Genomic DNA, 447,420 nt, shown 5'->3' on the forward strand with positions numbered 1-447,420 from the left:
GATCGTCATGACGGCCACGTCCCGGTGGGCGACGTGCGACATCTCGTGGGCGAGGACCCCCTCCAGCTCCTGCGGCTCCAGTCGGCGCAGGAGGCCCGTCGTCGCGCAGACCAGGGCCGTCTTCTCACTGCGGCCGGTGGCGAACGCGTTCGGTACGTCGCTCTCGGCGATGGCGACCTTGGGTTTGGGCATGTCGGCCAGGGCACAGATGCGGTCGATGGTGCCGTGCAGCTCGGGGGCCTGCTCGGGGGTGACCTCGCGGGCTCCCATGCCGTACGCGGCGATGCGGTCGCTGAACCAGAACTGGGCGATGAACAGGCCGCCCGTGATGACCAGGATGATCGGCCAGGAGCCCCGCAGGGCCGCGAGGAGCACGCCCACGAAGACGACGTAGAGCAGGCCGATCAGGAACATGGTGGTCACCATGCGACCGGTCAGGCCCCGGTCGGGGGCGTAACGCGAACGGGCTCGTGGCATCGGTGCCTCCCAACAGCTCACCTCTCACCTGACTCCCATAGTGCCCCTTTACGGTGAGAACCGGATAAGCGTGCAATCTGCACTGACCGGGGCGGAACGGCTCGGGGCCGCCGCCCGCGCCGGTCAGGGCCAGAGCAGCTCGCGCGTCCAGACACCGTCCTCCTGGCGCCGGTAGCGCAACCGGATGTGGCGGCGCCGGGCGTCGCCCTGGAAGAACTCCGCCTCGGCCGGCTCGACCACGTACCGGGTCCAGGTCGGAGCCTCCGTGTCCGGTGCCGCCCGCGCCCGGTCCCAGGCCGCGTCCGCCGCCCGGTGCAGCTCCGCCACGGAGCCCACGACCTCGCTCTGCGACCCGGTCAGCGCGGCGGCGAGCGCCCCGGTGGACCGTGCGTGCAGGTCGGCGTGGCTCTCGGCGGGCGTGCAGCGGACGACGGGACCCCGGACCCGTACCTGTCGGCCTTGCGCGGGCCAGTAGAAGCCGAGCGCCGCGTGCGGGCGGACGGCGAGGTGGCGCCCCTTGGCGCTGGTGGCGTGGGAGGCGAAGTGGAAGCCGCGCTCGTCGGCGTCGTGGAGGAGCAGCGTGCGTACGTCCGGGAGGCCCTCGGTGTCGGCCGTGGCCAGCGACATCGCGTGCGGCTCCGGCTGCCCCGCCGCGACGGCCTCGGCGAACCAGGCGTGGAAGAGGGGGACCGGGGCGGGCGGGGCCGACGCCGGGTCGAAGGACGGCAGCTCGGTGTCCCAGACGCGCTGGGCGTGCAGGAGGCCGCGGAAGGCGGTGGAGGCCGGCCGGGGGCCGGCGGGGGTGTCGTCGGTCATGGGGCTATTGGACCCCAGGTCGTGTCCGCGAAGTCTCGTCTCGCCCCTCACCCGGAACGGCCACAGAGGTCGCCGAGCTGCGCACCCTGAGTCGCAAGAGGCGGCTCAGTGCCGAGGAGCTCACGGCCAAGGGCCACGCCGCTGGCCTGTATGCCGGAGGGCGAGGACCGGGACCGGGTGTGGGAGGCCGCCCTCGCGTTCTGGCCGCCGTACGCGGTGTACCAGCGGCGGGCTGGAGCGGCAGATCCGGTTGTTCCGATTGGAGAGGCGATAGCGGGCGGCACGGCGGCCCCCAAGTCCGGCCGACGGGGTGGGGCCCCTGGTCCGGCCCCCGAGCCCTGCCCGCAGGTCCGGTCCCCAAGTCCGTCCCCCAGGCCCAGGGGCCTTCTCCGGGAACGCCGACGGCGGACCGCCCGCAGGGGTGTGTGGGTGGTCCGCCGTCGGTGAGACAGGACGTGGGGCGACCGGGTGGGCGGGTGCCCGCCCGGTGGTGAGGGGCGTCCGGGGCCGGTGGGCCTCCTGCCGCCCCGGCCTACTTCGGCGGCTTCTTGCCGGTGATGCCGAGGTGCACCAACAGGGCGAGATTGGGCCGCAGTTCGGCCTGCTTCACACCCCAAGTGGTGAATCCCTTCTGGTGTGAGGCGACCGCGGCCAGCATAGCCACCAGGGAGCCCGCCATCGCCGCCGGACTGACGTCCTTGTCGACCTTGCCCTTGCTCTGGAGCTCCTTCACGGAATCCGTGAGGGAGTTGGTGACCGAATTCAGGATCTTCATGCGGATCTTGTAGAACCGCTTGTCCCCCTCGGCCGCGCCGAGGTCGATCACGCGGAGGATCGCGTCGTTGTGCCGCCAGAAGTCGAGGAACCCCTCGACGAGTTGTTCAGAGGTCGTCCAGCCGGCCTTGCCGACCCAGGAGCGCCCGGCGACCAGTTCGGTCAGTCCGGCACCCTCCTTGGCGACTTCCTCGGCGATTTCGAGGACGGCGCCCTCCACATCGGGGAAGTACTGGTAGAAAGTCGCGGGTGAAGTCCCGGCCTTCCGGGCGACGTCGATGACTTTGACGTCCCGGTACGGCGAGGAGCTGAGCATCTCGCTGAGGCAGTCGAGCAGCTTCTGCCGCGTCGCCTGACCGCGTCGACCGGCCACGCGGCCATCGACGGTGCGTACTTGTCCTGTCATGCCGTCAGCTTACCGAGGGGTGATGGGAGCGCGATTCGGCCGACTGCAAATGGGGAACGCCGCAGGACCAGCGGGGTGCGCGGGGGTGAGGAGCGGCGATTTTCGGCCGTGGTGTGCGAGGCCCGGAAGGCAGGAGCGCCGCCCTGGGAGCCGCGCGGAGTAAATGTTATCAACAGCCTGTGGATAACGTCGGTGGACAACTTCGGTGAACAACTTCGCCGGATGACTTTCGTCCACACGGTGAGCGCCTCCTTCATCAGTCGGGCAGATGTTCCCTACAGGTGCACCCCCTGGCGTGTCCGAGGTGTCCGTGGAGTGCTTCCGCCGTGTGTCCGGGGCGCGCGGGGCGGAGGGCGACGTTACGTTGACTGTGACGGGCGTCACTGCGTCCCTGCTACGGAAGGACCCGGTCCCATGGCCGCATTCGCGCATTCCGCGCCGTGCTGGGCGGACGTGCAGCTCTCCGACCTCGAAGCGGGCAAGCGCTTCTACGGCGGGCTCTTCGGCTGGACCTTCCGGGCGGGCGACGGCATGCCCTTCGCGGACGCGCTCAGCGACGGCCGCCTGGTCGCCGCCCTCGCCGCCAAGAAGGACGGCCGGATGCCCACCGCCTGGGGCGTCTACTTCGCCACCGACGACATCCGGGCCACCGTCGCCGCGATCCGCGAGCACGGCGGCCAGATCATCACCGACCCGGTACGGGCGGGGCGCGCCGCGATCGTGGCGCAGGCGGCCGACCCCGGGGGCGCCGTCTTCGGGCTCTGGCAGCCGGAGGAGCGTACGGGCTTCGAGAAGCAGAACGACCCCGCCTCCTTCTGCTGGACCGAGGTCTACACCCGGCAGCCGGACAAGGTGGACCCCTTCTACGAGAAGGTCTTCGGCTTCCACAGCACCGACCTGGACGAGGCGGGCCACGACATCTCCGGCGACTCCGAGGCGCTGGTCGACTTCCGGATGTGGTCCCCCGAGGGCACCGAACCGGGCCCCGACACCGCTGTCGGCGGCCGCAGCGTCATCACGGACGCGTTCCCGGCCGAGATGCCGAGTTACTTCCTCGTCTACTTCGCCGTCGCCGACTGCGACGCCGCCGCCGAACTCGCCGTACGGCTCGGCGGCCGGGTGGCCCAGCCGCCTTTCGACATCCCCTCCGGGCGGATGGCCGTGCTGCACGACGACCAGGGTGCCGCCTTCGCCGTACTCCAGCCCGGCGCACTGCTTCCGTGACCCGCCGTCCGCGCCCCCCGCGCCCCTGTCCGTGACCCGGTGTGGGGGGATACCGCCCGAAGTGGCATGAGACACCCGCATCCGCCCCCGGGTTCGCAACCGGGGCCCGGGCCAGGAAGAATCGGGGTGCGTACCGCCAGGTGGTGCTCAGTGGTGAGACCCTGCACAGGGCGCGCTGCGCAGGGCGCGATTCGACCGGGCGGTAATGCGCGGACTTCGTCGCCGAGGTTCGTTTACGGGGAGGTGGCAGGCAAGTGGTGGAGCAGCTGACGCAGCACGACCCGAGACGGATCGGCCCGTTCGAGGTGCTGGGACGGCTCGGGGCCGGCGGCATGGGGCTGGTCTATCTCGCGCGGTCGGCGTCCGGTCGGCGGGTGGCGATCAAGACGGTGCGGACCGAGCTCGCCGAGGACCAGCTCTTCCGGGTCCGCTTCACGCGCGAGGTCGAGGCGGCCCGCGCGGTCAGCGGGTTCTACACCGCCGCCGTGGTCGACGCCGACCCGCGTGCCGCCGTGCCCTGGCTCGCCACCGCCTATGTGCCCGCGCCCTCGCTCGAAGAGATAGTGAACGAGTGCGGGCCCATGCCGACCCAGGCGGTGCGCTGGCTGGCCGCCGGCATCGCCGAGGCCCTCCAGTCCATCCACGGCGCGGGCCTTGTGCACCGCGACCTGAAGCCGTCCAACGTCCTCGTCGTCGAGGACGGCCCCCGGGTGATCGACTTCGGCATCGCGTCCGGTGTCTCCAACACCCGGCTGACCATGACGAACGTCGCCGTGGGCACGCCCGCGTACATGTCGCCCGAGCAGGCCCGGGACTCCCGCAGCGTCACCGGGGCGAGCGACATCTTCTCGCTGGGCTCCACGCTCGTCTTCGCCGCCACCGGGCACGCCCCCTTCCACGGGGCCAACCCGGTCGAGACGGTGTTCATGCTGCTGCGCGAGGGTCCCGACACCGAGGGGTTGCCCGAGGACCTGCGGCCGCTGATCGAGTCGTGCATGCAGATGGACGCCACCCAGCGGCCGAGCCCCGCCGACCTCCAGGCCCAGCTCGCCCCGCACCTCTTCGCCTCCGGCAGCGACGACAGCGGCACCGCCTCGGCCTGGCTGCCGTCCCCGGCCACCGCGATGATCGAGCGGCGCCGGGGCGGCGGGCGCACCGCACCGCCCGCCCCGGCGGTCCCCCCGCCGCCCCCGCGACAGCCCCCCAGGGTTCCGGAGCGGGACACCGCCTGGCGCAGCGGGGCGGACCTGCGCTCGCCCTCCCCGCTGTCCTCGCCCTCCCCGCTGTCCGGCGCCTCCGGCCCGGCCGCGGGTCCTTCCGCCGCTCCTGCGGGTCCTTCCGCCGCTCCTGCGGGCGGGCCCGTCCAGCTGCCCGGCGCGAAGGTGCCGATCGGCCCCGGTCCGCGTGCGGGGGAGGGGCGCGGGGCCGCCGCCGCGCACCCGGCCGCCGCGACCGGCTGGGTCCGCCCGCCCGCCGGAGTGAACGGTTCGCCGGCGGCCTCGGCCTCCACCGCCCGCGTCCCGGCCCCGGGCCCGGCCCCGGACGGCGCGGCACCCGTTCCCGACCGCTGGCGGCCCTGGCGCTTCCGCATGTCCAACGACGTGTGGGGCACGCCCGTGGTCTCCGGCGACCTGCTGTACGTGACGTCCTTCGAGGTCCACGCGCTGGACGTGGGCAACGGGCGGCGCCAGTTCAAGACCCGGGACGTGGCCTGGGCGATGGCCGTCGAGGGCGGCAGGATCCACGCCTCGGACGGCCCCTCGCTGTACGCGCTGGACGCCACGACCGGCGCCGAGCAGTGGCGGCTGGCGACCGACGCCTGGGTGTACGCGCTCAAGGCCGACCGGGGCACGGTCCTGACCGCGACCCGGGGCGGCGGCGTCCAGGGCTGGGAGGCGTCCAACGGCGAGAAGCTGTGGGAGGTCACCGGCGCGCAGAGCGACTTCGAGACGGCGGAGGCCGGCCCGGCCATCCACGACGGCACCGTGTACGTCTGGCAGGACGCCCGGCTGCGCGCGCTGGACGCCCGTACGGGCATCGAGCGCTGGTCGTACCCGATCGGCGACGCGGCCTCCTGCGGCGGCGTCCCGGTCCGGGTCACCCCGGCCCCCGACGGCTACGTCTACATCGCGGCGGGCACCCGGGTGCTGGCGGTCGAGACCGGCTCCGGCCGGGTGCGCTGGCACTTCGAGGCCCCCGCGGTCTTCCTCTCCCCGCCCGCGTTCGCACCGGGCCCGGCGGTGACCGGCGGCGGGGTGTACCTCGCGGACTACCTCGGCACGGTGTACGCGCTGGACGCGACGACCGGCAAGGACCGCTGGCGGATCGCCACGGAGGCCCGCTCCTCCATCGAACCGGCGCTGGTCGCGGTGGGCAACGTGCACGTCGGCAGCGGCAGCGCGCTGTACACCCTGGACGCGGTCACCGGCACCCCGAAGTGGCGCTTCGCGGCGGGCGGCGACGTGGTGGGCTCCCCGGTGGTGGCCGACGGCCGGGTCCACTTCGGCTCGGCCGACCACGTCCTCTACACCCTGGACGCGGCGGGCGGCCAGCTGCGCTGGAAGCTCGCGACGGGCGGCGAGATCACGGGCTCGCCCGTGGCGCAGGCGGGCGTGGTCTACGCCTGCAGCAAGGACCGCTGCGTGTACGCGCTGGACGCGCTGAAGGGAACGGGCACGGGGAACAGGGCCCGGACCTGATCCGGGGCCTGGCCCTGTCCTCAAGCGCCGGACGGGCTCGAAAGACGTCCTCGATCGCCGGACGGGCTTGATTTCCGGCCGGTCCGGCGCGCACCCGGCCCGCCCGGCGCTTGAGGACGGAACCCCGGCGCGGAGGGGCGTGGGCCCTGCGGTGATCCAGCCCGTCCGGCGTTTGAGGACGGAACCCTCGACGAGGTGGCCGTCAACCCTGCGGAGGCGCAGACGGCGGCGGCCGGTGCGGCGGGTGTACCGGGTCCCGGGGGTCGTCCTCCGGATGGGGGGCCTGGGGAGAGGAGCGCGTACGGGGGCCATGCGGGCCGGGCCCCGTGTACGGGTCCGCCTCCGGCTCCGGCCCCGTGTACGGGGCCGCTTCCGGCTCCGGCCCCGCGTTGTACGGGTCCGCCTTCGGCTCCGGTCCCGTGTACGGGTCCGCCTCCGGCTCCGGCCACGGCGACGTCTGCACGGACATCCCCGGCTCCTGCGTCGGCGGCCAGGTGTCCACCTGATCCGCCCCCGGCGCGGTATACGGCTCCACGGGTTCCCGCCCCCGCCGGTTCCGCCGGCCGCGCCGGTCACGCCCACTCATCAGCAGCGCTCCGATCAGCATCAGCAGCCCGCCCGCCAGCGCGTTGGCCACGCCCACCTGCAGCCCCGCTCCGTCCCCGCCCACCACCAGCGAGCCCGCGGCCTGCCCCTGGCGGACCATCCACAGGATCGTGAAGCCCAGCACCACCAGACCCGCGAGGGCGACCACGAGCCGCGAGCGGAGCACCACGCCCACGATCACCAGCAGCGCCGCGGCCAGGAACGGCAGCAGGATCGACACCAGAACACCCGACTCCGTGGCGGTGATCCCCTCGAAGAGGTCCCGCACCCGGTAGTCGCGCCCGACCCGCCCGTCGTACCAGTCGCGGAACGGACTCAGCACGGCGGAGGCCGCCCCCGCCAGGGCGACGAGCGAGCCGAGGAGGTTGCGGATCATCGGCGGCCTCCAGGGCGTCGTCCGGCGCATACGCGGGCATCCCCCGCAGCCGACGCTACGCCCGGGCGATCACCCCCGCCACGCGGACCATGACGGGATCGTGACAGGGTCATGACTTGGATAGGGTGTCGCGCGCGGCATGCTGAGGGTGACGACGTACGCCATCGGCGCGACGTACCGGCAACGAAACTCAAGGGGGGCTGCATCCATGATGCGGCGACAGACGAAGCTCGCGGCGGTCCTGGTCGTGGTGGTGCTCGCGCTCACCGGGTTCTCCACCTCTTCCAGCGGCGGCAAGGGCAAGAGCGGCAAGAGCAGCAGCTCGGGCGGCGGCTGCTCCAGCTCGAAGAAGAGCAACAACGGCTACCGTGACAACGACTTCGACGAAGACTACGGCGACGACTCCTCGTCCTCCGGCTCGTCCGGCTCCTACGCAACCCCGACGCCCACCGCGTCCGACGCCCCCGCCGTCCGGGTGATCCGCTGCGCCGTGCCGCGCAAGGGCAAGCGCAAGGCGGTCACCGCGTCGTTGGTCGAAGTGCGGTCGAACTACCCGGGCACGCAGGCGTACGAGATCGACGTACGGTTCGTCGACGGCCTGGGCAACACCGTGGACACGGCCGAGGCCACCACGATCCTCGACGTCGACGAGGTGGACACCCTCACGGTGCGGATGGAGAGCCCCGGCAAGGTGTCCCGGGTGAAGCGCTGCATCGTGACCGCCGAGGCGGTCTGACGCGGCTCCGGCCGACAGGGGCGGGCAAGGGCGGTCAGCGCCGGGGCCTGGACATCGCCTGGACCCTGGCCGCCGCCTGCGTGGACCACACCGCCCGGACGCAGGGTCGCTCTGCGCGACCGAGCGCTGACGGGCGTCCTGACCAAGGCGCACCAGTCCGGCATCCGGGTGGTGACCAGTTCCATGACGCTCATCGAGGCGTATCACGGCAAGATCCCCATGCCGGCGTGGAACTGGGCGATGGCACGGATCGTCGTCGAACCCGTCACCAAGGAGATCGCCGACGAGGCGATCCGCCTCCTGCGCGAGGCCGGACTGCACGGCCACACGTACGCCATCGACGCCGCGCTCGCCGCCATCGCGAACCGGCAGCAGGGCCGGACGGCGCTGTTCACGTCCGACGTGGACTACATGGGGAAGCTGTGCGGGGCGAGGGTTCAGCTGCGGGGCCTGTAGGCGTCGCCCCTGGACATGCGGGAGGGGCCCGAGCGCTTCCCCTGGCCCGGGCCCCTCACTCTCCCCCTACCGCGACCGCGGCGGCTCCCCCTCGGTGCCACCGCGGCCGCGTCCCCCCGTATCCCCGTCGGGAAGGTCTAGTTGGCGGGCTCGCCCGTGGCGTGGGCGTCGGTGGGCTTCGCTACCGGGGTGGACGTGGCGTGGGCGTCCTGCGGCTTCAGGATGCCGCCGGTCGCGTGGGCGTCCTGAGTGGTGATCTCCTCGCCGGTGGCGTGTGCGTCCAGCGGCTTGAGGTTGTCCTTGTTGGCGGCCATCTGGCTCAACTCCTGATCGTGGTGACGTGATGATCGGGTGGGGCCGCCCGGCTGTTCCCCCGTGGACTGCCGGGCAGGCCCTCCAGGGCCGTTCACCTTAGTGGTGGGCCGCTGCGCCGACCCGTCTGCCCCCCGACGCGACGGATCGATGACTGAAGGGTGCAGTGTGGCGATAAACGATTGATGAACGCCCCTGCGGCGTCAGCCCACGTCTGCCAGGCCCAGCAGTTGACGTACTGCCTCCGCTTCCGGCGACCCCAGCTCGTCGAAGATGGTCAGAGCCTCACGCCAGCAGACCTGGGCCCGGTCGGTCTGGCCTATCACTGCGAGGGCCCGGCCGAGCACGGTCAGGACATTGGCGCGACGCCAGTCCCCGCCGATGCCGCGTAGCACGGCCAGGGACTGTTCCGCGTGGGCTGCCGCCTGTGCCCCCTGTCGCTCGTCCAGGTGAAGCTCGGCCAGGCGGAAGAGCGTCATCCCGTGCCACAGCTGCTGCCGGCTCTCCTGGAATATCTGCAGAGCCTCCAGCAGCACGTTCCGGGCGGGCTCGGTTCGGCCGCTGCCGATCAGCGCCAGCCCGAGTGCGTACTTGCCGTTGGCCAGCCGGAGTGCCAACTCCGAGGCGTCGCTCTCATAGATGGCGATGCCCTCCTCGGCCAATTGAACCGCGCTGGTGGTCCGGCCGGTCGCGAGGTGCACGCGCGAGAGGTTGCACAGGGTGGCGGCCTCGCCGGGCTTGTTGCCGTCGGCCCGGAAAGCGGTCATCGCCTGGGTCAGATGGGCTTCGGCGTCGTCGTGCCGGTTCTCGTAGAGGGCGATGATGCCCATCTGATTGGGAGCCTGCCCCTGGGACACCGCGTCCTGCGCCAGGCGCCCCAGCTCCAGTGCCCGGACCGCCTCGGCCTCGGCCTCGGCGAACCGGCCCGAGACGCTGTGTACATGGGACAGCATCGTCCGTGCCCTGGCCTCCGCCCGCGGCACTCCCGCCGTCTCTGCTGCCTCGCTGACCGCCTTCGCGGCCGTGGCGAACTGATGGGAGTTCGCGCCCGATTCGCCCAGGTCCACCACGGCCATGAGGAGATCGGCGGCCCGCTGCGGCATACCGATGCCTGCCGACTGGCGCGCGCAGGCCAGCAGCGCGCTCGACTCGGTGAAGAGCCAGTCCAGCGCCGCTTCCCGCGCCGGGAAGGAGAGGCCCGGGTGTTCGGTGGGTGTGAAATGGTCGAGTACGCGCTCCCCCGGCCGCTCCAGCGCATAAACCCCCGCGGCCGTCGCCAGGTAGAAGTCCAGCAGCCGCGACAGCGCCAGCTCCCGCTCCACCGGTGACTGTTCGTCCCGTTCCGCGCACGCACGCGCGTAGAGGCGCACCAGGTCGTGGTACCGGTAGCGGCCCGGGGCGGCCGACTCCACCAGGCTCGTGTCGACCAGGGCCTCCAGGAGGTCCTCCGCCACGTGCGGGTCCCGGTCGAGCAGGGCCGCCGCCGCGGCCAGGGAGATGTCGGGGCCGTCCGCGAGGCCCAGGAGGCGGAAGGCGCGGGCCTGGGCCGGTTCCAGCTGCCCGTAGCCGAGTTCGAACGTGGCCTTCACCGCGAGGTCCCCCGCCTGCAGCTCGTCCAGCCGGCGGCGCTCGTCCGCGAGCTTGGCGGCGAGGACCGAGACCGTCCAGGTGCGGCGCGCCGCCAGGCGCGAGGCGGCGATGCGGATGGCCAGGGGGAGGAAGCCGCACGCGGCCACCACGTCCAGCGCCGCCTCGCGCTCCGCGCCGACCCGCTCCGCCCCGACGATCCGGGTGAAGAGCTGGAGCGCCTCCTCGGGCGACATCACGTCCAGGTCCACCAGATGCGCCCCGGCCAGGTCCACCATCCGCACCCGGCTCGTCACCAGCGCCGCGCACCCCGGCGTACCGGGCAGCAGCGGGCGGATCTGGGCGGCGTCGTGGGCGTTGTCGAGGAGGATCAGGATGCGGCGGCCGTCCAGCGTCGAGCGGTAGAGCGCGGCCCGCTCGTCCAGGGTGTCAGGGATTGCCGAGTCCGCCGTGCCGAGCGCCCGCAGGAACGAGCCGAGCACGGTCTCCGGCTCCGCCGCCCGCGCCCCCGCGCCCTGGAGGTCGACGTAGAGCTGCCCGTCCGGGAAGTGCCGCCGCGCCAGGTGGGCGACGTGCACCGCCAGCGTCGTCTTGCCGACGCCGCCGATCCCGGCGACCGCGGAGACGGCCATCACCGAACCCTCGGCGGTGGCCAGCCGGCTGCCCAGCTCGGACACGAACGAGGACCGGCCGGTGAAGTCCGGCACCGTGGCGGGAAGCTGCGCGGGCCGCAGCGGGGCGGGCGCGGGGGCCGGCTCGTCCGCGGGGCGCGCCAGCTCCTCGTCGGCGCGCAGGATCCGCTGCTGGAGCTGGGCCAGTTCGGGCCGGGGGTCGACGCCCAGCTCCTCCGCGAGGAGGCGGCGGGTGTCGGCGTACACCGCGAGGGCCTCGGCCTGCCGGCCGCTGCGGTACAGCGCCACCATCAGCAGCTCGCGCAGCCTCTCCCGCAGCGGGTGCGCGGCGGTGAGCGCGGTCAGCTCGGAGACGGCCTCCGCGTGGCAGCCGACCTCCAGGTCCAGATCCAGCCGGTTCTCGGTGAGCTGGAGCCGCCACTCCTCCAGCCGCGTCCGCTGGTTGTCCGCGTACGGGCCCGGCACCGAGGCCAGCGCCTCACCGTCCCACAGCCCCAGCACCTTGCTGATCAGGGCGCGCGCCTGGGGGCGGTCACCGGCCGCGCGGGCCTTCTCCGCCTCGGCCGCCAGGTCCTGCGCCAGCGTCAGGTCGAGCGCCGCCCGGTCGGTCCGGATCGCGTAACCGCCGGACTCGCTCACCAGGGTGTCCTGGCCCAGGATCTTGCGCAGCCGGGAGGCGTACGTCCGGATCGTGGCCAGCGCCTGCGAGGGCGGGGCCTCGCCCCAGAAAGCGTCGATCAGCTCGCCCGCGGTGGCCGTGCGGCCCTCGCGCAGCAGCAGCGCCGCCAGCAGGGCGCGCTGCTGGGGCGAGCCGGAGGAGAGCAGCTCCGAGCCCCGCCAGGCCCGTACGGGGCCGAGCACGGTGAACCTGAGAGGGGCATCCGGCGTCACCGGTTTCTCCGGAGCACGTTGCTCCGGTACGCGCACGCGTGGCCCGTTGTCACGGTCCATTGATGCCCCCTGTCCTGCTCGCCTGCCGGTCCCGCTCGTCTGCGGATCCTGCCGGTGGTGCCCGCGCCCGCATGTCCGCCCGTGCGTCGAAGTGCGTCGGGCATCCGGGTGGCGCGGAACCGCTGGTATCGCGCTCAACAGTCTGCCTTGTCCCGGGCGGACTCGTCAGCAGTGGGTGACGCTCTGCACAAGCCCTCGACAACGATTCGGGAACCGTGCCACATGCCGTGCCCCCGCCGTGGCGCTGTCAATGCGCGCACGGTAACTGACGCCTAGTCAGGCAGGCGGTACCGTGGAACGCGTCCGCCCTCTGCTTCCCGGCCTTCCCCGGCTCCTGCGGGCAGACGTTCACCGAAGCGAAGGACCGCGAGCCGGGGCTGCTCGGCGTGCGCGCGGTCGGGTTCTCCGGGATACCTCCCCATCTCGGACTTCCGTCCCTACATACGGACGACTGGGATCCGTTCCTCGCAGCCTGTGACGAGATGGGCACCGTGATCGCCATGGACACCGCGGGGTCGGCGAGGCGCAGATGGGCCACCTGGCAGGGGCGTAGGACCTCGGCGTGGGCGTACGTAAGAAGGGAGGGGAGGGGTGCGCCCCCCTCCCCTCCCCTTTATTGCAGGTCAGCCCTTCGTCACCGGCTCCTGCAACTCCGTCACCCACTGCTCGCGGTCCGGCGGGCACTCCAGGTTGACCTCGCGGGCGTAGCCCGTGGAGCGGTAGCCGTGGGCGTCCAGCCAGTGGGCCAGGGTGTGGGTCGTCGACAGGACGTCGTCCATCGCGCCCCGGTGCACGATCGTGGCCGCCTCGAACGGCGGCAGCTCCACCACCCGCGCCCCCGTGTCCCCGACCGGGCCCACCGGGGCCGACACCGTCACCCCGGCGTGCACCGTGATCGCGCCGCCGCCCTCGGGCGCGTCCTCGTAACGCGCGATCCCGGGACCGGCGGGCCGGAGTCCGGCGCCTTCCAGGAGCGGGAAGAGCCGCTCGTACAGCGGGCCGATCACCGGCCCGATGTCCTGCGGTTGATAGCTCGCCGCCGTCCCGGTCAGCTCGGCCACCCGGACCGCCGGAACGGCCCTGATCACAACGTCGTCAGCAGGCATGTGCCCCTCGCTCTCGATCGACCGGAGCCTCGCCTCGACCCGGGCCAGCCGCGCGGAAGCGGCCGCCACCGCCTCCGCCAGCTCCGCCCGGCGCAGCCGCAGCATGCCGCGCAGCTCCTCCGGGCCCACCCGCTCGTCCAGGACCGCCCCCACCTGCTGGAGCGTGAAACCGAGGTCCTTGAGCGCGATGATCCGGTTGAGCCGTGCGAGCTGGGCCGCGCCGTAGAGGCGGTAGCCGGTGGCGGGGTCGGTGCGGTCGGGGGTCAGCAGTCCGATGGCGTCGTAATGGCGCAGCATCCGGGGCGACACCCGCCCGTACCTGGCGAAATCTCCGATGGTGAACATGATGGCTCCACTGCACCCCTTCACACGGGGTGAAGGTCAAGCGTCGTCGGGGCTGCTCTCTCCGGATGCTCCGTCAGCCCTGCCGCTTCGGGTCCAGCAGCTGTTCGCGCAGGGCGGTCAGCTGGTGCGAGGAGCCGACGGCCCGGTCCTCGTCCAGCGTGGCCAGCGCCAGCAGCAGCGCGTCGGCCACCAGCAGCCCGGTCAGGGACTCCGCCGTTATCCCGGTCGGTGTGTGCGGCGCGGTGAGCACCGCCTCGACCCGGTCCGCGTACGCCTCGCCCAGCTCGTCCGTCACCAGGACCACCTTCGCGCCGACCGAGCGGGCCCGCTCCATCAGGACCGACAGCTCTATCAGCCGCCGCCCCGGCTGGAAGATCACCACCGCGTCGCCCTGCCCGAGGGCCAGCAGCTGGTCGGCCAGGGCGAACCCGGTCTCCGATACGGCGCGGGCCCGGCGGCCGATCCGGCCTAGCGCCAGCGCCAGGTGCCGCGCGCCCGGTTCGGAGGCGGCGACCCCGTAGGCGAAGACCTCGCGGGCCTCGGCGAGGACGGCCACCGCCCGTTTCAGGGAGTCCGGGCCGGTCAGCCGGCGGGCCTGGTCGATGCGTTCCTGGGCCTCGTCGAAGACATCGGTCCAGATGGAGTCCAGGTCCTGGCCCACATGCGCGATACGCCGTTTGAGCCGCACCTCGGGAGCGACGGCCGAGGTGAAGTCGTTGGCCAGCTCCCGCTTGAGCGCCGGGAGACCGGCGTAGCCGAGGCGTTGCAGGGCCCGTACGACGGTGGCGTTGCTGGTGGAGCTGGCCGCGCCGAGCTGCTGTGCGCTGGCGAACAGCAACTGCTCGACCGGCGCGCTCACCAGGTACTGGGCCACGGCCCGTTCCGAGGTGGACAGATCGTTCCATTGGTCACGAATGGCGACACGGAGGCGCGTCACTCCGGTCTCGTTCTCTGGAATTTCCATTACAAGCATTGACTTCCGTGTGACCGGCGTTACTGTCCTGGGCAGAACGTTCCAAAGGGAACGCATTCTGAAATCGACGTTACAGGACCGTGCCGGTTTCCGGTTCCCGTTGCCTGTCCGTCGGTCGCCGAAGCGTTCCGTCGCGAGGAGAAGAATGGCACCCCTTCCCACGGAGTCCGCGCCCGTCCCCACGGATTCCGCACCCCCGCCCACGGATTCCGCCGCCCGGGTCCTCCCCGTCATCGAGATCTCCGGTTCCCCGCTGGAGCGCGGCCGGCAGTACGGCGAGGCCGTCCGCCCCCAACTGCACGCCGCCCTCGGCTACTACGAGGAGGCGTTCGGCCGCTCCGCCGGGCTCACCTGGGACCAGGTCACCGCCCGCGCCGCCCGCTGGCTGGAGCCCGTGAGCGCCTACGCCCCCCACCTCGTGGAGGAGATGCGGGGCATCGCCGACGGCGCGGGAACCGGTCTGCTGGACGTCCTCGCGCTGAACGCACGCGGCGAGGTCATCTACGACAAGTCCTTCGCCGAGATCGCCGCCGACGGGCACGGGCAGCGGCCGGCCGAGGAGGAACCCGCCGAGGGCTGCACCTCGTTCGCCGCGTACGGCCCGGCCAGCGGCGACGGCCACGTCTACGCCGGGCAGAACTGGGACTGGCGGGCCGGCGTCGCCGACACCGTCGTCATGATCCGGATCGTCCAGCCGCCCAGGCCGACCCTGATCATGCAGGTGGAGGCCGGACAGATCGGCCGCCAGGGCGCCAACTCCGCCGGGATCGCCTTCAACGCCAACGGCCTCGGCGGCCGGTTCGACGACCGGATCGGGCTGCCCCAGACCGTCGTGCGGCGCACCGTCCTCGACCAGGACAACATCGCCGACGCCCTCGACGTGCTCTGCCGCACCCGGGCCCACATCGCCAGCAACGCCCTGCTCACCTGCCGCGAGGGCTTCGCCATCGACCTGGAGACCACCCCCGCCGGACACGGCTGGATGTATCCCACCGACGGCCTGCTGGTGCACGGCAACCACTACCAGGCGGGCATCCCCGCCCCGCTCGCCGCCGCCGGCTACCGCCCGATGTCCTCCGACTCCCTGGTCCGCGTCCCCCGCGCCGAACAGGGCCTGGCCGCCCTGCGCCACTCCACCGGGCCCGACGAGTCCCGGAAGCTGATCCGCCGGGCGATGTCCGACCACCTCGGCCACCCCGAGTCCCTGTGCACGCACCCCGACCCGCGCCGGCCGGCCGTCGAGCACTGGACCACCCTCGTCTCCTCCCTCGCCGACCTCACCACCGGCGACTACCACGTGACCGCCGGAACCCCCTGCGACCGCGCGTACCAGCACCTTCCCTGGAACCTCTACGACGGCCCGCACGGCGGCCCGGAACCGACAGGAACCCAGCCATGACCCACCGCACGCCCGACACCTTCTGTCCGCCCGCAGCCGGAGGACACGCGGTACCCGCAGCCGGAGGCCACGCGGTACCCGCAGCCGGAGGCCACGCCGCATCCGCCGCCGCTCCCCGCCGCGCCCTGCGCCGGACCGCCCCCGTCGCCGGAGCCGTCGTCGCCGCGCTGCTCGCCGCCGGATGCAGCGGGGCCACCCAGCCCGCCGGCAGCGGCTCCGCCGCCGACGCGGGGCGGCTCACCCTCACCCCGACCACGGCCGCCGCCAAGGGCGAACTGGCCGAAGCCCGCTGGCTCCTGGAGGACGAACCGGACTCCCTCGACCTGGACACCCAGGGCTCCAGCGCCGGCCGGGTCGTCCTCACCAACGTCTGCGAGCGGCTCTACCAGCTCCAGCCGGACATGACGACGAAACCCTTCCTCGCCGAGAGCGTCGAAACCCCCGACGACACCACCCTCGTCCTGAAGCTCCGCTCCGGCGTCACCTTCCACGACGGCACCCCGATGACCGCCGACGACGTGCTCTGGAGCCTTCAGCGGCACGCCGACCCGGACATGGAGCAGGGCGACGAGTTCGGAAACGTCGCCTCCATGAAGAAGACCGGCGACCGGGAGATCACCCTCTCCTTCAAGGCCCCCGACGCCCTCTTCCTCAAGGCGCTCGCCGGCGACGCGGGCATCGTCTGGAACAAGGAGCAGGTCGAGAAGGCGGGCCGGGACTTCGGCACCCCCGGACAGCCCGACGCCTGCACCGGCCCCTACCGGCTGGCGAACTGGAAGTCCGGCGACTCCATCACCATCGAGCGCTACGACGACTACTGGGGCGACCGACCGCTGACGAAACGTGTCACCTTCCGCTGGGCCACCGACAGCGCCCTGGTCAACGCGCTCACCACCGGGGCCGCCGACGGCGCGTACGCCGAATCCCCCAACACCGCCGCCGCCCTCGCCGGAAAGAAGGGCATCACCCAGCACTACGGCCCCTCCACCGCCTCCCTCGTCCTCATCCCCACCGCACGCGGCGGACTGAAGGACCCGGCCGTGCGCCGCGCGCTCTCCCTCGCGCTCGACCGCAAGGGCATCGCCGCCTCCGGCTACGGCGGCATGGTCCAGCCCTGGTCCACCCCGGTCGGCTCCGGCGCCTGGGGGTACGAGAAGCCGGTCTTCGAGGCCGCCGCCCGCGCCGCCGACCCGGTCGCCCCCGCGAGCCCCGACGCCGAGGACATCGCCGCCGCGAAGAAGCTGGTGAAGGACTCCGGCGCCGACGCCGCCACCCCGATCGTCATCGGCACCGACGCCAGCCAGGGCCGCACCGTCGTCGCCAACGCCGTCCGCTCGGCCCTCCAGCGGATCGGGCTCACCGGACAGATCAAGACCGTGCCCACCGCCCAGTTCGAGCAGTTCTACAGCGACCCCGAGGCCCGGAGCGGCATCGACGTCCTGGTCGGCGACTGGTACATCTCCAAGGCCGACCCGATCGGCTTCTACGACAACGCGCTCACCGGCTCCTCCAACAACTGGGTCGGCTTCGCGGACCCCGCCTACGACGCCACGGTCGAGAAGGCGCTCGCCACCCTCGACGACGCCGAGCGCGCCAAGCTCGCCGCCGAGGTCCAGAAGAAGTTCACCGACGCCGCCGTCTGGATCTCCGTCGCCCAGGTCCCCTCCGTCCTCGTCCTCGACGAGAAGCTGACCGGGCCGCCCGCCTCCATGGCGTACCTCTACTACCCCTGGGCCGCCGAACTCGGCACCAAGAAGGGCTGACCCGCGATGCTCGCCCGGATCTCCCGGCGGCTGGCCGGACTGCTGGCCACCCTCCTCGCCGCCTCCTTCGTCATCTTCGCCGCCGTGTACGCGGCCCCCGGCGACCCCGCCGTCTTCCTGGCCGGCGGCCGCGACAAACTCACCCCCGAGAAGCTGGAGCTGGTCCGGGCGCAGTACCACCTCGACGAACCCCTCGTCGTGCAGTACGGCCGCTGGCTCGGCGACTGCCTCCAGTTCGACCTCGGCCGCTCCTTCAAGTACAGCGACCAGGTCGCCGACCTGCTGGTCGCCCGCTTCCCGACCACCCTGGCGCTGGTGGCGTACGCGACCGTCCTCTTCGTCGTCCTCGGCGTCGGCGCGGGCATCCTCGCCGCCGTCCGGCGGGGCACCTGGGTCGACTCGGCCGTGGTCGGCGGTACGACGCTGGCGGCGTCGGTCCCCTCGTTCGTCTCCGCCATCGCGCTCGCCGCCGTCTTCGGCGTCCAGCTCGGCTGGTTCCCCGTCACCGGGGGAGGCGAGGGCTTCGCCGGCACCCTGCACCATCTGACCCTGCCCGCCCTGGCGCTGGCGCTCGGCGCGCTCGCCATCATCAGCCGGGTCACCCGGCAGGCGATGGCCGACGCCGGGGCCGCCGACCACGTGGAGGCCGCCCGCTCCTCCGGCATCCCCGAGCGCGAGATCGTCCGCCGTCACATCCTGCGCAACGCGCTCGGCCCGATCGTCACCATGTGCGGCCTGGTCATGGCCGGGATGCTCGCCGGCACGGTCGTCGTGGAGACGGCGTTCGGCATCAGCGGCATCGGCTCGCTGCTCGTCGGCGCGATCAACACCCACGACTTCCCCGTGGCACAGGCGGTGCTGCTGCTCATGGTCACCGGCTACATCCTGGTCACCACCCTCGTCGACCTGGTCCACCCGCTGCTCGACCCGCGCGTGAAGGAGGCCGCCGTATGACCGCCCCCAGCCTGGCCCCGGCCTCGGCCCCGGCCCTCACCCCGGTGGAGATCCCGGCCGCCCGGCGGCCCTACGGGGCGATCCTCGCGGGCGCGGTCCTCGGCCTGGTGGTGCTCGCCGCCCTCCTCGCCCCGCTGATCGCCCCGTACGCCCCCGACGCCATCGACCTCTCCGCCTCGCTGGCCGGGACCACCGGCGACCACCTCCTGGGCACCGACTCCTCCGGCCAGGACCTGCTGTCACGGGTGCTGTACGGGGCCCGCACCAGCCTCGTCGCCCCGGCGCTCCTGCTCGCCATCGCCGCCGTGCTCGGTATCGCGCTCGGCACCCTGGCGGCCTGGCGCGGCGGCTGGGCCGACACCGTCATCTCCCGGCTCACCGACGTCATGTACGCCTTCCCGGGGCTGCTGTTCACCGTGCTGATCATCGCGGTCTGCGGCACCGGGATGACCACCTCCGTGCTGGCGCTCGGCCTCGCGTACACGCCGACCGTCGCCAAGTACACCCGCTCCGTGGCCCTCTCGGAGCGGCGCAAGCCCTACATCGACGCCTACCGCGTCCAGGGCATGGGCTCCCTGCGGATCTGCGCGTTCCACCTCGTCCCCAACCTCGGCCGCTCCGTCATCGGCTATCTGGTGGTCCTCTTCGGTGAGGCCCTGATGTCCCTGGCCACGCTTTCCTACCTGGGCTTCGGGGCCCAGCCGCCCAGTTCCGACTGGGGGTTGATGGTGCAGGAGGGACAGGCCGCCGTCGTCCAGGGCGCGCTCCTGCCCGCCCTGGTGCCCGGCGTCGCCATCGCCCTGGTGGTCGTCTCCTTCAACGTCGTCGGGGTCCGGGCCGCCGACCGACTCGCCAACGGGAGGTAGCGCGCATGCCGTACGACACAGCAGGACGCAACACAGCGGCCCACAGCACGGCGGCCCACGCCGCAGCGGCCCACAACACAGCGGGGCACGCCGCAGCGGGACACAACACAGCGGCCCACAGGACGGCGGCCCACGCCGCACCGGGAAGTGACACCGTGCTCCTCGACATCGACCACCTCACCCTCCGCCTCCCCGGCACCGCCCGCCCCGTTCTGGACCAGGTGTCCCTGCGGGTCGCGAGTGGCGAAGTCGTCGGCCTGGTCGGCGAGTCCGGCTCCGGCAAGTCCACGACCGCCAAGGCCGCCCTCCGCACCCTCCCCGGAGGGACGGCCCTCGACGGTTCCGTACGCGTGGAGGGCCGCGACGTCCTCGCCCTGCGCGGCGAGGAGCTGCGCGCCCACCGGGCCCGGACCGTCGCCCTGGTCCACCAGGACCCGCGCGCCGCCCTCAACCCCGTCCGCCGCATCGGGGACTTCCTCGTCGAACGGCTCGCCGCCGCCGGGACCGGGGTGACCGGAGCGGCCGCCCGGAGCCGCGCGGTCGAGCTGCTGGACGCCGTCGGCCTCGACGAACCGGAGCGCCGGGTCCGCCAGCGCCCGCACGAACTCTCCGGCGGGATGCTCCAACGCGTCGTCATCGCCGGGGCGCTGGCCGCCGAGCCCCGGCTGCTGCTGGCCGACGAGGCGACCAGCGCCCTGGACGTCACCACCCAGGCGGAGATCCTCGCCCTCCTGCGCACCCTGCGCGCCGAACGCGGCCTCGGTCTGCTGTTCATCACCCACGACCTGCACCTGGCCGCCGCCTACTGCGACCGCGTGTACGTGATGTACGCGGGCCGGGTCGTCGAGGAGCGGACCGCCGCCGACCTGTTCGAGCGGCCCCGCCACCCCTACACCCGGGGGCTGCTCGCCTGCTCGCCGACGCTGGGGGAGGACCACCGGGAGATCCGCCCGATCCCCGGGAAGCCGCCGTCGCTGGCCGACGTCTTCACCGGCTGTCCCTTCGCGGAGCGCTGTCCGGACGCCGAACCGGAGTGCGCGACCTGGCGGCCCGAACCGGTGGCCCTCGCGGACGGCGGTACGGGCTCCGCCTCCTGCCGCCGACTGCCGGAACCCGTCCCCGTACCGACGACACCGACGCAGCAGACCGTGCGGAAGGGCACCGACCGATGACGCGCTCCCCAGGGCAGGACCCCTCCCCGCTGCTCGCGGTCGAGGGGCTGCGCAAGACGTACCCGCTGCCCGGCAAGGGTCTCCTGACCGCCGCCGACGGCATCGGCTTCACCGTCCCGGCGGGCGGTTCGCTCGGGATCGTCGGGGAGTCCGGCTCCGGCAAGACGACCGTGGCCCGGATGCTGGTGGGCCTGGTCCGCCCGGACGGCGGTACGGTCCGGGTCGAGGGCCGGGCCCGGGGACTCACGGCCCCGCGCGGCAGGGCGGCCCGGCTGGCCCGCGCGCGGGAGATCCAGATGGTCTTCCAGGACCCCTACCTCTCGCTCGACCCCCGGCTCACCGCCCGCCGTTGCCTGACCACGGCGCTGCGGCTGCACGGCCGGCCGGCGGAGCTGGCCGACGGGCTGCTGGACCGGGTGGGCCTCGGCGCCCGCGAGGCGGAGGCGCTGCCGCACGGGCTCTCCGGCGGGCAGCGGCAGCGCCTGGCCATCGCCCGCGCGCTCGCCGTCGATCCGAAGGTGCTGGTCCTGGATGAGGCGGTGGCGGCGCTCGACGTGTCGATCCAGGCCCAGATCCTGCGACTACTCGACGGGATCCGCCGGGACACCGGGGTCGCGCTGGTCTTCGTCAGCCACGACCTGGCGGTGGTGCAGCACATCACCGACGAGGTCGTCGTGATGCGGCGGGGAACGGCCGTCGAACAGGGCCCGACCGCCGAGGTGCTCGCCGCCCCCCGCGACCCCTACACCCGGCTGCTGCTGGCCTCGGTGCCGCGCGCCGGCTGGGACCCGGCCGACGCGGTCGCCGCCCGGTCCGCCGTGGCCTGACAGGTTCGGTCGTCCACCGGCGATCCGGTCGTACGGGCGATCCGGCCGTACAAAGGCAGGAGCCCCGTTCCTCCGCCGAAGCGGGGGAGCGGGGCTCCTTGGGTACTGCTATGTACGGCCGCGATCGACCGACCCGGGCAACTAGGCCGGGGTGACGTTCTCAGCCTGCGGACCCTTGGGTCCCTGAGTGACGTCGAAGTTCACGACCTGGTTCTCCTCGAGGGAGCGGAACCCGGACGCGTTGATCGCGGAGTAGTGAACGAAGACATCCGGGCCGCCGCCGTCCTGGGCGATGAAGCCGAAGCCCTTTTCAGCGTTGAACCACTTGACGGTTCCGGTAGCCATAAGCCCTCCTTGGGCCAAAGGGTTGCCCTGCTCCAGAACCTGCAAACAAGTCTGAAAACTACAAAAGCCTGCGGGTTACATGCTCCGCAGGCTCTGTACTGCAAGGGAAACCAAACTGCAACTTGCGAGCGAGCCTAGCACGCGGTCTCTGGCGAGCGGTAGAGGGAAAGATCACTTCACCCGAATGTTTGACGGCCCGCATCGGGCGTCTGACAAGAGGCCCCCGGAAGGGGGCGTGGGCCGGGGTGCGGGCGGGGCGTGGGACGGGCGCGCGGGCCCCGGTGGTGCTCCTGGGCGGATGCGGGTCTAGCCTCGCGATGTGGACAATTCAACCGTCTCCCCCCGTGAAGGCGACGACGACCGTCGCAGTCGGCCCCGCGTCGGCCACATCCAGTTCCTGAACTGCCTCCCGCTGTACTGGGGCCTGGCGCGGACGGGAACCCTGCTCGACCTGGAGCTCTCCAAGGACACCCCGGAGCGGCTCAGCGAGCAGCTGATCAGGGGGGAGCTGGACATCGGCCCGGTCACCCTCGTGGAGTACCTGCGCAACGCCGACGACCTGGTGGCCTTCCCCGACATCGCCGTCGGCTGCGACGGCCCCGTCATGTCCTGCGTGATCGTCTCCCAGCTCCCGCTGGAGCAGCTCGACCGGGCCCGGGTGGCGCTCGGCTCGACCTCCCGCACCTCGGTGCGGCTGGCGCAGCTGCTGCTGGCCGAGCGCTACGGGGTCCGGCCCGACTACTACACCTGCCCGCCCGACCTGGGCGTGATGATGCAGGAGGCGGACGCCGCCGTGCTGATCGGCGACGCCGCGCTGCGCGCCAATCTGCACGACGCGCCCCGGCTGGGGCTCCAGGTCCATGACCTGGGCCAGATGTGGAAGGAGTGGACGGGGCTGCCGTTCGTCTTCGCCGTCTGGGCGGCCCGCAAGGACTTCCTCGCCGCGCACCCCGAGCAGACGGCCCAGGTCCACGAGGCGTTCCTGGCCTCCCGGGACCTCTCCCTGGAGGAGGTCGCCAAGGTCGCGGAGCAGGCGGCCCGCTGGGAGGCCTTCGACGCGGAGGTGCTGGAGCGGTACTTCACGACGCTCGATTTCCGTTTCGGCCCGGACCAGCTGGCAGGCGTCCGCGAGTTCGCCCGCCGTACGGGCCGGGACACGGGTTACCCGACCGATGTCCAGGTGGAGCTGCTCGGCGGTTGAGAGGCCGAGAGAGGCCGGGAGGCCGAGCGGGATGAGCGGCCGGGCGGATGAGTGGCTGACAGAACGAGCGGCTGACAGATCGAGCGGTTGAGCGGTTGAGCGTTGAGCGGTTGAACCGGGGAATGGGGGGAATTCCCTTTCCGTCCCCGGACAGGGCTCCCGCAAAGGAATGGAAGAGGCGGCGGAACAACACATTCGCGCCTTTCCCCGGGGCGAAAAGGTCCCTTCCTGACCGGAGAAGGGGGAATGGTCCGGCCGTTTCGCGGTGACCACGCCGTTGGCGCCCCCTAGGCTTCGGTCCGGGCACGGACCGTACACAGGGTTTACCGTCCACGGGTTCACCGTCCGCAGGGTTCACAGGGGGAGTCCATATGCAGCCGCTGGAAGCGGGCGAACCGCACACCATCGGTGCCTACCGGCTGCTCGGCAGGCTCGGCGCGGGCGGTATGGGCCGGGTCTATCTCGGCCGCAGCGCGGGCGGGCGTACGGTCGCGGTCAAGGTCGTCCACCCCCACTTCGCCCTCGACGAGCAGTTCCGCGCCCGGTTCCGGCGCGAGGTCGAGTCCGCCCGGCGTATCGGCGCCCAGTGGACCGCCCCCGTCCTGGACGCCGACCCGGACGCCCCGGTGCCGTGGGTGGCCACCGGGTACGTCGCCGGGCCGCCGCTCTCGCAGGCGATCACCGAGCACGGCCCGCTGCCCGAGCACGCGGTACGCACCCTGGGCGCGGGTCTCGCCGAGGCCCTCGCCGTCGTCCACGGGCAGGGCATCGTCCACCGCGACGTGAAGCCGTCCAACGTGCTGCTCGCCCTCGACGGGCCCCGCCTCATCGACTTCGGCATCGCCCGGGCCCTCGGCGCGACCGTCTCGCTCACCTCCACCGGGGTCTCCGTCGGCTCTCCCGGCTACATGGCGCCCGAGCAGATCCGGGGCCGGGACGTCTCCGGCGCGGCCGACGTCTTCTCCCTGGGCGCGGTCCTCGCGTACGCGGCGACGGGCGCGGCCCCCTTCCCGGGCGACTCCTCCGCCGTACTCCTCTACAAGGTGGTCCACGAGGAACCCGAACTGGGCGACCTGGAGGGCGAGCTGCGCGAGGCGGTCGAGGGCTGCCTCGCCAAGGACCCGGCGGCCCGCCCCGCCCCGGCCGATCTCGCCCGTGCGCTCGCTCCCGGCGGGGCGGCGGCGATGGTGGCGGGCGGCTGGCTGCCGGGCGGGCTGGTGCGCGAGCTGAGCCGGTCCGCGGTGGCGCTGCTGGACCTGGAACCACAGGACGCGCCGGTGCAGTCGGGGCCGGTGCCGTTCAGCAGCGCGTCGCTGGGGGCGGTGCCGGGGACGGCCGCGCCGGGCCGGGGCGGGCAGTTCGGCCCGCCCGCCCCGGGCCCGCAGGAAGCGCCGTACGGGACGCCGCGCCCGCAGGAAGCGGCGCAGGACGCGGCGCGGGAAGCCCCGTACGGGACACCGCGCCCGCAGGAGGCGACGCAGGACGCGCCGTACAGGACCCCGCATCCGCAGGACGACGCGTACGGCACGCCGCACCCGCAGGACGACGTGTACGGGACCCCGCCGCCGCCCCCGCCGCCGACGCCTCCGCGCGCGAAACCCGCCTCCACCGTGCCTCCGCCCCCCACGCACGCCGGGACCTACCGCCAGGGCGGCGACGGCGCGCACGGCGGGCACGGCACGAGCGGGCTGCCGGGCCGCCGCACCGGCGACCCCCGCCTCTCCCTGACCGTCAGCGCGGAGAACCGGCGGCCCTCCGGGGAACGCCGGAGCCGCCGCGTCAGCTGCACGGTCGCCCTGGCCGTGGCGGGCGCACTCGCGGTCGTCACCTTCGGCGCGGGCCTGCTCGACGGCTTCCTCCCGGGCGGCGCCGCCGACCGGGACAACGGCGCCGCGGCGACGCCGTCGGCCCCCGCCTCCCCGTCCGGCTCCGGGAAGCCGTCGCCCGCCGAGTCCGCCGGCCGGGGCGGGGCTCCGGTCGGCGAGCTGCCGAAGGCGTACGTGGGCACCTGGAAGGGGCCGGTCACCGAGAAGACGACCGGTCAGCCCCACGGCACGCTCACCGCCGTCTTCACCGAGGGGAAACGCGGGGAGCGGGTCGTCCGGATGAGCACGACCATCTCCCAGCTCGGCATCACCGTCACCTGCAACAGCGTCGGCACCCTCGCCTCCGGCACCGCCAAGGAGCTGAACATCCGCGAGGCCACCGACCCGGACCGCCCGAGCACCCCCGGCCTGTGCACCACCACCGAGGCCGACCTGGTCTTCCGCCTCGGTGACGACGGCACCCTGGCCTACCGCTCGAAGGAACGCGCCGCGGGTCTCCCGTACGGCAAGCTCACCCGGTCCGGCGGCTGACGGCGTGAGGGGCTGGCGTAGGCTGGATCGGTCCGAGGAACGTCAATAAAACCGCCGAAAGGTGACAGCCCGGTGACCGAGAAGGCCGACCTTCAGCCCGTCCTCGACCGAGCCGCCGAAGGCGGTCGGATCACGCCGGAGGAGGCGCTCGACCTCTACCGCTCCGCGCCCCTGCACGCGCTGGGCGCCGCCGCCGACGCCGCGCGCCGCCGCCGCTACGCCGGCACGGAGCACATTGCGACGTACATCATCGAGCGCAACATCAACTACACCAACGTGTGTGTGACGGCCTGCAAGTTCTGCGCCTTCTACGCCCCGCCGAAGGACACGGCCAAGGGCTGGACCCGCGACCTCGACGACATCCTGCGCCGCTGCGCGGAGACCGTGGAGCTGGGCGGCACCCAGATCATGTTCCAGGGCGGCCACCACCCGGACTTCGGCGTCGAGTACTACGAGGAGCACTTCTCCGCGATCAAGAAGGCGTACCCGCAGCTGGTCATCCACTCGCTGGGCGCCTCCGAGATCGAGCACATGGCCCGGATCTCGAAGGTCTCCGCCGAGGAGGCCATCAGCCGGATCCACGCCGCCGGGCTCGACTCCTTCGCCGGCGCCGGCGCCGAACTGCTGCCCGCCCGGCCGCGCACCGCCATCGCCCCGCTCAAGGAGTCCGGCGAGCGGTGGCTGGAGATCATGGAGATCGCGCACGGCCTCGGCGTCGAGTCCACCTCCACCATGCTGATGGGCACCGGCGAGACCAACGCCGAGCGCATCGAGCACCTGCGGATGATCCGGGACGTCCAGGACCGTACGGGCGGCTTCCGCGCCTTCATCCCGTACACCTACCAGCCGGAGAACAACAAACTGAAGGGCCAGACGCAGGCCACGCTCTTCGAGTACCTGCGGATGATCGCCATCGCCCGGCTCTTCCTCGACAACGTCGCCCACATCCAGGGCTCCTGGCTGACCACCGGCAAGGAGGTCGGCCAGCTGTCGCTGCACTACGGCGCGGACGACCTCGGCTCGATCATGCTGGAGGAGAACGTCGTCTCCTCGGCCGGGGCCAGGCACCGCTCCAACCGGCTGGAGATCATCGACCTGATCCGCAAGGCGGACCGGGTCCCCGCGCAGCGCGCCACGACGTACGAGCACCTCGTCGTGCACGACGACCCGGCGATGGACCCGGCCGACGAGCGCGTCGTCTCGCACATCTCCTCGACGGCGATCGAGGGCGGCACGGCCCACCCGGAGCTGAAGCTCCTGAACGCCAACTAGGTCCCGGCTTCCCGTGCTGACGATCCACGCCGCGCCCCTGGTCCTCCCGGTGGGCGCGGCGGCCGTCGTGGACGGCGCCGTCGCGGTGGACGGGGAGCGGATCGCGGCCCTCGGCCCGTACGAGGAGGTCGTCGCCGCGTACCCGGCCGCCCGGGTCCGCCGCTGGCCCGGCCTCCTCACGCCCGGCCTGCGCCAGGACCGCGCCCGGGAGCTGCTCACCCGCTGCTACCACCCCGACCCCCGCGAGGCCGACGAGCTGGGCGAACGACCGCTGTGGGGCGAGGAGTTCGAGCGGCTGGCGGCGACGATGGACACGGCCCGGCGGGCCGGGTCCGTCCGGCGCGGGCTCCAGCGGATGCTGCGGCACGGCACGACGCACCTGGCGGGCCCCTTCGACGCGGACGACCCCGCCCTGCGCACGGCCCTCTCCCGGTCGGGCCTGGTCCGGGTCCCGCCGTCGCCCGCGCACCCGGGCCCACCGGACCTGGACCCCTTCGCGGCGGGCGGCGACCTGGCCCGTACGGCGGGCGCCCCGCTGACCACGGGCGGCCGGGCGGACCTCGCGGTCTTCGACGTCCCCGACGAGGCGGCCCTGCGCGCGGGCGGCGCGCGCGCCTGCGTGGCGACGGTCCTCGCGGGACGGCTCGTGCACCGGGCCCGCTGAGGCGGGAGCCGGCCCCTCTGCCCGAGGCGAACCGCCCCCGCGGCGGGGCCTCTCGTAGGCTCGCGGCCATGACTGGATGTGTGCAGGTAACGACCGCGACAGAGACCCGGGAACAGGCGATTGCCCTGGCGGGCGGGGCTGTTCAGCAACGTCTGGCGGCGGGTGCCCAGATCGTGGGGCCCGTCGTCAGCGTCTTCTGGCACCTGGGCCAGTACGGTACCGGTGAGGAGTGGCAAGTCCTCCTCAAAACGACGACGGAGCGCTACGCCGAGCTGGAGGCGCATCTCCTGGAGCGGCATCCCTGGGACAACCCGGAGTTGTGCGCCGTCCCGATCGTCGAGGGTGCCGACCGGTGCCTCGAATGGATCCGGGCTTCGGGCAACCCTTAGGCGACGGTGCCTTCCAGGAGTTCACGCACTGCGGGGAGGGCGGCGTGCGGGCGCAGGCGGTCGATCAGCGGGGTGAGCCGCTGCGCCGGTCGTCGAGATGCGACCCCACGGGCGAGAGCCGCTGCGCGGCTGACGTGCTGCGCGGCCATCTCGACCTCGCCGGCGGTGAAGTAGGCCTGAGCGAGCCAGGACAGGTAGAGGGACTTGTCGCGCGCGTGGTCGTCACTGTAGTGGCCGAGTGCCCGGGTGAGAGCGGGGACGGCGCGGAGAGGTCGCTGAAGCTCCGTCCAGCAGCGGCCGGTCATGATGTCCAGCTCGACGTGGTCGACCCAGGCCGCCCAGTCGGGCTGGGGCTCACCGTCCTGTGTGCTGTCGAGCGCATTGTGGGCCGCCTCCAGCGCGCGCTCCGTGCCTGCGATCTGACCGTCCAGGGCACAGGCCCAGGCGCGACGCTCGTGGAGCAGCGCGCGGACGGTGGACGGGGTGCGGGCCGTGATCGTGGCGCAGGAGGCTTCTGCGACGCTGACGGCGGCCTGTCGGTCGTCGGGCCCGATCTTGTAGGCAAGAAATGCGAGCGCGTTGCCGTAGAGGTCCGAGTCCTGGGCTTCGCGCGCGAGGGCGCGGCTCTCCTGGTACAGGTCCACCGCTTCCCGGGTACGCCCGCTGTCGAATGCGGACCATCCCGCCTGCTGGGCCTGCTCGGAGAGCAGCGCCGTCGCTCTCTGGCGGGCGTCATCGGTGAAGACGGCCGCCCGCAGGAGGGATTTGGTGCGCTGGACCTCTGCGAGGTACACCCGACAGGTGTCCCCGCCGCCGAGGTAGATGTCGAGGCGCCGGAGGCGGGCTGCCCGCGCGCGCAGTTCCTCGACGTAGGCCGGGGTGATCCTGCTCGGTGGGTCCGGAGTGTGAAGGGCGGGGAGCGCGGCGGCGAGGCCGGCAGAGGTTGCGGCCTTGAGTATGGTTCGACGTCGCACGTGTGATCCGATCTCTTCACTGGAATGACCAGGAGAGTCCGCCTCCCAGGGGCGGGGAGCCAGACCGAGCACGTGCCCCGGGACGCGTAAGGCGTCGGCGATCTGGACGATCTTCTCGAAGGTCGTGATGCGCCCGCGGCCCTTGGCGAGCTCCCCCACGCGATTCGGCTTGATGTCGCACTCCGTGGCGATCTTGGAATACGAGATGCCCGCGTGCTCGCGCGCGAGACGGAACACCACCCCGAAGTCATGACGCACCAGCGCGCGGTGGATGTCGTCCTGGTCGATGAGGTCGGGCGGTAGAGCTGTCGGTGGCCGGTAGGTCATGCGGCTCTCCTGCCTGCTCGCCCCACTGTGCACCGGGGGCACCCACGGGGTGTACCCATCATGGGTACACCCGCGATGGGCAGGCGGGGCACTCGCAGGAACGGGACTCTCGGACGTCAGGCCCCGTGAGTGGTGACATCCGCCGGCCCGGGGTGTCGGCCGACCAGGAGTCGCCGTGCGTGAGAGTGCTCGTTTCCGTATCGCGGAGGCGACCTGACACCGGGCGCCACGCCCCCAACAGGCCCCCGCACTCAGGTTGGCCGGGGCGCGGGCTCCACCGCACCACTCGACGATCGACGGAGGACAGGATGACCATCGCAGCTCAGCCGCCCGCCCTCGCCCGTATCAGCGATCCGGAACAGATTCTCAACGCCCTGGCGCCGTACATCGAACACCTCACAGTGAACGTCCTGGACGGCGGCCTCCTGTGGGAGCGGGAGATCGCTCTGCTCCTCCGGGACAACACCATGGTCCGGAACATGGCGGAGCGGATCCTCGGTCAGGCCGTGGCGTACGTCGTGTGCGCCATGGAGAACCCGGATGTCCATCTCGGTGTGGGGAAGCTCGTCGACATCGGTGTGCATCAGCTCATCCTCGACACCCCGGTCTACTGGGCGCTGTGCAAGGTCCACAACGCCGGGGCGTACAAGCATCACGCGCCGTTCGTCGCGCGTCGGTCCGACGGTCTGTGCCTGCGTACCGCGGACTTCCTGGCGGCTGACGGCTGGAATGTCGACGCTGAGCTCTGGGAGATCGACGGGGCGAACTGCTCCCCGTGCGACAGCAAGGTTCCCGACAGCCACTGACCCGGGGTTCCGGCCCCCTACGCTGGCCCCTGTTCTCCTCCCGCGCGGAGCGCAGGGGCCTTCCCGTTCAGCTTCGAGAGAGGCACTGTGCCCGTACGACACGACATCGCAGCCGAGACCGAGCTGTGGGACACCTACGCAGGCAGCGCGTTCAAGGACGACATGGAACCGGTCTTCTGCTGGACGCAGTACACCGGTCACGGTCCTGGTCCGGAGCTCCTCGGCGATCCGGCATCGGTGCTGGAGGTCGGTTGCGGTACCGGCCGGGCGCTCGCCCTCCTCGCCGGGCGCGGGATCAAGGCGACGGGCATCGACCTGTCTCCGGTCATGGTGAGGAAGGTGACGGAGCGGTGGGCCGGTACGGGGGCCGACTTCGTCCGCGGTGAGGTGCTGGAGACGCTCGCGGCCGACGAGGCGACCTACGACGCCGTCTACTCGATCTTCGGTGCCGTCTGGTTCACCGACCCGGCGCGGCTGCTCCCGCTCGTCGCGTCGCGGCTGCGGCCGGGCGGGGTGTTCGCGTTCTCCCATCCTCCGGCGATTCCCGGGGCGTACGGGCCGCAGGGCATGTACAAGGGCGGGTTCGCGGGGAAGGCGATGTACACGTACCGGTACAGCTACACCCCGCGCCGATGGGCCGGGCTCCTCGAACGGGCGGGCTTCCGTGACATCGACGCTCGCGTCCTCGACGCCCCGCGGGCCGGGCACATCGGAACGCTCCTGGTGACCGCCCGCCGCTGATCCGGCGCCCGGCTCGGCTGGAGGCCCGGCAGGTGTCTGCCGGGCCTGTCGCCGTATTCGGTGCCTCCGAAGGTCAATAGGGCCAGCGCAAGGCAGAAGGGGGTGACGGTCCCGGGCCGCCCCCGAGGCCGAGCCGGCACCCTACGGGAAGGTCACGGCACCTTCGGCCCGCCCAGGTAGCGCCCCTTCGTGTCGTACGGCCAGGCGTTGGCGACGCAGCCCTTCAGCCCGTCGATCTGCTGCATCATCGCGGGAGCGGGGCGTCCCTTCCCCGGGCAGGTCTCGTGGCCGCGTCCCAGCCAGTGGCCGACCTCGTGGTTGACGATCAGCGCCCGGTACTCCGCCACGGGCCCGTCGAACTGCGGGGAACCGAGCTGCCAGCGCTTCAGGTTGACCATCACCTTCTCGCCGCCCCGGCAGTTGACCTCGCCACGCGTCCGCAGGCCGTACTCGCCGCAGATCCGGTCCGTGGTCGCCGGGGTGGCGATCTTGATCACGAGTCCGGCCGGGCCGTCGGCGACCTGACGGAACGACTGTTCCCCGCCGTGGCTCCACCCGCGCGGGTGGGCGAGGACGGCGGCTATCTCCTCGGCGGCCCGGTCGGGGTCGACGCCGCTGCCGTCCTCCACCTCGACCCGGTAGGCGCTGCCCCTGCCCTTCGCGTCGACCCCCGCGCGGGCCACGGTGAACGTGCCGGGGCCCGAGGCGGGGATGTCCTCGGCCCGGACGGCGTCATCCTTCGTGTCCTTGGCCGAGGCGGAGGGCGTCGGGGACGGTGGGGGAGTGGACGGCGGAGGGTCCTCCAGCGGTTGTGCCGCGTTGTCCGGTCCGCCCGCCGGGGCCGTACGGGACGGGCCCGGCGCCGCCGTGTCCGCCGGGCCGCCCCCGTCCTGCCAGGGGCGGCCGACCAGCAGGGCCGCGCCCGCCACGACCACGAGGGCCAGCACGGCGAGTGAGGCCGCCCGGCGCCGGTCGCGGCGTCTGCGGCGTACCCGGGAGCGGGCCGCCGACCGCGAGCGGCCCGGCGCGGGCCCCGGGGCCCGGGGCGGCGGCACGCGCAGCCGGAACGTGTCCTCGTCGCGGTCCGGTTGCCCGTTCGCGCGCGGCAGGGTGCCCGTGGGGCGGCGGCGCGTCACGAGGCGGCCCCGCTCCGCTCCACCGGTTTCTCGTCGGCGTACGCGATCAGCTCCCGGAACAGCGGGCTCTGGGCGACCCGGACCAGGTCGCCGGCGGTGACGCGAGCGCCGCCCGCCCCGGACGGCGTGGGCGAGACGGACAGGGCCACCGCGCTGCGGCCGTACCGGTACTGGAGGGAGACCTCCGTGCCCGTGCGGCCCTCGGCGGGCTGCCGGTGGACCCGGGCGGGCGTGCCGTCGTCCAGGGTGAGGCCCTCGCAGGTCAGCCCCTTCGCCGGGACGTCGCGGCAGGCGGGCGCCGCGCCCCCCGGCTCCGGGCGCACCGACAGGCGGACGGCGTGCACGACGGAGCCGCGCCGCCCCTGGTAGCTCCGCGCGTCGTCGCCGACCGGCAGGACAGTCCCGATCCACGCGGGCAGCAGGGCGTCCAGGGCCCCGGCCACCTGCTGCCGGAAGTCCTGCAGCCGCTGGGCCGCCTCGGGGCCGGGGCCGGACGGGACGGACGCGGAGGGCGTGGCGGGCGTGGCGAAGGGGGGAGCCGGGGGCACGGGCGCGGTGCCCGTCGGCACGGGGGTGGACGTGGGGCTCGGCATGTCGGGGCGTGGCTCCGTACGTTGGGGGGACGGGGTGGGTGTGTGCGGGGAGACGGACGGGCCGGCGGGCGTGGCGGGGCCCGCGTCGGGCCCGGCCCACAGCCAGGGGCCGAGCACCGCGAGGCCCAGGGTCACTGCGGTGACCGCGACGAAGGTGCCCGCAACCGCGAACGCCCGGGTCCTGGCCCGCCGCCGGCGGCCCTCCCGTACGGCGTCGGGCACCAGATCGGGCTGGAGCGACAACGGGCCGGCGGTACGGTGCAGGGCGTCCCGGAACAGCTCTTCGTCGTGGCTGCGGGGCGGCAGGTGCTCGTGCGGTTCAGGGGTCATGACCGGCCCTCAGCTTCCGGTGGAGTAGAGCTGGACGTCGCCCATCCGGGCGCGCAGTCGGACGAGCGAACGCGAGCACTGGCTCTTCACCGTGGACTCGCTGCACCGCAGCAGCGAGGCCACGGTCTCCACGCTCAGGTCGTCCCAGTAGCGCAGGACGACCATCGCCCGGGCCCGGGGCGGCAGTTCGGCGAGCAGGGCGAGCAGCGTGACCCGGAGATCGGCGCCCGGCGCGGGATTGGGGTGCGGGCGGGGGGCGTTGCGGTTGTGGGCGAGCAGATCGCGCACGGTGCGGCGGCGCTCGGCCACGAAGGTCCGGACGAGCACGGTCTTGGCGTAGGCGTCGAGGTTGTCCGCCCGGCTCGCCCTCCGCCAGTGCTGGAACAGCTTGGCGAGCGTCGTCTGCGTCAGGTCTTGCGCGCCCTCGACGTCTCCGCACAGCAGGTAGGCCGTCCGGTACAGCCGGCGCTGCCCGGCCCTGGCGTACGCCTCGAACGCGGCGACCTCGCCGTCGGCCATGGCGGGCTCAGCCCCTGCCGGCATCCGCCCTCCCCTCTCCTCGCGCTTCCGTGCTCCCCCGGAGTCCGCCCCGGGGCGGACTCCCACCCCTTACAGAGCACCCGGGCGCCGAAAAGGTTGAAGAGAAGTGAAGATCAGTTCGAGGGCGGTGCGGGACCGGGAGACCGCCCCCGCCGATTCCCGTGGCCGGGCTGCTTGAATGGAGGGGTGACCCGAGCCTCCCTGGAAAAGCAGCCGCACGAAGTCGCCTCGATGTTCGACGGTGTGGCGGCCAACTACGACCTCACCAACGACGTGATCTCGCTCGGCCAGGCCCGGCTGTGGCGCAAGGCGGTCGCCCGGGCGGTCGACGCCCGCCCCGCGCAGAAGATCCTGGACCTGGCGGCCGGTACGGCGACCTCCTCGCAGCCCTTCGTGCGGGCGGGCGCCTACGTCGTGCCGTGCGACTTCTCGCTCGGCATGCTCAGGGTCGGCAAGGAGCGCCACCCCTGGATGCCGTTCACCGCGGGCGACGGCATGAGGCTGCCGTTCAAGGACGGCACGTTCGACACCGTCACGATCTCCTTCGGGCTGCGCAACATCCAGGACACCGAGGTCGCGCTGCGCGAGCTGTACCGGGTGACGAAGCCCGGCGGACGCGTCGTGATCTGCGAGTTCTCCCAGCCGACCTGGACCCCGTTCCGCACGGTCTACACGGAGTACCTGATGCGGGCGATCCCGCCGGCCGCCCGCGCGGTGTCCTCCAACCCGGACGCCTACGTCTACCTCGCCGAGTCGATCCGGGACTGGCCCGACCAGCCCGCCCTCGCCGCACTGCTCCAGAAGGCGGGCTGGTCGAACGTGGCGTGGCGCAACCTGACCGGCGGCGTGGTGGCCCTGCACCGGGCCACCCGCGCCTGACGCTGCCGTAACGGCCCGGGGGTCAGAGCTCCAGCCGGAAGCAGTACGCCTCCTGCCCGCGCGGCGTGGCGTACGACTCGGCCCGCCGCATCCCGAGCCGTTCCGCGACCGCCGCCGACCGGGCGTTACGGGAGTGGATCATCGCGACGACCTCGCCCACCCCGGCCGCCCGCAGCCGCTCCAGGGTGGTGCGGGCCGCGGTGGTGGCGTACCCCCGCCCCCACGCCGGGCGCCCCAGCCGCCAGCCGATCTCGGTCGCGCCGACCGGCCCGTAGTGCGTGTGCGGCCACGGCTGCGCCCCGGTGAAGCCGAGGACGGTGTCCTCCTCGTCCGTGACGGTCCACAGGCAGTAGCCCAGCTCCGCGTCGTGCCGCCGCTGGCGGGCGGTGAGCTCCTCGTACGCGGACAGCTCCGCGCTCCGCCCGCCGAAGAACTCCATCACACCCGGGTCGTCGAAGACGCGGTGCCAGGACAGGGCGTCCTCGTCGGTCGGAACACGGAGATGGACGGCGGGGGCCGAAGCAGGCGGGGTGACGGGTGCTGTCGACATGAGGGAGCCCTTCGGAGGGTCGGTTCGCAGGCCCCCATAGACTGCACGGGTCATGTGCCGCGCGGCACGCGAATTCGAGTCTTCGGGAGATCCGACCGTGACCGAGCCCCTCTCCGAGCACAGCGCGGACGTGATCGTCGTCGGAGCGGGCCCAGCCGGCTCCACGACCGCCTACTACCTCGCCAAGGCCGGACTCGACGTCCTGCTCCTGGAGAAGACCGCCTTCCCCCGGGAGAAGGTCTGCGGCGACGGGCTCACGCCCCGCGCCACGAAGCAACTCGTCTCCATGGGGATCGACATCTCCGAGGAGGCGGGCTGGCTGCGCAACAAGGGCCTGCGCATCATCGGCGGCGGCGTACGGCTCCAGCTGGACTGGCCGGACCTCGCCTCCTACCCGGACTACGGTCTGGTCCGCAAGCGTGACGACTTCGACGAGCAACTGGCCCGGCAGGCGCAGAAGGCCGGCGCCCGGCTGTACGAGCGCTGCAACGTGGGCGCGCCCATCAGGGACGAGCGCACCGGCCGCATCACCGGCGTCGAGGCGAAGATCGGCGAGGAGAAGACCCCGGTCACCTTCCACGCCCCGCTCGTCGTCGCCGCCGACGGCAACTCCACCCGGCTGTCCCTGGCGATGGGCCTGCACCGCGACGAGAAGCGCCCGATGGGCGTCGCCGTGCGGACCTACTTCACCTCGCCCCGCCACGACGACGACTACCTGGAGTCCTGGCTGGAGCTGTGGGACAAGCGCGGCGCCGAGGACCGCCTGCTGCCCGGCTACGGCTGGATCTTCGGCATGGGCGACGGCACCTCCAACGTGGGCCTCGGCATCCTCAACTCCTCCTCCGCCTTCAAGGAGCTGGACTGGCGCGAGGTCCTCAAGGCCTGGTGCGCCTCGATGCCGGAGGACTGGGGCTACACCCCGGACAACATGACGATGCCGATCCGCGGCGCGGCCCTCCCGATGGCCTTCAACCGCCAGCCGCACTACACCAAGGGCCTCCTCCTCGTCGGCGACGCGGGCGGCATGGTCAACCCGTTCAACGGCGAAGGCATCGCGTACGCCATGGAGTCGGGCCAGATCGCGGCCGACGTCATCGTCCAGGCCCACGCCCGCGCCACCCCCGCCCAGCGCGAACTGGCCCTGAACAACTACCCGAAGGTGCTCAAGGAGACCTACGGCGGCTACTACACGATGGGCCGCGCCTTCGTGAAGCTGATCGGCAACCCGAAGATCATGAAGCTCGCCACCCAGCGCGGCCTGACCCACCCGCTGCTGATGAAGTTCACCCTGAAGATGCTGGCCAACCTGACCGACCCGCAGGGCGGCGACGCGATGGACCGCATCATCAACGGCCTGTCGAAGGTGGCCCCGAAGGCCTGACGAGGCCGTCCGGGACGTGCCCCGGTGCGGTCGGGCGGCTCCGCTCCGCCCACCGCACCGCCGGGCCCATGCCCAGGCCCGCCGCGAGGAACAGCACCCCGAGCAGCAGCCAGCCGGGGACACCCCAGGAGAGGATCAGCGCGGTCAGCACCAGGGGCCCGAGCATCCTCGCCACGGGGACCCCCGCCCCGAAGAGGCCCTGGTACTGCCCCTGCCGCCCCGCCGGGGCCAGCTCGAAGCTGATCTGCCAGGCCCCCGCCGACTGCCGCATCTCGCCCCACACCTGAAGCCCGGCGGCGAGCAGCAGGACCGCGAACAGCGCCCACAGCGGCGCGTCGAGCGCGGTGCACGCGAAGGCCGCGCAGGAGGACAGCATCAAGGCCCCGCCGCTCCGCACGGTGCGTACGGCGCTCGGCAGATCACGTACGACGGACGCCGCGCGGACCTGGAAGAGCATCACGGCACCGGTGTTGAGCACCAGGAGCGCCGAAACGGTCCAGCCGGGGGCGGCGGTGCGTCCGGCGATCCAGAGCGGGATGGCCAGGCTGATCAGCGGCATCCGGAGCAGCATGATCATGTTGAGGAGGGCGACGAGCGCGTACGGCCGGTCCCGCAGGACGCTCGGACCGGTGCCGCGCTCCGGTGCGCTCCGGCCGGCGCGAGCCGGCTCCGGAAGGCGCGCGAGGAGCAGCGCGCACCCCACGAACGCGGCGGCGTCCAGGGCCAGGGCGGCGAGATAGGCGCCGGCCGTACCGACATGCAGGGCCACTCCGCCGAGAGCCGCCCCCAGCGCCAGGCCCGCGTTGAGGGCCGACTGGAGACGGGCGAGCACGGCTGTCCGCCCGTCCCGGTCCACGAGCCCGGCCAGCAGCGACTGCCGGGCGGCGGCGAGCCCGCACTGCGCGGTCGCGTAGGCGCAGGCCGCCAGGACGAACGGGAGAAAGGACCGCACCGCGAGGAAGGCGGTCACGGAGACCGCCGTGGCGAGGGCCAGCCCGATGGCCGTCCGCCGCGGCCCGTGACGGTCGGCGAGGTGTCCGATCGGCACCCCGGCGACCGCTCCCACGCCCCACGCGACCGTCAGACCAAGCCCGATCTCCGCGGCCGAGAGGCCGACCACCTGCGAGAAGTACAGTGCGGAGCAGACGTAATAGGCTCCGTCGCCCGTTGAGTTGACCAACTGGGCCAGGGCCAGACCGCGCGCCGGACCGGCGGCGGGAGCCCTTCGCGCGGACACGACCACCCCGTTCCGCACAGCCTTGTTCCGCCCCGCCCCGTTCGGCCTCATCCTGTTCCGCCCCGTCCCGTCCCGGCCCGTCCCGCTCCGGCCCGACCGGAGGCCCGGCGTGGGCAGCCATCTGCGTTCGGCTTCGAATCTAGGGGAGCCAATGGCCCTGACCGTGGGCCATTGGGAAGCTCTGTGACTGGGCCAATGAAGGCGCCGGGCAGGGCGGGGGCCGGGGCGGGCCGCCGTGTGTCAGGCGGTGCGGGGAGGTGCCTCGGCGGACGCCGCTCCGCGCGTGCGCTCGTAGTGGCGGGCCACCCGGGCCCGGTTGCCGCAGGACGGCTTGCACCACTCCTGCCGCCCGTGGCCGCTGACGAAATACCGTACGCAGCGCGGCGCGTGGCAGGCCCGCAGCCGCTCGCGCTGCGGCCCGCTCAGGAAGTCGACGGCATCGCGCGCCAGTGCCGCGACCAGTCGTACGCCCGGATCGTCCTCGGCCGACAACAGGACGGCCGCCGGGGGACCTTCGGCGGGCCAGTGCAGCTGGGGGGCCACGGGCTCCCGGGCGGCGGCCGCGTTGAGGAGGGCCAGGGCCTCGTCGGCGGGCATCAGGCGGTGGGCGTCGGCCGGGCTGGGCGGGGCCGGGCTGACCACCCGCGCGAACAGGGCCCGTACGGCCCGCCGTACGCCGACGACCGCCTCCCTGAGCTGCTCGTCGACGCCGGGCTCCGTGGTGGCTCCGGGTTCTCCGGCCGGAGTCAGGGAGTCCAGCAGTCCGGCCTGACGGCGGATCCACCGGGCCGCCCCCTCGACCGTGTCGAGGTCGTCGAGGACGCCGCCGGCCCCGTCGTGGCGGATGGTGCCTGCCAGTTCCATGACGGGCCGCTCGGTCACCGGCCGCTCCCCTCGCGCCTCTTGAACGTCTGCGCTCCCCACCCTAGAGTCCTAATGGAAGAATGAGAATAAGCGTTAGGCGGGGGAGGGGTTGCTCATGTTGCTCGCCCAGATCAGCGATCTGCACCTGGACGGCGGCGAACGCGCGACACGGCGGGCGGTCCGCGTCATGGACCATCTGCGGGCCCTGCCCCGCCCCGTCGACGCGCTGCTGGTCACCGGGGACATCGCCGACCACGCGACCGAGGCCGAGTACGAGGAGGCGGTACGCCTGCTCGACGCGCCGTTCCCCGTCCTCGCCTGCCCGGGCAACCACGACGCCCGCCCCGCCTACCGCAAGGCGTTCCTCGGCGAGGCCCCGGACACCGCGCCCGTCAACCGGGTCCACCACATCGCCGGAACCGCCATCCTGATGTGCGACTCCACGATCCCCGGCCGCGACGAGGGGCGCCTCGACACCGAGACCCTGGCCTGGATCGACGCCACGCTCGCCGGGCTGCCCGACGGCGTCCCCGCGCTGATCGCCTTCCACCAGCCGCCCGTCGAACTCCACCACCCGCTGCCGGACGCCGGGATGCTCCAGGAGCCCGAGCGGCTCGCCGCCCTGCTCGCCGCCCACCCGCGGGTCGTCGCCGTCCTCACCGGGCACGCCCACACGGCCGCCGCCTCGGTCTTCGGCGGCCGCCCCCTGATCGTCGGACCCGCCGTCACCTGGACCCTGCGCCTGCCCTGGGAGGGCGACCGCCCGGCGGACCGGGACCAGCCGCCGGGCCTGGCGTTCCACGTCCTGGGCGAGGACCGCCGGCTGACCACGCACTTCCGTGTCGTCCTCTGAGCCCCCCGGATCCCGGCGCCCCGATCACCCGGGGAGTTAATCCTCAACTCCCCAGGTGATCGTGTGCGATGATTTGCGCGCCCCCCGGTCGTCGGCAGTCCGGACCGGCCGGCACCCGCCCCCGCCCGTAGCGGCGGCACGCGGCGCGCGCCGCTCTTCTTGACGCACGCTCACACCGAACGCAGGCCAGCGGGGTACGGAACAAGCCGATACAGCGCTGCTCGACCCCAAGGACAGACAGCCATGACCACCGCCTCCCTGCCCCGGAACTCCGAACGTCCGGAATCGGCCGCCGCCACGCCCCAGCACCACGGCCTCTTCCTGGAGCCCCGCTTCGCCGTGGACCCGACCGCGACGGACGACGACGAGGACTTCGACGCCCCGTACGACGCGCCGCCCGCGCCCACCACCTCGGCCAGGGAGCCGGAGCGGACCAACCGCCGCCCCCGCCGCCGCTGATCCCGACGACGGCCCCCGGCCCGTAAAACCGCTGGAGGCCGCGCCGCCCGGACGGTAGCCTCATCTCATGGCCGGCCCCGAGTCCGACAGACTCCGGCCACCGGTGCGCCGGTGGCCGTGTTCGTGCTGAGCGTCGCCGGCTGACCCCACGGGTCACCGGCCCCCTTCACCACGGCCGCACGCCCCCTCGGCTCACCGCGGGTTCGGGCCGTTCCCTCTCGCGCACGCGCTGAAGCACCGCCGTACGCGAGGTTCGTGCCACCGGCCGATTGTCACCGCCGGGCACCTCTCCGTGCCACCGGCCGATCACCGCCGGGCACTTCTCCGCGCCGCCCCGCCGGGCCACCGGCGGACGTCCGCGCGGCCCGCATCCCCGCACCCGGTCTGTCTGTCCACCCGACGGTTCCGTCCAAGGGGCTACTCACCCATGCCAATCGCCGTCTACGTCCTCGGGCTCGCTGTCTTCGCCCAGGGCACCTCCGAATTCATGCTGTCCGGGCTCGTCTCCGGCATCGCCGCCGACCTCGACGTCTCCCTCTCCGCCGCCGGCCTCCTCACCTCCGCCTTCGCCGTCGGGATGGTCGTCGGCGCACCCCTGATGGCGCTCTTCAGCCGCACCTGGCCCCGCCGACGCGCCCTGCTCCTCTTCCTCGCGGTCTTCGTCGCCGTCCACGTCGTCGGCGCTCTCACCCCGAGTTACGGGGTTCTCCTCGCGACCCGCTTCGTCGGGGCCCTCGCCAACGCGGGCTTCTGGGCGGTCGCGCTGACCACGGCCGTCTCGATGGTCCCGGACCGGCTGAAGGGCCGGGCCACCGCCGTGGTGGTCGGCGGCGTGACGATCGCCTGCGTGGTGGGCGTACCGGCCGGTGCGGTGATGGGGGAGCGGTGGGGGTGGCGGTCGGCCTTCTGGGCGGTCGCGATCGTCTCGCTGCCCGCCGTCCTCGCGGTCCTGCGCTCCATCCCGGGCGGCCGGGGTACGGACCCGGCCGCCGCACCCGTACCCGTACGGCACGAACTGCGGGCGCTGACCGGGCCCCGGCTGCGGCCGGTCCTGCTCACGATGGCGCTGGTGCAGGGGGCGACCTTCTGCACGTTCTCCTACCTGGAGCCGCTCCTCACCCGGGAGACGGGGCTGGGCGCGGGGTGGGTGCCGGTGGCCCTGGCGCTCTTCGGGGCGGGCTCCTTCGCCGGGGTCACGGTGGCGGGCCGGTTCGCCGACGCCCGCCCGGTCGCCGTCGTCGCCACGGGCATGACGGCCCTCGCCCTCGGCTGGGCGGCCCTCGCCCTGGCGGCGGGCCGCCCGGCGCTCGCCCTGGCGCTGATCCCGCTCCTCGGCATGCTCGCCTTCGGTACGGGCACCGCTCTGATCACCCGGGTCCTGGGCCTGGCGTCCGGGGCCCCGACGCTGGCCGGGGCCTTCTCGACGACTGCGTTCAACCTGGGGGCGACGGTGGGCCCGTGGGCGGGCGGCCTGGCCCTGGACGCCGGGTTCGGCTACCGGGCGCCGGTCTGGGTGAGCGCCCTGCTGATGGCGGCGGCCCTGCTCGTCGCCGCGACGACGGCGAAGGGCCGCCGCCCCCGAGCGGGGGAGCGGCGGCCCTCAGCGGCTGTCCGGTGACCCCGGACGCCGGTGCGTCAGAGAACGCGGACCGCGCCGGTCGGCCGGTCGTAGTCCATGGAGCGCTGCACCGTACCGGTGCTGGAGTTCTGCGCACCGACGAACTGGCCGCCGCCGACGTAGATCGCGACGTGGTAGGCGCTGCCCGCGCTGCCCCAGTAGAGGATGTCGCCGGGCTGGAGGTTGTTCAGGGAGACCTGGGTGCCGAAGGTCGACTGGGACTGCGAGACGCGCGGCAGGTCGATGCCCGCCGTGCGGTACGCGGCCTGGACCAGACCCGAGCAGTCCCACGCGTTGGGGCCGGTGCCGCCGGACACGTACGCGTCACCGACCTGGGCCTTGGCGAACGCCACGATGGAGGCGGCGGAGCCGCTCACGTTCGAGGAGGAGGGGGCGGAGGCCGAGCTGCCCGAGGAGTCCGAGGAGTTCGAGGAACCGGAGGAAGCGCTGAGCGTCGTGCGCTCGGAGGTCCGGGAGGCGCGCTCGGCGCGCTCCTTGGCCTCGGCCTCGGCCTTCGCCTTGGCGGCGGCTTCGGCCTTCTTCTCGGCCTCGGCCTTGCGGACGGCCTCGGCGTGGGCCTTCTTGGCCGTCTTCGCGGCCTTCTCGGCCGCGGCGTCCTCGTAGGCCCGCGTCTCCAGGTCGAGGGCGACCTGCTGCGTGGCCTGAGCGGAGGCGGCCACAGCGGTGGAGAAGCCGGACGTGATCGTGGGCATCTCGATCGTCTGGGTCACCGGCTCGGCCTGGGCCGGACCGGCGGCACCCGCGACCGCGATGGTGCTGAGGACGCCACCGGCAACTCCGGCTCGCAGCGCCGACTTCGAGGCGCTCTGACGGGGCTTCCGGTGGCTGGGTATGTGAGCGGTGTGGGACATGGGTACTAGCGCTATCAGGGCTGTAGGGGTCCCATCAAGAAACGTGTGTTGCGACACAGTTACGTTCGGAATCTGTGAATCCGCTTTCCGGGCGCCTTTATTGACGCCGTAACGGGCAAATCGGGCAGCCGTCATCAGGCCCGTGATCACTGCCTTTCGGCAATACGCCCGAATTGCCCGTCGCTTACCATCCGTTCACACCGATGGCCAAGCCCGGTTTTCCGGGGCGCCGTGCCGTGTGGCGCAGGTCACGGCGTGAGGTCGCCGGGGCGGGCAACCCTCGCGGCCGTGTTCCGCGTGGCCGCCCGCGGTCGCCCCGTCGGCGGAAGTGGCGGCTCCGCTCGCGTGCCGGGCGGCCGGCCGGGCGGGGCGGTCTTCGGGTGGAGGGGGCGGACGGGCGGCCTCCGGGTGCGCGATCCGGAACTTCGTGAATGCGTGCACATGTCCCCATCGGTCCTCGCCACCCCCGTCCGGGTTGGCCGCAGGCCTCGGCCGACGCCCATATCACCTCACGGCAGTCCATCGCCAATTTGCTTGTAGGGGCTGTCGATTGATAGCGCAGCACGCCTTTGACCAGCGGTAACACCGGTGAATGTCACGTCTCGTGATCACTCGGCCGCTTCGCGTACGAAGATCACCGCTGATACGACTTCATGATCGTTCGTCAGGTGGTGGAGATCACAAAGCCGTTGTCGTACCCCGTGTCGCAGATCACAGGGGGGCGGGCATAGGATGCGGGGCAGTCGGGCTTGTGAACTGCCTCACATGTGCACGATCTTGGTGAGGTGGCGAGCCGGTCGCCCGATGCGGTCCACAGGTCAAGGACGACTGGAAGGAGCGAGGAGCGTGAATGCCTACGCGCCCATCCTCGTGCTCGGCGCCCTCGGGGCAGGGTTTGCGATCTTCTCCGTGGTCATGGCCACGCTTATCGGCCCCAAGCGGTACAACCGGGCAAAGCTCGAAGCGTACGAGTGCGGTATCGAACCCACCCCGACTCCCGCCGGAGGCGGCCGCTTCCCGATCAAGTACTACCTGACGGCGATGCTTTTCATCGTCTTCGACATCGAGATCGTCTTCCTCTATCCCTGGGCGGTCTCCTTCGACGCCCTCGGGATCTTCGGGCTCGTGGAGATGCTGCTCTTCGTGCTCACCGTCTTCGTCGCCTACGCGTATGTGTGGCGTCGGGGCGGCCTGGAATGGGACTGAGGGGCTGAGGGGCACACCATGGGACTCGAAGAGAAACTGCCGAGCGGCTTCGTTCTGACCACGGTCGAGCAGGCCGCGGGCTGGGTGCGGAAGTCGTCCGTCTTCCCGGCCACGTTCGGACTGGCCTGCTGCGCCATCGAGATGATGACGACCGGCGCGGGCCGCTACGACCTGGCCCGGTTCGGGATGGAGGTCTTCCGCGGATCGCCGCGACAGGCTGACCTGATGATCGTCGCGGGGCGGGTGAGCCAGAAGATGGCGCCCGTCCTGCGGCAGGTCTACGACCAGATGCCGAATCCCAAGTGGGTCATCTCCATGGGAGTTTGTGCGTCATCGGGTGGGATGTTCAACAATTACGCCATTGTGCAGGGTGTTGATCACATTGTCCCGGTCGATATCTATCTGCCGGGTTGTCCGCCGCGCCCCGAGATGCTGCTGGACGCCATCCTCAAGCTCCACCAGAAGATCCAGGACGGGAAACTCGGGGTCAACGCGGAGGAGGCCGCCCGCGAGGCGGAGGAAGCGGCCCTCAAGGCACTGCCCCTGATCGAGATGAAGGGGCTGCTGCGGTGACCGAGAACTCCGACGCGAACGGCGAGCGGAACGGCGACGCCGTACCCGCCCCGCGCGACACCGGCGGCGAGGTCATCCGCGTCCGCAAGGGCATGTTCGGCGCGAACAACGGCGGCGACACCTCCGGCTACGGCGGCCTCATCCGCACCGTCACCCTTCCGGGAGCCGCCTCCCGGCCGTACGGCGGCTGGTTCGACGAGGTGGCCGACGAGCTCGAAGGGGCCCTGGAGGAACAGGACCTGCTCCCCTCCCACGCCATCGAGAAGACGGTCGTCGACCGCGACGAGCTGACCTTCCACATCGCCCGCGAGCACCTGGTCCAGGTCGCCCGCACCCTGCGCGACGACCCCGCGCTGCGCTTCGAACTCTGTACGGGCGTGAGCGGCGTCCACTTCCTGGGCGACAAGGGCCGCGAGCTGCACGCCGTCTACCACCTGCGCTCCCTCACCCACGGCCGGCTGATCCGGCTGGAGGTGTCCGCCCCGGACAGCGACCCGCACATCCCGTCGCTCGTCGAGGTCTACCCGACCAACGACTGGCACGAGCGCGAGGCCTACGACTTCTTCGGGCTCGTCTTCGACGGGCACCCGGCCCTGACCCGGATCATGATGCCGGACGACTGGCAGGGCTTCCCGCAGCGCAAGGACTACCCCCTCGGCGGCATCGCCGTCGAGTACAAGGGCGCCCAGATCCCGGCTCCGGACCAGCGGAGGTCGTACTCCTGATGACCACTCCCCACGCGACACCCCGTGCCACGACCGAGGGGACTGTATATACAGTCACCGGCGGCGACTGGGACGAGGTCGTCGAATCCGCGGTGAAGTCCGACGACGAGCGCATCATCGTCAACATGGGCCCCCAGCACCCGTCCACGCACGGCGTGCTGCGCCTCATCCTGGAGATCGACGGCGAGACCGTCACCGAGGCCCGCTGCGGCATCGGCTACCTCCACACCGGCATCGAGAAGAACCTCGAATTCCGCAACTGGACGCAGGGCACCACCTACGTCACGCGGATGGACTACCTGACGCCGTTCTTCAACGAGACGGCGTACTGCCTGGGCGTCGAGAAGCTCCTCGGCATCGAGGACCAGATCCCCGACCGGGCCACCGTCCTGCGCGTCCTGCTGATGGAGCTCAACCGGCTCGCCTCGCACCTGGTGTGCATCGCCACCGGCGGCATGGAGCTGGGCGCGACCACGATCATGATCTACGGCTTCCGCGATCGTGAACTGGTTCTCGACCTCTTCGAGCTCTTCACCGGCCTGCGGATGAACCACGCGTTCGTCCGGCCCGGCGGCCTCGCCCAGGACCTGCCCCCGGGCGCGGTCGACCAGCTGCGCGAGTTCATCAAGACCATGAAGAAGAACCTGCCGGAGTACGACAAGCTCGCCACCGGCAACCCCATCTTCAAGGCCCGGATGAAGGACGTCGGCTACCTCGACCTCACCGGCTGCATGGCGCTCGGCGCCACCGGCCCGGTGCTGCGCTCCGCCGGACTCCCGCACGACCTGCGCAAGAGCGACCCCTACTGCGGCTACGAGACCTACGACTTCGAGGTCCCGACCGCCGACACCTGCGACTCCTACGGACGCTTCCTCATCCGCCTGGAGGAGATGCGCCAGTCGCTGCGCATCATCGAGCAGTGCATCGACCGCCTGGAGCCCGGGCCGGTCATGGTCGCCGACAAGAAGATCGCCTGGCCCGCCCAGCTCGCCATGGGCCCCGACGGTCTCGGCAACTCGCTCGACCACATCCGGAACATCATGGGCACCTCCATGGAAGCCCTGATCCACCACTTCAAGCTGGTGACCGAGGGCTTCCGGGTCCCGGCCGGACAGACGTACACCGCCGTCGAGTCCCCCAAGGGCGAACTCGGCGTCCACGTCGTCTCCGACGGCGGCACCCGCCCCTACCGGGTCCACTTCCGCGACCCGTCCTTCACCAACCTGCAGGCCATGGCGGCGATGTGCGAAGGCGGCCAGGTCGCCGACGTCATCGTCGCCGTCGCGTCCATCGACCCCGTGATGGGAGGCGTCGACCGGTGACCACATCACGCCAAGACGTCAGTCTGGGGATGCCGCAGCTCCCCCCCACCCCCTACCCGGCCGAGGTGCGCGCCCGGCTCGACGCGGACGCGAAGGAGGTGCTCGCCCGCTACCCCGGCAGCCGCTCCGCCCTCCTGCCGCTGCTGCACCTCGTGCAGTCCGAGGAGGGATACGTCTCCCGTACGGGCATGGCCTTCTGCGCCGAGACGCTCGACCTCACCACCGCCGAGGTCACCGCCGTCGCGACGTTCTACTCCATGTACCGGCGCAGGCCGAGCGGCGACTACCAGGTCGGCGTCTGCACCAACACCCTGTGCGCGGTCATGGGCGGCGACGCCATCTTCGAGACGCTCAAGGAGCACCTCGGCGTCGGCAACAACGAGACCACCGAGGACGGCAAGGTCACGCTCGAACACATCGAGTGCAACGCCGCCTGCGACTTCGCGCCCGTCGTGATGGTCAACTGGGAGTTCTTCGACAACCAGACGCCCCGGAGCGCCACGCAGCTCGTCGACGACCTGATCGCCGGCCGGACCGTCGAGCCCACCCGGGGCGCGCCGATCTGCTCGTACAAGGAGACGGCCCGCATCCTGGCCGGCTTCCCCGACGAGCGGCCCGGCGCCGTCGAAGCGACCGGTGGCGCGGGCCCCGCCTCCCTCGTCGGGCTGAAGCTGGCCAAGGGCGAGGCGCTTCCGCAGGCGCGCGTGGTCTCCCCGCGCGTCGGACAGCCCCAGGACGCGCAGCCGCAGGACGCGCAGCCGCACGACCCTTCGCCGTCCGAGCACCTCAGCTCGCACGACGCACCGCAGCAGACCTCGGCGTCCGACCCGGAGCACCCGGCCGGGCCCGCAGCCGAGGAGGGGGAGTGATGACCTTGGCCGCCGAGATCGACCACAACGGGACGAGCCCCGAGAAGCTGCTCGCACCGGTCCTCTCCGCCTTCTGGGACCAGCCCGAATCCTGGACCCTGGACACCTACCGCCGTCACGAGGGCTACGAAGGGCTGCGCAAGGCCCTGGCCATGACGCCCGACGACCTCATCGCGTACGTCAAGGACTCCGGTCTGCGCGGACGCGGCGGCGCGGGCTTCCCCACCGGGATGAAATGGCAGTTCATCCCGCAGGGCGACGGCAAACCGCACTACCTGGTGGTCAACGCCGACGAGTCGGAGCCGGGGACCTGCAAGGACATCCCGCTCCTCTTCGCGAACCCGCACAGCCTCATCGAGGGCATGGTGATCGCCTGTTACGCGATCCGTTCGTCGCACGCGTTCATCTATCTGCGCGGTGAGGTCGTCCCCGTGCTGCGACGTCTGCACGAGGCGGTACGAGAGGCGTACGAGGCGGGCTATCTGGGGACGAACATCCTGGGTTCAGGACTCGATCTGGAACTCACGGTGCACGCGGGCGCCGGTGCGTACATCTGTGGTGAGGAAACCGCGCTGCTCGACTCTCTCGAAGGACGGCGTGGCCAGCCCCGGCTTCGACCCCCCTTCCCCGCGGTCGCCGGTCTGTACGCCTGCCCCACTGTGGTGAACAACGTCGAGTCCATCGCCTCGGTTCCCGCGATCCTGAACAAGGGCAAGGACTGGTTCAGGTCGATGGGCAGCGAGAAGTCCCCGGGCTTCACGCTCTACTCGCTCAGCGGCCATGTCACCAGCCCCGGCCAGTACGAGGCCCCGCTCGGCATCACGCTGCGCCAGCTCCTCGACATGAGCGGCGGCATCCGGGCCGGTCACCGCCTGAAGTTCTGGACCCCGGGCGGCTCCTCCACCCCGATGTTCACCGACGAGCACCTCGACGTCCCCCTCGACTACGAGGGCGTCGGCGCCGCCGGGTCCATGCTCGGGACCAAGGCGCTCCAGTGCTTCGACGAGACGACCTGCGTCGTGCGGGCCGTCACCCGCTGGACCGAGTTCTACGCCCACGAGTCCTGCGGCAAGTGCACACCCTGCCGCGAAGGGACGTACTGGCTCGTCCAGCTGCTCCGCGACATCGAGGCCGGCAAGGGCGAGATGGCCGACCTCGACAAGCTCAACGACATCGCCGACAACATCAACGGCAAGTCGTTCTGCGCGCTCGGCGACGGCGCCGCCTCGCCGATCTTCTCCTCGCTCCAGTACTTCCGCGAGGAGTACGAGCAGCACATCACCGGCAAGGGCTGCCCCTTCGACCCCGCCCGGTCCACGGCCTGGGCCGACGACAAGAACACCGACGGCAAGAACGCTCACCGGGGGGTGAACGCATGACAGTCACCACGAGTGCGCCCTCCGGGGGCGGCGAGGCGGCGGTCCCGCCCGAGGACCTGGTCACGCTGACCATCGACGGCATCGAGATCAGCGTCCCCAAGGGGACCCTGGTCATCCGCGCCGCCGAGCTCCTCGGCATCGAGATCCCGCGCTTCTGCGACCACCCGCTCCTCGACCCCGCCGGCGCCTGCCGCCAGTGCATCGTCGAGGTCGAGGGCCAGCGCAAGCCGATGGCCTCCTGCACCATCACCTGCACCGACGGCATGGTCGTCAAGTCGCAGATCACCTCTCCTGTCGCCGACAAGGCGCAGAAGGGCGTGATGGAGCTGCTGCTGATCAACCATCCGCTGGACTGCCCCGTCTGCGACAAGGGCGGCGAGTGCCCGCTGCAGAACCAGGCGATGTCGCACGGCGCCGCCGACTCCCGCTTCGAGGGCAAGAAGCGGACCTTCGAGAAGCCCGTCCCGATCTCCACCCAGGTGCTGCTGGACCGCGAGCGGTGCGTGCTCTGCGCGCGCTGCACCCGGTTCTCCAACCAGGTGGCGGGCGACCCGATGATCGAACTGATCGAGCGCGGCGCCCTCCAGCAGGTCGGCACCGGGGTGGGCGACCCCTTCGAGTCGTACTTCTCCGGCAACACCATCCAGATCTGCCCGGTCGGCGCGCTGACCTCGGCGGCGTACCGCTTCCGCTCCCGCCCCTTCGACCTGGTCTCCACCCCCTCGGTGTGCGAGCAGTGCGCGGGCGGCTGCTCGACCCGGACCGACCACCGGCGCGGCAAGGTCATGCGCCGCCTCGCGGCCAACGACCCCGAGGTCAACGAGGAGTGGCTCTGCGACAAGGGGCGGTTCGGCTTCCGCTACGCCCAGCAGCGCGACCGGCTCACCACCCCGCTGGTCCGCAACGCCGAGGGCGTCCTGGAACCGGCGAGCTGGCCCGAGGCGCTGGAGGCAGCGGCGGCCGGACTCCTCGCCGCCCGCGGCCGTACCGGCGTCCTGACCGGCGGCCGGCTGACCGTCGAGGACGCCTACGCCTACAGCAAGTTCGCCCGGGTCGCCCTGGACACCAACGACGTCGACTTCCGCTCCCGCGTCCACAGCGCCGAGGAGGCCGACTTCCTGGCCGCCCGGGTCGCCGGACGCGGCCGGGACCTGGACGGCGAGGGGGTCACGTACACCGCGCTGGAGAAGGCCCCGGCGGTCCTGCTCGTCGGGTTCGAGTCCGAGGAGGAGGCGCCCGGCGTCTTCCTGCGGCTGCGCAAGGCCCATCGCAAGAGCGGTCAGAGGACCTTCGCGCTCGCCTCGCACGCCACCCGGGGCCTGGTGAAGGCGGGCGGCACCCTGCTGCCCGCCGCCCCCGGCACCGAGACCGAGTGGCTGGACGCGCTCGCGGGCGGCGTCGGCCTGGAGGCCGAAGGGGCCGCCGCCGCCGAGGCGCTCCGCGCGGAGCACTCCCTGATCATCGTCGGTGAGCGGCTCGCCGGAGTGCCCGGCGCACTGTCCGCCGCCGTCCGCACCGCCACCGCCACCGGCGCACGCCTGGTGTGGATCCCGCGCCGGGCCGGCGACCGGGGCGCGGTGGAGGCGGGCGCGCTCCCCACCCTGCTGCCCGGTGGCCGCCCCGCCACCGACCCGCGGGCCCGCGAGGAGGTCGCGGAGCTGTGGCGGGTCGCCGAACTGCCCACCCGCCACGGCCGCGACACCGGCCAGATCGTCGAGGCCGCGGCCACCGGCGAACTGGGCGCGCTGCTCGTCGCCGGGGTCGGGGTCGAGGACCTGCCCGACCCGAACCGCGCCATCCAGGCGCTGAACGAGGTCGGCTTCCTGGTCTCGCTGGAACTGCGGCCGAGCGCGGTCTCCGCCCGGGCGGACGTGGTCTTCCCGGTCGCCGCCGTCGCGGAGAAGTCCGGCACCTTCCTCAACTGGGAGGGCCGGGTCCGGATGTTCCAGGCGGCGCTCAAGCCCGAGCAGATGTCCCGGACGCTCGCGCCGACGGACTCCCGGGTGCTGCACATGCTGGCCGACGCCATGGACGTGCACTTCGCCCTGCCGGACCTGACCGCCGCCCGCCGCGAGCTGGACCGGCTCGGCGGCTGGGAGGGCGGCCACGCCGAGGACCCGCGCGAGAGCGCGCGGCCGCTGCCCCGGCCCGGCGACGGCGAGGCGGTCCTCGCGGGCCACCGGATGCTGCTCGACCTCGGCCGGCTCCAGGACGGCGACACCGCGCTCGCCGGGACCCGGCACGCGGCCGTCGCCCGGCTCTCGGCGGTCACCGCCGCCGAGTCCGGCGTCAAGGACGGCGACCTGCTCGCCGTCACCGGCCCCGCGGGCACCGTCGAACTGCCCCTCGCGGTCACCGACATGCCGGACCGGGTGGTCTGGGTGCCGCTGAACTCGGTGGGGCGCGGCATCCCCGCCGACACCGGCGCGACCCCCGGAGGCCTGGTGCGGATCGGCCCCGCCGCCGCACCGAGTGCTCCCGTCGAACCATCGGAGGTACGAGCGTGACTGGCCTCGCCGCACTCACGACGGCGCCCGAGCGCGTCGTCCTCGCCGCCGAGGATCTCTCGATGTTCGGCACCGACCCCTGGTGGCTCGTCGTCATCAAGGCGGTCTTCTGCTTCGCGTTCCTGATGCTGATCGTGCTGTTCTCCATCGTGTGGGAGCGCAAGGTCGTCGCCTGGATGCAGCTGCGCATCGGCCCCAACCGGCACGGCCCCTGGGGGCTGCTCCAGTCGCTCGCCGACGGCGTCAAGCTGATGCTGAAGGAAGACGTGATCGTCAAGCGCGCGGACAAGGCGGTCTACGTCCTGGCGCCGATCCTCGCCGCGATCCCGGCCTTCATGGCGATCGCGGTGATCCCCTTCGGCCCGGCGGGCAACGAGATCTCGATCTTCGGGCAGCGCACCACGATGCAGCTCACCGACCTCCCGATCGCCGCGCTGTACATCCTCGCCGTCGGCGCGGTCGGGGTGTACGGCTTCGTCCTCGGCGGCTGGTCCTCGGGCTCGACCTACCCCCTGCTCGGCGGAATCCGTTCGTCCGCGCAGATGATCTCGTACGAGATCGCCATGGGCGCGGCCTTCGCCTCGGTCTTCCTCTACTCCGGGTCGATGTCCACCTCGACGATCGTGGAGGCGCAGGCGGACCGCTGGTACATCATGCTGCTGCCGGTCTCGTTCATCATCTACATGGTGACCATGGTCGGTGAGGCCAGCCGGGCGCCGTTCGACATGCCGGAGTCCGAGGGCGACCTGGTCGGCGGGTTCAACACCGAGTACAGCTCCATCAAGTTCGCGATGTTCATGCTCGCCGAGTACATCCACATGGTGACCGTGTCGATGATCGCGGTGACGCTGTTCCTCGGCGGCTGGCGGGCCCCGTACCCGATCTCGGCGTTCTGGGAGGGCGCGAACCACGGCTGGTGGCCGATGCTCTGGTTCTTCCTGAAGCTCCAGGTGCTGATCTTCTTCTTCATCTGGCTGCGCGGCACGCTTCCCCGCGTGCGCTACGACCAGTTGATGAAGCTGGGCTGGAAGGTCCTCATCCCGGTCTCGGTGGTCTGGCTGATGCTCGTCGCCACCGTCCGGGCCCTGCGCAACGAGGGCTACGACTTCTCCCGGATCGTGCTGTACGTCGGGGCGGTCGTGATCGCGATCCTGCTGGTCTCGTTCGTCGTCGACATGTTCCGCGACCGCAGGAACCGGGCCGAGGAGGAAGCGGCCGGACCGGAGCCCGCCTTCGATCCGATGGCGGGCGGGTTCCCGGTGCCTCCGCTGCCCGGACAGACCCTGCCGCCGGTGCCCAGGCGCACACCACGACGGGAGCGGGAGCTCGTTGTCAGTGGTGGAGCGGATACTCAGAGTGACGAAAGCGCGAGTGACGGAAAGGAGGCCGGCGGTGTCTGAGAAACCAGAGCTCACGGGCTCATCGGGATCCGCTGGGTCCTCGGGGCAGGCGGGTGAGCCGGGGGAGAAGTTCCAGAACCCCGTGGCCGGTTTCGGCGTGACCTTCAAGGCCATGTTCAAGAAGCGGCTCACCGAGCAGTATCCGGAGACGCCGAAGGTGACGGCGCCCCGCTTCCACGGCCGTCACCAGCTCAACCGCCACCCGGACGGCCTGGAGAAGTGCGTCGGCTGCGAGCTGTGCGCCTGGGCCTGCCCGGCGGACGCGATCTACGTGGAGGGCGCGGACAACACCGAGGAGGAGCGCTACTCCCCGGGCGAGCGCTACGGCCGCGTCTACCAGATCAACTACGCGCGCTGCATCCTGTGCGGACTCTGCATCGAGGCCTGCCCCACCCGGGCGCTGACGATGACGAACGAGTTCGAGCTGGCCAACACCACCCGCGAGAGCCTCATCTACACCAAGGACGAGCTGCTCGCGGGCCTGGAGGAGGGCATGGTCGACAGCCCGCACGCGATCTTCCCCGGCATGGACGAACAGGACTACTACCGGGGCGTGGTCACCGAGGCCGCCCCCGGCACGGTCCGTCAGACGGCCGTGTCCAAGGGCGAGGGCGACAAGCCCGACGAGGACCCCATCGAGTCCACTCGGGCCGCCGACGCCACCCGGCCGGGCAAGGGGGTGGGGGAGTGAACGCGCTGGCCGCAGCCACCACCACCTCGACCGGCGAGGCCTTCCAGTTCTGGATCCTGGGCACCGTCGCCGTGATCGGCGCGCTCGCCACGGTGCTGATGAAGAAGTCCGTGCACAGCGCTCTGTCGCTCGCCGGGACCATGATCGTCCTCGCGGTCTTCTACCTCGCCAACGGCGCGTATTTCCTCGGCATCGTCCAGATCGTCGTCTACACCGGCGCGATCATGATGCTGTTCCTCTTCGTCGTCATGCTCGTCGGCGTCACCGCCGCCGACTCCCTCAAGGAGACCCTCAAGGGGCAGCGCTGGCTGGCCCTCGGGTGCGCTCTCGGGTTCGCCGTGCTGCTGATCGCGGGCATCGGCAACGCCTCCCTGTCCACCTTCAACGGGCTCGGCGCGGCCAACGCCCGCCACGGCGGCAACGTCGAGGGAATCGCCAACCTCATCTTCACCAAGTACGTCTTCGCCTTCGAGATCACCGGCGCCCTGCTGATCACCGCGACGGTCGGCGCGATGGTGCTCACGCACCGCGAGCGCACCGAACGGGCCAAGACCCAGCGGGAGATGTCCGAGGAGCGCGTGCGCGGCAAGCACCTCCCGCCGCTCCCCGCCCCCGGCGTCTACGCCCGGCACAACGCGGTGGACATCCCCGGTCTGCTCCCCGACGGCACGCCGTCCGAGCTCACCGTCATGCAGACGCTGCGGCAGCGCGGCCAGATCCGTGATGTCTCGCAGCAGTCCCTCGCCGATCTCAAGGCGCTGGAGCAGCGCTCCGGGGAGCGGCTCGGACGTGAGGACGCGGACGCCGTGGAGCGCGGAGCCAATCCCCCGTCCGCGGCGGAGAATTCGGAGGCCGCCAAGTGAACCCGGTCAACTACCTCTACCTCGCGGCCCTGCTGTTCGCGATCGGCGCCTCCGGGGTGCTGATCAGGCGGAACACGATCGTGCTGTTCATGTGCGTCGAGCTGATGCTCAACGCCTGCAATCTGGCGCTCGTCACGTTCTCCCGGATGCACGGCAACCTCGACGGGCAGATCGTCGCGTTCTTCACGATGGTCGTCGCCGCCGCGGAAGTCGTCGTCGGACTCGCGATCATCGTGTCGTTGTTCCGCTCCCGCCACTCGGCCTCGGTCGACGACGCCAGCCTGATGAAGCTGTAAGGGGTCGGAAACGTGGAGAACCTGATTGCGCTGCTCGTCGCGGCGCCCCTGCTCGGAGCGGCGGTCCTGCTCTGCGGCGGACGCCGCCTGGACAAGACCGGCCACTGGCTCGGCACCGTCCTGGCCGGAGCCTCGTTCGTCGTCGGACTCGTTCTGTTCACCGACATGCTGGGGAAGGACGCCGAGGACCGGGCCCTGCACCAGCACCTGTTCAGCTGGATTCCGGTGGAGGGCTTCCAGGCCGACATCGCCTTCCAGCTCGACCAGTTGTCGATGACGTTCGTCCTGCTCATCACCGGTGTGGGCACGCTGATCCACATCTACTCCATCGGCTACATGGAGCACGACGAGCGCAGGCGCCGCTTCTTCGGCTATCTCAACCTGTTCCTCGCGGCGATGCTCATCCTGGTCATCGCCGACAACTACCTGCTGCTGTACGTCGGGTGGGAGGGCGTCGGTCTGGCGTCGTTCCTGCTCATCGGTTTCTGGCAGCACAAGCCCACCGCGGCCACCGCCGCGAAGAAGGCCTTCCTGGTCAACCGGGTCGGCGACATGGGCCTGTCGATCGCCATCATGCTGATGTTCACCACCTTCGGCACCTTCGCCTTCGGGCCGGTGCTGGAGTCGGCGGGCGAGACGAGCCAGGGCAAGCTGACCGCCATCGGGCTGATGCTGCTGCTGGCCGCCTGCGGCAAGTCGGCCCAGGTGCCGCTGCAGTCCTGGCTCGGCGACGCGATGGAGGGCCCGACCCCGGTCTCCGCCCTCATCCACGCCGCGACCATGGTCACCGCCGGTGTCTATCTGATCGTCCGCTCCGGCGCCATCTTCAACGCCGCCCCGGACGCCCAGCTGGTCGTCGTCATCGTCGGCGCGGTCACACTGATCTTCGGTGCGGTCGTCGGTTGCGCGAAGGACGACATCAAGAAGGCCCTGGCCGGCTCCACGATGTCGCAGATCGGCTACATGATCCTGGCCGCGGGGCTCGGTCCCATCGGCTACATCTTCGCGATCATGCACCTGGTGACGCACGGCTTCTTCAAGGCCGGGCTCTTCCTCGGCGCGGGCTCCGTCATGCACGGCATGAACGACGAGGTCGACATGCGCAAGTACGGCGGCCTGCGGACGTACATGCCGGTCACCTTCGTCACCTTCGGCCTCGGCTATCTGGCCATCATCGGCTTCCCCGGCCTGTCCGGCTTCTTCTCCAAGGACAAGATCATCGAGGCGGCCTTCGCCAAGGGCGGCACCGAGGGCTGGATCCTCGGCTCCGTGGCCCTGCTGGGCGCCGCGATCACCGCGTTCTACATGACGCGCGTGATGCTGATGACGTTCTTCGGCGAGAAGCGCTGGCAGCCGGACGCCCAGGGCCACGCGCCGCACCCGCACGAGTCCCCGAAGTCGATGACGATCCCGATGATCGTGCTGGCCTTCGGCTCCGTCTTCGCCGGCGGGTTCTTCGCCATCGGTGACCGGTTCATCAACTGGCTGGAGCCCGTCACCGGGTACGACCACGGGCACGCCCCGCTGAGCGCGGCCACGGTCACCGGAGCCACCGTGGTGGCCCTGGTCATCGGCGTCGGGATCGCCTGGGCGATGTACGGGCGCAAGCCCGTGCCCGTCGTCGCCCCGCGCGGCTCGGTCCTCACCCGGGCCGCCCGCCGCGATCTCCTCCAGGACGACTTCAACCACGTGGTCCTGGTCCGCGGCGGCGAGCACCTCACCCGCTCGCTGGTCTACGTGGACCACTCCCTGGTCGACGGCGTCGTCAACGGCACGGCCGCCTCGGTCGGCGGGCTCTCCGGCCGGCTGCGCAAGATGCAGAACGGCTACGCCCGCACCTACGCGGTCTCGATGTTCGGCGGTACGGCGGTCGTCATCGCCGCGACCCTGCTGATGAGGGCGGTCTGATCACATGTCCTTTCCCCTCCTGACCGCGACGGCGGCGCTCCCGGCGATCGGCGCCATCGCCACCGCGGCGGTCCCCGCCGCGCGGCGCACCGCGGCCAAATGGCTCGCGCTGCTCTTCTCGCTCGGCACGCTCGTCCTGGCGGCCGTCGTCTTCCTCCGCTTCGAGCCGGGCGGCGACCGCTACCAGCTCACCGAGTCCCGGTCCTGGATCGCCGACTTCGGCGTCCGCTACGAGCTGGGCGTGGACGGCATCGGGGTGGCGCTCCTCGGCCTCACCGCGCTGCTGATCCCGTTCGTCATCGTCGCGGGCTGGCACGACGCCGACCCCCAGGAGACGAAGTCCTCGCGCTGGCGTCCGACGCAGGGCTTCTTCGCCCTGATCCTCATGGTCGAGGCCATGGTGATCCTGTCGTTCGTCGCCACCGACGTCTTCCTCTTCTACATCCTGTTCGAAGCCATGCTCATCCCGATGTACTTCCTCATCGGCGGCTTCGGCGATCGGGCCCACGCGGGCACCGACGAGAACGCCGCGACCCAGCGTTCCTACGCGGCGGTCAAGTTCCTCCTCTACAACCTGGCCGGTGGCCTGATCATGCTGGCCGCCGTCATCGGGCTGTACGTGGTCGCGGGCAGTTTCTCGCTCTCCGAGATCGCCGAGGCCCGGGCCAACGGCTCCCTGGAGATGGCGACCAGCACCGAGCGGTGGCTCTTCCTCGGGTTCTTCCTCGCCTTCGCGATCAAGGCCCCGCTGTGGCCGCTGCACACCTGGCTGCCCAACGCGATGGGCGAGGCGACCGCCCCGGTCGCCGTGCTGATCACCGCGATCGTCGACAAGGTCGGCACCTTCGCGATGCTCCGCTTCTGCCTCGGGCTCTTCCCGGAGGCCAGCAAGTGGGCGACGCCGGTGGTCATCACCCTGGCGCTCGTCTCCATCGTGTACGGGGCGCTGCTCGCGGTCGGCCAGCGCGACATCAAGCGGCTCATCGCCTACGCCTCGATCTCGCACTTCGGCTTCATCATCCTGGGCATCTTCGCGATGACGAGCCAGGGCCAGTCGGGCGCCACGCTCTACATGGTCAACCACGGGATCTCGACGGCCGCGCTGCTGCTGGTCGCCGGATTCCTCATCACCCGGCGCGGATCACGGCTCATCGCGGACTACGGCGGGGTGCAGAAGGTCGCCCCCGTGCTGGCCGGGACGTTCCTCATCGGCGGGCTCGCCACCCTGTCGCTGCCCGGACTCGCCCCGTTCGTCAGTGAGTTCCTGGTCCTCGTCGGCACGTTCAGCGCGTATCCGGTGGCGGGCATCATCGCCACCTCCGGCATCGTGCTCGCCGCGCTCTACGTACTGGTCCTCTACCAGCGCACGATGACCGGGCCGGTGCGGGAATCGGTCCGGTCCATGCCGGATCTCAGGGCCCGGGAGCTGGCGGTCGCGGTTCCGCTGATCGCCGTGCTGATCTTCCTGGGCGTCTTCCCGAAGCCGCTCACCGAGGTCGTCAACCCGGCGGTGGAGCACACCATGTCCGACGTACAGAAGAAGGACCCCCAGCCCGAGGTGGAGGCCGCCAAGTGAGCGCAACAGCTGTCCACAGTCTGTGGACGACGGCGAGCGGGGTGACATCGGCGGCACCGGGCAGCACGTTCACGGCGCCGAAGATCGAGTACACCCAGCTGATGCCGGTCCTGATCATCGTGGTCGCCGCCGTCCTGGGCATCCTGGTGGAGGCCTTCGTGCCGCGCCGGGCCCGCTACCACACCCAGCTCTTCCTGACCGTGGTCGCGGTCGCCGCCTCGTTCGCCGCGATCGTCGGCCTCGCGGCCGGGGGATACGGCACGACGAAGGCCCAGATCGCGGCCATGGGCGCCATCGCGATCGACGGCCCCACCCTGTTCCTCCAGGGCACCGTTCTCCTGGTCGCCATGGTGGCGGTGTTCACCTTCGCCGAGCGCCGGCTGGACCCCACCGCCCACGGCAACCGGGTCGACTCCTTCGCCGCCCAGGCCGGAGCCGTACCGGGCGGTGAGGGCGAGAAGGCCGCGGTCCGGGCCGGCTTCGCCACCACCGAGGTCTTTCCGCTCCTCCTCTTCTCGGTGGCGGGGCTGCTGGTCTTCCCGGCCGCCAACGACCTGCTGACCCTGTTCATCGCGCTGGAGGTCTTCTCCCTCCCGCTCTACCTCCTGTGTGCCGTGGCCCGCCGCAAGCGGCTGCTGTCGCAGGAGGCCGCCGTGAAGTACTTCCTGCTCGGCGCGTTCTCCTCGGCGTTCTTCCTCTTCGGGATCGCCCTCCTCTACGGCTACGCGGGCTCCCTCGCGTACGCCGACATCGCCAACGTCGTCGACGGGTCGGTCCTGGAGATCGACCCGGCCCTCGCCGACACCATGGGCAACGACGCGCTGCTGCTCATCGGCGGCGCGATGATCCTGGTCGGCCTGCTCTTCAAGGTCGGTGCGATCCCGTTCCACATGTGGACCCCGGACGTCTACCAGGGCGCCCCGACCCCGGTCACCGGCTTCATGGCCGCCGCCACGAAGGTCGCGGCGTTCGGCGCGATGCTGCGCCTGCTGTACGTGGCGCTGCCGGGCCTCGCCTGGGACCTGCGGCCGGTCATGTGGGCGGTGGCCATCATCACGATGCTGGGCGGCGCGGTCGTCGCGATCACCCAGACCGACATCAAGCGGCTGCTGGCCTACTCCTCGATCGCGCACGCGGGCTTCATCCTCGCGGGCGTCATCGCGGCCAGCCCGGAGGGCATCTCCTCGGTCCTCTTCTACCTGCTGGCCTACTCCTTCGTGACGGTCGGCGCGTTCGCCGTCGTCACGCTGGTGCGGGACGCGGGCGGCGAGGCCACCCACCTGTCGAAGTGGGCCGGGCTCGGCCGGCGCTCGCCGCTGGTCGCCGCGGTCTTCGCGGTGTTCCTGCTGGCCTTCGCGGGCATCCCGCTGACCTCCGGGTTCTCCGGGAAGTTCGCGGTGTTCAAGGCGGCCGCCGAGGGCGGGGCCGGCGGGCTGGTCGTCGTCGGTGTGCTCTCCTCGGCCGTCGCGGCGTTCTTCTACCTCCGGGTCATCGTCCTGATGTTCTTCAGCGAGCCGAAGGCGGACGGCCCCACGGTCGCCGTCCCGTCCCCGCTGACCATGACGACGATCGCGGTCGGCGTCGCCGTCACCCTGGTGCTGGGCCTGGCCCCGCAGTTCTTCCTGGACCTGGCGAGCCAGGCGGGAGTGTTCGTGCGGTAGCCCGCGCGGTACGCGGATCAGCAGCGCCGGACGGTCGGGTTCTCCCGGACCGTCCGGCGTTGTCGTTGCCTCCGCCTATCGTGGACGGGGACGAGAGCAGGACGGACAGGGCCGGGCGTGCGGACCTCGGGGGACAGAGCATTGGGTGTGACCATGGATGTGACCGGGACGGTGACCGACACCGGCATCGACACGGACGGCGAGAGCGAGGCGCGGCGGACGCTGCACCGCGTCTTCGGGTACGAGTCGTTCCGCGGCGAGCAGGGCGCGGTCATCGATCATGTGGTGGCGGGCGGCGACGCGGTCGTGCTCATGCCCACCGGCGGCGGAAAGTCCCTCTGCTACCAGATCCCGTCCCTGGTCAGGCGGGGCACCGGAGTGGTCGTCTCCCCGCTGATCGCCCTCATGCAGGACCAGGTCGACGCCCTGCGGGCGCTCGGCGTCCGGGCCGGCTTCATGAACTCCACGCAGGACTTCGACGAGCGCCGCTCGATGGAGGCGCAGTTCCTCGCGGGCGAGCTGGACGTGCTCTACCTGGCGCCGGAGCGGCTGCGCCTGGACTCCACCCTCTCCCTGCTGGCCCGGGGCGAGATCTCCGTCTTCGCGATCGACGAGGCGCACTGCGTCGCCCAGTGGGGCCACGACTTCCGCCCCGACTATCTGGCCCTGTCCGTGCTCGGCGAGCGCTGGCCGGACGTTCCGCGCATCGCCCTGACGGCGACCGCGACCCACGCCACGCACGAGGAGATCACCCGCCGCCTCGGCATGCCGGACGCGAAGCACTTCGTCGCGAGCTTCGACCGGCCGAACATCCAGTACCGGATCGTGCCGAAGTCCGAGCCCAAGAAGCAGCTCCTCACCTTCCTCCAGGAGGAGCACGCCGGGGACGCGGGCATCGTCTACTGCCTCTCGCGCAACTCCACCGAGAAGATCGCGGAGTACCTCTGCCGCAACGGCGTGGAGGCCGTGCCGTACCACGCGGGCCTGGACGCCGGGACGCGCGCCACCCACCAGGCGCGCTTCCTCCGCGAGGAGGGGCTCGTCGTCGTCGCGACGATCGCGTTCGGCATGGGCATCGACAAGCCGGACGTCCGGTTCGTCGCCCACCTCGACCTCCCCAAGTCCGTCGAGGGGTATTACCAGGAGACCGGCCGCGCGGGCCGTGACGGGGAGCCGTCGACGGCCTGGATGGCGTACGGGCTCCAGGACGTCGTCCAGCAGCGCAAGCTCATCCAGGGCGGCGAGGGCGACGAGGCGTTCCGCCGCCGGGCCGCCTCCCACCTGGACTCGATGCTGGCCCTCTGCGAGACGGTCCAGTGCCGCCGGGCCCAGCTGCTGACCTACTTCGGCCAGGAACCCACGGCCCCCGCCTGCGGCAACTGCGACACCTGCCTGACCCCGCCGGAGACGTGGGACGGCACGGTCGTCTCGCAGAAGCTGCTCTCCACGGTGGTGCGGCTGAAGCGCGAACGGAACCAGAAGTTCGGCGCGGGCCAGATCATCGACATCCTGCTGGGCCGCAAGACCGCCAAGGTCATCCAGTTCGACCACGACCAGCTCTCCGTCTTCGGCATCGGCGAGGAGCTGGCGGAGGCGGAGTGGCGCGGTGTGGTGCGCCAGCTGCTGGCCCAGGGGCTCCTCGCGGTCGAGGGGGAGTACGGCACGCTGGTCCTGACCGACGAGAGCGCCACGGTCCTGGGGCGGGAGCGGGACGTGCTGCTCCGCAAGGAGCCGAAGAAGCCGACAACCCGGTCGTCGTCCTCCGCCGGCGGGGCCAAGGGCGCCAGGGGCAAGGCGGCCGCCGCCGATCTCCCCGAGGCCGCGGTCCCGGTCTTCGAGGCGCTGCGCGCCTGGCGCGGGGCGACGGCGAAGGAGCAGGGCGTCCCGGCGTATGTGATCTTCCACGACGCCACGCTCCGCGAGATCGCGACCCTGCATCCGTCCTCGCTCGCGGAGCTGGGCGGCGTCAGCGGCCTGGGCGAGAAGAAGCTCGCGACGTACGGGGAGGGCGTGCTGGAGGTCCTGGCGCAGACGCCTTCGGCGGCGGCGGAAGCTCCCGCACCGGCGGCCCCGGCCCCCGCCGCGGCTCCCGTGCCCGCGTCCCGCCCGGCGGCTGCCCCGGCGGCTCGCACGAAGGCCCCGGTCGCCCCGGCCCCGCAGCACAGCGACCCCGAGTTCGGATGGGACGAGGAACCGCCCGAGTACGAGTGATCCGTACCGGGCGGTGAGGCGGAGGAGCGGCGGATCTACCCGAGATCCGCCGCCCGGCGTCGGGGCGTGATCGCCGTGAGGTCCAGATCCACGGGGAAGGGCACCGACACCTTCATCCGGTCGTGGAAGATCCCCGTCGAGGTGTACGCGCCGGTGGCCGGCTCCCGCTCGAAGACGTACACCACGGCCCGCCCGTCGTGGTTCTCCACCCGCCAGTAGTGGGAGATCTTCGCACGGGCGTACTTCACGGGCTTGGTCTCCCGGTCGCGGGACCGGGACTCGGGCGAGACGACCTCGATGGCGAGGCGCACCGACTCGGCGGGGAACCGGGTCTGGTCCGGATCCTGGATGACGTCACCGTCGATGACGATCACATCGGGCTCGGGCCGGTTGTAGCGGTCGATGTCGATGGTGAACTCGCGGACGACCTCCAGCTCGGGCGGTACCAGGGACTGCAGCTGCCAGTTGAAGAAGTCGACCGCTCGCGAATGGAACAGGGTCTGCGGACTCACGAAAACGAGACTCCCGTCGATCAGCTCCGTGTGCGGAGGCAGATTCGGGAGTGTGTCCAGGTCATCGGCGGTCCAGCCGCCCTCGGGCGGGACCGCCCACCGCGGCTCGGAGGCCTCGGGTTCGATGCTCATCATTGCTCCCATGGGGAGGAGTCTCGCGGGCCCGACCAGCGTATCCGCCGGGAACGGGACGGGGCTCCCCCGAACGTGTGAACGCCTTGCGCACCGCTGACCGGGCCCGCCGTTCCCTGGTCCCTGTCAGTCCGGGTCGCCGCTCCCGCTGTAGCCGCTCCAGCCGTTGCCGGTCTCGTTCTGCTCGACGTTGTAGCGGACGGCCACGGCGGTCCACTCGGAGCGGCGCATGACCTTCATGACCGTGCGGCCCGTGCGGCCGAGACGGGTCAGGTCACCGGCCAGGCCGATGGCGGAGGCCAGGGAGGCCAGCACCCGGTCGCGGTGGTCCGGGTACCCCGCCGCCTCGGCCGCCGCGAACCGGTCGAGGACGCCCCGCGAGAGGTCCGGCACGCCCGGGAAGTGGCGGTGGTAGGGGAGCACGCCGAGGACGCGGTGGGTCGTCCGGGACAGGACGGAGCGTTCGACCAGGGAGTCCAGGTACTTCTCCTGCACGTACCGGTCGTACTCACCCACCCAGCGCCGGGCGCGGATCCCCGGGCGGCGGCGGCCCTTCGCCGGTGGGTCCAGGGTCCGGAGCAGGGCGGCGAGGATCGGGTCGGCCGGGTCCAGCGGGTTCACCACCTGGACCCGGCCGCGCTCCTCGCGTATGTGGCCCCGGATCTCCAGCTCGGCGAGGACGGCCCCGGCGGTTCCGTACCCCAGATCGCGGGCGTTGCAGGTCGGCTTGCCCCGGTCCGGGTCCAGGGCAAGGAGGATCAGTTCCTCGGGCAGCGTCAGGCCGGGGGCGTCCTGCGTCATGGCGCGGTGACGATCCTTCCGGTCACGTCGCCGAGGCCGACGCGGGTGCCGTGCGGGCCGGGGGCCCAGGCGGTCAGCGTGACCGTGTCGCCGTCCTCCAGGAACGTCCGCTTGCCCTCGGGGAGTTCCAGCGCGTCGCGGCCGTTCCAGGTCAGCTCCAGGAGCGAGCCGCGCTGGCCGGGCTCGGGGCCGCTGACGGTGCCGGAGCCGTACAGGTCGCCGGTGCGCAGCGACGCGCCGTTGACCGTCATGTGAGCGAGCTGCTGGGCGGCGGTCCAGTACATCGAGGCGAACGGCGGTTCGGCGACGACCTGGCCGTTGATCTCGACGGTGATCCGGATGTCGAAGCCGCCCGGCTCCTCGTCCGCCGCGTCGTCGAGGTAGGGCAGGAGCGGGAAGTCGCGGGCCGGGGGCGCGGTGCGGGCGGCGTCCAGTGCCTCCAGCGGGGTGACCCAGGCGGAGACGGAGGTGGCGAAGGACTTTCCGAGGAACGGGCCGAGCGGCACGTACTCCCAGGCCTGGAGGTCGCGGGCGGACCAGTCGTTGAGGAGCGAGAGCCCGAAGACGTGCTCGCGGAAGTCGGCCAGCGGGACCGGAGCGCCGTGCGCGGAGGGGACGCCGACGACGAAGCCGACCTCGGCCTCGATGTCGAGCTTCACCGAAGGCCCGAAGACGGGGGCCGGGTCGGCGGGGGCCTTGCGCTGGCCGCTGGGGCGCACCACGTCCGTGCCGGAGACCACGACGGTGCCGGAGCGGCCGTGGTAACCGATCGGCAGGTGCTTCCAGTTGGGGGTGAGCGCGTCGCCGTCCGGCCGGAAGATCTTCCCCACGTTGGTGGCGTGGTGCTCGCTGGCGTAGAAGTCGACGTAGTCCGCGACCTCGTACGGCAGGTGCAGGGTCACCGCGTCCACCGGGTGCAGCAGCGGTTCGATGTCCGCGCGGTGGGCGGGGATCGTCAGCCAGGCGGTGAGCGCGCGGCGCACGTCCCGCCAGGCGTTGCGGCCCGCCGCGAGCAGCGGCGTCAGGCTCGGCTGGGCGAGCAGCCCCGCGTAGGGGGAGCCCAGGGCGTGGGCGGCGGCCCCGGCGTCCAGGACGTGGTCACCGATACGGACACCGACCCGGCGGTCGTCGGGGTGGTCGGAGGTGGAGAACACACCGTAAGGAAGGTTGTGCGGGCCGAAGGGGTCGCCCTCGGCCAGATCGAGCGGGCTGCTCTGCTCGGGCATGTGGTGCTGCCTCGCTTTCCAGGTCGCGTGAGGGACACGTTACGTCGGTGCTCCTACCCAGCGGCAGTGCCCCGACTATCCCCAACTGTGCGCATTGCCCGGAAAGTTCGTCGGGCCCGCCGGAAAACCGGGGGTCCGGCGGTGGGACAGCGGGGCCGCTCAGCCCGCCGTGCGCGGGATGCGCTTCTCCCAGGTGCGGTGGAAGACGACCTCCTTCTCCCCGCCGTCCCTGCCCTCCGTGCAGATCACCTCGTTGGACGTGATGAAGTCCTGGTCGTCGGCGGCGATCTCGGAGCGGGTCTCGATCTCCACGTCCCAGGCCATCTCCGGGCGGTGCAGCCGGATCCGCCAGTCGGAGCGGGTCCGCGCGGAGAGCGGGTCGTCCTGCTGGATCGTGTACGTCTCCGACGCGTCCTCGGTGAATTCGAGACCGTCGGGGTAGACCCGCGTCCCGCCGTAGCGGGGGTCGACCTCCAGGCGCCACTCGCCCTTGGCGACATCGCGGACGACGAGGCGTTCGGGGCGCGGCTCCTCCAGGGTGACCGGGTGGGCCACGCCGAGCGGTTCGGACTGCTCGGGCTCCCCGAAGCTGATCGCCGGGTCCTCGGTGTGGCGGCGCACCGGGAGCTCGACGAAGCTGCCGTCCGCGTCCAGGGTGAAGCCCGCCGAGCCGGCCTGCGGCCAGATCCAGGGCCAGTACGAGGAGGAGACGGCGAGCCGGATGCGGTGGCCGGGCGGGAAGGTGTGCCCGATGCCGTTGAGGTCGAAGACCACGTCCTCGGTCTCGCCGGGGGGCCAGTCGTCGGTGCGGTCGCGGCCGTGCCGGGCCGCGAGGTTGAGGACGCCCCGGGTGACCAGGGTGGAGGAGCCGTCGGGCGCGATGTCGCAGAGCCGGGCGATGGCCTGGCCGCGCGGCACGTCCATCCGGAGGCGGAGCTTCACCCGGGGGCGGCCGAGGATCTCGATCGGCGCGTCCGCGACGGGGAATTCGAACGACACCGACTTGGCGTCCTCGTCCCGCTGGTCCGGCGGCAGGTCCGCGTCGTTGCCGAACGGGAAGAAGCGGCCCGCGTCCACACCGGTCTGCTGCGGCGAGGCGACGATCCGCTCGCCGCCCTGGAGGGCGTACGCCACCGGGGAGACGTTCTCCGAGGGCCAGCTCGCGTCCCCGACCCAGCGGCCCGGCAGCGTCTCGTACACCGTGGCGGGCGGGTGCGAGCCGCTGATCCAGGACCGCAGCAGCGGTTCCCGCATCACGCCCGTCTCCTGGCCCTTGAGGTGCTGGTCCCACCAGCGCAGCGTCTCCTGGAGGAAGCCGATCGCGGGGCCCGGGGGCAGCCCCCGGTCGGGGTACTGGTGCGACCAGGGGCCGATGATCCCGCGCACCCGCTCCGGGTCCAGGTGTTCCATGAGCCGCAGGACGGTGTCCCGGTACGGGTCGTGCCAGCCGCCGACGGCGAGGACGTTCGCCTTGATCGCGCCGTAGTCCTCGCAGACGCTGCCGTGCTTCCAGTAGTCGTCGCGGCTCTGGTGGGCCAGCCAGGTGTGGATCAGGGGGTCGACGGCCTCCAGCCGCTCCAGCCACATCTCCTTCCACGCGTCGCCGACCTGCGCGGGGTCCGGCGGCCGGCAGACGAAGGCGAGCATGGTGGCGGCCCAGGCGTGCATGTCCACGGCGAGGACGGAGCCGCCCATGTAGTGGACGTCGTTGTCGTAGCGGTCGTCGGCCGAGCAGACGGTGACGATCGCTTTCAGCGGCTCGGGGGCGAGCGCGGCGATCTGGAGCGAGTTGAAGCCGCCCCAGGAGATGCCGAACATCCCGACCCGGCCGGAGCACCATTCCTGCTGGGCCAGCCAGTGGATGACGGCGACCCCGTCGGCGAGCTCCTGCGCGTCGTACTCGTCGCCCGGCAGCCCCTCGCTGTTGCCGTGGCCCCGGACGTCGACCCGTACGGAGGCGTAGCCGTGGCCCGCGTACCAGGGGTGGCGCTGCCAGTCGCGGGGCGCGGTCCAGTCGCTGAGCCGGTAGGGCAGGTACTCCAGCAGGGCGGGGACCGGTTCGTCGGTCAGCGGACGCCAGATCCGGGCGTAGAGCCGGGTGCCGTCGGACAGCGGGATGGAGACGTCCTCGCGGGTGGTCTCGTACGGGAACTCGGTCGTGATGTGCATGGGTCACCTCGATGTACGACGACGGGGGCGGGGACGTGCTCGGTGAACGGGGTGCGGAGGCGTGCTCGGTGCGCGGTGGACGGGGTGCGGGGCCCGTTTCAGTGGACGGGGTGCATGGTGCGTTTCAGCCAGGGGGCGGCGGCGATCATCGCCACGCCCACCGCCACGGCGATCGCGCCGTTGACGCCGAAGTAGGCGGGGTTGGAGACCTCGCCGTACAGCTTCACGATCTGGGCCTGGATGCCGTTGGCCAGGGCGAGCGAGAGGAACCACAGGGCCATCGTCTGGCTGGCGAAGGCCTGGGGGGCGAGCTTGGTGGTGGCGGACATGCCGGAGGTCTCCAGCAGGATGTCGCCCAGCCCGAGCAGCAGATACGAGCCGACGATCCACCAGGCCGCCATGCGGTACGTGGTGTCGTCGTGGCCGGAGGTCGGCAGGACCATCAGCAGGAAGGAGAGCCCGCCGAGGATCACCCCGAACGCGATCTTGTTGGAGGCGTGCGGCTGGCGGGGGCCCATCCTCGCCCAGACCGCGGCGACGACCGGGGCGAGCGCGACCTCGAAGGCGCCGAGCGCGGAGGCGTACCAGCTCGCCGGGAAGGTGAAGCCGAGGATCTCGGTCCGGGCGTTCGTCGACGCGAGCAGCATCATGGTCGAGTACGCCTGGAAGAGGATGAAGTTGAAGACGACGGACCCGAGGAAGAGGACGACGTACGGGCGGAGCCTGCCGCGCTCCTCGGCGGTGACCCGGGGGGAGCGGAACATCACGACGAAGTAGACGATCGGCGCGATCACCGAGATGACGGTGAGCACGTCGACGAACCGGTCCATCGTCAGCCAGCCCGCGAGGGCCAGTGCGGTGGCCACCGCGGCGACCACGACGGCCCCGCCGACGATCAGCCGGACCGCGCGGCGCATCGCGTCGGGGGCCAGCGCGAATTCGGCGGCGTGCTTACGCCCGGCCAGGTGACGGCGGCCCACCACGTACTGGATCAGACCGAGGGTCATGCCGATCGCGGCGGCCGAGAAGCCCCAGTGCCAGCCGGCGTGGTCGCCGAGCCAGCCGGTGATCAGCGGTCCGGCGAAGGCGCCGATGTTGATGCCCATGTAGTACAGGGCGAAGCCGGCGTCGCGCCGCTCGTCGTCGGTGCGGTAGAGCTTGCCGACCATGGAGGCCACGTTGGGCTTGAGCAGGCCCGTTCCGGCGCTGATCAGGCCGAGGCCCACCCAGGTCATGGCGTCGGTGGGTACGGCCATGCAGTAGTGGCCGCACGCGATGAGGATGCCGCCGTACAGCACGGCCCGGTACGAGCCGAGGATCCGGTCCGCCAGCCAGCCGCCCGCCACGGAGACCAGATAGACCAGCGTGCCGTAGGCGGCGGAGACGGAGGCGGCGGTTCCGGGGTCCATGTCCATGCCGCCGTTGGCCACCGTGTCGGCGAAGAACAGCACCAGGATGGCCTGCATGCCCAGGAACGAGAACCGCTCCCAGACCTCCAGGCCGGACAGGGTCATCAGGCCCCGTGGCTGCCCGAAGAAGGCGTGGTCGTCCTCGGGCGGGGGCTTGGCCGGCTCGGTGCCTGCGGTGCTGTGGGACAAAACGGGGACTCCTGATCGTATGAGCTGATCACGAACATACCGGCGGTCATGGGAAGCCGCCCACGGTGATCCATAGCGGACCGGATACGCTGAAGTTGATTCGAGAGACAGCGACACATCGACATTGCGTGTGATCGTCAGCAGACAGGAGATGCCCTCGTGACCGTCGTCGGGCCGTTCGGACTGCACGTGCGGGACCAGTCTCTTGAGACCGATGTCCAGTTGGGCCTGGCAGCTGTCGAGACGGGTCTGCTCGAAGCCACCAAGAGCGATGTGCCCTTCATCACGGAGGCCGCCCAGCACCTGGTGCGCGCGGGGGGCAAGCGGTTCCGCCCCTTGCTGGTCATGCTCGCGTCACAGTTCGGCGATCCCGGCGCGCCGGGGGTCGTCCCCTCCGCCGTCGTCGTCGAGCTGACCCACCTGGCCACGCTGTACCACGACGACGTGATGGACGAGGCCGACGTGCGGCGCGGGGTGCCCAGCGCCAACACCCGCTGGAGCAACTCCGTCGCCGTCCTCACCGGCGACTTCCTCTTCGCCCGTGCCTCCCACATCCTCGCCGACCTCGGCCCCGAGGCCGTCCGCATCCAGGCGGAGGCCTTCGAACGGCTCGTCACCGGCCAGATCCTGGAGACCGCGGGCCCGCGGTACGGCCGCGACCCGGTCGACCACTACCTGGACGTCCTCAGCGGCAAGACCGGCTCGCTGGTCGCCGTGTCCGGCCGCCTCGGCGCGATGATGTCCGGCGCCGACGAGCGCACCGTGGACGTCCTCACCCAGTACGGGGAGCGGCTCGGCATCGCCTTCCAGCTCGCCGACGACGTCCTCGACATCGCCTCCGACTCCCATGAGTCCGGCAAGACCCCCGGCACCGACCTGCGCGAGGGCATCCCGACCCTCCCGGTCCTGCGGCTGCGCGCCCAGGCGGCGGCCGACGGCAAGCCCGACGACCTGGAGCTCGTCGAGCTGCTCGAAGGCGACCTCGGCGACGACGACGCCCTGGACGAGGTGCTGCGCCGGCTGCGCGTCCACCCGGCGCTGGAGCAGGCCCGCCAGGACACCGTGCGCTACGCCCAGGCGGCGCGCGCCACGCTCGCACCGCTGCCCGAGGGATACGCGAAGTCCGCGCTGGAAGAGCTGTGCGACGCCGTGGTGCACCGCGCGGGCTGAGAGCCCGCCGTGGTGCGCGGGACGCTGACGGCGTGTCATTCGTCGGGGCCGTACCCCTACTGGATGACGTACACGAGCCTCCCGGTTGTCATACCGGAGCAGTAGGCGGAGTTGATTCCCCGGGCTGACGCTTCGGACCGTCTGATTTGGTCAGATGGAGAACAACGGAAGCCGCCGACCACGGAGGTAGGGCACACCATGGCACCGAACGACAGCGCAGAGACCACCGGCGAGGCCACGAGCACTGTCGTGGGCCGCCGCAAGGCGGCGCGCTACATCGTCCCCGTCGCGGTCGCGGGGGTGGCGGCCGCGACCATCGGGCTCGTCCCGGCGCTCGCCAGCACCGGCGACCCGGATCTGCCGAAGATCACCGCACAGCAGCTCATCGAGAAGATCGCCGCTTCCGACGAGGAGCAGCTCTCCGGCACGTTCAAGATCCGTACCGACCTGGGCCTGCCCCTCGACGGCCTCGCGGGCTCGCTCGTACCGGGCGCCGGGGGCACGGGCGGGGACAAGGACGGCGGCGCTGCGGCCCCGCAGGACAAGCTCATGGAGCTGACGTCCGGCACGCACACGCTGCGCGTGGCCGCCGACGGCCCGGAGCGGCAGAAGCTCTCCATCCTCGGGGAAGCGTCCGAGTACAGCGTCATCCACAACCAGGGCGAGGTCTGGGCGTACGACAGCCAGTCCGACGAGGTCTACCACGCCGAGGCCCCCGGGGGCCGGGACGGCGGCGACGCCGCCGAGAAGGCTCCGAAGCTCCCCGAGGGCGCTCCGGCCACCCCGAAGGACTTCGCCGAGCAGGCGCTCGCGGCGGCCGGGGACACCACCTCGGTCACCGTGGACGGCACGGCGCAGGTCGCCGGGCGGGACGCGTACCAGCTGCTGATCAAGCCGAAGCAGTCCGGCTCGACGATCGGCTCGGTCCGCATCGCCGTGGACGCCGAGAACGGCGTACCGCTGAAGTTCACCCTGTCCGCGGCGAGCGGCGGCAAGGCCGTGGTCGACGCCGGGTTCACCAAGGTCGACTTCTCCAGGCCCGCCGCGTCCACCTTCGACTTCGCCCCGCCCAAGGGCGCCAAGGTGACCGAGGCCGACGAGCTGGAGACCGGCAAGGACGAGCACGGCGCGGCGCGGAAGGCGCTCCCCGGGCAGCTGGCCGAGCTGGACGGCTTCGAGGGCCTCAACGTCATCGGCGAGGGCTGGACCTCGATCGCCGAGATCCGGACCCCCGGCGGCACGGGCCTTCCGGCGGCCGGCTCGGGCGACATCCCGGCCGAGGCGCAGGGCTTCATCGACGCGCTCGGCGACAAGGTCACCGGGAAGTTCGGTTCGGGCACGGTCTTCAAGACGCGCCTGGTCAACGCCCTGCTGACGGACGACGGCAGGGTGTACGTCGGAGCGGTGACCAAGGACGCGCTGGTCCGCGCCGCCGACGCCGCCAAGTAGGACACCCCGGCGCCCGCCGTGCCGGGCGACCGGCGCCGGACACCCGCCCCGTCGCACCCACACCGTGCGGCGGGGCGGGACGGCAGCGTCGCAGGGGCGCTGCCGGCCGTGCGGACGGGAGAGGTGCGACCGGGATGACGACGACGGGGACCGCTGGGCCGACCGGGGCGGGGACACCGCGCACCGCCGGTACGCCGGACACCACGGGCACGCCGGGCGCCGCGGACGGGGAGGAGGCCGGTCCGGTCATCCGCACCCGTGGTCTGACCAAGCGTTACCGGGGCGGCCAGCTCGCCGTGGACGGCCTCGACCTGACCGTGCCCGGCGGCAGCGTCTTCGGCTTCCTCGGCCCCAACGGCTCCGGGAAGACCACGACGATCCGGATGTTGATGGGCCTCATCGACCCCACGTCCGGCACCGCCGAGGTGCTCGGCCGCCCGATGCCGGGCGCCGCCCGCACGGTGCTGCCGGAGGTCGGCGCGCTGATCGAGGGACCCGCGCTGTACGGCTTCCTGAACGGCCGCGACAACCTCCTGCGCTACGACCGGGCCGACCCCACCGCCGACCCGCGCACCCGGCGGGCCCGCGTCGACGAGGCCCTGGCGCGGGTCGGGCTCGCCGCGGCCTCCGGGAAGAAGGCCAAGACGTACTCCCTCGGCATGAAGCAGCGCCTCGGGCTCGCCGCCGCCCTGCTCCGGCCGCGCCGGCTGCTGGTCCTGGACGAGCCGACCAACGGCCTCGACCCGCAGGGCATGCGAGAGATCCGCTCCCTGGTCCGGGAGCTGGCCGCCGAGGGCACCACGGTGTTCCTCTCCTCCCATCTGCTGGACGAGATCGAGCAGGTCTGCACCCACGCCGCGGTGATGGCCCGGGGCCGGCTGATCGTCCAGGGCCCGGTCGCCGACCTCGCCGCGGGAGCCCGGGGCCGGCTCGCCGTCACCACCCCCGACCCCGGGGACGCCGCCCGTATCCTCCGGGAGCACGGACTCACCGGTCTCAGCGCCGACGGCGACCGGCTCACCGCCGACGCCCCGCCCGCCGCCGTGGACCTCGCCGACCTCAACGCGGCGCTGGTCTCCGGCGGGGTGCGGGTACGGTTCTTCGGCGTCGAGCGGGGCTCGCTGGAGGACGCCTTCGTCGCACTCACGGGAGAGGGATTCGATGTCGCAGGCTGAGACGGGGCCGCAGGCCGGGACGGCAGCATCCCGCGAGACGGCGGGTCCCCGCGAGACGGCGGGCCCCGGCGATCCGGCGGCATCCCGCGATCCGGCGGGTCCCGGCAATCCGGCGGGTCGTCCCCGCAATCCGTTGTGGACGCTGGGTCTCCTCCGGTCCGAGATCACCACGCTGCTCCGCCGCCACCGGACCTTCGCCCTGCTCGGCGTGCTCGCCGCCGTACCCGTACTCATCGGGATCGCGGTCCGGATCGAGACGGGCGGTGGCGGTGGCGGGTCGGGCGGCCCGGACGGCGGGGCGGGCCCGGCCTTCCTCGCCCAGGTCACCAACAACGGCCTCTTCCTCGTCTTCGCCGCCCTCGCCGCGACGCTGCCGGTCTTCCTGCCGATGGCCGTCGGCGTCGTCGCGGGCGACGCGATCGCGGGCGAGGCGAGCAGCGGGACCCTGCGCTATCTGCTGGTCGCCCCGGCGGGCCGGACCCGGCTGCTGCTCGTGAAGTACGCCTCCGTCCTCGCCTTCTGCCTGGTCGCGACCCTGGTCGTGGCGGCGTCGGCGCTGGCCGTGGGTGCGCTGCTGTTCCCGGTGGGCGAGGTCACCACGATCTCCGGGACCCGGATCAGCTTCGGTGAGGGGCTGGTGCGGGCGGCACTGACGGCGCTGGTCGTCGCGGTCTCCCTGACCGGGTTCGCCGCGCTCGGGCTGTTCGTCTCGACGCTGACCGGCAGCGGGATCGGGGCGATGGCCGCCACGGTCGGGCTGCTGATCACGGTGCAGATCCTCGGCAGCATCCCGCAGCTGAGCGGCGTGCACCCGTATCTGTTCGCGCACTACTGGCCGTCCTTCGCGGACGTCCTGCGCGAACCCGTCCACTGGGACGACCTGATCAAGAACTTCCAACTGCAGGGGCTGTACGTCGCGGTGTTCGGCTCGGCGGCCTGGGCGCGCTTCACGGCCAAGGACATCACGGCCTGAGCGACGATGACCGGATCGGATCTGCGGGAGGCCGTCCGCGCCGTCGGCCGGGCGAGCCGTCCCCCGATCGGCTCGTCGCGGCACGAACGGCACGAACGGTGCGGCCAAAGGGAACGACACGACACGGTACGTTCCGTTTCCGCCTGGGTATTGTTCGGCCTTTGGCGACGAACTGTCAACAAGAGATTGGCTGGAATCCCCCTATGCTCACCGAATGATCACATCGCCGAGCAGCGTGCGCCGCAGCGAACGGTCACGCCGCGCGATCCTGCGGTCCGCTCTCGATCTCTGTACGGAGCGGGGGTACGGGCACGTCACGATAGAGGCCATCGCGGCCGGTGCCGGGGTCAGCAAGAAGACGATCTACCGGTGGTGGCCGTCGAAGGGCGCGGTGCTGCTGGAGGCGTTCACGGACGCCCTGGTCGACGCCACCCCGTTCGTGGATACCGGCGACATCGGCACCGACCTGCGCGCCCATGTCGCCGGAGCGGTGAGACTGCTCTCGGTCCCGCCGTTCGGCCCCGCCTACGCGGGCATCCTCTCCGAGCTGCACCACGACGACCTCCTGGCCCGGCAACTGCGGGAGGAACTGGTCGACCCGCGCGTCGAGGAAGCGATCGGCCGGCTGCGCAGCGCCCAGGAACAGGGCCAGATCCCGCCCGGCGCGGACCTCCCGCTGGCCGTGGAGATGCTGTACGGGCCCGTCTACTACCGCCATGTGCTGCGCAAGCCCGTCCAGGACGAGGAGACGATCGCCGCCCTGGTGGACCACGTACTGCGCTCCCTGCGCGCGCCGGGGTACTGACCCGAGGGTGCGCGCCGAGGGTGTGCGCCGACCGCGTCCGCCGGCCGTGGCGGCCCGACGGGGTTCCCGCGCCGGGCCGCGCCGGCTTCCCCGTTCACGCGTCTGCCCTCCACCGGTGGCCGGGCACGGTGCGCCGGGTGATGCTGGTCCGGCGCGTGCCGGCTCCGGTGCACCGGTGCGCCGGAGCCGGAGGGCGGGTGGAGCCGTGGCGGACGCCGAGACCCGGGCCGGGCGCGGAAAGGACCCGGGCGGGCCGCACCTGCTGGACGAGGACCTGCTGGACGAGGCCCTGCTGGCGACGCTGTTCAGCCAGTCCTCCGTCGGCCTGGTCGTCCTCGACCCGCAGCTCCGGCTGGCCCGGGCCAACGCGCTCGGCGACGGCGTCGAGATCGGGGCGTACATCGGCCGCCGGTTCACCGAGGCCTTCCGGCTCGACGACCCGGGCGGCGCGGAGCAGCTGCTGAAGCGGGTGCTCGCGGGCGAAGGCCCGGTGCGCGACCGTCTCGTGCGGGGCCGGCTGCGCGAGACCCCCGGCGACCGGGAGTTCCTGGTCTCCGCCTACCGCCTCGACGCCCCCGACGGCCCCGACGCACCCGCCCTCGGCCTGCTGGCCGCGATCGTCGACGTCACCGAGCGCCAACGGGCCCGCGCCCGGGAAGCCGCGCTCGCCGCCGTACGGGATGCCGTCGGCGGCTCCCTCGACGTCGCCGCCACCTGCCGCGCCTTCGCCGACGCCCTGGTGCCCGGATTCGCTGACCTCGCCGTGGTCGAGGTGGTGGACGACGTCCTGCGCGGCGCCGACCCGCCCCCGGGCCCGCTGCCGCCCGACACCCCGCTGCGCCGCGCCGCGAGCGGCCGGTGCGACGCCGTCCGGGACACGGCGGAGGGCGGGGGAGAGGGCCGGGCGCGGGAGCGCTTGACGGGGATGACCCGCCGCCTGGCCGCCCGTACGCCGTACGCGCTCGCCACCACCGACCTGCGGGCCCGGCTCGTCCCGCTCGCGCCCGACACCCCCTGGCTGGACACCGACCCGGACGGGGCGCGCGCCGTGACGGAGACCGGCGCGCACTCCCTGATCGTCGTCCCCCTCACCCTGCGGGGCGCGGTCCTCGGGCTGGTCAGCCTCTACCGCTGCGGGGCGGCCGAGCCGTTCGACGAGGACGACGTCTCCCTGGCCGGTACGGCGGCCACCCGGGCGGCGCTCAGCATCGACAACGCCCGCCGCTACGAGCGCGAGCACGTCATCGCCTCGACGGTCCAGCGGCGGCTGCTCCCGCAGGCCGAACGGCAGCAGGCCGCCGTCGACACCGCGCACGTCCTGCTGCCCGGCCGGGACAGCGGCTGCTGGTTCGACACCATCGCCCTGTCCGGCGCCCGCACCGCGCTCGTTGTGGGCGGCGTGGCGGGCGAAGGCCTCCAGTCGGCCATCGCCATGGGCCAGTTGCGTACGGTCATCCAGGCGCTGGCGGGCCTCGACCTGGAGCCGGAGGAGGTCCTCGCCCGGCTCAAGGAAACCGCCGACCGCCTCGCCCACGAGCGCGCCTCCCTGCCCCCGGCCGACGAACTCCAGGGCGAACCCCTGAGCGCGGGCTGCCTGTACGGGGTCTACGACCCGTTCACCCGCACCTGCACCGTCGCGCGCGCCGGGCACCCCGCGCCGCTGATCGTCGGCCCGGACGGGCGGGCGGTCGCGCTGGACGTGCCGGAAGGGCCCGGACTCTTCTCCGACGACAGCGCGCTCTTCGCGCCCGCCACCGTCACCCTGGAGGTGGGCAGCCTCCTCGCGTTCTGCACCGCCGACCTGCTCTCGGGCGACCAGGCCGCCGAACGCATCACTCAGGCGCTCGCCCGGCCGGGCCGAAGCCTTCAGCAACTGGGCGACGACATCGTGTACGCGCTGCCGGACGACACCCGCTCCGCCGGTGCGGCCCTGCTCCTGGCCCGTACCGGTACGGTCTCCGACCATCTGGTCGCCACCTGGGACCTGGCCCAGGACCCCACGACGCCCGGCACCTCCCGGGTGCTCGTACGCGACCGGCTCCAGGGCTGGGGCCTGGGCGAGGACACCGTCGAGGCGACGGAGCTGATCGTCAGCGAGCTGGTCACCAACGCCGTCCGCTACGGTGCCCCGCCGCTGCGGCTGCGTCTCCTGCTGGACTCGACGCTCACCTGTGAGGTCCACGACGGCTCCACGGCCTCCCCGCACCTGCGGCACGCCGGGACCGTCGACGAGGGCGGCCGGGGACTGTTCATCGTCTCCCGGCTGGCCTCCCACTGGGGGGCCCGCCACGGGCCGGACGGCAAGGTGCTGTGGACCGAGCAGGAACTGCCGGACGACGAGCGGAACGACGAGGGCGGTGAACAGGACGACGAGGCCGGCGAGCCGGAGGGCGCGGGGGACGGGCCGGGCGGGGCGGGTGACGGGCCGGACCGTGCGGGCGGCGAGCAGGGCGGCGCGGGCGGCGGGCGGTAGCGGCGAGGGGCGCCCGGGGGCGGAGGCCCGGAGGCCGGTGCCTCCGCCGCCCCGGGCCCACCGCCCCGCCTACCGGAGCACGATGTTCCGGCCCGGGCCGCCGTCGACGGTGTCCTTGCCGGGGCCGCCGACGACCAGGTCGTCGCCGCCCTCGCCGTGCACCATGTCGTCGCCGGGGCCGCCGAGCAGGATGTCGTTGCCGTCCCCGCCCATGACGTGGTCGTCACCCGGGCCCCCGTACACCAGGTCATCGCCCTCGTACGCCTCGATCATGTCGTCGCCCCGGCCACCCCACAGCCGCTGGTCGCCGTCGACGGCCATCAGGTGGTCCATGCCGTCGCCGCCGTCCAGGACCACGCGCCCCATGACCATGTCGTTCCCCGCGTCGCCCCGCACCGTGTGCGCGGTGTGGGCGTGCAGCATGTCGTCGCCGGGGCCGCCGCTGACGGTCGCGACCCCGGGGTCGCTGGTGGCGATCTCGTCGTCGCCGTCGCCCAGGAAGACGTCGATCCGGTCCGGGCGGGAGCTGTCGGTGGGCAGTTCGCAGACGACGTAGGTCTCGTCCCCGGGGGTGAGGTAGGCGCAGTGGTCGCCGGGTACGAGCGGGACCGCGTCGCGGAAGCCGATCCGGCGGACTCCGTCGCCCCGGTCCATGGGCACCACGTGGAGGTCGTTCGTCTGTCCCGCGCCGGCGGTGAAGGTGATCGACTGCTTCGCCCAGTCGGCGCCGACGCGGGCCTTCGCCGCGGTGGCGCCGGGGGCCGCGACCGCCGGGGACGCGGCGAGGCCGGTGGCGAGCAGGGCCACGACGGCCGCGCGGGCGGTGAGTCGGTGTCGGTTCATGGGACCTCGTCTCGAAGGGGCGGCCGGGTGGCGGCCTGCCGGCGGGGCCTGCCCGGGGTACCGGCGACCGCGGTCGCGAGGGCGGCTTCCTCGCGGCCGCGGCCGGCGCGCTCCGGTACCCGGACAGGCCTGGTTCGTCCCGGCAGGCGCCGGGAGGGGTGCGGTACCGCGTCAGCTCTCGTTCACGCGGTACCGCGTTTGCTTACGTTCACGTGCGACGCGTAACCGCTTCCGTTCACGTGCGACGCGGTACCGCGTTTGCTCACGTGCGACGCGGAACCGCGTCAGCTCACGTTCACGTCCACGCAGGCGTAGAACGCGTTGGCGGTGTCGGCGATGTTCCACACGGCCAGCACCTTCTGCTTGCCGGACAGGCCGCCGAAGCTGACCTGGTGGGTGACGGTCTCGCCGGGCCGGGCGCCGCCGTCGTTGAACTCGGCGATCTTCTGGCCGCCCGCGTAGTACTGCCAGGTGCTGGTGGCGTGCCGCGCCGTCAGCCGCCAGTTGAAGCTGGTCGTCCGGCCGACCGGGGTGACCTTCCAGCCCCTGCCGTCATCGTTGAGCTCGGCGAAGCGGGCGTTGCCTCCGCTGCAGCTCATGAGGCCCTTGGGGCCCTCGACGCTCTGCGGCTCGTACTTGATGTCGCCGCAGGGGACCGTGCGGGCGGCGCACTGGGCCTGCCGGCTGGGGGGCGATGAGATGTAGCCGTGCGCGCTCGCGCTGCTCGCGGGCAGGCTGACGGCCAGGAGCGGGGCGATTCCCGCGCCGATGGCGACGGCTAAGAGCCTCTTGCTTTTCATGACAACTCCTCTGTGGGGGTCCGTGCCTGCCCGCGTGACGACGGATCAGGCATGCGCATGTCAAGCAGTCACGCCGTGACGGTGGGGTTGTCACGGGTAACGACGGAAGCGTACCGCTCTTGGTCTAGACCAAGCTAGACCCGGGCGCGAGCTCTGTGCCCGGCCGCCGGGCCGGGACCGCGCCGAACAGGCGCTCCAGGACCACCGCGACTCCGTCCTCCGCGTTCGACAGGGTCACCTCGTCGGCCGCCGCCCGCAGCTCCGGGTGCGCGTTGCCCATGGCCACCCGATGGCCCGAACCGGCGAACATCGGCAGGTCGTTGGGCATGTCCCCGAACGCGACAGTCCGCTCCGCCCCGATCCCCAGCAGTTCGGCGGCCAGCGCCAGCCCCGTGCCCTTGTCCACGCCGCGCGGGGCCAGCTCCACCGTGCCCGGCCCCGCCATGGTCACCGTCGCCAGATCGCCCACGGCCCCGCGCGCTGCGGCGGTCAGCGCGTCGTCGCCCAGCTCGGGGTGGCGCACCAGCACCTTGATCACGGGCCGCTCCCACAACGCGGCGCGGGAGCCGACGCGTCGGGCGGGAAGCGTCGGGTTCGGCATCCGGTACCCGTCCTCGATCAGGGTCACCCCGTCCACGCCGTCCTGGTCCACGGCGGCGAACACGGCCCCCACCTCCGCCTCGATCTTCCCGAGCGCGGTGTCGGCGGCCTCGCGGTCCAGCGTGACGGACCGCAACAACCGCCCGCCGCCGCCCGCCCCGGCCTCGTACAGCTGGGTGCCCTGCCCGCAGACGACGAGCCCGGTGTACGCCAGGTCCGCGAGCAGCGCCCGTATCCCGGGCACGGGCCGCCCGGTGACGACCAGGTGCCGGGCGCCCGCGGCGGCGGCGAGGGCGAGCGCGGCGCGGGACCGGACGCTCACGGTGTCGTCCGGGCGCAGCAGGGTGCCGTCCAGGTCCGTGGCGACGAGGTCGTAGGCGGGGGCGGCGCCGGGGGCGGTGCCGGGGGCGTATGCGGGGGGCGTGGGCATGGGCCCCAGACTAGAAGGACCTGGATGGCCGCTTGCGCGTCAGGGACGTATCGGGTAAGTGCCGAGACCGTTGTCAGGCGACGGTCAGGCGACGGTCAGGCGATGGTCAGGAGACGGCCCCGCCGGCGTTGCGGACCAGCTGCCGCAGCACCTTCACCGTGGTGACGTAGTCCGCGTCGGAAATGCCCGCGTGGAGCGCGGCGCGGATCGCGGGAGCGTTGCGCTTGAGGTCGAGGCGCGCCTGTTCCCCCTCCTCCGTGATCCACAACCGGCCTGCCGCGTCCCGCGTGAGCCAGCCGCGCTGTACGAGTTCCCCGGCCGCGACCGCCAGGTCGTCCTCGGGCCGGATGTACGAGGCCATGGCCCGCTGGAGCTCGGGGACGGTCATTCCCGCGCCGTCGGGCGAGATGTCATCGGCCGACAGATTGCGCAGAAGCCAGAACTGGGGCTGGGTGTAGCCCTTCTCGGCCTGCCGCTCGCGGATGTACGCGATCAGCGCCTCGTAGGCGACGCCGGTCCAGTAGGCGGCGGGCTGTCCGGCGAGTTCGGCGTCGCTGAGCTGTTGATCCGACATGAGAACGTGCTCCCTCGGTGGTGCGGACCGGACCCGGACGGTCGTACGGGCCTTGCGGTGACCGTAGAACCTCAAGTGCGGTCGAGGGCAAGGGCAAGGGCGAGGGCAAGGGCGCGGGCAAAGGGCGGGCTTGGCGGGGCCGGTCCGGAGGAGCCCCTCCGGGGCCGGTCCCGGAGGGGCTCGGGCAAGGAGGTCAGCGGAGGATGCCGCTGTAGGCGTTGAGCGCGGGCTGGCCGCCGAGGTGCGCGTACAGCACGTTGGACCCCTTGGGGATCTCGCCGCCGCGCACCAGATCGATCAGCCCGGCCATGGACTTGCCCTCGTAGACCGGGTCGATGATCATGCCTTCGAGCCGGCCGGTGAGCTTGATGGCGTCCACCGTGGACGCCACGGGCACGCCGTAGAGGTCTCCGGCCCAGCCTTCCAGCACGGTGATCTCGTCGTCCTTCAACTCGCGTCCCAGGCCGATGAGTTCGGCGGTGTTACGGGCGATCCGCGCCACCTGGGCGCGGGTCTCGGCGAGCTTCGCCGACGCGTCGATGCCCAGGATCCGCCGTGGCCGGTCCTGGCCCGCGAACCCGGCGATCATGCCGGCCTGCGTGCTGCCGGTGACGCTGCACACCACGACGGTGTCGAAGAAGACCCCCAACTCCTGCTCCTGCCGCTGCACTTCGCGCGCCCAGTTCGCGAAGCCGAGGCCGCCGAGGGGATGGTCCGAGCCGCCCGCCGGAATGGCGTACGGTGTGCCGCCCGCGGCCCGTACGTCCTCCAGCGCCTGGCGCCAGCTGTCCTTGACGCCGATGCCGAAGCCCGCCTGCACCAGCCGCACGTCGGCGCCCATGATGCGGGACAGCAGGATGTTGCCCACCTTGTCGTTGACCGCGTCGGGCCAGTCCACCCAGCTCTCCTGGATCAGGACCGCCTTCAGGCCGGCGCGGGCGGCGACGGCCGCCACCTGCCGGGTGTGGTTGGACTGCACGCCGCCGATGCTGACGAGGGTGTCCGCGCCCTGCCGGAGGGCGTCGGGGAGCAGGTACTCCAGCTTGCGGGTCTTGTTGCCGCCGTAAGCGAGACCGGCGTTGCAGTCCTCGCGCTTGGCCCAGACGCGCGCCCCGCCGAGGTGGTCGCTGAGCCGGTCCAGGGGGTGCACCGGGCTGGGGCCGAACAGCAGGGGGTAACGCTCGAAGTCGTCAAGGGACATCGTGGGCTCCTCGGTGGGTGGGGACGGGTCCGGCACGGTGGCACCGCGGGGGCGTCGTGCGACGGAGGGCGTTCAGGGGGGGGTGCGTCCAGCAACATCAGGGAAGCGTGTCCAGCAACGGCAGCAGCGTCTGCCAGTTCGCCCGGGTGGCGGCCACCGCACCCTCGACGTCCCCGGCCGCGCACAGCGCGATGATCCGGTCGTGCTGGGCGACCGACCCACGTCCGCTCAACGAGGAGAAGCGCAGCCGCTCCAGGCGGCGCAGCACGGGCGTGAACTGATCGAGGACGGTGGTGACGGCGGCGTTGGCGCAGGCGGTCACGGCCACGCGGTGGAAGGCGTCGTCGGCCTCCAGCGCCGCTTCGGCGTCGTCGCGCCGCAAGGCCTCGGCGAAGCGGGCGTTCGCCTCGCGCATGGCGTCCAGCTCCACCGCGTCCAGCCGCGGAACCGCCTCCCGTACGGCGAGTTCGTGCATGGCGGAGGTGACCGACTGCGCGGCCCGCACGGCGCGGACGTCGAGCGGGCTCACGATGGTGTACCGGCCGGGCTTCGTCTGCACCAGCCCCGCCTGCTCCAGCCGCGCCAGCGCCTCGCGCACCGGCGTACGGCTGACCCCGAGCCAGACGGCCAGGTCACCGTCGTTGAGGCGTTCACCGGGTGCGAGCGTGCCGTCGACGATGGCGTCACGGATGGCCCGGTAGGCGCTCTCGCGCAGGAGCGACCGGGAGACGAGACCTCGGTTCTGCGGAACGGGCATGCAATATATTGCATGCTGCGCGAGTTGGGCTGTCAAGACCCAGGGCCAGAGGACCGCCCGCACGACCGCCGCCGCCACGCCCGACTGAGCCGGCGTGAGGCCGGGGCGCGGCCAACGGCACGCGGAAGACAGGCGGTTGACAGTGCCGAAAGCCTCAGCCGCAGCGGTGCCGACCCGCCGATAGGGGCGTCGGCCGCGAGATGAAATGCGAACAGCGGCTTTAACAATCTCGCCGACGTTCTGTTAAAACCTCGCCCCGCCAAGAACCTTGATGGCGCCCGGCCGTTGGGCCACAGTTCATCTCGCGGCGGGCATCGCTCCCGCCGCCGGGCGAAAACTCACCCCCGGCGACACGCGCTGACGTATCGCCGAATCAACCCCCCTCGCGAGCTTTCGCCTGCCATCCGGAAGGAATCAGCGTGCGCAATTCCCGTCATTCCCGCATTTCCCGCAGCTCGCGCAGCTCGCGCAATGCCCGCAAGTACAGATTCGCCTTCGTGGCGGCCGCGCTCTCGGCTTCCGTGGTCATGGGCACCCAGGCCACCGCTCAGGCCCAGGACGCCGCCCCCGCCGGGAACGCGTCCACCCCGCGCTACCAGCCCGAGATGGTACGGGCCCTCGCCGCGTCGCTCGGCGTGGACGAGAAGGCGGCGACCGACCGGCTGGACCGGCAGGACGCCCAGCAGAAGCGGCTCGCCGAGCTGAGCAAGGGCGGACTGGCCGACGACGGCGCGTTCTTCGACGCCTCCGGCAAGCTGACCGTCAACGCCGAGGACCGCGCCGACGTCGCCCGGTTCGAACGGGCCGGACTCGACGCCCGGCTGCCCGCCCGCGGCGAGAGCACCCTCGACCGGATCAAGGCCCAGCTCGACGCCTCCGCCGCGAAGAAGACCCCCGCCGGAGTGGTGGCCTGGTCCGTGGACCTCGCCGCCGACCAGGTCGTCGTCAAGGTGAACAGCGACCGCTCGGCCCCCGCCAAGGCGTTCCTCGCCGCGGCGGCCAAGCACGGCTCCGCCGTCAAGATCGTGCGCGGCGAGGAGAAGCTCGCGCCCCAGGCCGCGATACACCCCGGCAGCAAGATGACGATCAACAACACCACCGGCTGGTGTTCCGTCGGCTACGGCGCCCGCGACCGGTCCGGCAACCAGTACCTGGTCACCGCCGGCCACTGCGTCGCCAACCTCCCGACCCTGCGCTACGACGGCACCGCCTTCGCCAAGGGCGTCAAGACCCGCTACGCCCTCGGCACCCGCAGCGTCGACATGGGCATCGCCTCCGTCAACTCCGGCCACTCCATCACCACCAGCGTCGGCACCTGGGGCAACACCAGCCCCATCGCCGTCCGCGGCAGCAGCCGGGCCTACTCCGGCGCATCGGTCTGCAAGTCCGGCGCCACCACCGGCTGGACCTGCGGTTCGGTCGGCTCCTACAACGTCTCGGTCACCTACGTCGACCTCAACGGCGGGCCCGACACCGTCGTCACCGGCCTCGCCACCTCCAGCGTCTGCACGGAGGGCGGTGACAGCGGAGGCGCGTACATCTCCGGCAACCAGGCCCAGGGCATGACCTCCGGCGGCCCCACCAACCAGCGCTGCACCGGCGGAGTCAACTCCCGCGGCTCCTCCTACTTCCAGCCGCTCGACGACACCCTGCGCTACTACGGGCTGACCCTCAACACCAACTGACCTGCGACAGAAGGGCTGACCAGGGGCCGTCCACCGCACTAAGGTGGGCGGCCCCCCGCGCCGCCGGTGCCCGCAGACCGTTGAGAGACGCCATGCCGCATCCCCTCCCCGCCGCCACCGACGGTCTCGAAGACCTCCCCGGGGCCGACGCGACCTTCGCGGCCGTGTTCCGCGAGGCCCTGCGCCGACGAGGACTCCCGCTGGAACGCATCCGCGACCACCTGCGCGCCCAGCAGATATCCGTCAGCCTCGCCACCCTCAGCCACTGGCAGCGTGGCCGCAGCCAGCCCGAGAAGGCCCAGTCGCTGCGCGCCGTCGACGCCTTGGAACCGCTGCTCGATCTCCCCACCGGGGCCCTGCGCTCGCTGCTCGGCCCGCACCGCCCCCGGGGCGGCGCCCGGCCGCCCGACCCGGCCGCCGCCCGGGGCGTCTTCGGCGAGGACTCCGACGTCGAGCAGGCCCTCGGCGACGCCTTCGCCCACTTCAACGCCGGTCTGCGCGCGCTCACCGTCCAGGAGACGGTCTGCCTGGACGAGCAGCGCGCCATCCGCGAGACCTCGGTCACCACGGTGGTGCAGGCCGTCCACGACGGCGTGGACCACCTCAGCATCGTCCACTTCCTCGACTCACCGAAGGCCGGAACTGCCGTCCTCGACGTCCCCGGCCGCCCCGCACCACGCATCCGGTTCCTGGAGGAGCTGGGCTGCGTGGCGGCCGAGATCCCGCTCGGGCGTCGGCTGGCCCGTACGGAGACGGCGGTCGTCGCCTACACGCTGCGCGCGGAGGGAGAGACCTCCTGGCAGCACGAGCGCCGCGTCACGGTCCCCCTGCGCGCGTACCTGCTGCACGTGCGCTTCCACCCCCGGGCGGTGCCCACCCACTGCTGGGGATACCGCCGCGAGCGGATCGGGGCCGACCCCAGCCACCGCCACCGCGCGGCCCTGGACGACTTCCACACGACCCACCTCGCGCCGACGCGGTGCGTACCGGGCGTGTACGGGATCGAGTGGACCTGGCCGGACTGAACGACGCGAGGCCCCACCGCGTGTGTGCGTGCGCGGTGGGGCCTCGGTGTACGGGCCTTGCTGTACGGGCCTCGCTGTACGGCTCCGATGGCTCAGCCGGTGCCGAAGCCCCCGGCCCGGACGCCCGCGACGAAGGCGCTGAACGCGGAGGCGGGCACGGTCAGGGCCGGGCCGCTCACGTTCTTGGAGTCGCGGACGGGGACGACGCCGTGCGGGGTGGCGAGGTTGGTGGCGACCTCGACGCACTGGCCGCCGTTGTCGCTGTACGAGGACGTGAACCAACGGGGGGTCTCGGCCGTCATGGGTGCCCTTCCGTAGTTACGGGAGTTACGGGTGCTGCAACTCACCGGACTTGATACCCGTGACGAAGGCGGTGAACGCGCCGGCCCGGACGTTCAGGCTCGGACCGCTCACGTTCTTGGAGTCGCGGACGGGGACGACGCCGTGCGGGGCGGCGAGGTTGGTGGCGACCTCGACGCACGCACCGCCGTTTTCGCTGTAGGAGGACGTGAACCAACGGGGGGTCTCGGTTGTCACTGGATGCCCTTTCGCAACTGCCTGAACATGTCTACGGACGCGGCCTGAGAGGGCGCGAGCGCCTGCATCTGATGGTAGGCCGTCAGATGCTGCACCACCGAGCCACTTTCACGCTCCAGATAGCCCTGCTGCGCGGACTCCGCGTACGACATCAGCGAGCGGTCGGGCATGGTCAGGATGTAGAGCGGCAGACTGAAGGGGCGGTCCTCGCCCATGGTGAACGGCACCACCTGGATCACCGTGTTGGGCTGCTCGGCGAACTCGATCAGCCGGTCCATCTGCGCCTTCATGACCTCCGGTCCACCGACCGGACGGCGGAGGCAACTCTCGTCCAGCAGCGCGAAGACCAGCGGAGGCTTCTCCCGGACGAGGGCCGCCTGGCGCTCCGCGACCAGCGCGACGCGCTCTTCCGCCTGGTCGGCGGTGATCCCCTGACGCCGGACGGCGCTGTCGGCCAGGACCCTGGCGTACTCCGGCGTCTGGAGCAGCCCCGGCATGACGCCGACCTCGTACAGCCGGATCTCCGCCGCCCGGCGCTCGTAACGGAGGAACTCCGGGAAGCCCTCCAGCAGGCTGCCGTGCTTGATCTGGCTCAGCTCGCGCTCGAACGACGCCTCGGTCCCGGTGAGTCCCAGCACCCGGTCCGTACTGCGCGAAAAGCGCAAGGTAGCGAGTTTGCGACCAGTTTCCACCGACGAGATGTGCGTGCTGGAGTAGCCGTTGTGGCTCCCCAGCACCTCCTGCGTCCAGCCCCGCTTCTCCCGTAAGCCGCGCAGACGTGCACCGTAGGCCGCCTGCGCGGAGCTTTCCGGGTTCAACTCCTTGATGTTCACGGACCCCAGCCCCGAATCTTCCGTGCCGAATGGAAAAGTTGATTGGCTTCTCACGGTAGGTCACGCTGAATCGCCCCGGTAGTCATTCGGCTACAGAGAGGAGCGATAGGTGTACGGCGAGAACGTGTGCCCGAATGTGCGGCAGCCTCCCGACCCCCCGGCCCCCGGCACGCTCGTGGTGGATACCGGTCGGGGTGACCGGGTGGGGGAGTTCCGTGGGGTCGCCGGTCCGTACTGGTCGTTGCGGCCGGTGGGTGGCGGGGCGGAGTGGGAGGCCGAGCCGCTCCGGGTCCGGCCCGCGCTCCTGATAGAGCAGCTTCGGGCCAGGACGGCGCGTCTGAATGCCCGTAGTCGGGGTGAGGTGCTGTGAACGCGGCCCCGGCGCAGGTGCGTTGGTACGTCGCCGAGAGTCACGGCGGCGATGCGGCGCGGTCCGTCCGGCTCGGCGGGTTCCTCGCGCCGACGCGGCGGCTGGCTCTGCGCTGGCTGCGGCGGCAGGCGCGGCGTTTCGCGGACGCGCTCGATCCGGATCCGTATGTGTCCTGGGTTGCGGCCGGTGCGTTGTACCCGGTCGCTGTCGGGGGCCGGCGTGATGCTCCGGCCGAACTCCGTTCCTGGGCGGACAGTTTCGGTGAGCACGAGTATGCGCTGGGGCGGCTCGCGGAGGGCCTGCCGTACGAGTTCGTCGCCCGGGACGCGGTGGCCTGGTACGGGCTGGTCATGCGTCCCCTGGCCCCCGCCGCCCGTACCCCTGCCTCTGCCTCTGCCTCTTCTATTCGTCTCCGGCAAGGATGAGCGTCATGCTGCAGTGCACTGCCTTCACCGAACTTCCCGAGATGGGTGCGCGGGTCGCGCTCATGGGCCTGGCGGCCGGACCCGGCCAGGCATCGGAAGCGCCCGATCTGGACGACTTCCTGCTCTGTGAGCTGGGCGAGCACGAGGAGGGGAGCGAGCACGCGGCCCAGCTCTGGTCGGCCTCGGCTCCGGCCGGGCGGGATCTGTGGATGTTCTGGACCGACGGCGACGGTCGCCGGACGTTCCGCTTCACGGAACTGCTGCCGTGTCCGGCGGTCATCCACCGGCTGTCCGTCAGGGAAGGGGACGCCTGCATGCTCTACGACCGGCACCCGGCCGCGCACTCCTGGGACGTGAGGGATCCGCTCGCCGATCTGATGACGGAGCGGATCCGGGAGGACGTACGACGCGACCGCGACCGCGACGGCGGCGGGCCGGACACCTTCTAACGGCGCTTGCGCCCGACGGCGTTCCGCAGGCCGCCGGTCAGGGTGCCGACGCCGGTGCGCAGGGCGATGTAGTCGAGGGCGCTGCCCACACCGCGAGCAGCCCACCTGAACGCTCTCACCAGCTGTTCGTCCATCACGTCGTTCTTTCCCTCGGCCGTACGTCGTCGTCTCCCTGTATGACGCATCTACTGCGAGAGGGGTTGCCCCGGCCGGCTGTGTGGCCGAACCAGCGGTGGGCGTGGCAACCCGCCCGCCCGCAAGGCCCGTCGCGGGTCAGCTCAGGCAGAACTCGTTGTCCTCGGGGTCCAGCATCAGGACCCAGCTCCCACCCTGCTCGTTGTACGTGCGCAGCACCCGCGCGCCCAGCCCCACCAGCCGTTTCTCCTCCGCGTCGCGCTGCCCCGGCGCGGAGTGCACGTCGATGTGGAGGCGGTTCTTCACCGTCTTCGGCTCCGGTACCCGCTGGAACAGCAGCCGCCGCCCTTGCCCCGTACCGCTGACCTCGTCGTACGGATCGTCCGGATGCCGGGCCGCCGCGAGGTCGAGCCAGGCGCGGCGGCCGTGGGCGTGGGTCGTGATGGCTTCCGGTACGGCTCCGGCCGCGAGCAACTGCTCGACCAGCGGGCTGTTGTCCTCGACGAGGTAGCCGAGGGCTGCCGCCCAGAACCCGGCCTGTGCGTGCGGGTCGGCGCTGTCGATCACGAGCTTCCAGGACAGTGTCTGCGTCATGGAAACCGTTTATAGTGGTTACATGAGTGAAAAGGCAACGGACACGCCGGATCTGGCCGAGCGGAGCGCACGGACAGGGCGGCCTGAGCGGTCTGCGTGGCCTGAGCTGCCTGAGCGGTCGGGGCGGGCCGTGCGGCCGGGGCGGCAGGGGCCCGCCGGACTGTTGCTGCGGCATCCGGACGGCAGCTCGTTCCGGTTCGATCCGGGCGCGCTGTGTCTGGAGCTGTTGCCGACCGGGGGCCCGGGCCCCTTGGCGTACTTCGAGGTGCTGCGCGAGCCGGCCGACCTGGTGCGCTGGGCGGAGGAGAGCCGGCTGCCGGACGGGCTCGGTCCGGGCGGGCTCGGTCCGGACGGTGATCCCGGTCCGGGGGTGGGCCCCGCGCTTGTCGTGAGCGCGGGGGAGGTGGCGGACGCGCGTGTGCTGCGCGATGCGCTCTGGCGGCTGGCGGAGGGCCATGTGGGCGGGGCACGGCCCGGCCGGGACGACCTCGCCACCCTCAACGACGCGGCGGCGCACCCGCCCCTGACGGCCCGGCTGACCGAGGGCGGCGATCGGGAGTGGGCTCCCGGGGGTACCGGAACCGGGCTGCTGTCCTCCGTCGCCCGCGACGCGGTCGAGCTGTTCACCGGGGCGTACGCGCACCGGATCCGCACGTGCGGCGCGCACGACTGCCGCCTGCTGTTCGTCGACACCTCCCGCCCCGGCCGCCGCCGCTGGTGCTCGATGGAGCGCTGCGGCAACCGCCACAAGGTCCGCGCCCACCGCGCCCGGCTCACTGCCGACGGGGAGGCCGACGGGGAGTGAGGGGCGCTCTGTCGCACGTGTGGTCGATGCCGACTATCTCTGTGCATGGGTCACGGAAATCTATGCTCGCTGGAGTAGACATTGGTGGGTGCGGTGGCTATGGTTTCTCTTGTAGCGCAGAGAGACAGAAGGGCCCGGCAGAGATGAACTGCCGGGCAGCAGTACACGAAGTCGCCGTTCGCGGCACAGTGCGGTGGCGGAGTTTCGAAGCCAGGGTTGTTGCAGGACGGCGACGGGACTGGCGACCGCACTGGGTGGCCCGCAGTGATCAGGGGCCGCCGTCAGCAGGACCGCGGTTCACGCGGGAGCAGTACGGCAACACCAGCGGTACACAGCAATACCAGCAGTTCAGCATCACCAGCAGTAGGCAAGTGATTCATCCCAGAGGGAAGAACGGAGGAGCGAGGCGCCATCAGGATCGCCCGGGCGGAGGCGTGAGCCCGGGTACCGCAGGACATCGATAGTGAGGTGGTCTCCGGTCAAGCAACCGCGATCCCCGCAGCCCCGGCGCATTCCGGACCGGGTCGGCGGAAACACAGGGCCGGCGGAGTAACAGGGCCGGCAGATGGTGTAGCAGTTCCTTCGGGGCCCGAGTGCCGTACGGCGCTCGGGCCCCTCCACGCGTTCCACAGAGAGGTGCAAATGACAGCAGGCGAATCATTCGGGCGTCTCGATGACGACGACTATCCCGCCTACACCATGGGCCGGGCCGCCGAGATGCTCGGTACCACACAGGGCTTCCTCCGAGCTGTCGGAGAGGCCCGCCTGATCACCCCGCTGCGCTCCGAGGGCGGGCACCGCCGCTACTCCCGGTACCAGCTGCGCATGGCCGCACGGGCCCGGGAGCTCGTCGACCAGGGGACCCCCATCGAGGCTGCCTGCCGCATCGTCATCCTCGAGGACCAGCTTGAGGAAGCCCAGCGCATCAACGCCGAATACCGCGCCGCCGCATCGGAGAAACCGACGTCCGCAGGCTGAGGTGGCGTCGCCGCCCGGCCCTGATCCGTGTCGGGGCCGGGGCGTCGAACCGGTTCCGGTCTGCCGCCCGGGCGATACCGGCGGCCGGGCCCACACCGCGCGCCGAGAGGCCGGCGGTCAGCGCGCGGTGGTGCTCTCAGTGGTCGGAGTAGCTGAAGTCGCCCATGGTCCAGGCGCTGACGTCATCGATCGCCACGCGGTACATCCCGCCCGTCTCCGGGATTCCCACCGTGCCCTGCAGAATCCGCGCCACATGGAAGTGCAGATGCGTGGGCGCCTTGTCCCCGGGTGCCGGGGCGGTGAAGGCGGCGGAGAACTCGCTCAGCTGGGCCGAGTCGGCCAGGACCTCCGACACCCGCTGCCTCCAGGCCGCTTCGGGAGCCAGTCGCCCCGTGATGACAGCACCACCGGCGACCACGGTCAGGGTCATCTGATTGCTGTGCCCGGACTCCACCAGGGCAGCGATATCAACAAGCAGTTCGTCAGGCTTCGACATGGGCCCAATCCTATGCACCGCTGTCCGGCCGGTTCGAGGGGTGTGCCGTCACCGGCGCCCACAGCGCCGGGTCAGTGCGCCTCGGCCCGGCCCGGGGGGAGGCCGGCGCAGGCGGGGCAGGTGTGCCGGTCGATCGCGGCCAGCAGGCGCGTGGCAGCCGTCTGTACGGTCCGCGCCGAGGACGCGCCCCCGGGCTCCGGCGTGCCGGGTGCGGCGGCCAGCCGGGCGGCCGTGGCGCGGCCCGCCGCCACCGTGTCGTGCGCGGCGCGGGTCCACGCCGGGTGCTCGGCGTTCCCGGCCGCCAGGATGGTGGCGAGCAGGTCCAGGACGCCCGCCCGGTCCCTGACCGTGTCCGTCGCCGCCAGCTCCCAGAGGAACGGCACCGTCGCCGCCGTCGAGTCGAAGACGGGCGGGGTGCCGATCCAGCGCTCCAGATCGCTCAGCGCCTCGTCCGAGGTCGGCGCGTCCCCCCAGGCGATCCGGGACAGCACGCCGGGAACCTGGGACGCGGAGCCGTACGCGTGCTGCAACTCGTGCCACCGCACGTTCCTCATGGCCCCCAGGACAGTCCCCATCCGGGCACTCAATCAGCCTTTACCGCACGGCGTCCACCATGCCGGAGGACCGTTCCGCGGACCGGCCCGTTCCGTGCAGCCGGCGCAGATACTCCCGTACGGGGCGGGCGTCGTCCGCCGGGGCGACCACGCCCACGTGGTGGTCGGGGCGGACGACCACCACGGTGCCCGTGCCCGTACGACCGGAGGCTCCCGTTCCGTACGCGGCGGCCGCGTGGCCCGCGTGGTCGACCACTGCTCCCGGCTCCACCGCTTCCGGCTCCGCCGCCCCGGCCCGGTGCTCGTGTGCCGCGTACACCCGGCAGATCCGCACCCCGGCGTCGCCGTACGCCTCCGCCACCTCCCGCAGGACCGCCGCGCTCCCGGGGCCGAAGCCGAGAACCGTGGTGCGGGGGCCCGCGAAGACGCGGTGCAGCCGGGTCCGTGCCCCGGTCGCGGCGTCGGCGCAGGGGGCGTCCGGGGCGCGGTCCCCGGCGGTCACGCCTGCGGGAGCCCCCGCGTGGTGGGCGGCCAGGGAGCTCCAGCGGTACCCGGTGTTCAGGCCGGTGGTGTCGGGGGTGATCGCCGCGTCCAGGCCGCCGCCGGGGCGGCGGATCGCCTCCAGGGTGGCCCGCAGCCGCTCCGAGGTGAGTTCCAGGGTCCGGGCGGCCACCGGGAGGCGCTCCTCCTCATAGGTGTCCAGCAGTTGCGCGTCCGCCTGACCGGTGAGCACCAGACCCAGCTTCCAGCCCAGGTTGAACGCGTCCTGGATGCCGGTGTTCATCCCGAGGCCGCCCGCGATGGCGTGTACGTGCGCCGCGTCGCCCGCGAGGAGGACCCGCCCCGCGCGGAACCGGTCCGCCATCCGTACGTTGACCCGGTACGTCGACAGCAGCTCGGCCCGGGTCAGGGCCTGGCCGGGCAGAGCGGTGTGGTGGGCGAGCAGCCGCCGGAACCCGTCGGCGGTGGGCGCGAGCGGCCGTCCCCGCCCGTCCCGCTCCGGCCCGGCCTGGAACCACCAGCCCGTCCGCGTACCGGGGATCGGGCAGAGCATCACCGCGCCGTCCTCGTCGAACCACTGGTGCCAGCGGGTGCGGTCCAGGGCGCCCTCCGCCAGGCCGACATCGCCGCAGACCATCACCTGGTCCTCGTCGGTGGTCCCCTCGAACCCGATCCCGAGCAGCTTCCGTACGGAGCTGTGGGCGCCGTCGCAGCCGACGACGTACCGGGCGCGCCCGGCCGACCCAGCGGCGTACGCGACGTCGACATGGCCTCCGCCGTCCTCGTGCCGCCCCTGCGTCAGACCCACGACCTCGCGGCCCGGCTCGACGCGGACGCCGTACCCGGCCAGCCGGTCGCGGAGGATCCCCTCCAGCCGCCATTGGGCGATCAGCCACCCCCGGTCGTAGGGGGTGTCCGGGGACGGCACGGCGTCCGCCCACGGATCGGCCTCCGCGACCGGGAGGCGGTCGCGGTACTTGAGCATCGGCAGCGGGGCCGAACCGGCGGCGAGCACCTCCTCGGCCACTCCGAGATCGTCCAGGATCTCCAGCGAGCGGGGGTTCGGCCCCTTGGCGCGCGAGGTGCGCGGAGGGGCGGGGGACCGGTCCACGATCCGTACGGCCACGCCGCGCCGGGCCAGGTCGCAGGCCAGCACCAGCCCCGTGGGACCCGCCCCCACGATGATGACGTCGGTCATGTCCATGCCTCTCCTTCGGTCACGCTCCCCGGTCTCCGGGACCAGGAAAACGTAACCGAGTAAGAAAAGCAACTAGGTAATCTTTTGTTGTGCCGGGCTCGGGGCCGCGGAGGTGGGGCCCAGGGGCGGGGCTCCGGGGGCGGCGCCCGCCGTGGCCAGCAGCTTCAGCGCCTGGACCCGGTTGCGCCGGGCGGTCCGCAGCGCGTCCCACGTCAGCAGCGAGAGCGCCAGCCAGACCAGGGCGAACCCGGCCCACCGCTCGGGCGGCATCGACTCGTTGAAGTACAGGACGCCCAGCCCGAACTGGAAGACCGGGGCCAGATACTGGAGCAGCCCCAGCGTGGACAGCGGCACCCGGACCGCCGCCGCGCCGAAGCAGATCAGCGGCACCGCCGTGACGATGCCCGTCGCGGCGAGCAGGAACCCGTGCCCCGCGCCCCCGGCGGTGAAGGTCGACTCTCCGGTGGCGGAGAGCCAGAGCAGGAAGCCGAGCGCGGGCACGAAGAGCACGGCGGTCTCGGCGGCCAGGGACTCCAGGCCGCCCATGTTCACCTTCTTCTTCACCAGGCCGTAGGTGGCGAAGGAGAACGCCAGCACCAGCGAGACCCAGGGCGGCTTGCCGTAACCGATCGCCAGGACGAGGACGGCGGCCAGGCCGGTGGCGACCGCGGCCCACTGGACCGGCCGCAGCCGTTCGCCCAGCAGCAGGACGCCCATGGCGATGGTGACCAGGGGGTTGATGAAGTAGCCGAGCGAGGCCTCGACGACCTGGCCGTTGTTCACGGCCCAGATGTAGAGGCCCCAGTTGACCGTGATGGTCGCCGCCGCGACCGATATCAGGCCCAGCTTGCGCCGGTCGCGGACCAGCTCACCGATCCAGGCCCAGCGGCGTACGACGAGCAGGGCGACGGCGACGACGCCGAGCGACCAGACCATCCGGTGCGCGAGGATCTCGACCGCCCCGGACGGCTTGAGCAGCGGCCAGAACAGCGGGACCAGGCCCCACATCCCGTACGCGCCGATTCCGTACAGCAGGCCTGCCCGCTGTTCGTTCTTCCCCTCCACGTGCCCTCCCGGCCGCCCGCGCCGGCGGATCCGCCGACGGCACGACGGTAGCGCCGGAAGCGCTTCGTGTCATAGCCGTCTCACGGAAACACTCATGACATTCGGCAGCAGTCAGCGGTCAGGGGGCAGCGGGTGCGGGGCATGCGACGGGGCCCGGACCTGACCCCCTCGTCGGGGGGTCGGGCCCGGGCCCCATGCGGTGTGCGTACGGTCGTGGCCAGGCCTCAGCCGACGACGGTCCAGGTGTCGTTGCCGGCGAGGAGCGCACCGAGGTCGCCCTTGCCGTTCTGCTCGACGGCGGCGTCGAGCTGGTCGGACATCAGCGTGTCGTAGACGGGCCGCTCCACACTGCGCAGCACCCCGATGGGGGTGTGGTGCAGGGTGTCCGCGTCGGCGATCCGGGACAGCGCGAACGCCGTCGTCGGCGACTCCGCGTGGGCGTCGTGGACGAGGACCTGCGAGCGGTTCTCCTCCGTGACGGCCACGACCTTCAGATCACCGGTGGCCGGATCGCGGACGACGCCCTTGGGCTCCTGGGAGCCGAAGAGGATCGGCTGACCGTGTTCGAGGCGGATGACGGCCTCGGCGGCCTGCTCCTTGTCCTTGAGGACCTCGAAAGCGCCGTCGTTGAAGATGTTGCAGTTCTGGTAGATCTCCACCAGCGCCGTGCCCGAGTGCTCGGCGGCCGCGCGCAGCACACTGGTGAGGTGCTTGCGGTCGGAGTCGACCGTCCGCGCCACGAACGTCGCCTCCGCGCCGATGGCCAGGGACACCGGGTTGAAGGGCGCGTCGAGCGACCCCATCGGCGTCGACTTGGTGATCTTGCCCAGCTCGGAGGTGGGGCTGTACTGGCCTTTCGTCAGCCCGTAGATCCGGTTGTTGAAGAGCAGGATCTTGAGGTTGACGTTGCGGCGCAGGGCGTGGATGAGGTGGTTGCCGCCGATGGAGAGCGCGTCGCCGTCGCCGGTGACGACCCAGACCGACAGATCGCGCCGCGAGGTGGCGAGCCCCGTCGCGATGGAGGGGGCGCGGCCGTGGATGGAGTGCATCCCGTAGGTGTTCATGTAGTACGGGAAGCGGGAGGAGCAGCCGATGCCGGAGACGAAGGTGATGTTCTCCTTCGCGAGCCCCAGCTCCGGCATGAAGCCCTGCACCGCGGCGAGGACGGCGTAGTCGCCGCAGCCGGGGCACCAGCGCACTTCCTGGTCCGACTTGAAGTCCTTCATGGACTGCTTCGCCTCGGCCTTGGGCACCAGCTGCAGCAGATCGTTGTGGAGCAGTTCGTCGGTGTCAGGCATCGATGGCCTCCTTGAGGGCCGTGGCGAGCTGCTCGGCCTTGAACGGCATTCCGTTGACCTGGTTGTAGCTGTGGGCGTCCACCAGATACTTCGCCCTGAGCAGCATGGCCAGCTGGCCGAGGTTCATCTCCGGGACGACGACCTTGTCGTAGCGCTTCAGCACCTCGCCGAGGTTCTTCGGGAAGGGGTTGAGATGGCGCAGATGGGCCTGGGCGATGGGCTCTCCCGCGGCCCGCAGCCGGCGCACCGCCGCGGTGATCGGCCCGTACGTCGATCCCCAGCCGAGCACCAGGGTGCGGGCCCCGGCGGGATCGTCGACCTGGACATCGGGGACCTCGATGCCGTCGATCTTCGCCTGGCGGGTGCGGACCATGAAGTCGTGGTTGGCCGGGTCGTAGGAGATGTTGCCCGTGCCGTCCTGCTTCTCGATCCCGCCGATGCGGTGTTCGAGGCCGGCCGTCCCGGGAATGGCCCAGGGGCGGGCCAGGGTCTGCGGGTCGCGCTTGTAGGGCCAGAACACCTCGGTGCCGTCCGCCAGCGTGTGGTTCGGGCCGGTGGCGAAGGAGGTCTTCAGGTCGGGCAGGGCCGCCGTCTCCGGGATCCGCCACGGCTCGGAGCCGTTGGCGAGATAGCCGTCGGAGAGCAGGAAGACCGGGGTGCGGTAGGTCAGGGCGATCCGGGCCGCGTCGATCGCGGCGTCGAAACAGTCGGCCGGGGTCCGCGGAGCCACGATCGGAACCGGGGCCTCACCGTTCCTGCCGAACATCGCCTGGAGCAGATCCGCCTGCTCGGTCTTGGTCGGCAGGCCGGTCGACGGCCCGCCCCGCTGGATGTCGATGATCAGCAGCGGCAGCTCCAGGGAGACCGCGAGCCCGATCGTCTCCGACTTCAGCGCCACCCCCGGACCGGACGTCGTCGTGATGCCCAGGGCCCCGCCGAACGCCGCGCCCAGCGCCGCACCGATCCCGGCGATCTCGTCCTCCGCCTGGAACGTCCGCACGCCGAAGTTCTTGTGCCGCGACAGCTCATGCAGGATGTCCGACGCGGGAGTGATCGGGTACGACCCCAGATACAACGGCAGATCCGCCAGCTGCCCGGCCGCGATCAGCCCGTAGGACAGGGCGAGGTTCCCCGAGATGTTGCGGTAGGTCCCGGTGGGGAAGGCCTGCGAGGCCGGGGCGACCTCGTAGGAGACCGCGAAGTCCTCGGTGGTCTCGCCGAAGTTCCACCCGGCCCGGAAGGCCGCCACGTTCGCCTCGGCGATCTGCGGCTTCTTCGCGAACTTCTGCCGCAGGAACGTCTCCGTGCCCTCGGTCGGCCGGTGGTACATCCACGACAGCAGGCCCAGCGCGAACATGTTCTTCGACCGCTCCGCCTCCTTGCGAGGCAGCCCGAACTCCTTCAAGGCCTCCAGTGTCAACGTCGTCAACGGCACCGGATGAACGTTGTAGGCCTCCAGCGAACCGTCCTCCAGCGGGTTGGTCGCGTACCCCACCTTCGCCATCGGCCGCTTCGTGAACTCATCCGTGTTCACAATGATCTCCGCGCCGCGCGGAACATCACCGATGTTCGCCTTCAGCGCGGCCGGGTTCATCGCGACCAGGACGTTCGGGGCGTCACCCGGGGTCAGAATGTCATGATCGGCAAAGTGCAACTGGAAGGAAGAGACCCCCGGCAGGGTGCCCGCGGGGGCGCGGATCTCGGCCGGGAAGTTCGGCAGCGTGGAGAGATCGTTGCCGAAGGAGGCGGTCTCCGAGGTGAACCGGTCACCCGTGAGCTGCATACCGTCACCCGAGTCGCCCGCGAAACGGATGATCACCCGGTCCAGGCGACGGATCTCCTTCCCGTCGCCGCCCGTGGTTCCCGTCGTACCTGACAGGGGGGCTCGCTGACCCCCGAGGACGGCGTCGTTGGCCTCATCGGCCATCTCTGTCGCGCTACTGACCTGGCTCGTCACTGAACTGGACCTCCCTTGGGGCGGCGGTTCGGAACCGTCCGGCCAGCCGGCGATCCCAGAGGCCACCCTACGTCCGCGTAGGTGGCTCTCCAGGGACCGATCATATGGTGGACGCTATTTTGAGACACCCTTTTAGTCGGGTTTGTCGCCTTTTATAAAGCCCTCGATCATGGCATGAAGGCGGCTGCCCTCTGAGTCTTTGGTCCTAGGCCCTCTCGGCAAACACCCGCCGACGCCCGTAGGGCAGGCGCGGCAGCCGGGAGTCCGAGGACAGGGCCCGGGTGCCCCAGGCCGCCCCGGGCTCCGTCGTCGTCGTTGGTCCTTCCTTGATCAGAGGTGCCCGTCCGGCGCCCGCCGGACACCCCCGGACCCGCGCAATGCCCCCGAAGCGCCCCCGGATCGCTCCCGGAGCACCTCCGGAACCGCCCTCTAGGAGTTCAGGTAGGTCAGCACGGCGAGGACGCGCCGGTGGTCTCCGTCGCTGGGCGAGAGCCCCAGCTTCTGGAAGATATTGCTGACGTGCTTCTCGACCGCCCCGTCGCTCACCACGAGCTGCCGGGCCACGGCGGAATTCGTCCGGCCCTCGGCCATCAGACCCAGGACCTCCCGCTCGCGCGGCGTCAGCCCGGTCAGCACGTCCTGCTTGCGGCTGCGGCCCAGCAACTGCGCCACCACCTCCGGGTCAAGCGCCGTCCCGCCCTGCGCCACCCGGACGACGGCGTCCACGAACTCGCGGACCTCCGCCACCCGGTCCTTCAGCAGATACCCCACCCCGCGGCTGCTGCCCGCCAGCAGTTCGGTGGCGTACTGCTCCTCCACGTACTGGGAGAGGACCAGCACCCCGATGTCCGGGTAGTCCTTCCGCAGGCGCACCGCCGCGCGCACGCCCTCGTCGGTGTGCGTCGGCGGCATCCGCACGTCGGCGACCACCACATCGGGAAGCGCCTTCTGGGCGTCGAGGTCCGCCACGGTCTTGAGCAGCGCCTCCGCGTCCCCGACCCCCGCGACCACGTCGTGCCCGAGATCGGTGAGCAGACGGGTGAGCCCCTCCCGCAGCAGGACCGAATCCTCGGCGATGACCACGCGCACCCTGTTCTCCACGTTCTCCACGACTGCGAGTCCCCCACTGTTCCGAATATGCCGCGTTCCTCGCGACCCCGCACGCACCACGCCCGACCACCGCGCACCGCGCCCCGACCGCACAAGCATCCCAGGACCCGGACACGGATGGGCCCCCTGTGGATAACTCGCACGGCCCGCCAGCACGGCCTGCCAGCACGGCCCGGGAGCGCAGTCCCGTACGCCCCGGGCACGCCCGGCCGCGCGCCCCGGACCATGACGGCCGTACCTCCGGACGATCACGGCCGTACGCCCCGCCGCCGGGCCGGGAGGCCGGGCGAAGGGGCGCACGCGTGGGGCGGGGGAGAGAGAGGGGGGAGGTAAGGGAGACAAGAGGGGATGAGGGGGATGAAGGGGGTGAGGGAGTGAGGGGGGTGAGGGGGATGAGGTGGGGGGTACGAGAGGAGAGAGGTGGCTGGAGTGGCGCCCGCGTCCGGGTCAGCCCCGCCAGGGCAGCTCGGCCGTGACCGTCGTCGGACCGCCGGCCGGGGAGTCGACCACCAGGACCCCGTCCACGGCGTCCAGCCGCTCCGTCAGCCCGGCCAGACCGCCGCCCGAGGCCGGTGACGCCCCGCCCCGGCCGTTGTCGGTGACCTGGAGCATCAGCCGGTCGGCCGCCCGCCACACGTCGACCGTGGCCCGGGTCGCACGGGCGTGCTTGCTGATGTTCTGGAGCAGCTCCGAGACGGTGAAATACGCGATGCCCTCGATCGCCTGCGCGGGCCGCGAGTCCAGGTCCACCTCGACCGTCACGGGAACCGTGCAGCGGGAGGCTATCGCGGAGAGCGCGGCGTCCAGACCCCGGTCGGTGAGGACGGCGGGGTGGATCCCCCGGGCCAGGTCGCGCAGCTCCTGAAGGGCCACCTTCACCTCGCCGTGGGCCTCGTCGACCATGCGGGCGGCGGCCTCGGGGTCGTCGATGAGCTTCTCCTTCGCCAGGCCCAGATCCATGGCGAGCGCGACCAGGCGGGCCTGGGCGCCGTCGTGCAGGTCCCGCTCGATGCGGCGGAGGTCGGCGGCGGCGGTATCCACGACCACGCCCCGGTCCGACTCCAGCTCCGAGACCCGCGTGGCCAGCCTGGACGGCCCCAGCAGGCCGGTGACCATCAGCCGGTCCACCGTGAGCAGACCCCGCACGATCCACGGCGCCGCCAGCACGAGTGCCAGGCCCACCGCCCCGGTCACCGCCAGCTCGGCCGGCGAGTCCAGATACTCCTGGTGGGTGCGGTCCCCGTACAGCTGGAGACCGTCCTGCCCCCCGAACACCGGGAAGAGCCAGAACCACAGCGGGTACGTCAGCGCCGCCAGGCCGTACGTCCAGAAGGTGATCGCGACGACGAACGTGAACACGGCCCACGGGAAGTGCAGCAGCGTGTACAACAGGTGCCGCCAGGACACCCCGCTCTTGAGGACCGCGCCCATCCAGGACATCGGGCCGCCGGTCTTCCCCCGCACCCGCTCCGGGTCCGCCACCTCCACCCGCAGCAGTCCGCGCGCCCGGTGCCGCTCCAGCGCGCCGAAGCCCCGGCAGACGGCGAGTCCGGCCGCGAGGACCGGTATCCCGATGAAGGTGACCAGCAGCCCCGCGCTCATCGACGTCATGGTGACCGCGAAGACGAACATCGCCGTGCTGAGCGGGAAGCTCAGCAGCGTGTAGAGCAGCTCGCGCCAGGCGCGGGCCTCCAGCGGCGCACGCAGCGGGGCGGGGAGGAAGTGCGTCGCAGGGGTCTTCGCCCCGAAGCCGGGGCCGGAACCCTGATGCTCCCGGTCCCGCGTGTCCGGTCCGTATGCCGTGGCCATGAGTCCCGTCCGTTCCGTCTCTGTCCGAAGTCTTTCAGTGGGCTGTGCGTGGGGCGCGCGCCGCGGTGGCGCCGGAGGCGGCCCGCCACCCGGGACCGTTCTCCCTCAAGGGTGCTGGCCGGCGGCCTTCCGCACCATGAGGTCCCTCTCCGTATCCGCCCGGGGGTTTTCCCCACCCCCGCCGGCCGGGCGGTCAGGCGGCCGGCCGGCCGGCGGTCCGGTCACGCCAGGGCAGCTCGGCGGTGACGGTCGTCGGCCCGCCCTCCGGCGAGTCCAGGACGAACACCCCGTCGACCGCGTCGAGCCGCTCGGCGAGCCCCGCGAGACCCGTACCGCCGCCGTCCATCCGGGCCCCGCCCCCGCCGTCGTCCGTGACCTGGAGCATCAGCCGGTCCCCCGAACGCCACACGTCGACGGAGGCCGACCGCGCTCCACTGTGCTTGCTGACGTTCTGGAGCAGCTCCGAGACGGTGAAATACGCGATGCCCTCGATGGCCTCCGCCGGACGTGCCCGGAGGCCCACCGACACCTTGACCGGAACCGTGCAGCGGGAGGCGATGGCGGAGAGCGCGGCGTCCAGGCCCCGGTCGGTGAGGACGGCGGGGTGGATGCCGCGGGCCAGGTCGCGCAGCTCCTGAAGGGCCACCTTGATCTCGCCGTGGGCCTCGTCGACCATGCGGGCGGCGGCCTCGGGGTCGTCGGTGAGCTTCTCCTTCGCCAGACCGAGCCCCATGGCGAGGGCGACCAGGCGGGCCTGGGCGCCGTCGTGCAGGTCGCGCTCGATGCGGCGGAGGTCGGCGGCGGCGGTGTCCACGACCACGCCCCGGTCCGACTCCAGCTCGGCGATACGCCGCTCCAGCTCGTCCGAGGGCGACAGCAGCCCGCGCGCCATCGCCCGGTCCACCGTCGTCAGCCCCCGCGCGATGAACGGCAGCACCGGCCACAGGACGAACAGGCTCGCCAGCGTCACCGCGAACGTCAGCACGCCCCACGGCAGTCGGATGAACCCGTACAGCAACGCCCGCCAGCCCACCGGGTCCTTGAGCCCCGCCCACAGCCGGGTGAAGAACCCCTGATCCCGATGGCCGCGCGCCAGCGGGCTCGGCTCCTCGACCCGGACGCCGAGCATCCGCCGCGCCCGCCACCGCTCCAGCCGGCCCAGCAGCCGGGAGCCCTGGAGCCCGCCGACCAGCAACGGCAGACCGATCACGGTGACGGAGAGCCCGGCGCCCACGGCGATCACGACCACGGTGTAGACGAACCCGACGACGGCCAACGGCAGATTGGCGAGCAGATACGCGACCTCCCGCCAGGCCCACCGGTCGAGGGCGAAGCGGGCGGGCGGCAGCCGGTCGGGATCCGGCACGGAAGGGCTCATGGTCATACCCACAGCCTGCCGGGCCGCTCCCGCGCACACCATGGGGCTCATGGGTGGGGTGAAGTAGGGATAACCCCACCTGATGCCCGACGCGGCTGCTTACGCTCCGTTTAGCAGGCCCTAGACTCCCGTGCGTACAAACAGGTACAGGTACCACGGGACAGATGCGGACGACGAGGGAGCGAGGGGCGGACGTGGCCGACGTTACGGACGTGACCGGCGTGGCGGACGCGGTGGGCATGACCGGCGTGGCTGACGTGATGGACGTGACCGGCGTCACGCACGCGATGGGCGGGGTCGGCGGGTCCGGCGGGTCCGGCGTTCCGCTGGACGGGTCCACCGCGCTCGCCTCGGAGTACTTCCAGAGCTATTCGGTCATCGGTCTGCTCGCCCTGGTCGGCGTCCTGTTCGTCGCCGTGGCCTTCGGGGCCGGGCGACTGCTGCGCCCCGTCGTCCCCACCCCGGAGAAGCTGCTCACCTACGAATGCGGCGTCGACCCGGTCGGCGAGGGCTGGGCGCACACCCAGGTCCGCTACTACGTCTACGCGTTCCTGTACGTGATCTTCGCCGTCGACTCCATCTTCCTGTTCCCGTGGGCCACGGTGTTCGCGGCGCCCGGATACGGCGCGACGACCCTGGTCGAAATGTTCGTCTTCCTCGGCTTCCTGGCCGTGGGACTGCTCTACGCATGGAAGAAGGGCGTCCTCGCATGGGCCTGACGAGTCGGCCGACCCCCGCGTCGCAGCAGCCCGCGCCCCCGTCCGATCCGGTCCTCCTGCCCGAGCCCAAACGGCTCGGCGTGCTCTCCCGGCTCGCCCCCGAGCCGATGAAGGTCGTCCTCAACTGGGGCCGCCGCTACAGCCTCTGGGTCTTCAACTTCGGACTCGCCTGTTGCGCCATCGAGTTCATCGCCGCGTCCATGGCGCGCCACGACTTCATCCGGCTCGGCGTGATCCCGTTCGCCCCCGGCCCCCGTCAGGCCGACCTCATGATCGTCTCCGGCACGGTGACGGACAAGATGGCCCCGGCCGTGAAGCGGCTGTACGAGCAGATGCCCGAACCGAAGTACGTCATCTCCTTCGGCGCCTGCTCCAACTGCGGCGGCCCCTACTGGGACTCGTACTCCGTGACCAAGGGCGTCGACCAGATCATCCCCGTCGATGTGTACGTACCCGGCTGCCCGCCCCGGCCCGAGGCGCTGCTCCAGGGCATTCTCAAGCTCCAGGAGAAGATCGCGCGCGAATCCCTCGCCGAGCGGTACGCCTCCGGGGGCACCGGGAGCACCGGGGGCGCCGGTTCCACGGGCGGCGGCCCGTCCACCGAGGCCCTCCGCAGCGGCCTGGTGGCCGCGCCGACGGCCCCCGCCCCGACGGCCCCTGCCCCGACGCCGGGGGAGGAGCGGTGATGAGCGACAGCGACCAGCACACACCATCCGCCGCCGAGGCCTACGACCGGCTGCCGGACGCGGTCACCGACCTGTTCGGCGACCGGGCCACGGCGGAGTCCGCGTACGACCTGCTGACCGTCGACGTCCCCGCCGCCGCGTGGCTCACCGCGCTGCGGACCGCCCGCGACGAACTCGGGTGCACCTACTTCGACTGGCTCAGCGCCGTGGACGAACCGGGCACGGGCTTCCGCGTCTGCGCCCATGTCGCGGCCCTGGGCACGGGTACGGTGCGGCGGCTGATGGTACGCACGACCGTGCCGCACGAAGCGGCGGTCCTGCCCAGCGCCATCGACGTCTACGCGGGCGCCGCGTGGCACGAGCGCGAGACCCACGAGATGTTCGGCGTCGCGTTCGACGGCCACCCCCACCTCGTACCGCTGCTCCTGCCGGAAGGGTTCGAGGGCCACCCGCTGCGCAAGGACTTCGTCCTGGCCGCGCGCGTCGCCAAGGCCTGGCCCGGGGCGAAGGAACCGGGGGAGCCGGCGGAGGGCCACACCGGCCCCAAGCGTCGCGCGATGCTCCCGCCCGGGGTCCCCGACCCGAACGAATGGGGCCCGCTGAAGGGCCAACTTCCCCCGGCCGCCGCACGCCCGGGCCGATCAGCCCGCCCCTCGGCCGACCGCCCGCCCCGCCGCACCCGCACCGCGAGCGAGGGCTCAGCGGCACAACGCCCCACGGCGAGCGGCATGGAGACCCCCGCGAAGTCCGGCGCGGAGGCCGGCGCGGAGTCCCCTGCGTTTACCGGTGTGGAGGCCGCCCCCACGGTGGCCCGTACGGAGGCCCCCGCGACGCCGGACGCATCCGCGCCCCCGGAGGCGCCCCCGGCGACCCGGGGGCGCCGCTCCCGGTCGGCGTCCGAGGGCTCGGCAAGCCAGCAGCCGCCCCCGGACGCCCCTGCCGCGACCCCGCCCGCCCCGGCGCGCCGTTCCCGGTCGGCCTCGGGAGGTTCGGCCAGTCAGCGTGCGGCGTCCAAGGCGTCCGGGGACGCACCCGGGCCGCCGCCCCGGGTGCGCAGCACGGACGCCCCGTGGCACGACGCCCGACCGGCCTTCGACGATGAACCGGAGGCACCGGCGGCCGGGTCCTCTCAGCCCCTCCGGCGTGCGAGGAGCGGGGGTACGGCGGCAGAGCCCTCGGTTCGGGAAGGGGAGGGCAACGGAGCCACCGCCGACGAAGCCACCCCCGCCCCGGCCCCCACAGCTGACGAAGCCATCCCCGGCGAAGTTGCCCCCGACAGGCCCACCCCAGACAAGCCCGTCCCCGACAAGTCCACCCCCGACAAGTCCACCCCAGACAAGTCCACCCCAGACCATCCCGCCGGAGGCGATCCCGAGTGAACGACGTGTTCGACGTCGCCCTCCGCCTGGCCATCGTCTTCGCCGTGTTCCTGGTCGCCCCCCTCCTCGTGGGGCAGACGGAACACAAGGTGATGGCCCACATGCAGGGCCGCCTGGGCCCCATGTACGCCGGCGGCTTCCACGGCTGGGCCCAGCTCGTCGCGGACGGCGTGAAGTTCGCGCAGAAGGAGGACGTGGTCCCGGCCGCCGCCGACCGCCGCGTCTTCCAGCTCGCCCCCGCCGTCGCCCTCCTCCCGTACCTCCTCGTCCTCGTGGTCATCCCCGTCGGCCCCGGCGACGGCGCGGTCGGCCAGGCCGTCGACGCGGGCATCTTCTTCGTCCTCGCCGTCATGGGCATCGGCGTCCTCGGCTCGCTCATGGCGGGCTGGGCCTCCGCCAACAAGTTCTCCCTCCTCGGCGGTCTCCGCACCGCCGCGCAGCTCCTGTCCTACGAGCTGCCGATGCTCCTGACCGCCGCCTCCGTGGCGATGGCGGCCGGGACGGTCTCGCTCACCGGCATCCTCGACGCGTTCGCGTGGTGGTGGCTGCCCTGGCAGATCGTCGGCGCGCTGGTCTTCTTCGTCGCCGGTCTCGCCGAGTTGCAGCGCCCGCCGTTCGACATGCCGGTGGCCGACTCCGAGATCATCTTCGGCGCGTACACCGAGTACACCGGTCTGCGCTTCGCCCTGTTCCTCCTCGCCGAGTACGCGGGCATCGTCGTCCTGTGCGCGCTGACCACCGTCCTGTTCCTCGGTGGTTGGCACGGCCCGTTCGGCGCCGACGGACTCGGCTGGCTCTGGACCGTCCTCAAGACCGCCCTCCTCGCGTTCGTCGTCATCTGGCTGCGCGTCAGCTACCCGCGCCTGCGTGAGGACCAGTTGCAGAAGCTCGCCTGGACCACCCTCGTCCCGCTCGCCCTCGCGCAGATCGCGCTCACCGGCATCGTGAAGGTGGCGATCAACTGATGCCCCCGATCCCCGGATCAGGCCTGGCCAAGGGCCTCGCCGTCACCCTGCGCACGATGACGAGGAAGACCGTCACCGCGCAGTACCCGGACACCCAGCCCGAACTCCCGCCCCGCTCCCGCGGCGTCATCGGGCTGTTCGAGGAGAACTGCACGGTCTGCATGCTCTGCGCCCGTGAGTGCCCCGACTGGTGCATCTACATCGACTCCCACAAGGAGACGTCGCCGCCCGCCGCCCCCGGCGGCCGTGAGCGCAGCCGGAACGTCCTCGACCGTTTCGCCATCGACTTCTCCCTCTGCATGTACTGCGGTATCTGCATCGAGGTGTGCCCCTTCGACGCGCTGTTCTGGTCGCCCGAGTTCGAGTACGCGGAGACGGACATCCACGAACTCACCCATGAGCGCGACAAGCTCCGCGAGTGGATGTGGACCGTGCCGGAGCCGCCCGCCCTCGACCCCGGGGCCGAGGAGCCGAAGGAGATCGCCGCCGCCCGCAAGGCCGCTGACAAGCTCGCCGCCCAACGCGCGCAGGAACAGCGGGACCAGGCAGACGAGAAGGGAGGGACCCCCTGATGCTGCACACCGCACCCTCCTTGCTCGCCGCCGCCGCCGCCTCCGCCTCCGCCACCTCCACCGCCGCAGGCGACCATCCCGGCTTCCTCTCCCCGTCCGGCGTCGAGGTCGCGTTTCTCCTCGTCGGCCTTGTCACCCTCGGCGCCGCCGTCGTCACCGTCACGACCAGGCAACTGGTGCACGCCGCCCTCTGGCTCGTCGTGGCGCTCGGCGGACTGGCCGTCGAGTACCTCCTGCTCACCGCCGAGTTCATCGCCTGGGTCCAGGTGCTGATCTACGTTGGTTCCGTCGTCGTCCTCCTCCTCTTCGGCCTGATGCTCACCCGGGCCCCCATCGGCCGCTCCCCGGACGCCGATTCGGGCCATCGGTGGGTCGCCCTCGGGGTGGCCGCCGCGGCGGCGGCTGCCCTCGTCTGGGTCGTGGTCGACGCCTTCCGTACCACCTGGATCGACCTCGACGGCCCGGCCCAGGGCTCCACCGAGGTCACCGGCGCCTTCCTGTTCCGGAACTGGGTGCTGCCCTTCGAGGCGCTCTCCGTCCTGTTGCTCGCCGCTCTCGTCGGCGCGATCGTCCTGTCCCGCAAACACGACACGGACACCACGGTCCGCCCCGGCACCAAGGGGACCACCAGGCCCGGGACCAAGGGGACGACCAGGCCCGGGACCGTGAAGCAGCGCCCGCCCTCCTCACCCGGCGCGCCCGCCTCGCCCGGCACACCTGGCCACGAGGAGCAGAGCTGATGCACCTCGCCTATCCCGCCGTGCTCGCCGCCCTCCTCTTCTGCATCGGCCTCTACGGCGTCCTCGCCCGCCGCAACGCGATCCTGGTCCTGATGTCCGTCGAGCTCATGCTCAACGCCGTCAACCTCAACCTCGTCGCCTTCGACGTCTGGCTCCGCGACACCCTCCACTCCGGCCAGGCACTCACGCTCTTCACCATCGCCATCGCCGCCGCCGAGATCGGCATCGGCCTCGCGATCGTCCTGGCCGTCTACCGCAACCGGGGCACCTCCGCCATCGACCGGCTCCGCGACACCGCCGAGACCGACGACGCCGAGACGCTTCCCGACGCCGTCGACGGCACGGAGCCGCCCCCGGGCGGGGCGGACGGGAGAACAGGGAAGACAGGGACAGGAACAGGGACAGGGACAGGGAAGACAGGGAAAGCGAAGAAGGCAGAGGCCACCACGTGACCATCACGACCCTCGCCGCCCTCGTCCCCCTCCTCCCGTTCCTCGGGGCCCTCGCCGGGCTCGCCGTCGGCCGTACCGCCCCCGGCTTCGTCCGCCCGCTGGCGATCCTCCCGACCCTCACCGCGGCCGTACTCGCCGTGATCGTCGCCGTCCGCCAGGGCGGCGGCCGGGCCGTCGACGCCGCGACCCAGCTCACGCCCACCGGATCGGTCCCGATCGACCTGGCGCTGCACCTCGACGGCTTCGCCGTTCTGGTCGCCGTCCTCGTGACAGTCGTCGCCACCTGCGTACAGCTCTACTCCACCGCCTACCTCCGCGACGACGCCCGCTACCCCTCCTACGCGGCCCTCGTCTCCCTCTTCACCTCCGCGATGCTCCTGGTCGTCTACTCAGGCGACCTGATGGTGCTCCTGGTCGGCTGGGAGATCATGGGCATCTGCTCGTACTTCCTCGTCGGCCACTACTGGGAGACGCCCGAGGCCCGGGCCGCCTCCCTCAAGGCCTTCCTGGTCACCAAGCTCGGCGATGTCCCCTTCCTGATCGGTCTGTTCGCACTCGCCGCCGACACCGGCAGCTTCCGGATCACCAAGATCCTCGCCGCCGTCGGCAACGGTGGGCTCGACCACCCCACCGTCATCGCCCTGCTGCTCCTCGCGGGCGTCGCGGGCAAGTCGGCCCAGTTCCCCCTGCACACCTGGCTGCCCGACGCGATGGCCGGCCCCACCCCCGTCTCCGCGCTCATCCACGCCGCGACGATGGTCGCCGCCGGCATCTACTTCGTGGCCCGGCTGCTGCCCGTCTTCGCGGCCTCCGGCGCGGCGCTCGTCGTCCTCGCCGTGATGGCCGCCGTCACGATGATCGGGTCCGGGCTCGCCGCCCTCGCCCAGGACGACATCAAACGCGTCCTCGCCTACTCGACCATCGGCCAGCTCGGCTACATGTCGGGCGCCCTGGCCGTCGGCGACCGGGGTGCGGCGGTCTTCCACCTGATCTCGCACGGTGCGTTCAAAGCGGTCCTCTTCCTCGCCGCGGGCGTCGTCATCCACGCCGCGGGCACCAACTCGCTCGCCGCCATGTCCCGGATGGGAGGGCTTGCCCGCCGTATCCCGGACGCCTTCTGGACGATGACCGTCGCGCTCCTCGCCCTGGCCGCCATCCCGCCGTTCGCCGGCTTCTTCTCCAAGGAAGCCGTCCTCGTCGCCGCCGAGCACACCGCCCTCGGAGACCGGAGCGTCGCCCCGGCCGCCGCAGGGTGGACGATCCTGATCGCCGGGCTCCTCGCCGCCGTCCTGACCGCCGCCTACGCCGTACGCCTCTGGCTCCTGGCCTTCCGCGGGCGCGGCGCGGAAGCCCCCGACCACGGCGGGCAGCCCGCCGCCATGACCTCCGTCCTGTGGATCCTGGCCGTCCCCACCATCGGCTTCGGCCTCACCGTCGGCATGATCGGCGACTGGTTCGACGGGCACGGCCTCACCCCGTCCCTCACCACCGCCGTCCTCTCCACCGGCGTCACGCTCGTCGGCGGCCTCGTCACCTACGGCGCGTGGCGGCACACCACCGCCATCGCCGCCCGCACCCCCATCGGCGCCGTCGCCGCCCACCCCGGCGTCGAACCCGCCCTCGTCGAAGCCGAGGCCATGACGTCCCACACCGCCGTCTACGGCACCATCGCGGGCGCCCCCGACCCGGCCGACCCCGGCAGGATCCTCCTCGGGCCCCTGCACCGCCACGCGGCCACCGGCTTCCACCTCGACGCCCTGTACACGGTGCTCTTCGTCCGGCCCGTCCAGGGAGCCGCCCGCCTCGTCCGCTTCCTGGACCGCGAGGTCGTCGACACCTACGTCAGCGGATCGGGCGCCGTCACGCGCCTCCTCGGCACCGCCGTCCGCCGGGCCCAGACCGGCAACGTGCAGACCTACGCCGGCGCCCTGCTCGCCGGATCCCTCGTCCTGGCGATCGCCGCCGTCGTCTTCGCCAACGTCAACGCGGGGTCGTGACCGTGATCGATATCAGTGCGTCCGTGATGCAGTTCCTTCTGGCGTTCCTCGTCGTCGCCCCGCTCCTCGGCGCCGTCGCGGCCCTGCTCCCCGCCCCGCCCGGGCTCAAGGGGAAGAACCCCGACCAGGCCGTGCTCCGCCACGGCGTGACGGTCACCGGCGCCGTCCTCATCGCCGCGATCGTCCTGGCCGTCGGCTTCGACCACGACCACCCCGCCACGATGCAGGCGACCACCGACATCAGCTGGATCCCGGCGCTCGACGTCCGCATCCACCTCGGCATCGACGGCATCTCCCTCCCCCTCCTGGTCCTGACCGCGCTGCTGACCTTCCTCTGCGCGCTGTACAGCTACTTCAAGCTGCCCGCGGGCCCCTCACCGAAGGCTTTCGTCGCCCTCGTCCTCGTCCTGGAGTCCGGCACCCTCGCCACCTTCGCCGTCCTCGACCTGCTGCTCTTCTTCCTCGCCTTCGAGATGGTCCTCATCCCGATGTACTTCCTCATCGCCCGCTGGGGCGGCGGCAGGCGGCAGGCGGCCGCCTGGAAGTTCATCCTCTACACCCTGCTCGGCTCGGTCGTCATGCTCCTGGGCATCCTCCTCATCGGGCTGAAGAGCGGCACCTTCGACATGGTGGCACTCGCCACTGACAACGGCCGGGGCCTCACCACGTCCGTGCAGGTCATCGCCGTCATCGCGATCGGTGTCGGCCTCGCTGTGAAGACCCCGATGTGGCCCCTGCACAGCTGGCTCCCCGACGCCCACACCGCCGCCCCCACCGTCGGGTCGGTGCTCCTCGCGGGTGTCCTGCTGAAGATGGGAACGTACGGATTCGTCCGGATCCTGCTCCCCATCGCCCCCGACGGCATGCGGACCTTCGCGCCCTACCTCGCGGCGTTCGCCGTCGTCGGCATCGTCTACGGCTCCCTCGCCTGCCTGGCGCTGGCCCGTACCGGCGCCAAGGGCGATCTCAAGCGGCTCATCGCCTACTCGTCCGTCGGACACATGGGCTTCGTCCTGCTCGGCATCGCCACCATGACCCCCACCGGAGTCAACGGCGCGCTCTTCGCCAACATCGCCCACGGCCTCATCACCGGTCTGCTGTTCTTCCTGGTCGGCGCCGTCAAGGACCGCTACGGCACCGCCGACCTCGACGCCCTCGCCGGAGCGACCGGGGCCGCCCTCTACGGCCGGGCGCCCCGCCTCGGCGCGCTGCTCGCCTTCGCCGCCATCGCCTCGCTCGGCCTCCCCGGACTCGCCGGATTCTGGGGCGAGATGCTCACCCTGTTCGGCGCGTACAGCCCCGCCGAAGGCCTCAGCCGCCCCGCGTTCCGCACCTTCATGGCCATCGGGGCGTTCGGCACCCTGCTCACCGCCGCGTACATGCTCATCGTCGTCCGCCGCGTCTGCATGGGCGAGCACTCGCCCCACTCCCGGCTGTCGCCCGACGACCGGGCCTCGCAACTGGCGGGCGGCCCGCAAGCAGTGTCACGCCCCCAGCCGTCCGAGGCCCAGCCGTCAGGCCCCCAGCCGTCCGAGGCCCAGCCGTCAGGCCCCCAGCCCGCCGGTCCTCAGCAGCCCGGCCCTCAGCAGCCCGGCCCTCAGCCGTCCGAGGCCACCGGAGCCCGGCCCGCCCCCTCCACCACCCCGCAGCTCGCGGACATCCAGGCGTACGAAGCCGCCACCTGGACCCCGCTCGCCGCGTTCACCGTCCTCGCCGGTCTCTGGCCCGCCGTCCTCCTCGGCCTCACCGACCCGGCCGTGCAGAAGCTCCTCGCAGGAGGCAAGTCGTGACCGCGGACCTCAGCACCGCCCCGGGCCTGACCGCCCCCGGCACCGGCGACGCCGCCGGAAGCCTCCTCGCCGCCGACACCCCCAGCGTCGTCCAGTCCATCGACTGGCTCGCCATCGCGCCCCCCACCCTCACCGCGCTCGCCGCCCTGATCGTCCTGGTCGCCGACCTGTTCCTGCCCGCGCACCGCAAACAGCTCCTCGGCTACGGCGCCCTCACCGCCCTCGCCGCCGCCCTGGCGCTCCTGGTCCCCCTGCGCGCCGGGGACCGGGCCACCTTCTGCGTCACCACCGGCGCCCAGGCCTGCAGCTACACCGCCGACCACTTCGCCCTCGTCATCCAGGCCCTCGTCCTCGGCGGCGCGTTCCTCACCGTCCTGCTCTCGCTCGACGACACCCGGAAACTACCGGCGGGGGAGTTCTGGTTCCTGCTCCTGGCCTCCGCATCCGGGGCCGCCCTGCTGCCCGCCTCCCGCGACCTCGCCACGCTCGTCGTCGCCCTCGAAGTCGCCTCGCTGCCCGCGTTCGCGCTCGTCGGCATCGTGCGCGGCGACCGCCGCTCCTCCGAGGCCGCGCTGAAGTTCTTCCTGTCCTCCGTCGTCGCCACCGCCGTCATGCTGCTCGGCGTCAGCTTCGTGTACGCGACCACCGGCACCCTGCACCTCACCGAGATCGCCGCCCGCCTCGACGACGTGCCCCCGGTCCTCGACACCCTCGCCAAGGCCGGCGTCGCCCTCACCCTCGTCGGCTTCGCCTTCAAGACCGCCGCCGCGCCCTTCCACTTCTGGGTCCCCGACACCTACGTCGGCGCGCCGCTCCCCATCGCCGCCTATCTCTCCGTCGTCGGGAAGGCCGTCGGGTTCTCGGGGCTCATTCTGGTCACCGTCATCGCGTTCCCCTCCTACGCCGACGTGTGGGGGCCCGCGATCGCCGTCCTCGCCGCCCTCACCATGACCGTCGGCAACGTCGCGGCCCTCCGCCAGAACGCCGACCGCGCCCGCAGCGCCGTCCGCCTCCTCGCCTGGTCATCGGTCGCCCAGGCCGGCTACCTCCTGGTCCCGATCGCCGCCGCCGCGTACTCCGGCGACGACCGGATCGGCTCCACCGTGGCGTACGCCCTCATGTACGCCGTCGTGAACCTGGGGGCGTTCGCGGTCGCCGCCGTCGTCGCCCGCACCCACCCCGGCAACCGGCTCGCCGACTACCGGGGCCTCTACGCCACCCGTCCGCTCGCGGCCCTGGCCCTCGGATTCTTCCTGCTCTGCCTGGCCGGACTGCCACCCGGCATCATCGGGCTCTTCGCGAAGGTCACCGTCTTCTCCGCGGCCGTCGACGCGGGCCTCGGCTGGCTCGCCGTGGTCATGGCCGTCAACGTGGTGATCGCTCTCTACTACTACCTTCAGTGGACCGCGATCCTCTTCCGTACGCCCGAGGGCGCCCCGGAAACCACTGGGGCCGCCACCGGATCCACGGCCTCCGTTCCACCACGCCGATTCGCGATCCCCACCCCGCTCACCACGGCGATCGTGCTGACCGCCACCGCCGGAATCCTGCTCTCCGGGGCCCCGCAGGCCGTCCTGCGCTTCGCCTCCGGCAGCCTTTTCTGAGGCGTTCCGACCCCGCAAGATCGGTTTGCCCGCGGCCCCCGCCGCAGGGCATGGTCTTGGCTGCATACGTCACGTAATCGGCGTGGACGTGTCGGGAGCAAGAGGAAAGAGAGAGCAGTGCTGAACGGGTTCAAGGACTTCATCCTGCGCGGGAACGTCATCTCGATGGCGATCGGTCTCGCTGTCGGGGCCGCCTTCACCGCCGTCGTCACGGGCTTCAGCAACGCTTTCATCACACCGCTGATCGGTCTCGCCACCCGCGGCACCGGAGACTTCAGCAAGGCCTCCTACGAGGTCGACGGCGTCGTGTTCCCCTACGGCCTCTTCATCAGCGCCGCGATCGCCTTCCTGATCACCGCCGCGGTGCTGTACTTCTGCGTCGTGGTCCCCATGGCCAAGGTGCAGAACCGCTTCACCAAGGAGGAAGAGGAGGAGGCCGTCGACATCAAGGCCGCCCTCCGCGACTGCCCGCGCTGCTTCAGCGAGATCCCCTCCGTCGCCTCCCGCTGCGGCCACTGCACCAGCGAGGTCGAGCCCGACCCCGAGGCGCTCTCCCTCGCCAAGCTCCCCGCGCAGCAGCACTGAACGGACAGCGGCACTGAACGGAACAGCAGCACTGAACGGACAGCGGCACTGACCGGAACAGTCGCCCGGACCGGAACGGCAACCCTGACCGGACAGCAGCACTGATCGGAACAGCAGCCAGCCCCGAACGCGGCGCCGCACGCATACCCGAAGGACCCCCGCACCACGAGGAAGCCCGCCACCCGTACGGCCCAGCGCCCCTCCGTACGGGGCCGGGCGCCCGACCGGCGCGAACACGCGGCACAGCCCCGCCCTCCGGCCGCACGCACAAGGGAACTAGCTCCTCCCGCCTGGCGTTGACCAGTACAGGAGGCTCCACTGGGGAGTGGAGCACCACCATGCAAAGGGTTCCCCTGCTGCACCACTTGGAGGGCGTACCGTGCACCGCCGGCACAACGGGCTGAAGACCGCCGTACTCCTCGGGGGACTGTCCGCTCTCATCATCGTCATCGGCAGCTTCTTCGGACGTACGGGACTCGTCGTCGCACTCCTGGTAGCCGTCGGCACCAACGCCTACGCCTACTGGAACAGCGACAAGCTGGCGCTGCGGGCCATGCGCGCCCGGCCCGTCAGCGAGTTCGAGGCGCCTCAGCTCTACCGCATCGTCCGCGAGCTCTCCACGGCGGCCCGCCAGCCCATGCCGCGCCTCTACATCTCCCCGACGCAGGCGCCCAACGCGTTCGCCACCGGCCGTAACCCGCGCAACGCCGCCGTCTGCTGTACCGAGGGCATCCTCCAGATCCTCGACGAACGCGAGCTGCGCGGCGTCCTCGGCCACGAGCTGAGCCATGTCTACAACCGGGACATCCTCATCTCGTCCGTCGCCGGAGCCCTCGCCTCCGTCGTGATGTTCCTGGTCAACTTCGCCTGGCTCATCCCGGTGGGCCGCTCCAACGACGACGAGGGGCCCGGCCTCCTCGGCATGCTCCTGATCATGATCCTGGGACCGCTCGCCGCCTCCGTCATCCAGCTCGCCGTCAGCCGCTCCCGGGAGTACGAGGCCGACGCCTCCGGGGCCCAGCTCACCGGCGACCCCCTGGCCCTCGCCAGCGCCTTGCGCAAGCTCGACGCCGGTACGAAACAGCTCCCGCTGCCGCCCGAGCCCAGGATCGAGACCGCGAGCCACATGATGATCGCGAACCCGTTCCGTCCCGGCCAGGGAATGGCGAAGATGTTCTCCACCCACCCGCCGATGGCGGAGCGGATCGCCCGACTAGAAGAGATGGCAGGTCATCGCCCGTGAAAACCATCCTGAACGTCATCTGGCTGATCCTCTGCGGATTCTGGATGTTCCTCGGCTACCTGCTCGCGGGCCTCCTGCTCTGCATCACCATCATCGGCATCCCCTTCGGGCTCGCCGCCTTCAGGATCGGCGTCTACGCCCTCTGGCCGTTCGGCCACACCGTCGTCGACCGCCGGGACGCCGGCTCGCCCTCCTGCGTGGGGAACGTCCTCTGGCTGGTCCTCGCCGGCTGGTGGCTCGCCCTCGGCCACATCACCACCGGCATCGCGCTGTGCATCACGATCATCGGCATCCCTCTGGGCATCGCCAACTTCAAACTGATCCCCGTCTCCCTCATGCCCTTCGGCAAGGAGATCGTCCGCACGGACCAGCCCTTCGCCGCCCGGTAGCCCGCCCCGCCGCCCACCGGCCGGGCACCCGTCCCGACCTCGACGGACACCCCCCGGGCAACCGAAGGCATGGCTGCGGCGTCTTGGGTTCCAGGACGAAGCAAGGGGTAGGTGCAGCCACATGGGCATCATCAGTTGGATCATTCTCGGGCTGCTCGCCGGAGTCATAGCGAAAATCCTCCTCCCGGGACGCGACCCGGGAGGCATCGTCGGCACCACGCTCATCGGTATCGCCGGGGCCTTCGTCGGGGGCTGGCTCTCCAGCAAATTCCTCGACCGCCCCATCAGCAACGACTTCTACGACACCGCGACCTGGATCGCCGCCATCGCCGGTTCCCTGGTCCTGCTCATCGCCTACCGGCTGCTGTTCGGCAACTCCCGCGAACGCCGCTGACCCCGGGGGCGGGCACCCGGGCCCGTGAGCGGCCGGCGGCGCACCTCGCCCTACCGCGAGCCCCGTGACGTCATCCCGGTCTCCCGCAACGTCAGGTTCAACCGGCCGGCCCGCAGCCCCGCGGCCGGGTCGGCCGGTCCCGCATACACCTTCGGCACCCCGTGGAACGCGAAACGCGACGGCCCGCCGAAGACGAACAGATCCCCGGACCGCAACTCCACATCCGTGTAGGGCTGCCCGCGCCCCTCCGTGTTCCCGAAGCGGAACACACACCGCGCCCCGATGCTCAACGACACCACAGGAGCGCTCGACCGCTCCTCCTTGTCCTGATGCATCCCCATCCGCGCGGTGGCGTCGTAGAAGTTGATCAGCGCGGTATCCGGTGCAAACGTCTCCGCCGCGCCCTCGTCCCCGTACGCCTCGGCCACCGCCGCCCGCCCCAGATCGCCCAGCCAGTCCGGGAACGCGGCCACCCGGGCACCGTTCACGTCGTCAGCCGTACGCGCGTACCGGTACGGCTGCCAGTGCCACCCCAGGCACACCGTCCGCACCGACATCACCCCGCCGCCCGGCAGCACCGTATGCCGCAACGGGACCGGCCCCCGCGCCCACTGACGGCACGCCGCCACCAACTCCGCACGCTGCTCCACCGACAGCCACTCCGGCACATGGACGGCCCCCGGCGCGACCACCCTCCGCTCCCGCCGGAAGAGGCCGTCCGAGGACGGCGGAAGCCCTGGCGCCACGGCTCAGCCCGCCCCGCCCTCGATCCCCAGCAGCAGCTTCTTCCGCTCCAGCCCGCCCGCGTACCCCCGCAGCGCCCCGTCCGCCCCGATCACCCGGTGGCACGGCCGCACGACCAGCAACGGGTTGCGCCCGATCGCCGTGCCCACCGCGCGCACCCCCGCGCCCGAGGCCCCGACCAGCGCCGCGACCTCCCCGTACGACACCGTGCTCCCGTACGGGATCGACTCCAGCACCGCCCAGACCCGCCGCTGGAACTCCGTGCCCGTACCCTCCGCCAGCGGCACGTCGAACCGTGTCGAGCGCCCCGCGAAGTACGCCTCCAACTGCCGGGCGACCTCCGCGAACGCCTCGGGGGCGTGCCGCCAGCCGTCCTGGACGACCGCGCCGCCCTTCTGGCCGGGCATCGACAACGAACGCAGCTCGACCCCGGCCGTCGCGGGCACACCGGCTGTGTCCGGCCTGTCCGCCACCACCTCGCCGACCAGCAGCAACTCGCCCAGCGGGCTCTCCACCCGCGCGTACACCGTCGTCGTCATGCCTTCTCACTTCCCCGGTCGGTACGGCCAGTCTGCGCTCGCCCGCGGTGCCCCCACCGGCGGTATTCGGACATCGCGCCCGCGCCCCGGGGCCTGGCACACGAAGAGGCACGCCGTCGAGGTCGGCCCCGGCGGTGTGCCCCCGTTGTGCACAGCTCAGCTCAGCTCAGTTCGGTTCAGTTCGGCTCAGCTCAGTCCAGTCCAGTCCAGTTCGGCTCGGTCCGGTCAGGCTGAGGCGATCCGGCAACGCCCGTACGGATCGCGACAGTTCGTCACCGGTAGTTGACGAACTGCACCGCGAAGTCGAAGTCCTGCCCCTTGAGCAGCGCTTGCACGGCCTGCAGATCATCCCGGCTCTTCGAGCTGACCCGCAGCTCGTCACCCTGGACCTGCGCCTTGACGCCCTTCGGGCCCTCGTCGCGGATGATCTTCGCCACCTTCTTGGCGTTGTCCTGGGAGATGCCTTCCTCGATCGTGGCGAAGATCTTGTACTCCTTGCCGGAGAGCTGCGGCTCACCGGCGTCCAGCGACTTCAGCGAGATGCCGCGCTTGATCAGCTTGGACTGGAAGATGTCGAGGATGGCCTTGACCCGCTCCTCGCCGTTCGCCTCCATCAGAATCTTCTCGCCCGACCACGAGATCGAGGCGCCCGTGCCCTTGAAGTCGTAACGCTGGGAGATCTCCTTGGCGGCCTGGTTGAGGGCGTTGTCGACCTCCTGCCGCTCGACCTTCGAGACGATGTCGAAACTGGAGTCGGCCATGACGTGTGGCTCCTTGCGTCGAATGCTGGGGATACAGCGCAAGCCTAGCCACCGCCGCCCCCCGTGGCCGCTGATCAATCAGGTGGCGGAGCACCCCCGGCCATCAGGTATTGTTTACGTCGTCGCCAAGGAGCTCACCACGAGATCCAACGCGTCGTTCGAGGCGGTGTGCCCGAGTGGCCAAAGGGAGCAGACTGTAAATCTGCCGGCTCAGCCTACCCAGGTTCGAACCCTGGCGCCGCCACGCGAACGAAGCCCCCGACCGGTTCTTCCGGTCGGGGGCTTCCTCGTTGTCCGGGCGCGGAGTTCCGCCGAGGGGTCCGCTGCGGATCAGTTGCCCGCGACGCCCTTCACGGCCACCGTCACCGGCACGTTCCCGGAGATCGCCTCCAGGGTCAGACCCGCCGTAGCCGGGGTGTCCAGCAGCTCCAGCAGCGTGGCCGCCACGTCGTCGCGAGGGATCGGGCCGCGGCCCGTCGAGGCGGCCAGGAGGACCTGCCCGGTACCCGCGTCGTTGGTCAGCATGCCGGGGCGCAGGATCGTCCAGTCCAGCGCGGTGCGCGAGCGTACGTCGGCGTCGGCGGCGCCCTTGGCCCTCAGATACACGTCGAAGACCTCGTCGCCGGGGTGGTCGGGGTCGGCGCCCATCGAGGAGACGACGAGATAGCGGCGGACGCCCGCCGCCTCGGCCGCGTCGGCGAACAGCACGGCCGCGTCACGGTCGACGGTGTCCTTGCGGGCGACGCTGCTGTTGGGCCCCGCGCCCGCGGCGAAGACGGCCGCGTCCGCGCCGCGCAGCACCTCCGCGGTCTGCTCCACGGTGGCCGTTTCGAGGTCCAGCACGGCGGGTCGGGCACCGGCGTCGGTCAGGTCCTGGCTCTGTTGGGGGTTGCGGATGATCCCTACGGCTTCATCCCCGCGTGCGGCGAGCAGCCGCTCCAGCCGTAGTGCGATCTGTCCGTGTCCACCTGCGATGACAATGCGCATATCCCCGACCGTACGCCCGGGGGCCCGGTCGTGCTCAGTTCCTCGGCCCGGCGCCGGAGTCGGGCCGCCCCTGGCGCGGAAGCCCGCCGAGCCCCGCGATGGCGTCGGCGTCGGCGTCGGAGTCGCAGTACTCGCGCACGGCGCTGGTACGGGCGACGATCCGGCCGCCGTGGATGACGATGCGGCTGTAGCCGAGGGAGAGCGCCGCGGAGAGGCGTTCACCGCGTACGGCGAGGAGTTCGGCGGGGAAACCCGCCTCGACGCGCACGCAGGGGAGGCCGAGCGCCGCGCGGGCGGCCGTGGAGACCGACGCGTACGCCTGTTCGGCACGTAGCCCCGCCTGCGAGGCGAGGAGGTAGGCGGCTTCGAGCGGATCGCCGCGACCGACCGGGTTGGCCGTGTCCCGCACCGCACCGCTGCCCGCCGCGACGCGCACACCGGCGGAGCGCAGCAGCCGTACGGGGGCGGTGGTACGGCGTTCGGCGCCGGCGCAGCCGCCCTGGGGCAGGCAGACCACCGCGATCCCCGCGGCGGCGAGCTGGTCGGCGGCGCGGGTCGCGGCCTCCAGGGGCAGGTGGGCCAGGCCGCCGCAGGGGCCCAGGGTGACGCCGGGGCGCAGGCCTGCGGCCATCGCGGCGAGCCGGGCCAGACGGGCGGGGTCGTCGCCGTCGGTGTGCAGGTCCACGGGGCAGCCGTGCTCGGCGGCGATCTCCAGGACGGCCTCGGTGTAGCCCGTCGGGTCGGGGTCGAGGTCGGGGCAGCCGCCGACGACGGCCGCGCCCATCCCGACCGCGTCCCGGAGCATCGCGAGGCTGTCCGCCCCGGCGACGCCGGTGAGGAGCCGGGGGACCGCGACGGGCATGACGTCGGCGATGCCGCGCAGGGCGCGCCGGGTCTGCAGGACGGCTTCGAGAGGGGCGAGGCCCTGGACGTCGCCGACGCGGACGTGGGTGCGCAGCGCCGTGGCGCCGTGGCCGAGCTGGAGGAGTGCGGCCTCGGTGGCGCGGCGCTGGATGTCCTCGGCGCGGTGGGAGGCGGGGCCGGGGCCGGCGCTGTCGGCGGTGAGGGCGGTGTCGCTGTGGGCGTGGGGTTCGGCCGGGGCGGGGAGCAGGAGGTAGCCGCGGAGGTCGACGCGGGGGCCGCGAGCGGTGAGGCTGCCCGCGGTGCCGACGGCCTCGATCCGGCTGCCGCTCACACGTACGTCGACGGCGCGGCCGTCGGCGAGGCGGGCGCCGCCGAGGACGAGTGCGGGGTGGTCGGCGGTGGTGGCCGCGTCGGCGCTGTCGGGCGCGTTGTCGTCGGGCCGCCGTGGCTGGCTGTCAGGCATCGCGCTCCTGGGAGGGGTGCGAGGTCACACGGAGTGACCACACCCTAGGGGTGCGCGGGGGCGGCGTCCGGGAGGAGCGGAATAGTCATATCGGTGCGCCCGTGGCGGCCGTCGGCCGGTCCGGTTCCGGAGTCGGGAGCGGCCTGGATCAAGGCCTGATCAGGGGGTGTGAGCGGCCCCGGACGGAGGGTCGGGGAGGGCGGCACAAACGGATTTGGGCAACCGGCGGGGGACCGTGTAATGTCTTCATCGCTCGCCCCAATAGCTCAGTCGGTAGAGCGTCTCCATGGTAAGGAGAAGGTCTGCGGTTCGATTCCGCATTGGGGCTCTGGTGACCGGGAAACCCCGCTTCGGCGGGGTGACTCATCATCAAAGCGGTGTAGCTCAGTCGGTAGAGCAAGCGGCTCATAATCGCTGTGTCACCGGTTCAAGTCCGGTCACCGCTACTAACGGTAGCCGATTGCTGGGTCGGTCCTTCGATCGGCTACCCTTTTATGCGTTCATCCGTCCATCGTCCGTCCAAGGAGCACTCACGTGGCTGCCACCGACGTCCGCCCGAAGATCACGCTGGCCTGCGTGGAGTGCAAGGAGCGGAACTACATCACCAAGAAGAACCGGCGTAACAACCCGGACCGTCTTGAGATGAAGAAGCACTGCCCGCGCTGCAACTCGCACACCGCGCACCGCGAAACGCGCTGAATCAGGCTCGTACACGAGGCCGTCCCCTCTGGGGGCGGCCTCGTGTCGTTGTAGGGGGCCGTTCCCGCACAGGGGCGTGCCCTTATTCGTCTTTCACCAGGTTTCTCAGGAGGTAGCGAGCCCATGGCGCTCGACCAGTCCTTCGTGGGGCGGACCTATCCGCCCACTCCGGCGTACGAGGTCGGCCGGGAGAAGATCCGCGAGTTCGCCGAGGCGGTGGGTGACACCCATCCGGCGTACGTCGACGCGGAGGCCGCCCGTGCCCTCGGTCACGCCGATGTGATCGCGCCGCCCACGTTCGTCTTCTCGATCACCTACCGGGCCGCCGGAGAGGTGGTGCGGGACCCGCGGCTGGGCCTGGACTACAGCCGGGTCGTCCACGGCGACCAGAAGTTCAGTTACGTGCGTCCGGTGCGGGCGGGGGACCGGCTGACGGTCACGTCCACGATCGAGGCCATCAAGTCCCTCGCGGGCAACGACATTGTGGACATCCGCGGGGATGTGCGCGACGAGGCCGGCGAACTGGTGGTCACGGCGCTCACGAAGCTGGTGGCGCGCGCCGCCGAGGAGGCGTGATGACGGCGAAGGTCTCTTACGGGTCGGTCGAGGTCGGCACGGAGCTGCCCGCACAGTCGTTCCCGGTGACGCGGGCCACGCTCGTGCAGTACGCCGGTGCGTCGGGCGACTTCAACCCCATCCACTGGAACGAGAAGTTCGCGCGCGAGGTCGGGCTGCCGGACGTGATCGCGCACGGCATGTTCACGATGGCCGAGGCGATCCGGGTGGTCACGGACTGGGCCGGCGACCCGGGCGCGGTCGTCGACTACGGGGTGCGCTTCACGAAGCCGGTCGTCGTGCCCAACGACGACGAGGGCGCGCTGATCGAGGTCAGCGGCAAGGTCGCGGCGAAGCTGGACGACAACCTCGTCCGGGTTGACCTGGTCGCCCTGTGTGACGGCAAGAAGGTGCTGGGGATGTCCCGGGCCGTGGTCCGGCTCGCCTGAGACGTACCGGCGGGGCAGCGAGAGGTGAGGGGCGTTCCTCCTGCGGAGGGGCGCCCCTCACTTGCGCTCCTCCCCGCCGGGCCCTTGCCACGATAGTTATTGAGTAATAACTTACGTGCATGGCAAGGATGAGTGCGGAGGAGCGGCGCGAGAGCGTCGTCCGGGCGGCGATCACCGAGTTCGCCCGCGGCGGCTACCACGGGACGTCCACCGAGGTGATCGCCCGGCGGGTCGGCGTCTCGCAGCCGTATCTCTTCCGGCTCTTCCCCAACAAGCAGGCCATCTTCATCGCCGCCGCCGAGCGCTGCCTGGAGGACACCCGCGGGGTCTTCCTGACGGCCGCCGAGGGGCTGGAGGGGGAGGAGGCCCTGCACGCCATGGCCAGTGCGTACCAGCGGCTGATCGTCCACGACGGCGAGAAGCTGATGATGCAGATGCAGATCTACGCGGCCGTCGCCGCGGCGGAGGCCGCCGGGAACCACGAGTTCGGTGAGACCCTGCGGGCGGCCTGGGCGCGGATGAGGGACGACATCCACCTCGCGCTCGGGGCCGACGAGAGTGAGACGACGACGTTCCTGGCGTTCGGCATGCTCGTCAACACCCTCGCCTCGCTGGGCTTCCCGGCCGATCATCGCGCCTGGTCGGGGTTCTACGACTCGGCGCTGCCCGTCGAGTGAACAAGCGCGCCCCGGGCCCGGCCCGGTTTTATGTCCGCAGAAGTTAGTCATCAATAACTAATCAGTAGGGGGAGAAGTGGACGCACAGCACGGCAGGACCGGCCGCGGGGGAGCGGTCTGGGTCCTGGTCATCACGAGCGTCGCCGGATTCATGGCGGCCCTCGACAACCTCGTCGTCACTACGGCCCTCCCCTCCATCCGCGAGAGCCTCGGCGGCGGCCTGGAGGACCTGGAATGGACGGTGAACGCCTACACCCTGACCTTCGCGGTGCTGCTGATGCTCGGGGCCGCGCTCGGGGACCGGTTCGGCAGACGGCGGCTGTTCATGACCGGACTCGCCGTCTTCACGGCCGCCTCCTCCGCCGCCGCGCTCTCCCCGGGCATCGGGGAGCTCATCGCCTTCCGGGCGGTCCAGGGCGTGGGGGCGGCGATCATGATGCCGCTGACGCTCACGCTGATCGGCGCCGCCGTCCCGGCCGAGCGGCGGGGAGCGGCACTGGGTGTCTTCGGAGCGGTGACCGGGGTCGCGGTCGCCAGCGGCCCGTTGGTCGGCGGGGCGCTCACCGAGCACATCTCCTGGCAGTGGATCTTCTGGCTGAACGTGCCGACAGGCCTGGTGCTGCTGCCGCTGGCCCGGCTGCGGCTCACCGAGTCCTACGCGCCGAAGGCGCCCCTGGACATCCGTGGCACGGTCCTGGTCAGCGCGGGCCTCTTCGGCATCGTCTACGCCCTGGTCAACACCGCGAGCCATGGGTGGACCGATCCGGTCGTCCTGACCGGGCTGACCGTGGGCACGGTGCTGCTCGCCCTGTTCGTCCGCCACGGCCTCCGGGCGGAGAACCCGATGCTGCCGATGCGGCTGTTCCGCGGCCGGGCCTTCCTCGGGATCAACGCCGCGAGCCTGCTGATGTTCCTCGGGATGTTCGGATCGATCTTCCTGCTCAGCCAGTTCCTGCAGAACGGCCTCGGGCACTCGCCCACCGAGGCCGGATTGCGGATGCTGCCCTGGACGGGGATGCCGATCCTCGTGGCGCCCTTCGCCGGCTACCTCTCCGACCGCTTCGGGGGCCGCCCGGTGGTGGTCACCGGGCTCGCGCTCCAGGCCGTCGGGCTCGGCCTGTTCGCCCTGGTCATCGAGCCCGGGGTGAGCTACACCGCCCAGCTCCCCGCCCTGGTCATCGGCGGAGTCGGCATGGCCATGTACTTCGCGCCCGCCGCCAGTCTCGTGCTCTCCAGCGTCCGGCCAGGGGAGCAGGGCATCGCCTCCGGAGCCAACAACGCGTTGCGGGAGGTCGGCGGGGCCCTCGGGGTCGCGGTGCTCGCCGCCGTGTTCGCCGCCCAGGGCGGCTACGGCTCACCGAGGCTGTTCGCCGACGGGACGGCGCCCGCCGTCTGGATCGGGGCCGGGTCGGTGGCGCTGGGCGCCCTCGTCGCGCTCCTGATCCCGGGCCGCCGCGGCGTCGGCCACCCGGGCCGCCCCGCCGCGGAAAAGGCGGGCCGGGATGCCGTGGAGCCGGAGCCGGAGCCGGAGCCGGAGCCGGAGCCGGGGCCAAAGCCGGAGCCGAGGCCAAAGCCGAAGCCGGGGCCGGAGCCGCTGACCGTCTGAGCCCGCCTGCGCGGCGTGTCCTGCGGATCCCTGACCGGCCCGCCGGACGCGCCCCGGCCCCGGTGCACGGTCCGCGCCCCGCACGAGCGGCGGGGCGCGGACCGTACTCTTGTCCCCGTGCAGGAACTCCACGACGCCCCCCTCGCCCCCCTGACCACCTTCCGGCTCGGCGGCCCCGCCGCCCGGCTGCTGACCGCCACGACCGACGCCGAGGTGATCGGCGCCGTGCGCGAGGCCGACACGAGCGGCACCCCGCTGCTGGTGATCGGCGGCGGTTCCAACCTGGTCATCGGGGACAAGGGCTTCGACGGCACCGCCCTGCGGATCGCCACGAAGGGCTTCGCGCTCTCGGGGACCTCCCTGGAGCTGGCGGCCGGCGAGGTGTGGACCGACGCCGTCGCCCGGACCGTCGAGGCGGGCCTCGCGGGCATCGAGTGCCTGGCCGGCATCCCCGGATCCGCGGGCGCGACCCCCATTCAGAACGTCGGCGCGTACGGACAGGAGGTGTCCACCACCATCACGGAGGTCGTCGCCTACGACCGGCGCACCGAGGAGACAGTGACGATTCCGAACGCGGAGTGCGCGTTCTCGTACCGCCACAGTCGCTTCAAGGCCGAACCCGACCGCTTCGTGGTGCTGCGCGTCCGATTCGCGCTGGAAGAGGCGGCCGGACTCTCCGCGCCCCTCAAGTACCCCGAAACGGCCAGGGCCATGGGCGTCGAGCAGGGCGACCGCGTCCCGCTGACGGCCGCCCGCGAGACCGTACTGCGGCTGCGCGCCGGCAAGGGCATGGTGCTGGATCCGGAGGACCACGACACCTGGTCGGCGGGGTCCTTCTTCACCAACCCGATCCTCGGCCCGGCCGCGTTCCAGGACTTCCTCACCCGGGTCGGCGAGCGCCTCGGTCCGGACGTGACGCCTCCGGCCTTCCCCGCCGGGGACGGACGCACCAAGACCTCGGCGGCCTGGCTGATCGACCGGGCCGGATTCACCAAGGGCTACGGCAGCGGCCCCGCCCGGATCTCCACCAAGCACACCCTCGCCCTCACCAACCGGGGCACGGCCACCACCGAGGACCTGCTCGCCCTGGCCCGCGAGGTCGTCGCCGGGGTGCACGCGGCCTTCGGCGTCACGCTGGTCAACGAGCCCGTGACGGTGGGCGTCGGCCTCTGAGCCGTACGGCCTCCCGGCGTCGGCAGGGGCTCAGTACGCGATGCCCACGCCCTGCCCCACAGTCGCCGGATCGTCGATCGACGCGAGCATCGCGTGTGCCACATCGGCCCGGGAGATGGACCGGCTGCTGCGCGGCGTGCCGCCCACGACCTGCCGGTAGACCCCCGTACGCGGCCCGTCCGTCAGCTTCGGCGGCCGCACCGCGGTCCAGTCCGTCGCACTGCGGGCCAGCGCCGCCTCCATCCGGGCGAGATCGGCGTACAGCTCCGCCAGGACCGCCCCGATCGCCCTGCGCATCAGCCGGTCGACCAGGGGATCGCCCTCCGGCGCCGGCCCCACGGGCACCGCGCTCACCACCAGCAGCCGCCGGACGCCCTCGGCCTCCATCGCCGTCAGGATCTGCCCGGTCAGCCGCTCGGCGACGCCGTTCGCCTTCCGGCCGCGCGAGCCCAGCCCCGAGAGGACCGCGTCCCGCCCCGCCACCGCCGCCCGGACCGCCGCCGGATCGTCCAGCCGGACGACGGCGTGCGGCGCCGCGCGAACCAGCGGCTCCGGAAGCCGCTCCGGATCGCGGACCACGACCGTCACCTCATGGCCCGCCGCGAGGGCCTGCCCGACGATCTCCCGACCGACGCCGCCGGTCGCTCCGAACACGCTGATTCTCATGGTGCGCCCCTCGGTGGGTGAGTATTCACTAACCACTAGGGTGGGTGGCCCCCGCCCGGGCGTCAAGATCTCCGGGTCACGGCCCGTTGGAGCACGCATGGACCAGAAGCCCGCCCGCGTCCGGATCCTCGACGCGGCACACGAGCTGATGCTCTCCATCGGGCTCGCCAGGACCACCACCAAGGAGATCGCCAAGGCGGCCGGCTGCTCGGAGGCCGCGCTCTACAAGCACTTCTCCGGCAAGGAGGAGCTGTTCGTCACCGTTCTCGCGGAGCGGCTGCCCCGGCTCGGGAACCTCCTCGGGGACCTGCGCGCGGGCGAGGGCAGCGTCGAGGGCAACCTCACCGACATCGCCCGCGTGGCCGCCCTGTTCTACGAGCAGACCTTCCCCATGGCCGCCTCCCTGTACGCCGAACCCCAGCTCAAGCGCCGCCACGAGCAGGGCATGGAGGCGCTGGAAGCCGGGCCCCATCTGCCGATCCGGCAACTCGACGCCTATCTGCGCGCCGAACAGGGCACGGGCCGGGTCCGTGCCGACGCGGACACCTACGCGGCCGCCTCCCTGCTGTTGGGCGCCTGCGCCCAACGGGCCTTCGCCTACGCCGCGCTCCCCGGTGGCACGCCCCCGCAGCCCCTGGACGAATTCGCCGCCTCCCTGGCCCGCACACTGCTGGGCGGGATCAGCTAGCCAGCCAGCCGTCGATCCCGGAGAGCAGCTTCTCCCGTACGTCCACGGGCGCCGCAGACCCACGGACCGACTGGCGGGCCAACTCGGCCAGCTCCTCGTCGGTGAAGCCGTGGTGGCGGCGCACCAGCTCGTACTGGGCGGCCAGCCGTGAACCGAACAGCAGCGGGTCGTCCGCCCCCAGCGCCATCGGCACGCCCGCGTCGAACAGCGTGCGCAGGGGGACGTCGGCGGGCTTCTCGTAGACACCGAGCGCCACATTGGACGACGGGCAGACCTCGCAGGTGACCCCGCGCTCGGCGAGCTTGCGCAGCAGCCGGGGGTCCTCGGCGGCCCGGACGCCGTGGCCGATCCGCGAGGCGTCCAGGTCGTCCAGGCAGTCGCGGACGCTGGAGGGGCCCGCGAGCTCCCCGCCGTGCGGGGCCGCCAGCAGGCCGCCCTCCCGCGCGATGGCGAAAGCCCGGTCGAAGTCGCGGGCCATACCGCGCCGCTCGTCGTTGGAGAGCCCGAAGCCGACGACGCCCCGGTCCGCGTACCGCACGGCGAGCCGCGCCAGCGTGCGCGCGTCCAGCGGGTGCTTCATCCGGTTGGCGGCGATCACCACGCGCATCCCGAGACCGGTGTCCCGGGCGGCGCTGTCCACGGCGTCGAGGATGATCTCGATGGCCGGGATCAGCCCGCCGAGCAGGGGGGCGTACGAGGTGGGGTCGACCTGGATCTCCAGCCAGCCGGAGCCGTCCGCGACGTCCTCCTGGGCGCTCTCGCGCACCAGGCGGTGAATGTCCTCCGGGGACCGCAGACACGACCGGGCGATGTCGTAGAGCCGCTGGAAACGGAACCAGCCGCGCTCGTCGGTCGCCCGCAGTCTGGGCGGCTCGCCCCCGGTCAGCGCGTCGGGGAGGTGGACCCCGTACTTGTCGGCGAGTTCGAGCAGGGTGGTTGGCCGCATCGACCCGGTGAAGTGCAGGTGCAGGTGGGCCTTGGGCAACAGACGTACATCACGCTCCATCGGAAGATCCTGCCGCACGGGCGGGCCGGAGCGGTAGCCGCTTTCCCTATCAGGGGTGCCGCTCGAACAAAAGCGCCCCCGGCCGGTGGAGTCCTCCAACGGCCGGGGGCGCTTCTGTTCGAGCGGTGGAGCGACCGGTCAGGCCTTGGCCTCGCCCAGCAGCTTCTGGATCCGCGAGACGCCCTCGATCAGGTCCTCGTCGCCCAGGGCGTAGGAAAGGCGCAGGTAGCCCGGGGTGCCGAAGGCCTCGCCGGGGACGACGGCGACCTCGGCCTCGTCCAGGATGAGCGCGGCCAGCTCGACGGTGGTGGCCGGACGCTTGCCGCGGATCTCCTTGCCGAGGAGGTCCTTCACCGCCGGGTAGGCGTAGAAGGCGCCCTCGGGCTCGGGGCAGAACACACCGTCGATCTCGTTGAGCATCCGCACGATGATCCCGCGGCGGCGGTCGAAGGCGGTGCGCATCTCGGCGACGGCGTCCAGCGGGCCGGAGACGGCCGCGAGCGCGGCGATCTGGGCGACGTTGGAGACGTTGGAGGTGGCGTGCGACTGGAGGTTGGTCGCGGCCTTCACCACGTCCCGCGGGCCGATGATCCACCCCACCCGCCAGCCGGTCATCGCGTACGTCTTGGCGACGCCGTTGACCACGACGCACTTGTCGCGCAGCTCGGGGACGATCGCCGGGAGCGAGGTGAAGGTGGCGTCACCGTAGACGAGGTGCTCGTAGATCTCGTCGGTCATGACCCACAGGCCGTGCTCGACGGCCCAGCGGCCGATGGCCTCGGCGTCGGCCTCGCTGTAGACGGCGCCGGTCGGGTTCGACGGCGAGACGAACAGGACGACCTTGGTCTTCTCGGTGCGCGCGGCCTCCAGCTGCTCGACGGAGACCCGGTAGCCGGTGGTCTCGTCGGCCACGACCTCGACCGGGACACCGCCGGCGAGCCGGATCGACTCGGGGTAGGTGGTCCAGTACGGGGCGGGGACGATGACCTCGTCGCCCGGGTCGAGGATCGCGGCGAAGGCCTCGTAGATGGCCTGCTTGCCGCCGTTGGTCACCAGGATCTGGCTGGCGTCGACCTCGTAGCCGGAGTCACGCAGCGTCTTCTCTGCGATGGCGGCCTTGAGCTCGGGGAGCCCGCCTGCGGGGGTGTAGCGGTGGTACTTCGGGTTGCGGCAGGCCTCGACCGCGGCGTCGACGATGTAGTCGGGCGTCGGGAAGTCGGGCTCGCCGGCCCCGAAGCCGATCACCGGACGCCCGGCGGCCTTGAGGGCCTTGGCCTTGGCGTCGACGGCGAGGGTCGCGGACTCGGAGATCGCACCGATGCGGGCGGAAACCCGGCGCTCGGACGGTGAAGTTGCAGCGCTCATGGCCCCATGCTCCCAGACCGCGAAAGCCGTCGGCACAGGGGTTTCAGGGACCGGACAGGACCCGGACAGGTCCCGGACCGCACGCGGACAGGAGCGGTCGGGAGCCGTCTGTTCGACGCGGCGGCCATGAACACGTACACTCACCTGTCGTTGGCCTTCACCAGCCGCACTGTTCCTGCACCCGGTCACCGGGAAAGATGCGGTAGGTTGGTGGAAACCACAAAGGGTCGTAGCTCAATTGGTAGAGCACTGGTCTCCAAAACCAGCGGTTGGGGGTTCAAGTCCCTCCGGCCCTGCTACACACTCCTTCGCCAGGATGTGTGCGCATGTACGTACTTCATTGCACAGCCGTGCGGCTCCACCGGGCGCGGCACGGCCACGACCCGGAATCAGGTGAGTAGCGTGACGGACGCCGTGGGCTCCATCGACATGCCTGATGCTGAGGATGAAGCTCCCGAGTCGAAGAAGAAGACTCGGAAGGGCGGCAAGCGCGGCAAGAAGGGCCCTCTGGGTCGGCTCGCGCTGTTCTACCGCCAGATCGTCGCCGAACTCCGTAAGGTTGTCTGGCCGACCCGTAGCCAGCTGACGACGTACACCTCCGTGGTGATCGTGTTCGTCGTCGTCATGATCGGTCTTGTTACCGTTCTCGACATGGGCTTCGCCCGGATCGTCAAGTACGTCTTCGGCTGATCACGCGGAAGGCGTCGGACCCGGCGTCCCTTTCGCACGTTCCACCCTTTGTATCCAGGAAGAAGCAGCCATCGTGTCTGACCCGAACCTGAACGACGCCGTCGAGCCCGAGGCTGGCGCCTTCGAGTCCGCCAAGGACGAGCTCGACATCGTTGAGGCTGCTGACTCCGTGGACCCGGACCCGGACCAGGCCGAGGCCGCAGACCTCGCCGCGGGCGAGCCCGCCGAGCAGGCCGCCGTGGACGTCGAGGCGGAGACGCCCGACGAGGACGCGGCCGCCGAGGGCGAAGCCGCCGAGGCCGACGACGAGAGCGCCGACGAGGAAGAGGCCGAGCCGGCCGCCCCCGTCGACCCCGTCGCCGCCCTGCGCGACGAGCTCCGCACGCTTCCCGGCGAGTGGTACGTCATCCACACGTACGCCGGTTACGAGAAGCGTGTGAAGGCCAACCTGGAGCAGCGAGCCGTCTCGCTGAACGTGGAGGAGTTCATCTATCAGGCCGAGGTGCCTGAAGAGGAAATCGTCCAGATCAAGAACGGCGAGCGCAAGAACGTCCGGCAGAACAAGCTTCCCGGCTATGTGCTGGTGCGCATGGACCTGACGAACGAGTCCTGGGGCGTCGTGCGGAACACGCCGGGCGTCACCGGCTTCGTGGGCAACGCCTACGACCCGTACCCGCTGACCCTGGACGAGATCGTCAAGATGCTCGCCCCGGAGGCCGAGGAGAAGGCCGCCCGCGAGGCCGCCGAGGCCGAGGGCAAGCCGGCTCCGTCCCGCAAGGTCGAGGTCCAGGTGCTGGACTTCGAGGTCGGCGACTCGGTCACCGTCACGGACGGCCCGTTCGCCACGCTGCAGGCCACGATCAACGAGATCAACGCCGACTCGAAGAAGGTCAAGGGCCTCGTCGAGATCTTCGGCCGCGAGACCCCGGTCGAGCTCAGCTTCGACCAGATCCAGAAGAACTAGCGCTTACCGCCGGTTTCTGGACCCATGCCTACCCAGCAGGTCAGAGGGGCTCTACAGCCCATCTGACCTGCTGGGTTTTTGGTCGCACAGCTATACCCGTTATCGTTGTGCGGTATGCCTCCATCCGGATGACCGGAATCGGCGGCGAAACACTCTCATAGGACCCGGAGAGAGCAATGCCTCCCAAGAAGAAGAAGGTCACGGGGCTTATCAAGCTCCAGATCAACGCCGGTGCGGCGAACCCGGCCCCGCCGGTCGGCCCCGCGCTCGGTCAGCACGGCGTCAACATCATGGAGTTCTGCAAGGCCTACAACGCCGCGACCGAGTCGCAGCGTGGCATGGTCGTGCCGGTGGAGATCACGGTCTACGAGGACCGCTCCTTCACCTTCATCACGAAGACTCCGCCGGCCGCCAAGCTGATCCTCAAGGCCGCGGGTGTGGACAAGGGCTCCGGCGAGCCGCACAAGACCAAGGTTGCCAAGCTGACGGCCGCCCAGGTCCGCGAGATCGCCACGACGAAGCTCCCCGACCTGAACGCCAATGACCTCGACGCCGCGTCGAAGATCATTGCCGGCACCGCCCGTTCCATGGGCATCACGGTTGAAGGCTGATTCAGCCCCGTAGCCCCAGTGGTAGGACCAAGCGCTGGTCCGCACCACGACTCCACACTCTGAAAACACAGGAGTAGAAGTGAAGCGCAGCAAGAACCTCCGCGCTGCGGACGCCAAGATCGACCGGGAGCGCACCTACGCCCCGCTCGAGGCCGTCCGTCTCGCCAAGGAAACGTCCACCACGAAGTTCGACGGCACCGTCGAGGTCGCCTTTGCCCTGGGTGTCGACCCGCGCAAGGCCGACCAGATGGTCCGCGGCACCGTGAACCTCCCGCACGGCACCGGCAAGACCGCCCGGGTCCTGGTCTTCGCGACCGGTGACCGTGCTGCGGCCGCGGAAGCCGCCGGAGCCGACATCGTCGGCGCCGACGAGCTCATCGACGAGGTGGCGAAGGGCCGTCTGGACTTCGACGCCGTCGTCGCGACCCCGGACCTCATGGGCAAGGTCGGCCGTCTCGGCCGCGTGCTCGGTCCGCGTGGTCTGATGCCGAACCCGAAGACCGGCACCGTCACCCCCGATGTCGTGAAGGCTGTCAACGACATCAAGGGCGGCAAGATCGAGTTCCGCGTCGACAAGCACTCGAACCTGCACTTCATCATCGGCAAGACCTCGTTCGACGAGACCAAGCTGGTGGAGAACTACGCAGCGGCGCTGGACGAGATCCTCCGTCTGAAGCCGTCTGCCGCCAAGGGCCGTTACATCAAGAAGGCCACGCTGGCCACCACGATGGGCCCCGGCATCCCGCTGGACGCCAACCGCACCCGCAACCTCCTCGTCGAGGAGGACCCGGCCGCCGTCTGAGCTTCCGTGCTCACCCGGTAGCCGCGTCGTACGCGTGCACTGTGTGGACGGGCCCCGCAACCTTTCGAGGTGCGGGGCCCGTCCTCGTATCCGTAAGGACCCATGTCTGTCAGTGCCCTGTGCCACTGTGGTGCGGGGGACGACAGACGATACGAGGGGTGGACCGGGTAATGAGGACGAGCACGGCACGACGCATGGGCACGGCTCTGGCCGCCGCGGCGGCACTGACGTCGATAGCGGCCTGCAGTGGCTCCGACGGCTCCGACGGCTCCAAGGGCGCCGACGGCGCCGCCAAGGACAAGGCGGGCGCCGTCTCCAAGGTGAGCCCCGTGGCCGCGCTGAAGCAGGTGCGGCAGAAGACCGGAGGCGCCCAGTCGGCGAAGGTCGAGGGCACCACGGAGATAGGCAGCGTCATGTCCATGAAGCAGTCCGGGGCCATCGGCTGGGCCGACGGACTCTCGGGCGAGCTGGCCATCACGTACACCGGCGGCACCATGGGCGACGCCCTGAAGCAGGCCGGCGGCGACGGAACGGTCAAGGCGCGCTACTTCAAGGACGAGTACTACGCCAACATGGGCGAGGCCATGGCGGCCAACACCGGCGGGAAGCACTGGATCCGCTATTCCTACAAGGACCTCGCCGAGCTGGGCGGCGCCTCCGGCGACGTCATGAAGGACCAGATCCAGAACAGCACGCCCGAGCAGGGCGTGAAGGCACTCCTGGCCTCCGGTGACGTGAAGAAGGTCGGCCAGGAGGACGTCCGCGGGGTTCCCGCGACGCACTACTCCGGCACGGTCGACGTGGCCGACCTGACCGCGAAGAACAGCAACCTGGACGCGAAGCAGCTGGCCGCGTTCAAGGAGCAGCTCGCCCTGGCCGGGGTGACCACCCAGACCGTCGACATCTGGGTCGACAAGAACGACCTGCTGGTGAAGAAGACCGAGCGCGGCGAGATGAAGACCGGCGCGTTCAACTCGACGCTCTTCTACAGCGACTACGGCACCGAGGTCCCCTCCGAGAAGCCGTCGGCCTCGGACACCGTGGACTTCAAGGAGATGCTGAAGCAGGGTGGCGCTACCCCGGGCGGCGCCTCCTGACACCTCCCGCACGGGACGAACGGGGACGGATTTGCTCGTCCCGCGTCCGGTCGCGTACTCTCACCAAGAAGCCAAAGACCGCTGGTCGTCGCTGTGCCTCGTCAGAGGGACGGTGACCGAAGGTTCCGCTAGACCGGACGACCTGCGCAGGTGACTGTGGAACGCTCCCGGACTCTGTTCGGTCGAGCCGCGCCCTGGCACTTGTGCTGGGGCGTTTCGTCTTTCCCGGCCCCTTCTGAGCGGTCCTCATCACCCGGAAGGAGGCCGACGCTCATGGCAAGGCCCGACAAGGCTGCCGCGGTAGCCGAGCTGACGGACCAGTTCCGCAGCTCGAACGCCGCCGTGCTGACCGAGTACCGGGGTCTCACCGTGGCACAGCTCAAGGAGCTGCGCCGTTCGCTCGGTGAGAACGCCCAGTACGCCGTGGTGAAGAACACGCTGACCAAGATTGCGGCCAACGAGGCCGGGATCGACACGCTGGACGACCTGTTCTCGGGTCCGACGGCGGTTGCCTTCGTCACCGGTGACCCGGTGGAGTCGGCGAAGGGTCTTCGTGACTTCGCCAAGGACAACCCCAACCTCATCATCAAGGGCGGTGTCCTTGACGGTAAGGCGCTGTCCGCCGATGAGTTCAAGAAGCTCGCGGACCTCGAGTCCCGCGAGGTTCTGCTCTCCAAGCTGGCCGGTGCTTTCAAGGGCAAGCAGACGCAGGCGGCGCAGGTCTTCCAGGCCCTGCCCTCCAAGTTCGTCCGCACCGCGGAAGCTCTTCGCGCCAAGAAGGAAGAGCAGGGCGGTGCCGGTACTCCGGCTCCCGCCGAGGCCGCCGAGTAATTTCGCTCAGCGGTCCAGCGGGCTCCACGTACGCCCGCCGACATATACATCCGGCACCTGCCGAATAGTGGAAGGACGCCTATCATGGCGAAGCTGTCCCAGGACGACCTGCTCGCGCAGTTCGAAGAGATGACCCTCATCGAGCTCTCCGAGTTCGTGAAGGCCTTCGAGGAGAAGTTCGACGTCACCGCGGCCGCGGCCGTCGCCGTCGCCGGTCCGGCCGGCCCGGGCGCCGTCGCCGAGGCCGCTGAGGAGCAGGACGAGTTCGACGTCATCCTCACCGGTGCCGGCGAGAAGAAGATCCAGGTCATCAAGGTCGTGCGTGAGCTGACCTCGCTGGGTCTCAAGGAGGCCAAGGACCTCGTCGACGGCACCCCGAAGCCGGTCCTCGAGAAGGTCGCCAAGGAGGCCGCCGAGAAGGCTGCCGAGTCCCTCAAGGCCGCCGGCGCTTCCGTCGAGGTCAAGTGACTTCGAGAGTCTCCTGACTCTCCCGAGGCCGTCCTCGCCGTAAGGCGATGACATCTCCTCACCGAAGGGCGATCACCCATCCGGGTGGTCGCCCTTCGGCGTGCCCGTGGAGGGTGCCTTGCTCTTCCGCCGACGACGAGTAGGGTGATCTTCGCCGTGCGCCTCTCGCGGGCCCCTCGGGGGCGCCCTGCGGGCATCCCGGAGGTGACCGGCCAGGGCCCCTCAGGGTCCGATGGGACCGGTGGGCCTTGACGAACCGGACGCGGCGCGCAATTCTCAGGACGCGTCATCACTTCGATCCGTATCCGAGGCATGGATCGAGAGTGAAGAGGGCAGTAAAGAAGAGCGCACCCCGCGCGAGGGCTAGGGCTAGACATAGGTGTTGAGAACAGCTGTTGAGAGCAACGTGGGTCTCTGAGAACCCCGACTGGACATCAGTGTGCCGCTTGGCTACACTGACCCTTTGCGCTGCCTGTTAGCTGCCTCCTGCCCGTCACCAGAGGCATGCCCACGCTGAAGCACCGATGGCCGACCCCCTCCGACCTGGTCGTATTGCGACCGATTCGGAACGGTCTGTCTATGTGTCCAGGGTGGGACCGGTACGCGCGTAGTGAGTCCGAGCCCTCGGAAGGACCCCCTCTTGGCCGCCTCGCGCAACGCCTCGACCGCGAATACGAACAACGGTGCCAGCACCGCCCCGCTGCGCATCTCCTTTGCAAAGATCAAGGAGCCCCTCGAGGTTCCGAACCTCCTCGCGCTGCAGACCGAGAGCTTTGACTGGCTCCTGGGCAACGCCGCCTGGAAGGCTCGCGTCGAGGCTGCTCTGGACAGTGGACAAGACGTCCCCACCAAGTCCGGCCTGGAGGAGATCTTCGAGGAGATCTCACCGATCGAGGACTTCTCCGGGTCGATGTCGCTTACGTTCCGCGACCACCGCTTCGAGCCCCCGAAGAACTCGATCGACGAGTGCAAGGAGCGCGACTTCACGTTCGCCGCGCCGCTCTTCGTCACGGCCGAGTTCACCAACAACGAGACCGGCGAGATCAAGTCCCAGACGGTCTTCATGGGCGACTTCCCGCTCATGACCAACAAGGGCACCTTCGTCATCAACGGCACCGAGCGTGTCGTCGTGTCGCAGCTGGTCCGCTCGCCGGGTGTCTACTTCGACTCCTCCATCGACAAGACGTCCGACAAGGACATCTTCTCCGCCAAGATCATCCCGTCCCGGGGTGCCTGGCTGGAGATGGAGATCGACAAGCGCGACATGGTCGGTGTCCGCATCGACCGCAAGCGCAAGCAGTCCGTCACCGTCCTCCTCAAGGCGCTCGGCTGGAGCACCGAGCAGATCCTGGAGGAGTTCGGCGAGTACGAGTCGATGCGCGCCACCCTGGAGAAGGACCACACCCAGGGCCAGGACGACGCACTGCTCGACATCTACCGCAAGCTGCGTCCGGGCGAGCCGCCGACGCGCGAGGCCGCTCAGACGCTGCTCGAGAACCTCTACTTCAACCCGAAGCGCTACGACCTCGCGAAGGTCGGCCGCTACAAGGTGAACAAGAAGCTCGGCGCCGATGAGCCGCTGGACGCCGGGGTGCTCACCACCGACGACGTCATCGCGACCATCAAGTACCTGGTCAAGCTGCACGCCGGTGAGACCGAGACGACCGGTGAGTCGGGTCGCGAGATCGTCGTCGAGACCGACGACATCGACCACTTCGGCAACCGTCGTCTGCGCAACGTCGGCGAGCTCATCCAGAACCAGGTCCGTACGGGCCTGGCGCGGATGGAGCGCGTCGTGCGTGAGCGCATGACCACCCAGGACGTCGAGGCGATCACGCCGCAGACCCTGATCAACATCCGGCCGGTCGTCGCCTCCATCAAGGAGTTCTTCGGCACCAGCCAGCTGTCGCAGTTCATGGACCAGAACAACCCGCTGTCGGGTCTCACCCACAAGCGCCGCCTGTCGGCTCTTGGCCCGGGTGGTCTCTCCCGTGAGCGGGCCGGCTTCGAGGTCCGCGACGTGCACCCGTCCCACTACGGACGCATGTGCCCGATCGAGACCCCCGAAGGCCCGAACATCGGTCTGATCGGTTCGCTCGCCTCGTACGGCCGCGTCAACGCGTTCGGCTTCATCGAGACGCCGTACCGCAAGGTCGTCGACGGCCAGGTCACCGACGACGTCGACTACATCACGGCCGACGAGGAGGACCGCTTCGTCATCGCCCAGGCGAACGCGACCCTCTCCGAGGAGCTGCGCTTCACCGAGCCCCGCGTCCTGGTCCGCCGCCGTGGCGGAGAGGTCGACTACGTGCCCGGCACGGACGTCGACTACATGGACGTCTCGCCGCGCCAGATGGTGTCCGTCGCCACCGCGATGATCCCCTTCCTGGAGCACGACGACGCCAACCGTGCCCTCATGGGCGCGAACATGATGCGGCAGGCGGTGCCGCTCATCAAGTCGGAGGCCCCGCTCGTCGGCACCGGCATGGAGTACCGCTGCGCCACCGACGCCGGTGACGTCCTCAAGGCGGAGAAGGACGGTGTGGTCCAGGAGGTCTCCGCGGACTACATCACCGTCACGAACGACGACGGCACGTACACCACGTACCGCATCGCCAAGTTCATGCGCTCCAACCAGGGCACCTCGGTCAACCAGAAGGTCGTCGTCGCCGAGGGCGACCGGATCGTGGCCGACCAGGTACTCGCCGACGGACCGGCCACCGAGAACGGTGAGATGGCCCTCGGCAAGAACCTGCTCGTGGCGTTCATGCCGTGGGAGGGTCACAACTACGAGGACGCGATCATCCTGTCGCAGCGCCTCGTGCAGGACGACGTCCTCTCCTCGATCCACATCGAGGAGCACGAGGTCGACGCCCGTGACACCAAGCTCGGCCCGGAGGAGATCACCCGGGACATCCCGAACGTCTCCGAAGAGGTCCTCGCCGACCTCGACGAGCGCGGCATCATCCGGATCGGTGCCGAGGTCGTCGCCGGCGACATCCTCGTCGGCAAGGTCACGCCCAAGGGCGAGACCGAGCTGACCCCCGAGGAGCGTCTGCTCCGCGCGATCTTCGGTGAGAAGGCGCGCGAGGTGCGCGACACCTCGCTGAAGGTGCCGCACGGTGAGATCGGCAAGGTCATCGGCGTCCGCGTCTTCGACCGCGAAGAGGGCGACGAGCTGCCGCCGGGCGTGAACCAGCTGGTCCGCGTCTACGTCGCGCAGAAGCGCAAGATCACCGATGGTGACAAGCTCGCCGGCCGTCACGGCAACAAGGGCGTCATCTCCAAGATCCTGCCGATCGAGGACATGCCGTTCCTGGAGGACGGCACCCCGGTCGACATCATCCTCAACCCGCTGGGTGTCCCGTCCCGAATGAACCCGGGACAGGTCCTGGAGATCCACCTCGGCTGGCTCGCCAGCCGCGGCTGGGACGTCTCCGGCCTCGGTGACGAGTGGGCCCAGCGCCTGCAGGCCATCGGCGCCGACCAGGTCGCCCCCGGCACCAACGTCGCCACGCCCGTCTTCGACGGTGCGCGCGAGGACGAGATCACCGGCCTCTTCCAGGCCACGATCCCCAACCGCGACGGCGACCGGCTGGTCCAGCCCTCCGGCAAGGCCCAGCTCTTCGACGGCCGCTCCGGCGAGCCGTTCCCGGACCCGGTCTCGGTCGGGTTCATGTACATCCTCAAGCTGCACCACCTGGTCGACGACAAGCTGCACGCGCGTTCGACCGGTCCGTACTCCATGATCACCCAGCAGCCGCTGGGTGGTAAGGCACAGTTCGGTGGTCAGCGCTTCGGTGAGATGGAGGTGTGGGCCCTTGAGGCTTACGGCGCCGCATACGCCCTCCAGGAGCTCCTGACGATCAAGTCCGACGACGTGACCGGCCGCGTGAAGGTCTACGAGGCCATCGTCAAGGGCGAGAACATCCCCGAGCCCGGCATTCCCGAGTCCTTCAAGGTGCTCATCAAGGAAATGCAGTCGCTCTGCCTCAACGTGGAGGTGCTGTCCTCGGACGGCATGTCCATCGAGATGCGCGACACGGACGAGGACGTCTTCCGCGCGGCGGAGGAACTCGGTATCGACCTGTCCCGGCGCGAGCCGAGCAGCGTCGAAGAGGTCTGACGGGCCGGCCGGCCGCCTCACCCCGAGGCGGCCGGCCCTCCCCGGACCCGTTCAGACCATTGATTTTGACGAGACCCCGAAAGAGGGATTGACGACAAGTGCTCGACGTCAACTTCTTCGACGAGCTGCGGATCGGCCTTGCCACCGCGGACGACATCCGGACCTGGTCGCACGGCGAAGTGAAGAAGCCGGAGACCATCAACTACCGCACGCTCAAGCCCGAGAAGGACGGACTCTTCTGCGAGAAGATCTTCGGTCCGACCCGGGACTGGGAGTGCTACTGCGGCAAGTACAAGCGTGTCCGCTTCAAGGGCATCATCTGTGAGCGCTGCGGCGTCGAGGTCACGCGCGCCAAGGTGCGTCGTGAGCGGATGGGCCACATCGAGCTTGCCGCTCCCGTCACCCACATCTGGTACTTCAAGGGCGTTCCCTCGCGCCTCGGGTACCTGCTGGACCTCGCGCCGAAGGACCTGGAAAAGGTCATCTACTTCGCCGCGTACATGATCACGTTCGTGGACGAGGAGCGTCGTACCCGCGACCTGCCGTCCCTGGAGGCCCACGTCTCCGTCGAGCGCCAGCAGACCGAGAACCGCCGCGACTCCGACCTGGAGGCCCGCGCCAAGAAGCTCGAGACCGACCTGGCCGAGCTGGAGGCCGAGGGCGCCAAGGCGGACGTGCGCCGCAAGGTGCGCGAAGGCGCCGAGCGGGAGATGAAGCAGCTGCGCGACCGTGCGCAGCGCGAGATCGACCGCCTCGACGAGGTGTGGAGCCGCTTCAAGAACCTCAAGGTCCAGGACCTGGAGGGCGACGAGCTGCTCTACCGCGAGCTGCGTGACCGCTTCGGCACGTACTTCGACGGCTGCATGGGCGCCGCGGCGCTCCAGAAGCGCCTGGAGTCCTTCGACCTCGACGAGGAGGCCGAGCGCCTCCGCGAGATCATCCGCACCGGCAAGGGCCAGAAGAAGACCCGCGCGCTCAAGCGCCTCAAGGTCGTCTCCGCGTTCCTGCAGACCAGCAACAAGCCCAAGGGCATGGTGCTCGACTGCGTGCCGGTCATCCCGCCGGACCTGCGTCCGATGGTGCAGCTGGACGGTGGCCGCTTCGCGACCTCCGACCTGAACGACCTGTACCGCCGTGTGATCAACCGCAACAACCGCCTCAAGCGTCTCCTCGACCTCGGCGCCCCCGAGATCATCGTGAACAACGAGAAGCGGATGCTGCAGGAGGCCGTCGACGCGCTGTTCGACAACGGCCGCCGCGGTCGCCCGGTCACCGGTCCCGGCAACCGGCCCCTGAAGTCCCTGAGCGACATGCTCAAGGGCAAGCAGGGCCGTTTCCGTCAGAACCTCCTCGGCAAGCGCGTGGACTACTCCGCGCGTTCCGTGATCGTCGTCGGTCCGCAGCTCAAGCTGCACCAGTGCGGTCTGCCGAAGGCGATGGCGCTGGAGCTCTTCAAGCCGTTCGTGATGAAGCGCCTGGTGGACCTGAACCACGCGCAGAACATCAAGTCGGCCAAGCGCATGGTCGAGCGTGGCCGCACCGTCGTGTACGACGTCCTCGAAGAGGTCATCGCCGAGCACCCGGTGCTGCTGAACCGTGCGCCCACCCTGCACCGCCTCGGCATCCAGGCCTTCGAGCCGCAGCTGGTCGAGGGCAAGGCCATCCAGATCCACCCGCTCGTCTGCACCGCGTTCAACGCGGACTTCGACGGTGACCAGATGGCCGTGCACCTGCCGCTCTCCGCGGAGGCGCAGGCCGAGGCCCGCATCCTGATGCTGTCCTCGAACAACATCCTGAAGCCGGCCGACGGCCGTCCCGTCACCATGCCGACCCAGGACATGGTGCTGGGCCTCTTCTTCCTCACCACGGACGACGAGGGCCGCGACGTCAAGGGCGCGGACCGCGCGTTCGGCTCCACGGCCGAGGCCACCATGGCCTTCGACGCCCGCGAGCTGTCGCTCCAGGCGAAGGTAGACATCCGCTTCCCGGTCGGCACCATGCCGCCGCGTGGCTGGGTGCCGCCGGTCGCCGAGGAGGGCGAGCCGGAGTACCAGCCCGGCGACACCTTCCGGCTGCGGACCACCCTGGGCCGCGCGCTCTTCAACGAGCTGCTGCCCGAGGACTACCCGTTCGTCGACTACTCGGTGGGCAAGAAGCAGCTCTCCGAGATCGTCAACGACCTGGCCGAGCGCTACCCCAAGGTCATCGTGGCGGCGACGCTCGACAACCTGAAGGCGGCGGGCTTCCACTGGGCGACCCGTTCGGGCGTCACCGTGGCCGTCTCCGACATCGTCGTGCCCGAGGCCAAGAAGGCCATCGTCAAGGGCTACGAGGAGCAGGACGAGAAGGTCCAGAAGCAGTACGAGCGCGGTCTGATCACCAAGGACGAGCGCACGCAGGAGCTCATCGCGATCTGGACCAAGGCGACCAACGAGGTCGCCGAGGCGATGAACGCGAACTTCCCGAAGACGAACCCCATCTTCATGATGGTCGACTCGGGTGCCCGAGGAAACATGATGCAGATGCGTCAGATCGCGGGTATGCGTGGTCTGGTGTCGAACGCCAAGAACGAGACGATCCCCCGTCCCATCAAGGCGTCCTTCCGCGAGGGCCTCACCGTTCTGGAGTACTTCATCTCCACGCACGGTGCCCGTAAGGGTCTGGCGGACACCGCCCTGCGTACCGCCGACTCGGGTTACCTGACCCGTCGTCTGGTGGACGTCTCGCAGGACGTGATCATTCGCGAGGAGGACTGCGGCACCGACCGCGGCCTCAAGCTGAAGATCGCGGTCAAGGGCGCCGACGGCGTGCTCCGCAAGACGGAGGACGTCGAGACCTCGGTCTACGCCCGCATGCTCGCCGAGGACGTCGTGGTGGACGGCAAGGTCATCGCGCCTGCCAACGTCGACCTCGGTGACGTCCTGATCGACGCCCTGGTGGGCGCCGGCGTCGAGGAGGTCAAGACCCGCTCGGTCCTGACCTGTGAGTCCGCGGTCGGCACCTGTGCCTTCTGCTACGGACGCTCGCTCGCCACCGGCAAGCTGGTCGACATCGGTGAGGCGGTCGGCATCATCGCCGCCCAGTCCATCGGTGAGCCCGGCACCCAGCTGACGATGCGTACCTTCCACACCGGTGGTGTGGCCGGTGACGACATCACCCAGGGTCTGCCCCGAGTCGTCGAGCTCTTCGAGGCCCGTACGCCCAAGGGTGTCGCCCCGATCTCCGAGGCCAAGGGCCGCGTGCGGATCGAGGAGACCGAGAAGACCAAGAAGCTCGTCGTCACCCCGGACGACGGCAGCGACGAGACGGCGTTCCCGATCTCGAAGCGTGCCCGTCTGCTCGTGGGCGAGGGCGACCCGGTCGAGGTGGGCCAGAAGCTCACCGTCGGTGCGACCAACCCGCACGACGTGCTGCGCATCCTCGGCCAGCGTGCGGTCCAGGTCCACCTGGTCGGCGAAGTCCAGAAGGTCTACAACTCGCAGGGCGTGTCGATCCACGACAAGCACATCGAGATCATCATCCGGCAGATGCTCCGCCGCGTGACGATCATCGAGTCCGGCGACGCGGAGCTGCTTCCGGGCGAGCTGGTCGAGCGGTCGAAGTTCGAGACCGAGAACCGTCGTGTGGTCACCGAGGGCGGTCACCCCGCCTCCGGCCGTCCGCAGCTGATGGGTATCACCAAGGCCTCGCTCGCCACCGAGTCGTGGCTGTCGGCGGCGTCCTTCCAGGAGACGACCAGGGTCCTCACCGACGCGGCGATCAACGCCAAGTCGGACTCCCTGATCGGCCTCAAGGAGAACGTCATCATCGGTAAGCTCATCCCGGCCGGTACGGGTCTGTCCCGCTACCGCAACATCCGGGTCGAGCCGACCGAGGAGGCCAAGGCCGCGATGTACTCGGCCGTCGGCTACGACGACATCGACTACTCGCCGTTCGGCACCGGCTCCGGCCAGGCCGTCCCGCTGGAGGACTACGACTACGGTCCGTACAACCAGTAGGCGAGTGGCTTTCGCCTGAACGACCGGAGGGCGGTCATCCCGTACGCAACGGGGTGGCCGCCCTCCGGCGTGTGCGGGGCCGGCCGCTCAGCGGAGCGTCTCCCACACGGCGATGGCGACCCCGGCGGTCGCGGTGAGCGCGGCGATGCTCGCCAGCGGCCACCGGGACCGCTCCAGCAGATCCAGCCGGGCCTCGTGGTCGGCGAGCTGCTTGTCGGTCTGGTCGCTGCGCTGCACCAGCAGCGCCAGCTGGCCGTCGGCGCGGGCGAAGCCGGCCTCCAGGCTGCCGCGCATCCGCTCCAGCTCCAGGGCGACGGCCACCGGGTTGTTCGGGTCGGTGTCGGTCATGGGCGGCCCTCCGGCGGGTCGGTGCGCAGCCAGGGCGGCAGCAGGATCTGGACGCCCGGCAGGGCCATCACCCGCGTCACCGCCCCCGCGACGGCCAGGGCCCCGGCGACCCGGGGCAGGGTCGCGGGGACGCCGGACGCGTCCACGAGTGCGGGCAGGAGCACGGCAAGGGCGAGGGCCGTCTGCAGGACGGTACGGGCGGTACGCCGGGCGGCGTCGGACATGGCAGGCTCCTCAACTCGGCTACGGCTTCTTCGCGGTGTACGGGACCTTCAGCGCGTTCCAGGACGTGCGGCCCGGCCAGCCGTCGGCCTCGGCGCCCCGGAAGCCGAGCTTGCGCTGCCAGGCGGCGTAGGAGCGGCGGTCGGCCTCGGTCCAGCGGGGGCCGGGGCCGACGGCGTACGAGGCGCACCCCTCGGCAGCCAGCCGCCGGCCCATCGCGGTGACGACGGGGGAGGTGGGGCGGGAGGTGAAGAAGGCGGCCCCGGGGAAGGGCTGGTAGCGGGGGGTGGTGGGGGTGCCGGGCTTCGAGGGCCGGGCGGGCGGCCGGGCCGGGGCGGCCAGGCGGTTGGTGACGCGGGTGCGCATCGACGGCATGGTGAAGCCGCGCGGGTCGATCTTGGCCGCCGACCACTCCGCGTGGCCGATGACGGAGCGGGCGCTCCAGCCGTGGGCCCGGCAGATCGCGGCCGACGCGCGTTCGATCGCGTCGAGCTGGGCGGCGGGCCAGGGGTCCTTGCCGTCGCCGAGGTTCACGCACTCGAATCCGTAGAAGCGGGCGTTGCCGTCGACCGCTCCGGCGCTGCCGTCGTGGGCGCGCGGGGCGGGCGGCCGGTCGCCGTAGTCCTCCGCGACGACGCGCCGGAGCACCTCCGGGTCGCCGCCGCCCGCGTGGTTGGCGCGGCCGGCCGAGATCAGGTGGACGGTGCCGGCCTTGTCGATGACGCCGTGGCAGAGCGGGCCGGGGAGGGAGGCGTAGCCGTCGCGGCAGAGGGCGACGGAGGCGGCGCTTCCGCTGCTGACGGTGTGGTGGATCATCACCCCGTTCACGGGGCCCCAGGCACCTTTGTGGTTGCGGTCGTGGGTGCGCCAGCCCGGATGCTCGACGACGGTGACGCCTTCGGCGTGCAGCGCGGCGAGCAGTCGGCCGGCGGTGAGTGGTGTGGCCACGGGTGGCGGTCCTTCCGGTGTACGGGTACAGGGCCCGGCGGAGCCCCGTACCCGGTGGGGCGTGGTGGGTACGGGGCTCGGCGTGCGGGCCCGGGGGGGTGGGGTCAGGACAGCGCGGCCCAGATGGCGTTGGAGTCGGCGACGACGGTGTTCTGCACGCTCGGGTTGAAGCTGGTGGGCAGGGAGGTCTGGCCGGTGACGCCGAGGCGGCCGTGGCGGACGAAGTACCCCGGCATCCGGGCGCTGCCGCCCGGGGCCTGGCCCACGCTGGAGCCGCGCAGGAAGGCGGGGCCGCCGTTGGTGGGGTTGGGGCCGTTGATCACCAGGCCCACCCAGTAGTTGCCCGGGGCCGCGTTGTACTGGACGGTGAGCGGGCAGATCACCGTCTGGCCCTCGGTCTTGGGGATCAGCGTGTTCAGCGAGGCGGTCACCCCGACGCGGGCCCCGGCGCTCGTGTAGAGCCCCGCGTAGGAGGCGGCGCCCAGGGTGCCGCCCCCGTACCCCGGGACGTAGAAGGCGATGTTCTTCACGAGCTTGGGTGCGTGCAGCGGGATGCCGATGAGGTAGACCCAGCCGTTGATGCAGTACTGCGGGGTCGAGGCGGAACCGCACGCCGGGTCGAAGGCCCACCCGGCGAACCCGACGGCGGACGGGGACCAGGTCCCCGCCGAGGAGACCGCGTCCACGTAGCCCCGGCGGGCGAGGTGGTCGGCGGTGGCGGGGGAAGCGGTCGTGACCGGCGGTGCGGTGAAGGTCTTCGTGCCGTCGATGGTCTGGTTGCCGGTGAGCAGCACCGCGTCGCCGCTCGCCACGGCGGAGACGTCGGACGCGGTCAGGACGACCGGGCCGGTGCGGCCGTTGACCGAGGTGACGGGGGAGCCGTCGATGGCCAGGTAGCGGGCGTCGCCCGCCGCCTGGGACAGGGCCCCCACATCGGAGGCGGCGAGGAGCACGTCGCCGGTCTGGCCGTTGACCGAGGCCACGGCGCCGCCGCCGGCCGGGAGCTGGGCGGACGGGACCAGGCCGTCGGCGCCGAGGGAGGCGACACCGCCGGGGGCGCCGACGCGGTCGGCGGCGACCGCGGAGACGTCGGCGGCGCTCAGGACGATGTCCGGGTCGGACTTCCCGTTGACCGAGTGCACGGTTCCGGCCGGGCCGGCCGGCCCCTGCGGGCCGAGCTCGCCCGGCGGGCCCGCCGGGCCGGGTACGGCGACGTACTGCGGGGTGGCCGGGTCGGCCGGGGCGATGTCGGCGAGGTCGACGGTGGGGTGGCCGGCGCTCAGCGCGATCTGGTAGCTGCGGCTGCCGCGGCCGAGGCCGGAGAGCCGCTCGGTGACGGTGTACGTCCACACCGCCGGGTTCCAGCCCGGGCCGTCGGTGGCGGGCAGGACGACCTGGAGCCGGCCCTCGGCGTCGAGCGTGGCGCGCGTGGGGCCGCCCAGGAAGAGGTCCTCCCCGGCGTGGGTGAGCAGCGCGGGCGGGCGGAAGTCGACGGTGCCGCTCATGGGGCGGCCGTCGGGGGTGAGGTAGCGGGCGGTGAGGGTGACGGTCGGGATGCTCGGTGGCAGCACGAAAACTCCTTGGGTGAGGTGGGCGGCCCGTCCGGCCGGGCGTGAGGGGGTCCGGCCGGACGGGCGTGGTTCGGTGGGGCGGATGCGGTTCGGGGAGGGGTCAGGACTCCAGGCCGTACAGCGTCAGCGGGCGGCAGCGGATCGTCGTGCCGGGGGTCGTGACCCGGGCCTGGATCTCGAACGTCACCGTCGCCCCGTAGTCCGCCGCCATCCGCTCCGTGAGCACCAGCCCCGCCCCGGGGCCGCCGACCGGGCCCACCTGGTCGCCGTCCACGAGGAGCCGTACCTCGCCGCCCGCGTCGCCCTCCGCGGCTATCCGGCAGTGCAGCCGGGGATGCTGGACGAGGCCGGGGCCCCGGTGGAGCGTGGTCCAGGCGGTGGCGCCGGTGGACTCCCAGCGGGCCGTGTCCACGGGGGCCGGGAGCGCGAACGGGATGTAGGGGCGGGCGAGACCTCCCCGTACGGTGTCGTCGGCGACGACGGCGTTGCCCCGGCGGTCCAGGATCTGCACCGCCTGGACCGGCAGGGTGTCGGGCGCCCCGGTCCAGACGGTCAGCGCCAGCGAGCCGTCGTCGCGGCGGACGACCAGCCCCTGCTGCGGGGTGTCCTCGTCCCGGTCGGGATGGACCCGGCCCAGGTACAGGAGGTCCTGGTCGCCCGCGGTGCGTACCCGCAGCCGGCCGCGCTCACCGATGACGACCTCGCCGCCCACGATGCTGTTCTGCGCCGGGGTGGTGTTGGCGCTGCCCATCAGCTCCCTGACCTGGCGTTCCAGGGCGCGGATGCGGTCGAGCAGGTCGGTGGGGATGATCGCCACGGTCAGGCTCCTTCCAGGTAGAGAACGGCTGTCTCCTGCTTGGTGCGCTGCGGCGGGGTGACGGCCATGCCGACGATCCGGTAGTGCGCGTCGAGCCCCTCGTGGTGCCACAGGTCGTGGACGCGCAGCCGGATGCGGGCGCCGAGCAGGGCGGGGGTGATCCGCCCGTCGAGCCGTACGGTCAGCTCCGGGATGACCTCGGGCCGGCGCTGCCGGGACAGCTCGGCGCGGGCCAGTGAGCGCAGGGTCGCCCCGTCGCTCACCCCGCCGTGGTCGGAGGTGAGCTCCAGCCGGGGCCAGCCCTGGGCGAGTTCGCCGGGGAGTTCCTCGGCGACCGTCAGCGGCTCGGACCCCTGGGACTGGTCGGTGTTGGCCGATTCGCCGCGGGCCACCCAGACGTTCGCCTGGACGGTCGAGTCGGTGGGCAGGCTGTAGGTGAGGACGGGCCCGGGGTGGTCCAGCACGATGTCGTTGTGGCCGGTCCTGATCTGCGGGTGGCCGAGCTGGAGACGTTTGACCCGGTTGCCCGCGGCGTCCCGGTAGCAGTGGATGCGCCACTCGAAGCCGTCGTTCAACTGCCCGAGCTTGTCGAGCAGTTCGCGGACCCGGGCGAGCGCCGAGTAGGCGTGGGCGTAGTCCCGTACGACGCCCGACCGCTCGTGGCCGAGGCTGATGCCGATGTCGCCGCCCGGCTGCTCCTGGGCGTGGGCGACGAGCGTGCGGGCGATGTCGAACTGGTCCAGCCCGGTGCCGGTCAGGTCCTGGCTCAGAATGCGGTGGTCCAGGTAGGAGTCGAACGTTCCGGCCTGGAACTGCACGGTGAGCCGGCCCTGTTCGTCGGAGGCCGGGGTGCAGGTCCACAGGACGCCGCCCCACCAGATGTCCCCGTCCCGCTCCAGCCAGACCGCGGTGCGGCCGGGCTGGAGCGCGGCCCGGGCCCGGGCCGCGAGCGCCCCCTGGGGGAGCGGGACGGTGGCGGTGAGGGAGCCCGGTTTGCCGATGAAGTCGTCGAACTTGGTCTCCGTCAGGGGCAGGACGTCCAGCAGGCGGTCGGTGCGCAGGTCGCAGAAGAGGGCCCGGTAGACGGGGGCGGGGGAGGCAGGGCTCATCGGCTGCCTCACAGGACCGGGTCGACGCGGATGAAGCGGTTGTCGAACCAGCCCCGGTTGCTGGTGGCGGAGGTGCAGTAGGCGGAGACGGCCGTGTGGACGGCGCCCGGCTGGAGACCCGTGACGCGGAAGGTGGCCGACACCGAGGTCGGCGCCTTGGACCCGACGCCCGCCGAACGGGTCTCGTGGGCCGGGGAGACCAGGACCCCGTCCTTGCGGATGTTGGCGCTCATCCGGCACCACTGGCCATCGACCCCGGTGTTCCCCAGGAAGCCCAGCGTCACGAAGACCGCGCCGGAGACCGGGACGGTGAACGTCGCCGTGATGGTGGGGCCGGTGGTGTCGCTGACCGCCTCCACCCAGGCGGTGGAGTCGCAGTACCCGCCGTCGGTGTTGTTCGCCCAGGCGGACGCGGTGACGGCGGGCCGCCAGACGGTGCCGTCCCAGCGCTGGAGCCGCCCGCCCTCGTCGCGGTACTGGCCGGTGTACTCCCCGGTCGCGAGCGCGCCCTGCGGGGCGATGCCGCCGATCTGGCGCGGGTAGCCGACCCAGCGGGTGCCGTCCCAGCGCTGGTAATCCGTGACGGTGTCCCGGTACTGGCCGACGTATCCGCCGGGGACGTCGCGGGCCCAGGACTCCGCGAGGATGCCGCCGACGGCCACCGTGGGGACCCGCAGGTCGTAGACGGCGTTGGCCCAGTCGATGCCGCCGGTCCCGGCGGAGGCACCGGCCGGGATCCGGACCTGGGCGAGGGGGAGGGAGGTGGGCGGGAGGCGCGGCGGCTCCGGCGACGCGGCCGGCGCGCCCTGGACGACCTCCAGAACGGCCTCGGTACGGCCGTCCTCGTCGTCGAACTGGGCGTCGAGGACCCGCAGGACCACCACGTCGATCCGGGGGTTGGAGGCGTTGCCGTCGTCGAAGGCGACCTCGGTGTAGTCGGTGAGGACGACCGGGTAGGCCCCGGCCGGCCCCCGGCCCTGGATCACGGCGCGGCCCGGGGCGACGGTGGCCCGCATGCCCGCGACCTCGCCGTACACGTACAGCGCGGACATCAGGTGCGCGCCGTTCTCGGAGCCGGGGATCACGCCCCCGGCGCTGGTGAGGGCCCCGGTCGGGGCCATGGTTCCGACCGGTGCGAGGCGGGTGTCGGCCCGGGACTGGCCGGATTCGGTCTCGGTGCGGTTGATCAGCCAGGCGCTGCGTACGGGCATGGAAGTCCTCCTGGGAGCGGAGCGGGTGGGATGTCTCGGCGGGGCCGGAGCCCCGTGGTCTCACCAGTGGGCGTCGCGCCACCGGACGGTGACGGAGGCCCGCGGGTCGGGGGTGGCGTCGTGGGAGCGGAACGCCAGCTCCGTCGTGCCCGGAGCCAGCCCGAACAGCTGCTCGGGGGCGGAGGCCGGGGCCGCGGTGTAGAGGCGGGAGGCGTTCTGGTTGAGCAGGACGGTGCCGGCCTCGGTGTCGACGCCCAGGACGTCCTGGGGGCCGAGCACGATGTCGTACTGGAGCTGCTTGCCGTCGGTGAGCCGGGTCAGGGTCGGGCGCCGGACCGGCCCGCGGAACTCGATCAGCGGGTGGGCCGTCGCCGATCCCTCGTTGAGGGCGGTGCAGGTTCCCGTGGCGTTGGCACCGCCGTCCGCCGGGTCCGGGGCGCCCCAGTCCAGCGGCCACCGCAGGCCGAGTCCGGCGTCGGCGGCCTGGGGCCAGAGCAGCCCCGGTTCGGCCACCGGCAGGAAGGCGCGGGCCTGCCGGAGCACGGAGCCGAAGCGGCGGGGGTCGGTCGCGGTCCACTGGAGGCTGGCCTTCGAGGTGCCGTGCACCACGAAGGAACGGTCCTGCGGGACGACCCGCCGACTGACCCGGGCCCGTACGGCGAGGGTCTCCCCGTGCAGCCGCACCGCCAGCCAGTCCTCGCCGGCGTCCGCGCCGGTCGCGTCCCGGAAGCCGGCGGCCACGCCCCGGGCGTCCTCGGTGGTGCGGGGCAGCAGCCAGACGGTCGCCCCGACGAGCCGGGGCTGCGCCCACTGCGAGCCGGGCCAGGCGCCGTGCCGGTCGGGGCGGGAGACGTCACCGGTGTCGAGCACCGGCAGGTCGTCCCAGCCCGTGACGCCGGTGCGGTCGATCTCGTACGGGGTACCGGGGCCCATCAGCAGTCCGGCCCACTGGATCTGCCCGTCGCGGGTGATCAGTGAGCCGGGTGCGGTCTCATACGCGTATGCGGTTGTGGTCGCGGCCATGAGGGGCCGTCACCTCGCTTCATTCATGGGGTGGATGGGGGCTCATGCCGCCGCTCCGCGCAGGAACAGCAGGTCGGAGGCGATGGCGAGGGGGCCGCCCCGTCCGGCCGCGTGATAGGTGTGCAGCCGGGCCCGCCCCGGAGCGGGCGGGCCGGACCGGAGACCGGCCGCCGGGGCCTCCTCGGCGGGGCGCAGCCGGTCCAGCGCCGACAGCGGCCGTACGGGCGAGGGGCCCCCGCCCGGCTGGACCACGCCTCCCTCGGCGAGCTGCGGGATCTTGGGCAGGTCCACGCCGAACTTCTTGCCGAGGATGGAGAAGCTCAGCCTGTTGAGGCCGTCGATGACCCAGTTGGCGAACGCGATCAGGGCCTTGACCGGACCGGTGACGGCGGCCATGACGCCCTGCATGCCGGTGGACAGGAAACCGCCGATGGCGCCCAGGGCCGAGGAGGTGGCGTTCCTGACCCGGGTGAACATCGCGGGGATCCGCTTGGTGATCCAGTCCAGGGTGGGCTGGATCGCCCTGCGGAAGCCGTTCCAGGTCCGGCTGATCAGCCCGGTGACCGCGCGGGTCGCCGAGGTGACGGCGGTGCGGGTGCCGTGGAAGCCGCGGGACAGGGCCGCGCCGACGCCCCCGACGACCGCCGTGATGATCGTGCGTACGGCCCTGAACTGCGCGGAGATCACGGCGAGGTAGGCCTGCAGGACCGGCCCGAGGAACGTGCCGATCGTCCGGAAGACCTTCAGCACCTGGTCGAAGACCTGCTTCATGATCTTCTGGCCGGTCTGTGAGCTGAGCGCGTACTCGATGAGGAAACCCGCGAGCGGCATGATCAGACCGAGAACGAACCCGAACGGGTTGGCTCGCATCGCCACATTGACGGCCATCATCGCGCCGGCGCCGACGGTGAGGGCGCCGCCGAAGAACCCCATCAGCTTGGAGACCGTGCCGGCGCCCTTGCCCAGGGTCCCGGCGACCCCTCCGAAGGCGGCGGTGCCGGCGGAGACGGAACCGAGCGAGGCGGCGACGGGGCGGACCTTGCCGCCGCCGGCGCGGAGCCGGGTCGCCGTGACCCCGGCGGTGCGGCCGGTGCCGGACAACGACGTGCCCGCCGCGTCCGCCCCGGTCGTCAACCGTCGTGCGGCCGGGGCGGCGGCGGACGCACCGGACCTGATCCCGAGGGCGGCGGCTGCGGCCCGGTCGACCGCGCGCAGCGCCGCCCGGAGCGACGTGCCCGCCGCGACGAGCTGGGTGCGGAAGGAGGCGAGCGCGCCGGTCACCCCCGCGAGAGGGTCGGCGCCCGGCCTGATCGCCGCGGCGCTCATCCGCGGGCCTTGGAGAGGAACAGCAGGGCGGTGGCGGTCTCCTGGAGGTCGGCGGAGGACGCCTCGTAGTAGTTCTCGATCTGGAAGCCGGCGACCGCACCGGCCGTGGCGTTCAAGGCGTCCGCCCGGGAGCGGCGCGCGGTGTGGCGCAGCAGCCGGTCCAGCTTGGAGAGCGGCAGGACGGCCTCGGCCTCACCGGCCTCGGCGACGATGGCGTGCACCCCGCCGTTGCGCGGCTGCACGATGCCGCCCGCCGCGAGCTGCGGGATCCTCGGCAGGCTGATGCCGAAGCTCTTGCCGCCGACGCCCGGAACCCAGCCGGGGATGGAGACCTTGATGCGGTTGAGGCTGCCGATCGCTGAGTTGATCAGACGGATCACCGCGTTGATGGGGCCCTTCACCGCCCCCGTGATCCGGCCGAAGGCCCGGCTCGCGATGGACTGGAGCCCGCCCCAGATGCTGGAGAGCCGTTCCTTGACCCGGCTGAAGGCCTGGGGAACGGTGTTCCGGATCCAGTTGACGACCGGGGTGATGACTCTCTTGATCCCGTTCCAGACGCTGGAGATCACGCCCCGGACCGCGTTCATCACCGTCGTGATGATCTTGCGCCAGGCGTTGAAGTTCTTCGTGATGACGCCGGCGACGGCCTTGATGACCACGGTCACGGCCTTCTTGATGCCGTTCCAGACCGACTTCATCAGGGCGCCTGCCTTGGACATGATCGGCCCGACCGCCTTCATGACCGCGCTGATGACCTTCTTGATCGCGCCGAAGGCGACCTTCAGCACCTTCTGCAGGGTCTTTGAACGGGCCGCCATGTCGACGACCTTCTCGATGAGCGGGGCGAGCAGCGAGAGCAGCTGCCCGACGATGTTCCCCCTCATCGACTTGTTGAGACCGTTCATGCCCTTGGACGCCTTGTCGGCGCCGGACTTGAACGTGCCGATCTGTGTACCGCTCTTCTTCGCGGTGGTGCCGGTCTTGGCGAGGGACCGCCCGGCCTTGTCGGCGGCGCGCTGGACGGAGGTCAGCTCGCGGGCGGAGGACTGGGCGGAGGCCCGGATCCTCTTGAGCCCGCGGTCTCCGGCGAGCGCCTTGGAGGAAAGGCCGCCGGCGGCCCGGGCTGCGCTCTCCGTCTGGGTCTTGAAGCCTTTGAGGGAGCCGCCGGCCCGACCCAGGGACTGCACAAGAGACATGGTGGGCTTCTCCTTTCTCGCGTTTCTCGCTGATGGTGGAAGAGGTGGACCCCGGGCCCGGTCGCACGACGTGCGAAGGGCGTCGGCCGGGGCCCGTGTTCACCGGCCGTGTCTCAGCTCAGCGCGCGGACAAGGCCGTTGACCCGCGCCTCCAGCTGCCGGATCTGCTCGCCGGCCTCCCTGAGCCTGCGCGGGTCCGGGCCGTCCGTCCGCGACGTACCGACGGCCGCGACGTCCGCGCGCCGGTTCCGGCGTCCCGTGTCGGCACCGTCGATCCGCCGGTGGGCGGAGTCCGCCCGGACGAGCGCCCTGTCGGCGACCTGGCGCGCCCGGCCGAGATCACCGCGCAGGGCGCCGACCTGCCGGCCCACGGCGGTGCTGGTGCGGTCGGCCTTGGTCACGGCGCTCTCGGCGAGACGCCGGGCCCGGCCCACGGTGTCCCGCAGCGTCTCGGACGTGCGGCCGAGTGTCCGAAGGGTTTCCGTGTGCCCCCCGATGCGGGTTTCGTGCCGGCCGGTCCTCTCCGTCAGCCGGGTGATGGCGTGCTGCTGGATCTCGGAGTTGGGCGCGAGGGCTCTCACCACGGGCCCCAGGCGGCGTCGTCGCTCGACGGAGTTCAGGATCCGTTGCCACAGTGAGCTGAGAACGGTGTCGGTGAACCAGCTGAGCCTCAGCACCTGCGTGCCCGCGATGCTGAGCCCGGCCAGGCTCAGGGCCAGGACCTCCACATCCACCTTGACGCCCTGGAGGCTCCAGTAGAGTTTCTGATGAGATGATGTGAGGTCTTTCCAGTTCTCCGTGGGGTCGATGGACTGCGGAAGACCGGAGAAGGTGAGCGGGGCCTTGAGCGCCGCGATCTCTTCCGTATGGCGGTTGATGATGGCCGTCATACTGGCGGCTGACAGAGGGGCCTCCGACGCTCCGGACGGTTCCGGCGGAATGGCCATGATGTCCCCTTTCTGATGGGCAATGAGTTCCGGAGGAGCAAAGCGTGATAGGCCACTCCTATTACCAGTCGCACCCTTTGCCGTATCTCTTGATCGTGGTGCTCTGTTCGCCGGTCGCTCTGGCGCTGCTCTGGAACGCCTACCGGCTGGCGGTGCTCTCCCTGCGAGGAGTGGCCGTCGTCGGGGACGATCCGGAGCAACGGTCCGGCGCGACGTTCACGGTGGACGGGAAGCAGTACCGGTGTAACGCGCACCTCGGCCCCGAGGACTGGCGCGGCAACGAAGGGGGGGCCGGGCCGATCGTCTACGACCCCCGCAAGCCCCGTCGGAACGACGCGCGGTACGGCCTCCGGCCCGCCATGCTCGTGGCGTGCGGCGTCCTGGTCGTGTTCCTCGTCACCGCGGTCGTGTGGGCAGCCGTCCGGCTGGTCGGCTTCTTCTGACCACGGGCCCGGTCCGCCCGGGTCCGGCGCCGTCTGCCGTGCCGGTGACGGGCGGGTGCCCCGCTCACGCGAAGAACCGCAGGAGGTCTCCCGGGCTGGGCGCCACTGGTTCCTCGGGAGCGGCTGCCGCGTCCCCCGGCCTCGGCACCGGCACCGGCGCTTCCGGCGGATCGGAGTCCTCGTCCGTGTTGACCGAGGCGAACATCCAGTTGGCGGCGGCGAGATGGTCCACCGCCGCGGCGAGCAGATAGTCGGACACGGTCCACTCCGCGCCGTCGCCGTCGAGTTCCCGGGAGACGGCACTGTCGCGCGGCATGTGCTTGACCAGCACCGCGAGCCGGCGTGAGGTCAGCCGGCCGCGGTGCCAGTCCAGCAGGTCCACGCCGTAATGCCGCAGCAGGTCGGCTTCGAGGGCCTCGGCGTGTTCGGTGACGAACGCGTCGAGGCTCAGCCTTCCCCCAGGCCGAGCCCGGTCTCCTTGCCGTACGCCTCCAGGAGCGCGGCGATGTCCTGCATGGTGATCTCGTGCTGCTCGAAGCGGCCGAACTGCTCCTCGCCGAGCAGGAGTCGCAGCAGTCCGTCCACGTCGTTGTCGTCCAGCGAGCGCAGCGCGGTGGCGGTGGCGCGCGTCAGCTCGGTGGGCAGTTCGAAGGTGTCGTCGTCCAGCTCGAAGGACCAGGTGCGGCCGAGCGCCTCCAGGCGCTGGGCGCGTGCCGCGTTCACGTCGAAGGTTGCCATGCGGGTTTCTCCGTTCAGGTATGGGGGGAAGGCGGGAGCCGGGGCGGGGCCGGTGTCGACCGGCCCCGCCCCGGGGGTGTCACGGGGCCGGGACCGTCGGCACCGTGTAGGCCGCGTCCTTCATGACGAAGGTGGCGAGCGCCGAGCCGTCACCCGGCGAGAGCGCGGTGAAGGTGACGCCGAGCATCGCGGCGGCCTTCCGGGCGAGCTTGATGTCGTCGGTGGCGGTCACCTGGCCGCGCGGGATGACGAAGCGGTACGTGACCTCCGCGCCGTCCGTGAACTCCAGCCCGAGGGCCCGCTCGTCGAAGGTCGGCCCGTCCGGGACGTCGAACTGGAAGACGCTCGCGGCGGCGTCCTTGCGGATGTCCGCGGACTTGCCGCCGAGGAAGAACGGCAGGGTGTCCTCGTTGAACTGGAGCATCGCGAACTTCAGCGTCAGGTCGCGGTCCGCGTAGACGAACCGGGCCGGGCTGATGGACTGCCACGTCTCGACCGGGTCCAGCTTGTCCTTCTTCGCGAAGGTCACGCCATCGGTGGAGGTGTAGCCGAGGTCGGTCCAGGCGGACCCCCAGTCGGCCGCCGGGTTGTCGGAGAAGGCGTCCGGAAGAGGAGCGCCGATCTCGGCGACGAGGATGCGGCCGGTTCCGGCCACGCGGATCTCGGAGGCGTTGTTGCCTGCCATGGATGACTCCTTGAGGTGGTTGGTCCCTGAGTGGGTGACTGGGCGGATGGGTGGCTGGGTGGTGCGTGCCGTCACGGGTACGGCAAAGGCCCCGCCGGACGGCAGGGCCTGGTCTGTGGGGCGTACGGGAGGTGCCCGTACGGCGGTGGGCGCGTACGGCCTCGGAGGTGTACGGCGGTGGGCGCGTACGGCCGCGGAGGTGTACGACGGTGGGCGCGTAGGCCTCGGAGGTGTACGGCGGCGGGTCTGCGGCGTCAGCCGATCCGCAGGGAGACGCGCAGGACGCAGAGGTAGCGGTTGGCCGCGGGGTGCAGGTACTCGGGCAGCCAGCGCGGGCCGTCGGCCTCGACGACATCGCTGATCACGATGTCCGTCCCGTACCGCCGTCCCACCGCGGCGAGCAGTTCGGCCCGGGCGGAGTTGGCCAGGCGGTGCGCCGTCGCCTTGTCCGGCCCGTAGGCCTCCAGTTCGATGAGCGGCTGGTCGAGGTGGAGGTCGTCGACCCAGGCGCCACCGCGCCGGGAGACGATCACCGCCTTCTGCGTGCCGTCGAAGCCGGGCGGCGGAGTCTCGTCCACCACCGCGTCCGCCAGATCGGCGCGGTCGGAGAGGAGCTCCACGACGATGGCCTCCACGTCGGGGAAGGTGCTCGGAGGTGAGGTCATGACAGGGCGATCACTCCTGTTCGCGGAAGTGAGGTCGGAGAACGCGGACGGCGGAGCCGCGCCCGGAGGGTGGGCGCAGCTCCGCCGCTGCATCTATCGTGACTGAGATCGTGCGAGCGCGCAACCTCTTAGTGCGAAGTCGCAACTTTGCGGATTCCGCTTCCGGGGTCGTCCGCGCTCCGGCGACGCGCAGGTGGGCCTGTTCCGACCTCCCGCACTCCCGTACGCGGTGCGTTAGTCTGCGGTTATCGAACAGGCATTCGAGAGACGGCGGTTCTGCGGAAGGAAGCGCCCTGACGAGCGTGCGGAGCGAGGGAACGGGGGAGCGGGTGGACGGGAGTGAGCCGGTGATCAGTGCCCAGGAGCGGCTGGCCGATGTCGTGACCGCGGCGGTCGAGGTGGCCGCGGAGTCGGGAGAGGCGGGTACGTACACCGCGGACGTCGCCCGCACGCTCACCGCCGTCGTCGGCAAGGTCGGAGCGAGAATCGCCGTCGAGGCGGAGACGCGGGGGTTCCGCAGCGGCTGGGGCGAGGCGGTGGCGCTGGCGTCCGGGGGAGCGGAGGGCGGGGCTCAGGTCTTCCGCATGGCGACCGCGCCCGAGGAGTAGCCGCGAACGGAAAGGGAGGGGCGGCCCGTAACGGGCCGCCCCTCCCTTTCCGTTCGCGCGCCTCATGGCCGGCGACGCGCCCCCGGTCCCTTCCGCCGGGCCGCCCGTTCCGCCGCGAAGACGTCCTCCAGACGGAACACGTGCGCCCGGCCCTGTCGGCCGGCGGGGCCGAGGTGTCCCAGCTGGACCCACTTGCGGATCGTCGCGGGCTTCACCCCCGCCTCGTGCGCGGCGAGTTCGGCCGTCAGCAGCGTCGCGCCCGTCATCGCGCCCCCTCCCGCCGCGCGGAGTCCTCGGCCGAGGCGGTGAGCTCGTCGAGCTCACCGCCGGACTCCGCCGCGAGCCGCGCCCAGGCGCCCTCGCTCCACGCGTGCCGGTGCGCCGGATCCGTACGGCAGTCGCAGGCGCGGTCCGTGCAGCGGCAGGCCGGGTTGACGCAGAGCACCGCCCGGCGCGCGGGGAAGGCCCGCAGCGAGACCGAGTCGCACCAGGGGCAGCGGCCGCCCACCCGCACCACCGGTTCGGCGCCGCCCAGGGCCCGGGTGCAGCGGCGGGCCATCCGGCGGGCCTCGTCCCTGATGTGTTCGAGGAGCACGTCGTCGGCGGCGGCCCGGTCGAGCAGACCCGCGACACGCAGCAGCCGCCCGGAGACCTGCTCGCGGCGGGGGCGGGGCATCCGGAGCCGGTCGTGCACGGCCTCGTCCAGCTCGATCACGCCATCCGTGATGTCGCGTACGGCGTCGGAGATGTGGAGCCGTACGGGGGAGGTGCGGGAGCCGGTCGGGGTGAGCCCGTGCGCCTGCTCGGCCCGCAGGGCCTCCTCGCGCTCGGCGCGGGTCGGGCCCGCCGCGGCCGGCCGCGCGCCGGAGGAGGCCGCCCGCGGGGCGGAGGGGGAGCGGTAGGCGGGGGCGAGTTCGACGAGCAGTTCCGGAAACTGACGCAGCAGCAACTCGATCCAGAGCGCGGCGTCCGCGACCGTGCCGGCGCTCTTGCCGTTGCTGTCGCTCTTGCCGTTGCCGGGCCCGTGGCCCGGTGCGGTGGTGTGCGCCCCGGAGGGCTGCGGCGTGATCGGTGTGGATGCGTTCGGTGTGGTCATGGCGATCCCTTCTCCCCACGCAGAGGTGTTGCGGGTCCGCACACTGGCATGTTGCGCGCTCGCACGCAAGGGGGAATCAAGGACTCCGCGGCCCTTATCTCCACAGATTTTGCCCAAACGGTATGGGTATGCGGGGTAATTCCTTGCGCGCAAGCGCGATAGTCTGGTCACCGCTTCGGAGGGAGGCGAGTGCCCCATGACCACGGGCGAACTCGACAGCTTCGCGACCTGGATCGAGGAACTGATCCGTCGGCGCGGCTTCGACATCGACAGTCCACGCGGCGGCGGCAAGTCCCGCCTCGCCGACGAGGCCGGGGTCCACCGGGCCGCCATCACCCGCCTTCTCCAGCGGCAGAGCATGCCCGACCTGGAGACCACCCGGCGGCTCGCCCAGGTGCTCCAGGTCCCGGTGCGCGACATGCTCATCCGCTCCGGGCGCCTGACCGAGGAGGACCTGCCGCTGCCGTCCGCCCCGGCGGGGTCGCCCCCGGCCGGAGGCCGTCCCCTCACCCTGGAAGAGGCCGCTGTGGCCCTGGGCGTACCGGCGGACCAGCGCGAGATGTTCGTCCGGGTCGCGGGTCAGTTCCTCCCCGATCCGGTGGCGGCCGCCACCGTCGCCGCCGGGCGCCGGGCGCCGCTCGCGTCCGACTGACGCCCGCGCTCCGCCGCCCGCCCCCGTCGGGCGGGGCCGACGGGGCGGGGCCGGCGGTCCTGACGGCCCGGGAAGCCCGCCTCCGCTTCCGGCCCGTAAGATGTCGTGGCCTGTCCCCCCGCCCCTGCAGGCCCAAGAACAGTCAGCGCGGACGTACCCCGCCAGGTGTGCGCCGGGCGGAGCGATCGCGCGATCGCGGTGAACGCGTTTGGTGCCCTGCCCGGTCCGGAGCGTCTCGCGCGGACGGCAAGGAGGGGCACATGGCCGAGCGGGAAGACCGCTCCCGGTCCGCGGCTCAGGACCCCGCCCCGCCCCCGGAACCCGGGACGGCCGGTGTCGCCCCGCCCGGAGGCCCGGCGCCGGAGACGTACGCGGCCCTCCTGGCCGAACTCGGCGGGCTCCTCGACGCCCATGAACCGCACGAGGTCGTGGTCCTGCTGCGGGCGGAGCTGGAGCGGCGCGAGCTGCGCGCGTACTCCCACGGCTGGCGCGACGCCGCCGACCACTTCGAGCCCGCCGTCGAGGCGGCGAGGGCCGCGAGCCTGCGCACCTTACGGCTGGTGGGCGGCGCGCCGGGGCGGGCGGCGGTGATCCCCTTCCGGTCGGAGGGCCGGGCGGGCGAACCGCCTGGCGCCCGCGGGGGCGGCCTCCCCCGGGACGGCGAGCGCGAGCGCCGCGGCGACGCCGTGCGGGACGGCGGCCGGAGCGATGCCGAGGAGCAGCCGCGCCGCGACCGGCCCCAGACCGACCGGCCCCAGAGCGACCGGCGTTCCGGCTCCGCACCCCGGCCGTCCCGCCCGCCGCGCGCCGGCGCCGGGCCCGAGCCCGCTCTCGTACCCAAGAGCCGCAACTCCCGGGTGCCGACGATCCCCACCCTCCCGGCGTCGCGGCTGCGGCTGCCGGCCAGGCCGCCGGCCGAGGGCGGGGGCTCCGTCCCGCCGGACGACGGAGCCCGCTGACGGCGTGGGCGGGCCCGGCCGCCGGTCACCCCGCCGGCCGGGGCGGCACCGGCCCGTGGGGGTGGACAGCATTTGTTTTGACCCAGCTCCGTGAGGTAGGTACGCTCAAGCCTTGTGCCTGGGGTGTGCCTGGGCTCGGGTGTGTGTCCTCAACCGCACCGCGAGTCCGTCATTGGCCACCGCAATCTGTGCCCTGCCGCCCCTCGGGCGGGAGTCCGCAGTATTCGACACACCCGACCGCGTGGGTCGGTGATGTTCCAGGTTAGTTTCACGAACGGCACACAGAAACCGGAGAAGTAGTGCCTACGATCCAGCAGCTGGTCCGGAAGGGCCGGCAGGACAAGGTCGAGAAGAACAAGACGCCCGCGCTCGAGGGTTCGCCCCAGCGGCGTGGCGTCTGCACGCGTGTGTTCACGACCACCCCGAAGAAGCCGAACTCGGCGCTCCGTAAGGTCGCGCGTGTGCGTCTGACCTCGGGCATCGAGGTCACGGCCTACATCCCGGGTGAGGGACACAACCTGCAGGAGCACTCCATCGTGCTCGTGCGTGGTGGCCGTGTGAAGGACCTGCCGGGTGTTCGTTACAAGATCATCCGCGGCTCCCTTGACACCCAGGGTGTCAAGAACCGCAAGCAGGCCCGCAGCCGCTACGGCGCCAAGAAGGAGAAGTAAGAATGCCTCGTAAGGGCCCCGCCCCGAAGCGCCCGGTCATCATCGACCCGGTCTACAGCTCTCCTCTTGTCACCTCGCTGATCAACAAGATCCTCCTCGACGGCAAGCGTTCCACCGCCGAGCGGATCGTGTACGGCGCCATGGAAGGCCTCCGCGAGAAGACCGGCAACGACCCGGTCATCACGCTGAAGCGCGCGCTTGAGAACGTCAAGCCCTCGCTCGAGGTCAAGTCCCGCCGTGTCGGTGGCGCCACCTACCAGGTGCCGATCGAGGTCAAGCCCGGCCGCGCCTCCACCCTCGCCCTGCGCTGGCTCGTCGGTTACTCCCGCGCCCGCCGCGAGAAGACCATGACCGAGCGCCTCATGAACGAACTGCTCGACGCCTCCAACGGCCTCGGCGCTTCGGTCAAGAAGCGTGAGGACACCCACAAGATGGCCGAGTCCAACAAGGCCTTCGCGCACTACCGCTGGTAGTCGCTACCCCCATCGAGACCGAGAGAAGATTGAGCCTCATGGCCACCACTTCGCTTGACCTGGCCAAGGTCCGCAACATTGGGATCATGGCCCACATCGACGCGGGGAAGACGACCACCACTGAGCGGATCCTCTTCTACACCGGTGTGAGCTACAAGATCGGTGAAGTCCACGACGGCGCTGCCACGATGGACTGGATGGAGCAGGAGCAGGAGCGCGGCATCACGATCACGTCCGCCGCGACGACCTGCCACTGGCCGCTCAACGATGTTGACCACACCATCAACATCATCGACACCCCGGGTCACGTCGACTTCACCGTCGAGGTGGAGCGTTCGCTCCGCGTCCTCGACGGCGCCGTCACCGTGTTCGACGGTGTGGCCGGCGTCGAGCCGCAGTCCGAGACCGTCTGGCGTCAGGCGGACCGCTACGGCGTGCCGCGTATCTGCTTCGTCAACAAGCTCGACCGCACCGGTGCGGACTTCTTCCGTTGCGTCGACATGATCGTGGAGCGCCTCGGCGCGACCCCGATCGTCATGCAGCTCCCCATCGGCGCCGAGGCGGACTTCACCGGCGTCGTCGACCTCGTGTCGATGAAGGCCTTCGTGTACCCCGAAGAGGCCGCCAAGGGCGAGATGTACAACACCGTCGAGATCCCGGACGACCTCAAGGAGTCCGCCGCCGAGTGGCGCGGGAAGCTCCTGGAGGCCGTGGCCGAGAACGACGACGCCATGATGGAGCTGTACCTGGAGGGCACCGAGCCCACCCAGGAGCAGCTGCACGAGGCGATCCGCCGCATCACCCTGGCGTCGAAGGGCAGTGCCGACTCCGTCACCGTCACCCCGGTGTTCTGTGGCACCGCGTTCAAGAACAAGGGCGTCCAGCCCCTGCTCGACGCGGTCGTGCGCTACCTGCCTTCCCCCCTGGACGTCGAGGCCATCGAGGGCCACGACGTGAAGGACCCGGAGAAGGTCATCGCGCGCAAGCCCTCGGACGACGAGCCGTTCTCCGGCCTGGCGTTCAAGATCGCGAGCGACCCGCACCTCGGCAAGCTCACCTTCGTCCGGATCTACTCCGGTCGCCTGGAGGCCGGCACCGCGGTGCTGAACTCCGTCAAGGGCAAGAAGGAGCGCATCGGCAAGATCTACCGCATGCACGCGAACAAGCGTGAGGAGATCGCATCGGTGGGCGCCGGCGACATCATCGCCGTCATGGGTCTCAAGCAGACCACCACCGGTGAGACGCTCTGCGACGACAAGAACCCGGTCATCCTGGAGTCCATGGACTTCCCGGCGCCGGTCATTCAGGTCGCCATCGAGCCGAAGTCCAAGGGCGACCAGGAGAAGCTGGGTGTCGCCATCCAGCGCCTCTCGGAGGAGGACCCCTCCTTCCAGGTGCACTCCGACGAGGAGACCGGCCAGACCATCATCGGTGGTATGGGCGAGCTTCACCTCGAGGTGCTCGTCGACCGCATGAAGCGCGAGTTCCGCGTCGAGGCGAACGTCGGCAAGCCCCAGGTCGCGTACCGCGAGACGATCCGCAAGGCCGTCGAGCGCATCGACTTCACGCACAAGAAGCAGACTGGTGGTACCGGCCAGTTCGCGAAGGTGCAGATCGCCCTTGAGCCCATCGAGGGTGGCGACGCCTCCTACGAGTTCGTCAACAAGGTCACCGGTGGCCGCATCCCCCGTGAGTACATTCCCTCGGTGGACGCGGGTGCTCAGGAAGCCATGCAGTTCGGCATCCTGGCCGGTTACGAGATGGTCGGCGTCCGCGTCACCCTTCTCGACGGTGGTTACCACGAGGTCGACTCCTCGGAGCTCGCCTTCAAGATCGCCGGTTCGCAGGCGTTCAAGGAGGGTGCCCGCAAGGCCTCTCCCGTGCTCCTCGAGCCGATGATGGCCGTCGAGGTCACCACGCCCGAGGACTACATGGGCGATGTCATCGGCGACCTCAACTCCCGCCGTGGCCAGATCCAGGCCATGGAGGAGCGCAGCGGCGCTCGCGTCGTGAAGGGCCTCGTGCCCCTCTCGGAGATGTTCGGCTACGTCGGAGACCTCCGCAGCAAGACCTCGGGTCGCGCAAGCTACTCGATGCAGTTCGACTCCTACGCCGAGGTTCCGCGGAACGTCGCCGAGGAGATCATCGCGAAGGCCAAGGGCGAGTAACTCTCCCGAGCTCACGCTTTAGGCTTGTCACCGGAGCCGGGCGGGCATTCCGCACAGCGCGTCAGCACTGTGCGGAATGCCCCCGGCGCCGGCACCCCAGCAAAGATCACCTGGCGCCGATGAAGCAAGGCGTACAGAACCACTCAGGAGGACCCCAGTGGCGAAGGCAAAGTTCGAGCGGACTAAGCCGCACGTCAACATCGGCACCATCGGTCACATCGACCACGGTAAGACGACCCTCACGGCCGCCATTACCAAGGTGCTGCACGACGCGTACCCGGAGCTGAACGAGGCCTCGGCCTTCGACCAGATCGACAAGGCTCCCGAAGAGCGCCAGCGCGGTATCACCATCTCCATCGCGCACGTCGAGTACCAGACGGAGTCGCGTCACTACGCGCACGTCGACTGCCCCGGTCACGCGGACTACATCAAGAACATGATCACGGGTGCCGCGCAGATGGACGGCGCCATCCTCGTGGTCGCCGCCACCGACGGCCCGATGCCGCAGACCAAGGAGCACGTCCTCCTGGCCCGCCAGGTCGGCGTCCCCTACATCGTCGTCGCCCTGAACAAGGCCGACATGGTGGACGACGAGGAGATCCTGGAGCTCGTCGAGCTCGAGGTCCGTGAGCTCCTCTCCGAGTACGAGTTCCCGGGCGACGACCTTCCGGTCGTCAAGGTCTCGGCGCTCAAGGCGCTCGAGGGCGACAAGGAGTGGGGCCAGACCGTCCTCGACCTGATGAAGGCCGTCGACGAGTCCATCCCGCAGCCCGAGCGTGACGTCGAGAAGCCGTTCCTCATGCCGATCGAGGACGTCTTCACGATCACCGGTCGCGGTACGGTCGTCACCGGCCGCATCGAGCGTGGTGTCCTGAAGGTCAACGAGACCGTCGACATCGTCGGTATCAAGACCGAGAAGACCACCACCACGGTCACCGGCATCGAGATGTTCCGCAAGCTGCTCGACGAGGGCCAGGCCGGTGAGAACGTCGGTCTGCTCCTCCGTGGCATCAAGCGCGAGGACGTCGAGCGCGGCCAGGTCATCATCAAGCCCGGCTCGGTCACGCCGCACACCGAGTTCCAGGCGCAGTCCTACATCCTGTCGAAGGACGAGGGTGGCCGTCACACCCCGTTCTTCAACAACTACCGCCCGCAGTTCTACTTCCGTACCACGGACGTGACGGGCGTTGTGACCCTTCCCGAGGGCACCGAGATGGTCATGCCGGGTGACAACACCCTCATGGACGTCGCGCTGATCCAGCCGGTCGCCATGGAAGAGGGCCTGAAGTTCGCCATCCGTGAGGGTGGCCGGACCGTGGGCGCCGGCCAGGTCACCAAGATCATCAAGTAGTTTCTGCTTGGTCCTTGGACCTGGTGGCTCACTGAGTCGCACAGAAGGGCCCCGCACCTCCTCGGAGGTGCGGGGCCCTTCGCCGTGTGCCGCCGTCTGCCACCCTGCGCGGAACCGCCGGGCCCGCGGGGCCGCGCCCCGGGCCACTCGTGGGCTACGCGTGGGGCGCGTACGTCACGGACGTGGCGCTCGGCACGGTCGCTGTCAGCGTGAACACCCCGTCCTCGGACGCGGTGGTGAACGCGCCGCCCAGCGCGAGGACCCGGCCGGCCAGCCCCGCCAGCCCTGTGCCGTGCCGCCCCGGGGCGACGGCGGCTGTCCCGGCCCCGGCGGCCCCGTCGTTGCGGACGGTGAGCGAGATCGCCCCGCCCTCCGCCCGCAGGGCGATCTCGCAGGAGGAGGCCCGGCTGTGCTGGAGCACATTGCCCACCGCCTCGCGCAGCACGAAGCGCAGACAGCCCACGACCGCCGGATCGGGCTCGGCCCACGGCGGCAGCACGGTCCGCACCTCCACTCCGGAGGCGGCCAGGACCCGCTGGGCGTGGGCGAGCTCGTCGGAGAGGGAGGGGTTACCGCCGTCCGGTCGGCTGATCGACCGCACGTCGTCGTGGAGCCGCCGGGCCAGGGCGATGATCTCGGTCAGCGCACCGCGTTCGCGTCCGGGCGACGAGGAGTCCGGCGTACCGCCGCGCAGCGCCACCTCGCCCTGGAGCACGATCGCCGTCAGTGACGAGCCGACCAGATCATGCAGGTCCCGCCGCATCCGGGCCCGCTCCCGCTGCTCCGCCAGATGCGCGGTGTGCTCCCTGCTGGCGCCCAGCCGGGCCGTGAGGAGTGCCAGATGGGCGACCGCGAAGACGGTGCTGGCGGTGATCGCCGTACTGAGCAGGATGCTGAACGGGCTGCGGTCGGTGGTGATGAGACCGCTCGTGGAGAGCACCGGGCCGCTGAGGCCCACCGCCAGGGCGATCGGCACGGAAGCGTTCGGCGGCAGGGTCAGCAGGACGGCCCCGGCGAGAAAGCCCAGCAGGCTCAGCCACCGGTGGTGGAAGAGCAGCAGCGGCAGGTAGGTCAGCGCCGCCTGGACCAGCAGCAGCCCCCACCGCCGGCGGTAGGGCAGCCGGTACGGCGGCGGGGCGTACTGGCCCAGCATCACCGCGGGCATCAGCACCAGCACCGTCAGGCCGGCGACCACCGTACGTCGGCCGAGCGGCGAGGACGCCACCTCCAGGGCGACGAGCGCGAGTGACCCGACCACCAGGACCGCCAGTGCGCCGACGGCCACTCCGAAACCCTGCGGCGCCCCCGCGCCCACGCGTGCGCGCCGGCTCATCCGCCCCCGTGGTCCTCTCTCCCCGTCACCATCCGTGTACGGGCCATTGTCCCGCACCGGGGAGTACGGGAGGCCGACGGCCCCATGCCGCCGAGAGGGAGGGCAAGTGAACTCCCGCGCCTACGTGAAATCTTCACTTCTCCCGCCCCGGCCCGCTTGCTTGGATCACCTCTGTTCATGTCCGACAACAGAGAGTGGCCAACCGTGCCCGAGCAGATATCGTCCGATCAACCCTGGGAAGGTTCGTCGCTGGCGCTGCAGCGCCGAAGACGGCTTCTTCCCCGGATCGCCCTCGGCGCGGCCATGGTGCTCGCGGTCGAGATGGCGCTGGTCACCCAGAGTGGGCAGGCTGTGGCCCATACGCTGCGGGCGCCGGAAGCGCCGGCCGCAGCGGAGCCCGTCGCCGAGGGGCCGCGGGAGGCGGCGGACCTTCTGTCCGCCAAGGTCGCGGCCAAGCTGTACGGCAAGCGCGTGGAGGCTCTCTCCGAACGCACCGAGACCTCCACGACCTGGGTGAACAAGAACGGTTCGCTCACCACGGAGCTGGCCGCAGGCCCGGTCCGCTTCGAGGAGGAGGACGGCTCCTGGTCCGACGTCGACGTCGAGCTCCGGGAGACGGCGACCGGTGTCGAGGCCAAGGCGCATCCGACCGGGCTGAGCCTGGCGGGCAGGGGCGGCGCGCTGCCGCGCTCCGCGCGGGAGGCGGCCCAGGCCCCCGCCCGTGACCTGGTGACCCTCGGCGAGGGCGACGAGCGGATCACCCTCCAGTGGAAGGGCGGCCTGCCCGCCCCGGAGCTGGACGGCACCCGTGCCACCTACCCCGAGGCCCTGCCCGGCGCCGACGTGATCGTCGAGGCGACCCGTACCGGCTTCGAGCAGTACGTCGAGATCAAGAAGCGCCCGTCCGCCGGATACACGTACACCCTGCCGCTCAAGGCCAAGGGCCTGACGGCGAAGGAGCAGCCCGACGGCAGCGTGCTGTTCACCGACCGGAAGGAAAAGAAGCGGGCGCTGATGCCCGCGCCGGTGATGTGGGACTCCACCGTCGACAAGGTCTCCGGCGAGCACACCCGCCGGGTACCGGTGGCGATGAAGGTGGTGAAGAGGAAGGGCGCCGTCGATCTGGTCGTCACTCCGGACGCCGGCTTCCTCGCCGACCCCGAGACCCGGTACCCGGTCACGGTCGACCCCTCGACCTCCTCGCTGTCGAACGTCTTCGACGCCTATGTCCAGCAGGGCGAGACCCGCGACTGGTCGACCGACGTCGAACTGGACTTCGGCAACCCCGGCACGACGAACGCGAACGGCACGCCCCGCACCGCCCAGTCCTTCATCACCTGGAACACCGCGCCCATCTCCGACGCGCTGGTCACCAGCGCCCGGCTGAGCCTGTGGAACTTCCACTCGGCCAACACCACCTGCGCGGCCCAGCCCTGGCAGGTCTGGTCCTCGCCGGCCGCGACGACGGCCAGCCGGTGGACCAACCGGCCGACGATGACCGCGATGAGGGCGGAGTCCACCGAGACCCGCGGCAACGCCGACTGCACCACGCAGCCCGATGGCTGGATCAACGCCGACATCACGACGCTGGCCCAGGAATGGGCCTCGGCGAAGACGAGCCGCGGGCACCTGGGCATCCGGGCCAAGAGCGAGACCACCGTCGCCCAGTGGAAGCGCGTCAACTCCGCCAACGCCGCGAAGAACCCGCCCAAGCTCACGGTGACCTACAACTACCGGCCCCGCACCGGCACCAAGCAGGAGGCCGGCCCGCCGTTCTTCTCCTACGGCGGCGCGTACGTGGTCAACACGCTGACGCCGGTCCTGCGCGACACCTTCGTCGACGCCGACGGCGACAAGGTCAACGGCACCTTCCAGATCTTCGACAACGCCACCGGCGCCGAGGTCGGCAAGCCCATCGTGTCGAAGTCCGTCCCCTCGGGGCAGGTCGCGTCGGTGACCGTCCCGGCGGGCCTGCTCGCCGAGGGCAGGACGTACAAGTTCCGTACGAGCCCCTACGACGGGGCGCACTACAACACCGGCTGGTCCGCGTGGAAGACCTTCACGGTCGACTCGAAGGCGCCTTCGGCCCCCACGGGGATCACGTCCACGGACTACCCGGCCGGCCAGTGGGTCAAGGGCGCGGGCAAGGCGGGCGTCTTCACGGTGACGCCGCCCGCCGGGACCGACCACCACTGGCTCGAATGGTCGCTGGACGGAGTGACCTGGACCAAGACCGCCACCGGCGGCGCGACCGGGCCCAAGGCCATCAGCGTCGCCCCGCCGAAGGACGGCACCCACACCCTCCAGGTCCGCGCGGTCGACAAGGCGGACAACAAGTCCGAGGCCGCCGAGTACACCTTCCACGCCGGGCCCGGCGGCTTCGTCCAGCCGTCCGAGGGGGAGCGGACCGCCCGCCGGCTGCCCCTGGTCGCCGAGGCCGACGGGGCCGCGTACAACGCCGTCGCGTTCTCCTGGCGCCGCTCCGAGGCCGACCCCTGGGTGCGCGTCCCGGCCGCCCACGTCACATCCGGCGGTACGCCGCTCTCCGCCTGGCCCGTGCCGCTGACGGATGGCAGGAACGCCCCGCTCGTGTGGAACACGACCTCCACGGTCGATCCGGACGGCGCCATCCAGATCAAGGCCGACTTCACCGGTCCCGGCTCCGCCGCCGGTGCCACCGAACCCCTCGGGGTGGTCGTCGACCGCGCCGCCGAGGGCGCGGCCACCGAAGAGGTCGGACCCGGCGCGCTGAACCTGCTCACCGGCGACTACACGCTGTCCGCCACGGACGCCTCCGTCTTCGACCTGGCGGTCACCCGCACCGCGTCCTCCCGGACCCCCCGCAAGGGCGGCGACCAGGAGGGACAGGCGCCGATCTTCGGCAAGGAGTGGGTCGCGGGCACCACCGCGGAGATGACGGAGACCGACTACACCCATCTGCGCCGGGTCTCCGACACCGCGGTCGCCGTGATGATGGACGACGGAGAGGCGGTCCACTTCACCGCGAACGCCGCCAGGAACGGCTGGATCCCGGAGGCCGGGTCGGAGGACCTGACGCTCCGGGGCAGTGTGAGCTCCTCCTTCACGCTCTCCGACACGGAAGGCACCGTCACCGAGTTCACCAAGCCGGACGCCGCGGCGGAGACGTGGCAGGCCTCCAGCACACTGCTCGACGGACTGGCCAACTCCACGACCACCACGGTCTCCGAGACCGTGACCGTGGACGGCAAGAAGCTCGCGCGCCCCAAGCGCGTCATCGCACCCACCTCCGCGGCCACCGCCGCCGCCTGCGCCACCGCCACCCCGGCCAAGGGCTGCCGGGTCCTGGAGTTCGTGTACGCCACCGCCACCACCGCGACCGGAACCGGCCTCGGCGACTACACCGGGCAGGTCAAGGAGCTCCGGCTCTGGTCCACCCAGCCGGGTGCTGCCGCGGCCACCTCCAAGGCGATCGCCACCTACCGGTACGACGCGGACGGCCAGCTCCGCCAGCAGTGGAACCCCAACCTGGCCCAGAGCACGCAGACCCAGTACACCTACGACTCCGCGGGCCGCGTCACCGGGCTGCGGCAGCAGTCCGAGCTTCCGTGGACCTTCACGTACGGCAAGGCCGGCGGGTCCGACGCCGCCGGTGAGGGGATGCTGCTGAAGACGTCGCGGGCCGGCCTCAAGCGGGGGACCACGGACGTCGAGGAGGGCACGGCGACCACCAGCGTGGTCTACGACGTGCCGCTGACCGGCACGGCCGCACCGTACGCGATGGGGGCGGCGGACGTCCGGGCCTGGGGGCAGACCGACGCGCCCACGGACGCCACCGCGGTCTTCCCCGCCGACTCGGTGCCCGCCACCCACTCCGGCGGGTCGCTCGGCGCCGCCGACTACCGGCGGGCCCAGCTGCACTACCTGGGCGTCTCCGGCCGTGAGACCAACACCGCGGCGCCCGGCGGCCACATCAGCACGACCGAGCACGACCGCTTCGGCTCCACCGTCCGCGAGCTGACCGCGGCCAACCGCGCGGTCGCCCTCGGCCTGAGCGCCGCCGACCGTGCCGCCCAGGCCGACCTGGGCATCGGCCGGCTCACCTCCGCGGAGCGCGCCGACCTGCTCGCCACGCGGAGCGTCTACAACGCCGACGGCACCCGGGAGCTGGAGGAGTTCGGCCCGCTGCGGCGGATCGACCTCACCGCCGACCTGAAGTCGGGCTCCAGCACGCTGGTCCCGTCCGGCACCTCGGTCCTCGCCAGGTCCTGGAAGACCACGGCGTACGACGAGGGACGCCCGACCGACGGCACGGCGAAGGTGAAGGACCAGGCCGGCACGGTCACCCTGGGCGCCCAGGTCCGCGAACACCCCACCGTCCTCGCGGAGCCCCGCGTCTCGCGTACGGTCCACGACTGGACCAAGGGCCTGCCCACCAGCACCGTCCAGGACCCCGGCGGGCTCGCCCTGACCACCGCCAAGGTCTACGACGGCCAGGGCCGGGAGACGAAGACCGTTCCCCCGAACTCCACCGGATCCGACGCCGCCACCAGCGTCACCACCTACTGGTCGGCGTCCGGCACCGGCGCCTGCGCCGGCCGCCCGGAGTGGGCCGACCTCGTCTGCTCCACCGGGCCCGCCGGAGCCGTCACCGGTGGCGGGACCAACCCCACGGCGCTGCCGGTCACCACCACCGAGTACGACTGGTGGGGCAACCCGGCCAAGGTCGTGGAGACGGCCAACGGGGTCACCCGGACGACCACCACCACCCGTGACGCGGCCGGCCGTACGGAGCGGGTGACCGTCACCGGCGGCGTCGGCGAGGCCGTCCCGGAGACCACGACGGAGTACGACCCGGTGACGGGCCGCGCCCTGCGGACGGTCTCCCCGACCGGCGGCACCATCGTCCGGGAGTTCGACAAGCTCGGCCGGCAGATCGCGTACACGGACGCGGACGGCGGCAGGACGGTCACCGAGTTCGACCTGCTCGACCGTCCCGTCAAGAGCACGGACAGCGTCCCCTCGACGGTCACCTACACCTACGACCACGCCGCCGAGCCGCGCGGGCTGGCCACCGCCACCACCGACTCCGTCGCCGGCACCTTCCGGGCGACCTACGACGCGGACGAGTCCGTGGCCGCCGAGAAGCTGCCCGGCGGTTACACCCTCACCACCCTGGAGGACACCACGGGGGCGACCGTCGACCGCACCTACACCCGGGACAGCGACGGCACGATCGTCTACTCCGACACCGTGACCGAGTCCGCCCACGGCCAGGTCACCAGCCACACCGGCTGGTCGGACCAGACCTATCGCTACGACGCCACGGGCCGGCTGACCACGGTGCTGGACACCGCGGACACGGTCTGCACCCGGCGTGCCTACACCTTCGACGTCCGCTCCAACCGCACCGCGCTCACCACGGCGAGCGGGGCGCCCGGCGCGGACTGCCCCACCACGGGAGGCAGCACCACCGGCCACACCTACGACACCGCGGACCGCCTGGTCGACAGCGGCTACACCTACGACGCGTTCGCCCGGACCACGGCCACCCCGGCCCACGGCGCCCTGCGCTACTACGCCAACGACCTGGTCCACCAGCAGACGGCGGCCGGTCAGCGCCAGACCTGGCTGCTCGACGCGGGGCTGCGTCCGCGCTCCTGGCGGACCGAGACCGGCAGCGGCTCCACCTGGACCCAGACGGCCTCGAAGCGCAACCACTACGACAGTGACGGCGACAACCCCCGCTGGATCGTCGAGGACACCGCCCAAGGAGCGGTGACCCGCAACGTCGACTCCGCCTCCGGGGACCTCGCGGCCACCACTGCCAAGACCGGCGGGACCGTCCTCCACCTCACCTCCGTCCACGGGGGAGTGGCCCTGCAACTGCCCCTGGACGCCGGGCAGGCGCCGGTCGCGCTGGAGAGCGACGAGTACGGCAACCCGCGCACCGGACAGGCGCCGGCCCGCTACGGCTGGCTGGGCGGCAAGCAGCGCTCCAGCGAGACGCCGACCGGGCTCACGCTCATGGGTGTGCGCCTGTACGACTCCGGGACCGGCCGGTTCCTCCAGACCGACCCCGTCACCGGTGGCAGCGCGAACCGGTACGAGTACGCGTACGGAGACCCGGTCAACAAGTACGACCTCGACGGGCGATGGGTGCCCCTGGTCGTCGCCGCCGTCCGGGTCGGGTGGGCCTGCTACCGCCACTGCGGAAAGGCCTACCGCGCCGCGAAGACCGGATACCGGGCCTACAAGGCGTACAAGAAGAAGAAGAAGTACGTGAAGGCCGTCTTCCAGCACCGGGCGCGCGGGGCATCCTGGAACAACAACAGGTTCTTCGGAGAGCGCAGCAGGCTCTTCGGGGACGTCCACCGCGGACGCCAGGGAATCTTCAACCGGAAGAACTACGGGGTCGGCTGGAGCGCCGTCGGGTTCAAGAAGATGCTCGGCGTCAAGAAGGCCCGCACGGTCTTCCGCGTGAAGTTCGGCAAGAAACGGCACTGGGACTGGAGAGTGGGGAGGTTCCTGTAGTGACGCTCCACCATGGACACAAGCCCCTTCCGGTGGCCCTGGCCGAGGAGGCCCTGACCTCCTGCGGCGCGCGGCCCGCCGCGTTCGAGGAGCGCGAGGTCGAGCACGGCAGCTGGTTCGCGGACTGGGACGGGACGCTCGCCGGGTCCGATGTGTACATCGGCCTCATGGGAGGGGCGCCGAAAGCGGAAGCGGTGCGGATCCTCCTGGACGACTGGACCTTCGAGCAGGTGGCGGCCGGCGATGTCGGCTCGCTCCTCACGCGGGTCTTCTCCGGGCAGGCGCGGCTCAGCAGGCAGAAGTTCCTCTTCTTCTCCTCCTCCCACCTGCTGGAGGTCCGGGTGGGCTCGTCCACCTACTCAGCGGGGCGGGACGCCAGGCCGGACGGTGAGCTGGCTCCCTGGGAGAGGGCCTTGACCGCCGCCTGACCTGCGGTGTGCTGCGGATCGCGCGCCCGGATCGGCAGCACACCGCCGGACGCCCGCGCACGGGTGCACCGGGATCCGAACCGCCCGGACAGCACGGGTGGCCTGCGACAATCGGGCCTGTGATCAAGGTGCTGGTGGTCGACGACCATGACGTGGTGAGGTCAGGACTGACGGTGCTCCTGACGGCCGAACTGGGCATCGAGGTGGTCGGCCAGGCCGCGGACGGTCCGGCCGCGTACGCCGAGGCGGAGCGACTGGGCCCGGACGTCGTGCTGCTCGACATCGATCTGCCCGGGGAGGACGGGATCACGGTCGCCGCCGGGCTCGTGGAACGGCTGCCCGCCTGCCAGGTGCTGATGCTCACCGCGCTCGACCGCCCGGGGCATCTGCGCCGGGCCCTGGCCGCCGGGGCCGCCGGGTATCTGCTCAAGAGCACCACCCCGGCGCGCACCGCCGACGCCATCCGGCGGATCGCCGCGGGCGGCCGGGTCATCGACCCCCGGATGCGCGGGGAGGAGTGGGCCGGCCCCGGCCCGCTCACCGACAAGGAGGCCGAGGCCCTCCGGCTTGCCGCCGGCGGGGCGCACTCCCGGGAGATCGCGGCCGACCTGTTCCTCAGCGTGGGGACCGTCCGTAACCGGCTCTCGTCGGCGGTCGGGAAGCTCCACGCCCGTACCCTCGTCGACGCCGTGCGGATAGCGAGGGAGCAGGGATGGGTGTAGGGCCCCGGTACCTCAGGGCGGAGAGGTACGGGGGCCCTACGGCTTCACGGGGACGGCGGGCCGGTCAGGTGGCCCGCCGTCCCGGGCGGTGGGGCCGGTCAGACGCCCGCGACCGACTGGATCCAGGACCGGTACGCGGTGACGTTCGTGTACGCGGTCGTGGTCTGCCGGTCGCTGGTGGAGGCGACGCCGACCTGGATGCCGTTCGCCGTCATCGGACCGCCGGAGTCGCCGCCGGCGGTGATGCCGTTGCCCCGGCGGGCGCAGATCGCTGAGCCGCCGTACGCGTCACCGCAGCCGCCGGTGACCGTCACGTTGGCCACCTTCAGGTAGCGGGACTGGCAGTTGGCCTCGGAGCCGCACTGGGAGGTGGCGCCCCAGCCCCAGACCTGCACGCCCTGCCCGACGCGGACCGAGCCCGGCTGGCCGAGGCGGGAGTAGGTGGCCTGCACCGAGCGGTCCAGCCGGACGAGCGCCAGGTCCGAGCTGTGGGTGTACGTCTGGACGCCGTTGGCCACCGTGCCGCCGCTGTGCTGGTCCAGGCTGCCGATACGGAACGACAGACCGCCACCGGTGACGCAGTGCTTCGCGGTGAGAATCCAGGTCGGCGCGATGATCGTCGCCGAACAGGTCTCTCTGCCGTTCGAGAAGAGGCGGGCCGCCCAGGGCGCGTTCTGCGCGTAGCCGCCGCCGATGATCTGGGTGGTCGGGGGCGGGGCGTCCTGGAGCGGGGCCTCGGGGGCGGCCGAGGCGGACGGTGCGAAGAGGGCGAGGACGCAGGCCGCTGCGGCGGCGGCAGCGGGCACGAGCCTGGATATACGCATGATTCCTCGTTTCGCGCGACACGCTGGGGTGTGCGTGTCCGTGGGGGATGATGGGCAACAGGGTGCCGGAGCGCGACGAGGCCGGGTACTAACGTTTGGTCATAACGCGGCGTTATGGGGCGGCAGTTGGGCCGAACGCGTCCGCGCCGGACGCCGGACGCCGAGCGCCGGACGCGGAGGGGCCCGGTACGCATGGCGCGTACCGGGCCCCTCCTTCACGTGCCTACAGGTCAGTGACCTGCGGTCTTCTTCTTGCGCAGGATGAACACGGCCGCGCCGCCCGCGGCCACGAGGGCCACCGCGATGCCGGCGATCACCGGAGTGGCGCTGGAACCGCCGGTCGCCGCGAGGTCACCGCCGCCGGTCGTGTCGCCGGACGTGCCGCCGGTCGTGGTGTCGCCGGTCGTGCCACCGGTCGTGCCGCCGTCCTCGCTGGGGCTCGGGCTGGTGGACGGGGTCTCCCCGCCACCGCTCGTGCCCGGGGCGGGCGTGCCCTGGGTCTCGCAGTCCAGGACGCCCTGGAAACGCTCCGAGAAGCCGTTGGGGCCGGTCACGGTGATGTCGTAGGCCTCGTCCTCGCCGACCGGGACGGTCACGGTCTTGGACTCGCCCGCACCGACCGTGTGCTCGGCTCCGGCCAGCTTGAAGGTGAAGGGGGAGTCGCCCTCGTTGGACGCCGTGACGTCGACGCCGTTCTTGTCGCAGTTCTTCTCCGCGGTGACCGCGGGGATGGCGCCCTTCGTGGCCCAGTTCGCGGTCGCGTCCGCGGTGATCGTGGACTCGGTGGAGCCGGCCAGGATCTGGGTCTGGCTCTTGCTCGGGCTCGCGAACGCGCGGCCGACCGGAACCTGCGTGGTCGCCTTGGTCGTGAGCGAGGCCGTGCCGTCGGCGGCGCCCGCGGGCACGTCGAAGTACAGCTCGGTGCCGTTGACGGCGGAGGTGACGGGCTTGCCGTCCTTGTCGGTCACCTTGACGCCGGCCGCCGCGGCGGTGGCGTTGGCGGCGACGGACACCTGGCCGGCGTCGGTGTGCACGGTCACCGGGCCGAGCTTGCTGCCCGACTTGCCGGACACCACGTTCGGGTCCAGCGTCAGGGAGGTCTTCGGCTCCTGGAGGTTCTGAGCCTGGGCCTCCAGCCAGTCCGCGAGCTTCTCGGCCTGCTCGTTCTTCGCCTCGACCTTCGCGCCGTCCGAGATGCGCCAGATGGCGACCTGCGTGCCGGCGGCAGCCGTCTTGGCCGACAGCTCTCCGGCGCCCGCCTTCTGGGCGAGCGCCGCGAGGTCACCGGCCTGCGGGTAGGAGTTCTTGAGGATCCAGAGGATCTTCCCGGCGTCCTTGTTGGTGCCGAGCGACGTCTGGCCCCAGGGGGTTTCGAGGTACTTGGCCTTGTTCTGGGTCGGGTTGTGGATGTCGATGCAGTACGTCTGCAGCTGGCCGCCGCCGTCGACGGTCATCTCGAACAGCCCCGCGGAGATGTTCTTCGACTTGCCGTTGCCCAGGTCGATGCGGGCCGAGTCGAACGTCTTCAATCCGTTCAGGGTGGCGGTGGCGCCTCCCTGGTGATGGGTGTCGTCCCCGTCGGCCGCTGCGCTGCCGGCCCCGGCCACGGAGCCCAGGGTCAGCAGACCGACCGTGGCGGCCACCGCGGCTATCCGGCGACCGGTGTTTCTCCGCCCGGGCGCGGCTGAGGATGAAAAGGCTGAAAACACAGAAGTCCCCTCCGGCGCGGCTCGTCCTCAAGGGCGCGACAAACGCGCGCGCCACACGAGGTATGTGGTGGGAGAGCCGCGAAATCAGTCTCAAGTGCCCTGCGAGCACGGGCAGATCCTATGAAGCGGAAGGTGTCCGTTGTTCCTCGTGGACATCATTTGAGTGTTCCGAATCGGAATCGTTACTGACGCCGACGCCGTGGTGCCGCGGGAAGCGGCGGCCGACGGCGGGCCCCTGGGTTTCCCGCGCCAGGCCGTGTCCGTGGAACAGCGCTGCTCCCGAAGGGAGTTGAGTTCGCGGTGCGCCCGAGGAAGGGCGAAGCGGCGCACCCGGCCCGCCCCGGCGCGAAGTGGAATCCCCGCTGACCTCGTCTCCGGCCCTCTTCGGGCACGTACCGGGAGAGGCATGGCCCCCGAGCCGTCCGCCACCGCCGGGCCGCCCCTGCCCGCGACCGGGGGAACGCGCCGGCCCCCGTTCCGTCCCCACGCGTACGGCCTCGCCACCCCGCGTGCACGCGCCCTCACGCACGCGTACCGCGCACGGAGCGCGCCCCGCGGCCCCGCCGGATCCGCGCCCGCGTTTGAGCACTCGCTCGCTCGGGGTAGGATTCCCGACTCGATTGGCCAGGCCCGCGCCCCGTATGGCACACTGACCAGGTTGCTCGGTTGAGTGTCAATGCTGCGCGCCTCCCGCCGGGAGGACCGGAAGCGAGTCCCACAGTACTCGTCGGCCCCCAGGGCCGGACGTACGGGAATCTTTCGGGAAGCAACGCAGGGCGCCGGCCAGGCACCCGGTGGGTGTTCCGCCCCCGGTTCCGCGGTCCCAGGGCCCGCACCCCCTTGGTTGGGATTTCCTTCGGGAGATTTTCGTAGAGGGGATGCGACACGCCCGACCGCGTGGGTCGGAGGGGGAGTCCAGAGAACCCCCGGGTTCCAGAGCGTTACGAGAGACAGGACTACTAGTAGCCATGGCGGGACAGAAGATCCGCATCCGGCTCAAGGCCTACGACCACGAGGTCATCGACTCCTCGGCGAAGAAGATCGTCGAGACGGTGACCCGCACTGGTGCGTCGGTCGCGGGCCCGGTGCCGCTGCCCACTGAGAAGAACGTGTACTGCGTCATCAAGTCGCCGCACAAGTACAAGGACTCTCGCGAGCACTTCGAGATGCGCACCCACAAGCGCCTCATCGACATCCTCGACCCCACGCCGAAGACGGTTGACTCGCTGATGCGCCTCGACCTCCCGGCGGGCGTCGACATCGAGATCAAGCTCTGAGGGGACGGGCCGAGATGAGCAAGAACATCAAGGGCGTCCTGGGCGAGAAGCTCGGCATGACCCAGGTCTGGGACGAGAACAACCGGGTCGTCCCGGTGACCGTCGTCAAGGCCGGTCCGTGCGTCGTGACGCAGGTCCGTACGAACGACAGCGACGGCTACGAAGCGGTGCAGATCGCCTTCGGCGAGATCGACCCGCGCAAGGTGAACAAGCCCCTCAAGGGTCACTTCGCCAAGGCCGACGTCACCCCGCGCCGCCACCTGGTCGAGCTCCGCACCCCTGACGCCAGCGAGTACACGCTGGGCCAGGAGGTCACCGCCGAGGTGTTCGAGTCCGGCGTCAAGGTCGACGTCACGGGCAAGAGCAAGGGCAAGGGCTTCGCCGGTGTCATGAAGCGTCACAACTTCAAGGGCCTCGGCGCCGGGCACGGCACCCAGCGCAAGCACCGTTCCCCCGGTTCCATCGGTGGCTGCGCCACCCCTGGGCGTGTCTTCAAGGGCATGCGCATGGCGGGCCGCATGGGTAACGAGCGCGTCACCACCCAGAACCTGACCATCCACGCGGTTGACGCGGAGAAGGGTCTGCTCCTCATCAAGGGCGCGGTCCCCGGTCCGAACGGCGGCCTCGTCCTGGTCCGTACCGCGGCCAAGGGGGCTTGAGGTAATGAGCACCATTGACATCCTTTCGCCGGCAGGCGACAAGGCCGGTACCGTCGACCTCCCCGCGGAGATCTTCGACGCGAAGACCAGCGTTCCGCTGATCCACCAGGTCGTTGTCGCTCAGCTGGCGGCTGCCCGTCAGGGCACGCACAAGACCAAGCGCCGCGGTGAAGTCCGCGGTGGTGGCAAGAAGCCTTACCGCCAGAAGGGCACCGGCCGCGCCCGTCAGGGTTCGACCCGCGCCCCGCAGTTCGCCGGCGGTGGCGTCGTCCACGGCCCGCAGCCGCGTGACTACTCGCAGCGGACCCCGAAGAAGATGAAGGCCGCCGCCCTGCGCGGTGCCCTCTCGGACCGGGCCCGTCACTCCCGTATCCACGTCGTCACCGGCGTGGTCGAGGGTGCCGCCTCCACGAAGGCCGCCAAGACGCTGCTCGGCAAGATCTCGGAGCGCCAGAACCTGCTCCTGGTCGTCGACCGCGCCGACGAGGCCGCGTGGCTGTCCGCGCGCAACCTGCCCCAGGTGCACATCCTGGAGCCGGGCCAGCTCAACACGTACGACGTGATCGTCTCTGACGACGTGGTCTTCACCCAGGCCGCCTTCGAGTCCTTCGTGTCTGGCCCCCAGACCGCTGAGACCGAAGGGAGCGACGCCTGATGAGCGAGGCGACCGTAACCAGCAAGACGTACTCGGACCCGCGTGACGTTCTCGTCAAGCCCGTGGTCTCCGAGAAGAGCTACGCGCTGCTCGACGAGAACAAGTACACGTTCATCGTCGCGCCCGGCTCCAACAAGACCCAGATCAAGCAGGCCGTGGAAGCGGTCTTCTCGGTCAAGGTCACCGGGGTCAACACGATCAACCGGCAGGGTAAGCGCAAGCGCACCAAGACCGGCTTCGGCAAGCGCGCCGACACGAAGCGCGCCATCGTGACCCTCGCCGAGGGCGACCGTATCGACATCTTCGGCGGCCCGACCTCTTAAGTGAGGTCGAGTCGTCCGGAATCGGACGAGGACTGAGAAATGGGTATCCGCAAGTACAAGCCGACGACCCCGGGCCGTCGTGGCTCCAGCGTCGCCGACTTTGTCGAGATCACGCGGTCCACGCCGGAGAAGTCGCTGGTCCGCCCCCTGCACAGCAAGGGCGGCCGTAACAACGCCGGTCGTGTGACCGTTCGCCACCAGGGTGGTGGCCACAAGCGCGCCTACCGCGTGATCGACTTCCGTCGTCACGACAAGGACGGCGTGCCGGCCAAGGTCGCGCACATCGAGTACGACCCGAACCGCACCGCGCGCATCGCGCTGCTGCACTACGCGGACGGCGAGAAGCGTTACATCGTCGCTCCCCGTGGCCTGTCGCAGGGTGACCGTGTCGAGAACGGTCCGGGCGCCGACATCAAGCCCGGCAACAACCTGGCGCTGCGCAACATCCCGGTCGGTACGACCATCCACGCCATCGAGCTGCGGCCCGGCGGCGGCGCGAAGTTCGCCCGTTCCGCGGGTGCCTCCGTGCAGCTGCTGGCGAAGGAGGGCACCATGGCCCACCTTCGTATGCCGTCGGGTGAGATCCGCCTGGTCGACGCGCGCTGCCGCGCGACGATCGGTGAGGTCGGCAACGCCGAGCAGTCGAACATCAACTGGGGCAAGGCCGGCCGCATGCGCTGGAAGGGCGTTCGCCCGACCGTCCGCGGTGTCGCGATGAACCCGGTTGACCACCCGCACGGTGGTGGTGAAGGCAAGACCTCCGGTGGTCGTCACCCGGTCTCGCCGTGGGGTCAGAAGGAGGGTCGTACTCGTTCTCCCAAGAAGGCGAGCAACAAGTACATCGTCCGCCGCCGCAAGACGAACAAGAAGCGCTAGGAGCGGGTTTAGATGCCGCGCAGTCTCAAGAAGGGGCCCTTCGTCGACGGCCACCTCATCAAGAAGGTGGACGTACAGAACGAGGCAGGCACCAAGAACGTCATCAAGACCTGGTCCCGTCGCTCGATGATCGTCCCGGCCATGCTGGGTCACACCATCGCGGTGCACAACGGCAAGATCCACGTCCCGGTGTTCGTCACCGAGTCGATGGTCGGCCACAAGCTCGGCGAGTTCTCGCCGACTCGCACCTTCCGCGGCCACGTCAAGGACGACCGGAAGTCGAAGCGCCGCTAGCGCGGGGTGGAAACGACTATGACTTACACCGAAGGGACAACCATGGAAGCCAGGGCCCAGGCGCGGTACATCCGCGTCACGCCCATGAAGGCCCGCCGAGTGGTGGACCTCATCCGTGGCATGGATGCCACGGAGGCTCAGGCGGTCCTGCGTTTCGCCCCGCAGGCCGCGAGCGTGCCGGTTGGCAAGGTGCTGGACAGCGCCATCGCCAACGCTGCACACAACTACGACCACACCGACGCCTCTTCGCTGGTCATCAGCGAGGCGTACGTGGACGAGGGCCCGACCCTGAAGCGGTTCCGTCCGCGTGCTCAGGGCCGTGCCTACCGGATCCGTAAGCGGACCAGCCACATCACCGTGGTCGTCAGCAGCAAGGAAGGAACCCGGTAATGGGCCAGAAGGTAAACCCGCACGGGTTCCGGCTCGGCATCACCACGGACTTCAAGTCCCGCTGGTACGCCGACAAGCTGTACAAGGACTACGTCAAGGAAGACGTCGCCATTCGTCGCATGATGACGAAGGGCATGGAGCGGGCCGGCATCTCGAAGGTCGAGATCGAGCGCACCCGCGACCGCGTCCGCGTTGACATCCACACCGCCCGCCCGGGCATCGTCATCGGTCGCCGCGGCGCCGAGGCCGATCGCATCCGCGGCGAGCTGGAGAAGCTGACCGGCAAGCAGGTCCAGCTGAACATCCTCGAGGTCAAGAACCCCGAGGTGGACGCTCAGCTGGTGGCCCAGGCCGTCGCCGAGCAGCTCTCCTCCCGCGTCTCCTTCCGTCGTGCCATGCGCAAGAGCATGCAGAGCTCGATGAAGGCCGGCGCCAAGGGCATCAAGATCCAGTGCGGCGGTCGCCTCGGCGGCGCCGAGATGTCCCGCTCGGAGTTCTACCGCGAGGGCCGTGTGCCCCTGCACACCCTCCGCGCGAACGTGGACTACGGCTTCTTCGAGGCCAAGACGACCTTCGGCCGCATCGGCGTGAAGGTCTGGATCTACAAGGGCGACGTCAAGAACATCGCCGAGGTTCGCGCCGAGAACGCCGCGGCCCGTGCCGGCAACCGTCCGGCTCGTGGCGGCACCGACCGCCCGGCCGGCCGTGGTGGCGGCCGTGGTGGCGAGCGTGGCGGTCGCGGTCGTAAGCCGCAGCAGTCGCCGGCAGCCGAGGCCCCCAAGGCCGACGCCCCCGCCGCCGCTGCTCCGGCGGCTGAGAGCACCGGAACGGAGGCCTGACCGAAATGCTGATCCCCCGTAGGGTCAAGCACCGCAAGCAGCACCACCCGAAGCGCAGCGGTATGTCCAAGGGTGGCACGCAGGTTGCGTTCGGCGAGTACGGCATCCAGGCGCTGACCCCGGCGTACGTGACGAACCGTCAGATCGAGTCCGCTCGTATCGCGATGACCCGTCACATCAAGCGTGGCGGCAAGGTCTGGATCAACATCTACCCGGACCGCCCCCTCACGAAGAAGCCCGCCGAGACCCGCATGGGTTCCGGTAAGGGTTCTCCCGAGTGGTGGATCGCGAACGTCAAGCCGGGTCGGGTGATGTTCGAGCTGTCCTACCCGAACGAGAAGATTGCTCGTGAGGCGCTCACCCGCGCTGCTCACAAGCTTCCGATGAAGTGCCGGATCGTTCGGCGCGAGGCAGGTGAGTCGTGATGTCGGCCGGTACCAAGGCGTCCGAGCTGCGCGAGCTGGGCGACGAGGAGCTCCTCAACAAGCTCCGCGAAGCCAAGGAAGAGCTGTTCAACCTCCGCTTCCAGGCGGCGACGGGTCAGCTCGAGAACCACGGCCGGCTCAAGTCCGTCCGTAAGGACATCGCCCGGATCTACACCCTGATGCGTGAGCGCGAGCTGGGCATCGAGACGGTGGAGAGCGCCTGATGAGCGAGAAGACTGTGACTGAGACGAACACCGACCGCGGTTTCCGCAAGACCCGTGAGGGTCTGGTCGTCAGCGACAAGATGGACAAGACCGTCGTCGTCGCTGTCGAGGACCGCGTGAAGCACGCGCTGTACGGCAAGGTCATCCGCCGTACGAACAAGCTCAAGGCCCACGACGAGCAGAACAGTGCCGGCGTCGGCGACCGCGTCATCATCATGGAGACGCGTCCGCTGTCCGCCTCGAAGCGCTGGCGCATCGTCGAGATCCTCGAGAAGGCCAAGTAATTCCTGAGGGATTCTCCCCTCGGGTCAGTTCCGCCAGGCTCGGTGGGGTGCCTCCCCGGTAACGGAGAGGCACCCGCCGGGAACCGGCAGACGATCAGGAGATAGACGTGATCCAGCAGGAGTCGCGACTGCGCGTCGCCGACAACACGGGTGCGAAGGAAATTCTCACCATTCGTGTTCTCGGTGGCTCGGGTCGCCGCTACGCGGGTATCGGTGACGTCATCGTCGCCACCGTCAAGGACGCGATCCCCGGTGGCAACGTGAAGAAGGGTGACGTCGTCAAGGCCGTCATCGTTCGCACCGTCAAGGAGCGTCGTCGTCAGGATGGCTCGTACATCCGCTTCGACGAGAACGCCGCCGTCATTCTGAAGAACGACGGCGACCCCCGCGGCACCCGCATCTTCGGCCCGGTGGGCCGGGAGCTGCGCGAGAAGAAGTTCATGAAGATCATCTCGCTCGCGCCGGAGGTGCTGTAAGCATGAAGATCAAGAAGGGCGACCTGGTTCAGGTCATCACCGGTAAGGACAAGGGCAAGCAGGGCAAGGTCATCGTGGCCTACCCCGCCCAGGACCGCGTCCTCGTCGAGGGTGTCAACCGGGTCAAGAAGCACACCAAGGCCGGTCAGACGGCTCGCGGTTCGCAGACGGGTGGCATTGTCACCACCGAGGCCCCGATCCACATCAGCAACGTTCAGCTGGTCGTGGAGAAGGACGGCAACAAGGTTGTCACCCGCGTCGGCTACCGCTTTGACGACGAGGGCAACAAGATCCGCGTTGCCAAGCGGACCGGTGAGGACATCTGATGACTGCCACCACTGCGCCGCGTCTCAAGACGCGCTACCGCGAGGAAATCGCCGGCAAGCTGCGTGAGGAGTTCTCGTACGAGAACGTCATGCAGGTTCCCGGTCTGGTCAAGATCGTGGTCAACATGGGTGTGGGCGACGCCGCCCGCGACTCCAAGCTGATCGACGGTGCCGTCAAGGACCTCACCACGATCACCGGCCAGAAGCCGGCCGTCACGAAGGCCCGCAAGTCCATCGCGCAGTTCAAGCTGCGCGAGGGCCAGCCGATCGGCTGCCACGTCACCCTCCGCGGTGACCGGATGTGGGAGTTCCTGGACCGTACGCTGTCGCTCGCGCTTCCGCGTATCCGTGACTTCCGTGGCCTGTCGCCGAAGCAGTTCGACGGCCGTGGCAACTACACCTTCGGTCTCACGGAGCAGGTCATGTTCCACGAGATCGACCAGGACAAGATCGACCGGGTCCGGGGCATGGACATCACCGTGGTCACCACGGCGACCAACGACGACGAGGGTCGTGCCCTCCTTCGTCACCTCGGCTTCCCGTTCAAGGAGAACTGACCGTGGCGAAGAAGGCTCTGATCGCTAAGGCCGCCCGTAAGCCGAAGTTCGGCGTGCGCGGGTACACCCGCTGCCAGCGCTGCGGCCGGCCCCACTCCGTCTACCGCAAGTTCGGCCTGTGCCGCGTGTGCCTTCGTGAGATGGCTCACCGTGGCGAGCTGCCGGGCGTGACCAAGAGCTCCTGGTAACTCCCCTCTGCCCTCGGGCAAAGGGAAGTTCCGGAGACTCTCGGTAAGCATCTGGGTCGGCAGGAGCCCGTCCTTTCATGCCGTAGGCTTGAAGGGTTGGGCGCCTGCCGCCCACGACCGACTTACTACGCCGTAGGTCCCCGCACCGCACCCGTCCCGCCACTGAGTGGGGAGAGGGATGGCGCATACAGGAAACCCCGGCGAGAGAGGCCGAAGGCCAACTCATGACCATGACTGATCCCATCGCAGACATGCTCACGCGTCTGCGTAACGCGAACTCGGCATATCACGACGATGTCTCGATGCCGCACAGCAAGATCAAGTCGCACATCGCGGAGATCCTCCAGCAGGAGGGCTTCATCACCGGCTGGAAGGTCGAGGACGCCGAGGTCGGCAAGAACCTCGTCCTCGAGCTGAAGTTCGGCCCGAACCGCGAGCGCTCGATCGCCGGCATCAAGCGGATTTCGAAGCCGGGTCTGCGTGTATACGCAAAGTCCACCAACCTGCCGAAGGTCCTCGGCGGTCTGGGCGTGGCGATCATCTCCACGTCCCACGGCCTCCTGACCGGCCAGCAGGCAGGCAAGAAGGGCGTAGGTGGGGAAGTCCTCGCCTACGTCTGGTAGTCGGGAAAGGAAGGAAAGCTCATGTCGCGAATCGGCAAGCTCCCCATCCAGGTTCCCGCCGGTGTGGACGTCACCATCGATGGCCGTACGGTCGCCGTGAAGGGCCCCAAGGGTTCCCTCACGCACACCGTTGCCGCGCCGATCGAGGTCTCCAAGGGTGAGGACGGCGTGCTCAACGTCTCCCGCCCGAACGACGAGCGTCAGAACAAGGCCCTCCACGGCCTGTCCCGCACGCTGGTGGCGAACATGATCACCGGTGTGACCACGGGTTACAGCAAGGCGCTCGAGATCAGCGGTGTCGGTTACCGCGTCCAGGCGAAGGGCTCCAACCTGGAGTTCGCCCTGGGCTACAGCCACCCGATCCTCATCGAGGCTCCGGAAGGCATCACCTTCAAGGTCGAGTCGCCCACGAAGCTCAGCGTCGAGGGCATCGACAAGCAGAAGGTCGGCGAGGTAGCCGCCAACATCCGCAAGCTGCGGAAGCCCGACCCGTACAAGGCCAAGGGCGTCAAGTACGCGGGCGAGGTCATCCGCCGCAAGGTCGGAAAGGCTGGTAAGTAGCCATGGCATACGGTGTGAAGATCGCCAAGGGCGACGCGTACAAGCGTGCCGCCCTCAAGCGCCGCCACATCCGCGTCCGCAAGCACATCTCCGGCTCGCCGGAGCGTCCTCGCTTGGTCGTGACGCGTTCCAACCGCCACATCGTGGCCCAGGTCATCGACGACATCGCGGGCCACACGCTCGCGTCGGCGTCGACCCTGGACACCTCGATCCGTGGTGGCGAGGGTGACAAGAGCGCCCAGGCCCAGCAGGTCGGCGCCCTGGTCGCCGAGCGTGCGAAGGCTGCAGGCGTCGAGGCCGTCGTGTTTGACCGCGGTGGTAACCAGTACGCCGGGCGGATTGCCGCTCTGGCTGACGCCGCCCGTGAAGCCGGGCTGAAGTTCTAAGCCCCGGTTCCTACGCACAGCGTCCGTAACAGAGAGAGGTAATTCCAATGGCTGGACCCCAGCGCCGCGGAAGCGGTGCCGGTGGCGGCGAGCGGCGGGACCGGAAGGGCCGTGACGGTGGCGCTGCCGCCGAGAAGACCGCGTACGTCGAGCGTGTCGTCGCGATCAACCGTGTCGCCAAGGTTGTGAAGGGTGGTCGTCGCTTCAGCTTCACCGCGCTGGTCGTGGTGGGCGATGGTGACGGCACCGTCGGTGTCGGATACGGCAAGGCCAAGGAAGTTCCCGCGGCCATCGCCAAGGGTGTCGAAGAGGCCAAGAAGAGCTTCTTCAAGGTCCCGCGCATCCAGGGCACCATCCCTCACCCGATCACGGGCGAGAAGGCCGCGGGCGTCGTCCTGCTCAAGCCGGCTTCCCCCGGTACCGGCGTTATCGCCGGTGGCCCGGTGCGTGCCGTGCTCGAGTGCGCCGGCGTTCACGACATCCTGTCGAAGTCGCTTGGCTCGTCCAACGCGATCAACATCGTGCACGCGACCGTGGAGGCCCTGAAGGGCCTGCAGCGTCCCGAGGAGATCGCGGCCCGCCGCGGTCTGCCCCTCGAGGACGTCGCCCCCGCGGCCCTGCTGCGTGCACGTGCGGGAGCGGGTGCGTAATGGCTCGCCTCAAGATCACGCAGACGAAGTCGTACATCGGCAGCAAGCAGAACCACCGCGACACCCTGCGTTCGCTCGGGCTCAAGCGCCTGAACGACTCGGTTGTCAAGGAGGACCGCCCCGAGTTCCGCGGAATGGTGCAGACCGTCCGCCACCTCGTGACGGTTGAGGAGGTTGACTGACATGGCGGAGAACAGCCCGCTGAAGGCCCACAACCTCCGGCCTGCCCCGGGCGCCAAGACCGCCAAGACCCGTGTGGGTCGTGGTGAGGCGTCCAAGGGTAAGACCGCAGGCCGTGGTACCAAGGGTACGAAGGCTCGTTACCAGGTTCCGGAGCGCTTCGAGGGTGGCCAGATGCCCCTCCACATGCGTCTCCCGAAGCTCAAGGGCTTCAAGAACCCGTTCCGCACGGAGTACCAGGTCGTGAACCTGGACAAGCTCGCGACGCTCTACCCCGAGGGTGGAGAGGTCACGGTGGCCGACCTGGTCGCCAAGGGCGCTGTGCGCAACAACCACCTCGTCAAGGTCCTCGGACAGGGCGAGATCTCCGTGGCGCTGCAGGTTTCGGTTGACGCCGTCTCCGGCTCCGCCAAGGAGAAGATCACCGCCGCCGGCGGTACGGTCACCGAGCTCGTCTGAGCCGCGGGACAGAACTGGGCCTGGCCGGCCGCCTCTTCGGAGGTGGCCGGCCAGGCCTTTTTCGTGTTTGTGCCGCTGTACGGGAACCGTAAAGGCTCGGGAAAGGTTGAACGGGTGTCCACCGCACCGGCGGTGGGGGAGCGGAGGGGCGTTCACGTCCCAAATGGTGTGGCTTGGCCGGTCTTTCGCGGCGCGGGCCGGGAGGCGTGCCGTGCACCGGTGCGCGGTGCGTGTTTCCCGCCCAGTCCCCGGCCGGGTAGGGTGGCGCCGTTAATCTTTTGTGGCCTCCTTACGATGTAGGGCTGCCTTGTATCCGATCCCATCCAGTCCCATCCAGACCCGTCGCCTCTGACGCATAGCGCGGGGGTCGCAGGAGGCACCGTGTTCACCGCGTTCGCCCGAGCGTTCAAGACGCCCGACCTGCGCAAGAAGCTGCTCTTCACGCTCGGCATCATCGTGATCTATCGGCTCGGGGCTCACGTCCCGGCCCCCGGCGTCGACTACACGAAGGTGCAGCAGTGCATCGACCAGGCCGACTCGGGTGGTCTCCTCGGTCTGATGCAGATGTTCAGCGGTGGCGCCCTGCTGCAGATCACCATCTTCGCGCTCGGCATCATGCCGTACATCACGGCGAGCATCATTCTCCAGCTGCTGACCGTGGTGATTCCACGCCTGGAAGCCCTGAAGAAGGAGGGGCAGTCCGGCACGGCGAAGATCACGCAGTACACGCGTTATCTGACGGTCGCGCTGGCCATCCTCCAGGGCACCGGCCTGGTGGCCACCGCCCGCAGCGGCGCGCTCTTCCAGAACTGCTCCGTGGCCGGCCAGATCGTCCCCGACAAATCGATCTTCACCACGGTCATCATGGTCATCACGATGACCGCCGGTACGGCCGCCGTCATGTGGCTCGGTGAGCTGATCACCGACCGCGGCATCGGCAACGGCATGTCGATCCTGATGTTCATCTCGATCGCCGCCACGTTCCCCGGCGCCCTGTGGGCCATCAAGGAGAGCGGCAAGCTGGCCGACGGCTGGATCGAGTTCGGCACGGTCATCCTCATCGGCTTCGTGATGGTCGGCCTCGTCGTCTTCGTCGAGCAGGCCCAGCGCCGGATCCCGGTGCAGTACGCGAAGCGCATGATCGGACGCAGGTCCTACGGCGGTACGTCCACGTACATCCCGCTGAAGGTGAACCAGGCGGGTGTGATCCCGGTCATCTTCGCCTCGTCGCTGCTCTACATTCCCGCGCTGATCGTCCAGTTCTCGAACTCGCAGGCCGCCTGGGCGACCTGGATCACGGACAACTTCGTCGGGCAGAACGAGCCGTACTACATGGTGGCGTACTTCCTGCTGATCGTCTTCTTCGCCTTCTTCTATGTGGCCATCTCGTTCAACCCCGACGAGGTCGCCGACAACATGAAGAAGTATGGTGGCTTCATTCCGGGTATCCGCGCGGGTCGTCCTACTGCCGAATACCTGAGCTACGTGCTCAACCGGATCACTTGGCCAGGCTCGCTGTACCTGGCCCTGATCGCTCTTGTGCCGACGATGGCGTTGGCGGGCTTCGGCGGTGCGAACGCGAACTTCCCGTTCGGCGGGACGAGCATCCTCATCATCGTGGGTGTGGGTCTGGAAACCGTGAAGCAGATCGAGAGTCAGCTCCAGCAGCGCAATTACGAAGGGTTCCTCCGCTGATGCGAATCGTCCTCGTCGGGCCTCCGGGTGCCGGCAAGGGAACGCAGGCTGCGTACCTTGCTCACAACCTCTCGATTCCGCACATCGCCACGGGCGACCTCTTCCGCGCCAACATCAGCCAGGGCACCGACCTTGGCAAGCAGGCCCGTGCCTTCATGGACGCGGGCCAGCTGGTGCCGGACGAGGTCACCATCGGGATGGCCAAGGACCGTATGGCCCAGTCGGACGCCGCGGGCGGCTTCCTGCTGGACGGCTTCCCGCGGAATGTCGGTCAGGCCGAAGCCCTTGACGTGATGCTCAAGGACGAGGACGTGAAGCTCGACGCGGTCCTCGACCTGGAGGTCCCCGAGGACGAGGTCGTGAAGCGGATCGCGGGCCGCCGCGTCTGCCGCAACGACAGCGCGCACGTCTTCCACCTGACGTACAACCCGCCGAAGACCGAGGGCGTCTGCGACGTCTGCGGCGGCGAGCTGTACCAGCGGGACGACGACAGCGAGGAGACGGTCCGTACCCGGCTGGAGGTCTACCACACGCAGACCGAGCCGATCATCGACTACTACCGGGCCCAGGGCCTGGTGGTGACCATCTCCGCGCTGGGCAAGGTCGCTGACGTGACCGCCCGCGCCATGGAGGCGCTGAAGGCCTCCGACGAGGGCTGAGCGTCACCCCCGCACCACCCGTAGTGCAAGCCGGCCGCGGCGCCCCAGGGCGCCGCGGCCGACTGCTTGCCCCCGTATCGTTGAACACGCCGAGCCGTACCCTCCACCGTCGATGCAGAGAGGCGCCGAGCAATGGTGCAGATCAAGACCCCCGAGCAGATCGCGAAGATGCGCGAGGCGGGCCTGGTGGTCGCTGCCATGCACGCCGCCACCCGTGAGGCCGCCGTTCCCGGGGCCACCACGCACGACCTGGACCAGGTCGCCCGCAAGGTGATCGCCGATCACGGCGCGAAGTCGAACTTCCTCGGCTACGGCGGGTTCCCCGCGACCATCTGCACCTCGGTCAACGAGGTCGTCGTCCACGGCATCCCGGACGAGAAGACGGTCCTCAAGGACGGCGACATCATCTCGATCGACGCCGGCGCGATCGTCGACGGCTGGCACGGCGACGCGGCGTACACGGCCTTCGTGGGCACCGGTCACGCTCCGGAGCTGGTCGAGCTGTCCCGGGTGACCGAGGAGTCCATGTGGGCCGGGATCGCCGCGATGAAGGTGAACAACCGCCTCGTCGACATCTCCCGGGCGATCGAGTCCTACATCCGCCGCCAGCCCCGCCCGGCGACCGGGAAGTACGGGATCATCGAGGACTTCGGCGGTCATGGCATCGGCACCGAGATGCACATGGACCCGCACCTGCTGAACTACGTCTCCCGCAAGCGCGGCAAGGGCATCAAGCTGGTCCCGGGCGTCTGCCTGGCGATCGAGCCCATGGTCTCGCTCGGCACGGCGCGGACGGAGACCCTGAGCGATGACTGGACGGTCATCACGACGGACGGCACCTGGTCCTCGCACTGGGAGCACTCCATCGCGCTGACCGAGCAGGGCCCGCTGGTCCTGACCGCCCCGGACTGCGGCAGGGCGAAGCTCGCGGAGTACGGGGTCGAGGCGGCTCCCGACCCTCTCGGGTGATGTGACCCGACGGACGGAGTCCGGCGCAGCGGCCCGAAGCATGTGAGGCGCCCTCGGCGCCGAGCCCGCGAGGGCTGCGTGGAGGAGGGGCCGGGGTCGAGGCGGCTCCCGACCCTCTCGGGTGATGTGACCCCCCGGGGAGGTCTAAGGATCACCCCGGCTGGGCAAACTTGACGGATTCGTCTTTTGGAGTCCGCTGACGTAGACTGACTCGTCGGCTCTCGTGCATCAGTGTGCCCGCATATCAGCACACCGCTGACCAAGAGCCGATCAAGGTAGCCGATTCGAAAGGCGAAGCGTGGCCAAGAAGCAAGGTGCCATCGAGATTGAGGGCACCGTGATCGAGTCCCTCCCGAACGCAATGTTCAAGGTGGAGCTCCAGAACGGTCACAAGGTCCTGGCGCACATCAGCGGCAAGATGCGGATGCACTACATCCGCATCCTCCCGGATGACCGGGTCGTGGTGGAGCTCTCTCCGTACGACCTGACGCGTGGCCGGATCGTCTACCGCTACAAGTAGATCTTGCCGGCACCCCGTTTCGGCGGGTGATGGCACTGACCCGGAGAACCTGACATCCCATGAAGGTCAAGCCGAGCGTCAAGAAGATCTGCGACAAGTGCAAGGTGATCCGCCGTCACGGTCGGGTCATGGTCATCTGCGACAACCTGCGCCACAAGCAGCGCCAGGGCTGACGCACGACCGCCTGCATCTCGCAGTTCTTCGCGCGACGCACGTAATTCGTACATACGCAGAGCCCGTCCAAGCCACGGCTGACGACACCTCCGGCGGGGGCCGGGGACCCGGACGTACCATCGCTCCTCGTGAGCGGTCGGCGGTCGGGAGTGGCCCTGCGGAAGACCCCCGATATAACAACTGGAGCCATTGAATGGCACGCGTTTCAGGTGTTGACATCCCGCGCGAAAAGCGCGTGGAGGTTGCCCTCACCTACGTCTTCGGTATCGGGCGCACCCGGTCCAAGGAGATCCTCGCCTCGACCGGCGTGAACCCCGACGCCCGCGTCCGCGACCTTGCCGAGGAAGACCTCGTCAAGATCCGCGAGTACGTGGACGCCAACCTCCGCACCGAGGGTGACCTCCGCCGCGAGGTCCAGGGCGACATTCGCCGCAAGATCGAGATCGGCTGCTACCAGGGCATTCGTCACCGCCGCGGTCTGCCGGTCCACGGTCAGCGCACCAGCACGAACGCGCGTACCCGCAAGGGCCCGCGTCGCGCCATCGCCGGTAAGAAGAAGCCGGGCAAGAAGTAGTCCTCAGCGGACGCACTGCGGACCTCCGGGACCCGCAGCAACCAGCGGTCTTCGCTGTAGGACCGATCACCTCCCCTCTCCATCTGGAGTAAAGACATGCCCCCCAAGGGTCGTCAGGGCGCAGCCAAGAAGGTGCGTCGCAAGGAAAAGAAGAACGTCGCTCACGGCCACGCGCACATCAAGAGCACGTTCAACAACACCATCGTCTCGATCACGGACCCCTCGGGCAACGTGATCTCCTGGGCCTCCGCCGGCCACGTCGGCTTCAAGGGCTCGCGCAAGTCCACCCCCTTCGCCGCGCAGATGGCCGCCGAGTCGGCCGCCCGTCGCGCGCAGGAGCACGGCATGCGCAAGGTCGATGTCTTCGTCAAGGGTCCCGGCTCCGGCCGTGAGACCGCGATCCGCTCCCTCCAGGCCACGGGCCTCGAGGTCGGTTCGATCCAGGACGTCACCCCGACGCCGCACAACGGCTGCCGTCCGCCGAAGCGTCGCCGCGTCTGACCCGTCACGGCCGGTGACGGCCGTGCGTCAGTAGCGCCGGGTCCGGGCGGTACACCTCTTACGGGGCGTACCGCCCGTACCCTTGTTACATCTGTCGGGCATCAAATAGTGGGTGCCCACGACTGAAGGATCACCGCATGCTTATCGCTCAGCGTCCGTCGCTGACCGAAGAGGTCGTCGACGAGTTCCGCTCCCGGTTCGTGATCGAGCCGCTGGAGCCGGGCTTCGGTTACACCCTCGGCAACTCCCTCCGCCGCACCCTCCTCTCCTCGATCCCCGGTGCCGCTGTCACCAGCATCCGGATCGACGGGGTCCTGCACGAGTTCACCACCGTGCCGGGCGTCAAGGAGGACGTGACCGACCTCATCCTCAACATCAAGCAGCTGGTCGTCTCCTCGGAGCACGACGAGCCCGTCGTGATGTACCTGCGCAAGCAGGGCCCGGGTCTGGTCACCGCCGCCGACATCGCGCCCCCGGCCGGTGTCGAGGTGCACAACCCCGACCTCGTTCTCGCCACGCTCAACGGCAAGGGCAAGCTGGAGATGGAGCTGACCGTCGAGCGCGGTCGCGGCTACGTCTCCGCCGTCCAGAACAAGCAGGTCGGCCAGGAGATCGGCCGGATCCCGGTCGACTCCATCTACTCGCCGGTGCTCAAGGTCACGTACAAGGTCGAGGCGACCCGTGTCGAGCAGCGCACCGACTTCGACAAGCTGATCGTCGACGTCGAGACCAAGCAGGCCATGCGTCCCCGTGACGCCATGGCGTCGGCCGGTAAGACCCTGGTCGAGCTGTTCGGTCTGGCGCGCGAGCTCAACATCGACGCCGAGGGCATCGACATGGGCCCGTCCCCGACGGACGCCGCTCTCGCCGCCGATCTGGCTCTGCCGATCGAGGAGCTGGAGCTCACGGTCCGTTCGTACAACTGCCTCAAGCGCGAGGGCATCCACTCCGTGGGTGAGCTCGTGGCCCGTTCCGAGGCGGACCTGCTCGACATCCGCAACTTCGGCGCCAAGTCGATCGACGAGGTCAAGGCGAAGCTGGCCGGTATGGGCCTCGCGCTCAAGGACTCGCCTCCCGGCTTCGACCCGACCGCCGCCGCCGACGCCTTCGGCGCGGACGACGACGCGGACGCCGGTTTCGTGGAGACCGAGCAGTACTGATCGCCTCCCGGCTGGGGGTGCCCGGTTTGCTGGGTGCCCCCGTGCCGGGCTGAGGCTTCGTCCTCAATCGCCGGACGGGCTTGATGTATCAAGCCCGAACGGCAGCCATGACTTCCGTGAGGCGTCCGCCTCGCGGGAACTGACACCGGTACCTGATACGGCCGGTGCAGCACACAAGGAGAATCACCATGCCGCGTCCCGCAAAGGGTGCCCGTCTGGGCGGCAGCGCCGCGCACGAGCGTCTGCTCCTCGCCAACCTGGCGAAGTCGCTGTTCGAGCACGGCCGCATCACGACGACCGAGGCCAAGGCCCGCCGCCTGCGCCCCGTCGCCGAGCGCCTCGTCACCAAGGCGAAGAAGGGCGACATCCACAACCGTCGCCTGGTGCTCCAGACGATCACGGACAAGAGCGTCGTCCACACGCTCTTCACCGAGATCGCTCCCCGGTACGAGAACCGCCCCGGTGGTTACACCCGTATCACCAAGATCGGCAACCGTCGTGGCGACAACGCCCCGATGGCGGTCATCGAGCTGGTCGAGGCGCTGACCGTGGCCCAGCAGGCCACCGGTGAGGCCGAGGCCGCGACGAAGCGTGCGGTCAAGGAAGACGCCCTCAAGAAGGACGAGGCCCCCGCGGCTGAGTCCGTCGAGGACGCCAAGCCGGCCGACGACGCGGAGTCCAAGGACGCCTGAGCGTTCTGAGACGGACCACGGGACGGGCCCGCATCACCCTTCGGGGCGGTGCGGGCCCGTTCTGCTGACCAGGGCAGTGGAGAGGATGACGCGGTGAGTGACGACGCGGAGCCCGGTTTCGTACGGGTGCGGCTGGACCTGTCCTACGACGGCAAGGACTTCTCCGGCTGGGCGAAGCAGACCAGCCGGCGCACGGTGCAGGGAGAGATCGAGGACGCGCTGAGGACCGTGACCCGCTCCGCCGTGACGTACGACCTGACGGTGGCCGGCCGGACGGACGCCGGGGTGCACGCGCGCGGCCAGGTGGCCCACGTGGACCTGCCGGAAGCGGTCTGGGCCGAGCACGAGGAGAAGCTGCTGCGGAGGCTGGCCGGCCGGCTGCCGCTGGACGTACGGATCTGGCGCGCGGCTCCCGCACCCGCCGGGTTCAACGCCCGGTTCTCCGCGCTGTGGCGGCGGTACGCGTACCGGGTGGGCGACCGGCCCGGCGGCGTCGATCCACTGACCCGGGGTCATGTGCTGTGGCACGACCGGCCGTTGGACGTGGACGCGATGAACGAAGCGGCCGCGCCGATGGTGGGGGAGCACGACTTCGCCGCGTACTGCAAGAAGCGCGAGGGCGCGACGACCATCCGGACGCTCCAGCGGTTCGGCTGGGTACGGGACCCCGGCTCCGGGGTCCTGACGGCGACGGTGCAGGCGGACGCGTTCTGCCACAACATGGTGCGGGCGCTGATCGGGGCGGCGCTGTTCGTCGGCGACGGGCGGCGGCCGGCCGGCTGGCCCGCCGAGGTGCTCGCCGCGAAGGTGCGCGACCCCGGGGTGCACGTGGTGCGCCCGCACGGGCTCACGCTGGAGGAAGTGGCGTACCCGGCGGACGCGTTGCTGGCGGCCCGTGCCGTGGAGGCGCGGAACGTACGGACGTTGCCGGGGGCGGGCTGCTGCTGAACGTCGCTCCGCCGCCGAACTCCCGGTCGTACGGCCAGGAGTTCGGCGCCGGGGGCGTCGTCCCCGTCAGCCGTTGGGGTCGGCGGCGGCCTCGGAGGCCTGGAGCTGGCCCCGGCGGTGGATCTGGCGGAAGGCGAAGTTCGTCAGGTCCTTGTTGACCGCGTAGACGTCCTTGTCTGCGGTGGTGACCCGCTTGCCGTTCAGGAAGCCGCCGACGGTGAAGTAGGCGTACCGGCCGTAGGAGTTGGCGGTGCGCAGGCAGACCGTGCCGCCCCGGCAGAAGGTGTCGACGCCGCCGCCGCTGAGCGAGGCGAGGCCGCCGGAGCTCTGGTCGACGGCCTTCTTCGCGCGGGCCTCCGTCTCGAAGACGGCGATGCCGACGGTGACGGCCACCCCGTCCTTGCGGTAGGTGGCCCGGACGAGCTGCTCGCAGCCGTTGTTCGTGAGGACCGCGCCGAGGGCGCCCTGGGTGCCCGTCGCGCACTTCGCGGTGTCGCTCGTCGCGCCCTTGAGGTGGACGCGGTCGCCCATGGTGAGCTTCTTGCCGGGGAAGAACCCGTCGGCGGTGATGGGCGCCTTGTCCTTCTTGGCGCTGGAGATGTAGTCCTTGGGGTCCGGCGGGGGCGGCGGTGCGACCGAGGAGAACGAGGGCGCGGGCGCGGAGGTGTCCTCGGGGAGTTCGGCGGGTGCGGGCAGTTGGCTCGCGTTCTTGTCCGCCGTGCCCCCGCCGCCGTTCGACGTGACCACTGCCGTGGCCACGACCGCGCCGATCGCCACGGTGGCCAGAGCGCCACCGCCGATCACCATCAGCTTCTTCCGGCGGGCACGCGCCGCGGATTCCTCCGCCAGCGCCGCCCAGTCCGGAGTCCCGTCGCCCCCGGGCCCCCAGGAGGCCCCCCCTTGCCCAAAGCTCATGCGCGCAGTTTAGAGGGAGACGTAAACCGGTTGGGCCAGGAGTTCGCCGACCGTGACAATGCTCTGTATGGGACATCTCGAAGCAGGCCACCTGGAGTACTACCTACCGGACGGGCGGGTGCTGCTCGGCGACGCCTCGTTCCGGGTGGCCGACGGGGCCGTCGTCGCGCTCGTCGGGGCGAACGGGGCGGGCAAGACGACCTTGCTGCGGCTGCTCGCCGGTGAGCTCCAGCCGCACGGCGGCTCCGTGTCGGTGAGCGGCGGGCTCGGTGTGATGCCGCAGTTCGTGGGCTCGGTGCGGGACGAGCGGACGGTGCGGGACCTCCTGGTGTCCGTGGCGCAGCCGCGTATCCGGGAGGCGGCGAAGGCGGTCGACGCGGCCGAGGAGAAGATCCTCACCGTCGACGACGAGGCCGCGCAGATGGCGTACGCGCAGGCGCTCAGCGACTGGGCGGAGGCGCGCGGCTACGAGGCCGAGACGGTCTGGGACATGTGCACCATGGCCGCGCTGGGCGTCCCGTACGAGAAGGCGCAGTGGCGCGAGGTCCGCACGCTCAGCGGCGGTGAGCAGAAGCGGCTGGTGCTGGAGGCGCTGCTGCGCGGGCCCGACGAGGTCCTGCTGCTGGACGAGCCGGACAACTATCTGGACGTGCCGGGAAAGCGGTGGCTGGAGGGGAAGCTGAAGGAGACCCGTAAGACGGTCCTCTTCGTCTCCCACGACCGGGAGCTGCTGTCCCGTGCCGCCGAGAAGATCGTCAGCGTCGAGCCGAGCCCGGCGGGCAGCGACGTATGGGTGCACGGCGGGAGCTTCGACACCTACCACGAGGCGCGCAAGGAACGGTTCGCCCGCTTCGAGGAGCTGCTGCGGCGCTGGCAGGAGGAGCACGCCCGGCTGAAGGCGCTCGTCCTGCGACTGCGGCAGCAGGCGTCGATCAGCCATGACATGGCCTCGCGCTACCGGGCGATGCAGACCCGGTTCAAGAAGTTCGAGGAGGCGGGCCCGCCGCCGGAGCCGCCGCGCGAGCAGGACATCACGATGCGGCTGCGCGGCGGACGGACCGGGGTGCGGGCGGTGACCTGCAAGAACCTGGAGCTGACCGGGCTGATGAAGCCGTTCGACCTGGAGATCTACTACGGGGAGCGGGTCGCGGTCCTCGGCTCCAACGGGTCGGGCAAGTCGCACTTCCTGCGGCTGCTGGCGGGGGAGCCGGTGGCGCACACGGGGGAGTGGAAGCTGGGGGCGCGGGTCGTGCCCGGGCACTTCGCCCAGACCCACGCGCATCCGGAGCTGCTCGGCAGGACGCTGGTGGAGATCCTCTGGTCCGAGCACGCCAAGGACCGGGGCGGGGCGATGTCGGTGCTGCGGCGTTACGAGCTGGAGCGGCAGGGGGACCAGCCGTTCGAGAAGCTGTCCGGCGGGCAGCAGGCGCGGTTCCAGATCCTGCTCCTGGAGCTGGCCGGCACCACGGCGCTGCTGCTGGACGAGCCCACGGACAACCTGGACCTGGAGTCCGCGGAGGCGCTGCAGGACGGTCTTGAGGTGTACGACGGGACGGTGATGGCCGTCACGCACGACCGGTGGTTCGCGAAGTCCTTCGACCGGTATCTGGTCTTCGGCTCGGACGGGGTCGTGCGGGAGACGGCGGAGCCGGTGTGGGACGAGCGGAGGGTGGAGCGGGCGCGGTGACCTTGGCGGTCGGCGGTGGCGGGGCTGGTCCGGCAGGGGCGTTTTGACCCGGGCGGGGGCTCCCCGGTAGGCTTCCGGTTTGTTATACGTATTGGCTTCGTCGTTCTCACGCGAAGGGCCTTACGTAGGTTCCCTGGAGCAGTTACCAGTGGCTCGCATACGGGCAGCGTCCCCGGCATTGTGAGCCCCAGCTGCATATCGCTTCAGGGGTGCCGTGTGTCTGGATCCCATCCACTGAAGAAGCGAAGGCTGCGAAGTGCGTACGTACAGCCCCAAGCCCGGCGATGTCACGCGCCAGTGGCACATCATTGACGCTCAGGACATCGTCCTGGGACGTCTGGCCACGACGGCTGCGAACCTCCTCCGAGGCAAGCACAAGGCGATCTACGCCCCCCACATGGACATGGGCGACTTCGTCATCATCATCAACGCCGACAAGGTTCACCTGTCCGGCAACAAGAAGACCCAGAAGATGGCGTACCGCCACTCGGGTTTCCCGGGCGGTCTCCGTTCGGTGCGTTACGACGAGCTGCTCTCGAAGAACCCCGAGAAGGCCGTCGAGAAGGCCATCAGGGGCATGATCCCCAAGAACACCCTGGGCCGTCAGATGCTCTCGAAGCTCAAGGTCTACGCGGGCGACCAGCACCCGCACGCTGCGCAGCAGCCGGTCCCGTTCGAGATCACCCAGGTCGCGCAGTAGTTCCGGCCACCCCTAAGACATACAGAAAGATCTGAGGAGAATCGTGGCCGAGACCACTGTTGAGACCCCCGTCGAGGGCACCGAGGGCGAGGAGACCTTCGCCGAGGTGACCACCTTCGAGTCCGAGGTCCCCGTCGAGGGTGAGTACACCTCCGAGTCGCTCGCGGGCCGCTTCGGCGACCCGCAGCCCGCGGCCGGCCTTGGCCGTCGCAAGAACGCCATCGCCCGCGTCCGGATCATCCCGGGCACCGGCAAGTGGAAGATCAACGGTCGCACCCTTGAGGACTACTTCCCCAACAAGGTGCACCAGCAGGAAGTCAACGAGCCCTTCAAGGTTCTCGAGCTCGACGGTCGCTACGACGTCGTGGCCCGCATCTCGGGTGGCGGTGTCTCCGGCCAGGCCGGTGCCCTGCGCCTCGGTGTGGCCCGCTCGCTGAACGAGGCGGACGTGGACAACAACCGCGCCATTCTGAAGAAGAACGGCTTCCTCTCCCGCGACGACCGTGCGGTCGAGCGCAAGAAGGCCGGTCTCAAGAAGGCCCGTAAGGCCCCGCAGTACAGCAAGCGCTAATCTCGCCTGCTCGACTGTCACGTTCGCCCCGGCGGCACACTCTGTGCTGCTGGGGCGTTCGTTTATCAGCCCTCGCGGGCGTATAACGGCATAAGACGTTCATCGGACCGGACGGGATCGTGGCCCGGTGAGCGCCGTCGCGCATCCGGCAGGTCGGTCGCGCCATGCCGTCCGACGTGCCTTTTTGCGTTTTTTCTTTGCTTTCGTTGTTTCGTTGCTCAGTTCGTTTGCTGTGCAGTGGTTGTTTGTGGTTTCGGAGCACTTCGGAGGACACCAGTGGGACGACTCTTCGGTACGGACGGAGTACGCGGTGTCGCCAACGCCGATCTGACGGCCGAGCTCGCGCTCGGCCTCTCGGTCGCGGCGGCGCACGTACTCGCCGAGGCGGGCACCTTCGCGGGCCATCGCCCGACCGCCGTGGTCGGACGTGATCCGCGGGCCTCCGGAGAGTTCCTGGAGGCCGCCGTCGTGGCGGGCCTGGCCAGCGCCGGTGTGGACGTGCTGCGTGTCGGCGTCCTGCCGACGCCCGCCGTGGCGTATCTGACCGGCTCGCTCGGCGCGGACATCGGCGTGATGCTCTCCGCCAGTCACAACGCGATGCCCGACAACGGCGTCAAGTTCTTCGCGCGCGGCGGCCACAAGCTGGCCGACGAGCTGGAGGACCGGATCGAGACGGTCTACGAGCAGCACCGCACCGGTGAGCCGTGGAGCCGCCCGACCGGCGCCGGCGTCGGCCGGGTCACCGACTACACGGAGGGCTTCGACCGGTACGTCGCCCACCTCATCGGCGTCCTGCCCAACCGGCTCGACGGTCTCAAGGTCGTCCTGGACGAGGCGCACGGCGCCGCCGCCCGGGTCTCTCCCGAGGCGTTCGCGCGGGCCGGGGCCGAGGTCGTCACCATCGGGGCGGACCCGGACGGCCTGAACATCAACGACGGCTGCGGCTCCACCCACCTGGAGCTGCTGCGCGCCGCCGTCGTCGAGCACGGGGCCGACCTCGGCATCGCGCACGACGGCGACGCCGACCGCTGCCTCGCCGTGGACGCGGCGGGCGAGGAGGTCGACGGCGACCAGATCCTCGCCGTGCTGGCCCTCGCGATGCGGGACGCCGGCTCGCTGCGCAAGGACACCGTCGTCGGCACCGTGATGTCGAACCTCGGCTTCAAGCTGGCCATGGAGCGCGAGAACATCCGGCTCGTCCAGACTGCGGTCGGCGACCGGTACGTCCTGGAGTCGATGAAGGCCGAGGGCTTCGCGCTCGGCGGCGAGCAGTCCGGGCACGTCATCGTCCTGGACCACGCCACGACCGGTGACGGCACGCTGACCGGCCTGATGCTGGCGGCCCGCGTCGCCGCCACCGGCCGGAGCCTCGCCGAGCTGGCCGGGGTCATGCAGCGCCTGCCGCAGGTCCTCATCAACGTCCCCGACGTCGACAAGACCCGGGTGAACACCTCGTCCGAGCTGGCCGCCGCGGTCGTCGAGGCGGAGCGCGAGCTGGGCGAGACCGGGCGCGTACTGCTGCGCCAGTCGGGCACGGAGCCGCTGGTGAGGGTCATGGTCGAGGCCGCCGACATCGAACAGGCGCGGGCCGTCGCCGGCCGGCTGGCCGACGTGGTGAAGTCCGCGCTGGGCTGAGCCGCCGCTTCAAGGGCCCGGAGCACGGGTCACGCGCGTACAGAGGCCCCCGGTGCGTTCGCCGGGGGCCTCCGCACGCGCCGGACCTTCCCCGGGCCCCGGTGCGTTCTCGCGGAAGAACCACGTTCAGCGGCCGCGGCCCGGCTCGGAGGACGGAGCAGGGCACCCGCTGGTCTGTGCCCGCTGGTCTGTGCCCGCCGGGCGCCCTGAGCGCCGATGGCATCCTCCCGTGGTCGCCCCCGGCGTCCGCCGCGCGGGCGAGCGCCGCTCGACCCGGCGGCGGATGCCGAGCTCCCACTTCGCACGCGAAGATCGACGACGTCGGATCTCGTCGGGGAGGGCGCATATGACCACGCGGGCCAGAGCCACGGCAGCAGCGAAGGCAGCCGACACATCGGCCGACGCGCCTGCCGTCCGCGAACCCGTCGAGCCCGTTCCCCGCTGGGCGGTCCGGGTGGCCCATGCCATCCCGCTGTGTGTCCTGCCGTCCGGGTTGTGGCGTGTCGCGCTGGTGCTGGGTCTGGCCGGCCACGACGCGGACTACCACTGGGCGGTGTGGGAACGCCCGTACGTGATCGGGCTGTCCGTGGTCTCCGAAGGGCTCGCGCTGCTCGCCCTCGGGCTGGTGCGGCCGTGGGGCGAAGTCGTGCCGCGGTGGGCGCCGGGGCTGCGCGGCAGACAGATCCCGATCCCGGCGGTGGTCATTCCGGCCGCACTCGGGGCGACGCTGATCATGATGCTCTGCGCGTACGGCGTGCTGAACCAGATCTTCGGTTTCGTGGAGCCGATGAACGAGAACGGCGACGGTTTCCCCACCAGCGGTCCGGCCGCCTGGGCGCTGTGGGCGACATACGCCCCGCTCCTCGCCTGGGGCCCGCTCCTGGCGATCCTCACCGTCGCGTATTACCGGCGCCGCCGGGCGAGGGACGCACCGGCTGCCGCCGCTCGCCCCGAAGCGGTCAGAGCTTGCGCAGGGACAGCTTCTGGACCTTGTGGTCCGGACCCTTGCGGAGCACCAGCGTGGCCCGGCCACGCGTCGGAGCGACGTTCTCCAGCAGATTCGGCTTGTTGATGGTCCGCCACATGGTGCGCGCGTAGTCCAGCGCCTCTTCCTCGGAGACCTGGGTGTACTTGCGGAAGTACGAGGACGGGTCCTGGAACGCCGTGGCGCGCAGCTTGCGGAAGCGGTTCAGGTACCAGGTCTCGATGTCCTCGGCGCGCGCGTCCACGTACACGCTGAAGTCGAAGTAGTCGGCGAGCCCGACCCTGGTGCGGCCGTCGCTGCCGGGCAGTGCGGGCTGGAGGACGTTGAGGCCCTCGACGATGAGGATGTCGGGGCGGCGCACGGTGAGCCGCTCGCCGGGGACGATGTCGTAGATCAGGTGCGAGTAGACGGGCGCGGTCACCTCGTCCTTGCCCGCCTTGATGTCGGCGACGAAGCGGGTCAGGGCGCGCCGGTCGTAGGACTCCGGAAACCCTTTGCGGGAGGTCAGCCCGCGCGCCTTCAGCTCCTTCATCGGCAGCAGGAACCCGTCCGTGGTCACCAGCTCGACGCTCGGGTGCTCGGGCCAGCGGGCCAGCAGCGCCTGGAGGATACGGGCGCTGGTGGACTTGCCGACGGCGACACTGCCCGCGACCCCTATGACGAACGGGGTGCCGCGCTGCGCCCCGTGCCCGTTCCCGGCGTCCCCGAGGAAGGTGTTCAGCGCACCGCGCAGCCCCGAGGTGGCCTGGACGTACAGGTTGAGCAGCCGGGAGAGGGGCAGATAGACGTCCCGCACCTCGTCCAGGTCGATGACGTCCCCGAGCCCCCGCAGCCGCTCCACCTCGTCGGCGGTCAGCGGCAACGGCGTCTTGTCCCGCAGCGCGCTCCACTCGTCGCGCGAGAGGTCGACGTAGGGGGTCGGCGCGTGCTCGGTGCGACGGTGGGGGCTCCGTGCGGGTGAGGTGATCACCTGTTCATTGTCGCGGGACTTCGAACGGAGTGGGGGGTGGGCTCGGTCACGTGGGTGGCGACCCCACCGGAGGACGCAAGCCGTCCCGGCCAGCAACCGTCTACGCGGTGATGGACACCAGAAGCCGGTCGACCGTGAATCATCTTGCAGTGCCATACACCGAGCGGTACCGTGAAGACAAGCTGGTCGCCGCGGGCGACTGGAAGTGGAGCCAGGTGACCTGGGGCAGACCGGGAGCCTGGCTCGGCGTCTTTCTGAGCTCCCTCTCTCAGCAGTCGGTGGGCACGTCGAAGTCGATCAGTGTCTCGCCCAGGAGATTCGTGTAGCAGCTGTCCCCCAGCCGCTGGGTGCGTACGGCTCCCGCGACGATGTCCGAGATCCACAGCAACGGTTCCTTGGCACCGGGAATGTGTTCTGCTCGCATGACGGTGCCCCTGGGGAGCACGGTCTGCCGGACCGCGGCCATGGTGCGAATGTCCCGGGCGTTCAGTTCCTCCTGTCGCGCTTCCAGGCAGAGATGAGAGATGCCGAAGCCGTGAAGCTCCACGGCGAGCGCACTCAGACACTTGCTACGAGCTCTCTCCTGCTTGCGCTGGGGAACGGGTGCGCCGATCGAGACGACGTGGAGCCCTTTCTGGGCAGCCACGATCTGAGTGGCGTCCTTGCGCTCGGCGCGGTCCATCTCGGTCCAGTGCGGCTTCGCCGTGTGACGCGGTCCCTTCAGACTCCGCATGGCCAGTCGGGCGTCGGCTTCGGAGCCGGGATCGAGAATCGTGCCAGCGATGATGTAGAAGCCGTCGGACTCGTGCTCGCGGAAGGACTCGTCCAGCCAGGCGGTCCTCACCTCATCGTTGCCGGTGTGGGTACGCGGACGTTCCCCCCTGAAAGTGCCGATGAGGTTACCTCCCCCGCCGGGTGGTCGCAGCCGCAGATTCCTTGCGGCCGTTGCGCTCCGCCCTTTCGGTCGCGCTGGCGGCGAGGCCCGGGACGGCCTGCTTACGGGGCTTGCGGGGACGCATGATGGCAGCGCGCTGGTACTGGTAGGCCATGGTGAAGCCGCTGGGCGACAGCGGGGCTTTCCTGAACTCTTTTCGGCGCTCGACGAGACCGAGTTCAAGCAGTCCCTTCAAACCGCGCTCGTGGGTGTCGGCCGACCATCCGTACCACTGCGGAGCCATCTCGGCGGGGAACTTCGACCAATTCTTCTCGCGCAGAATCACCAGGAGCAACGCAAGGGACGGGAGGTCGACCCGCTCGTCGTAGCCCTTGGACCAGAAGGCGGAGGGGATCTGCAGATACAGGTCCGCCTCTGTCGTGCCCAGCGGCCGCTCGTAGGGGGAGTTGCTTCCGTCCTCGCGCAGCAGAGTGACCGTGATCATCGTGCCGGAACGGCTGCAGCTGATCAGGCTCCGCTGCTGGAGCCGACGCAGAGCCCGCCAGGCGCCCGTGCGGGCGGCCTGCTCGGTGGCGGTTCGGTCGATGTCCATCATTCGTGCCCACACGGCGCTGTCGTGCCTGGTCGTCCAGCCGGCGGTGCCGTTGCTGCATGCGGCCACGATGAGGAGATACGCCTTCAGCCCGCGCAGGTCCCGCCCGGTTACGAACCCGCTGAGCGGTCCGTGTCGGCTTGCAGCGGTTCTGGGGGCCTGGACGAACGCCTTGCGCAGGGGCACATTGGCGCGGATCGAGCGGCGGAGGATTTCCGTGCGGGTGTCACGGCCAGTCGCCTTCACCGCCTGTACATCCCGCTCGCTGAGCGAAGTCGTCTTCATGCCGCCGAAGTTAGACGAACTGCCGTCGGCAGAACAACCAGTTCAGCCCCTCGCCCCCCGTCCGTGTGAGCGGGTGCATGAGAGAGCCAAGTTGAGAGATCAAGGTGAAAGGACAACCTGTAACCACTGTGTGATTACTGCTTAGGGTCGAGTACGTTCCAGCCTCCAGTTCTGTACGTGCGGCACCGGCGGCACCGGCGGCGCAGCGCTCATCCCTGACCACTTCGACTTGTTGCTCCGTTACCCACACCGAGGTACCGAGATCACCCCACCGGGCCAGGCGCCAGAGATTGCCCTCGGCGCGGACGGCCACGGGCCCGGTGTCCGCTCCCCTGTGCCGGACACCTGGCCCGCGCCCGGTTTCGTGCGAGCCGTACGGTCAGGGCTTCTGGCCCTTGGCGTCGACGACGGCCGCCCTGGTCCTCGCGATGTCGATCAGGACGTCGCCGCGCTGGTAGACCATGGGTTCGAGGGCGGCAGGGCCGGGGACCTCGTGTGTCCTGGTGACGACGTCGCGTTGTCCCGCGTAGCTGTAGTCCACCGGGTCGACGAGGATTTCGCGCCGAATGTCCTGCTGGTCGTACTTGCGGGTCACCGCGATGACCTGGCGGCCGGAGGCGTCCCGGATCAGGTGGTCGGTCACCTCGACGCCGTCGACCGTGGCCATCGCCCGGTAGATGCGGGCCAGCGCGTCGGGCGGGAGGGGGTACGACTCCAGCAGGACGGACAGGGCGCGGAAGCTGTGTTCGTCCTTGGCTTCGGGGGGTCCGTCGGGTCCGCTGCCGGTGGGGAAGACCTTCCGCAGTTCCGCGAGGAGGGCGCCGGGGTCCTCCGGGAGATTCGCGGCGATCTTGTAGGACTCACGCGCGGTCCGGTGGTCGGTGTCGGACGCGTCGTTCTCCGCGGCCTCGTCGTCGTACGGGATCCAGGAGTCGGGATCCGCCTTCTCCACGGAGACCTTCATCCCGGAGTCCGACCCGTCCTTCCTGGTCGGCTGGGCCGGCTCTCCGCCGACCTGCCGGAGGTAGATCCACTGGTCGGGGCGCGGCTCCGGCGGGGCCGCCTGCCGCTCCAGGAAGTCGGCGGCCCGCCCCAGGGCGGCCTCCGGGCCGGACAGGTCGAGGTCGCCGGCCACGGTCGCCGGGGCCGACTGCCGGGGGGCCGACGTGTCCACCACCTGGGTGATGAACAGCGCCGCCGCGGTGATCGCCACCACCGCGCCGAGCGAGGCGATTCGCCAGTCGGCCCGCAGCCCGCGGGTACGGCGGTTCCTGCCCGCGATGGCGTCGGTCAGCCGCTCGCGGCCGGGGGCGAGCGCGGCGCGGTCGGGCACGGGGGCATCGGCGCGCAGCTCCCGCAGCCGGTTCATTTCGTCCATGACGGGGTCAGCTCCTGTTCGGCCGAGGTGAACGCGGGGTCGGTGCTCAGGGACTCGCGGACCTTGCGGCGGGCCCGGTTCAGCCGGGATCGGACCGTGCCCAGCGGTATCCGCAGCGCGTCGGCCACCTCCTGGTAGCCGAGGTCCGCCCAGGCGACGAGCAGCAGGACGTGCCGGTCGCCGGGGGAGAGCGAGGCGAGCGCACCGGCGAGGGGGGCCTGGACGGCCAGCCGGTCGTCCGAGCGGTCGCTCCAGGACGCGGCCACCGGGTCGTGGCCCGTCCGGGCCAGTGCCTTCAGCGCGCGGACCTCGGTACGGCGGTGCTTGCCGATCAGGTTGGCGGCGATGCCGTACAGCCAGGGCCGGGCCAGCCGGTGCGCGGTGTCGTAGCGGTCCCGCGTGCGGAACGCGATGAGGAACGTCTCCGCCGTGATGTCGTCCGCCGCGCCCTCCCCGAGGCGGCGGGCGGCGTAGCGGTGGATGTCCGGGGCGTGCCGGTCGTACAGCCCGGCGAACAGTTCGGGTTCGTCGAGGGATTGCGTGATGACCTCGGCGTCGTCCTCGTTCTCGTGCTCGCGTTCGTTGTCGGGGCGGGCCGGAGGTGGTCCGGTCACTGCGCCTCCCGGGGGGTGCGTCGGTCGGTGTGGCTGTCACCCCTGTTGCCCGCAGCGGCCGGAAAGGTTCACGGGCGGTGAAGTGTCACGTGAGACGTTTCACCGCCCGTCCGTTCCGCTCGCTCTAGGCGTCCTGCGGATACCAGCGCAGCTCGACCGTGTTGCCGTCCGGGTCGAGTACGTAGACCGAGGTGGCCGAGCCCCGGGCCCCGAAGCGGGGGACCGGGCCCTCCTTCACCGTGAACACCCCGGAGTCGATGACCTCCTGCCAGTCGAGCGGGTCGACGACGAGGCAGATGTGGTCCACGTTCGACTCGCCGCGCGGACGGTCGAGCAGGTCGATGATGGTGGTCGGGCTGACCCGGACCGAGGGGAACGGCACCTTCCCCGCCCGCCACTCCTCGACCCGTACCGGCTCCAGGCCCAGCGGCCCGCAGTAGAACGCGATGGCCCGCTCGACGTCCCCGACGTTGAGGACGAGGTGGTCGAAGTCCTTGACGCGTACGGGCATGTTCAGGCCTCCGACGCGTACGTGACGAAGTCCGCCCAGGCGGCCGGGGTGAAGCCGAGGTGCGGGCCGCCGGGGAGCTGCTTGGAGTCGCGCACGTGGATGGTGGCGGGGGCGGTGGCGATCTCGACGCACTGAGGGCCGTCGTTGGTGCTGTAGCTGCTCTTGAACCAAGTCAGCTCGGTGCTGTTCATGTCTCTCCCAGCAGTTTTTCGATGAACTCCCGTGACAGCCGGGGCGTGAGGGCCTGTGACCGGAGCAGGTGGTACCGCATCTCCAGGATCTGCACCTCGCGCGGGTTGGTGATCAGCCCGCTGATGCGCTGGACCTCGTCGTGCCCGACCGTCTTTCTGTCCTTGAGCTTAAGGATCCGGTGTGAACCGCCGAGACCCGCGTGCTTCTCCGCCTGCGGAGGTGGCGCTCACCGGATCGTGACTGCCGCGACCCGGTGCACCGCGATCCGGTGGGCCGGGACGCGCTTGGCCGCGACGTGGTGGACCGCGTCGCGGTCGCCCGCGACGTAAAAGCTTTTGAGTACGTGTCTTTGAGCACTGGAGAAATAACCCAACCCGACCCTGGCCGGGCCAGTTGCTACGCCAGGGCGCGCGGGCACGTGAGCGCGCGTACGCGCCGTCACTCACATGGGTGAAGTGTGCCAACCGGGCTGGATTTATGACCTGTTGGCGGGCATATGCTCACGCTGACCACCATCCCAGACATGAGACGGCCCCCGGCCGGGACTGGCATCCCGACCGAAGGCCTGACCAACGAGGAAGAAGACGCTTCCCGATGGATACCCAGCAGGTTAGCGCGCCCCCGCGCGCCCCGTCCTCCGGTGTTGTACACATCAACATCCGGCTGACCGACGGCTACTCGATCATCTCCAACCGGCTCTCCCAGCATCGCGGCATGTCCCTGCTGGCCATCGGCCTCGGCACGCACATCCAGTCGCTCCCCGCCGGGAGGCGCGTCGGCGGCAAGGTCCTCGCCGCGATCTTCCCGGAGAGTGAGGCGCGCATCGCCGCCGCGCTGCGGGAGTTGGAGCACCACGGGTTCCTGCGCCGCATCCGCGAACGCGTTCAGGGCGGTCGGATGGCCACGCGTACGGAGTCGTACAACCACCCGGAGGCGGCGACACGGCGGACGGGGACTCGGACGGGGGCGGGGACTGGCGCTGTGGCAGGGGCCGGGGCAGGGGCAGGGGCCGGGGCAGGGGCCGGGGCTGTCGGGACTTCAGCTGCTGTCCCTGCTCCCGCACCTGCTCCCGCACCTGCTCCCGCACCTGCTCCCGCACCTGCTCCCGCACCTGCTCCCGCTCCCGCTTCTGCTCCTGTCCCTGTCCCCGCCCCCGCCCCGGCTCCTGCCCCGGAGTCGCCCGTACGGGAGGCGGCACCCGCTCCCGTACCGGAGCGCGAACCGGCACCCGTACCCGTAGCCGCGCCCGCGCCCGGACGCGTACCGGCGTCCCCGCCCCGGCTCGTGCCGCCGCCCACCGCGCCCAAGCCGCTGCCCCCGCCGCTGCCCTTCCCCCACCGGCCCACCGCCGCGTTGTTCGCCGAGGCCGCCCGCCTGCTCGCCGGGCTCCAGGCCACCGCGCCCCGGTTCGTCCTCACCGAGGCGGACGTGGAGGGGCTCACCCCCGGGGTCGCCGCCTGGCTGGAGCGGGGCGTGCGGCCGGACGCCGTGCGGGTCGCGCTCACCGATGACCCGCCCGTACCCCTCCGGCACCCGGCGAAGCTGGTACGGCACCGGCTCATCGCGCTCCTTCCCCCGCGCCTGCCCGCCGCCGCGCCCGTCGTCCCCCTCCAGAACTGCGACGCCTGCGACCGGGCCTTCCGGTCGTCCGTGCCCGGGTCCTGCGGGGAATGCCGCGATGTCCGGGCGTACGCGGACGACGAGCCGTGCCTGCTCGGCGCGTGATCAGTCGCGTGATCAGTCGCGTGATCAGTCGATGTGCGCGCAGATGCTGTCCGTGGCGACCACCGGGCCCGTAACGGTCTTGCTGCCCGTCGGGCTGATGCCGATCGTGTAGACGCCGTCGACGACGTACATCCCCCGCGCGAGGTTGCCGTCCCCGACGCCCAGCAGCACCGGGCCCACCACCCGCCAGAACTGGGCCCCGGAGGCGTACACGTCCACCAGGGCGGAGCCGCTCACGTCGGCGTCGTAGTGGGCCCCGGTCTCCTTGTTCGTCACCCGGACCACGAGATCGCCCTTGTACGCGCTGCGCGTGACGCCTTCGGCGGGCGGGGGCAGTTCGCGCCGGACGACCTCGTCCACGATCGGCTCGCCGTGGATGGCGAACGCGCACCGCTCGCCCGCCGCGACGTCCCACGGGGCCGAGGGGGCCGGTTTCCAGTCGGGCCGCTGCGCAGCGGTGCCGGCCGGGGCCGCCGCCGCTGGGACCGTGCCGAGTGCCACCACGGCCACACAGGCCGTGCCGAAAGCGCCGAGGGTGCCGAGAGTGCCGAGAGCAATGCTGCGCATGAGAACTCCCCAGAGTCAGAGGGCGGGATCGCCTGAAGCCGAAGTGTGGACCGCGTGGCTCACCAAAGGCTCACCACGACGTGGGCCGGGCCGGGCCCGGAGACCTGCGAGCGGGGGAGGTCCGTGCGCCCCCTGTTCCCCCGCGTGCGTTGCGGCGTGCCGCAGTGCGTTCAGCCGTGGTCGCCGCGGTGGTGATCCACGAGGCGGGTGAGCAGGTCGATCAGGATCCGACGGTCGGCCGCGGGCAGCGGGGCGAGGAACTCGTCCTGGGCGGCGGCGAGCAGCCCGTCGAGATGGGTGAGTTCCCTCCGGCCCGCCGGGGTGAGGGTGATGACGTTGCGCCGGCGGTCCGCCGGGTCGGGCGCCCGCTCCAGGAGCCGCCTGTCGGCGAGGTCGTTGACCGTCGCCACCATGTCGCTGCGGTCGATGCCGGTGCGGCGGCCGAGGTCTGCCTGACTGGACGGGCCGCACTCCTCCGCCGCCGCCAGCACGGCGTAGTGGTAGCGCCGGGCGCCGGCCCGGGCCAGCTCCTGGTCCACGATCCGGTTGGCGGCCAGCGCGGCCTGGTTGACCAGCCTGCTCGACAGTGCGCGCAGCCGCTGCGGCGTCCCATGTTCCGTGTCCACGGACGCAATGTAACAAGTCGTTGGCCGAACCCACGATGAAGCATATGGTGGGTTGAGCCAACGTTGGCTCAGCCAACCATATTTCTGGAGGCGCCACCATGATCAAGCCGTTCCGCATCGACATTCCCCAGGGCGACCTCGACGACCTGAACGACCGGCTCTCCCGCACCCGATGGCCCAACGAGATCGCCGACGCCGGGTGGGACTACGGATTCCCGCTGGCGCGGCTCAAGGAGCTGGCCGACCTCTGGCGCACCGGGTACGGCTGGCGGGAACACGAAGCCGCGCTCAACGGACTTCCGCACTTCACCACCGAGATCGACGACCAGAACATCCATTTCGTCCATATCCGGTCCCCGAGACCGGACGCGCTCGCGCTGCTGCTCACCCATGGCTGGCCCGGGTCCTTCCTGGAGTTCCGCGACGTGATCGAGCCGCTGACGCGCGACTTCCACCTGGTGATCCCGTCCATCCCGGGCTACGGCTTCTCCGGGCCGACCCGCGAGCGCGGCTGGGACATGGTCCGGATCGCACGGGCCTGGGCGGAGCTCATGCGGCGGCTCGGGTACGAGCGCTACGGTGCACAGGGGGGCGACTTCGGCTCGGGTATCTCCTTGGCGCTCGGCGCGGTGGCGCCCGAACAGGTGGCGGGCGTGCACGTCAACTACCTGCCGACCCGGCCGGACCCGGACGCCGGCGTCGACCTGTCCGAGGCGGACGAGGCCCGGCTGGACACGGTGCGGCGGATGATGGCGAACCGTCCGCCGTACCAGGCCCTACAGGCCGCCACCCCGCAGACCATCGGCTACGCGCTGACCGACTCGCCGGTCGGCCAGCTCGCCTGGATCGCCGAGCGCTTCGCCCAGTGGACCGACCCCCGTACGCCGATCAGCGACGAGCGGATGCTCACCGACGTGTCGCTGTACTGGCTGACCGCCACCGCGGCTTCCTCGGCGCGGCTGCACCGCGAGGCGGCGCGGCGGACCGAGCCGTGCCCGGTGCCGGTCGGCGTGGCGGTGTTCGCGTACGACATCACGCAGTCGGTGCGGCCACTGGCCGAGCGGCTGTACGACATCAGGCACTGGTCGGAATTCGAGCGCGGCGGTCACTTCGCGGCGATGGAGGTGCCGGAGCTGTTCGCCGAGGACGTCCGGGACTTCTTCCTCAACCGTCTCGCGTAACCGTCTCGCGTGGCGGCAGGGCTACTTCCTCGTTCGCCTCGCGCAGGCATCGCGCAGGCATCGCGCAGGCACTGTCGGGGCGTCGGGGCGTCGGGGCGTCGGGGCGTCGGAGACGTCGGAGGGGTGGCCCCGCGCGTCGGGGCGGCTGGATGCTTTCCCGATGGAATTCCACCTGCTCGGGCCCTTCGTCGTCCTCCACCGGGGGCGGACCGTGCTCGCGGGGCTGCGCCGTCAGGAGCGGTGCCTGCTGGCCGTCCTCGCTTGGGAGGCGGGCCGGACCGTTCCGACCGGCAGGCTCATCGACCTGCTCTGGAACGGCGAGGCCCCGGCCGGGGCCCGGTCCACCGTGCACACCTACATCGGCAGGCTGCGCGCCGCCCTCGGACCCGGCGGCGTACAGCTGGAGACGCGGAACGACGGCTACCTCCTCCACCCCGACGGTCACGAGATCGACGCCCGCGCCTTCGAGGCCGCCGTGCGTGACGCCTCGGCGGCCGTGGACGACGAGGAGCGGGTGCTCCGCTACGACCGGGCGCTGGAGCTGTGGCGGGGGGAACCGCTCGCGGACGTCGCGGACGAGGCCCTGCGCGACCGGATCGGCCGGCCGCTCGCCGCGCTGCGGCTGTCGGCGGCGGAGGAGCGCGCCCGGCTTCTTCTCTCGCTGGGGCGGCACGAGCGCGTGGCCGCCGAGCTGCCCCCGCTCGCGGAGGAACACCCCGAGCGCGAACGCCTCGTCGCGGACAGCATGGTCGCCCTGCACCGCAGCGGGCGGTCGGCGGACGCGCTCGGGCTCTACCGGGCCACGCGCGACGCCCTGCGGTCCGTCTTCGACGCCGAGCCGGGGCGGGGACTGCGGTTGCTGTACGACCGGGTACGCCGGGACGACCCGGCCCTGCGGCGGCCTCCGCCACCCGTGTACGCCGTCCGGGTGCGGGGGCAGTGGCTGCCGTGGAACACCAGCGGGGACCCGGCCCTGGAGTTCTGCAACACCTACGCGGGGTGGGGCGGCGAGCGGCGGCCCGGCTCGGAGTGGCTGCGCGGCTACCGCACACTCGCGGTCTGGGCCGGGCACCTGGACCTCCTCGACGACGGTACGGTCTCCCGGCTGCTGCGGCGGGCGGAGAAACGGCCCGAGGAGGCGAGCGCCGTACTGGCGGAAGCGCGGGAGTTCCGGGGCGCGCTGTACGCCTGTCTGACGGAGGAGCGGGGCCGGGGCGACGGCGGGGCGTTCGCCCGGGTCGCCGAGGTGGTCCAGGAAGCGATGCGCCACGCGGTCTTCGTCCGGGGCGAGGACGGCCTCGGGCGCTGGAGCCCGGACCCGGCATCCGGGCCCCGGCTCCCGCTGTACGCCGTGGCCCAGCGCGCCGCGGACCTGCTCGCCGACCCCCGCCGCCTCACCGTCCGCGTCTGCCCGGGGGAGGGCTGCGGGTGGCTCTTCCTCGACGCGGGCGGCCGGCGCCGCTGGTGCAGCATGGGCGTCTGCGGGCGTGCGGGGGCGGGCGCGGAGGATGTGGAGGACGAGGAGACAGTGGAGGACGAGGAGAACGAGGAGGACGAGGAGAACGAGGAGGAAGTGGAGGAACAGGGCGCGGCGGGACGCCGGCTCCCGTCGTGATGTGGACGGGCAGCCGTCGTGAAACACCTCGTGAAACACGTCGTGATGCACCTCGTGAAACACCTCATGAGACACCTCGTGAAGCACCTCGTGAAACACGTCGTGAAAAAGATTCGGCGGCGTGTCGATCCGCGCCGGTCCCGTTCGTCGTCATCGTGTAGGGCGACCCGCACGGCGGGCGCGACACGTTGCAGGCGAGAAGGAGCCGACCATGAAGTACATGCTGCTGATCCACAGTGGGGCCGTCGACGAGCAGGGCGGCGCGCCCCAGTGCACCGTCGAGGACTGGATGGCCTACGACAAGGACGTACGCGACGCGGGCATCCACGTCTCCGGGGAGTCGCTGGCCGATCTGGTGACCGCTACCACCGTGCGGGTCTCGCCGACCGGTGAGCGGACCGTGACGGACGGGCCGTTCGCCGAGACACGGGAGCTGCTGGGCGGGTTCCTCGTGATCGACGTGCCCGACCTCGACGCCGCCCTCGACTGGGCCGCACGCTGCCCCGGCTCGCGGGACGGCGGCTCGGTCGTCGTCCGGCCGGTCGCGGACTTCGGGGCCTGAGAGCCGTGCCGGGCGAGGGCGTGTCCCCGGGCGAGGAGCCCCCGGGGGAGGGCGAGTCCCTGGGGGAGGGCGTGTCCCCGCGCGAGGGCCGCGTGGCCGCCGAGGCCGTCGAGGCGGTCTTCCGGGAGGAGCGCGGGCTGCTGCTCGCCTCCCTCGTCCGCCGGTTCGGGGACCTCGACCTGGCCGAGGAGGTGACGTCCGAGGCGATCGAGGCCGCGCTGCGGCACTGGCCCGCCGAGGGCGTCCCCGCCCGGCCCGGGGCCTGGCTGCTGACGACCGCCCGGCGCCGGGCGGTGGACCGGCTGCGGCGCGACCAGGCGTACGCCGCCCGGCTCGCCGTCCTCGCCGCCGACGCGGAGCGAGCCGAGGCCGTCGTCCCCGCGGCCGACGTAACCGCGGCCGGTGAACTTCCCGACGACCGGCTCCAGTTGTTCTTCACCTGCACCCACCCCGCCCTCGCCGCCGAGGACCGCGCCGCACTGACCCTGCGGTGCCTCGCCGGGCTCACCACGCCGGAGGTGGCGCGGGCGTTCCTCGTGCCGACGGCGACCATGGCCCAGCGCATCGTGCGGGCCAAGAAGAAGATCCGCGAGGCCCGGATCCCGTTCCGGGTGCCCGGCCCCGACGAGCTGCCCCAGCGGCTGCCCGGGGTGCTCCAGGTCGTCTACTCGGTCTTCACGGAGGGGTACGCGGCCAGCTCGGGCCCCCGTCTCCAGCGGCTCGACCTGGCCGAGGAGGCGATCCGGCTGGCCCGGATACTGCACCGCCTGCTGCCCGCCGAGCGGGAGAGCGCCGGGCTCCTCGCGCTGCTGCTCCTCGTCCACGCCCGGCGCGACGCGCGGACCGGGCCGCAGGGCGAGCCGGTGCTCCTGGAGGACCAGGACCGGGGGCGCTGGGACCGGCCGATGATCGAGGAGGGCCGCGCCCTGGTCGTCCGGGCGCTGACCGGCGGGCCGGCCGGGCCCTATGGGGTGCAGGCCGCCATCGCCGCCCTGCACGACGAGGCGGCGGACGTGGCGGCCACGGACTGGCCGCAGATCGTGGCCCTGTACGACGTGCTCCTCACGCTCACCCCGTCCCCCGTGGTGGCGCTGAACCGCGCCGTGGCGGTGGCGATGCGGGACGGGCCGGGGGCCGGTCTCGCGCTGCTCGACGCGTTGGCGGGGGAGCCCCGGCTGCGGGCGTACCCGCCGTACGTCGTGGCGCGGGGGGATCTGCTCGGCCGGCTGGGGCGCGACGGGGAGGCGGCTGCCGCGTACCGGGAGGCGCTGGAGCTCGCGGGCACCGAGCCGGAGCGGGCCGCGCTGCGGCGGAAGCTGGGGGAGTAGGGGGAGTACGGGGAGTACGGGGCTTCTGCTTCTCCGGCAGGGCCTCCCGCTCTTCCACGGCAGCGGCACCGGCACAGCGGTCCGCTCTTCCACGGCAGCCGCACAGCTATCCGCTTCCACGGCAGCGGCACAGCGGTCCGCTTCCACGGCAGCCGCACAGCTGTCCGCTCTTCCGTAGCAGCGGCAGGGCTCCCGCCTCTACAGCAGCAGGAACACCACGACCACCGCGAACGCCACCACCAGCACCCCGTAGAGGTTGATCCTCCACTTCGGGACCTCGTACGTCTCGCCGATCAGGGCCCTCGCCCTGATCTTCTCCATGTCCGGCCTCATGGCCACGATCAGCAGAGCCAAGGAGAGCAGGGAGACCGAGAAGATGACCAGCGCCTCCACCTCCGAGTGGTCGTGGGCGCCGCGGAACCCCAGGACGGCGACAGCTCCGAGGGCGGGCGCGATCAATGAGTAGACCGTCGCCCTGCGGTTCCTGAAGCAGAAGTGGACCGCTGCCAGGAGCGCCGCGGACGCGGCCACCGCCACGATCCACCACTGACCCGTCGTCAGACTCTCCGCCGACACCCTGTGTCCTCCCCGCCGTTCGTGACCCGCCTCGCATCGAAGCGGATTCGGAGCCATTGTCCTGCCGGCCCCCGGCCCCCGGCCCCCGACCCCCAGCCCCCCGGGGCTCGCCCGCCGCCCCCCGGCCCCCCGGGCCCGACCCCCGACCCCCGGTCGCCCGAACAGGGGGGTGGCGGGGATGGCCGGAACCATCATCTTGACCCGGTCATGACATAAGTTCATCCTGTGTCCGTCGCACAGCTCCACCCCCCCACCCGACGGACCCAGGAGATGCAGAATGCGACTCGTCACCGCACGGAGACCCCGGCCGACGAAGACCCGGCGCAACGCCGCCCTGACCATCCTGCTCGCCCTCGCCCTCGCGGCCCCCGCCACCGCCGTGGCGACCGCCGGGGCCTCGGCCCCGGACGCGGCCGTCGCCGCGGACGAGCGGACGCTCCAGTACGAGATCCCCGGGCGCACCACCCCCGTCGCCCGCACCGACATCGCCCGCGCGGGCGTCTCGATCGACGAGGTCCACGACCACGGCGTCGTGGTCACCGCGGACGCCGCCCAGGCCCGGAAGCTCCGGGCGCGCGGCCACGTACTGGAGGCCCTGCCCGCCCCGGCCGCCGAGCCGCACGCGGCGGACGGCGTGAGCGCCCTGGACTTCCCGCCCGCCGACTCCCGCTACCACAACTACGCCGAGATGAACGCGGCGATCGACGCCCGCATCGCCGCGAACCCCTCGATCATGAGCAAGCGCGTCATCGGCAAGACCTACCAGGGCCGCGACATCATCGCGGTCAAGGTCAGCGACAACGTCGCCGCCGACGAGGCCGAACCCGAGGTCCTGTTCACCGCCCACCAGCACGCCCGCGAGCACCTGACCGTCGAGATGGCGCTCTACCTTCTCCGCGAACTGGGCCAGGGCTACGGCTCCGACTCCCGGATCACGAAGGCGGTCGACGGCCGGGAGCTGTGGATCGTGCCGGACATGAACCCGGACGGCGGCGAGTACGACATCGCCTCGGGCTCCTACCGCAGCTGGCGCAAGAACCGGCAGCCCAACTCCGGCTCCACCGCGGTCGGCACCGACCTCAACCGCAACTGGGCCTACAAGTGGGGCTGCTGCGGCGGCTCATCCTCCAGCCCGTCCTCGGAGACCTACCGCGGCCGGGCCGCCGAGTCCGCGCCCGAGACCAAGGTCGTGGCGGACTTCGTGCGCAGCCGGGTGATCGGCGGGAAGCAGCAGATCACGGCGGCCATCGACTTCCACACGTACAGCGAACTGGTGCTGTGGCCCTTCGGCTACACGTACAGCGACACCGCCCCCGGCATGACCGCCGACGACCGTGACGCGTTCGCCGCCGTGGGCCGCAAGATGGCCGCGAGCAACGGATACACCGCCGAGCAGTCCAGCGACCTGTACATCACCGACGGGTCCATCGACGACTGGCTGTGGGGCTCGCAGAAGATCTTCGGCTACACCTTCGAGATGTACCCCCGCTCGGCCTCGGGCGGCGGCTTCTACCCGCCCGACGAGGTCATCGAGCGCGAGACCTCCCGCAACCGGGACGCGGTGCTCCAGCTGATCGAGAACGCGGACTGCATGTACCGGTCGATCGGCAAGGAGGCGCAGTACTGCTCCTGACCGGCTGAACCCGCTCCGGTGCCCGGCACTCCGCCACGAGGCCGCACCGGAGCCTCAGGCCACGTCGTGAACGCTGTGCCGGCCCAGATCGGGAGCGTGCCGGGCGATTGTCCGGTAGTCGAGGTCGTCATGAAGGACCGTCAGGCCGTGATGGGCCGCCGTGGCGGCGATGACCAGGTCCACCGCGGAGGCGCTGCGATGCTGCCCGGCGCGCCGGACCACGCAGACCGGAGAGCGCTGTCGGAGAGCAGTCGTACGAGACCCGACGTGTCGAGCAGGTAGATCACTGCCCGTCCTTCTCCGCTCGGTGCCGCCGCTCCGCGTCCTCGACCGCACCCCAGGTGCGTGCACGCTCGAAGTGGCGGCTGACGCGTGCCGCTCGCACCTGCTGCTCGGCGTAGAAGCGCAGGGCGATGTTGACGGTTTCCTTCTTCGTCCGGGCCTTGGACAGGGCCCTCGCCCGTTCCAGGGCTTCATCGTCCATGTCGATCCGGGTCACGGACATGTCCGGCCACCCTTCGTGCGGGGCATGTGGGTCATGTGGGTCATGTACAAAAAATCGTATGCGACCAACATTTCCCGTGCGAGGCACTTCCGGCCTTAAGGTGCCGCTATGTGCGGAATCGTGGGTTATGTCGGGATGCAGTCGGCGCAGGACGTCGTCGTCGCAGGACTCAAGCGCCTCGAATACCGGGGCTACGACTCGGCGGGCGTCGCCGTTCTCGCGGACGGCGGGCTCGCCGCCGCGAAGAAGGCGGGCAAGCTCGTCAATCTGGAGAAGGAGCTGGGGGACCGGCCGCTGCCGGCCGGACGGACCGGCATCGGGCACACCCGCTGGGCGACGCACGGAGCGCCCACCGACACCAACGCCCACCCGCACCTGGACAACGCGGGCCGGGTCGCCGTCGTGCACAACGGGATCATCGAGAACTTCGCGGCCCTGCGCCGCGAGCTGACCGGACGCGGCCACGCCCTGGAGTCGGAGACGGACACCGAGGTCGTCGCGCATCTGCTGGCCGAGGCGTTCTCGGCCGGCGGCGACCTCGCGGAGGCCATGCGCCAGGTGTGCCGGCGGCTGGAGGGGGCGTTCACCCTGGTCGCCGTGCACGCGGACCAGCCGGACGTCGTGGTCGGCGCCCGGCGCAACTCACCGCTCGTCGTGGGGGTGGGGCAGGACGAGTGGTTCCTCGCCTCGGACGTCGCCGCCTTCATCGCGCACACCCGGTCCGCCGTCGAGCTGGGCCAGGACCAGGTCGTCGAGCTGAGCCGCGAGGGCGTCGTCGTCACCGGGTTCGACGGGGAGTTCGCCGAGGTGCGCGAGTACCACGTCGACTGGGACGCGTCCGCCGCCGAGAAGGGCGGCCACGCCTCCTTCATGCTCAAGGAGATCGCCGACCAGCCCCGGGCCGTCGCCGACACCCTGCTCGGCCGGGTCGACGGGGAGGGCGCGCTCCACCTCGACGAGGTGCGCATCCCGGCCGCCGACCTGCGGGAGGCCGACAAGGTCGTCATCGTCGCCTGCGGAACCGCCTTCCACGCCGGAATGATCGCGAAGTACGCCATCGAGCACTGGACCCGGCTGCCCTGCGAGACCGAACTGGCCAGCGAGTTCCGCTACCGGGACCCGATCCTGGACCAGCGCACCCTCGTCGTCGCCATCTCGCAGTCCGGCGAGACCATGGACACCCTGATGGCGGTGCGGCACGCCCGCGAACAGGGCGCGAAGGTGCTCGCCATCTGCAACACGAACGGCTCGACGATCCCGCGCGAGTCCGACGCCGTCCTCTACACGCACGCCGGGCCCGAGGTCGCCGTCGCCTCCACCAAGGCCTTCCTCACCCAGCTCGTCGCCTGCTACCTCGTGGCGCTCTATCTCGGCCAGGTGCGCGGCACGAAGTGGGGCGACGAGATCCGTACGGTGGTGCGCCAGCTCTCCGCGATCTCCGGCGAGGTCGACCGGGTCCTGGAGACGATGGAGCCCGTGCGCGAGCTGGCCCGGTCCCTCGCCCACCACGACACCGTCCTGTTCGTCGGCCGCCACGTCGGCTACCCGGTCGCCCTCGAAGGCGCGCTCAAGCTCAAGGAACTCGCCTACATGCACGCCGAGGGCTTCGCGGCCGGCGAGCTGAAGCACGGGCCGATCGCACTCATCGAGGAGGGCCTCCCGGTCGTCGTCATCGTCCCCTCGCCGCGCGGACGTTCGGTGCTCCACGACAAGATCGTGTCCAACATCCAGGAGATCCGGGCCCGGGGCGCGCGCACCATCGTCGTCGCCGAGGAGGGCGACGAGGCCGTCGTCCCGTACGCCGACCACCTCATCACGGTCCCCGCAACGCCTACGCTGCTTCAGCCGCTGGTCGCCACCGTGCCGCTCCAGGTCTTCGCCTGCGAGCTCGCGACGGCCCGCGGCAACGAAGTGGACCAGCCGCGCAACCTGGCGAAGTCCGTGACCGTGGAGTGACCCCGGGACGCGCCCGGGGAACGAGGGGACAAGGGTGGGTTCGTGATCATTGGGGTCGGCATCGACGTGGCCGAGATCGAGCGGTTCGGCGCGGCGCTGGAGCGTACGCCCCAGTTGGCCGACCGGCTGTTCGTCGACAGCGAGCTGACGTTGCCCAGCGGCGAGCGGCGCGGAACCGCCTCGCTCGCCGCCCGGTTCGCCGCGAAGGAGGCCCTGGCCAAGGCGCTCGGCGCACCCGGCGGGCTGCTCTGGAGCGACGCGGAGGTCTGGGTCGAGGAGAGCGGGCAGCCCCGGCTGCGGGTACGCGGCACGGTCGCCGCCCGCGCCGCCGAACTGGGCGTACGAGGCTGGCACGTCTCGCTCAGCCACGACGCGGGGGTGGCGTCGGCCGTGGTCATCGCCGAGGGGTGAGCCCCCGCCACGTCCCACCGGGGGTGGCGTCGGTCCCCGTGATCGCGGAGGGTGGGACCCATGCGACGTGCCTACAGCGTGGAGACCGTACGGGCCGCCGAGGCCGCCCTCATGCAGCGCCTGCCGGAGGGCGCCCTGATGCAGCGCGCCGCCGCCGGGCTCGCCGTGGCCTGCGGCGATCTGCTGCGGCGCAACGGCCGCGTGTACGGGTCCCGGGTCCTGCTCCTCGTCGGCAGCGGCGACAACGGGGGCGACGCGCTGTACGCGGGCGCCCGCCTGGCCCGCCGGGGCGCGGGCGTCCGGGCCCTGCTGCTCGCCCCCGACCGGGCCCACCCCGGCGGCCTCGCCGCGCTGCTGGCGGCCGGGGGACAGGTCGTCGACGGGCCGGACGGGCTCGGCGTGCTCGACCTCGTCGTGGACGGCATCACCGGCATCGGCGGGCGCGGCGGGCTGCGCGAGGACGCCACCGGTCTGCTGCACACCGTGACCCGGGACCGTACTCCGGTCCTGGCCGTCGACCTGCCGAGCGGGGTGGAGGCCGACACCGGGGAGGTGCACGGCGACGCGGTCCGGGCGGACGCGACCGTCACCTTCGGCACCTACAAGCCCGGCCTCCTGATCGACCCGGCCGCCGAACACGCCGGCGCCCTGCGGCTGGTGGACATCGGGCTCGGCCCGGAACTGCCCGAGCCGCCGGACCTGGAGGCCCTCCAGTACGCGGACGTCGCCGCGCTGCTGCCGTCGCCGGGCCCGGAGAGCGACAAGTACCGGCGCGGGGTCGTCGGCGTCGTCGCCGGGTCCGAGCGCTACCCGGGCGCGGCCGTCCTCGCGGTCGCGGGCGCGCTGCGCGGCGGGGCCGGCGCCGTGCGGTACGTCGGACCGGGCGCGGACGCGGTGATCGCCCGCTTCCCCGAGGCGCTGGTGCACGCCGGGCCGCCGTCGAAGGCCGGGCGGGTGCAGGCCTGGGTGGTCGGGCCCGGGCTCGGCGACGGGCGGAGCGCCGAGGCGGCCGTCGCCGATGTCCTGGCCGCCGACGTCCCCGTGCTCGTCGACGCGGACGGGCTGCGGCTGCTGGACGCGGACACCGTGCGGACCCGGACCGCCCCCACCGTCCTGACCCCGCACGCGGGGGAGGCCGCCGCCCTGCTCGGCACGGCCCGCGAGGAGGTCGAGGCCGGGCGGCTCGCCGCGGTGCGCGAACTGGCCGCCCGCTACCGCGCCACCGTGCTCCTCAAGGGCTCCACGACCCTGATCGCGGAGGCCCGCGACACCCCCGTACGGGTCAACCCGACCGGCACGTCCTGGCTCGCCACGGCGGGCAGCGGTGACGTGCTCTCCGGTCTCGCGGGCTCCCTGCTCGCGGCCGGACTCGCCCCGCGCGACGCCGCGTCCGTGGGCGCCTACCTGCACGGGCTCGCCGCCCGGCACGGCTCCGACGGGGCCCCGGTCTCCGCGCAGGACGTGGCGGACGGCATCCGGGCCGCCTGGCGCGACGTGCGGGCGGGCTGAGCACGGGCGATGGTGGAGGCCCGGAGTGGAAGGGCGGCCGGACATGGCGAGCGGCAGCGAACCCGTACGCGTACGCAGGGTCTACGACCCGCCGGAGGACGGCGACGGCACCCGGGTCCTCGTCGACCGGCTCTGGCCCCGGGGCGTCTCCAAGGAGCGGGCGGCGATCGACGTCTGGCTGAAGGACATCACCCCCTCGGACGAACTGCGCTCCTGGTACCACCAGGACCGCTCCGGCGCACGCCACGACACCTTCGTCGAGCGCTACCGCACCGAGCTGGACGACCCGGCGCACACGGAGGCCGTCGAGCGGCTCGTCGGGCTGGTGCGCGAGGGCGGTCCGGTCACGCTGATCACCGCCGTCAAGGACGTGGCCGACAGCCATGTCCCGGTCCTGGTCGACCACCTGACCCATGTGATGAAACGTACGTAACGTACATAAGGCTGCATATCGGCGTGCACCGCCGGGGAGGCGACCGACGCCTCTGAGAGACTGGGCGCGATGAACGAGACAGCGTCCCTGAGAGCCCGTGCCGAGATCGACCTCGCCGCGCTGCGCGCCAACGTGCGCGTCCTGCGCGAGCGTGCGGCCGGGGCGCAGCTCATGGCCGTGGTGAAGTCCGACGGTTACGGGCACGGGGCCGTGCCCTGCGCGCGGGCCGCCCGCGAGGCCGGGGCCACCTGGCTCGGCACCGCGACCCCGCAGGAGGCACTCGCCCTGCGCGCGGCCGGACTCGACGGCCGGATCATGTGCTGGCTGTGGACGCCCGGGGGCCCCTGGCGCGAGGCGATCGACGCCGACATCGACGTGTCGGTCAGCTCCCTGTGGGCGCTGCGCGAGGTCGTCGAGGCCGCCGCCGGGGCCGGCCGCCCCGCCAGGATCCAGCTCAAGGCCGACACCGGACTCGGCCGGGGCGGCTGTCAGCCCGCCGACTGGCCCGAGCTGGTCACCGGGGCGCTGGCCGCCGAGCGGGACGGACGGGTCAAGGTCACCGGCCTCTGGTCCCACTTCGCCTGTGCCGACGAGCCCGGCCACCCCTCGATCGCCGCCCAGCTCGACGTCTACCGCGACATGATCGCGTACGCCGAGAAGGAGGGTGTGGAGCCCGAGGTGCGGCATCTGGCCAACTCCCCGGCCACGCTCACGCTCCCCGAGGCCCACTTCGACCTCGTGCGGACCGGCATCGCGATGTACGGCATCTCGCCCGCCCCCGAGCTGGGCACATCCGCCGAGCTGGGGCTGCGGCCCGTGATGACGCTCGCCGCCTCCGTCGCCCTGGTCAAGGACGCCCCGGCCGGGCACGGCGTCAGCTACGGCCACCACTACACGACTCCCGCCGAGACCACCCTCGGCCTGATCCCCGTCGGCTACGCGGACGGCGTCCCGCGCCACGCGTCGGGCACGGGCCCCGTCCTGGTCGGCGGGAAGGTGCGCACGGTCGCGGGCCGGGTCGCCATGGACCAGTTCGTCGTCGACCTCGGCGGCGACCGGCCGGAGGCGGGCGCGGAAGCGGTGCTGTTCGGGCCGGGCGACCGGGGTGAGCCGACCGCGCAGGACTGGGCGGATGCCGCCGGCACCATCGCGTACGAGATCGTCACCCGCATCGGCTCCCGGGTGCCGAGGGTGCATGTGAACGGGACGGCCGGCCCGAGCGGTCCGGCCGGGGGCGTGCGGCGGTGAGCGGGAGCAGCGCGGGGGCCGCCGCCGACGCGACCGCCGCCGTGACCACCGCCACGGCGGCCGGCTGGCGCCGCGCCGGGATCGCCGGGGCCGCCATAGGGGTGCTCGCCGCAGGCGCGGCCGCCGGGGTCGCCGTCGAGCGGCTCACCGTCGGGCGCGGCATGCGCAAGAAGGCCCGCCTCGCGCTGGACGCCACCGGGCCCTACGGCTCGCTGCGCGGCACGCCGGGCCGGGCCGTCGCCGACGACGGCACCGAGCTGTACTACGAGATCGACGAGGTGGAGGACGAGGCGCCCGGCGTTTCCGAGGGAAACGCCACCGGAACCCGCCGTCGCCGGCTCTTCGGGAGCAAGGCCCCCGCCCCGGTCACCGTCGTCTTCAGCCACGGCTACTGCCTCGGCCAGGACTCCTGGCACTTCCAGCGGGCCGCCCTGCGCGGCCTCGTACGCGCCGTCTACTGGGACCAGCGCAGCCACGGACGCTCCGGGCGGGGCCGGGCCCAGGCGGACGGGGTGCCGGTCGGCATCGACCAGCTCGGCCGCGACCTGAGCGCGGTCATCGAAGCGGCGGCCCCCGAGGGCCCGCTGGTGCTGGTCGGGCACTCCATGGGCGGCATGACGATGATGGCTCTGGCCGACCGGTACCCGGCCCTGATCCGCGACCGGGTCGCCGCCGTCGCCCTGGTCGGCACCTCCGGCGGCAAGCTCGGCGAGGTCGACTTCGGGCTGCCGGTGGCGGGCGTGAACGCGGTACGCCGGGTGCTGCCCGGGGTGCTGAAGGCGCTCGGCTCGCAGGCGGAGCTGGTGGAGAAGGGGCGGCGGGCCACGGCGGACCTCTTCGCCGGGCTGATCAAACGGTATTCGTTCGGTTCGCGGGACGTGGACCCGGCGGTCGCCCGGTTCGCGGAACGGCTGATCGAGTCGACCCCGATCGATGTGGTCGCCGAATTCTACCCGGCCTTCACCGAGCACGACAAGAGCGGCGCGCTGTCCGCCTTCCGGGACGTGCCCGTGCTGATCCTGGCCGGGGAGAAGGACCTGGTCACCCCCAGCTCGCACAGCGAGGCCATCGCGGACGCGCTGCCCGACGCCGAGCTGGTGATCGTGCCGGACGCCGGGCACCTGGTGATGCTGGAGCATCCGGAGACGGTCACCGACCGGCTGGCCGACCTGCTCGTACGCAGCGGCACGGTGCCGGACGCTAACGTTGGCGGACATGGAAGCACCGCACCGCGGCCCGGCCGCTGAGACCGTCACGGAGACAGCGGGAACGACCGCTCCCGAGCCCGCCGGGGCCGTACCCGAGGCCGTGACGGTGACGCTCACCGTCACCTCCCCCGAACAGATGCGGGACCTGGGCCGGCGCCTCGCCCGGGTGCTGGCCCCCGGCGACCTGGTCATGCTCACCGGGGAGCTGGGCGCCGGCAAGACGACGCTGACCCGGGGCCTCGGCGAGGGCCTCGGCGTGCGCGGCGCGGTCACCTCGCCCACCTTCGTCATCGCCCGCGTCCACCCCTCGCTGACCGGGGGCCCCGCCCTGGTCCACGTCGACGCGTACCGCCTGGGCGGCGGGCTCGACGAGATGGAGGACCTGGACCTGGACGTGTCGCTGCCGGAGTCCGTGGTCGTCGTGGAGTGGGGCGACGGCAAGGTCGAGGAGCTGGCCGACGACCGGCTGCGGGTCCTGATCGACCGCGCGACCGGCGACACCGACGACGAGCGGCGCGAGGTGACCCTGGTCGGCATCGGGGCACGCTGGGCGGGGCTGCGGGCGGACCTGGCGTGACGCCGTCCGTCCTCCCGGGCCGTCCTTCACGCGACCTTCCCGACAGTACGTCGGTAAACTGTTGCGCGAGGGCCCGTGGGCGTGGTCACATGGGTACGAGACGTAGTTAGGTCTACCTAACCACGCCCTCCATCGGAGCACCAAGGAGGCATCCATGCCGACGCCCGAGCGCGCAGCGCGACCGCAGCCGCGACCGACTCCGTCCGCCCTGTCGATGAAGGACCTGCTGGCCTCCTGCGCCGCGGCCACCGCCGTCTCCACCCCGCCGGGCGACGCGCCGGAAGCGTCCGGCGCGGCGGACCGGGACGAGGAGAGCGTCCACGGGAACACCGCCCGGCGCCGGGCGGCGTAGGACGCCCCACGGGCGCGGCAGGACCCCTGGGCTACGGGACGACGACGATCTTCGCGCCGACCGTCGCGAAGGTCCACATGGCGTTGCCGTCCGCACGCTTCATCCGGACCCCGCCGGTCTTCGACGTCGGGTCCGGGCTCGCCATCGAGCCGTCCTGCGCCGCGCTGAAGCCGATCACCACCCCGTCCACGTCCGCGAAGCGCACGACGTGCTCGATCGGGATGCCGTCCGAGCCCTTGATCTTGCCCGACCGCGAGGAGACCTCGTACGTCCCGGGCGGCGGGCTCACGGGGCTCGGCATCACGGTGAAGGTACGGATCGCCGCGTCGCCCTCGTCGACCAGCCACACCCGTCGGTCCTTCAGCGCGTACACGACGCGCTCGCCCCTGCCGGACGCCGCCGGGACCGCCAGCGGGTCGGCCTCGGGCTCCGGTGCGGCGGAGGGCTGGGCCGAGGCCGAGGCGGAGGCCTTCGGGCCGGGCGTGGACGCCACCGACGCGGGGGCGTTCGCCGAGGCCTGGTAAGCGAGGAAGGCGACCGCGGCGACCGCCGCGGCAGTGAGCCCGGCCACGAATCCCGAACTTGCCCTTGCCACCGTGAACTCCCCTTTCGGCTGCCGCTGCCGCATGTCGTACAAGCGTTTACGTCGTACCCGCGGATACCCGGTGACGGTAGCAGCAGGGAAGGGGCGGACCGGGACGCCGTACGGACGCCGTAACGCCGTCGGCGGAGCCGTAGGCTGTTCGCGTGCTCTTGCTCGCCATGGATACCGCCACGCCCGCCGTCACCGTCGCCCTGCACGACGGCACGTCCGTCATCGCCTCCTTTGGACAGGTCGACGCCCGCAGGCACGGGGAGCTGCTGCTCCCCGCCGTCGACCGGGTCCTCGCCGAGGCCGGGACGGGACTCGACGCCGTGACGCACGTGGTCGTGGGCGTCGGCCCCGGCCCGTACACCGGCCTGCGGGTCGGCCTGGTCACCGCCGCCACCTTCGGCTCCGCCCTCTCCGTGCCGGTCCACGGCCTGTGCACCCTGGACGGCCTCGCGTACGCCGCCGGTCTGCAAGGCCTCCAGGGGCCGTTCGCCGTGGCGACGGACGCGCGCCGCAAGGAGGTCTACTGGGCGCGGTACGAGGACGCCCGCACCCGTTCGGGCGAACCCGCCGTCGACCGGCCCGCCGACATCGCCGGGACGCTGGCCGGGCTCCCCGTGGTCGGCGCGGGCGCGGCGCTCTACCCGGACGCCTTCCCGGACGCGCGCGGCCCCGAGCACGTCGCCGCCGGGGCGCTCGCCGGGCTCGCCGCCGAACGCCTCGCCGCGGGAGAGCCGCTCCCGGAGCCCCGGCCGCTCTACCTGCGCAGGCCCGACGCGCAGGTCCCGAAGAACTACAAGGTGGTCACCCCCACGTGAGCGCCGCCACCGCCGCCGTACTGCGCGAGATGCGCTGGTGGGACATCGCACCGGTGCTCGACCTCGAACACGCGCTGTTCCCGGACGACGCCTGGTCGCCCGGCATGTTCTGGTCCGAGCTGGCCCACGCCCGCGGCCCCGGCGCCACCCGCCACTACGTCGTCGCCGAGGACCCCGCCACCGGGCGGGTCGTCGGCTACGCCGGGCTCGCCGCCCTCGGCGACCTGGCCGACGTCCAGACGATCGCGGTCAGCCGCGAGGCGTGGGGCACCGGCCTCGGCTCCGAACTCCTCGCCGATCTGCTGAAGGCCGCCACCGACTTCGAGTGCCCCGCGGTCCTCCTGGAGGTCCGGGTCGACAACACGCGGGCGCAGAGACTGTACGAGCGCTTCGGCTTCGAGCCGATCGGCTTCCGGCGCGGCTACTACCAGCCGGGGAACATCGACGCCCTGGTCATGCGCCTCACCACGCAAGAGCAAGCAGTGCACGAGCACGCACCAGAAACCGGGACTGAATGATGGCTGCCGACGAACCCCTCGTACTCGGCATCGAGACCTCCTGCGACGAGACCGGCGTGGGCATCGTGCGCGGCACGACCCTGCTGGCCGACGCCGTCGCCTCCAGCGTCGACACCCACGCCCGCTTCGGCGGCGTCGTCCCGGAGATCGCCTCCCGGGCCCACCTGGAGGCGATGGTGCCCACCATCGAGCGCGCCCTGAAGGAGGCGGGCGTCAGCGCCCGCGACCTCGACGGCATCGCCGTCACCTCGGGTCCCGGGCTCGCCGGAGCCCTGCTCGTCGGCGTCTCGGCCGCGAAGGCGTACGCGTACGCGCTCGGCAAGCCGCTGTACGGGGTCAACCACCTCGCCTCGCACATCTGCGTCGACCAGCTGGAGCACGGGCCGCTGCCCGAGCCGACGATGGCCCTCCTGGTCAGCGGTGGCCACTCCTCGCTGCTCCTGGCCCCCGACATCACCAGCGACGTCCGCCCGCTCGGCGCGACGATCGACGACGCGGCGGGCGAGGCGTTCGACAAGATCGCCCGCGTGCTGAACCTCGGCTTCCCCGGCGGTCCGGTCATCGACCGGCTCGCGAAGGAGGGCGACCCGACGTCGATCGCGTTCCCGCGCGGTCTGACCGGCCCGCGCGACGCCCCGTACGACTTCTCCTTCTCCGGCCTGAAGACGTCGGTGGCCCGCTGGATCGAGGCGAAGCGCGCGGCGGGCGAGGAGGTGCCGGTACGGGATGTGGCGGCGTCCTTCCAGGAGGCCGTGGTGGACGTGCTCACCCGCAAGGCGGTCCGGGCCTGCAAGGACGAGGGCGTCGACCACCTGATGATCGGCGGCGGCGTCGCGGCCAACTCCCGGCTGCGCGCCCTGGCCGAGGAACGGTGCGAGCGGGCCGGCGTCCGGCTGCGGGTGCCGCGCCCCGGGCTCTGCACCGACAACGGCGCGATGGTCGCGGCGCTCGGCGCGGAGATGGTCGCCCGCAACCGCCGCCCCTCCGACCTGGAACTCTCCGCGGACTCCTCGCTGCCGGTGACCGAGCCGCATGTGCCGGGCGCCGGCCCCGGGCACGGCCACTCCCACGATCACGACCATGTGCACGAGATCAGCAAGGACAACCTGTACTCATGAGCGCCGCGACCATCGTCCTGATGTGGGAGGCCCGCGCCGCCGAGGGCCTCGGCGGCGAACTCCTGGAGTGGGCGCGGGCGCGCTCCGCCGAGCTGGCCCGCGAGCCGCACCGCCGCGAACTGCTGCGCGCCCCGCAGGACCGGGTACTGGTGATGACGTGGTGGCGTGACGCCTCGTACGGCGACGACCTCCCCGAACTCCCCGAGCCCGACGCCGCCCTGATCACCCGCCCGGTGCACCGGTGGCGCTTCGAGGCGGTGGGCTGAGCCGCACCTCCGCCGGAGGCTTCAGGCCTCCGGGCCCCGGGTGCCGCGCCGGATCAGGCCGTCCACGATCGCGTCCAGCTCCTCGACGGTCTCGTAGTCGGCGGCGTACTCCCGCCAGCGGTCCCTGACCTCGGTGAGCCGGGGAAGCTCCGCCGCGTCCTGCTCGGTGACCATCTCCGGGAAGAACTCCCGGCGCGACGGGTTCTCCGCCCGGCGGGCCGCCGCCCTGCGGGAGACCAGGTCCCCGTAGACGTAACTCCAGATCGTCCGGTACGCCCGCACCGAGCGGGCCGGGGAGAGGCCGCAGGCGAGCGCGCAGTCGATGATCTCCTCCACCATCCACAGCGCGTCGCGGTCGGTCAGCCCGCCCAGCGCCAGCACGTCCAGCACCCAGGGGATCCGGCCGACGACGTCGTGCATGTGCGCGGCCACCGCCACCAGCCGCTCGCGCGGGTCCTCGGGCAGTTGCGGGCGCGGGAAGGCCGCCGCCGTACCGGACAGGGTGAGCATCAGCAGCTCGTCCTTGTCCCGCACGTAGTGGTAGAGGGCCATGGGCGTGCTGCCCAGCTCCTTCGCCACCCGGCGCATGGACAGGGCGGCCACGCCCTCCTCCTCGACGATGCGGCGCGCGGTGGCGACCATCACCTCCGGGTCCAGCCGGCGGGGCCGCCCCACGGGCCGCCCGGCAGGCCGCCCGGGAACGCCCGGTTTGCCGCCCGCCGCCGGATTTCTCATCTTCTTCGTCGTCTCGCTCTTCTCGGTGGCCGACACCTGGGCATTCTCTCCTTCCGGGGCTCTGTTCCGGTCCGCCGCGGGACCCTCCCGATGCTTCGGCGCCAATTTTCTGTACGTGTAGGTAATTCCCGGTCGAGGGAAGCGTGAGGGGAAGGGGACGCCATGGGCGGCGCGGGAGAGAGCGGAACGGCGAGAGGCCCCGAGGGCGGGGCGGCGGGTGTGCCGGGCGCGGGGGAGCGGCCCGCGCGGTGGCTGCTGGTGGTGGCGCTCACGGTGCAGTTCCTGGTGTCGCTGGACGTGTCCGTGGTGAACGTCGCGCTGCCCGACATCCGCAGCGACCTCGGCTTCGGCGGGGAGGGGCTGCTGTGGGTCGTGAACGCGTACGCCCTCGCCTTCGGCGGTCTCCTCATGCTCGGCGGCCGGCTCGCCGATCTGGCCGGTCCGCGCCGCGTCCTGACGGCGGGCCTGGTGCTCTTCGGCCTGGCCGGCCTGGCCGGCGGGCTTGCCTGGTCGCCCGGGTCGCTGGTGGCGGCGCGGGCCGTGCAGGGCGTCGGTGCGGCGGCCCTCGCCCCGGTGGCGTTCGCCCTGATCACCCTCGCCTTCCCGGCCGGGCCCGCCCGTTCCCGGGCGCTCGGGCTGTGGGGCATGGCGGGCGCGGCGGGCGGCGCGGTCGGGGTGCTGGCGGGCGGAGTGCTCACCGACGCGACGGGGTGGCGGTCCGTGATGCTGGTCAACGTGCCGATCGTCGCCTTCGCGCTGGCCGCCGCCGCGCGCACCGGGCCCGTCGGCGGCGGGCGCCGGGCCGGGGCGCGGCCGGACGTGGCCGGGGCGCTGCTGGTCACGGCCGGGACGACGCTGCTGGTCCTCGGCCTGGTGCGGACCTCGGAACACGGCTGGTCCTCGGCGACCACGCTTGCCTCCCTCGGCGCCGCGGTGATCCTGCTGGCCGCCTTCGTCGCCGTCGAACTGCGGACCGCCTCCCCGCTGCTCCGGCCCGGCCTGCTGAGGGGGCGGCCGGTGCTGACCGCGAACCTGTTCTGCCTGCTGCTGGCCTCGGCCCAGTTCGGCGCGTTCTACTTCGTCTCGCTCTACATGCAGCTGATCCTCGGGTTCGGGCCGACGGCCGCCGGGTTCGCGTTCCTGCCGTTCTGCGTGGGCGTCGTCGCCGGCTCGGTCCTCGCCACCCGGGCGGTCGCCGCGCTCGGCATCCGGCGGCTGATGGCGGTGGGCGCGACGCTGGCGGCGCTCGGCATGGCCTGGTTCGCGGCGAACGCCACGGTCGACGGCGGCTTCCTCGTCTCCATCCTCGGCCCGTCGCTGCTCTGCTCCTTCGGCATCGGGCTCTGTTTCGTCCCGCTCGGCACGGCCGCGACGACCGACGTGGCCCCGGGCGAGACCGGCATGGCCTCGGGGCTGCTCAACAGCTCGCGCCAGGTCGGCGGCTCGCTCGGCCTCGCGGTCCTGGTGACCGTCGCCGCCCGGGTCACCGGCGGCTCCACCGGCCCCACCGGGCTGTCCTCGGGGTACGCGGCCGCGTTCTGGGCCGCGGCGGGACTCCTGGCGGCGGCCGCGCTGGCGGCGTACGTCCTGTTGCCGGCGGAGCGGAGGGCCCTCGGCGGGCCGCCGGGCGCGGACCGGGGCGTCGGGCGGGGCGTCGGGCGGGGCCGGGGCGTCGGGCGGGAGGGAGACGCGGCCTCCCGCTGAGCCCGTACGGACGAGGCCTCCCGCTGAGCCCGCGCGGGTGAGGGAGGGGGCGGGCGTGTCCGGTCCGATGAGTTCGGGCGGCGGGCCGGGTCTACCTTCCACGACGTCCGGACCGCCCGGCCCGGACGCGTGGGACGGTCCGACGAGGAGAAGACCATGCAGAAGATCACCCCCTGTCTCTGGTACGACGGCAAGGCCGAGGAGGCGGCCGAACACTACGTCGCGATCTTCGGCGGTGACTCCCGCATCCTGGACGTCACCCACTACGGCGAGTCCGCCCCGGGCGAGACGGGCTCCGTGCTCACCGTCGGATTCCGGCTCGCGGGCCAGGACTACATCGGTCTCAACGGAGGCCCGCAGTTCCCCTTCACCGAGGCGATCTCGCTCTCCGTGGACTGCGCCGACCAGGCCGAGGTGGACCGGTTCTGGGACGCGCTCTCCGAGGGCGGCGAGGAAGGCCAGTGCGGCTGGCTCAAGGACAAGTACGGGGTCTCCTGGCAGATCGTGCCGAACGAGCTGCCGCGCCTGCTGGCCGACCCGGACCCGGCGAAGGCGGATCGGACCATGAAGGCGATGCTCGGCATGGGCAAGCTGGACATCCAGGCACTGCGCGACGCCTGAACGGACCCCGGCCTCCCTGGCGCACCGTCGCCGGGTGGTGGGCATCCTGACGGGTCCCGCCGGGCGGGTCAGCCCAGCGGATGGCCGATCAGCATCGTCGGAGCCCCCGCCACCCGGGTCAGGAACACCGTCGCCGCGTGCGGACCGCTCAGCTTCATCCGGCGACGCAGCTCCTCCGGCTCCACCGCCGAGCCGCGCTTCTTGACGGTCAGTACGCCGACCTCCCGCTCCCGGAGCAGCGCCTTCAGCTTCTTCATGTTGAACGGCAGCCGGTCGGTGATCTCGTACCCGGAGACGTACGGGGCGGAGTACCGCGTATCGCTCGTGACGTACGCGATCGTCTCGTCCACCAGCCGCCCTCCGCACCGCTCCACGATGTCGGCGACCAGATGCGCCCGGATCACCGCGCCGTCCGGCTCGTACAGATAGCGCCCGACCGGGCCCACCGGCGGGGCGGGCAGCGGTGCCGGGGCGGTCAGGGTCGCCCCGGAGGGCAGCAGCGTGGCCCGGAACGCGCCGGGTGCGAAGCCCTCCCCGTACCAGAGCACCGCCTCCTTCACCTCGCCGCCGTCCGAGATCCACTCGGCCTCCGCCTCCGGGCCGATCGCCTCGTGCGGCACGCCCGGGGCGATCTTCAGCGCCGCCCTCGGGGCCTTCAGCGCGGCGGCCGCCGCCCACGACAGCGGCGGTGAGTACGCCTCCGGATCGAAGATGCGGCCGCGTCCGCCGCGCCGGGCCGGGTCCACGAACACCGCGTCGTACGGGGCGGTGTCGATCTCCGTGACATCGGCGCACCGCACCTCGATCAGCCCTTCCAGGCCGAGCGCTTCGGCGTTGGCGCGGGCCACCTCGGCGGTCAGCGGGTCGCGGTCCACGGCCAGGACGGAGATCCCGGCGCGGGCCAGGGCGAGGGCGTCGCCGCCGATGCCGCAGCACAGGTCGGCCACGCTCCGCACGCCGAGCCCGGCGAACCGCGCGGCACGGTGGGCGGCGACCGACGTACGGGTGGCCTGCTCGACCCCGTTGGGCGTGAAGTACATCCGGTAGGCGTCCTCGGCCCCGAACTTGGCCACCGCCCGCTGCCGCAGCCGGGCCTGACCCAGGGCCGCCGACACCAGCTCCGCCGGGTGCGTACGGCGCAGCCGGGTCGCGGCGGCCAGCTCGTCGGCGGGATCGTGGTCGCGCAGCTCGGCCAGCAGCTGCTCGCCCTCGGGGGTGCGCAGCGCGGCGAAGGCGGCGCGGGCGGGGTCGTCGGCCGGGGCGGAGGGGGTCGTTGCGTTCACCCGGTCCATTGTGGCCGGTGCGTGGAGTGCCGCTCCCCGCACCGCTGAAGGCCGCTGTGGGCCGGCCGGGGGACGGGGCCGCACCGCTCGCGGTGTCGGGGCGGGAGGCGGGCCGACGGCTGGCAGGATGCGGCGCCATGCAGCTAGTACGACAAAAAGAAGAATCGGCCATGAAGTGGCACAGGACGGGCACCGTCGTGCTGGCGGCCCTGCTGGCCGCCGCCGTCGCCTCCGGGTGCGCGGCGGAGACGGGCGGCAGTGGCACGGGGACTTCCGGCGGACCCGCGAAGCCCGCCGCCGGCCAGCCGGGCGAGGCCGCTCCGCAGGCCGGGCCCGCCCGCGCCCTGGACACGTACGCCGAGGCGCTCAGGAAGAAGCAGGCCCGACGAGCGGTCGCCGCGAAGAAGTGGGGGCTCGCCAAGACCCCGCTCGCGGCCCCCGAGCCGCCGAAGGCGAAGCCGCGCCTCACCACCCGCGAGGGCTTCGAGGTCCGGGACGACGGCGGGCTGCCGCCCGTCTTCACCACCGTCCCGACCAAGGAGAAGATCGTCTTCCTGACGATGGACGACGGGGCGGAGAAGGATCCCGAACTGCTGCGGATGATGACCGAACTGGACATCCCGTACAGCGCGTTCATCAGCGACTACGTCACCAAGGACGACTACGGCTACTTCAGGAAGATGCAGAAGCGCGGGGTGGTCATCAGCAACCACACGCTCAACCACCGCTATCTGCCCGGCCTCTCCCGCGCGGAGCAGAAGCGGGAGATCTGCGGCCAGCAGGAGAAGATCCTCAAGCACTTCGGGAAGCGGCCCACCCTCTTCCGCCCGCCCTACGGCAACTACAACCGCGACACGCTCGTCGTCGCCAAGTCCTGCGGGATCACCGCCGTACCCCTGTGGTCCTCCGAGGCCTTCCCCGACCACATGGAATGGCGCGAGTGGGACCGGGACCTGCACCCCGGCGACATCGTCCTCACCCATTTCCGGGGCGAGGACGACTGGAAGGGCTCGATGCCCGACATGATCCGCCAGGTCATGAAGACCATTACCGACAAGGGGTACGCGGTGGCGAAGCTGGAGGACTACGTCTGACCCGCGCCCCACCCCGTATCCGACCCGCGCGTGCGCGCCCGGCCCCCCGCCGCGCGCGCACGCGTCGCTGTCGCCCCCGCTGCGGCATCTCCGCACCGTCCCCGTCGTACGGAACGCGGCGCTCCGCCCCCACGTTGTCCGGAAGGGTGATCCGACGGAGCCGCGATCGAGACGGCGCGAGGGTGGTGAATTGGCACTCCGCTTGACCGAGTGCTAATCGCGGTCATAGTCTCAGGTCTGGCACTCCCCCCTGGAGAGTGCCAGCACCACCTTGCGCGACAGGGCAGGTCCGGCACCCGCGACGACGGGCCGGTCAGGTCGCCGCCCACAGACTGTTAAACCCCGTGAGATCTCCGAAGGGGGAGACCGGATCGTGTCGACCACCAGCTCCAAGGTTGCGATCAAGCCGCTTGAGGACCGCATTGTGGTCCAGCCGCTCGACGCCGAGCAGACCACGGCTTCCGGCCTGGTCATTCCGGACACCGCGAAGGAGAAGCCCCAGGAGGGCGTCGTCCTCGCCGTGGGCCCGGGCCGCTTCGAGAACGGCGAGCGGCTTCCGCTCGACGTCAAGACCGGCGACGTCGTCCTGTACAGCAAGTACGGCGGCACCGAGGTGAAGTACAACGGCGAGGAGTACCTCGTCCTCTCGGCCCGCGACGTTCTCGCGATCGTCGAGAAGTAATTCACCCACGTTTGCTTGTGTTCTGCGCCCCTGGCCCCCTGCGAAATAACTAGCCGGGCGGCGAGGGGCGCAGTTCATTTTGAGAGGGAACACAGCCCATGGCGAAGATTCTGAAGTTCGACGAGGACGCCCGTCGCGCCCTTGAGCGCGGCGTCAACAAGCTTGCCGACACGGTCAAGGTGACGATCGGCCCCAAGGGCCGCAACGTCGTCATCGACAAGAAGTTCGGCGCTCCGACCATCACCAACGACGGTGTCACCATCGCGCGTGAGGTCGAGCTCGACGACCCGTACGAGAACCTCGGCGCGCAGCTCGTCAAGGAGGTGGCGACCAAGACCAACGACGTAGCGGGTGACGGCACCACCACCGCGACCGTCCTGGCCCAGGCGCTCGTCCGCGAGGGCCTGCGCAACGTCGCCGCCGGCGCCTCCCCGGCCGCCCTGAAGAAGGGCATCGACGCCGCGGTCAAGGCCGTGTCCGAGGAGCTCCTCGCGACCGCCCGCCCGATCGACGACAAGGCCGACATCGCCGCCGTGGCCGCGCTCTCCGCGCAGGACCCGCAGGTCGGCGAGCTCATCGCGGACGCGATGGACAAGGTCGGCAAGGACGGTGTCATCACCGTCGAGGAGTCCAACACCTTCGGCCTGGACCTGGAGTTCACCGAGGGCATGGCCTTCGACAAGGGCTACCTGTCCCCGTACATGGTGTCCGACCAGGAGCGTATGGAGGCCGTCCTCGACGACCCGTACATCCTGATCCACCAGGGCAAGATCGGCTCCATCCAGGAGCTGCTCCCGCTCCTGGAGAAGGTCATCCAGGCCGGCGCCTCCAAGCCGCTCCTGATCATCGCCGAGGACGTCGAGGGCGAGGCGCTCTCCACCCTCGTCGTCAACAAGATCCGCGGCACCTTCAACGCCGTCGCGGTGAAGGCCCCGGGCTTCGGCGACCGCCGCAAGGCCATGCTCGGTGACATCGCCACCCTCACCGGTGCGACCGTCATCGCCGAGGAGGTCGGCCTCAAGCTCGACGGCGCCGGTCTCGACGTGCTGGGCACCGCCCGCCGCGTCACCGTCTCCAAGGACGACACGACCATCGTCGACGGCGGGGGCAACTCCGAGGACGTCAAGGGCCGCGTCAACCAGATCAAGGCCGAGATCGAGTCCACGGACTCCGACTGGGACCGCGAGAAGCTCCAGGAGCGCCTCGCGAAGCTGGCCGGCGGCGTGTGCGTCATCCGTGTCGGCGCCGCCACCGAGGTGGAGCTCAAGGAGAAGAAGCACCGCCTCGAGGACGCCATCTCCGCCACCCGCGCCGCGGTCGAGGAGGGCATCGTCTCCGGCGGTGGCTCCTCCCTCGTCCACGCGGTGAAGGTCCTGGAGGGCAACCTCGGCAAGACCGGCGACGAGGCCACCGGTGTCGCGGTCGTCCGCCGCGCCGCCGTCGAGCCGCTGCGCTGGATCGCCGAGAACGCCGGCCTGGAGGGTTACGTCATCACCTCCAAGGTCTCCGAGCTCGACAAGGGCCAGGGCTTCAACGCCGCCACCGGCGAGTACGGCGACCTGGTCAAGGCCGGCGTCATCGACCCGGTCAAGGTCACCCGCTCCGCCCTGGAGAACGCCGCGTCCATCGCGTCGCTGCTGCTCACGACCGAGACCCTGGTCGTCGAGAAGCCGGCCGAGGAAGAGGCCGACGCCGGGCACGGCGGCCACGGCCACTCCCACTAGTACGGCCGCACCGCTCGGTACGCCGTTCGGTACGCCCGAGGCCCGGCACTCCCGTCGAGGGGGCGCCGGGCCTCGGTGCGTCCCGACTCGACCGCACCGCACCGCACCGCGCCGACCGTCCCGACCGCGCAGAGAGGCGGGCGAGGCCGCTGCCGCGGACCGTCGAAGCGGCTACCGCGGGCCGTACTTGCGCCCCGTCCGTGAGGTGACCCCGCCGAGCAGGCCACGCGGGGCGACCTTCACCAGACCCATCAGCGCCTTGTAGCGCGGGTCCGGGATCGACACCGTCTTCCCCCGCGTCAGATCCGTCAGCGCGGACGCCACCAGCTTGTCCGCGTCGAGCCACATCCAGCCCGGGATGTTGTCCGTGCCCATCCCGGCCCGCTCGTGGAACTCCGTCCGCACGAACCCCGGGCACAGCACCATCAGCCGCACCCCCGACCCGGCCAGATCCCGCGCCACGCCCTGGGTGAACTGCACGACCCACGCCTTCGACGCCCCGTACGTACCGCGCGGCACGAACGCCGCCACCGACGCCACGTTGACGACCCCGCCCCGGCCCCGCTCCCTCATCCCGGTGACGGCGGCCGAGGTCAGCCGCAGCACCGCCTCGCAGTGCACCTTCAGCATCGTCAGCTCATCGGCCATGGACACCTCCAGGAAGCGCCCCTTGTTGCCGAACCCGGCGTTGTTGACCAGCAGGTCGACCGGGTGCGTGCGCTCCGCGAGCCGCTTCTCGACCGCCTCGATCCCGCCGTCCGTGGACAGGTCGGCGCTCAGCACCTCGGCCTCGATGCCGTGCCGGTCGTGCAGTTCGGTGGCCTGCTCGCGCAGCCGCGCGGTGTCCCGCGCCACCAGCACCAGGTTGTGCCCCTGGGCCGCGAGCCGCCGCGCGAACGCGGCCCCGATGCCCGCCGTCGCGCCCGTGATCAGTGCAGTCGTCATACGCGGCACGTTAGTGCCCCGCGTGTTCCGGTGGCCCACCCGCCCGCTGCCCCGCGCCCCCGCGGCGCCGGCTCCGGCCTCTTCCCGTCCACGTCCAGGGCCCGGAACCGCACGTCGTGCACAGGGAGGGGAGATCCCTCAGTACGGGTCAGGGCGCGGCGGCGAAGGACAGCATGCGGGCCTCGCGCACGGGCTTGTGGTTCTCGTCGCCGCTCACGGTCGTCGACGTCAGGACGAGCCGTCCGTCGACGTAGGCCGTGTGCCCCATGAACATCTCGTACTCCCACGCGGCGGTCGCCGCCGGGTGCTTCACGACCTCCGTCTCCGTGCCGGCGCCGCGCGGACCCATGAGGAAGGTCCGGCCGGGGGTGCTCGGACCGGCGGCCTCGTAGATGCGCATCGACGTGCCGTCCTCGGCGCGCAGCGCGTACAGGTGGCGACGATCGTCGGACTTGATGCCCCACAGGAACTTCCCGGTCCTCACGTCGTACGCGCCGACCTGTGCGGTGCCGCCCAGCATGATGAGGCCCTTGTCGACCGAGGCGCCCCGGCAGGGCTGGATGTCATCGCCGCCTCCGTTTCCGGCACAGTGCTCGAACCCCTTGTCCCGGGCGTCGAAGGTCACGCGGTGCTTGCCTCCCGGATCCAGGACCGTGATCCGCCAGTCGCTCGCGGTGTCCTCGTTGTTGTAGGTGGTGAAGACGACCGGGTCCATGGAGATCAGGGCGCCGAAGCTCCAGCCGGTCTTCGTCCGGTGGCGCCACAGGACCTTGCCGGTCCGGGGATCGAACTCGCGCAACTGGCCGTAGTTCTTGCTCCGGTCCATGGAGACCATGCAGTCGGAGCTCACCAGCAGCCGGGCGGCGCCGCCCGCCACACCGGTGGGGAAGCACGCCCCCTTCTTCTCCGAGGGGATCTCGTGGAGCTTGCTCCCGTCGTCCATCCGGTAGGTGACGGCCCGCTGGCCCCGGGCCACGGAGAGGACATCGCCGCTGATGGCGCTGTAGACGATGAACGTACTGTCCTCGTCACCGGGCTCGTCGAGCTTCTTGTGCCACCCCTGCTTCCCCGTCTTCAGATCGATCATCTGCATCTGGTTGCAGAGATTGCCCCGCTCGTTGTCCGGCCTCTCGTGCCGGAAGACCACGACCTTGCCGTCGGGCGTCGGGTTGGCCGGTGTCTCGCACACGGAGGAGGGCAGGTCGATGTTCCAGACCTCGGCGCCGTCCGAGAGCCGGTAGGCCGTGACCTTCCGGTACAGCGCCTGGACGGCGGTGTCGCCGACGATCCACAGGTCGTGGACCTTGTTGATCTGCTTGGGGATGTCGGCCTGGTCGTCGGCGATCCACGCCGACGACTCGCCCGGCTTCCGCGCGGCCGACACCTCCGCCGTCGTCGGAATGCGGCCCGGCTTCGGGGCGCCCGCCGCAGGCGTACGGGACGGGGACGCCGAACCGGAAGGGCCGGGCGACTTCTCCGCCACGGGCTTCGCGGGATCATCCCGTCCCCAGTCGGTGAGGCCGTACACCCCGCCCGCCACGACCACGAGCACCAGCGCCACGACCGCGGCGATGACCGGCCCCGGGCCGAAGCGGCGACGGCCCGGCGGCGGCTCGGCCGGCGCCCCGAGGTCCGGCCCGGGCGGTGGCCCGTAGCCCTGCCCGTAGCCCGGCCCGGGCGGCGGCCCGCCCCCGGGATCGGCGCCCTCCGAGGCGTACGGGTTGCCCGGCACGGGCTGCTGCGGCGGGCCCGGGGTGTACCAGGGCTGCTGCGGGTCGGGCATGGTCTTCCCCCTGAGACGGGCCACGTGGCCCGAAGACCTCTCCTCGGGCACAGGTCACTGGTGGTGGACGCACCGCACACCGGTCCAGTTCCCGCCGCGAGGCCCCCACGCACCGCGACGGATGACGCCACGTCACCGGGCCGGGCCGCCGCTTCCCCCGGACCGGACCGACCGCCCGCCCGGTCCTCAGCCCTGCCGCGCGGCGTACTCCCGCGCCGTGCGCAGCGCCTCGGGATGCAGAGCATCACCGGCGGCCAGCAGCGCGGGCAACAGGGTGCGTTCGGTCGTCACCGCCCGGAACTGCAGGGCGGCGGTGACCTCGTGGTCCGGCCGGTGCACGATCTCGATGGGGTCCCCGGCACGGACGGCGCCCGGTTCGATCACCCGCAGGTACGCGCCGGTGGCGGCCCGCTGGGTGAACCGCCGGACCCATCCCCGCTCCCCGAGGTGGTGGGCGAAGGTCCGGCACGGGATACGGCCCGAGGTCACCTCCAGGACGAGGTCCGCGCCCACCCGCCAGCGCTCGCCGATCCGCGCGCCGCTGACGTCCAGACCGAGGGTCGTGAAGTTCTCGCCGAAGACTCCGTTGGCCAGCTTCCTGCCGCCCAGCTCCCGCTCCCAGGCGTCCAGCTCCTCCCGGGCGAAGGCGTACACCGCCTGGTCGCTGCCGCCGTGATGGCGCAGGTCGCACACCGCGTCCCCGGCCAGCCCGCTGCCACCGCCACCGGCCCTGGGCCCGGGGTCGAGGACCTCGACCGGGCCCTCCACCGGTCGCTTGTCGATCCCGGTGACGCCACCCGGGCCGTCGGTCTGTGCGGAGGGGCGGGGTTTCCCGATGTTCACGGTCAGCAGTTTCATACGGTCACGCTAAGGGCTGCCCCGCAGGGCTTTCGTTCCGGATCACGCCGGGGTCGACCCGGACGGAAGGGCCTGACCCACTCCGCCCTCCCCGGGACCTCAAAGGCCCTTCTCGTGAACTCGCCCCGCCCCCAAGAATTCCTTATGATGGCAGCGTGATCGAAGCCCGCCACCTCCGTGTCCTGCGCGCCGTGTCCACCACCGGCTCGTTCTCCGCCGCAGCCCGTGAGCTCGGCTGCACCCAGCCCGCCGTCAGCCAGCAGATGAAGGCCCTGGAGTCGTCGGCGGGCACCACGCTGCTGATCCGCACCGGCCGGGAGATGCGCCTCACGCAGGCCGGTGAGGCGCTGGTACGGCACGCCTCCGGCATCCTCGCGGGGCTGACGGCGGCCGAGGAGGAGGTCGCCGCCATCGCCGGACTGCGGGCCGGCCGGGTCCGGCTGGTGTCCTTCCCCAGCGGCAGCTCCACCCTGGTCCCGGGGGCGCTCGCCGCCCTGCGCGCCGAACACCCCGGCACCCGGGTGTCGCTCGTCGAGGCCGAGCCGCCGCGCTCGGTGGACCTGCTGCGCGAGGGCGACTGCGACATCGCGCTGGCGTTCCGTTACGGGGCGACCGGCGGCGAATGGGACGACCTGGTGGTCCGGCCGCTGCTCACCGACCGGCTGATCGGCCTGGTCCCGGAGGGGCACCGGCTGGCGGAGGCGTCGAGCGTGTCCATCGGCGAGCTGGCCGAGGAGTCGTGGATCGCGGGCTGTCCGCGCTGCCGTCGGCAGCTGGTCGAGGTCTGCGAGGAGTCCGGCTTCACCCCGCGCATCGACTTCGCCACGGACGACTACCCGGCGGTGATGGGCCTCGTCGGGGCCGGGCTCGGAGTGGCGGTGCTGCCGGAGCTGGCTGTCGAGTCGGTACGTCCCAAGGGGGCCAGGGCCGTGCCGGTCGAGCCCGCGATCGAGCGGGAGATCGTCGCGCTGACCCTGCCGGACCTGGCCCGGGTCCCGGCGGTGGCGGCCACCCTGGACCAGCTGTCGCGCACGGCCGCCCGCTGAGGCCGGGCGGGCCGCGGCGCGCGCCGGGTCCCGCGGCCCACGGGCCGCGTGGGGTCCGGCCCCGCTGCGGCCGGTCGCGGGCCGGATCGCCGAAGGCGTCGGGAGAAACGTTTCTGCGTTCGATTGCTGCGTACGGGTGTCAGGTGGCGCCGGGGCCCGGGCCGGCGGCGGGAGCGCCGGAGGGCGCCGCGGTGATCAGTCGGGTCCTGGCCCGGCCCATCAGCTCTTCGCGCTCGTCCTCCGTCAGGCCGCCCCACACCCCGTAGGGCTCCCTCACGGCCAGGGCGTGCGCCGCGCACTCGGCCCGTACCGGGCAGCGCATGCAGACCTCCTTGGCGGAGGTCTCGCGGGCGCTCCGGGCCGCGCCGCGCTCACCCTCGGGGTGGAAGAACAGGGAGCTGTCCACGCCTCGGCAGGCGGCGAGCAGCTGCCAGTCCCACAGGTCTGCGTTGGGTCCGGGAAGGCGGGAGAAATCTGCCATTGCTTGTCCCCTCGGAGCTGTGCTGCGTCGGAAGCGGCATCCTCGACCGTCTGTGATCGGCGGCCTGCTGTGTTCGGACCGTCGGTGATCGGTGTGACCGGAGTCTCGACCGTACATCTGCGGTGCTAGTAGATGTAAATATGACTGATTGCGAATCTAGCCACAGACACCCTCGAAAGGGAAGAAATAGTGCCGAAAAGGGCACGCCAAGGAGTGAAAATTCGGTTGACGGGTGAATCACCCGTGCCGTTCTCCTCCGTATACGGCCCTTCACGTAGAGTGCCGAACTCGGCCGCCCGACCCGTAACTCTTTCGAGTGACCGTCGTTAAGGGAACGGATGCGGTTGACGGATATCCGGCTCGGGCACATGTCCGAGGGGGTCAACCGCACAGGTGACGACTTGTATCAGCCTGGAGGCTCAAGGTGACGCGCATCAGCTGCGGAGGACGGTCATGACATCCGTCCTCGTCTGCGACGACTCCCCGCTTGCCCGAGAAGCGCTCCGTCGCGCGGTGGCCACCGTGCCCGGCGTCGAACGCGTGACGACCGCGGCCAACGGCGAGGAAGTCCTCCGCCGCTGGGGTGCCGATCGTTCGGATCTGATTCTGATGGACGTACGCATGCCCGGCCTGGGAGGTGTGGAGACCGTCCGGCGGCTGCTCTCCGCCGACCCGGGGGCCCGGATCATCATGCTGACCGTCGCCGAGGACCTGGACGGCGTCGCGCTCGCGGTCGCCGCCGGGGCCCGCGGCTATCTGCACAAGGACGCCTCGCGCGCCGAACTGCGGGCCACCGTCACCCAGGCGCTGGCCGACCCGACGTGGCGGCTGGCCCCGCGCCGACTGCGTTCCGCCGAGATGGGGGCGGCCCCCACGCTCACCGCGCGGGAGATCCAGGTCCTCGAAGGCATGAGTCACGGCCGCTCCAACGCGGAGATCGGCCGTGAGCTTTTTCTCTCCGAGGACACGGTCAAGACCCACGCCCGGCGCCTGTTCAAGAAGCTCGGGGCCTCGGACCGCGCCCATGCGGTGGCCCTCGGATTCCGCTGGGGCCTGGTCCGCTGACGACCGGTCCGGGCCGCGCCCCGTCCGCGGACCGCGGACGGGGGGCACGGAGCGGGCCACCGGCTCCGCACCCCGTATCCGGATGCCCGCTCAGCGGTGCCGTGTGACGCTTCCCGGCCGATGACGCATCCTTGAGTCGTGGAGTTCCTCAGGAACGATTCGGTCGAGCGGAAGGGGAGGGCGCAGGACATGACATCCGGCGCACCCGCTCATAACGCTTCGGTGCACAACTCGGGACGCGATGGAGCGGACCGGACGGCGTCAGGGCACCATGGTCCGATGCGCGATGACGAAACCACGGTGATCGGTGCCCTCGTGCACCGGGCCGTCGACGGCGACGCGCAGGCCACCCATGATCTGCTGGCCCACGTCCATCCCCTCGCCCTGCGCTACTGCCGCTCCCGGCTGAACCGCCTCCCCGGTGACGCTCGCCACTTCGTGGAGGACCTGGCGCAGGAGGTCTGCGTGGCGGTGCTGATGGCGCTGCCGCGCTACAAGGACACCGGAAGACCCTTCGAAGCCTTCGTCTTCGCGATCGCCGGGCACAAGGTCGCCGACCTCCAGCGTGCCGCGATGCGCCACCCGGGGTCGACCGCCGTCCCCTCCGACGAGATGCCGGAGAGGCCCGACGACTCCCTCGGCCCGGAGGAACGCGCCCTGCTCAGCAGCGACGCCGCCTGGGCCAAGAAGCTCCTCGCCAACCTCCCGGACAACCAGCGCGAGCTGCTGGTCCTGCGTGTCGCGGTCGGGCTGACGGCGGAGGAGACCGGTCAGATGCTCGGGATGTCCCCGGGTGCGGTCCGGGTCGCCCAGCACCGCGCGCTCAGCAGGCTCCGGGCGCTCGCCGAGCAGTAGGGCACCCTGCGCCGGCCTCGCCGGAGACGCTGCGGGAAGCAGCTGTAGGAAGCTACAGAACAGCTAAGTGATCTTGATCGTGGAATGAGACGCCCGTGGAGCCCGTTAGCATGGACATCCGCACCGATCAAGGCCATTTGGGGAAGGTGTCATGACTGCAAACGTCGACGGAGTGCCCGAGAAGTTCGCGACGCTCGGGCTGACCTACGACGACGTGCTGCTGCTGCCCGGCGCGTCCGAGGTCCTGCCCAACGCGGTCGACACCTCGTCGCTCATCTCGCGCAACGTACGGGTGAACATCCCCCTGCTGTCGGCCGCCATGGACAAGGTGACCGAGGCCCGGATGGCGATCGCCATGGCCCGTCAGGGCGGCGTCGGCGTGCTGCACCGCAATCTCTCGGTCGAGGACCAGGTCAACCAGGTCGACCTGGTCAAGCGCTCCGAGTCGGGCATGGTCACCGACCCGATCACCGTGCACCCCGACGCCACGCTCGGCGAGGCGGACGCGCTCTGCGCGAAGTTCCGCATCAGCGGCGTGCCGGTCACCGACCCGGCGGGCAAGCTCCTCGGCATCGTCACCAACCGCGACATGGCCTTCGAGTCGGACCGGTCGCGCCAGGTGCGCGAGGTCATGACGCCGATGCCGCTCGTCACCGGGCGGGTCGGGATCTCCGGCGTGGAGGCGATGGAGCTGCTGCGCCGCCACAAGATCGAGAAGCTGCCGCTGGTCGACGAGGCGGGCATCCTCAAGGGCCTCATCACGGTCAAGGACTTCAAGAAGGCCGAGCAGTACCCGAACGCCGCCAAGGACGCCGAAGGCCGCCTGTTGGTCGGCGCGGCCGTCGGCGCCAGCCCCGAGGCTCTGGAGCGCGCGCAGGCGCTCGCGTCCGCCGGGGTCGACTTCCTGATCGTCGACACCTCGCACGGACACAACAGCAACGCCCTCGCCTGGATGGCGAAGATCAAGTCGAGCGTCGGCGTCGACGTCATCGGCGGCAACGTCGCCACCCGCGACGGCGCCCAGGCGCTGATCGACGCCGGTGTCGACGGCGTGAAGGTCGGCGTCGGACCCGGCTCGATCTGCACCACCCGTGTGGTCGCCGGCATCGGCGTCCCGCAGGTCACCGCGATCTACGAGGCCGCCCTCGCCGCCCGTGCCGCGGGCGTCCCGGTGATCGGCGACGGCGGCCTCCAGTACAGCGGCGACATCGGCAAGGCGCTGGCCGCCGGCGCGGACAGCGTGATGCTGGGCAGCCTCCTCGCGGGCTGCGAGGAGTCCCCGGGCGAGCTGATGTTCATCAACGGCAAGCAGTTCAAGTCGTACCGCGGCATGGGTTCGCTCGGCGCGATGCAGTCGCGCGGGCAGGGCCGGTCCTACTCCAAGGACCGCTACTTCCAGGCCGAGGTCTCCTCGGACGACAAGCTCGTCCCCGAGGGCATCGAGGGCCAGGTGCCCTACCGCGGCCCGCTGGCCAACGTCCTCCACCAGCTCGTCGGCGGCCTCCGCCAGACCATGGGCTACGTCGGCGCCGCGTCCGTCGACCAGATGGAGAGCAAGGGCCGGTTCGTCCGGATCACCTCGGCGGGTCTCAAGGAGAGCCACCCGCACGACATCCAGATGACGGTGGAAGCACCGAACTACAGCAGGAAGTAAGACATCACCGCAGGTGAGGGGCGGACCGGAGTTCCCGGTACCGCCCCTCAGGCACGTGTCGGGGATACTGGTCAGCGCAGACGTAGAGGGAAAGGCCACACATCGTGACTGAGATCGAGATCGGGCGCGGCAAGCGCGGCCGCCGGGCTTACGCATTCGACGACATCGCTGTCGTTCCGAGCCGCCGCACCCGGGACCCGAAGGAGGTCTCGATCGCCTGGCAGATCGACGCCTACCGCTTCGAGCTGCCGTTCCTGGCCGCTCCCATGGACTCCGTGGTCTCCCCGCAGCACGCCATCCGGATCGGCGAGCTCGGCGGTCTGGGCGTGCTGAACCTGGAAGGCCTGTGGACCCGGCACGCCGACCCGCAGCCGCTGCTGGACGAGATCGCCGGGATGCCGGTCGAGTCCGCGACCCGCCGGCTCCAGGAGATCTACTCCGCCCCCATCCAGGAGGAGCTGATCGGGCAGCGCATCAAGGAGGTGCGCGACTCCGGCGTCGTCACCGCCGCCGCGCTCTCCCCGCAGCGCACCGCCCAGTTCTCCAAGGCGGTCGTCGACGCGGGCGTCGACATCTTCGTCATCCGCGGCACGACGGTCTCCGCCGAGCACGTCTCGGGCGCGGCCGAGCCGCTGAACCTGAAGCAGTTCATCTACGAGCTGGACGTCCCGGTCATCGTCGGCGGCTGCGCCACGTACACCGCCGCCCTGCACCTGATGCGGACCGGCGCGGCCGGTGTCCTCGTCGGCTTCGGCGGCGGCGCGGCGCACACCACGCGCAACGTCTTCGGCATCCAGGTCCCGATGGCCACCGCCGTCGCGGATGTCGCCGGGGCCCGCCGCGACTACATGGACGAGTCCGGCGGCCGGTACGTGCACGTCATCGCCGACGGCGGCGTCGGCTGGTCCGGCGACCTGCCGAAGGCGATCGCCTGCGGTGCGGACGCCGTGATGATGGGCTCCCCGCTGGCCCGCGCCACCGACGCGCCGGGCCGTGGCCGCCACTGGGGCATGGAGGCCGTCCACGAGGACGTGCCGCGCGGCAAGCTGGTCGACCTCGGCTCGGTCGGGACGACGGAGGAGGTCCTCACCGGGCCTTCGCACACCCCGGACGGCTCGATGAACATCTTCGGCGCCCTGCGTCGCGCGATGGCCACCACCGGCTACAGCGACCTCAAGGAGTTCCAGCGCGTCGAGGTGACGGTGGCGGACTCGCAGCACCGCCGCTGACCTCCCGTACGTACGCGAAAGGGCCCGGACCGTCCTGGTGGGACGGTCCGGGCCCTTCCGCATGACGCCGCGAGGTGTCAGCCGGCCTTCTTGGCGCCACCGACGGCGGCGGCCGCGCCGAGGGCGAGGAAGAGGTAGGTCATGAAGTCGGCCTCCTGCGACCAGGCCTCCGTCACGGTGCCGAAGTGGTCGCCGATGACCTCGGAGAAGGGGATCTGCGCCAGGTCCGCGAGGACCATCGAGATGCCGACGAGCTGCCCGAGGTAGACGGCGCCGATCGAGAAGACGGCCGCGGCGCCGATGACCGCCGGGTTGGAGCCGCCGACCTTGCTCGACGCGAAGCCGACCAGGAAGCCGACGCCGACCGCCGCGTAGCCGACCTCGCGCTCGATGGAGCCCGCGATCACGCCGTACAGGATGCCCGCGACGACGGCCGCGCCCAGGGCGACCAGCACGCCGATCAGGATGTTGTTGTTACGGGCCGGGGGCGCCGGGGCGAAGGGCGCGCCGCCGCCGAACGGGGCGCTCTGACCGGGCTGCTGACCCGCGAACGGGTTGCCGCCCGGGGCCGGGGGCTGCTGGCCGTAGGGGTTGCCGCCCGGGGCGGCGGGGGCGGGCTGTCCGTACGGGTTGCCGTGCGGCGCGGGGGCCGGCTGGCCCGGCTGGCCGGCGTACGGGTTGCCGTCGACGGGCTGACCGCCGTAGGGCTGCTGGGGCTGGTTCGGCGGCTGCACGGGCTGACTCACGGTGGGGCTCCCCCTGGGATGGCTGCGCACGAGTGTGCGGATGCGCACAACTGTGCGCGCTGTGACGCCGCAGGGTAGCAGTACGTACCGGATTCGGTCACCGGCAATCCTTTTCGGCCTCCCGATCCCGTCTCAGAGTCGGTGCGCGGCTCCCGCTGGAGTGGCCCCCCGGGTGTCCAGGAGCAGTTGGGCCTTGACCGCGAGGCCCTGGAGGTCGTAGGTGCGGTGCTGCTGGAGCAGGACGGTCAGGTCGGCCGCTGCCGCCGCCTCGTACAGCGAGTCGGCGCGCGGGACCGGGCGTTCGCGTACCCGCCAGTCCAGGACGTGCGGGTCGTGGTAGCCGATCTGGGCGCCCATGTCCATCAGCCGGGTCGCGATCTCGCGGGCGGGGGCGGCCTCCTGGTCGGCGCTGTCCGGCTTGTAGGTGACGCCGAGCAGCAGGACGCGCGCGCCGCGGACGGACTTGCCGTGCTCGTTCAGGAGGGTGGCGCAGCGCTGGATGACGTAACTGGGCATCCGGTCGTTGATCTCCTGCGCCAGCGAGACCATCCGCAGCGGGTGCCCGGGGGTGCGGGGGCTGTGGGGCGGGAAGCCCGGGTCCACCGGGACCCCGTGTCCGCCGACGCCGGGCCCCGGCCGGAAGGGCTGGAAGCCGAACGGCTTGGTCTCGGCGCACCGGATGACATCCCAGAGGTCGACGCCGAGGTCGTGGCAGAGCACCGCCATCTCGTTGACCAGGGCGATGTTGACGTGCCGGAAGTTGGTCTCCAGCACCTTCGTCATCTCCGCCTCGCGCGGTCCGCGGGCCCGGACGACCTTGTCGGTGAGCCGTCCGTAGAAGGCGGCGGCCGACTCGGTGCAGGCGGGGGTGAGGCCGCCGATGACCTTGGGGGTGTTGGCCAGGACGTGGGTGCGGTTGCCGGGGTCGAGCCGGCTCGGCGAGCAGGCGAGGTGGAAATCCCGTCCGGCGACGAGCCCCGAGCCCTCCTCCAGCAGGGGGCGCAGGACGTTCTCGGTGGTGCCGGGCGGCACGGCGGACTCCAGCAGCACGGTGGTGTGCGGGCGCAGCCGGGCCGCCAGCGCGCGGGCGGCGTCGCGGAGCGCGGTGAGGTCGATGCCCCGGTCGGGGCCGAGCGGGGTGGGGGAGCAGATCACGGCGGTGCGGACCCGGCCCAGCTCGGCGGCGTCGGTGGTGGGCCGGAAGCCGCCGGAGAGCATGCGGCGGATCTCGGACGCGGTGAGGGTGCCCTCCACGGGGCTGCGGCCCGCTCCGAGTTCCGCGTAGGGGCGTGGGTCGGGGTCGTAGCCGACGGTGTCGATCCCGGCGGTCACGGCGGCCCGGGCGAGGGGCAGGCCGAGGTGACCGAGTCCGATGACGGCGAGGTCTGCGGGCATACAGGAAGACCCCCTAAGTGCGGAGAGCGAAGATCGCAACTGCTGTGGACAGTGCAATGTCAGACTAGGCGTAAATATGACCTATATGTCGCATTGTGTGGTTCCGGTCGCCCGGGTGTTGTCCACAGGCGGTGGCTGAACTCGGGGAGCGCGGACAGAATCGAGGGGTGGACACGGGTGTCCGGCCCCTCGGCCGGGTGGCGCTCCCGTGTCCGACCACCCCGATCCACCGGGAGGCAGCAGTGAGGACAGCGACACTGGGACCCGCCGAGCGCACCGTCGCGCTCGCCGCCATGGCCGAGCGCGAACTGGACGTGCTGGTCGTGGGGGCGGGCGTGGTCGGCGCGGGCACGGCGCTGGACGCCGTCACCAGAGGCCTCTCGACCGGCCTGGTCGAGGCGCGCGACTGGGCGTCCGGCACATCCAGCAGGTCGAGCAAGCTGATCCACGGCGGCCTGCGCTATCTGGAGATGCTCGACTTCGCCCTGGTCCGGGAGGCGCTCAAGGAGCGCGGGCTGCTCCTGGAGCGGCTGGCCCCGCACCTGGTGAAGCCCGTGCCCTTCCTCTACCCCTTGCAGCACAAGGGCTGGGAGCGGCTCTACGCCGGCTCCGGCGTCGCGCTGTACGACGCGATGTCGGTCTCCTCCGGCCACGGCCGGGGCCTCCCCGTCCACCGCCACCTCTCCCGCAAGCACGCCCTGCGGGTCGCTCCCGCGCTGAAGAAGGACGCCCTGGTCGGCGCCCTCCAGTACTACGACGCCCAGATGGACGACGCCCGCTTCGTCACCGAGCTGGTGCGCACCGCCGCGTCCTACGGGGCCCAGGTGGCGAACCGGGCCCGGGTGACCGGCTTCCTCCGCGAGGGCGAGCGGGTCGTGGGCGCGCTCGTCAGGGACGTCGAGGGCGGCACGGAGTACGAGGTCCGGGCCAAGCAGGTGGTCAACGCGACCGGTGTGTGGACCGACGACACCCAGGGGCTCATCGGCGAGCGCGGGCAGTTCCACGTCAGGGCCTCCAAGGGCATCCACCTGGTCGTCCCCAAGGACCGCATCCACTCCTCCACCGGCCTCATCCTGCGCACCGAGAAGTCCGTCCTCTTCGTCATCCCCTGGGGACGGCACTGGATCATCGGCACCACGGACACCGACTGGGACCTGGACAAGGCCCACCCGGCCGCCTCCAGCGCCGATATCGACTACCTCCTCCAGCACGTCAACTCCGTCCTGAACACCCCGCTGACCAGGGACGACGTCCAGGGTGTCTACGCCGGGCTGCGACCTCTGCTGGCCGGCGAGTCCGACGCCACCAGCAAGCTGTCGCGCGAGCACACCGTGGCCCACCCCGCCCCCGGCCTGGTGGTCGTCGCGGGCGGCAAGTACACGACGTACCGGGTCATGGCCAAGGACGCGGTGGACGAGGCGGTGCACGGACTCGACCAGCGGGTCGCCGCCTGCGTCACCGAGGACACCCCGCTCCTGGGGGCCGAGGGGTACAAGGCCCTGTGGAACGCGCGCGCCCGGATCGCGGCCCGGACCGGACTCCATGTCGCCCGGGTGGAGCATCTGCTCAACCGGTACGGCTCAATGACCGAGGAGATTCTGGAACTGGTCCTCGCCGACCCCGCCCTGGGCGAACCCCTGCCCGCCGCCGACGACTATCTGCGCGCCGAGATCGTCTACGCGGCCTCCCACGAGGGCGCCCGCCATCTGGACGACGTACTGACCCGGCGCACCCGGATCTCCATCGAGACCTTCGACCGGGGCACCCGCAGCGCCCGGCTCTGCGCGGAGCTGATGGCGCCGGTGCTGGGCTGGGACGAGGAGCGGATCGACCGGGAGGTCCAGCACTACGAGAAGCGGGTGGAGGCCGAACGCGAATCGCAGCGGCAGCCCGACGACCTCACGGCGGACGCGGCCCGGCTCGGCGCACCGGACATTGTGCCGATCTAGGACACGCCCTCCGGAAGACCCGCGAGCCCCTGCGCCCCGTCACCGCCCGCCTTCGCCGAGCCAGTTGGGCTCCGCCTGCCGAGCGGTGCCGCGGCGGCGGCCCGGTCCGGCCTGGACGGGGAGCCCCGGTCGGTAGGAGGCTGTGAGGGCTTCCCTCTTCGATGGACCCCGGACCCGGCACCAGGACCGGTCCCGGGGTGAGGGACAATGAACGCTCTGCCAGGGCGGGTTGATCGCAGAGGGGACGCATGTCGGAGGCGGAGCAGGCACGGGAGCCCCAACGGGACAAGAACGGTCGTCTCCTCGCGGGGCGCTACCGGCTCGGTGAGGTGCTCGGCCGGGGCGGCATGGGTACGGTCTGGCGCGCCGAGGACGAGACCCTCGGCCGCACGGTCGCGGTCAAGGAACTGCGGTTCCCCTCGGCGATCGACGAGGACGAGAAGCGCCGACTGATCACGCGCACCCTGCGTGAGGCCAAGGCGATCGCACGGATCCGCAACAACAGCGCGGTGACCGTCTACGACGTGGTCGACGAGGACGACCGTCCGTGGATCGTCATGGAGCTGATCGAGGGCAAGTCGCTCGCCGAGGCGATCCGCGAGGACGGCACGCTGACGCCGAAACGGGCCGCCGAGGTCGGGCTCGCCATCCTCGACGTGCTGCGCTCGGCGCACCGCGAGGGCATCCTGCACCGCGACGTGAAGCCGTCCAACGTGCTGATCGCCGAGGACGGGCGCGTCGTGCTCACCGACTTCGGCATCGCCCAGGTCGAGGGCGACCCGTCGGTCACCTCCACCGGCATGCTCGTCGGCGCCCCCTCGTACATCTCGCCGGAGCGGGCCCGCGGTCACAAGCCGGGCCCGCCCGCGGACCTGTGGTCGCTCGGCGGACTGCTGTACGCGAGCGTCGAGGGCAGCCCGCCGTACGACAAGGGCTCGGCCATCGCCACCCTGACGGCCGTGATGACCGAACCGCTCGACCCGCCGAAGAACGCCGGCCCGCTCACCGAGGTCATCTACGGGCTGCTCGCCCGGGACCCCGACCAGCGCCTCGACGACGCCGGGGCGCGGGCGTTGCTCAACGACGTCATCAACGCCCCCGACGTACCCGCGCCGGCCCCCGCGGACTCCACCCAGCTCATGGCGCTCCCGCCGGCGCCGGCCGTCGACCCCCTCGTCAAGAGGGCGCCGAAGCAGCCCAAGGCCCCGAAGCAGCCCACCGGATCGGGTGAGCCCGTCGAGGGCGCCCGCGACCGGCTGCGCGGAGCGCTGCGCTCCGTGCGCAACGCCAAGACCCCGGCGGTGGCCGCGGGCGCGGCGGCGGGCGCGGCCGCGGCGTCGGCGAGCTCCCCGGCCGCCGCGGCCGGCGGTTCACCCGCGGCACCGCCCAAGCCTCCGTCACCGCCCGGGACTTCCGTCCCGGGTGCGAAGCCCGCAGCGGCCGGCGCGTCCGGCCCGACGACCGCCAAGGGGGCCGTCGCGGCGCCCGCCGGGACGCCGAAGTCCGCGGCGACGAGTGCGTCCGTACCCGGGCAGCGCCCGCCGTCCTCGGCCGCGTCCACGCGTGCCTCGATCACCGACGTGGTGCCCCGCCGCACCCTCGCGATCATCGCGGCCGTCGTCGCGCTGGCCATTCTCGGCACGGTCCTCGCGCTCACTCTCGGCGGTGACGACGCGGACAAGGGCGGCGGCAAGGACGGCAGCGCCGCGTCGGCCGGATCCTCGGCGGGCGGCGCCGACGACAAGGGCGACGACACCGGCGGCGGTTCGGCCGGTGAGAAGGGCGGCGGTCACAAGGAGGGCCAGGGCTCGGACCACGGCCGGGCCTCCGAGGACCCGTCCGGCGACGACGCCGACGACTCCGGGGCCGACGACTCCGGGACCGACGACTCCCAGGACGACGGGGCGGACCCGGGCGACGCCCTGCCCGCCGGGTACGAGAAGGTCTCCGACAGCCGCTTCCGCTTCACCATGGCGATGCCCAAGGGCTTCAAGCGCACCGCCATCGCGGGCAGCAACTCCGGCGGCATCTACAACGACGAGAAGGGCGCCTTCCCCCGCGTCCAGGTCGATTTCAACAGCTCGCCCAAGGACGACGCGGTGGCCGCCTGGCGCGGGGCCGTCGGAAGCGCCAAGGTCCTGAGCGACGGCTACAAGCACGGGGGCATCAAGAAGGTCGAGTACAACGGCTACCCGACCGTCGCGGACTGGACGTTCGAGCGCAACCACAGTGGCGTCCGGGTCAAGGTGCTCAACCGGGGCTTCAAGGTGGATGCCAAGCGCGGCTACTCGATCATGATCAGCTGCAAGGTGGACGAGTGGGAGGGCGACGCGTGCCGGACGCTGCGCGAAACGGCGTTCGCCACGTTCACGCCCACGGGCTGACCGCCCGGCCCACCACGGGCTGACGGCCCGGCATGCCCGGGGCTGGGTGTCCGGAACGCCCGGATACCGACCGGCCGGCGCACGCCCGCGGGCCGGCCGGGAACGCCCCGGACCGGGTGATGGGAAACGTTTGTGCGGGCCGGGTTGGCACGACCCGGCCCGTCGGCCCGCGTTGCCACGTATCGTAAGAGGCTGGAGACCATGCGCAGCCGGAACGGCGGGTCAACTGGCCGCCGGGCGACCGTGACCGACGGATACGCGCACCTCCGATGGCCGGGGGAACAGCGCGCTCTGGGGAGGCGTCGTGGACGACTACGCGGGTCGGGTGCTTGCCGACCGCTACCGCCTTCCGCTGCCCCCGTCCGATGGGTACGAACTGGCCGAGACCCGGGCGTTTGATACGTACAGCGGACAGGAAGTCCTGGTCCGTCAGGTGCCGTTGCCGGAGATCGTGGACGCGGAGGTGCTCGACGCCGACGGACAGCCCTCCGTGTCCGGACGCGCCACCGGGCGAGCGGTCCGCGGCGGAGCGGACCCGGCGGTCCGGAGGGCGATCGAGGCCGCGCAGGCCGCCGCCCAGGTGCCCGATCACCCCCGGCTCGACCAGGTCTTCGACGTGTTCGCCGAAGCGGGCTCGCTGTGGATAGTGAGCGAGCTCGTCGCGGCCCGCCCGCTCGCCGCCCTCCTCGCCGAACGCCCCCTCACCCCCTACCGGGCGGCCGAGATCGGCTCCGACGTGCTCACCGCCCTGCGGGTGCTGCACGCCCACGGCTGGACGCACCGCAACATCACCGTGCGCACGGTCCTGGTCTGCGACGACGGCCGCGTCATGCTCACCGGTCTCGCGGCGGGCGCCGCCGAGGAGGCGCTCTGCGGATACGCCCCCGGGCCGGCGCCCGACACCGACCCGGTGGCAGGCCCCACGACATACGGCATCCCGGCCGTCGACCATGCCGCGCCGGGCGAGTTCGGCGGGTTCCACGCGCTCCCGCCGGCCAGGAGCGAAGCGGAACACGCGACCGACGAGGGCTACGGATCCGTCGAGCGCTACGCGGACGACGAGCGCTACGCGGACGACGAGGAGTACGCGGACGTCGAGGAGTACGCCGACGTTCAGGAGTACGCCGATGCCGACGGCGGCGAGGTCCGGGAGGACGGCGGGGGCAGGGCGGGCCGAGGGCTCTCCGTCCCGTCGCTGCCGGAGGGATACGTGCCGCGCCGGGACGACAGCCGGGCCGATGACCGGGACGGTGACCGGGCCGACGACCGCGACGGTGACCGGGCCGACGGCCGGTTCGGAGGGCCGTACGACCTGCCGCAGGGCCGGGAAGCCGAGCCCTTCGGGCCGCACGCCGGCCAGGAGATCGTCCCGCGCCCCGCCGCCCCCGCCGTCCCGTACACCGCCGTCCCGCCCCCCGCCGAGCCGGGCGCCGCGAGCGCCGCCCAGCTGCGCGCCGCGCGCGCCGGGGCCATCGCCGCCTACCGGGCGGGCGCACGGGCCGCCGCCCGGGTCGCCGAGGACCGGCAGCAGACCGACCGCGCCCCCGCCGACCTCACGAAGTCGCCGCCGGAAGGGCGCCCGGGTGCCAACGGCGGCACCGAAGGCGGAGCCGACGAGGACGGGGACACCGGCGTCCTCCCGCCGCAGCGCCCCGTCCCCGGCGCCCCGTCCCCGGATTCCCTCGTGGCCCCCCGGCCGGCCGGCCCCTGGGGCATCCCCGCCGAGGACCCCTACGACGACGAGGACGACGAGGACGACGAGGACGGCCCCCGCCCGGCGGGCCGCCGCGTCCACCTCGCCGGGACCTGGGACGACGGGCCCGGTGCGCGGCCCGTCTCCGCGGGCGGCTCCGGCGAGGACGCGCTGCGCGCCGACTCCCGGCGGCCCGGCGCGCAGCCCCCCGCTCCCCAGCAGCTCGCCCGCACCGCGCCCCGGGACGGGCGGACCGCCCCCCGGACCTGGGAGGAAGCCGTCGCGGGCGGCGACGAGCCCGCCGTCTACCGGGGCCCCGCCACCCCGCTCGCCGCCGAACGCGCCCGCCAGACACGGATCGCCGTCGTCGGAGCCGTCACCGAGCGCTGGGCGCCCGAGCAGGCGGGCCCGGTCCACGAGAACTGGCAGCTCGCGCCCCCGATCGGCCCTTCCACCGACCTGTGGGCGCTCGGCGCCCTGCTCTACCGCGCCGTCCAGGGCCACGCCCCCTACCCCGAGGAGAACGCGGCCGAACTCGTCCAGATGGTGTGCGGGGAGCCGCCCGCCTTCGCGGAGGAGTGCGGCCCGCTGCGGCCCGTCGTCGAGTCGCTGCTGCGCCAGGACCCCACGGAGCGGCCGGACTTCGAGGAGCTGCGCGGCTGGCTGCGCTCGCTGGTGCGTTCCGCTCCGGAGCCGGAGGCGGGCGCCGACGTCGTGCCGCTGCCCGCGTCCGACGCCGCCCGGCTCCCCGTCGTACGCCGCCGGGGCGAGCTGGTCCGCCGGCGCTGGGGCCGCTTCGGCGGCGGCGCGGCGCACGGCAGGCACCGCCAGGGGAAGCGCCCGCCGCCGCCGGGACAGCGCGGCGGCGGCAAGCAGCGGGACCGGCAGGACTCGCTGCTGCCGCCCGACCGGTCCGTGCGCATGCCCGTGGAGACCTGGGAGGAGGAGCGCCCGGCCCGCGCACCGCGTGCGCCCAAGGGCCCCCGGGTCCTGCGGGAACCGCCGCGCCGGGGCGAGAAGTCCTCCTCCCCGCGCAGTCTGGGCCGCCTGCTGCTCGTCCTCATCCTGCTGCTGATGGCCGCCGCCGTCGCGTACGCGGTGATGTTCCTGCCGAAGCAGGAGACGGGCGAGGAGGGCGGAGCCCCGGGGACCTCACCCACCGGGTCCGCCGCACCGCCCGCCGCCTCGGGGGAGCCCGAGCCGCCCGCCTCGTCCACCGGGTCCGCCGATCCCGGCTCCCAGCAGCCGCAGACGAGCCGCTCGGCCATCGCGCTCGCCCCCGGCTACGCGCTCCGCAAGGACGCGGAGGGCTTCGAGGTCGGCGTACCGAAGGACTGGCAGCGCAGCCCCGCCAACGCGGACCGGCAGATCCGCTACGGCAGCGACGGGTTCACCCTCCTCGTGGTGCCCGGCCGGGACACGGTCAAGGCGGGGGGCCGCGACCCGCTGGACTACCAGCGGGACAAGGAGCCCGAGCTCCAGCCGTTCCGGGACTCCAGCTGGTCCTCCTCGTCCGGGCTGCGCCGGGTCGACGTCGGCCGGCAGGCCATGGCCGAGGGGCAGTTCACCTGGCAGGAGAGCGGCGGGCGCGAGGTGTTCGTCCGTAATCTCGCCATGATCGTCGACGGCAGGTACCACGTCATCCAGGTCATCGGGCCCGAGAGCGGCCGGGACAAGGTCACCGAGATCTACGAGCAGGCCATCGCCTCGTACCGGGTCACCTGACCACCGGTCACACCCGGGCACACCCGGCCGCGCGCGGGTCGTCGTCCGGCCGCGTGCGCCCGTGCTCCCGCCTGACCACACGTCATCCCCGCCGCCGCGCCCGGGATGTTGTGCGGTACCGGCAACCATCACAGTGCGGTCTCGTGGGCGATCCCCCGTTCCGCCTCACCGCTTCGCCTCCGTAATCTGGCAATTCGAGGAACGGGGCGGGGACATCACGTGGATCGATCACAGGGCACGGACACGGGTCTGGTGCTGGCGGGGCGCTACCGGCTGGGCGAGGTCCTCGGCCGGGGTGGCATGGGCAAGGTCTGGCGCGCCCACGACGAGGTGCTGCACCGCACGGTCGCCGTCAAGGAGTTGACCGCCGGGCTGTACGTCGCCGAGGCCGACCGGCTCGTCCTGCACGCCAGGACGCAGAAGGAGGCGCGGGCGGCGGCGCGCATCACGCACCCCGGCGTCGTCACCGTCCACGACGTGATCGAGTACGACAACCGCCCCTGGATCGTCATGCAGTACGTCGACGGGCCCTCGCTCGCCGACGCCGCCAAGGAGAGCGGCGAGGTCGCCCCGCGCGAGGCGGCCCGCATCGGGCTGCACGTGCTGAGCGCCCTGCGCGCCGCCCACGGCGCCGGGGTGCTGCACCGCGACGTCAAGCCGGGCAACGTCCTGCTGGCGCGCGACGGGCAGGTGCTGCTGACCGACTTCGGGATCGCCGCGATCGAGGGCGACTCCACCATCACCCGTACCGGCGAACTGGTCGGCTCCATCGACTACCTGGCGCCGGAACGGGTACGCGGCGGCGACCCGGGGCCGGCCTCCGACCTCTGGTCCCTGGGCGCGACGCTGTACACGGCGGTCGAGGGGACCTCCCCGTTCCGCCGCACGTCCCCGATCTCCACCATGCAGGCCGTCGTCACCGAGGAGCCGCCCGCCCCGGTCAACGCCGGTCCGCTCGGCGCCGTGATCACCGCGCTGCTCCGCAAGGACCCGGACGACCGGCCGACGGCCGCGCAGACCGAGCAGATGCTGCTGGACGCCATGGACGGCCGCGAACCCCGCGCCGCCCAGGCGCACGTGCCGACCCAGCGCTTCTCCGAGGACACCCGGTACGCCTACCAGGACGCGAACGGCGCGGGCGGCCCCAACGGCCCCGGCGGTCCCAACGGTCCTGGCGGCCCCAACGGCTCCGACGGCGCCACCGCCCGGCTGCCCGGAGCGGCCCTCTCCACGGCCGGACCTCCCGCCCCCGGCCCGGACTCCGCCGCCCCGGTCACCGGTCCCGCCTCCGCCCCGGTGGTCCGGCGCGCCGGGTCCCGGTGGCGCACGGTGCTCCTCGTGGTCGTCGCCGCCGCCGTCCTGGGGGGCGGGGCCGGGCTCTTCGCGATGAAGTACGGCGAGGGTTCGAAGGCCCCGGGCCCCGTCGGCGGCGGTACGGTCGCCGGCGGCACACCGTCCACGGAGCAGAGCTCCCCGGAGCCCGCCGCCCCCTCCGAGGGGACATCGGAGATACCCGACGGCTGGCACCGGGTCGACGACCCGGCGGGGTTCAGCCTGATCGTGCCGGAGGACTGGAAACGACAGATCCAGGACGGCCAGATCGACTACACGCCGGACGACGGGGCCCACCGGATCCGCATCAGCGTCGACCCGGACCCGGACTTCGGCCATCCGTATCTGCACATGGAGAACATGGAGGAGCAGCTCGCCGCGCGGCTGCCGGGCTATCAGCGGATCGGGATGGAGAAGAACACCTTCCGCGACCGGCCGGGCGCCCTCTGGGAGTTCACCTGGAACGAGACCAAGGACCACCCGGGGCCCCGGCACGGGATCGACCAGATGTACTACGGCGGTCCCGGCGGCCCCGAGTACGCGCTGTACCTGACGGCCCCGCAGGAGGGCTGGGAGGCCAGCCGCGAGAAGTTCGACATCATGCTGCGCAGCTGGAGCGCCCCGAAACCCCGGCAGTGAGCGCGGCGCCCGGGTGAGCGCCCGTTGCTCCGGCCCGGTCGCGAGACGGTCACGGCTCCGCATCCGGTGACCACCCCCGGTGGTACCGGGCCCGGCGCGTGATCCAGGATGGAGGACATGACAGATCACGGGGGATGGGCGAACCAGCCCACCAGCTACGGAATCCAGCCGCCGCAGACACCGGGCGGTTTCGGCGCGCCCCATTCCGCGCCCCATTCCGCCCCCCACCCCGCGCCTCATCCCGCGCCTCATCCCGCGCCCCCGGCGCACATTCCGTCCCCCACCGTCCGTGCGAGCGTCCCGGACAGTGCGGTGAACCGGCTGATCGGCGGGCGCTACCGGCTGCTCGCCCGGCTCGGGCACGGCGGCATGGGCACGGTGTGGCGGGCCCACGACGAGGTCGTCGACCGTGAGGTGGCCGTCAAGGAACCGCGCGTACCGGAACACCTCGGCGAGCGCGAGCACAGCATGGTGCACCAGCGCATGCAGCGCGAGGCGCGGGCCGCCGCCCGGATCGACCACCCCTCCGTCGTGACCGTCCACGACGTGGTCGTCGAGGACGGCAAGCCGTGGATCGTCATGGAGCTGGTGCGCGGCCCGTCGCTCGGCGACCGCCTCCAGGAAGGCACCCTGGACCCCCGCGAGGCGGCCAGGATCGGCCTCGCCGTGCTCGACGCGCTGATGGCCGCCCACGCGATCGGCATCCTGCACCGGGATGTCAAGCCGGACAACGTCATGCTCGGCACCGGCGACCGGGTCGTCCTCACCGACTTCGGGATCGCCCAGGTCGAGGGCGAACAGCAGCTCACCGAGACCGGCGCGTTCGTCGGCTCGCCCGAGTACATCTCACCGGAGCGGGTCCTCGGGCAGCGCCCCGGACCGGAGTCGGACCTGTGGTCGCTGGGCGTCGTGCTGTACGCGGCGGTCGAGGGGATGTCCCCGTACCGCCGCTCGCACACCCCGGCCACCCTCCAGGCCGTGCTGTCCGCCGAGCCGCAGGTGCCCGCCCGTGGCACGGGCGCGTTCGGCGCGCTCGTCATGCAGCTGCTCCGCAAGGACCCCGCCGCGCGCCCGCCGGCCGCCGAGGTCCGCCGGACGCTTCAGCAGCTGGCCTCGCCGGCCCCGGCGCAGGCGGCCTCCGTGTACGGGGCGGTCTCCGCAGGCGCAGGCGGGGGCGGCGGCAGCAAGTGGGTGCCGCCCGTCCTGCACCGCAACCGTGTCGCCCAGTTCGCGCTCGGCGGCGGGGCGCTGGCGGTGGCGGCCTCGCTCGTCCTGATCCTGCTGAACCCGTTCGCGGGCGACGGGCCGCCCGAGGGCTGGCAGGTCCGGCCGGAGAACGAGGTGCTGTCGGCGGACGTCGCCGTGCCGGAGGAGTACAAGCGGGTCCAGGAGGACGGCGACGCCGAGCTGGTCTGGTACGCGGACCCCAGCGGGGTCTTCGAGATCTCCTTCTGGCACCGCGACCCGAAGAGCGACGACAGCATGGACGACGACGACCCCGGCGTCGACCCGAAGGCCCGCAAGGAGTTCTACGAGAAGGGCTCGCAGAGCTCCACCCGTATGGAGGAGGCCTCCGTCGCGTACAACGACGCCACGCACGAGGGACGCAAGGCGGTCGAGATGACCACCGAGTTCGTCCCCTACCCCTCGTCCGGCGACGACCCGGTGCGCTACCGCTACCGGGAGCTGCTGATCCCGGGCAAGAAGACGGACGACCCCTACTGGCACGTGCGGGTGCGGATGCCCGCCAAGGGGGAGGCGGCGAAGGACGGCGACGCGATCTTCACCGAGGTCACCGACGGGCTGAAGATTCACGCTTCCTGAGCGTCGCGGGCCGGCCGCCGCGCCGCGGTCGGCCGCATAGCCACTGATCAGCGGTTATGTCGCCAGCGATCACTGGCTCGTTCGGGACGGGGGCCGGGCGGGGGCCGGGCCGGGGCGGCGGGTCCTGTGAAAAACTGTTACCCACGGGTACCCAAAGCCTCCGCCTGGACATACTCTCGGCCTCATGACGGACTCGCAGGCCCCTGACGCCCCTCTCGGCACGAACTCCGTGGCGGTCGCCCCCGCCGGGGTGCGTACCGCCGCCGACGTGGTCACCCCCGAGGTGATCGCCCGGCTGGCCCGCGGTGTCGTCGGGTCGGGCCGCACGGCGAACCACACCCCCTTCACCGGGGAGAAGCTGGCCGACCTGCCCGAGTCCACCCCCGAGGACGTCGCCACCGCCTTCGACCGGGCCCGCGCCGCCCAGCCCGTCTGGGCCGCCGTCCCCGTACGGCAGCGGGCCGCCGTTCTGCTGCGCTTCCACGACCTCGTCCTCAGCCGCCAGTCCGAGGTGCTCGACCTCATCCAGCTGGAGACCGGCAAGGCCCGTCTGCACGCCCACGAGGAGGTGCAGGCCGTCGCCGTCGCCGCCCGCCACTACGGGCGCAAGGCCACCGCCTACCTCAAGCCCCGCCGCCACACCGGCGTCGTCCCGACCCTCACCAAGGTCACCGAACTGCGCCAGCCGCGCGGCGTCGTCGGCCAGATCGCCCCCTGGAACTACCCGCTCGAACTCTCCGTGGGCGACGCGCTGCCCGCGTTCGTCTCCGGGAACGCCGTCGTGATGAAGCCCGACACGGAGACCGCGCTCACCGCCCTGTGGGCCCGCGACCTGCTGATCGAGGCCGGACTGCCCGCCGAGGTCTTCCAGGTCGTCCTCGGCGAGGGACCCGTCGTGGGGCCCGAGGTCGTCAGCCGCGCCGACTACGTCTCCTTCACCGGCTCCACCCGCACCGGCCGCGAGGTCGCCGTCGGCGCCGCGTCCCGGCTGGTCGGCGTCTCCCTGGAGCTCGGCGGCAAGAACGCCATGCTCGTGCTCGAGGACGCCGACGTCGAGAAGGCCGCGGCCGGAGCCGTCCGCGCCTGCTTCTCCTCCGCCGGACAGCTCTGCATCTCCATCGAGCGGCTGTACGTCCACGAGTCCGTCGCCGACGACTTCGTGCAGCGTTTCGCCACCCGGACGAGGGCCATGCGGCTCGGCAGCGCCCTCGCCTACGGGGCGGACATGGGCTCCCTCGTCGGCGAACGCCAGCTGGAGACCGTCACGCGCCACGTCGACGAGGCCGTCGAGAAGGGCGCGAAGCTCGTCGCCGGCGGCGTCGCCCGCCCCGACATCGGCCCGCTGTTCTACGAGCCGACCATCCTCGACGGGGTGGAGGCCCCGATGGCCGTCTGCACCGAGGAGACCTTCGGGCCGGTCGTCTCGGTCTACCGCTTCAGCGACGAGGACGAGGTGATCGCGCTGGCCAACGCCACCCCGTACGGCCTCAACTCCAGCGTCTGGACCACCGACTCCCGTCGCGGCCATCAGGTCGCCGCCCGGCTGCGCACCGGTACCGTCAACATCAACGAGGGGTACGCCCCCGCCTACGGCAGCGTCCAGTCCCCGATGGGCGGCATGAAGGAGTCCGGCCTCGGCCGGCGGCACGGCTCCGAGGGCATCCTCAAGTACACCGAGGTCCAGACCGTCGCCCAGCAGCGGCTGATCCCCCTCGCGCCCGCCTTCGGGATGGACGACGAGAAGTACGCCGCGTTCATGACCCGCAGCCTCAAGGCGATGAAGGCGTTCCGGCTGCGCTGAACGCCCCGCAGGACGCAGCCGCTTCCGCCCTTTTCGTACCGATCCCGTTCCGAGGAGTGCCATGTCCCAGGACAGCCCTGCCCAGAAACAGGCCGCGAGCAGCGTTCCGGCGATCCCTGTCCCGGCCGAGGACGACGCCGCGTACGACTACGACGTCCTGGTCGTCGGATCGGGCTTCGGGGGAGCGGTGTCGGCGCTCCGGCTGACCGAGAAGGGGTACCGGGTCGGGGTCCTGGAGGCGGGCCGCCGCTTCACCCCCGGCACGCTCCCCAGGACCTCCTGGGACCTGAAGAACTACCTCTGGGCCCCGGCGCTGGGCCTCTTCGGCATCCAGCGCGTCCACCTCCTCGGCAACGTCATGGTGCTCGCCGGGGCCGGGGTCGGCGGCGGATCGCTCAACTACGCCAACACGCTGTACGTGCCGCCCGCCCCGTTCTTCCAGGACCGCCAGTGGGCCTCGATCACCGACTGGCAGGACGAGCTGAAGCCGTACTACGACCAGGCCCGCCGCATGCTCGGGGTCCGCCTCAACCCGACGATGACCCCCTCCGACATCCACCTCAAGGCCGCGGCCGAGGCCATGGGCGTCGGCGACACCTTCCACCTGGCCCCGGTCGGCGTCTTCTTCGGCGACGGCAAGGACGCCGACGGCACCGCGAAGGCCACGCCCGGCGCCACCGTCCCCGACCCGTACTTCGGCGGCGCGGGCCCCGCACGCAAGGCCTGCACCGAGTGCGGCGAGTGCATGACGGGCTGCCGCCACGGCGCGAAGAACACCCTCAACGAGAACTACCTCCACCTCGCCGAGAAGGCCGGAGCGGTCATCCACCCGATGACCTCCGTCGTCGCGGTCACCGACGACCCCGAGGGCGGCTACCGGGTCCTCACCGTCCCCACCGACCGCCGCCGCAAGGCGAAGCCCACGAAGCTGCGCGCCCGCGAGGTCGTCGTCGCGGCGGGCACGTACGGCACCCAGACGCTGCTGCACACGATGAAGGACCGGGGTCTGCTGCCCCGGCTCTCCGCGAAACTCGGCGAGCTGACCCGCACCAACTCCGAGGCGCTGGTGGGCTCCCAGACCAGCGACCGCCGCTACCGCAAGAAGCACGGCATCGCGAAGGCCGACTTCTCGCAGGGCGTCGCGATCACCTCCTCGATCCACCCGGACGACAACACCCACATCGAGCCCGTCCGCTACGGCAAGGGCTCCAACGCCATGGGCGCGATGTCGATACTCCAGGTCCCGTACGGGGCCCACCGGGTGCGCGGCTGGCTCGCCAACATGCTCAAGCACCCCACCCTCGCCGCCCGGTCGCTCTCCAACCACCACTGGTCCGAGCGCACCATCATCGGCCTGGTCATGCAGTCGCTGGACAACTCCCTGACGACGTACCGCAAACCGGGAGGCATCGGCAAGGGCCTGCTCACCGCCCGCCAGGGCCACGGCGCGCCCAACCCGACCCAGATACCGGAGGCCACCCGCAGCGCCACCCTGCTCGCCGAGGAGATCAACGGCTTCGCCGGATCCAACGTCGGCGAACTGATGGGGACCCCGCTCACCGCCCACTTCCTCGGCGGCTGCCCGATCGGCGCGAGCGCGGAGGAAGGCGTCATCGACCCGTACCACCGCCTCTACGGCCACCCCGGCATCAGCGTCGTCGACGGCTCCGCGGTCTCCGCCAACCTCGGCGTCAACCCCTCGCTGACCATCACCGCCCAGGCCGAACGCGCCATGTCCTTCTGGCCCAACAAGGGCGAGGCGGACCCGCGCCCGGAGCCGGGCGGGGCCTACGAGCGGCTCACCCCCGTCGAGCCCCTCGCGCCGACGGTGCCGAAGGAGGCGTTCGGCGCGCTGAAGCTGCCGTTCCTGGGCATCCCCGTGGTGCCGCCGAAGGGGACGGCGGAGGCCGGGGCCGATGTGAAGGGCGTCGGCAACACCCCCGTGCCCAATCCGTGATCTTCTCCTGGGCAACTGTCCGGAGGGCTGCGCGGTCGAACCCGTACTGCCTCACAGCAGTCACACAGCTCCTGCCGAGTCCCAGAGGTCCCCGATGACACGCACATCCCCGAGAACCGTGCTGCACCGCGCAGCGGGTTCTCTCGCCGCCGCAGGCCTGCTGGCCTCGGCCACGCTCGCCGGGGCGGCCGCCCCGGCACAGGCCGCCGAAGCCCCGGTGTTCACCCTCGGCGGCCCCGCCGAGACGGGTCTGCACCCCTACCCCGAGAGTGGCGCACCGAAGGGTGCCACCGTCGGAATCACCATCAACAACCCGTCCCAGGACGAGGAGAACGGCGGCTACGGAGGTCACTTCACGCTCACCTTCGACCTCAGCGGCATCGACGGTGTCGCCGACGTGGCCTTCGACGGCGAGTCCAACAGCGCGGACTGCCAGGTCACCGGTACGAAGGCGGTCTGCGAGGACTGGGGCGTCTGGCCGGGCCTCCAGGGCGCCGCCGACCTCGTGGTCACCGCCGCCGACGGCAGCGAGAACGGCGACACCGGCACGATCACGGTGACCGGCGAGGCGGAGGGCGTGACCTTCACCCCGTTCACCACCCGGCTCACGGTCGGCGGCCCCGACCTGGTCATGGAGCAGCTCCCCTTCGACCAGGAGCTGAACCCGGGCGACAAGCAGCAGGCTCCGATCACCTTCACCAACCGGGGCAGCCGGGACGCGGAGGGCGTTCTGCTCACCCTCATGTACTCCCGCGGTCTCGACATTCCGCAGCGCTACACCAACTGCGAGTACACCGTGGACGACCCGGACGTCCCGGGCGTCGGCTGGACCACGGCCCTCTGCTCCGTCGAGGGCTCCTTCGAGGCGGGTGCGACGTACACCCTGGCGACCCCGCTGACCATCGAGGCCACGACCCGCGCCTTCTACGACACCTTCGTCTACCGCATCCACGAGGACGGCGCCGCCCAGCGCACCGCCCAGCGTGCGGGCGCCTCCTTCGCGCGGGGCGCGGGCCCCGTGCTGAAGGCGGTCCCGGCGAAGGCTCCCCGGAAGGGCGCGACCGCCCGGGGCGGGGACCTGAATCCGTCCGACAACCAGCAGGAGGTCGACTTCCGTACGAAGAACACGGCCGACTTCGTGGCGTACGGCGACGAGGCGTCCGGGGCCGCCGGGACCACGGTGAAGGCCGACATCGGCTTCCGTAACGAGGGCCCGGCGTGGATCGGCTACATCCGCTCCGGCGAGGACGTCGCCACCGTCGACTTCACCGTCCCGCAGGGCGCGTCGGTCACCGCGAAGCCGGACCGCTGCCGTGCGGTGACCGCCGAAGGAAAGTACCGCGAGGACCAGAAGAGCCCCGCGCCGCGCTACGTCTGCGACACCTCGATGACCGTGCGGGACGGCGAGAGCCTTGACCTGCCCTTCGAGCTGCGGATCGACGAGGCCCTGATCGGCGCGAGCGGCGAGGTGACCGTACGCAGCACCTGGCTGCAGAACCCGGCGCTGCCGTTCGACCCGAAGCCGGCCAACAACACCGCGTTTCTGGTCCTGAACGGCGAGGGCGGCGGCTCGGACTCCGGCGGCACGACGGACGGCGGCTCCGGCGAACCGTCCACCCCGCCGACCTCGGCCCCGGACCCGGAGGAGAGCCCGTCCGGCACCCCCGGGCCCTCGGCGTCCACGACCTCCGACGGAGGGGCGGCGGGTACGACCGGCGGCTCCGGCGGCGGGGGCGGCCTGGCCTCGACGGGTTCGACCGCCCTGATCACCTCGGGCACGGCGGCCGGGGCGCTGGCGGCGGGCCTGCTGCTGTTCGTGGCGGCACGGCGACGGGCTGCCGCGCGGCACGTCTGACGCCTGACCGACGGCGGAGGGGGAACAGGGCCTCCGCCCGGACGTTCCGATGCGGCCGACCCGGGCGTCCCCGGGTTCGGCCGCAATGGGGTGACCGGGCTGCTGTCCCCTGCGGACCGGTCACTGAACGCCAGGATGTGGTCCCACGACGCACCTGCGGTACGTCACACGTCCCGGCGGAGCCACGCGTGGTTTCCTACCGATGCCGCCCCTGGTTGGCACGGACATCAGGATCAACGAAGGCACCGCGCACCTGGTCACGCGCCGTACGGGTGAGACGGGGCCCGAACGTGGATACGGCCGGGTGCCGCAGGCGGAGAACCGTTCCGTCCGCGCACCGCTCACCACGCCGCACACGTCTCACACCCGGCCGCGGCACAGCTCCAGGAGCGTCATGGCCAGAGCGGTGCCCGGCTTGCCCAGCGCGTCCCTGTAGCGGCCGAGCACGGCCGTCTCCCGGGAGAGGTTGACCCGCCGGCCGCCGGAGGTGATCCGGGCCTCCTGGATCACCGCCGAGACGGCCATCCGTTCCTGGACGAGGCCGATGATCCGGTCGTCGAGGGCGTCGATGCGCTCCCGGGCGCCGCCGATCAGGGCGGCGGCCTCGTCCGTGCGGGCGCCGGTCCGCTCGGCGGGGGTGACGGCGGTGGCGCCGGTGGTGCTGCTCATGGTGGTGACTCCCGGTGGGGTGACGGCCCCCGGGGCCAACCGGCCCGGACACGCGAGACGCCCCGGGCCTGCTGGCCCGGGGCGCCTGGAACGTTGCTTGTCAGTAGCTCAAGCAGCACGACCATGGCAGCCGGCGGGCCGGATGCCATAGGTAAAGACGAAGGTCGTGTGCTGACGCATGGGGACAGTATGGCCCCGGCCCGGCGGCCCCCACAAAACGGGGCCCGGATCCTGAGACGCGACGGGCGGCGCTCCCGGGGCGCCGGCCCCGTCCCGCGGCCCGGCGGAGGGTTCCCGCACGGCCGGTAGAATCGGAAGAACCGACCCCCCTTCACCACCGCCGGAAGGCCGCTCCCGTGCCAGCAGCACCCCCCGCCGCCCCCGACGCCACGGCCGACGTGGTCCTCGTCGTCGACTTCGGCGCGCAGTACGCCCAGCTCATCGCCCGCCGAGTCCGTGAGGCCCGGGTCTACAGCGAGATCGTCCCGTCCACCATGCCGGTGGCCGAGATGCTGGCGAAGAACCCGCGCGCGATCATCCTCTCCGGCGGCCCCTCGTCGGTGTACGCGGAGGGCGCGCCCTCCCTGGACCGCTCGCTCTTCGAGGCCGGGGTCCCCGTCTTCGGCATGTGCTACGGCTTCCAGCTGATGGCCACCACGCTCGGCGGCACGGTCGACGACAACGGGGCCCGTGAGTACGGCCGGACCCCGCTGCACGTCACCAAGGCGGGCTCGACCCTCTTCGAGGGCACGCCCACCGAGCAGCCGGTGTGGATGTCGCACGGCGACGCCTGCTCGGCGGCGCCCGAGGGCTTCACCGTCACCGCGTCCACCGACGTCGTACCGGTCGCCGCCTTCGAGAACGACGAGAAGAAGCTCTACGGCGTCCAGTACCACCCGGAGGTCATGCACTCGACCCACGGCCAGCAGGTCCTGGAGCACTTCCTCTACCGCGGTGCGGGCATCGAGCCGAACTGGACCACCACCAACGTGGTCGAGGAGCAGATCGCGCTCATCCGCGAGCAGGTCGGCGACAAGCGCGCCATCTGCGGCCTCTCCGGCGGTGTGGACTCCGCGGTCGCCGCGGCACTCGTCCAGAAGGCCATCGGATCCCAGCTGACCTGCGTCTACGTCGACCACGGCCTGATGCGCAAGGGCGAGACCGAGCAGGTCGAGAAGGACTTCGTCGCCGCGACCGGCGCGAAGCTGAAGGTCGTCGACGCGGAGAAGCGCTTCCTCGACGCCCTGGCCGGGGTCTCCGACCCCGAGCAGAAGCGGAAGATCATCGGCCGCGAGTTCATCCGCGTCTTCGAGCAGGCCCAGCTGGAGATCCTCCAGGAGGACGGCCCCGAGGTCGCCTTCCTCGTCCAGGGCACGCTCTACCCGGACGTCGTCGAGTCCGGCGGCGGCACCGGCACCGCCAACATCAAGTCCCACCACAACGTCGGCGGACTCCCCGACGACATCGAGTTCCAGCTCGTCGAGCCGCTGCGCCAGCTGTTCAAGGACGAGGTCCGCATGGTCGGCCAGGAGCTGGGCCTGCCCGAGGAGATCGTCCAGCGCCAGCCGTTCCCCGGCCCCGGCCTCGGCATCCGCATCGTCGGCGAGGTCACCAAGGAGCGCCTGGACCTGCTCCGCGACGCCGACGCCATCGCCCGCGAGGAGCTGACGGCGGCCGGCCTGGACCGCGACATCTGGCAGTGCCCGGTGGTCCTCCTCGCCGACGTCCGCTCGGTCGGCGTCCAGGGCGACGGCCGCACCTACGGCCACCCGATCGTGCTGCGCCCGGTCTCCTCCGAGGACGCCATGACGGCGGACTGGTCGCGGCTGCCGTACGAGACGCTGGCGAAGATCTCCACCCGCATCACCAACGAGGTCGCCGACGTCAACCGTGTCGTCCTCGACGTGACCAGCAAGCCCCCGGGGACCATCGAGTGGGAGTGACCTCCCCGCTCTCCGAGAGCCCCAGGTCAACGTCGATGCCGTCGCTCATTCGTTTGGGCGGCGGCATTGTCGTATCGGATGGGTACGCTGAGTGAAGAGACGAGACTTCGGCGTATGGGAGTAACTATGAGCGCCGCACCCGAGGACGGGCTTGAGCAGCAGCCGAACCGGTGGCCGGTCCCGCCGGAGGGCGGCTGGACGGCGGACGACCTCGACCGGATTCCGGGCCTCCCGCCCCACACCGAGCTGATCGACGGGAGTCTCGTCTTCATGAGTCCGCAGCGGAAATTCCACACGCGAGCCATGTGGCTGCTGGAATCCGCCCTCCTCGCCCACGTTCCCGCGGATCTTGACGTCGACCGGGAGATGACCATCAGACTGGACACCAGTAACCGACCGGAGCCGGACCTGCTGGTGTACCGGGCCGACGCCGACACCGGGCCCGACCAGACCTGGTACGCACCGGAGGACGTCGTGCTCGCTGTCGAGGTCGTGTCCCCCGATTCCCTGGAGCGCGACCGGGGCGTCAAACCGCGCAAGTACGCCGAGGCCGGGGTCAAGCACTTCTGGCGGGTCGAGCAGGGAGACGACGATCTGCCGGTCGTCTACGTCTACGAACTCGACCCGGCGACGCGCGCCTACACCCCCACCGGAATCCACCACCAGAAGATGAATCTGTCCGTTCCTTTCCGGATCGATGTGGACCTCGGCGATATCTACCGCCGGGGCCGCCGGTAATTCCCTGGCACGGACCTCGCCGCCCGTGCCACGCTCCTGCCTCATGTCCGCCGAAGAAGTCCGCGCCATCGTGTCCGCCGCCGGTAATGACCGCCTCATCTGGAACACCCCGCTCTCCGAGGAGCACGCGGCACGGCTGATCGCCGCCTGCGCCCCCGCCCCCGGATCGCGGATTGTCGACCTCGGCTCCGGCTGGGGCGAGTTGCTGATGCGGCTCGTCGAGGCCGCGCCCGGGGCCGTCGGGGACGGTGTCGAGACCGACCCCGACGCCGTCGCGCGCGGGCGGAAGCTCGCCGGGCAGCGGGGGCTCGGGGACCGCGTGGGGTTCCACGAGGTGCCCGCCGCCGAGTGGGCCGAGGGCGGGTACGACCTCGCCGTCTCCATCGGCTCCTCGCACGCCTGGCCCGGCACGACCCGTGAGGCCCTCACCGCCCTCGCCGCCACGGTGCGCCCCGGCGGTCGGGTCCTGTTCGGCGAGGGGATCTGGCTGAAGGAACCGACCCCCGCCGCACTGGAAGGCATCGGGGCCGGGCCCGGGGACTTCGGGTCGCTGCTGGAGCTGATCCGGCTGGCGGAGTCCGTCGGGCTGCGCGCCCTCCAGGTCACCGTCGCCGACGAGCGCGAATGGGACCTCTTCGAGTCCGAGGGGCCGATCGGCCGCGGGCAGCGCTGGGCGCTGGAACACCCGGACCATCCGCTGCACGCCGAGGTGAGCGCCGAGATCGACGCCCGCCGCACCGGCTACTACGGCGGCTACCGCTCGTACCTCACGCTCGCCTATCTGGTGCTCAGCACCTGACACGGCACCTGACCCGCCTGACCGGTGATCCCGCGCGACCACGGGCCGCCGGCCGTCGGCGGCCCGGGTCACCGACCAGCCCCTGCGGCAGCGGATCGCTCGAACATATCGACGGCACCCGCCCCGGCCCGCCCCGATGCATGCCCCGGCCGCCCGGTACGGCACAATTCGCAGATATCGCAGGTGAGTTGGTTGTACCGGGGCGGGAAAGGGCGTAATCCTCCGTGGCGTTGGACGAATCCAGGACGAGCGGCACGCACAGCGGCGGCTGTACGTGTGGCGACTGCCCGCACGGAGCCCGTCGCGGACACCGGCGCGCGGTCGCCGCGTTCCTGGCCAAACGGGACGAACTGGCCGCGGGCAAGGGGCTCCCCGCCGGGGTCGCCCAGTCGCCGTCCGCGTCCCGGCAGTGGGTCTCCGACGAGCTGACCGGGTCCGCCCGCACCGTCGCCGAACGGGCCCGGGAAGCCGGTGACGCCTGGCTCCACCACGTCTGGCGGGGCACGCTGTTCGTCGTCTGGGGCGCGGCCGGGGCTCTCCTCGTCGGCGCGAGCCTCACCGCGATCGGGGCCGGCTGGTCCACCGCCCGTACCGCCGGGCTGATCGCCGCCCTCCTCACGGCCGGGCTGCTCACCGCCGCCGCCCGCTTCCACCGCGCCCGGGGCGGCCTTCTCGCTCCGCTGATCGGGGAGGACAACCGGCTCTCCACCTCCCGTACGGTCGCCGGGGCCTGGGTGCTGCTGGTGGTCTTCGCCGTCCTCGTGCTCGCGCTGCAACTGGCCGGGGCCTCCGACCCAAAGGAGAGGGACGCGCTGATCGAAGGGCTCGACCTCGTGCGCTCCGCCGGGGTCGTGGCCGTGCTGGCTCTGGTGTGCGCGGTCGCCGTCGTCGTGCGGCGCGTGGTGACCGTACGGGTGCTGGGCCAGCGGCTCCAGAAGCTGCGCGCAGACCGGCCGCGCGCCGCCGACCTGCTCACCGACGACTCGGGGCGCGGCTCCTTCACCGATGTGCAGTACGTGCTGGTCAGCACCGTCGCCGTGCTGTTCGCCGCGGTCCGCCTGGCCCGCCGCCCCGAGCAGTTGCCCGACCTGCCGTGGGGGCTCGCGCTGCTGGTGGCGGTCTCGGCGGCGACCTACTTCGCCGGGAAGTACGCGGAGGGCGGCCGGCCCGTCGTGCTGTCCGTCGTGCGGGCCCGGGAGGCCGGGGACCTGGACGCCCCGATCCGGACCGGCGACGACATCGAGATCCGGGGCGCGGGCTTCGTACCGCCCGGCGCGGGCGGCCCCGACCGGCTGGCCCGGCTCGTCGTGCGGATCGGCACCGTCCATGTCCACGTCCCCCTGATCCCGGTCGCCGGAGGCTTCGCCAACCCGACCGACACCGTCCTGACCGTGCCCGTCCCGGTCGAGGTCGAGCCGGGGACCGTGGACGTCCAGGTCGTCACCGCCGCCGGGGTGGAGACCAACCGCTGTCCGATCGACGTCACGGACTGACCGTCACCCGCACCCCCACGCGCATTTCGGCCACCGATCACGTCCCACCCCTGGTGGGCGGCGCGCCCAGGGCGTACGTATGGTCGAGGTGACGGGACTTCGGGAAGCAGGGCAGCGGTGATGAACGGTTACGGCGGCGGATCGTACGGTCTGGGCGAGCGCAGGACGCTGAGGGAGCAGGCGGGCACCTACGCCCTGCTGCCCCTGCGGATCTTCCTCGGCGTCACCTTCGTCTACGCGGGCCTCGACAAGCTCACGGACAGCGCGTTCCTGTCCGCGACCGGCACCGGCTCCATCGGCGAGATGATGCGCTCGGTGCGCGACTCCTCCGCGGTCCCCGCCCTCGTCGACCTGGCGCTCAAGAGCCCCGAGGGCTTCGGCCACGCCATCGCGATCGGGGAACTCCTCGTCGGGCTCGGCACCCTCGTCGGGCTCTGGGCCCGGCTCGCGGCGCTCGGCGGCGCGCTGATCTCGCTGAGCCTCTGGCTGACCGTGAGCTGGCAGGCCACCCCGTACTACTACGGCAACGACCTGCCCTACCTGATGGCGTGGCTGCCGCTGGTGCTCGCGGGCGCCACCGTGTTCTCCGCCGACGCCTTCCTCGCCTCGCGCCGCCGCCGCAGCATGTAGGCGGCCCACGTCACCGTCGCGGCCAGCCACAGTCCGCCCAGGAACAGCGGCAGGAAGAACGTCCACGGGACCTCCCAGGCCCCGGCGGCGTCGGCCGCGTACCCTCCGGCCAGGCCCAGCATCGCCAGGCCCGCCACCGCGCGGCCGGGCCGGAATTCATGACGCAGCACGGGTGACCTCCACCTGTCCGATGCCGACTTCCAGCACCAGTTCGATCGTTCCGGCGGGCTTCGTGCCCGCCGGCGGCGGCAGCGTCCGCTGCTTCGCCTCGTCGCTGTTGATCCGCACCTGGACCCGCTGCCCCTCCTCCAGCCGGATCTCCCCGAGACCCGCCTCGGCGCGCACCCTCACCGTCACGTTCTCCGGGACGACGACGGCCGCCCGCCCCGCCGCCACATCGAGCCCCGTGCGCACGGTCCCGCCCTCGGGAACCTTCAGCCCGGAGAGGTCCAGCCGGGCGTCGCCCGTGCTCAGTTCGTACCGCGGCTGCACGGCCGCCACCGAGACGGGCCGCCACTCCTTGCGGGCCCACGACGTGTCGATGTCCTTCGGCAGCACCGCCGCACCCGCCAGCAGACCCGCCGTGACCATCGCCATCAGCACCGTGCCGAACCCGGTCCGCCCCAGCACCGAGGCGATCAGCAGACCGAACCCGAACACCGCGAGGGCGGCGACCAGACCGATCTGGAGGGCGATGCCCAGCGGCTGCTGCTCCCAGCTCAGCCCGGTGCCCAGGCCGCCCGCCACCAGCGCCGTCAGGAAGACCGGACCGCCGATGGAGCGCGGCCCGCGCTCCACGGGCGACGGCCTCGGCGTCAGGAACGGGGCGTCCGGACCGGGCCGCCCGGCCTTCGCCCCGGCGCGGGCCGCGTCGGCGTCCGTGTCCGGCGGACCCCACAGATAGCCGGGACCGACCGGCCCCGTGGTCCCGTCCTTGACGATCGGGTCCCGCCACCACGACGGCCCGCCCGGCGTCGGCGGGGCCTTCACCTCCGGCGGCGCGCCGAGCCCGCCGCTGTGCGCGGGGCCGGGCGGGGCCACCGGTGCGCCGGGCGGAGCCGCCGGGTCCTCCGGGGCCCCCGCCGTCCACCGGGACTGCGTCCACACGGAGAAGCCGACGACGGCCAGCGTCAGCAGCGCGGCGAACGCCAGCATGTCCCGGTTGTGCAGCATCGACAGGAACATCCCGCAGCCGATCAGCGCCAGCAGCAGCGCCACCAGGGACGCCCCGTCGACCCGGCCCGACAGCAGTTTGCGCGCCTCGTTCTCGTCGTCGCCGTCCGCGGGGAGCAGCAGCCAGGCGAAGCCGTAGAAGATCAGACCGATGCCGCCGGTCGCCGACAGCACACCGAGCACGATCCGGAAGATCACCGGATCCACATCGCAGTACCGGCCGAGTCCGCCGCACACCCCGGCGACGACCTTCTGTCGCGGGGTGCGCCGCAGCGTCGGCTTCGGCGCTTCGGGGGGTGCGACGCCGGGAGCGGCGTCCGAGGGAGCGGTCATGCCTCCATGGTGACGGGCCGGACCGCCCGCCGGGACCCGCGCCGACCCTGGCCGGTCCCTGATATTGCCCCCGTACGCCCCGGAAGGGCCGGGCGGACGCGCCGGGCGGAGCGGGAGGGGAGGCTGCCACCAGGCCGTACGCGGGGGAGAGCATCAGGGTCACTTCGGGGGCCGACCCTGATGCCGCCCCGCGTCCGCACGTGTGACGATCGGGGTATGCCAGCCGCCACCGCCCGAGCCGCCAGCTCCCTCGCCGCCGACCAGGAGGAGCCCGCGCCGCGCAAGCTCTACCGCAGCGCCGACGGCCGGCTGCTCGGCGGCGTCGCGCGCGGACTCGCCGGACACCTCGGGCTGCCCGTCGCCTGGGTGCGGTTCCTCTTCCTCGGGCTGTTCTTCACCGACGGCCTCGGCGCGGTCCTCTACGCGGTGTTCTGGATCGTCGTCCCGCTCGGCGTCGGCGGCGTCGACGCCCCGCGCTCGGTGTTCGAGATCTCGGCGGACGGCCGCCGCAAGCTCCGTAAACCGGACAGGGGCCAGGTCTTCGCGCTGGTCGCCCTGACCGTCGGAGCCATCGCGTTCGTCGTCAACGTCGACATGGGCAGCGAGGCCGGGCGCTACATCTGGCCCACCCTCCTGATCGGCGCGGGCTCCGTCCTGGTCTGGCGGCAGGCGGACAACGCCCGCCGCGCCCGCTGGATGGAGACCGGCCGCAACCGCAAGCTGCTCCACCTGGCCCGCGGCCTCGCCGGAGTGGCCCTCGTCGGCCTCGGCCTCGCCGTGTTCCTGGTGGTGCGCGGCTCGGCCGCCCAGCTCGGCAACGTCCTCACCGCCGCCATCGCCGTCCTCACCGGCATCGCCCTGCTCGCCGGCCCCTACCTGGTGCGGATGACCCAGGACCTCTCCGAGGAGCGCCTGATGCGCATCCGCGCCCAGGAGCGGGCCGAGGTCGCCGCCCACGTCCACGACTCCGTGCTGCACACCCTCACCCTGATCCAGCGCAACGCCGACGACGGCGGCGAGGTCAGACGCCTCGCCCGCGCCCAGGAACGCGAGCTGCGCAACTGGCTCTACAATCCCGAGGGCACCGGCAAGGACGAGGACGAGGAGCCGGAGACCCTGGCGGAGGCGGTCAAACGGTCCGCCGCCGAGGTCGAGGACAAGCACGGCGTCCCCCTGGAGGTCGTCGTCGTCGGCGACTGCCCCCTCGACGACAAGCTGACAGCACAGATGCAGGCCGCGCGCGAGGCGATGGTCAACGCCGCCAAGTACGGTGGCGAGGGCGGCGCCGTCCAGGTCTTCGCGGAGGTCGAGGGCCGCACCGTCTTCGTCTCCGTACGGGACCGGGGCCCGGGGTTCGACCTCGACGAGGTTCCCGGGGACCGGATGGGCGTACGAGAATCAATCATCGGCCGGATGCAGCGCAACGGCGGCAGCGCCCGGCTGCGTTCGGTGCCCGGCGGGGGCACCGAGGTCGAGCTGGAGATGGAGAGGGCGAGCGAATGACCGAGAACACCGAAGCCACCGGGGGCCCGGAGCGACGGGTACGGGTCGTGCTCGTCGACGACCACCGGATGTTCCGCACCGGGGTGCAGGCCGAGATCGGCCGCACCGAGGAGACCGGCGTCGAGGTGGTCGGCGAGGCCGCCGACGTCGACCAGGCGGTCACCGTCATCACGGCGACCCGCCCCGAGGTCGTCCTCCTCGACGTCCACCTCCCGGGCGGCGGCGGCGTCGAGGTGCTCCGCCGCTGCGCCCCCATGATGGGCACCGCCGAGAACCCGGTCCGCTTCCTCGCGCTCTCCGTCTCGGACGCCGCGGAGGACGTCATCGGCGTCATCCGCGGCGGCGCGCGCGGCTACGTCACCAAGACGATCACCGGCACCGACCTGGTGAACTCGGTCTTCCGGGTCCAGGAGGGCGACGCGGTCTTCTCGCCGCGGCTGGCCGGCTTCGTCCTGGACGCCTTCGCCTCCACGGACGCCCCGCCGGTCGACGAGGACCTGGACCGCCTCACCCAGCGCGAGCGCGAGGTGCTGCGGCTGATCGCCCGCGGCTACGCGTACAAGGAGATCGCCAAGCAGCTGTTCATCTCGGTGAAGACGGTCGAGTCGCACGTCTCGGCGGTCCTCCGGAAGCTCCAGCTCTCCAACCGGCACGAACTGACCCGGTGGGCGACGGCACGCCGCCTGGTCTGAGCAGGGGCAGCCGTCAGTGAGCCGGGGCAGCCCTCAACGGTCTCCCGCCCCGGCCGGCCCGCCCGTCGAGGACGTCCCGTGCGGCGGACTACGCCACCCGGGTCGCTCCGGCGAAAGGCATGTCGTCGACGGGCGCGATGCGGACCGGTGCTCCGGGGCGCGGGGCGTGGATCATCCGGCCGTCGCCGATGTAGAGGCCGACGTGGCTGATCCCGGAGTAGAAGAACACCAGGTCGCCCGGGGCCAGTTCGGAGCGGGGGACCCGGGCTCCGGCGTTGATCTGGGTGTATGTGGTGCGCGGCAGGCTCACACCCGCCGCTTTCCAGGCGGCCTGGGTCAGGCCCGAGCAGTCGAAGGCGTTCGGGCCCGTCGCGCCCCAGACGTACGGCTTGCCGATCGCACCGTGCGCGAAGGCGATGGCCCGCGCGGCGCGGGAGTCGGGCGCGGCTACCGGGGCGCGGGCGGCAGAGCGGCCGGCGCGGGCCGGGCCGCCGCCGTGCCGGGCGTCGGCCCCGCGTTCGTAGGCGGCGCGCTCGTCGGCGGTCAGCGTGTCCAGCAGCCTGCGGGCGTCGGCCAGTTTGGCGCGGATCGCGGTGCGGTGTTCGCGCAGCTCGGCCCTGTGGGCGGCGAGGCGTTCGGTCTCCTGGTCGGCGCGGGCCTTGACGCGGGTGAGCTGCGAGACCTGCCGCCGGATGCCGCGCAGGAGGCCGCTCTGCCGGTCGCCCGCCCGGTCGAGGTAGGAGGCGCGTTGCAGATAGGTGTCGGGGTCGGAGGAGAGCGCCAGCTGCAGGGCCGGGTCGAGGGTGCCGCTGCGGTACTGAGCGGTGGCCAGCGAACCCAGTGCGTGCCGGGCGGTGTTGAGGCGTGCGGTGCGGCGGGCGGCCTCGTCGGCGAGGGCGTCGACGGCGCGGGTGGCGGTGGCCGCCTTCTCCTTCGCCCCGTTGTACTTCTCGGTGGCGGCCTCGGCGTCGTGGTACAGCCGGTCGACCTCCGCCTTGACCCGCGCGGCGGTGGGGGCCGGTTCGGCGGGGGCCGCGCCCGCCCCGGAGACCGAGCCGACGGTGGCCGCCCCGGCGAGCGCCAGGGCGGCGGCGGTGCGGGCGGCGGGGCCGGTGACCGGGCGCTGCTCGGGTTTTCGGTGAGCTGACCTGCGGTGCGCTGCCACGGGGGCGGCATCCTTTCTGTCGGATGCCCGCCGGGGGATGCCGGCGGGCCCGTGCAGGACGCTATTCCGGGTGCGGGGAAAAGAATCCCCATGACGGCTATTGCCCTGATGTGACGTTTCGACGGCCGCATCTGATCGAGAACGGGAGCCTGTTGCCGGGCAATCAGCGCAAGGAATGGGCAATTGGTTCACGAGTGAGGAAAGCGCCCAGGGAAGGCTTGCCTCACTGCGTGGGGGAGGAGCGGCCCTGGCTAGGCTCCGGAGCCATGGACGTACTCATCAATGTCTTCGTCGCCCTGCACATCATCGGCATCGCCTCCCTGCTGGGCGGCTTCCTGACGCAGATGAAGGCCATGGGGGCGGGCACCGCCCGCTTCACCCCCGCCATGCTGCACGGCGCGCTGACCATGCTCGTCACCGGCGTCGCCCTGGTCGGACTCAATGAGGCCGACGACCAGACCGTGAACCACGTCAAGATCGGCATCAAGCTCGCGCTGCTGGTCGTGATCCTCGCCCTCGTCTACGTCAAGCGGGACGACGAGACGGTGGACAAGGGCGCGTTCGCCGCGGTCGGCGGACTGACGGTCGTCAACATCTTCCTCGCCACGGTCTGGACCTGAGCCTCCCCGGGGGGCGGCCGCCGAAGGGCCGCCCCCCGGCGCGCGTCACGCGGGGCGCACGCTGCCGTGGATCGGCATGGAGTAGATCGACTCCTCGCGCACGTTCGCACCCGGCTTCGGGGCGTGGATCATCATCCCGTCGCCCTTGTAGATGCCGACGTGGCTGATGTCGTCGTAGAAGAAGACCAGGTCTCCGGGCTGGAGGTCCGACGTGGCGACCCGCGTCCCGACCTCCACCTGGTCCCAGGTCGTCCGGGGCAGGGTCACGCCCGCCTCCCGCCACGCCGCCTGCGTCAGCCCCGAGCAGTCGTAACTGGACGGGCCCGTCGCGCCCCACACGTACGGCTTCCCGATCTGGGCGCGGGCGAAGGCCAGCACCTTCTCCGCCTTGGCGGCGTAGCCGCTGTCCGCGCCGGTGCCCGAGCCCGTGCCCGTACCTGAGCCGGAGCCGGTGCCGGTGCCCGAACCGCCGCCGGACTCCTTCGCGGCCTCCTCGCGGGCCTTCTCCTCGGCCTCGGCCCGCTCCTTCGCCTCGGCGGCCTGCCGGGCGGCCAGCTTCGCCGCCTTCTCCTTTGCCTCGGCCTCCTGTCTGCGCTCCAGCTCCGCCAGCCGCGCCTTCTCCTCGGCGGTCAGCCTCGACAGCAGGCTCCGGGCCTCGGTGAGCCTGGACTGCACGTCCTTCTTGCTGGAGGCCAGCGTGGCCTGCGTCTCGGTGAGGGTCTCCAGGCTCTTCACCGCCTCCGCGCGCTTCTTCGCCGCCGAGGCCTGCTGCGTACGGACCTCGGCGACGGCCTTCTGCTGCCGCTCCGTCGCCCGGTCCATCAGCCGGCTCTGGTCGAAGTACCCCTGCGGGTTGTCCGCCAGGAAGAAGGTCGCCGCGGGCGCGATGCCCCCGTTGCGGTACTGGGCCGCCGCGTAGGAGCCCAGCGCCCTGCGCGCCTCGTTGATCTTCTCGGCCTGCTTCGCCACGTCGGAGAGCAGCGTGTCGACCTTCGTCCGCTGGGAGGCGGAGGCGGCCTTGGCCCGGTTGTACTCCTGCGTCGCGGCGCCCGCCTGCCGGTACAGGGCGTCGACCTTCTTCTGGACTTCCTCGATGGCGGGTTTCGGCTCCGCGGGCGCGGCCGTGGCGCTCTGCGTGGAGAGCAGCGTCACGGAGGCGAGAGCGGCCGTCGTCAGCCCGACGGCGGGGGTGGTGGTGCGCACCTTCGCGCGCGGCTTGCGATGCGATGCCAAGACCGGCATCTCCTTCCGTGGACCGCCTACCGGGTTAGCTGTCGGGTTCGGACGGAACGGAAGGCTGTCCTACGGTCCGGATGCGAGGTCACGGACCGATTCACCCCGGTTCTGCGTGTGGGTCCCCGGTTCCGGACTGCCAGGGAGGCAGGACGGATTCGGCAGAGGTGCCCGTCGGGCGTGGTTCGCCCCAGGGAGGTACGGGCCACCTGACCGAGCACGCTAGCCAACCGGCCCCGCCGCTGGGAAGGACGATGAGCGATATGCCCGATACATTTTCGTGACCTTTCCGGATCGGGGGCCGGGCACCCCCTCCGACCGGGCGCTCCTTCACGGAACGTCGACGTCCGCTCTCCGTGCGTACGGGTGAGGGGCGGGCGATTCCCCGGGGCGAGTGGCCGCTTCCCGGCTTCGGCAGCAGCTTGTCAGTCCGGCCGCCTAGACTCGGGAGGCGATGAGCAGCCTCTTTGACGACAGTTTCCTGACCGGCCTCCAGCCCGTGGAGGACGGCCCCCCGCCGCCCCCCGAGGACCACGCGCCCGAAGCGGTGCCGGAGGGACTCTTCGCGGGCGTCTACGACGCGCCCCCGCCGCCCCGGGACGGGTACTACCGGGACGGTCACGCGCGCCCGGTGATCGACTCCGCCGCGCTGCTCGACGGGCTGAACACCGAGCAGCGCGCCGCCGTCGTGCACGCCGGGTCCCCGTTGCTCATCGTCGCCGGGGCCGGCTCCGGCAAGACCCGGGTCCTCACCCACCGCATCGCCCACCTGCTGGCCGAGCGCGGGACGCACCCCGGGCAGATCCTCGCGATCACCTTCACCAACAAGGCCGCGGGCGAGATGAAGGAGCGCGTCGAGCAGCTCGTCGGCCCCCGGGCCAACGCGATGTGGGTCATGACCTTCCACAGCGCGTGCGTCCGCATCCTGCGCCGCGAGTCGAAGAAGCTCGGCTTCACCTCGTCGTTCTCGATCTACGACGCCGCCGACTCCAAGCGTCTGATGGCCCTGGTCTGCCGCGACCTCGACCTGGACCCGAAGCGGTTCCCGCCGAAGTCCTTCACCGCCAAGGTCTCCAACCTCAAGAACGAGCTCATCGACGAGGAGACCTTCGCCGGGCAGGCGGCGGATGGCTTCGAGAAGACCCTCGCCCAGGCGTACGCGCTCTACCAGGCCCGCCTGCGCGAGGCCAACGCCCTGGACTTCGACGACATCATCATGACGACGGTCCACCTGCTCCAGGCCTTCCCGGACGTCGCCGAGCACTACCGCCGCCGCTTCCGCCACGTCCTCGTCGACGAGTACCAGGACACCAACCACGCCCAGTACACGCTGGTACGGGAGCTGGTCGGCCCGGCCGGGGAGGCCGACGCCCCCGCCGAGCTGTGCGTGGTGGGCGACGCGGACCAGTCGATCTACGCCTTCCGGGGCGCGACCATCCGCAACATCCTCCAGTTCGAGGAGGACTACCCGAGCGCGACGACGATCCTCCTGGAGCAGAACTACCGCTCCACGCAGACGATCCTCTCCGCCGCCAACGCGGTCATCGAGCGCAATGAGAGCCGCCGCCCGAAGAACCTCTGGACCAACGCCGGCGGCGGCGCCCGCATCACCGGCTACGTCGCCGACACCGAGCACGACGAGGCGCAGTTCGTCGCCGACGAGATCGACCGGCTCACCGACGCGGGCGACGCCAAGGCGGGGGACGTCGCCGTCTTCTACCGGACCAACGCCCAGTCCCGTGTCTTCGAGGAGATCCTCATCCGCGTCGGCCTGCCCTACAAGGTCGTCGGCGGTGTGCGCTTCTACGAGCGCAAGGAGGTCCGGGACGTCCTGGCCTACCTCCGGGTCCTCGCCAACCCCGAGGACACCGTCCCGCTGCGCCGCATCCTCAACGTCCCCAAGCGCGGCATCGGCGACCGCGCCGAAGCCATGATCGACGCCCTGTCGATGCGCGAGAAGATCTCCTTCCCGCAGGCGCTGCGCCGCGTCGACGAGGCGTACGGCATGGCCGCCCGCTCCTCCAACGCCGTCAAGCGCTTCAACACGCTGATGGAGGAGCTGCGCACGATCGTCGAGTCCGGCGCCGGGCCCGCCGTCGTCCTGGAGGCGGTCCTGGAGCGCACGGGCTATCTCGCCGAGCTCCAGTCCTCCACCGACCCGCAGGACGAGACCCGCATCGAGAACCTTCAGGAACTCGCCGCCGTCGCCCTCGAATTCGAGCAGGAGCGCGCCGACGAGGAGGGCGCGGGCACGCTCGCGGAGTTCCTGGAGAAGGTCGCCCTCGTCGCCGACTCCGACCAGATCCCCGACGAGGACGAGGACGGCTCCGGCGTCATCACGCTGATGACCCTGCACACGGCGAAGGGCCTGGAGTTCCCGGTCGTCTTCCTCACCGGCATGGAGGACGGCGTCTTCCCGCACATGCGGGCCCTCGGCCAGACCAAGGAGCTGGAGGAGGAGCGCCGCCTCGCGTACGTCGGCATCACCCGCGCCCGTGAACGCCTCTATCTGACCCGGGCCGCGATGCGCAGCGCCTGGGGCCAGCCCTCGTACAACCCGCCCTCGCGGTTCCTGGAGGAGATCCCGGAACAGCACCTGGACTGGCGGCGCAAGGGCCCCATGGCCGCCCCCGCCGGGCCCACCTCCGGCATCACGTCCTCGCTGTCCTCCTCCCGCTCCCGCTCCGGCCCCTCGGGCTTCGCGACCCGGCGCGGCGGTGCGGAGAAGCCGACGGTCACCCTGGTGGCCGGGGACCGGGTCACGCACGACCAGTTCGGGCTCGGCACGGTGACGGCCGTCGAGGGCTTCGGCGACCAGGCCAAGGCGACGGTCGACTTCGGCGACGAGCGCCCGAAGAAGCTCCTCCTGCGGTACGCACCGGTCGAGAAGCTGTAGTCCGGCCGGCCGCCGAGGCGGGCCGGCCCGGGCCGGGCCGGACAGACGGAAGCGGGTGGGAGGGCCGAGGCCCTCCCACCCGCTTCCGTCTGTCCGTTCTGGTGGTTCCGTCTCAGCTCGGGTCGACGCCCTTGCTGCGCAGCCACGCCAGCGGGTCGATCGCCGAGCCGCCGCCGGGCCGGACCTCGAAGTGCAGGTGCGGACCGGTGGAGTTGCCCGAGTTACCGGAGTACGCGATGACGTCACCGGCCTTCACCGGGCCCGAGCGGATCTTGGTGCTGCTGAGGTGGCAGTACCAGGTCTCGGTGCCGTCGGCGGCGGTCACGATGGCCATGACCCCGTAGGCGCTGTTCAGCTGGGTGCGCACGGTGCCGTCGGTCGCGGCCATCACCGGAGTGCCGTACGAGACGGGGAAGTCGATGCCCGTGTGCACGGACATCCAGTTGACGCCCGCCTGACCGTAGTAGGCGCTCAGCCCGTGCTGCTTGACCGGCAGGACGAACTTGGGCCGCAGCGCCTCACGGCGTGCGGCCTCCTCCTCGCGCTTCTTCTTCTCCGCTGCCTGCCGCTCCCGCAGGTCGAGGCGCTCCTGGGTGCGGCTCGCGCGCTCACGGAAGTCGTCGCTGCCCTCGGAGAGCTGCTCCAACTGGCTGTCCAGCCGGTTGTTCGCGGCGACCGGCTTGACCGTGCTGGGGTCGGCGACCGCCAGTGAGGTGGTCGTCTCCTCCGGCTTCTCGTCGCCGCCGGGCATCCCGCCGACGGAGGCGGCGGCGATGCCAGCGACGCTCATCACGCAGGCGGAGGGCACCGCGACGGTCAGCAGGGCGGAACGCTTGGCGGGGGTACGCCGACGGGCCCGGCTACGGGGAGCGGGGGGACGGGCGGCGGTGCGGTTCGCGGAGCGCGGGGCGGGGAAGCCGTCCCCGGCGTCCGGCTCCGGCGCGGCGTCCGGCGGGAGGACGGCGAACGCGGCGGTGGAGGAGAGGCCGGTGTCCTGCTCGTCCGCCGTCCCGTCCTGCTCGGCCGCCGCTTCGGGCGCCGCCGCGTCGGCCTGCTGCTGTTCGTACAGGGAGTGCGACGTCTGTTCGGGTTCGTACGCGGTGTCCCCGGGCGTGGCGCCGGAGTTCCACGCGGTGGCGTCGTAGGCGCCCGTGTCGTACGTACCCGTGCCGTACGCGCCGGTCGCGTACGCGCCGGTGTCATGCGAACCGGTGTCGTGCGCACCGGCGTCGTGCTGGCCCGTGTCGAACGTGCCGGTGGTGAACGCGGTGGTGGCGTACGTGCCGGTGTCGGCGGCGACGGCCGCCGTGCCGTACGCGCCGGTCGGATACGACCCGGTCTCGTAGGAGTCGGTGCCGTGGGCGTCGCCCGTCCCGTACGCCGTGCCGGCCGGGTACGTCCCGGTGTCGTAGGTGTCGTACGAGCCCGTCTCGTATGCCCCGGTGTCGTACGCGTCCGTGGCGTACGCGGTGTCCGTGCCGTACGGGGCCGGGGGGAAGCCGGCGGTGGGGAACGCGCCGGTGTCGGCGGTCGCCCACTGGCCGCTCAGGTCCTGTTCGGTGACCTGTTGCCAGGCCCCGGAGGTGTCCCACTGCTGCGGGGCCTGCTGCTCCTGGGCGGCGTAACCGTCGTAGGCGGGCGTCTGCTGTGCGCCGGTGTCGGTGTTCCACGCGGAGGAGTCGTACGGGCCGCTGTGGTCCGGCCGGCCGGTCGCGTACGCGGTGTCGTAGCCGGTGCCGTAGGTGCTGTCGCCGTATCCGGCGGCGGGGTGACCCGTGGTGTGGCCGGTGTCGTGGCCGCCCGGAAGGGAGCCGAAGAGCGGGTCGGTGTCGAAGCCGCCGGTCGATCGGTCGTCGTACCCGACAGGCCCGGCGTGGGGGTGCTGGTCGTTCACCAACTTCTCTCTCGCCTCGGCAGCAGGACTGTTCTGGATCCCGTCAGGGGGTCCCAGGGGGAAGCAGTGGCCGCGACTGTACCCGGCGGTATGTGAGGACGACAATCTTCGACAGGTTTTGCGTTCGCAGGAAACGGGCAATCGGCCGACTTTCGGTGGACGGCAGACGCAGCCTTGGCTCTACGTTCGAGTGGTGTTCTATTTCAGGCCGCGGAAGTCGCCCCGGTGCGGGGCCCGGCGGCGGTGGCGGTGCCCTCTTCGGCCTCCGGCGCCTCAAGAGCCTCACGGATCGCGGCGGCCACCGTCGGGTGCACGGGCAGCGCGAGGTGTCCGACGCCGGTGACACGTACGTTCACCGCGTCGAGATCGGGATGATCGACGCACGCGGTTTCCACGGGCACCATCACCTGGTCCAACTCGCTCCAGAAGCTCACGAACCGGGTACGGCAGCCGGGTGCGGGGGTGCGCAGCTCCTCGATCACGGAGGAACCTCCGCGCATCTGACGCACGATGGGGTGAATGCCTGCCCCGGGGGCGACGGCGGTGCCCCCGTGCGGGGTTCCGAGCGTCACCAGGGTGCGCACCCGCCGGTCACCGCCGAGTCGCTGTACGTAATACCGGGCGATCAGGCCGCCGAGGCTGTGCCCGACGACGTCGACCCGGCTGTGCCCGGTGCGCACGCAGATCTCCTCCACATGCCGCCCGAGCAGTTCGGCGGCGGTACGGATGTCGCGTGTCAGCGGGGAGTAGTTGAGGGATTCCAGGTGGCGATGGCCGTGCCGGGTCAGCGCGCGCCGCAGGACGACGAACACGGAGCGGTTGTCGATGAAGCCGTGCAGCAGGACGACGGGCGGCGCGGCAGCGGCCGCGACCGGCAGGGCGGTGGCCGGGTGGCCGGTGGCCGGCCGGGGAGCTGCTCCGCCCCCGTCGGTGTGGTCGGCGCCGGTGCCCGCCGGGCGTGGCGTCGGGCCGGGCGGCGGGGGACGCTCCGGGGTGAGGCCGAAGGGGTAGGCGACCAGATGTCCGGCGAGGACGGCCAGCTCCAGCGCGGTGGCGCCGAGCAGCGCGGACGACATCCGGGGGCCCGGCAGGCGGGGGAGGCGGGGCACCGGGGAAAGAAGCAGGCGGGAGAGGCGGGGCAACGGGGGAAGAAGAGGGAGGAGCTTCACGGGCCGGCCTCCTGCACTGGCGTACGGGGAGGCGGCTCCCGTCCCCGTACGCCCTCATGGGGTGTCGGCACGACGGCCGGGCCGCCGCGGGGCCGGTGACGGCCGCACGGCACGGGGTCCGTACCACCGTGCCGCGCGGCTGGCGGCGCGGTGGTACGGAGACCTCGTAGCGGCTCCCCTTGCGCCGGACCCCGCGCGGCCGGAACGCCGCGTGGCACGGGGGACGACGCCTGGCGAACATGTCCCATGTGTGATTTCCCCCTCCCCGCCTGCCGCGAAACAGCGCCTTGCGGGATGCTGTGGATAACGTTCGTTCACATCCCCGGCCCTTCAGGCGCGGGAGACCAGGTGGAGGCAGTGATGGGTGTGACCGGTCCGATCCGTGTGGTGGTGGCCAAGCCGGGACTCGACGGCCACGACCGCGGGGCCAAAGTCATCGCGCGGGCGTTGCGGGACGCCGGTATGGAGGTGATCTACACGGGGCTCCACCAGACGCCCGAGCAGATCGTCGACACGGCGATCCAGGAGGACGCCGACGCCATCGGCCTCTCGATCCTCTCCGGGGCGCACAACACACTGTTCGCCAAGGTGATCGAGCTGCTGAAGGAGCGGGAGGCGGAGGACATCAAGGTGTTCGGCGGCGGGATCATCCCGGAGGACGACATCGCACCGCTGAAGGAGCTGGGCGTCGCCGAGCTGTTCACCCCGGGGGCGACGACGACCGAGATCGTCACGTGGGTCAACGCCAACGTCCGCCAGGCCGCCCAGGCCTGAACGCCGACCCCGGAGCGGGCCCCCTGCGCACGGGGCCCGCGCGGGCGGCGGCTCCGTCGCCACTCCAGCAAGTCGACGCCGCTCCTGTCTCGTCGCTCCTACTCGTGGCTCGTGGCCCGTGTCCTGTGGCTCCGGTCACGGCATCAGGTCATCAGTTCCGCCTCCATCGCGGCGCGCAGCCGCAGGGTGGAGACCAGGCGCTGGAAGGCCTCCGACCAGTAGCCGCCCGCCCCCGGCGACGCCCCCTCCTGTTCGTCCTGGGCGGCCGTCAGGACCTCCAGCCGGTCGGCCTCGGCCGGATCCAGGCAGCGTTCCGCGAGGCCCATCACTCCGCTGAAGCTCCATGGATAACTTCCGCCGTCCCGGGCGATGTCGAGAGCGTCGACCACCGCGCGCCCGAGCGGCCCGGCCCAGGGGACCGTGCACACCCCGAGCAGCTGGAACGCCTCCGAGAGGCCGTGCGCGGCGATGAACGCGGCCACCCAGGAAGCGCGTTCGGCCTGGTCCAGGATCGCGAGGAGCTTCGAGCGCTCGGCGATCGAGGCCGTCCCGGGGCCGCTCGCCGGGGGTGCCGAGGGGCGCCCGAGCAGGGCTCGGGCCCACCGCGGATTCCGCTGTCGCACGGCCGCCCGACACCAGGCGGCGTGCAGCTCGCCCGCCCAGTCGTCGGCGACGGGCAGGGCCACGATCTCCTCGGCGGGACGCCCGCCGAACCGCCGCTCCCAGACGTCGAGCGGGGTGGCTTCCACCAACTGGCCAAGCCACCAGGACCGTTCGCCCCGGCCGGTTGGTGGGACCGCGGCGACGCCGTCGCGCTGCATTCCCGCGTCGCACTCGTGCGGTGCCTCCACGGATATGGAGGCGATGTCCCCCGTACGGTCCAGGTTCACGCAGGACGTCGCGCGGGCCGCCATCCGTCCGGCGAGCGCCGACTCGGGCAGGGCGGACAGCAGTTCGGCGGCGGTGGCGCGGACGTTGCGGCTGCGGTCGGACAGGGCCTGCTCCAGGAACGGTTCGTCGTCGCCCCCGAGCCCGGACCGCAGGGAGTCCAGGAACATCAGCCGGTCCTCGGCCCGTTCGGCCGGCCAGGTGGTGGCGAGCAGGGCGAGCGCGGCGGGCGGATCCTGCGCCCGTACGGCGTCGAGCAGCGCGACCCGTTCCGCGAACAGTCCCTCCTCCCACAGCCGGCCCACCGCTTCCGGATCCGCGATGTCGGGGTGGAGCGCGCCGCTCGCCGCGCCCCGCAGGGCGAACTTCCAGTCGGGATTCAGCCCGGCCAGCCACAGACCGCGCGGCCCGGCGAACGCGAGCGCCTGCGGGCGCAGGTCCGTACGGGCGCGGGCGGCGTCCAGCAGCGCCGGCAACAGGGCCGCCGGGGCGCGGAAACCCTTCCGGTTGGCGGTGGCCAGCCACTGCGGAATCAGCTCGGTGAGGTCGGGTGCCGCACCGCGCCGCCCGCCGCCCGAAGGCGCGGCACGGCCGTCCAGCAGGTGGGCGAGCCTGCGCCGGGCGGCCTCGGGGAGCGCAGGCCGGGGATCCGGGGCTGCGGGCTCGGGCCGCGCCTCCGGCACGGCCGGCAGCAGCCCGGCCCGCTGCCGCACGGTGTGCAGCGCGGCGGCGTGCAGCAGGGCCGCCGGAGCATCGGCCGGTACGGGGCCGCCGCGTGGCGTCGGAGGACGGCGGTCGGTGCCCAGGAGCGCCGAGGTGACCAGCTCCTCCCAGGGGAGGGAGCCGACGGAGGCGTGAGCGGTGGCCGCCGTGGCGGCATCGGTATCGGTATCGGTATCGGTGGTTGCGGTGGGGCTGGTCGTGCGAGGCATCTTTCCCCTCCAGCGGCGGAAATGCGCGGATGTCGGACTGGGGCGGGCTGCACCGGGGGCTGCTGGTGCGCCGGGCGAGATATCGGTGCGCCGGGCGGGGTGCGGCGAGGCGGGCGGGGCGTGGCGCGGCCTGGTCAGACCAGCTGGACGACCGACCCGCCCGTGGTGTACCCGTCCGCCGCCTCCGCGCCCGGGTCCCAGGTCGCGAACGGGTCGAAGCCGCGGTGGCCGATCTCGCCGAACACGGTGACCGGGCCACCGCCGGACAGAGCGACGAGCTTCCACAGACCCGGCCGGGACAGCGCGGCCGGGGCGATCGGCAGGGCGGAGTCGGCGTGCGCGTCCACCACCTGCCAGCCGTCCTTGGCCGGCACGGGTATGACGTCGCGCAGGGTGACCGGCCAGGCGTCCAGCCAGGGGTCCTCCCGCAGGGCGTCCCCGTAGACGGCCGGCGCAGCCGCCGCGGCGATCCCCGGCGGAGGCCCGGCCGGGGCCATGGCGCCGAACTGCTCGCCCAGCTCCGCCCGGAGCTGTCCGCCGCCCGGATACGGCGTCAGCTCGGCGTCGATCGTCGCGCCCACCGGCAGCGCCTGAGCCGGGGTCCGGCCCGCCGCGCCGAAGGAGAGCAGCAGAGCCGTACGGCCCGACTCCCTCCCGTACAGCCAGATCCGACGGGCGACGATCTTGCCGTCCGGGGTGTCGTACTGCGCGAGGACCAGCCAGTGGTCACGGACGGGGGAGCCCTCGGCGGAGACGGGCAGTCCCACTCTCGTACGCACGGTCGCGGCCAGCGGTTCTGGCAGTCGCTCCCGGCCGAGCCACGCGGTGTCCAGCAGATGGAGCAGGCCGCACTCCTCCAGCAGGCGGACCGGCCAGCCCGGGCCCGACCCGCTGATCGCGCCCAGCTCTCTCACCCGGGCCGCGAGACCGGGGGCCTGGGCGTCGACCATGCGGGCCGCGGTCTCCTCCCACAGGCCGTACCCGGAGCGGTCGGTCGCGGCGAGTCCGCCGCGCAGCAGGTCACCCAGGCGCTGTTCCAGCTCCTGGGCCCCGTCCGTGACGCGCTCGGCACGGCGCTCCGCCCGCTTCCTGGCGGCGTCAGTGCCGGCGGGGCCCCGCGCGGCGCCGCCGCCCGCAGCGGGTCCGCCCTTCTCCACCACGCGTCCACGCCGGGCCTCGATCCACGTCGCGGCCCAGTCGGCCGGCTCGCCCGGCCGGACCGCGGTGTCGTCGGAGGCCCGCAGCAGCAACAGCCCCAGCGCGTGCTTGCACGGGAACTTCCGGCTCGGACAACTGCAGGAGTAGGCCGGGCCGGTGGTGTCGACCACCGTCCGGTACGGCGTGCTCCCGCTCCCCTCGCACAGGCCCCACACCGCGCCCACGGCGTCGCGGCCCGTGCCGGTCCACGGCCCGGCCGTGCCGAGCCGCGTGCCCGCTCTGCGTGAAGCGTCGTCAGGAGCCAGTGCCAGCACCTGTTCCACCGTCCAGCGCGCCACCGGTCCACCGGTGGGCGAGGGCTCTCCCCCGTGAGATAGCAGCATGTCCCCGACGGTAGGGGGAGCCACTGACAATCCCCTCCGACCTGCGAAGCAGCCGCCCCGAGCGGGATTTGACTTTGCCATTAGCCTGCGTTTCTCTGCGATCTCCGCGTACGGAACAGATCCGTGCCCGGTCCGATCCAGGGGGGATCCCGGAATGAACCGCACCATCCGCACCGCATCCACCTCCAGAACCACGCGCCCCGTGCGCACCGTTGCCCACGCGGTCGCGATCGCCGGTCTCGTGCTCGGCCTCGGCGCCTGCTCGGCCGAGTCGGTCGACAAGGCGGTCGGCGAGGCGGTCGACACGACCGTGGACGAGAAGTACGAGGTCACGTACGAGGTCACGGGCAAGGGCGTCGACGAGATCACGTACCACGGGGGCGGCGGCAAGGCCATGGAGCCCGAGCTGGAGACCGTCACCTCGCCGACCCTGCCGTGGAAGAAGACCGTCGAGCTGCGCGGCATCATGCCGCCCGCCGTCATGCCGATGGCCGTGGACGCGGGCGGAACCGACGTCACCTGCACCATCACTTACAAGGGCAAGGTCATCAAGGAGGCGAAGGGGGAGGGCATGCTCACAGCCGGAGGCTGCGTGGCGGTGTCGCCGATCGTCGGCTGACCGGCGACCGGCCGACCGGCCGACCGGCCGAGTGGGCCCGGCGGGGGCGGCCCGGCCGGTTCCCCGTGCTCAGCCGGTTCCATGTGCTCACGGACGGGCTCTGACCTGGGGTCAGGGCCCGTTGTCAGTGGCATGGTGCACGGTGGGAACCACATCAGGTCGACCGATCTGGAGGGGGATCCATGACCGTGTTCGAAACCACCGCGGCCATCGCGCCGGAGGCGGGCGCCGAGGTGCTGCGCCCGCATGCCGAGGACGCGTTCGCCGACGAGCTGAAGGCGCTCGAAGCCGCCGACGACCGCCCGAGGCCCGCCCGTTGGCGGCTGTCGCCCTGGGCCGTCGCCACCTATCTGCAGGGCGGGACCCTGCCGGACGGCACGGTGATCACGCCGAAGTACGTGGGCCCGCGCCGCCTGGTCGAAGTGGCCGTGACCACGCTCGCCACCGACCGGGCGCTGCTCCTGCTCGGCGTCCCCGGTACGGCCAAGACCTGGGTGTCCGAACACCTCGCCGCCGCGGTCAGCGGTGACTCGACGTTGCTCGTGCAGGGCACGGCCGGGACGCCCGAGGAAGCCGTCCGCTACGGGTGGAACTACGCACAGCTGCTCGCCCACGGACCCAGCCGCGACGCCCTGGTCCCCAGTCCGCTGATGCGGGCGATGGCCGAGGGCATGACCGCCCGGGTCGAGGAGCTGACCCGTATCCCCGCCGATGTGCAGGACTCGCTGATCACGATCCTGTCCGAGAAGACGCTCCCCGTCCCCGAGCTGGGGCAGGAGGTCCAGGCCGTTCGCGGCTTCAACCTCATCGCCACGGCCAACGACCGGGACCGCGGCGTCAACGAGCTGTCCAGCGCGCTGCGACGCCGGTTCAACACCGTCGTGCTGCCCCTGCCCGCCACCCCGGACGCCGAGGTCGACATCGTGTCGCGGCGGGTCGACCAGATCGGCCGCTCGCTGGACCTGCCCGCGGCGCCGGAGGGCCTGACCGAGATCCGGCGCGTGGTGACGGTCTTCCGGGAGCTGCGCGACGGGGTGACCACCGACGGGCGAACCAAGCTCAAGTCCCCCTCCGGCACGCTCTCCACCGCGGAGGCGATCTCCGTCGTCACGAACGGCCTCGCGCTCGCGGCCCACTTCGGCGACGGCGTTCTCCGCCCCGGGGACGTCGCGGCCGGGATCCTCGGCGCGGTCGTCCGGGATCCGGCGGCGGACCGGGTGGTCTGGCAGGAGTATCTGGAGACCGTGGTCCGCGAGCGGGACGGCTGGAAGGACTTCTACCGCGCCTGCCGCGAGGTAACCGCATGACGAGCCCCGCCGGTACGGCGAGGGCGGCCGCGACCGGAGAGGCCACGGCGACCGAAACGTCGACCGGGACGGCGACCGGGGCGGCGGCCGAAACGGCGACCGGGACCGCGGCGGCGGCCGGAATGTCTGGGCCGGGGCCCCGTGCGGCCGTCGGTCCCTGGCTCCTGGGGGTGCGGCACCACGGCCCCGGGTCGGCCCGCGCGGTCCTCGCCGCGCTCGCGGCGGCCCGCCCGGCCGCTGTCCTCGTCGAGGGGCCGCCCGAGGGCGACGCGCTGCTGCCTCTGGCCGCCGATGCTCGGATGCGCCCCCCGGTCGCGCTGCTCGCGCACGCCGTGGACGACCCGGGACGTGCCTCCTTCTGGCCGATGGCCGCGTTCTCGCCCGAGTGGTTGGCGATCCGCTGGGCTCTCGACCACGACGTCCCGGTCCGCTTCATCGACCTGCCCGCCGCCCACTCCCTCGCGCTCAAGGAACCCGCGCCAGGCACGGGGGGCGAGGAGACGGCCCCGGGGGAGCGGGCCGGGGAAGAGGACTCGCCGGTCGTCGACCCGATCCGCGTGCTGGCGGAGACCGCCGGATACGACGATCCGGAACGCTGGTGGGAGGACGTCGTCGAGCACCGATCACCGGGCGGCGGCACCGGCGGGGGCGTCAGCACAAGCCTGGACAGCGGCACCGGCCGGGGCCACGACGGCAGCTCGCCCGGGGACACGGTGGGCGCGGACGACACGGCCGACGCGGACGACGCGCTCGCGCCGTTCGCCGCACTGGCGGAGGCCATGAGTGCTCTCCGCGAGGCGTACGGCGACGGTGGGCAGCCCCGGGACGCGGTGCGCGAGGCGTACATGCGCATCCAACTGCGTACTGCCCGCAAGGAGTTCGGAGACGGCGTCGCCGTAGTCTGCGGTGCCTGGCACGTCCCGGCCCTTGCCGCGCGGACCACTCTCGCCGCCGACCGCGCCCTGCTCAAGGGCCTCCCGAAGGTCAGGACGGACCTGACCTGGGTGCCGTGGACCCACCGCCGGCTCGCCCGGCACAGCGGGTACGGGGCGGGGATCGACGCGCCGGGCTGGTACGGGCACCTCTTCGACGTGGCGGACCGGCCGATCGAACGATGGATGACCAAGGTCGCCGGACTGCTGCGGGAGGAAGACCGGTTCGTCTCCACCGCCCATGTCATCGAGGCCGTCCGGCTCGCCGAGACCCTCGCCGCGCTCCGGGGCCGCCCGCTGGCCGGCCTGGGCGAGACGACCGACGCGGTGCGGGCCGTCATGTGCGAGGGGTCCGACGTCCCGCTCGCCCTCGTCAGGGACCGGCTGATCGTCGGCGAGAACCTCGGAGAGGTGCCGGACACCGCCCCGGCCGTCCCCTTGCAACGGGACCTGACCCGAAGCCAGCGCACCCTCCGGCTCAAGCCGGAGGCGTCGGAACGCGAGGTCGACCTCGACCTGCGCAAGGAGACCGACGCCGCCCGCAGCCGCCTCCTGCACCGGCTGCGCCTCCTCGGCGTCGGCTGGGGCGATCCGGTCGCGGGGCGGGGCAGCACCGGCACCTTCCGGGAGAGCTGGCGGCTGCGCTGGGAGCCGGAACTGCACGTCCGGGTCGCCGAGGCAGGCGTGTGGGGCACCACGGTCCTCACCGCCGCCACCGCGAAGGCCGAGTCGGAGGCCATGGCGGCGACCGCACTGGCCGACGTCACCGCACTCGCCGAACACTGCCTCCTGGCCGGACTGCCCGACGCGCTGCCCGTCGTGATGAAGGCCCTCGCCGACCGGGCCGCACTCGACGCGGACGTCGGCCACCTCGCGGACGCGCTGCCCGCCCTGGCCCGCTCCCTGCGATACGGGGACGTGCGCTCCACGGACACGGCGGCGCTCGCGGAGGTCGCCGCCGGACTCGCCGAGCGGATCTGCGTCGGCCTGCCGCCCGCCTGCGCCGGCCTCGACGCCGACGGGGCCGAGGCGCTGCGCCGCCAGGTGGAGGCCGTGCACGGTGCGATCGGGCTCCTGCTCGCGGGAGCGGCCCCTGCCGAAGGGCTGCGGGAGCGCTGGGACGCCGTCCTGCACAAACTGGCGGCCCGGGACACGGTTGCCGGGATCATCCGGGGCCGGGCCACCCGGCTGCTCCTGGACGAGGGGCGGCTGGCGGAGGACGAGGCGGCCCGGCTGATGGGCCTGGCGCTCTCCCCCGGAACCCCGCCCGCCGACGCCGCCGCCTGGATCGAGGGGTTCGTCGGCGGCGCGTCGGGCGGCGGCATGCTGCTGGTCCACGACGAGAGGCTGCTCGGCCTCGTCGACTCCTGGCTGACCGGTGTCCCCGCCGAGGCGTTCACCGACGTGCTGCCACTGCTGCGCCGCACGTTCTCCGCGTACGAACCGGGCGTACGGCGCACCCTGGGCGAGCTGGTCCGGCGCGGGCCCGTCCCCGAGAGCGCCCGCCGGGACGAGGCCGGCCGGGCGCCCGGGGGCTTCGGGCCCGGTCTCGACCGGGCCAGGGCCGACGCTGTGGAGCCGGTGCTGCGCCTGTTGATCGGCCGCCGGTCCGAGCCCGAGGAGGCCGCCAGATGACGAGGACCCCGACGACGGGCCCGGGCGCGGCGGACCAGAGAACGAGCAGCCCGGGCGTGGCGGACCAGGGAGCGAGCAGCCTGGGCGCGGCGGCCCGGAGTATGAGCAATCCGGGCGCGACGGAACAAGGAACGAGCATCCCGGCCGCGACGGAACAGGGAACGAGCCCGGACGCCGGAGACCACGGCGCGACGGACCCGATGGACCCGACGGGGGAGACGATGGAACGGACGACCGCACAGGCGTCGGGCCCGGCGCGGCCCACCGCCCCGCACGCGCCCGACGCCGAACGGCTGCGGCGCTGGAGGATGGTGCTCGGAGCGGACAGCGCCGACAGCACCGGGTGCGCCCTCACCGGTCAGGACGCGGCGATGGACGGTGCGTTGAACGCGCTGTACGGCGGGGGTGCCGGGAAGAAGCCCGGGGGCCGGGGCTCCGGCGGCCGTTCGGCGGGGCTCGGCGCGTCGGCGCCCTCCGTCGCCCGCTGGCTCGGCGACATCCGGACCTACTTCCCCAGCTCCGTGGTCCAGGTCATGCAACGCGACGCGATCGACCGGCTCGGCCTGGCGGCCCTGCTCCTCGAACCGGAGATGCTGGAGGCGGTCGAGGCGGACGTCCACCTCGTCGGCACCCTGCTCTCCCTCAACAAGGCGATGCCCGAGACGACGAAGGAGACCGCGCGCGCCGTCGTCCGCAAGGTCGTCGACGACCTGGAGAAGCGTCTGGAAAGCCGCACCAGGGCCACCCTGACCGGCGCCCTGGACCGTTCGGCGCGCATCAGCAGGCCGCGCCACCGGGACATCGACTGGAACCGCACCATCCGGGCCAACCTCACGAACTACCTCCCCGTCCCGGGACCGGCCGGTACGGGGCCCACAACGGACCCGGGAGGCGCGGAGGGGAGGGGCACGATCGTTCCCGAGCGCCTCATCGGGTACGGGCGTGCCTCCCGGTCCGCCAAGAAGGACATCGTCCTGTGCATCGACCAGTCGGGCTCGATGGCCGCGTCGGTCGTGCATGCCTCGGTCTTCGGGGCGGTGCTCGCCTCCATGCGCACGCTCTCGACCCGGCTCGTCGTCTTCGACACGGCGGTCGCCGACCTCACGGACCAGCTCGACGACCCCGTCGACGTCCTCTTCGGCACCCAACTCGGCGGCGGCACCGACATCAACCGGGCACTGGCCTACTGCCAGTCGAGGATCACCCGCCCCGCGGACACCGTCGTCGTCCTCATCAGCGACCTCTTCGAGGGCGGCATACGGAACGAGATGCTCAAGCGGGTCGCCGCGATGCAGGCCTCCGGGGTGCAGTTCGTGGCCCTGCTCGCGCTCTCCGACGAGGGCGCACCCGCGTACGACCACGAGCATGCGGCGGCGCTCGGGGCGTTGGGCGTACCCGCCTTCGCCTGTACGCCGGATCTCTTCCCGGACGTCATGGCGGCGGCGATCGAGAAGAGGCCACTGCCCATACCGGACAAGGAGACCCAACAGTAACCGGGGACTTGCGCGACCCCCACGGGTGCGTGCAAGCCGCCCGGCTCACCACATCGGAGCGCCCGGCCCAGGGGGGCCCGGGCCGGGCGCTCCAGTTCCGACCAGCCTCTTCCGGCTCCCGGCGGGCCCCGGCCGGGAGCCGGAAGAGCCACCCTCTGTGACCGTTATCACCGCTCAGGTGTGATCTGCGATTTAGGGTCACACCGAGCGCGGGGATAACCTGCCGGATGGACATGCCGCGTACTCGGACACCGTGTACGCCTCCCTAGTGACAGTGCAGTCACGTTGCCCATCGCGGCACGCCCACGCAGAAGAACGAACCGCGATACCACTAAAAGGGACGGACGCGCGTGGACCTGTTCGAGTACCAGGCGAGGGACCTCTTCGCCAAGCACGGTGTACCGGTGCTGGCCGGTGAAGTCATCGACACGCCTGAGGCAGCCCGCGAGGCGACCGAGAAGCTGGGCGGCAAGTCTGTCGTCAAGGCGCAGGTGAAGGTCGGCGGCCGAGGCAAGGCCGGCGGTGTCAAGCTGGCGGCCGACGCCGACGAGGCGGTCGCCCGGGCGACCGACATTCTCGGCATGGACATCAAGGGCCACACGGTCCACAAGGTGATGATCGCCGAGCTGTCCCCGGAGATCGAGGCGGAGTACTACGTCTCGTACCTCCTCGACCGCACCAACCGCACCTTCCTGGCCATGGCCTCGGTGCAGGGCGGCATGGACATCGAGGAGGTCGCGGAGAAGACCCCCGAGGCCCTCGCGAAGGTCCCGGTCAACGCCGTCGACGGGGTCGACATCGCCAAGGCCCGCGAGATCGTGGCCCAGGCGAAGTTCCCGGCCGACGTGGCCGAGGGCGTGGCCGAGGCCATGGTGACCCTGTGGGACACCTTCGTCGCCGAGGACGCGCTCCTCGTCGAGGTCAACCCGCTGGTGAAGACCAAGGACGGCCGGATCCTGGCCCTGGACGGCAAGGTGTCTCTCGACGAGAACGCCGACTTCCGTCAGCCGGGTCACGAGGCGCTCGAGGACAAGGCCGCAGCCAACCCGCTCGAGGCTGCCGCCAAGGCCAAGAACCTCAACTACGTCAAGCTCGACGGCGAGGTCGGCATCATCGGTAACGGTGCCGGTCTGGTCATGTCGACCCTGGACGTCGTCGCGTACGCCGGTGAGAACCACGGCAACGTGAAGCCCGCCAACTTCCTCGACATCGGCGGCGGCGCCTCCGCGGAGGTCATGGCGAACGGCCTGGAGATCATCCTCGGCGACCCGGACGTCAAGTCCGTCTTCGTCAACGTCTTCGGTGGCATCACCGCCTGTGACGAGGTCGCCAACGGCATCGTGCAGGCGCTCGCGCTGCTCGAGTCCAAGGGCGAGAAGGTCGAGAAGCCGCTGGTCGTGCGTCTCGACGGCAACAACGCGGAGCTGGGTCGCAAGATCCTTTCCGACGCCAACCACCCGCTCGTGCAGCGCGTGGACACCATGGACGGCGCGGCCGACAAGGCCGCCGAGCTCGCCGCGGCTGCGAAGTAAGGAAGAGGGACTCAGACCACCATGGCTATCTTCCTCACCAAGGACAGCAAGGTCATCGTCCAGGGGATGACCGGCGCGACGGGCATGAAGCACACCAAGCTCATGCTCGCCGACGGCACCAACATCGTCGGCGGCGTGAACCCGCGCAAGGCCGGCACCTCCGTCGACTTCGACGGCACCGAGGTACCGGTCTTCGGCTCCGTCGCCGAGGCGATGGAGAAGACCGGCGCGAACGTGTCCGTCCTCTTCGTGCCGCCGGCCTTCTCGAAGGCCGCCGTCGTCGAGGCGATCGACGCCGAGATCCCGCTCGCCGTCGTGATCACCGAGGGCATCGCCGTCCACGACTCGGCCGCCTTCTGGGCGTACGCCGGCGCGAAGGGCAACAAGACCCGGATCATCGGCCCGAACTGCCCGGGTCTCATCACCCCCGGCCAGTCCAACGCCGGCATCATCCCGGGCGACATCACCAAGCCCGGCCGCATCGGTCTCGTGTCGAAGTCCGGCACGCTGACCTACCAGATGATGTACGAGCTCCGTGACATCGGCTTCTCGTCCGCCGTCGGCATCGGTGGCGACCCGGTCATCGGCACCACGCACATCGACGCCCTCGCGGCGTTCGAGGCGGACCCGGAGACCGACCTCATCGTGATGATCGGCGAGATCGGCGGCGACGCCGAGGAGCGTGCCGCCGACTTCATCGCGAAGAACGTCACCAAGCCGGTCGTCGGTTACGTCGCGGGCTTCACCGCCCCGGAGGGCAAGACCATGGGCCACGCCGGCGCCATCGTCTCCGGCTCCTCGGGCACCGCCCAGGCGAAGAAGGAGGCCCTTGAGGCCGCCGGCGTCAAGGTCGGCAAGACGCCGACCGAGACCGCCAAGCTGGCGCGCGAGATCCTCGGCGCCTGACGCCGTCGGTCAGGCGGCGGAGACACGCTGCGAACGGCCCGGGCCCGCACTTCCTGTGATGCAGGGGTGCGGGCCCGGGCCGTTCGAGTACGCGCCTGCCGCCCGGGTGACGGCCCGGTCCGCGTGACGGCTCATCGCAGCTGCGGGACCAGCCGCTCCGGGCCGTGCGCCAGCTGCTCGCGCAGCGTCTTCTGGAGCTCCAGGTCCTGCGCGGTGAGCTTCTGCGGACCACCGCGGGGCGGTACGCCCCCGACCCGCTCGCCGGGGGAGATCGGCGGCTCGTAGTGGGTGGGCGCGGTGTACAGGGTCAGCCCGGTGACGGCGATGAGGAGCGCGACGCCCACGATGGCGGCCCGCGTCCACAGCCGGGCCCTGTCCTCGCTGCCGGTGCGCACGGCCCGGGCCGGCCGCGGTACGGGAACGTGCTCGGCGCGCGCGAGGCCGCCGAGCCGGTCGTGCAGCAGGGCCGACTGCTCGGCGGGCGAGCCGGCGGCCGCGAGTTCGGGAAGGCGCTCGGCGACGGCCGCGCGGGCGGTCATCAGACGGCCCGCCGCCGCCGGGGTGCTGGCCTCCGTCTCGGCCGCGGTCTCCGGGAGGTCCAGGCCGACCCCGTCGTACAGGAGGAGCGTGCGCCGGTAGGCCGGGGGCAGGTCGAGCAGCGCGCCGAACAGCGCCTGCTTCCCCGGCTCGGTGGGCGGGGCGTCGGGGTGCCGGTGCGCGCGGCGCAGCCGGTGCCAGGGGGACATCGCGTACTCGTACGCCGCCGCGCGCACCCAGCCGGCCGGGTCCCGGTCGACGGCCACCTCGGGCCAGCGGTGCCAGGCCAGTTCGAAGGCGCGCTCGACGGACTCGCGGGCCAGGGCGCGGCGGCCGGTCAGCAGGTAGGCCTGCCGGACGAGGCCGGGGGCGGTGCGGGTGTACAGCTCGTCGAACGCCTCGGCGGGGGAGAGGCATCGCCCTTCCTTCTCCGCCTGCTTGTCCGCCTCCGCCGCCGCCTCCTTCTCCGCCTCCTTCGCCCCTTCCGCCTCCGCACGGGTGCCCGTGGCCGTAACCGCCTCCGCCCGCACCGTCGGCTTCACCTCCGGAACGGCTTGGGGGCGGGCTTCCGGAGCGGCTTCGGGAAGGGGTTCCGGCGTGGCTTCCGCAGCGGGGGCCGGGAGGGGCTCCGGAGCCGTCGGCGTCGGAGCCGCCACGGCCGGGGGCGGTGGCGCGGCGGGCGCCTCCGGCCCGGGGGCGATGAGCTTCGCGTACAGCGCGCGCTTGCGCCCGCGCGGGCTCGTGCGCCCCGTCTCCCAGGAGCGCACGGTGGCGCGCGTGACGCCGACGGCCGCCGCTACCTGTTCCTCGCTCAGTGACTTCGCCTCGCGCAGTCTGCGGCGCTCCTTGGGGGAGGGCAGCGGCGGCGCGGCGGCCTCGTCGGTCGTGCTCCGGGTCATGGACGACCCCCGGCAGCGCCGCACTGGGTGAAAAAGTACATAAACGTATATTGAGCGACACAACGGCTGTTAGCGCGTTACGCGATATAAGCGCGTGTCGTTGGCAGCATGGGCCGCGTGACCCAAATGACGCAGCGCGGCCCGAAGGCGACGGCCGAGCGGAACCGCACCCTGGCCCTGGCCTCCGCCCTGGTGCGGGGAGCCGTCGCCGCCGGACTCGGCCTCGGGGCGTTGGCCGTGCTGGTCATGGTGGTGTGGATCAGCTCCCCGTACCCCGACAGCGGACCGGGCGGGGCACTGCGTGCGGCGGCCGGGATCTGGCTGCTCGCGCACGGCGCGGGACTCGTGCGGCCCGACACCCTGAGCGGCGTTCCCGCCCCCGTCGGCGTGGTGCCGTTGCTGCTCGTCGTGGGCCCGGTCTGGCTGGCGCATCGCGCGGCACGCGATGCGGCGGTGCCGGAGGACGGTCGGCCCAGGCCTTCACCGGCGGGCGCGTTCTGCGCGGTGACCGCGGGATACCTGCTGGTCGTGGCGGGGGCTGCGGCCTGGGCGAGGGACGGTTCGCTGCGCCCGGACGCGGACACGCTGGTGTTCCCGGTGGCGCTGGTGGTGGCCGGTGCGGCGGCGGCCGGGGTGTGGACGGCGGCCGGGCGGCCACTCGGGCCCCTGCCGTCCTGGTCGCCCCTGGCGCTTCAGGAGGCGATCGCGCGGACGCTCTTCCGCGACCGGGCCGAGGCGGCGTGCCGGTCGGCGGCGGTGGGCGTGACGGTGCTGCTCGGCGGCGGTGCGCTGCTGGTCGCGGTGGCGCTCGGCCGGAACGCGGGGGCGGCGCAGGACGCGTTCCTGGGGCTCGCGGGCGACTGGCCGGGGCGGTTCGCCGTGCTCCTGCTGGCCGCCTCGCTGGTGCCGAACGCCGCGTTGTGGGGAGCGTCGTACGGGCTCGGACCCGGCTTCTCGCTCGGTACGGGAGCCACCGCCACCCCGCTGGGCCTCGACGGTACCCCGACGGCGCCCTCCTTCCCCCTGCTGGCGGCCGTGCCGGACCAGGGGCCGGGCTCCCCGCTGTACGGGGCGGCCCTGGCGGTGCCGGTGGCGGCCGGGCTGGCGGTCGCCTGGTTCACCGCCCGCAGGGCCGTGCCCGCCGACGCGCCCCGTGCTCACGCGTGGGGCCGCCGCGAGACGGTGCTGGTGACCCTGCTCGCCGCGCTGGGGTGCGGTGCCGTGACGGCGCTGCTCACGGCGGTGGCCGGCGGGCCGCTCGGTACCGGGGCGCTGCGGGAGTTCGGCCCGGTGTGGTGGCTGGCCGGCCCGGCGGCGCTGGCGTGGACCGCGGGCATCGGCGTACCGGCGGTCCTGCTGCTGCGCCGGTGGCGACTGCGTACCCCGGGCTGGGCCTGGCGCAGGGACGTACCGGAAGGGGATGGACCTCCGTTGACGGCGGCGGCAACAGCAGCGGCCACAGCGAAGGCGGCGGGACCGACAGCGGCCGAGGACGAGGAAGTGCAGGCGGGGGCCGTCATCGGGCGCCCGCGCCGCTGGTGGGCGCCGTGGCGTGGGCGGGGGAGGAAGGCGGGCGCGTCCGGCGATGCGGCGCCGGGCGGTTACGCGGCACGCGCCGCTTCCTCCGTTCCGGCCCCCGGGGCGGCCCTCGTTCCGGCCGCCGGTACTCCGGCCGGCGCGGCCGGAACGGCCGGCCCCGGGGCGGGGCGGGGCGACGCGGGGTTCGAGCCGTACGACTTCCTGCCGACCGACCCGTGGCACGGAAAAGACTTCAGGGAGGCCCGTTGGGCCTCCCTGAAGCAGGGTTCCGGCGGACTGATGGCCGACTTTCCCGCTGGTTCGACTGATCCAGCTGATTCAACTGATCCAGCTGGTTCGACTGATCCAGTCGGTCCGACTTCAACTGATCCAGCTGACTCCACGGGCCCGGCTGACTCCACGGGCGGGTCCGGCTGACTCCACGGGGCCGGCTGGTCCCCCGGGGCCGGCTGACCCCCCGGATGCGGCTGTCCCCACCGATGCCGCCGCGGGCCGCCCCGCGCCGAGGCCCGATCCGGAGCCGGGGCGCCGGTGACCTACTCCTTGACGCCGAAGAACGGCTCCAGCGGCTTCGGCAGCTGGTCGTTGCAGGCCAGCGCGCCGGTCCTGGTCAGGGCGTCGTCCACGCAGGTGTAGTAGTCGCGGTAGACGAGTTGCACGGTGAACGTGGTCGCCACGATGAGCAGCGCCAGCAGGCCGGTCACCAGGCCGCTCACCGCCGCCGTGGTCTGCTGCCTGCTGCTGACGCCCTGCGACGCGGCGGGCGTGGGCGCGGTGGGCGAGGCTCCGGAGACGTCGCCCGCCGTGGCTCCCGTGCCGGTCCCGGTCCCCGCGGCGGTTCCCGCCGCCCCGGAGCCGTCGGCCGCCGTACGGTCCGTCGCGGAGGCGTTCCCCGGCGGGGTGCGGAGCGCGCTGATCGCCCAGTACGTCGCGAGCGCGCCCAGCAGCAGGGCGAGCTCCGAGAATTCGAAGAGGGCGAAGAAGAAGGCCCACATACCGCCGAGCACCGCGTAGCGGGCGCGCCGCTGTGCGGGGTCGGTGGGGTCCCAGCGCAGTCCGCCCGGACCGCCGCGCTCGGGTCCGCCCTTGCCTCCCGGGCCGCCGGAGCCGTTCCCGCCGGGGCCGCCGCCGAAGCCGCCGTTGCCCCGGCCGGGCTGCTTGCTGCTCCACTGGCTGCCCCACGCCGGGCGGTCCCCGCTGGAGCCGCTCCCGTCGGACCCGCCGTTCCCGTCCGACCCCTCCGGCCCGTCGGTCCCGGCGGGGCGGCGCGGCTGCCACGGCTGGTCAGGACGGTCCGCGGGCGGTGCCGCGAACGGGTTGTCCTCCTGCGGCTTCCCGGCGGAGCCGGACGCCGGTGCGGATCCCGAGGAGGACCCCGGCGAGGAGGACCCCGGAGGGGAGGAGTCCGGCGAAGAGGGCCGGCGTTCCCGCATCAGCGGAGCGGACCGCTCGGGCAGGGGGAAGCGGAAGGCGGTGCGACGGCGTCGGTCCGGCATGTGGTGAACGTCTTCCCCATCTCGTCATGTCCGCCCGTAGGACGGTTCGTCCGCCCGGTGGACGGCTCGCTGTCCCCTGACGCTACCTCCCGGTCACGCCCCCGTCCCGTGGGGGCCGTCGGGTGTGCCGGTATCGTTGCTGACGGTCGACTCGTTCGTAGGGTTCCCCGTATCGGGTGAGGCGATACTTTCGTACGACCCTACAAAGAGCATGCCGTACCTGCGCCATCATGCGGTCATCACGTGAGAAAGGGCCCCGACGTGGCCTCCCCGCCCCCCTCCGCCTCTCCCGCCCGGCTGGTCGTGCTGGTCTCCGGATCGGGTACGAATCTCCAGGCCCTGCTCGACGCCATCGGCGACGACCCGGCGGCGTACGGGGCGCGGATCGTCGCCGTCGGCGCGGACCGCGACGGCACCAGTGGCGTGGAGCGCGCGGAGCGGGCCGGAATCCCCACCTTCGTGTGCAGGCTCAAGGACCACGCGACCCGCGCCGAGTGGGACGAGGCGCTCACCGCACAGGTCGCCGCGCACCGCCCGGACCTCGTCGTCTCCGCCGGCTTCATGAAGATCGTCGGCCCTGCGTTCCTCGCCGCGTTCGGCGGCCGGACCGTCAACACCCACCCCGCCCTGCTGCCCAGCTTTCCCGGTGCCCACGGAGTGCGTGACGCGCTCGCGTACGGCGTGAAGGTCACCGGCTGCACCGTCCACTTCGTCGACGACGGCGTCGACACCGGTCCGATCATCGCGCAGGGCGTGGTCGAGGTGACCGAGGAGGACACCCCGGAGGGTGAAGCCGCCCTCCATGAACGGATCAAGGAAGTCGAGCGCTCGCTGCTCGTCGAGGCCGTGGGGCGGATCGCCCGTGACGGCCATCGCATTGAGGGACGAAAGGTTCATCTCGGTCATGTCGGTGAATAAGCCCATCCGCCGCGCTCTGGTCAGTGTCTACGACAAGACGGGGCTCGAAGACCTCGCCCGCGGCCTGCACGAGGCGGGCGTCGAACTCGTCTCCACCGGCTCCACCGCCGGGAGGATCGCCGCCGCCGGAGTGCCGGTCACCAAGGTCGAGGAGCTCACCGGTTTCCCCGAGTGCCTGGACGGCCGGGTCAAGACGCTGCACCCCCGCGTCCACGCCGGCATCCTCGCCGACCTCCGTCTCGACGCCCACCGCGAGCAGCTCGCCGAGCTCGGCGTCGAGCCCTTCGACCTGGTCGTGGTGAACCTCTACCCGTTCAAGGAGACGGTCGCCTCGGGCGCCTCCGACGACGCGTGCGTCGAGCAGATCGACATCGGCGGTCCCTCGATGGTCCGCGCCGCCGCCAAGAACCACCCGTCGGTCGCCGTCGTCACGAGCCCCGGGCGGTACGCCGACGTCCTCGCGGCCGTGAAGGCGGGCGGCTTCGACCTGACCGCCCGCAAGCGGCTCGCCGCCGAGGCCTTCCAGCACACCGCCGCGTACGACGTCGCCGTTGCCTCCTGGTTCGCGGCGGACTACGCCGCCGACGGCGACTCGGGCCTCCCCGAGTTCCTCGGTGACACCTTCACGCGCAAGAACGTCCTGCGCTACGGCGAGAACCCGCACCAGCCGGCCGCGCTCTACACCTCCGGCGACGGCGGTCTCGCCGAGGCCGAGCAGCTGCACGGCAAGGAGATGTCCTACAACAACTACACGGACACCGACGCCGCCCGCCGCGCCGCCTACGACCACGCCGAGCCCTGCGTCGCGATCATCAAGCACGCCAACCCGTGCGGCATCGCCATCGCCGACGACGTCGCGACCGCACACCGCAACGCGCACGCCTGCGACCCGCTCTCCGCGTTCGGCGGCGTCATCGCGGTCAACCGGCCGGTCACCGTGGAGATGGCCGAGCAGGTCGCGGAGATCTTCACCGAGGTCATCGTCGCCCCGGCGTACGAGGACGGCGCGGTCGAGGTGCTGGCCCGCAAGAAGAACATCCGCGTGCTGCGCGCCCCCGAGGCCCCGGCCTCCGCGTTCGAGGTGAAGCCGATCGACGGCGGCGCGCTGCTCCAGGTCGCCGACCGCCTCCAGGCCGACGGCGACGACCCGGCCAACTGGACGCTCGCCACCGGCGACGCGCTCTCCGAGGCCGAGCTGAAGGAGCTGGCCTTCGCCTGGAAGGCGTCCCGGGCCGTCAAGTCCAACGCGATCCTCCTCGCCAAGGGCGGCGCCTCGGTCGGCGTCGGCATGGGCCAGGTCAACCGGGTGGACTCCGCGAAGCTCGCCGTCGAGCGGGCGGGTGCGGAGCGGGCAGCCGGTTCGTACGCCGCGTCCGACGCGTTCTTCCCGTTCCCCGACGGTCTGGAGATCCTCACGGCCGCCGGCGTCAAGGCCGTCGCGCAGCCCGGCGGATCCGTCCGCGACGAACTGGTGATCGAGGCCGCGAAGAAGGCCGGCGTGACGATGTACTTCACGGGCACGCGCCACTTCTTCCACTGACCGCCCCGGCGTACCCCCGGTGGCCGCACCTCGTCCAGGGGTGCGGCCACCGTCGTGTCCGTCGTACGGAATCCGCTCGCCGCTCTGTTCTAATGACACGGCCGTGGCCAACCCACGGCCGTACCCATCCCAGCGGGAGCAGCCACCGTGCTTGAGCTGAACAAGAGTGGAACGGACGACCGGCCGGGGCCGGGCCACCTGCCCGCCCAGGACCCGGGGCCCGATGCCGCCCCGGCCACCCGCCCGGCCGGCGACGCCCCGAGTGCGGCCGGAGCCGCCGAACGCGTCCCCCTGCGCCCGTACCTCATCGCCGGCGCGATCCTGTGCGCGCTCTACTTCCTCTACTCGTACTTCCAGTACAGCCGCTTCGGATCACCCTCCTGGGACCTGGGCATCTTCGAGCAGGAGGTCCGGGCGTACGCCGGGTTCGACGCCCCGGTCGTCGACATCAAGGGCCCCGGATATCTGATCCTCGGCGACCACTTCTCGCCGATCGTGGCGCTGCTGGCACCGCTGTACTGGCTGTGGCCGTCGGCCGAGTCCCTGCTGTTCGCCCAGGCCGCGCTGTTCGCGCTGGGAGCGGTCATCGTCGGCCGCACCGCCCAGCAGCTTCTCGGCGGGCGCTCCGGGCTCTGCGTCACCGTCGCGTACGGGCTCTCCTGGGGGATCCAGGAAGCGGTCAAGGCCGACTTCCACGAGATCGCGTTCGCCGTACCGCTGCTGGCCCTCGTCTGCCGGGCCCTGCTCCTGGAGCGGTACACGGCCGCGCTCCTGTGGTCGCTCCCCCTGGTCCTCGTCAAGGAGGACCTGGGCGCCACCGTGGCGGTCGTCGGCTTCCTGCTCTTCGTGCACGGCCGCCGGCTCCAGGGCGCGCTGCTCGCCGCCTTCGGGGTCGCCGCCTTCGTCGTCACGCTCATGGTCCTCATCCCGGCGGCCAGCAGCGCGGGCACCTACGACTACTGGCAGAAGATCGACAAGAACGGCGAGCAGGACGTCTCGATGCTGGACTCCGTCCTCGGCGTCCTCAACTCCTCCGTCAAGATCGAGATGCTGGTCTTCCTGCTCGGCATCACCGCGTTCATGGCGCTGCGTTCACCGCTGACGCTGCTGATCGTGCCCACGCTCGGCTGGCGGCTGCTCTCGCAGGACAGCAACCACTGGGGCATGGTCTGGCACTACAGCGCGATCCTCATGCCGGTCCTCTTCCTCGCGCTGGCCGACGGCGTCCGCCGCAGCCGCGGTTCGGACCGGCCCTGGCTCGCCTCGTACGCGAAGGTCGCCGTGCCCGTCGCCGCCGCGATCGCCGTCGCGATGACCCAGCACCTGCCCCTGCGCGATCTGCTGCGCCCGGAGACCTACCGCACCGACGACGCCCGCAGCCAGGCCGCCCGGGCGGCGCTCGACGTCATCCCGGCCGGGGCGCGGGTCGAGACGGACATCACGCTGATGGCGCACCTCACCTCCGACCGCACCGTCTACTGGATCGGCGGAGCCCCGGGCACCGCACCCGACATCGTCGCCATCAACCTGGACTTCGGCTGGTCCCGCCCGATCCAGGACCCGGTGGCGTACGCCGAGCAGCTGCACCCCGAGGCGTCCTACCGGCTCAAGCACCAGGGCGGCAGCTTCGTGGTGATGGAGCGCACCTCACCGGAGCCGGCGGAGATCCCGGGCGTCCGGGGCGACTGACCGGGCGTCAGGGGTGGCCGACCGGGCGTCCGGGGTGGCTGGCAGCGGCCCCGGGCCCGTACGCGCGAACGCGAAGGCCGCACCCGTCCACCGGGTGCGGCCTTCGTACGCGCGAGGTGGCGCGGCGGATCAGTTGGCCTTGACGACCACCGACGAGCAGACCTTGTCCGCGAACGTCTGCTTCTTCGCGTCCCACAGCGGCCACAGCCAGCCGATGTAGCAGGCGATGCTGTCCAGGAAGTGGGCCAGGCGGCGCACGAAGGCCATGCCGAAGCCCAGCGGACGGCCGTCGGCCTCGCGCAGCAGGCGGATGCCCACGGCCTTCTTGCCGATCGTCTGGCCGGTGGTGCCCTCCTGGTACAGCTGCCAGATGGCCACGGCGAGGAGACCGATGAAGCCGATGACACCGAGGATCGCGCCGAACGAGTCGCCGACCCCACCACCGATGATGACCAGGATGTACGGGACCATCATGACGAGCCCGTCGACGATCAGCCCGCCGAAGCGCAGACCCCAATGGGCCAGCTCCGGCATGCCGCCCTGGCCCGGCTGCTGCGGGTAGCCGCCGCCGTAGGGCTGACCGGGCTGCTGCGGGTAGCCGGGCTGCTGGGGGTACCCCGGCTGCTGCTGCGGGTAGCCGTAGCCCTGCGGCGGGACACCCTGCGGAGCCTGCTGCGGGTAGCCGTAACCGGGCTGACCCTGCGGCGGGCCCTGGGGCGGCTGACCGGGCTGCTGCCCGTACGGGTTGTTCGGGTCGCCGAAGCTCATAAGGGGTGTTCCTTCAACAGACGTGTGGGGACGAGATGGCCACACGGAGGAAGGACATCGATCAGCGGCCCGCCCCCCGTACAACCGCGGCCCTCATCGTTATGAGCGAGACCCGTGTTTGTCCAGTCCGGGGCTTCCGACGTTGTGCAAGTGCAATGTCCGGTACGGGGGCGGCACCGGCAATTGGTATGCGGGCGGGGTCATCCGCGAGGATGGGGCCATGACTGCCCAGATTCTCGATGGCAAGGCCACCGCTGCCGCGATCAAAACCGATCTGACCGTCCGTGTGGCGGCTCTCAAGGCCCAGGGGATCACTCCCGGCCTCGGAACCCTGCTCGTCGGGGACGACCCGGGCAGCCGGTGGTACGTCAACGGCAAGCACCGTGACTGCGCCCAGGTCGGCATCGGCTCCATCCAGCGCGAACTTCCCGACACCGCCACGCAGGAGGAGATCGAGGACGTCGTCCGGGAGCTCAATGCCAACCCCGAGTGCACCGGTTACATCGTCCAGCTGCCGCTGCCCAAGGGCATCGACACCAACCGGGTCCTGGAGCTGATGGACCCGGCGAAGGACGCCGACGGGCTGCACCCGATGAGCCTCGGCCGTCTCGTCCTCAACGAGGCCGGCCCGTTGCCCTGCACCCCGCAGGGCGTCGTCCAGCTGCTGCGCGCGCACGGTGTGGAGATCAACGGGGCGCATGTCGTGGTCGTCGGACGCGGTGTCACCATCGGCCGGTCGATCCCGCTCCTGCTGACCCGCAAGTCGGAGAACGCCACGGTGACCCAGTGCCACACCGGCACCCGGGATCTCTCCTCCCACCTGCGGCAGGCCGACATCATCGTCGCCGCCGCCGGTGTGCAGCACCTGATCAAGCCGGAGGACGTGAAGCCGGGCGCGGCGGTGCTCGACGTCGGCGTCAGCCGGGACGCGGACGGCAAGATCGTCGGCGACGTGCACCCGGGGGTCCGCGAGGTGGCCGCCTGGGTCGCCCCGAACCCCGGGGGCGTCGGCCCGATGACCCGTGCGCAGCTGCTGGTCAACGTGGTCGAGGCCGCCGAGCTGGCCGCTGCCGAGGCCGCCGACGCCGCCGCCGCGACGAGCTGACGGCCGGATCCGGAGGGAACCTCATGGGTGCTGGTACGAGTCCGGCCGACCCCGCCCCCGCCGGCCGGGCGGCGGACGAGCCGCGCGAACCGGACGAGCGGGACGGGGCCGCCGGGTCCACCGAATCCACCGAATCCACCGGGGCCGCTGGACCGGACCAGGCCTCGGGCGTGGCCTCGGACCCGGCCCCGGACATGGACACGGAAACCGCCACGTCCGTATCCACGGACACGGATGCGGACACGGCTACGGCTATGGACACGGAGGAGGCCGAGGGCGCGGCCGGCGGGCGGCCCCGTCGGTCGCGGCGGTTCCCACGGTTCACCCGGGACACCGCCCGGCCGGAGGGCGGCGGCAGGGCGGCGTCCGGCGACGCGCCCGCTCCGGCCCGGCAGTGGCCGCTGCTCACCGTGCTCTGCGCGGCGGGCCTCGGCCTGCTGATCGTGGTGCTCGACCCGTTCGACCAGGCGTTCCGCATCGGCACGATCCTGATCGGCGGCGCGCTGATCGCCGGTGCCGTGCTGCGCTGGGTGGTGCCGTCGGTCGGGATGCTGGCGGTACGTTCCCGCTTCACCGACCTGGTCACGTACGGGCTGATGGGCACGCTGATCGTGCTGCTCGCGCTGGTCGCACAGCCCGCACCGTGGCTCGACGTCCCGATCCTGGAGGACGCGGTCCACTTCACGATCCGCTAGGGCCGTCCCGTCCCGATCAGCTCCGTGGTGCCCGTCCCTACCCCCGAGGAGGGACGGACACCACGACGGAGCGGGACAACCGGGCGACAGCCCCGGTATGCGGGGAGATGAGCGGCCTTGCCCCGTCCGGACTCCAGCGTCATGGACATGGATGACCGGAACAAGCGATCACTGTGGCCTGTGGCACGGAAGTGACCATTCCGGCACGGTGTGATCGCCGCGCAACGATGGCAGACTGGCACGGCGCACCGAGCGGCACGGAGCAGACGGAGCGGTGACCGGCGCGGTGTTCGGGGCGCGCGAGGACACGCACCTCGTCCCGGACGCTCCCGTGCGCCTCCTCGTCAGGAACCGACACCCTGGCTCCGTGCATCCTCCCGGGTGGTCCGGCTGACGTCCTCGCCGGACGGACAGCGGACGGGCCGGGGAACGCGCGGACCGGGGGCCGTCCGCGGCGGGGCACAGCAAGTACGTCCGGGGGAGATGAGGGGGGAACACACGATGCCTCGTTGGCAGGCACTGCCCGAAGAGCTCGACCCGCAGATCAGGGAGTCCGCCGGCCGGCTGCGCGGGCTCGTCGACCGCAGCGGGCTGGACCTCGACGCGGTGGCCGACCGCACGGGCTACAGCGTGACGTCCTGGGAGGGGTACCTCAACGGGAGGCTGCTCGCCCCGCGCGGAGCCGTCGTGGCCCTCGCCGAGGTGACGGGCACTCCGCAGCACCACCTCACGGCCGGCCACGGGCAGGGCGGCCCCGGGCCGGGCGGTCAGGCGACCGGCGCTCACGGCCCGGGCGGTTATGGGTCCGAGTGGTTCGGGCCGGACAGTCAGGCGACCGGCACTCACGGGCCTGACGGCCACGGGGCCGAAGCGTACGGGCCGGGCGGCCACGGGCCGGGCGGTCATGGGGCCGAGGCGTACAGGCCGGGCGGCCACGCGGCCGGCGCTCACGGGCCGGGCGGTTTCGGGGCCGAGGCGTACGGGCCGGACGGTCACGCGACCGACGCCCATGGGCCCGGCGACCGTGACACGGCGCGCCCGCCGTCCGTGCCCCACCAGCGCGGCAGCGCACCGGAGGCCCCCGGGACGCCGCACGGCGGTCGGCCGGCGGCCCGCAGCGCCGGGAGCAGGACCCCGGGGTTCCGCAGCCAGGGCGCCATGCTCGCCGTCGGGGCCGTCGGCGCCCTGATCGTCATGGCCGGCGCGGTGCTGCTCGCACCCGGCGACGACGGTGCCGAGGCCACCCCGCCCCCGTCGGCGACCCCCACCGCGATCGCTCCGGAGCTGCCCGCGGGCGTCGGATGCAGCGGCGCGGACTGCGTCGGGCAGGACCCCGAGGCGATGGGCTGCGGCGGCGAGTTCGCCCGTACGGTCGCCGGCGCCGTGGTCGGCGGCAGCAAGGTCGAGGTCCGCTACAGCGAGGTCTGCGCCGCCGCCTGGGCCCGGCTCACCGAGGCGGCCGTCGGCGACACCGTGCGGATCACCGGGAGCGCCGACGGGCAGGACGGGGAGGTCATGGGGGACACCGCCGCGTACACCCCGATGGTCGCGGTGAAGAAGGCGTCCGACGCGAAGGCCTGCGCGACGCTCACCTCCGGTACGAAGGGGTGCACCGGCCCGGGCGAGTGACGACGGCGCCGGACGCCCCGCCCGGGGCGTCCCGCCGCCCCCGCCGCCCCCCGGCGGGGCCCCCTCGCCCCCGCCGCGCCCCGCCGCCCCCGCATGCGCTGCGTGACCGGTTGTGTGCGGTGCCACAGGGGGGCGGGCGGCCCGGCCCGGCCGGGTCCGATAGCCTGACCGCTGGATATCTCTTCACGTCAAGATTCGTCGGGGCGCGGAGGGTGTCCAGCACCAGGGTCCGGCACCAGGGGCCGGGACCCCCACCGCCAGCTGTCTAAACGGAGACCGCCATGACCCGCACTCCCGTGAATGTCACCGTCACCGGCGCGGCCGGCCAGATCGGCTACGCGCTGCTCTTCCGCATCGCCTCCGGCCACCTGCTCGGCCCGGACGTGCCGGTCAACCTGCGCCTCCTGGAGATCCCGCAGGGCCTCAAGGCCGCCGAGGGCACCGCGATGGAGCTCGACGACTGCGCCTTCCCGCTGCTGCGGGGCATCGAGATCACCGACGACCCGAACGTCGGCTTCGCCGGTGCGAACGTCGCGCTGCTCGTCGGCGCCCGCCCGCGCACCAAGGGCATGGAGCGCGGTGACCTGCTCGCCGCCAACGGCGGCATCTTCAAGCCGCAGGGCAAGGCCATCAACGACCACGCCGCGGACGACATCAAGGTCCTCGTCGTCGGCAACCCGGCCAACACCAACGCGCTCATCGCGCAGGCCGCCGCCCCGGACGTACCGGCCGAGCGCTTCACCGCGATGACCCGCCTGGACCACAACCGCGCGATCTCGCAGCTGGCCGCCAAGACCGGCGCCGCCGTCTCCGACATCAAGAAGCTGACGATCTGGGGCAACCACTCGGCCACCCAGTACCCGGACATCTTCCACGCGGAGATCGCCGGCAAGAACGCGGCCGAGGTCGTCAACGACGAGGTGTGGCTGGCCGACACCTTCATCCCGACCGTCGCCAAGCGCGGCGCCGCGATCATCGAGGCCCGTGGCGCGTCCTCGGCCGCCTCGGCCGCCAACGCCGCCATCGACCACGTGCACACCTGGGTCAACGGCACCGCCGCCGGCGACTGGACCTCGATGGGCATCCCGTCGGACGGCTCCTACGGTGTCCCCGAGGGCATCATCTCCTCGTTCCCGGTCACCACGAAGAACGGTGTCTACGAGATCGTCCAGGGCCTGGACATCAACGAGTTCTCCCGTACGCGCATCGACGCGTCGGTCAAGGAGCTCACCGAGGAGCGCGACGCGGTCCGCGAGCTGGGTCTCATCTGACCCGCACCCGAGCCTCGTCGAGCGCCCCCGGCAGCTGCTGCCGGGGGCGCTCGCGCATGCTCTCCGCAGGGCCCTCGGTCAGCCCTTGTGGTCGCCCGGCGTGTAGTGGCCGGGCCCCAGACGGCCCGTGACACCGAAGCGGTTCCAGGAGTTGATCACGCTGATCGAGGCGATCAGCCGGGCCAGTTCGGTCTCCTCGAAGTGCTTCTCGGCCTCCGCGTACACCTCGTCCGGGACGAAACCGTCGGTCAGGACGGTGACCGCCTCGGTCAGGGCGAGCGCCGCCAGCTCCTTCGCGGTGTAGAAGTGCCGCGACTCCCTCCACGCGCTGAGCTGGACGATCCGCTCGACGGACTCGCCCGCCGCCAGCGCGTCCTTGCTGTGCATGTCCAGGCAGAACGCGCAGTGGTTGAGCTGCGAGGCCCGGATCTTCACCAGCTCGACCAGGACGGGGTCCAGGCCTTCGCGGGCGGCGGTGTCCAGCCGGACCAGCGCCTTGTAGACGTCGGGGAGGAGCCGGGAGACGGAGATCCGGGGCGGGTGCTCCGGGGCGAGGGCGGCCGGGGCGTGGTGGTGGGCGTGCGACGTGGTCATGAGGACGACGCTACGGCCCCCGGTGGCACCTCGGTATGGTCCATTGGCATGACGAATTCCTGGGCCACTTTCGGTGCGGACCTGCATCTGGAACCGGTCGGCCGGGGGCTGCGCGCCGGGCTGATGGCCGCGCTGCGGGAGGCGGTGCGCACCGGCCGGCTGACGCCCGGCACCCGGCTGCCGTCCTCCCGGGTGCTCGCCGCCGACCTGGGCGTCGCCCGCAACACCGTCGCCGACGCCTACGCCGAACTGGTCGCCGAGGGCTGGCTCACCGCCCGGCAGGGCTCGGGGACCCGGGTCGCCCAGCGGTCGGCGCCGCGCCGGACGGGCCCGGCGGTGGCCGCCCCCGCCCGGCCGGCGCGGCCGGGGGCCGGGTACAACCTGAAGCCCGGCTCCCCGGACCTGTCCGCCTTCCCGCGCTCGGCCTGGCTCAGGGCGGCCCGCAAAGCGCTCACCGCCGCGCCCGACGAGGCGTTCGGCTACGTCGACCCGTACGGCCGCGTCGAGCTGCGGACCGTGCTGGCCGAGTACCTGGCGCGGGCGCGCGGCGTCCACGCCGACCCGGAGCGCATCGTGATCTGCTCCGGCTTCGCCCACGGGCTGACGCTGCTGGGCCGGGCGCTGCGCCGGCGCCGGGTCCGGGACGTCGCCGTCGAGTCGTACGGCCTCGACCTCCACAGAGACCTTCTCACCGAGGCCGGGCTGCGCACCCCGTGCCTGCCCCTGGACGAGCACGGGTCCCGGACCGGCGAGCTGTCCGCGATGCGCGGCGCGGGCGCGGTCCTGCTGACTCCGGCGCACCAGTTCCCCACCGGCGTACCGCTGCACCCGGACCGGCGGGCCACCGTCGTCGACTGGGCCCGGTCCACCGGCGGGCTGATCCTGGAGGACGACTACGACGGGGAGCTCCGGTACGACCGGCAGCCGGTGGGCGCGCTCCAGGGCCTCGACCCGGAGCGGGTCGTCCATCTCGGCACCGTCAGCAAGTCGCTGGCCCCGGGGCTGCGCCTCGGCTGGATGGTGCTGCCCCGGAGCCTGGTCGGGGAAGTGGTGGCGGTCAAGGGCGTGTCCGACTGGATGTGCGGCTCCCCCGACCAGCTGACGCTCGCGGAGTTCATCGCCTCGGGGGCGTACGACCGGCATGTGCGCTCCATGCGGCTGCGCTACCGACGCCGCCGCGACGAGCTCGTCGCGGCGCTCGCCGACCGCGCGCCGGGCACCGAGGTCAGCGGCATCGCGGCGGGGCTGCACGCGGTCCTCGGGCTCCCGGCGGGTGCCGAGCGTTCGGTGATCCAGGCGGCGGCGTTCCAGGGGCTGGCGCTGGAGGGCCTCGCGCGCTACCGCCACCCGGACGCCCCGGCCGCCCGCGACGCCCTGGTGATCGGCTACGGCTCCCCGTCGGAGAGCGCCTGGGCGGGCACGCTCGACGCCCTGTGCCGGGTGCTGCCGTGAGGGCAAGGTTCCGAACGGGCCATCACTCCCACTAATCTGACAAGAGGTCCGGTGGCGGAAAAGGGTCGCCGGATGCGATCGCACACCACGGGGGAGAACCGAACATGGCCATACGAAGGCTGAGGTCGAGCACGGTCGTGCTCGGCGGCATGGGGCTGCTCGCCCTGACGATCACGTCCTGCGGCTCGGAGCCGGACAAGCGCTGCGCCGACCGGACGACCCGCGAGACCCTGCCCAGTTACGAGTGCCGGGGCGGCAGCGGCGGCACGGGCGGTTCCGGCGGGGGCCGGGGCTCGTACTACTACGGCGGCAGCACCAGCAGCTACGACGGCAAGGTCCAGGGCGGCAGCTTCGACAAGTCGGCGGTCGACCGCGGCGGCTTCGGCTGCTCCAAGACCGGCGGGGGCTGAGCGCGATGGAGCGCCGCACGACCGAGCCGCGCCCCGGCTGGCAGGAGACCGTCGAGTCGCAGGGCGTCGTCTACCCGCTCACCCGCTACCCGGACGACTCGCTGCGTCCGTACTGGGACGAGAGCGCCTACTACGTCTTCTCGCTGCCCGAGGTCGAGGCGCTGGAGGAGACCGTCGAGGAACTGCACAGGATGTGCCTGGCCGCCGCCGCGCACATCGTCGAGCGGGACCGCTTCGCCGACCTCGGCATCACCGACCCCCGACTCGCCGCGCTGGTCGCCGAGTCCTGGCGCCGGCGCGCCGAACTGCCGTCCGTGTACGGGCGGTTCGACCTGCGCTACGACGGCAGCGGCCCGGCGAAGATGCTGGAGTACAACGCCGACACCCCGACCTCGCTGGTGGAGGCCGCGAGCGCGCAGTGGTTCTGGATGGAGGACCGGTTCCCCGGGGCCGACCAGTGGAACTCCCTGCACGAGCGGCTGGTCGACGCCTGGAAGCGGCAGGCGCCCCTGCTGCCGCCCGGGCCGCTGCACTTCGTCCACTCCGACGGCGACGAGGCGGGCGAGGACCTGATGACGGTCGCGTATCTGCGCGAGACCGCCCAGCAGGCCGGGCTCGACACCGAGGCGCTGTCCGTCGAGGAGATCGGCTGGGACCGGCTGTCGGGCCGGTTCGTCGACGACCGGCTGCGGTTCATCCGCAGCTGCTTCAAGCTCTACCCCTGGGAGTGGCTGGCCACGGACCGCTTCGGCCCGCAGGTGCTGGACACCCTCGACAACGGCGGCGGCTCCGGCACCACCTGCTGGATCGAGCCCGCCTGGAAGATGCTCCTCTCCAACAAGGCGCTGCTCGCGATCCTCTGGGAGCTGTACCCCGGCCACCCGAACCTGCTGCCCGCGTATCTCGACGGGCCGCGCGAGCTGGCCGGGCCGGGCGGGGCCGGATACGTGTCCAAGCCGCTGCTCGGCCGCGAGGGCGCCGGCGTCGAGCTGCACGGCCCCGGCTCCCCGCCCGTGTCGCGCGACGAGCCGTGCTGCTACCAGGAGGTGGCCCCGCTGCCCGACTTCGACGGCAACCGGGTGGTGCTCGGCGCGTGGGTCGTCGAGGACGAGGCGGCGGGGCTCGGCATCCGGGAGTCGGCGGGGCCGGTCACGGACGAGTACGCCCGCTTCCTGCCCCACGTCATCCTCTGAGGCCCAGGCCCAGGCCCAGGCCCAGGCCCAGGGACAGGGCCGGGCCCGAGGACAGGGCCGGGCAGGGGGGGGCGGGTCCCCTGTGTCCGGCCTCCCGGGCCCTCGGCCCTCGGCCCCCGCCTCCCGGGCCCTCGGCCCTCGGCCCCCGCCTCCCGGCCCCGGGCCCTCGGCCCCCGCCTCCCGGCCCCGGGCCCCGCCCCCCTCAGCCCGGGTCTCAGGCGCTCAGCACCGACCGCAGCCGGTCCAGACCCCAGTCCAGGTCCTCCTTGCTGATCACCAGCGGCGGAGCGATCCGGATCGTGGAGCCGTGGGTGTCCTTCACCAGCACCCCCAGCTCCATCAGCTTCTCGGAGATCTCCCGGCCGGTGCCCAGCGCCGGAGCGATGTCGACGCCCGCCCACAGACCCCGGCCGCGCACCGACTCCACCGCGCCGCCGCCCGCCAACAGGCCCAGCTCCCGGTGCAGATGGTCGCCCAGCTCGGCCGCCCGCTGCTGGTACTCGCCGGTCCGCAGCATCGCGATCACCTCCAGCGCCACCGCGCAGGCCAGCGGGTTCCCGCCGAACGTGGAGCCGTGCTCGCCGGGCCGGAACACGCCGAGCACCGCAGCGGAGGAGACCACCGCGGAGACCGGCACCACCCCGCCGCCCAGCGCCTTGCCGAGCACGTACATGTCCGGCACCACGCCCTCGTGGTCCAGCGCGAACGTCTTCCCCGTACGCCCCAGGCCCGACTGGATCTCGTCCGCGATGAACAGGACGTTCCGCTCGCGGGTCAGCTCCCGTACGCCGGGGAGATAGCCGGCCGGCGGCACCAGCACCCCGGCCTCGCCCTGGACCGGCTCGATCAGCACCGCCACGGTGTTCTCGGTCATCGCCTCCCGCATCGCGGTGAGGTCCCCGTACGGGACGATCTCGAAGCCGGGGGTGTACGGGCCGAAGTCGGCCCGGGCCTCCGGGTCGGTGGAGAAGCTGACGATCGTGGTCGTGCGGCCGTGGAAGTTGTCCGAGGCCACGATGATCTTCGCCATGCCGTCCGGCACGCCCTTGACCCGGTAGCCCCACTTGCGGGCGGTCTTCACCGCGGTCTCCACGGCCTCCGCCCCGGTGTTCATCGGCAGCACCGTCTCCATGCCGCACAGCGCCGCCAGCTCCGTACAGAAGTCGGCGAACCGGTCGTGGTGGAAGGCCCGGGACGTCAGGGTCACCCGGTCCAGCTGGGCCTTGGCCGCGTCGATGAGCCGACGGTTGCCGTGGCCGAAATTGAGCGCCGAGTACCCGGCGAGCAGATCGAGGTACCGGCGGCCCTCGACATCCGTCATCCAGGCGCCCTCCGCCGAGGCCACGACGACCGGCAACGGGTGGTAGTTGTGCGCGCTGTGCGCCTCGGCGGAGGCGATGGCAGTTTCCGTGGTCGACACGGGATCTCCGTTCGTCGTGCGGCGTGGGCGGGGGGTCGTGCCCACTTTGTATCGTCGGTCGGAACCCGCGCCGGGAAACCTCTCTCACCCGGCGCGCCCGCCGTCGCACGCCGGGCGGCCGGAATGCGCGGTTCGTCTCAGGCGCGTGCTCCCGTGCTCCGGGCCCGGGGCCCTCCCCGCCCCGCACCGGCTGCCGGAGATCGCCCCCGTACCTGAGACAATGGGGCCATGGCCTCTGACCTCCCCACCGACCAGCCGCAGACGGGCCGCACCGGTGCGGCCGCCCGTCCGCGCGTGCTCTCCGGGATCCAGCCCACCGCGGGCTCGTTCCACCTCGGCAACTACCTGGGCGCGGTACGCCAGTGGGTGGCCCTGCAGGAGACCCACGACGCCTTCTACATGGTCGTGGATCTGCACGCGATCACGATCCCGCAGGACCCCGCCGAGCTGCGGGCCAACACCCGGCTCGCCGTGGCGCAGCTGCTGGCGGCCGGGGTGGACCCGGAGCGGTGCACGCTCTTCGTCCAGAGCCATGTGCCCGAGCACGCCCAGCTCGGCTGGGTGATGAACTGCCTCACGGGCTTCGGCGAGGCCTCCCGGATGACGCAGTTCAAGGACAAGTCCGCCAAGCAGGGCACGGACCGGGCCACCGTCGGCCTCTTCACCTACCCCGTGCTCCAGGTCGCGGACATCCTGCTCTACCAGGCGAACCAGGTCCCGGTGGGCGAGGACCAGCGCCAGCACATCGAGCTGACCCGCGACCTCGCCGAGCGGTTCAACGGCCGGTACGGACAGACGTTCACTGTCCCCGCGCCGTACATCCTCAAGGAGACGGCGAAGATCTTCGACCTCCAGGACCCGGCGGTCAAGATGAGCAAGTCGGCCTCCACGCCGAAGGGCCTCATCAACCTGCTCGACGACCCGAAGGCCACGGCGAAGAAGGTGAAGAGCGCTGTCACCGACACCGACACGGTGATCCGCTTCGACGTCGAGAAGAAGCCCGGCGTCAGCAACCTGCTCTCGATTCTCTCCACCCTCTCCGGCAGCCCCGTCGAGGACCTGGAACGGGCGTACGAGGGCAAGGGCTACGGTGCGCTGAAGACCGATCTGGCCGAGGCCATGGTGGAATTCGTCACTCCTTTCCGGGCCCGCACCCAGCAGTATCTGGACGACCCGGAGACGCTGGATGCCATCCTTGCCAAGGGAGCGGAGAAGGCCAGGGCCGTCGCCGCGGAGACTCTGGCACAGACGTACGACCGGATGGGCTTCCTGCCCGCGAAGCACTGAGTCCAAGGACCCTGGCGAGATCATGGCCCCAGGGGTCACACTTGCGGCGGCGGAACGCGTGGGCCGGAAACCCGGCCCACGCGGCATGACCGGAAATCGACCATCGACGGTGGAGGAGAACGACGTGGGGACCGTAACGCTCGGCGTTTCGATCGCGGTCCCGGAGCCCTACGGCAGCCTGCTCCAGGACCGCCGCGCGAGCTTCGGGGACCCTGCCGCCTTCGGCATTCCCACCCACGTCACCCTGCTCCCGCCGACCGAGGTGCAGTCGGCCGACCTCCCGGCGATCGAGGCGCACCTCGACAGGATCGCCACGGCCGGCCGCCCCTTCCCGATGCGACTGTCCGGCACGGGCACCTTCCGCCCGCTGTCGCCGGTCGTCTTCGTCCAGGTCGCCGCGGGCGCCTCGGCCTGCTCCTGGCTCCAGAAGCGGGTACGGGACGCCTCCGGCCCCCTGGTGCGCGAGCTCCAGTTCCCGTACCACCCGCACGTCACCGTGGCCCACGGCATCGCCGAGGAAGCCATGGACCGGGCCTACCAGGAGCTCGCGGACTACGAGGCCGCCTGGACCTGCGGATCCTTCGCGCTGTACGAGCAGGGCCCGGACGCCGTCTGGCGCAAGATCAGGGACTTCCCGTTCGGCGGGGGCGGCGGGGCTCCAGTGGTCCCCGCCCAGGGCGGCTGCGCGGCCGACGCCCCGTCGACGCCGTCGCTGCGGCCCTGAGCACCCGGGGCCGCACACCTAGGTCCTGTCGCCAAACTGCCGACTGCCGCCCTACGGGCGACGACGGCAGTTTGACGACAGGACCTAGAGCGGCAGCCGACGGAACAGCGGGCGCGGGACGTGCCGCAGCGCCGCCATCACCGCCCGGAGCGAACCGGGCACCCACACGGTCTCCGAGCGCCGCCGCAGCCCCGTGACGATCGCCTCCGCGACCTCCTCCGGGCCGGTCGCGAACGGCTGCTCCGGCCGCCCCGCCGTGGCCCGGGTCCGGACGAAGCCGGGGCGGACGACCATCACCTGCACCCCGGTCCCCTGAAGCGCGTCGCCGAGCCCCTGCGCGAACGCGTCGAGGCCCGCCTTGCTGGAGCCGTAGATGAAGTCCGCGCGCCGGGCGCGCTCCCCGGCCACCGAGGACAGCACCACCAGCGAACCGTGCCCCTGCGCCTGCAGTGCGCCGGCGCACACCAGCCCGGCGGAGACCGCCCCCGTGTAGTTGGTCTGGGCGACCCGGACCGCGGCCATCGGCTCCTCCTCGTCCCGGGCCTGATCGCCGAGGACTCCGAACGCCATCAGCACCACGTCGACGTCGCCCTCCGCGAAGACCTTGCCGAGGACGACCTCGTGGGAGGCGGAGTCCAGCGCGTCGAAGTCGACGGTCCGCACCTCCGCCCCCCGGCCGCGCAGCTCGGCGGCGGCCGACTCCAGGGCCGGGGAGGGGCGGCCGGCCAGCCAGACCCGGCGGGTGCGCAGGGCGATCAGCCGGCGCGCCGTGGCCAGGGCGATCTCGGAGGTGCCGCCGAGGACGAGCAGGGACTGGGGGGCGCCGAAGGCATCCTTCACGGAGAAACTCCTGGTCGGTCGAGGTGGAGGGGCGGGAGAAAGAGGCTTACAGCCCGAGGCGGCGCGACAGGTCGGAGCGGAACGCCTCCGTCGGGTCCAGCCGCGCCCGCAGCTCCCGGAAGTCCGCGAGACCCGGGTACATCGAGGCCGCCGTCTCCGGCCGCATCCGGGAGTCCTTCGCCAGGCAGACCCGGCCACCGGCGGCGGCCACCTCCTCGTCGACGTCGTCCAGGAAGCGGGCCAGGCCGGGCAGGGCCGCGGGCAGATCCAGGGCCAGGGACCAGCCGGGCGCGGCGAACGACAGCGGGCCGGGGTCCGCCGCCCCGAACCGCTGGAGCACGGCCCGCACGGCGGGGCTCCGGCGCGCCGCGATCCGCCGTACGACCCGGTGGAGGGTCTCCTCCTGGCCGTACCCGAGGGCGAACCGGTACCGCACCAGGCCGCCCCGGCCGTACAGCAGGTTCGCCTCCGGGAAGGCGTCCGGGGCGTGGAAGAACGCGGGGACCGGCCGCAGCTCACCGGTCCGCGCGCGGGATGCGCCGCGGTAGCGCACCTCGTTGTACAGGGCGGCCGAGGCCGGGCCGAGCAGCCCACCCGGCACCGGCGGGAAGCCGGCGAGCCGGAACCCTCCCCGGGCCCCTCCGGAGCGCGAGGAGTGCACAGTGCGCTCCGCGTGCGCCGGGCTCATGTCGGGGGTCGCATGCTCCCCCCGGGTGAGGATCCCGCGTCCGGTCGCCCGGCCCCGGGCCATCAGGTCGACCCAGGCGGAGGCGTACGGCAGCCGGTCGCCGCCCGAGGTGAAGCGGGCCAGCAGATCGTCCAGGTCCCCGGCGCGCTCGGTGGAGACGGACATCAACCCGGTCGCCACGCGCCGGAGGCGCAGGGTGGCGCCCAGGATCACCCCGGTCAGCCCCAGACCCCCGGCGGTCGCGTCGAAGAGGGCGGTGCCGGGCAGTACCGTACGCACCTCGCCCTCGGCGGTGAGCAGCTCCAGGGCGCTCACATGCCGGGCGAACGAGCCCGAGCGGCGGTGGTCGAGGCCGGGCAGATCGGAGCCGATCGCCCCGCCGACCGTCACCCTGCCGGTCCCGGGCACGACCGGCGGGAGCCAGCCGAGCGGCAGCAGCACCCGCAGCAGACGCTCCAGGCTCACCCCGGCGTCGCAGCGCACCACACCCGCGACGGCGTCGACCCCGCCGACCCGGGCCAGGCCCGTCAGGTCGAGCACCGAGCCGCCCGCGTTCTGCGCCGCGTCGCCGGGCGACCGCCCCAGCCCGCGCGCGATGACACCCCGGGGCCCGCGCCCCCGGACGACGGCGGCCGCCTCCTCGTGGGTACGGGGGCGAAACCGCACGGCGGTCGTCGGGGCGGTGCGGCCCCAGCCGGTCAAGGACACCGTGTCGACGGACATGAGGGTGACCGTATCGTCCGGGAAATCCCCTTCGCGGCATTGGTGAATTCGCTCACCGGAACGGGTGATGGAGCGAGTGTCAGCGAAGCGTGACGGAGTTCCGCCGGACGGGTCCGGGAGAGTCCGGGGCGGGCCGTCGGTGTTCCGGGCCCAGGAGGGTACGCGTGAGGTCATGGACTGGCTGAAGAAACTCCCGGTGATCGGGCCCCTGGTCGCCCGGCTGATGGAGACGCACGTGTGGCGTTCGTACGAGCGGCTGGACCGGGTCCACTGGGCCAGGCTCGCGGCGGCGATCACCTTCATCAGCTTCCTGGCCCTCTTCCCGCTGATCGCGGTCGGCGCTGCCGTCGCCGCCGCCCTGCTCAGCGACAAGCAGCTCGACACCATCAAGGAGAAGCTCGCCGACCAGGTGCCCGGCATCTCCGACCAGCTGGGCATCGACGGGCTGGTCGCCAACGCGGGCACGGTCGGCCTGGTGGCCGGCGCGCTGCTGTTGTTCACGGGCATCGGCTGGGTCGGCTCGATGCGGGAGTGCCTGCGCGCGGTCTGGGAGCTGGACGACGTCCAGGAGGCCAACCCCGTCGTCGCCAAGGTGAAGGACGCCGTGCTGCTGGTCGGCCTCGGCGGCGCGGCGCTCGCCACCCTGGCGGTCTCCACCATCGGCTCGACGGCGGTCGGCTGGACCGCCGACCTGATCGGCATCCCCGAGGACGGGGCCGGCGGCATCCTGCTGCGGGTGGCCGCCCTGGCGGTCGCGGTCGCCGCCGGTTTCCTGCTGCTGCTCTACCTGCTGACGCTGCTGCCCGGGGTGGAGCCGCCCCGGCGGCGGCTGGTGGTCGCGGCCCTGCTCGGGGCGGTCGGCTTCGAACTGCTCAAGCTGCTGCTCGGCAGCTACATGCGGGAGGTCGCGGGCAAGAGCATGTACGGCGCGTTCGGCGTGCCGATCGCGCTGCTCCTGTGGATCAACTTCACCGCGAAGCTGCTGCTGTTCTGCGCCGCCTGGACGGCGACCGGCAGCAAGGACGAGGAGGCCGGCGAAGACACCGGCCAGGACCCCGGCGCGGACGGTGCCGGCGCGGACGGTGCCGGCGCTGACGCTCCCGGCCCGGGTGGAGCCGCCACGGAGTCCGGCGGCTCCACCCGGGTCTGAGGGCTGTCCCGCCGAGCCCGCCCTCCGGGCGGACGGCGCTCCTTCCGGAACGCCCTATGACTTGTCGGTCGGGGCGGCCGAGGCCGTCGGCTCGGCCGGCTCGGCGGTGCCGGCCGGGCCGGCCTCCGGCGGGGTGCGGCGGGCCAGGCCGGTCAGCGGCCAGCGACGGTTGACGAGGAACACCCCGCCGGCCAGGAACACCAGCAGCCCGCCGATGATCGCCAGGACGACCCCGACCCCGCTGGAACCGTTCGAGGCCGCCGACGCGTGCGCGGCCTCCGCCTGTCCGCCCGAGCCCTGGTCGGCTCCGGCGGCGGGCTTCGCCGCACCCTTGCCGCCGGTGCCGGTGCCGGTGCCGGTGTCCACGGACTTCGGTGGCACCAGCTCGCCGACGGGCGTCACCTTGCCGCTCGCGGCGAAGCCCCAGTCGAGCAGGCTCGCGGCCTCCTTGTAGACGGCGTGGCTCTCCTCCGCCGACGGATTCATGACCGTGACCAGCAGGACCTTGCCGTTGCGCTCGGCGACGCCGGTGAACGTGTTGCCCGCGTGGGTGGTGTAGCCGTTCTTGACGCCCGCGATGCCCTGGTACGGTTCCACGCCGATGTCGCCGGTGATCAGCCGGTTGGTGTTCTGGATCTCGAAGGAGCCACGCTTCTTCCCCTTCTTCTCCTCGCCCGGGAAGTCGGCCGACGCGGTCGCCGCGTACTCGCGGAAGTCCTTCTTCTGGAGTCCGCTGCGGGCGATCAGGGTCAGGTCGTAGGCGCTGGAGACCTGGCGCGGGGCGTCGTACCCGTCCGGCGAGACCACCCGGGTGTCCAGGGCCTGGAGCTCCTCGGCGTGCTTCTGCATCGCGGCCACCGTCTTCGGGATGCCGCCGTACATCTCCGACAGGACGTGCACCGCGTCGTTGCCCGACCGCAGGAACACCCCGAGCCACAGGTCGTGGACCGTGTAGGTGTGGTCCTCCTTGATCCCGACCAGGCTGCTGCCCTCGCCGACCCCGGACAGCTCACCTTCCGTCACCTTGTGGGTCAGGGTGGTGGGCTGGAGCGCGGGCAGGACGGTGTCCGCGAAGAGCATCTTCATGGTGGAGGCGGGCGGCAGCCGCCAGTGCGAGTTGTGCGCCGCCAGAACGTCCCCGTTCTCCGCGTCCGCGACGATCCAGGACCGGCCGGTCAGCGCCTTGGGCAGCACCGGTGCCCCCGGGCCCAGATTGACCTGGGTACCGGCCCTGCCGAGCTGCTCCCCACCGAGGCTGGACATCGTGCTCGGCGGCTTGGGCTGTTTGTCGTCGCTCTTGTCCTTGTCGGCCGCCGTGGCGGGACTCAGGACGAAACCGGACAACAAGGCGGCGGATGTGACCGTGAGGGCGATCTTTTTCAGAGCTGGCACGGTCGGAAACGTACAGGGCGAAGGTGTGGATGCGGACCCGGACCGGCTGACCCGCCGCAGGGAACGCCGGGACGGCCCTGTTCGGACGCCACCCCGGGAGAGGGAGCCGGGCGGCGGCGGCGATACTGGACCCATGAAGCTCAGCCGCCGCGTGTCCTGGTTCCTGCTCGCGTTCGGGGTGTGGAGCTGGTTCATCTGGATCACTTTCGTCAAGAACCTGTGGCAGGACGGCAGCGGGCTCGCCTTCGACGACGCGGGCGAACCGACCGGGTACTTCTGGGTGCACCTGCTGCTCGCCATCACGTCCTTTTCTCTGGGGACGGCGGTCGGCGTGATCGGGTTGCGCGGAGTCCGGGCTTTGCGCGACGACCGCGCATGACGACGGGAACATGGGGGAGCTCGGATGGCTGCAGTGGTCTTCGCTCTGATGGGGCTCGTGGTGCTGGTGCTGCTCGGCACCGTGCACCGGTATCTGTGGCGCCGCTTCGTCGGTGACACGACGGCGCCGGGCAGCCCGCTGCGCCGGGTGGGCACCGTCGCGGCCTTCGTCCTGCCCCTGCTGAGCGTCGGCGCGATGATGTCCGGCCGGGTGGGTGCCCCCTTCTGGCTCCAGCAGGTGCTGGCCTGGCCGGGCTTCCTGTGGCTCGCCTGTCTGCTCTACCTGACGCTGGCGCTGCTCGTGGGCGAGGTCGTACGTCCGGTTCTCCTGCGGGTCCTCGCCCGGCGCGACGGGGCGAGGCCGGGGGGCGATGCCCGGACCGTTCCGGAGCCGGCCGCGGCGGCCCCGGTGGAAGGAAACGGAAGCGGAACCGGAACCCCCGCCGACGTCCCGGGCGAGCCCCGCCCCCGTACCGAAGAACTGGTGCCGTCCGGCCCGGCCGGGGCCTCCGCCCGATCGGAAGCGGCCGGGAATGCGGCACCGGCCCCCGTGACGGGGACGGAAAGGGAACGGGAAGCGGAACCGGCCGCCGAAGACCCGGCCGCCCCGGCCACCTCGACCACCGCCCCCGCCATCACCCCTGCCGCCGCGCCCGGTCCTGCCTCGGCGCCGGCTCCTGCCTCCGTGGCTGTCTCCGCCCTCGCGCCCGGCCCTGCCTCGGCTTCTGTCTCCGCGCCGGCTCCCGCCATCGGCCCCTCCCGGCGGCTCTTCGTCTCCCGGGTCGTCGGCGGCGCGGCGGCCGCCGCCGGACTCGCCACCGTCGGGTACGGCGCGTACGGCGTGCTGCGCGGGCCCAGCGTCCGGCGGATCACCGTCCCGCTGGCCAAACTGCCCCGCGCCGCCCACGGCTTCCGGATCGCCGTGGTCAGCGACATCCACATCGGCCCGATCCTCGGCCGCGCCCATACCCGCCGGATCGTCGACACGATCAACGCGACCTCGCCCGACCTGGTCGCCGTCGTCGGCGACCTCGTCGACGGGTCCGTCGCGGACCTGGGCTCCGCCGCCGAACCGCTGGCCGCCCTGCGCGCCCGGCACGGCAGCTTCTTCGTCACCGGCAACCACGAGTACTTCTCCGGTGCCGAACAGTGGGTCGACCACGTCCGCGAGCTGGGCCTGCACCCCTTGGAGAACGCCCGGGTCGAGATCGAGGGCTTCGACCTCGCCGGCGTCAACGACATCGCGGGCGAGACCGAGGGGCAGGGCCCCGACTTCGCCCGCGCGCTGGGCGACCGGGACCGCGGCCGGGCCGCCGTCCTCCTCGCCCACCAGCCCGTCGTCATCCACGACGCCGTCGAGCACGGTGTCGACCTCCAGCTCTCCGGCCACACCCACGGCGGACAGCTCTGGCCCGGCAACTTCCTCGCCGAGCTGGCCAACCCCACCGTCGACGGACTCGAACGCTACGGCGACACCCAGCTCTTCGTCTCGCGCGGCGCGGGCGCCTGGGGCCCGCCGGTCCGGGTGGGCGCCCCCTCCGACATCACCGTCGTGGAGCTGGCGTCCCGTCAGGCGTAGTTCCGTTGCGGGTGCGACGGTCCGGGAGCCCCGGACCGACATCATGAAATCCACACCGAAGAGTCACCGTCAGCTACGGAAACGCGCAGGCAGGAGGCAGGAAACAGCCTTTTCGGACAGGGTTTCGGGTGCGTGTCCAATAAAAGGCTGTGAGAGCCCCATTTACTCTTCCAGATGTGAAAATCGTGTGATTGGGTAAGCGCGAACATGCGGCGATGTGCGCGTCACAAACGCGACCGCCGAGGTGGGGCTGGTAAGGGAGAGCACGGCAATGCGGTCGGTCCGGGTACGGATTCTCGCGATTCTCGCGGTTTTGGTCATAGCGGGCGTCGGCGCCTGGCAGCTGCTCCCGTCCGGGGAGGCGAAGACCGATGCGATCACTGTCGGGACATCGGACGTCGTCACCTCCCTCGACCCGGCCGGCGCGTACGACGCGGGTTCCTGGGCGATCTACAGCAACATCTACCAGTCGCTGATGACCTTCAAGCCCGGTGCGGTCACGCCGGAACCGGACGCCGCCGAGAGTTGCGGGTTCGTCGGGCAGAAGCTCCAGACGTACCAGTGCAAGCTCCGTGACGACCTGACCTTCTCCAACGGCCGCAAGATCACCGCCGAGGACGTCAAGCACTCCTTCGACCGGATCTTCACGATCAAGTCGGACGTCGGCCCCGCGGGCCTCTTCCCCACGCTCGACACGGTGACGACCGAGGGCCGCACGATCACGTTCAACCTCTCGGGCAAGGACGCGACCTTCCCGCAGAAGATCGCCACCGGCGCCGCCGCGATCGTCGACCCGACGAAGTACCCGAAGGACAAGCTCCGCCGGGACAACCAGGCCGACGGCTCCGGCCCGTACGTCCTCAAGTCGTACGAGCCGGGGAACAGCGCCGAGCTGGTGCCGAACCTGAAGTACAAGGGCGCGCTCAAGAAGACCGGCGAGGCGGTGAACATCCGCTACTTCAAGACCTCCGAGGAGCTTCAGACGGCCTGGGACGCCGACGACGTGGACATCGCCCACCGCCAGCTGCCGTCCGAGACGCTCGCCGAGCTGAACGTGAACGACCCGGACGTGCGGGTCACCGAGGCGGCCAGCGCCGAGATCCGCAACGTCATCTTCAACCTGCGCGAGGACTCCCCGTTCAAGGAGAAGAAGGTCCGCCAGGCTGTCGCCACGCTCCTCGACCGGGGGCCCCTGGTCCGGAAGGTCTACCAGGGCACGGTCGACCCGCTGTACTCGCTGATCCCCACCGGCTACATCGGGCACAGCACCCCCTTCTTCGACGTCTACCCCTCCTCCGACCCCAAGCGGGCGGCGCAACTGCTGAAGGAAGCCGGCGTGGAGACGCCGGTCGCCGTCAACTTCGCCTACCGCGAGGGCGACATGTACACCAAGGAGACCGCCGAGCTGCGCCGGCAGATGGAGAAGGACGGGCTGTTCGAGGTCTCGGTCAAGGCCGTGGAGTGGACGAAGTACCAGAAGGAGTACGCGGCCGGTAAGTACGACATGTACACCGTCGGCTGGTTCCCCGACTTCCCGGACCCCGACACCTTCAGCCAGCCGCTTGTCGGCACCGGGAACGTCCTGCACAACGGCTACTCCAGCAAGAAGATGGACCAGCTGATCGCCGCCACGCAGCAGTTCAGCGACCGCAGCCGGACGGCGGGCGACTTCAAGGACATGCAGTCGCTGGTCGGCGAGGACGTCCCCCTGCTGCCGCTGTGGCAGAAGAAGGACTACGTCGTCGCCAAGTCCGAGGTCGCCGGTTCCCAGTACCTCTCCGACGGCACCGGCACCTGGCGCCTGTGGGAACTCAGCTGGATCTGATCCGGACGGATCAGCCGGCCGGCCGGGCCTCGGGGGGTGTACCGCCCCCGGGCCCGGCCGTCTCCGTACCCGGCAGGAACTCCACCAGCAGCGCGTGAATCTGCCGCACCAGCGGTCGCAGCACCCGGAACCGGGAGAGCGAGATGGCCCGTGCGGCGATCGGCGCGGTGCGCTCGACCAGCCGGCGGCTGCGCTCGGCGCCCTCGCTGCGGTCGTACACCCAGAACAGCACCAGACCCATCTGCATCAGCCACATCAACTGCGGCAGCAGCGGAGCCAGTTCCGGGTCGCTCTTGACGTCCGCCCCCGCGACGCAGCGTTCGTGGATGGAGATCGCCGCGTCGCGGGCGGCGGCCGAGTCCTCGGAGAACGGGGAGAGCGGGCTGTCCGGATCGGCGGCGTTCTTGAAGAACTGGGCGGCGAAACGGTGGTACGGCTCCGCCACGTCCAGCCAGCCGAGCAGCACGCCCCTGACGCGTACGGTCAGATCCCCGTCGCCCTCCAGCACGGGCCGGACCGCCGCGGCGTGTTCGTCGGCGATGCGGTCGTAGAAGCCCTGGACCAGGTGTTCCTTCGAGGAGAAGTAGTAGTAGGCGTTCCCGACCGAGACGCCCGCCTCCTGGGCGATGGCCCGCATGGTCGTCCGGTCGTAGCCGCGCTCCGCGAAGAGCCGGAGCGCCGTCTCGAGAATCAGCGTGCGGGTCTGCTCGCTCTTCGCGGCCCTGGCCGGTTTCTTCTCCTGCACGTTCTTCTCTTCCTTCACCACGGGCCCAAGGCTATCGGGGCCCCCACGGCCCCCACGGCCCTCCGGGTGGAACGGCGCACTCGCGGACCCCGGGGGCGCGGGGCGGCAGGACCGACGAGCGGCAGCGGGCGGCGGCCTGGACGGCCCCGGGGCGAAGGGCCGCCCCGCCGGGGTGGGGTCAAAGAGCCTTGGGCCCGGTCGGCCCGGTCGGCCCGGTCTGCTCCGTCAGGGCGTCGGCGATCTCCTCGCGCAACGCCTCGCCGTACAGCGGTGTCACCTCCGCGAGCGCCGTGTTCCACTCCTCGGCCGCACGGTCCACCGCCTCCCGGAAGCCCCGCGTCACCAGGCCCCGGGCGAAGAACAGCGCCACCGCGCCCACCGGCCGCAGCAGCCACCGCCCGCGCACGACCAGCACCACGGAGACCTGCCAGGAACCGTCGTGCGCGGCCGGGCGCGGGGTGATGGTCAGGCGGGCCTTGCCCAGCCGGTGCACCGCCCGGCCGGCCACCGCGGGCCGGGCGGCCGGGGGCGCGGAGGCGGGCCGGTCCACCGCCGCCCACCAGGCGGCCGGATCGGCCTTGCCGCGGCCCGAGAAGCGGTACAGCGAGCCGCCCTGCGGATTGTGCCCGGACAGGGAGAGCTCCAGGGCCCCGGGCGTCAGCGGATCGCGCAGCCGTACGCGCGCCCGGACGGAGAAGGAGGGCTCCTCCAGGACGCTCTCCACCTCGATGGAGCGGGAGGGCCGCCACTCACGCAGGACCGTCGCCCCCGTCAACGGGACAGCGCCCGGGACAGCGCCCGGGACGGCGCCCGGCGCGGCGTCCGGGACGGCGCCCGGCGCGGCGTCCGGGGCATCGTCCGTCCCGGTCCCGTCCGGTGTGCTCCTGTACCGCGCCCCCGGCCGCAGGTGACGTCCCTTCACCAGCCGGAGGCCGTCCACAACCCGTCCGTCGGCCAGCAGGATCGCCCCGCCCTCGCCCTCCCGGGAGGCGTCGAGGAGGTCCAGCAGCGTCCTGGTGGCCTCCTCGAACCAGTCACGGTCCAGGGCCCCGACGGTGACCGTGTGCTCGAAGCGTGCCATGCGTGCGGTCCGTGACTCAGGCGCTCATGGAGCGGGCCTGGTTGAGCTGGCCCATGACCGCGGGGAAGGTGTGCGGGCCCATGGCCGGGATCATCGTGGAGTGGTGCCGGCCGCCGCTGGTGACCGTGACCTGGATGAAGCCGGTGGTCCGCTTCTCCTTCATCAGCAGGAACAGCAGCCCGATCAGGCAGAACAGCGCGAAGACGATCGCCAGCACGACCGCGTGCGTCGGGATCTTCTCCTCCGTGCGCGACATGTCCGTGGCCGTCCAGACCGCGCCCTTGAGCGGCATCGAGCCGGAGGGCGTGACGATCGCGTCGTTCATCACGGTGATGTCGCCGATCGTCAGCACCGGCACGCCGCCCTGGCCGGGCGCTCCCTGCGGCACCGGGAGGTACTGGCCGGGCATCGTCGGCTGCGCGTGCTGGGGGTACCCGTAACCCGGGCCCGGCTGGGCCGCGGAGTCCGGCAGGGGCTGCGGATAGCCGTAGGCGGGCGGGGCGCCCGGCGCCGCGTAGCCGTACCCCTGGCCGTCGGCGACGGTGGGCTGGTGGCCCGGCTGCTGGGGAGGGCCCCACTTGTACGCGTCGTCCGCGTACGGATTCGGCTCGCTCACGACGATCCCCGTTCTCTTTCGGTCTTAAGCTCGCTGAACCGTACCGCCCGTCCGGCTCCGGCGCAGCAACAGGCCCCGCCCCCGCGAGGTCAAGGCTGCGGGGGCGGGGCCTGTCGGCGTAACAGGTGCTACGGGAGGGTCAGAAGCGACGCGTGATGAGCGCGCGCTTCACCTCCTGGATCGCCTTGGTGACCTCGATGCCACGCGGGCAGGCGTCCGTGCAGTTGAACGTGGTGCGGCAACGCCACACGCCGTCACGGTCGTTGAGGATCTCCAGCCGCTGCTCGCCGGCCTCGTCGCGCGAGTCGAAGATGAAGCGGTGCGCGTTGACGATCGCCGCCGGGCCGAAGTACTGGCCGTCGTTCCAGAACACCGGGCACGAGGACGTGCACGCGGCGCACAGGATGCACTTGGTGGTGTCGTCGAACCGCTCGCGGTCCTCGGGGGACTGCAGACGCTCGCGGGTCGGCTCGTTCCCCTTGGTGATGAGGAAGGGCATGACATCGTGGTACGCCTGGAAGAACGGGTCCATGTCGACCACGAGGTCCTTGAGGACCGTGAGGCCCTTGATGGCCTCGACCATGATCGGCTTGTCCGGGTTGATGTCCTTGATCAGCGTCTTGCAGGCGAGCCTGTTCTTGCCGTTGATCCGCATCGCGTCGGAACCGCAGATGCCGTGCGCGCAGGAACGGCGGAACGTCAGGGTTCCGTCGAGCTCCCACTTGATCTTGTGAAGGGCGTCGAGGACACGCTCCTTCGGGTCGATCTCGATCTGGAAGTCCTGCCACTGGACCTCGTCCGACACCTCGGGGTTGAAGCGGCGGATCCGGAACGTGGCCGTGATGAACGGCGAGTCGGCGAAGCCGGCCTCGGCGTTGCCGGTCTTGTCCAGGGTCGGGGTAGCCATCAGTACTTACGCTCCATCGGCTGGTAGCGGGTCGTCACGACCGGCTTGTAGTCGAGCCGGATCGACTCGGCGCCGTCGGCGGCCACCTCGCGGTACGCCATGGTGTGGCGCATGAAGTTGACGTCGTCGCGGTTCGGGAAGTCCTCGCGGTAGTGACCGCCGCGGGACTCCTTGCGGGCGAGCGCGGAGACCGCCATGACCTCGGCCAGGTCGAGCAGGTTGCCCAGCTCGATGGCCTCCAGCAGGTCGGTGTTGAACCGCTTGCCCTTGTCCTGGATGGACACGTTGAGGTACCGCGCGCGCAGCTCGGTGATCTTGTCGACCGCCGTCTTGATCGTCTGCTCGGTGCGGAACACCATCACGTTGGCGTCCATGCACTCCTGGAGCTCCGTGCGCAGCGTGGAGACGCGCTCGGTGCCGGTGGAGTTGCGCAGCCGCTCGACCTGGTCGGCGACCAGCTGGGCGGGGTTCTCGGGCAGCTCGACGAAGTCGCTCTTCGACGCGTACTCGGCGGCGGCGATGCCCGAGCGCTTGCCGAAGACGTTGATGTCGAGCAGCGAGTTGGTGCCCAGGCGGTTGGCGCCGTGCACGGAGACACAGGCGACCTCGCCGGCGGCGTACAGGCCCGGGACGACGGTGGTGTTGTCGGCCAGCACCTCGCCCTCGACGTTGGTCGGGATGCCGCCCATGGCGTAGTGCGCGGTCGGCTGGATCGGGATCGGGTCCGTGTAGGGCTCGATGCCGAGGTACGTCCGCGCGAACTCGGTGATGTCCGGGAGCTTGGCGTCCAGCTGCTCCGGCGGCAGGTGCGTCAGGTCCAGGTACACGTGGTCGCCGGCCGGACCGCAGCCGCGGCCCTCACGGATCTCCGTGTAGATGGAGCGCGAGACGACGTCACGGGACGCGAGGTCCTTCATGACCGGCGCGTACTTCTCCATGAAGCGCTCGCCGTCCTTGTTGCGGAGGATGCCGCCCTCACCGCGGGCGCCCTCCGTCAGCAGGATGCCCATGCGCCAGATGCCCGTCGGGTGGAACTGGAAGAACTCCATGTCCTCCAGCGGCAGGCCGCGCCGGTAGCAGGCGGCCTGGCCGTCACCGGTCAGGGTGTGGGCGTTGGAGGTCACCTTGAAGAACTTGCCGGTGCCGCCGGAGGCGTAGATGACCGACTTCGCCTGGAAGACGTGGATCTCGCCGGTCGCCAGCTCGTAGGCGACGACGCCGGCGGACTTCTTGACCCCGTCGACCTCGGTGATCAGCTGGTCCAGGACGTAGAACTCGTTGAAGAACTCCACACCCTCCTTGACGCAGTTCTGGTACAGCGTCTGGAGGATCATGTGGCCGGTGCGGTCGCCCGAGTAGCAGGCGCGACGGACCGGGGCCTCACCGTGGCCACGGGTGTGACCACCGAAGCGGCGCTGGTCGATCCTGCCCTCGGGCGTGCGGCCGAACGGCAGGCCCATCTTCTCCAGGTCGAGGACGGCGTCGATGGCCTCCCTCGCCAGGATCTCGGCGGCGTCCTGGTCGACCAGGTAGTCGCCGCCCTTGACCGTGTCGAAGGTGTGCCACTCCCAGTTGTCCTCCTCCACGTTGGCGAGCGCGGCGGCCATGCCGCCCTGCGCCGCGCCCGTGTGGGAGCGGGTGGGGTAGAGCTTCGTCAGCACGGCGGTACGGCTGCGCTTGGTCGACTCGATGGCCGCGCGCATGCCGGCGCCGCCGGCGCCGACGATGACGGTGTCGTACTTGTGGATCTGCATGGTTTCCTCTGGTCCCTCTGTCCCGGCGCCTAGCGGATGTTCGGGTCGAAGGTGAAGATCACCAGCGTGCCCAGCAGGACGGTGAACACCGTGGCGGTGTACAGGAGCATCTTCAGCCAGAAGCGGGTGTTGTCCCGTTCGGCGTAGTCGTTGATGACCGTACGGAGACCGTTGGCGCCGTGGAGCATGGCGAGCCACAGCATCATCAGGTCCCAGACCTGCCAGAACGGCGAGGCCCAGCGGCCCGCCACGAAGGCGAAGCCGATCTTGGAGACGCCGCCGTCGAGCACCAGCTGGATCAGCAGGTGGCCGATGACGAGGACGGTCAGGAGGATGCCCGACAGGCGCATGAAGAGCCAGGCGTACATCTCGAAGTTGGTGCGCGAAGCCTTGGGTGTCTTGCCCGTGCGCTTGCGCGGGGGCTCGATCACCGGGGCCGGGTGGTCGACGTCGTAGAGGCTCACGCCTTCGACGTCGCCGATCGCGGCTGCGGAAGAAGTCTCGCTGGACATGGGCCTCAGCTCCCGAAGACGTCGCGTACGGCGTGACCGAGGACGGGGTACAGGGCCCCGACCATCAGCACGATCCAGATGCCCACCACGGTCCAGAGCATCTGCTTCTGGAGTCGCGGGCCCTTGGCCCAGAAGTCCACGGCGATGATCCGGAGACCGTTCAGCGCGTGGAAGAGAATCGCGGCCACGAGGCCGTATTCGAGGAGCGCGACGATCGGCGTCTTGTACGTGGCCACGACTACGTCGTAGGCCTCGGGGGAGACGCGGACGAGAGCGGTGTCCAGGACATGTACGAACAGGAAGAAGAAAATGAGGACACCGGTGACTCGATGAGCCACCCAGGACCACATGCCTTCCCGGCCGCGGTACAGCGTTCCAGCCGGCACGGAAGAACCCTCCGGGAGCGGGGATTGGGGTCGGCCGGCTTGACTGTCGGTCTGACCCGGCCGGGTACGGTCCACCGGCCCCGGCCATCGTAGCGACGCATTGTCGGTTCGCATCCGCCGGGGCCTCTGGTGTGATCAAAGTGGCAATCAAACAGGCACGTACGGGCTAGCGCGCCCCTTACCGCCGGGGGTCCGCCGTCACCAGCTCGACGATCCTGCTCCGGGCGAGTCGCCGCAGCTCCTCGGCGGTCACGGCCCGCTCCTCGTCCGGGTCGTGCGCCAGCCGGACCCGGATCCCGGCCAGCACCTGGTCCACGTGCTGGGAGGGCCGGCAGGCGTCCAGGCAGATCACGAAGGCGTGGCCGAACCGGCTCTCGTACGCCGCGTGCGCGGCCCGCAGCGCCAGATGGGCGGCGCGGGGAGCGTCGTGGTGCAGGCAGGGGGCCGGCTCCGCGGCCAGGGCCTCCGCGATGTCCCGGGGCGCGAGGTCGTAGCCCGCCTCGTCGGACGCGGCCAGTAGAGCGCCGAGATCCGGGTAGGGGCGGTGGGCGGCCATCCGGTGGGCCCAGCGGAGACTTCCGCAGCACTCCAGGAAGGCCGCCTCGGCGGCGGCGAAGGGCAGGTTGTTGAAATGGGCCAGGCCGACGGCATGATCGACCTGCGGCGCGCCGGTGGACGGTGCTCCCGGGCCGTCGGCCGGAAGCGGGGGGTGCGGCTGCGCGGGCACGGCCGGGTGGCCGGCCGGGGGCGCGGATCGCTTCGGCAGGCCGGCGGGGGACTCGCTGGACCTGGACAGCGTGGACTCCTCGTATTCAACGACAGCTATGACTCCGTGGCCCCGCAAGGAGCCCTCTGCCCCTGGAAGACAGACCAGGGCGCACCGAGGTTGCCCGGCGTGGGAGTGAGTTCCGCGGGGGCGGGAGTGATGGGTGGCGGGGGCGAAGGGGGTGGGGGTGAAGGGAGAAGTGACGGGAGAAGTGAAGGGAGGGACGAATGTGCCGCAACGCTAGCGAGATCGGTCGACGGCCGTCCGGTGGACCGCGGAAGAATCACCCGAACGGGAGAGTTTCGGAACGCGTGATGGACGTCTGACCTGCGCCGACCGGGGTTCTGTTCGATCTCCCGGAGCCCTCGATGGGCGAGGCCCCGGCAAAAATGTCAACCTTGCACCCACTTCACCCGTTTCATCGTCTCTTCACTCGTTTCACCCGTACTTGCCCCCTCAACGGAGGAATCTGCCCGATGTCGCCCACGCGTGGTGCCCTCGTCACCGGCGCGGCTGTCACGGCCGCGGCCGCCGTCGCCCTCACCGTCGTCGTCTGGCCGGAGGGGTCCGGCAGCGGATCGTCCGGCGACACGGCGTCGCCCTCCGGCACCTCCGCCGAGGCCGCCGCCCCGTCGCCCTCCCGCAGCTACCCGATGTCCAGCACACCGAGCACGATCCCCGCCGTGCGCGAGCACACCCCGGCCCGGGGGCCCGGTTGGCAGCCGGGCAAGGACAGCACCGTCGTCATCGCCCGGGGCAGCCAGGTGCTCGCCGACGAGGCGGAGCTGCTCGCCAAGGAGCTGAAGATCCGCTACCGGGGCGCCGAGCCGGCGCGGACGGGCGACGTCGAGCTGGCGCTCGGCGACAAGGACGCGGGCCCCGCCGAGTCGTACACGCTCACCGTGCGCGACCGGAAGGTGAAGATCACCGCGCCCGACGAGTCGGGCGTCTTCTACGGCACCCGCACGCTGAAGCAGTCGCTCAAGGCGGACAGCACGGTCCCCGAGGGCGTCGTCAACGACCGGCCGGACCGGCCGCAGCGCGGACTCAACCTCGACATCGCGCGCAAGCACTACAGCGCGGAGTGGATAGAGGACCGCATACGCGAGATGGGCGACCTCAAGCTCAACCAGCTCGGCCTGCACTTCTCCGACGACCAGGCCTTCCGGATCGAGTCGAAGACCCACCCCGAGGTGGTCTCCGACGAGGCCCTCACCCAGGACGAGGTCCGCGGCATCGTCGCCCTCGCCAACAGCCGGCACATCGAGGTCGTCCCCGAGATCGACTCGCCCGGACACCTCGGCGCGGTGCTGGCCGCCCACCCCGACCTCCAGCTGCGCAACACCGCGGGCGTCGAGTCGAAGGGGTCCATCGACATCTCCGAGCCGGACGCGGCCAAGCTCATCGACGAACTGCTCGACGAGTACACCGAGCTGTTCCCGGGGCGGTACTGGCACCTCGGCGCGGATGAGTACCAGGCGCTGACGGTCCAGAACCCGGCCGCCTCCTACCCGCAGCTCCAGCGCGCGGCGGAGGAGAAGTACGGCGCCGGGGCCACGATCGAGGACCTGGCCACCGGCTGGCTGAACGACCGCGCGGCCGTCGTCGTCCCGAAGGGCCGGACCGCCAAGGCCTGGAACGACGGGCTCTTCCGGGACACGAAGGTCAAGGCCGACGAGAACATCGAGATCGAGTACTGGACCGGCAAGGAGATCGGCGCCCGCCCGCCGCTGGAGTACCTCGCCGCGGGGTACAAGATGCTGAACCTCAACGACGAGTTCCTCTACTACGTACTCGGCGAGCCCAACGAGTTCGTCTATCCGACCGGCGAGCGGATCTACGAGCAGTGGACCCCGCTGGTCATGCGCGGCACCGAACCGGTGGCGGAGCGCTACTCGCCGCAGATCCTCGGCGGCCGGTTCGCCGTCTGGGGCGACCTGCCGAACGCGCAGACCACCCAGCAGGTGGCGGACGGCATCAGGATGCCGCTGGTGGCGACCTCGCAGAAGCTGTGGGATCCCCGGAAGCCCTCGCTGAGCTGGGCGCGGTTCCAGGAACTGGCGAAGCGGACCGGCAGCGCGGGCTGAGGCCGGGGGCGCCCCCCGGCGGCGTGTGAGCCCGTGGACAGCGCCGCTGTCCACGGGCTACGGTCCGCCGACCGCTCGGTTCCTGGGGAGGACGTGAGGTCACACGCCGACACCGCGTCCTGTGGGGGGACTTCTTCATGCTCTGCATCCGTTGCCGCATCAGAACGGCCGTGACCGAGGACGACCTGTGCACCTTCTGCTCGGGCACCCGGCCCCCGCTGCCGGGCGGCCCGACGGCCCTGACCCCGGCCGCCCCTGTACCCGGCTCCGCCCCTGTACCCGGCTCCGGCTCCGGTTCCGGAGCCTGGAGTGTCGCCCCGTGGCCGCGTTCGCCGGTCGGCCTGTCCCGTGCGGTGATCGCCCTGCTGGGCTGCGTCATCGCGAGTGACCTGTTCGTCATCGGAGCCGGTCTGCACCTGCGCGGCCTGTGGGAAGGGCTGGCGGCTGACGAGACCCTGGACATCTACACCGACCCCGGCCTGCGGGCGTGGGAGCTGTACGACCTGGCCGGGACCGTCCAGACGGCGGCATTCCTGGCCACCGGCGTCCTCTTCATCGTCTGGTTCCACCGGGCCCGCCGGAACGCCGAGGTCTTCGAGTCCGGCGTGCAGAGGATGGGGCCCGGCTGGGCGGTGGGCGGCTGGTTCGTCCCGGTCGCCAACCTCTGGTTCCCCTACCGCGTCGCGAGCGGCATCTGGGAGGCGAGTGTCCGGCTCCACCCCGACGGCGGTTGGCGCACGGTTCCGAAGACGGTGCTGAACCTGTGGTGGGGTGGCTGGATCGTCTCCGTCCTCGCCTCCCGGATCGCCGTGAGCCGGTGGAACCGGGCCGAGGGGCCGGAGGAGATCTCCGACGCGGCGGCCCTGGTCGCGGCCGCCGACGCGCTGGACCTCGTGGCCGCGGTGCTCGCCATCGTCTTCGTACGCGCGGTGACCCGGATGCAGGCGGAGCGCGCCGCCCTCCGACAGACGGCGACCGCCCCGGAGCGGGCGGCCCTGGAGTCAACCACCCCGCAGTGACGATTTTCAGCCATTCGGCGCAGTACCCGGTAGACCGAGGGAGACGTCGATGAGTCTGCTGGAACTGATCGAACGAGCCGACGAGCGCGCACTGGCCGCCGGGGCGCTGGCCTGCCTGGACCGGTGTCTGCCGCTGCTCGCGGAGGCCGGGGCCGAGCCCCTGCGCCCGCTCTGGGCGAGCTGCGAGAACGGGCGGGATTGGGCCATCCGGCTCGCGGCGGTGCGGACGGGGATGGAGCACACGTCCGTCACCGAGGACCCGGCCGCGCTCGTGCGGACCATGCTCGCCGCCGCCCCCTCCGAGTTCGCCGCCGTACCGCTGCGGGAGTGGGCGGAGGCCTGTTCGCTCGTCGCGCTCCGGATCCACGGGCGGCTCGACGCGCCGGCCGGAGAGGCGGCGCCGGACGAGGAGCAGCTGCTCAAGGCGGCCCGCGCCGGTGAACCGGCCGCCGTGGGGCCGCTGGCCGCCGGGGAGCTGGAACGGCAGGTCCGCATCCTGGAGATCCTCGCGGAGACCGCCGGCACGGCCGGCAGCGGCGCCGGACTCCGCAAGGCACTGGACCTGTCCACGGAGGGCCGCCGCGTCCTGCGCGCGGTGATGTCACGGCGGGCCCGCGGCCGGGGCTGACGAGCGGCGCCACGCCGACGGCCTTCCCGGGCCCGCCCCCCTCCCCGCAGCCGGCAGGGGGCGGTGCCGCATGCCCGGACGGCCGTGCCGCGGGCCGGGCGTTCGCGTCAGACCGGCGTCAAGGCTCTCCCGGAATTCGTATGGACCCCGTCAAGGTGGCTTATCGCCCTGATGAAGTCGAGGTTTGCTCGTATCGGCCGAACGGCCGATTCCCTTCCTCACATCAATCAGGAGCTCGCGATGGCCGATCCGGCCTTCGTCGTCACCACGATCGCGGTATTCGCGCTGGTGTCCCTCATAGCCCGGGCGGTGACCAAGCTGTGACCGCCGAAAACATCGTCGGCCTCGTCGTGGCCGTGTCCCTGCTCGGCTATCTCGTCCTGGCTCTCCTTTACCCGGAGAGGTTCTGAGTACGGAAATGAGCCCCCAGGTCGCTGGTCTGCTCCAGCTCACAGCCCTGATCGCCGCCCTCGCCCTCGCATACCGCCCGCTGGGCGATTACATGGCCAGGGTCTATTCCGCCGAGAAGAACTACCGGCCGGAGAAATGGATATACAAAGCCATCGGCGCCGATCCGGCCGCCGAGATGCCCTGGCCCGCCTATCTGCGCGGCGTACTCGCCTTCTCGGCGGTGAGCGTCGTCTTCCTCTATCTGATGCAACGGGTGCAGGGCTCGCTGCCTGGTTCGCTGGGCTTCTCCTCGATCGACCCGGACCAGGCGTTCAACACCGCCGCGTCCTTCGTCGCCAACACCAACTGGCAGTCGTACGCCGGCGAACAGGCCATGGGCCACGTCGTGCAGACCGGCGGTCTGGCCGTGCAGAACTTCCTGTCCGCGGCGGTCGGCATGGCCGTGGCGGTGGCGCTCGTACGCGGCTTCGCCCGGTCGCGTACGGGTGAACTCGGCAACTTCTGGGCCGACCTGGTGCGCGGGACCGTCCGCGTCCTGGTCCCGGTCTCGGTGATCGGAGCGATCGTCCTGGTCGCCTGCGGCGCGATCCAGAACTTCTCCGGCATCCACCAGGTCGGCCAGTTCATGGGCGGTACGCAGGAGTGGAACGGCGGCGCGGTCGCCTCCCAGGAGGCCATCAAGGAACTCGGCACCAACGGCGGCGGCTACTTCAATGCCAACGCCTCCCACCCCTTCGAGAATCCCAACCCCCTGTCGAACCTGTTCGAGATCTTCCTCATCCTGCTGATCCCGTTCGCGCTGACGCGGACCTTCGGGCGGATGGTCGGATCGCTGAAGCAGGGGTACGCGATCCTCGGCGCGATGGCCGTCATCTGGATCGGCTTCACGGCGCTGATGATGTGGACCGAATTCGCGCACCGCGGGCCCGCGTTCGAGATCGCGGGCGGCGCGATGGAGGGCAAGGAGACCCGCTTCGGGATCGCCGGCTCGTCGATCTTCGCGGTCGCCACGACGCTGACCTCCACCGGCGCGGTGAACTCCTTCCACTCCTCGTACACAGGCTTCGGCGGCGGCATCACCCTGCTCGGCATGCAGCTCGGCGAGATCGCTCCCGGCGGTGTCGGCTCCGGCCTCTACGGCATGCTGATCATGGCGGTCATCGCGGTGTTCATCGCCGGGCTGATGGTCGGACGCACCCCGGAGTACCTCGGCAAGAAGATCGGCACCCGCCAGATCAAGCTCGCGGCCTGCTACCTCCTCATCACCCCGGCCCTCGTACTCGGCTTCACCGCCGTCGCGATGGCCCTGCCGACCCCCGCCGACTCGATGACCAACACGGGCGCGCACGGCTTCTCCGAGATCCTGTACGCCTACACCTCCGGCGCCAACAACAACGGCTCCGCCTTCGCCGGGCTGGGCGCCGACACCCCGTGGTTCAACACGACCATCGGCATCGCGATGCTGCTCGGCCGGTTCCTGCCGATGGTGTTCGTCCTGGCCCTGGCCGGCTCGCTCGCCGAGCAGAAGCCGGTGCCCGAGACCGCGGGCACGCTGCGCACCGACAAGCCCCTCTACGCGGGGCTGCTCGTCGGCACGATCCTCGTCATCTCCGGACTCACCTACTTCCCGGCCCTGGCGCTGGGCCCGCTCGCCGAAGGGCTCGCCTCATGAGCACCCCCGCCCCCGCCCCCACGCGCGCTCCCGCCCCCGCCTCCACGCGCGCTCCGCACGGAGACATACCGCCGGCCGGTGGCCCCGGGGCCACCAACCGGGTCGCCGGCGGGCTGTTCGACCCCCGGCAGCTGCTCAGATCGTTCCCGGACGCACTGCGCAAGCTCGACCCGCGCGTGATGGTCACGTCGCCGGTGATGTTCGTCGTGCTGGTCGGTTCGGTGGTCACCACCGTGCTGGCGCTCACCGACCCGACCGACTGGTTCGGCTGGGCGATCACCGCCTGGCTCTGGCTGACCACCGTCTTCGCCAACCTCGCCGAGGCGGTCGCCGAAGGCCGTGGCAAGGCCCAGGCCGACACCCTCCGCAAGGCCAAGACCGGCACCGTCGCCCGCCGGGTCATCGGATCGAACGAGGAGAGCGTCGCGGGGACGGACCTGCGCATCGGGGACCTGGTGGTCTGCGAGGCCGGCGACATCATCCCCGGGGACGGCGACGTCGTGGAAGGCGTCGCCTCCGTCGACGAGTCCGCGATCACCGGCGAGTCCGCCCCGGTCATCCGCGAGTCCGGCGGCGACCGCTCGGCCGTCACCGGTGGTACGAAGGTGCTGTCCGACCGCGTCGTCATCAGGATCACGACGAAGCCGGGCGAGACCTTCATCGACCGCATGATCAACCTGGTGGAGGGCGCCTCCCGGCAGAAGACGCCCAACGAGATCGCCCTGAACATCCTGCTGGCGTCCCTCACGATCGTCTTCCTGCTGGCCGTCGTCACCCTGAAGCCCTTCGCGATCTACGCGGGCGCGGACGACCAGACGTCGCTGATCGTGCTCGCCGCCCTGCTGGTGTGCCTGATCCCCACCACGATCGGGGCCCTGCTGTCCGCGATCGGCATCGCGGGCATGGACCGCCTGGTGCAGCGCAACGTCCTGGCCATGTCGGGGCGCGCGGTCGAGGCCGCGGGCGACGTGTCCACCCTGCTCCTCGACAAGACCGGGACCATCACCCTGGGCAACCGGCAGGCAGCCGAGTTCCTCGCGGTCAGGGGCGTCACCGAGGGCGCGCTCGCGGACGCCGCCCAACTCTCCTCGCTCGCCGACGAGACCCCGGAGGGCCGGTCGATCGTCGTGCTCGCCAAGGAGAAGTACGGGCTGCGGGAGCGGACCCCGGGGGAGCTGACGGAAGCCGCGTGGGTGGAGTTCACCGCACAGACCCGGATGTCGGGTGTCGACCTGGACGGACGGAAGGTCCGCAAGGGCGCCACCGGCTCGGTCATCGCCTGGGTGAAGGAGCGGAACGGCGCCGTCTCCGAGGACGCGCAGGTGCTCACCGACCGGATCTCCCAGGCCGGCGGCACACCGCTGCTGGTCGCCGTCCAGGACGCGGACGGCGCGCGGGTCCTCGGGGTCGTCCACCTCAAGGACGTGGTGAAGGAGGGGATGCGGGAGCGGTTCGACGAGCTGCGCCGGATGGGCATCCGTACGGTCATGATCACGGGCGACAACCCGCTGACCGCGAAGGCGATCGCGGAGGAGGCAGGGGTCGACGACTTCCTGGCCGAGGCGACGCCCGAGGACAAGATGGCCCTCATCAAGCGGGAACAGGCCGGGGGCAAGCTCGTCGCGATGACCGGCGACGGCACCAACGACGCGCCCGCGCTGGCCCAGGCGGACGTCGGCGTCGCGATGAACACCGGAACCTCGGCCGCCAAGGAGGCCGGGAACATGGTGGACCTCGACTCCAACCCCACCAAACTCATCGAGATCGTCGAGATCGGCAAGCAACTCCTCATCACGCGGGGAGCGTTGACCACCTTCTCCATCGCCAACGACGTCGCGAAGTACTTCGCGATCATCCCCGCCATGTTCGCCGTGGCGTACCCGTCGCTGGACCGGCTCAACATCATGGGGCTCGCCTCGCCCGAGTCCGCGATCCTGTCCGCGGTCATCTTCAACGCCCTGGTCATCGTCGCGCTGGTGCCCCTCGCCCTCAAGGGCGTGCGCTACCGGCCCGCCGGCGCCGACCGGATGCTGCGGCGCAACCTGGCCGTCTACGGACTCGGCGGCGTCGTCGCCCCGTTCGTCGGCATCAAGATCATCGACCTGCTTCTCTCCCTCCTTCCCGGAATCGGCTGATCCGCCATGACCAACAACTCCGTGAGCAGTACCGCGCGCGTGCTCGGGGCCGGACTGCGAGCCCTGCTCGTCCTCACCCTGGTGTGCGGGGTCCTCTACCCGCTGGCCGTCACCGGGGTCGCCCAGGCCCTGTTCAACGACGAGGCCAACGGTTCCGAGATCAAGGACAGGAACGGGCAGGTCGTCGGCTCCTCCCTCATCGGCCAGCGGTACGACCTCCCGCTGAAGGACGGCGAGGAGTCACCCGCCCCGGACCTGAAGTGGTTCCAGCCGCGCCCCTCCAACGGCCTTGGCAGCAACAGCGTCAACACGCGGTACTCCCTGCTTCTCTCCGGCGCCACCAACCGCTCCGGCGACAACGAGGAGCTGATCCGGTGGGTGACCGAAGCCAAGGCGGCCGTGGTCGAGGACAACTCCACCCCCACGTACCGGGTGCGGCCCGCGGACGTGCCGCCCGACGCCGTCACCTCGTCGGCCTCCGGCCTGGACCCGGACATCTCACCCGCGTACGCCGAACTCCAGGTCCACCGGGTCGCCGAGAGGAACGGCCTCGACGTCAAGCAGGTCGAGGACCTCGTCGCCGACCACACCACCGGCCGCCTGCTCGGCTTCATGGGCGAGCCCCGGGTGAACGTCCTCGAACTGAACACGGCACTCAGGAACCTGATCCGAGGCTGACGCGCCGCCGAGGGACACCGGTGGGGACGGAAGCCCGCAGGGAGCTCGACGCCGAGCTCCCGTTCCCCGTTCCCCGTTCGATCGAACGGGGAACGCACCGCGCGCGCCGGGTGCGCCCGGGTGCCGCAGGTGCGTGCGGGGCCCGCCGACGCGGGCGGGTTCGAGGCCGGGCGATGTGGGTAGGCGCGCCGCCAGGTCCGGGCTTCCGTCGTGCGACGGCATCAGGTCCGGGTATTCGTCGTGCGACCGCCTCGGAGACGGTCGGCGTGCCATGGGGAGGTCTCGTTGCTCGACCTGGTCATCAGGGTGTCCGGCGTAGCTGTCGGTCTGTGCACCGTGCTGCTCGCCCGCAGGAACCAGCGGGCAGAGGCGGAACTCACCGCTCGCCGGCAGGCCGGCGAGCTGAACCGACTGCAGGCGGGTGAGGCCCTGCTGCGGCTGCTGCGCAGGTCACGGGCGGTGGGAGTCTTCGCCACCACGGCCATCGCCGGCCTGCTCGCCGCTGTGCTGATCCGGGCCGTCGTGACGGGCGACTGGGGCGCCATGACGCTGTACTACGTGGCCTTGTTGTCCGTGCTCCTCGTGTGGACGGGCGTCGGCCACCGCCGGGTCACCGTGCGGATCACCCAGGCCGAGGCGGAGGTCGCGGCCCTCACACGAGCCGACGGACGCCGACTGCCGCCGGATCCGCCTGTGTAGGTGTCGCCGCGCGTCTGCCGGCATGCGCCGGCGCGGCGAGGCGCCCGAGACCAGCGCCGCGTGCACCCCGCCAACTCCTCGTGGCCGAAGCGCATAGAGGCCACGGCTGACAAGCGACGTCCTTGCTGCTACGGGGACGCCGCGGACAGGATCACGTCCACGAGCCTTTCCGCAGCGTCCGGGCGGCCGTGCGCCCTGGCCGCAGCGGCCATCGTCGCCCGGCGCTCCGGATCGTCGAGGAGCGGGCCGACCGCCTCGCGCAGGTGGCCGCCGGTGACCTCGCCGAGCAGGGCGACCGCTGCCCCGGAGTCCTCCAGGTGCCGGGCGTTGTGGGCCTGTTCGTTCCCGGCCGCGGTCGCGAGCGGGATGAACACGGCGGGCTTGCCCAGGGCGGTCAGCTCGGCCAGGGTGCCCGCGCCGCTACGGGAGATTACGAGATCTGCCAGGGCCAGGACGTCCGGCAGCTCCGGGCCGACGAAGGCTGTGAGGTGGTACCGGGCGGCCAGGGAGGCCGGAAGCCCTGCGGCGCGCGCGGACAGCGCCTCCTGGTGGGCCGGACCGCACTGGTGCACCACGTTGGCGCGCTCCAGCAGCCACGGCAGTTCGCCGCCGACCACGTCGTTGATCTGCTGCGAGCCCTGTGCGCCTCCGGTGACGTACACCGTCGGAAGCCGCCGGTCGAACGCGTGCAGTCCCAGCGCGGTCACGGCCTTGTCCGGGTGTCCGGACAGCACCTCCGGGCGTACGGGGTTGCCGGTGACCACCGCCGCTGACCGGACGCTCTCCGGCAGGAGCGGCACGGTCGACTCCGAGGACACGGCGATCCGCGCGGCGGAACCGGCGAGCTTACGGTTGGCGAGGCCGAGGCGGACGGTCTGCTCGTGGAGGACCAGCGGGACGCGGCACATCCTGGCGGCGAGCCCGGCCGGCACGGCTACGTAACCGCCCGTGGCGAGCACGACGTGCGGCCGGAAGGCGGAGACAGCGCTGCGTGCCTGGGCGACCCCGAGCGGCACGCGCGCCATGTCCCGGACGTTGGCCGGCGACACCATCTTCAGCGGGTTGGCGTGACGCCGGATCTTGCCCGTGGCAACGGTGGTGAACGGGATGCCCTCTGCGCCCGCGACCCGGGCCTCCAAGCCCTCGGCCGTTCCGATCCACAGGACGTCGAGGGTGCGACCGGAAGCCGCCAGGCGTGCCTGCAAGGTGCGGATCGCGGTGAGAGCGGGGTACGTGTGACCGCCGGTGCCCCCGCCCGTCACGATCAGGCGGAAGACGGCCGTCTGCTGAGGCGCGGTGTTCACGCTGGGCACTTTAATGGCTGCTGTCCGGTGGCCGTTCGCGGTCGTCTCGGCGACGGGGGCACCTGGGTCGCCCCTTCGGGCGCGATCTTCGCGTGGATTCCCCGCGGCGCCGAAGGGAGGTGCCAGGAGCTTGTTCTGAGCTCACGCGACGACTGAACGCTGCTGGGTCGGGTGAGCGCTGGACCGTGCTGGTCACTGGGGTGCCTGGCGTACGAGAACGCGCTCACCCGAAAGGATTCGCCGGCGCGTTGGTCACGCCGTTGGTCACGGAGGAGGTAGGCGGTCCGTAAAGCGCCTGGTCGAGCGAGCACGTGTTGGAGCGACGACCGGGGCCGCCACCCCCCACAGGAGAGGCCCCGGCCGTCTTCCACGGGGTCGCAGCACGACCCCGTACTCATCTCAGCGCCATGACTGCGTTTTCTGTCACACCGTCGGCCGGCCGACGAATTGTTGCGGGTTGTACAAGTCATGGACGTGGCCCCCGCCGAGCACGTAGCGTGCTGCTTCGCGCAGGGTTGCGCAGCAGTTGACCAGCTGCGATGGAGAACGGCAGGGCGGGTTGAGGGAGTGCTGGGGGACGACGCGGAGCTGACTGCCGCGGTGCTCGCGGCACAGGACGGGGACGAGGACGCCTTCCGTGCTGTGTACCGCGCGGTGCAGCCACGGTTGTTGGGCTACATACGGACACTGGTCGGGGAGCCGGACGCCGAGGACGTGGCGTCCGAGGCGTGGCTGCAGATAGCGCGCGACCTCGACCGCTTCAGTGGTGACGCCGACCGGTTCCGGGGCTGGGCCGCCCGGATCGCGCGCAACCGCTCGCTGGACCACCTGCGGATGCGCAGCCGCCGCCCCGCGATCGGCGGTGACGAGACCGAGCTGGCCGCGCGCGCCGCCGACTCCGACACCGCGGGCGACGCCATCGAGGCGCTGGACACCGACCGCACCATGTCCCTCATCGCCCAGCTGCCGCAGGACCAGGCCGAGGCCGTCGTGCTCCGGGTGGTCGTCGGGCTCGACGCGAAGAGTGCGGCGCGGACCCTGGGCAAGCGGCCCGGGGCCGTACGCACCGCTGCCCACCGCGGCCTCAAGCGACTGGCCGAGCTGCTCGGCGCGGAGCAGTCCGGGACGAACCGGGCCGACGGCGGGTCCGCCGCGGACGGCGCCTCCACGGACGGCGCCCCGGACCCGGCGCGGGACGCCGACGACGGCGCGGGTCCGGCGGCGGGCGATGGCGCGGGACTCGGCGCCGTGCCCGCGCAACGCCCCGGGCGGGGCGGTCCGGCGGCGCCCGCCGGGGTCACTCCCGGTGTGACGCATTCGCGACCGTGGACGCAGAAGGACATGTGATGGCCGACGAGCACTACGAGTGGCTTGACAAGGACGCGGCGGAGACATTGCTCCGCGGCGAACCGGTCGTCCCCGTCGGCGACGAGGCCCGCACCGATGCCCTCCGGCTCGCCGAAGCGCTCGGCGCGGCGCGTGAGGAGCTGAGGCCGCCGGCAGGTGAACTTCCCGGCGAGGACGCGGCCCTCGCCGCGTTCCGGCAGGCCGGTCACGGCAACGGCGTGGACCGGTTCGCCGCCGCCGGCCGTTCCGCCCCGCTGCACGCCGTCCACATCGGTTCCCCTCCCGACACCCCGGCCCGCCGCCCGCGCTGGAACCGGCCGGTCCGCTTCGGGCTGGTCGCCTCGCTCGCGGGCTGCGCGCTCGGCGGGGTGGCGGTGGCCGCCGGTACCGGCGTGTTCGCCGGAGCCTTCGGTGGGCAGGGCTCGCCCACGCCCGCCAGCTCCGTATCGGCCGCCGTGACCCCCGGGCCGCTGGTCTCCGACGGACACACCGATGACCCGTCGTCCCCGGCGGACCCGTCCTCGCCCGACGAGTCGGAGGAGCCCTCCTCGCCCGCCGCCCGGGAATCCGACGCGTCCGAGAAGCCCGACGGCGCGCGAACGGACCCCGCCGGCACGGAGCCCGGTGAGACCCGTCCGGGCAGCCCGGACCAGCCGGGCGGCGGCGGCCGCGAGGAGGCGGCCGGGGGCGGTGACGGCCAGGGCGAACAGCCTGGCGGCTCCGGCGACGACAAGGGCTCCGGGAGCTGGTACGAGCAGTCCGTCAAGGCCTGCAAGGCCTTCCGCGACGGCACCCTGGACGACCGGACCCGACGGCAGCTGATCCAGTACGCCAAGGGCGAGAAGAACCTGGAGCGCTTCTGCGACCGCCTCCTCGGCGGAAGCGGCGGAAGCGGCGGAAGCGGTGGGAACGGCGGAAGCGGCGGGAACGGTGGGAGCGGAGGCTCCGGCGGCTCCGGGGGCTCCGGTGGTTCCGGTGGCGGGGACGACGACGATGACGGCGGTGACGGCGGTCAGAGCGGGCCGGGCGGCGGCTCGCTGCCGCCCGTCTCCTTCCAGCCCGTACCGCGCTCCGCCATGGCCCCGGAGACGGGGGCCGGGACGGACACCGAGGCCCCGCCGCGCCCGGAGAGCACCGGCATGGCCTCCGTAATCACCCGCTGACCTGCGGGTCCGTTGTCCCGTGCGAGCGGCCCTCGGCCCTGTCGTCACCCTGCTTCGCAGGGCTGCCCCTCGGGGGCGGACAGAACGTTCGAGGACAGGGCCCGGCGGCCAGGTGTGACGCTTTCCGGAGGTTGGGCGCAGTACAGAGTGAGCCGACTGGTCATCGGCCGCGCAACGAGCCGGGGTTCCCCCCGTACCTTCGGCTCAGCGCATCGGCGCGGGCGGGACACGTTCCCCCGGTCCCGCCCGCGCCCTCTCCTCCCTCGTACCGGCCGTACGCCGGATCACCGGTATCGGATCACCGGCACCGGATCACCAGTAGACGACGACCTTGTCGCCGTTCTTCACCTGGTCGAACAGCGCCGAGACCTTCTTCTTGTCCCGTACGTTGACGCAGCCGTGCGAGGCGCCGCCGTAACCGTTGGCCGCGAAGTCGGCGGAGTAGTGCACCGCCTGGCCGCCGCTGAAGAACAGGGCGTACGGCATCGGGGTGTCGTAGAGCGTCGACACATGGTCCCGGGACTTCCAGAACACCTCGAACACGCCCTCGCGGGTAGGCGTGTACTCCGAGCCGAAGCGCACGTCCATCGCGGAGACGACCTTGCCGTCGTTCATCCACGCCAGGGTGCGGCTCTTCTTGCTGATGCACAGGACCCGGCCCGTCAGGCACCGCTTGTCCGGCGTGGCCACCGGCCGCTCGGTCGGCGGGGCCAGCTCGGTGGCCGTCGGCACCCGGGTCATGGCCAGCAGCCGCTGCCAGGTGACCGCGTCGGTGCTTCCGGTGACCGGCAGCCGCCGCTTGGCCTGAAAAGACCGTACGGCGTCGGCGGTGACGGAGCCGTAGTAGCCGGTGGGATTGCGCCCGAAGTGGCCGATCTGGCGCAGCCGGGCCTGGAGTTCCCGCACCCGGTCGCTCTCGGACCCCGTACGCATCAGGACGCGCGGGGGCGGTGCGGTGCTCGGCTCCGGAGCCGGCCGGGCCGTCGTCGGGGCCGGGGCCGGGGTGGACGTTGACGGGCTCGGCGGTGGCGCGGTGCTCGGCTTCGCGTCCTCGGTCGTGGGTGCGGGGGCCGTGAGGAAGGGGCTCGGGGTCGGTGCGGCCGCCTGGGTGGCCCGCACCGGCGGCGGCGCGTCCTGCGCCCCTGCGGCGGTCCCGGGCTCGCACCCCGTCGCGAGGGCGGCCAGCGCGACGAGGGAGACGGCGGTGACGCGACGCCCCTGGGGCCGCCCGCCCCCACACCGCTCGGCGGTCATGTCCGCTCCGTGTCCCCGTTCCGGTCCCAGTTGCGGTCCCGGCCCCAGTTCCGGCCCCGGTATCGCTGCCGTCGTCCGTGCTTCGCCCGGGCCCCATGCTCCCCGGCCGTCCCACCCGCTGTTCGTGTCCGCCATGTTCGGTCCCCCTGGCTCACCCGCCGGCCCGGTGCCTCCTGTACGGAATTCCCGTCCGGCCCGGTCACCGAATCCTCCGCCGGACGCCGGTCGCGCGTCCAGACCCCCGAGGGGTGGCCCGGTGGATCATGGCCGGTCCGGCCCGCCGCGCCCCTGCCTCTCCCGGGCGCCGCCGGACGGCCGGCATCGCCTGGTGAAACCCCCTGGACGGCGCCCCGTACGGGCGTGCGAGACTCCGTTCATGCTGGGTGTCACCGATCTTCCGACCTATCTCGCCGGTCTGGCGCTGATCGTTCTTCTGCCGGGGCCGAACTCGCTGTACGTGCTCTCCGTCGCCGCCCGGCGCGGCGTGCGCACCGGCTATTCGGCCGCCGCGGGTGTCTGGACCGGGGACGCCATCCTGATGACGCTCTCCGCGCTCGGCGCCGCGTCCCTGCTCCAGACCACGCCCCTGCTCTTCGCGATCGTCAAGTACGCGGGCGCGGCCTATCTGACCTGGATGGCCATCGGGATGCTGCGGGCGGCCGTGTCCCTGTGGCGCGAGCGGCATCAGCGCACCGCCGAGCTGGTGGAGACGGTCGACACGGCGCAGACGGCTGGGGCCCCCGGGGCGAAGGCTCCCGCGGAGAGGCCCTACCGCCGGGCGCTGGTGGTCAGCCTGATCAATCCGAAGGCGATCCTGTTCCTGATCTCCTTCTTCGTCCAGTTCGTCGACCCGGGCTATGCCTACCCGGCGCTCTCGTTCCTGGTGCTGGGCACGCTGCTCCAGCTCGCCAGCTTCGCGTACCTCTCGGTGCTGATCTTCGGCGGCACCCGCCTGGCCGCCGCCTTCCGTCGCCGTAAGCGACTGTCGGCGGGGGCCACTTCGGCGGCCGGCGTTCTGTTTCTCGGGTTCGCGGCCAAGCTCTCGCTGAGCAGCGTGTAGCCGCACACAGGGGGAAGAGCCGGGGGAGGAGCCACGGGAAGAGCCGGTCGCACCCCTCGGCGCTGCCGGGTCCTCAGTGGTGCCAGGCTTTTCCCCCGACGTTGTGGATCATCCGCTGGAGCACCTTGGGCGCGGCGACGAACTCCGCCTCGGGGATGCCCTCGTGGATCTCCGAGCTCGCCCGCGCGACCCGGGCGTACGCCTTCCCGCGCAGCGCCCGGCGGGCGAGTCCCCCGCGTCGTCGTGTGATTGACCATCCTCGCCCTCATAAGTGGGGGCGATTCCCTTCAGCTCGCGTGAGCGGGCTTGGGGGTTTCACGCATCCGCCTCCGTCTGGTGGCCGGGACTCGCACCCGAGGGGTGCTGCGCGTGCTGTTGGTGACCGTGCCACCGGTCCGGCGGGCACGGGCCTCGATCTCTACCGAGGCGTTGTGGTCGGCGTCGTCCTCGTGTCCGCAGTGGACACAGGCGAACAGCCGGCCGCATCCCTTGCGGGATTGGGGGTCGACCCGGCCGCAGGCGGCGCAGGTCCGGGAGGTGTGGAACGGTGGTACGACCCGCAGTTCCGAGCCGTACTGGCGGGCCTTGTAGGCGAGCTGGCGCCGTCGTTCGCCGGGGGTGTTGTCCAGGATCGACCGGTTGAGTCCGGCCTTGGCCCTGACGTTCTTGCCCGGCTTCTCGGCGGTGCCCTTGGCGGAAGCCGTCATGTTCTTCACGCGCAGGTCCTCGATACCGACCATGCCGTGGTTTTTGGCGAGGTCGGTGGTGAGTTTGTGCGTGAAGTCCTGGCGGCGGTTGGCCTGCCTGGTCCTGAGCTTGCCGATGCCCTCGATCGTCTTGCGCAGGCGGCGACTGTACTTCCCTCCGTTGTGCTTCTTGGCGTACGTGAGCTGGCGGGCCTTCCTCTGTTCCAGGTGCTTGAGCCGCTTCTTCTCGCTGTCCGTCAGCGACGGTGGCATGAGGCGCGGTGCGGACTCGGTGGAGACGTACGCGGATGCGGAGACGCCGAAGTCCACGCCGCAGCCGGGTTTGCCGTTCGGGGTGGCGGGCTTGGTCCCGGTGTGGACGCCGAAGGAGATGTGCCAGCCGTTGCCGTCCCGCGAGATGGTGGCGTTGCGGATCGTCCCCCCGATGGCACGGGACAACCGGAACCGGAGCCGTCCCAGCTTCGGAATACGCACCTCGGCCCATTTGCGGTTGAGCTTGCGGACTTCGACCGCCTGTCCTGGGAACGGGATGGACAGGCGGTGGCCGCGCTTCTTCCATGCCGGGAACCTCGCCGGGTGGTCCGGGTTCCAGAAGTTGTCGTACGCGGCGTCGAGACGGCGAAGGATCTGCTGCCCGGCCTGTGCGGGCAGGTCCCCCACCCAGTCCAGCTCGGCGCGGGCGGCGGTGAGGTGCTTGCACTGCTCGACGGAGCGCAGCGTGTACCCCCGCTGCTCCCACAGGTACACCCGCTGTTCCAGGGTGACGTTCCACAGAGCACGCCCGGTGTGCCCCCACCCGGTCAGGACCGACTCCTGCTCCCCGGTGGGGTACGCACGGTACTTGCGCCCCGCATCCGCCTTCACACCGACCAACGTACTCAGAGCACACGACAACTGCCCCTGGCATAGCAGTCGTTCACCCCTACGAGAGCAACAGGGAACATTCGTTCGGATGGAAAACGAAGGAGCGGGCATCTTCGTATCAGGTAGCCGTCGACCGCCACTCGACCCCGCAGGCTCTGCCAGGAGTTCTCCGGTCTCGTCCAGCACTACTACCGAGCCGACAAGCTCTGGTCCGGCTCCTGCTTCGCCGGGTCAGCGGGCGGGGCGCCTCTGAGCCTCGTGAACCAGCACATCGAGCAGCGAAACCGTCCGCTGCGACCTGCAGGGCAGAGCGCTTCTCGGAACCGCCTCACCGCCGGGCCGAAGCCCGATGCGCTGCGATTGAACCCGGTAGTCCATGCATCGGAACGTAGAACCTCAAGCAAAGTTGAGGTCAAACCCTCCTCGTAAGGCGTTCTCCGGCGCGCGCCCGGTCATCCCACGGACGCGCAGAGTTCACCCGCTGTCGTGGCGGGCGTCACCCGATCCTTCCGCCGTCTCACTAGGTTGTCGGGACCATGATCGAAGGCGAGGGCACGCGTGCCGAAACTGTCCGTTGTCGTACCGCTCCACAATGTCGCGCCCTACGCTCCGACCACGCTGGGCAGCCTGGCCCGCAACGCGGACCCGGACATCGAGTTCCTGCTGGTCGATGACGCGTCCACCGACGGAACGCAGGACATCGTCGACCACTGGGCCGACCGCCTGCCGCGCGCACGGGTGATCAGGCACGGTACGAACGTCGGCATCGCGGCCGCCCGCAACAGCGGCATCGACGCCGCCGAGGGCGACTACCTCACCTTCCTCGACGGCGACGACTGGTACGCCCCCGGCCATCTGGACCGGCTCGTGCGCGCCGCCCAGGATCTCGACTGCGACTTCGCCCGCACCGACCACGTCCAGTCCACCGGCACCACCCGCGTCGTGCGGCGCGCCCCCGCCCCCCTCCGGGACACCCTGCTCGACCCCCGCGAGGGGATAGGGGTACCCGAGCGGGAGACCATGGTCGACTACCCGTTCGTCTGGGCCGGGATCTACCACCGGCGGCTCTTCGCGGACGGCGCCCAGCGCTTCGCCACCGAACTGCGCACCGCCGAGGACCGGCTGTGGATCTGGCAGCTCCATCTGCGCGCCCGCACCTACGCGGCGCTCGGGCTGTACGGCATCTTCTACCGGCGCGGGGTCACCACCTCCCTGACCCAGATCAAGGACGCCCGCCAGCTCGACTTCTTCCCCGCCTACGACACGCTGCTCGACCAGCTGCGCACGGACCGGGACGCGAAGACCCTGCTGCCCAAGGCCGTCCGCACCTACTGCGCGATGATCGCCTTCCACAACGAGAAGGCCGGCGACTACGAGCCCGCCACCGCCCGGCGGCTGCGCTCCGAGTCGGCCGCCGCGCTGCACCGGATGCCGCAGGACGTGCTCGACCGCACCCTGACGATGATCGACGACAAGCGCGGCACGCTGCTCAGCCGTCTGCGCACCAAGCAGAAGGCCGCCTGACCCATGCCTGTACCGCAGCCCGCACCGCAGCCCGCACCCGCGCCCGCGCACCGGCCGGTGCGTACCCAGATCTTCCAGGTGTCCACGCTGTACGGGGCGGCCACCCTGGCCGCCGCACTCGACGCCGGACAGTTCGGCCGGGCCCTAGACAGCCACCGCGTCCTGCTGGTCTCCAACAACGCGGCCGTCCCCGAAACGGCCCTGCGCCTGGAGGAGATGCGCGGTTACGGGTCCATCGCCGCCCGCTTCGACGCCGTCGTCGACTGGAACGAGGCGATCAGCCCGCACCACCCCAGCGGCTGGGGCCCCCGCTCCGAGGAGACCGTCCTGTGGCAGCGGGCCTTCCGCCTGGCCTGGGACATCGCCCCCGACGCCCCCGTCGACCTGGCCGTGGAGTCCATCCAGGTCAACCCGGCCCGCGCGCTGGCCGCGATCTTCTCCGAGAGCGCCGTGCACGTCTACGCCGACGGCCTGATGAGCTACGGCCCCACCCGCAACCGGCTGCCCCAGTCCATCGCCTGCCGTATCCGGCGCGTCCTCCACCTCGACCTGGTCACCGGGCTGCGCCCGCTCCTCCTCGCCGAGGCCGGCGTCGAACCCGAACTCGTCCCCGACGACGCCTTCCGCGCCGTCCTCTCCGAGATCGCCGCCGCGGCCGACGGGGACAAGAAGCTCGCCGCCGCCGAGGCCGCCGCCCCCACCGCGATGCTGCTCGGCCAGTACCTCGCCGCCCTCAACATCCTCACCCCGGAGGAGGAAGAGGACCTGCACGTGCGGATGTTGCGAGGAGCCGTACGCGCCGGGCACACATCCCTCCTCTTCAAGCCGCACCCCACCGCCCCGGCCGGCTACTCCCGCGCCCTGGACGAGGCCGCCGCCGAGGCCGGCGTACGGCTCACCACCCTGGACGGTCCGCTGCTCGCCGAGACGCTGTACGAGCGGTGCGCGCCCACCCTGGTCGTCGGCTGCTTCTCCACCGCGATGTTCACCGCCGCCGCCTACTACGGCATCCCCGTCGCCCGCGTGGGCACCCGCCTGGTCCTCGACCGCATCACCCCGTACGAGAACAGCAACCGCGTCCCGCTGACGATCACCGACCACCTCGTGCCCGACCTGGACGCGGACGGCGCCGGGACCGTCCCCCTGCTGCCGCGCACCGCGCCGGACACCCTCGCCCCGCTGGTGCGGACCGTCGGCTACTGCATGCAGGCCAAGCTCAACCCGGGGCTGCGCCCCGACGCCGAGGCCTGGCTGCGGGAGCGGCTCGACCCCACGACCCAGCACTACTTCAAACGCCGCCGCCTGCAGAGCCTCACCCTGCCCGGCGGCGGCCCCCGGGGAGCGGCGGTCCGGCTGCGCCGCACCGTACGGCGCACCCGGAGCACCCTGGGCCTCTGACCCGGGGCCGGGGGCGTGCCCCCGGCCGGCGTCCGACTCACAGAACGGCGGAACGAGCATGGGCCAGACCCTCACCGGGCTGCTCACGTCAGTACGTGCGATAGCGGGACGGCCGACGGCGCCGGGCCGGGGACGCCCCGGTGGCGGACCGGACCCGGCACTCCTGGCCGCCCTGCGGCTCTGCGGCGACCACCTGGCCGCCCTCGCCGCCGCCGGCCCCCTCACCGACGCCCGCCGCACCCGGCTCATCGCGTCGATCGGCGCCCTGACCACCGCGTGCTCCACTCCGGGCGCCGACGCGTTCGACGCGCTGCTGCGGACCGGACAACAGGCCCTGGACAGCGGGGGCGAGGCCGAGGCCCGCCTCGCGCTGGCCCTCGCCGACGAGGCGACCGCCCTGCGCAGCCGCTCCAAGGGCGCCTGGCGGCTGCGCGGCGACGCCCTGGACGCGCTCGGCCGGGGCGAGGAGGCGATCACCGCGTACGAACGCCACCTCGCGCTCCAGCAGAACACCACCGCCTCCCGCGACGTCGAACGCCGGATCGCCGCCCTCCGCGCCGCGGGGGACCGCATCGACGAGGCGCTGGCACTGTTCCGGGAGACGGCGAGGGCCGGAACGGAGACGGCGGGGGCCGATACAAGGGCCGGCACGGAGACGTCCGGTGCCGCCGTCCGCCTGTCGCGCCACCTGCCCGCCGCCGAGGCCCGCGCCGCCTTCACCGACCTCGTCCGGCTCCGTACCGCCGAACGCGGGGCCGCCGACCCGGCGGTACGCCGGCTCGCCGCGCTCTACGCCGAGCACCGCCGGCTCTCGGACCGCGACCCGATGGCGGACCCGCTGCTGGGCGGGGCCGCGCCCATCGGCGTACCGGGTCTGCGCCGGCTCGTCGCGGGCAGGACGGTGTGCCTGGTCGCCGACACGCCGCGCACCGCCGAGCAGGAGCAGCGGCCCGGCAGCCCGCTGGCCGCCCTGATCGAGGGCTACGACCTCGTCGTGCGCTGCGACGAGCCGCGCCACACCGCGCCCGCCGCCCGCACCGACCTGCACGTCTGCACCCTGCGCGGCGACGCCCCGTGGAAGGGCCCCCGCTGGGACCGGCGGGCGGGCGCCCGGCTGGTCTTCGGCGACCCGCTCCCGCACTGGCGGCTCGCCCTGCGCAGCCGCCTCGTCCCCGGCGCCCAGGACCGCGTCGGCGACGCCTCGCTGCGCCGCCCGCTGCACGATCCGGCGCTGCTCGGCGAGGAGCCCGCCGGCGCGGGGCCCGCGAGCACCGCGTACACCGTGCTGCGGCTCCTCGACTTCCTGGGCACCCCCGCCCGGGTGGACCTCATCGGGTTCGAAGGGCCGGCCGCCCTGCCCCCGCGCGAACGGGAATGGGTCCGGACGAGGACCGCGAACACGGACGACACCGCGGTGAGGATCACCCTGCGATGACACACCCCGACCCCGCGACGACGACGCCCGGCTCCGAGACGACGCGGCCCGGCTCCGAGGCGACGACGCCCGGCTCCGCGACGACGCCCGTCTCCGCCACCGCCACGGCACCCACCCCCGCCACGGCGACCGCCACCGCCTCCGCATCCGCCGACGACCGCCGTGCCGTCACCGGAAAGCGCCGGATCGCCTTCGCCGTGCACGTCGCCGGTGCGGACGACCTGCCCGGGCTCCACACCCTCCTGCGCAGCCTCGCGCTGACCAACCCGGCGCTCTGCGAGGACCTTGTCGTCCTGCACCCCGGTCTGCCGGACACCGCCTTCGACGCCGCCCGCCGGCTGCGCCCCCGGCTGATCCCGCGCCCCGCCGGCGGACGCGACGACGTGTTCCGCCTCGACGGGTACGACACCGTGGTCGCCCTCACCCCCGCCATGGTGGTCCTCGGCCGCCTCGACCCCCTCCTGAGACTCCGTACGGGCGTGGCCGCCGTGCCGCCACGACCCGGACCCGATCGCGCCCCGGGTCCGCGCGGCGGTGTCCCCGACGACGGGCTGCTGGTGATCCAGCGTCAGGACCTCGGTCCGGTGCCGCCCGCCGCGAAGGACATCCCGGCAGACCTCCTCGTACCCCTGGACTCCCGTGACGACTTCCGGGCGTGGCGGCTCCACGACGACCTGCCGGTCCCCGAGGACGTCGTCGTCCTGAACTTCGCCGACGCCCCCGAGGCCCGTACCGGCCTCGCCCCCGCCCACGCCGCCAGGGACCGCTTCGAACTGGACCACGAGACGTTCCGGGCCGCCTACCTCGCCCTCCCGGGCGCCAAACACCCCGACCTGCTGCTGCACCTCGCGCTCCCGTTGCCCGGCCGGCCCCGGCCGCCGATCGACCTGGTCCGGCAGCTCGCCGAGATCCACCGGGGGCGCGGCCACCACGACCTGGCCGTCGCCCTCCTGAGTGAGGCCGTCGCGGGCCGCCCCGACCTGCCGCGCTGCCACGAGACGCTCGGTGTCTGCCTGATGGCGCTGTCCCGGTACGAGGAGGCCGAGACGCACCTGCTGCTGGCGACCGCCTCACCCGACTTCGCTCCCCGGGCCTTTGGCCAACTGGCCCGGCTGGCCTGGCTGCTGGGTCGCACCGAGGACGCCCGGGGCTATGCGCTCGCGGGGCTGGAGGCCGACCCGACCGACGCCAACTGCCGTGCCTGGTACGCCCGTACGTCCGAGATGACCGCAGCCGATCGGAAGCCCGTCAGCGTGCTGCCCGGCGAACAGCTCGCCCATGTGGCCCTGTTCGCCGACGGCGAGGAGAACGCGGGCGACAAGGTGCTGCCCGAGGCGGTCCGCAGCTGTTTCACCGCCGACACCGGCCCGGACCGCTGGCACCAGCGCCACGCCCACCTGCTCGTCGACGAGGCCGCCCTCGAACACCTCAACGCCCGGCGGGCGGTGATCGTCGGCGGCGGCGGGCTCTTCCTCCCCGACACCGCGCCCAACGGCAACAGCGGCTGGCAGTGGAACATCCCCGATGACGTCCTCGCCCGGATCACCACCCCGCTGGCGGTCTTCGCCGTCGGCTACAACGTCTTCGACGGCCAGCGCTACCGCCGCGAGCGGTTCGCGGCCTCCCTGCGGGCCCTCGTCGAACGGTCCGCGTTCTTCGGGCTGCGCAACCACGGCTCCGTCGCCCGGGTCAGGGAACTGCTGCCCGCGTCGCTCCGCGAGAAGGTGCGCTACCAGCCCTGCCCCACCACGGTCGCCCGCCACCTCGACCCCCGCCTCGCCGAACCGGCGGCGCGCGAGGACACCGTGCTCGTCAACTGCGCCTACGACCGGGCCGGGCTCCGCTTCGGCCACGACTACGGGCACTTCCTCGCGGAGATGGCCGCGGCGATCCGGGCCGTGTCCGCGTCGGCGGAGGTCCGTTACGCCGCGCACATGCCCGCCGACGAACGCTTCGTCGACGACCTGCGCCGGGAGCACGGTCTCGCCCTCCCGGTGGAGCCGCTGTACCTGCTCTCCAACGACGCCATTCGGGACCTCTACCGGCGCACCCGGCTGGTGATCGGGATGCGCGGGCACGCCGGGATGATCCCCTTCGGCTGCGGCACCCCCGTCATCAGCCTGGTCTCGCACCCCAAGCTGGCCTACTTCCTGGCCGACATCGACCGGCCCGACTGGGGCGTCTCCGTCCACGAGCGTGCCCTCGGCGCCCGGCTCGCGGAACGGGCCCGCGCGGTGCTGGCCGACCACCCGGCGGCGGTGGCCGACGTCCACGACCGGCAGCGGGCGCTGTGGTCGGTGACCCGGGACAACCTCGCCCGACTGCGCGAACTCACCGGCCTGCCAGACCTGTTCGGCGATGAGGGCGCCAGCCTTCCGGATCCGTCCGGCGATCCGGGCCCCGGTCTTGCGGGCCCGTCCGGGAGCCGGGGCGCGGGCTCGGGGAGCCGGGACGCGGGCCCTGTGTTCCCCGCGCCCCGGCCCGCCGCAGAGGACCACGTCACCCGCCCCCGGGACCGCGCGTGACGCCCGACCCCGCCCCCGCCCACCCTCTGAGGACCATGCCGACCACACCCCCAGCCCCCGCCCCGGCGCCGACGGTCCCGGAGACGCCCCGTCCCGTCCGCGAGCACCGCTACGACATCGACCTGATCCGGCTGCTCTGCTCGGTCGGCGTGATCGGCCTCCACGCCGGATCGGCCTTCGTGAACTCCGTGGGCCGCACGGCGTCGCAGGGGCCCGGCACCTACTGGGCCGGGCTGACCGCCGACTCCGTCGGCCGCTTCGCCGTGCCCCTCTTCTTCGCCATCGCCGGCTGGGTGGTCCTGGTCGGGGCCCCGCCGAAGGACGGTGCGCGGCTGCGGCGGCGCATCGTGCGGATCGTGGTGCCCCTCGCCGTCTGGACGGCGCTCTACCTCGCCTGGGGCAGGCTGCGCGGCACCAACGACGACCCGGTGGGCGACCTGGCGCTGGACTCCGTGTTCGCCTCGGTCCGCCCCGCCTACCACCTCTGGTACCTCTACGCCTACCTCCCCGTGATCATGGTCCTGGGTCTGGTGGTGCTGGTCAGGTCGGGGAAGCGGCCGTGGGGTCTCGGCGCGGCGCTGCTGGTCCTGGCGTCCGCGCCGTCGCTCTTCGGCGACCTGGCCGAGGCCACCGGCCGTGAACTGCCCCGCTTCGGCTGGGCGTTCGGTCCCTACCAGCTGATCTACGCGGTGCTCGGGGCGCTGTTGCTCGCCGCCCCGGCCGGTACGTTCGGCCGACGCCGGCTCCCCTGGCTGCTGCTCGCGGCGGCCGGGCTGGCCGGGGTGATCGCGTACCAGCACGAGGTGCACTACGCGATCCCGTACGCACACGTCCTGGTGGCCCTGTTCAGCTGCGGCGTCCTGATCTCCCTGCACGGCCTGCGCGTCCCGGAGCGGATGCGCCCCGCCCTGACCCGGCTGGCCGACGCGTCGTTCGGGGCCTATCTCGTGCACGTACTCGTGCTCGGCGTCCTCACCGACGCCCTCGTCCGGGCGGACCTGGGCGGCCCGGCCGCCGCCGCGCTCGTGGCCGGGATCACGGTGGCCACGACGGCCCTGTCGTTCGGCGCGGCCATGCTGTGGGGCCGCGCGGGCGCGAGCAAGGTGCTGGGCTGACCGTCCCGCGCGCCTGCCGCGCCCCGGGGGACGACACACCAGGAGCCCCCAGGGGCAGCACGGCAGGCGTGCGTGCCCTCGCCCCCCGGGGCAGGGCCCGCCGCGTGTGCGCCCTGCCCGCCGCCCCGGAGGCTCCTCAGCCCCGGCCGCTGCGCAGGGCCTTGGCCCGCCGGGCCACCCGGCGCAGGGCCGGGCTGCTCCGCAGGAACGCCAGCCGGGCCGGGACCACTCCCGGAAGCGCGAGCGAGGCCAGCCGGCGGCGCTTGAAGTAGCGCCAGGTGCGATCGTCCAGGTGCGCGGAGAGATAGCGCTCGGCGGCCGGGCGCAGATCGGGGCGGACCTTCGGCCGCATCGCGAAGGCGACGGCCGCGAGCAGACCGTCCAACTCCGCACCGGAGCACGGCGGCTGCACCGCGATCGCCTCCGTGCCGCCCGTAGCACCGGAACTCGGCGGCTGCACCGCGACCGTCTCCGTGCCGCCCGCCGCACCGGAGCACGGTGGCTGCACCGCGACCGCCTCCGTGCCGCCCGTCGCACCGGTGCGGGGCGTCCGCGCGGCCACCGCCTCCGCGTCACCGATCCCCGGCAGCAGGGCGTCGGCGAGCGTCGCCGGTATCCGCTCGGCGTTCTCGTACGGGGTCAGCCGCTCCAGGAGCAGGCCCGTGCCGACGGCCGCCACCGGGAGGCCGTGGAACCGGGCCGCCCCGAACAGCGCGGCCGAGGTGCAGCCGACGACCAGCGCGGGCCGCAACCGGTGCAGCAGCACATCGGCCGGCACCGGCACGGGGCTGTCCAGCACGGTCAGTTCGACGTCCAGCCGGTCCGCCTCGGCGCGCAGCGCCGCCGGGTCCTCCCAGGGGGCGTACGGGTCCGGCGCGAACACCAGCCGGCGGTGGCCGAGGGCCGCCGCCCCGCGCACCATCTCCAGCCGCAGCTCCGCCTCCTCGGCGGCCGGGATCAGCCCGGCCCCGGCGAGATCCTGGCCGAGCAGCAGCGCGGGCGCCTCGACGGCCGGCAGCTCCACGCCCGCGTCCGCCAGTTCACCGAACACCTTGGTGAACGCCTCGGCGGGAACGGCCCGCGGCTCCACCCCGTACTCGCCCAGCAGCAACGGACGCGCCCCCGGGACCAGATCCGCGTGGAGGAGCCGCCGCACCCGGACCCCGGTCAGCGGGGGGATCTTCTCCCCGGTCGGGCCGTAGCCGCCGGGCCCCTCCGCGTACACATCGACCGGGGCACCGGCGAAGACCTGGGTGAGCGCCCGGGCGGGACCGGCGTGCGGGGAGTCCACGACGAGCTCCAGCTCCTCGTCGCCGAGACCCCATGCGCGCCGGAAGTGGCGCTCCCACAACGGGGCGTCGTCACCCCGGGGCGTCCAGCCGGCCGGGTGGAAGGGGAAGATCGCGTCGTTCCACGAGAGCACCTCGTCGAACCGGGCGCGCAGCCGCTCGAAGCCGGCGGTCTCCGAGACGTCGGCGACGGTCTCCGGAGCCGGCCCCGTCCGGGACAGCAGCAGGATCCGCCGGTCGGGCTCGGTGAAGCAGCCCGCGTCGATCGCCGCGGCGAGCAGCACCGTCGCGGCGGGCGAGGAGGCGTGGAAGATCCGGATGGTCATGCGGCCGAGGCCCCCTTCGCGGCGACCGGACGGCGGCGCAGCCTGCGCACCCGGGTCGCCCGTGTCACGTCCATGGCGTCGAGAGCCTCGTCCAGCAGCCGCTGCGGAAGGCGTCCCAGGGCCGCCGCGCCGCGCGACTTCAGTTCGCGGGCCACGGCCGGTTCGAATGTGTCGAGGGCGCCCAAATGATGGGCGATGACCGCGCAATAGGTGCGTACGGCCTTCGGCAGCAAAGCGTCCGCGTCACGGTCGGCGGCCGTCTCGGCGATCACCTGGTCGAAAGCGCGCAGGAAATCGAGCTGACGCACATCGCGGATCTGCGTCAGCGACGTGGCCACCCCGCGCCGGTAGAAATGGCTGAGCATGCCCAGGACGGCGAACGACCGCGCCTCCCGGTGCAGCCGCCAGATCCACGGCCGGTCCTCGGCCGTGCGCAGCCCGTCGGTGAAGTGGAGCAGCCCCCGGTCCAGCAGCCGCCGGTGATAGAGGCCCGCCCAGGCGAACGCGTAGTCCACGGAGGTGGTGCGGTGGGCGGGCAGGATCGCGGCCCGGGGGTCGCTCACCACCCCGTGCGGCCCGTGCGGCACCCGGCGTACGGTCCGCGAGCTGCCGCTCGCCCGGACGTGGTCGGTCCGCACGAAGTCGCAACCCAGCGCCTCGGTCCGGGCCACCAGCCGTTCGTAATGCCCGGGGGCCAGCCAGTCGTCGCCGTCCAGGAAAGCGATGTACTCCCCGCGGGCGGCCTCCAGACCGGTGTTGCGCGCGGTCGCCAGACCGCCGTTCACCTCGTGCCGCAGCAGCACGGCCCCCGGGATCTCGTCCGCGGCCCGGCGCAGCAGCCGGGGGGTCTCATCGGTCGAACAGTCGTCGACGAGAAGGAACTCGAAATCCTCGCGGGCGTTGGCCCGCAGACTTCTGAGGGTGTCGGGCGCGTAGGCCTGCACGTTGAAGAACGGCACGATGACGGAGAGCTTAACCACGCGCATCACGTTAGGAGCGGCTGTGGCTCTTTCCTTTTCCGCAATGCGCCCAGCAGGTGAACAACACCCGTCACCAAGGTGAATCGCCTTTTCCGGGGCCGGAATTGAGGGTGCGTTCGGGCCCGGCCCCCAAGCGTCGGCTCGCTGTTAACCATCTGTTGCCATCACGTTGGGCCGCGCATCGGAATGCCTTCCTAACTTCTAGGACGTGCCCCCACGTACCAGCAATGAGGCCGAACCGGCCGAAACCCCCGCCGCGCTCCGACCGGCGCTGCGGGTCGCCGTCCTCGCCGACTCCGACACCCGGTGGAAATGGGGCGCGCTCACCGCGCGCCGCCTGACCGCCGGGGCGGCGGACGGCCCGGACGCGCGGCCCGTCGAGGTCAGCGGGCTGCTGCTGCGCGGCCGGGCCACCCCGACGCCCCGCCAGCTCGCGGAGGTCGGCGAGGTCGGGATCGACGCCGGCCGGGTCCGCGAGGTCACCGCCGTCGAGTTCCTGCACACCGTGCGCGACGAGGGGTACGACCTCGTCGTCCTCGCCCTCGTCGGCGGCGGCGTCCAGGCCATGCTGCACGGCCTCGCCGCCCTCGGCCTGCCGCGTCGGCCCGTCATCGTCACCGGATACGTGGGCGTCGTCTACGAGAAGCTCGCCGACGGGCTCCTCCTCCGCCACGGCGCGGACGTCGTCCTCGCCAACTCGGCCCACGACGCGGAGCGTTTCCGCGCGGTTTACGAGGGAGTGGGCGCCGACGCCTCCGCCGTCACGGAGGCCGCCCTCCCCTTCCTCGGCGGAGACCCCTACCGCCCCGAAGAGGGCCGCGACACGGTGGTGTTCGCCGCCCAGCCCTCCGTGCCGGCCTCGCGCGCCGACCGCACGTACCTGCTCCGCAGGCTCGTCGAGCACGCCCGGCTGCACCCGCGCCGCGAGGTGCTGCTCAAGCTGCGCTCCAAGCCCGGTGAGCACACCACGCACATCGAGGAGCTGCCCTACCAGAAGCTCGCGCAGCGGCTGCCCGGCGGTCTGCCGCCCAACTTCCGCCTGGTGTACGGGCACATGGGCGAAGTCCTGGACCGCACCGACCTCCTGGTCACGGTCTCCTCGACGGCCGCGCTGGAGTCCCTGCACCGCCGCATCCCGACCGCGGTCCTCACCGACCTCGGCGTCCGCGAGACGCTCGGCAACCACCACTTCGTCGGCTCCGGGCTCCTCACCTCCTGGGACCGGCTCGACGGCGGTATCCGGCCCCGGCCCGACGGGGCGTGGCTGGCCGGCCAGGGCGTCGCCGCCGACGGCTCGTACGGCACCGCCTACGACACGGCCCGCGCCAAGGTCACCGCCCTCCTCGACGACGGCCGGCTCCCACCCCTGGCCCCCTACTACACACCGGCCACCGCCCCCGGCTACCTCCCCGGCATCCTCGCCCGCCACCACCTGGCCCCCGACGGCACGCCCCTGCCCGGCGCGGCCGCACCGCAGGAACCCGGCCGGGTCCGGGGCGCGGTGCGCGAAACCGTCCGCAACGCGGCCCGGGGCGCCTACCGCCAGGGCGTCCAGCGCGTCGCCCCCGTGATCCGCCGGATGGGGGAGCTGTGACCACCTCCGCAGGAACCCCCGGGGCCTGGGGGCCCACGACTCCAGGAGCAGCCACCATGACCCCAGGGACAACGATGCAACCGCCCCCGACCCCGACCGTCCTCGCCGTGATCCCCGCCCGCGGCGGATCCAAGGGCGTTCCCGCCAAGAACCTCGCCGAGGTCGGCGGCATCCCCCTGGTCGCCCGCGCCGTCCGCGCCGCGCTCGCCGCACCCGAGGTCACCGACGTCGCCGTCACCACCGACGACGGGGCGATCGCCGAGGCCGCCCGGACCGCCGCCGCCGACCTCCGGGCCGCCCACCGGCTGCACGTCGTCGAGCGCCCCGCCGCCATCGCGGGCGACACCGCGACCAGCGAAGCGGCCGTGCTGCACGCCATGGACGTCTACGAGGCCGAGCGGGCCCGGAGCGTCGACGTGGTCCTCCTCGTCCAGTGCACCAGCCCGTTCGTCTCCCGCGAGGACATCGACGGCGTCGCCCGGGCGGTGGCCCAGGAGGGCGCGGACACGGCCGTCACGGTCGCCCCGTTCCACGGCTTCGTCTGGCGCGACGGGCACGCGGTCGAGGAGGGAACGTACGGCGTCAACCACGACAAGTCCGTACGCCCCCGCCGCCAGGACCGCCCCCAGGACCACCTGGAGACCGGCGCCGCCTACGCGATGGACGCGGCGGGCTTCCGTACCCACCGCCACCGCTTCTTCGGCCACACCGCCCTCGTGCCCACAGACCCGGCGCGGGTGCTGGAGATCGACGACCCGCACGACCTGGCCCGCGCCCGCGCGCTCGCCCCGCTCCTGGACCCCTCCCCGCTGCCCTCCCTCGCGGACGTGGACGCGGTCGTCCTGGACTTCGACGGCACCCAGACCGACGACCGGGTCATGATCGACTCCGAGGGCCGCGAGACGGTCGCCGTGCACCGGGGCGACGGCCTGGGCATCGCCGCGCTGCGCAAGGCGGGAGTCCCCCTCCTGATCCTCTCCACCGAGCAGAACCCGGTCGTCGCGGCCAGGGCCCGCAAGCTCCAGATCCCGGTCCTGCACGGCATCGACCGCAAGGACGAGGCGCTGAAGCGGTGGTGCGACGAGCAGTCCATCGCCCCCGACCGGGTCCTCTACGTCGGCAACGACGTCAACGACCTGCCCTGCTTCTCCCTCGCCGGCTGGCCCGTCGCCGTCGCGAGCGCCCACGACTCGGTACGCGCCGCGGCGCGCGCCGTCACGACCACCCCCGGGGGCTACGGAGCCATCCGCGAGATCGCGGCCTGGCTGCTGGGCCCCACCCTCACCACCACTCCCTCTGTCCCCACAGTCCCCACCACATAAGGAAGCACCACCATGAGCACCTCCCGCCTGCGCACCTTCGGCACCCGCACCGCCGGCCCCGGCAACCCCGTCTACATCACGGGCGAGATCGGCATCAACCACAACGGCGACCTCGACAACGCCATCGCGCTGATCGACGCGGCCGCCGAAGCCGGCTGCGACGCCGTGAAGTTCCAGAAGCGCACCCCGGAGATCTGCACCCCGCGCGACCAGTGGGACATCGAGCGCGACACCCCCTGGGGCCGGATGACGTACATCGACTACCGCCACCGCGTCGAGTTCGGCGAGGCCGAGTACACCGCCATCGCCGAGCACTGCGCCAAGCGCGGCATCGACTGGTTCGCCTCCCCGTGGGACACCGAGGCCGTCGCCTTCCTGGAGAAGTTCGACGTCCCCGCCCACAAGGTGGCCTCCGCCTCCCTCACCGACGACGAGCTGCTGCGCGCCCTGCGCGCCACCGGCCGCACGGTGATCCTCTCCACCGGCATGTCGACCCCGAAGCAGATCCGCCACGCGGTCGAGGTCCTCGGCTCGGACAACATCCTGCTCTGCCACGCCACTTCGACGTACCCGGCGAAGGCCGAGGAGCTGAACCTCCGGGTCATCAACACCCTCCAGCAGGAGTACCCGAACGTCCCGATCGGCTACTCCGGCCACGAGACCGGCCTGCAGACCACCCTCGCGGCCGTCGCGCTCGGCGCCACGTTCGTCGAGCGCCACATCACCCTGGACCGCGCGATGTGGGGCTCCGACCAGGCCGCCTCCGTCGAGCCGCAGGGCCTGACCCGTCTGGTCCGCGACATCCGCACCATCGAGCAGTCGCTCGGCGACGGCGTCAAGAAGGTGTACGAGTCCGAGCTCGGCCCGATGAAGAAGCTCCGCCGCGTCGCGGGCGTCGTCGCCGAGACCGAGAACGCGCCGGCCCCCGAGCCGGTCGCGGTCTGAGCGCCGACCGGTGAACCTCGCCTTCGTCGAGAGCCCGGTCCAGCTCCTGAACGTCCTGGAGTGGGTTCACACCCAGGGGGGAGACGATCCGGCCGCCACCACGGTCGTCGTCCTCCCCCCGGTCGACCCGATGTCGCGCGGTCAGCTGCGCCGGATGGCGGAGCTGGCCCGCGACGAGGGCATCACGGTCCGCTGGCAGGAGGCGCGCGGCGAGTCCGGCGCCCCCCTGAAGGCCCTGCGCGCCCTGGCCGGCCTGGTCCGGCGCGCGGACCACATAGTGATCGGCGACCCCTTCTCCCGCTATGTGCAGCTCCTGCTGACCCTGGTCCGCGCCGACCGCCTCACGGTGGTCGACGACGGCACGGCCACCATGGAGTTCGTCGCCCAGCTGGCCCGGGGCGAACGCCTCACCCGCTGGCACCGCCGGGGCCGTACGGGACCGCGCGAACTGGTCCTGGCCCCGGTCACGGCGACGGCCCGCCGCCGCTTCACCCCGACGGCGGACCACACGGTCGAGGTGTTCACCGCGATGCCGGTCGAGGCTCCGCCCGGCATCGCGGTCACCCCGAACACCTTCGCCTGGACCCGCGCCCGCTTCGGCCCGCCCAGCATCGGCAAGGGCGCGGACCTGGTCGGCACCTCCCTGGTCGAGACGGGCGTCGTCGACCCCGTCCCGTACCAGGAGGCGGTCACGACCCTGGCCCGCACCCACGGCGCCACCCGCTACTTCGCCCACCGACGCGAGTCCGCCGAGAAGCTCCGCGCCCTGGAAGCCGCCACCGGCCTGGAGATCGTCCGCCCGGACCTCCCGCTCGAACTCATCGCCCGCCGCGGCCCCATCGGCCGCACGATCGTCAGCTTCCCCTCCACGGTCGTCCACACCCTCCCGCTGGCCCTGGCCGGCACGGGCGTGAACGTCGCGGTCTGCGACATCGACCCGCAATGGCTCCGCACCACGGCCTCGCCCCGCGCCCAGGGCTTCCTGAGCGGGGTCACGGAGACGGCGCGGGGGGTGCAGCGGCTTTCGTCGGTGGCGACGTGAGGGCTAGGCCCTGTCGTCGAACTCCCGTCTGCCCCGCGGCGCCGTGCACGCACTCTCGCCGCACCGGGCACCCGCCCGAGTACGTCCAGTACGAGGACGTGCGCCCGGCGCGCCGAGAGCACGCACCTGACCCCGCAGGGCCGCCCTCCGGGCGACGACGGGAGTTCGACGACAGGACCTACGCCCGTACGGTGCGGGTCAGCATCCGGTCGAAGAGGTTGCTGGTGGCCGTCTGTATCCGGCTGTCGATGTGGTCCGGGGAGATGAGCGCCAGCGGCCAGAAGAAGGTGCCGGCGACGAAGACCATGGTCCCGTCGCGGTGCTGGACCAGGCTGGTGTTCTGGATCCGCTCACCACGCCCCATGCTGTCCTGGTAGGGCGAGTGGGACAGCAACTGCTGGGCCGCCTTGCGCGGCAGCTTGGTCTTGCGGTCACGGCCGTCGGCCTCGATGCCTATGAGGTTCGGTATCTCATCGCCGTCTGCGAGTCCCGTGCCCTTCCACAGCCAGTGGTCGGACCGACGCACGACGAGCGGTACGGGCTTGGCGAGCATGCCGTTGTACTGCACGCCGAGCAGACGCTGCTCGGCGTGCTTGCGCTTCTTCTCCAGGTCGCGCCAGCGCACGGTCGGACCGTGCTCGTCCGGAGTGGGATCGGGGTCCTGCTTGTAACAGGCGACGACGCGGTTCTCGGTGCCCGCCGACGACTTCTCCATGCGGATGTGGAAGTAGATGTTGTTGGCGCCCAGATAGGCGAGATGGGTGCGCGAGGTGATGGCCTTCTCGGCTACGTCACGCATCTGCCGGGACCAGTACTCGTCATGGCCGGGAAAGACCATGGCCGCGTACTTCGTGGGATCGACCCGGCCTTCGTGCAGATCGAGGCTGGAGGCGTAGGTGACGTCGTAGCCGGACATCTCGGCCCACCGGGCGAGACTGCTGTCCATCTCGAACCACAGGGGGTGTCCGCCGTCGGAGTACGGGCGGTCGAACGACACCTTGAAGGCACGCTCCGCGTTCCCGCCGTTCTTCCCCTGGGCGTTGAACCCCTTGTAGAGGTTCTTACCGGTCCGCCCGTCCTGCGGCCAGGCGTTGTAGGCCTGGTACGTCGTGAAAGGCAGGACCACCAGGATGTCGGACGCCCGACCGGTCTCCCGGACGACGAACGGCGTACTGCTGCGATGCCCGTCCTTCGTCGTGAACACCGCGAGATAGACACCGGAGACCCAGTTCTCGGGGATGTCCAGGGTCCAGGAGACGGGCCAGCCGCAGTCGATCATCCCGTGCTCAGGATGGGCTTCCGGAACGTCGTGGGCGACACCGCGCAACGCGGGACTCTGCGCCACTTCACGGCCGCCCTGCCCGTCGTAGTACCCGATCCGGTGCACCGTGACCGTGAACTCCTGGGCCGGACGCACCGATACGTGGAACGCAACCGAATCCCCGGCCGCGGCCGAGGTCGTGGAGGCGTACCCCTGGATCTGCCCGTCCCGGTCGTTGGCCGCGCGCGTCGCGTCGCCCTCGATCTGCCAGGTGCGGGTGCCGGCGCGGGCGTTCTCGGTGACCACGGGATTCTTGCCGGTGCGGCTGGCAGCACGGTTGGGCAGGACGTCGGTCGGAACGTCATCGTTCACATAGCCGTAGACCAGCCCGGTGGCACCCACCGCCCCGACCCCGAGAATGCCCAGGGCAGTACGACGCGAGACAGAAGACATGGAAGAACCTTCCGAGGCCTGGACGCCGGGCCTCGCGCCCCACGCGTCGGTACGTGTGCGACGGGTGGTGCACAAGAGATCTGTGTGATGCCTGTCGCCAATCGCTCATCGTACGAGTGTGAAGAACACGGGTTACAGATGTGACCACTGTGCGATGGGACACACACAGTGGTCACATTTTGGTCTTGCGTCCCCACACGGCGATTGAACGCGTCCGGTCAATCAGCTGCCATAGCGCTCCACCACCGTGGAGGACCCGGGCAAGGGTGCCTCCGACACGGGTCTGACCCACCTGGGCGCACGCCAGTACGACCCGGCCACGGGCCGCTTCATCAGCGTGGACCCGATCCTGGACCTCGCCGGCCCGCAGCAGACCCACGGTTACTCGTACGCGAACAACGCCCCGGTGGCGTTCAGCGACCCCACGGGCTGCCGCCCGGACGGCCCGGTGGGCGGGCCGGACATCAACGACAGCCGCCACCCTAAGTACGGAACCGACAACGGCCGGGCGGGCAGCGGCTGGTTCCGTGACGTGCAGGCGTGGACCGACCTCGGAGGCGGGGAACTGAGCCAGTGCGGTTGGGCTGCGACGGACATTCCTCTGCTCACAACCGCGACCCACAGGTGTTTGACGGCGACGCTGACGGCAACGTCAGCGGACGACGGCTGCGTTGGGCGGGGCATCGGGGGCGTCGGCCGGGCCGGGAACATTGCCGAGGGTGTCGATGGCCTGGGGTTGGAGGTGGAGTCGGACGTGGGCGTAGACGTCGGCCGGTGACGCCGATGTGGGCGTGGTCGAGGAGTTCCTTGATGACGACGAGGTCGACGTCATGCTCCAGGAGCAGGGTGGCGGTCGAGTGGCGGAGGTCGTGGAAGCGGATGCGGCGGGTGAGGTTGGCCGGGGCGGGAGGCCCGGTTGGCGTGGTGAAGACGAGGCCGCTGTCTTGCCGGGCTGATCCTGCCGCTTCGCGTTCCCCGTCCTGCCGTACCCGGTGCTCCTCGAGGGCGTGGAGGCATTCGGTGGGAGGGAGGGGCGGTGCTCGGATGCGTGGGTCCTGGCGGGCAGGTGGGTGAGGCCGCCGGTTCGGGTGCGCTGAGTGAGCGGCGGATGGTGGTGGAAGGCCGACGGTTATACCCGAAACCACCCTGCGTCACACGTCCCCACGCGGACTTTGTTCGCCTGCACGGCTGAAGTTTTGTTGATCTGTGGCCAGTTGAGGGGGCAGGGGGCCTACGCTTCATAAGGTGAACCAGTTGAAGTCCCGTGCCTCCCGCCCCCACGACCCGGCCGGCCAGCCCGGGGGAGGTGAGCTGCCCGGCAGACTCTCCGACGATCTCCGTGCCGAGCTGATCGCCTTCCGCCGGGATCTGCACATGCATCCCGAGCTGGGCAACCAGGAGTTCCGCACCACCGCGGCCATCAAGGACCGGCTGGAGAAGGCCGGGCTGAAGCCGAAGGTTCTCGCCGTCGGGACCGGGATCATGTGCGACGTGGGGGAGTGGGACGGGGCGACGCCCATGCTGGCGTTGCGGGCGGACATCGACGCGCTGCCGATCCCGGACACCAAGGCCGGCGTGCCCTACCGGTCCACCGTGCCCGACCGGGCGCACGCCTGCGGGCACGACGTGCACACCACCGCCGTGCTCGGGGCGGGGCTCGTGCTCGCCGGGCTCGACCGGGAGGGGCTGCTGCCCCACGCCGTGCGGCTGATCTTCCAGCCCGCCGAGGAGGTCCTGCCCGGGGGTGCCGTCGACGCCATCGAGTCCGGGGTGCTGGAGGGCGTCGGGCGGATCATCGGCGTGCACTGCGACCCGAAGGTGGACGTCGGGCGGATCGGGCTGCGGATCGGGGCCATCACCTCGGCCTGCGACCGGCTGGAGGTCACGCTCGACGGGCCCGGCGGGCACACCGCCCGGCCGCACCTGACCACCGACCTGGTCACCGCCGCCGCCCGGATCGCCGTCGACGTGCCCGCGCTGCTCGCCCGCCGGGTCGACGCCCGCTCCGGGCTCGCGCTGACCTGGGGGCGGCTGGAGACCGGGCACGCCCCCAACGTCATCCCGCAACACGCCGAGCTCTCCGGCACCGTCCGCTGCCTGGACCTGGAAGCCTGGCGCGCGGCCCCCGACCTGGTGCACGCCGCCATCGACGAGGTGGCCGGAATGCACCGGGCCAAGACCGTGGTCAACTACGTGCGCGGTGTGCCGCCCGTGGTGAACGACGCCGAGTCCATCGGCCTGCTGGACGCGGCGATGACCGAACGTCGCGGATCGTACGCGATCGAGGACACCGAGCAGAGCCTGGGCGGCGAGGACTTCTCCTGGTACCTGGAGCGGGTCCCCGGCGCGATGGCCCGCCTCGGCGTCCGGACCCCGGGCGACACGCGCGGGCTCGACCTGCATCGCGGCAACTTCGACGTGGACGAGGAAGCCATCACGGTGGGGGTCGAGCTGTTCACCGCCGCGGCGCTGTTCGACGGGAACCGTTAGCGGAGCGTTGACGCGGTCTTCATGGGCCGTTCGTGGACCCGCGGGAGGCCTTCTGTTCACGACGATCCGGTAACGGCTTCCGTACGTGCTCTTATCTGACATCTACGCGCGTTACGATCGCCGCGAAACCAGCGCCGGAAGAGGCGCTTCGGTCAGGTTTGAAGGAGCCTTCCCTTGCGCCGGATCACCAGGATCACCACCGTGGGCATTGCGTCCGCGGCGCTTGCTCTCAGTGTCACCGCCTGTGGCGGAAAAACGTCGTCGGACGCGGGTTCCGACTCGGGCGGCGAGAAGGCCGCCATCGCGTACGACATCGGCGGCCGCGGCGACCAGTCGTTCAACGACGCCGCCTACGCCGGACTCGCCAGGGCGGAGAAGGACCTCGACGTCAAGGGCAGCGAGGCCGAGCCCTCCGACGGTGAGGGGGACGCGGACAAGGTCCAGCGCCTCACGGAGCTGGCCCGCTCCGGCAACAACCCGGTGATCGGCGTCGGCTTCGCCTACGCCCCGGCCATCAAGAAGGTCGCGCCGAAGTTCCCGAAGACCACCTTCGGCATCATCGACGACGCCTCGGTGACCGGCGACAACATCGCCAACATCGTCTTCAACGAGGAGCAGGGCTCCTACCTCGCCGGCGTCGCCGCCGCCAAGGTCACCAAGACGAAGACGATCGGCTTCATCGGCGGTGTCGAGACCCCGCTGATCAAGAAGTTCGAGGCGGGCTTCATCCAGGGCGCCAAGGACACCGACCCCGCGGTCAAGGTCCTCCCGCAGTACCTGACCCAGCCGCCGAACTTCGACGGCTTCTCCAAGCCCGACCTCGGCAAGGCCGCTGCCCAGGGCCAGCTCGACAAGAAGGCCGACGTGATCTACTCGGCCGCAGGTCTGGCCGGTTCCGGTGCCATCGAGGCCGCCTCCAAGGCCGGCGCGTGGAACATCGGCGTCGACTCCGACCAGTACAAGCAGAAGGGCCTCGCGGCCTACAAGGAGTCCATCCTGACCTCGGTCACCAAGGATGTCGAGGACTCGGTGTTCAACCTGATCAAGTCGGTCCAGGACGGCAAGCCGACCACCGGTGAGATCCGCTACGGCCTGGACAAGGACGGCGTCGGCCTGTCGATGTCCAACCCGGCGTTCACCAAGATGACCGACGTCATCGCGGCCGTCGACAAGGCCAAGCAGGACATCATCGACGGCAAGATCACCGTCAAGACCGCTCCGTAAGCAGCTCGGAGCCTCCTGCCGTACAGCTGGTTTCCCGAAGGCCCTGTCCGTCCCCGCGCCGCACCGGCCGGTGGACGGACAGGGCCGCGGGCCCATCCCCGCCGTACGGACAGGCTCCCCGCCCGTACGGACAGGCTCACCGCCGTACGGACAGGCTCCCCGCCGCGGAGCGCGAACGTCGAGCTTGCGCGGCACCGCCCGAGCTTCCCCGTCCCACCCGAAGAAGATCCGCCTCTCGCAGTGCTCTCCCACCCGGCCCGGACCGTGCGTCCGGACCGTGACGTGCACCTGTGTTTCACGATTCGGCAGCGCTACGCGTGTAGACAGCCCTCCGGCGCGATAACTTCACCCCCGCCCCCCAGAGCCCCTCAGCCCCTCCGCCCCCGCTCCTGTCCGGCCAAGGAGAGTGCGTCATCAACGCGTCCAGCAGTCCCCCTGCCGTAGAACTGCACGGCATCACCAAGCGCTTCCCCGGCGTCGTCGCCAACCACGACATCGACATCACGATCGGCAAGGGCACGGTCCATGCCCTCGTCGGTGAGAACGGTGCCGGCAAGTCCACCCTGATGAAGATCCTCTACGGCATGCAGAAGCCGGACGAGGGCACCATCGCGATCAACGGCGAGCAGGTCTCGTTCGCCAACCCGGGCGACGCCATCGAGCGGGGCATCGGCATGGTGCACCAGCACTTCATGCTCGCCGACAACCTCACCGTCCTGGAGAACGTCGTCCTGGGCGGCGAGAAGCTGTACGGCATCGGCTCCGGCGCCCGGAAGAAGATCAAGGAGATCTCCGACGCGTACGGCCTGGGCATCCGGCCCGACGCGCTCGTGGAGGACCTCGGGGTCGCCGACCGGCAGCGCGTGGAGATCCTCAAGGTCCTCTACCGGGGCGCCCGCATCCTGATCCTGGACGAGCCGACCGCGGTCCTCGTACCGCAGGAGGTCGACGCGCTCTTCGCCAACCTGCGCGAGCTCAAGTCCGAGGGCCTGACCGTCATCTTCATCTCGCACAAGCTGGGCGAGGTGCTCTCCGTCGCCGACGAGATCACCGTCATCCGCCGCGGTACGACCGTGGGAACCGCCGACCCGGCGTCCACCACGACCAAGCAACTCGCCGAGCTGATGGTCGGCAGCGAGCTGCCCTCGCCGGAGACCCGCGAGTCCACCGTCACCGACGTGCCGATGCTGCGCGTGCGGGACCTGGCGCTCACGGTCACCGACCCCGACGGCACCGTCCGCGACGTGCTCGCCGGCATCGACTTCACCATCCACCAGGGCGAGGTCCTCGGCATCGCCGGGGTCGAGGGCAACGGGCAGACCGAGCTGATCGAGGCCCTGATCGGCATGCGCGACCCGGACGGCGGGGTGATCACCCTCGACCAGGACGACATCAGCCACGTCCCCACCCGCAAGCGGCGCGAGTCAGGCATCGGCTACATCCCCGAGGACCGCCACCGCCACGGCGTCCTCCTGGAGGCCCCGCTCTGGGAGAACCGCATCCTCGGCCACGTCACCGAGAAGCCCAACAGCCGCGGCTGGCTGCTGGACAACAAGGCGGCCCGCACCGACACCGAGCGCATCGTGCGCGAGTACGACGTGCGCACCCCCGGCATCGAGGTCACCGCGGCCTCCCTCTCCGGCGGCAACCAGCAGAAGCTGATCGTCGGCCGCGAGATGAGCCACGCACCGAAGCTCCTGATCGCCGCCCACCCCACCCGTGGCGTGGACGTCGGCGCGCAGGCGCAGATCTGGGACCAGATCCGCGAGGCCCGCCGGGAAGGGCTGGCCGTCCTGCTGATCTCGGCCGACCTGGACGAGCTGATCGGCCTCTCCGACACCCTGCGCGTCATGTACCGAGGCCGACTGGTCGCCGACGCCGACCCGGCCACCATCACCCCGGAGGAACTGGGCTCGGCCATGACCGGCGCCGCCACCGGTCACCTCGAAAGCCCGGAGGACGAGGCCCGATGAAGAAATTCGACAAGGACCGGCTGATCCTGGGCTTCGCCGGCCCGGTGCTCGCCCTGGTCGTCGCCCTCGCGCTGACCACCGTGGTGCTGCTCGCCTCCGGCCGCAACCCCTTCGAGCCGTACCGGATCATGTTCGAGTCGGCCGGCTACGTCGACGTCCAGGTCCTGATCGTCAACCAGGCCGGTACGTACTACCTCGCCGCACTCGCCGTGGCCATCGGCTTCCGGATGAACCTCTTCAACATCGGCGTCGACGGGCAGTACCGCCTCGCCGCCATGATGGCCGCCCTGGTCGGCGCGAGCGTCAGCCTGCCGGGGCCGCTGCACATCGCGCTGATCGTGATCGTCGCGATGCTGGTCGGCGCGTTCTGGTCGGGCATCGCGGGCTTCCTCAAGACCACCCGCGGGGTGAGCGAGGTCGTCTCGACGATCATGCTCAACTCGATCGCCACCGCCCTGGTCGCCTGGATGATCCTGCCGAAGAACTTCGGCGAGCAGCCCGCCGGGTCCAACAACCTGACCACCGGTGAGATCCCGGAGTCCGGCTGGTTCCCGGGGCTGCCGATGGGCGACCAGGCAGGCGAGATCTACGGCTTCACCTTCGTCGCCGCGGGCTGCGGTCTCCTGTACTGGTTCGTGCTCAACCGCACCCGCTTCGGCTTCGACCTGCGCGCCACCGGCGCCAGCGCGAGCGCCGCCCAGGCCTCCGGCGTGGACGCCAAGAAGATGATCCTCACCTCGATGCTGATCTCCGGTGCGGTCGCGGGCCTGGCCGGAATGCCGACGCTGCTCGGCGACACCCACACCTACAGCCTCGACTTCCCCACCGGTGTCGGCTTCACCGGCATCACCATCGCGCTGCTGGGCCGCAACAACCCGCTCGGCATCGCCTTCAGCGCCCTGCTGATCGCCTTCCTGGACAAGTCGTCGGCCTCGCTCGACCAGTACGGGTACGAGAAGGAGATCGCCACGATCATGCAGGGTCTGATCGTGATCTCGGTCGTCGTCTCCTACGAGCTGGTCCGCCGGTACGGCATCCGCCGCCAGCAGCAGAAGGTCGGCGAGGAGCTCGCCGCCGGCCATGCCCTCAAGACCGAGAAGGAGGCGGCCCTGTGAGCACGAGCAAAGCCACCGCCGCACGCCTCGCCCCCGCCAAGGGCGGGCGCCGCAAGCTCTCCCTGCCCGTCGTCCTCCTGATCATCGCGGGCGCCCTCGCCCTGATCTCCCTGGTGCGCCTCATCAGCGGCGCGAACGACATCACCTCGGTCGGCCAGGTCCGCGGCGCCCTGTCACTCGCCGTCCCGATCGGCCTCGCCGGCCTCGGCGGTCTGTGGGCCGAGCGCGCGGGCGTCGTCAACATCGGCCTCGAAGGCATGATGGTCCTGGGCACCTGGTTCGGCGCCTGGGCCGGGTTCCAGTGGGGCCCGTGGGTGGGCGTCCTCTTCGGCGTCCTCGGCGGCTGCCTCGGCGGCCTGCTGCACGCGGTCATCACCGTCACCTTCGGTGTGAACCACATCGTCTCCGGCGTGGCCATCAACATCCTCGCCGTCGGCGTCACCCGCTACCTCTCCAACTTCGCCTTCGACGGCATCGAGGGCGGCTCCTCCAAGCAGTCCCCGCGCATCGATCCGATCGACAGGATCACCGTTCCAGGGCTTTCGGACTGGATGCAGGACCTGCAACAACAACACTGGTTCCTGATCTCCGACATCGCCGGCATCATCGGCGGGCTCGTCACCGGGCTCTCCCTGCTCACCGTCGTCGCCCTGTTGCTGATCCCCGCCACCTGGTGGATCCTGTGGCGCACGCCGTTCGGACTGCGGCTGCGCTCCTGCGGCGAGAGCCCCGTGGCCGCCGAGACCCTCGGCGTCAACGTCTACAAGTACAAGTACATCGCCGTCACGGTCTCCGGCGGTCTGGCGGGTCTGGGCGGCGCGTTCCTCGCGATCGTCGCCACCGGCATCTACCAGGAGGGCCAGACCGGCGGCCGCGGCTACATCGGTCTCGCCGCGATGATCTTCGGCAACTGGATGCCGGGCGGTATGGCGCTGGGCGCCGGGCTCTTCGGCTTCACCGACAGCCTCAAGCTGCGCGGTGGCGCGGAGAACGTCCACGCGATGCTGCTCCTGCTGGCGATCCTGCTGGTCGTCGCGGTGTTCTGGCAGCTGTACCGGAAGAAGTACGTCGCCGCGGTGATCTCGGCGGCCGTCTCGGCGCTGCTGTTCACCTGGTACTTCCTGACCGACCAGGTGCCGAGCCAGTTCGTCGACGCCGCCCCGTACGTCACGACGCTGCTGGTCCTCTCGCTCTCCGCGCAACGGCTGCGGATGCCCAAGGCCAACGGCATCCCGTACCGCAAGGGCGAGGGCAAGTGACGCCGCCCGCCGCCGGATCCCCGCCCGCCACGGCTTTCGGCGAGGCCGACTGGGACGCCCTGCGGGAGGCGGCCCGGGACGCCATGTCCCGCGCGTACGTCCCCTACTCGCGCTACCCGGTCGGCGTCGCCGCCCGGGTGGACGACGGGCGCACGATCACCGGCTGCAACGTGGAGAACGCCAGCTACGGCCTGTCGCTCTGCGCGGAGTGCGGTCTGGTCTCCGCGCTCCACGCCACCGGCGGCGGTCGGCTGACCCACTTCACCTGCGTGGACGGCACCGGGGCGGTTCTGGTGCCGTGCGGCCGGTGCCGGCAGCTGCTGTACGAGTTCGGCGGCCCGGAACTCCTCCTGGAGACGCCCGACGGGCGGCGCACGCTGGACGAGATGCTGCCCCAGGCCTTCGGCCCGCAGCACCTCGGCTGAACCCCGTATCCCCTGGCGGTGGCCCTTCCCTCTCTCGGAAGGGCCACCGCTCTTCCCCCTCTTCTATCCACGCAAAAGTCAGTCCGGACTCTTGCGTACGCACCCGGCCGGAAGGATTCCCATGGACGCCATCTCCGTCATCCGCACCAAGCGGGACCGAGGCGAGCTGACCCCCGAGCAGATCGACTGGGTCATCGACGCCTACACCCGCGGCGAGGTCGCCGACGAGCAGATGTCCGCCCTCGCCATGGCGATCCTGCTCAACGGGATGAACCGCACCGAGATCGCCCGCTGGACCGCCGCGATGATCGCCTCCGGCGAGCGGATGAGCTTTGACGGGCTGTCCCGCCCCACCACCGACAAGCACTCCACCGGCGGCGTCGGCGACAAGATCACCCTGCCGCTCGCCCCGCTGGTCGCCGCCTGCGGCGCGGCCGTGCCGCAGCTCAGCGGCCGGGGCCTCGGCCACACCGGCGGCACCCTGGACAAGCTGGAGTCCATCCCCGGGTGGCGGGCCCGCATCTCCAACGAGGAGCTGCGACACGTCCTCGACACCACCGGCGCGGTCATCTGCGCCGCCGGTGACGGCCTCGCCCCCGCCGACAAGAAGCTGTACGCGCTGCGCGACGTCACCGGCACCGTCGAGGCGATCCCGCTCATCGCCAGCTCCATCATGTCCAAGAAGATCGCCGAGGGCACCGGGGCACTCGTCCTGGACGTCAAGGTCGGCTCCGGCGCCTTCATGAAGACCATCGAGGACGCCCGCGAACTGGCCTCCACCATGGTCGCGCTCGGCACCGACAGCGGGGTCCGCACGGTCGCGCTGCTCACCGACATGTCGACCCCGCTCGGCCTCACCGCGGGCAACGCGCTGGAGGTCCGCGAGTCGGTCGAGGTGCTGGCCGGCGGTGGCCCGCGGGACGTCGTCGACCTGACCCTCGCCCTCGCCCGCGAGATGCTGGACGCCGCCGGGCTCAAGGACGCCGACCCGGAGAAGGCCCTCGCCGACGGCTCGGCGATGGACGTCTGGCGCCGGATGATCTCCGCCCAGGGCGGCGACCCGGACGCCACGCTCCCGACCGCCCGCGAGCAGCACGTCGTCACCGCACCCTCCTCCGGCGTGCTGACCCGCCTGGACGCCTACGACGTCGGCGTCGCCGCCTGGCGCCTCGGCGCGGGCCGCGCCCGCAAGGAGGACCCGGTGCAGGCGGGCGCCGGCGTCGAGCTGCACGCCAAGCCCGGCGACACCGTCACCGAGGGCCAGCCCCTGATGACGCTGCACACGGACACCCCGGAGAAGTTCGACTACGCGCTGAAGGCACTGCCCGGGGCGTACGACATCGCCCCGGCCGGCACGTCGTTCGCACCGCTGCCGGTGGTGCGGGAGCGTATCGCCTGACCTGCGGTTTCCCCATACGGGTGAACGGGATCGGTGGACTGCCACCGGTCCCGTTCGGCATGCTGGACTCCGAGGCGAGGCCCCAGGTGACGTACCGATAGAGGAGACCGCCGTGAGCGCACTCACCGTCGAACCCGTGCCGGACCAGGGGCAGGACCAGGACTGGGACGACCTCGTCCGGATCTGGGAGGAGACGGACGCACCCAAGGGCTGCAGGGTGGAGATCATCGAGGAGATCGTCACCGTGTCGCCACCGCCGTCCAAGGACCACCACACCACCGCTGCCCTGCTCCAGCGCAGGCTCTACACCGTCATTCCGGAGGACTGGGGGATCTACCAGACCCTCGGCCTCTCGCTGCCCGGACGGGGCGGGATCTACATCCCCGACCTTGTGGTCGTGGACCGCGCCACGGCCTCCGGGCCGGGCCTCACCGTGCCCGCCGAGGAAGCCCGCCTCGTCGTCGAGATCACCTCCCGTGCCAACGCCAACCACGACCGCGTCAGCAAGGTGAACGGCTATGCCAGGGCCGGGGTGGAGCTGTTCCTGCTCCTCGACCCCCGGCACTCCGGCCATCCGACCGCGACGCTGTACGGGGAGCCGGAGGGTGGTACGTACCGCGTGCTGGAAACGGTCGAGTACGGGCGGAAACTGACCCTTCCCGAGCCGTTCGGGCTGGTCCTGGACACCAGCGTCTTCCCGGTCAGCTGACACGCGGACGGCCCGCCGCACGGAGAGGATCCGTGCGGCGGGCCGCCGTCATACGTGCGGTGAACTACCCGCGAGCGCCCGTCACTTGCCCAGGTACGCGCTGTAGATCTTCACCGACGAGGTGTTGCCCTTCTTGTCGGTGACCTTGGCGGAGAAGGAGATCGCCTTGCCCTTGGCCGGGTTCTTGACCGTGATCCTGCCCTTCTTGACGGTGACCTTTTTCCAGGTCTTTCCGCCGTTGTAACTGACGTACGTCTTCAGCGACTTCAGGTTCTTGCCCGCGGCGGCGCCGTGCACCTTCACCGGCACCGAGACCGTCTTGCCGGCCTTGGCCCGGCCGTCGGTGCCCACGGCCGGGGTGAACCGGACGGTGGAGACGGGCAGCATCGTGAACGCGGTCTTCTTCGAGCGGAACGTCCAGGCCGCGTCCACCCGGGTGGAGAGCGGGCTGACCTTCGCGCTGTGCCTGACCGTGGTCGTCAGCCGGTAGTCGGCCGCGCCCGCCGGGACCTGGAAGGGCTTGCCGCCGCCGCCCACCGGGTCGCTGTTCTGGCCGAGCTTCTTGCCGTTGCGGTACAGGACGGTCTTGGCCGACGTGAACAGCATCCCGCCCGCGTTGCCCCGGCCGTCGGCCAGCAGCGGGAGAGTGCCGGTGATCTCGTTGCCCTCACGGACGACGCCGTAGTCCTTGTTCACCAGCGGGCCGAACACCGCGGTGTTCACGGCCTTCGTGTACGTCCTGCCCGCCTTGTACGTCGCCTCCTTGCCGACCTGGTAGTTGGCCTCGTACGTCGGCCAGCCGTCCGCGTCGACCGGGCCCTGCTGGTCGAAGTCGAAGGTCCAGGCCACCTTGTCCGCGGTGGAGACGTACAGCGTGCGGGTGCCGGGCAGCTTCTGATCGATCGAGGTCGCCCAGCCCCCGCCCTGCGTGGGCAGGAAGGGGAAGGCGGTGATCGAACCCTTCTTCTTCGGCGCGGCGGCGCCCATGGCGATCTTCACCTTGGCCAGCTGCGCCGTGCTGAACTTCCGGTCGAAGCCGGTGGCGAGCTGCTTGACCGTGCCGCCGACCGCGATGTCGTACTCGGTCGACGCGCCCTTGCTCCACGTGCCGATCCAGTGCTGGGCGAGCGAACCGTCGGTGATCTTCGGTCCGGCGTGGAGGGTACGCATGCCGGCCGGCGACTCCGCCAGCCAGCCGAAGGAGACCGCGTCGTTCGCCGCCTCCACCACGTAGTCCGGGGAGAAGAGCTCAGCCTTCGCCTTCGCGTCCGGCACCGTGACCTTCACCGGCTTCGCCTTGCGGGCGTCGAACGTCAGCGAGGTGTTCTTGGTGACCGCGATCTTCGGCTGGGCGATCCAGTCGGCGCCCTTGGTGACGTCGTCCGGGTCGTTGTAGACCGTGGAGTTGACCACGTACGTGCCCTTGGGAACCCGGATCTTCGCGGTGCCGTCGACGACCCGCGGACTCAGGAACGGGTTGCCGGACTCGGCATTGAAGCGGAAGAGCGTGGTGTCCGCGTGGGCGGCCGGACGGCCGTCCCGCCCGAGGTGCTTGACCGTGACGTCGTAGCTCTCCACCTCACGCTCGACCGCGGCGGCCGTGCGCACGCTCTGCCCGCCGCCGGTGGCCACCACGTACGCGGAGTACGTGCCGTCGGTGGTGGAGCCGAGCCGGGTGTCGGCGGTCAGCGTCGCCTCCGCCGTGCCGCCCGCCGGGACGGTGACCTTGTCCGTGCCGAGCGTGAAGAAGCCGGCCGGAGCGGGCTTCCCCGTCGGGCCGGTGCCCGTCACCTTCAGATCGAGGGTGACGTCGCTCGTGCCGAGGTTGCGGTAGGTGACCTTCTCGGTGACCGGCTCGTCGTCGGTGTGCGGCCACTGCTGCACCCCGAAGCTCACCGAGACCGGGTCGGCGACGACGGTCTGGGCGATCGCCCGGTCCACCGCGATCCGGCCGGAGCCCTGCTGGAACGGGTTGTACGCGCCGGGCTTCGCGGACGCGGTCAGCGCGCCCTTCAGCTCGGCGTACGTCCAGTCGGGGTGCTGCTGCTTGAGCAGGGCGGCCGCGCCCGCCACGTGCGGGGTGGCCATCGACGTACCCGAGATCGTCGCGTAGCCGGCGGGGTTCTCCCCCACCTCCTTCGCGATCTGCGAGCCGGACGGGATGGCCGCCGTGGTGTCCACTCCGGGGGCCGTCACGTCGGGCTTGACCGCCCCGTCCCCGACCCGGGGGCCCCGGCTGGAGAAGTCCGCCAGCTTGTCCCGGTCGTCGACCGCGCCCACGGTCAGCGCCGCGGTCGCGCTGCCCGGCGAGCCCACCGTGCCCGCGCCGTCGCCCTCGTTGCCCGCGGCGATGGCGAACAGGACGCCCTTCTCGGCCGACAGCTTGTCGACCGCGGCCTCCAGCGGGTCCACCTCCGGGGTGTCGAGCCCGCCGAGGCTCAGGTTGACGATGTCGGCGCCCTGGGCGACCGCCCACTCCATTCCGGCCAGGATGCCGGAGTCGTCGCCGTACCCGTCGTCGTCGAGCACCTTGCCCGCGAGCAGCTTGGCGTCCGGGGCCACGCCCTTGAACTTCCCGCCCGACCTGGCGCCGGTGCCCGCCGCGATCGAGGCGACGTGTGTGCCGTGGCCGACCCGGTCCTTGGTGTCCTTGGCGGCGCTGAAGTTCTTCTCCGCGAGGATCTGGCCCTTGAGGTCGGGGTGGGTGGTGTCCGTCCCGGTGTCCAGGACCGCGATCTTGACGCCCTTGCCGGTGAACCCGGCCTTCCACGCCGCCGGGGCGCCGATCTGCGGGACGCTCCTGTCGAGGCTCGCCCGGCGCACCCCGTCCAGCCAGACCCGGTCGATGCCGGGTGCGGTGGTGACCCGCTCACCGCCCGCGCGCCGGTCGGTGAGCGCCTTCCAGATGGCCGGCGCGTCGGCGGTCGGTGTGGTCACCGACTCGGCGTTCAGCGATGTCAGGCTCCGGCCGACCTCGGTGGAGCCCGCGTCGCGGACCTGTGCCCTCGCGGTGGCGGCCTGCTTGCCCCGGTAGCCGACGATCAGCTTCAGACCGTCCCGCTGGGCCCGGAGGTTCTCCGGACGGCTCAGCTCGGTGACGTCGAACAGCCGCCGGTCGAGCTTGCCGGAGGCGATCAGCCGGTGGGCGTCGGCCGGGACGACGAGCGTGTGCCCCTTGTTGCTCATCCGCTGCACCGGGATGTTCTCCCGGCCCTTCGCGGGCCGGAAGGCGACCGGCTTGCCCTGCGCGTCGACGCTGACCCGGTCGCCGGTGACGAGGGTCAGCTGACGCAGCTCCCTGTCCTGGGCGCGGTCCTGGGCCCGGGCGCCGGACGCCCCCCTCGGATCCGGCTGGGCGACGGCGGACGTGGTCATGCCCGCCGCCAGTGCCACGGCCACGGCGGTGGCGACCGCCGGTATGCACGCGTTTCTCACGTGTCTGCGCAACTCTCCCCCTGGAGAACTCGGTGGTTTCTCGGTCCCGCCGGTCCGCAGAGACGCAGAAAGGACGGCCGCGGCCCGTCGGTTCACGGAACTAGAGGGGACAGCGGGGGAGTTGGTTCACGAGAGGGGCACCAGAGGGGCACAGTTGTCGCAAAATGCCCCTCCGCGACGGAGGTCGCGCGGAAGGGGCCGATGAATTTCGCCCGCCGGTCCGGTCTCCCTGGTGTGGATGCCGAGAATCCGATCGCCCTGACTGTGACCGGCCGGGTCAGCCGTGCCGCCGTACCCGACCTCTGCGCCGAGCTGGAGCGTGCTCTCGCCGGCCCTCGTGGAGGGGCCCTCGCCCCGGGCGCGGCGGTGGACTGCGATGTGGGCGGGGTGACCGGGCCGGATCTGACGCTGGTCGAGGCGGTGGCCCGGCTGGGGCTCGTCGCCCGCCGGTCCGGACGCACCCTGCGGCTGCGCCGCGTACCCCCCGAACTCCGGTCACTGCTGGACCTGGTGGGGCTGGCCGACGTGGTGGCCCTGGAGGAGACCCCGGAGGAGGCCCCGGACGAACGGGTGCCGGGCCCGTACTGACGCCGGGCGGACGGACGCCGGGCGGACGGGTGCCGGGCCCACACCCGCGCTGGGCGGAACGGGCGTCGGGCCCGCACCGGCGTGCGTGCGGCCCGCGACCGGCCCGGCGCCCCGGTGGTGTGCCCCGGGGCGCCGGCCCGTCCGGTGACCGCTAGGTCCTGTCGTCAGGCTGCCGTCTGCCGCGCGACGCCCGGCACGCACGCTCGCGACGCCGCGCGGCCGCCCTACGGGCGACGACGGCAGTTTGACGACAGCCCTTAGGCGTCGGCCGGGAGCCGGTCCGACAGACCGAACAGCGGGAACCAGCGCGGGACGTCCAGGAAGCAGTGCATCCCGGTGATCGCCCCGTCCCGGATGTCGATGACCTGGACCGCCCACGGCACGAACCCGTCCCCGTCCTCGGCGGGCTTGTAGTGCGCGAAGCCGGGGGACCCGTTGGCCGAGACGGGCACCAGCCTGGAGCCCGCGCACGCCGCGCCGATGGAGGTCATGAAGCCCGTGATGTCCCCGGTGCCCCGCAGCCACAGGTCGAACGGCGGCATCGTCATCACCGCGTCCTCGTGGAGCAGCGCGGTCAGGGCGGCCATGTCATATCCCTCGAACGCCTTCACATAGCGCTCCAGGAGCTTCTGCTGCTCCTCGTCGAGGGGGTCCGCAGCATCGCCCGCCCGGTCCTCCGTCTCGGTCAGTGTGGCGCGGGCCCGCTGCAGGGCGCTGTTGACCGAGGCGACGGAGGTCTCCAGCAGCTCGGCCACCTCCGCGGCCTTCCAGGCGAGGACCTCGCGCAGGATCAGCACGGCGCGCTGCTTGGGCGGCAGGTGCTGGAGGGCGGCGACGAACGCGAGGCGCACCGACTCGCGCGCCACGGCCGCCTCCGCCGGATCCTGGACCGAGGGCAGGACCCGGCCGTCGGGCATCGGCTCCAGCCAGACGTTCTCCGGGCGGGGGCTCAGCGCGGCCTGGGCGAGCGGAGTCGGGCCCGTCAGATCGACCGGGCGGGCCCGCTTGTTGCCCGCGTTCAGCATGTCCAGGCAGACGTTGGTGGCGATCCGGTAGAGCCAGGAGCGCAGCGAGGAGCGGCCCTCGAACTTGTCGAAGTTGCGCCAGGCCCGCACCAGGGTGTCCTGCACCGCGTCCTCGGCCTCGAAGGCGGATCCGAGCATCCGGTAGCAGTACCCCGTCAGCTCGATCCGGTGCCCTTCCAGGCGGCTGTCGATCCCGGCGGCTTCGCCCCCGGCGCCCGCCGCCGCTCCTGTGGCCGTCGTCGTGGTCAGATCGCTCATCGCTCCACCCCTGTCGCGCGCAGCCGCGCTGTGGCATCCGTCACCCGGTACGTCGGAAGCTACCGCAGGCCACTGACAGTCGGGGCGGAAAGAGGACAAGGGGTGCCCGGCGGCCGTGGCCGGGGCCACGATCAGCCCGGCACCCCTCGAGGTGTCCGTACCGGGCGCGTCGGTCAGGTCCCGGGCTTGCGCCCGTACACGTACACGTCGTCGCCGTTCTTCAGCAGTTTCCAGTATGCCTTCGCGTCGGCGGGGCGCATGTTGACGCAGCCGCCGGAGCCCGGCGGGTTGTACATGGACTTGGTGACCGAGTGGAACGCCTGGCCGCCGTCGAAGAACTGGGAGTGCGGCATCCAGACCTTGTAGATGGTCGACCAGTGCTTGATGTTGCGCCAGTAGATCTTCTTGGACCCGGTCCGGGTCTCGACGCCGTTCCGGCCGGTCCGGACCGGCACCGGCCCGTACTTCAGCTTCTTGCCGTCCTGGATCCAGCTCAGTTGCCGCGTCAGGTCGACGCAGGCGATGCGCCCCTTGTTGGTGGGGCACTTCTTCGCCTTGTTGGGGTTCTTCCCGGCCGCCTTCTGGGCAAGCATCGTGTTCATCGTGCGCCAGGTCAGCGGACCGGCGTAGCCGATGGTGGGGGTGATCCCGTGCTTCTTCTGGAACTTCTGGGTCGCCTTGCAGTCGGCCGTCGACTGCTTGCCGTCCACGGGCCGCTTCAGGAACTTCTCGACCTGCTTCTGGTGCGGTCCCGCCGACTTGGTGCAGGACGCCGCGTGGGCGGTGGTGCCGGTGCCCAGGACCAGGGCCGGAGCGGCCACCAGTCCGGCGACGGACAGTGCCACCCCTCGCCGCAGCGGTCTTCCGGATATCTTCGCCGTCACTCCCATGCGCGCCAACTCCCCTTCGCCCACAGTGCGTTGTTGGTTACGCATGGTAGACGCCCGAAGGCGGGCGGCGGTTGCGCGCGACGAGCCGGGAAAACCGTGGAGCCGCCGCCGGGACGGCCGTATGGTCGCCGGGTTCCCGGTCCCCGCGCTCACGACGAGGTGTTCTCGATGACGGTCCGAGCGACGGCGGCCGCCTCCGGTCGGCCGCCCGCTCCCGGGCCGCCGGACCCGCCGCCCGGACCTGCGCCGACCCGTCGCCTGGACCCGCGCCCGGACCCGGCCCGTTCGCCCGGGCGGTTCAGCGCGTGGCGGGGACGAGCGCCCGCCGGTTCGCACGCGCCACCCGGGTCCCGTACAGGGTGATCGAGACGACCCCGAGGACGGCGAGCAGGCCGAGTGCCACCGTCGCCGTCCAGCCCCCGGCGTGGAAGGCGACCGCGCCCAGCGTGCCACCCGCGCTGGAGCCCAGGTAGTACGCCGACTGGTAGAGCGCCGACGCCTGCGCCCGGCCCGTCGTCGCGGTGCGGCTCACCGAGGACGAGGCGACCGCGTGGCCGGCGAAGAAGCCGGCCGTGATCAGCACCAGGCCCAGCAGCACCAGCCCCAGCCGGTCGGCCAGCGAGAGCAGCAGCCCGGCCGCCGTGGTGGAGACCGCCAGATAGAGCGCGCCCCGGCGGCCGAGGCGGGCCACCAGACGTCCGGCGGCGGCGGAGGAGACCGTACCGACCAGGTAGACCAGGAAGATCGAGCCGATGACGCCCTGCGGCAGGCTGAACGGCTCCTCGACGAGCCGGTAGCCGATCACCGTGTAGACCGCGCCGAACACCGTCATGAACAGCGCGCCGATCGCGTACAGCCGGACCAGCAGCGGGTCGGCCAGGTGCGTGGCGACGGTCTTCGCCAGGGCCTTCGGGTTCAGCGAACCGGGACGGAAGTTGCGGGCCTTCGGGATGAGGAAGTGGAAGGCGACGGCGCACGCCAGCGCGAGCAGCCCGACCGCCGCGAGCGCGGCGCGCCAGCCCCAGGCCTGGGCGACCCACCCGGTGAGGATGCGCCCGCTCATACCGCCGATGCTGTTGCCCGCGACGAACAGCCCGATCGCGGCGATCAGCGCCTTGGGCCGTACCTCCTCCGCGAGATACGCCATCGCGGAGGCCGGAAGTCCGGCGAGCGCCGCACCCTGGACGGCGCGCAGCGCGATCAGCGCGCCCATCGACGGGGCGAAGGGCACCAGCAGCCCGACGAGCACCGCGATCGCCAGCGACGCCGTCATCAGCTGCCGCCGCCCGAACCGCTCCGAGAGCGCGCTCAGCGGCAGCACGAACAGGGCCAGCGCCCCGGTCGCCGCCGAGACCGTCCAGCTCGCCTGCCCGGCACTCGCGTCGAAGGACGCGGAGAGCGCGGGCAGCAGCGCCTGGGTGGAGTAGAGGAGGGCGAAGGCCGCGACACCGGCGGCGAAGAGGGCGAAGCTCATCCGGCGGTAGCCGGGGCGGCCGGGCTCCAGGCGGCCGTGGGTGGCGGCGGCCGGCGCGGCGGTGGTGGTGACGGGGGACTGCGGGGCAGAGGCATCCACGACGATGGTGGATGCCCCGGTACTGGCGGGAGGCATAAGTCGAAAGTAGAGCGGGACGTTTCATGCGTCCAATGCACGAAACTGCGATAATCAATCCCATGGTGCATGAACGCAGCTCAGGGCCTCGGCTGTCACCCAGTAGTTACGAAGAAGACATCCGGGCCGTGCTCGCGCCCCGCCTCGCGTACTTCGAGGCGGTCGCCCGGCACGAGCATGTGACCCGTGCCGCACACGAGCTGGGCGTCCCGCAGTCCACGCTCTCGCGGGCCATGGTCCGGCTCGAAGCGGACCTGGGCGTCGCCCTGTTCGCCCGCAAGGGCCGCACCGTCTCGCTCACCCCGGCGGGCCGCACCTTCCTCGGCTCGGCGGAACGGGCCCTGGCCGAGGTGGAGAAGGCCGCCGACTCGGTCCGGGCGGACGCCGACCCGACGACGGGCCGGGTCTCCTTCGGCTTCCTGCACACCATGGGCTCGGAGACCGTACCCGCCCTGATCCGCGCCTTCCGGGCCGACCACCCCAAGGTCCGCTTCCAGCTCGTGCAGAACTACGGCGAGGCGATGATCGAACGGCTGCGCGCGGGCGGCCTCGACCTCTGCCTCACCTCTCCCGTGCCCGACGCCCCCGACCTGGTCGCCCGCCGCCTCGACGAACAGCGGCTGCGCCTCGTGGTCCCCGACGACCACCGCCTCGCGTCCCGCCGCCGCATCCGTCTCGCGGAGGCCGCCGACGAAACGTTCGTCACCCTGGAGCCCGGTTACGGGCTGCGCCGGATCACCGACGACCTCTGCGCGGAAGCGGGCTTCACGCCCCGGGTCGCCTTCGAGGGCGAGGAGGCGGAGACCCTGCGCGGACTGGTCGCCGCCGGGCTCGGGGTGGCCCTGCTGCCGCCGCCCGCGGTCGCCCGCCCCGGCGTCGTCGAGCTGACGGTCACCGCACCGCGCGCCGCCCGTGAGATCGGGGTCGCCTGGCTGGACGGCCACCCCGACACCCCGCCGGTCGCCGCCTTCAAACGCTTCCTGCTCTCGCGCCGGGGCCACCTGCTGCCGGACTGAGCGGGCACGCGACGGGCGCACGCTGCCCGGTGCGCGGTCGGTGCGCGGTCGGCACGCGGTCGGTGCGGGTTCGGTGCGTGGTCGGTGGCCCGAGGGCCCGCTCGCCCCGCTGGCCGGGACAGCGAGAATGTCCCGGTGACCCGTGACCGTGCGACCTCCGCCGGGCCCCCCTGGCCCGCCCCGTCCGCCCTGCCCCCGCACCCGTCCGCGTCCGCCGGTCTGAAGGGCGTCGTACTCGCCGCCGTGGTCGGCTCGGTGATGCTGCTGGCCTCGGCGGTGCTCTTCGCGCTGCTGCCCGGACAGCTCTCCGAGGCCCGCGACTTCCGGGCCGCGCGGCCGTGCGCGGAGCTGGAGGGCTCCGCGGCGGCGAACGGCGACTGTCTCGCCGAGTGGCCCGCCACGGTGCTCGGCACGGAGGCCCGCCGCCAGGGCAAGGGCCACGCCCGCTGGGTCACCCTCGACCCGGGCGGGGACGGAGAGCCGTTCCGTGTCCGGCTGCGGGGCGAGCGGCCGGTGTGGGAGAAGCTCGCGCCGGGCGACCGGGTCACCGTCTCCTCCTGGCGCGGCCGGACGGTCCAGGTGGTGGCGGGGGAGGCGCGCCAGGACGCGATCGACCGGCCGGGGCCCGGTGCGATCGTCCGGCTGGCCGTGGCGCTGGCCCTGCTGATCGTCGGAGGCGTCTTCGTGCGGTCGGCGTTCTGGTGGAACGGCCGCCGCGCGCCGGGCACCCCGGTCGTCCGCGCCGCGCAGGTCATGGTGCCGATGGCCGCGACGGCGACGGCGGTGGGCGTCGCGGTCACGGCCGCGGTCACCGTCGAGAGCCTGCCGCTCGCCCTCCTCGCCACCGCCGCCGCCTGCGCGGCCCTGTGGGCGGCCTCCCTGTGGCTGCTCCGCCGGCCGGCACGCGGACGCACCGGCTGAGGTACGGGCTCCGCCCCCGTAAGGCGTTCAGTGCCGCAGCGACCGGCCGAACCCGGCGGCCAGCGGCATCCGCAGCCCCAGCGGCGGCGGGGCGGCGAGCGCGTCCGCGACCGGGCGGGCGTAGGACCGGGCGAAGAGCGAGCCGCGTACGAAGTCGGCGGCCAGCGCCACCACTTCGGAGCGGTGCTGGCGCAACGCGTGGCCGTCGGAGTGGACTTCGAAGCGGCAGGTGTCCCGGTTGGCCTTCTTCGCACGCTCGGCCAGCCGGTAGGACAGCTCCGGATCGGTGCGCTCGTCGTTGGTGCCGTGCACGATGAGCACCCGCCGCCCCGCCAGTTGCTTCACGGGCTCCGGTTCGGCCGCCGCCCGCTCGGGCAGCCACGGGGCCATCGCCAGGACGGAGGTGACCGCGCCGTGCCCGGCGGCCCGCAGCGCGGCGCGCCCGCCCATCCCGTGGCCGGCCAGGCAGACCGGCACGTCGCCGTACCGGCGCTGGACCTCGTCGGCCGCCCACGCGGCGTCCTCGGCGGGGTGCGCGTCGTCCGCGTTCCAGCCCCGGCAGCGGTAGCGCAGCACATGCACCGCGAGCCCGTCGCCCACCCCGGCACGGGCCAGGGAACGGGCGAACGGCAGCTGCGCCGCGTACGAAAGGGTGGAGGGGCGACGGTGCGAGTCGGCCCGGCCGTCCGGAAGCAGCAGAACCACGCCGCTGACCTCGTCCATTGCTCCGGCCGTCTGAACGGCCCGTCCCAGCCTCGGGGGTGCCGGGGGGAGTGCGCGCTGTCCCATGACAGAACAGTGTCAGAAGGAGAGGTGTACTCCACCCGACTTCGCGGTCACTGTTACGCATCGACACCAGGCGCTCTACGCGCGTAGGCGCTAGAGTGCCAAGATGACGAGCCAGACCCCGAATGTCCCTGATTCCGACCAGATCCGGCGCGCCCCCAAGGTGCTGCTCCACGACCACCTCGACGGCGGCCTGCGGCCAGGCACCATCGTCGAGCTGGCCCGCGCGCAGGGTTACGACTCCCTCCCCGAGACCGACGCCGACAAGCTCGGCATCTGGTTCCGCGAGGCCGCCGACTCCGGTTCGCTGGAGCGCTACCTGGAGACGTTCGCCCACACCTGCGCCGTCATGCAGACCCGTGACGCGCTGTTCCGGGTGGCCGCCGAGTGCGCCGAGGACCTCGCCCAGGACGGCGTCGTCTACGCCGAGATCCGCTACGCCCCCGAGCAGCACCTGGAGGGCGGCCTGACCCTCGAAGAGGTCGTCGAGGCCGTCAACGAGGGCTTCCGCGAGGGCGAGCGCAACGCCCGCGCGAACGGCCACCGCATCCGCGTCGGCGCCCTCCTCACCGCGATGCGGCACGCGGCCCGCGCACTGGAGATCGCCGAACTCGCCAACAGCTACCGCGACCAGGGCGTCGTCGGCTTCGACATCGCGGGCGCCGAGGCCGGGTTCCCGCCCACCCGCCACCTCGACGCGTTCGAGTACCTCAAGCGCGAGAACAACCACTTCACGATCCACGCGGGCGAGGCCTTCGGACTGCCGTCGATCTGGCAGGCCCTCCAGTGGTGCGGCGCCGACCGCCTCGGGCACGGGGTGCGGATCATCGACGACATCGAGGTCGCCGAGGACGGCTCGGTCTCCCTCGGCCGCCTCGCCTCCTACGTACGGGACAAGCGCGTCCCGCTGGAGATGTGCCCGACCTCCAACCTCCAGACCGGCGCGGCCGCCTCGTACGCCGAGCACCCGATCGGACTGCTGCGCAGGCTGCACTTCCGGGTCACCGTGAACACGGACAACCGGCTGATGAGCGGCACGAGCATGAGCGGGGAATTCGAGCGGCTGACCGAGGCCTTCGGATACACGCTCGACGACATGCAGTGGTTCACCGTCAACACGGAACAGACAGGTTCGCATTGGTCTGGCTGGCCTAGCCAGGCAGCTCATACGACGGACCTGCTGCATCACTCCACGCAGACGGGGGGACGGTCACCGTGTACCGAAACCCCGCGAGGAGAACCATGGCGAAGAAGAGGGCCGCCAAACTGCACCCGCTCAGGGCCCTACGACGCGTTTTCATTTACATCCGCGTCAGCATGGAACGCGACATCATGTTCTCGGACAAGTCGCAGCTCGACCATGGAACAGCCGTAGCCGACCGACTTGGCTGCGAAGTCGTGGAAGTCATCTATGACATCGACGAGACCGGTACAACCTTCGATAACCGTCCCATCATCGACCTCATCGAGCGCGTAGGCCACGATGAGGCGGACGGAATCATTGTCCTCCACACCAACCGGTGGGGGCGCAACTCCGAAGAATCCCAGGCGCACGAGCGACTCCTGCGCCAAGTCGGCGGCGTACTCATCGCCGGTGGCCAGATCATCGACACCACCACCGCCGCAGGCCGAATGGCCTTTCAGTTCTCCACCGCAGTGGATGAGAACCAGTCCATCGTCATCGGGGAAAACTGGCGACGCGCCCACGAGAACCGCTACAAGCGCAAGCTCCCGCATCACGGCAAGCCGAACTTCGGCTACAAACGCTGCCCGGACTGCAAGCGCAACCCCGTCAACATGCGGTCGTACATCTACTGCACGACGTGCCACGGCGTTTTCCAGCCGAACGAGGACGACGAGTACAGCAAGTTCAAGGCACTCGCCGACGCGGTACGTCGGTACGTCTACGACGACGACAACTTCGAGACCATCGCCAAGGATGCAGCAGCAAGAGGCATCCGTTCCAACCCCTCGAAGAAATACCCTAACGGCTGCCGAATGAGCGCAACCTCCTGGCGCAACGTCCTGGACACGGGGTTCTGGGCAGGTCTTCTTCGCATCGATGTGGACCACGAGAACCCGGGCCCGTGGAACTGGGAAGAGTGGCCGGCAGGCTTGCACAAGCCCATCGTGAATGACGACTTGGCCACCTGGAAGCTCTACGTAGCAAAAAGAGAGGCGCAGGCGGACCCGAACCGTCGCCAGCAGAAGCCAAAGTATTTTTGCTCGACAATGATCCGTTGCTACGGAAAGCGCGAGAACGGGGAAACATGCCTGGCGTCCATGTCGGCAGGATGGGCAAACGGGTTCCCCCGATTCAACTGTCCCGTGCGAACCAAGCTGGGTAAGGACGCGTGCGAGGGCACCGCTGTCCGACTGCGGGTCACCGAGCGCACGTTCCTCAAGTGGGTTGACGCCAACGCAAAAGGCGAAGAGGAAGGCGCTCGGGCATTCGAGCGGGCCGCGAGTGCGACGGACCAGACGAAACTACTCCTGCAACTTGAGAAACAGAAGGCAGACTTGGAGCGCAGACTAGACGCGGTCGCGGATCTCGTGCTCGACGAGGTGATCACCAGAGAGGCCGGCAAGCGCAAGACGGCTGAGCATAAGAGTGACCTTGCGATCCTGAAGAAGCGCATCAGCATCGTCTCGGCCTCCGTGCGGCGCTCGACGCCCCCGCCGGCCGAAGCCTTCGGTAGGTTCCAAAAGATTTGGTCGGAAATGCTTCCAGAGAAGCAGCGGAAGGCCATGCAGCAGGTTGTTGACCACATCGCCGTCTACCCGCGTCCCGAGGGCGCACGCGAATGCGTGCTGAAGATCGTGCCAGCTTGGGCTCCGCTGGAGCAGCAGATCAAGCGGAGGAACGATTGGGACCGGCTGAGTAGCGAGCGCGCAGAACTCGGCAAGGCCGCCTAGTCGGCGGCCTGCTTGGCGGCCTGCTTGGTCGCCCAGATACGGTAAGCCTCTTCGCCGATGATGCGCCAGAAGTCCGCCCAGCACTCCTCTTCGGAGCGGGGGTCGGAAGTACCCGGGGAACGGTCATACGTCAACATGACGTCGACCCTCCCTGGGTATTTTCGTTTTTTCCAGCGACCATACGAGTGACGCATTATTTTTGTGAAATAGTGCCCCCAGGAGGTGAGCAACGTGAACCGTCGAGTCAATCGAATGGTGGGAATCCTGCTGGGGGTGGTCGTGCTGGCGGCGTGCGGATCATCAGAGGAGGGTGTCGAGGACTTGGACAGGTCGAGCTACGAAGCTGGCTTCGAAGCACTGGGTGGTGCGTACCTGCCGCCCAGCGACGAGGATCGCGCCACCGTCGAGGCGCGGTGTGAAGAAATGTTCGGCGGCGTTCCAGACGCCGACGATTACGTGCGGCACGACTGGGTCGCTGGTTGTGCCGACTTTGTGGAAAACAAGGACTCCCGGTTCTCGCCCAATTGAACAGTGAGACCGGGAAGGCCCCCTGATTCCTTCGGGAGGCGGGGGCCTTGTCAGTAGCGGCGCCTACGCTGTCCGCTACCCAGTAGGTGAGGGAGAACATGGCTGAACCGGGATTCGTGCTTCTCGGAAAGAACTGGACCTTCGACACAGTGGCGGAAAAGGGGTGTCGAGTAGTCACTGAGCCCGACCATCAGGGCTGCTTCCTGGCCGTGGACAGCAGCGGCGTGCAGTGTGAGTTCACCACCAACATGGTGCAGAACGCGCGGCGCCCGGAGTACCTCGTTGCGGCCCGCTTGGTGATCGACGGAGCCGAGTTGGGGGTTACCCATGAGGCAGCGGTGGCGTTCAGCTCGGCGGCCGACGCGGTGAACAAGTTGGACCCGAAGTCGAGTGAGATGTTCGCGGTGTGGGCGGCTGGGGATGTTGAGCCCTCCAAGGAGTCGGTCGAAGTGCTGACGCAGGGGACGCTGCCGCAGCAGGTGCATGTCTACGCTGGGGGCCGACTGTGGCTGCTGGACGACATGCACGTGGGCGACACACGGGGGGACTGCCGTGGCTGAACTCCGAGACAGCCGTGAGAGCGCCGAGGTGGAGAAGCTGAGCGCGCGGGACAAGGTGGGGTAATGAACAAGATTGCGTGGGGACCGGCGCCGGCCCGTGACCGGAAGGTCGGGCTGGTGGGGAAGAGGCGGCTATTCCTGGTGGCGCCCGGCAACAAACTGGGCGATGAGCCTGGTGATTTCAGGCTTTACCTCTACTTCCCCGCCGACTCGATCCCTGTGGGTGGGGATGGCCTGCGGGTGCGTTCCGAGGCGGCGGCTATGGAACTGGCGGAGGAGTTGCTGAGGGACTTCTACCGTGAGATGAAGCGCCACATGGAGCCGGCCAAGCCGAGGAAGGCGACCGCCGCCAAGGAGGCTGGAAGTGGCTGACGGGCTGCCGGACTTCGAGGTCGTGACGACGGAGGACGTCACCCCGGAGATCATCACGTTGATCAAAAGTCTCGTCACGAGCCACTACGAGGACGAGCCCATCGACTGGGAAGACATCTGGGATCGGGCCGAGAAGAGGCGGCTCGACGACGGGCGAGGCATCGACATGGGCACGGATCTGGGGTCGCCGGCCATCGTGCAGATCAAGAAGGAGATCAGGACATGGCGGAGGACGGGGTGAGGGGGAGCGACAGGCCCCTGCGGGTGCCGCTCGTGGTACAGGTGGACTTGCCGCACCCGGAGCAGTGGACGACGACGTTCGGCGTCAGCGGGCGGTCGGAGATCGCCACGGACGTGGGGAACTACGTCCAGACCGAGTTGCTGCCGAACTCAGTCTTCGGCAACGGAGAGGTGTCGGCGGACTTCAAGCTGGAGAAGGTTCCCTTCGTCCAGAAAGCCCTGGCGCACCACTTCTTCCCGGACAAGGACTTCTCGACGACGCCGACGGTGACGGTGTTCCTGCACCTGGTGGTCACGCTGCTGCGTCCCTCGGAATGGACGCGAGCACACGGCGAGGATGTGCGGGCTGAGATCGCTGATGCGGTGCGGGCCCACGTGGCTGAGACTCTCGTGCCGGCCGGTGTCTTCTCGTCGGGGGGCGTCGAGGCGGTGATCGTGCTGCGGGACACGCCTTTCGTGAGGAAGGTGCTGTCCTGGCGGGAGTGGCCGGATGGCATTCTGCACGTGCGGATGCCGGCCGAGTTCCGGGAGTACACCCGGCTGCGCCTGCGGAGCGACCTGTTGGCGCGTCTCAAGGAGAGGGCGGGGTTGGAGGTTCCCGCGCCGCAGATTGTCGAGCTGGCGCACCTGGTGGGCGAGGCTCTGCGGCGGGAGATCCGGGACGTGGACCCGGAGCTGCGTTGGCACAAGGAGAAGGGTGTGCTGTCGGCGGCCGACGAGCCGGAGCTGACCGACGCCGAGGCCGTGGCGCGGTTGTGGGACCAGGTGATCGATCGGTATGTGGACACGGCGGTCAAGGCCCTGGCCAGTCGTGCGTAAGTAATCAGGTGGCTCGCTGAAGCCCCTCGTTCCTTTGGGAGCGGGGGGCTTTTGCGTGCCCGGAACAGAAGGAGGGCGGCATGGCCGCAGAAGAGGTGAAGAGAGTCGCGCACGGGGACCTCGGCTTCGCGACGTGTCTGCCGGACACGCGGTGGGACGCGAACGAGTTCGTTCAGAGCGCGGGGCACGCCTTGGTTGGGCTGGTTCCGCTGCGGTTCTGGGAGCTGCGGGAGAAAACCTTCGAGGAGCTGCTGCCGATGGCGCTCGGTGCCAGTCGGATCATCGGTGAGAAGGGGGACATCTTCCAGTTCCACAAGGGCCAGCAGAGGAAGGGCTGGCGACCGAGTGGGGTGTTGGCCGAGCTGGTCACCGCGTACGCAGTCCTGGCGCTGAACACCCCGGATACGGGCGTGACGCGCTTCGCGTTCCACGCCTGCTTTTGGGTGCACGAGGGATGCCCGAAGAACGCTGACGGCTGACCTCGGCCCGCTCATCATGCCCCTGCCCAATTTCGGGTGGGGGCTTCGCCATGTCTGGAGGTACGTGATGGAGTTGATGGCGTGGCTCTTTGAGACGCGGCTGCGTTCGGTCGGTGTCACGAGTGCGCTTACGGTCGCGGGGTTCGCCATGGTGGCCTGGCTGGGGCGGGAGCCTCGACCGCCGCGAGGGCAGCATCGGCGTGGCCGGCCGAGGTGACAGGGTCTCTTCGAATGTGTTCGATGCGGTCGCAGGTGCGACCGCATCGTGCCAGTCTGTGCAGGCGGAGGGAGGCCGTTTATGGCGAAGTGGGAGCCGTCGGTGGAGGTGCTTGCGATGCTGCCGTGCCCCTGGGCGGAACTGTCTGAGGCGGAGCGGGCGTTCGTGGAGGCGGTGTGCGCTCCTGGCGGGCTGGGGGGTGTGCTCGCGGCGGCGGCCGAGTCGATGGAGGGCGCAGTTCCTCCCGGGGAGGGCTCGGAGGGAGCTACTCCTTCCGGATTGGCTCCTCGACGACTTCCGCGTCCATGATGCCCATTTGATCGAAGGCGGTTTCGGCTGACACTGTCCCGGCGGGGGAGAGGGCGGGGGGCCCCTCGGACTTTGGTCCGAAGAGGCGGCTGATCAGGCCGACCTCGGCGGTCCCCTTGCTCTCCATCCGCATGCTGAAGGTGAAGCCCGCCTCTTCGATCTCGGCCTTGATTTTGACGTACTTTGCGAGGCGGTCCATCTCTGCGGACAGGTTCGGGTCGGCGTACCCGCCTTCTACCTCCTCGGACATGCGCATGGAGAAGACTCGCATCGCTTGCATGGTGATCATCGAGTCGAGCAGTGCGATGTACTGCTCCTTGGTCTTCACCCTGATGGGCATTTCGTACGCGCAGGATTCCCCGGGCTGGTATTCGGGGCACTTCTTGGCGAGGAAGCATCCGTCGCAGGTGCGCACATTGGCGTCCACGACGTTGATGCGGCGCTCGGTGCGCTGTTTCCTTTCTCCGGTCTCAGGGTCGTTGTAGCGGTGGGTGAACTCCTCGGTCTCGATGCCTGGCAGGAGTTTCTTCACCCTTTCAGAGGAGGGCCGAGTTGCCCCCTCGTTCCCGAGGTTTTCAGACTTCACCGCAACTGTCCCTGGCGGGTTTTCCGCGTTTGCGGGTTCACCCGTTTCCGCCGTGCCAGTTACTCCCTTTCCGTGGCGCTGCGTAATGTGGTCGATCTGGTGGCGCCACGACCACAGAGAGAGGCGCAGGTTTTCGGAGGCGTCGTCCGCGTCGATGAGATCAGTATCGAATCCGGCGCCGGCGATGAGGGTGCGGTGCCGCTTGCGTGCCTGCCCTTTGTAGCGGGCAGGGTATCGCTTCATTTCGGTGCCAGCCCAGATGAACGTCTCTCCGTGCTGGGCGGCCGACAGCCACGTGGTGGAGGAGACGGAGTACCAGTCGGCGCTCAGCATGAGTGGTGGGGACGAGAAGCCCATGCCGTGGAGCCTGACCGTGCGGCTGATTGTGCGGAGCAGGGGGATGATGTCCCGGTCGCCGCAGGTGCCTTGGCCGACAGCGATGTAGGGGTACTGGTCGGCCATCCGTTTGAGAGTGTCCACACCCCATTCTTCGTGCCAGACGACGATGGCCTTTTCCGGGTCGAGGTGTTGCCGGCGGGCCTCGATCCAGTCGCGTCCCATGGTGAGGGCGTCGAACTCGACGTATGCCTGGATACGGTCGACGTTCTCCTCTACGAACTGGTCGTAGTGGTCGGCGATGGCCTGAATTTCCTCGGTGGTCACCTCGACCCCGGGCCGGTTCAGCGTGTGGCAGCCACTGTCCAGGAAGACTGACTGCTCCGGGGGGTAGTGGGCTTCTACTGTCCAGGGCTTGGAGAACTTCACGCGTCGGCGGAGCCCCATGTAGGACAAGCCGACGTGGGACACGTGCTGCTCGGCGCACAGGGTGCGGTGGGAGGGGATCTCGGTCCCGGCGTAATAGAAGATCACCTGGTGTCCTCGAAGACCGCGTCGATGAAGGTGGTTCGCCGGAAGCGGGGGTTGTCTCGGGCGAAGAGGCCGGCGAGACCGTCGGCGATTTCGCGGACCGTCTTGGTGCGGGTGGGCTGCCGCTTGCCCTCGGGGGGCAGAGCGGACCGCAGAACGGCGGCTGCCTCGCGGTAGTGCTTCCTGGACATGGTCATGTGACGTCGTCGATCAGGGTGACCACCGTGGCGCCGTTGTGCCCGTGGATCGTCAGGACGTCGTCGATGGAGCCGTAGACGGCTGTGGAGGAGAGGCCGGTCATCCAGCGCATGGCCACGGTCCCGTCGTGAAAAATGACGCCGGCCGCGACGGTGCCGGTCCCCGAGACGCCGGTGGCGTCTTCGTGGCGGTCGAGGTGGAACCGACGCAGGGGGGTGTCGCTGAGGACGAGGTTCTCGTTCATGCCGTTACCTCCGCCGTGTAGGCCGTGGTGCTCAGGGGGTCTTCGCCAAGGGCGGGTTCCGGGTCGCCGAGGGCGTGGAAGTGGATGTCCGTGCCCGGTGGGCAGTGGGTGTCGAGGGCGTAGTCGATGTCGTCCCACGTGGTGTCGCCCGGGTCGTCGCCGATGCGCCTGATCGCTGCGGTCCGGTCGCCCCAGACGACTCCGTGGGCGACGGGCTCGGGACCTTCGGCGAGCGTGAATCTGGTGTACGGGGTCAGGGTCACGGCTGCTCCTGGGTGCGTTGGTCTGTCATGCGGAGCGCGGCCTGGTGCTCGATGGCGTCGGCGAGCTGGTCCCAGGGGCGGGGGGCGCCGGTGTAGTCGGGGCGCCAGCGGGGCTGGGTGTAGGCCGCGTGCGTGATGAGCGCGGAGTTCCATCCGGCTGCCAGCTCTGCGGCGGCGCAGGAGGGGTCCGGTTCGAGGACCAGGCCGATGCGCCAGCTTCGGACGCGTTCCAGAACTTCGAGGCGGCCGGCGGGGCCGGGCTCGGGTTGGTGGAGGTAGCCGAGGTGGCCGGTGAGGCTGCGCTTGGCGAGCCAAAGGGTGCTGTCCTGCTCGGTCCAAGTGTGGGAGAGCAGGTACAGGCGGGAGTTCTTGGCGAGGGCTTGGTAGAGACCCCAGCCGGTGTCGAAGTGGCCTTCGCCGTTGGGTGTGCGCAGGATGCCTTCGACGACCATGACTGCGGCGAGCACGGTGTGGGGCCTTACAGCTTGAGCTGGCCGGCGAGGGCTTCGTGGGCGGCGGCCTGCTGCATCTGGGTCGTCATCGCCATGAGCTGGTGGGCTGTGATGGCGGACTGCTTGCTGGCCTCGATGTCGGAAACGACTTCGCTCGCGCCGAACTTCATCTCGATGACCGTGGCCGGGTGCTCGGCCTCGACGGGCTTGCTGAGGTCGGTGAGGGCCTCCCACTCGCCGTTGGTGTGCTGGACGACCATGAATGCCGTACGGACCTGGAGGGGTGCGGGGGTTTCGAGAGGCATTGCGGGACTCCTAGTCGATTTCGTAGCCGTCTTCTTTTTCCGCGCGTTTCGCTATTCGCCGCTCGCGGTCGCGAGCACGGACGCAGGTGACGCATTCGCGTCGGCCTGAGTGCCACCGAATGTTTTCTTCGGTGTACTCGTGGCCTTTGGGGCAGTGTGTTTTGCGGGCGTTTCGCGCGGAGAATGATTCGCCGCGCTCGACGTTCTCGGCGGCGGGTACGGGTTCAAGGTGGTCGGCGTTGCAGCAGGACCGGATTCGGCAGAGGTGGTCTACGTGCCATCCCGGGGGTACCGTTCTTTGGTTTGCCAGTTCCCAGGCGATGATGTGGGTGCCCTTGGTGCGGCCGTTGGGGAGGCGGAATTTCCCGTAGCCGTAGTCGTCCTTGGCGCCGAGCCAGATGTGGCAGTCGTCGAATTCTGTTCCCTTGTCGACCTTGTCGAAGAACCGCTTGGTCCAGTCGTCAGGGTTACGGCGGCGCTGCGCTTTCACTTGTAGAGCCCGAGCTTGTGCCGCACCTTCTGCTCGTTGACGGAGCGGATAGGGCAGTAGTCGCAGAGGTAGCGCTGGCCGGCGGGGTTGTGCTTGTCCCACTTCGGCAGGCCCTCGGCCTTGCGGTCGGCAGCGGTGGGGGGCGCGAGCCGCTTCTTCTCCGAATGGAAATCGGAGCAGGTCTCGGGTCGGTTCCGGCTGCGCCAGCACTGCATGGCGTCGTCCTTGAGTGTGTCGACCGCCTGGTAGACCCAGGGCTCCATTCCGGTCGCGCCCTCCTCCTGCCAGACGCGGCGGAGAATCTCTTCACGGGCGCTGCTGTCGGAATGCCAGCGGTCCTCGTCTACGCCTTCTACGGGGTAGAGCCGGCCGAAGTGTCGCTCACCATTCGGGTACTGGTGCTTGGCTGCCGCGTATTCGAGGACCGTGTCTCTGCGCGGGTCTCCCTGATAGGCGGGGAGGACTTCTGTGGACTTGCAGTCCTTGCAGAGGAGTAGGCGAATCTGGGTCATGTCTGGACGCTAATACCACCGATTTTTCTGCCAGAAATTCCAGGCTCCGCAGGGGCTTCCGTAGCGGTTGGAGATATAGCTCAGACCCCAGCGAATCTGGGTGACCGGGTTGGTTCGCCAGTCGGCGCCGGCCGAGGACATCTTGGAGGCGGGGAGGGCCTGCATCAGTCCGTATGCGCCGGAGGACGGGTTGGTCGCGCGGTGGTTCCATCCGCTTTCGCGGTGGATGAGGCTGTCCAGGCACGAATACTGGGTGCTGGAAAGTCGGGCGCGGGCGTAGGACCGGGCGCCGGAGACGCTGGGGGTCTCCATGGTGCGGGTGGCGGAGCGGGCGGCTCGCTGCTGGGTGTGTTCGCGGGCGGCCTGGGTTTGGCGCTCGGCGCGGGCCGCGCGGCGAGCTGCGACTGCTGCCTCGGCCTGTCGTCGCGCTTCGGCTTCGGCCTTGCGCTTCGCGGCGGCTGCTGCCTCGGCCTTGCGGTGCGCGGCGGCCTGCGCGGCGGCTTGGGCCTGGAGCGCGCCGACGGTGGCGTTGTGGCCGTCGTCCAGGGCGCGGTCGATGTGGAGCGTGGGCAGCGGGAGGGCTGACGTCCGGGCCGGCTTGTCGGGCTTGGCGTCGGCGGGGTAGGTCAGCAGGGCTGCGGTCAGGAGTGCCACGAGGGCGGCTGCTGCGGTGATGCGGCAGGTGCGCCAGGAAACGTGGGGGAGCTTGGGGCGGGACACAGAGGGCCTTTCACAGGGGATGTGACCCCGGCTCTCCCGCAGGCAGTCCGGCGTCGGTCACCCTAGGGGCCGCAGAATTGTGTCGGGTAGCCGCTAAACGGGGGGCTGTCCGATCGGGGTGGTGGGTCGGGCGGGGTAGGCGGGCGGCTTGGCCAGGCCCAGGAACCAGCCGAAGGCGGGGCTTACCTTGGCTTCCAGGAGGCGGAAGAGGCCGTAGTAGAGCACGCCGAAGATGCCGACGAGGGCCTGCGAGAGCGCCACTTCATCGACGTCGACATAGATGTGCGCGAGGAGCGCCGCGACCCACCCGACGACGATGGGGACGGCGGTCCGCCACAGTGAGACGACTACGTCGTAGACGGTCATGCCTACCCTGCTTTCTTTTCCAGGGCGACGATGCGTGCGCCCTGCGCTTTGACGAGTTTTTCAAGGGCGGCGACCCTCGTCTCGATGGTGGACACGGGGGGCGGCGTGGGCGTCGTGGGGTTCCAGCTCGCCGAGTGCTTGAGCCGCTCGGCGATGCGGTCGCGGATGGAGGGCATGGTGAAACCCCGGGGGTCGACCTTGTCGCTGGACCATTCGGCGTGGCCGATGGTCGACTTGGCGCTCCATCCGTGTGCGCGGCAGATGGCTGCGGAGGCGCGGACGATGGCCTCGATCTGCTTCGCGGGCCACGGGTCCTTTCCGTCGCCGAGGTTTTCGCATTCGAAACCGTAGAACCGCGCATTGCCGTCCACGCCGGTCTTGTTGCCCTTGGTGGGCTTCGTCGGCGCGGTTCCGTAGTTCTCCGCGATGACCTGGTTGAGGACGGTGCCGTCGCCGCCGCCGGCGTGGTTGGCTCGGCCCAGGCCGACGAGGTAGACCACGCCGTCCTTGCCGATGACGCCGTGGCACAGTGGGCCGGGCAGTCCCGAGTAGCCGGTGCGGCAGATGTTGACCGTGTTCTGCGTGCCCTTGGTGACGGTGTGGTGGATGAGGACGCCGTTGACCGGCCCCCACTTTCCGACGGAGTTGCGGTTGTGCGTGCGCCAGGAGCCGACTTCGACGACGGTGACTCCTTCGGCACGTAGTGCCGCTACAAGAGGGTTGGCGGTGAGGGGAGTTGCCACTACTTCACCTCCGGCCAGGCCCACTGGCCTACGTCGTCGCCTTCGAGGCGGGAGGTGGCCCAGTAGGTGTCGTTTCCGTCCAGATGGACGGCCAGGTTGACGGCGGGGGGTTCGTGGTCCCAGACGCGGACGACGACAGCCGGGTAGACGGCGCCTTCGACTGCTTCGTTGCCGACGTGGGCGATGAACCCGGTGCGCGTCGACTTGGCGCTCGTTGCGTAGTCGTTTCGGCGCTGGTTGATGACCTGTGCGTCGTGGTCGCTGAGCCGGTAGAGGACGGTGCGGCCAGGGGTGGGTGAGGGCACTGTCTTCTGCCTCCTTACGTGGCGGGGGTGGTGCCGGTGACGGCCGGGGAGGACTTGGAGCCTTCGCCGGTGCCGTTCACGGCGGCGACCTGGATGGAGTACGCGGTTTCCGCGCTGTATCCGGTCAGGTTGGTGGTGGCGGCGGGTGCGGTGACCGTCGCCTTGACGGTCGAGCCGTCGTAGACCTTGTAGGAGGTCACGGGGGGGTTTGCACCGGCGGGTGCGGCCCAGTTGACCGTCATGCCGGTGGTGGTGACGTTCGTGACGGCGACTGCGGTGGGTGCGCCCGGGACGGCCGGGGTGGGCACGGTGCCCGTGAGAGCGCTGGAGGGGGCGCTGACGCCGGAGCTGTTGCCTGCGGCGACGGTGAAGGAGTAGGTCTGCGCGGCGGTGTACTGGAGCGTGACGTGAGGGGCCGCGCCGAGGGGGGAGTTGACCACGGCGACCTGGCGGGTGCCGTCGTAGACCGCGTAATACTCCGGTGCCCCGTTGGACCCGTTGATCGTCGGGGGGCTGATGGTGAGCTGCACCTGGCCGCCGACGACCGGGGACACGGTCAGGCTCGGGGCGCCGGGCGTACCGGGGGCGACGGTGGAGGCCGGCAGAGCGCCGCGCAGGGGCGGGGAGAACTCGCTGTAGGCGGTGCCGTAGGAGTTGGTGCGTACTGCGCGGACCTTCAGCGCGAACCGTCGTCGGGGTGTCGTGTAGGCGGGTGTGGTGAAGGTGACAGTGGGGGTGCCGGCCGAGGGCTGGTTGACTTCGCCGAGCTTGACGTCTCGGCTGCTGAGTCCGGGGCGGGAGGAGTCCATGCCGTCGGTGGTCCCCGGGGTGGGGTTGTCGAAGATTTCGTACTTGGTGACGTTGGGGACTGTCGTCCAGCGGAGCTGGATTCCGCCGCCGCCCGCTGTGGTGATGACCGGTAGCGGGGCGGCGAAGTCGAGGTCGTTGGGCGGACGGGGCGGGAGCGTGAGCTGCTGGCGGTCGTACCCGACGGCGGGCGTGGTGACGGTCAGTTCATCGCTCTCCGGTCCGAACTCGCCCGCCTGGTTGTGTGCGGCGACGGTGACGGTGTACGCGGTCTCCGGCTCGATGGGGGTCCACACCGGGTCCTCGGGGTCGCTCTTGTCCCAGAACCCGCTGATGGTGGCCGAGGACTCCCCGCCGGGCTGGTGCACTTCTCCGGTGGTGTTGATGGTGACGCGGTGCCCGGCCACGCCGACGCCCTGGAGGCCGGTGACGCCCATGTAGTAGCTGTCGTCGAGGTCGGCGGCCATGTCGCCTACGTTGGAGCGCCAGAACAGCAGGAACTGGTGCGGCTCGTTGACGCCGAGGGAGTGGGGTTCGCCGGCCTTGTCGAGGTACCACAGGGGCTTGGGCGGGACGACCTGCTCTCCGTAGTCGGAGGGCCGGTCGGCGAGGTGCTGGGCTGCGGTGCGGGGCTGGTTGACCAGGCCGACCGGGGTGCCGGGCTCGGCTGTGAGGTCGCTGGTGGTGTTGAGGTTCCATCGCTCGTTCGCCATCAAGAGGGCCTTTCTGCGTCGGGGGGCGGGGAGGGTGGCGGGTCGCAGGGGCATGGGCGGTGACGGGTGCTGAGCCAGGCGATGACCATGCCGGTGGCGGCGACGACGATGGAGGCCACCTGTGCGACGAGGTCACTGGTGTGCACGGCTGGTCTCCCTCACCTCGTAGAGCCACGCGGCCGTGGCGACGGCGGCGACCGCCAGGTAGCGCAAGGCGTTGGTGAAGTTGGCCGCGAAGGTGGTCTCGACTCGCAGGAGTGCCATGGTGGCGAAGATCAGGATGTAGGCGGCGATGTAGGCCATGGGGCGCAGGCTGTCGCGGATGACGACGTAGGCCATGGCGGTGAGGCCGAGGCATACGCCGGTCACGGTGAGTCCGATGGCGATGATCTGGGCGGCGCCGTGGGTGGCGGTGATGGAGAGAGCCCCTTCGCGGCCCATGCCCCGGTACAGGGCCAGGGAGATGACGTAGGCCGACAGGCCGATGCCCAGGATGTGGGCCGGTTCCCAGTGGCTGCGGTCAGAGAGCGCGATCGTCTTCGCTGCGGGTGTCGTCATGGGGGTGCCTTCTGCGAGGGCGGGGGACCGGGTCGGGGTCCTCCGGGAGGTATTTCGCGATGAGTCGGAAGATGACGAGGCCGAGTGCGCTGACGAATATGCTGACGATCTGCGCGGCGACGTCGGACATCGTCATGTGCCCTCCCGCAGGTACCGCAGCCAGGCGGAGAACGCAGCCAGGGAAACGCCGATGAAACTGATGACGTTGGCGAGCTGCATCCACACCGTGGCCGGGGAGTTGAAGAGTGAAATCGCGGCGAATGCCAGCAGGTATGCCGCGAGGTATCCCATCATTCGGAGGCTGGACGTCTTGATGGAATAGGCCGCAGAGGCGATACCCAGCACAATTCCGAGCGTGGTGTACACCAGGGCGATGTAGTACGCCGGAGTGTCCCCTGGCGCGTCGACCACGGAGAAGGGGGTGCTGCCGAGAGCTTTTTGCAGCGACGCGGCGGCGGTGAACACACCCAGTCCGATGCCGAGAACCTTCTTTGTGAAGGCCGGCGGATAGATGAGTCCGTCGTAGTCGGTCCTCACGTCACATCCCGAGGTAAAGGTGCGCGGGCGGGTTGGGCACGTAGCCCGGAGTGCGGACTACCAGTCCGTCGGGCCGCGCCTTGGTGTTCGCCTCGTGCAGGCCGTAGGTGATGTCGTTGAGCTGGTTGCGGGCGGCGTAGGTGGCCGGGTCGACGGAGCCGCCCCGGTCGCGGTTGATCTTCTTGTAGCCCCCGTCGGTCAGGCCCTCGTTCATCTCGCCGCCGAGGGGGCGGCTGGTCGCGTAGCTCACGGGGACTCCTTTCTGCGGCATGCGTGCCGATTGACGCGAATGCGGGCAGCCTTTCCCCGGAGCCGGCGAAGGGCGCCCATCAACCGAGTGAGGAGCAGGGTCACTTCTTCTCTCCGATCTTCTTCACGGCCGGGGCGGCACGCTTCTTCGAGGAGCCCGGCGAGACCCCGGCGCCCATGGTTCGGCCCACGGAAATCCCAGCCGAGAACTCCGAGTTGGCCGACGGAGCCTTCGGCCCGTACGCGCCCTTGGTGCGCTGATCCTGAAGGTTCGACTTTCCCTGGGTGACTCCGGTGACGTTGTCGCCCCGGCCGGTGCGCCGGCGGTCGGTGGTGCGGGTGGCCTTGGGCATTTAGATCACTCCCAGAGCGGGGTACGAGGTGGCGGAAAAGCCGGACTGGCGCTGGCTGTAGTCGACGCGGCTGCCGGGATACACGTCGTCCAGGCGGGCAATGTCATCGATTCCGGGAATGTGCTGCCGGTATCCGAAACGCGGCGGGGTGCGGCCGATATTCGGAATGGGCGGCTTCATCTGGCGTGCCGTGTCCGCCGGGATATCGGTCCACTCGCGCAGGTAGTTGGTGACCTGTTGCTCCTGGAGCGAGGACCACGGGCGTCGGGCGTACATGGAGTCCTGGGGCTGCATGCTGCTCACCTCCACGCAGGCCGAAGGCGCTGGAGCTGCTGCCTCCGCTGCTCGTTGACGGCGGTGAAGGCCGGCGTGACCTCCTGGGTGTAGACCCTCTGGGCGGTCGCGAAGCGTGCCTGGGTGGACACCAGCGTTTCGCTCTTGCCGTCATTGACGAGGGGGCTGCCGATCATGGAGCCGCGCTGGGTCCACCGCTCGCCGCGCGCTTGGGCCTGGAGGCCGGCGAACGGGTGGACGTCGTCGGTCCAGTAGTAGTCGGCGGGGTCGATCCGCTCCCCCTTGTGGACACCGCGCTCGTAGGACTTCTGGGTGGCGCGGTTCCCGATGCTGTTGAGCAGACGGTCCTGGCGGCGGGTGCCGGCGCCGATGGTGCCCAGATAGCCGTCGGGGTACTGGGCGCTGGGCACATGCCCGGTGTCCATGAGACGGCGGGCGTCGAGGATGTCGCGGGCTCCGGACATGAGCGTGCCGCCGGAGCCGCCGGTGTACGTCATCGCCCCGCCGACAGGCGCCTGGTAGGGCGGGTTGAACATCACGTTGCTGTTCGCGCCAGCACGGTTGGGATAGCTCATGCCTTGTTCCACCCTCGGCTCGTCTTGTAGAGGGGATTACCGGACCGCTTCGGATCGGTCGCGATCTTGGTGATGCCTTGCAGCGATCTGCCGGCGAGCGTGACGGCCGTACCGGCGAGGGGCAGGGCGCGGCTGCCACGGCCTGGCGGGCGGGCGGCCAGGCGGGGGCCTGCGGTGGGCGGTGCCGAGGGCCTCGGCGGTGTGGCGGGCGCGCGGGACGGGGCGGCGGCCGGGGCAGCCGCAGCCGGCCTGGAGGGGCCGGCGTTGCGGTAGGCGCCCGCGTTGATCGTCACCGTCCGTCCGGGACCTGACGGGGCGGGAGTGGAGGGCGCAGGTGTCGGGGAGGGCCAGCGCGTGGGGGTGGGGCCGGCCGCGCCAGGTGCACTCGGGGAACTGGGGGAGGGGCCGAGCATGCTGATCTGGGGCTGCGACCAGCCAGGTCCGGAAGTCACCGAAGGTGTGGCAGGGGCGGAGGCAGGGGGTGCGGGCGCGGGAGTGCTGCGCTGACCGCGCATGGCGGCGTTGCTCATGCCGGGCAGCGCGTACTGCGCGCGGCGGAACTGGGCGGGGTTGAACGTCGGGGGCGGAGTCTGGCCCTGGACTTCGGCCGCCTGGAACAGCGACTCCTGGTGGCCTGCGGAGGGTGCCTGTGGGGTGGCCGGTGCGGGCTGCGGGGCAGCCGGGGTGACCCGGTGGCGGCGCATGGCCTGGTCGCCGAACCCTCGGAAGGCGGGCTGGCGGAACTGGTCGGTGTTGAAGTCCATGGTGGTTCACCTCCCGCTGGAGAGTCCGTGTCGAAATTCGTTCAGTGCGCCCGCGCGTGCGCTGTCCGTGCCCACGGCCGGTGCCTGGCCGGGCACCGTGGCGGCCGGTGCCGGGGCGAGGGAGCCTCGGTCGGCGGAGCCCGTGGTGCGCAGCGAGCTGAGCGCGGGTGGGCTGGGTGAGGTGACGGCGGTGCTCATGAGCGAGCCCACCCCAGTCCGTCTCCTGCGGCGGGCGCCGTTCCTGCGGGAGGTGCGGTCTGGGTGACGGTGCGGTCGCCTCGCGCGGTGTTGTACGCGGACGCGCCGAACTGGGCGGCGCTGAGCATGCGGCTGCCGGTGGTGCCGGTGGCCGTACCCGCGCTGATGGTTCCGCTGCTGGCAGCAGCCTGTACGGAGGTGCGTGCCGAGTTGGTGGCCGCGCCCCTGCCGAGGGTCGACAGTCCCGCTCGGGCGGCGATGCCGGCGATGGCGGGCAGCATGGTCAGCCCTTCTTGCCCGTGTCGGCGCCGGCACGGAAGTTGTCCTGGTCTCCGAACGCGGACGGCATGCGGTAGCGGCTGGTGGTGGCGCAGTCGGGGCAGCCGGGGCCGTGAAGGGCCCGCTTGATGCGGGTGACGCCGGTGGGCCCGTAGGTGTCTGCGGTCGAGGCCAGGCGCTGGGAGCGGCGGGCGGACGTGGAGCCGGTCTCGTTGCCGCCGGATTTCGACATTCCGGAGCGGCTGGCGGTCTGCCCGGTCTGGGGGCGAATCCAGCGCACGTTGTGCAGCTCATCGCCCATGACGGGGAACTGACCGGCGCTCAGGGAGCCGGTCGACGTCGAGGTCTTGCCCCGGTTCGGGGGCGTCCAGTGGGTGCTCATGTCTTCCTCCGCGCGGCGCTGGTCGGCCCTCGGGAGTCAGAACGTGATTCATATACGAGTCAGGAAACGGTTGGGCCTGCTGGGGGGAGTTTAGGTCTCCCTGGTTTTCTTTCGGTATTTCACGAGCCCATGACGCGGATCGCGATGCCGAGGATCTCCCCCTCCGGTGTCTTGCTGCGGAAGAAAGTGATCTCCTCGGTGAGTCGTGTTCCGAAGCTGCTCACGAAGGACTGGGCGATCGGGATTGCTTTCACCGCTTGATTGATGGCGCCGGCACCCACTGCCTTAAGGACTACCTGGTGGCCGGACTTCACAGCATGGGCGATAGCAGATCCCAGTTCAGGAGGTGGCGTCACACTCTTGACGCGGAACTCCTTCTCGGGCACATCTGTGGTCTGAGTCTGCACGACAATTAGCTCCCTGCATTTGAACTGATGCAGGGAGCGTATGGCCGGACAATTATCGGCTGTTATGCCGCCGCTTTCGTGCGGGTCTTCTTCGGCGGGTTGCGGATCGTGGCGAGCACTTCCTGCTGGTATCTCAGCTCCGGTGGCTCCGGGGTGGCCAGGGCGTCGGCGATGCGGGCGAGGGCGTAGGCATCCGCCGCGTCGTGGCTGCTGGCCTCGTACTTCCAGCGCATGTAGACCGCCAGCAGCATCTTGTCCTTGTCGGCCTGTCCCGAGCCGGTGACGAACTTCTTGACGGTGGTCGGGGCGACCGCGTGGATGCGGCGCTCTACGTGCTCGGGGAACACCTCGGCCAGGGCCAGCTTCATCGCGGCGCCCAGCTCGCCCAGCTCCTCGCGCCGGTAGCGGGCGCCGTAGGCGTAGCCCTCGTAACAGATGTGCGTGGTCTGTCCGAGAACGCTGTTCCGCTCGAAATGCACGAAGAGTGTCTGGTGAACGTGCTGGATGCGCTGCATGCCGGAGCCGACGGACTTGGGGGAGAAGTCGAATACGGTCTCCTGCGCGGTGCCGGCCGTCGCGTTGTAGTGGACGACGGCACAGCCGCTGTAGGACTGGTCGATACCGATAGCGATGCGAGGCATCAGACCCCCCACTTGCTGTAGCGGTTGTCGGCGGGAGAGTTCTGTCTGCGGGAGAGATCGCGGCTACAGAACTGGGCTCGTGCCTCCGAGTTCTTGTGCACCATGTCGAGGGCCTCGGCCAGCGACTGCGCGGTGAGGTACCGCATCTCGTCCTCCTGGACCTGGTGGTCGGCTGCGGCGGCGGCCTTGCGGCCGGCCACCGTCTTCTCGGTCGACGCGGCGAGAGCGGCGCGGGCCGAGGAGACGTCCAGGCACTGCTTGGCCGAGCGCACGTTGGCGCGGGCCTCGACCAGGCGCATGGCCGCGTACGCGGTCCAGGAGACGTACTCGCCGTAGAGCGCCATGAGCTGCCGGTCGTCCAGACCGGTGATGTCTGCGGGGAGCTGGGGGAGGAAGCCGTCGGGCTTCTCTTCTTTGTCGAAGCCGAGTTTGTTCAGGTGGTCCCACATGGCGTCGGCAGCGCTCACGTCGTCTCCTTGAATTCGATGCAGCTCGCGCAGCCGGCGCGGCCGTTCAGATTGCAGTGCGGGGGAGTGTCGGCGGCCACGCAGTCGACGATGGCTGCGGCGGCTTCGATCAGGGGTTCCGAGAATCGCTCGTCGTACTGGACGGTGAAGCACTTTGTTTCCTGCGTGCTCTTGAAGTCGTAGAAGAACACGCACCGTTCGCACGGCAGGTCCTCAAAGTGTGTCGCGAGGTACATGTACAACTGGGTCTGCCGGATGGCGCTGGGCAGTGGGCGGCGGAAATCGCGCCACAGTCGGTTGACGTCGTGTACTTTCCCGTGGTCCGTTTCGACCTCGTACCGGGCGAGGAAGTCGGGGCGTTCGAACCGCAGGCTTCCCAGGCCGAGAGTTTTGATTTCGATGAGAGCGCACTCTTCCGGGTCGTACCCGTCCGCCTTGCCGCCGATTCGCAGAGCGGTGGAGTTCAGGGGAACTTCGGCGTATGTCAGGCAGGACGGCGGGGCGCCGCATTCATGGCAGAAACCGGGAGTTGTGTCGAGCCAGAAGTAGGCGTCGCAGTACAAGCAGTGCCAGTCACCGGCAAGCCGGCCCATCTGGGCAAGCCACCGCTGCCACTTTGTGTGGGTCTCGTGTCCCTCCTGGAAGATGTTCTCGCGGACGAAAGTCGTCCTCTTGCGGTCCGGTGGCTCGGCCTCCAGCTTGAGCCGGTACCAGGCCGCGAGGTGGCACCAGTCCGGCTTCACCATCTCGGAGGGGTGCATGACGTCCTGGCGACGGCCGGAGGGCTGGGCTGCCCGGTCCAGGACGTGCTTCTGCACGTCACCCCAGATGGGCTCGGCGGCCTTCGAGGCGTTGAGGTACTCGGTCAGGCGGGGACCGCCCTTTACGACGCGGCTGGCCACTGCGACTCCTGGAAGTTGGTGGTGATCGCTTCGCTCGGCGGGTGCCAGGTCCAGCGCTCGGGCGTCCCGGGATTGCGCATGCGCAGAGCGAGGCGGTCACGTGCCGTCATCCCGCCCCAGATGCCGTAGCCCTCCCGGTTGACCATGGCGACGTGCAGGCAGTCAGCCCGGCGGGGGCACACGACGCCGTCGTAGATGCCGTTGCAGATGTCCATCGCGAGGGCTTCGTCGTTGAAGAAGACGTCGTTGTCGCGGGTGGGCGTAAGCCGGTGATCGCGGCATTTCGCTTCTCCCCGGTGGTGAGCGGGGGACCAATCCGGTGCGTTGATTACGGCGCGGATTCCCATGAGGCGTCCTCCTCGTTCTCAATGAGGCGCAGAAAGGTTTCCTCCGAGACGACCACCCACCTGCGCCCGCACATCTCGATCGCGAAAGCCATGTCACGCAGGTCGAGAATCGCGTTCTTCTCTGCGTTGATCAGGTCTCTGTGGGTCAGGCTGAAGCGTGAACTTCCGGTCGTCTTGCACTCCACGGACCACGCCTTGTTCCGGACGTCGTTTTTAACCGCCCAACCGTTCCCGGACCCGGCTGTCGTGGTGCCTCCGAGCTTCTGGGCAAGACGCTTCTCCTGATCGCGGGACGTCTTGATCCGCCGGTCCATCACGCCGCTCCGGGGCGGACGCGGTCCAACACGTCCTCGCTGAGTTGTTCCTGGAGAGTGATGTCGTGGCGGATAGCGGCGTTCATCTTGTCCTTGCCGTGCCACTGGTTCTCGCGGTAGCGGTACCACCCGCCCGAAAGGTCGATCACGCCGTGGAAAATCCCCATGGTGACCATCTCGGCGGTCGTGTCGTACTCGCCCTTGAGGATTCCCGTGACGCTGTCCGCGAAATAGAACTTGATGGTGGCGACCTGCTGCGGTGCGGCTGACTTCGACTTGATGGTCTTCAACTTGATGACCTGGCCGACCCGCATCGCGCCCCCTCCCGGACGCTTCTCATCGATCCACTCGGTACGGGAGGCTTCGATCCGTGTGTAGTAGGCGTAATTCTTCGCCTTCCCACCGGGCGAGGTTTTCGGTGTCATTCCGGACGGGGACCAGCCGCCGATCTGGTCGCGCCACTGATTGATGATGAGCGCCAGCAGAGGGCGCTCTGCGTCGATCAGGGATCGGCGGGTCACACTGCCGACCTTCCGGAAAAACTTTCCGGTGACCCGCGCGCCGGCGGAGATGGTCGCCTGGTCCATCTCTTTGGCGTCCTCGTCGGCCGCGACCAGGGCCGGGTAGGAGTCGAGTACCACAGCGTCGAAAGCGCGGGATTCCGCAGCCTTCAGCATGGCCGTGTACGCGTCTTCCATCGCGTTCGTGGAATAGACCGCGACGCGGTCGACATCGACACCGAGGGAGGTGGCCCACTCCGCGTCGTAGTGCTCGGCTGCAACCCAGAAGGTCTGGAACTCCGGGTCACGAGCCTGGTTCGCAGCGATGGTCTTGTGCACGATGGTCGATTTGCCGCTGCTCTCCGCACCGACAATCTCGTTCCACTGATTTCCCGGCCATCCCCCGGCGAGCATCACGTCCAGAGACAGCGATCCCGTGGTGAAGCGGGGGACAACGGGCATTGTCGAGGCGACGATTACTGAACCTGGATGCTGTTTGTTGATCCGCGCCATGATCGCGCGGGCCTCATCATCGAGCGGCATGCCCCGACCGTAGGGAAGGCGAAAAATACCGCACAGCGCCAAAAGAGTGACGCATTTTAAATTTTTATTCACACCAGTCGGGGTCGCTCACCATTCCCAGGCACACGTGCGTCCAGGCCGGCTCACCCGGGGACGGTGAGTCCGCAGTGCGGTGGGCGCTGCTCGGCACCACGGCCATGAAGACCGCGACAGCGCCGACAGAAATGGTCGTGAGCAGGGTGACCAGACGCGTCACAGCCGCCCCACGATCACGTTCGGCTGGTACCCAGATCCCTTCGCCTGGTGCACGGACTGCCGCGTCGGCGCCGAGGAGTTGTTGGAGATCGCGACACCCTGCGTCGAGTTCTGCACGGGCCACCCGCAGTCGTAACACATGGGGGTCGTGTTGGGGGTCGGCCTCCAGTAGTGCTCACTGCGGCAACTCGGGCAGAGATCCGTCTGCTTGGCCGACTGCGCCTTCTCGGTCTGGTAGGCCCGCTGGAGCGCCTCCGGGGGCTGCTGCGGCTGCACAGGCTGCTGCGGCTGGGTGTAGGTCGGATGGGCCCACCACGGGGCGCCCGTGGGGGTCAGCCCGCCCTGGGGGGCTGCCGGCGGGGGCGGCGGGGCACCGCCGGACTGCCGGAGTTTGTCCAGCCAAAAGGAATCAGACATCACAGACTCCCAGTCGTCCCTTTTCGAGTAGGTGTGCCACGACGGTAGCCACGGCTGTGCGGCTAATGGCCTGGAACATCTGCCGCTCCACTTCAGAGTCGGCGTCGTCTTCGTCGTGAATGCGTGAAAGCCGGTAGAGCACCAGAGCCGCGACATCGGCATGCCTGAATGCGTCGGTGGCGAGTCGGTTGAACTCTTCGATGCGGGTGTGCGACAGCAGGTGCTCGATGCGGTCCACGTCGGGGCTGGCCGGCACGAGGCCCAGCTTTCGGCACACCTCTTGGTAGTCGCTGCACGCGACAATGTCGCGCAGCATTCCACGGAAGAGGGCGGGTGCTTCTTCGAGTTCGATGTCGGGCATGCCTCAAGCGTAGAGGTAAACGTTATTTCGCCTCACTCCAGCGACGGCAGATTTTTACGTCTGTGGTGACCGGGACGGAGAGGAGTTGCATTTCGGGGCCGGCCATCGCATCGTGCAGCACCTTGGCCCCTTCCTCGGCGATGCCCGCAGGGCACATGACCGCGATCTCGTCGTGCACCGTGAGAAGGATCTGCATTCCCGGCAGCAGGTTCTTGTGAAGCCGCACCATCGCGAGCTTGGTGATGTCTGCGTTGGAGCCCTGCATGTGCGAATTGACCACCTGACGCTCGGCCTTCGCGCGGCGGGAGTTGTCGTGAGACAGCAGATCAGGCAGCCGACGCTTGCGGCCGAGAAGCGTGCGCAGGTATGGCTCCGGACGGCGTGAGCGGACCGTGCGCAGCAGCTTCGCCTTGTATCGATATACCTCGGGGAACTCTCGCTCGTGTGTGGAGAGAATCTGCTTGGCCCGGCGCAGAGTGGTGTGCGACATGTCGGCCACCTTCTGAGGGCCGGCGCCGTAGGCGATGGCGAAAGCGATGGCCTTCGCCACTTGCCTCATCTGCTTGGTGACGTCCTCGGGCGCGACCCCGAATACGGCTGCGGCAGTCGCGGTGTGTGCGTCCACCCCATCCCAGAACCCCTGCCACAAGGCACCCTTCCCCGCGAAATGCGCCAGGATTCGCTGTTCGATCTGGGCATAGTCGGCGACGAGGAGCACGAAACCGGGGATGGGGTCCACGAGGTCGCGGATGGCCTTGCCCCACTCCGTTTCCGCGCGGGGCCAGTTCTGAATGTTGGGTGCCGAACAGCTAAAACGTCCCGTCACCGTCCCGTACTGCTTGAGCATGGGGTGGATGCGGCCGTTGAAAATCTGGGTCGGCTTTCCCTCTTCGGGGTTTCCGAGATAGCCCTCCACGTAGGTGCCCAGGATTTTAGAGGTTTCCTGGTAGGCCAGAATGGCGTCGACCACCGCGTTGCGCCCCTGGTACGGGGCCAGAGCTTCTGCATCCGTACTGGGAGCACCCTTGGGGGTGCGCTTCCGGGGGCGCAGCCCTTGCTCCTCGTAGAGCACCTTCTGCTTCTGCGGGGTGGAGCCGATGTTGAAGACCCTGCCGGCGGCCTTGTAGACGTCGGCCTCGCATCCGGTCATGCGCTGGCGTAGGTCTGTTCTTAGCCGCTGGAGAGCTTCAATGTCGATGGGCACGCCGGCGCCCATGTGCAGCAGGCAGTGCAGGACGTCCATTTCGAGGGCCCACATGTCCTCCAGGCCCTCGACGGTGATGCGCGGACGCATGCTGCGCCAGTGGAGCCAGGTGGTTTTGGCGTCCATGTAGGAGTAGTCGGCGACGGCCCCGAAAGGGTGCCGCTCGATGCATTTGCCGACCTCCTCGGTGTCGTAGACGAGGCCCCAGCGCTCTTTGTCCAGTGCCTTCAGACCAAGGGGCCTGTTTTCGTTGAGCATCCATGCCGCGACGATTGTGTCCCCGTACGGCGGCGGGGGGAATTTTCCGCCGTAATATTTCGCGACGCTCAACAGGTCGAAGGGGGCGTTGTGTGCGACTTTGCGCCGGTCGGAGAAGAGGAGTTCTTCCAGGGCGTCGAACACGACGCTGGGGCGCAGTTGCTTCGGTGGGGGCTCCCACTGTTCGGTGATCTGCTCCCACTCGCCGGTGTTCTTGTTCTTCCGCCGGGATGCCTTTCGCAGCCGGTTATTTCCGTTGGGGTGCCCCATGGGGATGACGAAGCACTCGCCTTGTGCGGCGAGTGAAATCCAAGCGGTCTCGTTGACCGCCGGTACCCCTCGGTACTCACCCACGGTCTCGACGTCGAAAGCGAATTCGTTGTGGCCACGGAGACTGGCGACAGCTTGTTCGAGCTGACGCGTTTCGGTGATGAGCTGCACGGAGGACCCCTCGCCGTGATAGGAAATGGCAAGGGCCCGCGCCGGCGGTTCTGACTCGTTGAGCCGGCGCGGGCCCTGCCTCGCGATGCAGTGCCTGTCAGGCGTCTTCCATCAGCAGGCTGACCACGTCCTCCATGGCCTCCTGGTCGAGAGGTTCCTTGACCTGGGTGCCGTACTCGTGGCGCTGGGAGACGAACGCCGCCAGCTCCTCGTCGGTGAGCGGCGGGACGTTGTACTCCTCTTCCAGGTCGCGCTCCTTCACCCGCTCCAGCGTGTACTCGACACTCTTCTTCTTCGTCTCCTTGCGGATCGTGAAGTACAGGTCGGGCCGGTCGAGGGGCCCCCGCTTGGAGTCGGTGGCGATGTCCTTGAGCTGGCGTGCGATCTTGATTCCGGCTTCCCAGACCTTCATGGACGGACTGTCCGGGTCCTCCAGGGACACGACGTCGAAGCAGGCGGAGAAGCGCTTCGCCTTGTCCCCGAGCGCGCACAGCGGGCAGTCGGAATTGGCCCAGCAGCGCACGCTCTTGGAGCCGTCCTCGATCTCATCGATCCAGTGGGACGCGTACACATCAAACGGCCCGTCGGACAGGATCTTGATGACAGTGCGGCTCTCGCCGACCTTCAGGTAGAAGTCGCCGCTGGCGGCGGATGCGATCTTGTCGACGTCGTCCCAGCCCGCCATCGCGGTCTGGCCGGCGCCCGTTGCGACCACACGCCCGGAGATCGCCTCGCGCGGGGCTGCGTCACGTCGGGCGGGGGCGGCCTCGCCCCGTCCCTTCCGGGAGTTGCTCTCTTCGGCAGGGCGTGCGGGGAGCGATCGACGTCGGCCGTACGTGCGGGGTTCGGACATGATTCAGCTCCAGTTATGGATGGGGTCGGGCATGACGGCGCGCGTCTGCTGGAACAGTTCGATGCAGCGAGCCGGAAATTCTGTGTGGGAGACGAATCGCTTCGTCCCGGACAGGACGCCCTCTTCGTAAGCGATGACCAGAACGCCTTCGATCTGACGCCGTGTGTACAGGCGACGGCGGCCGTTCTTGGATTCGCCGTTGTAGATCCAGGTCGCCCGGGGGAAAAGCGGCGGGGTAGCTGCTTCCCATTTGTAGAGCGTTTTCGTGGATCGGCCGAGGGCGTTGGCCAGATGCGAGATGGCGAAGAATTCGCGGTAGAACCCGCTGATCTTCTTGTACACCGGCTTGTCGTCCCACCGGACGGTGTCGCCAGCGCCGACGTGTGCCTGCACCGGGTGCGGGACGCCGATGGGGCGAGAGGTCCCGGGGTAGACGTCCAGGGGCTGGCGCGGGGGGTGGATCGGGCTCATGTCGCCAGTCCCCGGAAGGCGAAGGTCTCTCGCTGGACGAGGATTTCGTCCATCTCGGCCTCGGTGAGGACTCCTTCCTGGAGGAGTACGAAAAGCTCGTCCGCGTCCAGGCTGGGGACCGGGGGGAACGCCCGCCGGTAGATGGCATCGCCCTTCGCCCGGGTGATGCGCTCGGCGGCCTCGGGGTCGGCCGTGATGGAGACGCGGCGCTCCCGCTTGATGCGGGTGTACTCGGTGTCGCCGGCCGGGACGGGGAAAGGCAGGTCCAGATACTGGCTGCCCTTGTGGTCGGTATAGCCGCGCTGCTCGACCGCAGCCGCGACCCGGTCGCGCAGTTTGTTCAGGCGAGTCGTGCGCTCAGTTACTTCGGCCTTGAGGGTCGCCCATTCCCGGAACACGGGAATGATTGGGTCGAACGGAATGCGTTGGGGTTCCGGGGCGGCCGTGGTGTGGGGTTCGTCAGGCACGCTGTGCTCCCGTAGGTGGTGCGAAGGAGCTACTCGGAAAGCTCCATGCCCGAAACCCTACGAGTCGATAAAATTACCGCCAATCGGCCAGACGAGTGCCTCAAAATGTTCTGGAGATGTTTTCTGACAGGGACTCCACGTCCATGTCCAGTTCTCCGGCCCCTGTGCCATCGATCACTGCCAGGGAGAGGGACTGGCGGAGCCTCAGGGTGGCTTGCACGCGCTCCTCGATGGTGGATTCGACCACGAGGTTGGTGACGTGGACCCGGTCGTAGTGCGACGAGGCGCGGACATGCCGTGTGTTGCGCTGGGCCAGCACCCCATTTGAATACGGGAGGTCGTAGTTGATCAGGTACTGAGCCTCGGGCAGATCCAGGCCGTACCCTCCGGCATTTGTTGAGATGAATAGCTTGCAGTCGGGGTCCGTCTTGAACTTGGCGACGGCGCTGGCTTTCTGGTCGGCATTGAGCTGGCCGTGGAACTGCACGAGGTCGCCGTGCTTCTCCAGGCGCTCGACGAGGTACGGCAGCAGGCGCCGGTAGTCGGTGAAGACGGCGATTTTCGCACCTTCGGCGACCATCGTGGCCACCAGCTCGTCCAGAGCGATGAGCTTGGGAGAGCTGTTCAGGTCCGGCAGGTCTGTGCGGGAGGCGGCGAAGTCGGCCGCGTACCTCGACCCGTGTCCCTTGCCCTCGTGGTAGGCGACGGCGCTGTCCATCAAGAGCTGCGGGTGGTCCAGCAGCATCCGGGCGGCCTGGATGCGCGCCATGACCTTGCCTTGTGCCCCCTTGCCCTCCGACTTCACGCCGGCGTAGTACGCGGCAACGTCAAAGTCGTCGCCGGCTTCGGTCAGCTCACGCATGGCGTCCTGGAGGTCGACCAGGATGGCCTTGTAGATGGCGCGGGTCGTCTTGTCGAGTTGGACCAGGCGCGTGGTCTCCGACACTTCAGGAAGGTACTGGGCCACTTCGGGGTCCATCCGTGATTTCCGGATCATGGATCGCCGGAGATTACGGTTCAGCAGGTCCAAGTTCTTGTAGCCGATGACCGCACCGAACCAGTTCCGCTGGATGAAGGACTTGTCGAACAGATCCCAGCGGCCGAGGATCTTCGAGTTCACCCACTCCATGATGGAAAAGACTTCCTCGGGCAGGTTCTCAACTGGAGTGCCTGTGAGGGCAATTCGCACCGGGGGCTTCAGTTTCTTGATGCGTTTCGTCGTCATGGCGGCGAAGTTCTTGATGGCCGTTGCTTCGTCGAGTACGAGTGCGTCCGCCGGTACCGCGCAGAGCTGACTCCAGTCGTGCAGGACGGAGCCGTAGGAAGCAACGATGTACTCCGAGTGTTGGGCCGTCTGCCATTGCTTCTGGCGCTGGGCCTTGGAGCCGTTGATGACCACGCAGACTTCTTCGACCGGGACGACCAGCTTCATGCCGCGCAGCTTCACGGTACGCCTGGGGGCGTCGGTGAACTGTGCGATGGCCTGAGCCCACTGCCATTTGAGGGAGGACGGGACCAGGATGACGCAGCGGCGCACGTCGCCTTCCCCGAACATCTCCTCCATGGCGGCAATGGTGAGCACGGTCTTTCCGGTGCCCATCGAGTAGGCCACCAGAAGTCGGCGGTCGGACAGGATGCGGGCAACGCCCTCGTGCTGGTAGGGAAATAGCTTGCCGGTGAACATCATCGCCTCCTGCGCCACGGGTGACAGGCGGAGGCGTAGGCCGCCTGGGCGGCCTCGTCGTCCATGTCGCCCAGATCCTTCGCTCGGGTGTGGGTGTAGTCGAGGAACCGCATGGGGAGGCCGCGCGGACGCCAGCGTGCGTAGATCCGGTCACGCGAGGTGTTGCCGGCCTCGTCGTTGTCCAGGCCGAGGACGAGGATGGTGCAGCGCGTTTTGAGCAGGCGCATCTGTGCCTCCGAGACGTGGGCGCCGAACGCCGCGAACGCGCCGGGTATGCCGAGGGAATGGGCGCGCACTGTGTCCAGGGGGGATTCCAGCAGGAGCGCTCTAGATCCCCGCCAGGAGAGGTCGCCGAAAAGGGTGCGCGACTTGAAAATTCCAGCCGGGTAGTTTCGGAAGAAGCGTTTCCCCTTCTCCTGCCAGCCCCACAGCTCCCCCGTCTCGGGGTCGCGGATCGGAAGAATCCAGTGCCTTTTGACCGGACACCACAGAACGCCAAGCGCCGCGCACGACTCGGCAGTCAGGCCGCGAGATTCCAGGGCCTTGGCCGGCGGCGGCTCGAAAAGTGCAAGGGCTGCTTCTGTGATCCGGTCTTCTGGCTCTTTGCGGGGGGTGTGCTGCTGATCGTCCTGAGTGCGGTATACCCCGTGGCGTGCCACCCAGCGGAACGCGTCGATCCGGGAGTACCCCAGCCCGTCCTCCACCAGTTGCACGAAAGGCCCGGAGTAACCACACGAGAAGCAGTGAAAGAGCCCGGTGGACGAGTTCACCGAGAAGGAGGGCCTGCGGTCCGCGCGCCCGGTGAGAGCCAGGTGGGCGGGGCAGCGGGCAAGAAGTTCCGTTGACTCTTCCCCGTTCACCTCGCGCAGGACGTCGATTCCCAGCCGGTGCAGGGCGCCGGCGACATCTTGCGGGACGGGGTTGGAGAACGCGGCCAAGTTCTCCCAGAAGTCAGTACGGGAGTTCATCTTCGACCTCCGCCTCCTCGAAGGCAGGCGGGTCCCACGAGATGGAGATGAGGTGTTCCTGCGGGGGCGCGTTTCTACTGGCGAGCACTTTCATCCGGTAGAAGAAGTCCTCGTCGGTGGCCTCCATCCCCACCACGAGGTCAGCGTCCTGGACCCACGCGGACGTGTAGCCGAGAGATGACGCGGTAAGCCCTTTGGCACCCACCTTGTGGGACAGGGACTGGGTGGTGACGACAAGCGGAATGTCGTTGTTGAGCGCCAGTTTCTTGATGCCCCGGCTGATGTTTGTCAGGGCAAGCGGCGTCTGCGACTCGCGGCTGATCTCGTCGTAAAGGAAATACGCTCCGTCAATGAAAACGACGGAGGGGTCCAGTTGGTCGATCTTCGACTGGATGCCCGTAAGCGTCATCGCGCCGGCGCGGTCTTCCGTCACCACGTACGGCTGGTCACCCAGCGGGCTGGCCAACGCCTCTTCGAGGGCTCGCCACTCCTTCGGTGAAAGCTCCCCCGTCTGGAGCTTCTTCGGGTTCACCTGGGCCAGGAATCCGTCGAGACGCCGGGCGATTTCGAGGTAGGGCATCTCGAAGGAGATCAGCAGGGGTTTTGCCCCGTAGTCGTACGCGGAGCGGGTCATTCCCAGCATGACCGTCGTCTTGCAGCTTTTGGCGAGCCCGGTGAGCACGATCATCTGCTGCGGCTGAATGCCCAGCGTCAACTTGTCGAGAAAGGCGAAACCCGTTGGAATGCCCAGGAGTTGTCCGGGATTGTCACGGGCCTGGCGGTACACCTCCAGGCGCTGCTCGCCGGTGGCTGCGTAGTCGATCTCCCGGGAGGTCGCGGTTGCCGTCGTGGCGTGCGCGAGCATCATCCGCAGGAGCGGCAGCGCTGAGTCCGAGCCTCCCTTGTCGAGCGCTTCGGCGACCGCGTCCAGGCCCAGATCGATGATCGTCCTGCGCCGGGCCTCGTGCAGTTCGCGGATGAGGTAGTCGACGGGGCCCGAGCCGGCCTCGGTGAGCTGGAACCCGGGGTGGTCGCGCTGGATGACCTCCGGGGTGGGCGGCTCCCCGAAGTCGGCCCGGAATTCGAGGATCTCCGCGAAGACTTGCCGGTTCTTCGGGTCGAGGAAGTGCTCTGCGGTGATGCGTCCGTTGACGACCGTCTCCAGGTCGCCGGTGAGCGCGATGTAGCTGATCACGTCCTCTTCGATGCTGCTCACAGGATCTCCAGCAGCGTCAGCGGACCGAGTTCCTCTTCGAGGTCCCCCAGGGCGATAGAGCCATGGCAGTCGTCCTCCACCACCGGCTCGACCGTGATGCGGGGAAGCGTGTCGTCTTCGAAGGTGGCGACGACGGCCCAGCCGATGAGCGGCATCGACTCGTACCCCTCCAGCGTCAACTCGGAGCGGAAGTGCGCCGTCTTGCCGACCGTGTCGGGGATGAGTTGGACGGTCTCGCGGCGGCACGCGCCCTGGGGCCGGTAGCCGGGCATCAGATCACCTTCCGCATGATCTCGGGGTTGCGCGGGTGGACGTAGAGACCTCGCGGCCCGTACCGCAGGACGTGCTCGGGCAGTGCGTGCACGATGTGCGTCGGGTCGAGCAAGCCGATGAGCCGTGCCATGTCGGTGGGTGTGGTGACCACCAGCCGCGTGCAGGGGATGGACTCCGCGTCGATCCGGGACGCAAGGGCGCTGGCCACGGCTGGGGGGAGAAACGTGGTGATGGCGACGGGCTGGTCCTGTTCCCACAGGCGCCACAGCTCCGCGACGACGGCCCCGTTGCTCTCTTCGAAAAGGTCCAGGGCGCGGGCGGGCTGATGCCAGCGAAGACGCCTACCGAATCGTTTCTCCGTGTAGCGGGGGCCCGGGAGCCCGACCAGGTGCTCCCAGACGACGTAGACCTCGGGGCGAGGCGTGGCGTCCTGGTCTGCGCGGGCCGTCACCTGTCGGCCTTGCGCAGGGACTCGCCGACGAAGATGCTCCGCCGTGTGCACTGGTCCATGAAAGAGCGCAGGGCCTTCGAGTAGCGGGCGGCCCAGTCGTCACCGGAGAGGTTTGTGGTGATCAGAGTGGGCCGGCCTTCGTCGTAGCGCTGCCGCAGCAGTTGCTCCAGGACGTCCTCGGCGAAATTCGAGCCCGTGGAATGCTCGTGGCCGGCGTCGTCCAGAAGCACTACGTCGGCCCACTGGACGCGTTCGACGGCGTACTGGATACGCGACAGCTCCTCGGCCGCTACGGATTGATCCGCACGGATCAGCCGTCGCTCGCGGTCGATGTGGTCGCTGACGCGGGAGTAGTAGACGGTGGTGCCGTACCGGCGGCGCAGTTCGCTGAGGATCGCGGCGGCGAGGGTTGTCTTCCCGGTTCCGGGCTGGCCGGCGAACAGCAACCCAAGGCCGTAGAGGTGCGGGTTGACCGGCAGCCCGCGCCAGTTCCTGGACTGCTGGGCGCGGTAGCCGTCTACGTAGAAGCGGGCCTTGGCCAGTGCCTCGGGCTGGGCGCCCATCGCTTCCACGTCGTTCAGGGTGATGCCGCGCAGCCGGGGAGGGATGCCTGTGCCGATCCAGCGGGCGCGCTCGGGGTCCATGGGGCTGGTGATCACGCGGTCCCCCAGGAGGCGGTGAAGGCGTCGTCGGTGGTCTGGTCGGTGGGTGCTGCGTCCTGCCAGCTCTCGAAGTCCTCGGCGGTCGTGGTGATGCCGGTGTCCCGCAGGGAGGCCAGTAGCTGGTAGCGCTGCCATTTGAAGTCCCACACGTACGGTTTCGTGGGCCTTCGGCTGCCCAGCCGGCGGACGTACAGGTCGGTTAGGGCCCGGCAGTCGTCCGGGGTCAGTCCGGCGTCGCGCCGCAGCTCGGAGAAGACCGAGATGAGTGCCTGTCGATTGCCGATCTCCAGGCCGCCGGCCCAGCTCAGGGGCGGGCAGGCGCGGGCGAAATAGTCGGCGAGGCCGGGGAGGCTGTCGGGACCGTAGGAGCGGCCCTGGGAGCGTCGGGCGCGGCGGGGTGCGGGCTCGGGCGGGGTCCAGGCGGAGGCAGGGGGTGAGGCGGGCGCTGCGGTGTCCTGGAGGAGGTTCTGGACGTAGGCTGTGGCGTCGAGTTCGGCGTCGGGGTCAATCGGGCGTCGAGCCATCGTGTCTCCTGGCGGTGTGGCGGGCCAGAACTGCCCCGAACGAATGTTCGCGGGCAGCTAATAGAACCCGAAGGGTTCTATTTGCCTAGCTGTTTGCTTGAGCTAGGGCTTTTGCTTGAGTGCGTATGTGCGCGCTCGATGTGTCAGTTGATGCGTCAGGGGAGTTACTCGCCTTCGGGCAGGGCGTCCTCGAATTCGCAGTTCTGTTGCATGAGGAGCCGGATCGCCCAGTCCACGAGCTGCTGGTGGGGCATTTGGCGCTGAGCCATTCGGACGGGGCCGAAGATGCTGGCTACCGGGACGTCGCTGACGCGGACTTGGGTCTCGGTGACTGCTCCGGGCCAGACATGCACGCGGAGAACTCCGATGCGGCGGAGGTCATTTACAGCCCGGGTGGCGGTCCGCAGCGACACTTTCATGTCATCCGCGAGATCCTGCTGTGTGACGTAGGCGCATGACCAGCCGGTGTTCGCGTCATACCGGGTGTCCTTGTGCGTGATGAGATTCGTGTACGCAGTGCGAGCCCTTGCGGGAACTCTCGCGAGAATCTCTTCAACGGCAATATCGAGACCCATGCTATTCTCCCGGGGAATGTGTCGAATGGCGTGGCAGCCTGAATGTGGCCCCCGGCGGAGTCCGCCGGGGGTCCTTCGCGTCAGGCGGGAACGCGGCGCTTCTGCACACCGGCCGGCGGTCGGCCACGGCCGGCCGGCTCCCACTCGCCCGTCTCGCTGTTGAAGATTTCGAGCCGTGTCTTCTTCGGCTTCTCGTCGTCCGCCTCCTGGTCCTGCGGCTTGCTGGGCGCCAGCAGTGAGCGGCCGTGGATGAGGGTCTGGCGCAGGCTTTCCGCGCGGCTCACCAGGTCGTTGGTCAGGTCGCCGACGAACGCCTCCGCTTCCGCGAGGGACTGGCTGACGGTGGCGGCCTCCGTGGCGGTGAGGGTGACGTCGGGGGCGTCGGAGACCACCGACAGGGCGGTCTGCCCGTCGGCCTCGACCTCCAGGGCGGACTCCTGCGGCGGCTCGTGTCCGGGCAGGTGCTGCCACCCCACCTCCAGTAGCGCCCGCGACAGGTCGTGGCACGGGATGCTCTCGCGCAGTGCAGCAGCGGCGGCCGACGCGGTTGCCTCGTCGAACTGCCCGTCCGTGGAGAGGAGAAGGAGCAGCGGGTTCTCGGCCTGGCCGAGGTGCTCGACCATGGCTTTGCCGAGGTCGCCGGCGATCACGATGTCCTGCTCGGGGTTGTCGACGTTCGCCAGGACGTCGTCGGTGAAGTCGTTTCCGGTCTCGTCCCAGAGCACTCGGTAGGGCAGCTCGCAGCGGATACCCCACTCCCAGACGCGGTGCACGCCCTGGGATGTGGCGTGCTCGCCGGCCGGGATCAGCAGATTCAGCTCGTAGCGGTCCGACGGGCCGAAATACCCCTCGGCATCCTCGGGGCCCATGGCCAGGTGGTCGTTCAGGGCGTCGACTACCAGGGAGGTGGGGACCTCGGCGACCCCCAGAATTCCCAGAGATACTGTTCGCTTCCCGGTGGCCATATTTTCCTCACATGGGTTGATCGGCTGGGTGTCAGCGATAGTGCCCTCAGCGACAGCGCAGAAATAGGGGCGACAGGGCCTTTTGTTTTAGATCCACTCACCCGGCGCAATGTAGCCCGCAGGGGTGAGACAGTGCCCTGACCTCTACGGACCGGGCATGGGCATCCCTCGTCTGGCCCTGTTTCGAGTCGCTACGGCAATTTGAGGTGTCTCACTCGTACGGCTCAGAAGACTGAGTGTCCCGGCGACGGAAGCCGCCGCGAGAGGGATAAGGAAATGCTCGTCCACCCAATGGTCTAGTGCCATGGCGGTGCCTACCGCCGTAGCGGCCTTGGCGTAGCCGGCGAGAAGGTCCGGGACGGGGAGCGCGGACACCAGGAACGTGACGAGGGGACGCAGGAGCGCCTCCCAGACGAGGAATGTGGCGAGCGCGAGGACGAGTAGGTACATGGCGAATCCCGGGTCACGGAGCGCTGGCGTACACGAGCCGGTACGAGGCGCCCACACCGATCTGCCGCTGGATGAGCTGGTCCAGACGGTATTGGCTCACCCTTTTTCCCCGGTAATAGTGCGAGCGAGAATCCCCGGCCGCTCCCTCCCACAGGTAGTCAGCGGAAGGCTCGTTACCGTCGAAGAAGTCGTCCAGCCGGTCGGCCTGCTCGACCAGGAGGTGGTCATAGCGGAAGGTAAGGGGGCCGACGTTGACGTACGGGCCGTTGGGTACACGGGCCTGCCACAGGGCGTCGGCATGCACGACCTGGTCGCCGAGGGAGTAGGTGGACGTCTGGCTCCAGTCGGGTACCCCTTCCGGTGCGTCGCCGAGGTGCTCCCACACCGCATCGCTGGAGCCGGGGGTGACCGAGGCATAGACGCTGGCGACGTCGTCGGCCGCGTAGCCGAGGCTCAGCCGCAGGGACCCCCCGAAGGTGCTGGACGTCTTGAACGTCACCGCAAGCCGAGTCCAGGTGGTGTTGTCGGTGGGGTCGAAAATGGGGGTGCTCGTGCCCCGGATCAGGTTCACGCCGTCATGCGCCCACAGGGTGACGGGAACGGGGGAGGCAAGTGGCCTGACGTAGAGGGACGCGGTGTAGACGGTGCTCGCCTTGAGGCGGTCCACAAGAGCCGGCTGAGCGGTCGCCGAGACCACGCCGGTACGAGGGGAGGTCCCGTTCACCAAGGTTGCGACCGGCGCGGTCGTAATGCTGTACTGCGCGGCGTTCCCGACGATGCCGCCGCCGACGGCCAGGGTGTGCGCCGTGGTCAGCGAGGCGTCCTTCTCCTGGTTCCAGCCCCAGAGGGAGTTCTGGAACGAGGGGTTCTTCGCGTAGTTCACCCGGGTCGCCCGGAGCTTGACGATGAGCTGGCGGGGCGGCTGCCACGAGCGGGCCGGGGATGCGCCGTTGGCCTTGGTCGCCAAGGTGGAGGGAACCCAAATACGGTGCTCGTCCGTGTAGAACTGCACCCGGCTGGCACCGCCGGAAGTGACCCGGGGGACGACGGCCGCATAGGCGGCACTAGCGTCCATGGTGTACGCGACGCCGACCTGCTGCCAGCGGTAGTTGCCCAAGGTCGTGGAAGCGGGGCCAGCCTGGAACGTGCCGATGAGGTTGAAGTTGCTGTCGTAGCGCAGGACAGCGCACGTCACCTGCTGGCCGGCGATCTCGGTGGCCACCGACACCTGCGCCTGGTAGGTGACGCCGGGCTCGACCCGCACGAGCGCGGTCTGGAGAGGGCTGAGTGTGAGAACGGCAGGTGCTGCGATCGGCGCGCCGTCAACGACTCCCGTTCCACCAGGATTCTCGGCCGTCCCCTCGCCCGGCAAAAACCCCCGGTATTTCACGTCAGCATAGGTCTGGCGCTTGGCCTGGAGATTGGGGTACGTGCCGAACTGCTTCACGGCCGTGTAGGAGTTCGTGGCTGGCGGAGACTGATAGACCAACTTGCCGCTGAACTCGCCGCATGACGTCTGCTCGTTGGTGCGGGTGAACGTCATGTGGGCGGTCTCGCCGCCACCACCTACAGCGCTGTACATCAAGCGGCCCTCGTAGGAGGACTGCTCCAAATCAAATAGGTTCGATCCGAATTGGTTTGTGTCGGAGTCCAAGCCCTGCGGTGTCTTCTCGAACTGTACGTAAGCTATCTGCTGCGTTTCGTTCTGTGCCATGGCGTAAGAAGTGAGGCCGAGGCGCGCGTGATCGAACACGCCGTAGACCGCACCGAGGGGGCCTGGACTGTAAACGCTGTTGGGTGCTTGGACGGTGAGGGAAAGGCGTTTCCATGTGTTGACCGGGTCCGTGCCTCCGACCCGAATCACTCCGGAAGTCGGGTAGCTGAACGCTGGATCGCTGTAGACGGACGGTCCGTACGGCACTACGCCGAAGTCCGTGAACGAACCTGGCACGCTGGACTGAAGGAGCACCATCGTCCCGCTGCCAACGCTGCTGCCTGCGTCCATGGAAATCTGCGTGATGAGCCGAAGTGCTGGGTTGAACACCCCTGTGCCCAGCGTTGTCCCATCCAGCGTGATGGGAATGGGGATGGTCATGTGCGCACCCTTTCCAGCAAGCCGTATCCGAGCGCCGCGTTATTCCGGGTGTCGCTGACGTTGGCGAGCGTTCGCCACGCTGACCAGCCGCGTGCCTCGACAAGAATGTCCCCGGACCGGTTACGCACCTTTACGCGCTCGCCGTAGGAGATAGGGGGCCAGGTGGCGACGACGGAGACGTTGACGGCTGTGACTGTGCCGCCGGACACCGTGACGGTGGTGTAGGTCAACCTGTCGCGGGACACGAGCCAGTACGCGGAGGAGCTGTACCGGAATGCGATTCCGTGCTCCATGAGGGCCTGTGAGTCGTCAGGGGGCGACATGAAGGTCACGTAGCAAACTTCGCCCTGGTGCCCGGTCGGCAGCGTGGTGTAGACCCAGTTGCGCTGGAACCAGAGCACTCGGCCGGCCTGTCGCTCCAGGGTGTTGCTGGAGTTCCAGGCGGTCGGCCGTGTGACACCTCGCGTGTTCGCCCAGGCGCCTCCGGAGTAGTTCCAGGGAATGGCCACGCCGTGCTGGCCGGCGGCGGGCATGGTGTAGCCAGCCGGTGCACTGCCTGTAGAAGCTGGGTAGACGGGGGTCGTTTCGAAGCGGTCCAGCAGGAGCTGCGCGTCGCTCGCGATAAAGCCGAGTCCGCCGTAAACGCCGCTGCTGTTGTACCAGTTGACGAACAGCCTCACGTCCGCACCAGCCGCTGTGGCGGTCCGGTTGTGGTACAGCGAATAGGTGTAGCGCTGAGTGTTCAGGCCGCACCAGCGCCACCAGAGGTTGTCTGTGCTGTACCCGGTCGGGTAGACGCCCAGAGACGGGCGGGCCGCCTCGTAGAGGTGCCCCCGCCATGAAACTCGGGCGCCCTTCTGGTAGCTACGTGTGGTCGACCACGAGACGACTTTTCCGGTGTGTACCGCGTCGTTGAGAATCCGGCTGGGCTCGGGCGAAAAGTTCGCCCTGTAGGAGGTGAAGCGCCACTTCTCCGGATGGAGATCAGGTTGGCGTCCCACGCTCTGCGCTACGGCGACGTACACAGGTGCCGGCGACCACCCCAAGGGATTCCAGGTGACGGCTTGGCCCGGGTAGTACGTGTTGTCGTTGACCCAGGCGCTCGCGCGAATAAGGCCGGCTACGAACACACCCCTGGAACCCGGCACCAGAGCGGTGTAGTTGAGACTATTGCCCGTGCCTGGACTAGCGGTGCCGACGGCAGCGCCCTGCGGGGAGATCCACCAGTCGGGCGTGCCCGTGGTGGTGACGTCCGGATTGATCGAGCCGTTGGGCAGAGATATGTTCCACGAGCCGTAGCCGCCGGTCAAAGGATTCAGCTCGGTGGAGGTGTCCTTCAGCGAATTCGGAGTGATGGCCTGCCAGTAGACGGCCGAGTTGGCGTGGCCGGTAGGCGGGACGTTCAGGTTGATCCCGCCGCCCTGCATCAGCAGGTGGGAGATGGTGATGTCGTGGCCGTGAGACAACGCGTTCTTGCCGGTGACGGTCAGGGTCAGGGTGTTGCCCGTCGCGGTCAGGTTGAATTCGCCGACCAGAGCCATGGGCACCTGCTGCCGTGAAGGGCTGTAGAGGTCGATGGGTGCCATACCGCTGTCGACCCCGTTGACCTTGGCGGTGATGATCCCGCCGGCCGGGTCGGCGATGGCGACAATGAGGACGTTGTACCAGCCGGCCCCGCCGCTGGCCGCGTTGAAGGTAAACGTCATGGTGTCGCCGAGGTCGGCTTGGTCAAGGCGTACGTACCCGGGGTACGGATCGGCGACTCGGTCGGGGTCTTTCAGAAGGCTTCCAGAACCGGTCCGGGTCGGATTCGAGCCAGTGAAGGAGAGATACACCGACTCGCGGCGTGGAGTCCCGATAGCTGAGTAGAGGGAGCCGTTGTAGCTGACGATGTCCGAGTAGAGCTGACTACCGGCGGTCGCGAAGTAGACCGTGTCGCGCTGCCATACCGGGTAGGTGGGCGAGGCGAAAGCTGCCTCGTCCATGTCGTGCAGTTCGTTGTACCCGGTCAGCACGTCGGCTTCCCAGCCGGTGACCGCCTTGACGAGGCGGGCCGTGGAAGCGATGGTTCCCCGGTCGCGTCGGATGAGCGCTGCGTCCTTCACGTATGAGCGGCGCAGCTCTGGGAGGGCGGGCAGCTCGTGCGCGATGCCCATGCTCTGAGCAAGCAGGACAATCTGCTGGTCGGTGCACTTCAGCACGTCGTTCATGCGCAGCAGTTGGGCGTGCTCGCACTTCATGACGTCGTAGAAGTAGCCAAAAAGAGAGCAGAATCGGCTCAGTTGCTCGTTGACGGGGATCGCGGAGGCGGTGCTTTCGACGACCTCGACCTTGTACGGGCGGGGGATGTGGTCGTACAGCAGCTCGGAGTGCCGGAAGTCGCGCACGCTCAAGCCCACACATCCGCCGCAGCGGTACCACTCATCGACGATGCCGTTGGCGCTCCAGGCATCGGGATTCGTGTCGGGCTGGAGGCCGGTAACCGTCTGTGTGGCGGCGTACACGGTGGTGCCGTAAGTGACCAGGTCGCCTGGGTAGTAGGTGGCCGTCGGGTCGTAGGTGTTGGGCGCCGTGGAGACGAACACCGCGTAGTAGTAGACCTGGCCTTCCGCGACGGTGCTGTCCAGGTAGCGGTTGGCTGTGTCGCCGCTGGAGGCGTTGGCCTCCAGAATGACCCAACCGTCGCGCTCCGTTTCAGGGATGCCGTAGCGGTTGCGTACCAGCCGTAGACGCGTCCACGCTTTGACGCCGGCAAGGATTTGGGAGGCGCCCGCTTGGGCGGGTGTTTCCCAAGAAACCTCCAGCGCGCCGTAGCCCCGCTGCTCGGCGTGCATGTTGGATTCGAAAGAGACGAAGTGGGGTGCGCCGTAGCGAGTTTTGGCGTAGATATCGAGTTCGTAGACGCCCATTACAGCCTCACGTGAGGTCGCGAACGAAGGACATGGAGATGGTGGCGTTGGCGTCCACTGTGTTGTCGCTCGCCCCGTGCTGGCTCACCTGGACCTGGACGGGTACACCTGCATTCCATCGTCCCTGCCAGGACACGTTGATGCGGTGCCTGATCCAGGTCTGCGTCTCGATAAGCGAATCCTGTCCGGCGATTTCCGTAGTCCCGCGCATCAGCCGCACATGCACGAAGTGCAAATCATTGGGCCGACGTGTCGTTGAGTCGGCCCAGACGCTGACGCTGATGTCCCAAAAGCCGGTGACAGGCGCCACGATGTTGCTTCCACCCTGGTACATCTTGTTCGGGTCGTAGTCCGCCGCACCCCACTTGAAGGGGACCCATTTCCCTTCGCCAGCAGGAACCTTCATGCCGGGTGCCCGGATCACCGCAGCGGCCGGCTTCAAGGGCTTCGCAGGCGTAGGCGCGGGCTGGTTCGTCCCGGACTGGCCGACGAGAAGCTGGACCATGAGCGTTAGCCACGCCTCCTGCTGCTGTATCGCCTTGAGTCGGTCGGCCACCGACGTGTATGTCTTCGCGGCTCCGAAATTCGACACCGGCGCAGGCGTTTTGATGGTCATCGCCCCTGGGCGAGGCGGCCAGACAAGAGGATTCATACCGGAAGGCGACCACCCGGACCACACATGCGGGCTGGCACCGACGGTCCGCTCGACAGCACTCACCTCGTGCTGGAGGTCGTTGACGTGGGCCGCCCAGATGACGTCGACATTGTCTGTTCTCGGCGTGAAGCTGCGGACCGACACGGGATACACGGCAGGCATTCTGGTCTCCTACACTCCGCCACTGGCGGTGACGGCGATGTTGCCGACGATGGGAATCTCGTTGTCGCGGCAGATAACGTCTGCGGTACCGCTCTGCGGAAGATCGGAGCGCGCCATCATCTGGACCACAGCCCATTCCACGCCCGGGACTTCCTGGATGGCGCGGTAGACCTGGGAAATGGAAATGCGAGATCCGAACGTGGTCTGCGGCGGGGTGAAAACGCGCTGAATGGCCTGCTGCACCGCCAGCTTGACTGTGTCCCGGCGGTAGCGGGGCTGGACGGAGACCAGCACTGGCAGGCTGCTGGAACCGATGTGCGTAGGAACCAGCGTCCCGTTGACCACGTTGACGATGACGCCCGTCAAAGCCCGTTCCTGGACGTACTGTGCGACCGCATCCCGCTGCCCCTCGGACGGCAGGATGGCGTTTGGTCCCACGATGAAGATGGTCACTGCCGAGGCGGAGCGCACCACGGCGCTCGCGCCGGCGACGCCCGCGACGGAGAGCGCGAGATCGGCGTAGTCCTGGGCGCTGACCGCGCGGCCCTGAGTGCGGAAGACCCTGGGGGCGTTGACGCGAATCTGGTCGATGGACTCCTCGTCCGCCCCGCCGGCCATGGGGGAGGAACCCGCGACGACGATGCCGGGGAGGCCCTCCGCCAGATCGATGATGCTGCCCTGCGGGATGTTCCCGTAGGAACCGCCCCCCGTTCGGTAGGCAACCGCGATCTTGAGGCCCGTGGCCGGGATCGCTCCGTTGGTGCCATCGCCGAAGACCAGACGTGTGATCCCCTGGTCGTCGGTGTGCGCCGTGACAATCAGGTCGGAGGGGCGGGTGAGGAGGAAATCCGGAACCCGCGTCCACTCGGTGCCGCCAAGGCCGTCGTCCACGAAGACCCGGACACTGTCCAGAAGGACAGGAGCCTGGGCCAGAGTGAACTCCTGCGCCTGGGTTCCGTCGGAGGTGCCTACATCCTCGACGCGGATGGTGGACGCTGGCTGGCCCGCCGTGGAGGCGTACAGGGCCAGCGTCCGATTGCCCTGGGTAGCGCCCTCCGCGACCAGGCCGACCACCTGCGGAACCGGCGTCGTGTAAGCCGGGACGACGACGTCGGCGGTCGTCTCGTACGTGATGGCACGGTCCAGTGCAGCGATGTACGTGGTGATGACCTGTGTCCCAGCGGACAGTACGACGGGGGAGGTCAGGCCAGGGGCGGGAGAGAACGCCACCTGGCCTGTGGCTGGGATCGCGGTGTGGGGCTGGTATCCGAGCTGCTGGGCGATGGCGATGACGCTGGACCGCTGGGTGGCGGTCGTGAGGTACGCCTCATCCTGAATTCGGTCCTGGTAGAAGCTGATGATGTCGCCGAGGTACGAGAAAAGCTCGACCATGACCACGCCGAAATCCGCAGGGCTCCGTGAAGTCCATTCAGGGAGAACCTCCCCGGCGTAGGCCAGAAGGGCGTCGCGGTAGCCGGTGAAATCGCGCGACGTGTAGTCGATCTGTGCCGCCGATGCGGTACCTGCCACTGCGCACACTTCCTCTCGGTTCCCGCCAGCGGGATCGAGTAAGAAATGTGAGCCGGCCTGATAATGGGATTCTACGGTTCGGGGCGGGCCGCCGTTAATTACTACTCAGGAGTGGACACCACGGTGCCTCCGACGAGAACACCCACGGTGCGGGTGACGTCCTGTTCAGCCCCAGGCACGTCCGACCGGCTGACCTGCACGTTGATGTCGACCATCCCCAGCTCCCGGTTCACCGTGGCGACGATGGCCGACACCGTGGCGGACGGCTCCCACGCCTGCACCGCGTCGAGAACGGCACGCTGAAGCTGATCATTCGCCGCGTCCGCGCTCACGTCGAAAAGCGCTGCACTAGTGGGCACCCCGTACGTGCTGCGCATGACGCGCTCCCCGGGCAGTGTGCCCACCAGAGCGTGAACGCGGTCCAGGAGCTGCTCGCGCGGATCGGTGGTCGCGGCCACTGCTCCGGTGTGGTCAATGCTGAACGGCGTACGCATCGCTGTCGACACGCTGGTATCGACGACCCCGGCGGCCCGGATGACGGGCTGCGAGTCGACGGCCTCGACCTCCAGGGGCACGAGTGCGCAGGCCCGTGCTACTGCGTCGCCGAAGGCGAAGAATGCGGGCATCCGGGCGGCAGGATTCGTCACAGCCGCCGAGGTCAGGTCGCCGTCGGCATAGAAGCTCTTACGCAGCGACCGGGTGAGGTCGAGCTGGACTCCAGCGCGGTTGCGGTTCTTGTTCGCTATGTTCGATGCGTCGTTGCCGCCGAAGCGCAGCGGAGGAGTGTCGGTGACGAAGCCGGCAGCGTCCAGTTCCTGAGTGATGAGCGAGACCAGGACTTCGTCCAGCCCGCTGATGTACGCCACCTCCTCGGCCTCCCGCTGGTCCTCGACACCGCGCCAGGACACGGTGCGGGAGCTGTTGCCGATGTTGACGACGGCGAACGGCTCGTCGAACGTCTCCGGTGGCAGGGACAAGTTCGCGGCGGTGAGGTCGCTGAGCGCCTCGAAGACGTAGTACGCCCCCGTGCTGCCGGCACAGTACGCCGCGAGCTGGGATGTGGGCGGCTCGATGGCGCCCCCGTGGACGGCGGCGTGGACGAGGTAGTCGCCGGACCCGTACCTATTCTTGATGTCGTAGGTGATGCCGAGTGTGTTGTCCACGGCCAGGTAGCGATAGTTCGGGTAGGCCACTGCCTCTCCTTACACGACTCGGGCTCGCACTCCGGTGAGTGATGCTTCGTACGGGGTGTAATGCCCCAGGGGAAAAAGGATCTTCAGATCCCCGTTCACCTCGACGGAAACCCGGGCCATGGGCGAGGTGTCGATAACGGTTGGGGTCACGCAGATCCATTTGTTGTCGAAGGACGCGGTATTGCTGGCCCCCTCGCTCCGGTACATTCCCGTCGCGGTGTACGTCCGGCCCGGGGTCAGTGATGTGTAGGTGAGCGAATTAGAGGCCGACGAATTGTTCTGGCTCTGGTTCTCGGAACTCCGATTGTCGTCAGGGCCGGTGACCACGGTCGAGCCGTCTTTGATCTGGATGCCCATCAGGGCTCGACCGGCGGCGGTCGTGTTCTGCGCCAGCGCTCCGAAGGTAATGACCACCGCTCCACTTCCCGGCGCGATGAACGTAACAACGGGTCCATTAGGATCGGTCACGTAAGTAGCCGAAGTAGTGGTGGTCGTCACCCGGTACTCGGCGTAGGAAACCCGCGAGTTGAACGCGCCCCTGTAATCCGTCGCCACCGGCTGCATCACTCGGTGCAGAGGAAGCAGCCCCGGAGGAAGGCTGCTGAACTTCACCGCGCTACCCACACTGACGGCCGAGTTGGAGACAGAGCCGTCCAGCTCCAGCATTCCGTCCCCACCGAGCCGAACCGCCGGAACTCCCTTCGTACCGGCCGACCAGCCGGAGTCGAGTGCCAGAGGCACCCAGGACTGCACACCGTCGCGCACCTTAGGCCAGTACACAGGGCGGTTACGGTCACCGCCGTCGAATGCGGCGTAGACCTGATCCCCGGGGAGCGTCGCCCCCAGCGCCACGGGGTCGGCCCAGCCGCTGACGGCCATGCCCATGAGCTGGGGAATACGGAGCCGTGCACGCCCGCGCTGCTGCGGGTCCTGGGTAGAGACCACGATGGCGCTGTAGGTGCCGTACAGGGGGTTCATGACGTCCCCCCGGTGTACGCGGCCCGCCACCTGCCGGAGACCAACACCGTGGGAGCAGCTTTCACCGGCCGCCCCTGCACTCCGAGATTGAGGCTGCGGGCACCGTTCCGGCCCACTACCAGGGTCGTGGTGTAGGTACTCTTCTGCGGATAGAGGTGGTTTATCCCCAGCTTGTGGATAGCGCTGCGCACCATCCAAAGCCCTTCATTCGCATCTCCGATACCTGCCCCGCGCAGCTCGACGAGTGCGCCTGGTTTCAGCCTCGGGTCGCCGTTCACGACGGCGCGGGCTTCCACCCACAGCACATCGGCCTCGGCGTCCAGAAGACGTCCGGCCTGCGCGTAGCTGTCAGCAGGCAGGGCCCTGTACTGGCTGCTCAGCAGCGCAGGAACAGGTGCTCCCTGAACTGTCGAGCGCTCCTGGGTATAGGTGGCCTGGGTCAGGACGTTGGAGCTGCGGTTGAACCCCACCGCCTCGTACCGGGCTCTCAAGCCCCCGGCCGGGTCGGTGTCGCCGACAACAGCACTGAACTCGCGCAGCGAGTCGATCACTCCGGGGGATTTCTGCTGCCAGAAAGTCGGAATGCTTCCGTCCGGGGCCGGCATGACGGTGCGCCGGTCTACGAACCACATGCTGGTGTTGTCGCAGTAGAGCCGGTACCCGCTGCGGTCGGCCAGGTCGCACAGGTACTGCCAGTCACTGCCCGCCTGGGTGCTCTGCTCACTCACCATGGCGGTCGGCTGAACTCGCGGCTGGAGGGCGTATTCCTGGGCGATCTGGCGCGCTGTTGCGGACGCAGTGGTGCCCCGCCACGTACGGGCGCGATGCGTCTGCATAAGCATCGAGGCGCCGATGAGGGTGTAGACCACGGGCACCTGCACCGCGTGCCCGTAGCGGGGATCGGTTTCGTTTGCCAGGACCCGGGAGCTAGCGACGTAGCCGTACCAGTCGACGGAATCGTCCGCGTACCAACCCCAGCGCAGGTGCGCCGGGCTGTTCTCCTGCCACACCGCCCCGGCCGGCGTACGCCACCGCTGTACGGGGAGCGCCGGGTTGTACGTGTGCATCACGGTCAGCTCAACGACCTGGTGTGCCCCTTCTGCCTGGAAAACCTCGCAACCCGACAGCCACGCCCCCTTCTCCAGCACCGGGCGCTTCGCGTACAGGTGCGGCCTGAACGCCTTACGCCAGGCCACGGGGCACCATGATCTGCATGCCGGCCGGAACCTGTGTCCAGTCCAGGACTCGCGGGTTGGCCTCGGCGACCATCCACCAGCTCGACTCGCTGCCGTAGTACCGGGTGGACACGTCGTCGACCCGCTCATCACCGCGCCAGCGGAAGTCGGAGACGCGCAGTGACCGGTTCTCCGGGGGGCGATGCATGATCGCGAGTTGGAGACGGCCGTGGCGGTCCTTGACCAGCGCAGTGGCGTTGCGCTGGTACCGCGAGGTGAGAGAGATAGGCACGATAGCTCCTTAGACCCAGCCGGCCGTCGACATGAGCTGCATGGTGATTCCGACCGCGCAGCGCACTGGAGTCATACGCTGGGAGAAATGGGTGTAAGTAATCTCGACGTTGGCGACATAGCCGAAATACTCCATCCGGCTGAGGCCGGGCAGCTTGTTGCGAAATGAATGCCGCGCTTGCCCGAACCGCACCCACACGGGATTCATCTGCATGATCCCGATCACGTTGTTCGCATCAACCGAGGCGTCGGCCGAGTCGCCGTCTCCTTGATTCCATACCACCTGGGGGGAGTTGATTCCGATCAGGTTGTACAGCACGTGAATGTCTGCCATGACGCCGTACGTGCCCTCGATGGTGCTGAATTTCGTCTTGTCGCTCATCTCGTAGCTGCGGTCAAAAAGGAGATTGAAGGACAGTGTGCCGCCGGCAGCGACGAGGGGAGTGCCTGAGTCCTGATCACTTCTGGTGTAGGCGGGCATGACTTGGTTCGCCGCATCGATGGAATGACTGAGTGTCACGGTGGACGGGTTGTACAGAAAATTCAACATGTAAATTTGGCCGGACTTGCCCTTGGGGTACGCCGTCACCATGTATCCGTGCTTCAGCCCGTAGGACGATCCGGATGATTCGCCTGGCAAATACGACGGAATCGCGCGGATGCGGGGGTCGAAGTTGTTCTCCCAGATGCCCTTACCGGGCATGTTGACAGCCCCGTCGGACTTCTTCTTCTCCGTCATCACCAGCCCCCCATCAGCGACCTGATCCGGTCGTCAGCGGCAATATGCGTGACGAAGGCTTGGGCTGCCGTCCGGGCGCCCTCGGCGGATGCGGCGGGCATCTGGACGACCACGGAGCCGGGACTGAACTGGAGGGAGACCGACCCGCTGGTGGTGGCATTCGACCCCTGGTCAGATGAGGCATTCAGACCCTGGTTGAGCAGGGCCTGGCGCACGGTGTGCGCCGCGTTCGCCTCCAGGACCATCTCCCCGCCATGCAGTCGGGCGTCAACTCCTTGCCCCTGCTGGCCCGGCACCTCCCAAGCACCATCCTTGTACCAGTGCGGGTTCTTCGAGTTCCAGAAGCTCCACGCCTTGGAGGGGGTGCCGTAGCGCCCCTTGATGTACTTGAGCCCCCAAGCGATTTGCTTCTCCGGAGAGTTGCGCCACGCCGAAGTCGCAGTCTCGGTATGGAGGTTGCTCATGGCCTGAGGAATGCCGTACGCATCGCTGGTCGGATTGTCCGCCCAATGCCGCCAACCGGACTCGCCCATCCACAATTTGTACAGCGCCGTCCACTGGCTGCCATGCCATCCGTACGACGCGGCCATCTTCTTTCCCAGCGCGACGTTCGACTTCACGTTTCGGGGTGCTTCCGCCCCGGCGTCACTGTCCTCGGTGTCGGATTCTTCGTTCTGAGTGGCGCTCGGGGTGCGGCTCACACTCTGGGCACTGCCTCCACCACCACCTCCTCCTGCGAGTGCAGCGGCGAGCGCGTCGACTTCCTCGGTTGAGCCGTACGCCCCAGCAACCGTGAATCCGCCGCCACTTCCGCTCTGACTCGCGGTGGGGTCTTCGCTCTTTCCAGACAGGCTTTCCGTGGCAGCCACACTGCCCGAAAGCACCCGGCGGGCCCGGGTGAACTTGGAGTACATCGGGCCCTCGATGACGCCCTTGCCGGGATTCGCAGCTTCGAGAACCCGCCCGTTTCCTGTGTACAGACCGACGTGTGAAAGGTCTTTGTAGAAAACAAGGTCGCCCGTCTTGACCTCGTCGATAGGTACTTCCACACCCTTCTTGATCTGGTCGTAAGTGACGCGCGGCAGCGACACTCCGGCCTTATCGAAGGCAGCTCGCATGAGGCTGGAGCAGTCCCACGCGTCCGGGCCCTCGGCGCCCAAGATGTACCGGTCACCGAGCTGTTTGCGCGCAAAGTTGATGGCGCCCTGGATACCGCCCCCTGTGACGCCGGCTGCATCCGCCTTCTTTTTCTTCGACTTGCCTTGCTTGGACTCCGGTGTACCGGAGTCCCCGCCGAGGAAGCCGCTGATGCCCTTCCAGACGCCCTTCGCCCAGGACGACTGGTCGGTGCCTTCCCCTGCGTCTCCGAAAAGGATGTTGGGGCCGGAGTTCCACCCGCCTTCGAGGCCGGCCTTAAGAGAGCCCCAGAAGCCACCACCCTTGGCGCTACCGGCAACGGTACCGATCGCGTCGGCCATGGGCTCCAGTGTCTTCTGGAGGAGCGAGTGAATGTCGGCCAACGAGTTAGCCGACGCCTTCGCCGCATCCAAGTAGGAGGCGCTTGCCGGAAGATGGCCCTCACGGTCCAGACCCTGGAGATAGCGTTGGGAATCCTGGTAGGAATCCCCGACGCTCGGCGCGTACTTTTTGATCTTGTCGCGCGCCTTGTCTCCTGCGCCGTCCCGTCGGCCGGCAGCCTCGATTGTCTGAAGCGCCTGCTCCGAAGAGAGCTTCTCCAGCCCCTCCTTGCTGGGGTTCATCAGATCCCGCAAGAGTTCCGTCTGGTTCCGCATGGCCTCCATCGACTGCCCGGAAAGGCCCGCAGTGCGCCCGTAATTGGCCATCGACATGGACAGCGACCCGCCTTGCGCAAGCTGCGCCTGGAGCTGAGACCCGGTAAGCCGACCGAATCCCTCGTTGTTCACACGCTGCGCGAGCGAAAGAGCCATTGCGGCAGACGAGTTCTGTTCTCCGCCTGCGAATCGGGTGGGCGAGAGCCCGAACATTTGGGAGGCGTAAAATGCTTGGGCGGTACCTAGCTCTTGCTGCATTTGTGCCGCACCCTGGATTCCGAGTCCAGGAGTGACGAACGCGGCGGAGCTGGCCCGCCGCATCTGGGCGCCGTACTGGTTGAGCGGTGACTGCTGGAGGATCGAACCGGCACCACCGAAAATGTCCTCATTCGAGGTGCCCCACATGATGGAGCCGTACCTCTGCATCTCGCGTCCGTAGGAGCGGGCCCGACTGCCGGCCGTGCCCTCCCAGGACGGGCGCATCAAAGAGAACCGACGCTCGAACTGCCCCAGGCTTTCTTCTTCGTTGCCTGCATAGTGCGAACGGGCTGCACCGACCACGGCCCCGACCGCCTGCCCGCCGAGCGCCAGGCGGTTCATCGTCGTCTGCGTCGTCTGCTGACGCCGAAGCCGGTCCATGTCGGAGTTCATCTGGGACATCGCGGCGGTGTGCTGATTGCCCTGCACACCCCAGTCACGGCGCGTGCGGGCCTGCGCGTTGGCGAACAGGATGCCTTGCTCGTCGAGAAGGTCGCTGGCCTCCTGCCGGCGCCACTGCGGCAGCCTGCCGTTGTTCATAGTGCGAGTGCCTACGCGCTGCTGGCGGTCCCACTGGAGCTGCTGGCGCTCCAGTTCCTCCTGCATGCGCAGCCGGGCGGCGTTGTGCGCGTCGTAGGTCTGCTGGTACCGCTGCTGGAGACGGGCCGACTGCTCTCCCAGCCGCTGCCCCTGGCCGAAGTTGGAGGCGGACAGGCCCATGCTCGACATGCCGGAGGTGCTGGCGAACCTATTGGTGAACGCCGTGAAGGCCCTGGTCAAGGCGTCCATCTGTCCGCCGAGTTGGTTGGAGCCGAACAGTCGGCCCTGCCCAGGGTTCGGCGGGCCGGGCGGTGGCGGGGGAGTGGTCATCTACTGCCTCCTTTCTACTTCCCAGGCAGCGTGGCGAATCCAGTGATGGCGCTCACGGATGGAGAGGGACCTGATATCGCGCAAGGACCACCCGGGGTGGAACTGCGTGAGAATCTCGAATTCAGAGAAGGCGCGCTGGTAGTCACAGTCCGCGAAAGAGCATGGCCAGGTTGATCGGCAGTGCTACCTCCTCTCCGCACGTTTCGTGCGTGAAGGAGAAGTCGGCGAGCCGGGGGCCCGGTTGAGTCTCCCCGAGGAACCCCAGGATGGTCTGGCGGTCCGCCATTCTCAGTGTCTGGGCGGGTGGCTTGCGGACCTCGGTGCCGTCGGGCTGGGTGACGCTCAGGACGCAACGGCCGAGGATCTCGCTGTCCTGCTTCGCCTTGTTGTTCTTGATGGCGAAGACGGCCTCCTGGTCCTCGCCGGTGGGTAGGCGCACGGTGGCCATGGCCCCGTGACGCAGTGCGACCTCGAAGTTGACGCGTTCGGGTTCGTCAAGTGTGACGCTCGGCAGGGCCGCGAGCGGCACTGTGAGGTCGACCAGCTCACCGCACCGGGGGCAGGGCAGCCTCTCGAATTCGAGGTTCTCGCCGAAGCTGGCCCGCCGGATGGCGACGACGAGGGCCTCGCGGTCGCCGATGAGCAGCTCGGCGGCGACCTTGGGGGACATCGGCTCGCCTCCGACATGGACCGTGGCGCGCAGCAGGAGAGTCTCGAAGACCCGGTAGGCGCTGCTGCCGACGCCGGCGGCGGCGATGGCCTCCTCGTCGGCGCCGGTGAGTTCGCGTACCTCCGCATTGCGGTACCACGTGCCTTCCCGGCAGATTCCGCGTTCGAGGGTGAGTTGATTGTCCCCGGGGTCGTCGATGCGCGGCCGGCCGGAGTTCCGGGCCTCTCGGAGGACGGATTGGCTGGCGGCGGTCGCTTCCTCCGGCGCTTCCAGCCCGCTGATGGCCTGGTCGCCGAAGTTGTCGAATTCGGGGAGCACAATGGGCTCTGTCATGTGTCGTCCTTCGAGTTGTCTTCGATTTACGGCATGGAGACGCCGACGCCGGGGCCGTATTTGCTGGCGATCTTGAAGTCCCAGCCTTCGTGCGCGAGGGTGATCTGCTGGAGTTCCACGCCATTCGCGCCACTGTCCAGGTCGCCGAATGCGATGCTGGTGGGCCAGCAGTTGTAGATTCGCCAACCCGCCTTGTAGTAGACGGTCTTTGTGGTCACGGGATGGTCCAGCAGGTAAATGTCCATCGTGGCGCGGAAGTTGTAGGAACCGTCGTTGCCTCCGGTTCCCTGCATGACCATGAAAAGCTGCTTCAGCCACTTGTAGATGTCCGAGTCGCCGCAGATGAGGCCCCGGGACAGCGTGATGGGTGCGAAGTCGCTCTGACCAGGCATCTTCTGCGTGGTGGTGTTCATGCCGCCCTGGCGGTAGACCACGACGTCGGTGGTGATGCTCAGCCCGCTGACGGACATGAACCCGAGCTGATTCGAGCGCTTGCTGGAGTCCAGCGTGGAGTTTGCCAGGTGTATCTGGACCTGAAACTTGAAGTTCCGAAGCGGGTCAGTCTGGAGCTGCGCCAGACTCGGCTTCTGTGTCGTGCTTACGGTGGCCATGCTTCACCTCTCAATTCCCGATTTCGGGGGCCGCCGGAATGATCAGAGATGAGAGGCGGTTGGACACTGTTCGTCAGCCGATGGCTGTCTGCTCCACGGAGTCTGTTGCCGAAGACACCCCGCCCTGGTACTGGCTGATCTCGATCACGATGAACTCGGCCGGGCTGGAAAGTGCCACGCCGATCGTGATGTGGATCTCTCCCAGAGAGACCGTTCGAGGCGTGTTGTTGGTGTCGTCACACACCACGAAGAACGCCTCATCCGGGACTCCGGACTGAAGCTGCCCGGACTGGGTGAGCGTCATGAGCTGCTGGCTCACCAGCGCCGAAAGGGTCTGCCACAACTCCGGCCCGTTCGGCTCGAAAATCGCGAACCGAGTGACGTTCTCCAGCAGGTTCTCGATGTACATCAGCATGCGCCGCACGCTGATGTAGCGGTCCGGCATCCCGGCCTTGAGGGTGCGCGCCCCCATCACGCAGTACCCGCTCTGCGGTACCGGCCGAATGACGTTGACCCCCCTTTCGTTGAGCGCGTCGAGCTGGTCGAGGGTGAAGAGATGCTCGACGCCTACAGCGCCGACCAGGCTGTACGCGATGCCGGCAGGGCTCCGGTTGGGGCCGACCGCCGCATCAGCTTGGGAGAACTGGCCCATGACCGCCCCGCTCGGCGGCAGCATCCGCGTCGAGGACACCGAAGCGCCGGCCGGGTCTGCGACCTGGACCCACGGCCCGTACAGCGCCGCGTACGACGTCGCAGGGGCATAACCGGAGGCGGATTCGATGAACTTCGTCGCAGCCGCGTCCGCCGCGATCGGCGCGGGCTGTCGGGGTGCGTCGAGGACGACGAACGCGCTTCGTCGGGTCTCCGCCCACACCAGCGCGGCGTTGATCTGGGTGGCCGGCGGTACATGGTCGGTGAGCTGGGTGTTGCCGCAGAGGTTCACCAGCAGGACGTCTTCGATGGAGGCGAAGTGATCGCTGAGCTGCTGAGCGAGGTTGACGGCCTGGACGCCGTCCACCCCCGACTCCAGGGGGGCGTCGGCAACGTACTCGGGCTGCCAGGAGCCGTCCGGTGTGGCACCGGTGCCCGGTGTGGCAGATCCCGGGGGCAGGAGATTCGCGATCTCGATGTAGCTCGACCCCGAAGTGGCGCTGTTGATGAGACTGACGGCGTAGCGGGGGTCGCCGGGGTTGAGCGAGAGATCCTGCCAGGTCTCGACCAGGGAGCCCTGGTTGGTGGTCCCGTACTTGACGTACAGGTGGAAGCGCCCCGAGTTCCATGACGGGGTGGTGGTGACGAAGAGTCGGTTTCCGTACGCGCCCCGCCCCCGGGCAGTGATCTGAAGGGCGTCGACCGGGGTGTGGCCCGCCGTTGTGTCGAAGACAGCAGGGGCGTCCATGGGGTCGCCGGCCGTCTCGCCCTTGTAGGGCGTGATCTGCACCTCGTAGGTGGTGCCCGGCGCAAGGTTCGTGAATGCTGCTGTGGGCTTGCCTTCGGCCGGCTGGCTGACCCAGACCACCTTGCTGAAGGAGCCCTCGTCCGGCTGAGTGACCTCCACCAGGTAGGCGTCCACGTTTGCCAGCGGTGTGATGGCGGTCCACTCGATCGCGAAGGCGGTCTGCTCGGGATTGGCGGTCACCGGTCCTGACGGACTGACCAAGGAGACCCCCGTCACCTTGGCGATGGGCTTGGTGCCACTGCCCGTGGGCGGAAGGCCATCAGGACTCCCGGTAATCGTCTCGGTCGGCGGAAGCGGCTGGTTGCGCACCATGAGCCGGGCCGAGACCGAATCCGTCGGGGTCGCGCGAAGAATCCATGCGGTCCGGCCACCGTTCGCGAAGAACGAGTAGACCTGGAACGGCAGATAGTTCAGCCCGTTTCCGAAGCCCCCATAAAGGGACATGAACTGCTCCCAGGACGTCACCTTGACCGGGGTCGAGGGGCCCGCGTCGTGGGTGCCGACGAACGTCGCGATTGAAACACCGGGCGGAGATACCTGCTGCGGAAGCGGCTTGAGGCTTTCCGAGATGTACACCCCGGGCCTCTTGTAAGGGAATGTCGTGGGCGTGGTCATCAGGAATCAGCCTCCGGGGGGTGAGGGCAGTACGGTGAGCGAGAAGACGGCCTGCGCCACCTGCGGAGTGGCGTCCGAGTCCCGGGCGGAGACCTGGAATTGAGCCGGTGAGGTCGTGGCGGCTACGGGCATCCCGTGCAGAACCCCGGTGGCCGTCAGGTGAAGGCCCTGGGGCAGACGCGAGCCCTCGGAGAGCGTCCAGGTCACCTGGCCTGACCCCCCGAGGGCCTCCAGGTGCTGCCGGTACGGGTGTCCGACCAGTGCGCTGGCCAGCGGCGCGGAGACCACGGTGAGCGGGTCCTTGGTGACCACCTGGGGTGTGCTGATGGGCACCGAGTGACCTTCGTCCCAGGCGGCCTTGTCGAGCCAACCGATAAGGACACGCTGCGCCGGCGTCAGCGTGCGGATCTCGCTGAGGAATATTTCGCTGGAGACGCGGATGGCCCAGGAGGCGATGAAAAGGCGCTTGCCCTTGTCGTCCTTGGTCTCGGAATATTCCGGCCCGCCCATCAGGTCGAGTCGGCGGACTGTTCCGTCCTCGGGCACCGACAGGTAGCCGAATCGGTGCGGGAAATAGTCGAAGCCCATCAGTGCGCCGGTGATCTCGATGAGATGCGTCTCTTTACGGGCGTACGCGTCGATCTGGTAGTCGATGTTCAGCGGGATGGGCATCTCCGCTGTGTACGGAGACAATGTGGGGTCTGCCATGTCTGCCCACGGCGCGTAGCCTTCGGGGGCGTAGTGCAGATTCACTACGCCCCTGTGTTCCCGTTCTTCGTCGCGAGAGATTCGCGAGTGGGTGATGAGGGCGAGGGGGTAGGTAGCGTCCGCCATTTCGTATTCTGGGTTCTTGTAGCGAACGGTTACCCTGCGGCCGGCACCGGAAGTGGCGTCATGCACCATCAGGCCCTGAAGTTTGGACTTCAGCGCCTTGTCCTCATTGAGAAGAAAGGGCACGGGGCACTCCGGTATGGGCGGTTGTTGATCGCCCCACCAGAATGCGTGCGCCCATTTGGTGCAGGTTAATGTCCGCCGATCAGAAGATTCCGGTGATCTTCAGGACGACCAGCACGAGGAGGACAACGAGGACCAGGCCGACGATCTGCGCGATGGTCATGACGGACTCCATTCTCGGTAGGCGGCTACTGCCCCGGGCTCTACTGCGCGTCGTGCGTGCGGTCGTCGTGGTTCTCGGGGGCCTCGTCCGCGTCCTGCCCGTGCGCCGCGTGGTTGCCGTGGGACTCCTCGTCCGGCGCGAAACCGGCACCGCCCTCGGCGTAGTGATAGCCGGCCGTGAGAGCCTCCTCCTCGGGCATCAGGCGCGTCCCCTCGGCCGGAACGTATTCGGACGGATCGTTCAGTTCCAGCGGACCGAACTTGATCGTCTTGTCGAAGTCTTCGATGCTGACGACTACAAATCGCATGTACTGCTCCTGTGTAAGAGGGGGCCAGAGCGGATCTCAGCAGAGAATCCCACGCAGGTATATTCACGGGTTAATCCGCAGTGTTAACGCGCGGACGTCAGAACCAGGCAGTTTCAGACCAGGACTTAGGTGCCCGGGTGACCCAGGAACTGCCATTCCACACCTTCAGCGGCTTCGGAACCCACGCGGCACCGTCCCACACCTTCACCACCGTCGTGGGGGTGCTGTTGATGTTGTCGACCTCCCCGACAGTTGCGGTACTACCAGCGTCCGCATACCCCTGAAAGCTGGTCCGCAGCGTCCCGAACTTGAGCCACTGAGGGGTGGTGATGCTCCTGTGCACCGTCCACGTAGCGGCGTCGGGACTGGTCTCCCAGTAGAAGGTTCCGGCGGTTTCACGAAACCGAAACCAACGGTGGGCCGTGGGGCTGTATGCCAGTGTTGTAGGAGTTGCGTCGAAATAGCCGACAGCATTAATGAAGGAAAGCAGCCCCGTCGACACCGTATACCTGATGGACATGTAGGTGCCGTTATCCGTTGGGCCAAGAACCATTGCCGAGAACGTCGTGTTGATGCCTCCTGTCGGCATCTTGACGATCTCAGCGAAATGCGCAGACCCGGTGATCTCGTACCCGGTATCCGTAGCCATGAGACCCGGGTAGGAACTGGTCGCGGGAACGGCGACACGCTTCCAGGCGGCGTTCCAGAAAGTGCCCGAGTAGTACACGAACCTGGAACCGATGCCGGTGGTGAACTTGTCGACGATCTCGCTCGTGGGAGTGGAGAACAACGCATCCGCTCCCGAGAACTCGACCCACCCCGGGTTCGTCGTTACAGCGGTGTTCCCGGTAACCAGGTCGGTGGCCCCCGTGCCTCCGTAGTGCAGGGTGCCAGTCTCGGTGGTGGCGCTCGCGTTCTGGGCCTGGTAACCGAACTCGCATACGATCCGATCGCCCCCCTGGAGATCGACGGAGCTGGGCAAGGAGATACCGGCCGTTCCCCCTCCCGCCGCAGTCAGCGGGAACGCAGTGCCTCCGGTGTAGCTGTTCAGCAGGACGCCGCGCACGGCGTCGGTGTCGCCGACCGTGACGTATATGTGGGCACGGACCACCATGGCTGAGGACGACGACGACTGGGCCCGACCGTAGATCCAGGCCACGTTGCCCGACAACGTTCCGGCCCTGCGCGCCGGCGGGCTGACCCACCTACCCAGGAGGACGTTGGTAGTCGTGGCCGAGGTCTCAGCGACGCTCACGCTCGTTGCTGCACCTGCGGGCTGCCGCCCCAGCAGGCCAGTGGTGGTCGACGTCGCATCGGTCCAGGTGCCTCGCACGGCGGCGGGGGTATACGGGGCGGCTGATGCCGTCAGCCAGAAGCGGGTCGCCATCAGTTCGTATCGATCCACACGTCCCCGAGAGCGGGGCTCGCGGGAGCGGTGATCCCGACAGTGATCTTCGGGGTGGGGAGCTGCGCCTGCACGACCTTGGCGTCCGCACCCAGTCCCGCGACACCGTTGGCAGCGCCGACGGCGCTGGAGGTGACCACGTTGCTCGACGCGCTGGCAGGCACTGTCTGTGGCGCGAGCTGTCGGCCGGCCATCAGCCCACCACCGTCACGCGGAAGCTGTCGGCGGCGTAGCTTGTGGCCGTGGTGAGGCTCACCGTATTCGCGTCCACCACGACCCACTTCGCGCCGACCAGCTCGCCGCTGCTGATCTCCTTCAGCGACGGCTCCAGGATGTCGACGCTGTTGAGGTTGTGGGTGATGCTCAGCGGAACGCCGCCCGTGAGCGCTCCGACGTTCGCGGTGTACTTACCGACTGCTCCCAGGGCCGCGCGGGCGCCCGCAACGGTGGTCGCGCCGGTGCCGCCCTTGGCGACAGTAACCAGCCCGACCGTCAGGCCCGAGGCCGACTTCGTAAGGGTGGCGTCTGCCAGCTCCAGACTGATCGTGGTGCCGGACAGCTCGATTCCGAGGCCGTCTGCTGTGTACGTCTGCCCCCCGCTGCTGAACTGCGTCCAGACCTGCGTCCAGGACCCGGGCGCCCCGGAAGGGGTGGCCGTCTGCATGTACTGGGTGCCGGCTTTGGTGCCTTCGGCCACTGCCACCAGTGTCCCGTCGAGGACTTCGCCGGCGGTGTCCGCGTCCGACCGGCGGGTGGCCGCCTGCCCGGAGCCGGGGTAGATGTAGATCCCGTTCTGGGTACCGGTGGTCTGTGCCACCGCCAGGAACGAGTTGCCGGCCGACATGGTGACGCCGTCGACCGCAGCCGGAAGCGTCGAGAGGTCGACGTTGGCACTCGCGATCACGCGCACCGGGTCCTTGACGGCGATGCCTGCGCGGGCATTGTCCACGTACTGCTTCGTGGCCAGGTCCGTCGCTGCGGTCGGGTCGGCGCCGTTCGTTGCCCTCTGTCCGGCGAAGTTCACCGGCGCACTCGGACTCGCGAATTCGTCGAGCCGATATCCCTTCACGACCGACGCGAGGTCACTGATGGTGCTCGCGCTCTGAGTGCCGGTCTGGTCCCCTCGGGCCAGCACGTCCTTCCACACGCTGGCGTTCCAGACCTTGAGCGTGTGACTGACAGTGTCAGTCCAAAGCTGGCCCTCAACAGGCGTTGAGGGAGCGGAACTTGAGGACTCGGGGACCAGGCCCTGGACGGGCAGCTTGTTCAGCTTGACCGGAAAACGGAAGTCCGTCACAGCCATCGGGCGCTCCTAGTGCAGTACAGCCGAGCCGGTCTCCGCAACGGCGAAGCGCACCCGGACGGTGGTGGGGGATGGGTAGTCGACCGAGCCGCCGATCTCACGGCCGGATGTGTCGTAGACCGTCACCAGGGGCCGGTACGGCAAGGTGTGTGGGATGGTCCACTCGTTGCTGCCAGCCGATTGGGTCCACTCCTGGGGGCGGGGCGCGGTCCGTGCTTCCAGCGCGCTGAGCTGCGCGAGGCTGACATCTCCGGGCTCGCCCTTCTCGCCCTTGGCGCCGCGCGGACCCGTGACGGGCAGGTAGTTGCCCGTGTACGGGTTGATGGGCGCGATGTCCGCCAGGTCGACCGTCGTCGCCGACGCCGGCAGTGCTATGTGAAAGACGCGCCGTGGAAGGCCCTTGAGCTTCTCCGTGACCTGGTAGGCCCAGTGGGAGGGGGACATGCCCGGCGCGTCCGTCGCTATCAGCGTCACCTCGAACCCGCCCTGTTCGTCGAGGGTGACCTTCGCGGGTGTGGCGGCAAAGATGTCTGACCCCGGCAGCGTCAGAACCGACGGCGGGGCAAAAGACACGCTCCCCACCAGCGGCGTGCCATCGGGGGCTATGTAGCGGCCGGTCAACCTGGTCGACGGAATCCCGGCCGGCATCTCGGAAGCGGATAGGTCAGGAGTCAGGGTCATCGCTTGCGCCTTCCTCCGGAGGGTGGATCACCGTCTGGGCCATCAGCTCGGCAGGCACAGGGTGCTGCGAGGGGTCGATGAGGTAATTCGCGAACAACGGGTCGTTGACCAGCTCGTCGGATTTGATCTGCTGCGCCTCGATCACGACAACCACGTCACGCCGACGGATCTGACCGAGCACGTTCACGCGCTGCACGGCATAGAGGGCGTTGTCGTAGGCAATCCGGTCGCGCTGGAATGAGCCGTGCTTGATGTCCATTTCGCTCAGCCCGAACTTGGTGAGCTGGTCGAATTCGAGGACGACCCGCAGGGTGTCGGTGATGTACAGGCCCGCGTCGCGGGGGTCCTCGTTGGCGGACTCCACGTGCGTGACGTGCAGCGCTGGTAGCTGCCACTTGCCGTAGAACACCCTCCCGACGCCTGTGGCTTCGTCGTAGACGTCGTGCATATCCGATTCGTCGCGCCGGAATCGCCAGTAGGTGACACTGTCACCGGTGCGGTTCTGCCAGCCACGCAAAGCACGGTGAATGAGGGTCGTCTCGGTATTCACACCGAAACGGCCCCGCTTCCAGTCGAGTCGCGACCACACCGTGAATCACCCCCACGTGCCTGGGTAGAGCGGCGAGGTCACACCCGACTCGTCGTCATAGGCATCGCCGTCGATCGGAGGCAGCAGCCGCTCGGGCTTCCCGGTGTCGTCGTACTCACGCGGCTGAAAAATCGGGACCAGGCGGTTGGTGGACCGCGAGACCCGACGGAGTTGGAACTGCTCGATACGCGCGAGGCCAACATTGAGCTGCTGCGCCAGCGCGTTGTACCGGGCCTGGAGTTCGGCGAGGTGTTCCATGAGCTGCCGGTAGCGCTGGCTGCGCGGGACGAACGTCCCCTCCGCCGTGTTCACGTCGATGTCCGTGGCCGCGTCCGTCGCGAGCGTCCACAGCGCGTTGACCGTGGCCAGGTACGCGACCAGGGGCTCCTCCACCGCCGGGAGGTTCTCCAGCTCGATGGGCTCCAGGTCGTACCGGATATGGCCGTGGCCGTCGCGGTATCGGGTCTTGATCGTGCGGCCGTACGTCTGCTGGGTCATCGCGTCACTGACGTATGTCTCCAGCTCCGCGTCGGCGAACATGCCTTCGGACCTGCCCCGCACGATCAGAGTCTGTCCGTGTCGCAGCGGCGAGTAGTCCGTGTTGATCAGCAGAATCGAGCCCTCGGCCGGATTGAGGACGTAGTCGGAGTCGGGTTCCAGCTCGACGGAGACTGCGGGCTCGGTAGTGACCACCTTCGCGACCACGCTGGTGACGTTGACCTCGGACAAGTCGTAACTCGACAGCTCATCGCCGCCGATGAAGGTGTCAACAAAGGGCGCCGGAAGGTCGCCGATCTCCGAACGCACGCGCCGGAGAATGCCCGCGAGCGTCGCCACCTCACGTCACCGCCAGCGTCATCGACAGTGCGCCGACCGCGAGCTGGAGCGCCTGGTTCTGCTGGGTCGTGATGGCGGAGTCCAAATTCCAAGCCATCAGGCACAGGCCGGTGGGCTGGCCGGCCGAGGACGTCATGCGCGTCACCAGCGCTGCGCCGGCCACGGGCGCCGCGAGCCCGGTGGGGTCGCTGAAGGGTCCGAACTGGACAAGATCAACGTTCGCGGACCGCCGGGTGTCCGTGGAGGCTGGGCCCCAAGGGACCGGCTGGCGGGCATAGCCGGTCCCGGCGGCCTCGATGCCCAGCAGCGTCGCCATGTCGGTCTGGACGTCGGTGACGGTCTGGGTCAGCAGCATCAGATACGTCGTCTTCGGCGTGGGGTTCCCCCCGGCGACTTTGGCCTGCCACTCGGCCTCCAGTCCCGTGGAGCGGCCGGTGAGGAAATCCAGCGCCGACACAGCCCCCTGGACCGCGATGAACCCGGGCATCAGGCATCACCGACGGAACTCTGCTGAGCCTGCCAGTCTGCCCACTCGGGCGGCTCCTTGCCCTGGCCGACCAGCTCGACGAACTGGGAGAGGGGGAAGCTGATGTGATGCTGGGAGAGACGGCCCGGCGCGCTCGCCTCCAGCCACATGCACAACACGGTCTTCTCAGAGCTGTAGCCGACGCCGTACGTGGCCGGCTCCAGGATTTCCAGCACCAGGAGCTGCCGGTCCTCTTCTTCGGCCGTTTGCTGATCGCCGGCCCGGTAGAGGCGCTTTCGGGCGAGCATGCCGACGCCCTCACCGAAATCGGTGAGCAGCGTGTACCACCTGCCCTTCACGGGCGTTGCTCCGGTGGACTTGAGAGGCTTGATCGCAGCCATTATGTGCCGTTCCCTCCGGTCAGAGCCACTGCCAGACGTATCCGAGCCGGTCCAGGTGCAGAGCGACGTTGAGGGGGACGGTGTAGACCTGACCCTCCTTGAAATCGAATTCCGTACCCTGGCCGATCGTCACCTTCTCCAGGTCGCACGCAATGCGAATATTCACCGTCTCGGGGGGAAGCTCGACCGGCCCGTCCGGCGCGGCTTCCTCGCCGACGGATTCGAGCGTGCGGCCCTTCTCGTCAAGCTCGATGGGCTTGTCGAGATTTGCTGCCTGCTCGGCGTGGTGCATAGCCAGTTCGCCCTTGCGCCGAGTGAGTTCCTCGGCGTGCTCCTCGGCAAGCTGACGCTTCTTGTTGCCGGTGAAATCCTTGGGGTTCGGCTTGGTGCGGGGGTTCGCGGGCACGGGTGGTCTCCTATCGAATCGGGTGAGGAATTCCGGGGCGGCGAGAGTCGATCACCGCCGCCCCGGAAGGATGGGGGCTAGGCCCCGATGGGCGAGCCGATCAGTTCGTCGCGCACTGCACCACGGCATAATCGGTGATGAGCCCGAGCCCGAACACCGAATACCAGGCCAGGGCGTGTTCCCTTCCGAAGTCGAGCACACCGCCGTCACGCAATTCCACGGGCAGCGAGATGGCGTGGCCGGCGGCGTTGTCACCGATCACCAGGGCGCGGTAGATGGGGTTCGTCGGCGCATTCGGGTTGGACGGAGTCGACGTGACAGAGGGAATCGCCGGGGTCGATCCCGAGGCGCTACGGGAGGGCTGTCCGCCCCACTTCTGGGCCGTGTTGGTGGGGATGTTGGTCCCCATCTGCTGAGTCGGCGGCTGAGTCGTGTTGCCCTGGAAGACCTGCGTGGTTTCGATGAACACCACGTCATTCAGCCTGCCGATTTCCCCGAGCATGAAGTTCCCCGGGGCTGCATACTTCGTCACCTCGATGAATTCCGGATCATCGCGAAGCCGACGGCTCTGGTGGGGGTGAACGAAGGCGACGTACGTCTCACCCAGTCGGGGGACGTTCTTCGTGGCGAGGGTTTCCACGGCGTCCTTGACCAGGGCAGACGTGAAGTAGAAGCCACCGTTCGTGGCCATGGTCGCCTCGGAGTCGGCGAACATTCCCCGGTCGTACGGAGAAAGCGGGGTCCGCGCGGCGCCTGCCGACCAGGAGGCCAGCTTGTCGTATCCGTAAAGGACGGAGGGGGCGCCGAGGAGAGTGTCCCGGCAGAGCGCGTCCAGGTAGGTCGCCATGTTTCGTCCGAGAAGCCGGGCGCCGCTTGCCATAACGTCATCGAAAGACGCGTTGAGCAGCAGTTCAGTGACCGCGATGGCGAAGCCGTGCTCGGCGACCGTAATGGTGATCTGCTCGGCGGACAGCGCGTGCGTCTCCATGCGCACGCCCTCAACGAGCTGCTGAGCCCCGTCCAGCGAGCGGTAACGCATGAAGTTCACCGTAAGCCCGGGGGCAGTCCCAAGCTCGGTTTTCTTGACCATGAATTGCTCGAACCTGAGCACCGGCATTGCCTGGAAGAGAATTTCCTTCGACCAGATGGTCTGGATGGCCGGGGTGAGCATCGTGGAGTTGGCCGCCGTATAGGCGGTCGGCGTGGGGGACAGGACCGGAGTCCCGGTGATTCCGCTTGCCACGGGAACCTCTCATTCCGTGAAGGGGCCGCCGGAATGAGTAGGAATGAGAGGCGGGTGGGCAGGTGGCGGGACTAGTCGAAGAGTCCGCGCTGGCTGGTGTTGTTGGCTGCTGCGCCGAGGAGCTGGTTGCGGTACTTCGCGAATTCGCTCATCGGCATGTTCTTGATGTCTTCGACGGAAAGCTGGCGGTTGCCCGCGTCACCGTCCGTGGGGCCGTTTCCGGTGTAGCCGGTCGACGCCACTCCCCGCATCTGCGACCGTGCTGCCTGCTGCGCAGAC

436 protein-coding genes, 4 tRNA genes, 8 pseudogenes and 1 riboswitch (2 of these 449 cut by a window edge) are annotated in these 447,420 nt (G+C 70.9%); of the genes and pseudogenes, 242 read left to right on the plus strand and 206 right to left on the minus strand.

Features of this window, described 5'->3' with window-relative positions:
* Both htpX (PSQ21_RS20595) and PSQ21_RS20600 read right to left on the minus strand, forming a co-directional pair.
* On the minus strand, positions 1–477 hold the 5' portion of the coding sequence (htpX, locus tag PSQ21_RS20595) for a zinc metalloprotease HtpX (protein ID WP_274032095.1). It extends 432 nt beyond the left edge of the window; the window shows 477 of its 909 coding nt (coding positions 1–477); it begins with the start codon at positions 475–477; the stop codon falls past the left edge of the window.
* A 123-nt stretch (positions 478–600) separates the two neighbouring features.
* The gene (locus PSQ21_RS20600) at positions 601–1,293 is read right to left on the minus strand and encodes a pyridoxine/pyridoxamine 5'-phosphate oxidase (protein ID WP_274032096.1); all 693 of its coding nucleotides are present in this window, start codon (positions 1,291–1,293) and stop codon (positions 601–603) included.
* Positions 1,294–1,386: 93 nt separating this feature from the next.
* On the opposite strand from PSQ21_RS20600, the pseudogene PSQ21_RS37890 reads away from it, so the two are divergent.
* Positions 1,387–1,567: pseudogene (locus PSQ21_RS37890) on the plus strand (nitroreductase family deazaflavin-dependent oxidoreductase); the annotation flags it as partial.
* Between the two features lie 258 nt (positions 1,568–1,825).
* Here the strand turns inward: PSQ21_RS37890 and PSQ21_RS20610 are convergent.
* Positions 1,826–2,473, minus strand: a complete 648-nt coding sequence (locus tag PSQ21_RS20610; protein ID WP_097871460.1) for a TetR family transcriptional regulator — start codon at positions 2,471–2,473, stop codon at positions 1,826–1,828.
* 414 nt (positions 2,474–2,887) lie between these two features.
* Here PSQ21_RS20610 and PSQ21_RS20615 point away from each other — a divergent pair, with 414 nt between their 5' ends.
* Positions 2,888–3,697, plus strand: coding sequence for a VOC family protein (locus PSQ21_RS20615; RefSeq protein ID WP_274032097.1), 810 nt, complete (start codon positions 2,888–2,890; stop codon positions 3,695–3,697).
* Positions 3,698–3,951: 254 nt separating this feature from the next.
* Positions 3,952–6,396, plus strand: coding sequence for an outer membrane protein assembly factor BamB family protein (locus tag PSQ21_RS20620; protein WP_274032098.1), 2,445 nt, complete (start codon positions 3,952–3,954; stop codon positions 6,394–6,396).
* Between the two features lie 202 nt (positions 6,397–6,598).
* Here PSQ21_RS20620 and PSQ21_RS20625 read toward each other — a convergent pair whose 3' ends face one another.
* Complete coding sequence (locus tag PSQ21_RS20625) at positions 6,599–7,378, minus strand: procyclic acidic repetitive family protein (RefSeq protein ID WP_274032099.1); 780 nt, start codon at positions 7,376–7,378, stop codon at positions 6,599–6,601.
* Positions 7,379–7,586: 208 nt separating this feature from the next.
* Between PSQ21_RS20625 and PSQ21_RS20630 the strand changes: the two genes are divergently transcribed.
* Both PSQ21_RS20630 and PSQ21_RS20635 read left to right on the plus strand, forming a co-directional pair.
* Positions 7,587–8,114 carry a hypothetical protein gene (locus PSQ21_RS20630; protein ID WP_274032100.1) on the plus strand — a complete coding sequence of 176 codons (528 nt, stop codon included), beginning with the start codon at positions 7,587–7,589 and terminating at the stop codon, positions 8,112–8,114.
* A gap of 111 nt (positions 8,115–8,225) precedes the next feature.
* On the plus strand, positions 8,226–8,570 hold the full coding sequence (locus tag PSQ21_RS20635; RefSeq protein WP_337961705.1) for a hypothetical protein: 345 nt from the start codon (positions 8,226–8,228) through the stop codon (positions 8,568–8,570).
* A gap of 137 nt (positions 8,571–8,707) precedes the next feature.
* On the opposite strand, the gene PSQ21_RS20640 is transcribed toward PSQ21_RS20635, so the two are convergent.
* The gene (locus PSQ21_RS20640; RefSeq protein WP_274032102.1) at positions 8,708–8,884 is read right to left on the minus strand and encodes a hypothetical protein; all 177 of its coding nucleotides are present in this window, start codon (positions 8,882–8,884) and stop codon (positions 8,708–8,710) included.
* Between the two features lie 201 nt (positions 8,885–9,085).
* A complete protein-coding gene (locus tag PSQ21_RS20645) occupies positions 9,086–12,052 on the minus strand; it encodes an AfsR/SARP family transcriptional regulator (protein ID WP_274032103.1) in 2,967 nt (988 codons plus the stop codon).
* Between the two features lie 269 nt (positions 12,053–12,321).
* Here PSQ21_RS20645 and PSQ21_RS20650 point away from each other — a divergent pair.
* A pseudogene (locus PSQ21_RS20650) lies at positions 12,322–12,576 on the plus strand (amidohydrolase family protein); the annotation flags it as partial.
* A gap of 99 nt (positions 12,577–12,675) precedes the next feature.
* Here PSQ21_RS20650 and PSQ21_RS20655 read toward each other — a convergent pair.
* Both PSQ21_RS20655 and PSQ21_RS20660 read right to left on the minus strand, forming a co-directional pair.
* On the minus strand, positions 12,676–13,503 hold the full coding sequence (locus PSQ21_RS20655) for a MerR family transcriptional regulator (protein ID WP_274032104.1): 828 nt from the start codon (positions 13,501–13,503) through the stop codon (positions 12,676–12,678).
* Between the two features lie 73 nt (positions 13,504–13,576).
* Positions 13,577–14,476, minus strand: coding sequence for a MurR/RpiR family transcriptional regulator (locus PSQ21_RS20660; protein ID WP_397990017.1), 900 nt, complete (start codon positions 14,474–14,476; stop codon positions 13,577–13,579).
* Between the two features lie 145 nt (positions 14,477–14,621).
* On the opposite strand from PSQ21_RS20660, the gene PSQ21_RS20665 reads away from it, so the two are divergent.
* The 6 genes from PSQ21_RS20665 (at position 14,622) to PSQ21_RS20690 (ending at position 21,457) form a co-directional block, all read left to right on the plus strand.
* Positions 14,622–15,875 carry a C45 family autoproteolytic acyltransferase/hydolase gene (locus PSQ21_RS20665; protein ID WP_274032106.1) on the plus strand — a complete coding sequence of 418 codons (1,254 nt, stop codon included), beginning with the start codon at positions 14,622–14,624 and terminating at the stop codon, positions 15,873–15,875.
* Complete coding sequence (locus tag PSQ21_RS20670; RefSeq protein ID WP_274032107.1) at positions 15,872–17,638, plus strand: ABC transporter substrate-binding protein; 1,767 nt, start codon at positions 15,872–15,874, stop codon at positions 17,636–17,638. The genes PSQ21_RS20665 and PSQ21_RS20670 overlap by 4 nt, the downstream gene beginning before the upstream one ends.
* Before the next feature lie 6 nt (positions 17,639–17,644).
* On the plus strand, positions 17,645–18,592 hold the full coding sequence (locus tag PSQ21_RS20675) for an ABC transporter permease (RefSeq protein ID WP_274032108.1): 948 nt from the start codon (positions 17,645–17,647) through the stop codon (positions 18,590–18,592).
* Positions 18,589–19,458, plus strand: a complete 870-nt coding sequence (locus tag PSQ21_RS20680; protein ID WP_274032109.1) for an ABC transporter permease — start codon at positions 18,589–18,591, stop codon at positions 19,456–19,458. Before PSQ21_RS20675 ends, PSQ21_RS20680 begins: the two co-directional genes overlap by 4 nt.
* A gap of 155 nt (positions 19,459–19,613) precedes the next feature.
* Positions 19,614–20,630, plus strand: a complete 1,017-nt coding sequence (locus PSQ21_RS20685; protein WP_274035862.1) for an ABC transporter ATP-binding protein — start codon at positions 19,614–19,616, stop codon at positions 20,628–20,630.
* Positions 20,627–21,457 carry an ABC transporter ATP-binding protein gene (locus tag PSQ21_RS20690; protein ID WP_274032110.1) on the plus strand — a complete coding sequence of 277 codons (831 nt, stop codon included), beginning with the start codon at positions 20,627–20,629 and terminating at the stop codon, positions 21,455–21,457. The genes PSQ21_RS20685 and PSQ21_RS20690 overlap by 4 nt, the downstream gene beginning before the upstream one ends.
* A gap of 141 nt (positions 21,458–21,598) precedes the next feature.
* Here the strand turns inward: PSQ21_RS20690 and PSQ21_RS20695 are convergent, their stop codons facing one another.
* Positions 21,599–21,802: a cold-shock protein gene (locus PSQ21_RS20695; protein ID WP_003967102.1), complete on the minus strand. Its 204-nt coding sequence runs from the start codon at positions 21,800–21,802 to the stop codon at positions 21,599–21,601.
* Positions 21,803–22,121: 319 nt separating this feature from the next.
* Here PSQ21_RS20695 and PSQ21_RS20700 point away from each other — a divergent pair, with 319 nt between their 5' ends.
* The 5 genes from PSQ21_RS20700 (at position 22,122) to cutA (ending at position 27,685) form a co-directional block, all read left to right on the plus strand.
* On the plus strand, positions 22,122–23,003 hold the full coding sequence (locus tag PSQ21_RS20700; protein ID WP_274032111.1) for a menaquinone biosynthetic enzyme MqnA/MqnD family protein: 882 nt from the start codon (positions 22,122–22,124) through the stop codon (positions 23,001–23,003).
* 371 nt (positions 23,004–23,374) lie between these two features.
* Complete coding sequence (locus PSQ21_RS20705) at positions 23,375–25,360, plus strand: serine/threonine-protein kinase (RefSeq protein WP_274032112.1); 1,986 nt, start codon at positions 23,375–23,377, stop codon at positions 25,358–25,360.
* Positions 25,361–25,432: 72 nt separating this feature from the next.
* Complete coding sequence (gene mqnC / locus PSQ21_RS20710; RefSeq protein WP_274032113.1) at positions 25,433–26,632, plus strand: cyclic dehypoxanthinyl futalosine synthase; 1,200 nt, start codon at positions 25,433–25,435, stop codon at positions 26,630–26,632.
* Between the two features lie 13 nt (positions 26,633–26,645).
* Positions 26,646–27,296 carry an imidazolonepropionase-like domain-containing protein gene (locus PSQ21_RS20715; RefSeq protein WP_274032114.1) on the plus strand — a complete coding sequence of 217 codons (651 nt, stop codon included), beginning with the start codon at positions 26,646–26,648 and terminating at the stop codon, positions 27,294–27,296.
* A gap of 68 nt (positions 27,297–27,364) precedes the next feature.
* Positions 27,365–27,685: a divalent-cation tolerance protein CutA gene (cutA, locus tag PSQ21_RS20720; RefSeq protein WP_274032115.1), complete on the plus strand. Its 321-nt coding sequence runs from the start codon at positions 27,365–27,367 to the stop codon at positions 27,683–27,685.
* On the opposite strand, the gene PSQ21_RS20725 is transcribed toward cutA, so the two are convergent.
* Complete coding sequence (locus PSQ21_RS20725; RefSeq protein ID WP_274032116.1) at positions 27,682–28,986, minus strand: helix-turn-helix domain-containing protein; 1,305 nt, start codon at positions 28,984–28,986, stop codon at positions 27,682–27,684. The two genes, cutA and PSQ21_RS20725, sit on opposite strands and share 4 nt — an antisense overlap.
* A gap of 308 nt (positions 28,987–29,294) precedes the next feature.
* Here PSQ21_RS20725 and PSQ21_RS20730 point away from each other — a divergent pair, with 308 nt between their 5' ends.
* Entirely contained in the window at positions 29,295–29,792 is a 498-nt protein-coding gene (locus PSQ21_RS20730; protein ID WP_274032117.1) for a hypothetical protein, read from the plus strand.
* 87 nt (positions 29,793–29,879) lie between these two features.
* Entirely contained in the window at positions 29,880–30,533 is a 654-nt protein-coding gene (locus tag PSQ21_RS20735) for a class I SAM-dependent methyltransferase (RefSeq protein WP_274032118.1), read from the plus strand.
* 152 nt (positions 30,534–30,685) lie between these two features.
* Here the strand turns inward: PSQ21_RS20735 and PSQ21_RS20740 are convergent, their stop codons facing one another.
* From PSQ21_RS20740 to PSQ21_RS20750, 3 genes are read right to left on the minus strand one after another with little or no spacing between them, the layout of a single operon-like run.
* Positions 30,686–31,669 carry a DUF3152 domain-containing protein gene (locus PSQ21_RS20740; RefSeq protein WP_274032119.1) on the minus strand — a complete coding sequence of 328 codons (984 nt, stop codon included), beginning with the start codon at positions 31,667–31,669 and terminating at the stop codon, positions 30,686–30,688.
* Positions 31,666–32,592: a hypothetical protein gene (locus tag PSQ21_RS20745; RefSeq protein WP_274032120.1), complete on the minus strand. Its 927-nt coding sequence runs from the start codon at positions 32,590–32,592 to the stop codon at positions 31,666–31,668. Before PSQ21_RS20745 ends, PSQ21_RS20740 begins: the two co-directional genes overlap by 4 nt.
* A gap of 9 nt (positions 32,593–32,601) precedes the next feature.
* Entirely contained in the window at positions 32,602–33,111 is a 510-nt protein-coding gene (locus tag PSQ21_RS20750; protein WP_274035864.1) for a SigE family RNA polymerase sigma factor, read from the minus strand.
* Positions 33,112–33,318: 207 nt separating this feature from the next.
* Here PSQ21_RS20750 and PSQ21_RS20755 point away from each other — a divergent pair, with 207 nt between their 5' ends.
* Positions 33,319–34,011: a demethylmenaquinone methyltransferase gene (locus PSQ21_RS20755; protein ID WP_274032121.1), complete on the plus strand. Its 693-nt coding sequence runs from the start codon at positions 33,319–33,321 to the stop codon at positions 34,009–34,011.
* A gap of 22 nt (positions 34,012–34,033) precedes the next feature.
* On the opposite strand, the gene PSQ21_RS20760 is transcribed toward PSQ21_RS20755, so the two are convergent.
* Positions 34,034–34,561: a GNAT family N-acetyltransferase gene (locus tag PSQ21_RS20760; RefSeq protein ID WP_274032122.1), complete on the minus strand. Its 528-nt coding sequence runs from the start codon at positions 34,559–34,561 to the stop codon at positions 34,034–34,036.
* A 97-nt stretch (positions 34,562–34,658) separates the two neighbouring features.
* Here PSQ21_RS20760 and PSQ21_RS20765 point away from each other — a divergent pair, with 97 nt between their 5' ends.
* The gene (locus PSQ21_RS20765) at positions 34,659–35,942 is read left to right on the plus strand and encodes a geranylgeranyl reductase family protein (RefSeq protein ID WP_274032123.1); all 1,284 of its coding nucleotides are present in this window, start codon (positions 34,659–34,661) and stop codon (positions 35,940–35,942) included.
* Here the strand turns inward: PSQ21_RS20765 and PSQ21_RS20770 are convergent.
* Together PSQ21_RS20770 and PSQ21_RS20775 are read right to left on the minus strand one after the other, a co-directional pair.
* Complete coding sequence (locus PSQ21_RS20770; RefSeq protein WP_274032124.1) at positions 35,908–37,179, minus strand: MFS transporter; 1,272 nt, start codon at positions 37,177–37,179, stop codon at positions 35,908–35,910. The two genes, PSQ21_RS20765 and PSQ21_RS20770, sit on opposite strands and share 35 nt — an antisense overlap.
* Positions 37,180–37,419: 240 nt before the next feature.
* On the minus strand, positions 37,420–38,043 hold the full coding sequence (locus tag PSQ21_RS20775; protein ID WP_274035865.1) for a CGNR zinc finger domain-containing protein: 624 nt from the start codon (positions 38,041–38,043) through the stop codon (positions 37,420–37,422).
* A 115-nt stretch (positions 38,044–38,158) separates the two neighbouring features.
* Here PSQ21_RS20775 and PSQ21_RS20780 point away from each other — a divergent pair, with 115 nt between their 5' ends.
* The 3 genes from PSQ21_RS20780 (at position 38,159) to PSQ21_RS20790 (ending at position 40,973) form a co-directional block, all read left to right on the plus strand.
* Positions 38,159–38,896, plus strand: a complete 738-nt coding sequence (locus PSQ21_RS20780) for a phosphodiesterase (RefSeq protein WP_274032125.1) — start codon at positions 38,159–38,161, stop codon at positions 38,894–38,896.
* A gap of 243 nt (positions 38,897–39,139) precedes the next feature.
* Entirely contained in the window at positions 39,140–39,355 is a 216-nt protein-coding gene (locus PSQ21_RS20785) for a hypothetical protein (RefSeq protein ID WP_274032126.1), read from the plus strand.
* A 427-nt stretch (positions 39,356–39,782) separates the two neighbouring features.
* Positions 39,783–40,973: a Cmx/CmrA family chloramphenicol efflux MFS transporter gene (locus PSQ21_RS20790; RefSeq protein ID WP_274032127.1), complete on the plus strand. Its 1,191-nt coding sequence runs from the start codon at positions 39,783–39,785 to the stop codon at positions 40,971–40,973.
* A 17-nt stretch (positions 40,974–40,990) separates the two neighbouring features.
* Here PSQ21_RS20790 and PSQ21_RS20795 read toward each other — a convergent pair whose 3' ends face one another.
* Positions 40,991–41,845: a C40 family peptidase gene (locus tag PSQ21_RS20795; RefSeq protein ID WP_274032128.1), complete on the minus strand. Its 855-nt coding sequence runs from the start codon at positions 41,843–41,845 to the stop codon at positions 40,991–40,993.
* Positions 41,846–42,691: 846 nt separating this feature from the next.
* Between PSQ21_RS20795 and PSQ21_RS20800 the strand changes: the two genes are divergently transcribed.
* From PSQ21_RS20800 to recQ, 15 genes are all read left to right on the plus strand, one after another.
* On the plus strand, positions 42,692–43,051 hold the full coding sequence (locus PSQ21_RS20800; protein WP_003967084.1) for an NADH-quinone oxidoreductase subunit A: 360 nt from the start codon (positions 42,692–42,694) through the stop codon (positions 43,049–43,051).
* A gap of 18 nt (positions 43,052–43,069) precedes the next feature.
* The gene (locus PSQ21_RS20805) at positions 43,070–43,624 is read left to right on the plus strand and encodes a NuoB/complex I 20 kDa subunit family protein (protein ID WP_018490715.1); all 555 of its coding nucleotides are present in this window, start codon (positions 43,070–43,072) and stop codon (positions 43,622–43,624) included.
* Entirely contained in the window at positions 43,621–44,349 is a 729-nt protein-coding gene (locus PSQ21_RS20810) for an NADH-quinone oxidoreductase subunit C (protein WP_274032129.1), read from the plus strand. Before PSQ21_RS20805 ends, PSQ21_RS20810 begins: the two co-directional genes overlap by 4 nt.
* A complete protein-coding gene (locus tag PSQ21_RS20815) occupies positions 44,349–45,671 on the plus strand; it encodes an NADH-quinone oxidoreductase subunit D (RefSeq protein WP_097871324.1) in 1,323 nt (440 codons plus the stop codon). Before PSQ21_RS20810 ends, PSQ21_RS20815 begins: the two co-directional genes overlap by 1 nt.
* Positions 45,672–45,700: 29 nt before the next feature.
* On the plus strand, positions 45,701–46,540 hold the full coding sequence (gene nuoE / locus PSQ21_RS20820) for an NADH-quinone oxidoreductase subunit NuoE (RefSeq protein ID WP_274032130.1): 840 nt from the start codon (positions 45,701–45,703) through the stop codon (positions 46,538–46,540).
* Complete coding sequence (nuoF, locus tag PSQ21_RS20825; protein WP_274032131.1) at positions 46,537–47,919, plus strand: NADH-quinone oxidoreductase subunit NuoF; 1,383 nt, start codon at positions 46,537–46,539, stop codon at positions 47,917–47,919. Before nuoE ends, nuoF begins: the two co-directional genes overlap by 4 nt.
* A complete protein-coding gene (locus tag PSQ21_RS20830; RefSeq protein WP_274032132.1) occupies positions 47,916–50,426 on the plus strand; it encodes an NADH-quinone oxidoreductase subunit G in 2,511 nt (836 codons plus the stop codon). The genes nuoF and PSQ21_RS20830 overlap by 4 nt, the downstream gene beginning before the upstream one ends.
* On the plus strand, positions 50,423–51,826 hold the full coding sequence (gene nuoH, locus PSQ21_RS20835) for an NADH-quinone oxidoreductase subunit NuoH (RefSeq protein ID WP_274032133.1): 1,404 nt from the start codon (positions 50,423–50,425) through the stop codon (positions 51,824–51,826). The genes PSQ21_RS20830 and nuoH overlap by 4 nt, the downstream gene beginning before the upstream one ends.
* Positions 51,819–52,517, plus strand: coding sequence for an NADH-quinone oxidoreductase subunit NuoI (gene nuoI, locus PSQ21_RS20840; protein ID WP_274032134.1), 699 nt, complete (start codon positions 51,819–51,821; stop codon positions 52,515–52,517). Before nuoH ends, nuoI begins: the two co-directional genes overlap by 8 nt.
* Positions 52,514–53,380 (plus strand): NADH-quinone oxidoreductase subunit J, encoded by an 867-nt coding sequence (locus PSQ21_RS20845; RefSeq protein ID WP_274032135.1) that lies wholly within the window; start codon positions 52,514–52,516, stop codon positions 53,378–53,380. Before nuoI ends, PSQ21_RS20845 begins: the two co-directional genes overlap by 4 nt.
* Positions 53,377–53,676 (plus strand): NADH-quinone oxidoreductase subunit NuoK, encoded by a 300-nt coding sequence (gene nuoK / locus PSQ21_RS20850; protein ID WP_018960446.1) that lies wholly within the window; start codon positions 53,377–53,379, stop codon positions 53,674–53,676. The genes PSQ21_RS20845 and nuoK (PSQ21_RS20850) overlap by 4 nt, the downstream gene beginning before the upstream one ends.
* A 12-nt stretch (positions 53,677–53,688) precedes the next feature.
* Positions 53,689–55,584, plus strand: a complete 1,896-nt coding sequence (gene nuoL, locus PSQ21_RS20855) for an NADH-quinone oxidoreductase subunit L (protein WP_274032136.1) — start codon at positions 53,689–53,691, stop codon at positions 55,582–55,584.
* A gap of 4 nt (positions 55,585–55,588) precedes the next feature.
* A complete protein-coding gene (locus PSQ21_RS20860) occupies positions 55,589–57,160 on the plus strand; it encodes an NADH-quinone oxidoreductase subunit M (protein ID WP_274032137.1) in 1,572 nt (523 codons plus the stop codon).
* Complete coding sequence (gene nuoN, locus PSQ21_RS20865) at positions 57,157–58,821, plus strand: NADH-quinone oxidoreductase subunit NuoN (RefSeq protein ID WP_274032138.1); 1,665 nt, start codon at positions 57,157–57,159, stop codon at positions 58,819–58,821. The genes PSQ21_RS20860 and nuoN overlap by 4 nt, the downstream gene beginning before the upstream one ends.
* 153 nt (positions 58,822–58,974) lie before the next feature.
* Positions 58,975–61,032 carry a DNA helicase RecQ gene (gene recQ / locus PSQ21_RS20870; protein WP_274035866.1) on the plus strand — a complete coding sequence of 686 codons (2,058 nt, stop codon included), beginning with the start codon at positions 58,975–58,977 and terminating at the stop codon, positions 61,030–61,032.
* A gap of 35 nt (positions 61,033–61,067) precedes the next feature.
* Here recQ and PSQ21_RS20875 read toward each other — a convergent pair whose 3' ends face one another.
* The 5 genes from PSQ21_RS20875 to PSQ21_RS20895 all read right to left on the minus strand — a co-directional run bounded on the left by PSQ21_RS20875 (position 61,068) and on the right by PSQ21_RS20895 (position 67,470).
* Positions 61,068–61,676, minus strand: a complete 609-nt coding sequence (locus tag PSQ21_RS20875) for a Uma2 family endonuclease (RefSeq protein WP_274035867.1) — start codon at positions 61,674–61,676, stop codon at positions 61,068–61,070.
* A gap of 126 nt (positions 61,677–61,802) precedes the next feature.
* Entirely contained in the window at positions 61,803–62,477 is a 675-nt protein-coding gene (locus tag PSQ21_RS20880) for a GOLPH3/VPS74 family protein (RefSeq protein ID WP_274032139.1), read from the minus strand.
* The gene (gene fahA / locus PSQ21_RS20885) at positions 62,474–63,703 is read right to left on the minus strand and encodes a fumarylacetoacetase (RefSeq protein WP_274032140.1); all 1,230 of its coding nucleotides are present in this window, start codon (positions 63,701–63,703) and stop codon (positions 62,474–62,476) included. The genes PSQ21_RS20880 and fahA overlap by 4 nt, the downstream gene beginning before the upstream one ends.
* A 159-nt stretch (positions 63,704–63,862) precedes the next feature.
* Positions 63,863–65,872, minus strand: a complete 2,010-nt coding sequence (locus PSQ21_RS20890) for a CocE/NonD family hydrolase (RefSeq protein ID WP_274032141.1) — start codon at positions 65,870–65,872, stop codon at positions 63,863–63,865.
* Between the two features lie 98 nt (positions 65,873–65,970).
* Positions 65,971–67,470 (minus strand): peptide MFS transporter, encoded by a 1,500-nt coding sequence (locus tag PSQ21_RS20895; protein WP_274032142.1) that lies wholly within the window; start codon positions 67,468–67,470, stop codon positions 65,971–65,973.
* A gap of 159 nt (positions 67,471–67,629) precedes the next feature.
* Between PSQ21_RS20895 and PSQ21_RS20900 the strand changes: the two genes are divergently transcribed.
* The 6 genes from PSQ21_RS20900 to PSQ21_RS20925 all read left to right on the plus strand — a co-directional run bounded on the left by PSQ21_RS20900 (position 67,630) and on the right by PSQ21_RS20925 (position 75,515).
* Positions 67,630–68,640, plus strand: a complete 1,011-nt coding sequence (locus PSQ21_RS20900) for a polyprenyl synthetase family protein (RefSeq protein WP_274032143.1) — start codon at positions 67,630–67,632, stop codon at positions 68,638–68,640.
* Between the two features lie 198 nt (positions 68,641–68,838).
* Positions 68,839–70,089, plus strand: a complete 1,251-nt coding sequence (locus PSQ21_RS20905) for a LolA family protein (RefSeq protein WP_274032144.1) — start codon at positions 68,839–68,841, stop codon at positions 70,087–70,089.
* Between the two features lie 134 nt (positions 70,090–70,223).
* Positions 70,224–71,264: an ABC transporter ATP-binding protein gene (locus PSQ21_RS20910; RefSeq protein WP_274032145.1), complete on the plus strand. Its 1,041-nt coding sequence runs from the start codon at positions 70,224–70,226 to the stop codon at positions 71,262–71,264.
* Complete coding sequence (locus PSQ21_RS20915) at positions 71,251–72,237, plus strand: ABC transporter permease (protein ID WP_274032146.1); 987 nt, start codon at positions 71,251–71,253, stop codon at positions 72,235–72,237. Before PSQ21_RS20910 ends, PSQ21_RS20915 begins: the two co-directional genes overlap by 14 nt.
* A gap of 214 nt (positions 72,238–72,451) precedes the next feature.
* Complete coding sequence (locus PSQ21_RS20920; protein ID WP_274032147.1) at positions 72,452–73,042, plus strand: TetR/AcrR family transcriptional regulator; 591 nt, start codon at positions 72,452–72,454, stop codon at positions 73,040–73,042.
* A gap of 205 nt (positions 73,043–73,247) precedes the next feature.
* Positions 73,248–75,515, plus strand: coding sequence for a SpoIIE family protein phosphatase (locus PSQ21_RS20925; RefSeq protein ID WP_274032148.1), 2,268 nt, complete (start codon positions 73,248–73,250; stop codon positions 75,513–75,515).
* Between the two features lie 69 nt (positions 75,516–75,584).
* On the opposite strand, the gene PSQ21_RS20930 is transcribed toward PSQ21_RS20925, so the two are convergent.
* The 6 genes from PSQ21_RS20930 to PSQ21_RS20955 form a co-directional block, all read right to left on the minus strand.
* Positions 75,585–76,358, minus strand: a complete 774-nt coding sequence (locus tag PSQ21_RS20930; RefSeq protein ID WP_274032149.1) for a calcium-binding protein — start codon at positions 76,356–76,358, stop codon at positions 75,585–75,587.
* A gap of 284 nt (positions 76,359–76,642) precedes the next feature.
* Positions 76,643–77,158, minus strand: a complete 516-nt coding sequence (locus PSQ21_RS20935; RefSeq protein WP_274032150.1) for a lytic polysaccharide monooxygenase auxiliary activity family 9 protein — start codon at positions 77,156–77,158, stop codon at positions 76,643–76,645.
* A 124-nt stretch (positions 77,159–77,282) separates the two neighbouring features.
* Positions 77,283–78,188, minus strand: a complete 906-nt coding sequence (locus PSQ21_RS20940; protein WP_274032151.1) for an HAD family hydrolase — start codon at positions 78,186–78,188, stop codon at positions 77,283–77,285.
* Positions 78,189–78,294: 106 nt separating this feature from the next.
* Positions 78,295–78,762, minus strand: coding sequence for a MarR family transcriptional regulator (locus tag PSQ21_RS20945; RefSeq protein WP_274032152.1), 468 nt, complete (start codon positions 78,760–78,762; stop codon positions 78,295–78,297).
* A 193-nt stretch (positions 78,763–78,955) separates the two neighbouring features.
* Complete coding sequence (locus tag PSQ21_RS20950; protein ID WP_274032153.1) at positions 78,956–79,963, minus strand: 1-aminocyclopropane-1-carboxylate deaminase; 1,008 nt, start codon at positions 79,961–79,963, stop codon at positions 78,956–78,958.
* Between the two features lie 97 nt (positions 79,964–80,060).
* Positions 80,061–80,720 (minus strand): GntR family transcriptional regulator, encoded by a 660-nt coding sequence (locus tag PSQ21_RS20955; RefSeq protein WP_274032154.1) that lies wholly within the window; start codon positions 80,718–80,720, stop codon positions 80,061–80,063.
* A gap of 527 nt (positions 80,721–81,247) precedes the next feature.
* Between PSQ21_RS20955 and PSQ21_RS20960 the strand changes: the two genes are divergently transcribed.
* Complete coding sequence (locus tag PSQ21_RS20960) at positions 81,248–82,405, plus strand: S1 family peptidase (protein ID WP_274035868.1); 1,158 nt, start codon at positions 81,248–81,250, stop codon at positions 82,403–82,405.
* Positions 82,406–82,497: 92 nt separating this feature from the next.
* Positions 82,498–83,430 (plus strand): hypothetical protein, encoded by a 933-nt coding sequence (locus tag PSQ21_RS20965; protein WP_274032155.1) that lies wholly within the window; start codon positions 82,498–82,500, stop codon positions 83,428–83,430.
* Positions 83,431–83,522: 92 nt separating this feature from the next.
* On the opposite strand, the gene PSQ21_RS20970 is transcribed toward PSQ21_RS20965, so the two are convergent.
* From PSQ21_RS20970 to PSQ21_RS20980, 3 genes are read right to left on the minus strand one after another with little or no spacing between them, the layout of a single operon-like run.
* Positions 83,523–83,732 carry a DUF397 domain-containing protein gene (locus PSQ21_RS20970; RefSeq protein WP_274032156.1) on the minus strand — a complete coding sequence of 70 codons (210 nt, stop codon included), beginning with the start codon at positions 83,730–83,732 and terminating at the stop codon, positions 83,523–83,525.
* Between the two features lie 25 nt (positions 83,733–83,757).
* Positions 83,758–83,967 carry a DUF397 domain-containing protein gene (locus PSQ21_RS20975; protein WP_274032157.1) on the minus strand — a complete coding sequence of 70 codons (210 nt, stop codon included), beginning with the start codon at positions 83,965–83,967 and terminating at the stop codon, positions 83,758–83,760.
* Positions 83,964–84,800, minus strand: coding sequence for a helix-turn-helix domain-containing protein (locus PSQ21_RS20980; RefSeq protein ID WP_274032158.1), 837 nt, complete (start codon positions 84,798–84,800; stop codon positions 83,964–83,966). Before PSQ21_RS20980 ends, PSQ21_RS20975 begins: the two co-directional genes overlap by 4 nt.
* A 109-nt stretch (positions 84,801–84,909) precedes the next feature.
* Between PSQ21_RS20980 and PSQ21_RS20985 the strand changes: the two genes are divergently transcribed.
* The 3 genes from PSQ21_RS20985 to PSQ21_RS20995 are packed head-to-tail and all read left to right on the plus strand — an operon-like array spanning position 84,910 to position 86,044.
* Positions 84,910–85,170, plus strand: coding sequence for a hypothetical protein (locus PSQ21_RS20985; RefSeq protein WP_274032159.1), 261 nt, complete (start codon positions 84,910–84,912; stop codon positions 85,168–85,170).
* Positions 85,167–85,595: a hypothetical protein gene (locus tag PSQ21_RS20990; RefSeq protein WP_274032160.1), complete on the plus strand. Its 429-nt coding sequence runs from the start codon at positions 85,167–85,169 to the stop codon at positions 85,593–85,595. Before PSQ21_RS20985 ends, PSQ21_RS20990 begins: the two co-directional genes overlap by 4 nt.
* A gap of 5 nt (positions 85,596–85,600) precedes the next feature.
* Entirely contained in the window at positions 85,601–86,044 is a 444-nt protein-coding gene (locus PSQ21_RS20995) for a hypothetical protein (protein ID WP_274032161.1), read from the plus strand.
* Here the strand turns inward: PSQ21_RS20995 and PSQ21_RS21000 are convergent.
* Together PSQ21_RS21000 and PSQ21_RS21005 are read right to left on the minus strand one after the other, a co-directional pair.
* Positions 86,041–86,181 carry a hypothetical protein gene (locus PSQ21_RS21000; RefSeq protein WP_274036109.1) on the minus strand — a complete coding sequence of 47 codons (141 nt, stop codon included), beginning with the start codon at positions 86,179–86,181 and terminating at the stop codon, positions 86,041–86,043. The two genes, PSQ21_RS20995 and PSQ21_RS21000, sit on opposite strands and share 4 nt — an antisense overlap.
* A gap of 136 nt (positions 86,182–86,317) precedes the next feature.
* Complete coding sequence (locus PSQ21_RS21005) at positions 86,318–86,773, minus strand: VOC family protein (RefSeq protein ID WP_274032162.1); 456 nt, start codon at positions 86,771–86,773, stop codon at positions 86,318–86,320.
* Positions 86,774–86,936: 163 nt separating this feature from the next.
* Between PSQ21_RS21005 and PSQ21_RS21010 the strand changes: the two genes are divergently transcribed.
* Together PSQ21_RS21010 and PSQ21_RS21015 are read left to right on the plus strand one after the other, a co-directional pair.
* Entirely contained in the window at positions 86,937–87,578 is a 642-nt protein-coding gene (locus PSQ21_RS21010; RefSeq protein ID WP_274035870.1) for a CGNR zinc finger domain-containing protein, read from the plus strand.
* Positions 87,579–88,220: 642 nt separating this feature from the next.
* Complete coding sequence (locus PSQ21_RS21015; protein ID WP_274032163.1) at positions 88,221–88,556, plus strand: MerR family transcriptional regulator; 336 nt, start codon at positions 88,221–88,223, stop codon at positions 88,554–88,556.
* A 136-nt stretch (positions 88,557–88,692) separates the two neighbouring features.
* On the opposite strand, the gene PSQ21_RS21020 is transcribed toward PSQ21_RS21015, so the two are convergent.
* The 9 genes from PSQ21_RS21020 to PSQ21_RS21060 all read right to left on the minus strand — a co-directional run bounded on the left by PSQ21_RS21020 (position 88,693) and on the right by PSQ21_RS21060 (position 99,928).
* The gene (locus PSQ21_RS21020; protein WP_274032164.1) at positions 88,693–89,052 is read right to left on the minus strand and encodes a hypothetical protein; all 360 of its coding nucleotides are present in this window, start codon (positions 89,050–89,052) and stop codon (positions 88,693–88,695) included.
* A gap of 71 nt (positions 89,053–89,123) precedes the next feature.
* A complete protein-coding gene (locus PSQ21_RS21025; RefSeq protein WP_274032165.1) occupies positions 89,124–89,627 on the minus strand; it encodes a hypothetical protein in 504 nt (167 codons plus the stop codon).
* A gap of 19 nt (positions 89,628–89,646) precedes the next feature.
* A complete protein-coding gene (locus tag PSQ21_RS21030; protein WP_274032166.1) occupies positions 89,647–91,311 on the minus strand; it encodes an FAD-dependent monooxygenase in 1,665 nt (554 codons plus the stop codon).
* A gap of 66 nt (positions 91,312–91,377) precedes the next feature.
* A complete protein-coding gene (gene rarD / locus PSQ21_RS21035; protein ID WP_274032167.1) occupies positions 91,378–92,370 on the minus strand; it encodes an EamA family transporter RarD in 993 nt (330 codons plus the stop codon).
* A gap of 224 nt (positions 92,371–92,594) precedes the next feature.
* Positions 92,595–93,668, minus strand: coding sequence for a 2-oxoacid:ferredoxin oxidoreductase subunit beta (locus PSQ21_RS21040; protein ID WP_274032168.1), 1,074 nt, complete (start codon positions 93,666–93,668; stop codon positions 92,595–92,597).
* Positions 93,661–95,625, minus strand: coding sequence for a 2-oxoacid:acceptor oxidoreductase subunit alpha (locus PSQ21_RS21045; protein WP_274032169.1), 1,965 nt, complete (start codon positions 95,623–95,625; stop codon positions 93,661–93,663). The genes PSQ21_RS21040 and PSQ21_RS21045 overlap by 8 nt, the downstream gene beginning before the upstream one ends.
* Positions 95,626–96,054: 429 nt before the next feature.
* Positions 96,055–96,714, minus strand: a complete 660-nt coding sequence (locus tag PSQ21_RS21050) for a response regulator transcription factor (protein WP_097872227.1) — start codon at positions 96,712–96,714, stop codon at positions 96,055–96,057.
* Positions 96,715–97,182: 468 nt separating this feature from the next.
* Positions 97,183–98,544, minus strand: coding sequence for a sensor histidine kinase (locus tag PSQ21_RS21055; protein WP_274032170.1), 1,362 nt, complete (start codon positions 98,542–98,544; stop codon positions 97,183–97,185).
* Between the two features lie 193 nt (positions 98,545–98,737).
* Positions 98,738–99,928: a sensor histidine kinase gene (locus PSQ21_RS21060; RefSeq protein ID WP_274032171.1), complete on the minus strand. Its 1,191-nt coding sequence runs from the start codon at positions 99,926–99,928 to the stop codon at positions 98,738–98,740.
* 281 nt (positions 99,929–100,209) lie between these two features.
* On the opposite strand from PSQ21_RS21060, the gene PSQ21_RS21065 reads away from it, so the two are divergent.
* The 14 genes from PSQ21_RS21065 to PSQ21_RS21130 all read left to right on the plus strand — a co-directional run bounded on the left by PSQ21_RS21065 (position 100,210) and on the right by PSQ21_RS21130 (position 113,437).
* Positions 100,210–100,641 (plus strand): NADH-quinone oxidoreductase subunit A, encoded by a 432-nt coding sequence (locus PSQ21_RS21065; RefSeq protein ID WP_274035871.1) that lies wholly within the window; start codon positions 100,210–100,212, stop codon positions 100,639–100,641.
* Positions 100,632–101,327, plus strand: a complete 696-nt coding sequence (locus PSQ21_RS21070) for an NADH-quinone oxidoreductase subunit B (RefSeq protein WP_274032172.1) — start codon at positions 100,632–100,634, stop codon at positions 101,325–101,327. The genes PSQ21_RS21065 and PSQ21_RS21070 overlap by 10 nt, the downstream gene beginning before the upstream one ends.
* Positions 101,327–102,706, plus strand: coding sequence for an NADH-quinone oxidoreductase subunit C (locus PSQ21_RS21075; RefSeq protein WP_274032173.1), 1,380 nt, complete (start codon positions 101,327–101,329; stop codon positions 102,704–102,706). The genes PSQ21_RS21070 and PSQ21_RS21075 overlap by 1 nt, the downstream gene beginning before the upstream one ends.
* Positions 102,703–103,671 carry a complex I subunit 1/NuoH family protein gene (locus tag PSQ21_RS21080; protein ID WP_274032174.1) on the plus strand — a complete coding sequence of 323 codons (969 nt, stop codon included), beginning with the start codon at positions 102,703–102,705 and terminating at the stop codon, positions 103,669–103,671. Before PSQ21_RS21075 ends, PSQ21_RS21080 begins: the two co-directional genes overlap by 4 nt.
* Positions 103,671–104,243, plus strand: coding sequence for a NuoI/complex I 23 kDa subunit family protein (locus tag PSQ21_RS21085; protein ID WP_097870163.1), 573 nt, complete (start codon positions 103,671–103,673; stop codon positions 104,241–104,243). Before PSQ21_RS21080 ends, PSQ21_RS21085 begins: the two co-directional genes overlap by 1 nt.
* Complete coding sequence (locus PSQ21_RS21090; protein ID WP_274032175.1) at positions 104,243–104,983, plus strand: NADH-quinone oxidoreductase subunit J family protein; 741 nt, start codon at positions 104,243–104,245, stop codon at positions 104,981–104,983. Before PSQ21_RS21085 ends, PSQ21_RS21090 begins: the two co-directional genes overlap by 1 nt.
* Entirely contained in the window at positions 104,983–105,435 is a 453-nt protein-coding gene (nuoK, locus tag PSQ21_RS21095; protein WP_274032176.1) for an NADH-quinone oxidoreductase subunit NuoK, read from the plus strand. Before PSQ21_RS21090 ends, nuoK (PSQ21_RS21095) begins: the two co-directional genes overlap by 1 nt.
* A complete protein-coding gene (locus tag PSQ21_RS21100) occupies positions 105,432–107,432 on the plus strand; it encodes an NADH-quinone oxidoreductase subunit 5 family protein (protein ID WP_274032177.1) in 2,001 nt (666 codons plus the stop codon). Before nuoK (PSQ21_RS21095) ends, PSQ21_RS21100 begins: the two co-directional genes overlap by 4 nt.
* Positions 107,429–109,222, plus strand: coding sequence for an NADH-quinone oxidoreductase subunit M (locus PSQ21_RS21105; RefSeq protein WP_274032178.1), 1,794 nt, complete (start codon positions 107,429–107,431; stop codon positions 109,220–109,222). The genes PSQ21_RS21100 and PSQ21_RS21105 overlap by 4 nt, the downstream gene beginning before the upstream one ends.
* Positions 109,219–110,826 carry an NADH-quinone oxidoreductase subunit N gene (locus PSQ21_RS21110; RefSeq protein ID WP_274032179.1) on the plus strand — a complete coding sequence of 536 codons (1,608 nt, stop codon included), beginning with the start codon at positions 109,219–109,221 and terminating at the stop codon, positions 110,824–110,826. The genes PSQ21_RS21105 and PSQ21_RS21110 overlap by 4 nt, the downstream gene beginning before the upstream one ends.
* 117 nt (positions 110,827–110,943) lie before the next feature.
* Positions 110,944–111,411: a large conductance mechanosensitive channel protein MscL gene (gene mscL / locus PSQ21_RS21115; protein WP_097870167.1), complete on the plus strand. Its 468-nt coding sequence runs from the start codon at positions 110,944–110,946 to the stop codon at positions 111,409–111,411.
* Between the two features lie 379 nt (positions 111,412–111,790).
* On the plus strand, positions 111,791–112,654 hold the full coding sequence (gene htpX, locus PSQ21_RS21120; RefSeq protein ID WP_274032180.1) for a zinc metalloprotease HtpX: 864 nt from the start codon (positions 111,791–111,793) through the stop codon (positions 112,652–112,654).
* Positions 112,651–113,043 carry a YccF domain-containing protein gene (locus PSQ21_RS21125; RefSeq protein ID WP_215111172.1) on the plus strand — a complete coding sequence of 131 codons (393 nt, stop codon included), beginning with the start codon at positions 112,651–112,653 and terminating at the stop codon, positions 113,041–113,043. Before htpX (PSQ21_RS21120) ends, PSQ21_RS21125 begins: the two co-directional genes overlap by 4 nt.
* A gap of 121 nt (positions 113,044–113,164) precedes the next feature.
* Positions 113,165–113,437 carry a GlsB/YeaQ/YmgE family stress response membrane protein gene (locus PSQ21_RS21130; RefSeq protein WP_274032181.1) on the plus strand — a complete coding sequence of 91 codons (273 nt, stop codon included), beginning with the start codon at positions 113,165–113,167 and terminating at the stop codon, positions 113,435–113,437.
* A gap of 50 nt (positions 113,438–113,487) precedes the next feature.
* Here the strand turns inward: PSQ21_RS21130 and PSQ21_RS21135 are convergent, their stop codons facing one another.
* From PSQ21_RS21135 to PSQ21_RS21145, 3 genes are all read right to left on the minus strand, one after another.
* Positions 113,488–114,129 carry an alpha-ketoglutarate-dependent dioxygenase AlkB family protein gene (locus tag PSQ21_RS21135; protein WP_274032182.1) on the minus strand — a complete coding sequence of 214 codons (642 nt, stop codon included), beginning with the start codon at positions 114,127–114,129 and terminating at the stop codon, positions 113,488–113,490.
* A gap of 57 nt (positions 114,130–114,186) precedes the next feature.
* A complete protein-coding gene (locus PSQ21_RS21140; protein ID WP_274032183.1) occupies positions 114,187–114,720 on the minus strand; it encodes a methylated-DNA--[protein]-cysteine S-methyltransferase in 534 nt (177 codons plus the stop codon).
* A 272-nt stretch (positions 114,721–114,992) separates the two neighbouring features.
* Positions 114,993–115,481 carry a YajQ family cyclic di-GMP-binding protein gene (locus tag PSQ21_RS21145; RefSeq protein WP_006126857.1) on the minus strand — a complete coding sequence of 163 codons (489 nt, stop codon included), beginning with the start codon at positions 115,479–115,481 and terminating at the stop codon, positions 114,993–114,995.
* A gap of 162 nt (positions 115,482–115,643) precedes the next feature.
* On the opposite strand from PSQ21_RS21145, the gene PSQ21_RS21150 reads away from it, so the two are divergent.
* Positions 115,644–115,725 (plus strand) — tRNA-Tyr (locus PSQ21_RS21150).
* A gap of 86 nt (positions 115,726–115,811) precedes the next feature.
* Here the strand turns inward: PSQ21_RS21150 and PSQ21_RS21155 are convergent.
* The gene (locus PSQ21_RS21155; protein ID WP_274032184.1) at positions 115,812–116,468 is read right to left on the minus strand and encodes an NAD(P)H-binding protein; all 657 of its coding nucleotides are present in this window, start codon (positions 116,466–116,468) and stop codon (positions 115,812–115,814) included.
* A gap of 34 nt (positions 116,469–116,502) precedes the next feature.
* Complete coding sequence (locus PSQ21_RS21160; RefSeq protein ID WP_274032185.1) at positions 116,503–117,795, minus strand: amidohydrolase family protein; 1,293 nt, start codon at positions 117,793–117,795, stop codon at positions 116,503–116,505.
* 255 nt (positions 117,796–118,050) lie between these two features.
* Between PSQ21_RS21160 and PSQ21_RS21165 the strand changes: the two genes are divergently transcribed.
* The 8 genes from PSQ21_RS21165 (at position 118,051) to PSQ21_RS21200 (ending at position 122,954) form a co-directional block, all read left to right on the plus strand.
* Positions 118,051–118,123, plus strand: a tRNA-Thr gene (locus PSQ21_RS21165).
* Positions 118,124–118,168: 45 nt separating this feature from the next.
* Positions 118,169–118,241: transfer RNA gene (locus PSQ21_RS21170), tRNA-Met, on the plus strand.
* 88 nt (positions 118,242–118,329) lie between these two features.
* Positions 118,330–118,494 (plus strand): 50S ribosomal protein L33, encoded by a 165-nt coding sequence (gene rpmG, locus PSQ21_RS21175; RefSeq protein WP_003956487.1) that lies wholly within the window; start codon positions 118,330–118,332, stop codon positions 118,492–118,494.
* 123 nt (positions 118,495–118,617) lie between these two features.
* Positions 118,618–119,070 (plus strand): MaoC family dehydratase N-terminal domain-containing protein, encoded by a 453-nt coding sequence (locus PSQ21_RS21180; protein WP_274032186.1) that lies wholly within the window; start codon positions 118,618–118,620, stop codon positions 119,068–119,070.
* Positions 119,070–119,498 (plus strand): MaoC family dehydratase, encoded by a 429-nt coding sequence (locus PSQ21_RS21185; protein WP_274032187.1) that lies wholly within the window; start codon positions 119,070–119,072, stop codon positions 119,496–119,498. The genes PSQ21_RS21180 and PSQ21_RS21185 overlap by 1 nt, the downstream gene beginning before the upstream one ends.
* A gap of 128 nt (positions 119,499–119,626) precedes the next feature.
* Positions 119,627–120,175 (plus strand): TetR/AcrR family transcriptional regulator, encoded by a 549-nt coding sequence (locus tag PSQ21_RS21190; protein ID WP_274035873.1) that lies wholly within the window; start codon positions 119,627–119,629, stop codon positions 120,173–120,175.
* Positions 120,176–120,251: 76 nt separating this feature from the next.
* Complete coding sequence (locus PSQ21_RS21195) at positions 120,252–121,781, plus strand: DHA2 family efflux MFS transporter permease subunit (RefSeq protein WP_274032188.1); 1,530 nt, start codon at positions 120,252–120,254, stop codon at positions 121,779–121,781.
* 117 nt (positions 121,782–121,898) lie between these two features.
* Positions 121,899–122,954 carry a UDP-N-acetylmuramate dehydrogenase gene (locus PSQ21_RS21200; protein WP_274032189.1) on the plus strand — a complete coding sequence of 352 codons (1,056 nt, stop codon included), beginning with the start codon at positions 121,899–121,901 and terminating at the stop codon, positions 122,952–122,954.
* Between the two features lie 30 nt (positions 122,955–122,984).
* Here the strand turns inward: PSQ21_RS21200 and PSQ21_RS21205 are convergent, their stop codons facing one another.
* Positions 122,985–123,620: an NAD(P)-dependent oxidoreductase gene (locus PSQ21_RS21205; RefSeq protein WP_274032190.1), complete on the minus strand. Its 636-nt coding sequence runs from the start codon at positions 123,618–123,620 to the stop codon at positions 122,985–122,987.
* Positions 123,621–123,717: 97 nt separating this feature from the next.
* Between PSQ21_RS21205 and PSQ21_RS21210 the strand changes: the two genes are divergently transcribed.
* A complete protein-coding gene (locus PSQ21_RS21210) occupies positions 123,718–124,308 on the plus strand; it encodes a TetR/AcrR family transcriptional regulator (protein WP_274032191.1) in 591 nt (196 codons plus the stop codon).
* Here the strand turns inward: PSQ21_RS21210 and PSQ21_RS21215 are convergent.
* The gene (locus PSQ21_RS21215; protein WP_274032192.1) at positions 124,301–125,314 is read right to left on the minus strand and encodes an adenosine deaminase; all 1,014 of its coding nucleotides are present in this window, start codon (positions 125,312–125,314) and stop codon (positions 124,301–124,303) included. The genes PSQ21_RS21210 and PSQ21_RS21215 overlap by 8 nt on opposite strands.
* Positions 125,315–125,452: 138 nt before the next feature.
* On the minus strand, positions 125,453–126,679 hold the full coding sequence (locus tag PSQ21_RS21220; protein WP_274032193.1) for a pyridoxal phosphate-dependent aminotransferase: 1,227 nt from the start codon (positions 126,677–126,679) through the stop codon (positions 125,453–125,455).
* Positions 126,680–126,902: 223 nt separating this feature from the next.
* Here PSQ21_RS21220 and PSQ21_RS21225 point away from each other — a divergent pair.
* From PSQ21_RS21225 to PSQ21_RS21270, 10 genes are all read left to right on the plus strand, one after another.
* Positions 126,903–126,975: transfer RNA gene (locus tag PSQ21_RS21225), tRNA-Trp, on the plus strand.
* A gap of 106 nt (positions 126,976–127,081) precedes the next feature.
* A complete protein-coding gene (gene secE / locus PSQ21_RS21230) occupies positions 127,082–127,369 on the plus strand; it encodes a preprotein translocase subunit SecE (RefSeq protein ID WP_274032194.1) in 288 nt (95 codons plus the stop codon).
* Positions 127,370–127,442: 73 nt separating this feature from the next.
* Complete coding sequence (nusG, locus tag PSQ21_RS21235; RefSeq protein ID WP_274032195.1) at positions 127,443–128,333, plus strand: transcription termination/antitermination protein NusG; 891 nt, start codon at positions 127,443–127,445, stop codon at positions 128,331–128,333.
* A gap of 176 nt (positions 128,334–128,509) precedes the next feature.
* Positions 128,510–128,944 carry a 50S ribosomal protein L11 gene (gene rplK / locus PSQ21_RS21240; RefSeq protein ID WP_010058817.1) on the plus strand — a complete coding sequence of 145 codons (435 nt, stop codon included), beginning with the start codon at positions 128,510–128,512 and terminating at the stop codon, positions 128,942–128,944.
* A 79-nt stretch (positions 128,945–129,023) separates the two neighbouring features.
* The gene (gene rplA / locus PSQ21_RS21245) at positions 129,024–129,746 is read left to right on the plus strand and encodes a 50S ribosomal protein L1 (RefSeq protein WP_274032196.1); all 723 of its coding nucleotides are present in this window, start codon (positions 129,024–129,026) and stop codon (positions 129,744–129,746) included.
* Between the two features lie 170 nt (positions 129,747–129,916).
* Positions 129,917–130,843 (plus strand): hypothetical protein, encoded by a 927-nt coding sequence (locus PSQ21_RS21250; protein WP_274032197.1) that lies wholly within the window; start codon positions 129,917–129,919, stop codon positions 130,841–130,843.
* Between the two features lie 273 nt (positions 130,844–131,116).
* On the plus strand, positions 131,117–131,674 hold the full coding sequence (gene rplJ, locus PSQ21_RS21255; protein ID WP_103534810.1) for a 50S ribosomal protein L10: 558 nt from the start codon (positions 131,117–131,119) through the stop codon (positions 131,672–131,674).
* Between the two features lie 84 nt (positions 131,675–131,758).
* A complete protein-coding gene (rplL, locus tag PSQ21_RS21260; RefSeq protein ID WP_010058811.1) occupies positions 131,759–132,142 on the plus strand; it encodes a 50S ribosomal protein L7/L12 in 384 nt (127 codons plus the stop codon).
* A 640-nt stretch (positions 132,143–132,782) separates the two neighbouring features.
* A complete protein-coding gene (gene rpoB, locus PSQ21_RS21265) occupies positions 132,783–136,268 on the plus strand; it encodes a DNA-directed RNA polymerase subunit beta (RefSeq protein WP_274032198.1) in 3,486 nt (1,161 codons plus the stop codon).
* Between the two features lie 98 nt (positions 136,269–136,366).
* Entirely contained in the window at positions 136,367–140,266 is a 3,900-nt protein-coding gene (locus PSQ21_RS21270; RefSeq protein WP_274032199.1) for a DNA-directed RNA polymerase subunit beta', read from the plus strand.
* Between the two features lie 87 nt (positions 140,267–140,353).
* Here the strand turns inward: PSQ21_RS21270 and PSQ21_RS21275 are convergent, their stop codons facing one another.
* The 11 genes from PSQ21_RS21275 to PSQ21_RS21325 form a co-directional block, all read right to left on the minus strand.
* On the minus strand, positions 140,354–140,614 hold the full coding sequence (locus tag PSQ21_RS21275) for a hypothetical protein (RefSeq protein WP_003966993.1): 261 nt from the start codon (positions 140,612–140,614) through the stop codon (positions 140,354–140,356).
* Positions 140,611–140,838 (minus strand): hypothetical protein, encoded by a 228-nt coding sequence (locus PSQ21_RS21280; RefSeq protein WP_274032200.1) that lies wholly within the window; start codon positions 140,836–140,838, stop codon positions 140,611–140,613. The genes PSQ21_RS21275 and PSQ21_RS21280 overlap by 4 nt, the downstream gene beginning before the upstream one ends.
* 19 nt (positions 140,839–140,857) lie before the next feature.
* Positions 140,858–141,784: a peptidoglycan-binding protein gene (locus tag PSQ21_RS21285; protein ID WP_274032201.1), complete on the minus strand. Its 927-nt coding sequence runs from the start codon at positions 141,782–141,784 to the stop codon at positions 140,858–140,860.
* Positions 141,785–141,888: 104 nt separating this feature from the next.
* A complete protein-coding gene (locus PSQ21_RS21290; RefSeq protein ID WP_274032202.1) occupies positions 141,889–143,355 on the minus strand; it encodes a phage tail protein in 1,467 nt (488 codons plus the stop codon).
* Positions 143,356–143,455: 100 nt separating this feature from the next.
* Positions 143,456–144,172 carry a hypothetical protein gene (locus tag PSQ21_RS21295; protein ID WP_274032203.1) on the minus strand — a complete coding sequence of 239 codons (717 nt, stop codon included), beginning with the start codon at positions 144,170–144,172 and terminating at the stop codon, positions 143,456–143,458.
* A 2-nt stretch (positions 144,173–144,174) separates the two neighbouring features.
* Positions 144,175–145,281, minus strand: coding sequence for a hypothetical protein (locus PSQ21_RS21300; protein ID WP_274032204.1), 1,107 nt, complete (start codon positions 145,279–145,281; stop codon positions 144,175–144,177).
* A gap of 8 nt (positions 145,282–145,289) precedes the next feature.
* On the minus strand, positions 145,290–146,492 hold the full coding sequence (locus PSQ21_RS21305) for a hypothetical protein (RefSeq protein ID WP_274032205.1): 1,203 nt from the start codon (positions 146,490–146,492) through the stop codon (positions 145,290–145,292).
* Positions 146,493–146,552: 60 nt separating this feature from the next.
* The gene (locus PSQ21_RS21310) at positions 146,553–147,515 is read right to left on the minus strand and encodes a phage tail protein (protein ID WP_274032206.1); all 963 of its coding nucleotides are present in this window, start codon (positions 147,513–147,515) and stop codon (positions 146,553–146,555) included.
* A 42-nt stretch (positions 147,516–147,557) separates the two neighbouring features.
* A complete protein-coding gene (locus PSQ21_RS21315; RefSeq protein ID WP_274032207.1) occupies positions 147,558–148,841 on the minus strand; it encodes a tape-measure protein in 1,284 nt (427 codons plus the stop codon).
* Positions 148,838–150,037 carry a phage tail protein gene (locus PSQ21_RS21320; protein ID WP_274032208.1) on the minus strand — a complete coding sequence of 400 codons (1,200 nt, stop codon included), beginning with the start codon at positions 150,035–150,037 and terminating at the stop codon, positions 148,838–148,840. The genes PSQ21_RS21315 and PSQ21_RS21320 overlap by 4 nt, the downstream gene beginning before the upstream one ends.
* A 113-nt stretch (positions 150,038–150,150) precedes the next feature.
* Entirely contained in the window at positions 150,151–150,984 is an 834-nt protein-coding gene (locus tag PSQ21_RS21325) for a hypothetical protein (RefSeq protein WP_274032209.1), read from the minus strand.
* A gap of 44 nt (positions 150,985–151,028) precedes the next feature.
* On the opposite strand from PSQ21_RS21325, the gene PSQ21_RS21330 reads away from it, so the two are divergent.
* Entirely contained in the window at positions 151,029–151,427 is a 399-nt protein-coding gene (locus tag PSQ21_RS21330; protein WP_274032210.1) for a hypothetical protein, read from the plus strand.
* A 64-nt stretch (positions 151,428–151,491) separates the two neighbouring features.
* Here the strand turns inward: PSQ21_RS21330 and PSQ21_RS21335 are convergent, their stop codons facing one another.
* The 4 genes from PSQ21_RS21335 to PSQ21_RS21350 form a co-directional block, all read right to left on the minus strand.
* Positions 151,492–151,809 (minus strand): hypothetical protein, encoded by a 318-nt coding sequence (locus PSQ21_RS21335; RefSeq protein WP_274032211.1) that lies wholly within the window; start codon positions 151,807–151,809, stop codon positions 151,492–151,494.
* Between the two features lie 65 nt (positions 151,810–151,874).
* Positions 151,875–152,165 carry a hypothetical protein gene (locus tag PSQ21_RS21340; protein ID WP_274032212.1) on the minus strand — a complete coding sequence of 97 codons (291 nt, stop codon included), beginning with the start codon at positions 152,163–152,165 and terminating at the stop codon, positions 151,875–151,877.
* Between the two features lie 79 nt (positions 152,166–152,244).
* A complete protein-coding gene (locus tag PSQ21_RS21345; RefSeq protein ID WP_274032213.1) occupies positions 152,245–152,850 on the minus strand; it encodes a phage tail tube protein in 606 nt (201 codons plus the stop codon).
* A gap of 254 nt (positions 152,851–153,104) precedes the next feature.
* On the minus strand, positions 153,105–153,515 hold the full coding sequence (locus tag PSQ21_RS21350) for a hypothetical protein (RefSeq protein WP_274032214.1): 411 nt from the start codon (positions 153,513–153,515) through the stop codon (positions 153,105–153,107).
* 302 nt (positions 153,516–153,817) lie between these two features.
* On the opposite strand from PSQ21_RS21350, the gene PSQ21_RS21355 reads away from it, so the two are divergent.
* Entirely contained in the window at positions 153,818–154,123 is a 306-nt protein-coding gene (locus tag PSQ21_RS21355; protein WP_274032215.1) for a hypothetical protein, read from the plus strand.
* Between the two features lie 62 nt (positions 154,124–154,185).
* Here the strand turns inward: PSQ21_RS21355 and PSQ21_RS21360 are convergent, their stop codons facing one another.
* Together PSQ21_RS21360 and PSQ21_RS21365 are read right to left on the minus strand one after the other, a co-directional pair.
* Positions 154,186–154,389 (minus strand): helix-turn-helix domain-containing protein, encoded by a 204-nt coding sequence (locus PSQ21_RS21360; RefSeq protein ID WP_274032216.1) that lies wholly within the window; start codon positions 154,387–154,389, stop codon positions 154,186–154,188.
* Positions 154,386–155,219 carry a hypothetical protein gene (locus tag PSQ21_RS21365; RefSeq protein WP_274032217.1) on the minus strand — a complete coding sequence of 278 codons (834 nt, stop codon included), beginning with the start codon at positions 155,217–155,219 and terminating at the stop codon, positions 154,386–154,388. The genes PSQ21_RS21360 and PSQ21_RS21365 overlap by 4 nt, the downstream gene beginning before the upstream one ends.
* A 196-nt stretch (positions 155,220–155,415) precedes the next feature.
* Between PSQ21_RS21365 and PSQ21_RS21370 the strand changes: the two genes are divergently transcribed.
* From PSQ21_RS21370 to tuf, 6 genes are all read left to right on the plus strand, one after another.
* Positions 155,416–155,871 (plus strand): helix-turn-helix domain-containing protein, encoded by a 456-nt coding sequence (locus tag PSQ21_RS21370; RefSeq protein ID WP_274032218.1) that lies wholly within the window; start codon positions 155,416–155,418, stop codon positions 155,869–155,871.
* 260 nt (positions 155,872–156,131) lie between these two features.
* Positions 156,132–156,830, plus strand: a complete 699-nt coding sequence (locus PSQ21_RS21375) for a hypothetical protein (RefSeq protein WP_274032219.1) — start codon at positions 156,132–156,134, stop codon at positions 156,828–156,830.
* A 299-nt stretch (positions 156,831–157,129) separates the two neighbouring features.
* Positions 157,130–157,501 carry a 30S ribosomal protein S12 gene (gene rpsL / locus PSQ21_RS21380; RefSeq protein WP_003948652.1) on the plus strand — a complete coding sequence of 124 codons (372 nt, stop codon included), beginning with the start codon at positions 157,130–157,132 and terminating at the stop codon, positions 157,499–157,501.
* A 2-nt stretch (positions 157,502–157,503) separates the two neighbouring features.
* Entirely contained in the window at positions 157,504–157,974 is a 471-nt protein-coding gene (rpsG, locus tag PSQ21_RS21385; protein ID WP_003966970.1) for a 30S ribosomal protein S7, read from the plus strand.
* Positions 157,975–158,012: 38 nt separating this feature from the next.
* Positions 158,013–160,142, plus strand: coding sequence for an elongation factor G (fusA, locus tag PSQ21_RS21390; protein ID WP_274032220.1), 2,130 nt, complete (start codon positions 158,013–158,015; stop codon positions 160,140–160,142).
* Between the two features lie 157 nt (positions 160,143–160,299).
* Positions 160,300–161,493, plus strand: a complete 1,194-nt coding sequence (gene tuf, locus PSQ21_RS21395; protein WP_274032221.1) for an elongation factor Tu — start codon at positions 160,300–160,302, stop codon at positions 161,491–161,493.
* Positions 161,494–161,647: 154 nt separating this feature from the next.
* On the opposite strand, the gene PSQ21_RS21400 is transcribed toward tuf, so the two are convergent.
* Positions 161,648–162,826: a sensor histidine kinase gene (locus PSQ21_RS21400; protein WP_274032222.1), complete on the minus strand. Its 1,179-nt coding sequence runs from the start codon at positions 162,824–162,826 to the stop codon at positions 161,648–161,650.
* Positions 162,827–163,147: 321 nt separating this feature from the next.
* Between PSQ21_RS21400 and PSQ21_RS21405 the strand changes: the two genes are divergently transcribed.
* The 3 genes from PSQ21_RS21405 (at position 163,148) to PSQ21_RS21415 (ending at position 170,489) form a co-directional block, all read left to right on the plus strand.
* Entirely contained in the window at positions 163,148–169,339 is a 6,192-nt protein-coding gene (locus PSQ21_RS21405; protein WP_443334426.1) for a DNRLRE domain-containing protein, read from the plus strand.
* A complete protein-coding gene (locus tag PSQ21_RS21410) occupies positions 169,339–169,767 on the plus strand; it encodes a hypothetical protein (protein ID WP_274032223.1) in 429 nt (142 codons plus the stop codon). Before PSQ21_RS21405 ends, PSQ21_RS21410 begins: the two co-directional genes overlap by 1 nt.
* Positions 169,768–169,886: 119 nt before the next feature.
* Positions 169,887–170,489, plus strand: a complete 603-nt coding sequence (locus tag PSQ21_RS21415) for a response regulator transcription factor (RefSeq protein ID WP_274032224.1) — start codon at positions 169,887–169,889, stop codon at positions 170,487–170,489.
* 98 nt (positions 170,490–170,587) lie between these two features.
* On the opposite strand, the gene PSQ21_RS21420 is transcribed toward PSQ21_RS21415, so the two are convergent.
* Both PSQ21_RS21420 and PSQ21_RS21425 read right to left on the minus strand, forming a co-directional pair.
* Positions 170,588–171,313 (minus strand): S1 family peptidase, encoded by a 726-nt coding sequence (locus tag PSQ21_RS21420; RefSeq protein WP_274032225.1) that lies wholly within the window; start codon positions 171,311–171,313, stop codon positions 170,588–170,590.
* 230 nt (positions 171,314–171,543) lie between these two features.
* Entirely contained in the window at positions 171,544–172,956 is a 1,413-nt protein-coding gene (locus PSQ21_RS21425) for an LAETG motif-containing sortase-dependent surface protein (protein WP_337961680.1), read from the minus strand.
* A 1,034-nt stretch (positions 172,957–173,990) separates the two neighbouring features.
* On the opposite strand from PSQ21_RS21425, the gene rpsJ reads away from it, so the two are divergent.
* From rpsJ to truA, 31 genes are all read left to right on the plus strand, one after another.
* Positions 173,991–174,299 carry a 30S ribosomal protein S10 gene (gene rpsJ / locus PSQ21_RS21430; protein ID WP_003948644.1) on the plus strand — a complete coding sequence of 103 codons (309 nt, stop codon included), beginning with the start codon at positions 173,991–173,993 and terminating at the stop codon, positions 174,297–174,299.
* A 14-nt stretch (positions 174,300–174,313) separates the two neighbouring features.
* Positions 174,314–174,958 (plus strand): 50S ribosomal protein L3, encoded by a 645-nt coding sequence (rplC, locus tag PSQ21_RS21435; RefSeq protein ID WP_003966960.1) that lies wholly within the window; start codon positions 174,314–174,316, stop codon positions 174,956–174,958.
* 4 nt (positions 174,959–174,962) lie between these two features.
* Positions 174,963–175,613, plus strand: a complete 651-nt coding sequence (gene rplD, locus PSQ21_RS21440; RefSeq protein WP_003966959.1) for a 50S ribosomal protein L4 — start codon at positions 174,963–174,965, stop codon at positions 175,611–175,613.
* The gene (gene rplW / locus PSQ21_RS21445; protein WP_014154589.1) at positions 175,613–175,936 is read left to right on the plus strand and encodes a 50S ribosomal protein L23; all 324 of its coding nucleotides are present in this window, start codon (positions 175,613–175,615) and stop codon (positions 175,934–175,936) included. Before rplD ends, rplW begins: the two co-directional genes overlap by 1 nt.
* A gap of 39 nt (positions 175,937–175,975) precedes the next feature.
* Positions 175,976–176,812, plus strand: coding sequence for a 50S ribosomal protein L2 (rplB, locus tag PSQ21_RS21450; protein WP_018510594.1), 837 nt, complete (start codon positions 175,976–175,978; stop codon positions 176,810–176,812).
* A 12-nt stretch (positions 176,813–176,824) separates the two neighbouring features.
* Positions 176,825–177,106, plus strand: coding sequence for a 30S ribosomal protein S19 (gene rpsS, locus PSQ21_RS21455; protein ID WP_003966956.1), 282 nt, complete (start codon positions 176,825–176,827; stop codon positions 177,104–177,106).
* 42 nt (positions 177,107–177,148) lie between these two features.
* Positions 177,149–177,496: a 50S ribosomal protein L22 gene (gene rplV, locus PSQ21_RS21460; RefSeq protein ID WP_004571827.1), complete on the plus strand. Its 348-nt coding sequence runs from the start codon at positions 177,149–177,151 to the stop codon at positions 177,494–177,496.
* Positions 177,496–178,335 (plus strand): 30S ribosomal protein S3, encoded by an 840-nt coding sequence (gene rpsC / locus PSQ21_RS21465; protein ID WP_018510593.1) that lies wholly within the window; start codon positions 177,496–177,498, stop codon positions 178,333–178,335. Before rplV ends, rpsC begins: the two co-directional genes overlap by 1 nt.
* 5 nt (positions 178,336–178,340) lie before the next feature.
* Complete coding sequence (gene rplP, locus PSQ21_RS21470) at positions 178,341–178,760, plus strand: 50S ribosomal protein L16 (protein ID WP_003966953.1); 420 nt, start codon at positions 178,341–178,343, stop codon at positions 178,758–178,760.
* Entirely contained in the window at positions 178,760–178,984 is a 225-nt protein-coding gene (rpmC, locus tag PSQ21_RS21475) for a 50S ribosomal protein L29 (protein ID WP_003966952.1), read from the plus strand. The genes rplP and rpmC overlap by 1 nt, the downstream gene beginning before the upstream one ends.
* Entirely contained in the window at positions 178,984–179,268 is a 285-nt protein-coding gene (gene rpsQ, locus PSQ21_RS21480) for a 30S ribosomal protein S17 (RefSeq protein WP_018960204.1), read from the plus strand. The genes rpmC and rpsQ overlap by 1 nt, the downstream gene beginning before the upstream one ends.
* Before the next feature lie 107 nt (positions 179,269–179,375).
* Entirely contained in the window at positions 179,376–179,744 is a 369-nt protein-coding gene (rplN, locus tag PSQ21_RS21485; RefSeq protein WP_003966950.1) for a 50S ribosomal protein L14, read from the plus strand.
* 2 nt (positions 179,745–179,746) lie between these two features.
* The gene (gene rplX / locus PSQ21_RS21490; RefSeq protein ID WP_007446729.1) at positions 179,747–180,070 is read left to right on the plus strand and encodes a 50S ribosomal protein L24; all 324 of its coding nucleotides are present in this window, start codon (positions 179,747–179,749) and stop codon (positions 180,068–180,070) included.
* Complete coding sequence (gene rplE / locus PSQ21_RS21495) at positions 180,070–180,627, plus strand: 50S ribosomal protein L5 (RefSeq protein WP_003966948.1); 558 nt, start codon at positions 180,070–180,072, stop codon at positions 180,625–180,627. Before rplX ends, rplE begins: the two co-directional genes overlap by 1 nt.
* 2 nt (positions 180,628–180,629) lie before the next feature.
* Positions 180,630–180,815 carry a type Z 30S ribosomal protein S14 gene (locus PSQ21_RS21500; RefSeq protein WP_003948630.1) on the plus strand — a complete coding sequence of 62 codons (186 nt, stop codon included), beginning with the start codon at positions 180,630–180,632 and terminating at the stop codon, positions 180,813–180,815.
* Between the two features lie 224 nt (positions 180,816–181,039).
* Positions 181,040–181,438, plus strand: coding sequence for a 30S ribosomal protein S8 (gene rpsH / locus PSQ21_RS21505; protein ID WP_007446728.1), 399 nt, complete (start codon positions 181,040–181,042; stop codon positions 181,436–181,438).
* Between the two features lie 21 nt (positions 181,439–181,459).
* Complete coding sequence (gene rplF / locus PSQ21_RS21510) at positions 181,460–181,999, plus strand: 50S ribosomal protein L6 (RefSeq protein ID WP_093693506.1); 540 nt, start codon at positions 181,460–181,462, stop codon at positions 181,997–181,999.
* Between the two features lie 2 nt (positions 182,000–182,001).
* Complete coding sequence (rplR, locus tag PSQ21_RS21515) at positions 182,002–182,385, plus strand: 50S ribosomal protein L18 (protein WP_015610732.1); 384 nt, start codon at positions 182,002–182,004, stop codon at positions 182,383–182,385.
* A 47-nt stretch (positions 182,386–182,432) separates the two neighbouring features.
* Complete coding sequence (rpsE, locus tag PSQ21_RS21520) at positions 182,433–183,035, plus strand: 30S ribosomal protein S5 (RefSeq protein WP_274032226.1); 603 nt, start codon at positions 182,433–182,435, stop codon at positions 183,033–183,035.
* Entirely contained in the window at positions 183,035–183,217 is a 183-nt protein-coding gene (gene rpmD, locus PSQ21_RS21525) for a 50S ribosomal protein L30 (RefSeq protein WP_006126892.1), read from the plus strand. The genes rpsE and rpmD overlap by 1 nt, the downstream gene beginning before the upstream one ends.
* Before the next feature lies 1 nt (position 183,218).
* Positions 183,219–183,674 (plus strand): 50S ribosomal protein L15, encoded by a 456-nt coding sequence (rplO, locus tag PSQ21_RS21530; protein WP_003966942.1) that lies wholly within the window; start codon positions 183,219–183,221, stop codon positions 183,672–183,674.
* A 381-nt stretch (positions 183,675–184,055) separates the two neighbouring features.
* The gene (gene secY, locus PSQ21_RS21535; protein WP_274032227.1) at positions 184,056–185,369 is read left to right on the plus strand and encodes a preprotein translocase subunit SecY; all 1,314 of its coding nucleotides are present in this window, start codon (positions 184,056–184,058) and stop codon (positions 185,367–185,369) included.
* Positions 185,369–186,028, plus strand: coding sequence for an adenylate kinase (locus tag PSQ21_RS21540; RefSeq protein ID WP_274032228.1), 660 nt, complete (start codon positions 185,369–185,371; stop codon positions 186,026–186,028). The genes secY and PSQ21_RS21540 overlap by 1 nt, the downstream gene beginning before the upstream one ends.
* 132 nt (positions 186,029–186,160) lie before the next feature.
* Complete coding sequence (gene map, locus PSQ21_RS21545; protein ID WP_274032229.1) at positions 186,161–186,997, plus strand: type I methionyl aminopeptidase; 837 nt, start codon at positions 186,161–186,163, stop codon at positions 186,995–186,997.
* 298 nt (positions 186,998–187,295) lie between these two features.
* Positions 187,296–187,517, plus strand: coding sequence for a translation initiation factor IF-1 (infA, locus tag PSQ21_RS21550; protein ID WP_003956442.1), 222 nt, complete (start codon positions 187,296–187,298; stop codon positions 187,515–187,517).
* A gap of 59 nt (positions 187,518–187,576) precedes the next feature.
* Entirely contained in the window at positions 187,577–187,690 is a 114-nt protein-coding gene (gene rpmJ, locus PSQ21_RS21555) for a 50S ribosomal protein L36 (RefSeq protein WP_003956441.1), read from the plus strand.
* A 194-nt stretch (positions 187,691–187,884) separates the two neighbouring features.
* The gene (gene rpsM / locus PSQ21_RS21560) at positions 187,885–188,265 is read left to right on the plus strand and encodes a 30S ribosomal protein S13 (RefSeq protein ID WP_007446719.1); all 381 of its coding nucleotides are present in this window, start codon (positions 187,885–187,887) and stop codon (positions 188,263–188,265) included.
* Positions 188,266–188,361: 96 nt separating this feature from the next.
* Positions 188,362–188,766 carry a 30S ribosomal protein S11 gene (gene rpsK / locus PSQ21_RS21565; protein WP_003956432.1) on the plus strand — a complete coding sequence of 135 codons (405 nt, stop codon included), beginning with the start codon at positions 188,362–188,364 and terminating at the stop codon, positions 188,764–188,766.
* A 137-nt stretch (positions 188,767–188,903) separates the two neighbouring features.
* Positions 188,904–189,926 (plus strand): DNA-directed RNA polymerase subunit alpha, encoded by a 1,023-nt coding sequence (locus PSQ21_RS21570; protein WP_003966937.1) that lies wholly within the window; start codon positions 188,904–188,906, stop codon positions 189,924–189,926.
* Positions 189,927–190,114: 188 nt separating this feature from the next.
* On the plus strand, positions 190,115–190,618 hold the full coding sequence (gene rplQ / locus PSQ21_RS21575; RefSeq protein WP_030578028.1) for a 50S ribosomal protein L17: 504 nt from the start codon (positions 190,115–190,117) through the stop codon (positions 190,616–190,618).
* Positions 190,619–190,711: 93 nt separating this feature from the next.
* A complete protein-coding gene (truA, locus tag PSQ21_RS21580) occupies positions 190,712–191,566 on the plus strand; it encodes a tRNA pseudouridine(38-40) synthase TruA (RefSeq protein WP_274032230.1) in 855 nt (284 codons plus the stop codon).
* Positions 191,567–191,632: 66 nt separating this feature from the next.
* On the opposite strand, the gene PSQ21_RS21585 is transcribed toward truA, so the two are convergent.
* Complete coding sequence (locus tag PSQ21_RS21585; protein WP_274032231.1) at positions 191,633–192,481, minus strand: hypothetical protein; 849 nt, start codon at positions 192,479–192,481, stop codon at positions 191,633–191,635.
* A 67-nt stretch (positions 192,482–192,548) separates the two neighbouring features.
* Here PSQ21_RS21585 and PSQ21_RS21590 point away from each other — a divergent pair, with 67 nt between their 5' ends.
* From PSQ21_RS21590 to glmM, 4 genes are all read left to right on the plus strand, one after another.
* A complete protein-coding gene (locus PSQ21_RS21590) occupies positions 192,549–194,168 on the plus strand; it encodes an ABC-F family ATP-binding cassette domain-containing protein (protein WP_274032232.1) in 1,620 nt (539 codons plus the stop codon).
* Positions 194,169–194,424: 256 nt separating this feature from the next.
* On the plus strand, positions 194,425–194,868 hold the full coding sequence (gene rplM / locus PSQ21_RS21595; RefSeq protein WP_274032233.1) for a 50S ribosomal protein L13: 444 nt from the start codon (positions 194,425–194,427) through the stop codon (positions 194,866–194,868).
* A 43-nt stretch (positions 194,869–194,911) separates the two neighbouring features.
* Positions 194,912–195,439 (plus strand): 30S ribosomal protein S9, encoded by a 528-nt coding sequence (gene rpsI, locus PSQ21_RS21600; protein WP_069754088.1) that lies wholly within the window; start codon positions 194,912–194,914, stop codon positions 195,437–195,439.
* Between the two features lie 276 nt (positions 195,440–195,715).
* Complete coding sequence (gene glmM / locus PSQ21_RS21605; protein ID WP_274032234.1) at positions 195,716–197,074, plus strand: phosphoglucosamine mutase; 1,359 nt, start codon at positions 195,716–195,718, stop codon at positions 197,072–197,074.
* Positions 197,075–197,614: 540 nt separating this feature from the next.
* On the opposite strand, the gene PSQ21_RS21610 is transcribed toward glmM, so the two are convergent.
* The 9 genes and pseudogenes from PSQ21_RS21610 to PSQ21_RS21650 all read right to left on the minus strand — a co-directional run.
* Positions 197,615–197,968, minus strand: coding sequence for a hypothetical protein (locus PSQ21_RS21610; protein WP_274032235.1), 354 nt, complete (start codon positions 197,966–197,968; stop codon positions 197,615–197,617).
* Between the two features lie 65 nt (positions 197,969–198,033).
* Positions 198,034–199,029, minus strand: a complete 996-nt coding sequence (gene coaA, locus PSQ21_RS21615; RefSeq protein WP_097866712.1) for a type I pantothenate kinase — start codon at positions 199,027–199,029, stop codon at positions 198,034–198,036.
* A 268-nt stretch (positions 199,030–199,297) separates the two neighbouring features.
* Positions 199,298–199,873, minus strand: a complete 576-nt coding sequence (locus tag PSQ21_RS21620) for a hypothetical protein (protein ID WP_274032236.1) — start codon at positions 199,871–199,873, stop codon at positions 199,298–199,300.
* Positions 199,874–199,928: 55 nt separating this feature from the next.
* Complete coding sequence (locus PSQ21_RS21625; protein ID WP_274032237.1) at positions 199,929–200,801, minus strand: hypothetical protein; 873 nt, start codon at positions 200,799–200,801, stop codon at positions 199,929–199,931.
* A gap of 379 nt (positions 200,802–201,180) precedes the next feature.
* Positions 201,181–202,179, minus strand: a complete 999-nt coding sequence (locus PSQ21_RS21630; protein ID WP_274032238.1) for a CU044_5270 family protein — start codon at positions 202,177–202,179, stop codon at positions 201,181–201,183.
* Positions 202,167–202,793 (minus strand): RNA polymerase sigma factor, encoded by a 627-nt coding sequence (locus PSQ21_RS21635; protein ID WP_274032239.1) that lies wholly within the window; start codon positions 202,791–202,793, stop codon positions 202,167–202,169. Before PSQ21_RS21635 ends, PSQ21_RS21630 begins: the two co-directional genes overlap by 13 nt.
* Before the next feature lie 124 nt (positions 202,794–202,917).
* On the minus strand, positions 202,918–203,304 hold the full coding sequence (locus PSQ21_RS21640; RefSeq protein WP_018960223.1) for a VOC family protein: 387 nt from the start codon (positions 203,302–203,304) through the stop codon (positions 202,918–202,920).
* Positions 203,305–203,306: 2 nt separating this feature from the next.
* Positions 203,307–203,495 (minus strand): DUF397 domain-containing protein, encoded by a 189-nt coding sequence (locus PSQ21_RS21645; protein ID WP_274032240.1) that lies wholly within the window; start codon positions 203,493–203,495, stop codon positions 203,307–203,309.
* Positions 203,492–203,716: pseudogene (locus PSQ21_RS21650) on the minus strand (Scr1 family TA system antitoxin-like transcriptional regulator); the annotation flags it as partial. The gene PSQ21_RS21645 and the pseudogene PSQ21_RS21650, both read right to left, overlap by 4 nt.
* A 374-nt stretch (positions 203,717–204,090) precedes the next feature.
* Here PSQ21_RS21650 and PSQ21_RS21655 point away from each other — a divergent pair.
* The gene (locus PSQ21_RS21655; RefSeq protein WP_274032241.1) at positions 204,091–205,221 is read left to right on the plus strand and encodes a hypothetical protein; all 1,131 of its coding nucleotides are present in this window, start codon (positions 204,091–204,093) and stop codon (positions 205,219–205,221) included.
* Between the two features lie 24 nt (positions 205,222–205,245).
* On the opposite strand, the gene PSQ21_RS21660 is transcribed toward PSQ21_RS21655, so the two are convergent.
* Together PSQ21_RS21660 and PSQ21_RS21665 are read right to left on the minus strand one after the other, a co-directional pair.
* A complete protein-coding gene (locus tag PSQ21_RS21660) occupies positions 205,246–205,788 on the minus strand; it encodes a hypothetical protein (protein WP_274032242.1) in 543 nt (180 codons plus the stop codon).
* Positions 205,789–205,958: 170 nt separating this feature from the next.
* A complete protein-coding gene (locus PSQ21_RS21665; RefSeq protein ID WP_274032243.1) occupies positions 205,959–206,414 on the minus strand; it encodes a MarR family winged helix-turn-helix transcriptional regulator in 456 nt (151 codons plus the stop codon).
* Positions 206,415–206,512: 98 nt separating this feature from the next.
* Here PSQ21_RS21665 and PSQ21_RS21670 point away from each other — a divergent pair, with 98 nt between their 5' ends.
* From PSQ21_RS21670 to PSQ21_RS21685, 4 genes are all read left to right on the plus strand, one after another.
* Positions 206,513–207,595, plus strand: a complete 1,083-nt coding sequence (locus PSQ21_RS21670; RefSeq protein ID WP_274032244.1) for an epoxide hydrolase family protein — start codon at positions 206,513–206,515, stop codon at positions 207,593–207,595.
* 160 nt (positions 207,596–207,755) lie between these two features.
* On the plus strand, positions 207,756–209,210 hold the full coding sequence (locus PSQ21_RS21675) for a BTAD domain-containing putative transcriptional regulator (protein WP_274032245.1): 1,455 nt from the start codon (positions 207,756–207,758) through the stop codon (positions 209,208–209,210).
* Between the two features lie 211 nt (positions 209,211–209,421).
* On the plus strand, positions 209,422–209,772 hold the full coding sequence (locus PSQ21_RS21680) for a YciI family protein (RefSeq protein WP_032792637.1): 351 nt from the start codon (positions 209,422–209,424) through the stop codon (positions 209,770–209,772).
* A 71-nt stretch (positions 209,773–209,843) separates the two neighbouring features.
* Positions 209,844–211,100 (plus strand): RNA polymerase sigma factor, encoded by a 1,257-nt coding sequence (locus tag PSQ21_RS21685; RefSeq protein ID WP_274032246.1) that lies wholly within the window; start codon positions 209,844–209,846, stop codon positions 211,098–211,100.
* Positions 211,101–211,298: 198 nt separating this feature from the next.
* On the opposite strand, the gene PSQ21_RS21690 is transcribed toward PSQ21_RS21685, so the two are convergent.
* Positions 211,299–211,676 carry a hypothetical protein gene (locus tag PSQ21_RS21690; RefSeq protein ID WP_274032247.1) on the minus strand — a complete coding sequence of 126 codons (378 nt, stop codon included), beginning with the start codon at positions 211,674–211,676 and terminating at the stop codon, positions 211,299–211,301.
* Positions 211,677–211,953: 277 nt separating this feature from the next.
* Between PSQ21_RS21690 and PSQ21_RS21695 the strand changes: the two genes are divergently transcribed.
* Complete coding sequence (locus PSQ21_RS21695; protein WP_274032248.1) at positions 211,954–213,309, plus strand: M14 family metallopeptidase; 1,356 nt, start codon at positions 211,954–211,956, stop codon at positions 213,307–213,309.
* 54 nt (positions 213,310–213,363) lie between these two features.
* Here the strand turns inward: PSQ21_RS21695 and PSQ21_RS21700 are convergent, their stop codons facing one another.
* Entirely contained in the window at positions 213,364–213,531 is a 168-nt protein-coding gene (locus PSQ21_RS21700) for a hypothetical protein (RefSeq protein ID WP_274032249.1), read from the minus strand.
* Positions 213,532–213,592: 61 nt separating this feature from the next.
* Positions 213,593–213,814, minus strand: a complete 222-nt coding sequence (locus PSQ21_RS21705; protein ID WP_274032250.1) for a type II toxin-antitoxin system VapB family antitoxin — start codon at positions 213,812–213,814, stop codon at positions 213,593–213,595.
* Positions 213,815–213,922: 108 nt separating this feature from the next.
* Between PSQ21_RS21705 and glmS the strand changes: the two genes are divergently transcribed.
* From glmS to PSQ21_RS21745, 8 genes are all read left to right on the plus strand, one after another.
* Positions 213,923–215,770: a glutamine--fructose-6-phosphate transaminase (isomerizing) gene (gene glmS / locus PSQ21_RS21710; protein ID WP_274032251.1), complete on the plus strand. Its 1,848-nt coding sequence runs from the start codon at positions 213,923–213,925 to the stop codon at positions 215,768–215,770.
* A 42-nt stretch (positions 215,771–215,812) separates the two neighbouring features.
* Positions 215,813–216,181, plus strand: coding sequence for a holo-ACP synthase (locus PSQ21_RS21715; protein WP_007453114.1), 369 nt, complete (start codon positions 215,813–215,815; stop codon positions 216,179–216,181).
* A gap of 60 nt (positions 216,182–216,241) precedes the next feature.
* Positions 216,242–217,690, plus strand: coding sequence for an NAD(P)H-hydrate dehydratase (locus tag PSQ21_RS21720; protein ID WP_274032252.1), 1,449 nt, complete (start codon positions 216,242–216,244; stop codon positions 217,688–217,690).
* Between the two features lie 43 nt (positions 217,691–217,733).
* Entirely contained in the window at positions 217,734–218,123 is a 390-nt protein-coding gene (locus PSQ21_RS21725) for a DUF488 domain-containing protein (RefSeq protein WP_274032253.1), read from the plus strand.
* Positions 218,124–218,192: 69 nt separating this feature from the next.
* On the plus strand, positions 218,193–219,371 hold the full coding sequence (gene alr / locus PSQ21_RS21730) for an alanine racemase (protein ID WP_274032254.1): 1,179 nt from the start codon (positions 218,193–218,195) through the stop codon (positions 219,369–219,371).
* Positions 219,368–220,618: an alpha/beta fold hydrolase gene (locus tag PSQ21_RS21735; protein WP_274032255.1), complete on the plus strand. Its 1,251-nt coding sequence runs from the start codon at positions 219,368–219,370 to the stop codon at positions 220,616–220,618. Before alr ends, PSQ21_RS21735 begins: the two co-directional genes overlap by 4 nt.
* The gene (tsaE, locus tag PSQ21_RS21740; RefSeq protein ID WP_274032256.1) at positions 220,587–221,156 is read left to right on the plus strand and encodes a tRNA (adenosine(37)-N6)-threonylcarbamoyltransferase complex ATPase subunit type 1 TsaE; all 570 of its coding nucleotides are present in this window, start codon (positions 220,587–220,589) and stop codon (positions 221,154–221,156) included. Before PSQ21_RS21735 ends, tsaE begins: the two co-directional genes overlap by 32 nt.
* A 154-nt stretch (positions 221,157–221,310) precedes the next feature.
* Positions 221,311–221,508 carry a hypothetical protein gene (locus tag PSQ21_RS21745; RefSeq protein ID WP_274032257.1) on the plus strand — a complete coding sequence of 66 codons (198 nt, stop codon included), beginning with the start codon at positions 221,311–221,313 and terminating at the stop codon, positions 221,506–221,508.
* 31 nt (positions 221,509–221,539) lie between these two features.
* Here the strand turns inward: PSQ21_RS21745 and PSQ21_RS21750 are convergent, their stop codons facing one another.
* Positions 221,540–222,136 carry a hypothetical protein gene (locus PSQ21_RS21750; RefSeq protein ID WP_397989877.1) on the minus strand — a complete coding sequence of 199 codons (597 nt, stop codon included), beginning with the start codon at positions 222,134–222,136 and terminating at the stop codon, positions 221,540–221,542.
* 134 nt (positions 222,137–222,270) lie between these two features.
* Between PSQ21_RS21750 and tsaB the strand changes: the two genes are divergently transcribed.
* Genes tsaB through PSQ21_RS21770 form a run of 4 tightly spaced genes read left to right on the plus strand, consistent with a single transcriptional unit; the run spans position 222,271 to position 224,820 of the window.
* Positions 222,271–222,918, plus strand: coding sequence for a tRNA (adenosine(37)-N6)-threonylcarbamoyltransferase complex dimerization subunit type 1 TsaB (gene tsaB, locus PSQ21_RS21755; RefSeq protein ID WP_274035877.1), 648 nt, complete (start codon positions 222,271–222,273; stop codon positions 222,916–222,918).
* Positions 222,915–223,436, plus strand: a complete 522-nt coding sequence (rimI, locus tag PSQ21_RS21760) for a ribosomal protein S18-alanine N-acetyltransferase (RefSeq protein WP_274032259.1) — start codon at positions 222,915–222,917, stop codon at positions 223,434–223,436. The genes tsaB and rimI overlap by 4 nt, the downstream gene beginning before the upstream one ends.
* On the plus strand, positions 223,436–224,554 hold the full coding sequence (tsaD, locus tag PSQ21_RS21765; protein WP_274032260.1) for a tRNA (adenosine(37)-N6)-threonylcarbamoyltransferase complex transferase subunit TsaD: 1,119 nt from the start codon (positions 223,436–223,438) through the stop codon (positions 224,552–224,554). The genes rimI and tsaD overlap by 1 nt, the downstream gene beginning before the upstream one ends.
* Positions 224,551–224,820 (plus strand): hypothetical protein, encoded by a 270-nt coding sequence (locus PSQ21_RS21770; protein ID WP_274032261.1) that lies wholly within the window; start codon positions 224,551–224,553, stop codon positions 224,818–224,820. Before tsaD ends, PSQ21_RS21770 begins: the two co-directional genes overlap by 4 nt.
* Positions 224,821–224,841: 21 nt before the next feature.
* Here PSQ21_RS21770 and PSQ21_RS21775 read toward each other — a convergent pair whose 3' ends face one another.
* Positions 224,842–225,591: a TetR/AcrR family transcriptional regulator gene (locus PSQ21_RS21775; RefSeq protein ID WP_274032262.1), complete on the minus strand. Its 750-nt coding sequence runs from the start codon at positions 225,589–225,591 to the stop codon at positions 224,842–224,844.
* A gap of 126 nt (positions 225,592–225,717) precedes the next feature.
* Here PSQ21_RS21775 and PSQ21_RS21780 point away from each other — a divergent pair, with 126 nt between their 5' ends.
* Together PSQ21_RS21780 and PSQ21_RS21785 are read left to right on the plus strand one after the other, a co-directional pair.
* Positions 225,718–227,259, plus strand: coding sequence for an MFS transporter (locus tag PSQ21_RS21780; protein ID WP_274032263.1), 1,542 nt, complete (start codon positions 225,718–225,720; stop codon positions 227,257–227,259).
* Between the two features lie 156 nt (positions 227,260–227,415).
* Positions 227,416–227,880 (plus strand): VOC family protein, encoded by a 465-nt coding sequence (locus tag PSQ21_RS21785; RefSeq protein WP_274032264.1) that lies wholly within the window; start codon positions 227,416–227,418, stop codon positions 227,878–227,880.
* A 68-nt stretch (positions 227,881–227,948) separates the two neighbouring features.
* Here the strand turns inward: PSQ21_RS21785 and PSQ21_RS21790 are convergent, their stop codons facing one another.
* Complete coding sequence (locus tag PSQ21_RS21790) at positions 227,949–229,172, minus strand: THUMP-like domain-containing protein (protein WP_274032265.1); 1,224 nt, start codon at positions 229,170–229,172, stop codon at positions 227,949–227,951.
* A gap of 161 nt (positions 229,173–229,333) precedes the next feature.
* On the opposite strand from PSQ21_RS21790, the gene PSQ21_RS21795 reads away from it, so the two are divergent.
* The 3 genes from PSQ21_RS21795 to groL all read left to right on the plus strand — a co-directional run bounded on the left by PSQ21_RS21795 (position 229,334) and on the right by groL (position 232,663).
* Positions 229,334–230,257 carry a polysaccharide deacetylase family protein gene (locus PSQ21_RS21795; protein WP_274032266.1) on the plus strand — a complete coding sequence of 308 codons (924 nt, stop codon included), beginning with the start codon at positions 229,334–229,336 and terminating at the stop codon, positions 230,255–230,257.
* 373 nt (positions 230,258–230,630) lie between these two features.
* Positions 230,631–230,939: a co-chaperone GroES gene (groES, locus tag PSQ21_RS21800; RefSeq protein ID WP_003966899.1), complete on the plus strand. Its 309-nt coding sequence runs from the start codon at positions 230,631–230,633 to the stop codon at positions 230,937–230,939.
* Positions 230,940–231,037: 98 nt separating this feature from the next.
* Complete coding sequence (gene groL, locus PSQ21_RS21805) at positions 231,038–232,663, plus strand: chaperonin GroEL (protein ID WP_274032267.1); 1,626 nt, start codon at positions 231,038–231,040, stop codon at positions 232,661–232,663.
* 171 nt (positions 232,664–232,834) lie between these two features.
* On the opposite strand, the gene PSQ21_RS21810 is transcribed toward groL, so the two are convergent.
* The 3 genes from PSQ21_RS21810 to PSQ21_RS21820 all read right to left on the minus strand — a co-directional run bounded on the left by PSQ21_RS21810 (position 232,835) and on the right by PSQ21_RS21820 (position 236,249).
* Complete coding sequence (locus PSQ21_RS21810) at positions 232,835–233,608, minus strand: SDR family NAD(P)-dependent oxidoreductase (RefSeq protein WP_274032268.1); 774 nt, start codon at positions 233,606–233,608, stop codon at positions 232,835–232,837.
* Positions 233,609–233,756: 148 nt separating this feature from the next.
* Entirely contained in the window at positions 233,757–235,391 is a 1,635-nt protein-coding gene (locus tag PSQ21_RS21815) for an outer membrane protein assembly factor BamB family protein (RefSeq protein WP_274032269.1), read from the minus strand.
* A 186-nt stretch (positions 235,392–235,577) separates the two neighbouring features.
* The gene (locus PSQ21_RS21820; protein ID WP_274032270.1) at positions 235,578–236,249 is read right to left on the minus strand and encodes an MOSC domain-containing protein; all 672 of its coding nucleotides are present in this window, start codon (positions 236,247–236,249) and stop codon (positions 235,578–235,580) included.
* A 155-nt stretch (positions 236,250–236,404) separates the two neighbouring features.
* Here PSQ21_RS21820 and PSQ21_RS21825 point away from each other — a divergent pair, with 155 nt between their 5' ends.
* A complete protein-coding gene (locus tag PSQ21_RS21825; RefSeq protein ID WP_097870359.1) occupies positions 236,405–237,295 on the plus strand; it encodes a LysR family transcriptional regulator in 891 nt (296 codons plus the stop codon).
* Between the two features lie 139 nt (positions 237,296–237,434).
* Here PSQ21_RS21825 and PSQ21_RS21830 read toward each other — a convergent pair whose 3' ends face one another.
* On the minus strand, positions 237,435–237,776 hold the full coding sequence (locus tag PSQ21_RS21830; protein ID WP_274032271.1) for a WhiB family transcriptional regulator: 342 nt from the start codon (positions 237,774–237,776) through the stop codon (positions 237,435–237,437).
* A 453-nt stretch (positions 237,777–238,229) separates the two neighbouring features.
* On the opposite strand from PSQ21_RS21830, the gene PSQ21_RS21835 reads away from it, so the two are divergent.
* The 4 genes from PSQ21_RS21835 (at position 238,230) to PSQ21_RS21850 (ending at position 242,579) form a co-directional block, all read left to right on the plus strand.
* Positions 238,230–238,841 (plus strand): response regulator transcription factor, encoded by a 612-nt coding sequence (locus PSQ21_RS21835; RefSeq protein WP_003948568.1) that lies wholly within the window; start codon positions 238,230–238,232, stop codon positions 238,839–238,841.
* Between the two features lie 279 nt (positions 238,842–239,120).
* Entirely contained in the window at positions 239,121–239,696 is a 576-nt protein-coding gene (locus PSQ21_RS21840; RefSeq protein WP_018960265.1) for a sigma-70 family RNA polymerase sigma factor, read from the plus strand.
* 151 nt (positions 239,697–239,847) lie between these two features.
* On the plus strand, positions 239,848–241,350 hold the full coding sequence (guaB, locus tag PSQ21_RS21845) for an IMP dehydrogenase (protein WP_274032272.1): 1,503 nt from the start codon (positions 239,848–239,850) through the stop codon (positions 241,348–241,350).
* A 104-nt stretch (positions 241,351–241,454) separates the two neighbouring features.
* Complete coding sequence (locus tag PSQ21_RS21850) at positions 241,455–242,579, plus strand: GuaB3 family IMP dehydrogenase-related protein (RefSeq protein ID WP_097870356.1); 1,125 nt, start codon at positions 241,455–241,457, stop codon at positions 242,577–242,579.
* A gap of 77 nt (positions 242,580–242,656) precedes the next feature.
* Here PSQ21_RS21850 and PSQ21_RS21855 read toward each other — a convergent pair whose 3' ends face one another.
* A complete protein-coding gene (locus tag PSQ21_RS21855) occupies positions 242,657–243,325 on the minus strand; it encodes a hypothetical protein (RefSeq protein WP_274032273.1) in 669 nt (222 codons plus the stop codon).
* 132 nt (positions 243,326–243,457) lie between these two features.
* Positions 243,458–244,720, minus strand: coding sequence for a nucleotide sugar dehydrogenase (locus PSQ21_RS21860; RefSeq protein ID WP_274032274.1), 1,263 nt, complete (start codon positions 244,718–244,720; stop codon positions 243,458–243,460).
* Between the two features lie 242 nt (positions 244,721–244,962).
* Between PSQ21_RS21860 and PSQ21_RS21865 the strand changes: the two genes are divergently transcribed.
* The 8 genes from PSQ21_RS21865 (at position 244,963) to PSQ21_RS21900 (ending at position 261,879) form a co-directional block, all read left to right on the plus strand.
* Entirely contained in the window at positions 244,963–246,669 is a 1,707-nt protein-coding gene (locus PSQ21_RS21865; RefSeq protein WP_274032275.1) for a glycerol-3-phosphate dehydrogenase/oxidase, read from the plus strand.
* Positions 246,670–246,917: 248 nt separating this feature from the next.
* Positions 246,918–249,053, plus strand: a complete 2,136-nt coding sequence (locus PSQ21_RS21870; protein ID WP_274032276.1) for a serine/threonine-protein kinase — start codon at positions 246,918–246,920, stop codon at positions 249,051–249,053.
* A 304-nt stretch (positions 249,054–249,357) separates the two neighbouring features.
* On the plus strand, positions 249,358–252,471 hold the full coding sequence (locus PSQ21_RS21875) for a protein kinase (RefSeq protein ID WP_274032277.1): 3,114 nt from the start codon (positions 249,358–249,360) through the stop codon (positions 252,469–252,471).
* 219 nt (positions 252,472–252,690) lie between these two features.
* Positions 252,691–254,442, plus strand: coding sequence for a serine/threonine-protein kinase (locus PSQ21_RS21880; RefSeq protein WP_274032278.1), 1,752 nt, complete (start codon positions 252,691–252,693; stop codon positions 254,440–254,442).
* Positions 254,443–254,559: 117 nt separating this feature from the next.
* Positions 254,560–256,266, plus strand: coding sequence for a serine/threonine-protein kinase (locus PSQ21_RS21885; RefSeq protein WP_274032279.1), 1,707 nt, complete (start codon positions 254,560–254,562; stop codon positions 256,264–256,266).
* A 184-nt stretch (positions 256,267–256,450) separates the two neighbouring features.
* On the plus strand, positions 256,451–258,067 hold the full coding sequence (locus tag PSQ21_RS21890; protein WP_274032280.1) for a succinic semialdehyde dehydrogenase: 1,617 nt from the start codon (positions 256,451–256,453) through the stop codon (positions 258,065–258,067).
* 61 nt (positions 258,068–258,128) lie between these two features.
* Positions 258,129–260,024 (plus strand): GMC family oxidoreductase N-terminal domain-containing protein, encoded by a 1,896-nt coding sequence (locus tag PSQ21_RS21895; protein WP_274032281.1) that lies wholly within the window; start codon positions 258,129–258,131, stop codon positions 260,022–260,024.
* Between the two features lie 94 nt (positions 260,025–260,118).
* Positions 260,119–261,879, plus strand: a complete 1,761-nt coding sequence (locus tag PSQ21_RS21900; RefSeq protein WP_274032282.1) for a peptidase — start codon at positions 260,119–260,121, stop codon at positions 261,877–261,879.
* Between the two features lie 360 nt (positions 261,880–262,239).
* Here the strand turns inward: PSQ21_RS21900 and PSQ21_RS21905 are convergent, their stop codons facing one another.
* Positions 262,240–262,548, minus strand: a complete 309-nt coding sequence (locus tag PSQ21_RS21905; protein WP_274032283.1) for a chorismate mutase — start codon at positions 262,546–262,548, stop codon at positions 262,240–262,242.
* Positions 262,549–262,904: 356 nt separating this feature from the next.
* On the opposite strand from PSQ21_RS21905, the gene guaA reads away from it, so the two are divergent.
* The 5 genes from guaA (at position 262,905) to PSQ21_RS21930 (ending at position 268,151) form a co-directional block, all read left to right on the plus strand.
* The gene (gene guaA / locus PSQ21_RS21910; RefSeq protein WP_274032284.1) at positions 262,905–264,491 is read left to right on the plus strand and encodes a glutamine-hydrolyzing GMP synthase; all 1,587 of its coding nucleotides are present in this window, start codon (positions 262,905–262,907) and stop codon (positions 264,489–264,491) included.
* 126 nt (positions 264,492–264,617) lie between these two features.
* On the plus strand, positions 264,618–265,229 hold the full coding sequence (locus tag PSQ21_RS21915) for a Uma2 family endonuclease (protein ID WP_274032285.1): 612 nt from the start codon (positions 264,618–264,620) through the stop codon (positions 265,227–265,229).
* 43 nt (positions 265,230–265,272) lie between these two features.
* Entirely contained in the window at positions 265,273–266,028 is a 756-nt protein-coding gene (locus tag PSQ21_RS21920; RefSeq protein WP_274032286.1) for an SAM-dependent methyltransferase, read from the plus strand.
* 224 nt (positions 266,029–266,252) lie between these two features.
* On the plus strand, positions 266,253–267,521 hold the full coding sequence (locus PSQ21_RS21925) for a hypothetical protein (protein WP_274032289.1): 1,269 nt from the start codon (positions 266,253–266,255) through the stop codon (positions 267,519–267,521).
* A gap of 120 nt (positions 267,522–267,641) precedes the next feature.
* On the plus strand, positions 267,642–268,151 hold the full coding sequence (locus PSQ21_RS21930) for a DoxX family protein (RefSeq protein ID WP_274032290.1): 510 nt from the start codon (positions 267,642–267,644) through the stop codon (positions 268,149–268,151).
* Here the strand turns inward: PSQ21_RS21930 and PSQ21_RS21935 are convergent.
* Both PSQ21_RS21935 and PSQ21_RS21940 read right to left on the minus strand, forming a co-directional pair.
* Positions 268,058–268,321 (minus strand): hypothetical protein, encoded by a 264-nt coding sequence (locus PSQ21_RS21935; protein WP_030628728.1) that lies wholly within the window; start codon positions 268,319–268,321, stop codon positions 268,058–268,060. The two genes, PSQ21_RS21930 and PSQ21_RS21935, sit on opposite strands and share 94 nt — an antisense overlap.
* Entirely contained in the window at positions 268,308–269,657 is a 1,350-nt protein-coding gene (locus tag PSQ21_RS21940) for a PspC domain-containing protein (protein ID WP_274032293.1), read from the minus strand. The genes PSQ21_RS21935 and PSQ21_RS21940 overlap by 14 nt, the downstream gene beginning before the upstream one ends.
* Before the next feature lie 216 nt (positions 269,658–269,873).
* On the opposite strand from PSQ21_RS21940, the gene PSQ21_RS21945 reads away from it, so the two are divergent.
* The gene (locus tag PSQ21_RS21945; protein ID WP_274032294.1) at positions 269,874–271,160 is read left to right on the plus strand and encodes an ATP-binding protein; all 1,287 of its coding nucleotides are present in this window, start codon (positions 269,874–269,876) and stop codon (positions 271,158–271,160) included.
* A complete protein-coding gene (locus PSQ21_RS21950) occupies positions 271,157–271,852 on the plus strand; it encodes a LuxR C-terminal-related transcriptional regulator (protein ID WP_007450924.1) in 696 nt (231 codons plus the stop codon). The genes PSQ21_RS21945 and PSQ21_RS21950 overlap by 4 nt, the downstream gene beginning before the upstream one ends.
* Positions 271,853–271,940: 88 nt before the next feature.
* Here the strand turns inward: PSQ21_RS21950 and PSQ21_RS21955 are convergent, their stop codons facing one another.
* Positions 271,941–273,017, minus strand: a complete 1,077-nt coding sequence (locus PSQ21_RS21955) for a C40 family peptidase (RefSeq protein ID WP_274032295.1) — start codon at positions 273,015–273,017, stop codon at positions 271,941–271,943.
* A 266-nt stretch (positions 273,018–273,283) separates the two neighbouring features.
* On the opposite strand from PSQ21_RS21955, the gene PSQ21_RS21960 reads away from it, so the two are divergent.
* Positions 273,284–273,637, plus strand: a complete 354-nt coding sequence (locus tag PSQ21_RS21960) for a hypothetical protein (RefSeq protein WP_274032298.1) — start codon at positions 273,284–273,286, stop codon at positions 273,635–273,637.
* 45 nt (positions 273,638–273,682) lie between these two features.
* Here the strand turns inward: PSQ21_RS21960 and PSQ21_RS21965 are convergent, their stop codons facing one another.
* Entirely contained in the window at positions 273,683–274,879 is a 1,197-nt protein-coding gene (locus PSQ21_RS21965; protein ID WP_274032299.1) for a C40 family peptidase, read from the minus strand.
* A riboswitch (cyclic di-AMP (ydaO/yuaA leader) is annotated at positions 274,878–275,044 on the minus strand. Its footprint overlaps the gene before it by 2 nt.
* A 280-nt stretch (positions 275,045–275,324) precedes the next feature.
* On the opposite strand from PSQ21_RS21965, the gene pcrA reads away from it, so the two are divergent.
* Complete coding sequence (gene pcrA / locus PSQ21_RS21970; RefSeq protein ID WP_274032300.1) at positions 275,325–277,766, plus strand: DNA helicase PcrA; 2,442 nt, start codon at positions 275,325–275,327, stop codon at positions 277,764–277,766.
* 112 nt (positions 277,767–277,878) lie between these two features.
* Here pcrA and PSQ21_RS21975 read toward each other — a convergent pair whose 3' ends face one another.
* A complete protein-coding gene (locus tag PSQ21_RS21975) occupies positions 277,879–279,660 on the minus strand; it encodes a M23 family metallopeptidase (protein ID WP_274032301.1) in 1,782 nt (593 codons plus the stop codon).
* A gap of 203 nt (positions 279,661–279,863) precedes the next feature.
* Complete coding sequence (locus PSQ21_RS21980) at positions 279,864–280,736, minus strand: lipase family alpha/beta hydrolase (RefSeq protein WP_274035878.1); 873 nt, start codon at positions 280,734–280,736, stop codon at positions 279,864–279,866.
* A 453-nt stretch (positions 280,737–281,189) separates the two neighbouring features.
* Between PSQ21_RS21980 and PSQ21_RS21985 the strand changes: the two genes are divergently transcribed.
* Entirely contained in the window at positions 281,190–281,603 is a 414-nt protein-coding gene (locus PSQ21_RS21985; RefSeq protein WP_097870748.1) for a cobalamin B12-binding domain-containing protein, read from the plus strand.
* A 143-nt stretch (positions 281,604–281,746) separates the two neighbouring features.
* Here the strand turns inward: PSQ21_RS21985 and PSQ21_RS21990 are convergent, their stop codons facing one another.
* Together PSQ21_RS21990 and PSQ21_RS21995 are read right to left on the minus strand one after the other, a co-directional pair.
* Positions 281,747–283,423, minus strand: coding sequence for a DUF5691 domain-containing protein (locus tag PSQ21_RS21990; protein ID WP_274032302.1), 1,677 nt, complete (start codon positions 283,421–283,423; stop codon positions 281,747–281,749).
* 134 nt (positions 283,424–283,557) lie between these two features.
* A complete protein-coding gene (locus tag PSQ21_RS21995; protein WP_274032303.1) occupies positions 283,558–284,964 on the minus strand; it encodes an SWIM zinc finger family protein in 1,407 nt (468 codons plus the stop codon).
* A 154-nt stretch (positions 284,965–285,118) separates the two neighbouring features.
* Here PSQ21_RS21995 and PSQ21_RS22000 point away from each other — a divergent pair, with 154 nt between their 5' ends.
* The 6 genes from PSQ21_RS22000 (at position 285,119) to sucD (ending at position 293,388) form a co-directional block, all read left to right on the plus strand.
* Positions 285,119–285,583 carry a hypothetical protein gene (locus PSQ21_RS22000; RefSeq protein WP_274032305.1) on the plus strand — a complete coding sequence of 155 codons (465 nt, stop codon included), beginning with the start codon at positions 285,119–285,121 and terminating at the stop codon, positions 285,581–285,583.
* 182 nt (positions 285,584–285,765) lie between these two features.
* The gene (locus tag PSQ21_RS22005; protein ID WP_274032307.1) at positions 285,766–286,890 is read left to right on the plus strand and encodes an ATP-binding protein; all 1,125 of its coding nucleotides are present in this window, start codon (positions 285,766–285,768) and stop codon (positions 286,888–286,890) included.
* Positions 286,887–289,457 (plus strand): DUF5682 family protein, encoded by a 2,571-nt coding sequence (locus tag PSQ21_RS22010; RefSeq protein WP_443334400.1) that lies wholly within the window; start codon positions 286,887–286,889, stop codon positions 289,455–289,457. The genes PSQ21_RS22005 and PSQ21_RS22010 overlap by 4 nt, the downstream gene beginning before the upstream one ends.
* Before the next feature lie 221 nt (positions 289,458–289,678).
* Positions 289,679–290,950, plus strand: coding sequence for a VWA domain-containing protein (locus PSQ21_RS22015; RefSeq protein ID WP_274035881.1), 1,272 nt, complete (start codon positions 289,679–289,681; stop codon positions 290,948–290,950).
* Positions 290,951–291,300: 350 nt separating this feature from the next.
* Complete coding sequence (gene sucC, locus PSQ21_RS22020; RefSeq protein WP_274032310.1) at positions 291,301–292,482, plus strand: ADP-forming succinate--CoA ligase subunit beta; 1,182 nt, start codon at positions 291,301–291,303, stop codon at positions 292,480–292,482.
* Positions 292,483–292,503: 21 nt separating this feature from the next.
* Positions 292,504–293,388, plus strand: coding sequence for a succinate--CoA ligase subunit alpha (sucD, locus tag PSQ21_RS22025; RefSeq protein ID WP_018955930.1), 885 nt, complete (start codon positions 292,504–292,506; stop codon positions 293,386–293,388).
* A 131-nt stretch (positions 293,389–293,519) separates the two neighbouring features.
* Here sucD and PSQ21_RS22030 read toward each other — a convergent pair whose 3' ends face one another.
* Entirely contained in the window at positions 293,520–294,824 is a 1,305-nt protein-coding gene (locus PSQ21_RS22030; RefSeq protein WP_274032312.1) for a helix-turn-helix domain-containing protein, read from the minus strand.
* Between the two features lie 126 nt (positions 294,825–294,950).
* Between PSQ21_RS22030 and PSQ21_RS22035 the strand changes: the two genes are divergently transcribed.
* Positions 294,951–296,780 (plus strand): cell division protein PerM, encoded by a 1,830-nt coding sequence (locus PSQ21_RS22035; RefSeq protein WP_274035883.1) that lies wholly within the window; start codon positions 294,951–294,953, stop codon positions 296,778–296,780.
* 119 nt (positions 296,781–296,899) lie between these two features.
* Here PSQ21_RS22035 and PSQ21_RS22040 read toward each other — a convergent pair whose 3' ends face one another.
* Positions 296,900–297,859 carry a hypothetical protein gene (locus tag PSQ21_RS22040; protein ID WP_274032314.1) on the minus strand — a complete coding sequence of 320 codons (960 nt, stop codon included), beginning with the start codon at positions 297,857–297,859 and terminating at the stop codon, positions 296,900–296,902.
* A gap of 261 nt (positions 297,860–298,120) precedes the next feature.
* Here PSQ21_RS22040 and purN point away from each other — a divergent pair, with 261 nt between their 5' ends.
* The 3 genes from purN to PSQ21_RS22055 all read left to right on the plus strand — a co-directional run bounded on the left by purN (position 298,121) and on the right by PSQ21_RS22055 (position 302,006).
* A complete protein-coding gene (purN, locus tag PSQ21_RS22045; protein WP_274032317.1) occupies positions 298,121–298,777 on the plus strand; it encodes a phosphoribosylglycinamide formyltransferase in 657 nt (218 codons plus the stop codon).
* Positions 298,764–300,317 carry a bifunctional phosphoribosylaminoimidazolecarboxamide formyltransferase/IMP cyclohydrolase gene (purH, locus tag PSQ21_RS22050; RefSeq protein ID WP_274032318.1) on the plus strand — a complete coding sequence of 518 codons (1,554 nt, stop codon included), beginning with the start codon at positions 298,764–298,766 and terminating at the stop codon, positions 300,315–300,317. The genes purN and purH overlap by 14 nt, the downstream gene beginning before the upstream one ends.
* Positions 300,318–300,464: 147 nt before the next feature.
* Positions 300,465–302,006: a DUF2079 domain-containing protein gene (locus PSQ21_RS22055; RefSeq protein ID WP_274032320.1), complete on the plus strand. Its 1,542-nt coding sequence runs from the start codon at positions 300,465–300,467 to the stop codon at positions 302,004–302,006.
* Positions 302,007–302,135: 129 nt separating this feature from the next.
* On the opposite strand, the gene PSQ21_RS22060 is transcribed toward PSQ21_RS22055, so the two are convergent.
* Positions 302,136–302,774, minus strand: a complete 639-nt coding sequence (locus tag PSQ21_RS22060) for an RDD family protein (protein WP_274032322.1) — start codon at positions 302,772–302,774, stop codon at positions 302,136–302,138.
* Between the two features lie 220 nt (positions 302,775–302,994).
* Here PSQ21_RS22060 and PSQ21_RS22065 point away from each other — a divergent pair, with 220 nt between their 5' ends.
* The 4 genes from PSQ21_RS22065 (at position 302,995) to PSQ21_RS22080 (ending at position 307,474) form a co-directional block, all read left to right on the plus strand.
* The gene (locus PSQ21_RS22065; protein WP_274032324.1) at positions 302,995–303,879 is read left to right on the plus strand and encodes a bifunctional methylenetetrahydrofolate dehydrogenase/methenyltetrahydrofolate cyclohydrolase; all 885 of its coding nucleotides are present in this window, start codon (positions 302,995–302,997) and stop codon (positions 303,877–303,879) included.
* Positions 303,880–303,902: 23 nt separating this feature from the next.
* Positions 303,903–304,574, plus strand: coding sequence for a DUF3017 domain-containing protein (locus tag PSQ21_RS22070; RefSeq protein ID WP_274032326.1), 672 nt, complete (start codon positions 303,903–303,905; stop codon positions 304,572–304,574).
* 501 nt (positions 304,575–305,075) lie between these two features.
* On the plus strand, positions 305,076–306,203 hold the full coding sequence (locus tag PSQ21_RS22075; RefSeq protein WP_274032328.1) for an XRE family transcriptional regulator: 1,128 nt from the start codon (positions 305,076–305,078) through the stop codon (positions 306,201–306,203).
* A gap of 281 nt (positions 306,204–306,484) precedes the next feature.
* A complete protein-coding gene (locus tag PSQ21_RS22080; protein ID WP_274032330.1) occupies positions 306,485–307,474 on the plus strand; it encodes a malate dehydrogenase in 990 nt (329 codons plus the stop codon).
* A 78-nt stretch (positions 307,475–307,552) separates the two neighbouring features.
* Here the strand turns inward: PSQ21_RS22080 and PSQ21_RS22085 are convergent, their stop codons facing one another.
* A complete protein-coding gene (locus PSQ21_RS22085; protein ID WP_274032332.1) occupies positions 307,553–308,068 on the minus strand; it encodes a carboxymuconolactone decarboxylase family protein in 516 nt (171 codons plus the stop codon).
* Between the two features lie 48 nt (positions 308,069–308,116).
* Between PSQ21_RS22085 and pdxR the strand changes: the two genes are divergently transcribed.
* The 3 genes from pdxR (at position 308,117) to PSQ21_RS22100 (ending at position 311,123) form a co-directional block, all read left to right on the plus strand.
* Positions 308,117–309,520 carry a MocR-like pyridoxine biosynthesis transcription factor PdxR gene (pdxR, locus tag PSQ21_RS22090; protein ID WP_274032334.1) on the plus strand — a complete coding sequence of 468 codons (1,404 nt, stop codon included), beginning with the start codon at positions 308,117–308,119 and terminating at the stop codon, positions 309,518–309,520.
* Positions 309,521–309,624: 104 nt separating this feature from the next.
* Positions 309,625–309,930 (plus strand): hypothetical protein, encoded by a 306-nt coding sequence (locus PSQ21_RS22095; protein ID WP_274032336.1) that lies wholly within the window; start codon positions 309,625–309,627, stop codon positions 309,928–309,930.
* 5 nt (positions 309,931–309,935) lie between these two features.
* The gene (locus tag PSQ21_RS22100; protein WP_274032338.1) at positions 309,936–311,123 is read left to right on the plus strand and encodes a glutathionylspermidine synthase family protein; all 1,188 of its coding nucleotides are present in this window, start codon (positions 309,936–309,938) and stop codon (positions 311,121–311,123) included.
* Between the two features lie 214 nt (positions 311,124–311,337).
* Here PSQ21_RS22100 and rocD read toward each other — a convergent pair whose 3' ends face one another.
* A complete protein-coding gene (gene rocD / locus PSQ21_RS22105; protein ID WP_274032339.1) occupies positions 311,338–312,543 on the minus strand; it encodes an ornithine--oxo-acid transaminase in 1,206 nt (401 codons plus the stop codon).
* A 294-nt stretch (positions 312,544–312,837) separates the two neighbouring features.
* On the opposite strand from rocD, the gene trpS reads away from it, so the two are divergent.
* Positions 312,838–313,830, plus strand: coding sequence for a tryptophan--tRNA ligase (gene trpS, locus PSQ21_RS22110; RefSeq protein WP_274035884.1), 993 nt, complete (start codon positions 312,838–312,840; stop codon positions 313,828–313,830).
* A gap of 124 nt (positions 313,831–313,954) precedes the next feature.
* Complete coding sequence (locus PSQ21_RS22115) at positions 313,955–314,554, plus strand: 2'-5' RNA ligase family protein (RefSeq protein WP_274032340.1); 600 nt, start codon at positions 313,955–313,957, stop codon at positions 314,552–314,554.
* Between the two features lie 84 nt (positions 314,555–314,638).
* On the opposite strand, the gene PSQ21_RS22120 is transcribed toward PSQ21_RS22115, so the two are convergent.
* Together PSQ21_RS22120 and PSQ21_RS22125 are read right to left on the minus strand one after the other, a co-directional pair.
* Complete coding sequence (locus PSQ21_RS22120) at positions 314,639–315,394, minus strand: decaprenylphospho-beta-D-erythro-pentofuranosid-2-ulose 2-reductase (RefSeq protein ID WP_274032341.1); 756 nt, start codon at positions 315,392–315,394, stop codon at positions 314,639–314,641.
* Positions 315,395–315,440: 46 nt separating this feature from the next.
* The gene (locus PSQ21_RS22125; protein ID WP_274032343.1) at positions 315,441–316,805 is read right to left on the minus strand and encodes an FAD-binding protein; all 1,365 of its coding nucleotides are present in this window, start codon (positions 316,803–316,805) and stop codon (positions 315,441–315,443) included.
* Positions 316,806–316,977: 172 nt separating this feature from the next.
* On the opposite strand from PSQ21_RS22125, the gene PSQ21_RS22130 reads away from it, so the two are divergent.
* Positions 316,978–317,955, plus strand: coding sequence for a YihY/virulence factor BrkB family protein (locus PSQ21_RS22130; protein ID WP_274032344.1), 978 nt, complete (start codon positions 316,978–316,980; stop codon positions 317,953–317,955).
* A 54-nt stretch (positions 317,956–318,009) separates the two neighbouring features.
* Here PSQ21_RS22130 and PSQ21_RS22135 read toward each other — a convergent pair whose 3' ends face one another.
* Positions 318,010–319,347 (minus strand): D-alanyl-D-alanine carboxypeptidase family protein, encoded by a 1,338-nt coding sequence (locus PSQ21_RS22135; RefSeq protein ID WP_274032346.1) that lies wholly within the window; start codon positions 319,345–319,347, stop codon positions 318,010–318,012.
* 133 nt (positions 319,348–319,480) lie between these two features.
* Here PSQ21_RS22135 and PSQ21_RS22140 point away from each other — a divergent pair, with 133 nt between their 5' ends.
* The 3 genes from PSQ21_RS22140 (at position 319,481) to PSQ21_RS22150 (ending at position 323,129) form a co-directional block, all read left to right on the plus strand.
* On the plus strand, positions 319,481–319,726 hold the full coding sequence (locus PSQ21_RS22140) for an SCO4848 family membrane protein (RefSeq protein WP_274032348.1): 246 nt from the start codon (positions 319,481–319,483) through the stop codon (positions 319,724–319,726).
* Positions 319,727–319,750: 24 nt separating this feature from the next.
* Positions 319,751–321,304, plus strand: coding sequence for a metallophosphoesterase (locus PSQ21_RS22145; protein ID WP_274032350.1), 1,554 nt, complete (start codon positions 319,751–319,753; stop codon positions 321,302–321,304).
* A gap of 271 nt (positions 321,305–321,575) precedes the next feature.
* A complete protein-coding gene (locus PSQ21_RS22150; RefSeq protein WP_274035885.1) occupies positions 321,576–323,129 on the plus strand; it encodes an ABC transporter substrate-binding protein in 1,554 nt (517 codons plus the stop codon).
* Between the two features lie 10 nt (positions 323,130–323,139).
* Here PSQ21_RS22150 and PSQ21_RS22155 read toward each other — a convergent pair whose 3' ends face one another.
* From PSQ21_RS22155 to PSQ21_RS22190, 8 genes are all read right to left on the minus strand, one after another.
* The gene (locus PSQ21_RS22155) at positions 323,140–323,895 is read right to left on the minus strand and encodes a TetR/AcrR family transcriptional regulator (protein ID WP_274032352.1); all 756 of its coding nucleotides are present in this window, start codon (positions 323,893–323,895) and stop codon (positions 323,140–323,142) included.
* A gap of 157 nt (positions 323,896–324,052) precedes the next feature.
* The gene (locus tag PSQ21_RS22160) at positions 324,053–324,955 is read right to left on the minus strand and encodes a hypothetical protein (protein WP_274032354.1); all 903 of its coding nucleotides are present in this window, start codon (positions 324,953–324,955) and stop codon (positions 324,053–324,055) included.
* A gap of 16 nt (positions 324,956–324,971) precedes the next feature.
* On the minus strand, positions 324,972–325,571 hold the full coding sequence (locus PSQ21_RS22165) for a hypothetical protein (protein ID WP_274032355.1): 600 nt from the start codon (positions 325,569–325,571) through the stop codon (positions 324,972–324,974).
* Positions 325,572–325,710: 139 nt separating this feature from the next.
* Entirely contained in the window at positions 325,711–326,478 is a 768-nt protein-coding gene (locus PSQ21_RS22170; RefSeq protein ID WP_189518253.1) for a succinate dehydrogenase iron-sulfur subunit, read from the minus strand.
* Positions 326,478–328,232, minus strand: a complete 1,755-nt coding sequence (gene sdhA, locus PSQ21_RS22175) for a succinate dehydrogenase flavoprotein subunit (protein WP_274032358.1) — start codon at positions 328,230–328,232, stop codon at positions 326,478–326,480. The genes PSQ21_RS22170 and sdhA overlap by 1 nt, the downstream gene beginning before the upstream one ends.
* Before the next feature lie 29 nt (positions 328,233–328,261).
* A complete protein-coding gene (locus PSQ21_RS22180; protein ID WP_274032360.1) occupies positions 328,262–328,744 on the minus strand; it encodes a succinate dehydrogenase hydrophobic membrane anchor subunit in 483 nt (160 codons plus the stop codon).
* A gap of 5 nt (positions 328,745–328,749) precedes the next feature.
* Entirely contained in the window at positions 328,750–329,130 is a 381-nt protein-coding gene (gene sdhC / locus PSQ21_RS22185; protein WP_274032361.1) for a succinate dehydrogenase, cytochrome b556 subunit, read from the minus strand.
* A 178-nt stretch (positions 329,131–329,308) separates the two neighbouring features.
* Entirely contained in the window at positions 329,309–329,857 is a 549-nt protein-coding gene (locus PSQ21_RS22190; protein ID WP_274035886.1) for a 2-oxo-4-hydroxy-4-carboxy-5-ureidoimidazoline decarboxylase, read from the minus strand.
* A 515-nt stretch (positions 329,858–330,372) separates the two neighbouring features.
* Here PSQ21_RS22190 and PSQ21_RS22195 point away from each other — a divergent pair.
* From PSQ21_RS22195 to PSQ21_RS22235, 9 genes are all read left to right on the plus strand, one after another.
* Positions 330,373–331,983 carry a family 20 glycosylhydrolase gene (locus tag PSQ21_RS22195; protein WP_274032362.1) on the plus strand — a complete coding sequence of 537 codons (1,611 nt, stop codon included), beginning with the start codon at positions 330,373–330,375 and terminating at the stop codon, positions 331,981–331,983.
* Positions 331,984–332,120: 137 nt separating this feature from the next.
* Positions 332,121–333,002 carry a DUF4328 domain-containing protein gene (locus PSQ21_RS22200; protein ID WP_274032364.1) on the plus strand — a complete coding sequence of 294 codons (882 nt, stop codon included), beginning with the start codon at positions 332,121–332,123 and terminating at the stop codon, positions 333,000–333,002.
* Between the two features lie 49 nt (positions 333,003–333,051).
* A complete protein-coding gene (locus PSQ21_RS22205; RefSeq protein WP_274032366.1) occupies positions 333,052–333,630 on the plus strand; it encodes a hypothetical protein in 579 nt (192 codons plus the stop codon).
* Between the two features lie 171 nt (positions 333,631–333,801).
* The gene (locus PSQ21_RS22210) at positions 333,802–333,954 is read left to right on the plus strand and encodes a hypothetical protein (RefSeq protein ID WP_274032368.1); all 153 of its coding nucleotides are present in this window, start codon (positions 333,802–333,804) and stop codon (positions 333,952–333,954) included.
* Positions 333,951–334,040 (plus strand): K(+)-transporting ATPase subunit F, encoded by a 90-nt coding sequence (gene kdpF / locus PSQ21_RS22215; protein WP_010058599.1) that lies wholly within the window; start codon positions 333,951–333,953, stop codon positions 334,038–334,040. Before PSQ21_RS22210 ends, kdpF begins: the two co-directional genes overlap by 4 nt.
* An 8-nt stretch (positions 334,041–334,048) precedes the next feature.
* Entirely contained in the window at positions 334,049–335,713 is a 1,665-nt protein-coding gene (gene kdpA, locus PSQ21_RS22220; RefSeq protein ID WP_274032372.1) for a potassium-transporting ATPase subunit KdpA, read from the plus strand.
* Complete coding sequence (gene kdpB, locus PSQ21_RS22225) at positions 335,710–337,848, plus strand: potassium-transporting ATPase subunit KdpB (protein ID WP_274032373.1); 2,139 nt, start codon at positions 335,710–335,712, stop codon at positions 337,846–337,848. Before kdpA ends, kdpB begins: the two co-directional genes overlap by 4 nt.
* A gap of 6 nt (positions 337,849–337,854) precedes the next feature.
* Positions 337,855–338,526, plus strand: coding sequence for a potassium-transporting ATPase subunit C (locus tag PSQ21_RS22230; protein WP_274032375.1), 672 nt, complete (start codon positions 337,855–337,857; stop codon positions 338,524–338,526).
* Between the two features lie 285 nt (positions 338,527–338,811).
* Positions 338,812–339,225 carry a hypothetical protein gene (locus tag PSQ21_RS22235; protein WP_274032377.1) on the plus strand — a complete coding sequence of 138 codons (414 nt, stop codon included), beginning with the start codon at positions 338,812–338,814 and terminating at the stop codon, positions 339,223–339,225.
* Positions 339,226–339,353: 128 nt separating this feature from the next.
* Here the strand turns inward: PSQ21_RS22235 and PSQ21_RS22240 are convergent, their stop codons facing one another.
* Positions 339,354–340,529, minus strand: a complete 1,176-nt coding sequence (locus PSQ21_RS22240) for a UDP-N-acetylglucosamine--N-acetylmuramyl-(pentapeptide) pyrophosphoryl-undecaprenol N-acetylglucosamine transferase (protein ID WP_274032379.1) — start codon at positions 340,527–340,529, stop codon at positions 339,354–339,356.
* Positions 340,530–341,096: 567 nt separating this feature from the next.
* Between PSQ21_RS22240 and PSQ21_RS22245 the strand changes: the two genes are divergently transcribed.
* Positions 341,097–341,876, plus strand: a complete 780-nt coding sequence (locus PSQ21_RS22245) for an RNA polymerase sigma factor (RefSeq protein WP_274032380.1) — start codon at positions 341,097–341,099, stop codon at positions 341,874–341,876.
* On the plus strand, positions 341,876–343,039 hold the full coding sequence (locus tag PSQ21_RS22250; RefSeq protein WP_274032382.1) for a hypothetical protein: 1,164 nt from the start codon (positions 341,876–341,878) through the stop codon (positions 343,037–343,039). The genes PSQ21_RS22245 and PSQ21_RS22250 overlap by 1 nt, the downstream gene beginning before the upstream one ends.
* 312 nt (positions 343,040–343,351) lie before the next feature.
* Here the strand turns inward: PSQ21_RS22250 and PSQ21_RS22255 are convergent, their stop codons facing one another.
* A complete protein-coding gene (locus PSQ21_RS22255) occupies positions 343,352–344,293 on the minus strand; it encodes a L,D-transpeptidase family protein (RefSeq protein ID WP_274032383.1) in 942 nt (313 codons plus the stop codon).
* 376 nt (positions 344,294–344,669) lie between these two features.
* Between PSQ21_RS22255 and leuE the strand changes: the two genes are divergently transcribed.
* The gene (leuE, locus tag PSQ21_RS22260; RefSeq protein ID WP_274032385.1) at positions 344,670–345,353 is read left to right on the plus strand and encodes a leucine efflux protein LeuE; all 684 of its coding nucleotides are present in this window, start codon (positions 344,670–344,672) and stop codon (positions 345,351–345,353) included.
* A gap of 73 nt (positions 345,354–345,426) precedes the next feature.
* On the opposite strand, the pseudogene PSQ21_RS22265 reads toward leuE, so the two are convergent.
* A pseudogene (locus PSQ21_RS22265) lies at positions 345,427–345,573 on the minus strand (MarR family transcriptional regulator); the annotation flags it as partial.
* A 67-nt stretch (positions 345,574–345,640) separates the two neighbouring features.
* Positions 345,641–346,924, minus strand: coding sequence for an RNA-guided endonuclease InsQ/TnpB family protein (locus PSQ21_RS22270; protein WP_274032386.1), 1,284 nt, complete (start codon positions 346,922–346,924; stop codon positions 345,641–345,643).
* A 558-nt stretch (positions 346,925–347,482) separates the two neighbouring features.
* Between PSQ21_RS22270 and PSQ21_RS22275 the strand changes: the two genes are divergently transcribed.
* Genes PSQ21_RS22275 through PSQ21_RS22295 form a run of 5 tightly spaced genes read left to right on the plus strand, consistent with a single transcriptional unit; the run spans position 347,483 to position 354,921 of the window.
* A complete protein-coding gene (locus tag PSQ21_RS22275) occupies positions 347,483–348,448 on the plus strand; it encodes a glycosyltransferase family 2 protein (protein ID WP_274032387.1) in 966 nt (321 codons plus the stop codon).
* Between the two features lie 3 nt (positions 348,449–348,451).
* A complete protein-coding gene (locus tag PSQ21_RS22280) occupies positions 348,452–349,846 on the plus strand; it encodes a polysialyltransferase family glycosyltransferase (RefSeq protein ID WP_274032389.1) in 1,395 nt (464 codons plus the stop codon).
* A 58-nt stretch (positions 349,847–349,904) separates the two neighbouring features.
* Positions 349,905–351,281, plus strand: coding sequence for a hypothetical protein (locus tag PSQ21_RS22285; protein WP_274032391.1), 1,377 nt, complete (start codon positions 349,905–349,907; stop codon positions 351,279–351,281).
* Entirely contained in the window at positions 351,278–353,806 is a 2,529-nt protein-coding gene (locus tag PSQ21_RS22290; RefSeq protein ID WP_274032393.1) for a polysaccharide pyruvyl transferase family protein, read from the plus strand. Before PSQ21_RS22285 ends, PSQ21_RS22290 begins: the two co-directional genes overlap by 4 nt.
* Positions 353,807–353,841: 35 nt before the next feature.
* Positions 353,842–354,921, plus strand: coding sequence for an acyltransferase (locus PSQ21_RS22295; protein WP_274032394.1), 1,080 nt, complete (start codon positions 353,842–353,844; stop codon positions 354,919–354,921).
* Positions 354,922–355,057: 136 nt separating this feature from the next.
* Here PSQ21_RS22295 and PSQ21_RS22300 read toward each other — a convergent pair whose 3' ends face one another.
* Positions 355,058–356,536, minus strand: coding sequence for a polysialyltransferase family glycosyltransferase (locus tag PSQ21_RS22300; RefSeq protein WP_274032396.1), 1,479 nt, complete (start codon positions 356,534–356,536; stop codon positions 355,058–355,060).
* The gene (locus PSQ21_RS22305; RefSeq protein WP_274032397.1) at positions 356,533–357,516 is read right to left on the minus strand and encodes a glycosyltransferase family 2 protein; all 984 of its coding nucleotides are present in this window, start codon (positions 357,514–357,516) and stop codon (positions 356,533–356,535) included. The genes PSQ21_RS22300 and PSQ21_RS22305 overlap by 4 nt, the downstream gene beginning before the upstream one ends.
* A 208-nt stretch (positions 357,517–357,724) precedes the next feature.
* Between PSQ21_RS22305 and PSQ21_RS22310 the strand changes: the two genes are divergently transcribed.
* From PSQ21_RS22310 to PSQ21_RS22325, 4 genes are all read left to right on the plus strand, one after another.
* Positions 357,725–359,110, plus strand: coding sequence for a DUF6716 putative glycosyltransferase (locus tag PSQ21_RS22310; protein WP_274032398.1), 1,386 nt, complete (start codon positions 357,725–357,727; stop codon positions 359,108–359,110).
* Positions 359,111–359,184: 74 nt separating this feature from the next.
* The gene (locus tag PSQ21_RS22315) at positions 359,185–360,432 is read left to right on the plus strand and encodes an acylneuraminate cytidylyltransferase (RefSeq protein WP_274035887.1); all 1,248 of its coding nucleotides are present in this window, start codon (positions 359,185–359,187) and stop codon (positions 360,430–360,432) included.
* A gap of 12 nt (positions 360,433–360,444) precedes the next feature.
* Positions 360,445–361,377, plus strand: coding sequence for an N-acetylneuraminate synthase family protein (locus PSQ21_RS22320; protein ID WP_006127058.1), 933 nt, complete (start codon positions 360,445–360,447; stop codon positions 361,375–361,377).
* Between the two features lie 10 nt (positions 361,378–361,387).
* Positions 361,388–362,419: a hypothetical protein gene (locus PSQ21_RS22325; RefSeq protein ID WP_274032402.1), complete on the plus strand. Its 1,032-nt coding sequence runs from the start codon at positions 361,388–361,390 to the stop codon at positions 362,417–362,419.
* Between the two features lie 178 nt (positions 362,420–362,597).
* Here PSQ21_RS22325 and PSQ21_RS22330 read toward each other — a convergent pair whose 3' ends face one another.
* Complete coding sequence (locus PSQ21_RS22330) at positions 362,598–364,133, minus strand: N,N-dimethylformamidase beta subunit family domain-containing protein (protein WP_274032403.1); 1,536 nt, start codon at positions 364,131–364,133, stop codon at positions 362,598–362,600.
* A 277-nt stretch (positions 364,134–364,410) separates the two neighbouring features.
* Here PSQ21_RS22330 and PSQ21_RS22335 point away from each other — a divergent pair.
* A pseudogene (locus PSQ21_RS22335) lies at positions 364,411–364,590 on the plus strand (RHS repeat-associated core domain-containing protein); the annotation flags it as partial.
* A gap of 195 nt (positions 364,591–364,785) precedes the next feature.
* Here the strand turns inward: PSQ21_RS22335 and PSQ21_RS22340 are convergent.
* A pseudogene (locus PSQ21_RS22340) lies at positions 364,786–365,229 on the minus strand (tyrosine-type recombinase/integrase); the annotation flags it as partial.
* A gap of 158 nt (positions 365,230–365,387) precedes the next feature.
* On the opposite strand from PSQ21_RS22340, the gene PSQ21_RS22345 reads away from it, so the two are divergent.
* From PSQ21_RS22345 to PSQ21_RS22380, 8 genes are all read left to right on the plus strand, one after another.
* On the plus strand, positions 365,388–366,623 hold the full coding sequence (locus PSQ21_RS22345; protein ID WP_274035888.1) for an amidohydrolase: 1,236 nt from the start codon (positions 365,388–365,390) through the stop codon (positions 366,621–366,623).
* Between the two features lie 174 nt (positions 366,624–366,797).
* Complete coding sequence (locus tag PSQ21_RS22350) at positions 366,798–367,847, plus strand: BMP family lipoprotein (protein ID WP_274032405.1); 1,050 nt, start codon at positions 366,798–366,800, stop codon at positions 367,845–367,847.
* A gap of 389 nt (positions 367,848–368,236) precedes the next feature.
* Positions 368,237–369,820: an ABC transporter ATP-binding protein gene (locus PSQ21_RS22355; protein ID WP_274035889.1), complete on the plus strand. Its 1,584-nt coding sequence runs from the start codon at positions 368,237–368,239 to the stop codon at positions 369,818–369,820.
* Positions 369,817–370,935, plus strand: a complete 1,119-nt coding sequence (locus PSQ21_RS22360) for an ABC transporter permease (RefSeq protein WP_274032406.1) — start codon at positions 369,817–369,819, stop codon at positions 370,933–370,935. Before PSQ21_RS22355 ends, PSQ21_RS22360 begins: the two co-directional genes overlap by 4 nt.
* Complete coding sequence (locus tag PSQ21_RS22365) at positions 370,932–372,194, plus strand: ABC transporter permease (RefSeq protein ID WP_274032408.1); 1,263 nt, start codon at positions 370,932–370,934, stop codon at positions 372,192–372,194. Before PSQ21_RS22360 ends, PSQ21_RS22365 begins: the two co-directional genes overlap by 4 nt.
* Entirely contained in the window at positions 372,191–372,619 is a 429-nt protein-coding gene (locus PSQ21_RS22370; RefSeq protein ID WP_274032410.1) for a cytidine deaminase, read from the plus strand. Before PSQ21_RS22365 ends, PSQ21_RS22370 begins: the two co-directional genes overlap by 4 nt.
* Before the next feature lie 121 nt (positions 372,620–372,740).
* Complete coding sequence (locus PSQ21_RS22375; RefSeq protein WP_274032412.1) at positions 372,741–374,018, plus strand: thymidine phosphorylase; 1,278 nt, start codon at positions 372,741–372,743, stop codon at positions 374,016–374,018.
* Positions 374,019–374,130: 112 nt separating this feature from the next.
* Positions 374,131–374,727 carry a Uma2 family endonuclease gene (locus tag PSQ21_RS22380; protein WP_274032413.1) on the plus strand — a complete coding sequence of 199 codons (597 nt, stop codon included), beginning with the start codon at positions 374,131–374,133 and terminating at the stop codon, positions 374,725–374,727.
* An 81-nt stretch (positions 374,728–374,808) separates the two neighbouring features.
* On the opposite strand, the gene PSQ21_RS22385 is transcribed toward PSQ21_RS22380, so the two are convergent.
* Entirely contained in the window at positions 374,809–378,162 is a 3,354-nt protein-coding gene (locus PSQ21_RS22385) for a S8 family peptidase (protein ID WP_443334401.1), read from the minus strand.
* A 201-nt stretch (positions 378,163–378,363) separates the two neighbouring features.
* On the opposite strand from PSQ21_RS22385, the gene PSQ21_RS22390 reads away from it, so the two are divergent.
* Positions 378,364–378,750 carry an STAS domain-containing protein gene (locus PSQ21_RS22390; protein ID WP_274032415.1) on the plus strand — a complete coding sequence of 129 codons (387 nt, stop codon included), beginning with the start codon at positions 378,364–378,366 and terminating at the stop codon, positions 378,748–378,750.
* A 257-nt stretch (positions 378,751–379,007) separates the two neighbouring features.
* Here the strand turns inward: PSQ21_RS22390 and PSQ21_RS22395 are convergent, their stop codons facing one another.
* From PSQ21_RS22395 to PSQ21_RS22405, 3 genes are all read right to left on the minus strand, one after another.
* Positions 379,008–380,033 (minus strand): sigma-70 family RNA polymerase sigma factor, encoded by a 1,026-nt coding sequence (locus PSQ21_RS22395; RefSeq protein ID WP_274032417.1) that lies wholly within the window; start codon positions 380,031–380,033, stop codon positions 379,008–379,010.
* A 173-nt stretch (positions 380,034–380,206) separates the two neighbouring features.
* Entirely contained in the window at positions 380,207–380,923 is a 717-nt protein-coding gene (locus PSQ21_RS22400; RefSeq protein WP_274032419.1) for a L,D-transpeptidase family protein, read from the minus strand.
* Positions 380,924–381,221: 298 nt separating this feature from the next.
* Positions 381,222–382,532, minus strand: a complete 1,311-nt coding sequence (locus tag PSQ21_RS22405; RefSeq protein ID WP_274032421.1) for an MFS transporter — start codon at positions 382,530–382,532, stop codon at positions 381,222–381,224.
* 62 nt (positions 382,533–382,594) lie between these two features.
* Here PSQ21_RS22405 and PSQ21_RS22410 point away from each other — a divergent pair, with 62 nt between their 5' ends.
* On the plus strand, positions 382,595–383,548 hold the full coding sequence (locus PSQ21_RS22410; protein WP_274032423.1) for a LysR family transcriptional regulator: 954 nt from the start codon (positions 382,595–382,597) through the stop codon (positions 383,546–383,548).
* A 135-nt stretch (positions 383,549–383,683) separates the two neighbouring features.
* Positions 383,684–384,469 carry a hypothetical protein gene (locus tag PSQ21_RS22415; protein ID WP_274032425.1) on the plus strand — a complete coding sequence of 262 codons (786 nt, stop codon included), beginning with the start codon at positions 383,684–383,686 and terminating at the stop codon, positions 384,467–384,469.
* 27 nt (positions 384,470–384,496) lie between these two features.
* Here PSQ21_RS22415 and PSQ21_RS22420 read toward each other — a convergent pair whose 3' ends face one another.
* Positions 384,497–385,258: an alpha/beta hydrolase gene (locus PSQ21_RS22420; protein ID WP_397989758.1), complete on the minus strand. Its 762-nt coding sequence runs from the start codon at positions 385,256–385,258 to the stop codon at positions 384,497–384,499.
* A 103-nt stretch (positions 385,259–385,361) separates the two neighbouring features.
* Between PSQ21_RS22420 and PSQ21_RS22425 the strand changes: the two are divergent.
* Positions 385,362–386,372: pseudogene (locus tag PSQ21_RS22425) on the plus strand (adenosine deaminase); the annotation flags it as partial.
* A 200-nt stretch (positions 386,373–386,572) separates the two neighbouring features.
* On the plus strand, positions 386,573–388,171 hold the full coding sequence (locus PSQ21_RS22430; RefSeq protein ID WP_274032429.1) for a recombinase family protein: 1,599 nt from the start codon (positions 386,573–386,575) through the stop codon (positions 388,169–388,171).
* Here PSQ21_RS22430 and PSQ21_RS22435 read toward each other — a convergent pair.
* Positions 388,168–388,308, minus strand: coding sequence for a hypothetical protein (locus PSQ21_RS22435; protein WP_274032431.1), 141 nt, complete (start codon positions 388,306–388,308; stop codon positions 388,168–388,170). The genes PSQ21_RS22430 and PSQ21_RS22435 overlap by 4 nt on opposite strands.
* Before the next feature lie 94 nt (positions 388,309–388,402).
* On the opposite strand from PSQ21_RS22435, the gene PSQ21_RS22440 reads away from it, so the two are divergent.
* The 6 genes from PSQ21_RS22440 (at position 388,403) to PSQ21_RS22465 (ending at position 391,169) form a co-directional block, all read left to right on the plus strand.
* Positions 388,403–388,699 carry a hypothetical protein gene (locus PSQ21_RS22440; protein ID WP_274032433.1) on the plus strand — a complete coding sequence of 99 codons (297 nt, stop codon included), beginning with the start codon at positions 388,403–388,405 and terminating at the stop codon, positions 388,697–388,699.
* Between the two features lie 98 nt (positions 388,700–388,797).
* Positions 388,798–389,259, plus strand: a complete 462-nt coding sequence (locus PSQ21_RS22445) for a hypothetical protein (RefSeq protein ID WP_274032435.1) — start codon at positions 388,798–388,800, stop codon at positions 389,257–389,259.
* A 63-nt stretch (positions 389,260–389,322) separates the two neighbouring features.
* Positions 389,323–389,631, plus strand: a complete 309-nt coding sequence (locus PSQ21_RS22450) for a hypothetical protein (RefSeq protein ID WP_274032437.1) — start codon at positions 389,323–389,325, stop codon at positions 389,629–389,631.
* On the plus strand, positions 389,624–389,872 hold the full coding sequence (locus tag PSQ21_RS22455; protein WP_274032438.1) for a hypothetical protein: 249 nt from the start codon (positions 389,624–389,626) through the stop codon (positions 389,870–389,872). Before PSQ21_RS22450 ends, PSQ21_RS22455 begins: the two co-directional genes overlap by 8 nt.
* On the plus strand, positions 389,854–390,690 hold the full coding sequence (locus PSQ21_RS22460) for a hypothetical protein (protein ID WP_274032440.1): 837 nt from the start codon (positions 389,854–389,856) through the stop codon (positions 390,688–390,690). The genes PSQ21_RS22455 and PSQ21_RS22460 overlap by 19 nt, the downstream gene beginning before the upstream one ends.
* A gap of 80 nt (positions 390,691–390,770) precedes the next feature.
* Positions 390,771–391,169 carry a hypothetical protein gene (locus PSQ21_RS22465; protein ID WP_274032441.1) on the plus strand — a complete coding sequence of 133 codons (399 nt, stop codon included), beginning with the start codon at positions 390,771–390,773 and terminating at the stop codon, positions 391,167–391,169.
* 482 nt (positions 391,170–391,651) lie between these two features.
* Here the strand turns inward: PSQ21_RS22465 and PSQ21_RS22470 are convergent, their stop codons facing one another.
* The 73 genes and pseudogenes from PSQ21_RS22470 to PSQ21_RS22830 all read right to left on the minus strand — a co-directional run.
* Positions 391,652–393,151: a hypothetical protein gene (locus PSQ21_RS22470; RefSeq protein WP_274032443.1), complete on the minus strand. Its 1,500-nt coding sequence runs from the start codon at positions 393,149–393,151 to the stop codon at positions 391,652–391,654.
* Positions 393,148–393,345 (minus strand): hypothetical protein, encoded by a 198-nt coding sequence (locus PSQ21_RS22475; RefSeq protein ID WP_274032444.1) that lies wholly within the window; start codon positions 393,343–393,345, stop codon positions 393,148–393,150. Before PSQ21_RS22475 ends, PSQ21_RS22470 begins: the two co-directional genes overlap by 4 nt.
* Positions 393,342–393,590, minus strand: a complete 249-nt coding sequence (locus PSQ21_RS22480; RefSeq protein ID WP_274032446.1) for a hypothetical protein — start codon at positions 393,588–393,590, stop codon at positions 393,342–393,344. The genes PSQ21_RS22475 and PSQ21_RS22480 overlap by 4 nt, the downstream gene beginning before the upstream one ends.
* Positions 393,587–393,853, minus strand: a complete 267-nt coding sequence (locus PSQ21_RS22485) for a hypothetical protein (protein ID WP_274032447.1) — start codon at positions 393,851–393,853, stop codon at positions 393,587–393,589. The genes PSQ21_RS22480 and PSQ21_RS22485 overlap by 4 nt, the downstream gene beginning before the upstream one ends.
* Entirely contained in the window at positions 393,850–394,320 is a 471-nt protein-coding gene (locus PSQ21_RS22490) for a hypothetical protein (protein WP_274032449.1), read from the minus strand. The genes PSQ21_RS22485 and PSQ21_RS22490 overlap by 4 nt, the downstream gene beginning before the upstream one ends.
* A gap of 11 nt (positions 394,321–394,331) precedes the next feature.
* Positions 394,332–394,610 carry a hypothetical protein gene (locus PSQ21_RS22495; RefSeq protein ID WP_274032450.1) on the minus strand — a complete coding sequence of 93 codons (279 nt, stop codon included), beginning with the start codon at positions 394,608–394,610 and terminating at the stop codon, positions 394,332–394,334.
* A gap of 10 nt (positions 394,611–394,620) precedes the next feature.
* Positions 394,621–395,100 (minus strand): HNH endonuclease signature motif containing protein, encoded by a 480-nt coding sequence (locus PSQ21_RS22500; RefSeq protein WP_274032451.1) that lies wholly within the window; start codon positions 395,098–395,100, stop codon positions 394,621–394,623.
* Positions 395,097–395,612 (minus strand): hypothetical protein, encoded by a 516-nt coding sequence (locus PSQ21_RS22505; protein WP_274032453.1) that lies wholly within the window; start codon positions 395,610–395,612, stop codon positions 395,097–395,099. The genes PSQ21_RS22500 and PSQ21_RS22505 overlap by 4 nt, the downstream gene beginning before the upstream one ends.
* A 9-nt stretch (positions 395,613–395,621) precedes the next feature.
* Positions 395,622–396,332 carry a lytic transglycosylase domain-containing protein gene (locus tag PSQ21_RS22510; RefSeq protein WP_274032455.1) on the minus strand — a complete coding sequence of 237 codons (711 nt, stop codon included), beginning with the start codon at positions 396,330–396,332 and terminating at the stop codon, positions 395,622–395,624.
* 93 nt (positions 396,333–396,425) lie between these two features.
* Positions 396,426–396,698 (minus strand): hypothetical protein, encoded by a 273-nt coding sequence (locus PSQ21_RS22515; protein WP_274032457.1) that lies wholly within the window; start codon positions 396,696–396,698, stop codon positions 396,426–396,428.
* A 110-nt stretch (positions 396,699–396,808) separates the two neighbouring features.
* A pseudogene (locus PSQ21_RS22520) lies at positions 396,809–397,441 on the minus strand (peptidoglycan recognition protein family protein); the annotation flags it as partial.
* A complete protein-coding gene (locus tag PSQ21_RS22525) occupies positions 397,441–397,746 on the minus strand; it encodes a hypothetical protein (protein ID WP_274032461.1) in 306 nt (101 codons plus the stop codon). The pseudogene PSQ21_RS22520 and the gene PSQ21_RS22525, both read right to left, overlap by 1 nt.
* Positions 397,747–397,760: 14 nt before the next feature.
* Positions 397,761–399,266 carry a fibronectin type III domain-containing protein gene (locus PSQ21_RS22530; RefSeq protein ID WP_274032462.1) on the minus strand — a complete coding sequence of 502 codons (1,506 nt, stop codon included), beginning with the start codon at positions 399,264–399,266 and terminating at the stop codon, positions 397,761–397,763.
* Positions 399,266–399,412 carry a hypothetical protein gene (locus tag PSQ21_RS22535; protein ID WP_274032463.1) on the minus strand — a complete coding sequence of 49 codons (147 nt, stop codon included), beginning with the start codon at positions 399,410–399,412 and terminating at the stop codon, positions 399,266–399,268. Before PSQ21_RS22535 ends, PSQ21_RS22530 begins: the two co-directional genes overlap by 1 nt.
* Positions 399,399–399,824 carry a hypothetical protein gene (locus tag PSQ21_RS22540; RefSeq protein ID WP_274032465.1) on the minus strand — a complete coding sequence of 142 codons (426 nt, stop codon included), beginning with the start codon at positions 399,822–399,824 and terminating at the stop codon, positions 399,399–399,401. Before PSQ21_RS22540 ends, PSQ21_RS22535 begins: the two co-directional genes overlap by 14 nt.
* On the minus strand, positions 399,787–399,960 hold the full coding sequence (locus tag PSQ21_RS22545; protein WP_274032467.1) for a hypothetical protein: 174 nt from the start codon (positions 399,958–399,960) through the stop codon (positions 399,787–399,789). The genes PSQ21_RS22540 and PSQ21_RS22545 overlap by 38 nt, the downstream gene beginning before the upstream one ends.
* A complete protein-coding gene (locus PSQ21_RS22550; RefSeq protein ID WP_274032468.1) occupies positions 399,957–400,361 on the minus strand; it encodes a hypothetical protein in 405 nt (134 codons plus the stop codon). The genes PSQ21_RS22545 and PSQ21_RS22550 overlap by 4 nt, the downstream gene beginning before the upstream one ends.
* A 1-nt stretch (position 400,362) precedes the next feature.
* The gene (locus PSQ21_RS22555) at positions 400,363–400,611 is read right to left on the minus strand and encodes a hypothetical protein (RefSeq protein ID WP_274032470.1); all 249 of its coding nucleotides are present in this window, start codon (positions 400,609–400,611) and stop codon (positions 400,363–400,365) included.
* Between the two features lie 100 nt (positions 400,612–400,711).
* Positions 400,712–400,963, minus strand: coding sequence for a hypothetical protein (locus tag PSQ21_RS22560; RefSeq protein ID WP_274032472.1), 252 nt, complete (start codon positions 400,961–400,963; stop codon positions 400,712–400,714).
* The gene (locus tag PSQ21_RS22565; protein ID WP_274032473.1) at positions 400,964–401,257 is read right to left on the minus strand and encodes a hypothetical protein; all 294 of its coding nucleotides are present in this window, start codon (positions 401,255–401,257) and stop codon (positions 400,964–400,966) included.
* Between the two features lie 5 nt (positions 401,258–401,262).
* The gene (locus tag PSQ21_RS22570; RefSeq protein WP_274032474.1) at positions 401,263–401,832 is read right to left on the minus strand and encodes a hypothetical protein; all 570 of its coding nucleotides are present in this window, start codon (positions 401,830–401,832) and stop codon (positions 401,263–401,265) included.
* Positions 401,829–402,596 carry a hypothetical protein gene (locus tag PSQ21_RS22575; RefSeq protein ID WP_274032476.1) on the minus strand — a complete coding sequence of 256 codons (768 nt, stop codon included), beginning with the start codon at positions 402,594–402,596 and terminating at the stop codon, positions 401,829–401,831. The genes PSQ21_RS22570 and PSQ21_RS22575 overlap by 4 nt, the downstream gene beginning before the upstream one ends.
* 6 nt (positions 402,597–402,602) lie before the next feature.
* Entirely contained in the window at positions 402,603–402,794 is a 192-nt protein-coding gene (locus PSQ21_RS22580; RefSeq protein ID WP_274032477.1) for a hypothetical protein, read from the minus strand.
* Positions 402,791–403,075 (minus strand): hypothetical protein, encoded by a 285-nt coding sequence (locus PSQ21_RS22585; RefSeq protein WP_274032479.1) that lies wholly within the window; start codon positions 403,073–403,075, stop codon positions 402,791–402,793. The genes PSQ21_RS22580 and PSQ21_RS22585 overlap by 4 nt, the downstream gene beginning before the upstream one ends.
* A gap of 2 nt (positions 403,076–403,077) precedes the next feature.
* On the minus strand, positions 403,078–403,455 hold the full coding sequence (locus tag PSQ21_RS22590; RefSeq protein WP_274032480.1) for a hypothetical protein: 378 nt from the start codon (positions 403,453–403,455) through the stop codon (positions 403,078–403,080).
* A gap of 119 nt (positions 403,456–403,574) precedes the next feature.
* A complete protein-coding gene (locus PSQ21_RS22595; RefSeq protein WP_274032482.1) occupies positions 403,575–403,862 on the minus strand; it encodes a stage V sporulation protein S in 288 nt (95 codons plus the stop codon).
* Positions 403,863–403,924: 62 nt separating this feature from the next.
* Positions 403,925–404,503 (minus strand): crossover junction endodeoxyribonuclease RuvC, encoded by a 579-nt coding sequence (locus PSQ21_RS22600; RefSeq protein ID WP_274032484.1) that lies wholly within the window; start codon positions 404,501–404,503, stop codon positions 403,925–403,927.
* A complete protein-coding gene (locus PSQ21_RS22605) occupies positions 404,503–404,970 on the minus strand; it encodes a hypothetical protein (protein ID WP_274032485.1) in 468 nt (155 codons plus the stop codon). The genes PSQ21_RS22600 and PSQ21_RS22605 overlap by 1 nt, the downstream gene beginning before the upstream one ends.
* The gene (locus PSQ21_RS22610) at positions 404,967–405,872 is read right to left on the minus strand and encodes a hypothetical protein (protein WP_274032486.1); all 906 of its coding nucleotides are present in this window, start codon (positions 405,870–405,872) and stop codon (positions 404,967–404,969) included. Before PSQ21_RS22610 ends, PSQ21_RS22605 begins: the two co-directional genes overlap by 4 nt.
* Positions 405,854–406,219 carry a WhiB family transcriptional regulator gene (locus PSQ21_RS22615; RefSeq protein ID WP_274032488.1) on the minus strand — a complete coding sequence of 122 codons (366 nt, stop codon included), beginning with the start codon at positions 406,217–406,219 and terminating at the stop codon, positions 405,854–405,856. The genes PSQ21_RS22610 and PSQ21_RS22615 overlap by 19 nt, the downstream gene beginning before the upstream one ends.
* Positions 406,201–406,533, minus strand: a complete 333-nt coding sequence (locus PSQ21_RS22620; RefSeq protein ID WP_274032489.1) for a hypothetical protein — start codon at positions 406,531–406,533, stop codon at positions 406,201–406,203. Before PSQ21_RS22620 ends, PSQ21_RS22615 begins: the two co-directional genes overlap by 19 nt.
* Positions 406,533–407,576 carry a hypothetical protein gene (locus tag PSQ21_RS22625; RefSeq protein ID WP_274032491.1) on the minus strand — a complete coding sequence of 348 codons (1,044 nt, stop codon included), beginning with the start codon at positions 407,574–407,576 and terminating at the stop codon, positions 406,533–406,535. Before PSQ21_RS22625 ends, PSQ21_RS22620 begins: the two co-directional genes overlap by 1 nt.
* Before the next feature lie 231 nt (positions 407,577–407,807).
* On the minus strand, positions 407,808–408,227 hold the full coding sequence (locus PSQ21_RS22630; RefSeq protein ID WP_274032492.1) for a hypothetical protein: 420 nt from the start codon (positions 408,225–408,227) through the stop codon (positions 407,808–407,810).
* Positions 408,220–408,588: a hypothetical protein gene (locus PSQ21_RS22635; RefSeq protein WP_274032493.1), complete on the minus strand. Its 369-nt coding sequence runs from the start codon at positions 408,586–408,588 to the stop codon at positions 408,220–408,222. Before PSQ21_RS22635 ends, PSQ21_RS22630 begins: the two co-directional genes overlap by 8 nt.
* A gap of 22 nt (positions 408,589–408,610) precedes the next feature.
* Complete coding sequence (locus PSQ21_RS22640) at positions 408,611–410,491, minus strand: DNA polymerase (protein ID WP_274032494.1); 1,881 nt, start codon at positions 410,489–410,491, stop codon at positions 408,611–408,613.
* Between the two features lie 97 nt (positions 410,492–410,588).
* Positions 410,589–411,344 carry a hypothetical protein gene (locus PSQ21_RS22645; protein ID WP_274032495.1) on the minus strand — a complete coding sequence of 252 codons (756 nt, stop codon included), beginning with the start codon at positions 411,342–411,344 and terminating at the stop codon, positions 410,589–410,591.
* 3 nt (positions 411,345–411,347) lie between these two features.
* Positions 411,348–411,815: a hypothetical protein gene (locus PSQ21_RS22650; RefSeq protein ID WP_274032497.1), complete on the minus strand. Its 468-nt coding sequence runs from the start codon at positions 411,813–411,815 to the stop codon at positions 411,348–411,350.
* Positions 411,812–412,282: a hypothetical protein gene (locus PSQ21_RS22655; RefSeq protein ID WP_274032499.1), complete on the minus strand. Its 471-nt coding sequence runs from the start codon at positions 412,280–412,282 to the stop codon at positions 411,812–411,814. The genes PSQ21_RS22650 and PSQ21_RS22655 overlap by 4 nt, the downstream gene beginning before the upstream one ends.
* A gap of 100 nt (positions 412,283–412,382) precedes the next feature.
* Positions 412,383–413,984, minus strand: coding sequence for a DEAD/DEAH box helicase (locus tag PSQ21_RS22660; protein ID WP_274032501.1), 1,602 nt, complete (start codon positions 413,982–413,984; stop codon positions 412,383–412,385).
* A complete protein-coding gene (locus PSQ21_RS22665; RefSeq protein WP_274032502.1) occupies positions 413,966–414,934 on the minus strand; it encodes a toprim domain-containing protein in 969 nt (322 codons plus the stop codon). Before PSQ21_RS22665 ends, PSQ21_RS22660 begins: the two co-directional genes overlap by 19 nt.
* Positions 414,918–416,150 carry a DnaB-like helicase C-terminal domain-containing protein gene (locus PSQ21_RS22670; RefSeq protein ID WP_274032504.1) on the minus strand — a complete coding sequence of 411 codons (1,233 nt, stop codon included), beginning with the start codon at positions 416,148–416,150 and terminating at the stop codon, positions 414,918–414,920. The genes PSQ21_RS22665 and PSQ21_RS22670 overlap by 17 nt, the downstream gene beginning before the upstream one ends.
* Entirely contained in the window at positions 416,147–416,422 is a 276-nt protein-coding gene (locus PSQ21_RS22675; protein ID WP_274032506.1) for a hypothetical protein, read from the minus strand. The genes PSQ21_RS22670 and PSQ21_RS22675 overlap by 4 nt, the downstream gene beginning before the upstream one ends.
* The gene (locus tag PSQ21_RS22680; RefSeq protein ID WP_274032508.1) at positions 416,422–416,874 is read right to left on the minus strand and encodes a hypothetical protein; all 453 of its coding nucleotides are present in this window, start codon (positions 416,872–416,874) and stop codon (positions 416,422–416,424) included. Before PSQ21_RS22680 ends, PSQ21_RS22675 begins: the two co-directional genes overlap by 1 nt.
* A complete protein-coding gene (locus PSQ21_RS22685) occupies positions 416,871–417,533 on the minus strand; it encodes an ATP-binding protein (protein WP_274032510.1) in 663 nt (220 codons plus the stop codon). The genes PSQ21_RS22680 and PSQ21_RS22685 overlap by 4 nt, the downstream gene beginning before the upstream one ends.
* On the minus strand, positions 417,530–418,060 hold the full coding sequence (locus tag PSQ21_RS22690; protein ID WP_274032512.1) for a hypothetical protein: 531 nt from the start codon (positions 418,058–418,060) through the stop codon (positions 417,530–417,532). Before PSQ21_RS22690 ends, PSQ21_RS22685 begins: the two co-directional genes overlap by 4 nt.
* A gap of 164 nt (positions 418,061–418,224) precedes the next feature.
* Positions 418,225–418,635, minus strand: a complete 411-nt coding sequence (locus PSQ21_RS22695) for a hypothetical protein (RefSeq protein ID WP_274032514.1) — start codon at positions 418,633–418,635, stop codon at positions 418,225–418,227.
* 80 nt (positions 418,636–418,715) lie between these two features.
* Positions 418,716–419,600, minus strand: a complete 885-nt coding sequence (locus PSQ21_RS22700; RefSeq protein WP_274032516.1) for a hypothetical protein — start codon at positions 419,598–419,600, stop codon at positions 418,716–418,718.
* 463 nt (positions 419,601–420,063) lie between these two features.
* Positions 420,064–422,145, minus strand: coding sequence for a hypothetical protein (locus PSQ21_RS22705; RefSeq protein ID WP_274032518.1), 2,082 nt, complete (start codon positions 422,143–422,145; stop codon positions 420,064–420,066).
* Positions 422,142–425,054 (minus strand): hypothetical protein, encoded by a 2,913-nt coding sequence (locus tag PSQ21_RS22710; RefSeq protein ID WP_274032520.1) that lies wholly within the window; start codon positions 425,052–425,054, stop codon positions 422,142–422,144. Before PSQ21_RS22710 ends, PSQ21_RS22705 begins: the two co-directional genes overlap by 4 nt.
* A 7-nt stretch (positions 425,055–425,061) precedes the next feature.
* Positions 425,062–425,871, minus strand: a complete 810-nt coding sequence (locus tag PSQ21_RS22715; RefSeq protein ID WP_274032521.1) for a hypothetical protein — start codon at positions 425,869–425,871, stop codon at positions 425,062–425,064.
* A gap of 9 nt (positions 425,872–425,880) precedes the next feature.
* Positions 425,881–427,401, minus strand: a complete 1,521-nt coding sequence (locus PSQ21_RS22720) for a baseplate J/gp47 family protein (protein ID WP_274032523.1) — start codon at positions 427,399–427,401, stop codon at positions 425,881–425,883.
* A gap of 101 nt (positions 427,402–427,502) precedes the next feature.
* Positions 427,503–428,594, minus strand: coding sequence for a poly-gamma-glutamate hydrolase family protein (locus PSQ21_RS22725; RefSeq protein ID WP_274032524.1), 1,092 nt, complete (start codon positions 428,592–428,594; stop codon positions 427,503–427,505).
* Between the two features lie 9 nt (positions 428,595–428,603).
* A complete protein-coding gene (locus PSQ21_RS22730) occupies positions 428,604–429,572 on the minus strand; it encodes a hypothetical protein (RefSeq protein ID WP_274032525.1) in 969 nt (322 codons plus the stop codon).
* The gene (locus tag PSQ21_RS22735; protein ID WP_274032527.1) at positions 429,569–430,768 is read right to left on the minus strand and encodes a hypothetical protein; all 1,200 of its coding nucleotides are present in this window, start codon (positions 430,766–430,768) and stop codon (positions 429,569–429,571) included. Before PSQ21_RS22735 ends, PSQ21_RS22730 begins: the two co-directional genes overlap by 4 nt.
* The gene (locus PSQ21_RS22740; protein ID WP_274032528.1) at positions 430,755–431,039 is read right to left on the minus strand and encodes a hypothetical protein; all 285 of its coding nucleotides are present in this window, start codon (positions 431,037–431,039) and stop codon (positions 430,755–430,757) included. The genes PSQ21_RS22735 and PSQ21_RS22740 overlap by 14 nt, the downstream gene beginning before the upstream one ends.
* A 9-nt stretch (positions 431,040–431,048) precedes the next feature.
* The gene (locus PSQ21_RS22745; protein ID WP_274032529.1) at positions 431,049–431,777 is read right to left on the minus strand and encodes a hypothetical protein; all 729 of its coding nucleotides are present in this window, start codon (positions 431,775–431,777) and stop codon (positions 431,049–431,051) included.
* Positions 431,777–434,698, minus strand: a complete 2,922-nt coding sequence (locus PSQ21_RS22750) for an NlpC/P60 family protein (protein WP_274032531.1) — start codon at positions 434,696–434,698, stop codon at positions 431,777–431,779. The genes PSQ21_RS22745 and PSQ21_RS22750 overlap by 1 nt, the downstream gene beginning before the upstream one ends.
* Before the next feature lie 142 nt (positions 434,699–434,840).
* Positions 434,841–435,701 (minus strand): T4 family baseplate hub assembly chaperone, encoded by an 861-nt coding sequence (locus PSQ21_RS22755; protein ID WP_274032532.1) that lies wholly within the window; start codon positions 435,699–435,701, stop codon positions 434,841–434,843.
* Between the two features lie 26 nt (positions 435,702–435,727).
* The gene (locus tag PSQ21_RS22760) at positions 435,728–436,312 is read right to left on the minus strand and encodes a phage tail protein (protein WP_274032533.1); all 585 of its coding nucleotides are present in this window, start codon (positions 436,310–436,312) and stop codon (positions 435,728–435,730) included.
* A gap of 73 nt (positions 436,313–436,385) precedes the next feature.
* Positions 436,386–438,347 (minus strand): fibronectin type III domain-containing protein, encoded by a 1,962-nt coding sequence (locus tag PSQ21_RS22765; protein ID WP_274032534.1) that lies wholly within the window; start codon positions 438,345–438,347, stop codon positions 436,386–436,388.
* A 45-nt stretch (positions 438,348–438,392) separates the two neighbouring features.
* Positions 438,393–439,343 (minus strand): putative Ig domain-containing protein, encoded by a 951-nt coding sequence (locus PSQ21_RS22770; protein ID WP_274032536.1) that lies wholly within the window; start codon positions 439,341–439,343, stop codon positions 438,393–438,395.
* A 200-nt stretch (positions 439,344–439,543) separates the two neighbouring features.
* Entirely contained in the window at positions 439,544–439,810 is a 267-nt protein-coding gene (locus PSQ21_RS22775) for a hypothetical protein (protein WP_274032538.1), read from the minus strand.
* A 97-nt stretch (positions 439,811–439,907) separates the two neighbouring features.
* Entirely contained in the window at positions 439,908–441,065 is a 1,158-nt protein-coding gene (locus PSQ21_RS22780) for a hypothetical protein (protein ID WP_274032540.1), read from the minus strand.
* 131 nt (positions 441,066–441,196) lie between these two features.
* On the minus strand, positions 441,197–441,409 hold the full coding sequence (locus PSQ21_RS22785) for a hypothetical protein (protein ID WP_274032542.1): 213 nt from the start codon (positions 441,407–441,409) through the stop codon (positions 441,197–441,199).
* Complete coding sequence (locus PSQ21_RS22790) at positions 441,409–442,518, minus strand: hypothetical protein (RefSeq protein ID WP_274032544.1); 1,110 nt, start codon at positions 442,516–442,518, stop codon at positions 441,409–441,411. The genes PSQ21_RS22785 and PSQ21_RS22790 overlap by 1 nt, the downstream gene beginning before the upstream one ends.
* Before the next feature lie 9 nt (positions 442,519–442,527).
* Complete coding sequence (locus PSQ21_RS22795; protein ID WP_274032546.1) at positions 442,528–443,199, minus strand: hypothetical protein; 672 nt, start codon at positions 443,197–443,199, stop codon at positions 442,528–442,530.
* Positions 443,183–443,749 (minus strand): hypothetical protein, encoded by a 567-nt coding sequence (locus PSQ21_RS22800; protein WP_274032547.1) that lies wholly within the window; start codon positions 443,747–443,749, stop codon positions 443,183–443,185. The genes PSQ21_RS22795 and PSQ21_RS22800 overlap by 17 nt, the downstream gene beginning before the upstream one ends.
* Before the next feature lie 45 nt (positions 443,750–443,794).
* On the minus strand, positions 443,795–444,595 hold the full coding sequence (locus PSQ21_RS22805) for a hypothetical protein (RefSeq protein WP_274032548.1): 801 nt from the start codon (positions 444,593–444,595) through the stop codon (positions 443,795–443,797).
* Positions 444,596–444,626: 31 nt separating this feature from the next.
* Complete coding sequence (locus tag PSQ21_RS22810) at positions 444,627–445,112, minus strand: hypothetical protein (RefSeq protein ID WP_274032550.1); 486 nt, start codon at positions 445,110–445,112, stop codon at positions 444,627–444,629.
* Positions 445,112–445,492, minus strand: coding sequence for a hypothetical protein (locus tag PSQ21_RS22815; protein WP_274032551.1), 381 nt, complete (start codon positions 445,490–445,492; stop codon positions 445,112–445,114). The genes PSQ21_RS22810 and PSQ21_RS22815 overlap by 1 nt, the downstream gene beginning before the upstream one ends.
* 19 nt (positions 445,493–445,511) lie before the next feature.
* Positions 445,512–445,898, minus strand: a complete 387-nt coding sequence (locus tag PSQ21_RS22820) for a hypothetical protein (RefSeq protein ID WP_274032552.1) — start codon at positions 445,896–445,898, stop codon at positions 445,512–445,514.
* A gap of 100 nt (positions 445,899–445,998) precedes the next feature.
* The gene (locus tag PSQ21_RS22825) at positions 445,999–447,141 is read right to left on the minus strand and encodes a N4-gp56 family major capsid protein (RefSeq protein ID WP_274032553.1); all 1,143 of its coding nucleotides are present in this window, start codon (positions 447,139–447,141) and stop codon (positions 445,999–446,001) included.
* A gap of 71 nt (positions 447,142–447,212) precedes the next feature.
* Positions 447,213–447,420, minus strand: partial view of a hypothetical protein gene (locus PSQ21_RS22830; RefSeq protein ID WP_274032554.1) — the end only. Its footprint extends 614 nt past the window's final position; only the last 208 of its 822 coding nucleotides appear in the window; the start codon falls outside the window, past its right edge; it ends in the stop codon at positions 447,213–447,215.

The sequence above is a fragment of the Streptomyces sp. MMBL 11-1 genome (assembly GCF_028622875.1).
In the GTDB taxonomy this organism is placed as follows: Bacteria; Actinomycetota; Actinomycetes; order Streptomycetales; family Streptomycetaceae; genus Streptomyces.

What these genes read in the sequence shown, in the direction of transcription:
- PSQ21_RS20600 (WP_274032096.1), bottom strand. Translation starts at nt 1,293, where the DNA reads ATGACCGACGACACCCCCGCCGGCCCCCGGCCGGCCTCCACCGCCTTC.
- PSQ21_RS20610 (WP_097871460.1), bottom strand. Translation starts at nt 2,473, where the DNA reads ATGACAGGACAAGTACGCACCGTCGATGGCCGCGTGGCCGGTCGACGC.
- PSQ21_RS20615 (WP_274032097.1), top strand. Translation starts at nt 2,888, where the DNA reads ATGGCCGCATTCGCGCATTCCGCGCCGTGCTGGGCGGACGTGCAGCTC.
- PSQ21_RS20625 (WP_274032099.1), bottom strand. Translation starts at nt 7,378, where the DNA reads ATGATCCGCAACCTCCTCGGCTCGCTCGTCGCCCTGGCGGGGGCGGCC.
- PSQ21_RS20630 (WP_274032100.1), top strand. Translation starts at nt 7,587, where the DNA reads ATGATGCGGCGACAGACGAAGCTCGCGGCGGTCCTGGTCGTGGTGGTG.
- PSQ21_RS20640 (WP_274032102.1), bottom strand. Translation starts at nt 8,884, where the DNA reads ATGGCCGCCAACAAGGACAACCTCAAGCCGCTGGACGCACACGCCACC.
- PSQ21_RS20645 (WP_274032103.1), bottom strand. Translation starts at nt 12,052, where the DNA reads ATGGACCGTGACAACGGGCCACGCGTGCGCGTACCGGAGCAACGTGCT.
- PSQ21_RS20655 (WP_274032104.1), bottom strand. Translation starts at nt 13,503, where the DNA reads ATGTTCACCATCGGAGATTTCGCCAGGTACGGGCGGGTGTCGCCCCGG.
- PSQ21_RS20660 (WP_397990017.1), bottom strand. Translation starts at nt 14,476, where the DNA reads ATGCTTGTAATGGAAATTCCAGAGAACGAGACCGGAGTGACGCGCCTC.
- PSQ21_RS20665 (WP_274032106.1), top strand. Translation starts at nt 14,622, where the DNA reads ATGGCACCCCTTCCCACGGAGTCCGCGCCCGTCCCCACGGATTCCGCA.
- PSQ21_RS20670 (WP_274032107.1), top strand. Translation starts at nt 15,872, where the DNA reads ATGACCCACCGCACGCCCGACACCTTCTGTCCGCCCGCAGCCGGAGGA.
- PSQ21_RS20675 (WP_274032108.1), top strand. Translation starts at nt 17,645, where the DNA reads ATGCTCGCCCGGATCTCCCGGCGGCTGGCCGGACTGCTGGCCACCCTC.
- PSQ21_RS20680 (WP_274032109.1), top strand. Translation starts at nt 18,589, where the DNA reads ATGACCGCCCCCAGCCTGGCCCCGGCCTCGGCCCCGGCCCTCACCCCG.
- PSQ21_RS20690 (WP_274032110.1), top strand. Translation starts at nt 20,627, where the DNA reads ATGACGCGCTCCCCAGGGCAGGACCCCTCCCCGCTGCTCGCGGTCGAG.
- PSQ21_RS20695 (WP_003967102.1), bottom strand. Translation starts at nt 21,802, where the DNA reads ATGGCTACCGGAACCGTCAAGTGGTTCAACGCTGAAAAGGGCTTCGGC.
- PSQ21_RS20705 (WP_274032112.1), top strand. Translation starts at nt 23,375, where the DNA reads ATGCAGCCGCTGGAAGCGGGCGAACCGCACACCATCGGTGCCTACCGG.
- cutA (WP_274032115.1), top strand. Translation starts at nt 27,365, where the DNA reads ATGACTGGATGTGTGCAGGTAACGACCGCGACAGAGACCCGGGAACAG.
- PSQ21_RS20725 (WP_274032116.1), bottom strand. Translation starts at nt 28,986, where the DNA reads ATGACCTACCGGCCACCGACAGCTCTACCGCCCGACCTCATCGACCAG.
- PSQ21_RS20730 (WP_274032117.1), top strand. Translation starts at nt 29,295, where the DNA reads ATGACCATCGCAGCTCAGCCGCCCGCCCTCGCCCGTATCAGCGATCCG.
- PSQ21_RS20745 (WP_274032120.1), bottom strand. Translation starts at nt 32,592, where the DNA reads ATGACCCCTGAACCGCACGAGCACCTGCCGCCCCGCAGCCACGACGAA.
- PSQ21_RS20750 (WP_274035864.1), bottom strand. Translation starts at nt 33,111, where the DNA reads ATGGCCGACGGCGAGGTCGCCGCGTTCGAGGCGTACGCCAGGGCCGGG.
- PSQ21_RS20760 (WP_274032122.1), bottom strand. Translation starts at nt 34,561, where the DNA reads ATGTCGACAGCACCCGTCACCCCGCCTGCTTCGGCCCCCGCCGTCCAT.
- PSQ21_RS20775 (WP_274035865.1), bottom strand. Translation starts at nt 38,043, where the DNA reads ATGGAACTGGCAGGCACCATCCGCCACGACGGGGCCGGCGGCGTCCTC.
- PSQ21_RS20780 (WP_274032125.1), top strand. Translation starts at nt 38,159, where the DNA reads ATGTTGCTCGCCCAGATCAGCGATCTGCACCTGGACGGCGGCGAACGC.
- PSQ21_RS20785 (WP_274032126.1), top strand. Translation starts at nt 39,140, where the DNA reads ATGACCACCGCCTCCCTGCCCCGGAACTCCGAACGTCCGGAATCGGCC.
- PSQ21_RS20790 (WP_274032127.1), top strand. Translation starts at nt 39,783, where the DNA reads ATGCCAATCGCCGTCTACGTCCTCGGGCTCGCTGTCTTCGCCCAGGGC.
- PSQ21_RS20795 (WP_274032128.1), bottom strand. Translation starts at nt 41,845, where the DNA reads ATGTCCCACACCGCTCACATACCCAGCCACCGGAAGCCCCGTCAGAGC.
- PSQ21_RS20805 (WP_018490715.1), top strand. Translation starts at nt 43,070, where the DNA reads ATGGGACTCGAAGAGAAACTGCCGAGCGGCTTCGTTCTGACCACGGTC.
- PSQ21_RS20815 (WP_097871324.1), top strand. Translation starts at nt 44,349, where the DNA reads ATGACCACTCCCCACGCGACACCCCGTGCCACGACCGAGGGGACTGTA.
- nuoE (WP_274032130.1), top strand. Translation starts at nt 45,701, where the DNA reads ATGCCGCAGCTCCCCCCCACCCCCTACCCGGCCGAGGTGCGCGCCCGG.
- PSQ21_RS20830 (WP_274032132.1), top strand. Translation starts at nt 47,916, where the DNA reads ATGACAGTCACCACGAGTGCGCCCTCCGGGGGCGGCGAGGCGGCGGTC.
- PSQ21_RS20860 (WP_274032137.1), top strand. Translation starts at nt 55,589, where the DNA reads ATGTCCTTTCCCCTCCTGACCGCGACGGCGGCGCTCCCGGCGATCGGC.
- recQ (WP_274035866.1), top strand. Translation starts at nt 58,975, where the DNA reads ATGGATGTGACCGGGACGGTGACCGACACCGGCATCGACACGGACGGC.
- PSQ21_RS20875 (WP_274035867.1), bottom strand. Translation starts at nt 61,676, where the DNA reads ATGAGCATCGAACCCGAGGCCTCCGAGCCGCGGTGGGCGGTCCCGCCC.
- PSQ21_RS20880 (WP_274032139.1), bottom strand. Translation starts at nt 62,477, where the DNA reads ATGACGCAGGACGCCCCCGGCCTGACGCTGCCCGAGGAACTGATCCTC.
- fahA (WP_274032140.1), bottom strand. Translation starts at nt 63,703, where the DNA reads ATGCCCGAGCAGAGCAGCCCGCTCGATCTGGCCGAGGGCGACCCCTTC.
- PSQ21_RS20890 (WP_274032141.1), bottom strand. Translation starts at nt 65,872, where the DNA reads ATGCACATCACGACCGAGTTCCCGTACGAGACCACCCGCGAGGACGTC.
- PSQ21_RS20905 (WP_274032144.1), top strand. Translation starts at nt 68,839, where the DNA reads ATGGCACCGAACGACAGCGCAGAGACCACCGGCGAGGCCACGAGCACT.
- PSQ21_RS20910 (WP_274032145.1), top strand. Translation starts at nt 70,224, where the DNA reads ATGACGACGACGGGGACCGCTGGGCCGACCGGGGCGGGGACACCGCGC.
- PSQ21_RS20915 (WP_274032146.1), top strand. Translation starts at nt 71,251, where the DNA reads ATGTCGCAGGCTGAGACGGGGCCGCAGGCCGGGACGGCAGCATCCCGC.
- PSQ21_RS20920 (WP_274032147.1), top strand. Translation starts at nt 72,452, where the DNA reads ATGATCACATCGCCGAGCAGCGTGCGCCGCAGCGAACGGTCACGCCGC.
- PSQ21_RS20930 (WP_274032149.1), bottom strand. Translation starts at nt 76,358, where the DNA reads ATGAACCGACACCGACTCACCGCCCGCGCGGCCGTCGTGGCCCTGCTC.
- PSQ21_RS20935 (WP_274032150.1), bottom strand. Translation starts at nt 77,158, where the DNA reads ATGAAAAGCAAGAGGCTCTTAGCCGTCGCCATCGGCGCGGGAATCGCC.
- PSQ21_RS20940 (WP_274032151.1), bottom strand. Translation starts at nt 78,188, where the DNA reads ATGCCCACGCCCCCCGCATACGCCCCCGGCACCGCCCCCGGCGCCGCC.
- PSQ21_RS20945 (WP_274032152.1), bottom strand. Translation starts at nt 78,762, where the DNA reads ATGTCGGATCAACAGCTCAGCGACGCCGAACTCGCCGGACAGCCCGCC.
- PSQ21_RS20950 (WP_274032153.1), bottom strand. Translation starts at nt 79,963, where the DNA reads ATGTCCCTTGACGACTTCGAGCGTTACCCCCTGCTGTTCGGCCCCAGC.
- PSQ21_RS20955 (WP_274032154.1), bottom strand. Translation starts at nt 80,720, where the DNA reads ATGCCCGTTCCGCAGAACCGAGGTCTCGTCTCCCGGTCGCTCCTGCGC.
- PSQ21_RS20960 (WP_274035868.1), top strand. Translation starts at nt 81,248, where the DNA reads ATGGGCACCCAGGCCACCGCTCAGGCCCAGGACGCCGCCCCCGCCGGG.
- PSQ21_RS20965 (WP_274032155.1), top strand. Translation starts at nt 82,498, where the DNA reads ATGCCGCATCCCCTCCCCGCCGCCACCGACGGTCTCGAAGACCTCCCC.
- PSQ21_RS20970 (WP_274032156.1), bottom strand. Translation starts at nt 83,732, where the DNA reads ATGACGGCCGAGACCCCCCGTTGGTTCACGTCCTCGTACAGCGACAAC.
- PSQ21_RS20995 (WP_274032161.1), top strand. Translation starts at nt 85,601, where the DNA reads ATGCTGCAGTGCACTGCCTTCACCGAACTTCCCGAGATGGGTGCGCGG.
- PSQ21_RS21005 (WP_274032162.1), bottom strand. Translation starts at nt 86,773, where the DNA reads ATGACGCAGACACTGTCCTGGAAGCTCGTGATCGACAGCGCCGACCCG.
- PSQ21_RS21015 (WP_274032163.1), top strand. Translation starts at nt 88,221, where the DNA reads ATGACAGCAGGCGAATCATTCGGGCGTCTCGATGACGACGACTATCCC.
- PSQ21_RS21020 (WP_274032164.1), bottom strand. Translation starts at nt 89,052, where the DNA reads ATGTCGAAGCCTGACGAACTGCTTGTTGATATCGCTGCCCTGGTGGAG.
- PSQ21_RS21025 (WP_274032165.1), bottom strand. Translation starts at nt 89,627, where the DNA reads ATGGGGACTGTCCTGGGGGCCATGAGGAACGTGCGGTGGCACGAGTTG.
- PSQ21_RS21030 (WP_274032166.1), bottom strand. Translation starts at nt 91,311, where the DNA reads ATGGACATGACCGACGTCATCATCGTGGGGGCGGGTCCCACGGGGCTG.
- PSQ21_RS21040 (WP_274032168.1), bottom strand. Translation starts at nt 93,668, where the DNA reads ATGCCTGACACCGACGAACTGCTCCACAACGATCTGCTGCAGCTGGTG.
- PSQ21_RS21055 (WP_274032170.1), bottom strand. Translation starts at nt 98,544, where the DNA reads ATGGCCACGGCATACGGACCGGACACGCGGGACCGGGAGCATCAGGGT.
- PSQ21_RS21060 (WP_274032171.1), bottom strand. Translation starts at nt 99,928, where the DNA reads ATGACCATGAGCCCTTCCGTGCCGGATCCCGACCGGCTGCCGCCCGCC.
- PSQ21_RS21065 (WP_274035871.1), top strand. Translation starts at nt 100,210, where the DNA reads ATGGGCGGGGTCGGCGGGTCCGGCGGGTCCGGCGTTCCGCTGGACGGG.
- PSQ21_RS21070 (WP_274032172.1), top strand. Translation starts at nt 100,632, where the DNA reads ATGGGCCTGACGAGTCGGCCGACCCCCGCGTCGCAGCAGCCCGCGCCC.
- PSQ21_RS21075 (WP_274032173.1), top strand. Translation starts at nt 101,327, where the DNA reads ATGAGCGACAGCGACCAGCACACACCATCCGCCGCCGAGGCCTACGAC.
- PSQ21_RS21085 (WP_097870163.1), top strand. Translation starts at nt 103,671, where the DNA reads ATGCCCCCGATCCCCGGATCAGGCCTGGCCAAGGGCCTCGCCGTCACC.
- PSQ21_RS21090 (WP_274032175.1), top strand. Translation starts at nt 104,243, where the DNA reads ATGCTGCACACCGCACCCTCCTTGCTCGCCGCCGCCGCCGCCTCCGCC.
- nuoK (WP_274032176.1), top strand. Translation starts at nt 104,983, where the DNA reads ATGCACCTCGCCTATCCCGCCGTGCTCGCCGCCCTCCTCTTCTGCATC.
- PSQ21_RS21130 (WP_274032181.1), top strand. Translation starts at nt 113,165, where the DNA reads ATGGGCATCATCAGTTGGATCATTCTCGGGCTGCTCGCCGGAGTCATA.
- PSQ21_RS21140 (WP_274032183.1), bottom strand. Translation starts at nt 114,720, where the DNA reads ATGACGACGACGGTGTACGCGCGGGTGGAGAGCCCGCTGGGCGAGTTG.
- PSQ21_RS21145 (WP_006126857.1), bottom strand. Translation starts at nt 115,481, where the DNA reads ATGGCCGACTCCAGTTTCGACATCGTCTCGAAGGTCGAGCGGCAGGAG.
- PSQ21_RS21155 (WP_274032184.1), bottom strand. Translation starts at nt 116,468, where the DNA reads ATGCGCATTGTCATCGCAGGTGGACACGGACAGATCGCACTACGGCTG.
- PSQ21_RS21160 (WP_274032185.1), bottom strand. Translation starts at nt 117,795, where the DNA reads ATGCCTGACAGCCAGCCACGGCGGCCCGACGACAACGCGCCCGACAGC.
- PSQ21_RS21180 (WP_274032186.1), top strand. Translation starts at nt 118,618, where the DNA reads ATGGCGCTCGACCAGTCCTTCGTGGGGCGGACCTATCCGCCCACTCCG.
- PSQ21_RS21185 (WP_274032187.1), top strand. Translation starts at nt 119,070, where the DNA reads ATGACGGCGAAGGTCTCTTACGGGTCGGTCGAGGTCGGCACGGAGCTG.
- PSQ21_RS21190 (WP_274035873.1), top strand. Translation starts at nt 119,627, where the DNA reads ATGAGTGCGGAGGAGCGGCGCGAGAGCGTCGTCCGGGCGGCGATCACC.
- PSQ21_RS21205 (WP_274032190.1), bottom strand. Translation starts at nt 123,620, where the DNA reads ATGAGAATCAGCGTGTTCGGAGCGACCGGCGGCGTCGGTCGGGAGATC.
- PSQ21_RS21210 (WP_274032191.1), top strand. Translation starts at nt 123,718, where the DNA reads ATGGACCAGAAGCCCGCCCGCGTCCGGATCCTCGACGCGGCACACGAG.
- PSQ21_RS21215 (WP_274032192.1), bottom strand. Translation starts at nt 125,314, where the DNA reads ATGGAGCGTGATGTACGTCTGTTGCCCAAGGCCCACCTGCACCTGCAC.
- PSQ21_RS21220 (WP_274032193.1), bottom strand. Translation starts at nt 126,679, where the DNA reads ATGAGCGCTGCAACTTCACCGTCCGAGCGCCGGGTTTCCGCCCGCATC.
- rplK (WP_010058817.1), top strand. Translation starts at nt 128,510, where the DNA reads ATGCCTCCCAAGAAGAAGAAGGTCACGGGGCTTATCAAGCTCCAGATC.
- PSQ21_RS21250 (WP_274032197.1), top strand. Translation starts at nt 129,917, where the DNA reads ATGAGGACGAGCACGGCACGACGCATGGGCACGGCTCTGGCCGCCGCG.
- rplJ (WP_103534810.1), top strand. Translation starts at nt 131,117, where the DNA reads ATGGCAAGGCCCGACAAGGCTGCCGCGGTAGCCGAGCTGACGGACCAG.
- rplL (WP_010058811.1), top strand. Translation starts at nt 131,759, where the DNA reads ATGGCGAAGCTGTCCCAGGACGACCTGCTCGCGCAGTTCGAAGAGATG.
- PSQ21_RS21275 (WP_003966993.1), bottom strand. Translation starts at nt 140,614, where the DNA reads ATGACCGACACCGACCCGAACAACCCGGTGGCCGTCGCCCTGGAGCTG.
- PSQ21_RS21280 (WP_274032200.1), bottom strand. Translation starts at nt 140,838, where the DNA reads ATGTCCGACGCCGCCCGGCGTACCGCCCGTACCGTCCTGCAGACGGCC.
- PSQ21_RS21300 (WP_274032204.1), bottom strand. Translation starts at nt 145,281, where the DNA reads ATGAGCCCTGCCTCCCCCGCCCCCGTCTACCGGGCCCTCTTCTGCGAC.
- PSQ21_RS21305 (WP_274032205.1), bottom strand. Translation starts at nt 146,492, where the DNA reads ATGCCCGTACGCAGCGCCTGGCTGATCAACCGCACCGAGACCGAATCC.
- PSQ21_RS21310 (WP_274032206.1), bottom strand. Translation starts at nt 147,515, where the DNA reads ATGGCCGCGACCACAACCGCATACGCGTATGAGACCGCACCCGGCTCA.
- PSQ21_RS21315 (WP_274032207.1), bottom strand. Translation starts at nt 148,841, where the DNA reads ATGAGCGCCGCGGCGATCAGGCCGGGCGCCGACCCTCTCGCGGGGGTG.
- PSQ21_RS21320 (WP_274032208.1), bottom strand. Translation starts at nt 150,037, where the DNA reads ATGTCTCTTGTGCAGTCCCTGGGTCGGGCCGGCGGCTCCCTCAAAGGC.
- PSQ21_RS21325 (WP_274032209.1), bottom strand. Translation starts at nt 150,984, where the DNA reads ATGGCCATTCCGCCGGAACCGTCCGGAGCGTCGGAGGCCCCTCTGTCA.
- PSQ21_RS21340 (WP_274032212.1), bottom strand. Translation starts at nt 152,165, where the DNA reads ATGGCAACCTTCGACGTGAACGCGGCACGCGCCCAGCGCCTGGAGGCG.
- PSQ21_RS21345 (WP_274032213.1), bottom strand. Translation starts at nt 152,850, where the DNA reads ATGGCAGGCAACAACGCCTCCGAGATCCGCGTGGCCGGAACCGGCCGC.
- PSQ21_RS21350 (WP_274032214.1), bottom strand. Translation starts at nt 153,515, where the DNA reads ATGACCTCACCTCCGAGCACCTTCCCCGACGTGGAGGCCATCGTCGTG.
- PSQ21_RS21360 (WP_274032216.1), bottom strand. Translation starts at nt 154,389, where the DNA reads ATGACGGGCGCGACGCTGCTGACGGCCGAACTCGCCGCGCACGAGGCG.
- PSQ21_RS21365 (WP_274032217.1), bottom strand. Translation starts at nt 155,219, where the DNA reads ATGACCACACCGAACGCATCCACACCGATCACGCCGCAGCCCTCCGGG.
- PSQ21_RS21370 (WP_274032218.1), top strand. Translation starts at nt 155,416, where the DNA reads ATGACCACGGGCGAACTCGACAGCTTCGCGACCTGGATCGAGGAACTG.
- PSQ21_RS21375 (WP_274032219.1), top strand. Translation starts at nt 156,132, where the DNA reads ATGGCCGAGCGGGAAGACCGCTCCCGGTCCGCGGCTCAGGACCCCGCC.
- rpsG (WP_003966970.1), top strand. Translation starts at nt 157,504, where the DNA reads ATGCCTCGTAAGGGCCCCGCCCCGAAGCGCCCGGTCATCATCGACCCG.
- fusA (WP_274032220.1), top strand. Translation starts at nt 158,013, where the DNA reads ATGGCCACCACTTCGCTTGACCTGGCCAAGGTCCGCAACATTGGGATC.
- PSQ21_RS21400 (WP_274032222.1), bottom strand. Translation starts at nt 162,826, where the DNA reads ATGAGCCGGCGCGCACGCGTGGGCGCGGGGGCGCCGCAGGGTTTCGGA.
- PSQ21_RS21405 (WP_443334426.1), top strand. Translation starts at nt 163,148, where the DNA reads ATGGCGCTGGTCACCCAGAGTGGGCAGGCTGTGGCCCATACGCTGCGG.
- PSQ21_RS21420 (WP_274032225.1), bottom strand. Translation starts at nt 171,313, where the DNA reads ATGCGTATATCCAGGCTCGTGCCCGCTGCCGCCGCCGCAGCGGCCTGC.
- rpsJ (WP_003948644.1), top strand. Translation starts at nt 173,991, where the DNA reads ATGGCGGGACAGAAGATCCGCATCCGGCTCAAGGCCTACGACCACGAG.
- rplC (WP_003966960.1), top strand. Translation starts at nt 174,314, where the DNA reads ATGAGCAAGAACATCAAGGGCGTCCTGGGCGAGAAGCTCGGCATGACC.
- rplD (WP_003966959.1), top strand. Translation starts at nt 174,963, where the DNA reads ATGAGCACCATTGACATCCTTTCGCCGGCAGGCGACAAGGCCGGTACC.
- rplW (WP_014154589.1), top strand. Translation starts at nt 175,613, where the DNA reads ATGAGCGAGGCGACCGTAACCAGCAAGACGTACTCGGACCCGCGTGAC.
- rplB (WP_018510594.1), top strand. Translation starts at nt 175,976, where the DNA reads ATGGGTATCCGCAAGTACAAGCCGACGACCCCGGGCCGTCGTGGCTCC.
- rpsS (WP_003966956.1), top strand. Translation starts at nt 176,825, where the DNA reads ATGCCGCGCAGTCTCAAGAAGGGGCCCTTCGTCGACGGCCACCTCATC.
- rplV (WP_004571827.1), top strand. Translation starts at nt 177,149, where the DNA reads ATGGAAGCCAGGGCCCAGGCGCGGTACATCCGCGTCACGCCCATGAAG.
- rpsC (WP_018510593.1), top strand. Translation starts at nt 177,496, where the DNA reads ATGGGCCAGAAGGTAAACCCGCACGGGTTCCGGCTCGGCATCACCACG.
- rplP (WP_003966953.1), top strand. Translation starts at nt 178,341, where the DNA reads ATGCTGATCCCCCGTAGGGTCAAGCACCGCAAGCAGCACCACCCGAAG.
- rpmC (WP_003966952.1), top strand. Translation starts at nt 178,760, where the DNA reads ATGTCGGCCGGTACCAAGGCGTCCGAGCTGCGCGAGCTGGGCGACGAG.
- rpsQ (WP_018960204.1), top strand. Translation starts at nt 178,984, where the DNA reads ATGAGCGAGAAGACTGTGACTGAGACGAACACCGACCGCGGTTTCCGC.
- rplX (WP_007446729.1), top strand. Translation starts at nt 179,747, where the DNA reads ATGAAGATCAAGAAGGGCGACCTGGTTCAGGTCATCACCGGTAAGGAC.
- rplE (WP_003966948.1), top strand. Translation starts at nt 180,070, where the DNA reads ATGACTGCCACCACTGCGCCGCGTCTCAAGACGCGCTACCGCGAGGAA.
- rpsH (WP_007446728.1), top strand. Translation starts at nt 181,040, where the DNA reads ATGACCATGACTGATCCCATCGCAGACATGCTCACGCGTCTGCGTAAC.
- rplF (WP_093693506.1), top strand. Translation starts at nt 181,460, where the DNA reads ATGTCGCGAATCGGCAAGCTCCCCATCCAGGTTCCCGCCGGTGTGGAC.
- rplR (WP_015610732.1), top strand. Translation starts at nt 182,002, where the DNA reads ATGGCATACGGTGTGAAGATCGCCAAGGGCGACGCGTACAAGCGTGCC.
- rpsE (WP_274032226.1), top strand. Translation starts at nt 182,433, where the DNA reads ATGGCTGGACCCCAGCGCCGCGGAAGCGGTGCCGGTGGCGGCGAGCGG.
- rpmD (WP_006126892.1), top strand. Translation starts at nt 183,035, where the DNA reads ATGGCTCGCCTCAAGATCACGCAGACGAAGTCGTACATCGGCAGCAAG.
- rplO (WP_003966942.1), top strand. Translation starts at nt 183,219, where the DNA reads ATGGCGGAGAACAGCCCGCTGAAGGCCCACAACCTCCGGCCTGCCCCG.
- PSQ21_RS21540 (WP_274032228.1), top strand. Translation starts at nt 185,369, where the DNA reads ATGCGAATCGTCCTCGTCGGGCCTCCGGGTGCCGGCAAGGGAACGCAG.
- map (WP_274032229.1), top strand. Translation starts at nt 186,161, where the DNA reads ATGGTGCAGATCAAGACCCCCGAGCAGATCGCGAAGATGCGCGAGGCG.
- rpmJ (WP_003956441.1), top strand. Translation starts at nt 187,577, where the DNA reads ATGAAGGTCAAGCCGAGCGTCAAGAAGATCTGCGACAAGTGCAAGGTG.
- rpsM (WP_007446719.1), top strand. Translation starts at nt 187,885, where the DNA reads ATGGCACGCGTTTCAGGTGTTGACATCCCGCGCGAAAAGCGCGTGGAG.
- rpsK (WP_003956432.1), top strand. Translation starts at nt 188,362, where the DNA reads ATGCCCCCCAAGGGTCGTCAGGGCGCAGCCAAGAAGGTGCGTCGCAAG.
- PSQ21_RS21570 (WP_003966937.1), top strand. Translation starts at nt 188,904, where the DNA reads ATGCTTATCGCTCAGCGTCCGTCGCTGACCGAAGAGGTCGTCGACGAG.
- rplQ (WP_030578028.1), top strand. Translation starts at nt 190,115, where the DNA reads ATGCCGCGTCCCGCAAAGGGTGCCCGTCTGGGCGGCAGCGCCGCGCAC.
- PSQ21_RS21585 (WP_274032231.1), bottom strand. Translation starts at nt 192,481, where the DNA reads ATGAGCTTTGGGCAAGGGGGGGCCTCCTGGGGGCCCGGGGGCGACGGG.
- PSQ21_RS21590 (WP_274032232.1), top strand. Translation starts at nt 192,549, where the DNA reads ATGGGACATCTCGAAGCAGGCCACCTGGAGTACTACCTACCGGACGGG.
- PSQ21_RS21625 (WP_274032237.1), bottom strand. Translation starts at nt 200,801, where the DNA reads ATGAAGACGACTTCGCTCAGCGAGCGGGATGTACAGGCGGTGAAGGCG.
- PSQ21_RS21630 (WP_274032238.1), bottom strand. Translation starts at nt 202,179, where the DNA reads ATGGACGAAATGAACCGGCTGCGGGAGCTGCGCGCCGATGCCCCCGTG.
- PSQ21_RS21640 (WP_018960223.1), bottom strand. Translation starts at nt 203,304, where the DNA reads ATGCCCGTACGCGTCAAGGACTTCGACCACCTCGTCCTCAACGTCGGG.
- PSQ21_RS21645 (WP_274032240.1), bottom strand. Translation starts at nt 203,495, where the DNA reads ATGAACAGCACCGAGCTGACTTGGTTCAAGAGCAGCTACAGCACCAAC.
- PSQ21_RS21655 (WP_274032241.1), top strand. Translation starts at nt 204,091, where the DNA reads ATGGATACCCAGCAGGTTAGCGCGCCCCCGCGCGCCCCGTCCTCCGGT.
- PSQ21_RS21660 (WP_274032242.1), bottom strand. Translation starts at nt 205,788, where the DNA reads ATGCGCAGCATTGCTCTCGGCACTCTCGGCACCCTCGGCGCTTTCGGC.
- PSQ21_RS21670 (WP_274032244.1), top strand. Translation starts at nt 206,513, where the DNA reads ATGATCAAGCCGTTCCGCATCGACATTCCCCAGGGCGACCTCGACGAC.
- PSQ21_RS21675 (WP_274032245.1), top strand. Translation starts at nt 207,756, where the DNA reads ATGGAATTCCACCTGCTCGGGCCCTTCGTCGTCCTCCACCGGGGGCGG.
- PSQ21_RS21680 (WP_032792637.1), top strand. Translation starts at nt 209,422, where the DNA reads ATGAAGTACATGCTGCTGATCCACAGTGGGGCCGTCGACGAGCAGGGC.
- PSQ21_RS21695 (WP_274032248.1), top strand. Translation starts at nt 211,954, where the DNA reads ATGCGACTCGTCACCGCACGGAGACCCCGGCCGACGAAGACCCGGCGC.
- PSQ21_RS21705 (WP_274032250.1), bottom strand. Translation starts at nt 213,814, where the DNA reads ATGTCCGTGACCCGGATCGACATGGACGATGAAGCCCTGGAACGGGCG.
- glmS (WP_274032251.1), top strand. Translation starts at nt 213,923, where the DNA reads ATGTGCGGAATCGTGGGTTATGTCGGGATGCAGTCGGCGCAGGACGTC.
- PSQ21_RS21720 (WP_274032252.1), top strand. Translation starts at nt 216,242, where the DNA reads ATGCGACGTGCCTACAGCGTGGAGACCGTACGGGCCGCCGAGGCCGCC.
- PSQ21_RS21725 (WP_274032253.1), top strand. Translation starts at nt 217,734, where the DNA reads ATGGCGAGCGGCAGCGAACCCGTACGCGTACGCAGGGTCTACGACCCG.
- alr (WP_274032254.1), top strand. Translation starts at nt 218,193, where the DNA reads ATGAACGAGACAGCGTCCCTGAGAGCCCGTGCCGAGATCGACCTCGCC.
- tsaE (WP_274032256.1), top strand. Translation starts at nt 220,587, where the DNA reads ATGGAAGCACCGCACCGCGGCCCGGCCGCTGAGACCGTCACGGAGACA.
- PSQ21_RS21745 (WP_274032257.1), top strand. Translation starts at nt 221,311, where the DNA reads ATGCCGACGCCCGAGCGCGCAGCGCGACCGCAGCCGCGACCGACTCCG.
- PSQ21_RS21750 (WP_397989877.1), bottom strand. Translation starts at nt 222,136, where the DNA reads ATGCGGCAGCGGCAGCCGAAAGGGGAGTTCACGGTGGCAAGGGCAAGT.
- tsaB (WP_274035877.1), top strand. Translation starts at nt 222,271, where the DNA reads ATGGATACCGCCACGCCCGCCGTCACCGTCGCCCTGCACGACGGCACG.
- tsaD (WP_274032260.1), top strand. Translation starts at nt 223,436, where the DNA reads ATGGCTGCCGACGAACCCCTCGTACTCGGCATCGAGACCTCCTGCGAC.
- PSQ21_RS21770 (WP_274032261.1), top strand. Translation starts at nt 224,551, where the DNA reads ATGAGCGCCGCGACCATCGTCCTGATGTGGGAGGCCCGCGCCGCCGAG.
- PSQ21_RS21780 (WP_274032263.1), top strand. Translation starts at nt 225,718, where the DNA reads ATGGGCGGCGCGGGAGAGAGCGGAACGGCGAGAGGCCCCGAGGGCGGG.
- PSQ21_RS21785 (WP_274032264.1), top strand. Translation starts at nt 227,416, where the DNA reads ATGCAGAAGATCACCCCCTGTCTCTGGTACGACGGCAAGGCCGAGGAG.
- PSQ21_RS21790 (WP_274032265.1), bottom strand. Translation starts at nt 229,172, where the DNA reads ATGGACCGGGTGAACGCAACGACCCCCTCCGCCCCGGCCGACGACCCC.
- PSQ21_RS21795 (WP_274032266.1), top strand. Translation starts at nt 229,334, where the DNA reads ATGAAGTGGCACAGGACGGGCACCGTCGTGCTGGCGGCCCTGCTGGCC.
- groL (WP_274032267.1), top strand. Translation starts at nt 231,038, where the DNA reads ATGGCGAAGATTCTGAAGTTCGACGAGGACGCCCGTCGCGCCCTTGAG.
- PSQ21_RS21810 (WP_274032268.1), bottom strand. Translation starts at nt 233,608, where the DNA reads ATGACGACTGCACTGATCACGGGCGCGACGGCGGGCATCGGGGCCGCG.
- PSQ21_RS21815 (WP_274032269.1), bottom strand. Translation starts at nt 235,391, where the DNA reads ATGCCCGACCCGCAGCAGCCCTGGTACACCCCGGGCCCGCCGCAGCAG.
- PSQ21_RS21820 (WP_274032270.1), bottom strand. Translation starts at nt 236,249, where the DNA reads ATGAAACTGCTGACCGTGAACATCGGGAAACCCCGCCCCTCCGCACAG.
- PSQ21_RS21830 (WP_274032271.1), bottom strand. Translation starts at nt 237,776, where the DNA reads ATGGCAGATTTCTCCCGCCTTCCCGGACCCAACGCAGACCTGTGGGAC.
- PSQ21_RS21835 (WP_003948568.1), top strand. Translation starts at nt 238,230, where the DNA reads ATGACATCCGTCCTCGTCTGCGACGACTCCCCGCTTGCCCGAGAAGCG.
- PSQ21_RS21840 (WP_018960265.1), top strand. Translation starts at nt 239,121, where the DNA reads ATGCGCGATGACGAAACCACGGTGATCGGTGCCCTCGTGCACCGGGCC.
- guaB (WP_274032272.1), top strand. Translation starts at nt 239,848, where the DNA reads ATGACTGCAAACGTCGACGGAGTGCCCGAGAAGTTCGCGACGCTCGGG.
- PSQ21_RS21860 (WP_274032274.1), bottom strand. Translation starts at nt 244,720, where the DNA reads ATGCCCGCAGACCTCGCCGTCATCGGACTCGGTCACCTCGGCCTGCCC.
- PSQ21_RS21870 (WP_274032276.1), top strand. Translation starts at nt 246,918, where the DNA reads ATGTCGGAGGCGGAGCAGGCACGGGAGCCCCAACGGGACAAGAACGGT.
- PSQ21_RS21885 (WP_274032279.1), top strand. Translation starts at nt 254,560, where the DNA reads ATGACAGATCACGGGGGATGGGCGAACCAGCCCACCAGCTACGGAATC.
- PSQ21_RS21890 (WP_274032280.1), top strand. Translation starts at nt 256,451, where the DNA reads ATGACGGACTCGCAGGCCCCTGACGCCCCTCTCGGCACGAACTCCGTG.
- PSQ21_RS21895 (WP_274032281.1), top strand. Translation starts at nt 258,129, where the DNA reads ATGTCCCAGGACAGCCCTGCCCAGAAACAGGCCGCGAGCAGCGTTCCG.
- PSQ21_RS21900 (WP_274032282.1), top strand. Translation starts at nt 260,119, where the DNA reads ATGACACGCACATCCCCGAGAACCGTGCTGCACCGCGCAGCGGGTTCT.
- PSQ21_RS21905 (WP_274032283.1), bottom strand. Translation starts at nt 262,548, where the DNA reads ATGAGCAGCACCACCGGCGCCACCGCCGTCACCCCCGCCGAGCGGACC.
- PSQ21_RS21915 (WP_274032285.1), top strand. Translation starts at nt 264,618, where the DNA reads ATGAGCGCCGCACCCGAGGACGGGCTTGAGCAGCAGCCGAACCGGTGG.
- PSQ21_RS21920 (WP_274032286.1), top strand. Translation starts at nt 265,273, where the DNA reads ATGTCCGCCGAAGAAGTCCGCGCCATCGTGTCCGCCGCCGGTAATGAC.
- PSQ21_RS21930 (WP_274032290.1), top strand. Translation starts at nt 267,642, where the DNA reads ATGAACGGTTACGGCGGCGGATCGTACGGTCTGGGCGAGCGCAGGACG.
- PSQ21_RS21940 (WP_274032293.1), bottom strand. Translation starts at nt 269,657, where the DNA reads ATGACCGCTCCCTCGGACGCCGCTCCCGGCGTCGCACCCCCCGAAGCG.
- PSQ21_RS21945 (WP_274032294.1), top strand. Translation starts at nt 269,874, where the DNA reads ATGCCAGCCGCCACCGCCCGAGCCGCCAGCTCCCTCGCCGCCGACCAG.
- PSQ21_RS21950 (WP_007450924.1), top strand. Translation starts at nt 271,157, where the DNA reads ATGACCGAGAACACCGAAGCCACCGGGGGCCCGGAGCGACGGGTACGG.
- PSQ21_RS21960 (WP_274032298.1), top strand. Translation starts at nt 273,284, where the DNA reads ATGGACGTACTCATCAATGTCTTCGTCGCCCTGCACATCATCGGCATC.
- PSQ21_RS21965 (WP_274032299.1), bottom strand. Translation starts at nt 274,879, where the DNA reads ATGCCGGTCTTGGCATCGCATCGCAAGCCGCGCGCGAAGGTGCGCACC.
- pcrA (WP_274032300.1), top strand. Translation starts at nt 275,325, where the DNA reads ATGAGCAGCCTCTTTGACGACAGTTTCCTGACCGGCCTCCAGCCCGTG.
- PSQ21_RS21980 (WP_274035878.1), bottom strand. Translation starts at nt 280,736, where the DNA reads ATGTCGTCCGCGCTGCTCGGCGCCACCGCGCTGGAGCTGGCCGTCCTC.
- PSQ21_RS21985 (WP_097870748.1), top strand. Translation starts at nt 281,190, where the DNA reads ATGGGTGTGACCGGTCCGATCCGTGTGGTGGTGGCCAAGCCGGGACTC.
- PSQ21_RS21990 (WP_274032302.1), bottom strand. Translation starts at nt 283,423, where the DNA reads ATGCCTCGCACGACCAGCCCCACCGCAACCACCGATACCGATACCGAT.
- PSQ21_RS21995 (WP_274032303.1), bottom strand. Translation starts at nt 284,964, where the DNA reads ATGCTGCTATCTCACGGGGGAGAGCCCTCGCCCACCGGTGGACCGGTG.
- PSQ21_RS22000 (WP_274032305.1), top strand. Translation starts at nt 285,119, where the DNA reads ATGAACCGCACCATCCGCACCGCATCCACCTCCAGAACCACGCGCCCC.
- PSQ21_RS22005 (WP_274032307.1), top strand. Translation starts at nt 285,766, where the DNA reads ATGACCGTGTTCGAAACCACCGCGGCCATCGCGCCGGAGGCGGGCGCC.
- PSQ21_RS22010 (WP_443334400.1), top strand. Translation starts at nt 286,887, where the DNA reads ATGACGAGCCCCGCCGGTACGGCGAGGGCGGCCGCGACCGGAGAGGCC.
- PSQ21_RS22015 (WP_274035881.1), top strand. Translation starts at nt 289,679, where the DNA reads ATGGAACGGACGACCGCACAGGCGTCGGGCCCGGCGCGGCCCACCGCC.
- sucD (WP_018955930.1), top strand. Translation starts at nt 292,504, where the DNA reads ATGGCTATCTTCCTCACCAAGGACAGCAAGGTCATCGTCCAGGGGATG.
- PSQ21_RS22030 (WP_274032312.1), bottom strand. Translation starts at nt 294,824, where the DNA reads ATGACCCGGAGCACGACCGACGAGGCCGCCGCGCCGCCGCTGCCCTCC.
- PSQ21_RS22035 (WP_274035883.1), top strand. Translation starts at nt 294,951, where the DNA reads ATGACGCAGCGCGGCCCGAAGGCGACGGCCGAGCGGAACCGCACCCTG.
- PSQ21_RS22040 (WP_274032314.1), bottom strand. Translation starts at nt 297,859, where the DNA reads ATGCCGGACCGACGCCGTCGCACCGCCTTCCGCTTCCCCCTGCCCGAG.
- purH (WP_274032318.1), top strand. Translation starts at nt 298,764, where the DNA reads ATGTCGGTGAATAAGCCCATCCGCCGCGCTCTGGTCAGTGTCTACGAC.
- PSQ21_RS22060 (WP_274032322.1), bottom strand. Translation starts at nt 302,774, where the DNA reads ATGAGCTTCGGCGACCCGAACAACCCGTACGGGCAGCAGCCCGGTCAG.
- PSQ21_RS22065 (WP_274032324.1), top strand. Translation starts at nt 302,995, where the DNA reads ATGACTGCCCAGATTCTCGATGGCAAGGCCACCGCTGCCGCGATCAAA.
- PSQ21_RS22070 (WP_274032326.1), top strand. Translation starts at nt 303,903, where the DNA reads ATGGGTGCTGGTACGAGTCCGGCCGACCCCGCCCCCGCCGGCCGGGCG.
- PSQ21_RS22075 (WP_274032328.1), top strand. Translation starts at nt 305,076, where the DNA reads ATGCCTCGTTGGCAGGCACTGCCCGAAGAGCTCGACCCGCAGATCAGG.
- PSQ21_RS22080 (WP_274032330.1), top strand. Translation starts at nt 306,485, where the DNA reads ATGACCCGCACTCCCGTGAATGTCACCGTCACCGGCGCGGCCGGCCAG.
- PSQ21_RS22085 (WP_274032332.1), bottom strand. Translation starts at nt 308,068, where the DNA reads ATGACCACGTCGCACGCCCACCACCACGCCCCGGCCGCCCTCGCCCCG.
- pdxR (WP_274032334.1), top strand. Translation starts at nt 308,117, where the DNA reads ATGACGAATTCCTGGGCCACTTTCGGTGCGGACCTGCATCTGGAACCG.
- PSQ21_RS22095 (WP_274032336.1), top strand. Translation starts at nt 309,625, where the DNA reads ATGGCCATACGAAGGCTGAGGTCGAGCACGGTCGTGCTCGGCGGCATG.
- PSQ21_RS22100 (WP_274032338.1), top strand. Translation starts at nt 309,936, where the DNA reads ATGGAGCGCCGCACGACCGAGCCGCGCCCCGGCTGGCAGGAGACCGTC.
- PSQ21_RS22125 (WP_274032343.1), bottom strand. Translation starts at nt 316,805, where the DNA reads ATGTCCGTCGACACGGTGTCCTTGACCGGCTGGGGCCGCACCGCCCCG.
- PSQ21_RS22130 (WP_274032344.1), top strand. Translation starts at nt 316,978, where the DNA reads ATGGACTGGCTGAAGAAACTCCCGGTGATCGGGCCCCTGGTCGCCCGG.
- PSQ21_RS22140 (WP_274032348.1), top strand. Translation starts at nt 319,481, where the DNA reads ATGAAGCTCAGCCGCCGCGTGTCCTGGTTCCTGCTCGCGTTCGGGGTG.
- PSQ21_RS22145 (WP_274032350.1), top strand. Translation starts at nt 319,751, where the DNA reads ATGGCTGCAGTGGTCTTCGCTCTGATGGGGCTCGTGGTGCTGGTGCTG.
- PSQ21_RS22150 (WP_274035885.1), top strand. Translation starts at nt 321,576, where the DNA reads ATGCGGTCGGTCCGGGTACGGATTCTCGCGATTCTCGCGGTTTTGGTC.
- PSQ21_RS22160 (WP_274032354.1), bottom strand. Translation starts at nt 324,955, where the DNA reads ATGGCACGCTTCGAGCACACGGTCACCGTCGGGGCCCTGGACCGTGAC.
- PSQ21_RS22170 (WP_189518253.1), bottom strand. Translation starts at nt 326,478, where the DNA reads ATGGCTACCCCGACCCTGGACAAGACCGGCAACGCCGAGGCCGGCTTC.
- sdhA (WP_274032358.1), bottom strand. Translation starts at nt 328,232, where the DNA reads ATGCAGATCCACAAGTACGACACCGTCATCGTCGGCGCCGGCGGCGCC.
- PSQ21_RS22180 (WP_274032360.1), bottom strand. Translation starts at nt 328,744, where the DNA reads ATGTCCAGCGAGACTTCTTCCGCAGCCGCGATCGGCGACGTCGAAGGC.
- PSQ21_RS22195 (WP_274032362.1), top strand. Translation starts at nt 330,373, where the DNA reads ATGTCGCCCACGCGTGGTGCCCTCGTCACCGGCGCGGCTGTCACGGCC.
- PSQ21_RS22200 (WP_274032364.1), top strand. Translation starts at nt 332,121, where the DNA reads ATGCTCTGCATCCGTTGCCGCATCAGAACGGCCGTGACCGAGGACGAC.
- PSQ21_RS22205 (WP_274032366.1), top strand. Translation starts at nt 333,052, where the DNA reads ATGAGTCTGCTGGAACTGATCGAACGAGCCGACGAGCGCGCACTGGCC.
- PSQ21_RS22210 (WP_274032368.1), top strand. Translation starts at nt 333,802, where the DNA reads ATGAAGTCGAGGTTTGCTCGTATCGGCCGAACGGCCGATTCCCTTCCT.
- kdpA (WP_274032372.1), top strand. Translation starts at nt 334,049, where the DNA reads ATGAGCCCCCAGGTCGCTGGTCTGCTCCAGCTCACAGCCCTGATCGCC.
- kdpB (WP_274032373.1), top strand. Translation starts at nt 335,710, where the DNA reads ATGAGCACCCCCGCCCCCGCCCCCACGCGCGCTCCCGCCCCCGCCTCC.
- PSQ21_RS22230 (WP_274032375.1), top strand. Translation starts at nt 337,855, where the DNA reads ATGACCAACAACTCCGTGAGCAGTACCGCGCGCGTGCTCGGGGCCGGA.
- PSQ21_RS22250 (WP_274032382.1), top strand. Translation starts at nt 341,876, where the DNA reads ATGGCCGACGAGCACTACGAGTGGCTTGACAAGGACGCGGCGGAGACA.
- PSQ21_RS22255 (WP_274032383.1), bottom strand. Translation starts at nt 344,293, where the DNA reads ATGACCGCCGAGCGGTGTGGGGGCGGGCGGCCCCAGGGGCGTCGCGTC.
- leuE (WP_274032385.1), top strand. Translation starts at nt 344,670, where the DNA reads ATGCTGGGTGTCACCGATCTTCCGACCTATCTCGCCGGTCTGGCGCTG.
- PSQ21_RS22280 (WP_274032389.1), top strand. Translation starts at nt 348,452, where the DNA reads ATGCCTGTACCGCAGCCCGCACCGCAGCCCGCACCCGCGCCCGCGCAC.
- PSQ21_RS22285 (WP_274032391.1), top strand. Translation starts at nt 349,905, where the DNA reads ATGGGCCAGACCCTCACCGGGCTGCTCACGTCAGTACGTGCGATAGCG.
- PSQ21_RS22290 (WP_274032393.1), top strand. Translation starts at nt 351,278, where the DNA reads ATGACACACCCCGACCCCGCGACGACGACGCCCGGCTCCGAGACGACG.
- PSQ21_RS22295 (WP_274032394.1), top strand. Translation starts at nt 353,842, where the DNA reads ATGCCGACCACACCCCCAGCCCCCGCCCCGGCGCCGACGGTCCCGGAG.
- PSQ21_RS22300 (WP_274032396.1), bottom strand. Translation starts at nt 356,536, where the DNA reads ATGACCATCCGGATCTTCCACGCCTCCTCGCCCGCCGCGACGGTGCTG.
- PSQ21_RS22315 (WP_274035887.1), top strand. Translation starts at nt 359,185, where the DNA reads ATGCAACCGCCCCCGACCCCGACCGTCCTCGCCGTGATCCCCGCCCGC.
- PSQ21_RS22320 (WP_006127058.1), top strand. Translation starts at nt 360,445, where the DNA reads ATGAGCACCTCCCGCCTGCGCACCTTCGGCACCCGCACCGCCGGCCCC.
- PSQ21_RS22330 (WP_274032403.1), bottom strand. Translation starts at nt 364,133, where the DNA reads ATGTCTTCTGTCTCGCGTCGTACTGCCCTGGGCATTCTCGGGGTCGGG.
- PSQ21_RS22360 (WP_274032406.1), top strand. Translation starts at nt 369,817, where the DNA reads ATGAAGAAATTCGACAAGGACCGGCTGATCCTGGGCTTCGCCGGCCCG.
- PSQ21_RS22375 (WP_274032412.1), top strand. Translation starts at nt 372,741, where the DNA reads ATGGACGCCATCTCCGTCATCCGCACCAAGCGGGACCGAGGCGAGCTG.
- PSQ21_RS22390 (WP_274032415.1), top strand. Translation starts at nt 378,364, where the DNA reads ATGAATTTCGCCCGCCGGTCCGGTCTCCCTGGTGTGGATGCCGAGAAT.
- PSQ21_RS22395 (WP_274032417.1), bottom strand. Translation starts at nt 380,033, where the DNA reads ATGAGCGATCTGACCACGACGACGGCCACAGGAGCGGCGGCGGGCGCC.
- PSQ21_RS22400 (WP_274032419.1), bottom strand. Translation starts at nt 380,923, where the DNA reads ATGGGAGTGACGGCGAAGATATCCGGAAGACCGCTGCGGCGAGGGGTG.
- PSQ21_RS22405 (WP_274032421.1), bottom strand. Translation starts at nt 382,532, where the DNA reads ATGCCTCCCGCCAGTACCGGGGCATCCACCATCGTCGTGGATGCCTCT.
- PSQ21_RS22410 (WP_274032423.1), top strand. Translation starts at nt 382,595, where the DNA reads ATGGTGCATGAACGCAGCTCAGGGCCTCGGCTGTCACCCAGTAGTTAC.
- PSQ21_RS22420 (WP_397989758.1), bottom strand. Translation starts at nt 385,258, where the DNA reads ATGGGACAGCGCGCACTCCCCCCGGCACCCCCGAGGCTGGGACGGGCC.
- PSQ21_RS22430 (WP_274032429.1), top strand. Translation starts at nt 386,573, where the DNA reads ATGGAACGCGACATCATGTTCTCGGACAAGTCGCAGCTCGACCATGGA.
- PSQ21_RS22435 (WP_274032431.1), bottom strand. Translation starts at nt 388,308, where the DNA reads ATGTTGACGTATGACCGTTCCCCGGGTACTTCCGACCCCCGCTCCGAA.
- PSQ21_RS22445 (WP_274032435.1), top strand. Translation starts at nt 388,798, where the DNA reads ATGGCTGAACCGGGATTCGTGCTTCTCGGAAAGAACTGGACCTTCGAC.
- PSQ21_RS22450 (WP_274032437.1), top strand. Translation starts at nt 389,323, where the DNA reads ATGAACAAGATTGCGTGGGGACCGGCGCCGGCCCGTGACCGGAAGGTC.
- PSQ21_RS22460 (WP_274032440.1), top strand. Translation starts at nt 389,854, where the DNA reads ATGGCGGAGGACGGGGTGAGGGGGAGCGACAGGCCCCTGCGGGTGCCG.
- PSQ21_RS22465 (WP_274032441.1), top strand. Translation starts at nt 390,771, where the DNA reads ATGGCCGCAGAAGAGGTGAAGAGAGTCGCGCACGGGGACCTCGGCTTC.
- PSQ21_RS22475 (WP_274032444.1), bottom strand. Translation starts at nt 393,345, where the DNA reads ATGACCATGTCCAGGAAGCACTACCGCGAGGCAGCCGCCGTTCTGCGG.
- PSQ21_RS22480 (WP_274032446.1), bottom strand. Translation starts at nt 393,590, where the DNA reads ATGAACGAGAACCTCGTCCTCAGCGACACCCCCCTGCGTCGGTTCCAC.
- PSQ21_RS22495 (WP_274032450.1), bottom strand. Translation starts at nt 394,610, where the DNA reads ATGCCTCTCGAAACCCCCGCACCCCTCCAGGTCCGTACGGCATTCATG.
- PSQ21_RS22505 (WP_274032453.1), bottom strand. Translation starts at nt 395,612, where the DNA reads ATGACCCAGATTCGCCTACTCCTCTGCAAGGACTGCAAGTCCACAGAA.
- PSQ21_RS22515 (WP_274032457.1), bottom strand. Translation starts at nt 396,698, where the DNA reads ATGACCGTCTACGACGTAGTCGTCTCACTGTGGCGGACCGCCGTCCCC.
- PSQ21_RS22530 (WP_274032462.1), bottom strand. Translation starts at nt 399,266, where the DNA reads ATGGCGAACGAGCGATGGAACCTCAACACCACCAGCGACCTCACAGCC.
- PSQ21_RS22540 (WP_274032465.1), bottom strand. Translation starts at nt 399,824, where the DNA reads ATGACGACACCCGCAGCGAAGACGATCGCGCTCTCTGACCGCAGCCAC.
- PSQ21_RS22545 (WP_274032467.1), bottom strand. Translation starts at nt 399,960, where the DNA reads ATGACGATGTCCGACGTCGCCGCGCAGATCGTCAGCATATTCGTCAGC.
- PSQ21_RS22560 (WP_274032472.1), bottom strand. Translation starts at nt 400,963, where the DNA reads ATGCCCAAGGCCACCCGCACCACCGACCGCCGGCGCACCGGCCGGGGC.
- PSQ21_RS22565 (WP_274032473.1), bottom strand. Translation starts at nt 401,257, where the DNA reads ATGCAGCCCCAGGACTCCATGTACGCCCGACGCCCGTGGTCCTCGCTC.
- PSQ21_RS22570 (WP_274032474.1), bottom strand. Translation starts at nt 401,832, where the DNA reads ATGAGCTATCCCAACCGTGCTGGCGCGAACAGCAACGTGATGTTCAAC.
- PSQ21_RS22575 (WP_274032476.1), bottom strand. Translation starts at nt 402,596, where the DNA reads ATGGACTTCAACACCGACCAGTTCCGCCAGCCCGCCTTCCGAGGGTTC.
- PSQ21_RS22580 (WP_274032477.1), bottom strand. Translation starts at nt 402,794, where the DNA reads ATGAGCACCGCCGTCACCTCACCCAGCCCACCCGCGCTCAGCTCGCTG.
- PSQ21_RS22585 (WP_274032479.1), bottom strand. Translation starts at nt 403,075, where the DNA reads ATGCTGCCCGCCATCGCCGGCATCGCCGCCCGAGCGGGACTGTCGACC.
- PSQ21_RS22590 (WP_274032480.1), bottom strand. Translation starts at nt 403,455, where the DNA reads ATGAGCACCCACTGGACGCCCCCGAACCGGGGCAAGACCTCGACGTCG.
- PSQ21_RS22600 (WP_274032484.1), bottom strand. Translation starts at nt 404,503, where the DNA reads ATGCCTCGCATCGCTATCGGTATCGACCAGTCCTACAGCGGCTGTGCC.
- PSQ21_RS22615 (WP_274032488.1), bottom strand. Translation starts at nt 406,219, where the DNA reads ATGGGAATCCGCGCCGTAATCAACGCACCGGATTGGTCCCCCGCTCAC.
- PSQ21_RS22620 (WP_274032489.1), bottom strand. Translation starts at nt 406,533, where the DNA reads ATGGACCGGCGGATCAAGACGTCCCGCGATCAGGAGAAGCGTCTTGCC.
- PSQ21_RS22625 (WP_274032491.1), bottom strand. Translation starts at nt 407,576, where the DNA reads ATGCCGCTCGATGATGAGGCCCGCGCGATCATGGCGCGGATCAACAAA.
- PSQ21_RS22630 (WP_274032492.1), bottom strand. Translation starts at nt 408,227, where the DNA reads ATGTCTGATTCCTTTTGGCTGGACAAACTCCGGCAGTCCGGCGGTGCC.
- PSQ21_RS22635 (WP_274032493.1), bottom strand. Translation starts at nt 408,588, where the DNA reads ATGCCCGACATCGAACTCGAAGAAGCACCCGCCCTCTTCCGTGGAATG.
- PSQ21_RS22645 (WP_274032495.1), bottom strand. Translation starts at nt 411,344, where the DNA reads ATGTCCGAACCCCGCACGTACGGCCGACGTCGATCGCTCCCCGCACGC.
- PSQ21_RS22650 (WP_274032497.1), bottom strand. Translation starts at nt 411,815, where the DNA reads ATGAGCCCGATCCACCCCCCGCGCCAGCCCCTGGACGTCTACCCCGGG.
- PSQ21_RS22665 (WP_274032502.1), bottom strand. Translation starts at nt 414,934, where the DNA reads ATGAACTCCCGTACTGACTTCTGGGAGAACTTGGCCGCGTTCTCCAAC.
- PSQ21_RS22675 (WP_274032506.1), bottom strand. Translation starts at nt 416,422, where the DNA reads ATGCCCGGCTACCGGCCCCAGGGCGCGTGCCGCCGCGAGACCGTCCAA.
- PSQ21_RS22690 (WP_274032512.1), bottom strand. Translation starts at nt 418,060, where the DNA reads ATGGCTCGACGCCCGATTGACCCCGACGCCGAACTCGACGCCACAGCC.
- PSQ21_RS22695 (WP_274032514.1), bottom strand. Translation starts at nt 418,635, where the DNA reads ATGGGTCTCGATATTGCCGTTGAAGAGATTCTCGCGAGAGTTCCCGCA.
- PSQ21_RS22700 (WP_274032516.1), bottom strand. Translation starts at nt 419,600, where the DNA reads ATGGCCACCGGGAAGCGAACAGTATCTCTGGGAATTCTGGGGGTCGCC.
- PSQ21_RS22705 (WP_274032518.1), bottom strand. Translation starts at nt 422,145, where the DNA reads ATGACCATCCCCATTCCCATCACGCTGGATGGGACAACGCTGGGCACA.
- PSQ21_RS22710 (WP_274032520.1), bottom strand. Translation starts at nt 425,054, where the DNA reads ATGGGCGTCTACGAACTCGATATCTACGCCAAAACTCGCTACGGCGCA.
- PSQ21_RS22715 (WP_274032521.1), bottom strand. Translation starts at nt 425,871, where the DNA reads ATGCCTGCCGTGTATCCCGTGTCGGTCCGCAGCTTCACGCCGAGAACA.
- PSQ21_RS22730 (WP_274032525.1), bottom strand. Translation starts at nt 429,572, where the DNA reads ATGAACCCCCTGTACGGCACCTACAGCGCCATCGTGGTCTCTACCCAG.
- PSQ21_RS22745 (WP_274032529.1), bottom strand. Translation starts at nt 431,777, where the DNA reads ATGACGGAGAAGAAGAAGTCCGACGGGGCTGTCAACATGCCCGGTAAG.
- PSQ21_RS22750 (WP_274032531.1), bottom strand. Translation starts at nt 434,698, where the DNA reads ATGACCACTCCCCCGCCACCGCCCGGCCCGCCGAACCCTGGGCAGGGC.
- PSQ21_RS22755 (WP_274032532.1), bottom strand. Translation starts at nt 435,701, where the DNA reads ATGACAGAGCCCATTGTGCTCCCCGAATTCGACAACTTCGGCGACCAG.
- PSQ21_RS22760 (WP_274032533.1), bottom strand. Translation starts at nt 436,312, where the DNA reads ATGGCCACCGTAAGCACGACACAGAAGCCGAGTCTGGCGCAGCTCCAG.
- PSQ21_RS22775 (WP_274032538.1), bottom strand. Translation starts at nt 439,810, where the DNA reads ATGCGATTTGTAGTCGTCAGCATCGAAGACTTCGACAAGACGATCAAG.
- PSQ21_RS22785 (WP_274032542.1), bottom strand. Translation starts at nt 441,409, where the DNA reads ATGGCCGGCCGACAGCTCGCGCCACAGACAGTGCCTGCCAGCGCGTCG.
- PSQ21_RS22790 (WP_274032544.1), bottom strand. Translation starts at nt 442,518, where the DNA reads ATGGCTGTGACGGACTTCCGTTTTCCGGTCAAGCTGAACAAGCTGCCC.
- PSQ21_RS22795 (WP_274032546.1), bottom strand. Translation starts at nt 443,199, where the DNA reads ATGACCCTGACTCCTGACCTATCCGCTTCCGAGATGCCGGCCGGGATT.
- PSQ21_RS22810 (WP_274032550.1), bottom strand. Translation starts at nt 445,112, where the DNA reads ATGCCCGGGTTCATCGCGGTCCAGGGGGCTGTGTCGGCGCTGGATTTC.
- PSQ21_RS22815 (WP_274032551.1), bottom strand. Translation starts at nt 445,492, where the DNA reads ATGGCTGCGATCAAGCCTCTCAAGTCCACCGGAGCAACGCCCGTGAAG.